The 459,021-nt window shown below is 70.5% G+C and carries 399 protein-coding genes and 7 pseudogenes (2 of these 406 cut by a window edge); 224 read left to right on the top strand and 182 right to left on the bottom strand.

What is annotated here, in order from left to right; translation table 11 throughout:
- Positions 1–764 carry the 5' portion of an acyl-CoA dehydrogenase family protein gene (locus ACIP63_RS22005; protein ID WP_401518045.1) on the bottom strand. Its footprint begins 376 nt before the window's first position, so only the first 764 of its 1,140 coding nucleotides appear in the window; it begins with the start codon at positions 762–764; its stop codon lies beyond the left edge, outside the window.
- 102 nt (positions 765–866) lie between these two features.
- Here ACIP63_RS22005 and ACIP63_RS22000 point away from each other — a divergent pair, with 102 nt between their 5' ends.
- Positions 867–2,054 carry an acyl-CoA dehydrogenase family protein gene (locus ACIP63_RS22000; protein WP_401518043.1) on the top strand — a complete coding sequence of 396 codons (1,188 nt, stop codon included), beginning with the start codon at positions 867–869 and terminating at the stop codon, positions 2,052–2,054.
- 83 nt (positions 2,055–2,137) lie between these two features.
- On the opposite strand, the gene ACIP63_RS21995 is transcribed toward ACIP63_RS22000, so the two are convergent.
- On the bottom strand, positions 2,138–3,148 hold the full coding sequence (locus ACIP63_RS21995) for an LLM class flavin-dependent oxidoreductase (RefSeq protein ID WP_401518041.1): 1,011 nt from the start codon (positions 3,146–3,148) through the stop codon (positions 2,138–2,140).
- Positions 3,149–3,233: 85 nt separating this feature from the next.
- Between ACIP63_RS21995 and ACIP63_RS21990 the strand changes: the two genes are divergently transcribed.
- A complete protein-coding gene (locus ACIP63_RS21990; RefSeq protein WP_401518038.1) occupies positions 3,234–4,499 on the top strand; it encodes a MaoC family dehydratase N-terminal domain-containing protein in 1,266 nt (421 codons plus the stop codon).
- Positions 4,500–4,580: 81 nt separating this feature from the next.
- Positions 4,581–5,738, top strand: a complete 1,158-nt coding sequence (locus tag ACIP63_RS21985) for an acyl-CoA dehydrogenase family protein (protein ID WP_401518036.1) — start codon at positions 4,581–4,583, stop codon at positions 5,736–5,738.
- Between the two features lie 120 nt (positions 5,739–5,858).
- Here the strand turns inward: ACIP63_RS21985 and ACIP63_RS21980 are convergent, their stop codons facing one another.
- Entirely contained in the window at positions 5,859–6,686 is an 828-nt protein-coding gene (locus ACIP63_RS21980; RefSeq protein WP_401518033.1) for a FadR/GntR family transcriptional regulator, read from the bottom strand.
- Between the two features lie 86 nt (positions 6,687–6,772).
- On the opposite strand from ACIP63_RS21980, the gene npdG reads away from it, so the two are divergent.
- From npdG to ACIP63_RS21910, 14 genes are all read left to right on the top strand, one after another.
- Positions 6,773–7,474: an NADPH-dependent F420 reductase gene (gene npdG / locus ACIP63_RS21975; RefSeq protein WP_401518030.1), complete on the top strand. Its 702-nt coding sequence runs from the start codon at positions 6,773–6,775 to the stop codon at positions 7,472–7,474.
- Between the two features lie 91 nt (positions 7,475–7,565).
- Entirely contained in the window at positions 7,566–8,330 is a 765-nt protein-coding gene (locus ACIP63_RS21970) for an SDR family NAD(P)-dependent oxidoreductase (protein WP_401518027.1), read from the top strand.
- A gap of 45 nt (positions 8,331–8,375) precedes the next feature.
- Positions 8,376–9,140 (top strand): crotonase/enoyl-CoA hydratase family protein, encoded by a 765-nt coding sequence (locus ACIP63_RS21965; RefSeq protein WP_401518025.1) that lies wholly within the window; start codon positions 8,376–8,378, stop codon positions 9,138–9,140.
- Between the two features lie 119 nt (positions 9,141–9,259).
- Positions 9,260–10,030, top strand: a complete 771-nt coding sequence (locus ACIP63_RS21960; RefSeq protein WP_401518022.1) for an SDR family NAD(P)-dependent oxidoreductase — start codon at positions 9,260–9,262, stop codon at positions 10,028–10,030.
- 84 nt (positions 10,031–10,114) lie between these two features.
- Entirely contained in the window at positions 10,115–11,257 is a 1,143-nt protein-coding gene (locus ACIP63_RS21955) for an acyl-CoA dehydrogenase family protein (RefSeq protein WP_401518020.1), read from the top strand.
- Positions 11,258–11,290: 33 nt separating this feature from the next.
- Positions 11,291–12,445: an acyl-CoA dehydrogenase family protein gene (locus tag ACIP63_RS21950; RefSeq protein WP_401518019.1), complete on the top strand. Its 1,155-nt coding sequence runs from the start codon at positions 11,291–11,293 to the stop codon at positions 12,443–12,445.
- Complete coding sequence (locus ACIP63_RS21945; protein ID WP_401518017.1) at positions 12,438–13,610, top strand: thiolase family protein; 1,173 nt, start codon at positions 12,438–12,440, stop codon at positions 13,608–13,610. The genes ACIP63_RS21950 and ACIP63_RS21945 overlap by 8 nt, the downstream gene beginning before the upstream one ends.
- A gap of 169 nt (positions 13,611–13,779) precedes the next feature.
- On the top strand, positions 13,780–14,985 hold the full coding sequence (locus tag ACIP63_RS21940) for an acyl-CoA dehydrogenase family protein (RefSeq protein WP_401518015.1): 1,206 nt from the start codon (positions 13,780–13,782) through the stop codon (positions 14,983–14,985).
- Positions 14,982–15,788: an enoyl-CoA hydratase/isomerase family protein gene (locus ACIP63_RS21935; protein ID WP_401518012.1), complete on the top strand. Its 807-nt coding sequence runs from the start codon at positions 14,982–14,984 to the stop codon at positions 15,786–15,788. Before ACIP63_RS21940 ends, ACIP63_RS21935 begins: the two co-directional genes overlap by 4 nt.
- Positions 15,789–15,819: 31 nt before the next feature.
- Positions 15,820–16,968, top strand: coding sequence for an acyl-CoA dehydrogenase family protein (locus ACIP63_RS21930; RefSeq protein WP_401518009.1), 1,149 nt, complete (start codon positions 15,820–15,822; stop codon positions 16,966–16,968).
- Between the two features lie 96 nt (positions 16,969–17,064).
- Positions 17,065–18,621: an acyl-CoA synthetase gene (locus ACIP63_RS21925; RefSeq protein WP_401518006.1), complete on the top strand. Its 1,557-nt coding sequence runs from the start codon at positions 17,065–17,067 to the stop codon at positions 18,619–18,621.
- A 53-nt stretch (positions 18,622–18,674) separates the two neighbouring features.
- Positions 18,675–19,820, top strand: a complete 1,146-nt coding sequence (locus tag ACIP63_RS21920) for a thiolase family protein (RefSeq protein WP_401518005.1) — start codon at positions 18,675–18,677, stop codon at positions 19,818–19,820.
- Positions 19,821–19,927: 107 nt separating this feature from the next.
- Positions 19,928–20,800, top strand: coding sequence for an acyl-CoA thioesterase (locus tag ACIP63_RS21915; RefSeq protein ID WP_401518003.1), 873 nt, complete (start codon positions 19,928–19,930; stop codon positions 20,798–20,800).
- A gap of 168 nt (positions 20,801–20,968) precedes the next feature.
- Positions 20,969–21,871, top strand: coding sequence for an alpha/beta fold hydrolase (locus ACIP63_RS21910; RefSeq protein WP_401518000.1), 903 nt, complete (start codon positions 20,969–20,971; stop codon positions 21,869–21,871).
- Between the two features lie 106 nt (positions 21,872–21,977).
- Here ACIP63_RS21910 and ACIP63_RS21905 read toward each other — a convergent pair whose 3' ends face one another.
- Positions 21,978–22,481: a MarR family winged helix-turn-helix transcriptional regulator gene (locus ACIP63_RS21905; RefSeq protein ID WP_401517999.1), complete on the bottom strand. Its 504-nt coding sequence runs from the start codon at positions 22,479–22,481 to the stop codon at positions 21,978–21,980.
- Between the two features lie 89 nt (positions 22,482–22,570).
- On the opposite strand from ACIP63_RS21905, the gene ACIP63_RS21900 reads away from it, so the two are divergent.
- The gene (locus tag ACIP63_RS21900; protein WP_401517996.1) at positions 22,571–23,473 is read left to right on the top strand and encodes an NAD-dependent epimerase/dehydratase family protein; all 903 of its coding nucleotides are present in this window, start codon (positions 22,571–22,573) and stop codon (positions 23,471–23,473) included.
- A gap of 77 nt (positions 23,474–23,550) precedes the next feature.
- On the opposite strand, the gene ACIP63_RS21895 is transcribed toward ACIP63_RS21900, so the two are convergent.
- Entirely contained in the window at positions 23,551–24,378 is an 828-nt protein-coding gene (locus ACIP63_RS21895) for an acyl-CoA thioesterase (protein ID WP_401517994.1), read from the bottom strand.
- 170 nt (positions 24,379–24,548) lie between these two features.
- On the opposite strand from ACIP63_RS21895, the gene ACIP63_RS21890 reads away from it, so the two are divergent.
- The 8 genes from ACIP63_RS21890 to ACIP63_RS21855 all read left to right on the top strand — a co-directional run bounded on the left by ACIP63_RS21890 (position 24,549) and on the right by ACIP63_RS21855 (position 32,373).
- Complete coding sequence (locus tag ACIP63_RS21890; RefSeq protein WP_401517992.1) at positions 24,549–25,550, top strand: NADPH:quinone oxidoreductase family protein; 1,002 nt, start codon at positions 24,549–24,551, stop codon at positions 25,548–25,550.
- The gene (locus ACIP63_RS21885) at positions 25,532–25,975 is read left to right on the top strand and encodes a nuclear transport factor 2 family protein (protein ID WP_401517989.1); all 444 of its coding nucleotides are present in this window, start codon (positions 25,532–25,534) and stop codon (positions 25,973–25,975) included. The genes ACIP63_RS21890 and ACIP63_RS21885 overlap by 19 nt, the downstream gene beginning before the upstream one ends.
- Positions 25,976–26,188: 213 nt before the next feature.
- Entirely contained in the window at positions 26,189–27,100 is a 912-nt protein-coding gene (locus ACIP63_RS21880) for an LLM class F420-dependent oxidoreductase (protein ID WP_401517987.1), read from the top strand.
- 58 nt (positions 27,101–27,158) lie between these two features.
- Positions 27,159–28,193, top strand: coding sequence for an aldo/keto reductase (locus ACIP63_RS21875; RefSeq protein WP_401517984.1), 1,035 nt, complete (start codon positions 27,159–27,161; stop codon positions 28,191–28,193).
- A gap of 44 nt (positions 28,194–28,237) precedes the next feature.
- Complete coding sequence (locus tag ACIP63_RS21870) at positions 28,238–29,539, top strand: acyl-CoA dehydrogenase family protein (protein WP_401517981.1); 1,302 nt, start codon at positions 28,238–28,240, stop codon at positions 29,537–29,539.
- Positions 29,536–30,312 (top strand): SDR family NAD(P)-dependent oxidoreductase, encoded by a 777-nt coding sequence (locus ACIP63_RS21865; RefSeq protein WP_401517979.1) that lies wholly within the window; start codon positions 29,536–29,538, stop codon positions 30,310–30,312. The genes ACIP63_RS21870 and ACIP63_RS21865 overlap by 4 nt, the downstream gene beginning before the upstream one ends.
- Positions 30,312–31,343 carry a phosphotransferase family protein gene (locus ACIP63_RS21860; RefSeq protein WP_401517977.1) on the top strand — a complete coding sequence of 344 codons (1,032 nt, stop codon included), beginning with the start codon at positions 30,312–30,314 and terminating at the stop codon, positions 31,341–31,343. The genes ACIP63_RS21865 and ACIP63_RS21860 overlap by 1 nt, the downstream gene beginning before the upstream one ends.
- A complete protein-coding gene (locus ACIP63_RS21855) occupies positions 31,330–32,373 on the top strand; it encodes an MBL fold metallo-hydrolase (RefSeq protein WP_401517974.1) in 1,044 nt (347 codons plus the stop codon). The genes ACIP63_RS21860 and ACIP63_RS21855 overlap by 14 nt, the downstream gene beginning before the upstream one ends.
- Positions 32,374–32,437: 64 nt before the next feature.
- Here ACIP63_RS21855 and ACIP63_RS21850 read toward each other — a convergent pair whose 3' ends face one another.
- The 3 genes from ACIP63_RS21850 to ACIP63_RS21840 form a co-directional block, all read right to left on the bottom strand.
- Entirely contained in the window at positions 32,438–33,247 is an 810-nt protein-coding gene (locus ACIP63_RS21850; protein WP_401517972.1) for a FadR/GntR family transcriptional regulator, read from the bottom strand.
- Between the two features lie 160 nt (positions 33,248–33,407).
- Complete coding sequence (locus ACIP63_RS21845) at positions 33,408–35,012, bottom strand: carboxylesterase/lipase family protein (RefSeq protein WP_401517969.1); 1,605 nt, start codon at positions 35,010–35,012, stop codon at positions 33,408–33,410.
- 286 nt (positions 35,013–35,298) lie between these two features.
- Positions 35,299–36,351, bottom strand: a complete 1,053-nt coding sequence (locus ACIP63_RS21840; RefSeq protein ID WP_401517966.1) for a 2,3-butanediol dehydrogenase — start codon at positions 36,349–36,351, stop codon at positions 35,299–35,301.
- A 172-nt stretch (positions 36,352–36,523) separates the two neighbouring features.
- On the opposite strand from ACIP63_RS21840, the gene ACIP63_RS21835 reads away from it, so the two are divergent.
- A complete protein-coding gene (locus tag ACIP63_RS21835) occupies positions 36,524–37,126 on the top strand; it encodes a TetR family transcriptional regulator (RefSeq protein WP_401517965.1) in 603 nt (200 codons plus the stop codon).
- Positions 37,127–37,185: 59 nt separating this feature from the next.
- Here ACIP63_RS21835 and ACIP63_RS21830 read toward each other — a convergent pair whose 3' ends face one another.
- Together ACIP63_RS21830 and ACIP63_RS21825 are read right to left on the bottom strand one after the other, a co-directional pair.
- Positions 37,186–38,277, bottom strand: coding sequence for a hypothetical protein (locus ACIP63_RS21830; protein WP_401517964.1), 1,092 nt, complete (start codon positions 38,275–38,277; stop codon positions 37,186–37,188).
- A 65-nt stretch (positions 38,278–38,342) separates the two neighbouring features.
- Entirely contained in the window at positions 38,343–39,470 is a 1,128-nt protein-coding gene (locus tag ACIP63_RS21825; protein ID WP_401517962.1) for an ABC transporter permease, read from the bottom strand.
- 266 nt (positions 39,471–39,736) lie between these two features.
- Between ACIP63_RS21825 and ACIP63_RS21820 the strand changes: the two genes are divergently transcribed.
- On the top strand, positions 39,737–40,414 hold the full coding sequence (locus ACIP63_RS21820) for a TetR/AcrR family transcriptional regulator (protein ID WP_401517960.1): 678 nt from the start codon (positions 39,737–39,739) through the stop codon (positions 40,412–40,414).
- Between the two features lie 125 nt (positions 40,415–40,539).
- On the opposite strand, the gene ACIP63_RS21815 is transcribed toward ACIP63_RS21820, so the two are convergent.
- The 9 genes from ACIP63_RS21815 to ACIP63_RS21775 all read right to left on the bottom strand — a co-directional run bounded on the left by ACIP63_RS21815 (position 40,540) and on the right by ACIP63_RS21775 (position 50,702).
- Positions 40,540–41,766, bottom strand: coding sequence for a cytochrome P450 (locus ACIP63_RS21815; protein WP_401517959.1), 1,227 nt, complete (start codon positions 41,764–41,766; stop codon positions 40,540–40,542).
- Between the two features lie 83 nt (positions 41,767–41,849).
- A complete protein-coding gene (locus ACIP63_RS21810; RefSeq protein WP_401517957.1) occupies positions 41,850–43,145 on the bottom strand; it encodes an NAD(P)-binding domain-containing protein in 1,296 nt (431 codons plus the stop codon).
- The gene (locus ACIP63_RS21805; RefSeq protein ID WP_401517954.1) at positions 43,145–44,380 is read right to left on the bottom strand and encodes an NAD(P)/FAD-dependent oxidoreductase; all 1,236 of its coding nucleotides are present in this window, start codon (positions 44,378–44,380) and stop codon (positions 43,145–43,147) included. The genes ACIP63_RS21810 and ACIP63_RS21805 overlap by 1 nt, the downstream gene beginning before the upstream one ends.
- Entirely contained in the window at positions 44,377–44,571 is a 195-nt protein-coding gene (locus tag ACIP63_RS21800) for a ferredoxin (protein ID WP_401517952.1), read from the bottom strand. The genes ACIP63_RS21805 and ACIP63_RS21800 overlap by 4 nt, the downstream gene beginning before the upstream one ends.
- A gap of 207 nt (positions 44,572–44,778) precedes the next feature.
- Entirely contained in the window at positions 44,779–45,507 is a 729-nt protein-coding gene (locus tag ACIP63_RS21795) for a TetR/AcrR family transcriptional regulator (RefSeq protein ID WP_401517950.1), read from the bottom strand.
- Between the two features lie 73 nt (positions 45,508–45,580).
- On the bottom strand, positions 45,581–46,963 hold the full coding sequence (locus tag ACIP63_RS21790) for an amidohydrolase family protein (RefSeq protein WP_401517947.1): 1,383 nt from the start codon (positions 46,961–46,963) through the stop codon (positions 45,581–45,583).
- Positions 46,960–48,234, bottom strand: a complete 1,275-nt coding sequence (locus ACIP63_RS21785; RefSeq protein WP_401517945.1) for a CoA transferase — start codon at positions 48,232–48,234, stop codon at positions 46,960–46,962. Before ACIP63_RS21785 ends, ACIP63_RS21790 begins: the two co-directional genes overlap by 4 nt.
- Entirely contained in the window at positions 48,218–49,258 is a 1,041-nt protein-coding gene (locus ACIP63_RS21780; protein ID WP_401517943.1) for an enoyl-CoA hydratase/isomerase family protein, read from the bottom strand. Before ACIP63_RS21780 ends, ACIP63_RS21785 begins: the two co-directional genes overlap by 17 nt.
- Before the next feature lie 85 nt (positions 49,259–49,343).
- On the bottom strand, positions 49,344–50,702 hold the full coding sequence (locus ACIP63_RS21775; protein WP_401517941.1) for a carboxypeptidase regulatory-like domain-containing protein: 1,359 nt from the start codon (positions 50,700–50,702) through the stop codon (positions 49,344–49,346).
- A 115-nt stretch (positions 50,703–50,817) separates the two neighbouring features.
- On the opposite strand from ACIP63_RS21775, the gene ACIP63_RS21770 reads away from it, so the two are divergent.
- The 8 genes from ACIP63_RS21770 (at position 50,818) to ACIP63_RS21735 (ending at position 57,712) form a co-directional block, all read left to right on the top strand.
- Positions 50,818–51,300 (top strand): MarR family winged helix-turn-helix transcriptional regulator, encoded by a 483-nt coding sequence (locus ACIP63_RS21770; RefSeq protein ID WP_401517938.1) that lies wholly within the window; start codon positions 50,818–50,820, stop codon positions 51,298–51,300.
- Complete coding sequence (locus ACIP63_RS21765) at positions 51,297–51,926, top strand: TetR/AcrR family transcriptional regulator (RefSeq protein WP_401517935.1); 630 nt, start codon at positions 51,297–51,299, stop codon at positions 51,924–51,926. Before ACIP63_RS21770 ends, ACIP63_RS21765 begins: the two co-directional genes overlap by 4 nt.
- 112 nt (positions 51,927–52,038) lie before the next feature.
- Complete coding sequence (locus tag ACIP63_RS21760) at positions 52,039–53,373, top strand: SRPBCC family protein (RefSeq protein WP_401517932.1); 1,335 nt, start codon at positions 52,039–52,041, stop codon at positions 53,371–53,373.
- Complete coding sequence (locus ACIP63_RS21755) at positions 53,370–53,708, top strand: 2Fe-2S iron-sulfur cluster-binding protein (RefSeq protein WP_401517931.1); 339 nt, start codon at positions 53,370–53,372, stop codon at positions 53,706–53,708. The genes ACIP63_RS21760 and ACIP63_RS21755 overlap by 4 nt, the downstream gene beginning before the upstream one ends.
- Positions 53,709–53,830: 122 nt before the next feature.
- Positions 53,831–55,477, top strand: a complete 1,647-nt coding sequence (locus ACIP63_RS21750) for an FAD-binding protein (protein ID WP_401517930.1) — start codon at positions 53,831–53,833, stop codon at positions 55,475–55,477.
- On the top strand, positions 55,474–56,466 hold the full coding sequence (locus ACIP63_RS21745) for a thiamine pyrophosphate-dependent dehydrogenase E1 component subunit alpha (protein WP_401517927.1): 993 nt from the start codon (positions 55,474–55,476) through the stop codon (positions 56,464–56,466). The genes ACIP63_RS21750 and ACIP63_RS21745 overlap by 4 nt, the downstream gene beginning before the upstream one ends.
- Positions 56,463–57,485, top strand: coding sequence for an alpha-ketoacid dehydrogenase subunit beta (locus ACIP63_RS21740; protein WP_401517925.1), 1,023 nt, complete (start codon positions 56,463–56,465; stop codon positions 57,483–57,485). The genes ACIP63_RS21745 and ACIP63_RS21740 overlap by 4 nt, the downstream gene beginning before the upstream one ends.
- Positions 57,482–57,712 carry a biotin/lipoyl-containing protein gene (locus ACIP63_RS21735; protein ID WP_401517923.1) on the top strand — a complete coding sequence of 77 codons (231 nt, stop codon included), beginning with the start codon at positions 57,482–57,484 and terminating at the stop codon, positions 57,710–57,712. The genes ACIP63_RS21740 and ACIP63_RS21735 overlap by 4 nt, the downstream gene beginning before the upstream one ends.
- A gap of 57 nt (positions 57,713–57,769) precedes the next feature.
- On the opposite strand, the gene ACIP63_RS21730 is transcribed toward ACIP63_RS21735, so the two are convergent.
- The gene (locus ACIP63_RS21730) at positions 57,770–58,684 is read right to left on the bottom strand and encodes a LysR family transcriptional regulator (RefSeq protein WP_401517920.1); all 915 of its coding nucleotides are present in this window, start codon (positions 58,682–58,684) and stop codon (positions 57,770–57,772) included.
- A gap of 284 nt (positions 58,685–58,968) precedes the next feature.
- On the opposite strand from ACIP63_RS21730, the gene ACIP63_RS21725 reads away from it, so the two are divergent.
- The 3 genes from ACIP63_RS21725 to ACIP63_RS21715 all read left to right on the top strand — a co-directional run bounded on the left by ACIP63_RS21725 (position 58,969) and on the right by ACIP63_RS21715 (position 63,915).
- A complete protein-coding gene (locus tag ACIP63_RS21725) occupies positions 58,969–62,202 on the top strand; it encodes a crotonase/enoyl-CoA hydratase family protein (RefSeq protein WP_401517918.1) in 3,234 nt (1,077 codons plus the stop codon).
- A 63-nt stretch (positions 62,203–62,265) separates the two neighbouring features.
- Positions 62,266–63,447: a thiolase family protein gene (locus ACIP63_RS21720; RefSeq protein ID WP_401517915.1), complete on the top strand. Its 1,182-nt coding sequence runs from the start codon at positions 62,266–62,268 to the stop codon at positions 63,445–63,447.
- A 60-nt stretch (positions 63,448–63,507) separates the two neighbouring features.
- Positions 63,508–63,915, top strand: coding sequence for a Zn-ribbon domain-containing OB-fold protein (locus ACIP63_RS21715; protein ID WP_401517913.1), 408 nt, complete (start codon positions 63,508–63,510; stop codon positions 63,913–63,915).
- Between the two features lie 119 nt (positions 63,916–64,034).
- Here the strand turns inward: ACIP63_RS21715 and ACIP63_RS21710 are convergent, their stop codons facing one another.
- The 4 genes from ACIP63_RS21710 to ACIP63_RS21695 all read right to left on the bottom strand — a co-directional run bounded on the left by ACIP63_RS21710 (position 64,035) and on the right by ACIP63_RS21695 (position 68,511).
- Positions 64,035–65,546 carry an aldehyde dehydrogenase family protein gene (locus ACIP63_RS21710; RefSeq protein WP_401517910.1) on the bottom strand — a complete coding sequence of 504 codons (1,512 nt, stop codon included), beginning with the start codon at positions 65,544–65,546 and terminating at the stop codon, positions 64,035–64,037.
- 97 nt (positions 65,547–65,643) lie between these two features.
- Positions 65,644–66,750 (bottom strand): NAD(P)-dependent alcohol dehydrogenase, encoded by a 1,107-nt coding sequence (locus ACIP63_RS21705; RefSeq protein ID WP_401517908.1) that lies wholly within the window; start codon positions 66,748–66,750, stop codon positions 65,644–65,646.
- A gap of 275 nt (positions 66,751–67,025) precedes the next feature.
- The gene (locus ACIP63_RS21700) at positions 67,026–67,655 is read right to left on the bottom strand and encodes a PaaI family thioesterase (RefSeq protein WP_401517905.1); all 630 of its coding nucleotides are present in this window, start codon (positions 67,653–67,655) and stop codon (positions 67,026–67,028) included.
- Between the two features lie 82 nt (positions 67,656–67,737).
- A complete protein-coding gene (locus ACIP63_RS21695) occupies positions 67,738–68,511 on the bottom strand; it encodes an SDR family NAD(P)-dependent oxidoreductase (RefSeq protein ID WP_401517903.1) in 774 nt (257 codons plus the stop codon).
- A gap of 205 nt (positions 68,512–68,716) precedes the next feature.
- On the opposite strand from ACIP63_RS21695, the gene ACIP63_RS21690 reads away from it, so the two are divergent.
- The 8 genes from ACIP63_RS21690 (at position 68,717) to ACIP63_RS21655 (ending at position 75,958) form a co-directional block, all read left to right on the top strand.
- Complete coding sequence (locus ACIP63_RS21690; RefSeq protein WP_401517900.1) at positions 68,717–69,922, top strand: acyl-CoA dehydrogenase family protein; 1,206 nt, start codon at positions 68,717–68,719, stop codon at positions 69,920–69,922.
- The gene (locus ACIP63_RS21685; protein ID WP_401517898.1) at positions 69,919–70,947 is read left to right on the top strand and encodes a phosphotransferase family protein; all 1,029 of its coding nucleotides are present in this window, start codon (positions 69,919–69,921) and stop codon (positions 70,945–70,947) included. The genes ACIP63_RS21690 and ACIP63_RS21685 overlap by 4 nt, the downstream gene beginning before the upstream one ends.
- A gap of 82 nt (positions 70,948–71,029) precedes the next feature.
- Complete coding sequence (locus ACIP63_RS21680) at positions 71,030–71,911, top strand: enoyl-CoA hydratase-related protein (RefSeq protein ID WP_401517896.1); 882 nt, start codon at positions 71,030–71,032, stop codon at positions 71,909–71,911.
- Positions 71,908–72,468, top strand: a complete 561-nt coding sequence (locus tag ACIP63_RS21675) for a DoxX family protein (protein WP_401517894.1) — start codon at positions 71,908–71,910, stop codon at positions 72,466–72,468. The genes ACIP63_RS21680 and ACIP63_RS21675 overlap by 4 nt, the downstream gene beginning before the upstream one ends.
- Positions 72,465–73,520: an MBL fold metallo-hydrolase gene (locus ACIP63_RS21670; RefSeq protein ID WP_401517892.1), complete on the top strand. Its 1,056-nt coding sequence runs from the start codon at positions 72,465–72,467 to the stop codon at positions 73,518–73,520. The genes ACIP63_RS21675 and ACIP63_RS21670 overlap by 4 nt, the downstream gene beginning before the upstream one ends.
- A gap of 84 nt (positions 73,521–73,604) precedes the next feature.
- Complete coding sequence (locus ACIP63_RS21665) at positions 73,605–74,759, top strand: acyl-CoA dehydrogenase family protein (RefSeq protein WP_401517890.1); 1,155 nt, start codon at positions 73,605–73,607, stop codon at positions 74,757–74,759.
- A complete protein-coding gene (locus tag ACIP63_RS21660) occupies positions 74,756–75,529 on the top strand; it encodes an enoyl-CoA hydratase/isomerase family protein (RefSeq protein ID WP_401517887.1) in 774 nt (257 codons plus the stop codon). Before ACIP63_RS21665 ends, ACIP63_RS21660 begins: the two co-directional genes overlap by 4 nt.
- A gap of 117 nt (positions 75,530–75,646) precedes the next feature.
- Complete coding sequence (locus ACIP63_RS21655) at positions 75,647–75,958, top strand: hypothetical protein (protein ID WP_401517884.1); 312 nt, start codon at positions 75,647–75,649, stop codon at positions 75,956–75,958.
- Between the two features lie 118 nt (positions 75,959–76,076).
- Here ACIP63_RS21655 and ACIP63_RS21650 read toward each other — a convergent pair whose 3' ends face one another.
- The gene (locus ACIP63_RS21650) at positions 76,077–76,859 is read right to left on the bottom strand and encodes an SDR family oxidoreductase (RefSeq protein ID WP_401517882.1); all 783 of its coding nucleotides are present in this window, start codon (positions 76,857–76,859) and stop codon (positions 76,077–76,079) included.
- Entirely contained in the window at positions 76,856–78,334 is a 1,479-nt protein-coding gene (locus ACIP63_RS21645; protein ID WP_401517879.1) for an aldehyde dehydrogenase family protein, read from the bottom strand. Before ACIP63_RS21645 ends, ACIP63_RS21650 begins: the two co-directional genes overlap by 4 nt.
- 212 nt (positions 78,335–78,546) lie before the next feature.
- On the opposite strand from ACIP63_RS21645, the gene ACIP63_RS21640 reads away from it, so the two are divergent.
- From ACIP63_RS21640 to ACIP63_RS21630, 3 genes are all read left to right on the top strand, one after another.
- Positions 78,547–79,365 carry an enoyl-CoA hydratase gene (locus ACIP63_RS21640; protein ID WP_401517876.1) on the top strand — a complete coding sequence of 273 codons (819 nt, stop codon included), beginning with the start codon at positions 78,547–78,549 and terminating at the stop codon, positions 79,363–79,365.
- 50 nt (positions 79,366–79,415) lie between these two features.
- Positions 79,416–80,723 (top strand): class I adenylate-forming enzyme family protein, encoded by a 1,308-nt coding sequence (locus ACIP63_RS21635; RefSeq protein WP_401517873.1) that lies wholly within the window; start codon positions 79,416–79,418, stop codon positions 80,721–80,723.
- Between the two features lie 139 nt (positions 80,724–80,862).
- Positions 80,863–81,540 carry a TetR/AcrR family transcriptional regulator gene (locus ACIP63_RS21630; RefSeq protein ID WP_401517870.1) on the top strand — a complete coding sequence of 226 codons (678 nt, stop codon included), beginning with the start codon at positions 80,863–80,865 and terminating at the stop codon, positions 81,538–81,540.
- 80 nt (positions 81,541–81,620) lie between these two features.
- Here ACIP63_RS21630 and ACIP63_RS21625 read toward each other — a convergent pair whose 3' ends face one another.
- Both ACIP63_RS21625 and ACIP63_RS21620 read right to left on the bottom strand, forming a co-directional pair.
- Positions 81,621–83,165: a class I adenylate-forming enzyme family protein gene (locus ACIP63_RS21625; protein WP_401517867.1), complete on the bottom strand. Its 1,545-nt coding sequence runs from the start codon at positions 83,163–83,165 to the stop codon at positions 81,621–81,623.
- Complete coding sequence (locus ACIP63_RS21620) at positions 83,162–84,193, bottom strand: LLM class F420-dependent oxidoreductase (RefSeq protein WP_401517864.1); 1,032 nt, start codon at positions 84,191–84,193, stop codon at positions 83,162–83,164. The genes ACIP63_RS21625 and ACIP63_RS21620 overlap by 4 nt, the downstream gene beginning before the upstream one ends.
- Positions 84,194–84,427: 234 nt before the next feature.
- Between ACIP63_RS21620 and ACIP63_RS21615 the strand changes: the two genes are divergently transcribed.
- The gene (locus tag ACIP63_RS21615) at positions 84,428–85,624 is read left to right on the top strand and encodes a CaiB/BaiF CoA transferase family protein (protein WP_401517862.1); all 1,197 of its coding nucleotides are present in this window, start codon (positions 84,428–84,430) and stop codon (positions 85,622–85,624) included.
- 62 nt (positions 85,625–85,686) lie between these two features.
- Complete coding sequence (locus ACIP63_RS21610) at positions 85,687–86,490, top strand: FadR/GntR family transcriptional regulator (protein WP_401517859.1); 804 nt, start codon at positions 85,687–85,689, stop codon at positions 86,488–86,490.
- Positions 86,491–86,689: 199 nt separating this feature from the next.
- On the opposite strand, the gene ACIP63_RS21605 is transcribed toward ACIP63_RS21610, so the two are convergent.
- Positions 86,690–87,343, bottom strand: a complete 654-nt coding sequence (locus ACIP63_RS21605; protein WP_401517856.1) for a TetR/AcrR family transcriptional regulator — start codon at positions 87,341–87,343, stop codon at positions 86,690–86,692.
- 168 nt (positions 87,344–87,511) lie between these two features.
- Between ACIP63_RS21605 and ACIP63_RS21600 the strand changes: the two genes are divergently transcribed.
- From ACIP63_RS21600 to ACIP63_RS21575, 6 genes are all read left to right on the top strand, one after another.
- Positions 87,512–87,706 (top strand): ferredoxin, encoded by a 195-nt coding sequence (locus tag ACIP63_RS21600; protein ID WP_401517854.1) that lies wholly within the window; start codon positions 87,512–87,514, stop codon positions 87,704–87,706.
- Positions 87,703–88,902, top strand: coding sequence for an NAD(P)/FAD-dependent oxidoreductase (locus ACIP63_RS21595; protein WP_401517851.1), 1,200 nt, complete (start codon positions 87,703–87,705; stop codon positions 88,900–88,902). The genes ACIP63_RS21600 and ACIP63_RS21595 overlap by 4 nt, the downstream gene beginning before the upstream one ends.
- 35 nt (positions 88,903–88,937) lie before the next feature.
- Positions 88,938–90,149 (top strand): cytochrome P450, encoded by a 1,212-nt coding sequence (locus tag ACIP63_RS21590; RefSeq protein ID WP_401517849.1) that lies wholly within the window; start codon positions 88,938–88,940, stop codon positions 90,147–90,149.
- Entirely contained in the window at positions 90,146–90,568 is a 423-nt protein-coding gene (locus ACIP63_RS21585) for a carboxymuconolactone decarboxylase family protein (RefSeq protein ID WP_401517846.1), read from the top strand. Before ACIP63_RS21590 ends, ACIP63_RS21585 begins: the two co-directional genes overlap by 4 nt.
- Positions 90,565–91,368, top strand: coding sequence for an SDR family NAD(P)-dependent oxidoreductase (locus tag ACIP63_RS21580; RefSeq protein WP_401517844.1), 804 nt, complete (start codon positions 90,565–90,567; stop codon positions 91,366–91,368). Before ACIP63_RS21585 ends, ACIP63_RS21580 begins: the two co-directional genes overlap by 4 nt.
- A gap of 127 nt (positions 91,369–91,495) precedes the next feature.
- Positions 91,496–92,158, top strand: coding sequence for a TetR/AcrR family transcriptional regulator (locus ACIP63_RS21575; RefSeq protein ID WP_401517842.1), 663 nt, complete (start codon positions 91,496–91,498; stop codon positions 92,156–92,158).
- A gap of 42 nt (positions 92,159–92,200) precedes the next feature.
- Here the strand turns inward: ACIP63_RS21575 and ACIP63_RS21570 are convergent, their stop codons facing one another.
- On the bottom strand, positions 92,201–92,350 hold the full coding sequence (locus ACIP63_RS21570; protein WP_401517839.1) for a hypothetical protein: 150 nt from the start codon (positions 92,348–92,350) through the stop codon (positions 92,201–92,203).
- A gap of 283 nt (positions 92,351–92,633) precedes the next feature.
- Positions 92,634–93,422 carry an IclR family transcriptional regulator C-terminal domain-containing protein gene (locus tag ACIP63_RS21565; protein ID WP_401517837.1) on the bottom strand — a complete coding sequence of 263 codons (789 nt, stop codon included), beginning with the start codon at positions 93,420–93,422 and terminating at the stop codon, positions 92,634–92,636.
- Between the two features lie 211 nt (positions 93,423–93,633).
- Here ACIP63_RS21565 and ACIP63_RS21560 point away from each other — a divergent pair, with 211 nt between their 5' ends.
- From ACIP63_RS21560 to ACIP63_RS21515, 10 genes are read left to right on the top strand one after another with little or no spacing between them, the layout of a single operon-like run.
- The gene (locus ACIP63_RS21560; RefSeq protein WP_401517834.1) at positions 93,634–94,623 is read left to right on the top strand and encodes an ABC transporter substrate-binding protein; all 990 of its coding nucleotides are present in this window, start codon (positions 93,634–93,636) and stop codon (positions 94,621–94,623) included.
- A gap of 1 nt (position 94,624) precedes the next feature.
- A complete protein-coding gene (locus ACIP63_RS21555; RefSeq protein WP_401517833.1) occupies positions 94,625–96,337 on the top strand; it encodes a dihydroxy-acid dehydratase in 1,713 nt (570 codons plus the stop codon).
- Positions 96,334–97,170, top strand: coding sequence for an ABC transporter permease (locus ACIP63_RS21550; protein ID WP_401517830.1), 837 nt, complete (start codon positions 96,334–96,336; stop codon positions 97,168–97,170). The genes ACIP63_RS21555 and ACIP63_RS21550 overlap by 4 nt, the downstream gene beginning before the upstream one ends.
- The gene (locus ACIP63_RS21545) at positions 97,170–97,946 is read left to right on the top strand and encodes an ABC transporter permease (RefSeq protein WP_401517827.1); all 777 of its coding nucleotides are present in this window, start codon (positions 97,170–97,172) and stop codon (positions 97,944–97,946) included. Before ACIP63_RS21550 ends, ACIP63_RS21545 begins: the two co-directional genes overlap by 1 nt.
- Complete coding sequence (locus ACIP63_RS21540; protein WP_401517825.1) at positions 97,946–98,743, top strand: ABC transporter ATP-binding protein; 798 nt, start codon at positions 97,946–97,948, stop codon at positions 98,741–98,743. The genes ACIP63_RS21545 and ACIP63_RS21540 overlap by 1 nt, the downstream gene beginning before the upstream one ends.
- Entirely contained in the window at positions 98,740–99,516 is a 777-nt protein-coding gene (locus ACIP63_RS21535; RefSeq protein ID WP_401517822.1) for an alpha/beta fold hydrolase, read from the top strand. Before ACIP63_RS21540 ends, ACIP63_RS21535 begins: the two co-directional genes overlap by 4 nt.
- Complete coding sequence (locus ACIP63_RS21530) at positions 99,513–100,856, top strand: FAD-dependent oxidoreductase (RefSeq protein ID WP_401517820.1); 1,344 nt, start codon at positions 99,513–99,515, stop codon at positions 100,854–100,856. Before ACIP63_RS21535 ends, ACIP63_RS21530 begins: the two co-directional genes overlap by 4 nt.
- Before the next feature lie 7 nt (positions 100,857–100,863).
- Positions 100,864–102,150 (top strand): aconitase X, encoded by a 1,287-nt coding sequence (locus ACIP63_RS21525; RefSeq protein WP_401517819.1) that lies wholly within the window; start codon positions 100,864–100,866, stop codon positions 102,148–102,150.
- Complete coding sequence (locus ACIP63_RS21520) at positions 102,143–102,550, top strand: aconitase X swivel domain-containing protein (protein WP_401517816.1); 408 nt, start codon at positions 102,143–102,145, stop codon at positions 102,548–102,550. Before ACIP63_RS21525 ends, ACIP63_RS21520 begins: the two co-directional genes overlap by 8 nt.
- Positions 102,551–102,554: 4 nt before the next feature.
- Entirely contained in the window at positions 102,555–103,373 is an 819-nt protein-coding gene (locus ACIP63_RS21515; protein WP_401517813.1) for an SDR family NAD(P)-dependent oxidoreductase, read from the top strand.
- Between the two features lie 148 nt (positions 103,374–103,521).
- Here ACIP63_RS21515 and ACIP63_RS21510 read toward each other — a convergent pair whose 3' ends face one another.
- The gene (locus tag ACIP63_RS21510; protein WP_401517810.1) at positions 103,522–105,696 is read right to left on the bottom strand and encodes an acyl-CoA dehydrogenase family protein; all 2,175 of its coding nucleotides are present in this window, start codon (positions 105,694–105,696) and stop codon (positions 103,522–103,524) included.
- 146 nt (positions 105,697–105,842) lie between these two features.
- Between ACIP63_RS21510 and ACIP63_RS21505 the strand changes: the two genes are divergently transcribed.
- A complete protein-coding gene (locus ACIP63_RS21505) occupies positions 105,843–106,451 on the top strand; it encodes a TetR/AcrR family transcriptional regulator (RefSeq protein ID WP_401517807.1) in 609 nt (202 codons plus the stop codon).
- A gap of 33 nt (positions 106,452–106,484) precedes the next feature.
- Here the strand turns inward: ACIP63_RS21505 and ACIP63_RS21500 are convergent, their stop codons facing one another.
- Together ACIP63_RS21500 and ACIP63_RS21495 are read right to left on the bottom strand one after the other, a co-directional pair.
- Complete coding sequence (locus ACIP63_RS21500) at positions 106,485–107,138, bottom strand: TetR-like C-terminal domain-containing protein (RefSeq protein ID WP_401517805.1); 654 nt, start codon at positions 107,136–107,138, stop codon at positions 106,485–106,487.
- A gap of 100 nt (positions 107,139–107,238) precedes the next feature.
- Positions 107,239–108,249 carry a LacI family DNA-binding transcriptional regulator gene (locus ACIP63_RS21495; protein ID WP_401517804.1) on the bottom strand — a complete coding sequence of 337 codons (1,011 nt, stop codon included), beginning with the start codon at positions 108,247–108,249 and terminating at the stop codon, positions 107,239–107,241.
- 164 nt (positions 108,250–108,413) lie between these two features.
- Here ACIP63_RS21495 and ACIP63_RS21490 point away from each other — a divergent pair, with 164 nt between their 5' ends.
- Positions 108,414–109,724, top strand: a complete 1,311-nt coding sequence (locus ACIP63_RS21490; protein ID WP_401517802.1) for an MFS transporter — start codon at positions 108,414–108,416, stop codon at positions 109,722–109,724.
- A gap of 116 nt (positions 109,725–109,840) precedes the next feature.
- The gene (locus ACIP63_RS21485) at positions 109,841–112,306 is read left to right on the top strand and encodes a beta-glucosidase H (RefSeq protein WP_401517800.1); all 2,466 of its coding nucleotides are present in this window, start codon (positions 109,841–109,843) and stop codon (positions 112,304–112,306) included.
- Positions 112,307–112,398: 92 nt separating this feature from the next.
- Here the strand turns inward: ACIP63_RS21485 and ACIP63_RS21480 are convergent, their stop codons facing one another.
- Both ACIP63_RS21480 and ACIP63_RS21475 read right to left on the bottom strand, forming a co-directional pair.
- Positions 112,399–113,592 carry a M20 family metallopeptidase gene (locus ACIP63_RS21480; RefSeq protein ID WP_401517797.1) on the bottom strand — a complete coding sequence of 398 codons (1,194 nt, stop codon included), beginning with the start codon at positions 113,590–113,592 and terminating at the stop codon, positions 112,399–112,401.
- 34 nt (positions 113,593–113,626) lie between these two features.
- Complete coding sequence (locus tag ACIP63_RS21475) at positions 113,627–115,066, bottom strand: MFS transporter (protein WP_401517795.1); 1,440 nt, start codon at positions 115,064–115,066, stop codon at positions 113,627–113,629.
- 139 nt (positions 115,067–115,205) lie between these two features.
- On the opposite strand from ACIP63_RS21475, the gene ACIP63_RS21470 reads away from it, so the two are divergent.
- The 4 genes from ACIP63_RS21470 (at position 115,206) to ACIP63_RS21455 (ending at position 119,162) form a co-directional block, all read left to right on the top strand.
- On the top strand, positions 115,206–116,240 hold the full coding sequence (locus ACIP63_RS21470) for an Lrp/AsnC family transcriptional regulator (protein WP_401517792.1): 1,035 nt from the start codon (positions 115,206–115,208) through the stop codon (positions 116,238–116,240).
- Positions 116,241–116,435: 195 nt separating this feature from the next.
- A complete protein-coding gene (locus tag ACIP63_RS21465) occupies positions 116,436–117,578 on the top strand; it encodes an acyl-CoA dehydrogenase family protein (protein ID WP_401517789.1) in 1,143 nt (380 codons plus the stop codon).
- A gap of 46 nt (positions 117,579–117,624) precedes the next feature.
- On the top strand, positions 117,625–118,002 hold the full coding sequence (locus ACIP63_RS21460) for a Zn-ribbon domain-containing OB-fold protein (protein ID WP_401517787.1): 378 nt from the start codon (positions 117,625–117,627) through the stop codon (positions 118,000–118,002).
- Positions 117,999–119,162, top strand: a complete 1,164-nt coding sequence (locus ACIP63_RS21455; RefSeq protein WP_401517785.1) for a thiolase — start codon at positions 117,999–118,001, stop codon at positions 119,160–119,162. Before ACIP63_RS21460 ends, ACIP63_RS21455 begins: the two co-directional genes overlap by 4 nt.
- Positions 119,163–119,246: 84 nt before the next feature.
- On the opposite strand, the gene ACIP63_RS21450 is transcribed toward ACIP63_RS21455, so the two are convergent.
- Positions 119,247–119,900: a helix-turn-helix domain-containing protein gene (locus tag ACIP63_RS21450; protein ID WP_401517782.1), complete on the bottom strand. Its 654-nt coding sequence runs from the start codon at positions 119,898–119,900 to the stop codon at positions 119,247–119,249.
- 147 nt (positions 119,901–120,047) lie between these two features.
- Between ACIP63_RS21450 and ACIP63_RS21445 the strand changes: the two genes are divergently transcribed.
- The 3 genes from ACIP63_RS21445 (at position 120,048) to ACIP63_RS21435 (ending at position 123,385) form a co-directional block, all read left to right on the top strand.
- Entirely contained in the window at positions 120,048–120,980 is a 933-nt protein-coding gene (locus tag ACIP63_RS21445; RefSeq protein WP_401517779.1) for an amidohydrolase family protein, read from the top strand.
- Positions 120,980–122,155 (top strand): LLM class flavin-dependent oxidoreductase, encoded by a 1,176-nt coding sequence (locus tag ACIP63_RS21440; RefSeq protein ID WP_401517777.1) that lies wholly within the window; start codon positions 120,980–120,982, stop codon positions 122,153–122,155. The genes ACIP63_RS21445 and ACIP63_RS21440 overlap by 1 nt, the downstream gene beginning before the upstream one ends.
- A gap of 105 nt (positions 122,156–122,260) precedes the next feature.
- Positions 122,261–123,385 (top strand): LLM class flavin-dependent oxidoreductase, encoded by a 1,125-nt coding sequence (locus ACIP63_RS21435; RefSeq protein WP_401517774.1) that lies wholly within the window; start codon positions 122,261–122,263, stop codon positions 123,383–123,385.
- Positions 123,386–123,408: 23 nt separating this feature from the next.
- Here ACIP63_RS21435 and ACIP63_RS21430 read toward each other — a convergent pair whose 3' ends face one another.
- Entirely contained in the window at positions 123,409–124,320 is a 912-nt protein-coding gene (locus tag ACIP63_RS21430; protein WP_401517771.1) for a LysR family transcriptional regulator, read from the bottom strand.
- A gap of 143 nt (positions 124,321–124,463) precedes the next feature.
- Between ACIP63_RS21430 and ACIP63_RS21425 the strand changes: the two genes are divergently transcribed.
- The 4 genes from ACIP63_RS21425 to ACIP63_RS21410 are packed head-to-tail and all read left to right on the top strand — an operon-like array spanning position 124,464 to position 128,510.
- Complete coding sequence (locus tag ACIP63_RS21425) at positions 124,464–125,756, top strand: MFS transporter (protein WP_401517770.1); 1,293 nt, start codon at positions 124,464–124,466, stop codon at positions 125,754–125,756.
- Between the two features lie 28 nt (positions 125,757–125,784).
- A complete protein-coding gene (locus ACIP63_RS21420; protein WP_401517767.1) occupies positions 125,785–126,915 on the top strand; it encodes an LLM class flavin-dependent oxidoreductase in 1,131 nt (376 codons plus the stop codon).
- Between the two features lie 9 nt (positions 126,916–126,924).
- Complete coding sequence (locus ACIP63_RS21415) at positions 126,925–127,923, top strand: amidohydrolase family protein (protein WP_401517764.1); 999 nt, start codon at positions 126,925–126,927, stop codon at positions 127,921–127,923.
- A 5-nt stretch (positions 127,924–127,928) separates the two neighbouring features.
- Complete coding sequence (locus tag ACIP63_RS21410) at positions 127,929–128,510, top strand: NADPH-dependent FMN reductase (protein ID WP_401518293.1); 582 nt, start codon at positions 127,929–127,931, stop codon at positions 128,508–128,510.
- A gap of 170 nt (positions 128,511–128,680) precedes the next feature.
- Here ACIP63_RS21410 and ACIP63_RS21405 read toward each other — a convergent pair whose 3' ends face one another.
- Entirely contained in the window at positions 128,681–129,586 is a 906-nt protein-coding gene (locus ACIP63_RS21405; protein WP_401517763.1) for a LysR family transcriptional regulator, read from the bottom strand.
- A gap of 245 nt (positions 129,587–129,831) precedes the next feature.
- Between ACIP63_RS21405 and ACIP63_RS21400 the strand changes: the two genes are divergently transcribed.
- From ACIP63_RS21400 to ACIP63_RS21385, 4 genes are read left to right on the top strand one after another with little or no spacing between them, the layout of a single operon-like run.
- Positions 129,832–130,683, top strand: a complete 852-nt coding sequence (locus tag ACIP63_RS21400; protein WP_401517760.1) for an extradiol ring-cleavage dioxygenase — start codon at positions 129,832–129,834, stop codon at positions 130,681–130,683.
- Positions 130,683–130,970: a hypothetical protein gene (locus ACIP63_RS21395; RefSeq protein ID WP_401517757.1), complete on the top strand. Its 288-nt coding sequence runs from the start codon at positions 130,683–130,685 to the stop codon at positions 130,968–130,970. Before ACIP63_RS21400 ends, ACIP63_RS21395 begins: the two co-directional genes overlap by 1 nt.
- Positions 130,971–130,995: 25 nt before the next feature.
- On the top strand, positions 130,996–132,033 hold the full coding sequence (locus tag ACIP63_RS21390; protein ID WP_401517755.1) for a fumarylacetoacetate hydrolase family protein: 1,038 nt from the start codon (positions 130,996–130,998) through the stop codon (positions 132,031–132,033).
- On the top strand, positions 132,030–133,163 hold the full coding sequence (locus ACIP63_RS21385) for an FAD-dependent oxidoreductase (protein WP_401517752.1): 1,134 nt from the start codon (positions 132,030–132,032) through the stop codon (positions 133,161–133,163). Before ACIP63_RS21390 ends, ACIP63_RS21385 begins: the two co-directional genes overlap by 4 nt.
- Before the next feature lie 284 nt (positions 133,164–133,447).
- On the opposite strand, the gene ACIP63_RS21380 is transcribed toward ACIP63_RS21385, so the two are convergent.
- From ACIP63_RS21380 to ACIP63_RS21335, 10 genes are all read right to left on the bottom strand, one after another.
- Complete coding sequence (locus tag ACIP63_RS21380; protein WP_401517749.1) at positions 133,448–134,317, bottom strand: ketose-bisphosphate aldolase; 870 nt, start codon at positions 134,315–134,317, stop codon at positions 133,448–133,450.
- Between the two features lie 65 nt (positions 134,318–134,382).
- The gene (locus ACIP63_RS21375; protein ID WP_401517746.1) at positions 134,383–135,309 is read right to left on the bottom strand and encodes a 1-phosphofructokinase family hexose kinase; all 927 of its coding nucleotides are present in this window, start codon (positions 135,307–135,309) and stop codon (positions 134,383–134,385) included.
- A 51-nt stretch (positions 135,310–135,360) separates the two neighbouring features.
- Positions 135,361–136,242: an SIS domain-containing protein gene (locus ACIP63_RS21370; RefSeq protein WP_401517743.1), complete on the bottom strand. Its 882-nt coding sequence runs from the start codon at positions 136,240–136,242 to the stop codon at positions 135,361–135,363.
- 113 nt (positions 136,243–136,355) lie between these two features.
- Positions 136,356–139,262 (bottom strand): polysaccharide lyase family 8 super-sandwich domain-containing protein, encoded by a 2,907-nt coding sequence (locus ACIP63_RS21365; RefSeq protein WP_401517741.1) that lies wholly within the window; start codon positions 139,260–139,262, stop codon positions 136,356–136,358.
- A 92-nt stretch (positions 139,263–139,354) separates the two neighbouring features.
- The gene (locus tag ACIP63_RS21360) at positions 139,355–140,416 is read right to left on the bottom strand and encodes an ROK family protein (RefSeq protein WP_401517738.1); all 1,062 of its coding nucleotides are present in this window, start codon (positions 140,414–140,416) and stop codon (positions 139,355–139,357) included.
- Positions 140,403–141,482, bottom strand: a complete 1,080-nt coding sequence (locus ACIP63_RS21355; RefSeq protein ID WP_401517735.1) for a Gfo/Idh/MocA family protein — start codon at positions 141,480–141,482, stop codon at positions 140,403–140,405. Before ACIP63_RS21355 ends, ACIP63_RS21360 begins: the two co-directional genes overlap by 14 nt.
- Entirely contained in the window at positions 141,479–142,675 is a 1,197-nt protein-coding gene (locus ACIP63_RS21350) for a GntR family transcriptional regulator (RefSeq protein WP_401517733.1), read from the bottom strand. Before ACIP63_RS21350 ends, ACIP63_RS21355 begins: the two co-directional genes overlap by 4 nt.
- A gap of 31 nt (positions 142,676–142,706) precedes the next feature.
- Positions 142,707–143,579, bottom strand: a complete 873-nt coding sequence (locus tag ACIP63_RS21345; protein ID WP_401517732.1) for a carbohydrate ABC transporter permease — start codon at positions 143,577–143,579, stop codon at positions 142,707–142,709.
- Between the two features lie 44 nt (positions 143,580–143,623).
- Positions 143,624–144,595, bottom strand: a complete 972-nt coding sequence (locus ACIP63_RS21340) for a carbohydrate ABC transporter permease (protein WP_401517729.1) — start codon at positions 144,593–144,595, stop codon at positions 143,624–143,626.
- Complete coding sequence (locus tag ACIP63_RS21335) at positions 144,592–145,938, bottom strand: ABC transporter substrate-binding protein (RefSeq protein WP_401517726.1); 1,347 nt, start codon at positions 145,936–145,938, stop codon at positions 144,592–144,594. Before ACIP63_RS21335 ends, ACIP63_RS21340 begins: the two co-directional genes overlap by 4 nt.
- 286 nt (positions 145,939–146,224) lie before the next feature.
- On the opposite strand from ACIP63_RS21335, the gene ACIP63_RS21330 reads away from it, so the two are divergent.
- A complete protein-coding gene (locus tag ACIP63_RS21330) occupies positions 146,225–147,661 on the top strand; it encodes a sulfatase-like hydrolase/transferase (RefSeq protein WP_401517724.1) in 1,437 nt (478 codons plus the stop codon).
- A gap of 145 nt (positions 147,662–147,806) precedes the next feature.
- Here ACIP63_RS21330 and ACIP63_RS21325 read toward each other — a convergent pair whose 3' ends face one another.
- Positions 147,807–148,562, bottom strand: coding sequence for an SDR family NAD(P)-dependent oxidoreductase (locus ACIP63_RS21325; RefSeq protein ID WP_401517721.1), 756 nt, complete (start codon positions 148,560–148,562; stop codon positions 147,807–147,809).
- Between the two features lie 59 nt (positions 148,563–148,621).
- Entirely contained in the window at positions 148,622–149,089 is a 468-nt protein-coding gene (locus ACIP63_RS21320; protein WP_401517718.1) for a MarR family winged helix-turn-helix transcriptional regulator, read from the bottom strand.
- 91 nt (positions 149,090–149,180) lie between these two features.
- Here ACIP63_RS21320 and ACIP63_RS21315 point away from each other — a divergent pair, with 91 nt between their 5' ends.
- Together ACIP63_RS21315 and ACIP63_RS21310 are read left to right on the top strand one after the other, a co-directional pair.
- Entirely contained in the window at positions 149,181–151,682 is a 2,502-nt protein-coding gene (locus tag ACIP63_RS21315; RefSeq protein ID WP_401517715.1) for an FUSC family protein, read from the top strand.
- A gap of 70 nt (positions 151,683–151,752) precedes the next feature.
- Positions 151,753–152,241: pseudogene (locus ACIP63_RS21310) on the top strand (alcohol dehydrogenase catalytic domain-containing protein); the annotation flags it as partial.
- A gap of 112 nt (positions 152,242–152,353) precedes the next feature.
- On the opposite strand, the gene ACIP63_RS21305 reads toward ACIP63_RS21310, so the two are convergent.
- Positions 152,354–153,160, bottom strand: a complete 807-nt coding sequence (locus ACIP63_RS21305) for an SDR family oxidoreductase (RefSeq protein WP_401517712.1) — start codon at positions 153,158–153,160, stop codon at positions 152,354–152,356.
- 254 nt (positions 153,161–153,414) lie between these two features.
- Here ACIP63_RS21305 and ACIP63_RS21300 point away from each other — a divergent pair, with 254 nt between their 5' ends.
- The 7 genes from ACIP63_RS21300 (at position 153,415) to ACIP63_RS21270 (ending at position 161,124) form a co-directional block, all read left to right on the top strand.
- Complete coding sequence (locus tag ACIP63_RS21300) at positions 153,415–154,056, top strand: TetR/AcrR family transcriptional regulator (RefSeq protein ID WP_401517709.1); 642 nt, start codon at positions 153,415–153,417, stop codon at positions 154,054–154,056.
- A 130-nt stretch (positions 154,057–154,186) separates the two neighbouring features.
- The gene (locus ACIP63_RS21295) at positions 154,187–154,525 is read left to right on the top strand and encodes a helix-turn-helix domain-containing protein (RefSeq protein WP_401517706.1); all 339 of its coding nucleotides are present in this window, start codon (positions 154,187–154,189) and stop codon (positions 154,523–154,525) included.
- A gap of 1,226 nt (positions 154,526–155,751) precedes the next feature.
- On the top strand, positions 155,752–156,354 hold the full coding sequence (locus ACIP63_RS21290; protein ID WP_401517704.1) for a DUF6301 family protein: 603 nt from the start codon (positions 155,752–155,754) through the stop codon (positions 156,352–156,354).
- The gene (locus tag ACIP63_RS21285) at positions 156,351–156,794 is read left to right on the top strand and encodes a TY-Chap domain-containing protein (protein ID WP_401517701.1); all 444 of its coding nucleotides are present in this window, start codon (positions 156,351–156,353) and stop codon (positions 156,792–156,794) included. Before ACIP63_RS21290 ends, ACIP63_RS21285 begins: the two co-directional genes overlap by 4 nt.
- A 20-nt stretch (positions 156,795–156,814) precedes the next feature.
- Entirely contained in the window at positions 156,815–159,274 is a 2,460-nt protein-coding gene (locus ACIP63_RS21280; protein ID WP_401517698.1) for a HEAT repeat domain-containing protein, read from the top strand.
- 724 nt (positions 159,275–159,998) lie between these two features.
- Positions 159,999–160,184 (top strand): hypothetical protein, encoded by a 186-nt coding sequence (locus ACIP63_RS21275; protein ID WP_401517696.1) that lies wholly within the window; start codon positions 159,999–160,001, stop codon positions 160,182–160,184.
- 22 nt (positions 160,185–160,206) lie between these two features.
- On the top strand, positions 160,207–161,124 hold the full coding sequence (locus ACIP63_RS21270) for an NAD-dependent epimerase/dehydratase family protein (protein WP_401517693.1): 918 nt from the start codon (positions 160,207–160,209) through the stop codon (positions 161,122–161,124).
- 270 nt (positions 161,125–161,394) lie between these two features.
- Here the strand turns inward: ACIP63_RS21270 and ACIP63_RS21265 are convergent, their stop codons facing one another.
- Complete coding sequence (locus tag ACIP63_RS21265; RefSeq protein WP_401517690.1) at positions 161,395–161,685, bottom strand: hypothetical protein; 291 nt, start codon at positions 161,683–161,685, stop codon at positions 161,395–161,397.
- Between the two features lie 367 nt (positions 161,686–162,052).
- The gene (locus ACIP63_RS21260) at positions 162,053–162,352 is read right to left on the bottom strand and encodes a hypothetical protein (RefSeq protein WP_401517688.1); all 300 of its coding nucleotides are present in this window, start codon (positions 162,350–162,352) and stop codon (positions 162,053–162,055) included.
- Positions 162,353–162,651: 299 nt separating this feature from the next.
- On the opposite strand from ACIP63_RS21260, the gene ACIP63_RS21255 reads away from it, so the two are divergent.
- From ACIP63_RS21255 to ACIP63_RS21230, 6 genes are all read left to right on the top strand, one after another.
- On the top strand, positions 162,652–163,251 hold the full coding sequence (locus tag ACIP63_RS21255; protein ID WP_401517685.1) for a TetR/AcrR family transcriptional regulator: 600 nt from the start codon (positions 162,652–162,654) through the stop codon (positions 163,249–163,251).
- A 74-nt stretch (positions 163,252–163,325) separates the two neighbouring features.
- Positions 163,326–164,549: an acyl-CoA dehydrogenase family protein gene (locus ACIP63_RS21250; RefSeq protein WP_401517682.1), complete on the top strand. Its 1,224-nt coding sequence runs from the start codon at positions 163,326–163,328 to the stop codon at positions 164,547–164,549.
- Positions 164,546–165,361 (top strand): SDR family NAD(P)-dependent oxidoreductase, encoded by an 816-nt coding sequence (locus ACIP63_RS21245; protein ID WP_401517679.1) that lies wholly within the window; start codon positions 164,546–164,548, stop codon positions 165,359–165,361. Before ACIP63_RS21250 ends, ACIP63_RS21245 begins: the two co-directional genes overlap by 4 nt.
- Positions 165,358–166,116 carry an SDR family oxidoreductase gene (locus ACIP63_RS21240; protein ID WP_401517677.1) on the top strand — a complete coding sequence of 253 codons (759 nt, stop codon included), beginning with the start codon at positions 165,358–165,360 and terminating at the stop codon, positions 166,114–166,116. Before ACIP63_RS21245 ends, ACIP63_RS21240 begins: the two co-directional genes overlap by 4 nt.
- Positions 166,116–167,186, top strand: a complete 1,071-nt coding sequence (locus ACIP63_RS21235) for a phosphotransferase family protein (RefSeq protein WP_401517674.1) — start codon at positions 166,116–166,118, stop codon at positions 167,184–167,186. The genes ACIP63_RS21240 and ACIP63_RS21235 overlap by 1 nt, the downstream gene beginning before the upstream one ends.
- 23 nt (positions 167,187–167,209) lie before the next feature.
- Positions 167,210–167,860: a histidine phosphatase family protein gene (locus ACIP63_RS21230; protein WP_401517671.1), complete on the top strand. Its 651-nt coding sequence runs from the start codon at positions 167,210–167,212 to the stop codon at positions 167,858–167,860.
- Positions 167,861–167,884: 24 nt separating this feature from the next.
- Here the strand turns inward: ACIP63_RS21230 and ACIP63_RS21225 are convergent, their stop codons facing one another.
- The gene (locus ACIP63_RS21225; RefSeq protein WP_401517670.1) at positions 167,885–168,469 is read right to left on the bottom strand and encodes a TetR/AcrR family transcriptional regulator; all 585 of its coding nucleotides are present in this window, start codon (positions 168,467–168,469) and stop codon (positions 167,885–167,887) included.
- 134 nt (positions 168,470–168,603) lie between these two features.
- Between ACIP63_RS21225 and ACIP63_RS21220 the strand changes: the two genes are divergently transcribed.
- On the top strand, positions 168,604–169,854 hold the full coding sequence (locus ACIP63_RS21220) for an NADH:flavin oxidoreductase/NADH oxidase family protein (RefSeq protein WP_401517668.1): 1,251 nt from the start codon (positions 168,604–168,606) through the stop codon (positions 169,852–169,854).
- Between the two features lie 421 nt (positions 169,855–170,275).
- Here ACIP63_RS21220 and ACIP63_RS21215 read toward each other — a convergent pair whose 3' ends face one another.
- From ACIP63_RS21215 to ACIP63_RS21205, 3 genes are all read right to left on the bottom strand, one after another.
- Positions 170,276–171,874, bottom strand: a complete 1,599-nt coding sequence (locus ACIP63_RS21215) for a succinic semialdehyde dehydrogenase (RefSeq protein WP_401517666.1) — start codon at positions 171,872–171,874, stop codon at positions 170,276–170,278.
- Between the two features lie 15 nt (positions 171,875–171,889).
- On the bottom strand, positions 171,890–172,810 hold the full coding sequence (locus ACIP63_RS21210) for an acetoacetate decarboxylase family protein (protein WP_401517663.1): 921 nt from the start codon (positions 172,808–172,810) through the stop codon (positions 171,890–171,892).
- A gap of 763 nt (positions 172,811–173,573) precedes the next feature.
- The gene (locus ACIP63_RS21205; RefSeq protein ID WP_401517661.1) at positions 173,574–174,176 is read right to left on the bottom strand and encodes a TetR family transcriptional regulator; all 603 of its coding nucleotides are present in this window, start codon (positions 174,174–174,176) and stop codon (positions 173,574–173,576) included.
- 208 nt (positions 174,177–174,384) lie between these two features.
- Here ACIP63_RS21205 and ACIP63_RS21200 point away from each other — a divergent pair, with 208 nt between their 5' ends.
- The 3 genes from ACIP63_RS21200 to ACIP63_RS21190 all read left to right on the top strand — a co-directional run bounded on the left by ACIP63_RS21200 (position 174,385) and on the right by ACIP63_RS21190 (position 177,925).
- A complete protein-coding gene (locus tag ACIP63_RS21200; protein WP_401517660.1) occupies positions 174,385–175,095 on the top strand; it encodes a type 1 glutamine amidotransferase domain-containing protein in 711 nt (236 codons plus the stop codon).
- Positions 175,096–175,253: 158 nt separating this feature from the next.
- Complete coding sequence (locus tag ACIP63_RS21195) at positions 175,254–176,717, top strand: aldehyde dehydrogenase family protein (RefSeq protein ID WP_401517658.1); 1,464 nt, start codon at positions 175,254–175,256, stop codon at positions 176,715–176,717.
- A 101-nt stretch (positions 176,718–176,818) separates the two neighbouring features.
- Positions 176,819–177,925: a saccharopine dehydrogenase family protein gene (locus tag ACIP63_RS21190; RefSeq protein WP_401517656.1), complete on the top strand. Its 1,107-nt coding sequence runs from the start codon at positions 176,819–176,821 to the stop codon at positions 177,923–177,925.
- 214 nt (positions 177,926–178,139) lie between these two features.
- Here ACIP63_RS21190 and ACIP63_RS21185 read toward each other — a convergent pair whose 3' ends face one another.
- From ACIP63_RS21185 to ACIP63_RS21170, 4 genes are all read right to left on the bottom strand, one after another.
- On the bottom strand, positions 178,140–179,453 hold the full coding sequence (locus ACIP63_RS21185) for an MFS transporter (RefSeq protein ID WP_401517653.1): 1,314 nt from the start codon (positions 179,451–179,453) through the stop codon (positions 178,140–178,142).
- A 74-nt stretch (positions 179,454–179,527) separates the two neighbouring features.
- Positions 179,528–180,628 (bottom strand): phosphotransferase family protein, encoded by a 1,101-nt coding sequence (locus ACIP63_RS21180; RefSeq protein WP_401517650.1) that lies wholly within the window; start codon positions 180,626–180,628, stop codon positions 179,528–179,530.
- Positions 180,628–182,673 (bottom strand): glucose 1-dehydrogenase, encoded by a 2,046-nt coding sequence (locus tag ACIP63_RS21175; RefSeq protein WP_401517648.1) that lies wholly within the window; start codon positions 182,671–182,673, stop codon positions 180,628–180,630. Before ACIP63_RS21175 ends, ACIP63_RS21180 begins: the two co-directional genes overlap by 1 nt.
- Before the next feature lie 4 nt (positions 182,674–182,677).
- The gene (locus ACIP63_RS21170; RefSeq protein WP_401517645.1) at positions 182,678–184,489 is read right to left on the bottom strand and encodes a class I adenylate-forming enzyme family protein; all 1,812 of its coding nucleotides are present in this window, start codon (positions 184,487–184,489) and stop codon (positions 182,678–182,680) included.
- Between the two features lie 86 nt (positions 184,490–184,575).
- On the opposite strand from ACIP63_RS21170, the gene ACIP63_RS21165 reads away from it, so the two are divergent.
- From ACIP63_RS21165 to ACIP63_RS21150, 4 genes are all read left to right on the top strand, one after another.
- Positions 184,576–185,187 (top strand): TetR/AcrR family transcriptional regulator, encoded by a 612-nt coding sequence (locus tag ACIP63_RS21165; RefSeq protein ID WP_401517643.1) that lies wholly within the window; start codon positions 184,576–184,578, stop codon positions 185,185–185,187.
- 450 nt (positions 185,188–185,637) lie between these two features.
- On the top strand, positions 185,638–186,612 hold the full coding sequence (locus tag ACIP63_RS21160) for an alpha/beta hydrolase (protein WP_401517641.1): 975 nt from the start codon (positions 185,638–185,640) through the stop codon (positions 186,610–186,612).
- A 381-nt stretch (positions 186,613–186,993) separates the two neighbouring features.
- Positions 186,994–188,238: an NADH:flavin oxidoreductase/NADH oxidase family protein gene (locus ACIP63_RS21155; RefSeq protein WP_401517638.1), complete on the top strand. Its 1,245-nt coding sequence runs from the start codon at positions 186,994–186,996 to the stop codon at positions 188,236–188,238.
- Between the two features lie 829 nt (positions 188,239–189,067).
- Positions 189,068–190,147, top strand: coding sequence for an NAD-dependent epimerase/dehydratase family protein (locus ACIP63_RS21150; RefSeq protein WP_401517634.1), 1,080 nt, complete (start codon positions 189,068–189,070; stop codon positions 190,145–190,147).
- Between the two features lie 204 nt (positions 190,148–190,351).
- Here the strand turns inward: ACIP63_RS21150 and ACIP63_RS21145 are convergent, their stop codons facing one another.
- Positions 190,352–192,514 carry a SpoIIE family protein phosphatase gene (locus ACIP63_RS21145; protein ID WP_401517631.1) on the bottom strand — a complete coding sequence of 721 codons (2,163 nt, stop codon included), beginning with the start codon at positions 192,512–192,514 and terminating at the stop codon, positions 190,352–190,354.
- A 347-nt stretch (positions 192,515–192,861) separates the two neighbouring features.
- Here ACIP63_RS21145 and ACIP63_RS21140 point away from each other — a divergent pair, with 347 nt between their 5' ends.
- Positions 192,862–193,821 carry an NAD(P)H-quinone oxidoreductase gene (locus ACIP63_RS21140; RefSeq protein ID WP_401517629.1) on the top strand — a complete coding sequence of 320 codons (960 nt, stop codon included), beginning with the start codon at positions 192,862–192,864 and terminating at the stop codon, positions 193,819–193,821.
- A 156-nt stretch (positions 193,822–193,977) separates the two neighbouring features.
- Here ACIP63_RS21140 and ACIP63_RS21135 read toward each other — a convergent pair whose 3' ends face one another.
- On the bottom strand, positions 193,978–195,186 hold the full coding sequence (locus tag ACIP63_RS21135) for a PucR family transcriptional regulator (protein ID WP_401517626.1): 1,209 nt from the start codon (positions 195,184–195,186) through the stop codon (positions 193,978–193,980).
- Between the two features lie 145 nt (positions 195,187–195,331).
- On the opposite strand from ACIP63_RS21135, the gene ACIP63_RS21130 reads away from it, so the two are divergent.
- On the top strand, positions 195,332–196,819 hold the full coding sequence (locus ACIP63_RS21130; protein WP_401517623.1) for a long-chain fatty acid--CoA ligase: 1,488 nt from the start codon (positions 195,332–195,334) through the stop codon (positions 196,817–196,819).
- 159 nt (positions 196,820–196,978) lie between these two features.
- Here the strand turns inward: ACIP63_RS21130 and ACIP63_RS21125 are convergent, their stop codons facing one another.
- From ACIP63_RS21125 to ACIP63_RS21105, 5 genes are all read right to left on the bottom strand, one after another.
- Positions 196,979–199,063: a neutral/alkaline ceramidase gene (locus ACIP63_RS21125; protein WP_401518290.1), complete on the bottom strand. Its 2,085-nt coding sequence runs from the start codon at positions 199,061–199,063 to the stop codon at positions 196,979–196,981.
- Between the two features lie 178 nt (positions 199,064–199,241).
- Positions 199,242–200,243 carry an alanine racemase gene (locus ACIP63_RS21120; protein WP_401517621.1) on the bottom strand — a complete coding sequence of 334 codons (1,002 nt, stop codon included), beginning with the start codon at positions 200,241–200,243 and terminating at the stop codon, positions 199,242–199,244.
- A gap of 4 nt (positions 200,244–200,247) precedes the next feature.
- On the bottom strand, positions 200,248–201,633 hold the full coding sequence (locus tag ACIP63_RS21115; protein ID WP_401517618.1) for a D-arabinono-1,4-lactone oxidase: 1,386 nt from the start codon (positions 201,631–201,633) through the stop codon (positions 200,248–200,250).
- Positions 201,630–203,138, bottom strand: coding sequence for an amino acid permease (locus ACIP63_RS21110; RefSeq protein WP_401517616.1), 1,509 nt, complete (start codon positions 203,136–203,138; stop codon positions 201,630–201,632). Before ACIP63_RS21110 ends, ACIP63_RS21115 begins: the two co-directional genes overlap by 4 nt.
- Positions 203,135–204,613 carry an aldehyde dehydrogenase family protein gene (locus ACIP63_RS21105; RefSeq protein ID WP_401517614.1) on the bottom strand — a complete coding sequence of 493 codons (1,479 nt, stop codon included), beginning with the start codon at positions 204,611–204,613 and terminating at the stop codon, positions 203,135–203,137. The genes ACIP63_RS21110 and ACIP63_RS21105 overlap by 4 nt, the downstream gene beginning before the upstream one ends.
- 117 nt (positions 204,614–204,730) lie before the next feature.
- On the opposite strand from ACIP63_RS21105, the gene ACIP63_RS21100 reads away from it, so the two are divergent.
- Positions 204,731–205,657 carry a LysR family transcriptional regulator gene (locus ACIP63_RS21100; RefSeq protein WP_401517613.1) on the top strand — a complete coding sequence of 309 codons (927 nt, stop codon included), beginning with the start codon at positions 204,731–204,733 and terminating at the stop codon, positions 205,655–205,657.
- Between the two features lie 142 nt (positions 205,658–205,799).
- Here ACIP63_RS21100 and ACIP63_RS21095 read toward each other — a convergent pair whose 3' ends face one another.
- A complete protein-coding gene (locus ACIP63_RS21095; RefSeq protein WP_401517611.1) occupies positions 205,800–206,369 on the bottom strand; it encodes a TetR/AcrR family transcriptional regulator in 570 nt (189 codons plus the stop codon).
- Positions 206,370–206,518: 149 nt separating this feature from the next.
- Here ACIP63_RS21095 and ACIP63_RS21090 point away from each other — a divergent pair, with 149 nt between their 5' ends.
- The gene (locus tag ACIP63_RS21090; RefSeq protein WP_401517609.1) at positions 206,519–208,753 is read left to right on the top strand and encodes an MMPL family transporter; all 2,235 of its coding nucleotides are present in this window, start codon (positions 206,519–206,521) and stop codon (positions 208,751–208,753) included.
- A gap of 134 nt (positions 208,754–208,887) precedes the next feature.
- Here the strand turns inward: ACIP63_RS21090 and ACIP63_RS21085 are convergent.
- The 7 genes and pseudogenes from ACIP63_RS21085 to ACIP63_RS21055 all read right to left on the bottom strand — a co-directional run.
- Positions 208,888–208,992 (bottom strand): annotated as a pseudogene (locus ACIP63_RS21085) (GNAT family N-acetyltransferase); the annotation flags it as partial.
- A 521-nt stretch (positions 208,993–209,513) separates the two neighbouring features.
- Complete coding sequence (locus ACIP63_RS21080; protein ID WP_401517608.1) at positions 209,514–210,005, bottom strand: hypothetical protein; 492 nt, start codon at positions 210,003–210,005, stop codon at positions 209,514–209,516.
- A gap of 140 nt (positions 210,006–210,145) precedes the next feature.
- Positions 210,146–211,285 carry an NUDIX hydrolase gene (locus tag ACIP63_RS21075; RefSeq protein WP_401517606.1) on the bottom strand — a complete coding sequence of 380 codons (1,140 nt, stop codon included), beginning with the start codon at positions 211,283–211,285 and terminating at the stop codon, positions 210,146–210,148.
- A gap of 938 nt (positions 211,286–212,223) precedes the next feature.
- Positions 212,224–212,334, bottom strand: a pseudogene (locus tag ACIP63_RS21070) (3-hydroxyacyl-CoA dehydrogenase family protein); the annotation flags it as partial.
- 168 nt (positions 212,335–212,502) lie between these two features.
- Positions 212,503–213,942, bottom strand: a complete 1,440-nt coding sequence (gene gndA / locus ACIP63_RS21065) for an NADP-dependent phosphogluconate dehydrogenase (RefSeq protein WP_401517604.1) — start codon at positions 213,940–213,942, stop codon at positions 212,503–212,505.
- 199 nt (positions 213,943–214,141) lie between these two features.
- On the bottom strand, positions 214,142–215,974 hold the full coding sequence (locus ACIP63_RS21060; RefSeq protein ID WP_401517602.1) for an ABC transporter ATP-binding protein: 1,833 nt from the start codon (positions 215,972–215,974) through the stop codon (positions 214,142–214,144).
- A gap of 515 nt (positions 215,975–216,489) precedes the next feature.
- Positions 216,490–216,966: a DUF5709 domain-containing protein gene (locus ACIP63_RS21055; protein ID WP_401517601.1), complete on the bottom strand. Its 477-nt coding sequence runs from the start codon at positions 216,964–216,966 to the stop codon at positions 216,490–216,492.
- A gap of 214 nt (positions 216,967–217,180) precedes the next feature.
- Between ACIP63_RS21055 and ACIP63_RS21050 the strand changes: the two genes are divergently transcribed.
- The 11 genes from ACIP63_RS21050 (at position 217,181) to ACIP63_RS21000 (ending at position 230,228) form a co-directional block, all read left to right on the top strand.
- Complete coding sequence (locus ACIP63_RS21050) at positions 217,181–218,437, top strand: ATP-grasp domain-containing protein (protein WP_401517599.1); 1,257 nt, start codon at positions 217,181–217,183, stop codon at positions 218,435–218,437.
- Complete coding sequence (locus tag ACIP63_RS21045) at positions 218,434–219,273, top strand: Rossmann-like domain-containing protein (RefSeq protein ID WP_401517597.1); 840 nt, start codon at positions 218,434–218,436, stop codon at positions 219,271–219,273. The genes ACIP63_RS21050 and ACIP63_RS21045 overlap by 4 nt, the downstream gene beginning before the upstream one ends.
- Complete coding sequence (locus ACIP63_RS21040) at positions 219,270–220,355, top strand: PLP-dependent cysteine synthase family protein (protein WP_401517595.1); 1,086 nt, start codon at positions 219,270–219,272, stop codon at positions 220,353–220,355. The genes ACIP63_RS21045 and ACIP63_RS21040 overlap by 4 nt, the downstream gene beginning before the upstream one ends.
- Complete coding sequence (locus ACIP63_RS21035; RefSeq protein WP_401517593.1) at positions 220,352–221,419, top strand: enolase C-terminal domain-like protein; 1,068 nt, start codon at positions 220,352–220,354, stop codon at positions 221,417–221,419. Before ACIP63_RS21040 ends, ACIP63_RS21035 begins: the two co-directional genes overlap by 4 nt.
- Complete coding sequence (locus ACIP63_RS21030) at positions 221,416–222,690, top strand: MFS transporter (RefSeq protein ID WP_401517592.1); 1,275 nt, start codon at positions 221,416–221,418, stop codon at positions 222,688–222,690. Before ACIP63_RS21035 ends, ACIP63_RS21030 begins: the two co-directional genes overlap by 4 nt.
- Positions 222,687–223,526: a class I SAM-dependent DNA methyltransferase gene (locus ACIP63_RS21025; protein ID WP_401517590.1), complete on the top strand. Its 840-nt coding sequence runs from the start codon at positions 222,687–222,689 to the stop codon at positions 223,524–223,526. Before ACIP63_RS21030 ends, ACIP63_RS21025 begins: the two co-directional genes overlap by 4 nt.
- Entirely contained in the window at positions 223,523–225,118 is a 1,596-nt protein-coding gene (locus tag ACIP63_RS21020) for an ABC transporter substrate-binding protein (RefSeq protein WP_401517588.1), read from the top strand. The genes ACIP63_RS21025 and ACIP63_RS21020 overlap by 4 nt, the downstream gene beginning before the upstream one ends.
- The gene (locus tag ACIP63_RS21015; RefSeq protein ID WP_401517586.1) at positions 225,115–226,068 is read left to right on the top strand and encodes an ABC transporter permease; all 954 of its coding nucleotides are present in this window, start codon (positions 225,115–225,117) and stop codon (positions 226,066–226,068) included. The genes ACIP63_RS21020 and ACIP63_RS21015 overlap by 4 nt, the downstream gene beginning before the upstream one ends.
- Positions 226,065–226,874 carry an ABC transporter permease gene (locus ACIP63_RS21010; protein WP_401517585.1) on the top strand — a complete coding sequence of 270 codons (810 nt, stop codon included), beginning with the start codon at positions 226,065–226,067 and terminating at the stop codon, positions 226,872–226,874. Before ACIP63_RS21015 ends, ACIP63_RS21010 begins: the two co-directional genes overlap by 4 nt.
- On the top strand, positions 226,871–228,418 hold the full coding sequence (locus ACIP63_RS21005; RefSeq protein WP_401517583.1) for an ABC transporter ATP-binding protein: 1,548 nt from the start codon (positions 226,871–226,873) through the stop codon (positions 228,416–228,418). The genes ACIP63_RS21010 and ACIP63_RS21005 overlap by 4 nt, the downstream gene beginning before the upstream one ends.
- A gap of 307 nt (positions 228,419–228,725) precedes the next feature.
- Positions 228,726–230,228 (top strand): UDP-N-acetylmuramoyl-L-alanyl-D-glutamate--2,6-diaminopimelate ligase, encoded by a 1,503-nt coding sequence (locus ACIP63_RS21000; protein ID WP_401517581.1) that lies wholly within the window; start codon positions 228,726–228,728, stop codon positions 230,226–230,228.
- Here the strand turns inward: ACIP63_RS21000 and ACIP63_RS20995 are convergent.
- Together ACIP63_RS20995 and ACIP63_RS20990 are read right to left on the bottom strand one after the other, a co-directional pair.
- Positions 230,210–230,680 carry a hypothetical protein gene (locus tag ACIP63_RS20995; RefSeq protein ID WP_401517579.1) on the bottom strand — a complete coding sequence of 157 codons (471 nt, stop codon included), beginning with the start codon at positions 230,678–230,680 and terminating at the stop codon, positions 230,210–230,212. The genes ACIP63_RS21000 and ACIP63_RS20995 overlap by 19 nt on opposite strands.
- Positions 230,681–230,732: 52 nt before the next feature.
- Positions 230,733–231,380, bottom strand: coding sequence for an HD domain-containing protein (locus ACIP63_RS20990; protein ID WP_401517578.1), 648 nt, complete (start codon positions 231,378–231,380; stop codon positions 230,733–230,735).
- Between the two features lie 560 nt (positions 231,381–231,940).
- On the opposite strand from ACIP63_RS20990, the gene ACIP63_RS20985 reads away from it, so the two are divergent.
- The 4 genes from ACIP63_RS20985 to ACIP63_RS20970 all read left to right on the top strand — a co-directional run bounded on the left by ACIP63_RS20985 (position 231,941) and on the right by ACIP63_RS20970 (position 237,529).
- Positions 231,941–233,074 (top strand): S1 family peptidase, encoded by a 1,134-nt coding sequence (locus tag ACIP63_RS20985; protein WP_401518288.1) that lies wholly within the window; start codon positions 231,941–231,943, stop codon positions 233,072–233,074.
- 419 nt (positions 233,075–233,493) lie between these two features.
- On the top strand, positions 233,494–234,336 hold the full coding sequence (locus ACIP63_RS20980) for a hypothetical protein (RefSeq protein ID WP_401517576.1): 843 nt from the start codon (positions 233,494–233,496) through the stop codon (positions 234,334–234,336).
- A gap of 197 nt (positions 234,337–234,533) precedes the next feature.
- Positions 234,534–235,676 (top strand): DUF1996 domain-containing protein, encoded by a 1,143-nt coding sequence (locus tag ACIP63_RS20975; RefSeq protein ID WP_401517574.1) that lies wholly within the window; start codon positions 234,534–234,536, stop codon positions 235,674–235,676.
- Between the two features lie 86 nt (positions 235,677–235,762).
- Positions 235,763–237,529 (top strand): discoidin domain-containing protein, encoded by a 1,767-nt coding sequence (locus tag ACIP63_RS20970; protein ID WP_401517572.1) that lies wholly within the window; start codon positions 235,763–235,765, stop codon positions 237,527–237,529.
- A gap of 207 nt (positions 237,530–237,736) precedes the next feature.
- On the opposite strand, the gene ACIP63_RS20965 is transcribed toward ACIP63_RS20970, so the two are convergent.
- From ACIP63_RS20965 to ACIP63_RS20945, 5 genes are all read right to left on the bottom strand, one after another.
- Positions 237,737–238,117, bottom strand: a complete 381-nt coding sequence (locus ACIP63_RS20965; protein ID WP_401517570.1) for a hypothetical protein — start codon at positions 238,115–238,117, stop codon at positions 237,737–237,739.
- Between the two features lie 132 nt (positions 238,118–238,249).
- A complete protein-coding gene (locus ACIP63_RS20960; protein WP_401517568.1) occupies positions 238,250–239,608 on the bottom strand; it encodes a GH1 family beta-glucosidase in 1,359 nt (452 codons plus the stop codon).
- 20 nt (positions 239,609–239,628) lie between these two features.
- A complete protein-coding gene (locus ACIP63_RS20955; protein ID WP_401518286.1) occupies positions 239,629–240,468 on the bottom strand; it encodes a carbohydrate ABC transporter permease in 840 nt (279 codons plus the stop codon).
- A gap of 19 nt (positions 240,469–240,487) precedes the next feature.
- Positions 240,488–241,498, bottom strand: coding sequence for a carbohydrate ABC transporter permease (locus ACIP63_RS20950; RefSeq protein ID WP_401517566.1), 1,011 nt, complete (start codon positions 241,496–241,498; stop codon positions 240,488–240,490).
- A 10-nt stretch (positions 241,499–241,508) separates the two neighbouring features.
- Entirely contained in the window at positions 241,509–242,822 is a 1,314-nt protein-coding gene (locus tag ACIP63_RS20945) for an ABC transporter substrate-binding protein (protein ID WP_401517564.1), read from the bottom strand.
- 143 nt (positions 242,823–242,965) lie between these two features.
- Here ACIP63_RS20945 and ACIP63_RS20940 point away from each other — a divergent pair, with 143 nt between their 5' ends.
- Complete coding sequence (locus ACIP63_RS20940) at positions 242,966–244,297, top strand: ROK family protein (protein WP_401517562.1); 1,332 nt, start codon at positions 242,966–242,968, stop codon at positions 244,295–244,297.
- A 188-nt stretch (positions 244,298–244,485) separates the two neighbouring features.
- Here ACIP63_RS20940 and ACIP63_RS20935 read toward each other — a convergent pair whose 3' ends face one another.
- Positions 244,486–245,556, bottom strand: a complete 1,071-nt coding sequence (locus tag ACIP63_RS20935) for a LacI family DNA-binding transcriptional regulator (RefSeq protein WP_401517560.1) — start codon at positions 245,554–245,556, stop codon at positions 244,486–244,488.
- A 211-nt stretch (positions 245,557–245,767) separates the two neighbouring features.
- Here ACIP63_RS20935 and ACIP63_RS20930 point away from each other — a divergent pair, with 211 nt between their 5' ends.
- Positions 245,768–247,054 (top strand): transglycosylase family protein, encoded by a 1,287-nt coding sequence (locus ACIP63_RS20930; protein WP_401517558.1) that lies wholly within the window; start codon positions 245,768–245,770, stop codon positions 247,052–247,054.
- Here the strand turns inward: ACIP63_RS20930 and ACIP63_RS20925 are convergent.
- The 6 genes from ACIP63_RS20925 to ACIP63_RS20900 form a co-directional block, all read right to left on the bottom strand.
- On the bottom strand, positions 247,024–248,154 hold the full coding sequence (locus ACIP63_RS20925) for a DMT family transporter (protein WP_401517557.1): 1,131 nt from the start codon (positions 248,152–248,154) through the stop codon (positions 247,024–247,026). The two genes, ACIP63_RS20930 and ACIP63_RS20925, sit on opposite strands and share 31 nt — an antisense overlap.
- Before the next feature lie 239 nt (positions 248,155–248,393).
- On the bottom strand, positions 248,394–248,849 hold the full coding sequence (locus tag ACIP63_RS20920; RefSeq protein WP_401517555.1) for an ATP-binding protein: 456 nt from the start codon (positions 248,847–248,849) through the stop codon (positions 248,394–248,396).
- A gap of 98 nt (positions 248,850–248,947) precedes the next feature.
- The gene (locus tag ACIP63_RS20915; RefSeq protein WP_401517553.1) at positions 248,948–249,391 is read right to left on the bottom strand and encodes a response regulator; all 444 of its coding nucleotides are present in this window, start codon (positions 249,389–249,391) and stop codon (positions 248,948–248,950) included.
- Positions 249,388–251,013: an ATP-binding protein gene (locus ACIP63_RS20910; RefSeq protein ID WP_401517551.1), complete on the bottom strand. Its 1,626-nt coding sequence runs from the start codon at positions 251,011–251,013 to the stop codon at positions 249,388–249,390. Before ACIP63_RS20910 ends, ACIP63_RS20915 begins: the two co-directional genes overlap by 4 nt.
- Positions 251,010–252,269 (bottom strand): PP2C family protein-serine/threonine phosphatase, encoded by a 1,260-nt coding sequence (locus ACIP63_RS20905; protein WP_401517549.1) that lies wholly within the window; start codon positions 252,267–252,269, stop codon positions 251,010–251,012. Before ACIP63_RS20905 ends, ACIP63_RS20910 begins: the two co-directional genes overlap by 4 nt.
- A gap of 116 nt (positions 252,270–252,385) precedes the next feature.
- On the bottom strand, positions 252,386–253,282 hold the full coding sequence (locus ACIP63_RS20900) for an RNA polymerase sigma factor SigF (RefSeq protein WP_401517547.1): 897 nt from the start codon (positions 253,280–253,282) through the stop codon (positions 252,386–252,388).
- A 228-nt stretch (positions 253,283–253,510) separates the two neighbouring features.
- Between ACIP63_RS20900 and ACIP63_RS20895 the strand changes: the two genes are divergently transcribed.
- From ACIP63_RS20895 to ACIP63_RS20885, 3 genes are all read left to right on the top strand, one after another.
- Positions 253,511–254,986 (top strand): MFS transporter, encoded by a 1,476-nt coding sequence (locus ACIP63_RS20895; RefSeq protein ID WP_401517545.1) that lies wholly within the window; start codon positions 253,511–253,513, stop codon positions 254,984–254,986.
- 132 nt (positions 254,987–255,118) lie between these two features.
- The gene (locus tag ACIP63_RS20890; RefSeq protein WP_401517544.1) at positions 255,119–256,609 is read left to right on the top strand and encodes an SDR family NAD(P)-dependent oxidoreductase; all 1,491 of its coding nucleotides are present in this window, start codon (positions 255,119–255,121) and stop codon (positions 256,607–256,609) included.
- A gap of 376 nt (positions 256,610–256,985) precedes the next feature.
- Entirely contained in the window at positions 256,986–257,159 is a 174-nt protein-coding gene (locus ACIP63_RS20885; protein ID WP_205021533.1) for a hypothetical protein, read from the top strand.
- Between the two features lie 81 nt (positions 257,160–257,240).
- Here ACIP63_RS20885 and ACIP63_RS20880 read toward each other — a convergent pair whose 3' ends face one another.
- The 3 genes from ACIP63_RS20880 to ACIP63_RS20870 are packed head-to-tail and all read right to left on the bottom strand — an operon-like array spanning position 257,241 to position 260,061.
- Complete coding sequence (locus ACIP63_RS20880) at positions 257,241–258,686, bottom strand: lipase maturation factor family protein (protein ID WP_401517542.1); 1,446 nt, start codon at positions 258,684–258,686, stop codon at positions 257,241–257,243.
- Between the two features lie 29 nt (positions 258,687–258,715).
- Positions 258,716–259,228: a DUF1990 family protein gene (locus ACIP63_RS20875; protein ID WP_401517541.1), complete on the bottom strand. Its 513-nt coding sequence runs from the start codon at positions 259,226–259,228 to the stop codon at positions 258,716–258,718.
- On the bottom strand, positions 259,225–260,061 hold the full coding sequence (locus tag ACIP63_RS20870) for a YndJ family protein (protein WP_401517539.1): 837 nt from the start codon (positions 260,059–260,061) through the stop codon (positions 259,225–259,227). The genes ACIP63_RS20875 and ACIP63_RS20870 overlap by 4 nt, the downstream gene beginning before the upstream one ends.
- Positions 260,062–260,203: 142 nt before the next feature.
- Here ACIP63_RS20870 and ACIP63_RS20865 point away from each other — a divergent pair, with 142 nt between their 5' ends.
- The 5 genes from ACIP63_RS20865 to ACIP63_RS20845 all read left to right on the top strand — a co-directional run bounded on the left by ACIP63_RS20865 (position 260,204) and on the right by ACIP63_RS20845 (position 266,594).
- Positions 260,204–262,270 carry a SpoIIE family protein phosphatase gene (locus ACIP63_RS20865; protein ID WP_401517537.1) on the top strand — a complete coding sequence of 689 codons (2,067 nt, stop codon included), beginning with the start codon at positions 260,204–260,206 and terminating at the stop codon, positions 262,268–262,270.
- Between the two features lie 120 nt (positions 262,271–262,390).
- Entirely contained in the window at positions 262,391–263,749 is a 1,359-nt protein-coding gene (locus ACIP63_RS20860; RefSeq protein WP_401517535.1) for a wax ester/triacylglycerol synthase family O-acyltransferase, read from the top strand.
- 94 nt (positions 263,750–263,843) lie between these two features.
- Positions 263,844–264,812, top strand: coding sequence for an aldo/keto reductase (locus tag ACIP63_RS20855; RefSeq protein ID WP_401517533.1), 969 nt, complete (start codon positions 263,844–263,846; stop codon positions 264,810–264,812).
- A 1-nt stretch (position 264,813) separates the two neighbouring features.
- Complete coding sequence (locus ACIP63_RS20850) at positions 264,814–265,680, top strand: amidohydrolase family protein (RefSeq protein ID WP_401517531.1); 867 nt, start codon at positions 264,814–264,816, stop codon at positions 265,678–265,680.
- 53 nt (positions 265,681–265,733) lie between these two features.
- On the top strand, positions 265,734–266,594 hold the full coding sequence (locus tag ACIP63_RS20845; RefSeq protein WP_401517529.1) for an Fpg/Nei family DNA glycosylase: 861 nt from the start codon (positions 265,734–265,736) through the stop codon (positions 266,592–266,594).
- Positions 266,595–266,602: 8 nt separating this feature from the next.
- On the opposite strand, the gene ACIP63_RS20840 is transcribed toward ACIP63_RS20845, so the two are convergent.
- Positions 266,603–266,812 carry a zf-HC2 domain-containing protein gene (locus ACIP63_RS20840; protein ID WP_401517527.1) on the bottom strand — a complete coding sequence of 70 codons (210 nt, stop codon included), beginning with the start codon at positions 266,810–266,812 and terminating at the stop codon, positions 266,603–266,605.
- A 72-nt stretch (positions 266,813–266,884) separates the two neighbouring features.
- Between ACIP63_RS20840 and ACIP63_RS20835 the strand changes: the two genes are divergently transcribed.
- The 4 genes from ACIP63_RS20835 to ACIP63_RS20820 all read left to right on the top strand — a co-directional run bounded on the left by ACIP63_RS20835 (position 266,885) and on the right by ACIP63_RS20820 (position 270,773).
- Positions 266,885–267,637, top strand: coding sequence for a LytR/AlgR family response regulator transcription factor (locus ACIP63_RS20835; RefSeq protein ID WP_401517525.1), 753 nt, complete (start codon positions 266,885–266,887; stop codon positions 267,635–267,637).
- A gap of 63 nt (positions 267,638–267,700) precedes the next feature.
- Positions 267,701–268,063 (top strand): hypothetical protein, encoded by a 363-nt coding sequence (locus ACIP63_RS20830; protein ID WP_104783032.1) that lies wholly within the window; start codon positions 267,701–267,703, stop codon positions 268,061–268,063.
- Entirely contained in the window at positions 268,060–269,550 is a 1,491-nt protein-coding gene (locus tag ACIP63_RS20825) for a cation acetate symporter (RefSeq protein ID WP_401517523.1), read from the top strand. The genes ACIP63_RS20830 and ACIP63_RS20825 overlap by 4 nt, the downstream gene beginning before the upstream one ends.
- Positions 269,547–270,773 carry a sensor histidine kinase gene (locus ACIP63_RS20820; protein WP_401517522.1) on the top strand — a complete coding sequence of 409 codons (1,227 nt, stop codon included), beginning with the start codon at positions 269,547–269,549 and terminating at the stop codon, positions 270,771–270,773. The genes ACIP63_RS20825 and ACIP63_RS20820 overlap by 4 nt, the downstream gene beginning before the upstream one ends.
- A gap of 20 nt (positions 270,774–270,793) precedes the next feature.
- On the opposite strand, the gene ACIP63_RS20815 is transcribed toward ACIP63_RS20820, so the two are convergent.
- The gene (locus ACIP63_RS20815) at positions 270,794–271,315 is read right to left on the bottom strand and encodes a hypothetical protein (RefSeq protein WP_401517520.1); all 522 of its coding nucleotides are present in this window, start codon (positions 271,313–271,315) and stop codon (positions 270,794–270,796) included.
- 111 nt (positions 271,316–271,426) lie between these two features.
- Here ACIP63_RS20815 and ACIP63_RS20810 point away from each other — a divergent pair, with 111 nt between their 5' ends.
- Positions 271,427–271,624 (top strand): zf-HC2 domain-containing protein, encoded by a 198-nt coding sequence (locus ACIP63_RS20810; protein WP_401517518.1) that lies wholly within the window; start codon positions 271,427–271,429, stop codon positions 271,622–271,624.
- Here ACIP63_RS20810 and ACIP63_RS20805 read toward each other — a convergent pair.
- Entirely contained in the window at positions 271,558–272,127 is a 570-nt protein-coding gene (locus tag ACIP63_RS20805; RefSeq protein ID WP_401517517.1) for a sigma-70 family RNA polymerase sigma factor, read from the bottom strand. The genes ACIP63_RS20810 and ACIP63_RS20805 overlap by 67 nt on opposite strands.
- Before the next feature lie 257 nt (positions 272,128–272,384).
- Here ACIP63_RS20805 and ACIP63_RS20800 point away from each other — a divergent pair, with 257 nt between their 5' ends.
- The gene (locus tag ACIP63_RS20800) at positions 272,385–273,608 is read left to right on the top strand and encodes a CapA family protein (protein WP_401517515.1); all 1,224 of its coding nucleotides are present in this window, start codon (positions 272,385–272,387) and stop codon (positions 273,606–273,608) included.
- 80 nt (positions 273,609–273,688) lie between these two features.
- Here the strand turns inward: ACIP63_RS20800 and ACIP63_RS20795 are convergent, their stop codons facing one another.
- Positions 273,689–274,150, bottom strand: coding sequence for a universal stress protein (locus ACIP63_RS20795; protein WP_401517513.1), 462 nt, complete (start codon positions 274,148–274,150; stop codon positions 273,689–273,691).
- 163 nt (positions 274,151–274,313) lie between these two features.
- On the opposite strand from ACIP63_RS20795, the gene ACIP63_RS20790 reads away from it, so the two are divergent.
- Complete coding sequence (locus ACIP63_RS20790; protein ID WP_401517511.1) at positions 274,314–275,159, top strand: polysaccharide deacetylase family protein; 846 nt, start codon at positions 274,314–274,316, stop codon at positions 275,157–275,159.
- 23 nt (positions 275,160–275,182) lie between these two features.
- On the opposite strand, the gene ACIP63_RS20785 is transcribed toward ACIP63_RS20790, so the two are convergent.
- On the bottom strand, positions 275,183–275,845 hold the full coding sequence (locus tag ACIP63_RS20785; RefSeq protein WP_401517510.1) for a class F sortase: 663 nt from the start codon (positions 275,843–275,845) through the stop codon (positions 275,183–275,185).
- A gap of 343 nt (positions 275,846–276,188) precedes the next feature.
- On the opposite strand from ACIP63_RS20785, the gene ACIP63_RS20780 reads away from it, so the two are divergent.
- Positions 276,189–276,839, top strand: a complete 651-nt coding sequence (locus tag ACIP63_RS20780) for a hypothetical protein (RefSeq protein ID WP_401518285.1) — start codon at positions 276,189–276,191, stop codon at positions 276,837–276,839.
- A gap of 92 nt (positions 276,840–276,931) precedes the next feature.
- Here the strand turns inward: ACIP63_RS20780 and ACIP63_RS20775 are convergent, their stop codons facing one another.
- Entirely contained in the window at positions 276,932–277,480 is a 549-nt protein-coding gene (locus tag ACIP63_RS20775) for a hypothetical protein (RefSeq protein WP_401517508.1), read from the bottom strand.
- A 184-nt stretch (positions 277,481–277,664) separates the two neighbouring features.
- A complete protein-coding gene (locus ACIP63_RS20770) occupies positions 277,665–278,432 on the bottom strand; it encodes a hypothetical protein (RefSeq protein ID WP_356711226.1) in 768 nt (255 codons plus the stop codon).
- 759 nt (positions 278,433–279,191) lie between these two features.
- Here ACIP63_RS20770 and ACIP63_RS20765 point away from each other — a divergent pair.
- From ACIP63_RS20765 to ACIP63_RS20755, 3 genes are all read left to right on the top strand, one after another.
- Entirely contained in the window at positions 279,192–280,148 is a 957-nt protein-coding gene (locus ACIP63_RS20765; RefSeq protein WP_401517507.1) for an SCO0930 family lipoprotein, read from the top strand.
- A gap of 204 nt (positions 280,149–280,352) precedes the next feature.
- Positions 280,353–281,171, top strand: a complete 819-nt coding sequence (locus tag ACIP63_RS20760) for an SAM-dependent methyltransferase (protein WP_401517505.1) — start codon at positions 280,353–280,355, stop codon at positions 281,169–281,171.
- On the top strand, positions 281,168–283,342 hold the full coding sequence (locus tag ACIP63_RS20755) for a putative bifunctional diguanylate cyclase/phosphodiesterase (RefSeq protein ID WP_401517503.1): 2,175 nt from the start codon (positions 281,168–281,170) through the stop codon (positions 283,340–283,342). Before ACIP63_RS20760 ends, ACIP63_RS20755 begins: the two co-directional genes overlap by 4 nt.
- An 11-nt stretch (positions 283,343–283,353) precedes the next feature.
- Here ACIP63_RS20755 and ACIP63_RS20750 read toward each other — a convergent pair whose 3' ends face one another.
- Positions 283,354–284,286: a LysR family transcriptional regulator gene (locus ACIP63_RS20750; protein ID WP_401518283.1), complete on the bottom strand. Its 933-nt coding sequence runs from the start codon at positions 284,284–284,286 to the stop codon at positions 283,354–283,356.
- A 96-nt stretch (positions 284,287–284,382) separates the two neighbouring features.
- Between ACIP63_RS20750 and ACIP63_RS20745 the strand changes: the two genes are divergently transcribed.
- Genes ACIP63_RS20745 through ACIP63_RS20735 form a run of 3 tightly spaced genes read left to right on the top strand, consistent with a single transcriptional unit; the run spans position 284,383 to position 287,784 of the window.
- Positions 284,383–285,090 (top strand): succinate dehydrogenase, encoded by a 708-nt coding sequence (locus ACIP63_RS20745; RefSeq protein ID WP_401517501.1) that lies wholly within the window; start codon positions 284,383–284,385, stop codon positions 285,088–285,090.
- A 1-nt stretch (position 285,091) separates the two neighbouring features.
- Positions 285,092–287,041 (top strand): fumarate reductase/succinate dehydrogenase flavoprotein subunit, encoded by a 1,950-nt coding sequence (locus ACIP63_RS20740; protein ID WP_401517499.1) that lies wholly within the window; start codon positions 285,092–285,094, stop codon positions 287,039–287,041.
- Positions 287,038–287,784: a succinate dehydrogenase/fumarate reductase iron-sulfur subunit gene (locus tag ACIP63_RS20735; RefSeq protein WP_399233701.1), complete on the top strand. Its 747-nt coding sequence runs from the start codon at positions 287,038–287,040 to the stop codon at positions 287,782–287,784. The genes ACIP63_RS20740 and ACIP63_RS20735 overlap by 4 nt, the downstream gene beginning before the upstream one ends.
- 109 nt (positions 287,785–287,893) lie before the next feature.
- Here ACIP63_RS20735 and ACIP63_RS20730 read toward each other — a convergent pair whose 3' ends face one another.
- Positions 287,894–290,320, bottom strand: a complete 2,427-nt coding sequence (locus ACIP63_RS20730; protein ID WP_401518280.1) for an ABC transporter — start codon at positions 290,318–290,320, stop codon at positions 287,894–287,896.
- 99 nt (positions 290,321–290,419) lie between these two features.
- A complete protein-coding gene (locus ACIP63_RS20725) occupies positions 290,420–290,611 on the bottom strand; it encodes a DUF6381 family protein (protein WP_104782993.1) in 192 nt (63 codons plus the stop codon).
- 205 nt (positions 290,612–290,816) lie between these two features.
- On the opposite strand from ACIP63_RS20725, the gene ACIP63_RS20720 reads away from it, so the two are divergent.
- Together ACIP63_RS20720 and ACIP63_RS20715 are read left to right on the top strand one after the other, a co-directional pair.
- Positions 290,817–291,143 carry a plasmid stabilization protein gene (locus ACIP63_RS20720; RefSeq protein WP_401517496.1) on the top strand — a complete coding sequence of 109 codons (327 nt, stop codon included), beginning with the start codon at positions 290,817–290,819 and terminating at the stop codon, positions 291,141–291,143.
- A gap of 61 nt (positions 291,144–291,204) precedes the next feature.
- On the top strand, positions 291,205–291,693 hold the full coding sequence (locus tag ACIP63_RS20715; RefSeq protein ID WP_401517495.1) for a hypothetical protein: 489 nt from the start codon (positions 291,205–291,207) through the stop codon (positions 291,691–291,693).
- 52 nt (positions 291,694–291,745) lie between these two features.
- Here the strand turns inward: ACIP63_RS20715 and ACIP63_RS20710 are convergent, their stop codons facing one another.
- Positions 291,746–291,961 (bottom strand): dodecin, encoded by a 216-nt coding sequence (locus ACIP63_RS20710; RefSeq protein WP_277330539.1) that lies wholly within the window; start codon positions 291,959–291,961, stop codon positions 291,746–291,748.
- Between the two features lie 203 nt (positions 291,962–292,164).
- On the opposite strand from ACIP63_RS20710, the gene ACIP63_RS20705 reads away from it, so the two are divergent.
- The 3 genes from ACIP63_RS20705 (at position 292,165) to ACIP63_RS20695 (ending at position 295,273) form a co-directional block, all read left to right on the top strand.
- On the top strand, positions 292,165–293,418 hold the full coding sequence (locus ACIP63_RS20705; protein ID WP_401517493.1) for an extracellular solute-binding protein: 1,254 nt from the start codon (positions 292,165–292,167) through the stop codon (positions 293,416–293,418).
- 185 nt (positions 293,419–293,603) lie between these two features.
- A complete protein-coding gene (locus ACIP63_RS20700; RefSeq protein ID WP_401517491.1) occupies positions 293,604–294,437 on the top strand; it encodes a GNAT family N-acetyltransferase in 834 nt (277 codons plus the stop codon).
- A complete protein-coding gene (locus ACIP63_RS20695; protein WP_401517489.1) occupies positions 294,434–295,273 on the top strand; it encodes a lysophospholipid acyltransferase family protein in 840 nt (279 codons plus the stop codon). The genes ACIP63_RS20700 and ACIP63_RS20695 overlap by 4 nt, the downstream gene beginning before the upstream one ends.
- On the opposite strand, the gene egtD is transcribed toward ACIP63_RS20695, so the two are convergent.
- Genes egtD through egtA form a run of 4 tightly spaced genes read right to left on the bottom strand, consistent with a single transcriptional unit; the run spans position 295,216 to position 299,565 of the window.
- Positions 295,216–296,178 carry an L-histidine N(alpha)-methyltransferase gene (egtD, locus tag ACIP63_RS20690; RefSeq protein WP_401517488.1) on the bottom strand — a complete coding sequence of 321 codons (963 nt, stop codon included), beginning with the start codon at positions 296,176–296,178 and terminating at the stop codon, positions 295,216–295,218. The genes ACIP63_RS20695 and egtD overlap by 58 nt on opposite strands.
- Positions 296,175–296,930, bottom strand: coding sequence for an ergothioneine biosynthesis protein EgtC (gene egtC / locus ACIP63_RS20685; RefSeq protein WP_401517486.1), 756 nt, complete (start codon positions 296,928–296,930; stop codon positions 296,175–296,177). Before egtC ends, egtD begins: the two co-directional genes overlap by 4 nt.
- A complete protein-coding gene (egtB, locus tag ACIP63_RS20680) occupies positions 296,930–298,270 on the bottom strand; it encodes an ergothioneine biosynthesis protein EgtB (RefSeq protein WP_401517484.1) in 1,341 nt (446 codons plus the stop codon). The genes egtC and egtB overlap by 1 nt, the downstream gene beginning before the upstream one ends.
- Positions 298,267–299,565: an ergothioneine biosynthesis glutamate--cysteine ligase EgtA gene (gene egtA, locus ACIP63_RS20675; RefSeq protein WP_401517482.1), complete on the bottom strand. Its 1,299-nt coding sequence runs from the start codon at positions 299,563–299,565 to the stop codon at positions 298,267–298,269. Before egtA ends, egtB begins: the two co-directional genes overlap by 4 nt.
- 147 nt (positions 299,566–299,712) lie before the next feature.
- Here egtA and ACIP63_RS20670 point away from each other — a divergent pair, with 147 nt between their 5' ends.
- On the top strand, positions 299,713–300,549 hold the full coding sequence (locus ACIP63_RS20670; protein ID WP_401517480.1) for a TIGR02452 family protein: 837 nt from the start codon (positions 299,713–299,715) through the stop codon (positions 300,547–300,549).
- Here the strand turns inward: ACIP63_RS20670 and ACIP63_RS20665 are convergent.
- Positions 300,534–301,001 (bottom strand): type II toxin-antitoxin system PemK/MazF family toxin, encoded by a 468-nt coding sequence (locus ACIP63_RS20665; RefSeq protein WP_401517479.1) that lies wholly within the window; start codon positions 300,999–301,001, stop codon positions 300,534–300,536. The genes ACIP63_RS20670 and ACIP63_RS20665 overlap by 16 nt on opposite strands.
- A gap of 71 nt (positions 301,002–301,072) precedes the next feature.
- On the opposite strand from ACIP63_RS20665, the gene ACIP63_RS20660 reads away from it, so the two are divergent.
- The 3 genes from ACIP63_RS20660 to ACIP63_RS20650 all read left to right on the top strand — a co-directional run bounded on the left by ACIP63_RS20660 (position 301,073) and on the right by ACIP63_RS20650 (position 303,708).
- Positions 301,073–302,188: a glycosyl hydrolase family 18 protein gene (locus ACIP63_RS20660; protein ID WP_401517477.1), complete on the top strand. Its 1,116-nt coding sequence runs from the start codon at positions 301,073–301,075 to the stop codon at positions 302,186–302,188.
- A 63-nt stretch (positions 302,189–302,251) separates the two neighbouring features.
- Positions 302,252–303,280 (top strand): LacI family DNA-binding transcriptional regulator, encoded by a 1,029-nt coding sequence (locus ACIP63_RS20655; protein WP_401517475.1) that lies wholly within the window; start codon positions 302,252–302,254, stop codon positions 303,278–303,280.
- Positions 303,281–303,342: 62 nt separating this feature from the next.
- The gene (locus ACIP63_RS20650; RefSeq protein WP_401517473.1) at positions 303,343–303,708 is read left to right on the top strand and encodes a hypothetical protein; all 366 of its coding nucleotides are present in this window, start codon (positions 303,343–303,345) and stop codon (positions 303,706–303,708) included.
- A gap of 77 nt (positions 303,709–303,785) precedes the next feature.
- Here the strand turns inward: ACIP63_RS20650 and trxA are convergent, their stop codons facing one another.
- Positions 303,786–304,175 (bottom strand): thioredoxin, encoded by a 390-nt coding sequence (trxA, locus tag ACIP63_RS20645; RefSeq protein WP_401517472.1) that lies wholly within the window; start codon positions 304,173–304,175, stop codon positions 303,786–303,788.
- 115 nt (positions 304,176–304,290) lie between these two features.
- On the opposite strand from trxA, the gene ACIP63_RS20640 reads away from it, so the two are divergent.
- Positions 304,291–305,736 carry a dihydrolipoyl dehydrogenase family protein gene (locus tag ACIP63_RS20640; protein WP_401517471.1) on the top strand — a complete coding sequence of 482 codons (1,446 nt, stop codon included), beginning with the start codon at positions 304,291–304,293 and terminating at the stop codon, positions 305,734–305,736.
- 69 nt (positions 305,737–305,805) lie between these two features.
- Here the strand turns inward: ACIP63_RS20640 and ACIP63_RS20635 are convergent, their stop codons facing one another.
- Both ACIP63_RS20635 and ACIP63_RS20630 read right to left on the bottom strand, forming a co-directional pair.
- The gene (locus ACIP63_RS20635; RefSeq protein WP_401517469.1) at positions 305,806–306,201 is read right to left on the bottom strand and encodes a YciI family protein; all 396 of its coding nucleotides are present in this window, start codon (positions 306,199–306,201) and stop codon (positions 305,806–305,808) included.
- A 242-nt stretch (positions 306,202–306,443) separates the two neighbouring features.
- Positions 306,444–307,637 (bottom strand): Ig-like domain-containing protein, encoded by a 1,194-nt coding sequence (locus ACIP63_RS20630; RefSeq protein ID WP_401517468.1) that lies wholly within the window; start codon positions 307,635–307,637, stop codon positions 306,444–306,446.
- 198 nt (positions 307,638–307,835) lie between these two features.
- On the opposite strand from ACIP63_RS20630, the gene ACIP63_RS20625 reads away from it, so the two are divergent.
- From ACIP63_RS20625 to ACIP63_RS20600, 6 genes are all read left to right on the top strand, one after another.
- A complete protein-coding gene (locus ACIP63_RS20625; protein WP_401517467.1) occupies positions 307,836–308,999 on the top strand; it encodes a lipid II:glycine glycyltransferase FemX in 1,164 nt (387 codons plus the stop codon).
- A complete protein-coding gene (murJ, locus tag ACIP63_RS20620; protein WP_401517465.1) occupies positions 308,996–310,666 on the top strand; it encodes a murein biosynthesis integral membrane protein MurJ in 1,671 nt (556 codons plus the stop codon). The genes ACIP63_RS20625 and murJ overlap by 4 nt, the downstream gene beginning before the upstream one ends.
- A gap of 79 nt (positions 310,667–310,745) precedes the next feature.
- On the top strand, positions 310,746–311,429 hold the full coding sequence (locus ACIP63_RS20615; RefSeq protein ID WP_401517464.1) for a response regulator: 684 nt from the start codon (positions 310,746–310,748) through the stop codon (positions 311,427–311,429).
- Positions 311,426–312,949, top strand: a complete 1,524-nt coding sequence (locus ACIP63_RS20610; RefSeq protein ID WP_401517462.1) for a sensor histidine kinase — start codon at positions 311,426–311,428, stop codon at positions 312,947–312,949. Before ACIP63_RS20615 ends, ACIP63_RS20610 begins: the two co-directional genes overlap by 4 nt.
- 73 nt (positions 312,950–313,022) lie before the next feature.
- Complete coding sequence (locus tag ACIP63_RS20605; RefSeq protein ID WP_401517460.1) at positions 313,023–313,598, top strand: hypothetical protein; 576 nt, start codon at positions 313,023–313,025, stop codon at positions 313,596–313,598.
- 285 nt (positions 313,599–313,883) lie between these two features.
- A complete protein-coding gene (locus ACIP63_RS20600; protein WP_401517458.1) occupies positions 313,884–315,944 on the top strand; it encodes a phosphocholine-specific phospholipase C in 2,061 nt (686 codons plus the stop codon).
- Positions 315,945–316,029: 85 nt separating this feature from the next.
- Here the strand turns inward: ACIP63_RS20600 and ACIP63_RS20595 are convergent, their stop codons facing one another.
- The 3 genes from ACIP63_RS20595 to ACIP63_RS20585 are packed head-to-tail and all read right to left on the bottom strand — an operon-like array spanning position 316,030 to position 317,182.
- The gene (locus ACIP63_RS20595) at positions 316,030–316,296 is read right to left on the bottom strand and encodes a DUF4235 domain-containing protein (protein WP_401517456.1); all 267 of its coding nucleotides are present in this window, start codon (positions 316,294–316,296) and stop codon (positions 316,030–316,032) included.
- Positions 316,293–316,772 (bottom strand): DUF3618 domain-containing protein, encoded by a 480-nt coding sequence (locus ACIP63_RS20590; protein ID WP_401517455.1) that lies wholly within the window; start codon positions 316,770–316,772, stop codon positions 316,293–316,295. The genes ACIP63_RS20595 and ACIP63_RS20590 overlap by 4 nt, the downstream gene beginning before the upstream one ends.
- Positions 316,769–317,182: a phage holin family protein gene (locus ACIP63_RS20585; protein WP_401517453.1), complete on the bottom strand. Its 414-nt coding sequence runs from the start codon at positions 317,180–317,182 to the stop codon at positions 316,769–316,771. Before ACIP63_RS20585 ends, ACIP63_RS20590 begins: the two co-directional genes overlap by 4 nt.
- 308 nt (positions 317,183–317,490) lie before the next feature.
- Here ACIP63_RS20585 and ACIP63_RS20580 point away from each other — a divergent pair, with 308 nt between their 5' ends.
- Positions 317,491–320,574: an endo-alpha-N-acetylgalactosaminidase family protein gene (locus tag ACIP63_RS20580; protein WP_401517451.1), complete on the top strand. Its 3,084-nt coding sequence runs from the start codon at positions 317,491–317,493 to the stop codon at positions 320,572–320,574.
- 101 nt (positions 320,575–320,675) lie between these two features.
- Here ACIP63_RS20580 and ACIP63_RS20575 read toward each other — a convergent pair whose 3' ends face one another.
- Together ACIP63_RS20575 and ACIP63_RS20570 are read right to left on the bottom strand one after the other, a co-directional pair.
- Positions 320,676–321,632, bottom strand: coding sequence for an SDR family NAD(P)-dependent oxidoreductase (locus ACIP63_RS20575; protein WP_401517449.1), 957 nt, complete (start codon positions 321,630–321,632; stop codon positions 320,676–320,678).
- Between the two features lie 172 nt (positions 321,633–321,804).
- Entirely contained in the window at positions 321,805–323,574 is a 1,770-nt protein-coding gene (locus tag ACIP63_RS20570; protein WP_401517447.1) for a beta-galactosidase family protein, read from the bottom strand.
- Between the two features lie 131 nt (positions 323,575–323,705).
- On the opposite strand from ACIP63_RS20570, the gene ACIP63_RS20565 reads away from it, so the two are divergent.
- The 3 genes from ACIP63_RS20565 to ACIP63_RS20555 all read left to right on the top strand — a co-directional run bounded on the left by ACIP63_RS20565 (position 323,706) and on the right by ACIP63_RS20555 (position 329,750).
- A complete protein-coding gene (locus ACIP63_RS20565; RefSeq protein ID WP_401517445.1) occupies positions 323,706–324,701 on the top strand; it encodes a helix-turn-helix domain-containing protein in 996 nt (331 codons plus the stop codon).
- Positions 324,694–325,488, top strand: coding sequence for an alpha/beta fold hydrolase (locus ACIP63_RS20560; protein ID WP_401517443.1), 795 nt, complete (start codon positions 324,694–324,696; stop codon positions 325,486–325,488). The genes ACIP63_RS20565 and ACIP63_RS20560 overlap by 8 nt, the downstream gene beginning before the upstream one ends.
- 314 nt (positions 325,489–325,802) lie before the next feature.
- Positions 325,803–329,750 carry a glycoside hydrolase family 2 TIM barrel-domain containing protein gene (locus tag ACIP63_RS20555; RefSeq protein WP_401517441.1) on the top strand — a complete coding sequence of 1,316 codons (3,948 nt, stop codon included), beginning with the start codon at positions 325,803–325,805 and terminating at the stop codon, positions 329,748–329,750.
- Positions 329,751–329,862: 112 nt separating this feature from the next.
- On the opposite strand, the gene ACIP63_RS20550 is transcribed toward ACIP63_RS20555, so the two are convergent.
- The 8 genes from ACIP63_RS20550 to ACIP63_RS20515 form a co-directional block, all read right to left on the bottom strand.
- Positions 329,863–331,689, bottom strand: a complete 1,827-nt coding sequence (locus ACIP63_RS20550; RefSeq protein WP_401517439.1) for an RICIN domain-containing protein — start codon at positions 331,687–331,689, stop codon at positions 329,863–329,865.
- Positions 331,690–331,863: 174 nt separating this feature from the next.
- Positions 331,864–333,888, bottom strand: a complete 2,025-nt coding sequence (locus tag ACIP63_RS20545) for a GxGYxYP domain-containing protein (RefSeq protein ID WP_401517437.1) — start codon at positions 333,886–333,888, stop codon at positions 331,864–331,866.
- 222 nt (positions 333,889–334,110) lie between these two features.
- A complete protein-coding gene (gene manD, locus ACIP63_RS20540; protein ID WP_401517436.1) occupies positions 334,111–335,325 on the bottom strand; it encodes a D-mannonate dehydratase ManD in 1,215 nt (404 codons plus the stop codon).
- A gap of 37 nt (positions 335,326–335,362) precedes the next feature.
- Entirely contained in the window at positions 335,363–336,217 is an 855-nt protein-coding gene (locus ACIP63_RS20535; protein WP_401517435.1) for a carbohydrate ABC transporter permease, read from the bottom strand.
- Positions 336,214–337,173 (bottom strand): carbohydrate ABC transporter permease, encoded by a 960-nt coding sequence (locus ACIP63_RS20530; RefSeq protein WP_401517434.1) that lies wholly within the window; start codon positions 337,171–337,173, stop codon positions 336,214–336,216. Before ACIP63_RS20530 ends, ACIP63_RS20535 begins: the two co-directional genes overlap by 4 nt.
- On the bottom strand, positions 337,173–338,492 hold the full coding sequence (locus ACIP63_RS20525; RefSeq protein WP_401517433.1) for an ABC transporter substrate-binding protein: 1,320 nt from the start codon (positions 338,490–338,492) through the stop codon (positions 337,173–337,175). The genes ACIP63_RS20530 and ACIP63_RS20525 overlap by 1 nt, the downstream gene beginning before the upstream one ends.
- Before the next feature lie 204 nt (positions 338,493–338,696).
- Complete coding sequence (locus ACIP63_RS20520; protein WP_401518278.1) at positions 338,697–339,512, bottom strand: FadR/GntR family transcriptional regulator; 816 nt, start codon at positions 339,510–339,512, stop codon at positions 338,697–338,699.
- Positions 339,513–339,581: 69 nt separating this feature from the next.
- Complete coding sequence (locus ACIP63_RS20515; RefSeq protein WP_401517432.1) at positions 339,582–340,520, bottom strand: helix-turn-helix domain-containing protein; 939 nt, start codon at positions 340,518–340,520, stop codon at positions 339,582–339,584.
- A 171-nt stretch (positions 340,521–340,691) separates the two neighbouring features.
- Between ACIP63_RS20515 and ACIP63_RS20510 the strand changes: the two genes are divergently transcribed.
- The gene (locus ACIP63_RS20510) at positions 340,692–341,732 is read left to right on the top strand and encodes an NAD(P)-dependent alcohol dehydrogenase (RefSeq protein ID WP_401517431.1); all 1,041 of its coding nucleotides are present in this window, start codon (positions 340,692–340,694) and stop codon (positions 341,730–341,732) included.
- 66 nt (positions 341,733–341,798) lie between these two features.
- Here ACIP63_RS20510 and ACIP63_RS20505 read toward each other — a convergent pair whose 3' ends face one another.
- Positions 341,799–342,473: a hypothetical protein gene (locus ACIP63_RS20505; RefSeq protein WP_401517429.1), complete on the bottom strand. Its 675-nt coding sequence runs from the start codon at positions 342,471–342,473 to the stop codon at positions 341,799–341,801.
- A 481-nt stretch (positions 342,474–342,954) separates the two neighbouring features.
- On the opposite strand from ACIP63_RS20505, the gene ACIP63_RS20500 reads away from it, so the two are divergent.
- The 11 genes from ACIP63_RS20500 to ACIP63_RS20450 all read left to right on the top strand — a co-directional run bounded on the left by ACIP63_RS20500 (position 342,955) and on the right by ACIP63_RS20450 (position 354,064).
- Positions 342,955–344,247: a YeeE/YedE family protein gene (locus ACIP63_RS20500; protein ID WP_401517428.1), complete on the top strand. Its 1,293-nt coding sequence runs from the start codon at positions 342,955–342,957 to the stop codon at positions 344,245–344,247.
- Positions 344,248–344,329: 82 nt separating this feature from the next.
- A complete protein-coding gene (locus ACIP63_RS20495) occupies positions 344,330–345,052 on the top strand; it encodes a response regulator transcription factor (protein ID WP_401517426.1) in 723 nt (240 codons plus the stop codon).
- Complete coding sequence (locus ACIP63_RS20490) at positions 345,036–347,057, top strand: sensor histidine kinase (protein WP_401517425.1); 2,022 nt, start codon at positions 345,036–345,038, stop codon at positions 347,055–347,057. The genes ACIP63_RS20495 and ACIP63_RS20490 overlap by 17 nt, the downstream gene beginning before the upstream one ends.
- A 101-nt stretch (positions 347,058–347,158) precedes the next feature.
- Positions 347,159–347,584: a hypothetical protein gene (locus ACIP63_RS20485; RefSeq protein ID WP_401517424.1), complete on the top strand. Its 426-nt coding sequence runs from the start codon at positions 347,159–347,161 to the stop codon at positions 347,582–347,584.
- 89 nt (positions 347,585–347,673) lie between these two features.
- On the top strand, positions 347,674–348,273 hold the full coding sequence (locus tag ACIP63_RS20480) for a class F sortase (RefSeq protein ID WP_401517423.1): 600 nt from the start codon (positions 347,674–347,676) through the stop codon (positions 348,271–348,273).
- A gap of 405 nt (positions 348,274–348,678) precedes the next feature.
- Complete coding sequence (locus ACIP63_RS20475; protein WP_401518276.1) at positions 348,679–349,821, top strand: M23 family metallopeptidase; 1,143 nt, start codon at positions 348,679–348,681, stop codon at positions 349,819–349,821.
- Positions 349,822–350,185: 364 nt separating this feature from the next.
- Entirely contained in the window at positions 350,186–350,833 is a 648-nt protein-coding gene (locus tag ACIP63_RS20470) for a BTAD domain-containing putative transcriptional regulator (RefSeq protein WP_401517421.1), read from the top strand.
- A 114-nt stretch (positions 350,834–350,947) separates the two neighbouring features.
- A complete protein-coding gene (locus tag ACIP63_RS20465; protein ID WP_401517419.1) occupies positions 350,948–351,427 on the top strand; it encodes a hypothetical protein in 480 nt (159 codons plus the stop codon).
- Between the two features lie 41 nt (positions 351,428–351,468).
- Entirely contained in the window at positions 351,469–352,158 is a 690-nt protein-coding gene (locus ACIP63_RS20460) for a hypothetical protein (RefSeq protein WP_401517418.1), read from the top strand.
- Between the two features lie 52 nt (positions 352,159–352,210).
- Positions 352,211–352,897: a M23 family metallopeptidase gene (locus ACIP63_RS20455; protein WP_401517417.1), complete on the top strand. Its 687-nt coding sequence runs from the start codon at positions 352,211–352,213 to the stop codon at positions 352,895–352,897.
- 141 nt (positions 352,898–353,038) lie between these two features.
- Complete coding sequence (locus ACIP63_RS20450; RefSeq protein ID WP_401517415.1) at positions 353,039–354,064, top strand: hypothetical protein; 1,026 nt, start codon at positions 353,039–353,041, stop codon at positions 354,062–354,064.
- A 56-nt stretch (positions 354,065–354,120) separates the two neighbouring features.
- On the opposite strand, the gene ACIP63_RS20445 is transcribed toward ACIP63_RS20450, so the two are convergent.
- Entirely contained in the window at positions 354,121–354,840 is a 720-nt protein-coding gene (locus ACIP63_RS20445; protein ID WP_401517414.1) for a peptidoglycan-binding protein, read from the bottom strand.
- A 198-nt stretch (positions 354,841–355,038) separates the two neighbouring features.
- Here ACIP63_RS20445 and ACIP63_RS20440 point away from each other — a divergent pair, with 198 nt between their 5' ends.
- Genes ACIP63_RS20440 through ACIP63_RS20425 form a run of 4 tightly spaced genes read left to right on the top strand, consistent with a single transcriptional unit; the run spans position 355,039 to position 360,101 of the window.
- Positions 355,039–356,898, top strand: a complete 1,860-nt coding sequence (locus ACIP63_RS20440; RefSeq protein WP_401517412.1) for a hypothetical protein — start codon at positions 355,039–355,041, stop codon at positions 356,896–356,898.
- Between the two features lie 13 nt (positions 356,899–356,911).
- Positions 356,912–358,411, top strand: coding sequence for a peptidoglycan-binding protein (locus ACIP63_RS20435; RefSeq protein WP_401517410.1), 1,500 nt, complete (start codon positions 356,912–356,914; stop codon positions 358,409–358,411).
- Between the two features lie 23 nt (positions 358,412–358,434).
- Positions 358,435–359,571 (top strand): hemopexin repeat-containing protein, encoded by a 1,137-nt coding sequence (locus ACIP63_RS20430; RefSeq protein ID WP_401517409.1) that lies wholly within the window; start codon positions 358,435–358,437, stop codon positions 359,569–359,571.
- A 26-nt stretch (positions 359,572–359,597) separates the two neighbouring features.
- Positions 359,598–360,101 (top strand): LGFP repeat-containing protein, encoded by a 504-nt coding sequence (locus tag ACIP63_RS20425; protein WP_401517408.1) that lies wholly within the window; start codon positions 359,598–359,600, stop codon positions 360,099–360,101.
- Positions 360,102–360,125: 24 nt separating this feature from the next.
- Here ACIP63_RS20425 and ACIP63_RS20420 read toward each other — a convergent pair whose 3' ends face one another.
- The 4 genes from ACIP63_RS20420 to ACIP63_RS20405 all read right to left on the bottom strand — a co-directional run bounded on the left by ACIP63_RS20420 (position 360,126) and on the right by ACIP63_RS20405 (position 364,855).
- Positions 360,126–361,139 carry a hypothetical protein gene (locus ACIP63_RS20420; protein ID WP_401517407.1) on the bottom strand — a complete coding sequence of 338 codons (1,014 nt, stop codon included), beginning with the start codon at positions 361,137–361,139 and terminating at the stop codon, positions 360,126–360,128.
- 108 nt (positions 361,140–361,247) lie between these two features.
- Positions 361,248–362,099: a LysR substrate-binding domain-containing protein gene (locus ACIP63_RS20415; protein WP_401517405.1), complete on the bottom strand. Its 852-nt coding sequence runs from the start codon at positions 362,097–362,099 to the stop codon at positions 361,248–361,250.
- A gap of 94 nt (positions 362,100–362,193) precedes the next feature.
- Entirely contained in the window at positions 362,194–363,471 is a 1,278-nt protein-coding gene (locus ACIP63_RS20410) for an MFS transporter (protein WP_401517404.1), read from the bottom strand.
- Positions 363,472–363,682: 211 nt separating this feature from the next.
- The gene (locus ACIP63_RS20405; protein WP_401517402.1) at positions 363,683–364,855 is read right to left on the bottom strand and encodes a PP2C family protein-serine/threonine phosphatase; all 1,173 of its coding nucleotides are present in this window, start codon (positions 364,853–364,855) and stop codon (positions 363,683–363,685) included.
- 221 nt (positions 364,856–365,076) lie between these two features.
- Between ACIP63_RS20405 and ACIP63_RS20400 the strand changes: the two genes are divergently transcribed.
- On the top strand, positions 365,077–367,425 hold the full coding sequence (locus ACIP63_RS20400; protein WP_401517401.1) for a GH92 family glycosyl hydrolase: 2,349 nt from the start codon (positions 365,077–365,079) through the stop codon (positions 367,423–367,425).
- A 150-nt stretch (positions 367,426–367,575) separates the two neighbouring features.
- On the opposite strand, the gene ACIP63_RS20395 is transcribed toward ACIP63_RS20400, so the two are convergent.
- Positions 367,576–368,475: a carbohydrate deacetylase gene (locus ACIP63_RS20395; protein WP_401517400.1), complete on the bottom strand. Its 900-nt coding sequence runs from the start codon at positions 368,473–368,475 to the stop codon at positions 367,576–367,578.
- 81 nt (positions 368,476–368,556) lie between these two features.
- On the opposite strand from ACIP63_RS20395, the pseudogene ACIP63_RS20390 reads away from it, so the two are divergent.
- Positions 368,557–368,835 (top strand): annotated as a pseudogene (locus tag ACIP63_RS20390) (glycoside hydrolase family 43 protein); the annotation flags it as partial.
- Positions 368,836–368,908: 73 nt separating this feature from the next.
- Here ACIP63_RS20390 and ACIP63_RS20385 read toward each other — a convergent pair.
- Together ACIP63_RS20385 and ACIP63_RS20380 are read right to left on the bottom strand one after the other, a co-directional pair.
- On the bottom strand, positions 368,909–369,247 hold the full coding sequence (locus ACIP63_RS20385) for a GNAT family N-acetyltransferase (RefSeq protein ID WP_401517398.1): 339 nt from the start codon (positions 369,245–369,247) through the stop codon (positions 368,909–368,911).
- Complete coding sequence (locus ACIP63_RS20380; RefSeq protein ID WP_401517397.1) at positions 369,244–370,203, bottom strand: pirin family protein; 960 nt, start codon at positions 370,201–370,203, stop codon at positions 369,244–369,246. Before ACIP63_RS20380 ends, ACIP63_RS20385 begins: the two co-directional genes overlap by 4 nt.
- 79 nt (positions 370,204–370,282) lie before the next feature.
- Here ACIP63_RS20380 and ACIP63_RS20375 point away from each other — a divergent pair, with 79 nt between their 5' ends.
- The 6 genes from ACIP63_RS20375 (at position 370,283) to ACIP63_RS20350 (ending at position 376,259) form a co-directional block, all read left to right on the top strand.
- The gene (locus ACIP63_RS20375) at positions 370,283–370,771 is read left to right on the top strand and encodes a carboxymuconolactone decarboxylase family protein (protein ID WP_401517395.1); all 489 of its coding nucleotides are present in this window, start codon (positions 370,283–370,285) and stop codon (positions 370,769–370,771) included.
- 66 nt (positions 370,772–370,837) lie between these two features.
- Positions 370,838–371,377 carry a hypothetical protein gene (locus tag ACIP63_RS20370; protein WP_401517393.1) on the top strand — a complete coding sequence of 180 codons (540 nt, stop codon included), beginning with the start codon at positions 370,838–370,840 and terminating at the stop codon, positions 371,375–371,377.
- Positions 371,378–371,570: 193 nt separating this feature from the next.
- Entirely contained in the window at positions 371,571–372,740 is a 1,170-nt protein-coding gene (locus ACIP63_RS20365; protein WP_401517391.1) for a polyprenyl synthetase family protein, read from the top strand.
- Positions 372,737–374,272 (top strand): phytoene desaturase family protein, encoded by a 1,536-nt coding sequence (crtI, locus tag ACIP63_RS20360; RefSeq protein WP_401517390.1) that lies wholly within the window; start codon positions 372,737–372,739, stop codon positions 374,270–374,272. The genes ACIP63_RS20365 and crtI overlap by 4 nt, the downstream gene beginning before the upstream one ends.
- Positions 374,269–375,255 (top strand): phytoene/squalene synthase family protein, encoded by a 987-nt coding sequence (locus ACIP63_RS20355; RefSeq protein ID WP_401517388.1) that lies wholly within the window; start codon positions 374,269–374,271, stop codon positions 375,253–375,255. The genes crtI and ACIP63_RS20355 overlap by 4 nt, the downstream gene beginning before the upstream one ends.
- Positions 375,252–376,259 (top strand): DUF5914 domain-containing protein, encoded by a 1,008-nt coding sequence (locus ACIP63_RS20350; protein WP_401517386.1) that lies wholly within the window; start codon positions 375,252–375,254, stop codon positions 376,257–376,259. The genes ACIP63_RS20355 and ACIP63_RS20350 overlap by 4 nt, the downstream gene beginning before the upstream one ends.
- Before the next feature lie 3 nt (positions 376,260–376,262).
- Here the strand turns inward: ACIP63_RS20350 and ACIP63_RS20345 are convergent, their stop codons facing one another.
- The 6 genes from ACIP63_RS20345 to ACIP63_RS20320 form a co-directional block, all read right to left on the bottom strand.
- Complete coding sequence (locus ACIP63_RS20345) at positions 376,263–377,825, bottom strand: FAD-dependent oxidoreductase (RefSeq protein ID WP_401517385.1); 1,563 nt, start codon at positions 377,823–377,825, stop codon at positions 376,263–376,265.
- Entirely contained in the window at positions 377,822–378,556 is a 735-nt protein-coding gene (locus ACIP63_RS20340) for a class I SAM-dependent methyltransferase (RefSeq protein ID WP_401517383.1), read from the bottom strand. Before ACIP63_RS20340 ends, ACIP63_RS20345 begins: the two co-directional genes overlap by 4 nt.
- A complete protein-coding gene (locus tag ACIP63_RS20335) occupies positions 378,553–379,761 on the bottom strand; it encodes a lycopene cyclase family protein (protein ID WP_401517381.1) in 1,209 nt (402 codons plus the stop codon). The genes ACIP63_RS20340 and ACIP63_RS20335 overlap by 4 nt, the downstream gene beginning before the upstream one ends.
- Positions 379,758–381,023, bottom strand: coding sequence for an NAD(P)/FAD-dependent oxidoreductase (locus ACIP63_RS20330; protein WP_401517379.1), 1,266 nt, complete (start codon positions 381,021–381,023; stop codon positions 379,758–379,760). The genes ACIP63_RS20335 and ACIP63_RS20330 overlap by 4 nt, the downstream gene beginning before the upstream one ends.
- Positions 381,024–381,160: 137 nt before the next feature.
- A complete protein-coding gene (locus ACIP63_RS20325; protein ID WP_401517377.1) occupies positions 381,161–381,391 on the bottom strand; it encodes a DUF2945 domain-containing protein in 231 nt (76 codons plus the stop codon).
- 105 nt (positions 381,392–381,496) lie between these two features.
- On the bottom strand, positions 381,497–383,020 hold the full coding sequence (locus tag ACIP63_RS20320; protein ID WP_401517375.1) for an alpha/beta fold hydrolase: 1,524 nt from the start codon (positions 383,018–383,020) through the stop codon (positions 381,497–381,499).
- Positions 383,021–383,102: 82 nt separating this feature from the next.
- On the opposite strand from ACIP63_RS20320, the gene ACIP63_RS20315 reads away from it, so the two are divergent.
- The gene (locus ACIP63_RS20315) at positions 383,103–384,062 is read left to right on the top strand and encodes a MerR family transcriptional regulator (protein ID WP_401517373.1); all 960 of its coding nucleotides are present in this window, start codon (positions 383,103–383,105) and stop codon (positions 384,060–384,062) included.
- Between the two features lie 19 nt (positions 384,063–384,081).
- Here the strand turns inward: ACIP63_RS20315 and ACIP63_RS20310 are convergent, their stop codons facing one another.
- Positions 384,082–384,675 carry a short chain dehydrogenase gene (locus ACIP63_RS20310; RefSeq protein WP_401517372.1) on the bottom strand — a complete coding sequence of 198 codons (594 nt, stop codon included), beginning with the start codon at positions 384,673–384,675 and terminating at the stop codon, positions 384,082–384,084.
- Positions 384,676–384,781: 106 nt separating this feature from the next.
- Positions 384,782–385,210, bottom strand: a complete 429-nt coding sequence (locus ACIP63_RS20305) for a hypothetical protein (RefSeq protein WP_401517370.1) — start codon at positions 385,208–385,210, stop codon at positions 384,782–384,784.
- A gap of 156 nt (positions 385,211–385,366) precedes the next feature.
- Between ACIP63_RS20305 and ACIP63_RS20300 the strand changes: the two genes are divergently transcribed.
- Positions 385,367–385,654: a DUF4190 domain-containing protein gene (locus ACIP63_RS20300; RefSeq protein WP_401517368.1), complete on the top strand. Its 288-nt coding sequence runs from the start codon at positions 385,367–385,369 to the stop codon at positions 385,652–385,654.
- A gap of 63 nt (positions 385,655–385,717) precedes the next feature.
- On the opposite strand, the gene ACIP63_RS20295 is transcribed toward ACIP63_RS20300, so the two are convergent.
- Positions 385,718–386,929 (bottom strand): phosphatidylserine/phosphatidylglycerophosphate/cardiolipin synthase family protein, encoded by a 1,212-nt coding sequence (locus tag ACIP63_RS20295; protein ID WP_401517366.1) that lies wholly within the window; start codon positions 386,927–386,929, stop codon positions 385,718–385,720.
- A gap of 183 nt (positions 386,930–387,112) precedes the next feature.
- On the opposite strand from ACIP63_RS20295, the gene ACIP63_RS20290 reads away from it, so the two are divergent.
- The gene (locus ACIP63_RS20290) at positions 387,113–388,288 is read left to right on the top strand and encodes an epoxide hydrolase family protein (protein ID WP_401517364.1); all 1,176 of its coding nucleotides are present in this window, start codon (positions 387,113–387,115) and stop codon (positions 388,286–388,288) included.
- 38 nt (positions 388,289–388,326) lie between these two features.
- On the opposite strand, the gene ACIP63_RS20285 is transcribed toward ACIP63_RS20290, so the two are convergent.
- From ACIP63_RS20285 to ACIP63_RS20275, 3 genes are all read right to left on the bottom strand, one after another.
- Positions 388,327–388,863 carry an isochorismatase family cysteine hydrolase gene (locus tag ACIP63_RS20285; protein ID WP_401517363.1) on the bottom strand — a complete coding sequence of 179 codons (537 nt, stop codon included), beginning with the start codon at positions 388,861–388,863 and terminating at the stop codon, positions 388,327–388,329.
- A 133-nt stretch (positions 388,864–388,996) separates the two neighbouring features.
- Positions 388,997–389,368: a VOC family protein gene (locus ACIP63_RS20280; RefSeq protein ID WP_401517361.1), complete on the bottom strand. Its 372-nt coding sequence runs from the start codon at positions 389,366–389,368 to the stop codon at positions 388,997–388,999.
- A gap of 87 nt (positions 389,369–389,455) precedes the next feature.
- Positions 389,456–390,343, bottom strand: coding sequence for an SDR family oxidoreductase (locus tag ACIP63_RS20275; protein WP_401517359.1), 888 nt, complete (start codon positions 390,341–390,343; stop codon positions 389,456–389,458).
- Between the two features lie 154 nt (positions 390,344–390,497).
- Here ACIP63_RS20275 and ACIP63_RS20270 point away from each other — a divergent pair, with 154 nt between their 5' ends.
- Both ACIP63_RS20270 and ACIP63_RS20265 read left to right on the top strand, forming a co-directional pair.
- The gene (locus tag ACIP63_RS20270; protein WP_401517357.1) at positions 390,498–391,403 is read left to right on the top strand and encodes a metallophosphoesterase family protein; all 906 of its coding nucleotides are present in this window, start codon (positions 390,498–390,500) and stop codon (positions 391,401–391,403) included.
- Positions 391,400–392,068: a 4'-phosphopantetheinyl transferase gene (locus ACIP63_RS20265; protein ID WP_401517355.1), complete on the top strand. Its 669-nt coding sequence runs from the start codon at positions 391,400–391,402 to the stop codon at positions 392,066–392,068. Before ACIP63_RS20270 ends, ACIP63_RS20265 begins: the two co-directional genes overlap by 4 nt.
- A gap of 17 nt (positions 392,069–392,085) precedes the next feature.
- On the opposite strand, the gene ACIP63_RS20260 is transcribed toward ACIP63_RS20265, so the two are convergent.
- Positions 392,086–392,640, bottom strand: coding sequence for a GNAT family N-acetyltransferase (locus tag ACIP63_RS20260; RefSeq protein ID WP_401517353.1), 555 nt, complete (start codon positions 392,638–392,640; stop codon positions 392,086–392,088).
- Positions 392,641–392,824: 184 nt separating this feature from the next.
- Here ACIP63_RS20260 and ACIP63_RS20255 point away from each other — a divergent pair, with 184 nt between their 5' ends.
- Positions 392,825–393,574, top strand: a complete 750-nt coding sequence (locus tag ACIP63_RS20255; protein ID WP_401517351.1) for an SDR family oxidoreductase — start codon at positions 392,825–392,827, stop codon at positions 393,572–393,574.
- Between the two features lie 130 nt (positions 393,575–393,704).
- On the top strand, positions 393,705–394,421 hold the full coding sequence (locus tag ACIP63_RS20250; RefSeq protein WP_401517349.1) for a TetR/AcrR family transcriptional regulator: 717 nt from the start codon (positions 393,705–393,707) through the stop codon (positions 394,419–394,421).
- Between the two features lie 24 nt (positions 394,422–394,445).
- On the opposite strand, the gene ACIP63_RS20245 is transcribed toward ACIP63_RS20250, so the two are convergent.
- On the bottom strand, positions 394,446–394,823 hold the full coding sequence (locus ACIP63_RS20245; protein WP_401517348.1) for a tetratricopeptide repeat protein: 378 nt from the start codon (positions 394,821–394,823) through the stop codon (positions 394,446–394,448).
- 120 nt (positions 394,824–394,943) lie between these two features.
- Here ACIP63_RS20245 and ACIP63_RS20240 point away from each other — a divergent pair, with 120 nt between their 5' ends.
- A complete protein-coding gene (locus tag ACIP63_RS20240) occupies positions 394,944–395,909 on the top strand; it encodes a pirin family protein (RefSeq protein WP_401517347.1) in 966 nt (321 codons plus the stop codon).
- A 406-nt stretch (positions 395,910–396,315) separates the two neighbouring features.
- On the opposite strand, the pseudogene ACIP63_RS20235 reads toward ACIP63_RS20240, so the two are convergent.
- Positions 396,316–396,476, bottom strand: a pseudogene (locus tag ACIP63_RS20235) (transposase); the annotation flags it as partial.
- 54 nt (positions 396,477–396,530) lie between these two features.
- Between ACIP63_RS20235 and ACIP63_RS20230 the strand changes: the two are divergent.
- Positions 396,531–396,983 (top strand): SMI1/KNR4 family protein, encoded by a 453-nt coding sequence (locus ACIP63_RS20230; protein ID WP_401517346.1) that lies wholly within the window; start codon positions 396,531–396,533, stop codon positions 396,981–396,983.
- 84 nt (positions 396,984–397,067) lie between these two features.
- Here ACIP63_RS20230 and ACIP63_RS20225 read toward each other — a convergent pair whose 3' ends face one another.
- Together ACIP63_RS20225 and ACIP63_RS20220 are read right to left on the bottom strand one after the other, a co-directional pair.
- Positions 397,068–400,934 carry a DNRLRE domain-containing protein gene (locus ACIP63_RS20225; RefSeq protein WP_401517344.1) on the bottom strand — a complete coding sequence of 1,289 codons (3,867 nt, stop codon included), beginning with the start codon at positions 400,932–400,934 and terminating at the stop codon, positions 397,068–397,070.
- A gap of 577 nt (positions 400,935–401,511) precedes the next feature.
- Positions 401,512–402,204, bottom strand: a complete 693-nt coding sequence (locus ACIP63_RS20220) for a hypothetical protein (protein WP_401517343.1) — start codon at positions 402,202–402,204, stop codon at positions 401,512–401,514.
- Positions 402,205–402,319: 115 nt separating this feature from the next.
- Here ACIP63_RS20220 and ACIP63_RS20215 point away from each other — a divergent pair, with 115 nt between their 5' ends.
- Complete coding sequence (locus ACIP63_RS20215) at positions 402,320–402,970, top strand: TetR/AcrR family transcriptional regulator (RefSeq protein ID WP_401517341.1); 651 nt, start codon at positions 402,320–402,322, stop codon at positions 402,968–402,970.
- A gap of 179 nt (positions 402,971–403,149) precedes the next feature.
- Here the strand turns inward: ACIP63_RS20215 and ACIP63_RS20210 are convergent, their stop codons facing one another.
- Both ACIP63_RS20210 and ACIP63_RS20205 read right to left on the bottom strand, forming a co-directional pair.
- Entirely contained in the window at positions 403,150–403,365 is a 216-nt protein-coding gene (locus ACIP63_RS20210; RefSeq protein WP_401517339.1) for a hypothetical protein, read from the bottom strand.
- A 4-nt stretch (positions 403,366–403,369) separates the two neighbouring features.
- A complete protein-coding gene (locus ACIP63_RS20205) occupies positions 403,370–403,981 on the bottom strand; it encodes a TetR family transcriptional regulator (RefSeq protein ID WP_401517337.1) in 612 nt (203 codons plus the stop codon).
- 142 nt (positions 403,982–404,123) lie between these two features.
- On the opposite strand from ACIP63_RS20205, the gene ACIP63_RS20200 reads away from it, so the two are divergent.
- On the top strand, positions 404,124–405,866 hold the full coding sequence (locus ACIP63_RS20200) for a CocE/NonD family hydrolase (RefSeq protein WP_401517335.1): 1,743 nt from the start codon (positions 404,124–404,126) through the stop codon (positions 405,864–405,866).
- A 637-nt stretch (positions 405,867–406,503) separates the two neighbouring features.
- Here ACIP63_RS20200 and ACIP63_RS20195 read toward each other — a convergent pair.
- Positions 406,504–407,079 (bottom strand): TetR family transcriptional regulator, encoded by a 576-nt coding sequence (locus ACIP63_RS20195; protein WP_401517334.1) that lies wholly within the window; start codon positions 407,077–407,079, stop codon positions 406,504–406,506.
- 93 nt (positions 407,080–407,172) lie between these two features.
- Here ACIP63_RS20195 and ACIP63_RS20190 point away from each other — a divergent pair, with 93 nt between their 5' ends.
- Positions 407,173–408,099, top strand: a complete 927-nt coding sequence (locus ACIP63_RS20190; protein WP_401517332.1) for an oxidoreductase — start codon at positions 407,173–407,175, stop codon at positions 408,097–408,099.
- Positions 408,100–408,294: 195 nt separating this feature from the next.
- Here the strand turns inward: ACIP63_RS20190 and ACIP63_RS20185 are convergent, their stop codons facing one another.
- The gene (locus ACIP63_RS20185; protein WP_401517331.1) at positions 408,295–409,086 is read right to left on the bottom strand and encodes a class II aldolase/adducin family protein; all 792 of its coding nucleotides are present in this window, start codon (positions 409,084–409,086) and stop codon (positions 408,295–408,297) included.
- Between the two features lie 165 nt (positions 409,087–409,251).
- On the opposite strand from ACIP63_RS20185, the gene ACIP63_RS20180 reads away from it, so the two are divergent.
- The gene (locus ACIP63_RS20180) at positions 409,252–410,331 is read left to right on the top strand and encodes a helix-turn-helix domain-containing protein (RefSeq protein WP_401517329.1); all 1,080 of its coding nucleotides are present in this window, start codon (positions 409,252–409,254) and stop codon (positions 410,329–410,331) included.
- Between the two features lie 57 nt (positions 410,332–410,388).
- On the opposite strand, the pseudogene ACIP63_RS20175 reads toward ACIP63_RS20180, so the two are convergent.
- Both ACIP63_RS20175 and ACIP63_RS20170 read right to left on the bottom strand, forming a co-directional pair.
- Positions 410,389–410,622: pseudogene (locus ACIP63_RS20175) on the bottom strand (IS5/IS1182 family transposase); the annotation flags it as partial.
- Between the two features lie 100 nt (positions 410,623–410,722).
- Positions 410,723–411,733: an aldo/keto reductase gene (locus ACIP63_RS20170; protein ID WP_401517328.1), complete on the bottom strand. Its 1,011-nt coding sequence runs from the start codon at positions 411,731–411,733 to the stop codon at positions 410,723–410,725.
- A gap of 203 nt (positions 411,734–411,936) precedes the next feature.
- Here ACIP63_RS20170 and ACIP63_RS20165 point away from each other — a divergent pair, with 203 nt between their 5' ends.
- Complete coding sequence (locus tag ACIP63_RS20165) at positions 411,937–412,755, top strand: alpha/beta fold hydrolase (RefSeq protein WP_401517327.1); 819 nt, start codon at positions 411,937–411,939, stop codon at positions 412,753–412,755.
- A 107-nt stretch (positions 412,756–412,862) separates the two neighbouring features.
- The gene (locus tag ACIP63_RS20160; protein ID WP_401517326.1) at positions 412,863–413,627 is read left to right on the top strand and encodes a helix-turn-helix domain-containing protein; all 765 of its coding nucleotides are present in this window, start codon (positions 412,863–412,865) and stop codon (positions 413,625–413,627) included.
- A 497-nt stretch (positions 413,628–414,124) separates the two neighbouring features.
- Here ACIP63_RS20160 and ACIP63_RS20155 read toward each other — a convergent pair.
- The 3 genes and pseudogenes from ACIP63_RS20155 to ACIP63_RS20145 all read right to left on the bottom strand — a co-directional run.
- Positions 414,125–414,378: pseudogene (locus tag ACIP63_RS20155) on the bottom strand (MFS transporter); the annotation flags it as partial.
- 82 nt (positions 414,379–414,460) lie between these two features.
- Positions 414,461–416,086, bottom strand: coding sequence for an amidohydrolase (locus tag ACIP63_RS20150; RefSeq protein ID WP_401517324.1), 1,626 nt, complete (start codon positions 416,084–416,086; stop codon positions 414,461–414,463).
- Positions 416,087–416,109: 23 nt separating this feature from the next.
- Positions 416,110–416,751: a TetR/AcrR family transcriptional regulator gene (locus ACIP63_RS20145; RefSeq protein WP_401517322.1), complete on the bottom strand. Its 642-nt coding sequence runs from the start codon at positions 416,749–416,751 to the stop codon at positions 416,110–416,112.
- A 68-nt stretch (positions 416,752–416,819) separates the two neighbouring features.
- Here ACIP63_RS20145 and ACIP63_RS20140 point away from each other — a divergent pair, with 68 nt between their 5' ends.
- Positions 416,820–418,256, top strand: a complete 1,437-nt coding sequence (locus tag ACIP63_RS20140; RefSeq protein ID WP_401517321.1) for a purine-cytosine permease family protein — start codon at positions 416,820–416,822, stop codon at positions 418,254–418,256.
- A 20-nt stretch (positions 418,257–418,276) separates the two neighbouring features.
- Here the strand turns inward: ACIP63_RS20140 and ACIP63_RS20135 are convergent, their stop codons facing one another.
- Entirely contained in the window at positions 418,277–420,361 is a 2,085-nt protein-coding gene (locus ACIP63_RS20135; protein ID WP_401517320.1) for a SpoIIE family protein phosphatase, read from the bottom strand.
- Positions 420,362–420,632: 271 nt separating this feature from the next.
- On the opposite strand from ACIP63_RS20135, the gene ACIP63_RS20130 reads away from it, so the two are divergent.
- Positions 420,633–420,968, top strand: a complete 336-nt coding sequence (locus ACIP63_RS20130; protein ID WP_401517319.1) for a hypothetical protein — start codon at positions 420,633–420,635, stop codon at positions 420,966–420,968.
- A 30-nt stretch (positions 420,969–420,998) separates the two neighbouring features.
- Here ACIP63_RS20130 and ACIP63_RS20125 read toward each other — a convergent pair whose 3' ends face one another.
- The 5 genes from ACIP63_RS20125 to ACIP63_RS20105 all read right to left on the bottom strand — a co-directional run bounded on the left by ACIP63_RS20125 (position 420,999) and on the right by ACIP63_RS20105 (position 429,093).
- Positions 420,999–422,978, bottom strand: coding sequence for a DUF2264 domain-containing protein (locus ACIP63_RS20125; protein ID WP_401517318.1), 1,980 nt, complete (start codon positions 422,976–422,978; stop codon positions 420,999–421,001).
- Between the two features lie 24 nt (positions 422,979–423,002).
- Positions 423,003–425,414: a polysaccharide lyase 8 family protein gene (locus ACIP63_RS20120; RefSeq protein WP_401517317.1), complete on the bottom strand. Its 2,412-nt coding sequence runs from the start codon at positions 425,412–425,414 to the stop codon at positions 423,003–423,005.
- 20 nt (positions 425,415–425,434) lie between these two features.
- Positions 425,435–426,793 carry a M60 family metallopeptidase gene (locus ACIP63_RS20115; protein WP_401517316.1) on the bottom strand — a complete coding sequence of 453 codons (1,359 nt, stop codon included), beginning with the start codon at positions 426,791–426,793 and terminating at the stop codon, positions 425,435–425,437.
- 156 nt (positions 426,794–426,949) lie between these two features.
- Positions 426,950–428,044: a LacI family DNA-binding transcriptional regulator gene (locus ACIP63_RS20110; RefSeq protein WP_401517314.1), complete on the bottom strand. Its 1,095-nt coding sequence runs from the start codon at positions 428,042–428,044 to the stop codon at positions 426,950–426,952.
- A 62-nt stretch (positions 428,045–428,106) separates the two neighbouring features.
- Positions 428,107–429,093 carry a hydroxyacid dehydrogenase gene (locus ACIP63_RS20105; protein WP_401518273.1) on the bottom strand — a complete coding sequence of 329 codons (987 nt, stop codon included), beginning with the start codon at positions 429,091–429,093 and terminating at the stop codon, positions 428,107–428,109.
- A gap of 339 nt (positions 429,094–429,432) precedes the next feature.
- On the opposite strand from ACIP63_RS20105, the gene ACIP63_RS20100 reads away from it, so the two are divergent.
- From ACIP63_RS20100 to ACIP63_RS20075, 6 genes are all read left to right on the top strand, one after another.
- Positions 429,433–430,467 carry an ABC transporter permease gene (locus tag ACIP63_RS20100; RefSeq protein WP_401517313.1) on the top strand — a complete coding sequence of 345 codons (1,035 nt, stop codon included), beginning with the start codon at positions 429,433–429,435 and terminating at the stop codon, positions 430,465–430,467.
- 82 nt (positions 430,468–430,549) lie between these two features.
- A complete protein-coding gene (locus ACIP63_RS20095; protein ID WP_401518271.1) occupies positions 430,550–431,410 on the top strand; it encodes a carbohydrate ABC transporter permease in 861 nt (286 codons plus the stop codon).
- A gap of 47 nt (positions 431,411–431,457) precedes the next feature.
- Positions 431,458–433,131 carry an extracellular solute-binding protein gene (locus ACIP63_RS20090; protein WP_401517311.1) on the top strand — a complete coding sequence of 558 codons (1,674 nt, stop codon included), beginning with the start codon at positions 431,458–431,460 and terminating at the stop codon, positions 433,129–433,131.
- A complete protein-coding gene (locus ACIP63_RS20085; RefSeq protein ID WP_401517309.1) occupies positions 433,128–434,597 on the top strand; it encodes a M1 family metallopeptidase in 1,470 nt (489 codons plus the stop codon). The genes ACIP63_RS20090 and ACIP63_RS20085 overlap by 4 nt, the downstream gene beginning before the upstream one ends.
- The gene (locus ACIP63_RS20080; RefSeq protein WP_401517307.1) at positions 434,594–436,807 is read left to right on the top strand and encodes a right-handed parallel beta-helix repeat-containing protein; all 2,214 of its coding nucleotides are present in this window, start codon (positions 434,594–434,596) and stop codon (positions 436,805–436,807) included. The genes ACIP63_RS20085 and ACIP63_RS20080 overlap by 4 nt, the downstream gene beginning before the upstream one ends.
- 60 nt (positions 436,808–436,867) lie before the next feature.
- On the top strand, positions 436,868–438,055 hold the full coding sequence (locus ACIP63_RS20075) for a Gfo/Idh/MocA family protein (RefSeq protein ID WP_401517305.1): 1,188 nt from the start codon (positions 436,868–436,870) through the stop codon (positions 438,053–438,055).
- Positions 438,056–438,081: 26 nt separating this feature from the next.
- On the opposite strand, the gene ACIP63_RS20070 is transcribed toward ACIP63_RS20075, so the two are convergent.
- The 7 genes from ACIP63_RS20070 to ACIP63_RS20040 form a co-directional block, all read right to left on the bottom strand.
- Positions 438,082–439,359 carry an alpha-L-fucosidase gene (locus tag ACIP63_RS20070; protein ID WP_401517304.1) on the bottom strand — a complete coding sequence of 426 codons (1,278 nt, stop codon included), beginning with the start codon at positions 439,357–439,359 and terminating at the stop codon, positions 438,082–438,084.
- 272 nt (positions 439,360–439,631) lie between these two features.
- Entirely contained in the window at positions 439,632–439,901 is a 270-nt protein-coding gene (locus ACIP63_RS20065; RefSeq protein WP_401517302.1) for a GlsB/YeaQ/YmgE family stress response membrane protein, read from the bottom strand.
- Positions 439,902–440,018: 117 nt separating this feature from the next.
- Complete coding sequence (gene recA / locus ACIP63_RS20060; RefSeq protein ID WP_401517301.1) at positions 440,019–441,095, bottom strand: recombinase RecA; 1,077 nt, start codon at positions 441,093–441,095, stop codon at positions 440,019–440,021.
- A 409-nt stretch (positions 441,096–441,504) separates the two neighbouring features.
- On the bottom strand, positions 441,505–441,879 hold the full coding sequence (locus ACIP63_RS20055; RefSeq protein WP_401517299.1) for a VOC family protein: 375 nt from the start codon (positions 441,877–441,879) through the stop codon (positions 441,505–441,507).
- A gap of 94 nt (positions 441,880–441,973) precedes the next feature.
- Positions 441,974–443,506 carry an FAD-dependent oxidoreductase gene (locus ACIP63_RS20050; RefSeq protein WP_401517297.1) on the bottom strand — a complete coding sequence of 511 codons (1,533 nt, stop codon included), beginning with the start codon at positions 443,504–443,506 and terminating at the stop codon, positions 441,974–441,976.
- 440 nt (positions 443,507–443,946) lie between these two features.
- Positions 443,947–445,848 (bottom strand): acetolactate synthase large subunit, encoded by a 1,902-nt coding sequence (locus ACIP63_RS20045; RefSeq protein WP_401517296.1) that lies wholly within the window; start codon positions 445,846–445,848, stop codon positions 443,947–443,949.
- A 401-nt stretch (positions 445,849–446,249) separates the two neighbouring features.
- Positions 446,250–446,861, bottom strand: coding sequence for a TetR/AcrR family transcriptional regulator (locus tag ACIP63_RS20040; protein ID WP_401517294.1), 612 nt, complete (start codon positions 446,859–446,861; stop codon positions 446,250–446,252).
- A 110-nt stretch (positions 446,862–446,971) separates the two neighbouring features.
- Here ACIP63_RS20040 and ACIP63_RS20035 point away from each other — a divergent pair, with 110 nt between their 5' ends.
- The gene (locus tag ACIP63_RS20035; RefSeq protein ID WP_401517292.1) at positions 446,972–447,625 is read left to right on the top strand and encodes a CatB-related O-acetyltransferase; all 654 of its coding nucleotides are present in this window, start codon (positions 446,972–446,974) and stop codon (positions 447,623–447,625) included.
- A 129-nt stretch (positions 447,626–447,754) separates the two neighbouring features.
- Here the strand turns inward: ACIP63_RS20035 and ACIP63_RS20030 are convergent, their stop codons facing one another.
- Both ACIP63_RS20030 and ACIP63_RS20025 read right to left on the bottom strand, forming a co-directional pair.
- Positions 447,755–448,210 carry a hypothetical protein gene (locus tag ACIP63_RS20030; protein ID WP_401517290.1) on the bottom strand — a complete coding sequence of 152 codons (456 nt, stop codon included), beginning with the start codon at positions 448,208–448,210 and terminating at the stop codon, positions 447,755–447,757.
- Positions 448,211–448,278: 68 nt separating this feature from the next.
- Positions 448,279–449,187 carry an NmrA family NAD(P)-binding protein gene (locus tag ACIP63_RS20025; protein ID WP_401517289.1) on the bottom strand — a complete coding sequence of 303 codons (909 nt, stop codon included), beginning with the start codon at positions 449,185–449,187 and terminating at the stop codon, positions 448,279–448,281.
- Positions 449,188–449,289: 102 nt separating this feature from the next.
- Here ACIP63_RS20025 and ACIP63_RS20020 point away from each other — a divergent pair, with 102 nt between their 5' ends.
- Both ACIP63_RS20020 and ACIP63_RS20015 read left to right on the top strand, forming a co-directional pair.
- Positions 449,290–449,859 carry a TetR/AcrR family transcriptional regulator gene (locus tag ACIP63_RS20020; protein WP_401517287.1) on the top strand — a complete coding sequence of 190 codons (570 nt, stop codon included), beginning with the start codon at positions 449,290–449,292 and terminating at the stop codon, positions 449,857–449,859.
- Positions 449,860–449,961: 102 nt separating this feature from the next.
- Positions 449,962–450,165, top strand: a complete 204-nt coding sequence (locus ACIP63_RS20015) for a hypothetical protein (protein ID WP_401517285.1) — start codon at positions 449,962–449,964, stop codon at positions 450,163–450,165.
- 84 nt (positions 450,166–450,249) lie between these two features.
- Here the strand turns inward: ACIP63_RS20015 and ACIP63_RS20010 are convergent, their stop codons facing one another.
- Positions 450,250–451,725, bottom strand: coding sequence for a family 43 glycosylhydrolase (locus ACIP63_RS20010; RefSeq protein ID WP_401517283.1), 1,476 nt, complete (start codon positions 451,723–451,725; stop codon positions 450,250–450,252).
- Between the two features lie 246 nt (positions 451,726–451,971).
- Between ACIP63_RS20010 and ACIP63_RS20005 the strand changes: the two genes are divergently transcribed.
- Positions 451,972–453,075 (top strand): AI-2E family transporter, encoded by a 1,104-nt coding sequence (locus ACIP63_RS20005; protein ID WP_401517282.1) that lies wholly within the window; start codon positions 451,972–451,974, stop codon positions 453,073–453,075.
- 156 nt (positions 453,076–453,231) lie between these two features.
- Here the strand turns inward: ACIP63_RS20005 and ACIP63_RS20000 are convergent, their stop codons facing one another.
- From ACIP63_RS20000 to ACIP63_RS19980, 5 genes are all read right to left on the bottom strand, one after another.
- Positions 453,232–454,668 (bottom strand): MFS transporter, encoded by a 1,437-nt coding sequence (locus ACIP63_RS20000; RefSeq protein ID WP_401517280.1) that lies wholly within the window; start codon positions 454,666–454,668, stop codon positions 453,232–453,234.
- Positions 454,665–455,816, bottom strand: a complete 1,152-nt coding sequence (locus ACIP63_RS19995) for an LLM class flavin-dependent oxidoreductase (RefSeq protein ID WP_401517279.1) — start codon at positions 455,814–455,816, stop codon at positions 454,665–454,667. Before ACIP63_RS19995 ends, ACIP63_RS20000 begins: the two co-directional genes overlap by 4 nt.
- Before the next feature lie 209 nt (positions 455,817–456,025).
- Positions 456,026–456,115 carry a putative leader peptide gene (locus ACIP63_RS19990; protein WP_362941074.1) on the bottom strand — a complete coding sequence of 30 codons (90 nt, stop codon included), beginning with the start codon at positions 456,113–456,115 and terminating at the stop codon, positions 456,026–456,028.
- Positions 456,116–456,248: 133 nt separating this feature from the next.
- On the bottom strand, positions 456,249–457,067 hold the full coding sequence (locus ACIP63_RS19985) for an integrase (protein ID WP_401517278.1): 819 nt from the start codon (positions 457,065–457,067) through the stop codon (positions 456,249–456,251).
- 79 nt (positions 457,068–457,146) lie between these two features.
- A protein-coding gene (locus tag ACIP63_RS19980; protein ID WP_401517276.1) for a CocE/NonD family hydrolase crosses the window boundary here: on the bottom strand, positions 457,147–459,021 show its 3' portion. 3 nt of this gene lie beyond the right edge of the window; 1,875 of the gene's 1,878 nt are visible here — the last part of the coding sequence; its start codon lies beyond the right edge, outside the window; its stop codon occupies positions 457,147–457,149.

The following is a 459,021-nucleotide window of genomic DNA, read 5'->3' as shown; positions in this document are numbered from 1 at the left end:
TTGACGTATTCGACGGTCATGTCCAGCAGGGCATCGGCTGCTCCGAGGGCGTCGGCGGCCGTCAGCGTGATCGCGGCGTCGTACAGCGCCCGTACGCCGGCGGGACCACCGCTCAGCAGTCCGTCCGCGGGAACCCGCACACGCTCCAGACGTACTTCGTGGAAGGCCCTGGTCTCATCGATGACCTGCTGCCTGCGGACGGAGACGCCAGCGGTGCCGGCCTCGACGACGAAGGAAGCGGGCCGGTCGTCCAGAAGGGCCGTGACCAGAAGCCAGCCGGCCGCTCCGGCGTCCTGCACGGAGGTCTTGCGGCCGTCGAGCACATAGGCGTCGCCGTCTTCGACCGCCGTGGTGGTCAACGTGTCGGGGGTGCACCCGCCGCCGGGTTCGGCGAAGGCCCAGGCGGCGGACGCGGACCCGTCGGCCAGGGCCGGCAGGATGCGGGAGCACACGGCGGCCGACCCGCCACGGGCCAGCGCGAGCCCGACCAGGGAGCTGGGCACGAAGGGCCCCGGCGCCGCGGCCCGGCCGAGCTCCTCGGCCACCACACACAGCTCGGCCAGCCCCTGGCCGGCTCCACCCTGCTCCTCGGGCAGCACGAGTCCCGGCCAGCCGAGCTCAGCGCCGAGACGCCACAACTCGCCGTCCTCGGCGAAGATGTCGCCGCCCATCGCCCGTACGTGCTCGGGTGTGGCGTGACTCTTCAGCGCGCTCCGGGAGACGTCCCGGAGCATCACCTGCTCCTCGCTCGGCTCAAAATCCACTGCACTCGCCTTTCCGTCCCGAGATCATCCCCCTATGGTATAACTGATTTACCGTTGTTGTGGGAATGCTTTTCACCGGATCGAATGAGACGGAGGCCTGTGGTGCGGCTCGAAACCTCTCCGGAGCTGGATGCCTTCCGGGACCGTGTGCGTGCCTTCATCGCGGAGCGCGCGCCGGGCGTCAAGCACCGTACCGGCGTGCGGGCGCCCGAGCCGGAACAGATCCCCGCCATCCGGAGCTGGACGGCCGCTCTCTTCGAGGCGGGCTACCTGGGTGCGGACTGGCCGCAGGAGTACGGGGGCCGGCCGGACGCCAGTCTCGAACAGGCCTTCGTGGTCGCTGAGGAGATCGCCCGCGCCCGCACCTGGGACCCGATCGGCGCGGGGCCGCTGGCCGCCAACGCCCTCATCGAATTCGGCACCGATGCGCAGAAGCAGCGCTTCCTTCCCCGCATCCGTTCAGCCGAGCACATCTGGTGCCAGCTCTTCAGCGAGCCGGGCGCCGGCAGCGACCTGGCCGGCCTGGCCACCCGCGCCCGCCGGGAGGGCGACGAGTACGTCATCGACGGCCAGAAGGTCTGGACGACCAACGGGCAGTACGCCGACATGGGCTACCTTCTGGCCCGTACCGACCCCGACGCCCCGAAGCACCGCGGGATCACCGCCTTCGCGCTCGACATGAAAACCCCCGGGGTCGATGTCCGCCCACTGCGCGAGATCACCGGTACCGAGGACTTCAACGAAGTCTTCCTCGACCAGGTCCGTGTTCCGGCGGACTGCGTCATCGGTGAGGTGAACAACGGCTGGCGGGTCGCCAACTCCAGTCTCGGTCACGAGCGCAGCGGCGTCGCCGCGCGAGGCGCGGATCTGCTGCGCCAGCTGGACGACCTGCTGGAGCTGGCGGACGGCGCGCGGTTCGCGGGCCGCCCCGCGCTCCAGGACGGCGCGGTGCGCCAGCGACTGGGAGCCCTGGCCACCGACATCCACGTCGCGGACCTGATGAGCAAGGCCGCACAGTCCCGCATGGTGCACGGTACGGAGGACCCCGCGGACGCCCCGCTGGTGAAGATCTTCTTCAGCGAGACCAATCTCGCCGCCGCCGAGACCGGCGTCGCTCTCCAGGGCCCGGACGGTGTTCTCGTCGAGGGTGACCCCGGGGCGGCCGACAACGGCTGGTGGCAGGACGCCTTTCTGTATGCCCGGGCCTACACCATCGCCGGCGGCGCCAACGAGGTGCTGCGCAACGTGGTGGCCGAACGCGCCCTCGGCCTGCCCCGAGAGCCGCGCTGAACCCGCCACGACGCGGCGGTCCGCCAGGTTTCCGAACCAGGCGGACCGCCGCGTCGTGGTGCCCCGGGCGGGGCCGGGCCGGGTCAGACGCCTGCCGCCCGTGCGGCCGAGATCAGGGAGAGGTTCGCCCGGGCGTACGCGTCCCGGCGGCGGTCGCTCACCATGAAGGAGGGCGGCGCCAGGTAGGCGACGTCCCGTCCGAAGGATCCCTGTCGGCGGCGCAGCGCGGAGACCGCGTCAGCCGTCGTGCCGCACACCGCGATCGCCTCCAGCATCTCGTCGGTGACGGCCTTGCCCATGCCCTTGATGTCCCCGGTGCGGAACGCCTCGCGAATCGAGTCGACCTCCTTCTCCCAGCCGTGGTGGACGACGTAGGGGTCATAGGTCTTGACCGTGAGATAGAAGGCGATCATCAGTCGCGCGTCGGCGGCCGCACGCTCCGGGTCCTCGTCGTTGACAGCCGTGATCACCCAGCCGTGCTCCACGGGCGGCTTCTCGCGTCCGCCCTCGTCCGCTCCCCGCTCCAGCGCGGGTCGCACGACGTCGTCCCACCAGCTGCGGGTGAACAGGCCGTGACCGATCACACCGTCGGCGGTCCGGCCGGCGGCCGCGGCCATCCTCTTGTTGAAGCCGGCGAGCAGAACCGGCACGTCGATCCGGCCCAGGACGGGGGCACGCACATCGGCGTCCACGTGGTAGAACTCGCCCTCGTAGCGGACGCGTTCGCCGTTCTCCGCGTGCAGCCACGCCTGTACGGCCCCGACCAGGTCGGCCATCCGTTCCACGGGCCGGTCGGCCTCGACGCCGAACCAGTCGCGGTTGATGCGGTAGGCGCCCGAGCCCAGGCCCAGGAAGAGCCGGCCCTCGGCCCGCTTCCACATGCTGCGCATCGCCGCGGCGTGGGCGTACGGGGTGCGCGCGAACGCGTAGGCGATCCCCGGACCGACCTGGGCCGTCGTCGTCCCCGCGACCATCTCGGCCAGGGTGCTGTACGCCTCGTGGTCGACGAACTCTCCGCTGCAGAAGGCCTTTACCCCGGCCTCCTCGGCCTGGCGGGCGACGTCCGCCCCGGGCCACGGCATCCCGAACTCCATGCGTTCCTCCTACCAACGAATCATCTAACCTGGTTTACTATATAGCCCAATCCCTGCTCGGCAGAAGCGAAGGAAGAGGTTGCCAGTGACCACAACAGAGCCCCGTGCGCAGGAGCCGTCCTTCGGTGTGCTCACCGATGCCGCTCTGGAGAGGTCCCGGCGGCGCCTCGGAATCCCGCATCCGCAGCACCAGCGGCCGCACAACTACGAGGTCACGCGGGACACGTCCCGCCACTTCGCCAACGGCTACGGCGACGACAACCCGCTGTTCTGCGACCCCGAGTACGCGGCGGGCACCCGCTGGGGCCGGCTGATAGCGCCGCCGACCTTCCACTACACGATGGGCGAGGACCTGGCGCCGAAGCCCGATCCGGAGACCAAGGCGCTGCTGAAGGGCGACCCCTTCGCGGGCCTCGGCTCGTACCAGGCCGTGATGGAGTACGAGTGGTGGAACCCCCTTGCCCTGGGGGACCGGTGCCAGGTCCTCGAGGCGCAGGTCGGTGTGGAGGAGAAGAAGTCCAGCTTCGGCGGCCGCACCGCCCATGTCACCCGCGACTACCTCTACACCAACGGCGAGGGACAGTTGCACGCCGTGCGGCGCGGCACCTGGATCAACGCCGAGCGGCACACGTCGAGGAAGCGCGCCAAGGAACAGCTGAAGCAGGAGCCCTACACCCCGGAGCAGTTGGCGGAGATCGAGGCCGCGTACGCCGCGGAGGAGCGGCGGGGCTCCGAACCCCGCTACTGGGAGGACGTCCGCGTCGGCGACGTGATCCAGCCGCGGGTCAAGGGCCCGCTCACCACGACCGATGTGGTGGTCTGGCACGTGGGCTGGGGCATGCAGCTGACTCCCGACGGTGCCTTCGGAATCGCCGCCCGCACCCGCCGGAAGGTGCCGGGGCTGTACCCCGCCAACCCGCTGGGCGTGCCGGACACCGTGCAGCGCCTGCACTGGGAGCCGCACCGTGCCCAGGAGCTGGGCCTGCCCACGTCGTACGACTACGGCGCGATGCGGGAGACCTGGCTGGTGCACGCGCTCACCGACTGGATGGGCGACGACGGCTGGCTGTGGAAGCTGCGGTGCGAGCACCGCAAGTTCAACTACGTCGGTGACACCACCTGGGTGCGCGGGGAGGTCGTCGGCAAGCGGGAGGTGGACGGCCGGCACGAGGTCCACCTGGAGGTGCGCTGCGAGAACCAGCGAGGCGAGATCACGACGCCCGGCTCGGCGACGGTCCTGCTGCCGACCCGTCGCGAGCCCCGCCTTCAGCTGCCCGAGCCGCCGGCTCCGACCCTAGACGGCATGGTCCGCCACGAACTGGAGCGCTACCAGGTCACGGACGCCGGCTGACATACCCGCGCGGCCGGCCGGGACCGGCGGGCCGCGCACCACGACGAAGGCACAGCAGAACGGAAAGAGGAGGGTGGGGCCGTGCTCCGCACCGTGTTCAACGAGGACCACGAGGCGTTCCGGGCGATGCTCCGGGACTTCATCGCCAAGGAGGTCGAGCCGGTCCACGCCGAGTGGGAGGAGCAGGGCCACCCGCCGCGCGATTTCTACCGGCGGCTGGGCGAGCTGGGCATCCTGGGCATCCAGGTGCCCGAGGAGTACGGGGGAGGGGGTGAGAAGAGCTTCAAGTTCGCCGCTGTCCTGATGGAGGAGTGCAGCCGGGCCGGGGTGTCCTTCAGCGGCCACTCCGTGCACTCCAACCTCATCCTCCCCTACCTGCTGACATACGCGACCGAGGAGCAGAAGCAGCGCTGGCTGCCCGGCTTCGCCTCGGGCGACATCATGACCGCCATCGCCATGACGGAGCCGGGGACCGGCTCCGACCTCGCCGGCATCGCCACCAAGGCGGAGCTCTCCGCCGACGGCACGCACTACGTCCTCAACGGCGCCAAGACCTTCATCAGCGGGGGCGCGCAGGCCGATCTGGTCCTGGTGGTCTGCCGCACCGCTCCCGCCACGGCGGAGGACCGCCGCGGCGGGCTGACGATCCTGTGCGTGGAGTCGGCGAGCGAGGGGTTCGAGGTCGGCAGGAAGCTCAAGAAGATCGGGCTCAAGGCGCACGACACCGCCGAGCTGTCCTTCAGCGACGTCAAGGTCCCGGTGGAGAACCGGCTGGGCGACGAGGGGAAGGCCTTCTCCTACCTCACGCACAATCTGGCCCAGGAGCGGCTGACCATCGCCTACGGCGGTTACGCGGCTGCCGCGGCGGCCGTGGAGCAGGCCGTGGCCTATGTGCGGGACCGTGTGGTCTTCGGCAAATCCGTGGCCTCGTTCCAGAACACCAAGTTCGTGCTCGCGGAGTGCGCCACGGAGGTGGAGGCCGCGCAGATCATGGCGGACCGGGCGCTGGAGCTGAACGAGACGGGACAACTGACCGGTCCGGACGCGGCGAAGGCCAAGCTGTACTGCACCGAGGCGGCCGGCCGGGTCATCGACAAGTGCCTCCAGCTCCACGGCGGCTACGGCTACATGTGGGAGTACCCGATCGCCCGCCTCTACGCGGACAACCGTGTGTCGCGGATCTACGGCGGGACCAACGAAGTCATGAAGACCATCATCGCCAAGTCGATGGGGCTCTGACCGGGCCGGCAAAGGGCAGTCGCGGGCCTCGTCCACTGCGTGGACGAGGCCCGCGGAGCAAGCGCGTACGAACCTTCGGGGCGGGGCCGGCGGCTCAGGCCGTGGGCACGCGCGCGGCCGTCAGTCGAGAATGTCCACGACGCGGGTCGCCTCGCGTCCCGCGAGCACCAGCTCGTCCGCGACCTCGAGGTGCCTGCGCCAGAAGACCTCCGCGGCCTCGCCCTGGCCGGACCGCACCAGGCTCACCAGCTTCTCGTACGAGCGCAGGGCCTTCCCGTGGTGCACCTGGCCGATGCTGGGCGCCCTCTCCTCACGCTCCCTGACGGCCAGCCGGGACTGCCGCAGGATGATCTCGTGGATCATCCCGGCCATGACGGCAAGCGTCTGATTGCCCGACAGCTCGACCAGCCGGAGGTGGAACTGGGCCGAGCCGACGGCGAAACGGTCGGGGTCGCCGAGGCTGCCCCGTTCGTGCTCCAGCGCGGCCCGCAGTGCGTCGTACCGCTCCTCGTCACCGGTGAGCGCCAGCAGCCGGGCCGCGGGCGGCTCGATGGATCCCCGGGCGACGTAGACGTCCGCGAGCGTCGCGCCGCCCAGTTGGAGTTGCAGCCCGGCGGGTCTGGCGACCGCCTCCGGTCCCGGGGCCGTGACCCGGGCGCCCGTGCGTGAGCCGCGGCGGAGTTCGACCAGCCCCTCGGCCTCCAGTACGCGAACCCCTTCCCTGAGCGTGGGCCGCGAGATGCCGAACTGCTCCAGCAGCTCTGCCTCGTGCGGCAGGAAGTCTCCGTCCGAGAGTTCACCTTCGACGATCATCCGGCGCAGGCGTCGGGCCACGAGTTCGCCGGTCTTCGGCGGCCGGACGACACCGGTGGCCTCGGGGCCACCACTCCGGCGAGCCCCTCCGGCTCGCCAGGCGCTCCCGGACCCACGGACATCCGCACGCGTCATGGGACCACCTCTCTTCGTGAGCTGGTGCTCACTTCGGTCACGTGATAGATAACTAAGTCTACTACGTCTTGTGCATGGAGATTCATATGACTGCTGACAGCGACGTGCCAGTGAACCGGACGATCGGCATTCTCGGCGGAACCGGCCCTCAGGGCCGGGGTCTCGCCTATCGGTTCGCCGCCGCGGGCCTGACGGTGGTGATCGGCTCCCGCAAGGCCGACAAGGCCGAGGCTGCCGCGGAGGAGCTCTCCGCCCAGGCCGGCGCCCCGGTGTCGGGTGGCTCGAACGAGGACTGTGCCCGCCGGTCCGACGTCGTGCTGGTCGTCGTCCCCTTCGAGGGGCATCGCGAACTGCTGCTCTCGTTGCGTGAGCAGCTGGCGGGCAAGGTCGTCGTGGACTGTGTGAACCCCATGGGCTTCGACGGGAAGGGGCCGTTCTCCCTTTCGGTGGCGGAGGGGAGCGCCGCCGAGCAGGCCCGGGAGCTTCTCCCGGACTCCACGGTCACGGCCGCTTTCCATCACCTGTCGGCCGTGCTGCTCACCGACCCGGCTGTGGGGACCATCGACAGTGACGTGCTGGTGCTGGGCGACGACCGAGGGGCCACTGCCGAGGTCCAGGCGCTGGCCTCCGCCATCCCGGGCGTCCGGGGGGTCTACGGGGGCAGGCTGCGCAATGCCGGCCAGGTCGAGGCCCTGACCGCCAATCTCATCGCACTCAACCGTCGCTACAAGACGCACGCCGGGATCCGCGTCACCGGGTTTCCCGAGGGCGCGGCGGGAGTGCTGTAGCAGTCCCATTAATAGCTTTCACATAGTTTACTAGGTAAGTTGATCCATGTATGGTGGACGCGCTTGCCCAACACTCACAGCAGGAGACTCCATGCGCATCGAGGGCATTTCCGCCGTCGTCACCGGCGGCGCCTCCGGCCTCGGCCTCGGTACGGTGAAGCGTCTGGCCAAGGCCGGCGCTCATGTCGTGATCGCCGACCTGCCCGCCTCGGACGGGGAGAAGATCGCCGCCGAGCTGGGTGGCCACGTACGGTTCGCCCCCGCGGACGTGACCGACGAGCAGCAGTTCCAGGCCGCGCTCGACACCGCCGCGGAGGCCGGTCCGCTGCGTGCCCTGGTCCACTGCGCGGGACTCGGCCACGCCCTTCGCGTCGTGGACAAGGAGGGCAACCCCGGCGAGCTCGCAGGCTTCGAGAAGGTCATCAAGGTCAACCTGATCGGCTCCTACAACGCCCTGCGCCTGGGCGGTGCCGCCATGGCGGCCACCGAGCCCGTGGAGGGCGAACGTGGAGTGATCATCATGACCGCCTCGGTCGCGGCGTACGAGGGCCAGATCGGTCAGATCGCCTACAGCGCCTCCAAGGGAGGCGTGGTCGGCATGACCATCGTCGCCGCCCGCGACCTGGCCGGCCGGAACATTCGCGTCAACACCATCGCTCCCGGCCTGATGGACACTCCGCTGTTCAACCGGCTGCGTGACGACGTACGGGAATCGCTGGCGTCGGCCATCCCCAACCCCAAGCGTTTCGGCACCGCCGACGAGTACGGGCAGACCGCGCAGTTCCTCATCGAGAACGGCTACGTCAACGGCGAGACCCTCCGTCTGGACGGCGCCATCCGCATGGCACCGCGCTGACAGCTCTCGTCACCGCAGACCGGCACCCAGCCAAGGAGGCAGCACATGTCCGACGAAGTGCTCGTCGAGCACGCGGACGGCGTCACCGTCATCACCATCAACCGGCCCCAGGCGCGCAACGCTGTCAACCGGGCTGTCAGCGAGGGCGTCGGAGCGGCGCTCGAGGAGTTCGAGTCACGCAAGGATCTGACCGCGGCCGTGATCACCGGCGCCGGCGGCAACTTCTGCGCGGGCATGGACCTCAAGGCGTTCCTGGCCGGCGAGAACGTCACGCTGGAGGACCGGGGGCTCGCCGGCATCACCAACCGCCCGCCGCGCAAGCCCGTCATCGCGGCCGTCGAGGGCTATGCCCTGGCCGGCGGTTGCGAGGTCGTGCTCGCCTGCGATCTCGTGGTGGCCGCGGACAACGCGAAGTTCGGCATCCCCGAGACCAAGCGCGGCCTGGTCGCCGGCGCGGGCGGCCTGATGCGGCTGCCCAAGCGCATCCCGTACGCCATCGCGATGGAACTCGCGCTCACCGGCGACTTCCTGGACGCCGCCGACGCGCACCGCTTCGGGCTGGTCAACCGGCTCACCGAGCCCGGGGGCGCCCTGGCCGGAGCGCGTGAACTGGCCGCCCGAATCGCGGCCAACGGGCCGCTGGCGGTGGCGGCGACCAAGGAGATCATCGTCCGTTCGGGCGACTGGACCTCCGATGTCGCCTTCGAGAAGCAGGCGGCGATCATGGCGCCCGTCTTCACCTCGGCCGACGCGCGCGAAGGAGCCCTCGCGTTCGCGGAGAAGCGCCCCCCGGTGTGGCGCGGCGAGTGAACCGCCGCGGTGGCCGCAGGCGTTGATCACCGCTCGTCGAGTCCTGATCCGGGTCACATCTCCCCGCCCGTGAGGCGGTGAACGACCGTACAGCGATAGACAGACTGCAAGGAGGAGCAATGGAGCTCAGTGGTGGAGTGGCCCTGGTGACGGGCGGAGCCGGTGGCCTCGGCGAGGCGACCGTACGCCGTCTCGCCGAGGCCGGCGCCAAGGTGGTGATCGCCGACCTCGCCGAGGACCGCGGCGAGAAGCTGGCCAAGGAGCTGGGTGAGAGTGCCGTGTTCGTCCGCACCGACGTCACCGACGAGGACAGCGTGCTGGCCGCCCTGGACGCCGCGGCGACGCTCGGCCCGCTGCGAGTCGCCGTCAGCGCCCACGGCGGGCCGGTCGCCAAGTCCAGGGTGCTCGACCGCGAGGGCAACCCCTACGCCCTCGACCTCTTCCGGCGCACGGTGGACATCTACCTCACCGGCACGTTCAACGTGCTGCGGCTCGCGGCCTCGTTCATGGCCAGGAACGAGCCGAACGAGTCCGGCGCGCGCGGAGTGATCGTCAATACCGCGAGCATCGCCGCCTTCGAGGGGCAGATAGGGCAGTCCGACTACTCCGCGGCCAAGGGCGGCGTCGTCGGCCTCGGCCTGGTTGCCGCACGTGACCTGTCGCCGCTCGGAATCCGGGTCATGACCATCGCTCCGGGGACCTTCTTCACCCCGGCCTTCGGCATCCCCGAGGAGCAGGCGCAGCAGGCCTGGGGCGACAAGGTCCCCTTCCCCCGGCGCATGGGCCGTCCCGCGGAGTACGGGGCCCTGGTCCAGCACATCGCGGAGAACGACTACCTGAACGGCGAGGTCATCCGCATCGACGGGGCCCAGCGCTTCGGCCCCAAGTAGCCGCCCGACCGTCGGCCCGCCCTCCTGGGGGCGGGCCCGATCAGCCCCCAGCACTCCGCGACACAGCCCTCGGGAGGGCGAACCATGTCCACCGGATCCACCGCACAGGGGGCCGCCGGCGAGGCGGCCGGGGAGCTCCGCTCGTATCTGGAGAGGATCGCTCCCGCGCTGCACCGGGAGTGGCCCGACCGTACGTCCTTCGAGGCCCGGCTCGCCTGGCAGCGCGCCCTCCACGAGGGCGGCTGGGCCGCCCCGCACTGGCCCGTCGCCGACGGCGGACGCGGCCTGGGTGTCGTGGACCGGCTGGAGTGCGACGCCGAACTCGCCCGGGCCGGCGCCCCCGACATCGCCGGGGTCTTCGGCATCAAGAACGTCGGCCCCACCATCTCCGCCTTCGGCACCGCGGAGCAGCGCGCCTCGCTGCCCCGCATCCTGTCCACCGAGGAGATCTGGTGCCAGGGCTTCAGCGAGCCCGGCGCGGGCAGCGACCTGGCCTCACTGCGCACACGCGCCGTACGTGACGGCGACACCTTCGTCATCAACGGGCAGAAGGTCTGGACCTCCGACGGCACCCGGGCCACCCACTGCATGGTCCTGGTCCGCACCGAACCCGACGCGCCCGCGCACAAGGGTATCTCCGTACTGCTGGTGCCGCTCGGGACTCCCGGAATCGAGCGGCGCCCGCTACGGCAGATGACCGGTGAGCGCGGCTTCGCCGAGCTCTTCTTCACCGATGTGAGGGTGCCCGCGTCCGCCCTGCTCGGCCCCGTCCACGAGGGCTGGCGGGTCACCATGACCACTCTGGGGCACGAGCGGGCCGGCGTCGTCGAGCTCGCCGCCTCCCTGGAGAGGAATGTGCGCGACGCGGTGGCGGAGTTCCCGGACGGAGTGTCCGACCCCGTGCTGCGCCGGGAGCTCGCCCGGCGTTATGTGGAGGCGCGCACCGTCGGTCTGATGGGCAGCAGGGTGCTGCGCTCACTCGGCGAGGGCCGCGAGCCCGGGCCGGAACAGTCCGTGATCAAGCTCGGGTGGAGTCTGACCACCCAGCGACTCGGCGAGACCCTGCTGGACGCCGCAGGCCCCTCCGGTCTCGCCGGGGGACGGAACGGGGACGGTGCCGAGGCGCAGCGCTACCTGCGCGTGCGGGCGTCGACCATCGCCGCGGGGACCACCGAGGTGATGAAGAACATCCTGGCCGAGCGCGTCCTCGGCCTGCCGAAGAAATGAACCACCGGACGGCAGATGAGGAGGACGGCAGTCGTGACCGTCGATGAGCACCGGGAGCTGCGCCGCTCCGTGCGCCGCTTCCTGGAGACGGCGTCGCCGAGCGCGGAAGTGCGGCGCGTCATGGAGACCGGGGCAGGATACGACCGGGCCGTCTGGCGACGGCTGGCCGGTGAACTCGGACTGACGGGGCTCATCGTGCCCGAGGAGTACGGCGGCGCCGGGGCGGGTGTCGCCGAACTGGCGGTCGTCATGGAGGAGATGGGCCGCGCCCTGATGTGCGGGCCGTACCTCTCCGGTGCCGTACTCGCCGCTGCGGTCCTGCTCCGGAGCGGAGATGCCCGGGCCTGTGCGGAGCTCCTGCCCGGGATCGCCGACGGCTCGGTGATCGCCACCGTCGCCGTGGCCGAGGGCAACCACGACGTCCGGGACCTCGCCCGGGTCAGGGCGTCCGCCCGCCGCGACGGCGACCTCCACCGGCTGTACGGGGAGAAGACCCTGGTCATCGACGGGCACACCGCCGGGCTGCTCCTGGTGGCCGCCCGTACGGAGGCGGGACTGTCCCTCTTCGCGGTGGACGGCGCGGCCGACGGCATGCTCCGTGAGGAACTCCCGGCGCTGGACCCCACCCGCAAGCTGGCCCGGATCGCGCTGGACGGGGTGTTCGCGCGTCTCATCGGCACCGAGGGCGCGGCGGGCACCGCCTTGGAAGAGGCCCTGGACCTCGCGGCCGTGGCCCTGGCGGCCGAGCAGACCGGGGGAGCCGAACGCTGTCTGGAGCTCTCGGTGGAATACGCCAAGACCCGCGAGCAGTTCGGCAGGCCCATCGGCGCGTTCCAGGCCATCAAGCACAAGTGCGCCGACATGCTGCTGGAGGTCCAGGCGGCGAAGGCCGCGGTGGAGTACGCGGCCGGCCTGTGGGGCCAGGACGACGCCGGCGCCGAACGCGGCCTGGCGGCGTCCACCGCCCGGGCCCACTGCTCGGACGCCTATGTCCACGCCGCCGGCGAGACCGTGCAGATCCACGGCGGCATCGGCTTCACCTGGGAACACGACGCGCATCTCTACCTGCGCCGGGCCAAGTCCTCCGCGCTGCTGCTCGGCAGCACTTCCTGGCATCTGGAGCGGGTCGCCGCCGAGATCGGGCTGGCCCCCACCCCTACCTCACCGAAGGAGTCCGTCCATGCCTGAAGCCGTCGTGGTCGCCGCCTGCCGTACGGCGATCGGCACCTCGTTCAAGGGAACACTGGCCCGCACCAGTGCCTTCGACCTCGCCGAGGCCGCCGTCACCGAGGCGGTACGCCGTTCCGGGCTGCCCGGTGAGGCCTACGACGACCTGATTCTGGGCGAATCCCGCTACGGGGGCGGAGACATCGCCCGTAACGTCGCGGTCATCGCCGGTCTCACCTCGGTGCCCGGGGCAGCAGTCAACCGGCACTGCGCCTCCGGCCTGTCGACCGTCTCGATGGCCGCGGCGGGCATCCGCGCGGGCATGGAGGACGCCGTACTCGCCGGCGGGGTGCAGTCCACCTCGACGGCACCGGTGATGCGTCGCGTCGACCCGGCGACGGGGGAGTGGGAGGACCCCTGGGACTCCCCGGCCCATCCGTCCACCCCGACGGCGCCCAACAACGACATGTCGGTCGCCGTCGGCTGGAACGCCGCCCGTATCGCCGGGATCTCCCGCCAGGAGATGGACGCCTGGGCGCTGCGCTCCCACCTGCGGGCGCTGGCCGCGATCGACGAAGGCCTGTTCACCGACGAGATCGTGCCGGTCAAGGCGCTCCTGGCGGACGGGGCGTACACCACCTTCGAGGTCGACGAGCACCCGCGCCGGGGCTCGACCGCCGAGAAGCTGGCCGGCCTCAAGCCGCTCCACCCGGAGATCGACGGCTTCACCATCACCGCGGGGAACTCCAGCGGCATCAACGACGCCGCCTCCGTACTGGCGCTGACGAGTGACACGCTGGCGTCGCGCGAAGGCCTGACACCGCTGGCCACCGTCCGCGGCTGGGCCTCGGTGGGCGTCGATCCGGAGCGTACCGGGCTCGCCCCCGCGGGCGCCGTCAGCAAGGCGCTGCGCCGGTCGGGCCTCGACGTCGGTGCGGTGGACCTGTTCGAGATCAACGAGGCCTTCGCGTCGGTGGCGGTGGCCGCCACCCGCGAACTCGGCGTGAGCGAGGACATCGTCAACATCCACGGCAGCGGCTGCAGCCTCGGTCACCCGATCGCGGCGAGCGGCGCCCGGATGCTGACCACCCTGGTGCACGACCTGCGCCGCCGCGGCGGCGGCATCGGTGTCGCCGCGATGTGCGCGGGCGGGGGCCAGGCGAGCGCGGTGGTCGTCGAGGTCTGAGCCGCACGCGCTGTCGGCCGGCCCCCTGCCGTGACTCCGGTGCCCCGAGAGCCACGGCAGGGGGCCGAAGTGTTTCTTCCGGACGGACGCTATACAGGCCATAGATAGAACCTAGTTAACGATGTATGGTCACGAGAGCGGGTCGAACGCGGCCCAGGAGGAGGATCTGATGCCCAGCGCCACGGTCGTGGACGCCGGTGGGCCCGTGCCCGATGAACGGCACTGGATGACCCGGCTGCGGGAGTTCCTGGAGGCCCACGCGGGCAAACCGCCCCGCGACAAGAAGGAGCGGCTGGCCTGGGCCCGGACCTTCCACGCGGAACTGGAGGAGGCGCACCTGGCCGCCCCCGGGTGGCCCGTGGACGCGGGCGGCATGGAGCTGGACCTGGCCGACCAGATCGCCTACCACCAGGAGATGACCCGCGCACGTGCCCCGAAGCACCCGTGCGGGCTGTCCTTCATCGTCGCCCCCACCCTGATCAAGCACGGCACGCCCGAGCAGAAGAAGCGCTTCCTGCGCCCGCTGCTGCGCGCCGACGAGTTCTGGTGCCAGGGCTTCTCCGAACCCGGTGCCGGCAGCGACCTGACCTCCCTGTCCACGCGCGCCGAACGCGACGGCGACAGTTACGTCGTCAACGGACAGAAGCTGTGGACCAGCCAGGCGCACCAGGCCGACTGGATGTTCGCCCTGGTGCGCACCGGACCCGCCGGGCCCGGCGGCGCCGGGATCAGCTATCTCCTGATCCCGATGGACTCCCCGGGGGTGACTGTCCGCCCGCTGCGCGACATCGCCGGCGGCACCCACTTCGCCGAGGTCTTCCTCGACGGTGTGCGCGTGCCCGTGGACAACCTCGTGGGGGAGGAGAACGGCGGCTGGCACATCGCCCGGACCAGCCTCGGCCACGAGCGGGCGACCGCCTTCCTCGCCGACGAGTTCCGCTACCGCCGCATCGTGGACGAGCTGTTCACCCTCGCGCTGGACACCGGCGCCGCCGAGGACCCGCTGGTGCGTCAGCAGCTCGCCCGGATCGAGGCGAACGTCCGCGTCCTGGCGTCCAACAGCCGACGTGCCCTGGACGCCGTGCTCTCCGGACGCGACCCGGGCCCGGCGGCTTCCGTCAACCGCCTGGTGCGCTCGGAGTTCGACCAGTACCTCCACGAGGTGGCGCTGCGCGTCATCGGCCCCGACGCCGTCCTCGGGGCCCGCGACCCGATGGCCGTCGAACGCGGCCGGTGGACCTACGGCTATCTGATGAGCAGGTCCTCGACAATCGGGGCGGGCACCGCGGAGATCCAGCGGAACACCATCGCCGAGAAAGTCCTGGGCCTGCCCTCCCACCGTGGCGTTTCCGGCAGCGGAAAGGAACAGGGATGACCATGGCGAGCAAGAACGAACCGCCGCAGTTCTCGACGATCCTGGCGGAGCTCGGCGAGGACCACGTCCTCACCGTCACCCTCAACCGTCCCGAGCGGCTGAACGCCTTCAACCAGGCGACCCTGGACGACTTCGCCTCCCTGTGGCGATACGCCTCCGACGAGGAGGACGTACACGCGATCGTCCTGCGGGCCGAAGGTGAGCGGGCCTTCTGCACGGGGGTGGACGTGGTCGACGGAATCGACCGCTCCGCCAACCCCTTCGCCGAGTCCGACCCCGGTGCCAGCCTCTCGCCCAAGCTCAACCGCTGCTGGAAGCCGCTGGTGTGCGCGGTGCACGGCATGGCCGCGGGCGGCGCCCTGTACTGGCTCAACGAGGCCGACATCATCATCGCCTCCGACGACGCCACGTTCTTCGACCCGCACACCACCTACGGCATGGTCGCCGCTCTGGAACCCATCGGGCTCGCGCACCGCATCCCGATCGGCGAGGTGCTGCGGATGGTGCTGCTCGGCAACGACGAGCGGATGTCCGCCGAGAGGGCCCGTGAGATCGGCTTCGTCAGCGAGGTCGTCACCCGCGACGGGCTGCGCGGCCGCGCCCACGAACTCGCGGCGAAGATCGCGGCCAAGCCGCCCGCCGCGATCCAGGGAAGCGTCAAGGCGATCTGGGAATCGCTCGACACCGGACGGTCCCAGGCCCTCGCGACCGGCCTGGCCTACACACAGATCGGCAACCCGATCGGCACAGCCCAGGTCGACCGCGCGTCCCTCAAGGGCCGTACGTCGTACGAGGTGCGCTGATGACCGGCCGGAGGAAGCGGAGGTGGTTGCGGTGACGACCGCGGAGATCGAGAAGGAACTGCGCGACGCGCTCGGCGGACTGCTGCGGCAGCGCAGCGGTGCGGAGACGGTCGCAGCACTGGCGGACGGGCCGGAGCACTGGGACCAGGGGCTGTGGCGCGAGCTGGTCACGATGGGTGTGCCCGGGCTGGCCGTGCCCGAGGAGTACGGCGGGGAGGGCGCCGGCCACACGCTGGCGGCGGCCGCCCAGGAGGAATTGGGCCGTCGCCTGGCCCCCGTTCCCACGGTCTCCCTCTTCGCGGCCCAGGCGGCGCTCGCCGCGGCCGCGGCGGCGGGCAGCGACGCGGCCGGGACCCGGCTGCGTACCGTGGCGCTCGGTGCGGTGCCCGCCACCGTCGCGGCAGGACGCACCGCGGACGGCTGGACCGTCGCCGAAGGGGTGAACGCCGTGTCCGACGGCGACGGCTGGCTGCTGGACGGCCGCGTACCTGTCGTCGCGGACGCCCCCGTGGCGCGTCTGCTCCTCGTGGCCGCCGAAACCCCTGCCGGCCCCGCGCTGTTCGCCGTGGACGCCGGTGAGGGGGGAGCGGAGGGCTGCGAGGTGACGCCGGTGGAGTGCCTCGATCCGACCCGCCCGCTCGGCTCGGTGGCCTTCGCCCGGTGCCCGGCCGGACTGCTGGCCGGACCCGGTGACTTCGCCGCCGTGCTGCGCGCCGCCGAGCTCGCCGCCCTGCTGATGCTGGCCGCCGACGCGGTCGGCGTCGCCGCCGAGGCCATGGACCTGGCCGTCGACCACGCCCGCACCAGGCAGCAGTTCGGCCGCGCCATCGGGTCCTTCCAGGCCGTCTCGCACCGCTGCGCCGACATGCTGGTGGCGGTCGAGTCCGCCCGTGCTCTGGTGGCGGCCGCCGCCGAAGAGCTCCAGGACCCGGGCGAGGGCACCGACGCCACCGTCTGCCTGGCCGCCGCCCAGGCCCTGGAGGCCGCCGTCACCGTGACCCAGGGCTGCGTGCAGGTGCACGGCGGCATGGGCTTCACCTGGGAACACCCGGCCCACCGCTATCTGCGCCGGGCCAAGGCCGCCGAATCCCTGGTGGCCGTACCCGACCGGCTGCGGGAGCGGGCTGCCGCCGGCCTGCTGGCAGCCGTACGCGGGCCGGTGCCCGCCGTCGGCGTCTGAAAAGGGCCGGCCCCGGCGGGCCCAGGAGCGAAGGCTCCCGGGCCCGCCGTACGTCCCCGTCCCGCCCGTTGCACCGCCCGCAGCGCTGGAGGAACCGTGCATCTGACCGAGCTCGCGCACCGACACCCCGACAAGCCCGCGGTGATCACGGCGGCCACCGGAGAAGTCGTGACCTACAGGCAGCTGGACGAGGCATCGGTGCGCCTCTCGCGGCTGCTCACCGCCCGTGGCCTGAAGCCCGGCGATCACACCGCGCTGCTGATGGAGAACACCCCGGGCTACGTCGCCGCGGGGTTCGGCTGCCAGCGAGCCGGGCTGTACTGGACACCGGTCAACCGTCACCTCACCCCGGAGGAGGCCGCGTACATCGTGCGGGACTGCGGGGCCCGTGCCCTGATCGTCTCCGCGGGCCTGGCGGAGCTCGCGTCCGCGGTCTCCGCCCAGGTGCCGGACCTCGAGATCAGACTGGTCGACGGCGGCCGGCTCGACGGGTTCGAGGAGTTGGAGGCCGCGTGTGCCTCCTTCCCTGCCGAGCCCCCGCAGGGCGAGCTCGAGGGCTACTACATGTTCTACTCCTCGGGCACCACCGGGCAGCCCAAGGGCATCCTGCCCGAGCTGACCGGGGAGCCCTTCGGCAGCGGACTGCGCATCGACCACAATCTGCCGCTGATGTTCGGCTTCTCGCCGGACAGCGTGTACCTGTCCCCGGCACCTCTCTACCACGCGGCTCCCACCGGCTGGACACTCGGCACCATCCGCGGCGGTGGCACGGTCGTCCTGATGGACCACTTCGATCCCGAGGAGACCCTGCGGACGATCGAACGATTCGAGGTCACCCACGCCCAGTTCGTGCCCGCCATGTTCGTACGGATGCTGAAGATGGAGCCGCGTCGGCGGCAGGCGTACGACACCAGCAGCCTGCGTGCCGTCATCCACGCGGCCGCCCCGTGCCCGGTGGAGATCAAGCAGCGGATCATCGACTGGCTCGGTCCGATCGTGCACGAGTACTACTCGGGCAGCGAGGGCAACTGCTTCTTCCTCATCGACTCCGCGCAGTGGCTGGAGCACCAGGGATCGGTCGGCCGAGCCGCACACGGCCGGGCGGTCGTCCTCGACGACGAAGGCGAGGAGCTCCCGCCCGGGGAGACGGGGACCGTGTGGTTCGAGGGCGGCCCCGACTTCCGCTACCACAACGACCCCGAAAAGACGGCGCGGGCGCATGACGTCCACGGACGCACGACGCTGGGGGACCTGGGCCGGCTGGACGCGGAAGGCTACCTGTACCTGGTCGACCGCCGGACCGACCTCATCATCAGCGGCGGCGTGAACATCTACCCCCAGGAGATCGAGAACGCCCTGGTGCTGCACCCCGAGGTCGCCGACGCCGCTGTGGTCGGGGTCCCTGATCCGGAGATGGGGCAGCGGGTGCGCGCCGTCGTGCAGCCGGCCGATCCCGGCGCCGCCGGCCCCGGCCTCGAGGCACGGCTGATCGCCCACTGCCGCGAACGTCTGGCGCACTTCAAGTGCCCTCGGGCGGTGGAGTTCTCCGCCGAGCTGCCACGCACCCCGACCGGCAAGCTGCTGCGCCGGCTGCTGGTCCCCGGCCCAGGGTCCGGAGCTGTCGACGGTACTGGTGCCTCCCCCACTAAATAGCTAACCTAGTTAGAAATATAAGTCCCGAAGCTCTCTACGGATTGAGGATTCCCATGCGCGATGCTGTGATTGTCGAGGCGGTCAGGACCCCGGTCGGCCGACGTAACGGCGGCCTGTCCTCCGTGCACCCCGTGGACCTCTCGGCGTATGTGCTCCAGGCCCTGGCCGAGCGCTCGGGCATCGACCCGGCCCAGGTCGACGACGTGATCTGGGGCTGCGTCGCACAGGTCCGTGAGCAGGCCCTCAACATCGGCCGTAACGCCGTGCTCTCGGCGGGCTGGCCCGACTCGGTGCCCGCCACCTCGATCGACCGCCAGTGCGGCTCCTCCCAGCAGTCCGTCCACTTCGCCGCCGCCGGACTGATCAGCGGGCAGTACGACGTGGCCGTCGCCGGTGGTGTCGAATCCATGTCGCGGATCCCGATGGGCACCTCGGTCGGGGATGCCGACGGAATGGGCCCGGGTTTCCTCAAGCGGTACGGCATCGCCTCCGCCAACCAGGGTGTGGGCGCCGAGATGATCGCCGAACGCTGGGGCCTGTCCCGCTCACAGCTCGACGACTTCGCCCTCGGCTCGCACGCCAAGGCCGCGGCCGCCGTCGATGCGGGCCGCTTCACCGGGCAGATCACTCCGGTCACCCTGCCCGACGGCACCGTCGTGGACACGGACGAGGGCATCCGCCGCGGCGGCACCCTGGAGTCCCTGGCGAACCTCAAGCCGGCGTTCAAGCCGGACGGCGTGATCCACGCGGGCAACAGCTCACAGATCAGCGACGGCAGCGCCGCACTGCTCATGACGACCTCCGAGAAGGCCCGCGAGCTCGGCCTCACCCCGATCGCCAGGGTCCACACCGCCGTCGTCGCCGCTGACGACCCGGTGATCATGCTGACCGCGCCGATCCCGGCGACCGTCAAGGCGCTCAAGCGAAGCGGCCTCAACCCCGGCCAGATCGGCGCCTACGAGGTGAACGAGGCCTTCGCGCCCGTCCCGCTGGCATGGCTGAAGGACATCGGGGCGGACGAGGCGGCCCTCAATCCCAACGGTGGCGCCATCGCACTCGGCCACCCGCTCGGCGGCTCCGGCGCCCGGCTCATGACCACCCTCGTCCACCACATGCGGGACAGCGGGATCCGCTACGGCCTGCAGACCATGTGCGAGGGCGGCGGCATGGCCAACGCCACCATCCTCGAGCTTCTCTGACGACCGGACCCCTACGAGCGTGCCGCGTGACGGTGCCGCCCCCTCCTGCCGGGGGAGGCGGCACTGCCATGCGGCACGTCTCCTCAACGTCGCAGGAGGACCAGCACGTGACAGCCGTACCGCCGTGGCCGACGACCGGCTTCGACGACATCCGGTCCGCACTCGAGGCCGAACGGACCGGTCCGGGCCGATACCGGGCCCGCAATGTGAAGTCGGACATCGAACGGACCCTTGGCAGTCAACTGCTCGCCCTCACCGTCGTACTGGCCGAGCGCACCCACCCCGGATCCACTGTGCAGTCGATGCACGCCGTGTTCCCGCGGGGCGGAGACGCCGCGCGGGACATCGAGGCAACGGTCGAGAGCGTGCAGTCGGGCCGGATGCTGACCACCGTGGAGGTGTCGTACGCGCAGCAGGAGCGCGAGCACTGCCGTGCGTTGGTCATGCTCACCCGGGCGGAACCGGACTTCCTCCGGCACTCCGCCGAGGTGCCGGCCGGTCTGCCGGGCCCCGACGCCTGCGAGCCGTTCGACTGCGGGCTGATGCCCTGGGAGACCAAGGTGGCGGGCGGTGACGCCGCCTGGTCGGGGGCGGCCGGCCGGCCCGCCGCGGTGGACGTCTGGGCACGCTGCAAGGACGCGGCCGGCGACCCCGCGCTGTCCCGCGCGCTGCTTGCGTTCGCCCTGGAGGGACTGGTCGTCCCGGTCGGGACGCGCCCCTACCCGGCTGTCGAACTGGAGCGAAGGGGCGGCGCCGGGCAGGCCGTCGTACTGTCCCAGACCATCACCTTCCACGAGCCGTTCGTCCTTGACGACTGGGTTCTGATGCGTGCGGACAACTCCCACGCCGGCCGAGGCCGCATGCACACCCGGATACAGGTCTTCTCGGCCGGCCGGCTGGTCGCCTCCAGCAGCGGGGACGGGCTGCTGCGTGCCGCGCGGCCGCAGGGGCGGGCGCTGCCGGGGAGTGGCCATGCGTGAAGCGCATGCGTTGTCTCCGGGCCCGTTTCGCCGTGACTCCGGGGTATCGATCCACGGCGAGCCGGAGACGCCATTTGCTTGCCTCGGCAAGTAGATGCAGACTGGTTGTTGCTCAGGCAAGTAAGTCGTGCCCGTCAGCGTGACGGTACCGCCACTTCGGAGGGACTCATGACCAGTCGGATCTCGCTCCTACCGCCCGTCGAGGGCCAGGCTGTCCAGGGCCTGCCGGACTTCACGCACCACTACGCGGAAGTGAACGGGGTTCGTCTGCACTACGTCGACGGCGGCAGCGGCGAGCCGGTGGTGCTGCTGCACGGCTGGCCCTTCACCTGGCTGGAGTTCCGCGCCACCATGCCCCTGCTGGCGGCGGCGGGCTACCGGGTCATCGCTCCGGATCTGCGTGGTTTCGGATTCTCCGACAAGCCGGAGAGCGGATACCGGAAGACCAACGTCGCGCGGGACGTCGCCGAGCTGGTCGAGCGCCTCGGGCCGACGCCCGTCAACCTGGTGGGCCAGGACATCGGGATGATGGTCGCATTCGCGCTTGCCGCCTCCCGGCCCGAACTGGTGAGAAAGGCCGTGCTGGGCGAGGCGCTGATCCCCGGCTACGGCCTGGAGGATTACATGGACCCCGCCCGTGGCGGCTATGGACACTTCGCCCACCACATGCAGGTGGACCTGGCCACCCGGCAGACCGAGGGCCGGGAGGAAGAGTTCCTCGGTCCCACGTGGGACATGATGTCGGTGAGCAAGGACAAGTCCTGGACGAGGGAACTACTGGCCACGTTCCAGGCCCCGGGCGGCATGCGCGGCGGGTTCCAGCACTACGGCACCCTGCTGGAAGACATAGAGGAGTCCCGCGACCTCCTGGGCGAGAACAAGCTCGCCATGCCGGTGCTGACCCTCAACGGCGAGCACGGCATCCCTGCCGCCCAGACCGCCGGCAGCGTGGCACGCGTGGCGGAACCTTCCCGCTTCGAGCAGGACATCGTCCCCGGCAGCGGACACACTCTGGGCGAGGACAACCCCGCCTGGTACGCGGCCCGCCTGGACCGCTTCTTCCGCGGCTGACTTCCTGCGCGCCGGCATGGCTGCGGACGCCGCGAGCGTACCCGCTGCCCGGACCGGCGCCGGAAGTTCTCCGGCAACCTCGACAGGCCACGCGCGCTGCGGGCGGTCAGTCCCGTCCCTGGGCGGTGGTGCAGGAACGGTCGGGGATGAGTGAGGCGGTCACGGCCCGGAGGGCGTCGGCAAGTGCCGGTACGGAGCCTTCGGGCAGGTGATCGAGGAAGCGCCGGCGCGCGCTGGCCTGGTGCGTCGGCCGGGCGCTCTCCAGGCACGCCGTGCCTTCGTCGGTGAGGACGGTGACATTGCCGCGCCTGTCGGATCCGTCCCGTTCCTTGGCCACCAGAGACCTGTCCGCCAGCGCGGTGACGAGCCGGGTGATCCGGCTGGGGGTCAGCCCGGTCCGTGTCGCGATCTCCGACATGCGCAGCCTGCGTCCCGGAGCCTCGCTGAGCACGCTGAGGACGGAGAACTCCGTCAGCGGAAGGCGCGTCGCCTGAAGCATGTCCTCCTCCAGCAAGCGGGGCAGTGCATGGACCAGACGTCCCAGTTCACGCCAGACCTCTGCCTCCTGCGCCGACAGCACCGGATCCCTTGCCTCTGTGGATCTCGTCATGTCCCCAGTCTGCCATGTCCTTGCCTGAGCAAGTTACTGTGTTACTTGCCTAATCAAGCAAGTAAGTTGATCGAACGGGAAGTCCCTCCATGAAGATCCTCGTCCTCGGCGCCACCGGCTACGCCGGTTTCCACATCGCCCGTGCGTTGCGCCAGGAAGGTCACACCGTCCTGGGCCTCACCCGCGACGCCACCAGCCCCCGGGCCGCGGAGCTCCTCGTCGAGGAGGTCCGGCCCGTCGAGGGGCTGTTGTCCGACCCCGAGACCTATCGCGGGGCACTGGAGGAAGCGGACGCCGTCGTGTGCGCCGCCCTCGACATGAACGACCCGCTCGGCAGCGACCGCACCCTCTTCCGGGCACTGCGTGAAGCCCAGGACCGTACCGGGCGCAGCCGCCACTTGGTGTTCACCACCGGCATCACCTTCCTCGCCTCCACCGGTCAGGTGTGGGACGAGGAGACACCCGCCGATCCCGACAACCCGCTGCACCTGCGTGCCCAGGCCGAACAGGAGCTGGCGGCCGGCGGCCTGCCCCACACCGTGCTGCGCCCGTCCTTCATCTACGGCGGCAGCGGTCGCAGTTCGAAGTCCGCCCAGTGGTTCGCCGATGCCCGAGAGGGCCACCCGGTCTTCTACGGCGACATCACCAAGCGCTACACCTGGGTCCACGTCGACGACCTCGCCGCCGCCTACGTCGCGGTCCTCCGACGGCCTGAGGCGGTCGACGGCCAGATCATCATGCTCGGCGACGAACACCGGCCCACCCTCCTCTCCGTCCAGCAGGCGTGCCTGGACGCCGCGGGCTACACCGGCGACATCACCTTCGAGAGTGCGGACGCCGGCGGCTTGCTGGAAAGCTGCGCCGACCGCGACGAACTCGTCACCAGCGCCAAGGCCCGCGAACTGCTCGACTGGCGGCCCCGCCACCCCGGCATCCTGGAAGACACCCTCACCTACTACGCGGCATGGGACCGGGCACATACGCAGAGCTGAACCTCAGGCCCCTCCGGCCTGCACGGCGCCGGTCGACATCACTCCCGGGCCCCCGCGCCCGGGAGTGGTCCCCTCGCTCACGTGCTCGGACGCAGCAGCCCCTCCTGGGCGACCGTGGCCAGAAGCCTGCCCTCCAGGTCGTACATGCGGCCCTGGCACAGGGCCCGGCCGCCGCCGGCCCAGTCGCTCTCCTGCTCGTAGAGCAGCCACTCGTCCAGGCGGTGCGGTGCGTGGAACCACATGGTGTGGTCGAGACTGGCGAAGCTCAGGCCGCCCTCCGTCATGATCCCGCTGTGCGGTGCAAGGGCGGTGGACAGCAGCAGTGCGTCCGACACGTAGGCCAGGGCGCCGGTCTGGGTGACACGGTCCTGCGCGAGCGTGTCGGTGGTGCGCAGCCACACGCGCTGCCGGGGAGACCTCCGCTCTCCTCGCCGGGCGGCCAGCCGAGGCAGTTCCTCGGGGAAGCGGAATTCCAGGGACCTGCGCTGCTGCAGATCCTCCAGCCAGGCGCGGTCGACGGGGTGCGAGGCGGCGAACGCGGAGCGGGCCGAGGGCAGTTGCTCCGGGGCGGGGCCGTCGGGCAGGAGCGCCTGGTGGGAGAAGCCCGGTTCGGGGACATGGAAGGAAGCCGTGAGCAGGAGGACGGTGCGGCCGTGCTGGACGGCCTCAACCGTCCGGACGGAGAAGGACCTGCCGTCGCGCACCACCGCGGCCCGGTAGTGGACCGGTGCCGCCGGGTCGCCCGCGCGCAGGAAGTGGCCATGGGCGGAGTGGATCGCCCGGTCCGCCGGCACGGTGCGGCAACTCGCCACCACGGCCTGGGCGAACACCTCCCCGCCGAAGGTGCGTGCCTCCTCGCGCGCGGGTGGGCGGGTGCGGAAGTTCATGGAGTCCAGCTGCTCCATCTCGAGGAGCGTGGACAACCGGGGTAGCGCCTCATGCGGGGCGGAGGCTTCATGGTCTGTCCTCAGCATGACAAAGAGAGTATATTAAGTTAACGGTTTTGGGGGCTGCTCCTCCGTGCGGCGGCCTTACGGAGCTCGGACCGCCCACAGCTCACGAAGGAGTGACGCCCATGCGTGCCGTGGTGTGCCGCGAGTACGGTCCGCCGGAAAGCCTGACGGTCACGGAGGTGTCCGACCCCGAACCCGGACCGGGAGAGGTGCTGGTGGGTGTACGCGCAGCGGCGGTCAACTTCCCCGACGTCCTGCTGGTGGGCAACCGCTACCAGATGAGCGTGGACCCACCGTTCGTCCCCGGCAGCGAACTGGCCGGGGACGTCCTGGCGACGGGGCCGGGCGTGGAAACCTCCCTGCGCGGCACACGCGTTTTCGGCGCCGTGCAGCACGGTGCCTTCGCCGAACGGGCCGTACTGCCCGTCGCCGCCCTCACCGCCGTACCCGACGCGGTGGGCTACGAGGAGGCAGCGGCCTTCGGGGTGGTCCATCTGACCGCCTATCACGCCTTGCGCTCGGTCGCCGGGGTGCAGCCGGGGGAGTGGGTCGTGGTGCTCGGCGCCGCCGGTGGCGTCGGGCTGGCCGCGGTGACGCTCGCGACGCAGCTCGGTGCCAGGGTGATCGCGGCCGCCTCGGGACCGCACAAGCTGGAGCTGTGCCGCACCCGCGGCGCCGGGCACCTCATCGACTACACCACCGAGGATCTTCGATCCAGGATCAAGGAGGTGACCGGCGTCGGAGCCCACGCCGTCATCGACCCGGTCGGCGGCCGGTGGTCCGAGCAGGCGCTGCGAGCGACGCGCTACGGCGGCACCTTCGTCACCATCGGCTACGCGTCCGGCGAGATCCCGGCGGTCCCGCTGAACCTCGTCCTGCTCAAGGGAGTCGCCGTCCGGGGCATGGAGCTGCGGACCTTCGCGGAGCACCGGCCCGAGGAGGCCCGTCGCAACCGTGCCGAGCTGATGCGCCTCCTTGCCCAGGGCCGGATCACCCCGCATGTCTGCGCGACCTTCCCGCTGTCCCGCGCGCCCGAAGCGCTACGGCTCGTCGCCGGTCGTCAGGCGCTCGGCAAGGTACTCATCGACCCCACCACGGAGGTGCCATGGAGCTCGAAGAACTGATCGCCCGGGAGAAGGTCCGTGACACCGTGGCCCGCTACGCCTGGTCCGGTGACCGCTTCCGGCTCGCGGAACTCGCGGGGTGCTTCACCGAGGACGGAGTCCTGGAGGTGAAGGGCGGCGGCACCGCCCGAGGCCGGACGGCCATCGAGGAGATGCTGGGCGGTAACAGCCGCTCCGGCAGCCGCCCCGTCGGCGACGGCTTCTTCGTCCGCCACTTCGTCACGAACCTCTCCTTCGACAGCGTCACCACCGAACGCATCGAGGCGTCCGCCTACTTCATGGTCCTCACCGACCGGGGCCCCGACCACTGGGGGCGCTATCGCGACGTGTACGTGCCGGTCGCGGACCGCTGGCTGCTCCGCCACCGGCTGGCCTCCGTCGATACCGCGCGCGAGGAGGGCTGGTTCGCGGGACGGGCGGGATGAGCGGCGGGCGTCCCTTCGCGGGAAGGACTGCCCTGGTCACCGGGGGCGGCAAGGCTGTCGGCGGGCGGCTGGGTCCGGGGCGCGACCGGCGCTGGACCCTGAACGAGGGGTTGCGCTTCGGGTGACCACGGACACCGCGGGCCGCGACACGGGTTCCTTGCCCGTCGCGTAAATAGATGAAAGAGTTAACTGTATCTTAGGATGGGAGAGCGCGTGAAGTTCACCGTCGAGTACCCCGTGAGCGCGGCCGGGTACGACCGGGCGTTGGTCGGGCGCAAAGGTATGGAGCAGGTCGTCCGGGCGGCGGAGGACTGCGGCTACGACGCGATCGCCTTCACCGAGCATCCGGCGCCCTCCAAGAAGTGGCTGGACGCCGGAGGTCACGAATCCCTGGATCTCACCTCGGCGTTGAGCTTCTGCGCCGCGCTCACCGGCCGGATCCGGCTGATGACCTATCTGCTCGTCCTGCCCTACCGCAACCCCTTCGTCACAGCCAAGGCCCTCACCACCGTCGACCTGCTTTCCGACGGCCGGCTCACCGTCGTCGCCGGAACGGGCTACCTGCGCTCGGAGTTCCGTTCCCTCGGTGTGGAGTTCGCAGAGCGCAACGAACTCTTCGACGAGGCCCTGGAGGTCATGCGCGGAGCCTGGACGACCGTCCCCTACGCCTACAAGGGCCGCCACTTCGAAGCCGGCGGCGTCGCGTCCGTGCCTCGGCCCGCCCAGGCCGGAGGCCCCCCGGTGTGGATCGGCGGCAACAGTTCCCGGGCCCGTGCCCGAGCGGCCCGCAACCAGGGCTGGAGCCCGCTGATGGTCAGCGACGAGGTCGCCCGTACCACGCGCTCGCCCGGCATTTCCACGATCGAGGCCCTCGCTTCGCACATCACCCGCGTGCGCGAGGCGGCCGCAGCCGAGCAGGGCGGTGACGCGCCCTTCGACGTGCAGGTGCAGACGCCCGCCTCCCGTCATCTTCTGGAGGGCGGCTCGGCCGAAGAACACCGGGACCATCTCGGCCGGCTGGCGGAGGCAGGGGTCACCTCCTTCGTTCTCCAGACTCCCGGCGACAGCGCGGGCCGTGCCGCCGATTCACTGCGGGAATACGCGGAGACCGTCGGAATCCGCTGAACCGGCCCACAGACGTGTCAACGACAGCCCGCTGTGACAGCGGGGAGGGAGCCGAGCCATGCGCATGCGTCATCTCGGGAAGTCGGGCGTGCAGGTGTCCAGCCTCTGCCTGGGTGCGATGTCCTTCGGGGCGATGGGCAACCGCGACCCGGAGGACTGCGTACGCATCGTGGACCGTGCCCTGGAGTCCGGGATCAACTTCGTCGACACCGCGGACGTGTACTCACAGGGCGAGTCCGAGCGGATCATCGGCCGTGCGCTGCGCGGACGGCGCGACGACGTGGTGCTCGCCACGAAGTTCTACAACCCGATGGGTAAGGGCCCCAACCAGCGGGGCGCATCCCGCCGCTGGATCATGAAGGCGTGCGAGGACAGCCTGCGCCGTCTGGGCACCGACCGCATCGATCTCTATCAGGTGCACCGCCCGGACGAGCACACCGATATCGACGAGACCCTCGGCGCGCTGACCGATCTGCGGCGCCAGGGAAAGATCGTGATGGCGGGAACCTCCACCTTCCCTGCCGAACGGATCGTCGAGGCCCAGTGGGCGGCCGAGCGCGGTGGCCATCTGCGGGTGCGCTGTGAACAGCCGCCGTACTCCATCTTCGTACGCGGCCCCGAGCGGGACGTCCTGCCCACCTGCGAGCGGTACGGCATGGGGGTCATCGTCTGGAGCCCGCTCAACGGCGGCTGGCTCACCGGCAAGTACCGCAAGGGTGCCGAACCCGTCGGCGACAGTCGCTTCGCCCGGCTGGGCGGCCGCGGCTCCTGGACCGTCGACACCCCGGGTGCGGGGCGCAAGACGGAACTGCTCGGTGAGCTGGAGAAGACCGCGCGCGACGCCGGCACCGACCTGATCGGCCTGGCCCTCGCCTTCACCCTCTCCCACCCTGCTGTCACCTCGGCCATCGTCGGCCCTCGAACCCTGCAGCAGTTGGAGAGCCAGCTCCCGGCTGCCGACCTCACCCTCGCCGACGAGATCCTCGACCGCATCGACACGATCGTGGCCCCCGGCGAGAACGTCAGCCGCCTCGACTACTCCTACGAGCCGCAGGCCCTGCGGCACACCCCCCGTCGCCGCGTCCGCCACTGACCACGCGGCGCCGTAACCACTGACAACTCCGAAGGAGGCCGACCATGTGGGACTTCTCCACGGATCCGGATTTCCAGCAGAAGCTGGACTGGATGAAGACCTTCGTACGCGAGGAGGTGGAACCGCTCGACCTGCTCTTCCCGGCGGGCGGCGATCCCTACGACACCTCCAACGAAGCAGCCCTCGCCATCCTGCGCCCACTCCAGCGACAGGTCCGCGAACAGGGCCTCTGGGCCTGCCACCTCGGCCCCGAACTCGGGGGCCAGGGCTACGGCCAGCTGAAGCTGGGCCTGATGAACGAGATCATCGGACGCTCCTACTGGGCGCCGACCGTCTTCGGCACCGCCGCGCCCGACACCGGGAACGCCGAGATCCTGGCCATGTTCGGCACCGACGAGCAGAAGAAGCGCTACCTCCAGCCGCTGCTGGACGGTGAGATCGTCTCCACCTTCTCCATGACCGAGCCCCAGGCCGGCGCCGACCCCAAGGAGTTCGTCTGCCGCGCCTGGCGCGAGGGCGACGAGTGGGTCATCGAGGGCGAGAAGTGGTTCTCCTCCAACGCCCGTTACGCCGCCTTCCTCATCGTCATGGCCGTCACCGACCCCGACGCGAAGCCGCACGAGCGGATGTCGATGTTCGTCGTCCCCGCCGAGACTCCGGGCATCGAGATCAAGCGCAACGTCTCCACCATGGCCGAGCGTGACGAGCTGGACGAAGGCATCCACGGCTACCTGAGCTACCACCGTGTCCGGGTGCCCCTGGACGCCATGCTCGGCAACCCGGGAGAGGGCTTCAAGGTGGCGCAGGCCCGGCTCGGCGGAGGCCGTGTCCACCACGCGATGCGTACGGTGGGCAAGTGCAACCGTGCCCTGGAGATGATGCTGGAACGCGCCGTCTCCCGTCGCACCCAGGGTGAGCGGCTGGCCGACAAGCAGGCCGTACAGGCGATGATCGCCGATTCGCACATCGAGCTGCAGCAGTACCGGCTCCTGGTCCTGAACACCGCCTGGGTCATCGACAACCAGCCGCACGGAGCCGCCCGTACGCAGATCGCCATGTGCAAGGTGGCGATGGCGAAGGTCTACCACGACATCGTGCAGCGCGCCGTCCAGATCCACGGCTCCCTCGGCACCACGCATGAGACGCCGCTGGCCGACATGTGGATGGGAGTCCCGTCCCTCGCACTCGCGGACGGGCCCACCGAGGTGCACAAGGTGACCGTCGCCCGGCAGTTGCTGAAGAACGCCGAGCCCGCGCCCGGCCTCTTCCCGACCGAGCACCTGCCCACCAAGCGCGAGGCCGCCCGCCGGCGTTACGCGGACGTGCTGAAGGAGTACGCCCTGTGACGCCCCAGGGCAACGAACCCGGCGGGGGAGTCGCCCAGCTCTTCGACCTGACCGGCAAGGTCGCGCTCGTCACCGGCGGAAGCCGGGGCCTGGGCCGGGAGATGGTGCTCGCCTTCGCCCGCGCCGGTGCCGACGTCGTGATCACCAGCCGCAAGGCCGACCGCTGCGGCGAGCTGGCCGAGGAGGTCGAGGCACTGGGCCGCAAGGCGCTCGCCCAGGCCTGCCACGTCGGGCGGTGGGACGAGATCGACACACTCGTCGACGTCGCCTACGAGCGGTTCGGCAAGGTCGACATCCTCGTCAACAACGCGGGCATGTCTCCGCTCGCGCCGTCCTCGGAGGAGACCACGGAGGAGCTGTTCGACAAGGTGGTGGGCGTCAACTTCAAGGGCCCCTTCAGGCTCGGCGCCCTCATCGGCCGCAGGATGGCCGACGGTGACGGGGGCTCCATCATCAACGTCTCCTCCTCCGGCGCGCTCATGCCGCAGCCCAGGTTCGGCCCCTACGCCGGGGCCAAGGCGGCCCTCAACGCGCTCACCCAGGTCCTCGCCCTGGAGTACGGGCCGAAGGTGCGGGTCAACACTCTCTCCGCCGGCCCGTTCCTCACCGACATAGCCACGTCCTGGCCCGAAGAGGCACGGCAGCGGACCCGCAGCGCCGTGGGTCACCCCGGCCGGCCCGAGGAGATCGTCACGAGCGCGCTCTACCTTGCCAGCCCGGCGTCCAGCTACACCACAGGTGCCCTGCTCAGGGTGGATGGAGGACTCTTCTGATGTCGGGCACCCTCACGGGCGTGGACGGTCTCGTCAAGGACCTGCGGACACGCGCAGCGGCCGCCGCGCGGGCCCGCCACCCCGGAGCCGAGGTGGTATCGGTCGAGCCCCTCACCGGTGGGGCCTCCAGCCTCACCTTCGTCGCCGAGCTCACCGGCGTACCGGAGGACGAGGAGCGCGTGGTGCTGAAGGTGGCACCGCCGGGGCTCGCCCCCGTACGCAACCGCGATGTGCTGCGCCAGGCCACGCTGATGCGCGCCCTGCACGGCCGGCCGGGGGTTGCCGTGCCGCCGGTGTACTTCGAGGACGCCGGGGATCCGCCGGGTGTGCCGCCGTTCGTCGCCATGGGTTTCGTGCCGGGGGAGTGCTCCGAACCGGTCCTTCAGGACAGCCGTGACCCCGCCGACTTCACCGAGATCCGCTCCCGTGCGCTCGACGCCGCGGCGGTACTCGCCGCGCTGCACCGGGTCGATCCCGCCGAGGCCGGCCTCGGCGACGAACCCGTCGTGGGTCTCGGTGACGAGATCGACCGCTGGACCCGGGCGTTCACCACCGTTAACGCGGACCTCCAGGGCGACTACGAGGCCTGTGCGGTGGCGCTCCACGCCACCATGCCCGCCGCGCTGCCGCCCGTGGTCAACCACGGCGACTACCGGGTGGGCAACACCCTGTGCCAGGACGGCCGTGTGACGGCGGTGATCGACTGGGAGATCTGGTCGGTCGGCGACCCACGCGTGGACCTGACCTGGCTGACGTTCTTCACCGACGAGGCCCGCCACCCGGCGGCCCCCACGGACGCGCCCAGCGGCATGCCGACCGCACGGGAACTGCTCGACGCCTACTCCGGAGGTGGTGCCGAACTCCCGGACATGGCCTGGTTCGAGGCACTGACCCGTTACAAGGAGGCGGGGGCGACCGCCCTGCTGATCAAACGTGGGCGCAAGCACGGCGAACTGTCCCCGCAGATGCGGCGCATGGTCCCGGCGCTGCCCGAACTGCTGAGGGAGGCGAGGGGCCTTGTCGGCGGCTGACCCCGGGCTCCGCCCGCTGCCTCCGGTCGAACGGGTGCGGCCCGGCCTGTGGAGTGTTCCCGTACCGCTGCCCAACACCTCGCTGCGCTATGTGCTGGTCTACGTCTTCGAAACGGACGCCGGGCCGTACCTGGTCGACGCGGGCTGGGACACCGACGAGGCGTTCGAGGCGCTGAGCGCTGGGCTCACCGCGATCGGGACCCGGGTCGAGGAGGTGCGAGGCGTGATGGTGAGCCATGTGCACCCCGACCACTACGGTCTCGCCCACCGCGTCCGGGAGGTCTCCGGCGCCTGGGTCTCGCTGCATCCGGCGGACGCCGCGGTCCTGGACCGCCTCGAGGGTGACGGGCCGGTCGAGTCGACGACAGCGACCCTGCGTGCGTCGGGTGCCCCGCGCGAAGTACTGGAACGGCATCGCGAAGCCATGGCCCGTTTCACCGTACGCAGTCGCATCCCGCGCCCCGACCTGCTCCTGGACGACGGCGCCGAGCCGGAGGTGCCGGGCTGGAACCTGACGGGCCTGTGGACACCCGGGCACTCGCCGGGGCACATGTGCTTCTGGGAACCGCGGTACGCACTGCTGCTGTCGGGCGACCACGTGCTGCCGCGGATCACCCCCAACGTCCCTCCGCCGACAGGAGCGAACGACGACACTCTCGGTGCCTATCTGCGTTCCCTGGAACGCCTGGAGGGCCTCGACGCGGCGGAAGTGCTGCCGGCGCACGAGCACCGGTTCGCCGGCCTCGGAGGGCGGCTGGCCGAGCTGCGGGGGCACCACGAGAGCCGGTTCAAAGAGGTGCTGACAGCTCTGGAGGCGGGTGCGCGGACGGTGTGGGAGGTGGCCGGCCGGATGAGCTGGTCCCGGCCCTGGGAGTCGATGGACGGCTTCGCGCAACGTGCGGCGGCAGGGGAGGCGTTCGCGCATCTACGGGCACTCGCGCGCCGCGCGGAGGTGCACGAAGAGAGCGGTGAGCCACTGCGGTGGCGGGTGGTGCGGACGGCCGACGACGCGTGGCGACGACCGGGGTGAGACGCACTGTGCCCGGCCACGGGCCGGGCACAGGGGTGCGTCAGGGGACCGTGGCCCGGCGGGCTCAGTCGAAGAGGTCCACGACCGCGTTCCCCTGCTCCCCCGGCAGGAGATGCGCGGCGGAGACCTGCATGTGCTTGCGCCAGTGCTCCTCCGCCCCGTCCGCGTCGGAAACGGCGACGAGGTCCACGAGCTTGGTGTACGAGCGGATCATCTTGCGGAACTCGCTCGTCGAGCGCACCGGGTCGAAGAGGCGGGAAACCGTCAGTGCGAGGTGACTGCCGATGACCTCGCGGAGCATGCCGGCCTGCATCATGAGGGTGCGGTTACCGGCCCGTTCCAGGATCAGGTCGTGGAACTCCTGGGTGGCCATCGACCAGGCCACCGGGTCCTCCTGCCCCGTGCCGGCAGTCTCCTCGACCATGTCACGGAGCCGTTCGACACATGCCCTGAGGTCGTCCACGTCCTCGGGGGTACGGCGGCGGGCCAGCATGGCCGCGGCGGCCGGCTCGATCACGATGCGGGCTTCGTAGACGTCGCCGATGGTGACCTGGTCGACCTGGAGCAGCAATCCGACGTAGCGGGCGGCGACGCCCAGATCGGGTGCCATGACCTGGGCGCCGCCACGCGCGCCGCGCCGGATGCTGATCAGCGACTCGGCTTCCAGGATGCGGAAGGCCTCGCGCAGGGTCGGACGCGAGACGCCGAACTGCTGCATGAGCTCGGTCTCCGGGGGAAGTGCGTCCCCCTCGCCGAGCTCACGGCGGACGATGCGGCTGCGGAGACGGGACGCGATCAGTTCGGCCATCTTCGGGGCACGGATTGCCGCTCCAACCGGAGCCATCGGCTTGCGGTGGTTGGTGTCCGTACCCACAGAATCTCCCTAGGAAAGCGTTGCTTCAGCCTACTGTATGGAGGCCCTAGCAGCGCTTCCTGCTGCCGCCCTCCACCACGGCCTTCTCGATCATATTACTTATTGTGCTTTTTTCGTGACGCGCCGGGGGTCACCCCGTGGCGCGAATCGTGTCCGGAGGTCAGATGGCGGGGTTCCAGAAGGCGCAGTGGTGCTGTGTCGCGAAGGCCGCGGAGCTGACGGGGCCTATGGCGCCGGGGGCGAGGTTCTGGATGGGAGGCCGGCTGCCGGTGAAGCGCGGCCAGGGCGGTGTGCCGGATGCCGTGGGGGTGTGGTTGCGGGCGAAGGACGTCCAGTAGCCGATCATCTGCCGGGAGAGGGCCTGCTGCGCCTGGGTCAGTTGAGCGGTCCCGGGCATGCGGAATAGGTAGGAGAGTTCGGAGGCGTGGGTGGCGCCGAGCGAGTCTCCCCCGAACAGGGAGGGCGCGTCGGGATCGGTGAACTCGTAGGCGTGGACCGGGAGCCGGCCGTTGGCGAGGCGGCCGGCGTTCAGGGTCCGGCAGGAGAAGCTGGAATCGCCGAGTACGGCGGAGAAGGCTTCGGCCGGGCTCGGGTAGGCGCTGAGGGGATATTCCTGGGCGATGTCGGCCGCGGGAACGCCGGAGGACAAGGCGGCCGTGCGTGTGAGGGCGGCCAGATAGCTGGCCTGGTCGGTGGGTGGCTCGCCGTAGGCGCCGCTGTGGACGAAGCCGCGGCCTTCGTCGAGGTTGCTGCCGAGCATCAGGGGGACATGGTTGTGCTGCCCGGCGCGGAAAGCGTCGCCGAAGCCGCGTGGGAGCACACCGCCGCCGGCCGCGGGGATGGAGGCGAGCTGTGTCGCGTTGGGACTGCCTCCGACGGTTGCGGCGGCGCTGTTGATCTGGTCCGGTGACGCGGCACGCAGGCAGGCCAGGTCGGTGGCACAGCCGAGCTGGGCGGCCACTGCCGTGCCGAAGCTCTGGGCCCGGGCCATCGGAGTGGTCGGCAGTGCGCAGCCGCTCTGGGCGATTGCGGTGTGGAAGAGCCCTTCCGCGAGCGGGGAGACGACCTGCTGGCACACATAGGTGGCGCCTGCGGATTCACCGAAGATGGTGACGTTGCCGGGGTCCCCGCCGAAGCCGCGGATGTTCTGCCGCACCCAGCGAAGGGCCGCCTGCTGGTCGAGCAGGCTGTAGGCCCCGGATCCCGTGGCCGGTGCCTCGGCGTCCAGGCCCGGCAGAGCGAGGGCGCCGAGCATGCCCAGGCGGTAGTTGATGGTCACCACGACCACACCGCCGCCGGTGACCAGGGGAGTGGGGTCGTATTCCGAACCGGCCCCGCTGACGTAGGCACCACCGTGGAGCCACACCATCACCGGAAGGCCGACGCTCGGGCGGTTCTGCGGCCGGTACACATTGAGGCTCAGGCAGTCCTCACTGCCGCCGGTCTGCTGGGGGCACTGGCTGCCGAAGGCTGTTGCCGGGCGGACGCCGTTCCACGCGGCGGGCGGGGCAGGCGGCTTCCAGCGCAGGCTCCCGACGGGAGGAGCGGCGTAGGGAATACCGGCGAACCGGTCGGCTCCGGCCACCGAGCTGCCTTGCACGCGCCCCTGCCGCGTATCGGCCACCGGAGCTGTCTGCGTGGCGGCGGCCTGGCTTCCCACCGACGGAAGACCGTCTGGCGGCACGGCAGCCAGGGCGGCGCCGGGCAGTGCGGAGAGCAGGAGGGCGAGGGCGGTGGCCCACCCTGTGAGCTTGGGCGCTCGCATGCCGCGTAACGAGAATCTACGTGTCGGATACATGGCAGGTGAATCTAGAGGTGCCCGTGGCGAGGGCAAGGGTGCCCGTCCTGTGAGGTGGGTATGTCACATCCGGACCGCAGGACTTGACTCCGGGTAGCTTCAGTGCCTCCGTCAGTTGCCCTCGGTCCCGGCGAGTACGTCGGCCCCTCGATGCCGGAGCCGGCCTCAGCCTCAGCCCCTTGTGACACGGGCGGAGAGCGTGCACGTGCGGGCCGGTCCGGGCGGCGCGTGGATCGCGCGCCGCCCGCGACGGCTACGGGTGTACCAGGATCTTGACGTGCTGGTCCGGTGCATCGATGAGTGCGTCGAACCCGTCCCGTACGGCGCTTTCGAGTGGGATCCGGGAGGAGACCAGGGCGTCCGGGTCGATCCGGCCGTCGGCCACGGCGGCGATGACCTGCGGGAAGTCGTCACCGTTGTAGGCGAGGCTGCCGGTGTAGACGATCTCGGTGGTCAGCAGGGTGGTCGGGGAGAACTCGACGGGGCGGCAGGGTGCGACGGCAACCGCCCGGCCGCCCTTGCGCAGCACGCCGATCAGGCTGTCCACGGCGGGCTTTCCCGCGCCGGAGGCTTCGAAGGACGTGTCCACGCCCCGCCCCCCGGTCGCTTCGCGGACGCGTTCCAGGAGGCTCTCGGACAACGGGTCGACGACGAGATCGGCTCCGTACTCGGTGGCTGCCTCGCGGCGGGCCTTGTTGGGCTCGCTGACGATGACGGTGCCCGCACCCTGGGCCTTCGCGGCCATCAGCAGGCCCAGTCCGATGGGACCGGCCCCGACGACGACGGCGGTCTCGCCCGGCTGGAGGTCCGTGCGGCGCACCGCGTGCCAGGCGACGGTCAGCGGTTCGATCAGGGCGCCCGTCTCCGTGCTGACGTTCTCCGGCAGCAGATGGATCCGGTGGGCGGGGAGCACGACGTACTCCGACATTCCGCCGCCCCAGCCGTTGATGCCCACGAAGCCGCTGTTCTCACAGAGGTTGGTCTCGCCGCGCAGGCAGGCGGGGCAGGTGCCGTCGAAGATGGTCGGCTCCACGACCACGGGTGCGCCGACGGGTATGTCGGTGACGTCGTCCGCGATCTCGGTGACCCGGCCCGAGAACTCGTGGCCGATGGTGTGCGGGCCGGGTTCGCCGGTGACGGGGTGCTCGTACTCGACCGGATAGGGCAGTGCCTTGTAGAAGTGCAGGTCGGAGCCGCAGATACCGGCCCACTCGACCTTCACCTTGACCGTGCCGGGGCGCAGTGGCGGCTCCGGGATGTCGTCGAGACGCAGATCGCGGGGGCCGTGCAGACGCAGAGCGCGCATGGTGGTGCCTTTCCGGGATCCGGCCGAGGGGGCGGTGAGTACCCCCGGCTGTCGAGCCGCCCGCTCCGGATCCGTGCTGTCCAATGTGGTGCCAGCTTCTGTCAGGATGGCAGAAACTGCCACCTATGAGGATTCCACGTACGCTGGTCGGCGTCAAGGGAGGTCGGACCGTATGAGCAGCCCGTCACTCACGGAGCGGCGCAGGGCAGCCACGTTGCTGGACATCTCCACCGTGGCTGTGGCGCTTTTCGCGGAGCGGGGTGCGCAGCAGTGCACCGTCGCGGACATCGCGCGCGCCGCAGGGGTGTCCGAGCGGACGTTCTACCGGTACTTCGCCACGAAGGAGCAGGTGATCGCCCCCGCGCTGGCCGCCGGCATGCGCACCAGCGAGGAGGTGCTGGCCGCGCGCCCGGCCGACGAACCGCTCCTCGACTCGTTGCGGGCGTCGTTCGAGGCCGCGTTGCTGGGTAACGAACGAGCGCCGCACGTCCGGCGGTTCCTCGCCGCGATGCTCGACGACGAGGCCCTGTACGCGGTGTGGCTGCACGTCGTCCACGACGCCGAGCCGGGCATCGCCGCCGTGCTCGCCGCCCGGACCGGTCTGCCCGCCGGCTCCACGGACATCGCCCTCACTGCCGCCTGCGTGGCCGTGGCCTTCCGCATCACCCTCGAACGCTGGGCCCGCGCCGATCCAGGCGATCCCGCCGCCCTGAACCCGGTCCGCGCCGCCGAGGAGGCGCTGGGGGTCCTGGTCCGCCTGCCGCTGACCGCATAGGCCGGCGGCCCGGCCCCTTCCGGGTCCGGGCCGTCGGCGGCTGGTCGCGTGGATAATTCTCAGTTTGCGGGTACGGCGGCCTTCGGCCTCTTGGCAGAGAGGTCGGCGCCGGCCTCCCCGGTCCCCTCGGCCACCTTGCTGCCGGGCGTCTTCCTGCGGCGCCGCACCAGTTCCACCACCGCGTTGAGCAGCAGTCCGGCCGCCCCCCAGAGCGCGATGGTCAGAACATGTCCGCCTACACCGTGGCCGCCGAAGTAGAGGATCGAGCGGACCGATTCGAGTGTGGCGGGCGTCGGCAGGAAGCCGTGCAGGGACTGGAACAGCACCGGTTCCACGTAGGTGGAGAGCGCGCCGCCGGAGGACGGCACGCCGAGGAACATGAAGAGCGTGACGGCCGGAATCACCGCGAGCGGGCCGAGGAACCGGGCGAGGAGCGCGGTGAACATGGCCACCGAGAAGATCATCAGCGAGCCGACTCCGAGAAGTTGCCAGGCATGGCCCTCGAACGCGCCGATCACCGGTCCGGCGAGGGCCCAGATCGACACGGCCATCAGAGCCGCCCAGCCGGCGAACAGCGGAACCATCTTCCGGAGCTTCATCAGTTCCGGTGCTGCCGTGGACACGACCACGACGAACATGAAACCGGCCATCACGAAGCCGATCGTGAGATAGAGGCTGCTGGTGCCCATGTTGTCGTGGGCCGGCAGCGGCGCCAGGTCCTGGACGTCGAGCGTGACGTGCTGCTCGGCCGCGACCTGACCGAAGGTCTGGGTGACGACCTGCTTGAGGCTCGAACCCCCGGCGCCCGCGAGGTACAGCACGGCGTCCTTCTCGCCCTCGACCGGCAGCACGTACGCGCCGCCGATCTCCTGGTCGTGAACCAGGTCCTTCGCGGTGTCCACCGACGTCTCGACCCTGATGTCGAGGGCGCCGCCGGCCTCGGCCGACAGTGCGTCGGCTGCCCCTTGCGCCTGCTGGACGCTGGAGCCCACCACCGCGACGGGCAGGTTGTTCGGGGTGGGGGAGTGCATCGCCGAGACGAAGATGCCGACCATGAGCACGGTCATGAGGAGCGGGAAGAGGCCGAGAACGACGTACTTCTTCACCGGTGAGGGGGCTGGGGCGGCGGGCGCCGCTTCGGTGGGTGCCACGGATATCTCCTCCGGGAGGGCTACGGGGTGGCCCGGGTGGGGCCGGCCGGGGTGGAGGCTGTCGGTCACGCGGAGGTCAGAGCTCCCTGGGCGCCCGGCGAACCGGCCGGAGAGCTCGACGGAGTGTCGGCCGCCTCGTCCGGCCCGCGCGACGTGCGGCGCCGCAGCAGGTCAATGCCCGCGGTCAGCGCAAGGCCCGCGACCGCCCACGCGGCCAGCACCAGCAGATGCGGGCCCACTCCGTCGCCGCCGAAGTAGAGGATCGAGCGAAGCGTCTCACCGGCCGCCGGCAGCGGCAGCACGTGGTGGAGGAATCCGAAGAAGCCCGGGACGGAGTGGATCGACATCATGATGTTGGAGGCCGGAACTCCGAGGAACATGAAGAGCGCGATTCCCGGCACGACCGCCAGGGGCCCGAGGAGCCGTGCGAAGAGCGTCTGGCCGAGACCGACGGCGAACACCGAGAGCCAGCCGAGGCCCAGGACGGGCAGTACGTGCCCGTCGATCGCACCGATGAGCGGTCCGACGATGACCCACACCAGGGCGCTGACCAGCGCCGACCAGCCCGCGAGGAGGGGTACCAGGCGGCGCAGCGGCAGCAGTTCGGGTGCGCCGCTGGTGAGGACGGTGACCAGCATGTATCCGGCGAGCATCCAGCCGATCGCGGTGAACAAGGTGGTGACGCCCATGCCGTCGGACGCGGGCAGCGGGGCGATGTCCTGTTGTTCCAGGGTGAGCTGCTGCGCGTCGGCGACCGGCTGGAACACGGACTGCACCATCTGCACCTGGGCCGCGCCCGCGGCCTGGGCGGTGTACAGCACGGCGCCGTCGTCCGAGCCTTGGGCGGGGAGGGCGAGTGCTCCGGCGATCTCACGGTCGTGGACCAGCTGGCGCGCCTCGTCGGCCGTCGCCACCACGCGGACCTCCACGGGTGAGCCCCCGGTCGCGTTGAGGCTGTCCGCCAGTGGCTGAGCCTGCGCGGCGGTGCCGGTGACCGCCACCGGCAGGTCGCGTGGGGTCGGTGCGTGCATCGAGCCCGCGTAGATGCCGACGAGCATCATCACGAGGACGAACGGGAAGACCACCATGAACACGTACTTCTTGGTGTTCCCGCCCTTCGGTGCCCCCTTGTCCACCTGGGGCCCGGCGGGCTGTCCGCCCGTGGGCGATCCCGAGGACTCTGCGGATTCCATGTACTGCTCCCTGTGCTGTCCGGGGATGGGGAAGGTGATGCCGCGCGGCGGCGTCGCGGGTGGGCGTGCGACCGACCGGAGAAGGATGGGTGCGGTGCGGGCGGCCGTGCCGGCCGGCTGCGTGCCACTGCCGTGACTTCGAGGATACGAGTTTTTGTCGCGTTGTGCCAATTCTGGCGCGACGTGACGTTAAATGTAAGGTGAACTCCGGTCCTCCCGTCGTCGTAGAGCCGCGGCGGGCGTCGAGGAGCCCGAAGGAGCCGATCATGGAGAACTGCCCGGGTGACGTTCCCGGTGATTCCACCGCCCCGCTTCTGCCCCCGCGGCCGCGGGCCGGCCGGCCGGCGCTCTCGGAGAGCCGCAGGGAAGCGGTGCGACTGGAGATCGCGCTGGCCACGGTCCGGCTGTTCCAGGACAAGGGGATCCAGGCCACGTCCGCGGGGGAGGTGGCCCACTCGCTGGGGATCTCGACCCGCACCCTCTGGCGTTACTTCCCGACCAAGGAGTCGTTCGTCCGCCCCTTGCTCACCCACAGTTTCGACCGGCTCCTCGCCCACCTGCGGAACTGGCCCGCCGACCGGCCGCTCGCCGAGGCCCTCGACGAGGTCGGCGCGTCCGTCGGGAGCGGCCTGAGGCATGTGCGCACCGTGGTACGGATGACCCGGACCGAACCGGCTCTGCGGTCGGTGTGGCTGGGGGTCGCCGACGGGTTCTCCCATGCGCTCGCCGATGTCGTGGCCGAGCGCGACGGCGTGGCCGCCGACAGTCTCGTGGCCGGGGTGCGAGCGTCAGCACTGGGCGGAGCCATGGTCGCCGCCGTCGAGCACTGGGCTTGGGAGGAACCCTCGGCGGAGGGGGCGACGCTCGTGGAGGTCATCCGCGAGGCGGTCGAACTCGCCGGTGCCGGGCTGTACGGGGAGAGGGAGAGCGGGAACCTTCGCTGAACGGCGGGGTGGTCCCGTGTGTTCGCCGGTGTGGGCGACAATCCATGCCGGGTCAAGGCGAAAGTGCCCCGGGTCCGCACGACTGTGCGGACCCGGGGCACTTCAGGGGGCGGCCGACCGGTGGGTCAGCGGGTGACCATGAGCTTCTTCACCGCGTAGTTGGTTCCGAGGACGTCCATCGGTACCTCGTCGACCGGAACCGCGAGGCGCAGGTCGGGGAAGCGGGTGAACAGGCGGGGCAGCACCGTCTTCAGTTCGGCGCGGGCGACGTTCTGGCCGAGGCACTGGTGGACGCCGTAGCCGAAGGCCAGGTGGCGGGTGATCTTGCGGTCGAAGTCCGGGATGTCGGGGTCGGTGAAGATCCGCGGGTCACGGTTGGCGGCCGGCATCGCCACCACCACGAGTTCTCCGGCGCGGATGGTCCGGCCGCCGATCTCCACGTCCTCCAGAGCCACCCGGCCGAGGCCGAACTGCACGATGGTGAGATAGCGCAGCAGCTCCTCGACCGCCGGGCCCGCCTTCTCCGGGTGCGCGACCAGGTCGGCGCGCTGCTCGGGGTGGGTGAGGAGGGTCAGCGACGAGAGGCCCAGCATGCTCGCCGTGGTGTCATGACCGGCGAAAAGCAGCAGGACCCCCATCCCGATGACCTCGTCGTCGGTCAGGAACCCGTCCTCTGCGTCGGCGTGCCCGATCAGCTCGGACAGGATGCCGTCCTGGACCTTCGTCCGGCGCTTCTCGGCGACCAGCTTGGTGATGTAGTCGATGAGCCAGTGCGCGCCCGCGTCCCGCTCGGCGCGGGGCCTGCTCATGTCCATGAGCTGCTCGGTGGCTTCGTGGAAGCCGTCGCGGTCCGCGTACGGCACGCCGAGCAGTTCGCAGATGACCAGGCAGGGGATCGGAAGGGCGAGTGCCTGGATGAGGTCGAAGGTGGCCGGGCCGGCCTCGATCGCGTCCAGGTGCTCGTCCACGATGCGGTCGATGTACGGCTGGAGCTTCTGTGCCACGGACTTGGGAGTGAACCGCCCGGACAGCAGCCGCCGGTACTGGCTGTGGTCGGGCTCGTCCATCATCACGAACGTGGGGTTGAACGGGGCGTCCTCGCCCGCCTCTGACGACTCTCCCTCCGGGGTGTCGTGGCGGGGGCGGCGGGCGGACAGCTTCGGATGACCGAAGACCTCGCTGCCCTCCTCGAAGCGGGTGACCAGCCAGCCCGAAGTCCCGTTCGGGAATCGGACCTTGAGGATCGGCTGGTCTTCGCGCAGGGCGGTGTACTCGGCCGGGGGGTCGAGCAGCGCGGTACGCGCGACGGGCATGGACGGCAGGGCGTCGCCCGTGTGGGCCGGGGAAGTCATGGGGGTCTCCGTAAAGCAGCGGCGTCCGGGACGCGGAGCCGCGCGGGTGGGGATGGGCGGGGCCGCCCGGATCGGGGTCCGGGTCAGTCCTGGGGTGGGGCGGCGGCGTCCTTCTGTGCGGCGATGGCTTCCTCGAAGCCGTTCCGGACGGCTGTCGCGTTGCCCCAGCCGACGTACAGCGCCAGATGAAGCGCGGCTTCGCGCAGTTGGCCGGCGTCGAGCTCGCCGTTGATCAGTGCACCCTCGGTCTGGATCCGGATGAGGTCGCTGCGCCCCAGGGCGGCGGTCGCACCGAGGACCAGCAGGCGGCGGTCACGCACGGACAGGGCGGGACGCGACCACACCTCACCGAACAGATAGCTGACGGTGGCGTCCATGAAGGGGTCGCCGACAGGACTCTTCGGCATGGCGTCGCTGAAACCCGGTCCGTAGACCTGGTCCATCAGCTCGAGACCGCGCAGGTATACGGCGTTCGGGTCCTCGTCCACCTCGGTGGACGGTTCCGGCGCAGCCGCCTGTGCGGGGCCGGGCTCCTCGGCCGACGGCAGGTCGAGAGTCTCCGCCGCGCGTTCCCGGCTGACCCGGACGCCCGGCACGGACACGCCGAGATCCTCCGCGAGAGCCAGCGCCGCGTCCAGATCCTTGGTCATCAGTGGCGTGATCTGCCGACCGGCGGCATCGGGCAACTTCCCGTCCTCGCCGCGCATCCCGAGCAGTTGGAGCAGGGTGTGCCCCTCGGGATCGGCCGCCTCGATCACCTCGGCAAGCCGTCCGGGATCCACGCCGGCCGCCGAAGCGAGCGCCGCGGCCTCGTGAACGGTGCGCCAGGTGCCGTAGGTCACGACGTTACGGGCGATCTTGGTGGCCATCCCGGCTCCGGACGGGCCGCAGTGGACGATCCGCTTGGCCCAGCCGGCCAGGACCGGGCGGGCGGACTCCACCACCGCGGCGTCCCCGCCGACGATCGCCACCATGCCGTGCTCGGCAGCCTTGTCACCGGGCGTGACCCCGCAGTCGAGGAAGCCCACCTCGCGCTCGGCGCAGGCCGCCGCCAGCTCCCGTACGACCGGCAGGGCCACGGTGGAGAGCAGCACCACGGTGGAACCCGGGCGGGCGCCCGAGAGTATTCCGTCCTCGCCGGTGATCGCCTGGCGCGCCTGGGCCGCGTTCACGACGGCGACCATCACCACGTCACTGGTTTCGGCAACCTCGGCGGGTGACGCCAGGACGCCCGGCACGCCCGGCAGTTGGTCCGACGCGTCGGGACGGACGTCGAACACGGCCGGCGCCTGACCGCTGCGGGCCAGGCTGACGGCGACGCCGCCGCCGATCATCCCGAGACCCACCACTCCGGCCCGTGGAGTCGTCTTCGGTGTCATCACACGCTCCCTGTGCCGGTGGTCACGGCCGGCGTGGTGCCTGCCATGTCGAACGGTTCGGCCGCCACCACGGCGGCCCGCCAACTCCGCACCGCGCGGACCATGTTGACGCCCGCGACGCCGCAGACCCGGCCGCCCTTGCCGTACACGGCGACCAACTTGCGCTCGGCCGTCGAGCCCTCCACGATCCGGACGACGTCGGCGCCACGCGTCGAACCGTAGATCTGGATCTTGAGGTCGTACTGGTCGGACCAGACGTAGGGGACGGGAGCGAACGGCGTCGCACCATCCGGGCCGGCGAGAATGTTCCTGGCGACGGCGAGTCCTGCCTCGGACGCGTTGGTCCGGTGCTCGATCCGGGTGAGCTCACCGGTCACCGGATGCGGCCAGCAGGCCACGTCCCCGGCTGCCCACACACCGTTGCCGGCGTGCAGGGTCGCGTCGCAGAGCACACCGTTGCCGAGCGGCACGCCGCTGCCCCGCAGCCAGTCGATGGCGGGCCGGGCGCCGATGCCGACCAGGACGACGTCGGCCGCTACGGTGCGGTCGTCGGCGAGCCGGACACCGGTCGCGCGTCCCGTTCCGTCGTGCAGGACGTCCCGCACCAGAACGCCGGGCTCGATGCGTATCCCGTGTTCGCGGTGGACGTCGGCCAGCATCGAGCCGAGCTCCGCGCCGAGACTGTCGGCCAAGGGCACCGCGACGTCGGTCACCATGGTCACCTCGCAGCCCAGCTCGCGGGCGACCGAAGCCGCTTCGGCCCCGACGAAACCGGAGCCGACGATCACCAGGCGGGTGCCCGGCCGCAGCGCGGTGCGCAGGGCGAGGGCGTCCTCCAGGGTGCGGAGGGTGTGCACGCCGGTGAGCTGGTCGGCTCCGGGGAGACGACGAGCATGGGCTCCGGTGGCCACCACCAGGTGGCGGTAGCCGATCCGGGAGCCGTCCGCCAGCGCGACTTCGCGGCGCCGGGTGTCCAGAGCCACCGCCGCGCTGCCCAGTCGCAGGTCGAGGCCGAGTTCGGCGAGGACCTCGGGGGCCCGCAGCGCCAAGCGGTCGGTCTCCCAGTCCCCGGCGAGCAGTTGCTTGGAGAGCGGAGGGCGGTCGTAGGGAGCGTGGATCTCGTCACCGACGAGAGTGAGCGGGCCCGTGTAGCCGCCCCGGCGCAGGCCCTCGGCCGCGCTCAGTCCGGCGGCCGAGGCGCCGACCACCACGACGGGACCGGTGGGACCGGTCATGCCTCCACCTCTATGGCGGCCGCCGGGCAGACGGCCGCGGCCTCGCGCACCGCCGCGAGCTGTTCGGCGGGCGGGTCGGTGTCGAGCAGGATCACGACGCCGTCGTCGTCGCGCTGGTCGAAGACGTCGGGCGCGGCCAGGACGCACTGTCCGGCGCCGCAGCACTTGTCGTAGTCGATCGAAATGTTCACGGAATACCTCCGTCACGCCCCGTGGGGGGCCGGGTAGCGCACGGTCGGGTGGACAGGGGAACATGCGTGGCCCTGTCACCTAACTAAGTTCAGTTACGCACGCTAGACCCCCCGGATCGGCGATGCAATCCGGGGGCCGGGATTTTGCCGTTCCCTGACTCAGGCGCAACATGCCTGGTCAGACGGTGAGTTACGGGAAGGAGGAGGTCAGGTGGAGGAAGTGTCGCCCGTGAGGAGGGAACGGATCTTCCGTGCGGCTTCCGTGTCGGCCGCGGGCGGCTGCGCGACATCCGATTCCGCCGTCGGCACCAGCGAGTCGACGAGCCCGGACGCCAGCTCCTCGGTCAGGGACCCGTCCCCTTGCTCCGCCTTCAGCGCGTGGTGCAGAGCGATCGAGCCGTGCAGCCCGGCCCACAGCGTCTGGGCCGCCTGTTCGTCAGGGAGGTGTACTGCGTGGCCCGCCGCCCGGCACTGTGCGAAGCCCTCCCGCAGCGTCTGGCTGATGTGGCGGGAAGGATGCAGGTGCAGCCGGGCCGCGGTCACCTCCGGCTGGCGTGTCTCGTACATGAGGCGGTAATGGCCCGGGAGCTCCCGGGCGAACCGGCAGTACGCGTACGCCTGCTCCGCCAGTCGCTCCTTCGCGGGGCGACCCGCGTCGGCGGCACGGGCGTCCGCGGCCCGCATCCGAGCGGCGAGATCGGTGTACTTGTCTTCCAGGGCGGCCCATACGAGGTCGGCCTTGTCCGAAAAGTGAAGGTAGATGCTGGGGGCTGCAACGCCTGCCTCACGGGCCACCGCGCGCATCGTCAGCTTCTCGGCGCCGCCCCATTCGTCCAGCAGCCGGGCGACCGCGTTCAGAATCTCCCGGCGCAGCTGCTCACCCTGCCCGCGCGGGCTCCGCTCCCGGCGCACGGTGTCGCCCGCGTCCTTGTTCATGTCGTCCCTTCGCCGTGTTCCGGACAGAATAATCCGGCCACTTCCAGGCCGTCCGAACCGCCGGCGGCCCGAGTCAGCGGGGGTGGACCACCCGGCCGTTCCGCAGGACCAGGGCGACGTGCCCGGCCGTCGGCCGGGCCAGCGCCTCCGTGAGAGGCACGTACAGCAGGCACAGGTCGGCCCGGACGCCCGGTGTGACGCGCCGTACCCGGCCTCCGGGCTCGTCCGGGGGTGACAGGAACCCCTCCAGGGCGACGCGTGCGGGGACCCGCTCGGCGGGCGAGACGACGCGGCCCGATGGTGTGCGGCGGGTGCTCGCGGCTGCGATGGAGGCCCACGGGTCCGGGTCGCCGTACGGGGCGTCGCTGGACGCGGCCACCGGGATGCCGTGCGCGAGCAGCGAGGCGTACGGATAGAGATGGGCGCGGTCCTCGGGGTCGACGTCGCGGACGTAGTCGTCGCCCCTGGTGGTGAGGAGTGTGGGCTGGGTGACGACCCTGACGCCGCATTCGGCCAGCATCGGGCACACTTCCGGCGGCACCACGGCGGCGTGCTCGACGCGGTCCCCGGGGTGCGGGCCGGCCTCCTGGAGCGCCACCAGCGTCAGGATCAAGGACTCGCGGGTCACGCAGTGCACCGCCACCGGCCGGCCGGCCGCGTGGGCGGCCGCGATGCGCACCGTGAGCGCCTCCAGGGCGGGCAGGTCGTGGTCCCGCAGATGAATCTTGTGCGGGGCATCACCGCAGTCGGCCCCCATGAGGTGGAGGGACTGGGGGATTGCGCCTGAAGCGCTCGCGTCGTACAGCAGCTTCAGCGCGCCCGTGTCGAGATCGGGCGTCGCGTCGGTGACCCCGGTGATGCCGTAGGAGGCGAGCCTGGCGCCCACCGGCCCGAGGTCGGGCGGCGCCGTCGGCAGGGCGGGGCGCAGCCTGGCGTCGTACCGCCACAGGCGTCCGGTGGGCGCCCCGGCGGCGTCACGCTCCACGTCGGAGGAGTCGTCCAGTGCGGGCGCGACCGCGTGCAGCGCCCGGGAGTTGAGGATCCACAGGGCTCCGCCGCGGTGCTGGATCCTGACCGGGCGCTCCGGGACGAGCCGGTCCAGCAGGTGCCGGTCAGGGAGGCCGGCCACCGACTCGGCATAACCCGTGCCGCGCAGCCAGCCGCCCGGAGGGAGGTCCCGGCCGGCCGAGCGCAGGGCGGCGGCCAGCGAGTCCAGGGAAGTGACGGAAGGTGGGCCGCAGTCCACCGAGCCGGCGCGGGCGGCCAGCGCGAGCAGGTGGATGTGGTGGTCGTGCAGTCCGGGCAACAGCGCACCGCCCCGGGCGTCATGGACCTCCTCGCCCGCCTGGGGCCGTAGCCGGACGCCCACCTCTGCGACATGCGTTCCGCGGATGCGTACGTCGCACAGCGCCCCGTCGACCTCTACGCGCGCGAGCAGCATCCCTGTGACGGTCACGCGCCGTCTCCCGTGAACGCGGCGTTGTCCGCGCCCAGGGCGCGTGCCGGGCCGTGCGGGGAGCGGGAGTGCGGTGCCCGGACGGGGAAACGGGCGTGCTCGGTCTCGGCCTGCCAGGTGCCGTCCGGGCACCGACGGACCGCGTGGGGCTCGGGTCCGGGCGCGGTGGCCGCCGCGACGGCGACGTCCCGCATGGCGAGGTCGATGAGCCGGCCGTGCCCCTCGCGCAGGGCCGCGGCGGTGGCCGCCGCCGCGGCCACGCCGGTGAGGGGATCGGCCAGGGCGTCCCCGCAGGGCAGTGGTTCGCCGGTCGCCGGGTCCTGGACCACCAGCCCGGCGGCTGCCGCGACGTCGTCGCCGAAGCCCACACGCTCGGCCCACGGGCCGGAACGGCCGTACGCGGTGATGCTGGTCCACACCGTGCCGCGGTCGACGGCCTCCTCCGCGAGCACCCCCATACGGCGCAGGGCGCGCGGGCGGGAGGACTCCAGCACCACGTCGGCCCGTTCCACCAGGCGGCGCAGAGCGTCCCGGCCCGGGGCCGAGGTGAGGTCCAGGCAGACCGAGGCGTGGCCGGCGTGCAGCAGGTCGTAGAAGGCCGGAGGACCCGAGCGTGCGCCGTCGGGCCTCTCGGGGCTCTCCACCTTGACGACCCGTGCGCCGGTGAGGCCCAGAAGGTGGGCGCACAGGGGGCCGGCCCACAGTGCGCTGAGATCGACCACGAGGGGAGGCAGTCCGGGCGTGCGACGAGGGGCGCCCTTCACGATCGCCTGGCGGGCGCGGTGAACGGCCTGCTCGTCCTCGGCCTCGCCGGGGGTGGCAGGGACCGAGCAGGCGGGGATCCCGAGGAGCTGGGCCCGCCCCACGGCGTCCGCCGCGACCTGGCCGGCGGCCCAGTCGGCCACCGCTGCCCACGGGTCACCGCCGTCGCCGTCCTCGATCAGCGCGGGGACGAGTTCGAGGTCCGTCGGGCGGGCGAGGGAGATGCCCATCGGGCCGTCCGTACAGGACAGGATGCGGAAGGCCCCGCCGACGGACCGGGGCGCGCGCCGGGCGAACCCGGCCGAGGCCGCACGCTCACCGAGCAGCCGGTGCCCCGGCAGTCGCGCGGGGTCCGTCCCGGTGTCCCCCGCGAACGCGGCGAGCGCCCGGCGTACGGCACCGGCCGGATCGCCCGGCGAGGCGAGGGGCGGCCCGTCGGCCCGGCCGCTCAGTGCCATCCCGCCACAGGCCGCCCAGCCGGCGAGCGGGCTCTCAGCCGTGGACGGCAAGGTGGTCCACCAGTCCCCAGTCCTGGGCCGTTCCGGCGTCGAGGCGTTCGCCGGTCAGTGCCATGAACGCCGTACGCCAGCGGCCGATCCGGTGGGTGATGCTGACGGTGCCGCCCGCTCCGGGTATCAGCCCCATGGAGAGTTCGGGCAGCTGGAAGAACGTGTCCGGGTGGGCGGTGATCCGTCCGGCGAAAGCGGGCACTTCGATCCCGGCCCCGACACAGGCGCCGTGCAGACGCGCATGGACCCGTTCGCGGCAGCGGTCGACGGCTGCGCCCGCGCTCTGCCGAAGGCGCAGGACGTGCGCGGTCGCCGGGTCGGGCGTGGTTCCGAACTCGTCGAGGTCCCCACCGCTGCAGAAGGCAGGGCCGCGCCCGCTGAGCTCCACACCGGTGACCGTGTCGTCCAGCCGGGCGATCTCCAGCGCTTCCACCAGGCCGTCGCGCAGTGCGGCACTGAACGCGTTGCGCCGTCCGGGCCGGTTGAGTTCGACGCGCAGCAGCCCGCCGTCGCGGTGGACGAGGACGGGATCGGCGGAGGAAGAACCGGGCCGTCGGGGCCGCCCGGCCCGCCAGACGGCGAACTCGGGACCGGCGAGCAGCGTCGAATACGCGGCGGACTCCGCGCCCAGACCCTCGGAGACGGGCAGCTGTTCCGTTGCCCGCAGCAGCCCGGCCAGGGTCAGAGCGGCGAGCGGGGCGCCCCGTACGGACCGCCCCAGCCGCTCGGCCGACATGCGGGCGTCGGCGACGGGGACGTACGTCCGGGGATCGGCGTCCCCTGGCGGCGGGCCCTCCACCAGCGTGCAGTCGAGCATGGCGAGCAGGGGGACGGCCGTGGCCGGCAACGGCCCCCGGGCCACCCCCACCATGATCCGGCCGCCGTCGCGCGGGGCGCCCGGCAGCCGTTCGAGGACGTCGGGGTCGCCCAGATCGAGCAGGGCGAGGGGGTTCCGCGGATACCCGTCCTCGTCCAGGACCAAGGGGACCGAGGCGTCGTCGAAATGTTGTCCGTTCAGCTGCATGGTGCGGCCATTAGTTCATCATGGGCCCGCCGCGGTCCAGGGGCCTGCGCCGCCGACCTGGACCGCGGACCTGGGGAGGCCGCCCTCAGCCGGCCACAACGCTCCGACCGGGCATGATGAAGTCCTTCCGCTGCTGCCGCCCTTCCTGGGGCAGGACGTGCGCCGTGGCGGGCAGGCGTCCCGGCGCCGAGAGGATCATGACCAGGAACTGCTCCGGCATGCCGGTGAGCCCGTACACACCGTTCTCGTCGGTGCGGGCATGGGCCAGCTGGCGGCCCTGGGCGTCGATCACGGTGACCCGCGCGCCCGCGACGGTCGCGCCGGACTCCTCGGTCACCGTTCCGTACACCATGGGGGACTCCCCGAGAGCCGAACGGTGACCGGGACGGATCGCGTGCGGCATGGGCGCCTCTATGGAGGGGTCCTCCACGACCGCCTCCACCACGGTGTCGTCTCCTTCCGCGGCCGCCGCGCGGCTCTTCATCCGCCGTTCGCGCAGCACTCCCGCGGCGACCAGCGAGGCTCCTGCCACCAGCCAGGCGGCGAGCACCAGAGTGGGGCGGAGCAGGCCCTTGTTGTCGAAGTAGAAGACTCCGTGCAGGGCGTCCACCAGGTTGCCGAGCGGCATCACGGGGTGCAGCACGCGGAAGAACCCGGGCACCATCTGGTAGGGCATGGCCCCACCGCTCGACGGGATGTTGAGCAGGACGAACAGGCCCATGGCCACACCCGGGATGAACTGCTTCACGTAAGGCACCAGCCCGTACGTGACCCAGGCGACCAGTTGGGTGACCGCGAAGGCGTAGAGCAGGGCGAGCGGTTCGTTGGGGATGACATCCACCGCGAGGCCGACCAGATAGCCAACGACTGTGATGAACGCGCCCACGCCGGCGAACGTCAGCAGCTTCGCCCGGCGGCCGAGGGTCACCACGCGGAGCATCATCATGACGGACACGTACGGCACGATGGTCCACGTCATCGTGAGGTAGAACAGCGACGTTCCCGTGGAGTCCCCGGACGCGACCGGTGCGACGTCGGTCGTCGTGAGTTCGGCGCCCGACGCTCCGGCCACCTTCTCGAAGGTCTGCTGGACGGCCGATTCCAGCATGGTGCCGTTCGCCTTCGCGACGTACAGCGTGGCCTTGCCGTCGGCGCCGGCCGCGTAGGAGGCGACCGCGTCCCTGTCGAGCACCTTCTGCTCGGCGTCGGCGGCGTCCGTCGCCGTCAGGATCTCGAAGGCACCAGGGGCCTCGGCGGACAGGGCGGTGCGCACCTGTGCGGCGGCCGCCGGTGTGGAGACCGCGATCTTGACGTCGTGCGGCGTGGGGTTGTGGAACGGAAGCAGGTAGCAGAGCAGGAACCCGAAGAAGAAGAAGATCGGGAACCAGAGTCCGCCGGTCAGGGTACGCAGGAGACCCGGATTGCTGTCGGGTTGCTCGGACACGAGCACTCCTTTCACACCCGGCGGTAACCAGGGCGTAGACATTACTTAAGTTAGGTAAGGATATATCGCCGAGGGCCGGTACCCGACACGGGGGTCGGTGAGGGAGGATGGGGGAGTGTCCGACCAGGAAGATTCCGCACTCCATGAGCTCCAGCAGGCGATGATGACGTTCGCCTACGCCATGACGCGTTCGCAGGTGCACGCGACGTTCGTGGCGACGCTGGACGTGAAGGTGGAGCGGGCGGGGGTCTCGCTCATGCGCGTGCTGCGCCGGGCGGACGAGCCCATGAGCATCGGCGTCATCGCCGAACGCCTGCTCGTTCATGCGCCGCACGTCACCCGTCAGGTGACGCAGCTCCAGGCGCAGGGGCTGGTCGAGCGGACCCGGGACGCCGGCGACCAGCGGGTCCAGCGGGTCCGGCTCACCTCCCAGGGCGAGCGACTGGTCGACCAGCTGGAGGAAGAGCTGGTCGAGCGGCTGCGGCGGCTGCTCGCGGACGTGGACGTGAAGGACGTCACCGCGACGGCGCGGGTGCTGCGGCTGCTGTCGGACGACACCAGGCCGGCGAACCAGGAGCGGGAAGGCGGGGCGGCATGACCCAGGGGGGCAAGCGGGGGCGCCCGGCAGGTGTGGACGGGGAGCAGACGCGACGGCGCATCATGTTCGTCGCGGCCGAGTACGTGGCCGAGGTCGGCTACGCCAACGCCACCATGAAGGACATCGCCGGCCGGGCGGGCATCACGGGCGCGGCGATCTACCGCTATTTCCCCTCCAAGAAGGAGCTCGTGGCGGCGACGCTGGACGAGACGATGAACAGCATTCTGAGCCGTCTCGACCTGGCCACCCAGATCCCCGGCACCCTCCAGCAGCGCTTCGTGGCCGTGCTGGAGGAGTCTCTGGCGTGCATGCGGGAGTACCCGGCGGCGACCCGGCTCAACGAAGCCGTCCAGATGGAGGCGGGCCGTCATCCGGAATTCGGTGAGGCGCTCGTCGCCCGGCAGGACGCTGAGGAGAAGCTGTACACCCGCCTCATCGACGACGCCGTGCGCCATGGTGAGCTGGCCGAGGACGTCGACAGGCAGGCGCTGAGCGACATGCTCACCTCCCTCACCTGGGGGCTGACCCACCTGGCGGCGACCGTGTCCCGGGATCGGCACGCGGCCGCGATCCGGCAGTTCGAGGCGCTGCTCGTCAGCGGATCCCTGGGGCCGCGGCACGCCTGAACGGCGCCGCCCGACGTAATTCAGTTCGTGTACACCCCTTGACCCCCTGGGTTTCGTGCTCGTAAATAAGTGAACGGCTATTTACTTACGTTGCGCCAAAGGAGGCGACGACGTGTCACTCACCCCTGATCCGAACCGGTCGACGGCCACGATCCCGCACGCCATCGAGCACCCCGCGCGAGTGCCGGCCCAGCGGTACTACTCCCGCGAGTTCGCCCAGCTGGAGAAGGACCACCTGTGGTCCCGCGTCTGGCAGATGGCCTGTCGTCTGGAAGAGATCCCCAGGCCCGGCGACTTCACCGAGTACACCATCAACGACCAGTCCATCCTCGTCGTCCGGGAGTCGGACGACTCGATCAAGGCGTACTTCAACGCCTGCCGCCACCGGGCCACCGCCCTGGGCAACGGCACCGGCACCTTCCACGGGCGGCAGATCGTCTGTCCGTACCACGGCTGGCGGTGGAACCTCGACGGTTCCAACTCCTACGTCTACGCCGAGCGGGGTTTCACCCCCGCCTGTCTCGACCCGGAGCTCCTGCGACTGCGGGAGTGCCAGGTCGGCACGTGGGGCGGCATGGTGTTCGTCAACCCGGACTCCGACGCCCCGCCGCTCAGCGAGTTCCTCAAGGACATCGCCGAAGCGCTCGACCCCATCGCCTTCGACCGTATGCAGGTCCGGTGGTGGCGCCACATCGTGCTGCCGGCGAACTGGAAGATGGCGCAGGAGGCGTTCCTGGAGGCCTACCACGTCATGCAGGCGCACCCCTCGCTCAGCATGGGCGCCGCCGACGAGGACTACGACGTGGACGCGATCGGCGGCCCCTTCGAGTGCTTCGAGGCCGGGCACGCCCACTCGACACCCGCCGAAGGCGGCGCCTCGCCCGTCAAGGGCATGTCCATGGCGGACTACTTCATCCAGTTCAACAACGCGCTCTACTTCGGCACCGACGCGTACACGACGGACCGCGAGGCATTCATCCAGCAGGGCCTCATGGAACGCGACATCCCCGCCGAGGAGTTCCCCGCCAAGTTCTTCGAGGCGCTGTACGCGTACGCCGAGGGCGCCGGCATCGCCCTGCCCCCGCCGCCCACCGCCACCACCGGGTACGGCCACATCTTCCCCAACCTCACCTTCCTCCCCGCCTACGGCAACTCGATCATCTACCGGGTGCGCCCCAACGGCGACGACCCCGAGAGCTGCCTCTTCGAGGTGTGGGCCGTACAGATCCCGACCGCCGACGCCGGCGAGCCGGAACGCCCCGAACTGGAGGGGCCCGTCCCGGTCGAGGAGTGGCCGCAGATCTTCAAGGAGGACTACCGCAACGTCATCGCCCAGCAGAAGGGCATCCGCACCCAGGGGCTGGACGACCTGATCCTCTCCGAGCAGTACGAGGCGATGATCGTGAACAACCACCGGGCCATTGACACCTACCTGACACGGCCGTGAGCGCGACGGCCCGGGTGCGCGTCGAGCCCGCCGGCGTCGAACTGGACGTGCGGTCCGGGGAGTCCGTGTTCGAGGCGGCTCTCCGGCAGGGGCTCACCTGGCCCACCATCTGCTACGGGCAGGCCCGCTGCACCGCCTGCGCCCTCGAGGTACTGGACGGGCACCCCGCCGCAGACCCGGTGGGCCCCGAAGAGCAGGGCGTGCTGCGGCAGTTGGCCCAGCGCCGCCGAGGGTCCGTCCGTGACACCCGGCTGGCGTGCCGGCTCACCGTGACCGGAGCGGTCACGGTCGAGAAGAAGGGCGCGAAGCCCACGGACGGCGATCCTGCCGCCTAGTGCCCCTCCCGGAAGACATCGCCGGTCACGGCACTGCCCGTGACGGCCGGGACCACAAGGACCGCACTCCGGCATCAACACATCGGCGTTGACACGCCGAACCGAAACCAAGGAACGACCAGATGGCAGTTCAGCACCATCACGGCCCACCGGCGGACGAGACCTACGACGTGATCGTGGTCGGATTCGGCGGAGCAGGGGCATGCGCGGCGATCGCCGCCGCGGAGGCCGGGGCCTCCGTCCTCGTCCTGGAGCGCTCCTACGGAGGCGGCTCCACCGCACACTCCGGCGGCGTCGTCTACGCGGGCGGCGGCACCGACGTGCAGCGGGGGGCCGGCGTCGCCGACACCCCCGACCAGATGTTCGCGTACCTGAAGAAGGAGACCCAGGGGGCCGTCGCCGACGAGACGCTGCGCGCCTTCGCCGACGGCAGCCCGGGGATGATCGGCTGGCTGCGCAAGCAGGGCCTGGAGTTCGACAGCAGCCTCTGCGACTACAAGACGTCGTACCCGACGAACCGCCACTACCTGTACTACTCCGGGAACGAACTCGTCCCCGAGTTCGCCGACGTCGCCCGGCCCGCCGCCCGCGGACACCGGACGCACGCCAAGAACTTCACCGGCGCCGTCTACTACGAGCGCCTGCGCCGCTCAGCCTTGGAGAAGGGCGTCACGGTGCGCCCGCTGGCCGACGTACGCCGTCTGATCACCGAGGACGGCAAGGTCGTGGGCGTCGAGTTCGACGCGCCGGAGCGCGGCCGTGAGCCCGGCCACTGGCACGAGAAGCTCGCCAAGGCCGCCGGAAAGCTGACGATCTACTACCAGCCGGTGGGCAGCCGCCTGAGCCGGGCCGCCGACACGGTCCAGCGCCGCCGCTCCCGTACGTACCAGGCGCGAGCCAGGGGCGGCGTCGTCCTCGCCACCGGGGGATTCGGCTTCGACAAGGAGATGATCCGCCGGCACGCACCCCGCTACGTCGACATCAATCCCCTCGGCCCCGGCGGAGAGACCGGTTCCGCGGTCAAGCTGGGTGCGCAGGTGGGCGCCGCCACCGACCGGATGGACTCCATCTCGGGATGGCGCTTCATCTGCCCGCCGGCCGCCTTCATGAAGGGCATCGTCGTGAACGCCCAGGGGCGGCGGTTCACCAACGAACAGCTCTACGGCGCGACCATGACGAAGCCGCTGATCGAGGAACACGGCGGACGGGGCTTCGTGATCCTGGACGCCGAGACCTGGCGTCTGGCCCGGTCCCAGCTGCGCACCCAGGCGGCCTTCTTCCACGTGCCTCAACTGGCCTACATATTCAGCCCGTTCGGCCATCGCAAGGCCGACAGCCTCGCGAAGCTGGCACGTGCCTGCGGGATCGACGCCTCCGGCCTCGTCGAGGCGGCCGCCGAGCACGACGCGGCTGTCACGGCGGGGGAGCCCGACGCCTTCGGCAAGGACGACGAACACCGTCACAGCCTGGCCAAGGGCCCCTACTACGCCGTCGACATCTCGCCCGACGCCTCGCCCGTCTTCTACCCGATCTCCTTCATCACGCTGGGCGGACTCGTCGTCGACGAACACACCGGCGCATCGGTGCGGGAGGGCGGCGAGGCGATTCCCGGCCTGTACGCGGCCGGGCGCTCGGCCGTCGGGATCTGCAGCAACAGTTACGTTTCCGGCCTCTCCCTGGCCGACGCCGTCTTCTCCGGGCGCCGGGCCGGCGAGCACGCCGCCCTGAGCGCACGGCAGTCCACGAACTCCGAGAAGGAGACCGCATGAGTACCCGGCCCGCCGTGCCGAGCGCCGACGTGCAGCTGGAGATGTTCACGACAGCGACCCGGATCAAACTGTTCGACGAGAAGTACCGGTCGCTGATGGCCGCCGGGCAGATCGGCGGCATGTACTACTCGCCGCGCGGTCAGGAGTTCGCGGCCGTCTCGGTCGCCCAGCACCTGCGCGCGGACGACTACGTGGTCACCATCTACCGCGGCCTGCACGACCAGATAGCCAAGGGCGTCCCCCTGAGGGAGCTGTGGGCCGAGTATCTCGGCAAGGCGGCCGGCACCTGCAAGGGCAAGGGCGGCCCGATGCACGTCACCTCGCCGGAACACGGCCTCATGGTGACGACCGGGGTCGTCGGCTCCGGAATGCCGATCGCCACCGGGCTCGGCCTGTCGGCCCGCATGCGCGGCACCGACCAGGTCACGGTGGTGAACTTCGGCGACGGTGCCTCCAACATCGGGGCCTTCCACGAGTCGATGAACCTCGCCTCGGTCTGGCAGCTGCCGGTGATCTTCGTGTGCCAGAACAACCTCTTCGCCGAGTACACCCCGCTCGCGGAAGGCACCGCGGTGGAACACATCGCCGACCGGGCCGCCGCCTACTCGATGCCGGGCGTCAGGGTGAACGGCAACGACCCGGTCGCCACGTGGCAGGCAGCCGGCGAGGCGATCGACCGCGCGCGGCGCGGCGACGGCCCCACGCTGCTGGAGGCGGAGACGTTCCGCTTCCACGGCCATGTCATGGGAGACCAGCAGAAGTACATGCCGAAGCAGCTGCTCTCCGACGCGATGGCCGCCGACCCCGTGCCCCGCTTCCGGGCGAAACTGCTCGCGGACGGCGTGGCCACCGAGGCGCAACTCGCGGAGGTGGAGGAGAAGGCAGCGGCCGAAGTACTCGACGCGGCCGAGTTCGCGCTCGCCGCCGATCTGCCCGGCATCGAGGAACTCACCACCGACGTCTACGCCCCGGAGGTGGCGGCACGATGACGGACACCCGTACGAAACCGGCTGAGACCGAGGCGGCCGCGCCCCGCAAGATCGGCATGGTCAAGGCCATCAACGAAGCCCTCGACGTCGCCCTGGGGCTGGACGACTCGGTCTTCGCCCTCGGCGAGGACATCCAGGAGCCGTCAGGCGGAGGCTTCGGCATCCACCAGGGTCTGGGCAACAAGTACGGAGCCTCACGGGTCCGGCACACGCCCATCTCCGAGCAGGCCATCATGGGGGCGGCGATCGGCGCCGCCATCTCCGGGATGCGCCCGGTGGCCGAGATCATGCTGATGAACTTCGTGCACGTCTGCGCGGACCAGCTCGTCAACCACGCCGCGAAACTGCGCTACATGTCCGGCGGCCGCACCCCGGTCCCGCTGACCGTCCGCACCGCCACCGGCACCGGCGGCGGATTCGGCGCCCAGCACTCCGACATGCTGGAGGGGCCGCTGGCCCACACCCCCGGCCTGAAGGTGATCGTGCCGAGCAACGCGGCGGACGCGAAGGGGCTGCTCCTCTCCGCGATCTTCGACGACGACCCGTGCGTCTTCGTCGAGATGACCGGGCTGTACTTCTCCGCCAAGGGCGACGTCCCCCGGGGCGACTACCGGGTCCCGCTCGGCAAGGCCCGCATCGCGCGGCCGGGCTCGGACGTCACGCTTCTGACGTACGGGCGACAGGTCGTGGACAGCATGACCGCCGCCGCGAACCTCTCGGCCGAAGGCATCGACGTGGAGGTCATCGACTTGCGCACGCTGTATCCGCTGGACATCGAGACCGTCCTCACCTCCGTGGCCAGGACCGGCCGGGCCGTCGTCGTGCACGAGGCCGTGCGGCGGGGCGGGTTCGGCGCGGAGCTGGCGGCCACGGTGCACGAGGAGCTGTTCGGCGAGCTCAGCTCCCCCGTCAGGAGGATCGCGGCCCCGGACACGCCGGTGCCGTACGCCAAGTCGCTGGAGGACGCCTATCTCCCCGGCGTCCAGCGCATCGAGACGGCCGTCCGGAGGCTCAAGTGAGTCACGAACTGCGCATCCCCCAGCTCGGCGTGACCATGAGCGAGGGCGAGATCACCGAGTGGATGGTCGAGACCGGCGACACCGTGACGGAGGGGCAGGTGCTCTACGTCCTGGCCACCGACAAGACGGAGACGGAGATCGAGTCACCGGCCGCGGGCACCATCGAGGTCCTCGGTGAGCTCGAGAAGACGTACGAGGTGGGAACGGTGATCGGCCTCATCTCCTGAGCAGGGCGGAGGCCCGCTGCGGATCATCCTTCCGCGGCTGGCCTCCGCCGCACGGATTCACAGACGCATCGGCCGGGTGTCGTACCGGGCGCGCAGCGCGTCCAGCACGGCCCGCAGCCCCGGCACCCTGTCCTCGGAGCCGGGCCGCCACGCCACGCCGACCCGGAGAGTGAGCGACTCGTCCCGTAGTGGGACGACCTTGAACTGCGGCGCGGTGAAGATCTGGGCGCCCGGTGAGTTGTCCGCCGCCACCGTCAGAGCCAGCGCCCTGGTCCGCAGCACATGCGCGGCCACCTGCAGCGTGTCGTTGTGCGGCAGGTGCACGAGCTGGGTGACTCCGGCTTCCAGGAGCGCTTGGCGGGTCTCTCCCATGACCAGCGGGTGCACCTTGGGGGACGTGACGAGGACCTTCCGGTCGTGGAGATCGGTGAGTTCCAGCGAGGGGCGGTCGGCGAGTTCGTCGTCCGGGCGCATCGCGACACCGTAGGGCCCGTAGGCCAGCGTCAGGCTCTGCGCGCTGTCCGTGCCGAGGGGCAGATGTACCACGGCGAGATCGATCCGGTCGGCGCCGAGCATGACGAGGGACTCCGCGGACGGAGCCAGCACCAGGGGCAGCTGCGTGTCCGGAGACAGCTGGCGATAGGTCTCCAGGAGCAGGTCCAGCACGACGGGCGGAGCCAACGGCGCCGCTCCGAGACGGCACCGGGCGATTGCCTGGTACTCGGCGGGCAGCTGTCGCAGAGCGTCGAACACACGTACCGCTTCGGCCGCCCGGCCCCGGAACGTGTCGCCGAACGGCGTCAGCTCGACGTGATGGTGTTCGCGTACGAAGAGGTCACGGCCCAGCTCCTGTTCGAGCTCCCGGATCCGCCGGCTGAGCGGCGACGGCGTGATGTGCAAGCGCTCGGCCGCCCGCCCGAAGTGGAGTTCTTCCGCGACGGCGAGGAAGTAACGAACCTGCTGGATGTCCACGTGGCCAGTACATCATCAGCCGCGCCCGCCACGGGGAGCGGGGAGGCCGCGCCGGGCTCATTGCCGTAGCGAACACGCCCACGTCACGGAATTGGACATGTACAGACGGTGCGACATGAGTCCAACCTGAAGAAGTAACGCGGCGTTCACATTGATCCGCGTGTCACGAGTGCGCAGCACGCGGGTGACGTCCCGCGGCGACCACGCCTCATCACGTCTTTTACAGCGGCGCTCGGCCCGGCGGGACCGGACCGGCGCGTCGCCCGGCATGCCTGGAGACACGGATGACAGAGACATCACGCGACGGCGCGGGGACCGGCCCGCTGGACGGCATGACCGTCGTGGACACGACGGACGGGCGCGGGGAGACCGCAGGGCGATTCCTGGCCGATCTCGGAGCAGACGTCATCCTGGTGGAGCCGCCGGAGGGCGCGTCGGCGCGTCGGCGCGGCCCGCTGCACGACGGGGTGAGCCTCTCCTTCCTCACGCGCAACGCGAACAAGCGCGGCGTGACGCTGGACCTGGAGACCACCGAGGGCCGGGCCGCCCTTCTGCGTCTGCTGGACCGCGCCGACATCTGGATCGAGTCGCAGCGCCCCACTGGCGGCAAGGGGGAAGGCCTCGACTACGCCTCCGTGTCGCGGCGCAACCCCGGGCTCGTCCTGCTCACCGTCACCGATTTCGGGCTCACCGGCCCCTACCGCGACCACCTGGCTTCGGACGCCGTGCACTCCGCGCTGTCCGGCGGCCTGTGCCGGTCCGGGCTTCCGGGCCGCCCTCCTCTGCCGCCCCCCGGCTCGCTGGCCACCGAAGCGGCCTCGCTCCAGGCCGCCTGGGTCGCCCTCCTCGCCCACTTCTCCAGCATCACGACCGGCCGCGGCGACCACATCGACTTCTCGGTGCACGAGGCGGTCACCCAGGTACTCGACCCCGGCTTCGGCGTCGGCGGCTCCGCGACGGGCGGGCTGCGCGCCGTCGATCTGCCCCGGGGGCGGCCCTCCGCCGGCCATCTCTACCCGATCTTCCCGTGCGCGGACGGCCTGGTCAGGATCTGCGTGCTCAGTCCGCGGCAGTGGCGCGGCATGCGTGCCTGGCTCGGCGAGCCCGAGGAGTTCGCCGACCCCCGGTACGAGCGGCTGGACGTCCGTTTCAACGAGGCGGACCGCGTCTACGCGCACATCGGTGAGTTCTTCAGCGACCGGAACCGCGACGACCTGGTCGCCGCGGGACAGCAGTACGGCGTACCGATCGCGGCTGTCCTGGACGCCGGCGAGGTCCTGCGCGCCGACCACTACCTCGAGCGCGGCGCGCTGGAGGACATCGAGGTCGCCCCCGGCCTGGAGGCCCGGGTACCCAACGGCTTCCTGGAGGTCGACGGTCACCGGGTGGGCCGACGCAGGCGCGCGCCCCAGCTCGGCGAACACAACACGGAGGTGCTGGAGGGCACCGCCACCGAACCGCGTCCGACGCCGGACGCCGCGACGCCGGCCGCCCCCGGGCGCGTCCACCCGCTGGCCGGTCTGCGGGTTCTCGACCTGGGCGTCATCGTGGCCGGCGCCGAACTCGGCCGGCTGCTCGCCGACCACGGCGCGGACGTCGTCAAGGTGGAGGCCCGGGCGTTCCCCGACGGCGGGCGCCAGTCGCGTACCGGCGAAGTGCTCACCGCCTCCACCGCATGGGGCCACCGCAACAAGCGCAGCCTCGGCCTCAACCTGCGTTCCCCCGAAGGCATCGCGCTGTTCAGGCAACTGGCGGCGGACACGGACGTGGTGCTGTCCAACTTCAAGCCGGGCACCCTCCAATCCCTCGGCCTCGGTTACGACTCCCTCCGGGAGATCAACCCCCGCATCGTCATGGTGGACAGCAGCGCGCTGGGCGCGAGCGGCCCCTGGAGCAAGCGCATGGGCTACGGCCCGCTGGTCCGGGCGGCCGCCGGTCTGACCGACCTCTGGCGTTACCCGGACACGCCGGGGGAGGGGCACAGCGACGGCATCACGATCTACCCGGACCACGTGGTCGGCCGGGTCGGCGCAGCCTCCGTCATGGCCCAGCTGATCAAGCTGCACCGCACCGGCACCGGCGGCACCGTCAGCATCTCGCAGGCGGAGATCATCCTGGAAGCCATGGCGGACCTGCTGCTCGCCGAGTGGCTGCGGCCCGGCTCGATGACGGCCGGCCAGATCACCTTCGACGCACCCGACGGCGTGTTCCCGTGCGCGGGCGACGACGAGTGGTGCGTGGTGTCCGTACGGGACGACGGCGAATGGCTGCGGCTCTGCGCGGCCATCGGCCGGGAAGACCTGGCGGCGGACCCGGCACTGGCCGACGCGGCCGGCCGGCTCGCGCACCGCGACCGGATCCGGCAGGCCGTGGAGGCCTGGACGACGCAGCGCGCTCCCCGTGGCGCCATGAACCTGTTGCAGGCGGCCGGTGTGCCGGCCGGTGCGATGCTGCGGGTCGGTGAGCTGCTCACGGACCCGCACCTCGAAGAGCGCCGGTACTTCGCCCGGCTGAGCCAGCCCACGATGGATGAGCCGCTGCCGACGGAAGCGAGGCCCGCGCACTCCCTGGGCCTGGCGGACCCGCCGGTCCGCCCCGCCCCTCTGCCGGGCCAGCACACCCGCGAGCTGGCCGGTGAACTCCTGGGACTCGACACGGAGCAGACCGAGAAGCTGATCGAGGAAGGCGTTCTGGAAGCGATGGAACCCAAGCACCAAGCGGCGATGGAACGCGCCGCGAGGCCGGTCCTGGTGGCGGATGAAGGCCACGTCAGGATCATCACCCTGAACCGGCCCGAGGCACGCAACGCCGTCAACGAGGAGCTGTCCCGGCTGCTCGGCGAGGCTTTGGACGAGGCCGACAAGGACCCGGGCGTCCGGGCCGTGGTCATCACCGGAGCGGGCGACAAGGCGTTCTGCGCCGGAGCCGACCTCAAGGCCGTGGCGCGCGGCGAGAACATCATGCCGCAGGGCCGCGAGGCCTGGGGATTCGCCGGCTACGTGAGTCACCACATCGGGAAGCCGACCATCGCGGCCGTCAACGGCTTCGCCCTCGGCGGCGGCACAGAGATCGCGCTCGCCAGCGACCTGGTGGTGGCCGCCGACACCGCGCGGTTCGGGCTCCCCGAGGTGAAGCGGGGCATCATCGCGGCGGCCGGCGGCGCCTTCCGGCTGGCGGCGCAGCTGCCGCAGAAGGTGGCCATGGAGCTGCTGCTGACCGGCGACACCCTCGACGCGGCGGCTGCCAAGGACCTGGGGCTCGTCAACCGCGTCGTGCCGCAGGACCGGGTGAGGGAAGAGGCCGTGCTGCTCGCGCAGCGGATCGCCGCCAACGCGCCGCTGGCGGTCCAGGCCAGCAAGCGCATCGCGCTGGGCATCGCGGACGGCGCCGTCGCACAGGAGCAGCAGCGCTGGGACCTCTCCTGGTCCGAGGCCCGCGCGGTCATGGGCTCGGACGACGCCAAGGAGGGCCCGCGCGCCTTCGCCGAGAAGCGCGCCCCCGTCTGGCAGGCCCGCTGAGCCGGCGTGCGCGCCCCTCAGCAAGACATCATCGAACGTGTCCCGAAAGGCAGTTGACATCACGTGAGTACCACTGAGCGCGGGGGGCGCGGTCCGGCCATCGCCGGGCTGGGCATCACCGACATGGGCAAGGTGTACGGGCGTACCGCCGCGGACTTCGCCGCGGACGCCGTGCGCCGCGCGGCCGAGGACGCTGGTCTCGCCCTCACCGACATCGACGGGCTGCTCACCAGCCAGGGCGTCGGCGGTGGCGTCGGCCTCGGGCTCCAGCGTGACCTCGGCCTGCGCGACCTGCGGATGCTCTCCGAGGTGCAGGCGTACGGTTCCACCGCCGGCGCCATGGTCCAGTACGCCGCCATGGCGGTGCAGTCGGGCATGGCGGAGGCCGTCGCCTGCGTCTTCGCCGACGCGCCGCTGAAGGAGAAGTCGTCGGCGGGCGCGGCCTACGCCGGTGCGGGGCGTGCCCCCGCCGGCTGGCGGGGGCTGAACGCCGCGGCGGGCATCGCCGGGGCCAACCCGCTCTACGCGATGGCGGCCCGCCGCCACATGGACACCTACGGCACCACGAGCGAGCAGCTCGCCCACATCGCCGTCGCGCAGCGCGACTGGGCGGTGATGAACCCGCTCGCCCAGATGCGTACCCCCATCACCGTGGAGGACCACCAGGCCTCACGGCCGATCGCCGATCCCTTCCGGCTGCTCGACTGCTGCCTCGTGACCAACGGCGGCATCGCCGTCATCGTGACCACCGCCGAACGCGCGGCGAACCTGCGCAAGCCTCCGGTGCACGTCCTGGGCTGGGGTCAGTCCCACCCCGGTTACCCCATGGCCCGCGGCAGCGAGTTCGGGCTGGTCAGCGGCGCCGCCACCTCGGGCCCCGCGGCCATGAAGATGGCAGGCGTCACCGTCGGCGACATCGATGTGGTCGAGCTCTACGACTGCTACACCTTCACGGCACTGATCTCCCTGGAGGACTACGGCTTCTGCGCCAAGGGGGAGGGCGGCGAGTTCGTCGCCGGCGGGGCACTCGGTCCGCAGGGGACGCTGCCGGTCAACACCGGCGGCGGTCAGCTCTCCTCGTACTACCTGTGGGGCATGACGCCGCTCTCCGAGGCCGTGCTGCAAGCGCGCGGAGAGGCGGGAGAACGCCAGGTGCCGCGCCACGACACCGTGCTCGTCAGCGGCAACGGGGGCATCCTCGACCACCACTCGACGCTGATCCTCAGCCCGCACGCGCACGCCTGACGTGCCGCCCCCCGTCGTCTCCCTCGGCCGCCCGGCCGTCCACCACAGAAAGGGTCCGCCATGACCACCGTTCCCGCAGTCCGGCGAGATGCCGACACCGAAGCCTTCTTCGACGGCACGGGCCGGGGCGAACTGCTGATCCGGCACTGCGCCGCGTGCGGCGGCCACGGGGCGCCCCAGGAGACCGCCTGCCCCGCCTGCGGGAAGGCGGAGCTCTCCTGGGTCCCCGCCCTGGGTACCGGAACGCTCGTGTCCTGGACCGCGACGCAGCCCCGTCCCAAGGACGGCGTTCCGGCACCCCGCACGACGATCGGCCTCGTCGAACTGACCGAAGGCCCTTGGCTGTACGCCCGGGTCGTCGGCGTGGACGACGGTGCGCCGTCCTCGGGCTCGCCCGTCACCGTGGAGTTCGCCCGCCCGGCGGACGGGGACGGGGAAGCCGTGCCGGTGTTCCGGCCGAGCCGGTGAACCGCCCCGTGCGGTGACGTATCGCATACGCAAACGAGTGAAGCCCGCAGATGTCTGCGGGCTTCACTCGTTTCGCGGGGCGGTGTGGCGGCGGGGCGCGGCCCCGCCGCCGACAGGGATCAGTCCGACTCGCCCAGCTGCTTCCTGACCGCGGTGAGGGCCTGCGCGACGGCGCCCCGGAGCTGGTCCCGCTTCTCCGTCGTGTACGGGGGCATGGCGGACGGCGCCACGCCGAACGGGAGCGCGCTCTGGGTGATGGTGCGCCGGTGGCTGAACGTGTCGAAGCCGGCCTTGCCGTGGTACGCGCCGGAACCGCTCTGGCCGACGCCGCCGAAGGGGGCGCCCTCGATGCCGAAGTGGAGGGCCATGTCGTTGCGGGTCACGCCGCCGGAGGTGGTGCGCCGCACGAACTCGCGGAACTCCGCGGTGTCATCGCCGTACCAGTACGCGGCCAGCGGATGGGGCTTGGCGGTGATGTAGTCGATGGCCTCGCGCACCGTGCCGTACGGCAGGACGCTGATGACGGGACCGAAGACCTCTTCGTGCGCGATGGTCATCTCGTCGGTGACGCCGAGGAGCAGCGTGGGAGGCATACGGCGGGTTGCCGCGTCCGGGAGCGCCGCCTGCTCGTCCTCCGGGACCATGGTGATGACCTCCGCGCCCTTGGCACGTGCGTCGTCCACCAGCCCCTTGACCCGCGCGAAGTTGCGGTCGTCGACGAGGGTGACGACGTCCGGGTTCTCGCGGTAGGCCGGGAAGTAGCCCTGCATGGCGGTGCGGAACGCGCCGACGAACGCCTCGACCTTGTCCTCGGGTACGAGAACGTAGTCGGGGCACAGGCAGAGCTGGCCACCGTTCATCATGCGGGCGGCGGAGACGCGCTCCGCGGCGACCTGGACGTCGGCGTCGGGGCCGACGACGACGGGGTTCTTGCCGCCGAGTTCGAGGGTGACCGGCGTGAGGTTGCGGCCGGCGGCTGCGGCGACATGGCGTCCCACACCGGGCGATCCGGTGAAGAAGAGGTGGTCGAAGGGAAGCTCGGAGAAGGCGACGGAGGTCTCCGTGCCGCCCCGGACGACGACCGCTTCGTCCTGCGGGAAGCGGGTGGCGACCGCTCGGGCGAACACCTCGGCCGTGCGGGAGGGCACCTCCGAGAACTTGATCATGACGCGGTTGCCGGCGGCGAAGGCCTCGACGGCGGGCTGGAACACGAGGGAGACGGGGAAGTTCCAGGGGCCGATGATGCCGACGACACCCTTGGGCCGGTTCTGGATGTGGGTGGGCAGGCCCTTGGCGGCGGCCGCGGGGATCTCGACGTCGGCCATCCACGCTTCGAGGTTCTCGCGGACGTCGGTCACGTCGCTCATCGCACCGAGGATGTCGCTGCTGAGGGAGTTCGCTTCGGGGCGGTTGCCGAAGTCGGCGTTCAGCGCGGCGGTCAGCTCGTCGGCGTGCTCCAGGAGCGCCGCGGTGAGCCGGTCGATGCGGTCGATGCGGACCGCCGCGCTCGGCGGTCCCTCGGCGAGGAACGCGCGCTGCTGGGCTGCGAGGAGTTCACTCAGCGCGGCGCCGGTGATGCCCTCTTCGGGCACCTGGGCTACAGGGGTGGTGCTGGGACTGGTCAAGGTCATGCTTCTTCCTGGAATGCGATGAAGAGGGGTGGAGCAGGAGGCCGGGCCCGCGCCCGTCCGCTGCCGAAGCGGGGCGCGGACGCGATCCCGGCAGAGCTCATCGCGCGGAGGGCTCGTCGAAGACGAGGACCGGCTTGATCGCCGAGCCGGAGACGGAGTCCGCCATGGCCGTGTTGATGTCGGCGAACGCGTAGTGCCGGACGATCTTCTCGAGCGGGAACTTCCCTTCCGCGTGCCAGCGGACGAGCTGCGGGATGAAGACCTGAGGATCGGCGTCGCCCTCGATGCAGCCGCGTACCGTCTTGCCGGAGGTGATCAGGTCCATCACGTTGAAGGTGACCTCCGGCGCGCCCAGGCCCAGCAGGACCAGCGTGCCCTGCGGAGCGAGCGCGGCGACGGCCGAGCTGATGACGGAGGGCACCGCGGTGGTGTCCACGGCGTGCGTCGCGCCACCGCCGGTGGCCTCGGCCAGCAGCTTCACGAGGTCGTCCGACCGGCCGTCGACGACGGCCGTGGCGCCGAGGGCCAGTGCCGCCTCGCGGCGTTCCTCGGACAGGTCGACGGCGACGATCGTCCGGACGCCGAGGGCGGCGGCCGCCATGACGGCCGCCATGCCCACGCCGCCGGCACCGTAGACGATCACCCGGGCTTCCGGGTCCGGCGCGAGTACGTTCACCACGGCTCCGGCGCCCGTCATGAACCCGCAGGCGAACGGAGCCACCGCCGCGAGGTCGGTCTCCGGGTCCACGACCACCACGTTGTCCTGGCTGGCGATCGCGTGGGAGGCGAAGCTCGACTGGCCGAAGAACGAACCGCGCAGGGGCTTCCCGTCCTGCGTCAGCGTCACCGACCCGTCCGCCCGAAGGCCCGACGAGTTCAGGGCCACGAACGCATCGCAGTAACCGGGCGTGCCCTGGGCACAGGCGTGGCACTGTCCGCAACTGCGGAAGGTGAGCAACACCTTGTCCCCGACGTCCACTCCCGAGATGCCGGCGCCCACGGCCTCGACGATCCCCGCGCCCTCGTGTCCGAAGACGGCGCCGGGCTCGGCGGGCATGCCGGCCTTGGAAACCAGGTCGGTGTGGCACATGCCGGCCGCGACGAGACGCACCCGTACCTCGTCGTCCCGCAGCGGAGCCATCGTGATGGTCTCCAGGGTGAACGGGGTCTTCGGGCCGCGCGACAGTGCTGCGGTGATGTTCATGGGAGGTGTTCTCCTTCGACGTTCCACGGCACGGGAGTGCGGCCGTCGCCCGTGGTCGCGTCGGTTGCCCGGTGGAGAACCGCTGTGTGTGCGGCGGCGCGCGCGGGCATGGCCCGCCGGCCGTCCGCGACGGTCGGCTGCTGTGACAACCGCGTGAAGTGCCTGGTCATTGGATGCTCGCACCTCGGCGGCGCCAGGTCCATTGCCCATTTCCGCATGTGCACGTGTCTGTCTGCGTCATGTGCCGCCGCAGGGACGGGGCCTTGACGGGCTCCTCAGGGCTGACCCGGCCGGAGGGCCACGAAGAGGGCCTCCGCGTCGGCCGTGAGCACGTCGCCGTGGTGGATCGTCGCCGTGAGGTAGCGCTTGCGGCCCTCCTCGCGCGAGAAGCGCGCGGTGAGCCGCAGCTCGGGGCCGATGGGAGTGACGCTTCGGAAATTCACGTGCAGGAAGGCGGTGCGGGCCCGGCGCCGGCCGGTGTTGGCGAGGCGGCCCAGCACCTCGTCGAACACCAGCGGGATCACCCCGCCGTGGGCGGCTCCGTTCCCGCCGAGGTAGTAGCGGCCCAGCCGGAACCTGCCGGTCGCGTGCTCCTCGTCCCACTCGTCCACGTGGAACGCCGGAACGAGAGCCTGTCCGCGCCCCGGGAGATCGAGTCGGTGGCCGGTGATCTGCTCGCTCCCGGGGACGCTGTACGGCGCGAGGGCTGCCGCGACGTCCTGGAGCGAACGGGTCGCCTCCCGTACGACGTCGTCCGGCGCGGCTGCCTCGGCGATCCGGTCCTGGGCGAGCCTGAGTGAGTCGATGAGCCCGGCGAAGGCGGCCCCGCCCGAGGACGCGTTCGTGCCGTCGTTCCAGCCGCCGTGCGGTGACTCGTCGGTCGTGGTCGGTGTGGGCTTGGTCATGAGCTGAGTCACCATCCGTGTCTGCTGTGCGTGGGTGCCGTCAGGAAAGGCCGTGCGGGCGGGTGGAAGCCCCGCCGCCCCGTCAGCCCGCCACGAAGCCGCCGTCGACGACCAGTTCGTCGGCCGTGTGGTAGCGCGAGGCGTCCGAGGCCAGGTAGACGGCGACGCCGCCGAGGTCCTCGGGGCGCCCCCAGCGCCGGGACGGGATGCGGTGCAGGGCCCGGTCGGCGAAACGCTCGTCGTCGAGGAGGTCCTGGGCGAGGGGTGTCTCGATCCAGCCGGGACGGATGGCGTTGACCCTGATGCCGTAGCGCCCGAGCTCGGCCGCGCAGGAGTGGACCAGGCCGGTCAGCCCCGCCTTGCTCGTGGCGTACGCCTGGGTCCTGGACTCGCCCTTGGTGGTGCCGACGATGCTCGACACGGCGACGAGGCTGCCTCCCTCGCCGCGTTCCTTCATGTGCCGGGCGGCGGCCTGGAAGGTGTAGAACACGCCGTCGAGGTTGACGCGCAGCACACGGTGCCATTCGTCCGGTGTGAGGTCGAGGAAGCGGTCGTAGTGGCCGCCCACCCCGGCGTTGGCGATACAGGTGTCCAGCCGGCCCAGGGCGTCCAGCGTTTCCGCCATCGCGGAGGTGACCTGTGCGGGGTCGCCGACGTCGCAGCGCACTGCCACGGCCTTGCGGCCGTGGCGGGAGAGGCGTTCCACGGCGGCGGCGTTGCGCTCCTGGTTGGTGCCCCAGACGGCTACGTGGGCTCCCGCCGCCGCCAGCGCGTCCGCCATGCCGAGGCCGATGCCGCTGTTGCCTCCCGTCACGAGGGCGGTCCGGTCGTGCAGGTCCAGCAGGGAGGGGGCCATGGGCCTTCCTTTCGCTCGCGGCTCGGCTGAGCGCCGACTGTACGGTGCCCGGTGCCTTTGCCGAAACATCATGCAACTAGGTAAGCTATGTTGCCTGAAAGTCGAACGGATGTGGAGTGCCGGTCCGAAAACGGGACGGCCGCTGCGAGCCCTCCCTCGACGGCGTGCGACGCCGGAGAGCGGGGCGGCTCCCTAGGAGGTTCGCTTGTCCATCGATCTGAGCCCCGGAACCGAAGTGGCGGAACTCGCCCGGCGCACCGCCGATTTCGTACGCACGGTGGTGGTCCCGGAGGAGATACGCCACGCGGGGGTGGCCGCCGCCGGCGGCGATCCGATGCGGCTGAACCTTCAGGCCGCGGCAAGGGAGGCCGGAGTCTTCGCCCCGCACGCCGCCGTGGAGTACGGCGGACACGGCCTGGACATGTGCGGCAGGGCCGCCGTCTTCGAGGAGGCGGGCTGGTCGCTCTTCGGGCCGCTGGCCCTCAACATCGCGGCCCCGGACGAGGGCAACATCCACATGCTGGAGGCGATCGCCTCCAGTGAGCAGAAGGAACGCTACCTCCGCCCGCTGGCCGCCGGCGACGTCCGGTCCTGCTTCGCGATGACCGAACCCGCGCCCGGCGCGGGGGCCGACCCCGCCGCCCTGAACACCCGTGCCGTACGGGTGCCCGGCGGCTGGCGGATCAACGGCCGCAAGTGGTTCATCACCGGCGCGGACGGTGCCGCGTTCGCCGTCTGCTTCGCGCGCACCTCGGGCGAAGCGGGCGACCGGGGCGGCGCGACCATGTTCCTGGTCGACGCGGAGAACCCCGGAATGAAGATCGTCCGGCACATCGACACCCTCGACAAGGCACTGTTCGCGGGCCACGCGGAAGTGCTCTTCGAGGACTGCTTCGTACCCGACGAGGCGATGCTCGGAGAGGTGGACGAAGGCTTCCGTTACGCCCAGGTCCGGCTCGGCCCCGCACGGATGACGCACTGCATGCGGTGGCTCGGCATCGCACGGCGCGCACAGGAGATCGCCGTCGAACGGGCCGCTGAGCGGCGGCTGTTCGGTGCGCGCCTCGGGGAACTGGGCATGGTCCAGGGGATGATCGCCGACTCCGAGATCGACATCGCGGCGTCCCGCGGACTGGTGCTGCGCGCGTGCTGGGAGCTGGACCAGGGGGAGCCGGCCGCCCAGGCCACCGCCGTCGCCAAGACGTTCACCGCGGAGGCGGTCTGGCGGGTGGTGGACCGCGCCGTGCAGATCTGCGGCGCCCTCGGCATCTCGGGCGACGTCCTGCTCGGCCGGTACCTGAACGAGGTCCGCCCCTTCCGCATCTACGACGGCCCGTCCGAGACACACCGCTGGGCGATCGCCAAGCGCGTCGTGGGCCGCCAGGTGCGCGCCGCCGGAGGGACGACATGAGCACGACCGCGCAGGAACTCGACCTGACCGCCCTGCGGCACTGGTTCGAGCGCCACGCCCCGGAGATCGAGGGCCCGGTCACCGCTGAACTCCTGCACGGAGGCCGGTCCAACCTCACCTTCCGCATCGACGGCCCGGCCGGCTCCTGGGTACTGCGCAGGCCGCCGCTCGGCGGACTGACGCCGTCCGCCCACGACATGGGGCGCGAGTTCCGGGTCGTCCGGGCGTTGTGGGGCACGGACGTCCCGGTGGCGCGTGCGGTCGCCCTGTGCGAGGACCCGGATGTGCTCGGTGTGCCGTTCTCCGTCGTGGAACACGTGGCCGGCACGGTCGTACGCAGCCGCGCGGACCTCGAACGCCTGCCGCGTGCGGGCGCCGAAGCGTGCGCGTACGCCCTCGTGGACGCGATGGCCTCCCTGCACGCCGTACCGTATGACGAGATCGGTCTCGGGCGGTTCGGCAGGCCCGAGGGGTATCTCGGGCGCCAGGTGAGCCGGTGGCGCGACCAGTGGGACCGGGTCGCCACCCGTGAACTGCCCGACCTGATGCGCCTGCACGGCCTCCTGGCCCAGCGCCTGCCCACCGAGTCGGCCGCGGCGATCGTGCACGGGGACGTACGCGTGGACAACGCCATCCTCGACCCGGACGACCCGAGCCGCGTACGGGCACTCGTGGACTGGGAGATGGCGACCCTCGGCGACCCGCTCGCGGACCTGGCCCTCCACCTCGTCTACCGGGACGAGGCGTTCGAGCCGGTGCTGGGCGGCTCGGCGGCCTCGGTGAGCGACCGCTTCCCGGCCCCCGCCGCCCTCGCCGAGCGGTATGCCCGGGCCTCCGAACGGGACCTCGGCCCGCTGGACTTCTACCTCGGGCTCGGCTACTTCAAGATCGCCGTCATCGCGGAGGGCATCCACGCCCGTTACGCCGACGGCCTCACCGTCGGCGACGGCTTCGAAACCGTCGGGTCCGCCGTCCCCCGCCTCGCCGCCGCCGGACTCGCGGCGCTGACCGGCCGGACCCCCTGACCCGTTCCGGCCCGGCGGCGAAAGAGGCCGGCCGGGCCCAAGGTCACCCACCACCGTGCGTCGCACCGAGAAAGGCGGCTCCATGCAGAGCACAGGCACCACGGCCTCCGAAGCAACCTCATCCGAAGAGGACGCACGTCCCGTCCTGGTGAGCCAGGCGGGCCACGTGGCGGTCATCACCCTGAACCGCCCGAAGGTCCTCAACGCCATGACCCTGCCCATGGCGACGGCCTACGCGGACGCGCTGCGCGCCGCCGACGCCGACCCGGCCGTGCGCGCGATCGTCGTCACCGGAGCGGGACGCGGCTTCTGCGCGGGAGCGGATCTGGCCGTGCTCCGCCAGGGGCCGGACGCCATCCGCCGGTTCGTGCCGCGGGCCGAGGACCTGCCCGATCTCGCGCTCCGGCTGCGGAAACCGGTGATAGCGGCGATCAACGGACCGGTCGCCGGGATCGGCTTCGCCTACCTGCTGGGCAGCGACATCCGGTACGCGGCCTCCACCGCGACCATCAGCAGCAGTTTCGCCCGGCTGGGGCTGGTCGCCGAGTACGGGGTGTCCTGGCTGCTTCCCCGCGTCGTGGGAACCACCCACGCCCTCGAACTGCTCTTCTCGGGCGGCACCGTCAGCGCCGAGGAGGCTGCCCGCATCGGGCTGGTGCAGCACGTGACCGAGCCCGGCGAGGCACTCACGCGAGCCCTCGCGCACGCCACCGAACTGGCGGAGAACTGTTCGCCGGCCTCACTGGCCGCGATCAAGGCACAGGTGTGGGGGGACCTGGACCGGCCCCGCGACGACGCCGTCCGGCGCGCGTTCGCCCTGATGGACACCTCCTTCGACGGTCCGGACCTGGCGGAAGCTCTGGCGGCCCGCTCCGAGAAGCGCACCCCGGTGTTCGCGCCGCTGCCCCCGGCCCGTACCACCACCGAGAACGACGACGTACCGCAAGGAAGGCTGACCTCGTGACCACACCGACATCCTCACCCCGGCCCGGGACGACGGGCCGCGACGCGGCGGCCCTGGTCCTGCGGGCCACGCTCGGCCCGATGCTCTTCGCCCACGGCTGGAACAAGATCAAGGGGCCCGGCGGGCTGCGGGGCACCACCTCGTGGTTCGAGTCCCTGGGGCTCCGGCCCGCCGCCGCGCACGCGCGGATGGCTGCCGCTTCCGAGCTGGCGGCGGGCGCGGGCCTGGTCCTCGGTGTCGCCGCGCCGCTGCCCGCGGCCGCCGCCGTGGGCCTCATGGCCGTCGCCGCCCGCACCGACCACCGGGGCAAGGGCTTCTTCGTCTTCAAGGGCGGATGGGAGTACACGGCCGTCGTCGCGGGCGCCGCTGTCTCGCTCGCCGCCCTCGGGAACGGCCGCCACTCGCTGGACGCGCTGGTCGGCCGGCGCGCCGAGGGGCCCCGCCAGGCCGCGCTCGCCGCAGGAGTCGGCGCGGCGGCTGCCGCCCTGCTGCTCAAGGTCTGCTACCGCCCCGAGGAAGAGGCGAACGACGGGCCGGGCGACGGGAATCCGGCGTGACGGACGCGCGCGAGCCCGGCCGGGCCGGGGAAGGGGCGGCGGTCCCCGTGCTGATCCGGCCCGGGCTGTGGGCCCTCACCCTGCCGCTGCCCGCCGCGCCGGGCACCGTGACCGTCTACGTGGTGGAGAGTGACGCCGGCCCGTACCTCATCGACGCCGGCTGGGACACCGACGAGTGCTGGTCCGCCCTGGTCGGCGGGCTCGCCCTGCTGGGCACCAGGGTGGAGGACGTACGCGGAATCGCGGTCAGCCACTCGCACATGGACCACTACGGTCTGGCGCCCCGCATCCGCGAGGCGTCAGGAGCCTGGGTCGGCCTCCACCCCCTGGACGCGACGGAGCTGCGGCACTACCGCACCGACCCGGCGGAACGCCTCGCGGCGCTGCTGGGACGGGCCGGGGCGCCGCAGGACGCCATGGACGCGGTCCTCGCCGAAGTGGGGCTGCACTCCGGGCACCGGGTCGGGGGCCCGGACGTACTGATCGAGGACGGGCAGCGGCCCGAGATCCCGGGCCGGGAGCTGACCGCGGTCTGGACACCCGGGCACAGTCCCGGCCACCTCTGCTTCTGGGACGCCAGGCACCGGCTGCTCTTCGCCGGCGACCAGGTGCTGGCGCGCACGGTCGTGGCGGTCCAGGAACCGCGCCGTACCGGGGACGATCCGCTCGGCCGCTACCTCGAATCCCTGGACCGGCTGGAACTGCTGGAACCCGCCGAGGTGCTTCCGGCGCACGAGGAGCGGTACACCGACCTCCCCGGCAGGCTGACCCAGATCCGCGCGTACCACGCGGGGCGTCTGTCGGACACCGTCGCGATCCTCGCCCGGGGCCCCGCGACCGCATGGGAGATCGCCGGGCTGCTGCGCAAGCGCGGCACCCTCGATGGGCTGCGGGGCTTCCCGCTGCACGCGACCGTCAGCCGTGCGACCTCCCTGCTGGCGCGGCTGCGGGCGCAGGGACTCGCGCAGGAGCTCCCCGGCCCGCCGGCCGAATGGATGTTGACGGACCGGGGCGCCCAACAGCTCGGCCGCGCCACCGTCGGCCGGAAGTGAGCGGCTGTCGCATTCCTTGAGTTTATCGTCTTACTGTTTTAACTTAGATTGAATAGATGGGTCGCTACTGTCGGGGAGGTACGCGTGCGGCGCAGGCTCTACGAACCGGAGCACGAGCAATACCGGTCAACGGTCCGTGAGTTCGTCGAGCGGGAGGTGGTCCCGCATCAGGCGCGGTGGGAGGCCGAGCGCATGGTGGACCGCTCCACGTGGCTGGCGGCGGGCCGGCAAGGCGTGATCGGTCTCGCGGTACCCGAGGAGCACGGCGGCAGCGGGGTGGACGACATCCGTTACCGCAGCGTCGTCATCGAGGAGCTGGCACGGGTGGGAGCCGCCTCCCTGAACTCCGGATTCGGCCTTCAGGACGACATCACATTGCCGTACCTGATGGACCTGGCGACGCCGGAGCAGAAGAAGCGGTGGCTGCCCGGACTCGCCGCCGGCGAGCTGATCGGCGCCATCGCGATGACGGAACCGGGAGCGGGCAGCGACCTGCAAGGCATCCGGACCACCGCCGTGCGGGACGGAAGCGACTGGGTGCTCAACGGCGCCAAGACCTTCATCACGAACGGAATCGCCTCCGACCTCGTCATCGTCGTCGCGCGCAGCGACCCGGAGGGCGGCTCACGAGGGCTGAGCCTGTTCGTGGTGGAGCGCGGCATGCCGGGCTTCACCCGCGGGCGGAAGCTCGAGAAGATGGGTCTGCACGCGCAGGACACGGCCGAGCTCTTCTTCGACGACGTGCGCGTCCCGGACCGCAACCTCCTCGGCACCGAGGGCCGCGGCTTCCTCCACCTCATGGAGCGCCTGCCGCGGGAGCGGCTCGGCATCACGCTCCAGGCCCTGTACGGCGCTCAGGCCGTCCTGTCATGGACGGTCGCGTACACCAAGGAGCGCACCGCATTCGGCAAGCCGCTCGCCCAGTTCCAGAACACCCAGTTCGAACTCGCCGACATGAAGACCGAGATCGATGTGCTCCAGGCGTACGTGGACGCCTCGATGCTCGCGCTCAACGACGGTGAACTGAGCGCGGTGGAAGCGGCCCAGGGCAAGCTGGCCACCACGGAGGCGCAGCGCCGGATCGTCGACCGCTGTGTCCAGCTCTTCGGCGGATACGGCTACATGATGGAGTACCCCGTCACCCGTGCCTACATCGACGCCCGCGTGCAGACCATCTACGGCGGCACCTCCGAAGTCATGCGCACCATCATCGCCCGCGACCTCACGGGCATGCGATGAGCGCGGGGCTCCGCGTCGAGCGCCGGGGTCCGGCCGCCCTGCTCACTCTTGACCGCCCGGAGCGCCGCAACGCCCTCACGCCCGAACTCGTGGGTCGCTTGGCGGACGCGGTCGGCGAGGCCGGGGACGACTCGGGCGTCGCCGCTGTGGTGATCACCGGCGAGGGCTCCGCCTTCTGCGCGGGAGGCGATCTCGTCGCGCTGTCAGCGGTGGCGGAGGGCGGCGCACGGGCGGTGACCGATACGGTCTACGGTCAATTCCACCGACTGGTGAGGGCGCTGGCCGCCGCGCCCGTTCCCGTGATCGCGGCGGTGAACGGCCCCGCGCTGGGTGCCGGTCTCGATCTGGCGCTCTCCTGTGACCTGCGCTGTGCGAGCACCGACGCCGTCTTCGCCAGTTCCTGGATCGGTGCCGGACTGGTGCCCGGCATGGGCGGAGCGCATCTCCTCACCCGGGCCGTCGGCAGTACCCGGGCCGCGGAACTCGTCCTCACGGGACGGCGTGTCACCGCCGAGGAAGCTCTCGGCTGGGGACTCGTCGGCGAGGTGGTCGAGCCGGAGCGGCTGATCGCGCGGGCCCTGGAGCGGGCGGAGGCCCTGGCGGGGCTCTCCCGGCCGGCGCTGCACAGCAGCAAGGAAGCCCTGCGGCGGGCTCTGGGTGCCGATTTCGAGGGCGAGCTTGCGGTGCTCGGCGCGATCCAGGGCGGTCTGCTCACCTCGCCGGAGTTCCGCGCGGCTGCGGCCGCGTTCAGCCGGCGCCGCACCTCTTGAGTCGTGGCTAATTCAGTTATACATTCCAAGGCCCGGGGTGGGGGCCCCACCGAACCGGAGCTCGGCACGGCCGACGGCAAGGCCATCCCGCGCGACGCCCAGCGAAGGAGCTTCCAGATGAAGCCACGAGTCGGACAGACCCTCTCCAGCACGGTCGACACCACGACGGTCATCGTGGTCCGGGCACCGCAGCAGGAGGTCACGCTCACCTGCGGCGGCGCTGCGATGGTCGATCTCCGGGCGGGCGGTGAGAGCGGGAACGGCGTCCCCGACCCGGCATGGATGACGGGAACCCTGCTGGGCAAGCGTTACGCCGACGACGGTCTCGGCCTGGAACTGCTCTGCACCAAGGCCGGTGACGGCGCCCTGGCTGTGGACGGAGCCCTCCTTCCGGTCAAGGGTGCCAAGCCGCTTCCCGCATCCGACTGACCCATCCGGAACCGGTGCGGCGCCACGTGGTCCAACGCCTGGCCGTGGACGCCGACACCGCCTGAATCGCGGCCCGGGAGCGTGGCCGGCGGATGCCGCCGGCCACGCTCCCGCGTTCTCAGGGCCGCAGGATCCAGCCGCCGTCGACGTGGATGACCTGGCCGGTGATCCAGTTGCCCGCCGGGGTCGTGAGCAGCAGGAGGGTTCCGGCCAGCTCCTCCGGCTCTGCGAACGGCTGCATGGCGGCGACCTGGCTGATCATCTCGCGGAACGCCGAGCCCTCGGGGACGAGTCCCTTGCCGGCGTCGCTCTCGACCATCCCCGGTGCGATGGCGTTGGCGGTGATCCGTGAGGGGCCCAGGTCGCGGGCCAGGGTGGTGGTGAGGCCGACCAGTGCCAGCTTCGTGATGCCGTACAGGGTGCTGGGCGGGTACGCGCCGCCGGACGTCTGGTTGACGATCCGGCCGCCGCCGCGTTCCCGCATGTACGGGACGACGCTGCGGCTGCACAGGTAGGCGCCGTTGAGGTTGACGTCCATGACGTGCTTCCAGTGGCCGTAGTCGCACTCCAGCACCGGCCCCGGATGCACGGTGGCCATCAGCGCCGCGTTGTTGACCAGGACGTCGACTCCGCCGAACGCGGACGCGGCGGTGCCGGTCATCGACTCCACCGAGTCCGGATCGGTGATGTCGACCCCGACGCCGATCGCCCGGTGTCCCTCCGCCTCCAGCCCGGCGGCCACCTTCGCGGCGCCGTCCTCACGGATGTCGGCGCACACCACGGCCGCGCCGGCGGCGGCGAGTGTGCGGGCGTAAGTCTCACCGATGCCGCCCGGTGCGGCGCCGGTGACGATCGCCACCTTGCCGTCCAGTGACCAGTCCACCGATACTCCGCCGCTCATGCCGATGCTCCGTTCCCGCCGATGGCCACGCTCTTGGTGCGCAGAAACTCCTCGAACCCCTGCCGTCCGCCTTCCTTGCCGACCCCGCTGATACCCCATCCGCCGAACGGCCGGCCCACTGCCAGGTTGGCGGCGCCGTTGACGAGGACCTCACCCGTCACCAGCTCCTCCGCGATGCGGTGCGCGCGGTGCAGTTGCTGGGTGTGGAGGTAGGCGGAGAGGCCGTAGGGGGTGCTGTTGGCGATCTCGACGGCCTCGTCGTCCGTGTCGAACGGTATGACGGCGAGCACCGGTCCGAACACTTCTCGTTGGGCCAGGTCGCTGTAAGGGTCCACGTCGGCGAACACCGTAGGCCGGAGGAAATAACCGCCGGCGAGATCCCCTTCGACGCGCGATCCGCCGGTGACGAGTCGAGCTCCGTCGGACTTCGCCTTCTCGATCACGCCGAGTACGCGGGTGAGGGCGGTTTCGTTGATCAGCGGCCCCGAGACCGTCGTGGGATCGAACGGATCACCGCTGGTGATCGTCGCCGCGACCTGGGCCACCTTCTCCAGGGCGGCTTCGTAGATCCGGCGCTGCACCAGCATCCGCGTCGGGAAGGCGCATCCCTGACCGGTGAGCGTCCCCACGGACATGAGGGTGCCCAGGGTGCAGGCAGTGTCCAGGTCCGCGTCCTCCAGCAGGATGTTGGCGGACTTGCCGCCCAGTTCGAGCACCGTCGGCTTCATCGTCTCCGCACAGCTGCGCAGGATCTTGCGCGCGGTGTCCGGGCCGCCGGTGAAGGACACCTTCTCCACGAGAGGGTGGGACACCAGGGCTTCACCGGCCGCCGCGGTGCCGGGGAGGATGTTGACCACACCGGGCGGGAAGCCGGCTTCCTCGACCAGGTCGGCGAACAACTCCGCGGAGTAGGGAGTGAGCTCGGACGGCTTGACCACGACGGTGTTGCCGGCGGCCAGCGCCGCCGGGATCTTCATGGCCAGCGAGATCAGCGGGCCGTTCCACGTGATGATCACCCCGATCACCCCGTACGGCTGCGCCAGGGTGTAGGCGAACTCGCCGTCCGCCGCGAACGACGAGGTGACCTGGCTCTCCGACTTGCCGGCCCAGCCCGCGTAGTACCGCGTCCACTCGGCGGACGTCTCGACGAAGTGCGCACCCAGTGCGAAGGGTGTTCCGTTGTCGAGGGTGCCCCGCCGGGCGAACTCCTCCCCGTTCTCCTCGATCAGGTCGGCCAGCTTCAGCAGCTTCGCCCGGCGCTCCGAGGGACGGGTGCGGCGCCAGGCCCGGAACGCCTCGTGGGCCTCCCGCACCGCCTCCTCGACCTCGGCGGGCCCGGCCAGCGGAATCGTCGAATCCACTGAACCCGTCACGGGGTTGACGTGGTCGAACGTGCCGCCCGCGCCCTCGGAGCGGCGACTGTCACCGATCCGCAGGTGCACGGCGGGTGGTGTCCGGTCGATGGCTGTGGTCACGGTTTGCCCCTTCGTTCGACGCGTGCCGGGAGGTCTCCCGGCACATGGGCGGTTCCTCGCTCGGTCGAGAACCACCGTGTGCGCCTCGGCCCGGTACACATCGGACCGGAGGCACGGCTCTTGTTCCGGTGGTTTAATCATGTTACTAAATAAGAGAGGTGCGAGGCTTTGATCCGACGGATGGCCCGCCACCGATCTCTGGAGGAGAGCGCGTGACCGCTGTTGCCCGCGACGAGGGGCCTCTCGTAGCCGTGTCCCGGCCGGCCGACGGCGTGGCCCTTGTTCTGCTCAACCGGCCCAGCCGGCGCAACGCCCTCACCCGGGAATTCCTCGGCCTGCTCGTCGACGCGTTCACCCGGCTGCGGGCCGAGGCCTCGAACGGGGAGGTGCGGGCGGTGGTCGTCACCGGCGCGGGCACGGCGTTCTGCGCCGGCCTCGACCTCACCGAGGTCGCCGAGCAGGGCCCACCCGACGTCCGCGAGCTCGACGTGGTCACCGCCCTCACCTCGGTCGGCGTACCGGTGATCGGCGCCGTCAACGGACCCGCGGTGACCGGTGGTCTCGAGATCGCGCTGGCCTGCGACTTCCTGGTCGCGGGCGAGAGCGCCCGGTTCGCCGACACCCATGCCCGGGTCGGCATCGTGCCCGGTTGGGGCCTCACGGCCCGCCTGCCTCTGGCGGTCGGGCAGGGGTGGGCCCGCCAGATGTCGGCCACCGGGGACTACGTGGACGCGCGCACCGCCGAACGCATCGGACTGGTCAACTCGGTCGTCCCGGACAGCCGGTTGCTGGACACCGCGCTGCGGCTGGCCGGGTCGGCCGCCACGGTCGACCCGCACGTGCTGGCCACGGTCCGCACCCTGTACGACGCGGCCGCCGAGGAAGGCGCCGGCGCGGCGGGGGCGGGGGAGCGGGCGATCTGGGAACGGGGCGAGGCCGTGGGTGACCAGCAGGCCGTCGCGTCCCGCCGCCTGGCCGTCCTGGAGCGGGGACGCGGCCAGCTCGCGGGCGGGACCGAAGACGAAACGTGAAAACCGCCGCCGGACCGCCGGAGGCATCTGTACGCATCGGAGTGATCGAAATGCTCGCACCTTCGAGTCCCATCCACGTGCCGGCCGGCGAAGCGGTGGACGTGCTGCCGGCGGCGTTGGCCGCCGGCGCGGCGGCCCACCCCTCGACACCGCTGACGTTCCGCGACCCGACCGGCGTCTGGCAGGTGTCCCTGGCGGAGATCCACGAGCGGGCGCTGCGGGTGGCGACGGGCCTGGCGGCCATCGGCGTACGGGCAGGCGACGTGGTGGCCGTCCAGTTGCCCGGCGGCCTCCCCACCGCGGTCGCTCACGCGGCCGTGCTGCTGCGCGGTGCGGTGCTGCTGCCACTGCTCTCGACGACCGGAGCGGCGGAGACGCGGTTCGCGCTCCAGCGCTCCGGGGCCTCGGCACTGATCACCACGGCCTGGCGCTCCCACGACGCACTGCGCGGACGCCGCGCGTCCGACGGGCCGTCGCCGCTACGCCGGGTGATCGCCGTATCGGGGACGTGGCCGGCCGCCGGTGTGCCGTCGGACGCCGTGGACTGGGCCGCACTGGAGGCGTTCCGTCCGCTGCGTCCGGACGCGGTCGTGCGCCCGGACGACCCGGGCGTGCTCGTCCGCACCCATGGCGCCGGCGGGGCCAAGGGTGTCGTCCACACCCACCGTTCGGTCCTGTCCGAGGTGGCGACCCTGCACACCAGGGTGTGGCGCGGGTCGAGCCGGAACATCCATCTCGACCCGTTCCCGCCCGGACACGTCGCGGGTCTCACAGCCCTGCTGGACGCGCTGCTGCACGGTACGTCTCTCGTACTCCTGGAACGGTGGAACGCGGACGCGGCGTTGGAGCTGATCCATGGCAGGCGTGTGACCTCGTCGGCCGGTACGCCCGCCCAGCTGATGGCGCTGCTGGACGTGGCGGAAAGCGACGCGCGCGGAGTGGGGACGCTCACGGACTATCTCGTCGGCCGTGGTCCGGTGCCCCCCGGGCTGCTGGAACGCGCCGACCGTGCCGGGGTGACCGTCTGCCGCGCATACGGCTCCGTCGAGCATCCGACGGTCACCGCGGGCACCGCCTCCATGCCGCCGGACAAGAGGGCCACGACCGATGGCCGGCCGATGCCCGGCAACGAGGTGCGGATCGTGGACGCGGAGGGCGGCGTGGTGCGCGCGGGACAAGAGGGCGAGATCCAGACGCGCGGTCCCGACCGCTTTCTCCGCTACTGGCTTCCGGAGCGCGGGGAGCCCGATCTGACCGCGGACGGCTGGCTCAGGACGGGCGACGCCGGGCGGCTGGACGCCGAGGGGTTCCTGACGGTCACCGGGCGTGCGGGCTCCGCCCTCACGCGTGTCGCCTGAGTGCCCACTCCAGCCCTCGACGGGCCGGCCGTCATGAGCGGTATGAAAGTGGCCCTTTCGTCTCGCGTCCCGGGCGACGGTCCGGTCAAGGCTTCGGGGCAGGAGCACGCCATCTCCTCAGGGACTAGGCTGCGACGCCATGAAGCGTGAAACGCGGCAATCAGGTTCTCGCGGCCGGGAGCAGGCGGCCGAGCGCGCGTGCATCATCGACGCCGCCTACCGGGTGCTGGCCGCGAGCGAGGGCGCGTCCGCGTCGGTGGGCGACATCCTGGCCGAAGCGGGGCTCTCGACCCGTGCCTTCTACCGGCACTTCGGATCGAAGGACGACCTCGTGCTCGCGATGTTCCGGCGGGACACGGACCGTGTGATGGCCGAGCTGCAGAGGTCCGTCGCCTCCGCGCCCACGCCGGAGGACGCACTGCGCCGATTCATCGACGGCACACTCCATCTGGCGGCCGACCGCCGTCGCAGGCAGCGGGTGCTTGTCATGACCTCCGAGCAGGCCATGCGCGCCCGCGGCTACGCGGCGGAACGCGCACGCTCCCAGGCGGGGCAGGAGGCCGTCGTGGCGCTCGTTCTCGAACAGGGCCGTGACGGCGGAGCGTTTCCGTGGGCGAAGGACCCCGGCGCCGACGCGCGGGCCATCTGCGCGCTGTTGCGGCAGGCGTTCGACGAGCAGATCAGCGGGGCGGCGAACATGTCCGCACAGGAATCCGCCGACCGTGTGGTGGATTTCGCGCTGCGCGCGCTGGGGGCGTCGCCCGGCGGGACCGACGCGGTCGCAGCCGAGCGGCCGGAGCGTGCGGAAAGCTTCTGACGCCGCCCTTCCCTGGACGACGGCACGCCCGAGGGCCGGCCCACGGTGTGGCTGACGCCGTGTGGGCCGGCCCTCGGGGCTCAGCCGGTCGCGCCCCCGGACGCGTCGTCGAGACGCGCACGCAGCTGCTGCTTGAGGATCTTTCCGGCGGGAGTGCGCGGTAGCTCCCGCACCACGATCAGGCGTTCCGGCGTCTTCTGCCGGGCGAGCCCGGACGCCGCGAAGTGGGCCGCCACGTCGGACAGACCGAATTCCGCGCCGTCCCTGGGCACGACGAACGCGCACACCCGCTCGCCGTAGCGCGCGTCCGGCTCGGCGACCGCCGCGGCCTCGGCGACCGACGGATGGGAGGCGAGGACGTCCTCGACCTCCTTGGACGAGATCTTCTCGCCGCCGCGCACGATGATGTCCTTGAGCCGGTCCGTGATCGTGAGGCAGCCGTCGGCGTCCACCCGGCCCGCGTCCCCGGTGCGCAGCCAGCCGCCCTCGGCCAGCGCCCCTTCGTTCAACGACGCGTCACGGTACCCCGCGAACAGTTCGGGGCCGCGTGAGAAGACCTCGCCGTCCTGGCCGGGTGGCACGTCCCGGCCGTCGGGACCGACGATCCGTATCTCGCACCCGGGCATCGGACGGCCGTCCGTGTACGCACGCCAGGCCACCGGATCGTCCGGGCGGCCCGAGGTGATGGTGGGGTGTTCGCTGGACCCGTAGGCGCGGTAGGCGGCGATACCCGCCCGATGCGCCCGCTCCACCAGTACCGGAGCGACGCTCGCCGCGCCGACGAGGTAGTCGCACAGGGTGCCCAGGCTCCGCCCGGACCGTTCCGCGGCGTCCAGGAGGCCCGCCAGGTGGAACGGCACCCCGGCCGAGGCGGTCACCCCGTGCGCGCTGATGAGGTCCAGCGCCGCTTCGGGGTCCCACTTCTGCATGAACACGGTCGGCGTGCCGAGAATCAGCGCGCGCAGCATCACCCCGAGCGAGGCGATGTGACCCGGGGGGAAGGGGTTGAGGTAGACCAGTCCCTGGCGCGATCCGGGCATGTTCCCGATCTCCGACAGCAGCGAACGGTGCGTGTGCTGCACGCCCTTGGGGTCGCCCGTCGTACCCGAGGTGTACACCAGCGCGGCGATGTCGTCCGCCGCGGCGGCCGGCGCGCCGGGTCCGGAGGGCGAAGCCGCCAGAGCGCTCCAGGGCACGGCTCCGGTGCCGGGGGAGGGCTCCCCGACCGCCACGACCCGGAGGCCGTCGTCGGCCGCCCCGGCCGCTCGCTCCCGTACCCGGTCGGCAGTCGCGATGAGGGCCTTGGCGCCCGATTGCCGCAGGATGAAACCCAGTTCCCGCGGTCCGTAGATCGTGACGACGGGCAGCAGGACCGCGCCGCGCAACAGCACGGCCGCGTGGGCGACGAGGCTCTCCACCCCGTTCGGGAGCTGCACGACCACCACGTCGCCGGGGTCCACGCCGAGATTCGCGAGCCCCGCGGCGGCTGCGGTGGCCTGCTCGTGCACTTCGGTGAGCGTCAGTTCCCGGGTGCCGTCGGGCGTGTGGAAGACCATGGGGGCCGCCGCGTGTTCGACGGCCGCCTCCACGATGCGCGCGCCCAGTGTCGTGATACCCCTGCTCACAGCCACCCCTTCACCTTCTCCACCAGGGCGACGGGGTCGGTGCCCGCTCCCGGTTCCACGTTCAGCATCGTCACGCCCGACTCGCGGTAGGCGGCGATGCGCTCCCGGACGAAACCCTCCGGGCCGAGCAGGTTCGTCCGGTCGATGAGATCGTCGGGTACGGCGGCTTCGGCTTCGCGCTTGCGGCCCGCGAGATAGAGGTCCTGGATCACCTCCGCCTCCTTCTCGTAGCCGTAGCGGCACACCAGTTCGTTGTAGAAGTTCTTGCCGCGCGCACCCATCCCGCCTATGTAGAGGGCGAGTTGCGGGCGGGCCAGGTCGCGCAGAGCGGCCCTGTCCTCACCGATGGCCAGGATCCCTCCGGCCACGACGCGCAGTTCGCCGAGGTCCGGCGACCGCTCGGCGCGTCCGGCCGCCAGGGAGGGGCCCCACACCTCGGCCGCCCGCTCGGGCAGGTAGAACAGCGACAGCCAGCCGTCCGCGATCTCGGCGGTGAGCCGTACGTTACGGTCGCCCAGCGCCGCGAGGAAGACCGGCACGGCGGGCCGCACGGGACGAGTGATCATCTTCAGCGGCTTGCCCAGCCCGGTTCCCCGCTCGGCGGGCAGCGGAATGGTCACCGTACGCCCGTCGTGGACGACCGTCTCGCGACGCAGTGCGGCCCGTACGACCTCGACCGTCTCCCGGGTGCGGGCCAGCGGCTTCTCGTACGGGAGGCCGTGCCATCCCTCCACGACCTGCGGACCGGAAGCCCCGAGGCCCAGCAGTGCGCGACCGTCCGAGAGGGCGTCGAGCCCGCCGGCGGTCTGCGCGAGAAGCGCGGGCGTGCGCGAGTAGACGTTGACGATGCCGCTGCCGATGAGGAGCCGTTCGGTGCGGGCGGCGAGGTATCCCATCAGGGTGGGGGCGTCGAAGCCGTACGCCTCCGCGACCCAGGCGGCGTCCAGTCCCGCCTGCTCCATCGCGACGGCCTCCGCGGCCGCCTCGCGTGGATCACGGGCGTATTGAAGGGTGGTGCTGAGCTGCATCGGAACCGACTCCCTTGTCAGAACGCGCGTCGAGGTCCGGTGTTCGGCCGTCACCGCGGGCGCTGATCGTCTGCGCCGCGCCGGGAAGGCTCGCCACCGGGACTCCCCGTCGGCCCGATGTTCCCCGCGGGCTTCCGCATACGCTACATCGCTTACTAGGTTAGCGACTAGAGGAAATGTGGGAGTGATACCGCAGGCGCTGCTGCGCCTTCGGCCGGACCGGAAGGAGACGTCATGGAGCGCGAACAGCCGTGGCAGGCGGCGGCAGGAACGGACCGGGAGGGGGCGGCGGGCGCCGCCGGAACAGGACCAGGGGACGCGCCCCGGGGGCCCCTGCACGGGGTGCGCGTCGTCGAGCTGGCCGGCATCGGCCCGGCGCCGATGGCGGGGATGCTCCTCGCCGAACTCGGCGCCGACGTCGTCCGGATCGCGCGCCCGTCCGGGCAGGTCCTGCCCGACCTGCTGGCACGCGGAAAGCGTGAGCTGGTCGTCGACCTCAAGCAGCCCCAGGGCGTGGAGACGGTCCTGGGTCTGGCCGCCCGTGCCGACGTCCTGCTGGAGGGCTACCGGCCGGGTGTCGCCGAACGCCTCGGCCTCGGCCCGGACCGGGTCCAGGAGCGCAACCCCGCGCTGGTCTACGGCCGGATGACCGGATGGGGCCAGTACGGGCCGCGTGCCACCACCGCGGGTCACGACATCAACTACCTGTCGATCACCGGGGCGCTGGCCGCCATCGGCCGCGCGGGCGGGCCGCCGCAGGTGCCGCTGAACCTGCTGGGTGACTTCGGCGGCGGCTCCCTCTACCTGGTCACCGGAGTTCTCGCGGCCCTGCACCACGCCGGGGCCACCGGAGAGGGCCAGGTGGTGGACGCGGCGATCGTCGACGGCGTGACCCATCTGTCGTCGATGATCTGGTCCGAGCGCCACCACAACGGCTGGCGCGACGAACGCGGCAGCAACATCCTCGACACCGGGGCGCCCTTCTACGACGTGTACGAGACCGCCGACGGCGGCTGGTACGCGGTCGGCGCGCTGGAGCCGCAGTTCTACCGGCAGTTCACGGAACTCCTCGGGGCCCCGGAGTGGGGCGACAAGCAGCACGACCGGGCCGGGTGGGAAGGGATGCGCGAGGCGTTCGCCGCCAGGTTCGCCACCCGCACCCGCGCCGCCTGGGACGAGGTCTTCTCCGGTACGGACGCCTGCGCGACACCCGTGCTGGACTGGGCGGAGGCGGAACAGGACGCTCACCTGCGGGCCCGTGACGCACACGCCCGTACCGACGGACACACCGTCCCGGCGCCGGCTCCGCGCTTCTCCAGGACGCCCGGGCGGCTGGCGCAACCCGACCCGGGTGACCGGGACGTGCTGAACGACTGGGGTGTCGAGGGTGCGGGGGAGCCGGACCGCGTGGGTGTCACCGGGGCGCGATGAGCGGCCCGACCTGACTATCCTCGGTGGTTCAGTGATCCATGTCGATTCACGGAGGAGCAGCCATGGCCCGGTCCGAGCCGGCGAGCAAGCAGGAACGGCCGCTCGCGGAGCCGCAGACCGCGATCCGGCCGCCCAAGACGGGGGAGCTCGTCGCGCGCCGTCTCCGGCGCATGATCGTCGAGGGAGAGCTGAAGGAAGGTGACTCGCTCCCCTACGAGGCGGCTCTCGTCGAGCACTTCGGAGTGTCCCGGCCGACGCTGCGTGAGGCGGTCCGGGTCCTGGAGTCCGAAGGGCTGGTGGAGCTGCGCCGTGGCTCACGCACCGGTGCCCGGGTCACGTTCCCCGGCGCGGAGGCCGTGGCCAAACCGGCCGGCCTGCAGTTGCAGTTGGGGGGAGCGACGCTCGCGGACGTGTACGTCGCGCGTGGCGCCATCGAGCCGTTGTCCGCCAGGCTCCTGGCGGAGAGCGGCGACGGCGAGGCGTACGACGCCCTGGAGGCCGCCCTGGAGGAGACCCGGAGCCGGCTCGGCGAGGTGGACCTCTTCGCCGCCGCGTCCGCCCGCTTCCACCTGCGGCTGGTCGAACTGTGCGGCAACCAGACGCTGGCCCTGATGGCCGGCATGATCCACGAGATCATCCTGCGCCAGACCCAGACGGCGGTGAGGGCGAGTTCACGTGACCAGGCCGCGCCCGACGCCGAGGCCTCGTACGAGCGGGCCCTGCGCGCCTACGCGAAGCTGGTGAAGCTGGTGCGCGCGGGCGACGGAGAGGCCGCCGAGGTGTATTGGCGCCGGCACCTGGACGCCTCCGACCAGCTGGTTCTCGCCGGTCACGAGGCGACCCGGGTGCTGGACGTGCTGGACTGACACCGGGGGCGCCGGCCGGGTGGAGCTCGCCCGGCGACGCGGCGCCCCCCGGCCGAAGCCGAAGTCCCGGTACACCGCACGGTGGGCCGGGACTTCGTGCGTCATGCGCGCTTTCTGCGACGCCGGCACCGGGCTCCATGCCTTCCGGCCGGGCGGCAGACCACCGGTCGACCGCTGATCGGGTGCGTCACAAGGGGCGTCAGACCGTCTCCGGGCCGGTGGTGGTCAGTGAGCGGGTGAGTACGTCGATGAAGTCGTGTACGCCGTCGTCCGGACCGTCGCCGCTGAGGGGGCGCCCGAGGAGGATCCGCCCGTGTACCGACGACCATACGGAGAGCGCTGCCTCCTCCGGGGTCTGGGAGAGCCGCATGCCGGTTCCGGCCAGCCGGGCGACTGCGCGGCGCCACCGCTGCCCGACTTCGTCCGGGCCGGATCCGACGAGCTCCGATGCGCCGAACATGATGCGGAAACTCGCCGCGTTGTCCTGAGCGAACCGGCAGTACGCGTGGGCCAGGGCGGCCAGGCGCTCGCCGGGCGGCAGCGTCGTGGACTCGGCGTCCGCCCGGTCCATGGCGCCGAGAAGTTCTTCGAAGAGCAGGGCGAACGCGGCCCGGCTGAGCGACTGCTTGTCCGGGAAGTGCCGGTAGATGGCCGGGGCTGTGATGCCCGCCTCGCGGGCGACCTCTCGCAGTGACAGCGGGACGGGCTGCATCCGCGCCTCGTCCCCCATCAGGCGAAGCATCGCGTCGAGAATCTCCGACCGCAGTTTCTCGCCCTCGCCCCGGACGTTGCGTGACCGGGCTCTGACCGGAGCCGACGCAGCCGAGCTGGGCTTTTCGGGATGTCTGGGCATGCACGCAGCCTTGCACACGGGCGGTCGCGGAACGCGCGTGGTCTGCCTCACAGTCCGCGACCCGGGACGAGTTGGCCTCCTATCGGTAAACGGGTGTATATACATAAGCGTTCACTTAGTGGTGGGCGCGGCTCGGCATCCCGCCGTGCCCTCCGGGATTGGAGCACCATGCAGATCACCATCGACGAGGCCAAGTGCTGCGGCGCCGGGCAGTGCGTCCTGGTCGCCCCGGACGTCTTCGACCAGCGTGACGACGACGGAGTCGTCGTCCTCCTGGACCCGGCTCCGCCGGCCGGACTGCTCGACGCCGTCCAGGAGGCCGCCGCCGTCTGCCCCGCGGCAGCCATCGAGGTCCGGGCGTGACGTCCCGCGGCGTCGTGGTCGTCGGCGCTTCCGCCGCCGGTCTGGCCGCCGCCGAGGGGCTGCGCCGCTTCGGCCACGGCGACCGGATCGTCCTGGTCGGTGACGAGCCGCACCTCCCCTACGACCGGCCGCCGCTCTCGAAGCAGCTGCTGTCCGGTGAGTGGGACCGGGACAAGCTCCAGCTGCGTACCGCTGCCGCGTACGAAGAGCTCGATGTCGAGCTGAGGCTCGGTACCCCGGCCGGGTCCCTGGATGTCGCCGGCCACCGGGTCGGGCTGGCGGACGGGACCTTCCTCGACTACGACCAGGTCGTCGTCGCCACGGGCGTACGGGCCCGGACCCTGCCCGGTACCGAGGGCATCGAGGGCGTCCACGTCCTGCGCACCCTGGACGACGCACTCGCACTCATGACGGAGCTGGCAGCACGCCCGCGCCTGGTCATCGTCGGCGGCGGGTTCATCGGGGCCGAGGCGGCAGCGGTCGCCTCCGGGCTCGGCTGCGACGTCGTGATGGTGACGGACCAGCGGGTACCGCTCGCCGACGCGGTCGGCGCCGACATCGGCGGCATGCTGACGGAGGCCCACCGCGAGCACGGCGTACGCATGGAGACGGAGGCGCTGGTCGAGGCCGTCGTGTCCGACGGCGTCCGCGCCACGGGCGTGAAGCTCGCCGACGGCCGGATCCTGCACGCGGACACCGTGCTCATCGGCATCGGCGCCCGGCCCAACGTGGAGTGGCTCGAGGGCAGCGGCCTGGCCGTCGGCAACGGCGTCCTGTGCGACCCCACACTGTGCGCGGCCCCGGACATCTGGGCGGCCGGCGACGTGGCCTCCTGGCCGGACCCCGTCACCGGGGACCGGCTGCGCATCGAACACCGCACCAACGCGTCGGAGCAGGGCCTCGCCGTGGCCCGCAACATACTCGCCGGTCCCGGGAAGGCGAACGTTTTCACGTCGGTGCCCTACGTGTGGTCCGACCAGTACGACATGAAGATCCAGATCTACGGCCGTACCCGGGGAGCGGACGCCGTGCGGATCGTCGACGGTGACCTCGCGTCGCGTAGGTTCACCGCCCTCTTCGGCCGGGACGGACGAGTCACCGCCGCCGTGGGCGTCAACATGGTCCGCCCGCTGCGAGCCCTGCGCCCGCTGGTCGCCGACCGCGCCGACTGGGCGTCCGTCCCGGTCGCCGCATAGCCCCTCCGCAGAACATCAGAGCTAGGAGACCCCCCATGACCCTCTCCGCACCCGAAGAGACACCCGCTTTCCCCCTGACGCGCGGCTGCCCCTTCGCCCCTCCCGAGACCGCCACCGCCTTCCGTGAGACGGGCGCCCCGCAGCGGGTCACGATCTGGAACGGCAGCACCCCGTGGCTGATCACCCGCCACGACCACATCCAGCAGATCCTCGGTGCGAGCGCCCCGGTCAGCGCCGACGTCACCGACCCCGGCTTCCCCAACACGAGCTCCGCGCAGCCCGCCGTCGAAGGCAACATCTTCTTCCGCAAGGACGGCGACCAGCATCTGCCGATCCGGCGCATCCTCAACCCGGACTTCACCGCCAAGCGCTCCGAAGCACTGCGCCCGCGCCTCTCCGAACTCACCGACCAGCTCATCGACGACCTGCTCGCCATGGAAGGGCCGGTGGATCTGATCGAGCACTTCGCGCTGGCGCTGCCCACGGTCGTGATCTGCGAGGTGCTGGGCGTCCCGTACGAGGAGCGGCACGCGATCCACGAAGCCTCGAAGAAGATCGTCCAGCTCAGTCTTCCGCACGACGAGAAGATGGCCGCGCACGCCGCGATGACGGCCAACCTCAGCAAGCACATGGAGCACAAGCGCAGCCATCCCGACGACAAGCTGCTGTCCCGGCTGGTCAACGTGCACGTGGACGAGAAGGGCGACCTGACGTTCGACGAGGCCGTGGGCCTCGGCACGCTGGTGATCGGCGCCGGCCACGAGACCACGGCCAACATGATCGGCCTCGGCATCCTCGCGCTGCTGCGCGAGCCGGAGCAGCGGTCGATCCTGCTCTCCGACCCGGCGAAGTACGCCTCGACGTGCGTCGAGGAGATGATGCGCTACTGGAGCATGGTGCAGACCGAGCCGCGCCGCGTCCTCACCGGTGACATGGAGGTGGGCGGCGTCCTCCTCAAGGCGGGCGAGGGCATCATCTGCAACCTGCCCGCGGCCAACCGCGACCCGCTGGTGTTCGCCGAGCCCGAGAAGCTGGACGTGTCCCGCGTCGAGCGCAAGCACATGGGATTCGGCTACGGCATCCACCAGTGCCTCGGCCAGAACCTCTCCCGCGTCGAGATGCAGGTCGCCTGGGTCCGGCTCTTCGAGCGGATCCCCACCCTGCGGCTCGCGGTGGACGAGAGCGAACTGCACTTCCACGACGACGCCCTGACCTACGGGCTCGAGTCCCTCCCGGCCACCTGGTGAACGCGCCCGGCGGAAGAGCGGGCGCGGAGCAGGCCGACAACTTCGCGCACCTCGACGACATCGGCCGTGCCACACAGGCCGAAGTGCTGGGTTTCCCTGCCGAGATGATCGAGAACGATCCGGGCTCCGTGAGCGACCTGGCCACCAAGGTCATCTTCGGTGACCTCTGGAACAGACCCGGACTGACAGTACGGGAACGGCGCATCATCACGCTCACCGTCCTGGCCGTGCTCCAGGCCAACCAGGTGCACGCTCCGCTCCACATCAGGGCGGCGCTGGAGAGCGGTGACCTGACCGAGGACGAACTGCGGGAGATGGCGGCCCAGATCGCCTTCTACGCGGGCTGGCCGGTGGCCACGTCCTTCGAATGGTCCGTGGACAAGGCCACCGGAAAGAAGACGGAAGTGGAGGACCTGTGACCAGGAGACTCGAAGGAAAGCGCGCCATCGTGATGGGGGGCGGCCAGACGCCCGGCACCACGACCGGCAACGGCCGGGCAGTCGCCCTCACCTTCGCCCGCGAAGGCGCCGACATCCTCGTCGTGGACAGGGTGCTGGAGTCGGCGGAGGAGACGGCGGAGCTCGTACGGAAGGAAGGCGGGACCGCGACGGCCCACCGGGCCGACATCACGTCGGAGGCCGACTGCGCCGGCATCATGGACGCGGCGCTGGAGGCACTCGGGCACGTCGACATCCTCCACAACAACGTCGGCATCGTCCCGGCCGGCCGCACCGAGGACCTGCCGGTCGAACGCTGGCGGCAGGGCTTCGAGGTGAACCTCACCGGCATGTGGCTGACCTGCAAGGCCGTGCTTCCGCACATGCGGGAACGGGGCAGCGGAACCATTGTCAACATCTCCTCGATGGCGGGCCTGCTCGCCGGCGGCGAGACCATCGCGTACAGCACCTCCAAGGCGGCGGTTCACGCCCTGACGAGGAACCTGGCGCTGGAGTACGCCCCGCACGGCGTCAGGGTGAACTGTGTCGCCCCGGGCATGATGGACACCCCGATGGGAGTGGATGCGACGGCCCGCGCCGGAGGGGTGGACCGTGCGGAGGTCGCGGCGCGGCGCGCCGCGATGGTGCCCATGGGGCATCAGGGAACGAGTTGGGACGTCGCGAACGCGGCCCTGTTCCTGGCATCCGGGGAGTCGGCCTTCGTGACCGGCGTCGTCCTCACGGTCGACGGCGGGTTCACCCTCCGGGCCGGAGTGCAGTAGACGAACGTGATCGCCCTGTCCCCGCCGACGTCGGCGGGGACAGGGCGATCACATGTCGGCACACGATGCCCCGAGCGCCCCGTGAGACAATTCCGCTTTCGTCGGTGGTCGGAACGGGGAGCAGGTCATGGCTGGCGTGGACGATGCGGCCGGCGCCGAGCAGGACGCGGGCCGGGCGCGACGCACCCGCGCGGGGCGGCCTCCGCTCACCGAGCGGCGTAAGGAGAACGCACGCCTGGACATCGCCCGGGCGGCTGTGGAGCTCTTCGCGGAGCGCGGTGTGGAGGGGGTTTCCGCCGCCGACATCGCCGAGTCGGTGGGCATCTCCACCCGTACGCTGTGGCGCTACTTCCCGTCCAAGGAGGAGTGCGTCGCACCGCTCCTGGCGCTGGGTGTCCGACGACTCGTTCAGCAACTGGGGGACTGGCCGACGGACAAGTCGTTGCTGGAGGCGCTGCAACGGGAGGACTGGATCGCGGCGGAGGGCCCGGACACCGCGCGGCTCGTCCTCGATCTGATGCGGCTGACCCGGACGGAGCCGAGTCTGCAGACGGTGTGGATGCGGCAGACCTTCGCCGCCCAACCGGCGGTCGCGGAGGTGCTTGCCGAGCGTGCCGGGCGGGAGCGGCCCGCGATGGAGGACAACGTGCAGGCGGGCATGCTGCTGGCGGCCATACATGTGGCAGTCAGGGACTTCGCCTGGCGCCGGCCCGGCGAGGACGACGGCGGCACCTTGGCGGACGCCTTGCGGAGCGCGCTGGCGGTGGCAGTGCGCGGGCTGCCGCTCTGAGAGGTCCTGTGCGGGGCCCTCGGCTCAGGGTCGGCGCATGCGTCACAACGACCCGTCGCGAAGCACCTTGTCCAGCAGATCGGTGACGCCGTTCTCCATGATCGAAGGGGTGAGGGTCGTCTGCTGGCGTCCGAGTGCGGTGGCCGAATGGCCGTAGCCGCCCCTGGCGAGCGTCTTGATGGTCGCGTCCACGGCATCGAGCGAAAACAGGCAGCAGTTCTTCCACGCCACGGCAGGACCGAGTCGACTCCGTGGCTCTCCAGGCTTGCTGGACAGTGCTCCGACAGCGCTGGCAGGTCAGAACCATTCACCGATAGCAGCGATCAGGACGGTGGCCTCGAAGCGCACTGCGAGCTTGTCGAACCGTGTGGCCACGGCCCGGTCGCGCTTGAGGTGGTTGATCCCGCCCTCGGACATGCGGCATGGCTGGGCAGCGGTTCTTCACTGCGGCGCAGCCATGCCGCATGCCGGACGGTCAGGGGCCGGCGACCCGGTGCAGGTCGGTTTCGATGGCGGCGGCGCATTCCTGGAGCCGAGGCACCATGGCACGGAGTTCGTCGAGGCTGCGCATGCCCGCGCTCGCGGCGATGTTGGCCGCGGCGATAACGGCTCCCGACCGGTCACGCACGGGGGCGGCCACGGCTCGCAGCCCCTGGTTGAGTTCCTGATCGGCGAGGCAGAAGCCGTCGGCCCTGGCCGTCTCTATGACCGCGCGCAGCTCGTCGGCGCTGCGGAGCGTGCGGCCGGTCAGGGGCTGGAGCTCGATCCGGTCCAGGTAGGCCAGGAAGGCGTCGTCGGGCAGACCTGCGAGCAGTACCCGACCCATGGCCGTGGCATAGGCGGGGAACCGGGAACCCACGTTGATGGACACGCTGATCACCCCGCCGGCCGGAACCCGGGCCACGTGCACCACGTGATCGCCGTCGAGCACGGACAGTGCCGTCGTCTCGCGCACCTCGCGCATCAGGCTCGTCAGGTGCGGTTCGGCGATCTGGGGCGTGGACAGTGCCCGCAGGTACGCGTGCCCGAGTTCGAGGGTCTTGGGGGTGAGGCCGAAGAGCGCTCCCTCGCTGCGTACGTAACCGAGCTTGAGCAGCGTCAGCAGCGAGCGCCGAGCCGAGGCGCGGGACAGACCGGTCGCCTTGGCGACGTCGCTGAGCGAGCGGGACGGATGGTCGGCGTCGAAGGCTCTGATCACTTCGAGCCCGCGCGCCAGTGACTGGACGAAGTCCGTGTCCCCAGGCCCGTCTTCGAGCAGTTCCATGTCTTGTCTCCCAGTCCCGGCGGTGGCGGCGACCACTTTCCCACATCCGTCGGAGGGTTTCGCCGTCGGACACGAACAGCAGTGTACGCACAGCGAACGGTTGTGCGTGCGTCTAGCGCACGGGTGTTCAGATATGTATGGTCCTCCTCACGCACATCTGGTCCGGTTCGCCGGGCCCCTGTCTCGTGGAGGAACGATGGAGTTCCCGATCATGCGCAGAAGGACGGCGCTGGCGGCCGCAGCCGGACTGGCTCTGTCGCTCACCGCCTGCGGTAGCGGAGAGTCGTCGGGAGGGGGGCTGGTCCCCTCGTCCAAGACGCCGGTGACCGTGCAGGCCGGTTTCATCCCGGTCATCGACGTGGCCGCGCTCTACCTGGGGGAGAAGCAGGGATTCTTCTCCGAGCGCGGAATCAAGCTCGACATCAAGACCGCCCAGGGCGGCGCGGCCCTCGTGCCGCCGGTGGTCAGCGGGCAGTACCAGTTCGCGTTCAGCAACATCGTCTCGGTCCTCTCGGCCCGCGGCCAGGGCCTGCCCTTGAAAGTGATCGCCTCCGGATCCAATTCCACGGGTACCGAAGGCAAGGACGTGACGATGATCAGAGTCCCCAAGGACAGCCCGATCAAGTCGGCGGCCGACCTCGCGGGCAAGAAGGTCAGCGTCAACACGCTCAACAACCTCCTCCAGATGCTGGGCCAGGCCGGAGTGGACGCGGACAGGGGCGATTCGGAGACGGTCGAGTTCGTCGAAATGCCCTTCCCCGACGCGGTCACCGCGCTCGGCAAGGGCGACATCGACGCCATGGTCACCGCCGAGCCGTTCGACACCATCGCCGCGGACGCGGGCACCCGGGTCATCTCGTCGCCCTACCTCGACCTGGCCGAGACCAGCCTGACCACGTCGGTGTACTTCACCTCCGAGGCACAGCTGAAGAAGAACCCTGAACTCTTCACCGCCGTGAAGGCCGCCATCGACGAATCACTGGCCTACGCGCAGGCACACCCCCGGGAGACCCGGGCACAGCTCTCCTCGTTCATGAAGATCGACCCCGCGGTGGCCCAGAAGGTGACCCTGCCGACCTTCGCACCCGAGATCAAGCCGGCCTCCGTCGAGACGTTCGTCAAGACCGCCAGTGCGTACGGCCTGATCGACGACGACGACATCTCCTACGACGACCTGGTGTGGTCGGGAACGGCCGACTGACATGACCACCTCTCTCCGAAGCGACCTGCCGGCCGGCAGTTCCCGCTGGGCCGTCCGACGGGCCCAGTGGCGCTCACTGGGCATCACCGACGAGGAGATGGCCCGGCCCAAGATAGCCATCGTCAACTCCTCCTCGGACCTGGCCGCTTGCTTCGCCCACCTCGACGACATCGTCCCGGTGCTCAAGGAAGCGATACGCGGGGCGGGCGGCCTGCCCTTCGAGATCCGTACCGCGGCTCCGGCCGACTTCGTGACCAGCGCCGGCGCCGGCGGGCGGTACGTGCTGCCCACCCGCGACCTCATCGTCAACGACATCGAGGTCGTGGTGGAGGGCGCCCTGCTCGACGGCATGGTGTGCCTCAGCTCGTGCGACAAGACCGCACCCGCGCACATGATGGCGGGTGGCAGGCTCGACGTGCCCACCCTGCTCGTCGCCTGCGGCTACCAGCGCAGCGCCCTGCACGAGGACGGGGGCGCCGACATCGAGGACGTCTTCCTGCACGCAGGCCACACCGCTCTGGGCCGTACCTCCGCCGAGGACCTGCTCGCCATGTCCGAGGACGCCATCCGCGGCCCTGGAGTGTGCGCGGGGATGGGCACCGCCAACACCATGCACATGGCCGCCGAGGCGCTCGGCATGGCACTGCCCGGCACCACCCCGACCCGAGCCGACGGCCCCGCCATGTGGGACGCCGTCCGCTCGGCCGGCCGGCGCATCGTGGAGATGGTGCACGAGGGGCGGACCGCACGAACGGTGCTCACCCCGCAGGCGATCCGCAACGCGGTCACCGTCATGCTCGCGGTCGGCGGCTCGATCAACTCCGTCAAGCACCTCCAGGCCGTCGCCGTCGAGGCCGGACTGGACGTCGACGTGTGGCGGACCTACGAGGAACTGGCCGACCGGGTCCCTGTGATCACGGCGGTACGGCCCAACGGCCCCCATCTCATCGAGCAGCTCGACGACGCCGGCGGCACCCGCGGTGTCCTCGCCGCGCTGGCACCGCTGCTGGACCTCACCGCTGTCGGGGCCACCGGACGACCGCTCGGTGAACTCCTCGCCGAGGCACCGGAGTCCGACCCGCAGTTCATCAGGCCGCTGGGCGACCCGTTCTCCCGTACACCCTCGATCGTCGTCCTGCGAGGGTCCCTGGCGGCCGAGGGCGCGATCGTCAAACTGCCCGCCGACGAGGACCGGCCCACCGCCTTCCGCGGTCCGGCCCGCTGCTACCCCTCCAGGGAAGCGGCCGTCGACGCTCTCGCCGCGGGAGAGGTCCAGGCCGGAGACGTGGTCGTACTGCGCGGCATGGGACTCCACGGCGGTCCCGGCATGGCGATGGCCTCGGCGTTCGTATTCGCCCTCGACGGCGCCGGACTCGGCGAGAAGGTCGCGGTGGTCACCGACGGCCAGCTCTCCGGACTGGTCAACAAAGGCATCGTCGTCGGCGAGGTCTCTCCCGAGGCCGCCATCGGCGGCCCGCTCGGCCGGATCCACGACGGCGACCTGATCAGCATCGATCTCACCACCCGCACGGTGGACCTGGAGGTCGATCCGGACACCCTGGCCGGCCGCGAGACCGCCGCCACGGAGACCGTCCGTACCCCTGGCTGGCTGTCCGTGTACGACCGCACCGTCACCAGCCCCGCCTGCGGCTCCGTCCTGGCCCGGGGGGCCTGCGCGAGCGTGTGCGGGCAATCTTTGGGAGAAGTCCGATGAAAGTGCTCGAAGTCACCCGGCCGACCGAAGCCCCGCCGCCCGCTTCTCCGCCGCGCGTCCGCAGGCCCCGGCCCCGTATCGCTCCGCTGGTGGGCATCGCTGTCGCCGTACTCGTGGCCGAACTCGTCCCGCGTACGGGCCTCGTCGCGGACGGTGCGCTGCCCCCGCTCAGTGCCGTCCTGGCCGAGCTCGGCCGGGAATCGGCCGACGGCGCGCTGTGGGAGGCCCTGGGCAGCACGGTCCGCACCTGGGCCGTCGGACTGGTGGCCGCCGTCGCCGCGGGAGTGGTTGTCGGCGTGGCCATCGGGCTCGTGCCGGTGCTGCGCGCACTCACCGCCTCCACGGTGGAGTTCCTGCGCCCGATCCCCTCGGTGGCCCTCATCCCCGCCGTCATCCTCATCTTCGGCACCGGCTACGAGTCCGGTGTGGTCCTCATCGTCTACGCCGGTTTCTGGCAGGTGCTGGTGCAGGTGCTCTACGGCGTCCAGGACATCGACCCGGTCGCCTACGACACCGCCCGTTCCTACCGTTTCGGCCTGTGGGCCCGCGTCCGGCACGTCATCTGGCCGACCGCCCTGCCGTTCGTGTTCACCGGCATCAGGCTGGCCGCCTCGGTCGCCCTGGTCCTGGCCATCACCGGCGAACTGGTCATCGGTACCCAGGGCATCGGCCAGCTCATCTCCGTCGCGCAGAGCAGCGGGGCGACGACCGAGATGTTCGCGCTCGTACTGCTCACCGGAGTCCTGGGCGTCCTGGTCAACGTGGGCTTCCGGTACGCCGAACGGGCCACGCTCGGCTGGCACCCGTCCGTCCGGCGATCGGCAGGTTCCTGATGAACGTCCTGCGCCGCACCCTGTTCGCGCTCGGGCTGCCCGCCGTCCTCGTAGCGCTGTGGTGGATCACCAGCGTCAACAGCACCAGCTACTACTACCCGCCCCTGCCCGACATCTTCGACCGGTTCGGGGAACTGTGGCTGTCGTCCCGGTTCGTTGATGACGTCGTGCCCAGCCTGCTCCGGCTCCTCACCGGCTTCGCCCTCTCCGCCGTCCTCGGTGTGGCCCTGGGCGTCGTCCTCGGCCTGACCGACGCGCTGCGCCGTGGGGCCGAACCGGTGCTGGAGTTCCTGCGCGCCCTCCCGCCGACCGTGCTGGTGCCGGTCATCGCGATCGTCGCCGGCATCGGGGACGGCCCGAAGGTGCTGGTCATCGTCTCCGGCTGCGTCTGGCCGGTCCTGCTGAACACCGTCGAGGGCGTACGCGGTGCCGACGAGGTCATGGTCGACACCTGCCGCACCTATGGCATCACCCGCGGCGCGAAGCTGCGTCACATGGTGCTGCCCGCGGCGAGCCCGCAGATCGCGGCCGGACTCCGCCAGGCGCTCTCCGTCGGGCTGATCCTCATGGTCATCGGCGAGATGTTCGCCGCCACCAACGGTCTCGGCTTCAGCATCGTGCAGTTCCAGCGCACCTTCGCGATCCCCCAGATGTGGAGCGGCATCATCCTGCTCGGCCTCATCGGATTCGCGCTGTCCGCGCTGTTCACCGTCGTCGAGAAGCGGGCCCTGGGCTGGTACCTGGGCCTGCGCGAGTCGCAGAGGAAGAACGGCTGATGACAGACATGGTCGAGGTCAAGGGCCTCAACAAGGTGTACGAGTCCGCCGGTCACCGGGTGGAGGCGATCGGCGACATCACCTTCTCCGTCGCCCGCGGCGAGTTCGCGTGCATCGTCGGCCCCTCCGGCGCGGGCAAGACGACCCTGCTGAAATGCCTGGCCGGACTGCTCGCCCCCACGGCGGGGGAGGTACTGCTCGACGGCGCCCCCGTGACCGGGCCACCGCCCGGCATGGCCGTGGTGTTCCAGGAGTACGGCCGCAGCCTCTTCCCCTGGAAGACCGTGCGGCAGAACATCGATCTCCCGTTGCGGCAGAAGGGCCTGCCCCGCGCCGAACGCGACCGGCTGGTCGGCGACTCCCTCGCCGCCGTCGGACTCGCCGCCTCCGGCGACGCCTACCCCTGGCAGCTCTCCGGCGGTATGCAGCAGCGCGTCGCCATCGCCCGGGCCGTCGCCTACGAGCCGCAGGTGCTGCTCATGGACGAACCCTTCGCCGCTGTCGACGCACAGACCCGAGCCGACCTCGAGGACCTCGTCCGGTCACTGTGGCGGTCCCTGGGCATCACCACGCTGTTCGTGACCCACGACGTCGACGAGGCCGTGTACCTCGGCGAACGCGTCCTGGTCCTGTCCGCTTCCCCCACCCACGTCCTCGACGACGTCCCCATCGGACTCCCGGCCGAACGCGACCAGGTCACGAGCCGTTCGACGGCGGAGTTCGCCGAGCTGCGCACCCGCGTCCACCGGGGCATCCAGGACGCGAAGGCCGGCCGCCGCGCGGGAGCCGCCGCATGACCGCTTTCACCGACGAGGGGTCCGGCGACCCGGTCCTGCTCTCCGCCTCCCTGGGCACGACGGCCGCGATGTGGGCACCCCAGCGCGCACGTCTGCGCACCGGGCGGCGAGTGATCGCGTACGACCACCGCGGGCACGGCGCCGACCCGGCGCCCCCGGGACCGTACGACCTCGCCGACCTGGTCCACGACGCCGTCACCCTGCTCGACTCGCTGGAGATCGAGTCCGCCGACGTCGTGGGGATCAGCCTCGGCGGCACCGTCGGGCTCGCCCTGGCCGCGGAACACCCTGACCGGGTACGCAGCCTCGTCACCCTCAACGCGCCCGCGTTCGCGGACGACCCGGTCTTCTGGCGGCGCCGCGCCGCGGCGGTCCGTGAACAGGGCATGGCGGTGGCCACCTCGGGCCTGCTGGACCGCTGGTACGCCCCCGCCGTGGCGCAGGCACCGACGGCCCTGGTGCAGGACACCGTCGACGGCGTCGGGCGGCTCGACCCCGCGGGCTACGCGGCCTGCTGCGAAGCCATCGCGGGCGCCGACCTACGGGACCGGCTGGCCGGCATCCGGTGCCCCGTGCTCGCGGTGAACGGGCTCGCCGACGCCGTCGTCCCGGCCCACCACGCGCGGACGATCGCTGCCACCGTGCCCGGTGCCCGGCAGATCACGCTCCCCGGCGCGGGCCACCTGCTGAGCCAGGAGATCCCCGACCGGCTCCACACACTGCTGACGGACCACTGGACCACCGCCGCAGCCGACAGAAAGGCCACCCCGTGAACAGCTACGTCACGGAACCCACCCGTGAGACACCGGTGTTCGGCGAATGGGAGGTCGTCGTCCTCGGCGGCGGCCCCTCCGGACTCGCCGCGGCCACCGCGGCCGCCCGGGCCGGACGCACCACCCTGCTGGTGGAGAAGAGCGGATACCTCGGCGGCGCCGGCACCGGCGGTGGCCTGTCCACCTTCTGCGGCATGTACTCCAACGTCCACGGCGAACACGTCCTCACCGTCCGAGGACACGCCACCGAACTCCTGGAGCGCATCGACCGTCTCGGCGGACTCCGCGCCCCCCACCTGTCCTTCGCCGACCGCATCCAGGCACAGGCCTACGACATCCCGGCCTACCGCAGCGCCGCCGACGACCACGTCCTGTCCGCCGGAGCCCAACTCCTGTACCACGCCTTCGCGGTGGGCGCGATCACCGGCCCGGCGGGCGTCGAGGCAGTCGTCGTCGAATCGAAGTCGGGCCGCGGCATCCTGCGCGGCCAGGTGTTCATCGACTGCTCCGGCGACGGTGACCTGCTGGCCTGGACCGGGACGAGCCACGAGAAGGCCGACCCGCACGGCGACATGCTCTATCCGTCCACCATGTTCCGCATCAACGCCGTGGACGACGAGCGCGCCGGACCCGCGTGGAAGACGCTGCCGCGCCTGATGGACGAGGCCGTCGCCGCCGGCCGTCCCCGCTTCCCGCGCCGCGGCGCGATCGTCCGGCCCCAGCGCGACGCCATCGAGTGGCGAGCCAACGCCACCCAGTTGCGCAACACCGACGGCAGCGCGGTGGACGGCACCGACGTCTGGCAGCTCACCCACGGCGAGGTGCAGGGTCGCGCACAGGCCCAGGAGGTGTTCGGCTTCATCCGCGAGAACCTTCCCGGCTTCGAACGGTCCTACATCGTCGACATCGGCCCCGAGATCGGCATCCGCGAGACCCGACGCCTGCTCGGCCGGTACCTCCTCACCGAGGAAGACGTCCGCTCCTGTGCCCGCTTCGAGGACTCCATCGGCCTCAACGGCTGGCCGGTGGAGGCCCACGTCGACGGCGACCTCGACATCCGCTGGCCCTACGGGGACGACCCGGCGGGCTACAACCAGCTGCCGTACCGCATGCTCGTTCCCGCCGAAGGCCCCGGGAACGTGCTCGTCGCCGGGCGCTGCGCCTCCATGACCCACGGCGGCCAGTCCGCCGCGCGTGTCGCGGGGCCGTGCTTCGCCATGGGACAGGCCGCCGGCACGGCCGCCCACCTGGCACTCAAGGACCACGTCACGACCACCGAGGTCGACGTCGCACAGCTGCGCGACGAACTGGAAGGAGAGGGAGCGTGCCTGACACTGTGAGGAACTCGTGCTGCTGACCCCCGCCGACGAACGCATGCTGGCCGGCGAGGAGGGCCCAGCGATCCGCGCCGCCCTGGAACTACTCGTCCGATACGGCGAGTTGATGGGCGCCGAACGCCTCATCGACACCGACAACGTGTGCGGCGCCAACCTCTTCGGACCGCGCCACGCCCGGGTCCTCGGCACCACCGACCCGGCCGCCCTCTTCTCGCGCTTCTCCCTCGACCTCGACGAGACGGTCGACGTCCCGCCGTTCCGTGCGCACAGCTGTCAGCTCATCGGCCCCCGCGACCGGGACCGGTGGGACCTCCAGGGCGTCGCACCCGTGGACGCCGCCGCGATGGACGACAGCGAGCGCTACCTCGTGGACAAGGGCGTGGACCTCCTGTCGACCTGCACCCCCTACCAGGTGGGCAACGTGCCCCGGTTCGGTGAGCACTGCGCGTGGATGGAGTCCTCCGCGGTCGTCTACATCAACTCCGTGCTCGGAGCCCGGACCAATACCGAGGGCCGCGAGTCCTCGGCCGCCTCCATGCTCACCGGCCGCACTCCCTACTGCGGCTACCACCTGGACGGACACCGCCGCGCCACACATCTGGTCGAGGTACGGCACCCGGTCGTCACCACGGAGGACTGGAACGTCCTCGGCTACTGGGTGGGGGAGCAGGTCCAGGAAGCCGTCCCGGTCCTCACCGGACCAGGGCTCACCCACGGGGCGGGTGCACCGACCCCGGTGCAGCTCAAGCAGTTCGGCGCGGCCGCCGCCTCCTCCGGCGACGTCGAGATGTATCACCTGCCCGGCGTCACACCGGAGGCCCGGACGGTGGAACAGGCTCTGGCCGGGCGGGAACCCGACGCGGTCTCGGTCTTCGACGCCGCCGCGCACGCGGGGACCGTGGCATCGCTGAGCCGGACGGCCACCGACCGCGAGGTGGACTTCGTGATGATCGGCTGCCCGCACGCCTCATTGGAACAGGTACGCGAGGTCGCCGAGCTGCTGGAGGGCCGCCACCTCGCGGACTCCACCACCTTGTGGGTGTTCACTCCTCGCACCCTGCGCGCGATGGCCGAACGCAGCGGCTACGTCGAGACCATCGAGAAGGCCGGCGCACGCGTGCTGTCCGACACCTGCCCGGCGATCGGACAGTTCCTGCCGCCCGGCACGCGCGTGTTCGCCACCGACTCCGCGAAGCAGGCGCACTACCTGCCGGCCATCACGGGCGTACAGGGCTGGTTCGGCAGCGTACGGACCTGTGTCACCGCGGCCTTGGAAGGGCGGTGGCAGGATGCCTGAGCTGCTGTGTGGCACGGGCGTAGTCGCCGGGCGGGCCTGTGGACCCGCCCTGGTGTGCACCGCACCGGTGTCGGGGTGGGGCGGCATCGACCCACGGACCGGCATCATCGTGGAGAGCCGCCACCCCCAGCACGGGGCCAGTGTGGCCGGAACCGTGCTGGTGCTGCCCGGGGCCAAAGGGTCCTCCGGCTGGTCCGGGCAGTTCCACCTCGCCAAACTGCAGGGCACCGCGCCGTGCGCCATCGTGTTCACGCGGATGAACAGCAAGCTCGCCCTGGGCCTTGTCGTCCTCCACGTCCCGGCGGTGACGGGCCTGGACACCACCGGGACGATCCACACCGGTGACGTGGTGGAGGTCGACGGGACCGCGGGCACCGTACTGGTACGAAAGAAAGGCTGATCTGATGGACACCCTGCGCATCGACCGACGAGTGGTGCTGGTGACCGGCGCGGCGAGCGGGATCGGTCACGCGATCGCCCGCGCCTGCGCGGACGAAGGCGCCACGGTGCACCTCGCCGACGTGTCGGACGACGTCCACGAAGCGGCCGGGAAACTGACCGGGTCCGTCACGTCGCACGTGTGCGACGTGACGGACCCGGACGCGGTCCGCGCCCTCGTGGACGGCGTCGTGGCCGCTTCGGGCCGCCTCGACGTCGCCTTCCTGAACGCGGGGGTCAACGGCGTACCTTCCCCGCTCCAGCCCGGCGGGGCGATCGACGAGCTGCCCTTCGAAGCATGGCGGAGGGTCATGGACGTCAACCTGGACGGGCTGTTCCACTGCCTCCAGCACTGTGCCCGGGTCATGAAGCGGCAGCGGTCAGGGAGCATCGTGGTCACCGCCTCCACGGCGGGCCTGCGCGCCGAACCACGCGTCAGCTACCCGTATGTCGCGTCCAAGTCCGCCGTCGTCGGCCTCGTCCGCCAGGCCTCGCTGGAACTCGCCCGCTTCGGCGTCCGCGTCAACGCCCTGGCCCCGGGACCGGTGGTCACCAACATCGGCGGCCCGGGCCCCCGGCCCGAGGCCGCCGTCGCCGCGTGGGAGAACTCCGTCCCGATGCGGCGCTGGGGAAGGCCCGACGACATCACGGGAGCCGCGCTCCTGCTCGCTTCCGACGCTTCGTCCTGGATGACCGGAGGAGTCCACGTCGTGGACGGCGGCGCCTCGGCCCTCACCCAGGTCCCGAGCGAGATGCTCCCGGCCCCCGGGCCCGGGACTGCCTGACGGAGCGCGGCGTCGCCTCGCGGCAGCAGCGGAAACGGTGCTGACGGTCGGCCGGGGCGCGGACGTCCCGCCGGTGAGCTGGGGCACGGCCTCGGTGAGCGAGAGACGGACCAGCCGGTCCGGCGCTCGCCGGCGGGACAGCGGAGGATCAGCGGGGCAGGCCGAGGGCGCGGGCGATGAGGCCGCGCTGGATGTCGTTGGTGCCGCCGCCGACGACGTACATGACGGACAGCCGCAGGCCGTACTCGAACGCTCCGCCGCCGGGCACGCCCGGCACCTCGGCGGACAGCGCCGCGTCGGGCCCGAGGATGTCCAGGACGGCCTCGCCGAACCGCTCGGCGAGCTCGCCGCCGAGGACGCCCGCCATCGGCGGGGCCAGGCGGGCTCCGGCGTCCTGCGAGGTCGCGCCGATCGCGGAAGCGACCAGCGCGCGGGTGGCCTGTACCCCGACAGCCAGCTCCGTCAGCAGGGCACGGGCGTGCGAGCCACGGGGCCCGACCGTCCCCTCCGGGTTCTCACGGACGTGGGTGAGCAGGTCGTCGAGCTGGCGGTGCAGAGCGGCGGCGATGTTGCCCATGGTGATGCGCTCGCCGGCGAGCGCGTCGGTGATGACCTTCCAGCCGCCGTCGACCGCGCCGACCCGCATGCTGTCGGGCACCCGGACGTCGTCGTAGAAGACGGTGCAGGAGATCTCGCCGGACAGCGCGCGGTGCTGCTGCACGGTGATGCCGGGGGTGTCCATGGGGATCAGGAACATGGTGATGCCCGCGTGCCGGGGAGAGGCGTCCGGATCGGTGCGCACCGCCAGCCAGACCCAGTCCGAGGTGTGCCCGCCGGTCGTCCACAGCTTCTGACCGTTGATCACCCAGTGCCCCCCGCTTCCGGCTTCGTCCGAGCCGGAGGCGGTCCCCTCCTCGCGCACCGCACGGGTGCGCAGCGAGGCGAGGTCGGACCCGGCCTCCGGTTCGCTGTAGCCGAGGCAGAAGGACAGCTCACCGCGGCGGATCAGCGGCAGGAAGGTGTCCTGCTGTTCCTGGGTGCCGTGCTTGAGGATCGAGTTGCCGAGCAGCATCACGGCGCCGAGCGCCTTGCTGATCGGCGCGCGGCGGTACGCGGTCTCCTCGTTGAGCACGACCTGCTCGGCCAGCGTGGCGCCGCGGCCGCCCTTCGACTCGGGCCAGGCGAAGCCGAGCCAGCCACGGTCGGCGACCGCCTGCACCAGTTCGCGGTCCAGGTCCATGGTGCTGCCGCCCAGCCGGTCGGCGAACGTGTCGAAGAGCGCGCGCACCTCGGCGCGGAACGCCTCACCGGTCTCACCCAGGTCGGCCACCGGGAGCGAACCGTTGCCCTCCACCAGTACGTCGCCGACGTCTCCGGCGGCACGCGGCAGGGTCCTCAGCCGGGTGACGTCACCGTGGACGCGACGGAAGAGCCAGGGGGCGTCGTGCTCCTCGAAGTAGCCGATGGCGGCGAGGGTGTGCTGGGCGCCGAGCTGAACACGCGGAGCGGAGGCCGCGGCGTGCGCCACGGCGATCTCGGCCGCCAGCAGCCGGTCCGGCGTGTTCTCCTCAAGGGCGCGTACGGCGTCGGTGACCAGCAGATCGCCGGCGCCCACGTCGATCTGACAGGTCGCGACGCGCTGCTGGACGGCTCCGAAGGAACCGATGACCTTGCCGAACTGGCGGCGCTCCTTGGCGTGGGCCACGGCCATCTCATGGGCCCGCTCGGCCGCGCCCAGGGCCCGTACGGCGAGCTGGAGCCGCAACAGGACCACGGCCTCGTCGGCGGTCGCCGCATCGACCTCCACCGAGGTCTCCGGGGCACCCGGCGTCACGCGGGACCAGGCGGGGACGGCGAGCCCGGCCGTCTCCTCCGCCTCCTGGAGCGGGCGCAGCAGCGCGGTGCCGCCGGACGCGGGGAACGTGAGGAGGTGGGTCGCCTGCTGCGCGGCGTCGAGGTGGCGGATCTGCGCCCCCGTGCCGTCGTCGACCGAGGCGACGACGCGGATCTCCCCCGCGGCGATGCCGTCGCGCAGCTCGCCGTCCTGCGGGAAGAGGCGGGTGGCGACGAAAGCGTCCATCACGGGGAGCGGGCACGCCACACGCCCGAGTTCGCGTACGGCGGCGACGGCCGCGGCGATGGCCCCGTCGCCGCCGAGCTCCAGCCAGCCGAGCTCGGCGGCGGTGCGCCACAGCTTGGCCAGATCACCGTCGGCAGCGGAGGTGGGGGCCGGCCAGAGGCGTGCCAGAGTTCCGCGCACGCTGTCGGCGAAGGCCGCGACCTCGTCGGTGTCCATGGGGGTGAAGGCTGTGTCGGCAGACATGAGTTCCTCGGAGCGTCGACGTGGATACGAGCACCTGAGGGGCAGGTGCCCATTAACGGAACGGAATACGTCCGCAATCGCACTGTAAAACGGACGGATGCCGTTCAGCAATAGCCATAGGCTCATCGATGGAGGAATATGGCGCCATGACGACATCGAGGGCCGCGCCGGGAAGGCCGCGCGACGACCAGGTGGACCGACGGGTGGCCGACGCCGCGGTCGCCCTGTACGGGGAGAACGGCTGGGCGTCCTTCAGCATCGAGGCGGTGGCGCGCCGGGCGGGCGTCGGCAAGGCTTCCGTCTACCTGCGCTGGCGGAACAAGGAGGAACTGCTCGTCGAGGCCCTGACCCTGAGGCTCGGCCGCGTCTCGGACGTCGACACCGGCACGGTCCGCGGTGATCTTGTGCAACTCGTCGGCCAGCTGCTGGCGCTCTATACGGGGGAGGGCGGCCCGGCCGCTCTGCGTCTCGGCCTCGAAGCGCTCGGCATCCCACGGCTCGTCGAGTGCTACGAGGAGCTGGCGCAGGCGCAGATCCAGGCCGCGCGGGCCGTCGTACGCCGGGGGATCGCGCGCGGCGAGCTACCGGGGGACACGTCGGTCACGTTTCTCCTCGACGCACTGTGCGGCGGCGCGATGAACCACGCGCTGACCGTGCCGTTGTCGCTGAGGCCCGTCCTGCCGGAAGCCGCCGCGGAGTACGCGGAAAGGTTCGTCGACTTCGTACTGGCTTCCGTGCTGGCGGACAACGCGTAGCCGTCCCTGGCCGCCGTGGCGGTCGACAGGCTGTTACGGCTCGCAGCCGGGTCGCGCACAGCGGCAGCAGGCTCCCCGTAGGACGAGCGCCACCAGATCGGCCGCGAAACGCCGGTCGCGCTCGTCGGGGCCGCGGTCCGGACCGGCAGGTGTGGCCAGCACGTGGCCGACCACTCCGCCGCTGACGGCTTCGAGCAGGACCGTCGTCGATGTGTCCGGCGGAAGGTCGCCGCGCTCGACTGCACGGTGGACGATGGTACGCGCCGACTTCACCCGCGCGGTGTTGATCTCGCTCCACGACTTGGCCAGCAACTCGGGATGCGCCCGGGCCTCGACGAACAGGCGCAGCCCCGCGAGCCCGGCCGATCCGCTCAGGTGGAAGGCGAGCAGCTCCCGGGCCAGGGCGAGCAGGTCGTCGTGGATGTTTCCCGTGTCGATGGGCTCGATGACCAGTGCGTGCGCGTCCAGGGCTGCCAGCAGCAGCTCCTCCTTGTTCTGCCAGCGGCGGTACAGGGCCGCCTTGCCGGCCGCGGCCCGCCGCGCGACCGTGTCGAAGGTGAATCCGGACCAGCCGGCCTCCGCGTACACGTCCAGTGCGGCTGTCAGCGCACGTTCCTCCACGCCGGGGTCGCGGGGGCGCCCGGCGGCTCTGCGCTGTGCCGAGGCGGTGTCGGTCCGTGCGGTCATGGGCCGGATTCTCGCAGATGCGGCGGGCGCAACGTACGTACGTGCGAGAGGCGGCGAGCGGCTACCCCGTCGCGCCGGCCGGTGGACGGGGCGCGACAGCTCAGGACGTCTCGCGGCGCACCAGCAGGGGGGTCGCCAGCACACCCGCTACCAGCGCTTCCGAGCGAGCGGGCCGCTCCAGCAGGGAGCGGATCGCGTGGCACATGTGGTCGGCCATCTCCACGGGATCGAGCGCGACCGAGGAGAGCGCCGGCCGCAGGTAGGTGGCGATGGGCAGGTTGTCGGCGCCCACGAGTGCGATGTCGTCCGGCATCGTCGCCCCCTGGTCGCCCAGTGCGCGGTGCAGCAGCGCCCCGTACTCGTCGTTGTAGGTGAACACCGCGGTCGGACCGCCGGGCCGCCGCACGGCTGCGGCTGCCGCCGCCGCCGACTCGTGCGTGGCCTCCATGGCGATCGCCTCGCTGTGCGCGCCGGCCGCACGAGCGGCGGTCCCCAGTCCTGCGGCACGGGCGCGACCCAGGCCCTCCAGGGGCCCGGCGGGAACGATCGCCGCGAGGCGCCGGTGGCCGGCGGCAAGCAGGTGCGCTGCCGCTGCCTCACCGACCCGCCCCTGGTCGAACTCCAGGGTGTCGGCCCAGGGCAGGGGGCGGTCGGCGATCATCAGGACCTCGGTCCCGGCGCGGCGCAGCAGGGCGACCGAGGACTTCGTGCACCGGTCGGCTGCCACGAGGACCGCCGCCGGGCGAAGTTCCGCCCACATGCGCGCCGCCGCCATGCCGGTGCTTCGGCGATCCCCGTGCACGAGCAGGGTCAGGCCGCTGTCACTGAGCTTCTCGGAGAGATGTTCGATGGTTGCGTCGACCATCATGCCGCGCGGGAGCCGGGGGAGCGGCATCAGCACCAGCCGACTGATCCCCGCCCGCAGCTGGCGCGCCGACACGTCGGGAGCGTAGCCGAGCTCCTGCACGGCAGCCAGAACACGGTCGCGTGTGGGTTGCGCGATGCGCGAGTTCGGGACGTCGTTGACGACGAGCGAGACCGTGGAACGTGACACGCCTGCCAGTCGCGCGACATCCGCGCTCGTGGGCGCGCGTCCGGCGGCTGAGTTCACGGGCGTCTCCTGAAATCTGTTGCTTCGGTCCCGAATCCTAGCGGGGGCTTCACAAAGCTGCTCACACGTGTGAACATCGGAGCGAGCTGCTCACACGTGTGAGCAGCGCTGCTCCAGGGCCGTACGAGCCGCGCGAACCGCGCCGGGACGCCGACGCCCTCCCCATGACTGACAACGAGGTCACCGTGATCACATCTAGATCCGGGCACCGTGCCGGCTCCGGCACCGCGCCCGTGGACGAGTCCGGCACCGGGCCCGGACGCCCGTCCGGTGAACGCCGCCTGCTGGGCGGCCTCATGGCCAACAGCGTCGCGCTGTACGCCGTCTACGGCGCCGTGCCCGCCGTACTGCTCGCCGACCTGGTCGGCGAGGTGGACCCCGACAACAAGTCCACCGCGCTGGGCGTCATCAGCGCCATCGGCGCGATCGCCGCGCTGCTGGCCAACCCGATCGCCGGAGCACTGTCCGACCGCACCCGCAGCCGCTTCGGACGCCGCGCGCCGTGGATGGCGGGCGGCGCACTGCTCGGCGGACTGTCGTTGATCGCGGTCGGCTCGGGCAACAGCCTCCTGTGGATCGCCGTCGCCTGGACCCTCACACAGATATTCTTCAACGGCCTGCAGGCACCGCTGACCGCGGTCGTCCCCGACCGCACGCCCGTGCACCGGCGCGGGGTGTTCTCGTCGGCGGCCGGCCTGGCCCAGATGATCGGCGCAACCGCCGGTACCGCGCTTGCCGCGGGTTTCGCCAACGCGCTGGGCCTCGGATTCGCCGTCTTCGGCCTCCTGGTCATCGCCGGTACGGCCGTGTTCCTCCTGCTCAACCGGGAACCCTCCAGCGCCGGCGCACCCGTGACCCCGTTCCACCTGAAGACGTTCCTGGCCGGTTTCTGGGTCAGCCCGCGCCGGCACCCGGACTTCGCCTGGGCCTTCCTGGGCCGCTTCCTGATGATCCTGGGTTACTACAGCGTGTCGTCCTACCAGCTCTACATCCTGGAGGACTACATCGGTCTGAGCCACGACCGCGCCCATGACCTGCTGCCGCTTCTCAGCGTCGCCATGCTGCCCGGCATGATCATCATGATCGTGGTGATGGGTCCGCTGTCGGACCGCATCGGCCGCCGCAAGCCCTTCATCATCGCCGCGTCACTCGGCATGGCACTCGCCCTGGTCGTGCCGTTCATCGTCAGCTCGCAGGGGGCCATGTTCGCCTTCGCCGTGATCGCGGGACTCTCCTTCGGTACCTATATGGCCGTGGACACAGCCCTGATGACCCAGGTCCTGCCCAACCAGGGGGACGCCGCCAAGGACATGGGCGTCCTCAACATCGCCAACTCCGCACCCCAGGCCCTGGCCCCGGCCCTGTCCGCCGCCGTCATCGGCCTGCTCGGCGGGTACCGCCCGCTGTTCGCCGTCGCGATCGTCCTGGTCGTGGCCGCCGCGGTGAGCGTGCGGCCGATCCGCTCGGTCCGCTGACCGTCGTCCCCCGAACCGGGAGGGAAGGCTGCCACTCCGGCTGCCCCCTTCCCCGAGTACCCGCCCGCACCTGATTCCGGTCGGCGGCGGGTCCCGCACCACCGCAAGGAGATCCCATGCAGCACCCCGAGGCCGTCGAAGCCCGTATCGAAGAACTGCTCACCCGACTCGACCTGGAAGGCAAGGTCCGGCTGCTGACCGGGGAGGGAATGTGGAGCACCCACTCCGAAGCGGCGGTCGGCCTCCGCCGCATGGTGCTCTCGGACGGCCCGGCCGGTGTCCGCGGCGAGGCGTGGGACGAGCGGGACACCTCCGTCAGCCTTCCCTCTCCCACCGCCGTCGCGGCGACCTGGGACCAGGAACTGGTCCGCCGGCTCGGAGCGCTGCTGGCGGCCGAGGCCCGCCGCAAGGGCGTGGACGTCCTGCTCGGCCCGACCGTCAACCTGCACCGCAGCCCCCTGGGCGGCCGCCACTTCGAGTGTTACTCCGAGGACCCGCTGCTCACCGCCCTCATCGGTTCGGCCTATGTCAACGGAGTGCAGGAGCACGGCGTCGCCGCCACGCCGAAGCACTTCGTCGGCAACGACTCCGAGACCGACCGGATGACCGTCGACGTCCGAGTCGACGAGCGCACCCTGCGGGAGCTCTACCTCGCCCCGTTCGAACAGATCGTCGCCGACGCCGGGCCCTGGCTCGTCATGTCCTCGTACAACGCCGTCAACGGCCCCACCATGACCGAGAACCCGCTGATCAACGACGTCCTCAAGGCGGAGTGGGGCTTCGACGGCGCGGTCGTCTCCGACTGGACCGCGGTGCGATCCACCGACGCCGCAGGAGCCGCGGGCAACGACCTGGCCATGCCCGGACCCGCCGGACCCTGGGGCGACGCCCTGGTGACCGCCGTGCGCGAGGGGCGAGTCCCGCAGGCGGCGATCGACGACAAGGTACGCCGGCTGCTCCGCCTCGCCGCACGCGTCGGCGCCCTGGACGGCTTCGCCCCGGCAGCCCCGGCCCCCGCGCCCGTGGCCGAGCCGGACATCGCCGCCCAGCTCCGCGAAGCGGCGGCCGCGGGCACGGTCCTCCTGCGTAACGAGTCCCAGACCCTCCCGCTGAATCCGGGCACCCTGCGCAAGGTCGCCGTGATCGGCCCCAACGCCGCCCACGCCCGTATCCAGGGCGGCGGGAGCGCCACCGTCAACGCCCCCTACGCGGTCTCCCCGCTCCAGGGCATCACCGACGCGCTGTCCGCCCACGGCGTCGAGGTCGTCCACACGCCCGGTACCTACTCCACCACGGCCCTGGCCCCCTTCACTCCCGACCAGGTCCTCGACCCGGTCACCGGACTGCCCGGCCTGCGGGCCCGGCTGCTGGACGCCGACGGCGGGGAACTCCTCAGTGAGCACCGCACCAGCGGTCGCCTCGTCTACCTGGGCGTCGACGCCCTGGAGCGCACCGCCACGGTCGAGGTCACCGCGCGCCTGCGTGCGGAGGAATCCGGCGTCCACCGAATCGGCCTGGCCGGAGCCGGTCCGATGCGGCTGGAGATCGACGGTGAGATCCGCATCGACGAGGCCGTCGCCCTGGAGACCGGCGACCCGGTCGAGGCCTTCCTCAACCCCCCGCAGCGCTACGTCGAGACACACCTGGACGCCGGGCAGGAGGTGGCCTACCGGCTGGTCCACACCACGGTCAGCAGCGGCTTCGGCGCGGTCATCCTGACCGCCGGGCTGCGCACGCCGCGCCGCGACGCCGAGGCCGAGATCGGCCACGCCGTCGAACTGGCCGCCTCCGCCGACGCCGTGGTGCTGGTGCTGGGCACGAACGAGCAGGTCGAGAGCGAGGGATACGACCGCACCACCCTCGCCCTCCCCGACGGACAGGACGAACTCGCCGCCCGCGTCCTGGCCGTCGCCCCCAACACCGTGGTCGCCGTCAACTCGGGCGGACCGGTCCTGATGCCCTGGGCCGACCAGGCACCGGCGCTGCTCCTCAACTGGTTCCCCGGCCAGGAGTACGGCAACGCCCTGGCCGACGTCCTGCTCGGCCACCGCGAGCCCGGCGGCCGGCTGCCCACCACCTGGGCCGCGCGCCAGGAAGACGTCCCGGTGATCGACGTCACTCCTGCCGAAGGAGTGCTGAGCTACCGCGAGGGCCTGCACATCGGCCACCGGGCATGGCTGCGCAGCGGCACGCAGCCGGCCTTCTGGTTCGGCCACGGTCTCGGCTACACCACCTGGTCCTACGACGCCCTCGCCGTCCGCCAGGACACCGACGGCGGCTGCGAGTTGCTCGTCGAGGTGACCAACACCGGGACGCGGCCCGGCCGGGAGGTCGCCCAGGCATACCTCGGCCGACCGGGGTCTGCCGTCGAGCGCCCGGTGCGGTGGTTCGCGGGCTACGCAGCCGCGACGGCGCTCCCCGGGGAGACCGTCCAGGTGCGGATCGCCCTGCCCGCCAGGGTGTTCGCCCACTGGGACGTCGAGACCCACGACTGGCAGACCGAACCCGGAACCTTCGACGTTCACGTCGGTTCCTCGGCCGCGGTTCTGCCACTGAACGGTGAGGTCCGCCCCCAGCAGTAACCGGTGCCCCGGGCGGGTGGCGGGGCCGTTGCGGGGCTTGCGAGGAACACGAGGGGCGGCGCCGGGTCCGGCGCCGCCCCGGGATGCCGGAATCAGCCCTGCCGCAGCCTGCGCTCGGCCACCTCTGCAAGGAGCGCGGTACCGACCGGGATCGCACCGTCGTCGAAGACGGCGTACGGGGAGTGGTTGAAGGCGGCGTCGGGTGCGGCGTTCGGCGGGCGCGCGCCCACCATGTACTGGGCGGCCGGCACTTCCGCGGCGACCCGGGCGAAGTCCTCCGAGGCCATGTTCGCGGTCGGTATCCGCAAGAAGGAGTCGGGGCCGTACAGGGCGTGCGCCGCCTCCTCCCCGAGATCCACCGCCTCGGGGGCGCAGACCAGGGCCGGATACTGGACCTCACTGCGGACGTCGGCGGTCAGTCCGTGCGCGGTGGCGATGCCCCCGCACAGGGCTTCGGCCCGGCCGAGGAAAGCTGTCATGCCCTTCTCGGAGGTCGCTCGCACCGTGGCGCCGAACGTGGCGTCGGCGGGGATCACGTTCACTTTCGTACCGGCGTGGAAGGTCCCCACCGTGATGACCACCGGGTCGAAGGCGTTCGCGGTCCTGGTGACCAGGGTCTGCAACGCGGTGACCATCTCCGCGGCCACCGGCAAAGGGTCCGCCGCCTGATGCGGGTTGGAACCGTGGCCGCCCCGCCCGCGGACGGTGACGTGGAGTTCGGCGCTGCTCGCCGTCGCCGTCCCGGCGCGTCCTCCCATCATGCCCAGCGGAACCCCGTTGGAGGCCACATGCACCGAGTACGCGCCCACCAGCGGCTGCCCGGCGGCCTCCAACACCCCCTCGTCGATCATCAGGCCCGCGCCGTTGTGGCCCTCCTCACCGGGCTGGAACATGAAGACGACGGTGCCGGGCAGCTCGGAACGCCGCGCCGACAGCAGCCGGGCGGCGCCCACGAGCATGGCGGTGTGCTGGTCGTGCCCGCAGGCGTGCATGGCGCCCTCGACCTGCGATACGTACGGCACGTCGGTCAGTTCCTGCACCGGCAGTGCGTCCATGTCCCCGCGCAGAAGCACAGCAGGGCCGGGCCTGCCTCCGCGCAGGACCGCGGTGACGGACGACAGCTGCTTGCCGGTGGTGATGTCCAGGGGCAGTCCGCTCAAGGCCTCGAGCACCTTGGCCTGGGTGCGCGGCAGTTGCAGGCCGGTCTCGGGTTCGCGGTGCAAGGAATGGCGTAGTTCGACGAGCTCTGCCGCCATCGATTCGGCCTGCTGTCGGTAGGTGGTCATGGATTCCTGCTCCTTGATCGATGATGGTGAGGCGTCAGCCGGTGGTGACCGGGAGGGGTTCAGCTGCCGGGCGGACGGCGCCGACGGGGCGGACGGTCATGGCGGCCAGGGCGATCAGCACGGCGACGGCGGCACAGCAGGCCCAGACGACGCGGTAGGCGTTCTCCGTGGGCACCTCGGTGCCCTGCAGGGTGACCGCGGTGAGGACGGCGGCGAACACAGCGCCGGCGACGCTGCCGCCCAAGGTCTTGGCGGTGTTGTGCAGGCCCGTGGCGATTCCGGTGCGGTCGGCGGGGCTGGCGTCCATGATCAGGGCGGGCATCGCACTGATGCACAGCCCGGTGGCGAAGCCGATCATGCCGTTGGCGACGACGAACTGCCAGGGTTCGCCGTGCGCGAGGACGAGCGCCGCGTATCCGGCGGTCATCAGCCCGCCGCCGGTGGCGAGCACGGTACGGGGACCGACCCGACGGATCAGGCGCCCGGCGGCCGTGGCTGCGGCGAAGGCCATCAAGCCGTTCGGCAGCATGAGCCAGGCGATGCCGAGGGTGTCGTACCCGAACCCGTACCCGAGCTGGGAAGGCGGACTGGCCACGAAGACGGCAGCGGCGGTCTGCGCGCCGAACGTCGCGGTGCCGAGCATGAAGGCGGCGACGTAGACGGGGAGCAGTTCGCGGCGCACGGTCAGGCGCAGGTCCACGATGGGATCGGCCACGCGCAGTTCGACGCGGACCCACGCCGCCGCGGCGACCAGGGCGACGGCGAACAGCCCGAGGGTGCGGGCGTCGAGCCAGCCCAGCTGCGGCCCTTCGGCGATACCGAGCAGCAACGCGGCAAGTCCGCCGCTGAGCAGTGCCGCCCCGGCCCAGTCCACCCTTCCGGCCGCGCGGGTCACCGACTCGGGTACGAGGAAGAACACCACCCCCACGCAGAGGAGGGCGGCCACCGCCGGGATCCAGAGGATGCCCCGCACACCGGATATCGCCTCGCCCAGGACACCCGACAGCACCAGCCCGGCGCTGGCCCCGAGGGTGAGTGACCCGACCAGAAACGCGACCGCGCCCCTTGCACGCTCCGGGCTGAGGCGGTCGCGGACCAGGCCGATCTCCAGCGGCAGCAGTGCGGCCAGCGCACCCTGAAGCACACGGCCGAACAGGAGCACCGCATAGGTGGGTGCCCAGGCGACGAGCACCGAGCCGGCAGCCAGCGTCACGATGGCGACACGCAGCAGCCTGCGGTGTCCGTACATGTCGCCGAGACGCGCGAACAGCGGTACGCACACGGCTGAGGAGAGCAACTGGGCGCTGCTGACCCAGTTCAGGTTTCCCGCGCTGACATGCAGCTCCGTCCCGATACGTGGGAGCAGGGCCGGCATCATGCCCTGGACGAGGCCGCTGACGAGCTCGACGAACACAAGGAAGCCGACGACGGCGAGGCTTCTCGGTACGGGCGAGGGAGGACCGGGCTGAGTCATGGGGCTCCATAGGAATGAGGACCAGAGGTTTCGCAGCTCTGGACGCACGCTAAATTCGTCATGAGCGGCCACACCAGATCGTCGTAATTTTCCATGGAGGAAGATCAAATGCTGGATTTTCCCACTGCGGAGGACGGCCGTGCGTGACGCGGCATCGCTCTCCCCGCTCGACGAGTTGGACCTTGCTCTGGTGAATTCGCTCCAGATCAGTCCGCGTGCCCCCTGGACCGAGATCGCCGGCGCCCTCGGCGTCGACGCGGCCACGGCTGCCCGGCGCTGGGAGCGTCTGCGAGCCGGCGGCTATGCCTGGGTGACGGCCTATCCCTACGACGAATTCGGCAGCGGCGCGCTGATCGAGGTGGACTGCGCACCGGGCCAGGACCGCGCCGTCGCCGAAGCGCTCGCTCAGGAGCCCATGGCGGCCACCGTCGAACTCACCGCCGGGGGGCGCGACCTGCTCGTGACCGCGATCGCCAGGGACTACGCGTCGCTGACCAGCTTTGTCCTCGACCGCGTAGGGGTCCTGCCCGGGGTCACCTCGACCCGCGCGCACCTCGTCACGGGAGGCGCCTACGCCGAAGGCAGTGCATGGCGGCTGCGCAGCCTGACCCCCGCGCAGAAGAAGGCCCTCACCGGTTCTCGACGCTCGACCCGTGACCAGGGGGGCACTCCCTCCGGAAACCACCGGGCGCTGATGCTCGCCCTGGGGGAGGACGGCCGCGCATCGCTGACAGACCTTGCCGCCGGCCTCGATGTGAGCGTCAACACGGTTTCGCGCAGGCTGAAGCGGTTGATCGACTCCGGCAGCCTCGTCCTGCGCTGTGACCTCGCCCCGCCGCTGTCCGGCTCACCGGTCTCCGTCACGTTCTTCGCCTCGGTGGCATCCGAGCACCTGACCTCGACGGCCCGCGCCATCGCCCGTTTTCCGGAGATCCGACTGTGCGTCGGCGTAGCAGGCCCGCAGAACCTGCTGGCCACCGCCTGGGTCGCGTCACTCGTGGACGTACACCTGCTGGAGGTACGTCTCGCGAGTGCCCTGCCGCACCTGCGGATCGCCGACCGCTCCGTCTGTCTGCGCAGGACCAAACACGTGGGGCGGCTGCTGGACGAACAGGGAAGAGCCAGAGGCTTCGTTCCGGTCGACATCTGGGCGGACTCGGCTGAAGCGCGTTGAGGCCCGGACGTTCGATCGGCAGGGCACGTCTCTCTTCGTCCCTTCGACGCTTCCACTCCGGTACACGAAGTAGCGCGGCGTTCCCCAGTCCTGTAGACATAGATAACTAGGTAAGTTACAAGAGGGCCCGCTGCGGGCAGGGGACGGCCTCGTGCCGCCCCGTCACCGACCCGCACCCCAGAAGGGACAACGGACATGGACCCCGCCGACTTCACGGCCGTCAGGGAAGCGGTTCGCCGCCTCGTTCGCGAGGGCGTCGTGCCGCGCGAGGACGAGATCGAGGAGACCGACGCGATCCCGGAGGACATCCGGCGCAAGGCCGTCGACATGGGCCTGTTCGGATACACCCTTCCCGAGGAGCACGGCGGCCTCGGGCTGAACCTCACCGAGGACGTGCAGCTCGCCTTCGAGTTCGGGTACACGACACCGGCGTTCAGGTCGATGTTCGGTACGAACAACGGCATCGCCGGCAAGGTCCTCGTCAGCGCCGGGACCCGGGACCAGCGCGACCACTGGCTTCCACGGCTCGCCGCCGGTGCGGTCGCGTCGTTCGCTCTCACCGAGGCGGAGGCGGGATCGGACCCGTCCGGCCTGACTACCCGCGCGGTCCGTGACGGCGACGACTACGTCATCTCCGGCGCCAAACGCTTCATCACGAACGCGCCGCTCGCCGACCTGTTCGTCGTCTTCGCCCGCACGGGCGAGGAGTCGTACGGCACCAAGGGCATCTCCGTCTTCCTCGTCGAGGCGGACCGTCCGGGAGTCTCGGTCGGCCCCAAGGACCACAAGACGGGCCAGGCCGGCGCCTGGACGGCCGAGGTCTTCCTCGACGGTGTACGGGTCGGCAAGGACGCACTCATCGGCGCCGAGGAGGGCGCCGGCTTCGGTGAGGCGATGAAGTCGCTCGTCCGCGGCCGGGTCCACATCGCGGCCATGTGCGTGGGCATGGCCGAGCGGATCCTGGAGGAGTCCGTGGCGTACGCCGCCGCCGGCAAGCAGGGCGGCCGCCCCCTCGGCGACTTCCAGCTCGTGCAGGCGATGCTGGCCGAGATCCAGACCGGCGCCTACACCGGGCGGGCCGCGGTCCTGGAGGCCGCGCGCCGGTACGACTCGGGCGAGGACCGCAGGATCGGGCCCTCCGCGGTCAAGCTCTACTGCTCCGAGATGGTCTCCCGTGCCGCCGATCTGGGCGTACAGATCCACGGTGGCATGGGCTACATGCGCGGCACCGTGGTCGAACGATGCTTCCGCGACGCCCGGCTGTTCCGTATCTACGAGGGCACCAGCGAGATCCAGAAACTGATCATCGGGCGTGCTCTGCTGAAGGGGGCCAAGTAGCCATGGCCACGACTGGGATACCCCTCCTCCGTCACGGAGGCCGCTCATGAACGCGGCACCCGCCACCGGGTACGCCGAGGGCCTGGCCGCCGGCGAACTCCGCTTCCAGCACTGCACGGCCTGCGACCGGGCGGTGTTCTACCCGCGTGTCCTGTGCCCGCACTGCGGAGCCGACGACGCTCTCTCCTGGCGTACGAGTTCGGGGCGGGGAGTCGTCTACGCGTCGACGGTGCTGCACAAGCGCGGAACCGACCCGTACAACGTCGCGCTCGTCGACCTCGACGAGGGATTTCGCATGATGAGCCGGATCGAGGGAGTGCCCCCCGAGGACGTGGTCATCGGCTCACCCGTACAGCTCGACGTCGTCACCGGTGAGGACGGCGAGGCCCTCGCGGTCTTCCGTCCGCTGGAGGTGCGGTCATGAGCGCGGATCTTCGTGGGAAGGCCGCAGTCGTCGGCGTCGCGGAGTCCGACCTCGGACAAGTGGCTCCGGGCCTGACCCACTTCGACCTCATGGGACAGGCGACCGCCCGCGCCATCGAGGACGCGGGCCTGAAGAAGTCAGACATCGACGGCTTCTTCTGTGCGTCGTCATACCTGCCGTTCCCTACCCTGGACGTCGCCGAGTACCTCGGGATCCGTCCCGTGTACGCGGACTCCACCAATGTCGGCGGCAGTTCCTTCGTGGCGCACCTGCTGCACGCCGCGATGGCGATCGAGGCCGGCCTGTGCACCACCGCCCTCATCGCCTACGGCTCCACGCAGCGTTCCGACGGCGGGCGCCTCGTCTCGCCGACGAAACTCCTGCCCTGGGAGGAGGCCTACAGGCCGCGGTACCCCGTGTCGATGTACGCACTGGCCGCGTCCCGCCACATGTACGAGTACGGGACCACACGCGAACAGCTCGCCGAGATCGCCGTGGCCGCCCGCGACTGGGCGCAGCTCAACCCGAAGGCGTTTACCTACGGACGCGGCCGGCTCACCGTCGAGGACGTCCTGTCCTCACAGATGATCAGCTATCCGCTGACGTCCAAGGACTGCTGCCTCGTCACGGACGGCGGCGGAGCCGTGATCATGACCAGCGCGGAGCGTGCGCGTGATCTCAAGGCCGCGCCCGCGTACTTCCTCGGTGGGGGCGAGGCCACCTGGCATCGTTCCATGTCCCAGATGCCCGATCTCACGACGACCGCGGCGGTGGACTCGGGGCGGCGGGCGTACGGGATGGCCGGACTCAAGCCGTCCGACGTCGACGTGGTGCAGCTGTACGACGCCTTCACCATCAACACGCTTCTCTTTCTGGAGGACCTCGGGTTCTGCGAGAAGGGCGAAGGCGGGTCCTTCGTATCCGGGGGACGCATAGCGCCTGGTGGTGAACTCCCCGTCAACACCAACGGGGGTGGTCTGTCCTACTGCCATCCCGGCATGTACGGCATCTTCCTCATCATCGAAGCGGTCCGGCAGCTGCGCGGGGAGGGCGGGGCGCGACAGCAGCCGCACGCCCGCGTCGCGCTCGTCAACGGGAACGGCGGGGTCTTCTCCAGCCAGGCCACCGCTCTTCTCGGCACCGCGGAGGCCCTTGGGTGACCGGCACGGCCCCCTAGGGGGAGGCACTGATCCAGGCCCGGGAGCACGTTTTCGTCAGCACGGCTCCCGTTCTCCCGCGCGTGATCAGGCCTCTCCCCGGGCCGCCGGCGGGATGCGGGCGCCGAGGTAGTCGGTGACGGCGTCCGACACGTCGTGGATGAACGTGTCCCAGTCACGTCGGGTGTGTTCGGAGAACGTGACGCGGGGGCGGGACCTGAGCACGAGCATCGAGAAGACGATCTCCGTCGCGAACTCCAGATGCGTTCGCCACGCCTGATCCGCCCCGGTGAGGGGTTCCAGGACGGAGCGGAACTCCTGGCTGAGCCGGTTCATCGCCTTGGCGCCCGCACTCTTCTCGGCCTCGCGCTCCGCGTCCTGGCGGTCCAGGCGCAGCAGGGCCGGGCCGTGCCGCCGGAAGACGTGGGCGATGGCCTCCACGGCGGCGACCACCGCGACGTCGAGGGTCTCGGCCCCTGCGGCCCGGGCTCGTTCGAAGGCCGCGTCCTGGTCCTTGCCCACCGTGGCGATGAGGCGTTTCCGGGTGTAGTCGAGCAGCGCTTCGCGGTTGGGGAAGCGAAGGTAGAACGCCCCGCGGCTGACACCGGAGCGGCGCTCGACGCTCCCGACGGTGACGGCGTCCCAGCCGCCTTCGACGAGCAGCTCCACACTCACCTCGTAGATGCGTTCCAGCTTGTCGCGGCTCCGGTCCTGCTGTGGTGCGCGGAGTGCGTCAGCCATGTGATGGCTCCTCAGGGGTGCGTCGGCGGTGCGGCGTGCGGGTGCGGGTGGACGTCTCGGTGCCGACTCGGCGGTGGCAGTGGATACATCTTGACAGACCAAACTAGACCGGTCCAGTCTTGTTTTCCCCGACCGTGGAGGAGACACGTGGTCACCGTCGATGTGCACGCACATCACCTGCCCGCCGTGCTGGGTGAGCGCTTCACCGAGCTGTCAGGCAGGCCGTACCCGCTCCGGCACTCCGAGGACCAGTCCCGGCGCATCGCGGACCTCGACCGTGCCGGTGTGGACCAGCAGGTACTGGGACTCGGCGCGGTGCAGCCGTACTGGCCCGATCGTAGGGCCGCCGTCGACGGCGCGCGGTTCGCCAACGACCTGTACGCCCGCATCGTCGCCGACCACGGCGGCCGGCTCCGCGCCTTCGGCGCCGTGCCGCTGCCGCACACGGAGGACGCGGTCGCCGAAGCGATCCGCTGCCTCGACGATCTGCTGTTCGCCGGAATCGGCCTGGGCTGCTCGGCCGACGGTGTCCCGCTCGACGCACCGCGGTTCGACCCGTTCTGGGCGGAGTTGGATGCCCGTTCTGCCGTGGTCCACCTCCATCCGGGCGTCGCGAACAACCTCGGGGTGGGCGTGGCGGAGTATCCGATGCTGCTCGGCCCGGTGTTCGGGTCACCGGCCGAGGAGGCGATCGCCGTCACCAGGCTCGCGCTCGCCGGGGTCATGACGCGGTTCCCTCGCGTTCGGCTGCTGATCGGAGGCATGGGCGGGAACCTGCTCGTGGCCCGGTCGAAACTCGCCGAGAGCCTCGAGCGTGGGGCGCAGCACGGCGATCGCTTCGAGGCGTCCGAGGTGCTGTCGGCATTGGACGGCCTGTGGTTCGACACCTCGTCGATCGACCCCGTGCTGACGCTGGCCGCCCGGCGGGCCGACGCGATCGACCGGCTCGTGTTCGGATCGGACAGCCCGTGGGGCACCGCCACGCGGGTCACAGAGGAACTCCGGAGCCGCCTGTCCCCGCCCGAGGCGGACGCGGTGCTCGCCCGGGGAGCGGACCTCCTGGAAGGGAAGGCGCACTGATGTACATCGGTTGTTTTCTCGGTCCCACCGGCCGAGGCCCGGCGGACGACCTGCCGCTGATCGACTTCTGTTACGACATGGCGCTCGCCGCCGACAAGGCCGGATTCGCCCTGGTCAACGTCGGTGAGCAGCACTTCACCGGCTACGAGCCCTACAGCTCGCCGTTCATGATGGGCGCGCAAGTGGCCCGGCACCTCGAACGAGCGTGGTTCGGCACCACCGTGGTCAATCTCGCCTACCACAACCCGATCGCGCTGGCCGAGCAGGCCAATCTCATCGACCTGCTCACCCGGGGCAAGTGCTTCATCGGCCTGTCCACCGGCCATCTCCCCTTCATCGCGTCGCAGTGGGGTGTCCCCGCCTCCTACAGCAAGGATGTGGCGCTGCAACGCATCGACGTAGCCCTGCGGGCATGGGCCAAGGAGCCCGGAGACAAGCCGCTGGCGTGGCGGACGGACCTCGAGGAGGGCGTCCTCGCGCTACGGATCATGCCGGTCGGGTACCGCAAGGAGCACCCGGTCATCGGGTTCGCCACCAATACCGACGCCACCATCTCGCACGCGGGCACGCAGGGATGGCCGGTCGCGCTGGGGCGCTACAACCTGGCCGAGGCCGCCCGCAAGACGGCGGTCTACCGGGCCGCGCTCGACGCCGCAGGGCACCCGGACGACGTACGCACGCAATGCCTCGCCCTGTCCAGCGTGACGAAGGCGATCGTCATCGCCGACACGGATGAGGAGGCGTGGGAGATCGCGGAGCGGCAGTTGCGCGGTTTCATGAACTTCACCTACTCCGTCGCCACCCGTCGCACGCTGGAGGACACCCGCTCCATGAAGGAACTGTGGGACGACACCGTCGACGGGCCCGTCGACATCGCCAACAGCACCTTCACCGCGCCCGAGTGGATACAGGCGTCGGCCATCGTCGGCAGCCCGGAGACCGTGGCCCGCCAGCTGCTGGAGTACGCCGACGCGGGGATCGAGGGCATCAACGCCCGTTTCGTGTACGGCGATTTCGACGCGGCCGAGGCCTGGCGCGGCTTCAACCTCTTCGCCGAGAAGGTCATGCCGTTGGTCGACGCCCGGCAGATCCCGGGGCCGACGCCCGAGCGGATCCGTCCCGAGCACCTCGGCACCGGCGCCGGGCACTCGGGGCTGGCGGAGCTGTTCCAGTGAGTTTTCCGCTACGGGCGGCGGCGCGACGGCGCCCCGCCGACCCACCGCCCGCGGGCGTTCGGCGCCCACGCGCAGCCGCACGCCCGGCCAGCTGATCGGAGCGCCATGTACTTCTCCCTGTTCCTCGGCCCCGGCGTGCGCGGCCCGCACGAGGACCGGCGGGCCATCACCCTCGGTATCGAGCAGGCGATCGCGGCCGACGCGGCAGGCTTCACCGCCGTCTACGTCGGCGAACAGCACTTCAACAACTACGAACCCTATGCCGACGGCCTGACCATGGCCGCCTTCCTGGCGGGCCGCCTGCGCCGGGCCTACCTGGGGACCAGCGTCATCCCCCTGGTACTGCACCACCCGTTGTTCGTGGCGGAACGGGCCAACCTGCTGGACCAGCTCACCGGCGGCCGTTTCATCCTCGGTATGTCGAGCGGGCGGCCCCGGGAGGGCAAGGCATGGCACAAGCACGACCTGGCGCCGGCGCAGCGCGCCAGGCTGTTCGACCAGAAGCTGGAGGTGATGCTGAGAGCGTGGGCGCACCGGGCGTCGGACGGGCCGCTCGAGTTCGCCACCGACGACGAGCACGGCGTCATGGAGGGCCGCATGATGCCGGCCTCGTACCGTCGGCCGCACCCCCTGTACGCCATCGGTACGAACACTCCGGCGAAGATCGCCGAGGCGGGACGGCGGGGGCAGAAGGTCCACCTCGGGCCGTTCGATCCCACCGGCGCCGCCCGCCTCGCCACGCTCTACCGTACGAGCATGCAGGAGGCCGGACACCCGGCCGGCCTGATCCAGGAGAACCTGGGCTGGCTCGTCCACACCAAGCTCGTCCTCGTCGGCGAGACCGACGACGAAGCGTGGAAGGTGGCGGAGCACCTGCTCACCGGCCCCATGGTCATCGCGCCGTGGGTCCGGCGCGATCCCGGTCAGGACGGCTGGCCGCTGCGGAAGATCTACGAGGCGGACCCCGGCGAGTTCGCCCCCGCGATGGGGGCACCGGAGAGCCAGGGGGCCTATCTGCGGCGCACGATGGTCATCGGCAGTCCGGAGACGGTCGCCGCCGAGCTGGCCGCTTACCGGGACGCCGGGCTGCCGCACGTACACCTGCGCTTCATCTTCGGCCCTCTCGACGATCCCGACGTCTTCCGCCGCTCGTTCCGCCTGTTCACCGACGAGGTCATGCCCCGGGTGGGCGTCGACACCATGACCGCGCCCGGTGAGGGGCAGGGGTGAAGCGTGTGCATCGTCGGCGGCCCCTAATGAGCGGGCTGCGGGAACATCTCCGTCAGGAGGCCCCGCAACCAGACGTGTTCCAGATCGTGCGTGTAGACCGGGTGCCACCAGAACGCCTCCGTCAGCGGGACGGCGTCGAAGGGGCACTCGAGCGTGCGCAGGTCGGGACGGTCCGCGATGCGCCGGGCGACACGCTCCTGCAGCAGGGCCGCCCGGTTGGTGCCGGCGACGAGGAACGGTACGCCGAGGAAGCTGTCGGCGAAGACCTGCACGGTGGGTTCGACTCCGAGCAACCGCAGTTGGCGGGCGGCCGGGGTGCTTCCGCCCGGACCTCCGAAAGCGTCCACCCACGGGAGCGTGGCGAGGTCGTGCATGGTCAGCTCGTCGCCGACCAGGGCGTTGTCCGCGGAGACGACGCACACCCAGCGGTCCTGATAGAGGTCCAGGTGCGGCAGGTCGGGGAGGTAGCCGTGGGGCATCAGCAGGCCGTCCACGCTGCGCAGGCCCTCCGCTCCCCGTTCGGCGAACTCCGGTGTGATGTGGCGCAGACGCACCCTCATGCGCGGTCCTTCGCGTTCGATGGCCGAGCACACGGCCGACGCTGCTTCGGCGAGCCCGTAGTCCGTGGTGAGCAGGGTGAAGAGTCGCTGTGAGGTGGCGGGGTCGAAGGAAGCCTGGCTCGTGAAGATCCGCTCGGCGCCGTTCAGCGTGTCCCCTGTCATCGCGGCGAGGCGTTCGGCCAGCGGCGTGAGCACGTACTGATTGCCGACCCGGTGCAGCAGTTCGTCGTTGAAGTGCCGTCGCAACCGGGCCAGTGACGCCGACAGGGTCGGCTGGCTCAGCGCCAGGCGCTGAGCGGCACGGCTCACCCCGCGCTCTTTGAGCAGAGCGTCCAGAGCGACGAGGAGGTTGAGATCGATGCTCCGCAGATCCATGAGAGCTCCACCGGATATAGACGAAGGCGATAGCGGCAATCGGAAATTCGGTATTCCCGATGACGTGACGTCGCGGGAAGGTACCACCAACGGGCCGTCGAGAGCCCGGACTTCACCCCATTCCTGGTCATAGGAGAGCCGCCGTGACCGCTTCACCCGTCATACGCAAGTCAGGGCCGCCGGGGGACACACCACGCCTGGGCGCGCGCTTCGTCCTCTCCTTCGGGTTCGGCTACTTCGGGCTGTGGCTGGGCTTTCTGACGCCCGTCATGCTGGTACTGCAGATCCGGGCCGAGGAGATCGCTCCGGACAGCAAGAGCAGCACCCTCTCCCTGGTGCTCGGAGTCGGCGCGGTCTTCGGTCTCCTCGCCAACCCGGTCGCCGGCCGGCTGTCCGACCGCTGTACGTGGCGCCTGGGCATGCGGCGGCCCATCCTGCTGGCCGGTGCCCTCCTCGGATTCGCCGGCCTCCTCCTCGTGGCAGTGGCGGGCGGCGTCCCGATGCTGGTGATCGGCTGGTCGCTGGCGCAGATCGGGTGCAACGCCGTCCTGGCCGCGTTGATGGCGTTGATGCCCGACCATGTGCCTCAGGGGGCCCGGGGCCGGGTGTCGGGGCTGCTCGGTGTCGCCCAGGCGCTGGCCGCCACAGCGGGTGCCACCGTCGGCGGGGCGCTCAGCGAGGTGTCGACCGCCGCTGCCGTTCTCGTGCCCGGCTCCGTGATGGTCGTGGCCGTCACCGTGATGTGTCTGACGCTGAGGGACCGGGTCCTGCCGGCTGCTGAACGGACGCCGCTGAACTGGGGCGACCTGATGCGCAGCTTCACCTTCAGCCCTCGTCGTCATCCCGACTTCGCCTGGGCCTGGCTCAGCCGGTTCGCGATCTTCATGGCGATCTCGGCGGTCCTGAACTACCAGCTCTTCTACCTCACCGATCAACTCGGTCTGGTCGAGGGGCATGCCACCAGGATCATCCCGCTGGGAGTGATGGTGCAGACAGTGGTGGTCGTGGCGGGAAGCGCGGTGTTCGGTCCGCTGTCCGACCGCACAGGCCGCCGCAAGGTCTTCGTGATCGCCGCCGCGGGGGTCGCCGCCGCGGGACTGCTCGTACTCGCCCTGGCCACCGCGCTCCCCATCTACTTCGCCGGCATGGTGCTCATCGGCCTCGGCCAGGGCATCTATTTCGCCGTCGACATGGCCCTGGTCACCGACGTACTCCCGGACCGCGAGCGGGATGCCGCGAAGGACCTCGGGGTGATCAACGTGGCCAACCTCCTGCCCCAGTCGCTCGCCCCGGCCATGGCCCCCGTCTTCCTCACCATCGGCTTCGGGACCCTGTCGAGCGAGCCCGGGAGCAACTACCTGATGCTCTTCGCCGTCGGAGCCCTCTTCGCCGTTCTCAGCGCCGTGTGCATCGCACCCATCCGCGGCGTCCGCTGACCCGAGTCACCCACCCGAGGGAAACACCGTGCACATCTCCGTCTTCATGGGCCCGATGGCCTACTCGCCCGAGCAGGACCGCCCCCTGATCGACCTGTGCGTCGAACAGTCGATCCGCTGCGCCGACCAGGGCTTCGCCATGGTCACCTTCGGTGAGCAGCACTTCAACGGCTACGAGCCCTACAGCAACCCCCTGCTGATGGCCGCCCGCCTCGCCCCGCACCTGGGGGAGACGTACTTCGGCACCACCATCGTTCCCCTGGTCCTCCACCATCCGCTGCGACTGGCGGAGGACTCCAACCTCGTCGACCTGCTGCTGCGCGGCCGGTTCCTGCTGGGGATGTCCGCCGGCCGGGTCGGGTTCTCGCCCGACTTCGAGAACTTCGGACTGGACCCCAGGCGTCGCGACGAGATCTTCGCGAGCAAGCTGGACCTGCTGCGGCGTGCGCAGCGGCAGAGCGCCGGCAGACCTCCGATCGTCATGGACACCGATTGGGACCGTGGTTCGCTGACCGGACGCATCATGCCCGTCTCCTACCGGCGCGACGGGGCGCAGCTCGCCATCGGCACCAACACCCCCGCCAAGGTGCTGGACGCCGCCCGGCGCGGCTTCCCCGTGTTCCTCGGACCCTGCCCTCCCTCGGAGGCCGCCGAACTCCTGGCCCGACACCGCGCGGAACTGGAGAGCAGCGGCCACGACGCCACCGTCATCGACGACGTCACCCGCAAGTCGCTGGTCACCCGGCACATCTTCGTCGGATCCAGTGAGGACGAAGCCTGGGACATGGCCGAAGCAATGGCAGGCCGCGTCCCGATGCTCGACCGCAAGGCCGACCCGCGCCCTCTGCGTGAACTGGCGTCGGTACCTCCCGAGGCGTGGGAGCGGGACCCTTTCCCCGCCCACGCCCGATGGGTGGCGTCCTGGATCCTGGCCGGCACACCGGAACAGGTGACCGACCGGATTCGCGCCTACGACCGGCTCGGCGTCCGCCACCTCAACGTCCGCTTCCTGGTGGGCCCGTACCAGCCCGAACTGGCCAACCGTTCCTTCGACCTGTTCGCCAAGCACGTCCTGCCCGACATCGACAACGAACTCTTCCCGCCGCTCCGTCCCGCGCAGATCGCGGCGGAGCACCAGCCGGCCGACACCGCCCTCTGAGGAGACCGCGTGCGCATCGACGTCCACGCCCATTACTGGCCCGCCTCCTACCTCGATCTTCTGGTCTCCCTGGGCCGGACCGATCTGGTGACCGCCGGCCGGCAGAGCGACGACTTCACCACCCGCCTCGCCGAGATGGACGAGGCGGAGGTCGACCTGCAGATCCTGTCGGCGGTCGGCCTGAACACCGAGGTCGCGGACCCGGAGGGAGCGACCGCGGCGGCCCGTCACATCAACGACGTCTACGCCGAGGTCATCGACAAGCACCCCGGCCGGTTCAACGCCTTCGGTTCGGTCCCGCTCCACCATGTCGACCGGGCCGTCGCCGAGACCGACCGCATCTTCGACGAGCTCGGCTTCGCCGGTGTGGCCCTGCCCTGCATCGTCGGCGGACGCCCCTTGGACCACCACGACCACGAACCCTTCTGGGCCCACCTCGCCGAACGCGACGCCGTCGTCTACGTCCACCCCGTCGGCTCCGACTCCGTCTGTCACCCCGGGCTCGACGCCTTCGGGCTCCAGTTCGCCCTCGGCAGCCCCACACAGGTCGCGCTGGCGCCCCTGCGCATCGCGCTGTCCGGACTCTCCACCCGGCACCCCGGTCTCCGCTTCGTCTTCGCCCTGTGCGGCGGCACTTTGCCCTACCTGTGGCACCGCTACGAACGCAACCTGCGGCGTGGCATCGAAATGAGTGCCACAGCCGCCGTCGGCGGCGGCTTCTTCGACTGGATCAAGAAGCTGCCGCTCGACCCCGACGACCCGATGGGCCTGCTGCGGAATTTCTGGTACGACACCTCGGTCCAGGACATCCCCGAGGCCCTGCGCCTGACCAGGAACACGGTCGGTGCCGACCGCCTGCTGCTCGGCAGCGACGCGATCTTCGCCTCGCTCACCGAGTCCGTCCGGATGATCAAGGAGTCACCCGACCTCACCGCAGCCGAGAAGGAAGCCGTCCTGGACCACAACGCCGCGCGCATGCTGGCTCTCACCACCTCCCAGGACGCGTGATCCACATGCTCATCATCGGGATCGGCGGAACCACCCGCCCCCATTCCTCCAGTGAACGGGCCATCGTCACCACGCTGCGTGCCGCCGCCGCACACGGAGCGGACACGAGGCACTTCGACGGCTCGTTCCTCGCCTCCCTGCCCCACTACCGGCCCGAGCACCCGGCACGCACCGAGGCCCAGCTCGGTTTCGTGGACACGGTCCGCCGGGCCGACGGCATCATCATCGGCACACCCGGTTACCACGGCGGAATCTCGGCCCTCGTCAAGAACGCCCTCGATCTCCTCGAAGACCTGCGGGACGACCCCCGCCCCTACTTCCAGGGCCGTCCTGTCGGATGCGTCGTCACGGCGGCCGGCTGGCAGGCCTGCGGAACCACCCTCACCTCGCTGCGCTCCGTCGTCCACGCCATGCGCGGTTGGCCCACCCCGCTCGGCGTCACCCTCAACACCGGCGGAACCCCGCTCTTCACCCCGGCCGGCGACTGCACCGACCGGGCGACCGCCGACCGCCTCACCGAGCTGGCGGACCAGGTTGCCGATTTCAGCGAACTGGTACGCCTGCGCCGCCGCGTACCGTCCGGATAGCCCTCGTGCGCACGCAGAGGTTCCCTGACCGCACCCGCCGGAAGGCATCCGTCTCGACTGCCTTCCGGCGCCGTGGTCCGCCGCCCGGTCGCCTCGAACCGGCACCGCACCCCCACGGCGCACCACCACCCCTCGGCCTTCAGCCGAGGCGCACCACCACCCCTCGGCCTTCAGCCGAGGCGTTCCGCCGCCGCTCCGACGAGGGCGCGCAGCCACTGGTGGCCGGCGTCGGCCGTATGGGTCGGATGCCACCACATCGCGAGGTTCAGCGATGCCAGCGGTACGGGGCAGGGAAGTACCCGGAAATTCTCCGTCAGGTCGAGCCCCGCCGTCAGGCGGCGCTGGATGAGCGTGACGCGGTTCGTCCCCGCGATCAGCGCCGGGAGAGTGCTGTAGCTCTCCGTGACGAGTTGGACGTCCGGCTCGATCCCGTGCATGCGCAGCTCACGGATCGCGGTGGTGAAGGCCGTGGGGCGATGAAAGACGGACACCCATGGAAGCGCGCCCAGGTCGTCCCGGGTCAGTTCGTCGCCCACGACCTGATTGTCGGCCGAGATCAGGCATGCCCACTCGTCCTGGAGAAGGTCCTCGTAGGGGAGCGAAGCCAGGAAACCGTGCGGCAGCAGGAAGGCGTCGATTCGGCCGAGGGCCTCCGAGGCCGAATCGACCGCCTCGGCGGTCACCTGCCGGAGGTGGAGCCGCACTCGGGGAGCCTGAGCGGCGAGCAGCCGTGACAGTGGACCGCCGAGTACCGCGATGGAGTAGTCGGACAGCATCAACGTGAACGCGCGCTCGGACGTGGCTGCGTCGAAGTCGGGCTGAAGCGAGAAGACATGGTCTGCGGAGCCGACGGCGCGCGCGGCACGCTCCAACAACCGAGCAGCCAGCGGAGTCCGCTCGTAACCGTTTCCCGACCGGACGAGGAGGTCGTCGGCGAAGTGCCGGCGGAGCTTGGCGAGCGCGGCGCTCGCCGCGGGCTGGCTCACCCGCAGGCGCTCGGCCGCGCGCGTCACACTGCGCTCCTCCAGCAGCGCCTGGAGAGCCCGCAGCAGGTTGTAGTCGACTTCGCGCGGCACGCCGCCCCCATTATCCAAGTTGGTGATATCGGCTATAAGCAGCATCATCTTCCCTGATATTCCGTCGACCGCCACAGTGGAGTCGGCGCAAGAAGGACCGGCCACGCGTGCCGTCCGTGCGCCGACCGAGGCGAAGTACCGCTCTTCGGGGCACCGACGACAGGAGCAGGCCGCGATGTCCGGACAACTCAGCTCGGCCCCGGCAACCGGAAGCGGGTGACGAGGTGGCCCGGTTGGTGGAAGTCATGTGTGTGCCGCACGACCCGACGATCCCCGCCGCGCTGCGGTCGGGAGCCGAACTTCCGGTCGCGGCGGCCGCGACACGCGACGCCTTCGAGTATCTGAGGGGCCGACTGGACGCGGCTCGGCCCGACGTCATCGTCATGGTGGCCGGGGACCACCTGAACCAGTGGTTCATGCACCAGATGCCCCAGTTCCTGATCGGGAAGGCGCCGCGGGCCCAGGGGCCGTTCGCGCACGAGCGGGAACTGTTCGGACTGGAGCCGTACGACACGCGGATCGACGGGGCGCTCGCCCGGCACCTCCTCGACCGAGGGCTGGACGGGCACTTCGACCTCGCCTACTCCAACGAGTTCACGCTCGATCACGGCTTCGTCGTCCCGCTCGGTCTGCTCCGTCCCGAACAGGACGTGCCCGTGGTGCCGGTGTTCACCAATGTCATGGCCCCACCGGTGGCGCCCGGCAGCCGCTTCTTCCAGCTCGGACAGGCCGTGCGTGAGCTCATCGAGTCGTTCGACGAGGACAGCAGGGTCGCCGTCGTCACCAGCGGACACATGTCGAACGCCATCGGAGGGCCCCGGATGGCGGACTTCGTGCGCCAGCCTCTCAGTCCGTGGGACACGGCCACGTGGGAGACCCTGCACACCGGCGACATCGCGGAACTCGTCGCCGGTGCCACCTTCGAACGACTGAGCAAGGAGGGCAACGGTACGCCGGGATTCCTGGACTACGTCTTCGCGCTCGGCCTCGTCGGCGACGCGCGTGCCACCTGGTCCCAGCTGGTCTCCGGCCCCACCCAGCCTCCCGCCGGCTTCCTCCGCTGGAGCGAGAACGACCTCATGGCGAAGGCGGACTGATGTCCCGGTACGAGACCGACAAAGTCCTGTGGAACGTCTACTGCGACCCTGGCGCCGCCGCCGCGTTCACCGCCGACCCTGCGGGCTTTCTCGCGGGCCGCGACCTTCTCGAAGGCGAACGGGACGCGCTCGTCACCCGGGACGTACGGGCTCTCATCGTCGCCGGAGCACACCCCTTCCTCGTCTACAACTTCGCCCTGCGCCTGGCGGGCGGCTTCAGCATGCCTTTCGTCATGGACTACGTGGCGAAACTTCGAGGCCTCACCACCGGGGACTACACCACCTGACCCCCCCGGGCCGAAGGAGACATCCGTGAACCACCCGTATCCGCAGCCTCACCCCAGGACCGGTCTTCTGCCCGGCACATTCGGAATCGGTACCTTCGCCGATACCGCCCTGGTCTTCCCCGCTCTTGTGCTCCCCGACGGCTCGGTCATCGACATCTCCGCCAGATTCTCGGACACCCACGCGGTGTTCGACGACTGGGAGCGAGCCTTCGGCGAGCTGACGCGACTCGCCTCCGGCGAGGAGCCCACCCACCGGATCGAGGACATCCGGGCCTTGCCGCCGCTGGCCCGTCCCAACCTGCTCTGTGCCGGAGCCAATTACAAACAGCACGTAGCCGAGATGCTCACCAAGAACGCCTTCAACCAGCACAACCGGTTCCCGGGTGAGAGCGACGAGGACTTCTACCGGCGCAACTACGCGATGATGGAGAAGCGGGCGGACGACGGCACACCCTTCCTCTGGACCGGTCTCCACTCCTCGCTGGCGGGAGCGGACGACGACATCGTGCTGCCGGGTGTCGGCGTACAGCACGACTGGGAGCTGGAGATCGGCGTCGTCCTCTCCGGGGGCGCGCGCAACGCCACGCCCTCGGCGGCCGCCGGCCTGATCGCCGGCTACCTGATGGTCAACGACCTCGGCACGGTCGACCTGTTCCGCCGCACCGACATCCCGTGGGGCTACGACTGGATCGCCAAGCACCAGCCGGGCTTCAAGCCCGCCGGCCCCTTCATCGTCCCCGCGCCGTTCGTCGACGTCGACCAGGTCCGCATCCGGCTGCGGCTCAACGACGAGGTGATGCAGGACTGGCCCGCCAACGACATGGTCTTCGACTTCCCCCGGCTGGTCGCGTACGCCAGCGAACGCGTGCGGCTGATGCCGGGAGACATCCTCATCGCCGGCTCCCCGCCCGGGAACGGTATGCACCACGGTCGTTTCCTGACCGACGGCGACATCATCGACAGCGAGATCACCGGGCTGGGCCGCCAGCGCAACCGCTGCCGGAACGAGCACGCCGACCGCGAGCCCGTCTACGGCGCATGGAAGAACGAGGTCCACGCATGAACGTCCGCCCTGCGGTCGACGACATCCTCATCATCGGTGGCGGGATCGCGGGACTCGCCGCGGCCGTCGCCCTGCGTGCCGCCGGCGCCGCGGTCGACGTCGTCGAACGCGATGACCGGCCCGAAGGGGCATCCATCGGCCTCACCGGCCGCGCCGTCGACGGCCTGGACGAACTCGGACTGCTGGAGGACTGCGCGGCCCGCGGCAACGTTCTGCACGGCACCGTCTTCGACCACATGTACGACGCCGAGGGCACCCCGCTGCCCGTCCCGCCCATGCCCCCGCCGCCGGGCGGGAACGGCAGGCCCGGCGCGGTCGTCATCCACCGCGCGGAACTCGCCGACATCCTGCGCACCCACGCGCTCCGCGCGGGAGCCCGGCTGCGTACCCGGACGACCGTCACCACGCTGGAACGGCACCCGACCCATGTGAACGTCACTTTCACCGACGGTTCCGAGGGCGTGTACGGGTTGGTGGTGGGTGCCGACGGCGTCGGATCCTGGACCCGAGGACAGATCCATGAGGACCTCGAACCCCAGTACACGGGCCACATGAGTCTGCGATGGCTGGTACCCGACGTGAGTGACAGCCGCCCCGGCTTCTACCACGGCCCCCAGGGCACGGTGATCTTCGGTCTCCTGCCGCCACGGACCGTCTACGTCTCCACCGGTTGCGACCACCCCCGCACCCACGTCGGGGACGAGGAGGCGCGTGAGATGCTGCGCGCCCGACTGGCGCAGTACAGCGCTCCCTTCGTCCGGGAGATCGCCGAACGGCTCACGGATGACGCCATCGTGCTGGCCCGCCCCTACGAGTGGATCCTCGTGCCGCAGCCCTGGCACCGCGGGCGGGTGACCTTGATCGGCGACGCCGCCCACGCCACGACCGCCCACCTGTCGTCCGGCGGCGGCATGGCCCTGGAGGACGCCGCCGTTCTCGGCCAGGAGATCGCGCGCGCCGCCACCGTTGCCGAGGCGCTGGACCGGTTCGCGGCCCGGCGTGCCGACCGCGTCCGCAACGTGGTGGAGACCAGCGTGGAACTCATGCGTATGGAACGCGAACACGCGGGGCCACGCGCCATGGGCAAGGTCCGGGGGGAGGCTTTGGGTGCGCTGTCAGCGCCCTACTGACATGCTGCCCGGCACTGCGCCGAGGAAGGCGACTCGGACGCCCGGTGGCCTCCGGTGCGTGCGCCGAAGTGGACGCGCTCCCGGATGAAGCCGAGCAGGACGAACCGGACGGTCCCAGGCCTGCCTGGGCCCGGGCCCCTGGACCGGCGCCGCACCAGCACCAGTAGGCCGAAGTTCCGCGCGCCGTCCGTGGGGGCACGGGCGGTGAACGCGCTCGGTACGACCATCCTCACGGGACGCCAACTCGTACCGTCGGCCCCGGGATTCAGCGTGCGGGCCGTGCATCACACGGGCGTCGTGTCCGTTACGGGTGCCTGGTGGGCAGCCTTGAGAAGCCTCAGCAGCCGGGTCACCTCGACGGCCATCGCCTCCCGCCCGGCGCCCAGGTAGCGGCGGGGATCGACGGACAGCGGATGGGCCAGTATCCGGGAACGGACGGCCTCGGTGAAGGTCGCGTTCAGGTGCGTCGAAATGTTGATCTTCGTCATGCCCTCGGCCACCGCACGGGCGAGATCCGGGTCGCTCACACCGGAGGAGCCGTGCAGCACCAGCGGAACTGGCACGGCGGCGCGCAGGGCGGAGATCAGTGCGAAGTCCAGGGCGGCGTCCCGTACCACCATGGCGTGCGAGCTGCCGACGGCCACGGCGAGCCCGTCGACTCCGGTGGCATCGACGAACGCGGCGGCCTCGGCCGGGTCGGTGCGGACGCCGGGCGTGTGCACCCCCTCCTTGCCGCCCACTTCGCCCAGCTCGGCCTCGACCCAGACCGATGCTCGATGGCAGTACCGCACCAGGCCGGCGGTGGCCGAGACGTTCTCCTCGTACGGCAGGGTGGAGGCGTCGTACATCACCGACGGCACCCCGAGGGTGACGGCTTCCCGGATCAGCTCCGGCGAGGTCGCGTGGTCCAGGTGCACGCAGACGGGCACCGACGCCGCGTCGGCGGCGGCGAGCGCCGCGACGGCCAGGGGCCGCAGTGCTCCGTGGTAGCGGGCGGTGTTCTCACTGATCTGCAGGACGACCGGTGCGGCTGCGGCCTCGGCGCCGGCGATGATGGCGGTGATGTGCTCGATCTGGATGACGTTGAAGGCTCCCAGGCCGCGGCCGGAGTCGGCGGCGGCCCGGGCGAGTACACCGGTTCCCACGAGGGGCATGAGTCGTTCCTGTCTTTCGGAAAGGGAGAGGGCAGAGGTGGGCGCGGGTTCGGATGCCCTCTGGATCAGGGGCGGGTGAGCAGAGGCTCGGTCTGGACCAGTCCGAGCAGCTCGTGGTGGGTCGCGGAGTCGAAGTCACCCGCCAGAGGGGCCCTCACGGCGGCGGCGGAGACGGCGACCGCCTGCCGCAGCCTTTCCGGCCACGGAGTGCCCTCGGCGATACCCGCGCTCAGGGCGGCGATCGCGGCGTCCCCGGCGCCGGTGGGGTTGCCCGGTATCCGCCGCGGGGGGACGGCTCGCCAGTCGCCTTCGGTGGTGAGGGCAATCATGCCGTCGGCTCCGAGCGAGACGACCACGGCCCGCGCGCCGGCTCGCAGCAGGTGCCGGGCACCCGCCACGGCGTCGTCGGTGCCGAGGGTCTCCCGCAGTTCGTCCCGGTTCGGCTTGACCAGGGCGGGGCCGGCCCCCAGAGCCTTCAGCAACGGTGCGCCGACGGTGTCCAGGACCGCGGGCACGTCACGCTCCGCCGCCAGGGCGACCAGTTCGGCGTAGGCGCCTTCGTGCAGTCCTGGGGGCAGGCTGCCGGAGAGGACCACCACACGGGACTCGGTGAGCAGGCGACGGCAGACGTCCTTGAAAGCCGTCCACTCGGCGGTGGTGACGAACGGTCCCGGCTCCAGGAAGACACTCGTGTCGCCGGATGCCCGGTCCACCACGGTCACGGTCTGCCGGGTGTCTCCGGCGATCCCGACCAGCTCCTCGCGCAATCCGGCATCCGCCAGCTCGCGCCGTACCATGTCCCCTGGTGCTCCCCCCACGAGTCCGGTGACGGTGGCCTGATGACCGAGCGCCATCAGGACGCGAGCGACGTTGAGACCCTTGCCGCCCGCCCGGCGGTGCACGTCGGTGACCCGGTGGCTGGTTCCGGCGGTGACGCGGTCCATGGTGTAGGTCACGTCGACGGCCGTGTTGAGCGTGATGGTGGTGATCATGGGAGGGCTTCCTTCACTCCGGTCGGCGCGGGCGTGCGAGTGGTGATCCGCTCAGGCCAGGACGACCGATCGGGTCAGGTTGCGCGGCCGGTCCGGGTCCAGGCCCCGCCGCGTGGCGACGGCGACGGCCAGCCGGTGGACACGCACCAGATCGGCCAAAGGGTCCAGGCCGGAGCGCACCAGGGTGGCGCCTGTGCGGGCGACGTCCTCGGCGAGCCCGTCCGGAAGGGCGCCGAGCGCCCACACCACACGGCCCGGGGCGGCGATGCTGACGGGGCCGTGGCGGTACTCCATCGCCGGGTAGCTCTCGGTCCACGCTCCGGCGGCCTCACGCATCTTGAGCGCCGCTTCGTCGGCGAGCCCGCACGTCCATCCGCTGCCGAGGAAGGTGAACTGCTCGGCTGCCACCACCGCGCTGTCGAGAGGGCCGGCCAAGGCGCTCCGGGCGTCCTCCACGACCGGTGCGAGATCCTCACCGAGGTGGGCTCGCAGCAGGGCGAGAGCTGTCGTGGCGAACCGGGTCTGCACCACCGAGCGCTCGTCGGCGAACGGGAGTGCCAGGACGTGGTCGGCGGTCTGGACGACGGGCGTGGTGGCGTCCGCCGTGATCACGCTGGTGACGGTGGTGCCGCGCATCCGCCCCAGCAGATCGAGGACCTCGGTGGTGGTGCCCGACCGGGTCAGCGCCAGCACCCGGTCGTAGCGGCGGCCGGCGGGGAACTGCGAGGCGGCAAAGGCGTCGGTACGGCCCTGTCCGGAGCCTTCGCGCAGGGCGGCGTACGACTGGGCCATGAACCACGAGGTGCCGCAGCCGACGACGGCGACCTCCTCCCCGGGGGCCGGGAGCGCGGCCTTGCCGGCACCGGCCGCCACGGCCGTGACCTGCGACCAGCACGAGGGCTGGTCGGCGATTTCTTCCTGGGTGAACGACATCCTTTTTCCTCTGTTCGCGGGTTCTCGAAGGGGCGGCGGCCGGGTGTTGTCCCCGACGGCCGGGTACGGGGTGGTGGGCGCGGCACGAACCGCTCCCCGGTGGGGCGATGGCCTCACGTTCCGGCGAGGTCCAGGTGGAGAACCGGTGGATGCACCGTGTTCTCCCGGGAGTTGAGGACGACCGCGAGCCCCGGGGCGGCCTCGGCCACGGCCAGGCCGGCAGGCCGCCGAGCCCGGGCCTGGGCGGCGACGTGGCGGGTCACGTCGAAGGTGAGCGTGGACTTCGTCGTGGAGGCGGAGGCGGAGGACAGGGCGGTGCCGAGTGCGGGTCTCGTGTTCCAGGTCAGGCCGGACTCGCTCCATGAGGGGTCGTCCACCGCGTACGCGCTGAGGGTGGCGCTGGTGCCGCCGCTGTCGGAGACGAAGCCGTGCACCGAGAGCGCGGCGGCGGTGACCGTGCCGAAGACGCAGGTGGTGTCGAAGGCCAGATACGCCTGCCTGGTGAAACCGCTGCCGTTGGCGTTCTTGACGACGAGGGTGGTGTCCGTGCCGTGGTTCGTGTCGGCGTAGGAGCCGTCGCGGACGTACCCGTCGACCGTGGGCGTGAGGGTCGCGGAGGTCACCTCGAACGTGGCCTCGCGGGTGGCTCCGGCCGCACCGGAGACGTCGACCGTGAGGGTGATGGTGGGCGAGGACTGGGTGACCGTGATGCCGGGGTCCGCGCTGACCAGGGTGCCGCCCAGGACCAGCCGCACGGTGACGGTGGAGGCGGCCCGGCTGGGATCGGAGACGCCGATGACCAGTCGGCCGCCCTTCTGCCGCATGATGACGGAGCACGGTGCGCTGACGGTGATCCCGCCGGCCGACCCGGCGCTGAAGAAGTTCGCGGCGGTCAGACCGAGAGAGCTGTCGCGGACGGCCTGGACGGAGACGCTGTTGGCCGGCACGGTGACGGTGGGCGAGGCGGCGCGGGCCGCTGTCCGGGCGGCGCTGAATCCGGGCAGCAGGACGTAGGCGTAGGACCCGGCCGACGGGGCGGTGCCGTGCGACAGGCACAGGGAGGCGTACCGCCGGGTGATGGTGTCGGTGGTGCCGCCCGTGTTGATGTCGTTCCAGGATCCCGTGCGGGCCGTGCGGGCGGCCTGGACGGTGGCTCCGCCGGGGAACAGGTAACCGCCGACGTCCTTCAGGTGTGCCCAGCCGGAGATGTCGAGGGTGTCCGACCAGCCCGTAGCGGCCGGCTGCGCGGTGCCGTCGACGGTGAGGGTGTTGGCGCCGTCGGGACCCAGGTTGCGGTTCTCCACGACCGTGACGACCTCGGCTCCGCTGCCGCCGGTGATGCCCGCGCCCAGGCAGACCACGGAGTCTCCCAGGCAGAACCAGGACTTCTTGGCGGTGAGTGTCGAGCCGTACTGGCGGAAATCCATTCCGAGGCTGCCGTACCTTCCGGCCAGGCTCGCCCCGCCCGCCCAGGTCGCGGCCGGCCGCGTGCCGGTTCCGGCGGAGTCGGCGAGTGCCAGGGTGTCCACGGTGGTGCCCGGCAGACGGTAGGGGTCCACGGTGGGCCAGTAGCCGTCGGTGTAGTGGCCGAGGTCGTTGGCGAGGTAGAGGTATCCCATGCCGTCGCCGGTGTGCCAGCCGTGCAGGTTCTCTCCGTTCATCGCCTCGTAGCGGGCGATGCGTGCGGAGGACATGGCGAGGGCGAACGCCCAGCCGTCACCGCGGTGCACGGCCCGGTCCATGGACGGGAACTGGACGTGCCCGACGGGTTCGGCGGCCGGGGTGAGCGAGGAGTCGTCGAGCACCGGGCGTGCCAGCGCGATGCCAGGGATCCCCGCGGTTCCGGTGAAAGGGGCGTATGCGTCGCCACGGGTGATCCAGCCCTTGGCGAGGCGTCTGAACCGGGTGGCCTGGACCGTGGTCGGGGCGGAGTTCGCGGCGCGCAGTACGGCCTGGGTGATGAGGTTTCCGTCGTAGAAGTCGGTCTCGGCGTGGCGGCTGACGGCCCGGCCTCGGACGGCGTCCATGCACAGGCCGTTCCATACCCAGGGGGCGAAGGCGCTGTCGACGGAGTCGTGGATGTGCGCGGCGGCCGGGTCGGTGATGTCCCAGTCGGAGCTGTCCAGGAGCTGGAAGAGCAGGGTGAGACCGCGCAGCAGGACCATGCCGTAGGTGCCGGTGTAGGGGATGTCGGTGTGCTGGACGAAGGAGCCGTCGGTGTACAGGCCGTCGCCCGTGGTGACGTAGGGATAGGTGTCGGACAGCGCGGCGACCGCTGTCGTCAGGCGCTCGCTGCTCCTGCCGAGGATGCCGCGTACGGCGACCACCTGGCACAGGTCGACCCGGTTGGCGCCGGTCGAGAGGGTGCGGGCGGAGCCGTACCTGTTGAGGGTGGGGTCGGGGACGAAGTGGTCGATCGCCGCCGTGTAGTCGGCCAGTTGGGCGGTGGTCAGCAGCGGGTAGACGTGTGTGGCCGCGTTGGTCAGGGAGATCGGCGTGCCGATCTCCCACTCCCACCAGTTGCCCGCCTCCGTCGCGCCGGCGTTGTAGACCTGCGTGTGGAGGAAGTCCAGACCTGCCACGACGGCGGCGCCGAGCGCGCTGTTGGCGTACAGGCCGCGGCCGCTGCCGTCGGTGGCCACCGTGCCCGGGGTGGCGTAGGCGGTGGCCATGACGGCCAGTTGTTTGTAACTGGCCGTCATGCAGGCCGGGACGGACAGGGGCAGGCCGGGCCAGAGGGAGTTCGCCGAGGCGTTTGCGGAGAGGGAGTTCCACAGGCCGGTGGCGTTCGTGGACAGGGTGGACAGGGCGCTGGCGTACCCCGTGTCGGACGGGTCGATGGAGCCGCCCGTCAAGATGTCCGCCCAGGTGGCGCGGAGGGCGTCGTAGGAATCTTCGGCCGCGGCCGCCGGGGTGGCGCCGGAGAACAGCTGGGCGCCACCGGCGAGCGGGGCGAGCGTCAGCGCTGCGGCGGTCAGGAATCCGCGACGGCCGAGCCGTCCGGGGGTGAGCTCGTGCACAGGAGTCTCCTCGAGTGTGCGGTGCGATGACTGAGGTGATCGGACAGCGGGCGGAGTTCGGTGCGGGGGCGGAGCAGGTGCGGGAGGCGGCTCTACGACGGGGACAGGGGCAGCCGCACGGGGCCTGGCGTATTCCGTTTCGGTGGCGCGGAGAGGGCGTCCAGGGCAAGCAGAGCGGCTCCCCGGCAGCCGGCCTCGGCGCCCAGCTCCGCCGCCACCAGGTCCGGGACCGCGTGGAAGCGGAGTCGGCCGACCAGCGCGGCGCGTACCGGTCCGAGCAGGGCGGCGCCCGAGCGGGCCAGACCGCCGCCCAGCACGACGAGGCCGGGATCGCACAGGACCGTGTACGCGGCCAGACCCTCGGCGAGGGCCTCGACAGCGTCCTGCCAGACACGGCGGGCCAGTGGATCCCCGGCGGCTGCCAGCCGCGCGACCTCCTCGGCGGAGGTGGGCGCGGCGGAGGTGGGCGCGGCGGCCCTCCCCGCCGTCGTCCGGCGTGCCGCCCGGGTGTAGCGGCGGGCCACGGCCGAGGCGGAAGCCAGGGTTTCCAGGCAGCCCCGGTTCCCGCAGCCGCATGCCGGGCCGCCGCGCCGTACGGTCAGGTGGCCCAGTTCTCCGGCGCCGCCGCCGCTGCCGCCGTGCGCGAGGCCGTCGCGGACGTGGGCCGCGGCGATCCCGGTGCCGAGCGCGACAAAGAGGAACTCGTCCCGCTCACGCGCCGCCCCCAGTCGTCCCTCGGCCACCGCGCCGGCCCTGACGTCGTGCCCGAGCACCAAGGGCAGACCCAGGCGCTCCGCCAGCAGATCGCGCAGCGGGAGGTCCCGCCAGCCCAGATTGGCGGAGTACACCGCCCGCCCCGCCGTCTCGGCGACGATCCCGGGGACCGCGACACCGACGGCGAGCGGCTGCGTCCCGAACGCCTCGACGGCGTCGGCGGCGAGGGCCTCGACGGTCTGCGCCACCCGGTCCACGACCGCCTCCGGCCCGTGCTCACGGCGGGTGGCCCGGCGCACGCGCCGGATCACACCGCCGTCGTGCGCCACGAGGGCGGCCTTGATGTCGGTGCCCCCGAGATCGACCGCCACGACGTGCCCGTGCGGCACCACGCCGGCGCTCTCGCGGCGCTCTTCCGAGCGGGCCTCACCGCCCGCCACGGCCTCCCCTCGGGGCCGTGCGATGTCCGGTGACAGCCGGTTCCGCACCGAGGACGATCCGCTGACCGCTGCCGAAGGACTCGTACACGCCCTCGATGACCTCGATGACCTGCCGCCCGTGCTCGGCCGGCACGGCCGGGGGCCGTTCGCCACGTACTGCGGCGGCGAACGCGGCGAGCTCCGCGTGGAAAGCCCTCGGTACGTCGTCCGCGCTCTCCTCGGCGAGCACGACCGGGGTGCCGAATCCGCCGGGCTGCCCGGATTCCTCCGGGCCGTCGTCCGCGTACAGCTCGGCTCCCGTTCCGCGGGCCACCCGGATCGCGCCCCGCTCGCCGATCAGGACGAGTTCGTCGCGGGTCGGCAGCCCGGTGCTGGTCACTCCGATGTGACCGGTCAGGCCTCCTTCCAGCTCCAGACGTGCCAGCACGTCGGTCTCCACACCCACGTCCAGGCGGTGGCCGGCGGTGGCGGTGACCGCGACCGCTCGGCGGCCGGTGAGCCACAGCAGCCGGTCGACGCAGTGCGCGCCGATGTTCATGAAGACCCCGCCGCCGGAGACGGCCGGATCGAAGAACCAGGACGGGCGGCTGCCCGGACGGTAGTCCGTGCTGCGCCAGTCGGAGACCACGAGCAGAGGACCGATGGCGCCGGCGTCGAGCGCGGCCTTGGCGGCGGCCATCGGCGGCAGGAAGTGCTGGATGTGTCCCACGAACAGCACCACGTCGGCGTACCGGCAGGCGCGCTCCATGATCGCGCAGTCCTCGGCGTTGGTGGCCATGGGCTTTTCCACCAGCACGTGGAGCCCGGCCGCCGCGCAGTCCGTGACGATGTCGGTGTGCAGCGCGTGGGGCGTGTTGACCACCACCGCGTCGACCGCACCGGACGCGATCAGCTTCCGGTGGTCGGTGTGGACGTCGGCTCCCAGGGGCTCGGCGAGCGCTCGCGCGGTTTCCGCGACGAGGTCGCACACGGCGGTCACCCGCACGCCCGAGGTCGCCGTGGCGGCCTCGGCGTGCAGGGCTCCGACGGCGCCGGCGCCGATCAGGCCGAGCCGGATCTCACTCACGAATCTGTCTCCCGTTTCATCAGGGTGTTTCTGGTGGGAACCCGTCGAGGTGTCTCGGGCGCGGGTCCATCAGGGTTATCGGGTCGGGGGATGCGCTGCCCGCAGGACCGCCGGACGGTGATGCCGGGGCGCAGCAGGACGCGACGGCGCGGCAGGGAGGGGTCGTCGAGCCGGCGCAGCAGGGTCTCCGCGGCCGTGATGCCCAGCAGGTGCTTGGGCGGCGCGACCGCGGTGAGGGAGATGTCCGCGAGGTCGGCGATCTCGTCGTCGTAGGCGACCAGGGCCAGGTCCCCGGGCACGGTCAGCCCGGCCCGGCGTGCGGCGCCGGCCAGCATCGCGGCCTGACGGTCGCCGAAGCACACCACCGCGCTGATGCCCGCGGCGCGCAGACCGGCCAGACACCGGTCCGCCGTCGCCGGGCTCCATTCCTCCCGGCTGGCACGGAACTCCGTGGTGACACAGCCCAGTTCGGCGGTCGCCTGCCGGAATCCCTCGGCCACGGGCGCGGAGGTGGGACTGGGGTCGCGCAGGGCGAGGCCGATGGCCTGGTGGCCGAGCGCGGCCAGATGCCTCACGGCGTCGTAGGCGCCGGCCTCGTGATGGGTGCAGACGCATTCGTTGGTGTCGCCCAGGGAGGTGCCGCGGCGCTCGACCAGGACGGTCGGCACCGGTAGCGCGGCGAGGCGGGCGAGGTAGGGCTCGGCCGGTTCCGGGCCGATGAGCGTGGGCACCACGAGCAGGCCGTCCACACCCGCCTCCAACATGTCCTGGATGTCTTTCGACTCGCGCTCCTGGTCATAGCCGGAACAGGCCAGCAGCAGTCTCGCACCGGCGGCGGAGAGGGCCTCCTCGATGCCCTGGAGGACTCGCGGGTAGTAGAAGGCGGTGTCGGGGACGACCACCCCGACCAGCGCGCGGCCGGTGCCGGGCGCGTCGGGAGGCAGCACGAAGGTTCCCGAGCCCTGACGGCGTACGACCAGTCCTTCGGCGACCAGTTCGTCGACGGCACGCCGTACGGTGCTCACCGACGTGCCGCTGCTCATGGACAGTTGTTTCTCCGTCGGAAGGCGGCTGTCCACGGGCCAGGTGCCCTGCCGTATCGACTGCCGCAGCTCGTGCGCGAGCTGGCGGAACTTCAGGTCCCTGGTGCCTTCCGGGGTGTCGCCCCCGGGCGGATACACGTGCTCTGCCATGTGTCTTCCTCTGACTCTGCCTGGACTGCCGTCATTTGACGGAACCGACCGTCATGCCCTCGATGATGCGACGGCCCAGCCATACGTAGCAGGCGAGGACGGGAAGGATGACCATGGCCACCCCGGCGAACAGGCCGCCCCAGTCGGCACCGTTGTACTGCATCTGCTGGAGGAAGCCGAGGAGGGCGAGGGAGAGCGTCTGGTGCTCGGTGGTCTGGATGAAGACGAGGGAGAAGACGGTCTCTCCCCAGTGCTGGATGACGTTGAGGATCAGTACGGTGACCAGGCCGCCCCGGGCCAGCGGCAGCATCACCTGCACGAAGGTGCGCAGCGGGGAGGCACCGTCCAGGGACGCGGCCTCCTCCAGTTCGACGGGCAGCGTGGCGAAGAAGCCGGTCAGGAAGAACACGGCGAACGGCAGTGAGGTCGCCACATAGACGACGATCAGACCGAACAGGCTGTCCACGAGCAGGAGTTTGTTCATCACCACGAACAGCGGCAGCATGACGACCTGGGCCGGGATGCCGAGTCCGAGTACGAAGAACAGGGTGAAGCCGCCGTTGAAGCGGGTGGTGATGCGGCTGAGCACGTAGGCGGCGGGCGCGGCGAGGACCACGGTGCCGAGCGCGGTACCGCCCACCACGATCACCGTGTTGAGGAACGCCCCTCCGAACTGGCCGCTGGTCCATGCCCGCGCGTAGTTGTCCCATTGCAGGGTGGCCGGGAGCTGCCAGGGATCGGTGAAGATCTCGTTCGCGGTCTTCAGCGACGAGAGCAGGACCCAGAGTCCGGCCAGGACGTTGAAGCCGACGACGATCCAGACCAGGGGGACTCCGAGGAGGCGGGTGGTGGTGAGCCGGCCGCTCAGGCGAGCGAGGCGACCGGGCGGCATGGTGACGGCCATGACACAGGCCTTTCGGGGGTGTGGTGGTGTGGTGGGCGCAACGGTCAGAACTGCACGGTGTCGCGGCGCATGATCCGCCGGATGAGCACCACCAGGACGCCGACGAGGGCCAGCATGACCACGGCGCTCGCGGCGGCGGAGCCGTAGCGGGGCACCCCTCCGGAGGCGAAGGCCTCGCCGTAGGTGTAGATGGCGGTGTTCCATACCCCCGTGTCGGGCATCTGCCCGGCGGCACCCGCGAAGGCGTAGATGAACTCGAAGACCTTCACGGCGCTGATCGTCCACAGCACCGCGCACACCCCGGCCACCTCCCAGATCAGCGGCAGCGTCACATGGCGGAACTTCTGGAACGCGTTCGCGCCGGCGAGGTCGCAGTCCTCGTACAGCTCGGGCGGGATCTGGTCCACGGCGGCCATCAGGATGGTGGTGTAGAAGCCGGTGGACGTCCACACCAGGCCGATCATGATGACCCGGAACAGGTTCTCCTGGCCCAGCCAGTTGGGCGGCTGGGACATGCCCAGCATCGAGGCGAGCGAATCGGCGAGCCCGTCGTGCTGGAACAGGAAGCCCCACAGGATCGCCAGCGCGAGGGTGGGAACGATGTTGGGGAAGAAGAGGATGGACCGGGCGGCCTTGCGGCCCCTCATCTCGCGCAGCACCATCGTCAGCCCGAAGGAAACGGCGAAGGTCAGACCGCCCACCCCGAAGATGATCCACAGGGTGTTGGCGAACGACTGGCGGAACGTCGGGTCCTCGAACAGACGCTGGTAGTTGTCCAGTCCGACGAACGACATGGGACCGGCCCCGGCCCACTTGTTGAGGCTCAGCCAGAACGTGAACAGGGACGGGCCGGCGAAGAACACCAGGTACACCAGGACGGCCGGCAGGAGCAGCGGCCAGAACAGGCGCCGCCGCCGTGCCAGGAGCGGGCTGGGCTTGCCCCGGGGCCCCTCGGTGGCCGGTGCGGCCTCCCGCCGGCGGGCCACCGGCGGGTCGGCGAGTTCGGTGGTGCTCATGAGGCCGACTTCCAGTAGGCGGCGGAGTCGGACTTCAGCTTTCCGGCGAAGGCCTTGGCGCCGAGGTGGCCGGTGATGAACTTGGCGTTGAGCGGCAGGAAGACCTTGGTGTACCACTCGGCCTCGGTCTCCTTGACCCCGTCGAGCGTCTTCACGACCTTTCCGGAGGCGACCGCCTTCTGGGCGTCGGCCAGATCCTTCGGGGCCGTGATGTCGGAGCGCGGGGTGAGGTTCGAGGCCTTGGTGGAGATGCCGGCCAGTTGCTTCTTGGCGAGGAAGTAGGCGATGAACCGCTCGGCGGCGGAGGCGTTCTTCGCCTTCTTGGGGATCGAGAAGCCGATGAGCGATATGTCCTGGCTGGTGTCCCCGCCCTCGTCGAACGCGGGGAAGGGGAAGGACCGGTAGGTGAGGCCGGGAGACGCGAACTCGGCGGTCTCGCTGGGAGCGAAGGTGCCCAGGAGCAGGAAGTCCGACTTGCCCTGCGCCCACTTCTGCTGCACGGCGGGCCACTTGGAACCGTCGTACCCCTGCGTGAAGTCGTCGGCGGACACCAGTTTCTCGATCCGGCGCAGCGCGTCGACGAACCCCTCCGCCTCGAACGCGGCGCCGCTCTTGTCCCTGGCCGCCTTCGCGAAGGCGCCCGGCCCGAGTTCGCGCAGGACGGCGTAGTACGTCCAGTAGGCCGCGTAGTCGGGGATGTCACCGTCCAGCGCCAGCGGGCCGTCGCCTCCGTGGGCCTTCTTGCGCTCGGCGAGCAGCTCGGTGAAGTCGGCCCAGGTCGTGGGAGGGTTCTCCGCGACGTCCGGCAGGGCGTTGCCGTCGTACCAGATCTGCGTGGTCAGCACCTCGTAGGGGATCTGCCACAGCGCGCCGTCGGTGGTGTTCAGATCACGGTAGCTCTCCGGTATGACGCTTCCGACGGTGTTGCCGCTCTCGCCGGGGATGGGGCTGTCCAGCACGGATGTGAGATCCAGGGCCTGTCCGGTGGCCTGGAGCTGCGCGTAGGCGAACCGGTCCGAGGAGTCGACGAGGTCGGCGGGAACGTTCGCGGTGTTCAGGGTGGGCGCCAGCTGCTGGATCACCTGGCGGCCCTTCCACTGGACGTCGACCTTGATACCGGTGTCCGCGGTGAACTGTTCGATCGCGGTGCTCAGCACCTCGGCCTGCGGCTCGTCCTGCTTCCACATCGACCAGTACGTGAGCGACTTGCCGTCCGCGCTGCCTGATCCGGTGCCGGGAGAGCAGGCGGCGGTGGAGAGAACGAGTGTGGTCGCCAGTGCGGTGGTGAGAACCGTGCGGCGGGAGAGGCGAGAAGGACTGGCGGGTTGTCTGGTGCTGCGCATGGGGCACTCCTCGGAGACTGCGACTTGGGGCGAGCCGCGCGGTTGCCACATGTTTTCCAGTCATTCATTCACTGGTCAATCGCCTCTTGAGCATATGAATAGGGAATGACTCTCGCGTGGAGTCGTCAACAGGGGGGAAATGCCGCGCCCCGTGCAGCCCTTCCCGGAATTCATGGTGCATTCATTGCGTGGCGGCCGGTTGACCGGGGAGGGGGCGCGCTCGCAGGATCAGAGGCGCCCGAGGTGAACGGGCCCGACCCCCGGTCCGTCGCTCCAGGAGGTTTCCGTGGCAAGCCGCGACCCCAGACGCCCCAACGTCCTGCTCATTCTCTCCGACGACCAGGGACCCTGGGCCATGGGCTGCGCGGGCAACCATGAGATCCGCACCCCGCACCTGGACGCGCTCGCCGCCCGGGGGATCCGCTTCAGCCGCTTCTTCTGCACCTCGCCGGTCTGCTCACCGGCCCGCGCCTCCCTGTTCACCGGCCTGCTGCCCTCCCAGCACGGTGTCCACGACTGGCTCTCGTACCACCACGCCGGCCGCACGGGCATCGACTTCCTCGCCGACCGGCTCCTGTTCACCGACCTGCTCGCCGATGCCGGCTACCGCTCGGGCCTGAGCGGCAAGTGGCACCTGGGCGCCAACGACCGGCCCCGGAAGGGCTTCGTGCACTGGTACGCTCACGAGAGCGGCGGCGGCCCGTACCACGGGGCGCCCATGTACCGCGACGAGGTCCGCGCCGAGGAACCCGGCTACCTCACCGACGCCCTCGCCGACGACGCCGAGCGCTTCCTCGCCGCCGAGGCCGAACGGCCCGAACCCTTCCACCTGTCCCTGCACTTCACCGCCCCGCACAAGCCGTGGAAGGGGCAGCACCCCCGTGCCTTCACAGACCTGTACGAGGACTGCGCGTTCGAGACCTGTCCGCAGGGACCCCCACACCCGTGGCAGCCGCTCGACGAGGACGGGACCCCGGTCGGGGGCGAGAGCGACATCCGCCAGGCCCTGATCGGCTACTTCGCCGCGACGACCGCCATGGACGCCGCCGTCGGCCGCGTCCTGGACCGGCTCGACACGCTGGGGCTCACCGGATCCACCCTTACCGTCTTCACCAGCGACAACGGCTTCAACGCCGGCCACCACGGCATCTGGGGCAAGGGCAACGGCACCTTTCCGCAGAACATGTACGACAGCTCGGTCGTCGTGCCGTGCCTGATCTCCCAGCCCGGCCGCATCCCCGAAGGACGCCACTGCGACGCGCTGCTGTCCCAGTACGACTTCCTGCCCACCCTCGTCGACCACCTCGGCCTCGACCACACTCCCGCCCCGGGCCTCCCCGGCCGCTCCTTCACCGACCTCCTCGGTGACAGCCCCGTACCGGACGGCGACGCGCCGGACCGTGAACGGGTGGTCGTGTACGACGAGTACGGCCCGGTCCGCATGATCCGCACCCGCGACTGGAAGTACGTCCACCGCTACCCCTACGGCCCGCACGAACTGTACGAGCTGGCCACGGATCCCGGCGAGGAGCACAACCTGGTCGACAAACCGAGGCACGGGGCCGTCCGCACGCAACTTGCCGCACGTCTGGACGCCTGGTTCGCCGAGTACGTCGACCCGGCCCTCGACGGAGCCCGCCTGCCCGTCACCGGCTCCGGCCAGCGCACACCCATCACCCCTGGTTCGCTCCCCACGGCCTTCGAACCCCTGCCTGGCGGCTGAGCGAGGGATTGTCGTACAGGGGTGGCTACCGTGCGCGGCGTGACGAGGCGGCACCCGTCCGAGCGCCGTCACCGGCCCCGGCCCGCCCGGGTTTCCACAGCCCTGTTGACGTACTTCCTGGCGCGGAGCCCCGCTGTCGGCGTGGTCAGCGGACCATGCCGAGCCCCCCGTTGACGGCGATGATCTGGCCGGTGATGAAGCGGGCTCCGTCACTGGCGAGGAAGACCATGACCGGGGCGAAGTCGCGCTCGGGGTCGCCGAGTCGGCCGCCGAGGGGGATGCTGGAGTAGATGTTTCCGCGTTCCTGGGCGCCATTGGCGGTCATCGGGGTCTGAACGGCGGGCACCACCGAGTTGGCCCGGATGCCCTCGGGTCCCCATTCGCCGGCGATGGTCCGCGTCCAGGCCATGACGCCTCCCTTGGAAGCCGCGTAGGCGCCCAGCCCCGGCATGGCCGTCAGGCCGGCGTCGGAGCCGAAGTTGAGCACAACGCCCGATCCCGCCTCGCGCATCGTCCGGTAAGCCGCCTGGTTGGTCAAAATCGTGCCGCGCAGGTTGATCCCGAGGACGAAATCCAGGTCCTCATCGGTGAACTCCGCGGCAGGACGGGCACGCTGCACGCCCGCGATGTTGACCAGCACGTCGAGACCGCCCAGATCGACGACCGCGGCGGAGAAGGCCGCGTCGACCTCGGCGCGGTCGGTGACGTTCGCATGGTGGTACGTCACCTTCCCCGGCCCTTGCAGCGTGGCCTCCTCCGCGACCCGTCGGCCCAGGTCGTCCTTGACGTCCACCGCGGCGACCTCGGCGCCTTCGGCGGCGTAGGCCCGTACCGTCGAGGCGCCCATCCCCTGTGCGGCGCCGGTCACGATGATCTTCTTGCCTGCGAGTTGCATGGTCATATCCAATTCCCTTTTGCTTGTTGCGTATCGGACCGATGCCGTCGGTGATCCCGGCGGGCTCACGGTGACAGGTACCGGTCGGTGATGGCCTGGTTGTAGCGGGCGAACATCCCGGCGATCGCGTGGCGGTCGTCCTCGGACCAATCGGCCAGCATCTCCGCGGTGCCGGTACGGCGTCGTCGGCGGACCGCCTCCATCGCGTCCCGCCCCTCAGCGGTCGGTGTCACGACGGTGCGGCGGCGGTCGTCGGGATCGGTCGTACGGGTGGCGAATCCCGCCTTCGCCATGGCCGCCACTTGGCGGGCGGCCGTCGACGCGTCCAGTCCGAGCTCGGCCGCCAGGGTCGCGATGTCCGTGGGGCCGAGCACGTCGAGCGCGCGCAGCAAGAGGTACCCGGCCCGGTCGACCTCCAGGTAGAAGTCCGCGCGCCGCCGGATCAGCTCCAGATTGCGTACCAGCATCGCGGTCTGGAACTCGACCACATCCATCGGATCCCAGCCCGCCTGGTCGATTCGTTCACTGATCACGGTGTTCCCTCGCGGCTTCGACATCCTGGCATTTACAGGTATCGTACATCTAAATACAGGTATGATGCATCTATTGGGAGGAGCGCTCGCGGTGAGTTCCACGAACGCGACGTCGGGTGCTGCGGCCGGGTGGGCCGCGCGTCTCGCCGGACGGCTGGCGGCCATGGACCCGGGCCTCGCCCGGTGGCGTGTGGCCTGGGCGGCCACGGTGAGCATGGGCGTCGCGCTCGCGGTCGAGTTCGCGTACGTGCGCCTGGCCTTCCCCGGGCGGAGCGCGCAGACGGCCATGCTGCTCGGTGCGGTCGCCGCGATGCAGGGGTCCGCCCTGGTCCTGCAGAGGTCTGCGGCGGCACGGTTGCGTTTCGGGCTGACACAGCCGGTGGCGGCCGGTGCGGGCCTTTCGGCGGGGGTTCTCGCACATGCCGCGTTCGGCAGCGGCTGGCAGCTCGACTGCGCTCTGGTGGTGGCGACCTTCCCGGCGGTGGCCGTCCGCCGGTTCGGGCCGGCATTCAGCGTGCTGGGACTGATGGGATGGGCCGGGTTCTACATCGCCACCATCTTCGCGCCACCGCTGTCGGACCTGCCGTTCCTGCTGTCGGCGGAAGCGGTCTCCGGGGTGTGCGCCGGTGTACTGGCGCTGGTGCTCTTCCGGCACCGGCCTCGTGCGTCGTTGCGCCATGTGCTGCGTGCCTGGCACGCACAGGCCGCGGCGGTGTTCCGCCGCGCCGAGCGGCTGTTGGACGAACCGGGTGCGCGCCGACGCGACGGGCTGGCGTCACGGCACGGGCGTCTGGCCCACACCGCGCTCGTCGTCGAGGGGTGGCTCGCCGATCCGGGGGCCGACGCGAACGAATCGGCCGTTCTGGCCCGCCACCGTTTGATCGGCAGCCAGTCGGCCATCGACACCATCGTGGCCTCGGTGCTGTCTCTGACCGTCGCAGGCAGGAAAGCGTCCCCCGACGACCCCGGCGTCCGCGCCGCGGCGGAGATGCTGCGCCGCCTCGCACAGTCGGATCACCGCGGAGCCCGGCGCGGTGCACTGCGGCTCCTGGGCCTGCTGTCGCAGCACCCGGACACACACGAAGACACCTGTGGTGACCTGCGGAGACTGTCGACGGCGGTCATCGCGTTGGCCGATGCGGAAGCCGCGCGAGCCGATGGAACAGGGGCCCTGCGGGAAGCGGCCGAGGCCGCCCGGTTCACGCCGGTGGTGGCCGTGGCCGCGAGTGGCGCGCTGCCCGGAGCCGCCGGGCCGGCGGCCGCGATCCGGCCACGCGGAGCCGTCCTGCCGGGCTGCCTCGGCCGGAAGCCGCTGAGCCTGCCCATGCGGCAGGCCGTGCAGACCACGGTCGCCATGGCCCTCACGGTCCCGCTCGGCAGGCTCGTTTCCCCGGCGCAGAGCTACTGGTCGCTGATTGCCGTGTTCATCGTGTTCCTGGGCCCGGCGACCCGGGAGGAACTCGCGGTCAAGGGCCGGGACCGGGTCGTGGGCACGCTGGCCGGTGTCGTCGCGGCGGTACCCGTCAACCACCTGATCCACGGCGATACGGCGGCAGTGATCGTCGTGGCTCTGGTCAGTTGCCTGCTGGGGCACTTTCTGGTGAACCTCTCCTACTCGTACATGGCCTTCTTCATCACCGTCTGCGTGTTCCAGCTGTACGCGAACATGCACCAGTACGAGACAGGAATGCTGGTCACCCGCATCACCGAGACAGCACTGGGCGCCGCAGTCGCGATCGCCGTCGCCGCCCTGGTCCTGCCCGTCAGCGCCCGGGACACCGCGGACGTCGCACGCCGGAGGTATCTGCGGTCCGTCGGCCAGCTGCTCGACGACATCGAGACCTCGGTGGCGACCGGGGAGCGGCACGACGAGGCCCGGCTCGGGATGCGGTCGCGCATCGCGGACGAGCACGCCCGACAGCTCACCGCGGCGGCCCGGCCGCTGGCGCAGCTGTCGTGGACGCCGACGAACCGGGAGCGGATCCGTGCGGGGCTGGAGGGGCATGCCGCACTCGCCTCCCGGCTGCGCGGGCTGACGGTGTCCCTGTTCCAAGCACCGAATGCCTTTTCGCGGGAGGGCGCCGCAGTCCGTTACCTCGCGCACCTCGCGCACCTCGCGCACAGTCTCGCCGAGCCGCGTCCTGCTCGCGGTCCCGAGAACGCGCATCTGCTCAAGGGCGAGCCGAATCCCGTGACGCACCATCTCCACCAGATCGCCGAACTGCTCCACGCGGCGCTCCCGGCGGGTTCCCCGCTCCCCAGCCTTCCGGACCGTGATCCGCCTGACGGGGCAGTGCTGTCGGGATACGTACGGGCCCGCACCGGCGCACCCATCGACGGGGCGACGGTCATTGCCACGGACCCCGGCAGCGGGGCACTCGCGGCGCGCACCCGTGGGGGTACCGACGGCCTCTACCGCCTGCGCTCGCACACACCCGGCGTCCACATGATCACGGTGTCCGCCCCGGCGCACGAACCGCGCGCGACCTGGGTGCTGCTCGACCAAGAACGGCCCGGCACGGCCGACTTCGTCCTCGACCCGGCCGGCGACGACACGGGGCCCGGCCAGCACGTCGTCGACGATCCGCGATGACGCCGACCGCTCGCTCCCGGCGGGTCGGCCGTGTCGACGGCCGGCCGAACTTGGAAGCGGTGAGCCGAACATGGCCCGGTACGGTGTCTGTGGGGGACGAGATGATCTCCGTCGTGGACGCGTTGGTGGTCGCCGGACCCGTCCGGGAACAGACGCGACGGCCCGCGGCCCGCGATCCCATGCGGCGTCGTACTCGGTCTCACCCGCACGGCCACGAAGTCTCCTGGAGAGAAAGGCGTTTCTCATGCGTGCTGTCGTCTGCCGTACCTACGGCCCTCCGGACAGTCTCGCGGTCCAGGAGGTTTCCGCGCCGCGTCCCGCTCCGGGTGAGGCGGTCGTCGCGGTGCGGGCTGCGGCAGTGAACTTCCCCGATGTGCTGATGGCCGCAGACCGCTACCAAGTGACGATCCCCCTGCCCTTCGTGCCGGGCAGCGAACTGGCGGGAAGGGTTCTGGAGACCGGCCCTGACGCCGGGGAGTGGGAGCCGGGGGACCGCGTATGCGCGACGTCGCAGACCGGTGCGTTCGCTGAGCGGGCCGTGGTGCCTGTCGCCTCGCTCACCCGGATACCCGGCGGCATGTCCTACGCGCAGGCGGCGGCAGCCGGGGTCACCTACCGCACCGCCTACCACGCGCTGCGGTCGGTCGCGCGGGTGCGGCCGGGGCAGTGGGTCATGGTGCTCGGCGCCGCAGGCGGGGTCGGCTCCGCCGCGGTCGACCTGGCCCGCCACCTGGGGGCGCGAGTGGTGGCCGCGGCCTCGGGGCCTGCCCGGTCATCCACGAGGCCTGGTCTCCGGTGAGGAAGCGCAGCACGCCGATCAGGTCCTCGGGCGTCGCCTCGTGCTTGAGCGGGACAACCGCGGCCAGCTGGTCGAGCATGCCCTGGTCGACGGTGACGCGGGTGGCCTCCGTCATGATGACGCCGGGCGCGATAGCGTTGACGGTGATGCCGTGCTGGCCGAGTTCACCGGCGAAGCCCTGGGCGACCCCGATGAGGGCGAGCTTGCTGACGCCGTAGTGGCCACCGCCACCGAGGTAGGCGGCCGAGGAGGTCTGGTTGACGGCCCGGCCCCAGCCGGACTCGATGAGCTGAGGAGCGAAGGCCTGCGTCATGAGCAGCGCACCGTCCACGTTCACCGACATGACCTTGCGCCAGTACTCGATGTCGACCGTCAACTGGCTGTCGGAGCGCATCGAGTGGTAGATCGCCGCGTTGTTCACGAGGATGTTCGTCGCGCCGAATTCCTTGCGTACACGCTCGGCGAGGGCCAGCGTGCTCTCCTTGCTGCTGACGTCGACACTCGCTGCGACTGCCTTGCCCCCGGCCTCGTTGATCAGGGCGGCGGTCTCCTCGGCGGCCTCCCGGTTGAGGTCGGCGGCGACGACGGTGGCGTTGTCCTCGGCCAGCGCCTGCGCGTACGCGCGGCCTATGCCCTGCGCAGCTCCGGTGACGACGGCGATGTGACCGCTGTGGTCCATGAGGTTGCTCCCTTGCTGGTTCCGGCGGCGCCCTGAGGCGTCCTGCAGACTGCGGCGCTCCGCCTCGCAGAGCCGGAAGCCCCTCTCGGGCCCGGAGGCCACGCCGCTGCCGCGACCCTACGACTTAATTTGCGCGCTGTGCAATAGATGCGCGTGATGCAATTAATGCGGCTTGCGAGATGGGAGAATGGTCCCCACGCCGCGCTCCGGACGACTGGCGGGAGCGCGATGGGAAGCGGAAAGGGAAGCGGCCGATGGCGGCGCAACAGGACGGGAACACGCGAGGCCGACCACCACTGTCGGAGCGCAAACGGGAACAGACCCGCAGGGAGCTGGCCGACGCGGCGGCCTTCCTGTTCCTGGAGCGAGGTATCGCACAAACCTCCGTTCAGGACATCGCTGCGGCGGTCGGCGTGTCCCCCCGCACGTTCTGGCATTACTTCTCCGTCAAGGAGGAGGCAGTCGCACCCTTGTTCCTGGACGCCCTGCGAGGTGTGATCGAGGCCGTGGAGAGATACCCCGCGGAGGAACCTCTCCTGGAAGCCGTAGGCCAGGCCGCCATGGGAAACGGGAAGTCTCCCGATATCCCGGTTCTCGTGAAACTGCTCAAGCTGAGCCGCACGGCGCCAGGGCTGCACCGCATTTGGCTCCAGGTCAACAATGAGCTGGAGGAACGCATGGTCGGCGCCATCGCCCGGAGGGCCGGTGCCGACCCCGCAAGCCTGTCGGTCCGGCTGGGTGCCGCGATGGCGACCGCCGCGATCCGCATCACGGCTGAGGACTTCGCCTGGCACGGGGACGAGGACCAGCCGGTCCTGGACGAGGCTCTGCGTCTGCTCGCCCAGGGCCTCGTCACCGTCCCACCTTCATGGGGCGGACCGGCCGACGGGAAGTGAGGCGTGAGAGCGGCGCGGAGAGCGAATTACCAGCGGGGTACGGGCCTTGGAGGTATGTTCTCGGAGTCCCTCGGCGGTTGAGCTGCGGTTCGCCTCGGCCCGGCGTTTGGCCCGACTCGCGCTCGCCGCCGTGCCACCGGGCATCGAGGACGCCTGCCACTACGGCGACCGCCCGGTCGCCACGCTGATCGCCAGCAATCCCGAGACTGCCGACGACCTGACGCGCCGGATCCTTGTCAGGCTGCTCGACTTGCCTCGAGAAGAGCGCGAGGCTCTTTTCACCACCGCCAGGGCGTGGTTCGCCACCGGCTCGACCGCTGCTGCGGCCAGAGCGCTGTTCTGTTACCGCAACACAGTCAACTATCGCCTCAGCAAGCTGCAGGAGTTGACCGGCCGCTCCGTCCGCCACCCGACCGAGGCAGCCGAGCTCTTCTTCGTACTGGAAACCATCAACCTGCAAGGCCTGTGACGCTCAGGCAGCCGGAGGGCACTTCAACGTGGGGCACCCCTTGCACCCGCACTCGGACGACAAGCCTCCGGCGTCAACGATGAGCGGTTGGTAGTGCGTGTACGAGACGCTTCTCGGAGTGGCCAACGCGGACGGCGAGGGGTACGCCCGCAGACCCTCCGGTACACCGGCCGCGCCAAGTGAACCGTCCTCACTCACGCCGGACTGCGGCATTCTGCTGACGTCATGCCAGGCCCAGGCCGGGCTGGCGTGCGCTAGCGAATGGGTGCGATCGGTGGGGTGGACGTTGTCAGGAAGCATGGCGAGCCGTGGATCAAGGTCTCGCCGCTGGGGAAGCGAAAGGAGCCGGAGAAGCTCGAGGCTCTGAAGTCGGAGATCGAAGCTGGTGGGGCACCATCGACATCACCAGGCGGTCGAGTTTGCCGCCGGCTTCACCGGCCAAGTTCAACTCCCGAGCGGGTCGCCACAGCTTCTGATCAGCTCAGATGATGTTGACCGCAGTCGGGTGGGCATTGCTGTGAGTAGCTGCTGCGGTCGGGGGCCTCGGGTTGGCAGGTCTCGTTGCCGTGGGCGTTCTCATCCCGCAGGAGCTGGATTGTCAGTCCGGGTGCGTAGCGTGGAAACCAGCGGCTGGTCGCAAGGCTGCCCGGCACTCACAACGGGGGATGGATATGAGCGCAGAGCATGTTGTAGGCCTCGCCGGGATGGTCGTGATCATCGCGGGCGTAGTGGCGGGTGTGGTGATTTTGCGAAGCGGATCCATCCTGCGTACCAGGGTCGTATACCCATTGTGCGACACGTGTGGGCACGCCCGGCCAGAGCACTCGCAGGGAAAGGACACCCGCTGCCTTCACGATTACGGGCATCACACCTGGAACAACGACAGCTACGGCAACAGCCAGCAAAGATACGGTGATACATGCCAATGCCAGGAGTTCCGGCACGAACTTCGCACTGTGCCACCCGCTGAATGACCCTGAGTGCGGCGCGCCGCTCTTGGCCCGGCCGGCCGAGCTGCCGGTGCGTCCCCCGATGTGTGACAGGTCATCTGGCGCTAGCCTCCCGTGTCGACCCCTACGCTCAACTAGGGCTGTACGTCGACCAGTTGGTGCTGGGTACTGCCTGCCCTAGTCAGGGCCGCGGTGCTACCAGGCCCTCACGCACGCCGGATTCGTGCCATCCAGGCGGCTCATCTCGTGCCGATCCGGGCGGAGCGACTATGTGCCATGATCGGAAAAGAGTCAGTCGTGTGCGGGGTGGCCGCGTGGAGGGTGAGGAGGCGGGGGCGGGCCGGTGAGGGCGCCGCGTCCTGGGGGCGTATGACGCAATGGCGTGCGTTGAGTGATGCCGAGGTTGTCGAACTCGCCGCGCGGTTGCGGTCGTTGGAGAGCACGTGGGAGTTGCGTGCTACGCCGAGGACGAGGCGGTCGACGCAGTTCCCTCGTTCAGTGCTGATGATCTGGCCGCGTTGGGAGCTGCTCGACACAGGGTTCGAGAGGGTCGGCCGCGCTGCCTCCCGCCGCGGGAGAGGGCAGGACGAGCAGCAGATGGTAGAGCGCGTCCAGCTGCGCCTGACCGACTACGCCAGCCATTGGGGGCAGGCCCTGGACGCATTTGCGAGGATGGCCGCCGCGCTCGCCGTGTCGTTGGGCGCACCGACGGACCGCCGACCGGGGACCGATGCTGCGATCCACTGGGCCGGTGCGGACACCACCCTGCTCCTCGCGCACTCAGGAAGCGCGGTCTACCTGGAGCTGGCGACCAACAACCGACTGGCTCTCGACGAGGAGCTTCGGCAGATGGACGAAGACGAAGAGGGGCTGCTGTGACGGGGTGGGACGGGTTCAGCGAGGGTCTTGCCGAGCAGCTGGCCTCGCTGCCCGCCGGTTCGGTGCTGATCATCAGAGAGAGCGGGCAGACGGGCCGGTACGCGCAGTTCCTGCAGAGTGACGAAAGGGTGGGGGCCGAACTCGTCGGCGATCACCACCTAGCCCCCGGGCTGCGCGCCGGGGAGGCGGGCTGCCGGCTGATCGCCGAGGCAGGCTGGCAGCTGCCCGAGGACACCGTCTACGGCCACAACTGGTGGAGCGAGCTGCCCTGGCCGTCGTCTTCGGTCAGCTACCGCGAACTGGCGAGGATGACGGTGACTGGCCTGCGCGACGGTCTGCGGATCACGGGCCCGCAGGACCTGGTCTACGAAGCATGGGAGCAGCGCAGGGGTAATCGCTCCCTGACCTTGCCTCTCCTCGGCCTCACCGCGCAAAGCTGACGAAGGGGGCGAGCAGCGTTATGTCCGCACAGGACGCAAGAGCGCAACGACTGGCGTGGCTCGCCGCACAGGTCGATTGGTCGAAGGTGGTCGATCCCTACGGCGGCGGGCAGTACGGCCCCGAGGTGCTGGAAGGGCTCTGGTCGGCGAGCCGCACCACAGCCGACCAGACCTGTACGAGCCTGCACTACGCGGCCAGCGGTGACGGCAGTTCGGTACGGGCCGCGGCCGCCGAGATGCTGCCATTTCTCGTCGAGGCTGCCCGGGATCCGGACGTGACGGTGCGTTTCGAGCTCCTGCAGACGATCGCCGACATTGCCGACACGGGCAACACCGCCCCCACCGCAAAGGTCGCCCCGATCCTCGAAGGCAAGTGGCGGCCCACAGTCGACCCGGCGTGGCCGGCCGCCTGGGAGCGAGCTGCCGAGGCTCTGGTGCCGCTGCTCGACGACGAGGACGACCTCATCCGGTCCGCCGCGGTCGGCGCCCTCTCGCAGTCCGCCGCCCACGCGGACGCCCTGATCACCCGATTGCGGACGTGCTTCGAGAGCGAGCCGGACCTATGGGTGGCGGAGCGCCTCGTGCTGGCTGTCGGAGAACTCGCCCGCTACGCCATCCAGCAACGCGAAGAGGCCCTCACGTGGCTGCGGTGTCGCATGACAGCCGAGGGGAAGGAAGAGGAACCCGACTTCGACGAGGACATCGACGCCTGGGTTGCGTGGGACGAAGAAATTTGCCACGACGTCCGGCTGCAAGCCGTGCAGGCGCTGCGCCGCGCCCTGCCCGACCACGCCGATCCTTGCTACGCGCGCGTCACCGCCGACGCGCTGCTCGCCTCCTCAATCGCACCGACAAGTCCACCCGTGGAGTATCTCTCTGCGCTGGTCGACGTCATCACCGAGGCCGACGAGCGGCTCGGGGCCGACCTGCCCGGACGGCTTGCCCTCGCTCACGCGCTGTTGGGCCACCACGACGCCACAACGCGGGCGGGCGGCCTCAGGGTTGCCGCCAGCCTGATGTCCCGCTGGCGCTCCGCCGTCCCCGACCTGCTGCCGGCCGTCGCCGGGCTCGTAGACGATACGCATCGGGAGAACCGGCTGTTCACTCTGCGGGTTCTTGCGATGTGCGGCGATGCCGCGCGCCCCTGGGCCGACCTTGTCGCCACCCACCTCACCCCGACAGACGAAGCCCACGACGTGCGGGAGCACGCCATATGGGCGCTGAGCCGGATGGGTGACGACCGCTGCGTGCCGCCCCTGATCGAACTGCTCACCACCCACGGTGGTTTCACCTCCGATCATGCCAGGGAGATCGATCGCAGTTGGAACGTCAGCGACCTCAGCCTCACCGAGGCGCTCGCCCCCTTCGCCGCACACGCCGATGTTCTCCTCGCCCCTCTGCTGGCCCACATCGCGGGCACGGCGTACACACGGCACCCGTATTATTCGATTCTGCGCCAATGGCACCAAGACGGAGGCGCTGTAGTCCCGGGGCTGGTCGAACTCCTCGATGATGAGGTGACGTTGATGGCTGCCGCGCACGCCCTGCTGCTGCTGGACAGCGATGCCGTCGCCGTCCACTGCGAACGGTTGTGCGAACGACTGGGCCCCCCGCCAGGTTCGCATGGCAACGATCCCGCCGGGGTCAGCCCTTTCGACTACCACGCCCTCACCGGAGACGACGCGCCCGTACACGCCCTGCTGCGCTCGCCCGACAATAATGACTTCCCGACACCCAGCCCTCAACTCAACGAGCCCACACTCCTCCGCGCCTGCATCACGCTCGGCGGCTCGCTCGGGGCGCCGGCGGCGGACCGGCTACGCGGGATGTTCCGCGAGGCGCTGAGCAGGAAGCCGGAACGCTGGTCCGATGCACCGAAGGGCGCCGCAGAACGGGCCCGAGCGCTGTGGCGGGTCACCGGAGACGCGGATGAAGTCCTCCCCGAACTTCTGGAGTTGACCGCGCGCAGCGCGCTTGAGGTCTACCAGACCCCGGGTGAGATCGAGGCCCTGGTCCTGCTCGCCGAGGTCGCAGCCACCCATCCTCCCGCCGTCGAGCGCGTCGCGCAGCAGCTGGCTGCCACCGCTAGGGCACGGATCAGACACGGCAACCGTTTTGACGCGATGAAGTCCGTCCAAAGCCTGTGGCGGCTCACCTCGGACCCTTGCCAGGTCGTCCCGGCCCTGGTCGACCTCGTCCGGATCTGCCCGCCACCCGGCAGCGCCGGCGCCACGATCCTCGACCCTCTGCAGCTCCTGGCCGAAGTCGCCGCCGCCGACCCGGTATCCGTCACGCCGGCCATGCCTGTTCTGCACGCCCTCCTCGATGCGGACGAACGTCCCGTACGCCATGGCCATTGGCATGCCGTTCGGGACGACGGCTCTGTGTGTGCGGCAGTTCGAGCAGTACTGGATGCCGCTGCCGTGAAGAACAACACCACAACCGCGGATGCAGGGGGTGAGGAAGAACTCGGAACCTGACACCACGTGGCATCTGTGGATCAGGATCAGGGGGCGCATGACGACCAGAGGGACATGGCAGACCCTTAGCTCCTGCCGCGGCAGCGTCGGCAGCCGCTTCCCCCCGGCAGTACACGCTCTGCGCCGCCGAGCTCTTCTTCGAAATGGAAACCGTTCCCCTCATGGGCTGTCAAGCCCAGATGGCTGAAGCGGTCAGCAGGGGGACCAGTGCTCGGCCGGGGACTCGTAGAGCGCCGGCAGTTCGTCCTCATCACGGACGATCTTCCCGACCGCAGGAGCGGCCACGATCTGTAGCCATGGACCGGATTTGGGGCGCCATGAACAACGACGTGCGTTTGCGCAGGTCCAGCTCCCCGGCCCGAGTCCCTGTGACCTGACTGGCGACCTCATCGCCCGGGCCGCGATGCAGCTGTTGGCTGCTGCGGCAATGATGGCAGCCAGAGCCCTGAGCTGGACAGCAACAGTCACCACCCGCAAGTAAGCGCCGTAAACATTTGGGTGTACGATTGCTGTGTGGTCGCCGAGATTGAGGACATTGGAGCGACAGTCATGGACGACACATAGGCCGCAAGGCACCAGGACGTGGTCGAGGTCACTCTGGGTGAGCGCAATGCGAACCGGCGATCCTCACCGAATCGACAACGCGACGGAGGTGCACGCGCACGGACTTGTGGACCCCGCCTACGTCGCAGCGTGGGGCTCGGTTGACGCGCCCATGGGAGGCATGAAGGCCTCTGGTCTGGGACGCCGTCACGGCGAGCACGGCATCTTGGAGTACACCGAGTCCCAGAGCACCGCCGTCGAGCCCGCGCTCCCGGCCGGAGCACCCGACGGAGTGGACCCGGGACGCTACGCACGCCTCGCATCCGCGGGCCTGAAGATCCTCAAGCACCTTCCGGGCATCAAGTAGACATGAAAGAGAGATGATTCCCATGCAGACCGTCCTGGGCGCCAACGGGCCGATCGGCGAAGAGCTCACCCGCGAGCTGTACCGCAACTTCACGCACGACATCCGGCTGGTCAGCCGCAACCCCACGAAGATCCACGAGACCGATCAACTGGTCAAGGCCGACCTGACGGACCCCGAGGCTACGGCCCGGGCCGTCGAGGGCAGCCAGATCGCCTACCTGACCGTGGGTTTGCCCATGGACTCGCAGCTGTGGGAACAGCAGTTCCCCACCATGATGCGTAACGTCATCGACTCCTGCTCGAAGTACGGCACCAAGCTTGTGTTCTTCGACAACACCTACATGTACCCAGGTACAACCGTCCCGCAGTCCGAGTCGACTGGCTTCGAGCCGAACGGCCGCAAGGGCCGGGTGCGCGCGCAGTTGGCGACCATGCTGCAGGATGCGATGAGCGCAGGATCCATCGACGCCGTCATCTGCCGGGCGCCGGAGTTCTACGGGCCGGGAAAGACCAAGAGCCTGACCAATTCGTTCGTCTTCGACCGGATCGGGGCGGGCAAGCGGCCACTCGTCCCTGTCAGTGCGAAGACTGTCCGGTCCCTCATCTGGACGCCGGACGCCAGCCGGGCCATGGCGCTGATCGGCAACACCCCGGACGCTTACGGCCAGACCTGGCACCTGCCCGTCGACCCGAACCGTCTCACCTACGCCGAGATGATCCGAATCGCCGGCGAGGTCACCGATCGCCAGATCCGGTACACCGTGCTGCCACTGGCCGCTTTCAGGATCGGCGGTCGCTTCATCGGGCCGCTCGGAGAGGTCCAGGAACTGCTGCCGCGCTATCGCGGTGACAACATCTTCGACGCCTCGAAGTTCATGACGTGCTTTCCCGGCTTCACCATCACCTCCTACCGTGAGGGCATCACCGAGCTCCTCGGCTGACCCCTCGCCCCCACTGGAGACCAGCTGCACCAGGCGCAACCGTCCCGCACCTCTTGAAGGGCCAAACGTGGGATTCCGCCCCAGGCAGGCCGAATGCGACAGGACAGGGAACCAAGAGGTCCCTGTGCCTGCGGGTTGAGATTCGAACATCTTCCTCAACGTCCGGGAGCGGAGCCTGGGTTCCCCGTCCTGCCGCTGGTGCGATCTCACCGGCGTCACCCCTGATCAGTGGCCCCCGCCTGGGAAGGCTCACTGAGATGCTCTCTGCGGTTACGCAGTCGCGCCGCTTTCGGTGGTCATGGACGGGGCCGGGTCGAGAGAGCCGTTCCGGTACCGGAACTCGTGCGCGAGCTCCGGCCAGATCAGGGTCAGACGGACGCTGCGCGGATCGATGTACCAGCTCCTGCAACTGCCGCCGAGCCAGACCGTGCCCTTGCCGTGCTCCCGGAGTTCCCCCACGTACCGTGCCTGGGCCTCGGCAGAGACATCGAGGATCCTGTCCCCACTGACCTCGCTCCAGTCGAGGGGGCCCAGGATGTACGATCCGGGCCTCGATGGCATGCATGACGGAGTTGTGGCCAAGTCCGGTATTGGGGCCGTGCATGAGGAACAGATTGGGAAATCCGGAGACAGCGGTCTACGCGAACGCCTCCAGATCCCGCTCCCAGGGATCCGCGAGGGGAGCACCCACCTTCAAGGCGCGTAGGAGCGAGCGTTCATGGCGCTGATGGCCTTGCCGACGCTGACGAGGGCGCCACTGGGCCATGTCGGTGGGTTCCGCGACGCTCGTGCGAAGTCACCGGCGCCTGCTTCCCAGGACGCAGCAGGCGCCGGCAGGGGGAGTGGGTACAGACCTTCAGAGGGCTGTCGTTTCGGTGTGGAATGCCGGTCGAGAGCTTCGCAGCCGGGCCGGAGGGGGCCCGGGGCCCTATGTGGCGCTCACGCTGCTGACACGGCGCAGGTCGTACTCAGAGGTCCAGGGATTGGCAGTCGCGGCACGCCAGTCCAGCTCCCAGCCAGGGCGGTACCCGCAAGCTCCCCAGCCGCCCGGCCGTTCGTTGCGGGCCCTGTGCCCGGTCTGCTGCGCGTCGTGTGCTGCGCGGTAGGTGTCGTGTGCGATCCGGATGGCGGCGTTGCTGCTGTGAGCCTCTCCGGTGAAGACGTGCACGCCGCAGGCGCCGGCGGCGTTGCGCATGGGGACGTTGACCTCGTAATAGCGAAGAGTCATGGCGTCCGCCTCCTTTCAGGTGCTGGCGACCGCCCTGGGGCGACTGGTGCCGGTAAGGGAACCCAGCGAAGAATCGCCCGAGTGTTGCCAGGCCAGGCCAGGCCCGGTCCGTGGGGCGAATCGCCTCATGACCTAATGTGTACACTGCGTACATTAGGTCATCGTTGTGTGCGGCGTCAACATTGTTCTGCCTTGTGCGAGAGGAGCGTCGGTCCGTGCCGGTATGGGGAGGAGGAGACTCTGCTGAGCAATGCTCAATAGTCTTGTCGAGCATCGCTCAACAAGCTAGCGTGACGGGCATGACCACGAAGTCCGTGCCCTCTCGCGTACGGCTGAAGCCGGAGGAGCGCCGGGCGCAGCTGATCAACATTGGTTTGCGCCTGCTCACCACCCGTCCCATCCACGAGATGTCTATCGACGAAGTGGCTGCCGAGGCGGGCATCTCCCGAGGGTTGCTCTTCCACTACTTTCCGACCAAGCGGGATTACTACGTCGAGGTGGTCCAAGCGGGCGGGCGCCGGCTGCTGCTGCACGCCAAAGCCCCGGATGAGGGCACACCGACGGAACGGGTGCGCGGCATCATTGACGGGTTCGTGTCGTTCGTTCAGCGTCGCAAGAACAACTACGTAGCAGTAGTGCGGGCTGCGGCGGGTGGCGACGAGCTCGTGCTGGAGGTCTTCGAGGACAACCGGCGCACCCTGACCGACCGAGTGCTGGAAGCTGCTGGAGTCCAAGCCCCCACCGCGCTGCACCGGCTGGCCGTGCGCGGCTGGCTGGCCATGGCGGAGGAGATGGCCATCGGCGCCACGGACGAGGTCGTCACTACACACGAGCTGGTCGACCTGCTCGTGCACAGCCTTGAGCAGGTCATGGAGCAGTTCGCCATCGGGCGCCGCTGAGTTCTGCCCTCAGGATGCAGGCAGGGTTAACGGCCGCCCGCACTACTAAGCAATGCTCGACAGGAGGGAAGCGCATGGACTTCAAACACTCGCCCAAGGCACGCCAGTACATTGAGCGGGTCAGTGCGTTCATGACGTCAGAAGTCCAGCCGCGTGAGCAGGAGTACCTCACCGCGCTGCGGGACCAGGAAGACCGCTGGGCGTCCATCCCGTCGGTGATCGACGAACTGAAGGCGAAAGCCAAAGCGGCCGGGTTGTGGAATCTGTTCCTTCCTGACACCACCCTCGGCGCCGGTCTGACGAACCTCGAGTACGCGCCAGTGGCCGAGATCATGGGGCGCTCGCTGATCGCACCGGAGATCTTCAACTGCAATGCGCCTGACACCGGTAACGCAGAGGTACTGCTGCACTACGGAAGTGATGAACAACGCCGCCGATGGATGGAACCGCTGTTGCGTGGCGAAATCCGTTCGGCCTTCTGCATGACGGAGCCGGACGTGGCCTCCTCCGACGCGGCCAACATGGACGCCAGGGCCTGCGTCGACGGTGACTCGGTCGTCCTCAACGGGCGCAAGTGGTGGAGTACAGGCATCGGGCACCCGGACTGTCAGTTCGTCATCTTCATGGGGCTGACCGACCCGCAGGCGCCACGCCACATGCGGCACTCCATGGTGCTGGTGCCGCTCGACGCTCCGGGCGTGCGTATCGAGCGCATGCTGCCGGTGTACGGCTATCTCGATGAGCCCTACGGTCACGGCGAGGTGTCCTTCTCCGACGTCCGGCTCCCACTGGACGCAGTGATCGCCGGACCGGGCCGCGGCTTCGAGATCGCTCAAGGCAGACTCGGCCCTGGGCGAATCCACCACTGCATGCGTTTGATAGGCCTCGCTGAGAACGCCCTGGAGCTGGCCTGCCGGCGCTCGGTGTCCCGCACCGCCTTCGGGAAACCCCTCAGCAACCTGGGTGGCAACCGTGAACGCATAGCGAAGGCCAGGATCGCGATCAACCAGGCGCGGCTCCAAGTCCTGCACGCTGCCTGGCTGCTGGACACCGACGGAGCAGCCGGCGCATTCAGCGAGCTGTCTCAGGTCAAGGCATCCGTCCCCGCGATGGCCTGTGACGTCATCGACATGGCGATCCAGATCCACGGTGGCGCCGGCCTGTCCGATGACTTCCCCCTCGCCTCGGCTATGGCCGCCGCCCGTGCCCTGCGCCTGGCCGACGGCCCCGACGAGGTACACCTCGGCGTCGTTGCCCGGGCCGAACTCGGCCAGTACCGCACCAGGGAGACAGAGTGAGCAAGCGCATCCTCATCACCGGCGGAGCCTCCGGGCTCGGCCGGGCCCTGGCCGAGCGGTACGCCGCAGCCGGAGACCGCGTCCTGATTGCCGACCGGATCCAGCCGACCGAACGCCTGTCTGGCGGCGTCTCATACATCCACCTCGACGTCCGCGTCCCCGGCGACTGGCAACACGCACTTCGCTGGTGCGAGAACAACTGGGGCGGCCTGGACATGCTGGTCAACAACGCCGGGGTGATGGCGGTCGGGCGCGTGGAGCGTCTCCAGGCCGACGACTGGGACTGGATCCTCGACATCAACCTCAAGGGCGCTGCCCAGGGATGCCGTACCCTCATCCCTCTGTTCAAGCGCCAGGGCAGCGGGCACATCGTCAACATCGCCTCTGCGGCAGGTCTGCTGAACACGCCCGGAATGGCCTCGTACAACGCCTCAAAGGCTGCCGTCATCTCCCTGTCCGAGACACTCCGCCAGGAACTGGCCCCGTTCGGTATCCGCACCACCGTCATCTGTCCGGGCTACGTTCGAACCGACCTCAGGACCGGGCTGCACAGCCCTGACCGACAGCTGGCCCACCATGCCGACCAGAAGATCCAGAGCGCCAGGCCGACCGCCGAACAGGTGGCGAAGCAGATCGTCGACGCGGTATCCCAGGAACGCTTCCTGGTCCTCACCCACCCCGAGGACCGGCGCGCTCTCTGCATGAAACGTCTGCTGCCGCGAATGGCGGACGCGCGGGCAGCCAGGAGATGGCGGCGCATGACAGCGCAGATCAGAGCCCAGGACCCGCAGGAGCAGGGGAAAGCAGCGTGACCAAGAGGAGCAGGATACTCATCACGGGGGCGAGCTCAGGCCTCGGCGAGGGCATGGCCCGCACTTTCGCCGCCCTCGGCCGTGATCTCGCACTCTGCGCCCGCCGCACCGACCGACTGCAGGCGCTTCGCGAGGAACTGCTCGCCGCCCACCCAGGCATCACGGTGTCCGTGCACAGCCTGGACGTCAACGACCACCAGCGGGTCTTCGACGTATTCCACGCTGCGCACGAAGACCTGGGCGGTCTGGACCGAGTCATCGTCAACGCAGGGCTCGGCAAGGGGAAACCGATCGGAACTGGACGGTTCGACGCCAATCTGCAGACCGCGCAGACCAACTTCACCGCTGCCCTGGCCCAGTGCGAGGCCGCCATGGAGATCTTCCGTACCCAGCGCAACGGTCACCTCGTGGTGGTCTCCTCGATGAGTGCAATGCGCGGACTGCCCCGCAACCTGACCACGTACGCGGCCACCAAGGCCGGTGTCTCGGCGCTCGCCGAAGGCATCCGCTCAGAGATGACCGCCACCCGCACGCCGATCGCAGTCACTACGCTCCACCCGGGTTACATCGCCACTGACCTGAGCGCAGGTGCTGCGAAGACACCGCTGATGGCCTCGGCCGAAAAGGGGGTCAAGAGCATGGTGCACGCAATCGAACGCGAGCCCCACGAAGCAAAGGTCCCCGCCTGGCCCTGGGTCCCCATGGGGTTCCTCATGCGCCATCTACCCCTGCGACTCGTGGCCAAGGTGAGCTGATGAACGATACCCACCAGAGTGCGGTCCGTACCGAGGACGCCTTCGACGTCGAGCGTGTCCACGCCTGGCTTACCCGCCAGATGGACTCACTTGCCGGACCTCCCCCCGATGTCGTCCAGTTCACCGGAGGCGCGTCGAACCTCACCTACCTGCTGCGCTACCCGCACATCGACACAGAACTGATCCTGCGCCGCCCACCGGCAGGCAAGAAAGCAACCACCGCCCACGACATGGCGCGCGAGTACGGCGTGCAAGAGGCGCTGAAGCCCGCTTTCCCCCTTGTTCCGACCGTCCGTGCACTGTGCCAGGACCCCTCCGTCATCGGAACCGACTTCTACGTCATGGACAAGGTTCCCGGTCTCATCCTTCGTGGCCGGCTTCCGCAAGGCATGGCACTCCCACCCGCCAGAGCACGGGCCCTGTCGGAAGCGTTCGTCGACACCCTCACCGATCTGCACCAGGTCGACCCTGCCGCAACGGGACTCGGCGACCTCGGCAGAGGCAACGGATACGTCCGCCGCCAGATCGACGGCTGGACCCGCCGCTACGCACAGGCCCGCACCTGGAACACGCCCAGCTTTCGCCACGTGACGGCCTGGCTGGCCGACCATCAGCCTGACGACCTGGCTCTCCGCGTCATTCACAACGACTGGCGCCTGGACAACCTCGTCCTGGACGAGACGGACCTGCGCATCACCGGCGTCCTCGACTGGGAGATGGCCACGCTGGGCGACCCGCTGATGGACCTCGGCAGCGCTCTCGCGTACTGGATCCAGGCGGATGACGACCGCCTGGCCCGCGCTACGCGCCGCCAGCCCAGCCACCTGCCCGGCATGCTCACCAGAGCTGAGATCGTTGAACGATACTGCGACCGGATGGGGCTGCCCACCGACAACTGGCCCTTCTACGAGACCTTCGGCCTGTTCAGACTTGCCGTGATCGCCCAGCAGATCTACTACCGCTATCACCACAAGCAGACCCGAAACCCGGCCTTCCGCAACCTCTGGCTGGCCGTCAACTACCTCGATCACCGCTGCCGTTCGATCATCCGCCGCAGCCCCGGAACCTGACAGGACGAACGGGAGTAACGCCCATGCCGCTCATCTGCCTCATTCGCCACGGCCAGGCCTCCGCCGCCTCGGAAGATTACGACGTCCTGTCCGATCCGGGGCGAGCCCAGGCCACGGCCGTCGGCCAGGAACTCGCCCGCCGTGGCCTGCGCGATCCTCACCTCGTCTCGGGCACACTCACCCGCCAGCGCGACACCGCCCGCCTGATCGCGGAAGCCGCCGGATTCCAGCAGCCACTCAACCAGGACGCGCGCTGGAACGAATACGACCACCTCGACCTGCTGGCCCGCTATGCCCCGGCGTCCCACCAGTCGCAGTCCTCCGTCCAGGACCTGCTGGATCAGGCCCTTGCGGCGTGGATGAAGGACCCGAGCCCGACCGGCATCGAAGCCTGGGCCGCCTTCTCCGGGCGGGCAGCATCCGCTCTGACCGCGCTGTCCGCGGAGCTCGGTCGGGGGCGCGACGCAGTCGTCGTCACCTCGGGTGGTGTTCTCGCCGCACTGTGCGGCGCACTGCTGTCACTGCCGAGCGAAGGCGTCATCGCCCTCAACCGCGTGACCGTCAACGCCTCGGTCACCACCCTCGCCGTCGGTGGATCCGGGACCAGTCTCCTGACCTTCAACGAGCACGCCCACTTCGCCGGTGAGCAGCGCCATCTGCTCACCTACCGCTGACAGAGCACGCAGGTGGCAGATGGCCTATGCGGTCATCTGCGTGGATGGCGCCGCTTCCGCCTGTGACATCGCCGGCGATACGGAGAACAGCGCGAACACCGCGGCCCGGACCTGCTCGGCGACCACGGCGGGGCTCGAGCTGTCGAGCTTGCCATCCAGGTGCAGGAACGCCAGACCGTGCACGAGGGCCCATACGGTGGTTGGCAGTGCCCCCGCATCATCCGCGCCGGGGAAGGCGTCACGGACGATGCGTTGGACGTACTCCGAGATAACGGCCGTCGCCGCGACCCGCTCCTCACTGGTGGGGTCGCAGGGCTCGGCGAACATGGCCCGGAACAGAGCTGGGTGCTCGAGCGCGAACTGCACGTAGACCACGGCGACCGCAGCGAGATCTTCGGGGGTGGAGGGCGCGGGATGGGCGCCGGCCAGATGTTCGGCGAGCTCGCGGTACCCCTGCGCTGCGACCGCGGAGACGAGCGCGTCACGGTCCGCGAAGTGGCGATAGGGCGCTGTCGCGGACACGCCTGCCCTCCGGGCGACCGCACGCAGCGACAGACCGGCGCTGCCGTCCTCTTCGAGCAGCTCTCTCGCTGCACGCAGGCAGGCCATGCGCAGATCTCCGTGGTGATACCCATTTGCTTGAGACACAGGTCACACTCCCTTATGTGTGCGGCGCTTACATCATTCCTTTAATGTGAACGGTGCATACATCATAAGTGATTGAGACGGAAGAGGGAACTCGGATGACCAGTGAGCTGTTCTCGCCGTTGCTCCTGCGCTCAGGCCAGGTGCTGCCCAATCGGATCGCCAAGGCGGCCATGGAGGAGAACATGGCCGGTGAGGGCCAGCTTCCCGGCCGGCAGCTGCTGACGTTGTACCGGCGCTGGGCCGCTGGTGGAACCGGGCTGCTGATCACCGGCAACGTCATGGTGCACGCCGAGGCGCTGACCGGGCCCGGCGGCGTGGTTCTCGATGAGAAAGCGCCGCTGGAGCCGTTCACCGAGTGGGCCAAGGCCGGCAAGTCCGGTGGGGGTGCGATCTGGATGCAGATCAACCACCCGGGCCGCCAGGTGGCATCCGGCATGCCGGGCGTCGTCTGGGGCCCGTCAGACATAGGCGTCTCTCTGGGTAAGCACAGCAGCCGCTTCGGCCGTCCGACCGCCATGACCCCCCGGCAGATCGACGAGACGGTTACCCGCTTCGCGGTCACAGCCCATCGTGCGGAGAAGGCGGGGTTCGACGGTGTGGAGATCCATGCGGCGCACGGCTATCTGCTGTCGCAGTTCCTGTCTCCCCTCGTCAACAAGCGCACCGACCAGTGGGGCGGGTCGCTCGAGAACCGGGCCCGGATGCTGCTGGACATCGTCCGTGTCGTGCGCGCTTCTGTCTCACCGTCCTTCGCGGTCGCGGTGAAGCTCAATTCCGCCGACTTCCAGCGCGGAGGCTTCGACGCCGACGATGCCCGGCAGGTGATCGAGATGCTCGAGCCGCTCGGCGTGGACATGGTCGAGTTGTCCGGCGGCAGCTACGAGAGCCCCGCGATGACCGGCCGCCCCGCCGATAGCCGCACGCAGGCCCGTGAAGCCTACTTCCTGGACCTCGCGAAGGACCTGGTCAAGACGAGCCCGCTGCCGTTGATGCTCACCGGAGGCATCACCCGGCGCGACACCGCCGAACGCGTCCTCGACAGCGGCGTCGCGGTCGTCGGAATGGGCACCGCCCTCGCCGTCACCCCGGACCTGCCTGAACGCTGGAAGGTCCACCGCGAGGCCGACCGCCTGATGGAGCCGGTGACCTGGTCCGACAAGGCCCTTGCCTCGGCTGCCAGCATGGCGCGGGTCCGTCACCTGATGCGTCGAATCGCCCGCGGTGGCAGCCCCAGGCCCGGTACCCACCCCGCTGTCGCTTTGGTCTCCGAGCAGCGAAAGCAGCGACAGGCCGTGCGAAGCTACCGCGCCTGGCTGAGCAAGAGGCAGGACGCCGCAAGCCACTGAGCATGTTTCGTCACCACGGTGCCCGGATGTCTCCAGCAGGTGGAGCACCCGGGCACCTCAGCATCTGAGGTGCTGGTGATGGCCCCGTTGACCACGTTCTTCCAGTCGCACCTCGGCTGCTGACGCGGAGGCCCTGAGAACATGCAGGTCGTGTGGTTGTACGTCTCGTGGTGACCCGGCGGAGCGGCAACGGGTGTCGGGCCATGTGGCTTTTCCCGCCCCGTAGGGGGGACTTCGCAGTCTTCGGCTCGATGTCGTCGAGCATGCCTGGTGGATACCCGGCCGCGCCGCGCACCCGGCGACCCCTGGGGTGCTGTCGGAGGCGGAGCAGGCGAAGAGGGCGGATCCTGTCGCGGGGACGGGCCGCCCTCCTTTCGTGCCGTGTCCCTGGTCACGGCCACGGCCGTATGGCAGCCGCCGTTCAGCGGAGGCCGGCTGCCTTCATGACCTTCAGCGCCCCGGTCAGGAGCGTGGCCCAGCTTTCGGGGGAGATGCGCGCCGGCGGGTAGAACCCCTGCACGCGCTGGTGGGCGACGGTCTGGGGTTCGGTGTATTTGAGGATGCCGTCGGCGCCGTGGCGACGGCCGAGTCCGGAGTCGCCCATGCCGCCCATCGGTGCGTCGATGCTGCCCCAGGCGGCGGCGAAGGCTTCGTTGACGTTGACGGTCCCGGAATGGACGCGGGCTGCGACGGCACGACCGCGTGCTCCGTTGCCGCTCCAGACGCTGGAGTTGAGGCCGTAGGGGGTGGCGTTGGCCTTCTCAACTGCCTCGTCGACGTCGCGGTAGGTGTAGATGGAGACGACCGGGCCGAAGGTCTCGTGGTCGTAGAGCGTCATGTCGGGGGTGACGTCGGTGAGAATGGTCGGCTCGTAGAACAACGGCCCCAGGTCCGGCCGAGCTTTGCCTCCGGCGAGGACGGTGGCGCCCTTGGCGACGGCGTCATCGACATGTTCGGTGACGGTCTTCAGCTGAGACGGGGTGGTGAGGCTGCCGACGTCGATGCTGTAGTTGTACGCGGCGCCGATTTTGAGGTTCTTGGTGCGGGCGGTGAAGGCGGCGACGAACTCGTCGCGGATGGACTCGGCCACGTACAGGCGTTCGATGGAGACGCACAGCTGACCGGCGGAGGGGAAGCAGGCAGCGACGGCGCCGTCGGCAGCCTTGTCGATGTCGGCGTCGTCGAGGACGATCATCGGGTTCTTGCCGCCGAGTTCGAGAGAGGCGCCGATGAGGCGTCGGCCGGCATCGCTCGCGATCTGGCGTCCACTGGCAGTTGAGCCGGTGAACATCATGTAGTTGGCGTTCTCCATCAGCGCGCCGCCGATGGAGCTGCCCCGGCCGACCACCATCTGCCACACGTCGGCGGGCAGCCCGGCCTCGTACATCAGGTCGAGCGACCACAGTGCGGTCAGCGCGGTCTGTGTGTCGGGCTTCTGCACCACGGCGTTGCCGGCTATGAGAGCCGCAATGGCATCGCTGGCCGCCATGCTCAGCGGGTAGTTCCACGGAGAGATGACCGTGACAACACCCTTCGGGTGGCGCAGCTCTGTTGTGTGGGTCAGCAGCGGAATCGCCCCGCGGCGGCGCTTGGGGCTCAGGTACTTCGCGGCGTTGCGAGCGTAGTACCGGGAGGTGATCGCGATGTCGACCACTTCGAGAAACGCATCGCGACGGGTCTTGCCGTTCTCGGCCTGCATCAGGTCCAGTGCCTCGTCCTGGCGGGCCAGCACAAGGTCGTGGTAGCGCAGCATGATCTTCTTGCGCTCGCTGATGGGCGTGGCAGCCCAGGACTTCTGCGCAGTTCGGGCGCGGGCGAACGCGGCCTCGACCTCAGCGGGTGTGGAAACCGGCAGGTCGGCCAGCGGTACACCGGTATAGGGGGCGGTGGTGGTGACCCGCGCAGCATCCGGCGCGGCCGAAACCCGTGCTGTCAGCCGCTCGAGCAGGGCGGGAGTCACGGAGGCGGGAAGTCCCACGCCGCGGACGCGGGTAGGGCGGTTGGCGTGTTCGGTGACCATGACAGAAGCTCCTTGCTACTTGTTCCGGCTCTGGACCGAGGTGGGGACCGGCATGTGCAGGGCGGCCTGGCCTTCGGTCATGACGTCGAACTGGATGGTCCTGATCGGCTTGAGCGAGCGCAGGTCGTCGGCCATACGGCCTTCCCCTACGTGAAGGGTGACGTCGCGCGGGACCCGCGTCGTACCGGCGTTCAGCACATTGGTCTGGTTCAGGGTGGAGTGCCACGCGCCGTTGATCGACGTGTACGAGGTGAGCGATCCGACGCGCTCTCCGCTCGGGTATGCCGTCTGCTTCGGTGTGTTCGCCAGGAGTGACAGGTCCGTCCCGCCGCCATCGTTGGCCACATGGGCGGTCGTGCGACGGTCGTCGATGTCCACCTGGAGGTCAGTGACCCACTTGGGGAAGCCGTAGCCATCGTGACCGCGAACCTGGGCGATCTCCGTGCTGACGGGCAGCGACAGCACGTAGGAGTCGAGGTGTTCGTTCTTGAGTCCGGCGACGAGGTCGAAGAAGCCGAACTTGCCGTGCCGCGCGGGCTTGACTGCGATGCCGACGGCGGCTTCGGTGTAGAAGTCGATGTCGCACACGTCGTAGCGGAAGAACATCACCGATACCAGCCCGAGCCCCGGTGCGACCTCCAGGGGCGCCAGCTCTGCGGGCAGCCGGGTGCGAATCGCGCGCGACGGGGCGAGCATGGTGAGCCGAGCAGTCGAAAGGGTGTAGTAGAAGTTCGGCGTGAGCGTGGGGCCGATCGGGGAGTCGACCTTGATCTTGGGGAGCTGCCGAAAGAAGTCGACGCCGCTGACGCGGGGGTCACGCGCGATCTCATCGAGATCCGGGTTCATGCGGTACCGGTCGTACAGGCCACCCTTCGGAACCGTGACCGAACGGTCACCCAGGTCGACCTTGACTGCGTCCTTCTGTGCCGATGTCATTGCGAAAATCCCTCATTCACTCTTATGTTTACGGCGCATACATGACTGTAGCTTCCCTATGTATGCACCGTCAACACTGCGGTGTGGTGTATTTGAGCGATTGCCTTCAGTGAGTGAGGGTCGAGGGTGTCGTCCCCGCCGCTGCTGAGGGAGGACAGCTTCTAGCCGCCCGTCGTGTGAGGACGTCGGCCCCGCGCAGGTTCGGGCGTCTGACGCCTGCGCGATCGCCCGACGTCCCCGAGCGTTGCGACCGCCCTGTCGGGCGGACGGTGACCCGTCTTGAGGGCCTGTCGGGCTCTCCGCTGGATCCGCGGGCAATGCCGGATGAAGCGGAGGCGCGGCAGCAGATCATGAACCGGGGGCTCGTGCTGCCTCAGTCGGCACCACCGACACACTGCTGGTCGCCTTTGGGGGTGGGAGGGCCTCGCCTGTCGCGCTGGGCACGCTCACCTCCACCTTGGACGAGGCTCAGAGGCACCCTGGCATTGGTATCGATACGGCGGGCTCGGGGACGCGATCATCGCCGGGTCGATCCTGCAGGCCCTGCCGGGCTGCGCGATGGCGCTGTGGGGCTCGGCGTGCTGCTCATCTTCGCGGTCGGTGCCGCCGCGCTCGCCCCTTCAGGGCCTCTTCGGCGTCGTCGGTACCGGCCTGGTGATGCTGCTCGTGGTGATCGCGGGAAACCCAGGCGCGGGGGGCGCCTTCCCTGCGCCGATGCTGCCGCTGTTCTGGCGTCAGCGGAGGCTCGAAGTCGCCCGCTCGGTCAGAGGTGGGGGATCTGCACAAATCCGAACACTTCATCGATAAGAGCGGCTAGTGACTGCTCTTCGTCGCTGTCGACCCAGCGCGTGATGGCGACGTCGAAGCAACCCAGTGCGATGGCGACCATCGTCTGGGCCTTCAGTCCGGCTTCGGACCCGCCGGGATCTATCCGCGGCGCGATCTCGGGTACCAGGGCGTCGGTCCACGCCAGGTGCTTCTCCAGGTACCGCGCGCGCAGGCCTGGTGTATGGCAGATGACGCGGGTGGCCCGTTTCCAGCGTCCTGTGTCGGCGTCCATCTGGTGCGCGGCAGCCCGGAAGGTGGCACACAACGCGTCCCATACCGGGTTCTCATCGAGGTGCTGGGTCAGCTCGCCCCGGACGTCCTCGGCGGTGGGGACGCGGTTCCCGAAGACGACGTCCTCCTTGTTGCTGAAATAGCGGAAGAAGCTGCGTTGGGAGATTCCTGCTGCCGCGACGATGTCGGCAACGGTGACCTGGTCGAAGCCGGAGGTGTCGAAGAGTTCGAGGGCGGTGTCTGCCAGGGCTTCTGTGACGGCCTGGCGGGTCTTCATGCGCAGGCCGGGTTTGGTGGTCTCCCTCATTCCATAAGGCTATCAGTGTCAAGGGTGGCAGCCTGTGCCACAAGTGACGTACCCTGCCACGGCGGGATGGGTGTGCGGTCTCCGCAGTAGTGACCGGTCGCCCTAGCCCTTCCGTCGGCAGATGATGGTTTGGGGCCCTCACCGGATATCAATGGATGTGCCCACCGAGTCGGTAGCGGAGCTGTCTCGGCAGGAGGGAGAGACGACGATGACCAAGGTGCTTTTCGTGGTGTCGGCAGCTGACCGCTGGACGCTCAGGGACGGGGAGGTGCACCCCTCGGGGTTCTGGGGTGAGGAGCTGGCGATGCCGCACAAGATCTTCACCAAGGCGGGGTGGGAGATCACCATTGCGACTCCCGGCGGGAAGGCCCCGACGCTGGACCAATTGAGCATGTCGCGTACTGCGGGCTGGCCGTCAAAGCTGCGCGAAGTGTCCTCCTATCTGGAGTCGATCAAGGCCGAGCTGAACAGCCCGCAGCCGCTGGATGAGATCGACCCGGACGACTTCGACGTGGTGTTCTACCCGGGTGGCCACGGCCCGATGGAGGATCTGTCCGTCGATCCGGTTTCGGGCGCGTTGATCACACAGGTTCTCGCCTCAGGCAAGCCGTTGGCCTTGCTGTGCCATGCGCCGGCGGCGGCGTTCGCATCGCAGAACGAAGACGGGTCGTGGCCGTTCACCGGCTACCGGATGACCGGGCTGTCGAACCTGGAGGAGAAATTCAACAGCTTCGGCCGCAAGGCCATGTGGCTGCTGGAGGACCGACTGCGTGAGAGCGGCGCGGACTACGTCAAGGCCCGCCTGCCACTGCGCCCGTTCGTGGTGGTCGACCGCAATCTGTACACGGGGCAGAACCCGCCGTCCTCCGAGCGCCTTGCTGAGCGACTCGTCGCCGACATGAAGGCAGCGGCACGGTAGCCGAGCAGACTCAGCGGGCAGCTCTCAAGGCAGCGTTCGCACAGTCCGCGAGGCGCGACGCGGTTGCCCCCGCTGTAGTCCCAGCTCGTGCACCGGCCTCGCATCGCCTGCGGACTGCCGGTACGGACCCGGCCCACCCTCACCCGGAAGGCGCACCCATGACCGGCACCGCCCCATCCGTTACCCAGCAGCATCAGGAAATCCCGGAGACTGTCATACGCCTGCGGGCCACCTTCGACACAGGCGTCACCCGGCCAGCCGCCTGGCGGCTACGCCAGCTCCGCGGCCTGCGGAGCCTTCTGACGAACCACACCCGGTCCATCGAGAAGGCTCTCTACGACGACTTGCGTAAAGGGCGGACCGAGTCTCATCTCACCGAGATCGGGGGAGTCTTGGCGGAGGTGGATCACGCCCTGCGTTACCTCAAGAGGTGGATGAAACCGCAACGGGTCGCAGTACCCCTGAACCTGAAACCGGCCACCGCCCGCATCCATACCGAACCCCTCGGCGTGTGCCTGATCATTGCGCCCTGGAACTATCCGCTGACTCTGACGCTGAACCCCCTGGTCGGCGCACTGGCAGCCGGAAACGCAGCCGTCGTCAAGCCGAGCGAGCTCGCCCCAGCAACCAGCGCCCTGCTTGCCGGCCTCCTGCCCCGCTACACGGAGGCGGTCGCCGTCGTCGAAGGAGCGGTCGAGGAAACCACACTGCTGCTCGAGCAGCGGTTCGACCACATCTTCTACACCGGGAACGGCACGGTCGGCCGGATCGTGGCTGCCGCAGCGGCACGCAACCTGACCCCGACCACCCTCGAACTGGGCGGCAAGTCACCCGCCTTCATCGACGAGACGGCCGACATGGCCACCACGGCGCGCCGACTGGCATGGGGCAAGTTCACCAATGCAGGGCAGACCTGCGTCGCACCCGACTACGTCCTGGTCACCCCATCCGCCCGGAACTCCCTGCTGTCGGCGCTCCCGGGAACGATCCGGGAGATGTTCGGACCAGATCCACGGACCAGCTCCGACTACGGGCGCATCATCAACGACCGGCACTTCCAGCGTCTGAGCGGACTCATGGCCGAGGGCGACCTCCTCGCAGGAGGCGTGTCCGATGTGGAGGAGCGCTACATCGCGCCCACTGTGCTGATCGACGTACCGCACAGCGCCGCCGTAATGACCGAGGAGATCTTCGGACCGATCCTCCCCATTCTGACCGTGCGCGACGTTGACGAGGCAATTGACTTCATCAACGCCAGGGACAAGCCCCTCTCCCTGTACGCGTTCACCCGCGACAAGGCAGCCCGGCGAGCACTGGCGGACAGGACCTCCTCTGGAGGACTCGTCTACAACGCACCGATGATCCACCTCGGAGTCCCGAACCTGCCGTTCGGCGGTGTAGGAGAGTCCGGCATGGGCGCCTACCACGGCAGAACGTCTTTCGACACCTTCAGCCACCGCAAACCCGTCCTCTCCAAGCCCACGCGGCCCGACACCCTGCGTCTGATCTACGCACCCCACACCTCCCGCTCCTTCGCCTTCATCGCCAAAGCCGTAGCCCGCACACACCCGCTCCTGGGCGCCCCGCACCGATCGCCGAGAGACCGCACGACCGGTCAGTGACGCCGGCGGTGTCCGCCGACCATCAGGGAGAACCGCTCGAACAGGCCGTCGTGCCGATGTCCCGCGTCCGCAGGAACTTGCACAAAGGAAGACGACAATCGATGACCAGCCGCATCATTCTTCTGGGCGCCACCGGATACACAGGCGACCTCGTCCTCAGCGCCCTACTGCGCCGAGGTGTGAAGCCGACCATTGCCGGACGCAACCCCGCAGCCCTCGCAGCGCTTGCCCAACGTGCCGGCGGACTGGACCACCTGGTCGTCGACGCCACCGATCCCGCCAGCCTCCAAAAGCATCTGCAAACCGCAGACGTCCTGATCACCACGGTCGGCCCCTTTGAACGCTTCGGCATTCCGATCGCGCAGGCCGCCGCCGACGCAGGCGCCCACTACATCGACTCCACCGGCGAAGTCGGATTCGTCCGCACCCTGCACGACCGCCACCACCAACGTGCGCGGGAGACCGGGGCGGTGATGCTGCCCGCCTTCGGCTACGACTACGTCCCAGGCGTACTCGCCGGAGCCCTTGCCGCAAGCGAGGCCGGCGCTGCTGTGCGGGCGCTCGACGTCGGCTACTTCGCCACCGGCCCGATCTGGCGCGGGATCAGCCAGGGCACCCGCACCACCATGCGCGACGGCATGACCCTTCCCTCCACACGCTGGCATCGGAACCGACTCACCGAGGAACGCACCGCATCCCGGGTCCACCGCTTCACCGTCCGCGGCCGCCGAAAGTCCGCCTTCCTCGTCTCCGGAACCGAAGTGCTCTTTCTGCCCCAGGAGTTCCCGTCGATCGAGGACGTCACCGTCTACAACGGCTGGTTCCCCGAACTCAGCCGCCCTCTCTCCATGTACTCAGCCCTCGCCAACGCCACCGCGCATCTTCCCGCGGGCCGCAAACTGACCGATGCCCTGACCCGCCCGCTGCTCATCGGCCCATCCGGCGGCCCCGATGCCGCGATGCGCGACCGCATCCCCTCCCAGGTCGTCGCCGTCGCCTCCTCAGGTATTCCGGGTAGCGCCCCGCTCGCGGAAATCCACCTCGAAGGCCCCAACCCCTACAGCCTGACGGGCGAACTCATCGCATGGGCCGCCCACCACATCGCGACCCATGCCGATGTGAACCCTGGCGTCGTGGGTCCCACCGCGGCCTTCGGCCTTGAGACACTCCGCAACGCCTGTGCTGAACTCGGGCTCGTCCCGGTCTGACGGGCACGGAAGCAGCCCGGTGCTGTTGAGCGTCCGAAGGCGCAACCCGCCCGGTCTGAACGTCCGACCCTGGCCTGCCTCAACGGCGGCACGGCGTCTGCTGAGGAGGCCGGCCGCACGTCGTCGACGGAGATGACCTGTACAGGCGGCCTCCGAACGGTGCCGGGAATGAGCGCGTGCTCGGCTCCCGGATCAGCGGTCGTCACACATGAGGTCAAGCGTCCTTCAGGTGAATGCCCTTCGTTTCCCGCATGAGATAGCACGCGATGCCCGTGAAAGAGCACAAAAGCATGATGTAGAGGCTGGAGAGCCTGGCCGCGCCGAGTTCGATGAAGAGCTGGTTCAGGTACGGTGCGGTGCCTCCGAAGACGGCCACGGAGACGGAGTAGGAGAAGCCGATGGCCTGCGTACGCACCCGCGTCGGAAAGTTCTCCGACATGGTTGCGGACAGAAGCGCTCCGGGGATGGCCACGATGGCCAAAGCCAGGGAGGACGCGACGAGGAGTGTCCAGCCTGCCGAAGCGATCATCTGGGTGAGCGGGATCTGCAGGCCGACCATCAGCACCGCGAACGTGATCATCAGTGGGCGGCGTCCGATCCTGTCGGAGAGGCGGCCCCAGAGAGGGAGGGTGATCAGGGCGATGCACTGGGCTGCGACCGAGCACCAGTAGGCGACACCTGCGTCCATGCCCTTCTGTGCGATGGCGTACGTCGAGACGTACGAAGTCCAGGTGTAGTGCGCTGCGGTGATGCCCGAGGTCATCGTGATGACGAGCAGGATGGAGCGGACCACCTGCTTCCTCGGCAACGGCGGTGGCTCATCAACCGACTTCTGGTCGGAGAACACCTCGCTCTCGTCCATGCTGCGGCGCAGGTACAGGGCCGCGAGAGCGAGAAACGCGCCGAGAACGAAGGGTATGCGCCAGCCCCACTGGGCGACTTCACTGTCGGACAGCACAGATGTCACTACCCCGCCCACCGAGTAGGCGACGGCCGAGCCACCGAAGATCGCGACGAACACGATACTTCCCCACAGTCCGCGGCGTTCGTTCGGCGCGATCTCCGCGACGTAGGTGTTGGCCGTTGCCGACTCACCGCCGTGGGCGAACCCCTGCGCCATGCGGGCGAGCAGGAGAATGAGCGAGGCCCAGGCCCCCACGGACGCGTAGGTGGGCATGAACCCGATGACGAGGCTTCCGCCGGCCGTCATCAGCATGGTGGTGACCAGTACGAACTTGCGGCCGCGGCTGTCGGCGACCCGCCCGAAGACGATGCCGCCCAGCGGGCGCATGAGGAAACCCACAGCGAAGACAGCCAGCGTCGACAGCAGCGCCGACACCCGGTCGGACGTGTTGAACATGGCTGTGGCGATAAAGGGTGCGAAGACGGCGTAGGCGCTCCACTCGTACCACTCGAGGACGTTTCCGATCGTGCTGGCGAGGAGGGACTTGCGCTTCGACCGGAGGGTGGGGGTCGGATGAGTTCTCCCCCCGGTCGCGGCCCCGGGCCCCGTCTGTGCGTTGCTCAAGGGTGACTCCTTCACTGATTTCGGGCATGGCGAAGTGAGGTCTGGTACTCGGGGTGCGGTGTAGGTGTCGGGCGTCAGCCGCTGCTGGCCGCGGCCAGGCCGGCGTACTGCGCGGCCATGTCCAGCAGACGGGGAACTCCCGTTTCCAGCGACGGCCCGAAGACCGTGTCGTTCGGGCGTTCACCACGCCGCCAGCGGGTGTGGATGGCCTCGCAGAAGATCGCTGCCTTCCAGAGCGCGAGGGCCTGGTACCAGGGGAGCGGCGCGAGATCGAGGCCCGTGCGGGACTGGTAGCGAGCCGCCAGCTGGCGCCTGGAGAGGTAGCCGGGCGCCCGGGTCACAGGGGTCAGTTCCAGCGGGGTGCTCGGGATACCCGCCTCGGAGTAGGTAGCGGTGAGGTAGCCCAGGTCCGCCAGCGGGTCGCCGAGCGTTGCCATCTCCCAGTCCAGGATCGCGAGGAGGTGGGCGGGCGCTTGCGGAGCGAACATGAGGTTGCCCATGCGGTAGTCGCCGTGCACTACCGCCGCCGCCTGGCTCGTCGGCTGGTTGCGGCTGAGCCAGTCCGCGATCCGCTCCACCGCAGGAAGGCTGCGCGTGGTGTTGATCTCCCAGAGTCCGCTGAACCGTTCGACCTGGCGCCGCAGATATCCGTCGGGTGAGCCCAAGGAGGCAAGTTCGCCTCCGGTCACGTCGATGCGGTGGAGCCCGACGAGAGCATCGACGACGGCGTGGCTGGTCACCCTCTGCTGCTCGGCAGTGGCGAGGTGGGCCGGGACCGTGTCGGTGATGACCGTCCCGTCGAGGCGGGACATGACGTAGAACGGTACGCCCAGGACGGAATCGTCCTCGCAGACAGCGAGTATCTGCGGCACCGGGATTCCGTGTCCGCTCAGCATTTTCTGGATTCGGGCCTCGCGCACCATGTCGTGCGTCGACTTCGGCAGGGGCGGTCGTGGGCCACGGCGAAGGACGACGCTGTCGTCCCCACGCCGGATCAGGTAGGTGACGTTGGAGTGACCGTCACCGATCCGCTGCCACGAGAGTGGACCCTGCCCGATCTCGTGCGTGTCCAGGAAGGCGGTGACCGCGTCAAGGACAAGGAGAGGAGGGGCGTCGAGATGGCGGGCGTGGTCCCAGCCGGCGACAACTTCCACTCCATCGGGGAAGGTGTGCATCACGCGTTCCCGTGCCGGACGACAGTGTCGCCGAGGTGCCGTTCTCCGGCCTGTACAGCGGCTTTCCTGCTCGACGAAGTCCGTCGGGCGATGGCCCACCTGTGGGTTTCGTTGGGGCCGTCGTAGATGCGGAACGGGCGGACCTCGTTGAGGTACTGGGCCAGTGGCAGCCCGTCGGAGACCCCGTCTCCGCCACAGATCTGGATGGCCCGGTCGACGACACGGAAGATGGCCTCCGAGCAGTGCACCTTCGCGACGGAGGACATCGCTGACCCTGTCTTCGGGTCCTCGTGCAGGAGCGCCGCGGTCTTGGTGATCAACGCGTCGGATGTCTCGATGTCGATCACCGACTCGGCGATGAGATTCTGTGCCAGGCCGAGCGAGTTGATCGGGCCGCCGAACAGCTCGCGCGTCTCGGCGCGGTCCAGAGCGATATCGAAGGCGCGCCGCGCCAGGCCCAGCCACCGCATGCAGTGAGTGAGGCGCGCCGGGCCGAGTCGTACCTGGGCGTACCGGAAGCCCAGCCCCACCCCGCCCAGCACGGCCTCGTCGGGGACGAAACAGTTCTGGAGGTGGAGGTGGGGGTGGCCGCCGTCGATGTAGCGGTCGACGGTGTGGATCGCCTCGCCGACCCTGATGCCGGGGTTCGTCATGTCGACGAGGAACATGGTGGCTCCCTCGGGGCCGTCCCCGGTGGCAGGGGTCCGCGCCATGACGATGCAGAACCCGGCGCCGATGGCACCGCTGGTGAACCGCTTGTGGCCGTCGATGATCCAGCCGCCTCCGGTCCGGGAGGCCGAGGTCTGCAGGGCCGCAGGGTCGGAGCCGGCTCCTGGGTGGGGCTCGGTCATGCCGAAGCAGGAGCGGATCTCGCCTGCGGCCAGAGGGACGAGGTATCGCTGTTTCTGATCCTCGGTCGCGACCACGTTGAGCATGTGCATGTTGCCCTCGTCGGGTGCCATGCAGTTGAGCGCGCTGGGGCCGATGGGCGAGTAGCCTGCTTCCTGCAGGATGGGGGACCAGTGCTCGATGGGCACCCCTTGGCCGCCGTACTCCTTCGGCACGTGCGGTGCGAAGACCCCGGCGTCTTTCGCCGCGGCCTGCAGGCGGGCACGAGTGGTCTGGTCGAGACGTTCGCCGGGTGCGGGTTCCGCATCGACGACGACCTCGCGTATGAACCGGCGTGTGCGTTGACGCAGCTTCTCTGTCTCGGTAGGGAGGTGAGTGAAGGTCATGACTGTCCTTTCGGGTCGGGTCCGCTCGTCATGCGGTGCCGTCGGCGACCGTGAGGCCGCCGTCGACGGTGAGGACATGGCGGTGACCCAGGAGGAGTCGTCCGAAGCCAGGTAGGCCACTGCTGAGGCGATGTCGGAGGGAACACCGAGGCGACCCAGGGGATAGGCCTCGGATACTTCGTCTTCCTTGCCCTCGTACAGGGCCTCGGCGAACCGTGTCTTCACCACCGCCGGCGCCACGGCGTTGACGCGTACCTCCGGCGCGAGTTCGACGGCCAGGGTCCGGGTCAGGTGGGACACCGCGGCCTTGGTCACTCCATACAGGCCGATCCCGGGTGACGGAGTCTGGCCGGTGACCGAGGAGAGGTTCACGACAGTCCCGTTGCGCTCCACGAAGCGGAGATCCTGGCGTGCGACGGCGCCCTGGACCCACGCGAGGGCGGCAAGAACGTTGACCTCCAGAACCTTCCGGGCGACGTCGAGGTCCAGCTCGGCGACGGGACCATAAGCCGGGTTGATGCCGGCGTTGTTCACGAGGACATCGAGCATCCCGAATTCGCGTGCTACGGCATCGAAGACCTCACGGCGGTGTCCGGGATTATCCGCCTTGCCTGCGACCGTGATGACGCTGCCCCGGGGGAGCGTGGCAGCGGCCTCCTCCAGTGGTCCGGCCTTACGTGCGGTGAGGCACACACGCGCGCCTTCGAGCACAAGGCGTTCGGCGATCGCAAGGCCGATTCCCCGGCTGGCCCCGGTCACGATCGCGGTGCGACCTGTGAACCGTCCCTGGCCGGCGTGGTTCTGCTTCAACGGATCAGTCCTTCGAGGGGGAGTTCGGCTCGGTACGGCTGGCCTTTCGGAGTTCGGCGCGCCGGATCTTTCCGCTCTGGGTCTTGGGAAGGTCTGCGATGACGTGGATCTGGCGGGGGCACTTGTAGGCGGCGAGGCGATCGCGGGAGAAGGCGATCAGTTCCTCCTGCGTGGCGTTCCGGCCTGCCTTGAGGGAGACGTAGGCGACGACCGTCTCGCCGCGGTAGTCGTCCGGCTGCCCGATCACGGCGGCCTCGAGCACCGACGGGTGCTCGTACAGGGCGTCCTCGACCTCGCGAGGCCAGACCTTGTAGCCGGAGACGTTGATCTGGTCCTTGAGCCGGTCCACCAGGTAGACCCAGCCCTGTTCGTCGATGATGGCGACGTCGCCGGTACGCAACCGGCCCTCCGGCATCGTCTGCTCGGTGGCCTCGGCCTTCCCCCAGTACCCAGGTACCACCTGAGGCCCCTGCAATTCCAGTTCCCCTTGCTCTCCGCTGGGCACCGGGTTGCCGTGCAGATCCACGACACGCGCGGTGAGATGCGGCAGCGGCAACCCGATGGACAGTGTCCCGCTGGGCGGGTGGATCGGCGCCCTGTGCCCCGGAGGTACGGCGATGACTGCGGAGGTGGTCTCGGTCATCCCGTAGCCGTTGTGGATATAGACGCCGAAGCGTTCTCGGAACCGCTCGACCGTCGCCGGCGGGATCGGCGCGCCCCCGGAGTACAGGGTTTTCACCGCCGCGAAGTGCCTCGGTTCGGCGTGCGGCAGCTCGTAGATCGCGTTGTACGCCGTGATGGAACCGATGGTGAAGGTCACCCCGTGCTCTGCGAAGGCATCCAGGACGACTTCGGGGTGGAACCGGCCTGTGAGGACGAGTGTGGTGTCCGTGAGCAGAGAGATGACCGCGTTGGCTACGGCGCCGGTGATGTGGAACAGCGGAGCGATGGCGAGAACGACATCCCCCTGGCTCAAGCCTGTCCAGGCCCCGCACGTCGCCACGACGCTGAGGACGTTGCCGTGGGTGTTCATGGCACCCTTCGGCGGCCCGGTCGTGCCGGAGGTGTATGTCAGGAACGCGACGTCCTCACGGGTCAGTTGCACCGGCTCGGGCCGGGAACCGTCGAATTCCTCGATCAGCGCCACGAGGTCACCGTCCGGCGCCGCCGAAGGACGTTCCGTCGTCATGAAGACCCGCGAGTCGTCGCGTGACTGGTAATCCAGTGCCGACGTGCTGATCAGCCACTGGACCGCGCTCCCCTCAAGGGTGGCGAGCGTTTCCTCGACGTCGACATCCGCGCACACGATCCCGACCGCACCCGCGTCGTCTACGATCCGGCGAAGCTCGTGTCGCCGGTACATCGGGTTGAGTCCCAGAGCCGTGGCACCCAGCTTCCACAGGGCGAGCAGCACCAGCGCGTACTGGGGGATGTTCTGCAGGTATACGCCGACACGGTCGCCTCGCCTGGTCCCACGTGCTTCGAGCGCAGCCGCGAGGGCGTCCGACGCAGCGTCAACGTCCTGCGCGGACAGGGCGCCGTCAAAGTAACGCAACGCCGTGACGCCGGAATTCTTCGCCACGCGTGCTTTCCACGCAGCTATGAGCGAGTCGTGCACGACCGCCGTTTCCGCTGCGACACCGGTCGGGGGCAAGGGCCCCCACGGAGGATCTTCAGGAGCCGTCACTTCTCGTCCCTCCTGCCCACGTATACGCAGGCCAATGGTTACCGAGCGTTCGCTCGGTACGAAGTGCGCTGCGAAGGTATGCTTACCGAGCGCTCGCTCGGTGAAGGATTGACGCGACGGGAGCGCCATGTCAAGGGGTCTGTTGCCGGTACAGGCCGGACGACGCTGCATACTGACGGGCCGACGCGACGAAGATTCGGGGCAAGGGGAGCGCTGTGACCAAGACCGACGCCAGGGCAGCCTGGAGGACGTACTCAGGCAGCGGACTGCCGCCCATCCTTGAAACGGCGCTTGCCTGCTTCATGGAGCACGGCTACCACGGGACGACCATTCGGACGGTCGCCTCCCGGGCGGAGCTCTCCGTGCCGGGGCTGTACTACCACTACGCGTCGAAACAGGCGCTGCTCGTCGCGATCGTCTCCTACGCCATGGACGACCTGTGGGAACGCAGCACCCAGGCCCTGGAGGAGGCCGGTAGCGACACCCGGCAGAGGCTGGACCTGCTCGTGGAATGTCTCGTGTTGTTCCACGCCCACAGACGGGACCTCGCGTTCATCGCCTACAGCGAGATCCGTAGCCTCACCGGGGAAGCCCGCACCACGTACATAGCCGCCCGTGACCGCCAGCAGCGCCTGATGGACCACGTGATCGAGGGCGGGGTCGAGCAAGGCGTCTTCACCACCGCATACCCGCGTGAGGTCAGCAGGGCGATCGTCACCATGTGCACCGGCGTTTCCCAGTGGTTCCGCACGGAAGGCAAACACACCCCTCAAGAGCTGGCGGAGCGGTACCGTGCCATGACCCGCATGACCGTGGGCGCACGATGAACACCGCCCGGGTGCGGGCCGCTCACTGCGGCACGCAGCCACTATCCATCGGGAGACGCCCCCAGCCGGGGCCAGGGGGCACACACGCGTGCTTGCGGGTGGCAGCACTGTAGGACAGGGCCGTCAGCTCGTGCTGTACAGGGACGCCCTCTACGCCGCGGATCCCGGTGGCGAAACCTGGTCCTTCCGCTCGGCCGGAGTCGTGCTCTGGCTTGCGTTCTCGGTAGCTTGCACCGCTACAACCGAACGGGTCCAACTCTGCTGCAATGTGCCCCATCGGCCGGCCACCGGCCCTGGAGCAGCGCCACAGAGACCATGTCTGTGGCTGAGTTGCGCTTCACCGGCAGGGCGTGACGATGGAAACGGAATTCCCGAGGGAGTGGGGACCACACGCGGCCGGTTCGGCCGCACGAGCAGGGCACGCATGTGTGCTCGTGACATGGAGTTGACATGGCTGATCTTCCTCCTCCGATCACGCCCTACCTCGAGCCGGCTGCGAAGGAGCTCGCCGAGGCCACGGACCCGCATCCCCGGATCTACGAGGTCCCCCCGGAGAAGGGGCGCGACATCCTGCTCGGCCTGCAGAACGACACCAGCGTCCCTCGCCCCGAGGTCGACGAGGAGTGGGTCGACGTGGACGCGGGCGAGTGGGGTACGGTCCGCACGCGGATCATTCGACCCAAGGGGGCCACCGGCCCCCTGCCGGTGGTGTTCTACATCCACGGCGCCGGCTGGGTCTTCGGCGACGACAGGACCCATGACCGCCTTTTCCGCGAGCTCGCCGTCGGCGCCGGGGCCGCGGGCGTCTTCCCCGTCTACGACCGCGCACCCGAGGCGAAGTACCCCACCCAGGTCGAGCAGAACTACGCCGTGGGCCAGTGGGTCCTGCAGCACGGCGCAGAGCACGGCCTCGACACCTCGCGGATCGCAGTGACCGGTGAGTCGGTCGGCGGCTGCATGTCCGCCGTCTTCGCACTGATGAACAAGGAGCGCGGCGGCATCGACCTCAAGGCGCAGGTGCTGCTGTACCCGGTGGCGAACGCCGACTTCGACACCCCGTCCTACCTCCAGTTCGCCGAGGGTTACTACCTCACCCGCGACGGCATGAAGTGGTTCTGGGATGCCTACACCAGCGACCCCGCCCAGCGTGGCGAGCACCACGCCTCCCCGCTTCAGGCCAGCCTTGACCAGCTGAAGGGACTGCCGACCACCCTGGTCATCACCGACGAGGCCGACGTGCTGCGCGACGAGGGCGAGCAGTACGCCAACAAACTTCGCGAAGCAGGCGTGGACGTGACCTCCGTACGGGTCGCGGGCATGGTCCACGACTTCCTTCTCCTGGACAGCCTGCGCGACACCCGCGCCGCCAACGTCGCCCGCAAGCTCGCCGTCGACGCGCTGAGGACAGCCCTGCGCGACAGCTGAGACGTCACCCTCCAGCCGTGCGCGTCCCCGGTGGGCACGGTGTGAAGCAGGGGCCGCCGATGCCCGTGTGGCATGGGCGGACCCAGCCACAGCCGCGCTGCGGCCAGCATCAGGCGGGGCGGTTTGGTCTGCGGCGGTCCGGCGCGGCAGGACCTTATTGAGCACTGATTGCCGTCGGCCGCACCGGTTCACCACCTCGCTCGCCCGTTTGCCTTCAGCGGTCAGTCCACCGGGTAGGCGGCGGCAGGAAGATCGCGGCAGGGTACGGATCCGCTCATCTGCGAGATACCCCACACCTCTCTATGTTTACGGCGATTACATTGCTGAGCTAATGTGAGCAATGCAAACATCGTGACATTGAGGATGAAAGAGGGAACTCAGATGACCACCGAGCTGTTCTCACCGTTGCTCCTGCGCTCCGGCCAGGTGCTGCCCAATCGCATCGCTAAGGCGGCCATGGAGGAGAACATGGCCGGTGAGGGCCAGCTTCCTGACGAGCAGCTGCTGTCGTTGTACCGGCGTTGGGCCGCCGGTGGAACCGGGCTGCTGATCACCGGCAACGTCATGGTGCACGCCGAGGCGCTGACCGGCCCCGCCGGTGTCGTTCTCGATGAGAAAGCGCCGCTGGAGCCGTTCACCGAGTGGGCCAAGGCCGGCAAGTCCGGTGGGGGTGCCATCTGGATGCAGATCAACCACCCCGGCCGCCAGATCCAGGCCGACATGCCCGGCGTCGTGTGGGGCCCGTCAGACGTAGGTGTCGACATCGGCAAGCGCAGCGGCCGCTTCGGCCGTCCGACCGCCATGACCCCCGAGCAGATCGAGGCCACCGTGAACCGGTACGCGGTCACGGCACAGCGTGCCGAGAAGGCGGGGTTCGACGGTGTGGAGATCCATGCGGCGCACGGCTATCTGCTGTCGCAGTTCCTGTCTCCCCTCGTCAACAAGCGCACCGACCAGTGGGGCGGGTCGCTCGAGAACCGGGCCCGGATGCTGCTGGACATCGTCCGTGTCGTGCGCGCTTCTGTCTCACCGTCCTTCGCGGTCGCGGTGAAACTCAACTCTGCCGACTTCCAGCGCGGAGGCTTCGACGCCGACGACGCCCGGCAGGTGATCGAGATGCTCGAGCCGCTCGGCGTGGACATGGTCGAGTTGTCCGGCGGCAGCTACGAGAGCCCCGCGATGACCGGCCGCCCCGCCGATAGCCGCACGCAGGCCCGTGAAGCCTACTTCCTGGACCTCGCGAAGGACCTGGTCAAGACGAGCCCGCTGCCGTTGATGCTCACCGGAGGCATCACCCGGCGCGACACCGCCGAACGCGTACTCGACACCGACGTTGCGGTCGTCGGAATGGGCACCGCCCTCGCCGTCACCCCGGACCTGCCTGAGCGCTGGCGCCAAGGCCGCGAGGCTGACGGGCAGCTGCGACCGGTCACGTGGTCCGACAAGGCTCTCGCTTCGGCCGCCAGCATGGCGCAGGTCCGCCATCAGATGCGTCGTATCGCCCGCGGTAGCAGCCCCAGGCCAGGTACCCACCCCGCTATCGCTCTGGTCTCCGAGCAGCGAAAGCAGCGACGGGCCCTGCGCAGCTACCGCGCCTGGCTGTCCCAGGCACAAGCCGCGGCGTGACATCTAGACGGCGGCCCCGGGCGCGGTGACGGCCCTCGCGGCACGGGCGAGGGCTGTCACCGCTTTCGTTGGTGATGCGGTCCATCGCACGCGCCAAACCACGCTGCAGGCAATCCCCGGCATGCGGCGTACTCGCCAGCAGACGCGAATGCCGGGCTACGGGTGGCGCGTGCCTGACGCGTGCGGCCGTAGTCATCCGAGAGACTTCCACACCAGTTCCACGAAGGAGAGCCATGGCGGCACAATCGACCCCCGGGGGCCGTGGGGAACAGCAGCAGGACCGAACCGCGGACGCTCAGCCTGTGGCCCGTGAAGCAAGCGAAGCGGGGGCTGTCGTGCCGCACCGGGCTGGGATTGCAGAGCTGCTCGGCACCCATGTCGCACCGCCAGACGCTTCGCACTATCCGGAACCGAGGGGTTCATGCCCCGCCTATGCCCTCGGCCTGGGCGCCGACGACCAACGGTCCGGCGACGAGGCCCGAGCGCTGCTGACAGACCACGGCTGCACATCGGACCTTGCCACCCCGGCAGAACAATTGCCCACAAGGCGGGGAAGCGGTTCTCCTGAGGCCGAAGCCACGACAGGACCAGTGGCTTCGGTATGGTCCACCATCTTTTCGACCGCGCATCGGCGACTTGGGGATGCCCCGGCCGTCACCCGGGCCGTGACTGAGCGCAGCTCTGCTTGGACACAAGGAGCGTCAGGCAGACAGGCCTGACCGGGACTGCCGTCCGCCCTGACTGCGAACCCCAGTCCATTGCACTGCTCCGCAGGAGTCTGTCCGTTTCCTCTCCGCCGTGAACGACGGAATATCTACGAAGGAACCAGATGAACACCAAAGTCGACCTCGGTGACCTGCCCGTCGATACGAGTGCACCGATCCTCGTCACCGGTGCTACCGGATACGTCGCCGGCTGGATCGTGAAGGGCTTGCTCGATGCCGGGGCCACCGTCCACGCCGCTGTTCGCGACCCAAGTAACACGAGCAAGGTGCAGCACCTGGTGGATGTCGCCGACGCCTCGCCCGGCACGCTTCGCCTGTTCGCATCCGATCTGCTGCGTGAGGATTCGTACCTCGAGGCCATGCAAGGGTGCCGTGTCGTGATCCACACAGCGTCACCGTTCGTCCGCACCGTGCGTGACCCCCAGCGCGACCTGGTCGACCCGGCCGTGCATGGGACCCGCAACGTACTCGGCACGGCCAATACCGTCGATACCGTCGAGCGGGTAGTGCTCACCAGCTCGGTCGCCGCGATGATCGGAGACGCCCAGGACATCCTCCGCATCCCTGGGCGGATCGTGACCGAGGAGACCTGGAACACGACCTCATCACTGACTCGAGAGCCTTACAGCTACTCCAAGGCCCTCGCCGAGAAGGAGGCGTGGCGGATCGCACAGGCACAGGACCGCTGGCGCCTCGTCACCATCAACCCGGGCCTGGTGATTGGCCCTGCCCTGAACGCAGACCCGACAAGTGAAAGCTTCACCATCGCCCGTGAGCTGGCCGGCGGCCAGGCACGCTTTGGTGCTCCACGCATCGCGCTGGCCGTCGTCGACGTTCGCGAGGTCGCCTACGCGCACCTGGCGGCGGCGTTCCTGCCCGACGCGCAGGGGCGTCACCTCGTCATGGCGGAGACCACCGACATCGTGGAACTCGGCCGCAGGCTTCTACCTGCCTACGGGGCGCAGTACCCCCTGCCTCGACGCGCCGTGCCCAAGGCCCTCGCTGTCGCGCTCGCGCCGACGACCGGACTGCAACGCGGATACCTGCGCCGCAACATCGGCTTCGCCCTGCGAGGCGACACGGCCAAGAGCCGCCAAGTGCTCGGCGTGCGCTATCGACCCGCGCAGCAGTCCATGGAAGAGATGCTCGGCCAGCTGATCCGGTCCGGGGCACTGAAGCCGTAGTTCTGCGAACCCGCCCGGCTCCAGGGCCCCCTTCGTGTATCGGGCGGCTGGCCGACGAACCCGCGTGGAGGGATGTGAGCGGGCTCGTCGGCCAGCCTTGGGACGGCGCAGATGCGGCCTGCTGGCCTCCCTGGCGCCTGGGAACATTCGTGTCTTCAGGCGCTCTGGCGGACGAGGCTGTGACGCTGCCGTGCTACTCCCGGGTCAGGAGGAATCAGGAAGGGATTGCTCTGCCCAGATCACTTTCCCGTCCCGGGTATAGCGGGTGCCCCATCTGGCGGCGAGCTGGGCGACGAGGAACAGGCCGCGGCCGCCCTCGTCGTAAGTCCTGGCGTGGCGCAGATGAGGAGATGTACTGGCGGCGTCCGCGACTTCACAGGTGAGCGTGGACTGGAGGATCAGCCGGACTCGAATGGGATCCCGTCCATAGCGGATCGCGTTGGTGACGAGCTCGCTGACCATGAGTTCTGTGCTGAAGGCGAGGTCATCCAGGTTCCAGGCGGCTAGCTGGTCCGTAGCGTAGGCGCGGGCGAGGGAGACCGCCGAAGGGGAGGATGGCACTTCCAGAGTGCTGACGTGATCGGTGTTCAGTGCGCGTGTGCGTACCAGTAGGAGGGCGACGTCGTCTGCCGGCCGGCGGGGGAGCAGGGCGTCCACGAGTTGGTCGCATACGTCTTCCAGCGAAGAGCCGGCACGGCCCAGGACCGCAAGGAGTTTGGCCAGCCCGAGGTTCAGGTCACGGTCAGAGCTTTCGACGAGGCCGTCCGTGAACAGGGCGAGAAGACTGCCTTCCGGCAGTTCGAGCTGGGCGGTCTCGAAGGGAAGGCCCCCAAGTCCTAGGGGCGGCCCGATGGGCACGTCGGCGAATTCTGGTGTCGTGAGGCCGCCGTCGGCCGCTGGCAGCACCACAGCGGGCAGTGGGTGTCCAGCGCTGGCCAGCGAGCAGATCCGCGTCACGGGATCGTAGATGGCGTACAGGCACGTGGCGCTGATCCCGTCCAGGTCCTGGCCCTCCTCGTGCTGCAGCCGGATGACTACATCATCGAGATGGGTAAGCAGTTCGTCGGGCATCAGGTTCATATCCGTGAGCGTGCGCACGGCTGTGCGCAGGCGCCCCATGGTGGCCGCGGCGTAAAGGCCGCGGCCGACCACGTCACCGATGACCAGGGCCGTCCGGGCTCCGGAGAGTGGGATCACGTCGTACCAGTCGCCGCCCACACCGGCCCTGGCTCCGGAGGGAAGGTATCGGGCGGCTGTCTCGACGGCGTCGTGCCGGGGCATCCGGTTCGGCAGGAGGCTTCGCTGAAGGGTCAGCGCTGTGGCACGTTCCTGTGTGTACATGCGAGCGTTGTCGATGTACACGGCCGCTCGGGAGGCGATTTCCTGGGCCAGAAGCAGGTCGTCGTCATCGAATGGTGCGGCGTCGTGGTGGCGGAAGAACTGCGCTATGCCCAGGGGGCTGCCGCGGGCCCAGAGCGGGATCAGCAGCATCGCGTGGATGCCGAAGTCGCCGATGCAGCGCCTTTGGTTCTCAGAGCGGGCGAGCCATGCCGGGATGTCGGCGGGGGTGATGCGGTGGCGCAGGGGGCGTCCAGCGGCCAGAGCGCTGGCGGGGCCGGACTCCGTTGCAAAGCTGTGTGCGCGTCCAGTGGGCAACAGTGACTCCAGACAGTCGCCCAGTACGGAGTGCTGGGCGACACGCCTCACGACCAAGGCGTCCTGTGCAGGGGGCGGGCCCGCTTCACCCAGGACGGTGTCGAGGAGGTCCACGGTGACGAAGTCGGCCAGGTGCGCGGTCCCTACTTCGGCCAGTTCCTGAGCGGTACGCACGATGTCCAGGCTGGTGCCGATGCGTCGGCTTGCCTCGTTGACCACGACGAGCCGTCGCTGCAGCCGACTGTCCCGCGCCTGCTGGAAAGCCGTTACTACTTGTTCGGAAGCGAGATCGATGTAGTCGAAGGACCCCGCGATGAGCGTGTCGGACACCGCATCACGCAGCTCCGGGTCAGTGGTGAGACGGGCCGCCTCCTGCCGGACCATGGCGAGAGCGGTGGCGTGTCCGATGCGGTAGGCGCGCAGAAGCTCGGGGATCTGCCCGCCGCGCTCCGCAAGGCGCTTGGCGAAGTTAATGGCGGCCTGCGGAGCCCGGACTCCAGAGAGGCTAAAACCGCGTTCAAGCGCCTGGAGCACCGTATCTATGTGCTGATGGGCAGCGTCGGTGGCGAGAGCGGACAGGTCCTCGTGGGCCCACACCGAGGGAACCTCTTCGCGCATGCTCGTCACCAGTGGGTTGACCAGCTCGTTCATACGCGGCCGGAGCCGGAGCGCGATGTCGCGAAGAAACGCATCAATGTCGGTCTTCACCATCCGAATATACCGGATTGCGCCGATACTTCATGTTTCGCCTGGGTGGTGCGGGACGTGTACGCCGGAGGTGTAGGAGAGGGGAATCCGGCCCTGCCCCCTGGGGGTGCATGGGCCAGATCGGCACCCCGTTCCCCCAATGTTGACAGTGCACACTCCTGTCCCTTAATGTGTGTACTGTAAACATTGAGGGTTCTGGATATTTCGGGTGGAACCCGTCATGCGGCACCCCTGGGTGTCGCATGCGGCATGCCGCGGCGTGAAGCGTCAGCCTGACGAAGACGCGTCGCGACCACTCTGTCCCGGTAATCCGCAGGAGCCATTCATCCCAGTTGTGTGGACGGAGTGTCATGAAGGCAGTGTCGATCAAGGAACCCGGTGGCCCCGAGGTGCTGGAGTGGATCGAGGTCGAGGACCCGACACCCGCAGCCGGAGAAGTCGTCATCGACGTAGTCGCCAGCGCCCTGAACCGCGCGGACGTCATGCAGCGGTGGGGGCTGTATCCGCTGAAGCCGGGCACCTCCCCGTACCCGGGCCTCGAGGTCTCGGGCCGCATCAGCGCGGTGGGTGAGGGAGTGACCGGCCGGCAGGTGGGCGATGAGGTCTGCGCCCTGTTGACCGGAGGCGGGTACGCGCAGAAGGTTGCCGTCCCCGCCGGGCAACTGCTCACCATTCCGAAGGGGATCGGCCTGATCGAAGCGGCGGGCCTGCCTGAGGTCACCGCCACGGTCTGGTCCAACATCGTCATGACCGCGCAGCTGAAGGAAGGTGAGACACTCCTCGTGCACGGCGGGCTCGGAGGTGTCGGCACCATGGCGATCCAGATCGCCAAGGCGCTGGGAGCCCGCGTCGTCACCACCGTCGGCGGCCCCGAGAAGGCCGCGCGGGCGCGGGAGCTGGGTGCCGATGTTGCGGTCGACTACCGCACCGAAGACTTCGTCGAACACGGCCCCTACGACGTGATCCTCGACGTCGTCGGCGGCGACTATCTCGAACGCAACATTCGCTCACTCGCCGCCGATGGCCGGCTGGTCGTCATCGGCCTGCAGGACGGCCTCGACGGCAAGCTCAACCTCGCCGACCTGGTGTTCAAGCGCCTCTCGGTGCACGGCACCACCCTGCGTACCCGGTCCAAGGAGCAGAAGGCTGCCATTGTCGCCGCAGTCCAGGAAAAGGTCTGGCCGATGATCGAGAGCGGATCCGTTCAGCTGATCGTCGAAGCACAGATGCCCATGGACGAAGCCGCCGAGGCGCACCGGCGGATGGAGGCCGGCGGGCACGTCGGCAAGATCCTTCTGGTCAACGACTAGGACAAAGCCCACGGCGCACGGCTCTGAACGCTGGCGCGTGATCACGTCCAGAGCCATGACGTCCAGCGGTGCAGCCTCGCGGAGGGCGGCAGGCCTCCGGCGGCCCCCTCCGAGGCGTGCCTGCCAAGCGTTAGGCGCAGAGCCGCTCTTGGGTCATCAGTCCGCCATACCGGCCGGCTTTGTCCCATCCAGGGAGGCTGCACCCGCCCTCGATGAGCGGACCGCCAAAAGTGCCGCACCGATGTCCGCCGTCACACGCGGATCAGAGAGGGGCCGCCCAGTCAGTTCTTCTACGCGACGGAGGCGGTAGCGGACGGTGTTTGCGTGGACGAAAAGACTCCTGGCCGCCGCACTGGCCGAACCGGCAGCAGCGAACCAATGCTCCAGCGTCCGCAGGAGACGCGCACGCTCCGCCACCGGCAGATCGAGCAACGGCTGGAGGACTGCCCTTACCAGGTGCGTCGCCTCGGCAGGAGCCGCGGCGACGACCATGGCCAACGGGTTGTCGTCGAAGCGGACTACGCCAGGGCCGGGACCCTGCAGCCCGGACAACGCCCGACGCGCGAAACGCAGCGCCTGCGGCGTATCCCGCAACGAGTTGAAGCGCGGACTGAATCCCACGCGGGCGCGAGTCCGTCGCAGGATGCGCAGGCAAGTACTCTCCGCTGCCGCAGTGGGCAAGGCGATCAACGCAAGTTGCTGGTCAGGCAACAACCGCCAGGCAGAGGAAAGTTGCGCCTCACGCAGCGCGGCCTCAACTCCCGCGAGCGGATCCTCGCTCGTGGCGTCCGCCTCGGCCACCACTATTGCGTAGGGGCCGTGCGCGGGAAGCCCCAGCTCGCGGGCGGCCTCCCACAGCGTGCGGTCTGTGATGATGCCGGTGAACAGCGCCTCTACCAGGCCGGAACGTCTGGCCTGCCCCCGTGAGGCCAACTCTGCGGATGTTTCCCGGTAGGCCCCCGCCACCGCCTCGGCATACAGACCGGACAACGACCAGAACTTCGCCGATTCCGACACCAGAAGATCATCAGAGACCTCGGGGTGGTTACGCGCCTCCGCGAGGATCTCCGTCCACAACAACTCTGAGCCGATCCGGTAAGCATGCAAGGTCTCAGCCAGCGGCACGCCTTGCTCCGCGCGGGCTCGACCGGTCTCGCGGGCCGAACTCGCGTCAGGGGAATCGCCGCGGCAGAGGTAGGTGAGGACGAGGTCTGCGTTGACCACACAGGAACGACGCAGCTCCTCCAGGGACAGCAGCGCCTTGTCCCGGTAGGCATCAACTTCCGAGTGGATCCGCAGCGTCATCCGCTCGCCCAGTTCCGGAAGTCTGGACTGTAGCGCCGAAGCTACATCCGAAAGGTTCATCTTCGCAGCTTAGCGCCATCAAATTGTCTCAGAGGACAATCCAGAGGCTCCGCTGCTGTTGCCTCACCCATAGGCCGTGGCGAGAGGCGGCGGCAAGATGTCTGCGATGTAAACATTCGATGATTCCGTGTAACGGAGGCGGGTTATGGCCAATCTGGCAGAGTTCCTTGTGGAGACGGCACAGCGGCAGCCGGAGCGCCCCGCGCTCCGCCTGGGGGAGCAGGTCATCACCTACGCGGAGCTCGACGAACGCACAGCCCGCGCCGCCGCGCTGCTCAAGTCCAACGGCGTGCGGAACGGTGACCGGGTTGCGCTGATGCTGCCCAACGTTCCCGAGTTCGTGGTCCTGTACTACGGCATTCTGCGCGCGGGGGCCGTCGTCGTCCCGATGAACCCGCTACTGAAGACCAGGGAGACCGAGTTCCACCTGAAAGACTCTGGCGCGGTGTTGCTTCTCGAGTGGCACCAGGCGCCCGGCGAGGGAGCGAAAGGAGCGGCAGCTGCAGGAGTACGGCACTTGGCCGTCGAACCCACCGCTTTCACCGCAATGCTGACCACGTGCGAGCCGCTGTCAGAGGTCGCGCAGGCGGACGGCGAGGACATGGCCGTACTGCTGTATACGTCCGGCACCACCGGCCGCCCCAAGGGGGCCGTACTCTCCCACGCCGGGCTCCGGCACAACACCGAAGTCAACAGCATCCATGTACAGCAGATGACGCCGCGAGACGTTGTGGTGGGCTGCCTGCCGCTTTTCCATATCTTCGGACAGATCTGCACCATGAGCGCAGCTGTCCGCAGCGGCGCCTCGCTCGTCCTGATCCCACGCTTCGAACCGCAGGCCGTCTTGGACGCCATTGCCCGCGAGCGGGCCACTGTTTTCGAAGGCGTACCGACCATGTATGCGGCACTGCTGCAGCACCCGTCCCAGGCGGATGTGGCATCGCTGCGGATGTGCATCTCCGGCGGCGCCTCACTACCGGTGGAAATCCTGCACGGCTTCGAGCAGCGCTTCGGCTGTCCGGTGCTGGAGGGCTTCGGCATGTCCGAAACCAGCCCGGTCGTCACGTTCAACCACCCCGACAGGCCACGTAAGGCCGGCTCGATCGGCACACCTATCCGTGACGTGGAAGTGCGGCTGCTGGACGACAAGGGACAAGACGTACTTCCCGGTGAGATCGGCGAGCTGGCCGTCCGGGGACCTAACGTGATGAAGGGGTACTGGAACCGCCCCGAAGAGACGAGGGCAGCCATACCCGACGGCTGGCTGCGCACCGGCGACCTCGCCCGAGCAGACGACGAGGGCTACCTGTACATCGTCGACCGCAAAAAAGACATGATCATCCGCGGCGGATACAACGTCTACCCACGCGAGATCGAGGAAGTGCTCCACGAACACCCGGCCGTCGCGATGGTGGCAGTGATCGGGATCCCGCACGCCGACCTCGGCGAGGAGGTCGCGGCCATGGTCGTGCTCAGCCCTGGCGGACAGGCAACGCCCGACGAGCTTCGGGAATACGTCAAGGACCGAATGGCGGCCTACAAGTATCCGCGCCGGGTGTGGCTCGTGGACAAGCTCCCTCTGGGACCGAGCGGCAAGATCCTCAAGAGGGAGATCACTGTGCCCGCCAGTTGAAGGCCGACCCGGCGGGCTGGCAGAGGCGCATGGGCCACGACTTAACCGCAGTTGTGAGCAACTGCAAGAGTCCCCGCGTGGCAGATGATATGGCCGTCGCCCAGGATCCACTCCGGCCCGCACAGCCGGCCGAGTCGCGGACTCGGCCAGCAGCCTGCTCTAGGAGACGGTGAAGGGGCGTGAGACGCCGGTGAATGCGTTGATCGCTCCCGTCAGGCCGTTCTTTGCGTCGCCGTAGTGGACGATCCGGTACGTTCCCGGCGGGGTGCCGGGCGCGATGTCCCAGGTGATTGTTGCGGTGGATTCCCCGGTTGGGACACTGGTGCGCTGCCATTGGTACTTGGTCTGCCAGTCGCTGTCGTCCAGGTGGCGTGTCCAGCTCTGGCCTCGCAGTTGTTGTACTTCCAGGAAGGTGCCGCCGCCGCGCAGGTTGTTCTTGGGGTGTCCGGTGACGAACACCACGGCAACCTGCTGGCCCGGCTGGTAGCCGGGGGCCGCGTCGGCGAGCACCTGGCCGTATGAGCGCAAGAGGCCGGGACTGTCCAGGATGACGTCGGGCTGGACGTCGAGTGTGCCGATCGCGGGATCGGGAGGCAGAGCTCCTGTCGGCAGAGCAGTGCCCTTGCGCAGTGAGGAGGCCAACTTCGCGAACTCCTGCTGGTAGGCGGGTGCGGTGTACCGGCCGAACAGAGTGGAGGCGCCCTCGTACTGCTGGCCGTCGTACTCCTCAGGCGTGGTGACGTACTGGCTGTACCCGTTGGTGTAACCCTGCATCAGCACGTTCTCCAGCGGGACGTCGAGTTCTGCGGCCACGGCTCGGCGAATGCGGAGTCCGGCGACGATGGTGTACTCGGCGGGGCCGCCGACCAGATAGACCTGGCCGATCTTGAGCAGTTGCAGCGGGAGGACGTTGGGTGTCGCCTGAAGCAGTCCGCTGGGCACGAGTGAGGTCTTGGGCGACTGTTCGTCGGCGAGCCATTGAGGGACCGCGGCGTTGATGCGGCTGATCAGCGGAGCGAGCAGGGAGGGCGTGCCCTCGAACAGGCCGGGAATGCCGGGCCCGTCCTCAATGCTGCCGGCAAGGGTGGAGAGGCCGATGACGCCCGAGCTCGTGTGGTGAAGCTCTCCGTCCGGCGTGTAGCGGCCGTCGACCTGGACCCGGGACATGTCGACGTAGCGCAGTCGGGAGTCGACGCTGCCACTGATCGGGGTGGCGGCAGAAGCATGGATCTGCTGTGCGGCGGTGCTCTGGCGCAGGCCGATGATCCGGGTGTTCTCGAACTGGTCGTCGGTCGGGCCGGAGCCGGGTGCGAGATTGAGGTTCGGCGACATGTCGCCGGCATTGGTCTGCGGGAAGGCAGCCACGAAGCCGGGAGCGTCATCGAGGTAACGCACCCCGGCGGTGTCGTGCTCCCACGCGTAGGCGGCATAGCCCTTGTTGTCGCCGCTGATGAAGGTATTGCTGTTGGTCATCGAGGTGCCGTGGGTGGGGAACCAGCTGATCGCGCCGACATCGGCGGCGCCCTGGCGGAAGCGCAGCACGGTCATCATGGGGTCGATACCCAGGGGGTATACGTCCTTGTCCGCTTGCGGGTTGAGCTCGAAGGCGGCGCGGGAACGGTTGACGCTCGCGTCGGTGAGTTCGCCGCGACCGAGGGTAATGGTGCCGGGCCGGAGATCGGCGTGGGCCGTGCTGATCGCCTCGACGATTCCGGAGACCACGGCGTCGAAATTCTGCTGCTGGAAGCCGAGGACTGACAGGTTGTAGGCCAGGTCGTGGCTGCACCCGCCCGGTCCCGCGTGGGTATGGGTCGCGCTCAGCGAGACGTTCTGCTCGGTGTAGGTGGTGCCGTACGTGGTGGCCAGCCGAGCAAGCACCGTGTGGAAGACGGCGAACGGGAGGATGCCCTGGTCGCTGTTGCACCAGGCGATGCGGTTGCCGCTCGCGGGGTCGACCATGACGAACGCCCGTGCCCGCAGCCTCTGGTGGATCCCGCTGGTCTGCTGGCCGAGCATCGAGTACCCCATCATGCCGCTCTCTGCCGCGGCGCCAGTGATGTCGGCGATCCCGCGGCCGACCAAGTAGGGGGAGGCGGTGGGCCTGTTTGCCGCAGTGGCCTGACCGCTGCCGAGCGCCAGGCCGCCGGCGGCCGCAGCAATCAGTTGAAGCCCTCGCCTGCGCGTGAATGCTGGGGTTTCCACGTTTCCTGCCTTCGCGTTGATTGGGTATCGCTCAGGGGGCATGGCTTGGGCGGCCACAGGTGTGTGAGCGGGGGAGCGTGCTGCAGGCAGCTCCCGTACGGCACGGTCATCTGTGCTGGCAGGCGCAGCGGCGACTGCGAGCCGGGCCGGCACCGGACCGGCGCCACCGGCACTCACTGATCTCCCCGTGGAGCGAGGCCGATGGAGTTACGCTTCGCCATCATCGCCACCCCCGCATGTCGACCGGCCATTGCTCGAGCACCTTCGGTCCGTCGACCAGGTAGATGGTGTCGTGGAGCGCCACCGTGGGATCGACATGGGCAGGTTGCACCCGGACGAGATCTCCCACGGACCGTCGGGGCATGCCCTCGGTACGGAACGTGGTGTGCTCGTCGGAGCAGAACCACACCTCGGTGCCGTCGATGCGCGGTAGCCCGTGGTCAAGGCTGAGCGCTTTCAGTCCGACATCGACGACAGCCCAGTCGGATGCCACCGAGATCACCCGGCCCAGGACAGAGAGGGCCAGCTTGAAGGGCTGGCCGAGCTCTTGGTAGGCGGTGTCCATGAGGGCGTAGGAGCCGGCCTGGATCTCGTTGGCCCAGGTGTTGACGGTGCAGGTGCCGGTCCCTCCCGCGCTGATCAACTCGCCACCGATGTCGGCGCTCGCCGCGAGCAGTTGCGTCATTGCATGCTCCGTTCGTTCCCGGCGTTCCTCCTCCTTCTGCACGAGCATGAGATGGCCCTCGTAGCCCATGACTCCGCGCACGACCAGTCCGGCCCGTCGGGCAAGGCCCGCGAGTCGGCCGGCTTCGCCTGGCGGGCAGCCGCATCGTGGCAATCCGACGTTGACGTCGATGAGGACCTCACGGATCCCGCCGTCAGCGGCAGCCTCGATCGTCGCGGCCGAGTCCACGGCGACGGTTACTCGGTGCCCGTCCTCGACGAGACGTCCCAGGCGGCGGGTGTCGAGAACTTCGTTGGCAAGCAGGAGGTCCTCACCGAGGCCGGCCGCGGCCATGGCCTCGACCTCGCGGATCGTCGCGCACGTGAAGCCCCGATGCCCATTGGCGTACTGGAGCCGGGCCAGGCTCGTGCACTTGTGTGCTTTGACGTGCGGCCGGAGGCGAGCACCGGGCAGCGCGGCAGTCATCGTGTCGAGGTTGTGGCGCAGTGCCGTCTGCTCGATCAGGAGCGCCGGGGTCTGTAGTTCGTTGACAAGCACGTTCCTACCGGCCCTTCTCAGTCTGGCTGTCGCCCTGGCTATCACCGGCGGCCGACGGCGTGGTGCCTATTTCCCTGACGGGTCCGAGGATTCGGCGCAGGTGGGCGTTGGTGAAGGTTTCCTGCGGATCGAGCTGCGACCGGACTGCCTGGAACCGATCCCACGCGGGGTAGCGGGCGGCGAGTTCGTCCGCCTCAGTCAGGTGCCGTTTGCCCCAGTGCGGCCGGCCCTCGAAAGCCAGGGCGATGTCCTGAACCCTGCGGAAGTAAGGTTCCCACGGCATGCCCTGGTACATGTGGACGGCGAGGTACGCCGTCTCGCGTCCATAGGCTGGACTGAGGTGGGACAACTCGTCCGCGGCCACGAACCGCACCTCGATCGGGAACCCCACGTCCAGACGGTCGCGGTCGATTGCCCGCAGGATCTCCCGGAGTACCTCAGCGCAGGCGGCGCGCGGCACGGCCCACTCCATCTCGGTGAACCGAACCGAACGTCTGCTGGCGAAGACCCGGTAGCTGTCGTCGACGTAGTCGGAGGGGGCCGTGAGCCGGGTGATGGCCCGGTTCAGGCGCGGAATCTGAGACGGGAAGCGGCGGCCCACCCGGCATGCCGCTTCGAAGACGCCGTTCTCGGCGAACTCGGCGATGCCTTTCGCCAGGTCATGTGGCGGCCGAGCGGCTTCATCGGTGCGGTTGTTCAGCTTCACCAAGGCTGTGTCGGCGTGGGGGAACAGGAAGAACTCGAAGTGGTCGTTGCCGTCGACGAGGTCGTCCAGGTGCTCGAGCGTCTGGAGGAGCGGCGTCGCTCTGGTTTCGGCGCGCAGGGTGAAGGCCGGTACGACACGCAGGGTGTAACTCGTGATCACACCGAGTGATCCGAGGCTCACGCGGGCCGCCCGCAGAACCTCGGGCTCGGCTTCGGTACAGGTCAGCGTGGTGCCGTCTGCCAGCACGAGGTCGACGGCCTCGATCTGTGTAGCGAGGTTTCCCAGACTTCGGCCAGTTCCGTGGGTGCCGGTGGACATGGCGCCCGCGATGCTCTGCCGGTCGATGTCGCCGAGGTTGGGCAAGGCGAGGTTGTGGCGCGCGAGCTGGAGATTCAGGTCGGCGAGGCGGGTACCCGCGCCGACCGTGACGAGCCCTGCCTCGGTGTCGACATGCTGCAGGCCGTTCATCCGGTCCAGGTTCAGCAGCAGGCCGTCGGTACAGACCTGGTCGTTGAAGGAGTGTCCGGCCCCGACGACGCGGACCGTCTGGCCTTCCGTGGCCGCCCGTTTGGTCACCTCGGCGACCTCGTCCACCGAGCGTGGCTGCAGAATCCGACGGGGCGCGCAGGATTCGTCGCCGGCCCAATTGGTCCAGACGCCTGCCTGAGAAGTGCTCTGCTTCACCGTTCGTCCTCCTGAGACTCCATGCCCCTGGTGTGCGGGTCTGCCAGGCCGGGTGCCGGCACTCCGGCCCCGCCTCGGGCAAGCCGTGGTCGCAGGCCGGCAAGCCACCACACCGCAGCGAGGGCTAGCCCGCCGAGCACGTAGTAGTTGGCGCTGCGGAACTCGGCGGGCAGCGTCAGCGTCAGGATGACGGCGATGAGGTAGGCAAGGGAGGCGCCGAACACCGGGCCTGCGAAACGGCCCAGGTTGAAGGCGCCGTCGATCGCCTCCAGTTTCCGGCGCCGGTAGCCGTAGGCGAGCACGATCAGGAGATAGACGAGGTACGGCAGGACCGCTGTGGCACCGACGAGCGTGCCGAACGCATTGGAGCTGTTGTAGCCGAACGCCACGACCGCGACGTTGAGCGCGTACCCCGCAAGGAGCGCGGGGATCGGCGTCTTCGTCGTGGGATTGACCCGCCTCAGAAGCGCGGAGCCAGGCAGCATATTGTCGCGTGCCATCGCGAAGAGCAGACGCGCAATGACGGCAGCGGAGACGACCATCAAGGCGAACATCGCGAACACGACCACGCCCACGAAAGCACGCGCGAGACTCTCACCGAGCCAGTACTGGAACACGGCGGGCAGGCCTCCGGCCGCGAGCACCTCGTCGCTCGGGATGGCCACGGTGAAGCCGATCAGCACCAGCATGCCCAGGAGCACCGAGACCACGACACTGCCGAGAATCGCGCGAGGTACGGAGCGCTTGGCGTCTATGGCTTCCTCGGCCACGTCGGCGGCGGCTTCGAAACCGGCCAGTGTGTAGACACCCACCAAAGACGCCAGAGCGATGGCGTACCAGTACGAGTGACCAGGCAGATGGTGATGTTCGGTGAGATAGCCGATGCCGTGGTCCGTTTCCTTGGTTCCCGCAACCCAGAGAAAGAACAGCAGCAGGGCCAGCACAACCGTGCCGAGGATCTCCGCCAGGACGGCGACGTTGTTGATCCGGGCGGCCAGCTGCACGCTGATGATGTTGACGAGATACGCCACCGTGAGCACCAGCAGCGCGATGAACAGCGTCATACGCGGCGAGGCGTTGTCGATGCCCAAGACGTACTCGGCGAGCGGCGCGACCGCGAGATAGACGATGCCTGGCACACCGACAGCGGCGTACAGGATGCCCAGCGCGCCGATGAACCAGCCGTAGCCCGGCCCGATCAGCCGCGCCCCCCACTGGTAGCCCGCGCCTGCCAGCGGCATCCGGGTCCCCAATTCGGAGATCACCAGGGCGACCAATAGCTGACCGACGCCCACCACCGGCCAGATCCAGATGCTGACCGGACCCAAGTGGGTGATCCCGAACGTGAAGTTGAGGAAGACGCCAGTGGCGATCGACATGATCGAGAACGAGACGGAGAACAGCGAGAACCAGCTCAATGACCGGCGCAGCTCCTGTTGGTATCCGAACTCATTGACCGTCTGCTCGTCTCCGGCAGGCTGCACCTTCGGTGTATGCCTGGTCATTTGGCACCTGCGGCGTCGAGTACGGAGGCGACGACCTCGTTGATCATGTCCCCGTAGGGCGGGAACATGACATCGATCAGATCGTCCTGACCACGTCTGACGATGCCGCGCGGGTTGGAGAACTCCCGGAAGCCCTCCACACCGTGGTGCCGGCCGTGACCGCTGCGGCCGACCCCGCCGAATCCGAGGGCCGGCACGGCACCCTGTACCGCGCAGGTGTTGACGCACGCCCCTCCGGAAACGGTGGAGGCCAGAACACGCTCTGCAGCTTCACCGTCCTGCGCGAAGACGTACAGCCCCAGGGGCCGCTCGCCCCGGTTGACGTAGGAGACGGCGTCTTCGATATCGTCGTAGGCCTTGATCGGCAGGATCGGACCGAAGATCTCCTCGCGCATGAGGGCAAGATCGTCGGGCGGGTCGACCACGAGCGTCAGCGGCATCCGGCGGGTGGCTGTTTCCGGTCCGGCGTCGTCGGCCTTCACCACCTCCACGCCTCTGCTCCTGGCCTCCTCGACCAGGCCGACAAGCCGGCTCAGGTGGCGTTCGGTGATGATCCCCGTACAGTCCGGCGAGGAGGCGAAGCCCGGCAGGCGCTCGCGCATGTGCGTCTTCACCAGCTCGATGAACCGGTTTATGCCCTCCCGGGGCACCAGGCAGTAGTCGACGGTGACGCACATCTGCCCGTTCTTCACCAGCTTCGTCCCGACGATCTGCGCGACGGTGTCCGCGGTGACGCTGTCCTCGTGAACGATCGCGGGGCACTTGCCGCCGAGTTCGAGGGTGGTGGGCACCAGGTTCTCGGCAGCCGCACGGGCGACCAGGCGCCCGACCTCGGGGTTGCCGGTGTACAGCAGATGGTCCCACGGCAGGGTAGGGAACTCCCGGGCCAGTTGCAGGCCGCCGGTGACGACGGTGACCTGCGCCGGGTCAAAGATTTCGGCCATCATCTCGCGCAGCAGAGCAGCACACGCCGGGGTGTACTCCGACGGTTTGATGATCACTCGGTTGCCCGCCGCGAGCATGTCGGCGAGGGGCCCGAGCGAGAGATCGAAGGGGAAGTTCCAGGGTGAGATCAGACCGATGACACCCTTGGGCTGGTAACTCATCGAGATGTGCGCCGTTCCGAGAAGCCCTGGACCGGCTGGGCGGGGCTCCGGCACCATCCACGCGTCGAGGTGTTCGGCGGCGAAGGCGGCCCGGCCGGCCACGCCAAGGGTTTCGACGAGATCGGCGAACCCCTCAGGATGGACGGCGAAGTCTGCCGACAGCGCGTCCCGGATCTGTTGCCGGTGCCGGGTGATCACTCCGGCCAGCGCCCCCAAGTTCTGGCGGCGCTGGTCGATTTCCGGTGCGGGGGTCTGCCGAACGGCTGCTCTCTGCGCGGTGAACGCGGCGTGCAACTCGGCGATGGCGTCGGCATCACTCAAGGTGTTGCCCGAACCGTCACCGGGGCCGACGGTCGTGGTGTAGGTCATCGCTCTCCCCTTTGCTCATCGCGGATGGCTCATGGTGACGGCGAGCTAGGTGTGAGGTGAAACACCAATCTCGGCAGGGTCCACAACCCTGGGATTGTGGATCCTAGGGTTGTGGATATGAACCTGCGCCGACTGCGGTCCTTCGTCGCGTTGGCCGAAGAGCTGCACTTCACTCGTGCTGCTGCAAAGCTCTTCGTGGCTCAGCAATCGCTGAGCAAGCAGATCGCCGAGCTAGAGGCCGAGCTCGGGACGGTGTTGTTGCAGCGCACCTCCCGCAAAGTGGAACTCACACCCGCGGGGGAGGTGTTTCTGGCTGCGGCCCGTGAGGTGCTCGCCCGCTTCGACCAGGGCGTGGCCGAAACCCGACGGATAGGCCAAGGAGAGCGGCCCACGTTGAGAGTGGGCTTCATCGTCGGCGCCGCGCTCGAGCTGACCACCCTCATCCCGGGCGAGTTCGCCAACCGCCATCCTGACGCGCGGGTCGAGCTTCACGAGTTCGGCTTTGCCGACCCCTCCGCCGGCCTGGCCGGTGTTACTACCGACGTCGCTTTCATTCGACTGCCAAGTTCCACCTATAGCCTCGTGGTCACACCCCTGTTCACCGAGCCCTGCGTCGCCGGGGTGAGCACAGCACACCCCATGAGCTCTCGTGAACGCGTTCGCGTGGCAGACCTCCTCGATGAACCGATTGCCATCGGCCGCACTGATGACAGCATCTGGCGCGACTTCTGGACTCTGGCTGATTACCGTGGCGGCCAACGCGTGCGGAACCTCGTCGAAACACATTCTCAGAGCGAGGAAGTGGAAGTCATTGCTGCCGGCATGGCCTGCGGCATCACGCCGGCAGCGGCACGTCGCTACTCGCCTCACCCGGGGGTCCGATTCATCACGATCGATGATCACCCCGGGTCGGTCGTCGCTGTGGCACATCGCTCCAACCAGCTGAATCCGCTCGTCGCCTCGTTCGTGGACGCCGCGAAAGCAGTCCGAGACCGTGAGCCGGGGATCCTTCTGACAATTCAGGGTGCACCCAAGGCCGGCTGACCGTGCCCCTCGACGGTGAGACGCCGGGCAAGGCTGCTTCCCGCGGCGCGGTGCCCTGCCGTTCGGTAACGGGCGGGCAGACCTCGCGGTAGCGCTCTGCCTGGCGGCGGGGGAGGGGCGGGCCGAGAGCTCTGAAAGCGGATCAACCGGGCTGCAAGGTGGCGGCTGCGGCGCGGATGAAGGCCATGGCCGTCTCCAGGTCCCCCGGCTCCGACTGGTGCGTCAGCTCGCTGATCACACTTGCCACTGTGGCCGCCAGGATGCGTGGAGCGAAGTCATCGGCCAGCCAGCCCTGCTCCTCGGCGAGAAGCCGGGCACCGTCCTGGATGACGTCGGTCAGCCGACCCCGGCAGAGCCCCTTGAGCTGAGGATTGGACTGGAGCATCCGGTCGTAGAGCTGGTCGAACTCGTCCTGGGGAGAGGACTGTTCGCGCAACCAATGTTCCACGGTGTCGAGGATCCCCTGCCCCGCAGGCCTGGCGTGCAGCGCCGCGGCCAGCTGGTCCACGAACGCATTGAAATGCTCCATCGCCAACTCGAGTTTGGTCGGGAAGTACAGCGTGACCGTACGCGGCGAGACCTCAGCCGCCTCGGCGATGTCGGCGATGCTCGTGGCGTCGAAGCCCCGTTCGGCGAACAGCTCGTAAGCGGCGGTGAGGATCGCTTCCCTGCGTCGCGCCTTGCTGCGTTCCCTGAGGCTGTGACCCGTCATGCGGAAAGCTTACCATCGGTAGCTATTTTACAGTCGACTGTAAAAATGCGTTACTGTGTATTGCCTGGTGGAGGTGCCCTGACCCCTCCACCACGCACATCTCCCTTGTGCTCGCTTTGGTCGGGTTCCGACCGGTTAGGAATGCACCGATGGCCTCACGCCTATATGCCTGGGCGCGCTGGATGGTCCGCCGCCGCCGCTGGGTGGTAGCGACCTGGATACTCCTGCTCGCCGCCGTCGGTGGCCTGGGAGCGACCCTGCACGGAACGACCTCCACGGAATTCACCGTCCCGGGCGTCGAATCGCAAGAGGCGCAGGACCTCCTCAAGGAGAAGTTCCCTCCCGCCGCCGGCGGTGTCATACGCATCGTGGTCGCCGCCCCCGAGGGGAAGACCGTCACGGACCCGACGCAGCAGAAGGCGCTCGACAGCGTCCTGCGCGACGCTGCGGCAGTGGAAGGCGTCGTAGCCGTTTCCCAGCCGACCAAGGCCGGAGCGGTGTCCTCCGACCGGACCATCGCGTACTCCGACGTCCGCTTCACCGAGGAGGCCCCCGAAGTCCCGGAGGAGGCCAAGGAGGAACTCGCCGCCGCAGTGCAGCCCCTCCGGGACGCCGGCATGCAGGTCGAGCTGGGCGGCTCGGCCATGCTTCCGCAGGCCGAGGCCGGCGGCCCCGCCGAACTGGTCGGTGTCGTCATCGCCTTCGTGATCCTCGCCGTCGCACTCGGCTCCCTCGTCGCGGCCGGACTGCCGCTTGTGACCGCGCTCCTCGGCGTGGCCGTCGGCGTACTCGGCACGATGTTCGTCTCCCGCTTCGTGGAGATGACAGGCACCGCGACCGTGCTGGCGCTGATGATCGGCCTGGCGGTCGGAATCGACTACGCACTGTTCGTCATCTCCCGACACCGCGAACAACTCGCCGACCCCAAGATGACCTGGGAAGAGTCGATCGCACGGGCAACCGCCACGGCAGGCAGCGCGGTCGTCTTCGCCGGAGCCACGGTCGTCATCGCACTCGCCGCACTTGTCATCACGGGAATCCCGTTCCTCACGATCATGGGACTGGCCGGCGCCGTGACCGTACTGATCGCCGTCCTGGTCGCCATCAGCCTGCTCCCGGCCGTACTCGGCATGTTCGGCGAACGGATGCGCCCGCGCCGACCCAAGCGGAAGGCCCAGCGCGAAAACCGCACCGCCGGTGCCTGGGGTCTGGCCTGGGCCCGCGCCGTCACCCGCGCACCGGCCATCGTCCTGCTCGCAGGCATTCTGGGCCTGCTGGCGCTCGCCCTCCCCGCCCGGGACCTGCGCCTCGGGCTGCCCAGCTACGCCTCCCAGCCCGAGACCAGCACACAGCACCGGAGCTACGACCTCCTCACCAAGGGCTTCGGGCCCGGATTCAACGCCACCCTCATCACCGTGGTGGACACCGAACGCATCCCTCAGGACCAGCGGCAGGGCACTGTGACCCAGCTGCGCGGCGCACTGGCTGCCGACAAGAACGTGGCCGCCGTCTCACCCCCCGTGTCCAGCCCCTCCGGCGGCCTCGTGGTGATGGCCGTGGTGCCGAAGTCGAGTCCTGACGCCCAGGCCACGACAGACCTGGTTCATCGCATGCGCGATCGAGCCCCCACGGTTGCCGACATGGGCGGAGCCCTTTACGTCACCGGACAGACGGCCATGGCCATCGACGTAGCCGGCAAACTCGGGGACGCCCTGCCCCTGTTCATCGGCGTCATCGTCCTCCTGGCGCTGATCCTGCTCGCCATCGCCTTCCGCTCGATCCTCGTACCGCTCAAGGCCGCTCTCGGCTTCCTGCTCTCGGTCGGCGCGAGCCTGGGCGCCTCCGTCTGGGTCTTCCAGCAGGGGCACGTGAACGGCCTGCTCGATGTGGCGGCTGTCGGCCCGGTCACCAGCTTTCTTCCGATCCTGCTCACCGGTGTGCTCTTCGGGCTCGCCATGGATTACGAGGTCTTCCTCGTCAGCCGCATGCGCGAACACTACGAGCACAGCAAGGATGCCGCCGAAGCGATCGCCCAGGGCATCTCTCGTAGCGCGCGGGTTGTCGTGGCCGCTGCGCTGATCATGGTCGCGGTGTTCGGGGGCTTCATCTTCAACGAAGACCCGATCATCAAGTCCATCGGGTTCGCACTCGCCTTCGGTGTATTCATCGACGCCTTCGTCGTCCGCATGACGCTCGTGCCCGCCGCAATGGCCCTCCTCGGACGACGAGCCTGGAGCATGCCCCGCTGGCTCGACCGAGTGCTCCCCGACGTCGACATCGAGGGCGCACGGCTTCCGGCCCTCGCGTCAGCAGGGCCCGCCCCGGGCCGGGATCCCGAGACGGAAGAAAGGCGAGCCGACGACAGGGCAGCCGCCCGGCTCTGACGCTGTTCCGAACCGAGCCCGCTCACGGGAGCCCTACCTCCTTGCTACCTACGCCGTGGCAAGGAGGTAGGGCTGTATTCGGCGAGGTGTTGTCAAATCCTGTGGACTGACCCGACAGCCCAATGCCTGGTCGATCAAGCAAGCGGCTTGCGGTAACGGACGTACTCGTTCCGCCGCTGGAACCCCACACTCTCGTAAAGGTCGTAGGACCGGTGTGGATTTGCCGTGCCCGTGAACAGCCAAACCAGGCGGCGGCCTCAGCAGCCAGTGCGGCCAGGGTGACGGCGGCGGTGCCGTCGGGGCCGGTGGGCGCCTCACCGGTCGAGCCGGGCCGGCCCGTGTAGACCTGCGGGACTGGTGGTCGGTGGCGGAGGTGAACCTCCACAACTGACGCTTCGCAGAGGTCGGGCGGCCCGTTGGACGGGCCGCCCCGCTTCGTCGTGTCGGCTCACTGCGTGGCGGAATCGCGATACCGAGACTTGGTCCCCGAGCCCGGACGCCTCCACGTCGGCGTGGACCTCGCCGGCGGCGGTGGCTGCGGCGAGCAGGGGCGCGCATACCGGTAGGAGGCGGTCGAGCAAGCAGGCATGCAGCGCTTCGCATGGGACAAATCCTGGACACGAAATCGCCCCAAGTGTCAACTATTCGTCATGGTCGTCCGAATCCCTTGGTGGCACCATCGCAAGGAGATTCACCGGACGCCCCGGACGGGCGCGCGGAGAGCGGAGGACGACGCACATGCCGGCCGTTGAGAACGACCCTAGTTACGTGTCAGCTTCTCGATCTTCCGCTGGACGTCGACGATCGCGATGCGCGCGGCTTCGAGCCTGATGCCCTGCGCGCGGGCGAGAGCGAGATGCTTGTTCAGCAGGCTCTGGTCCGCGGCGAGCTTGTCGACGTGGTTCTGCGGCAGTACCTTCGCCCGGTAGCCCTCCAGCTCCGCGACGACCACGCCGAACGGCAGCTCCGGGGAGCGCTGTTCGGCGATCCTGAGCCGGCTGACCACGTCGACCAGCTCACGCAGTTCGGCCGTACCGCCCTCGACGGCCGTCGTGAGCGACAGCCGGTTCAGCACGAGAAGCGCATCGCTCGCCGTGTCGTAGTCGGGCTGGTGCCACTGAACGGTCTGGTCGCGGCGGCGGTGGTTGACGACGAGCCAGGTGCTGACGACCAGGGCGGAGAGGGCGATCGCCGCCCCCCAAGTCCAAGAGGAGGAGAAGTCGCCGGCGGCGGAAGAATGAAGGGGCAGCATGGTGTTGTCCTTCCTGAGGATGGATGCTCGCCAGTTCACCTCGTTCACAGGTCTGGTGAGCGTCGGTGTTCTCCACACCAGTGCACGGTGTGATCCGGCCGCAGCCTCGGGCTCTCGCACAGTCCGGGGCCGCGGTGTTTCTAGGGGGTGCGGCGGCCGCGCAGATACGGCGGGTCCAGCAGATCCGCCGTGCCCCGGCGGAACAGGGCAGGCGGTTTCCCGGGGCCTGACCTGCGCACCTTGACGGTCTTGACCACGAAACCCGCGGTCTCCTCCACGACCTTGCGGTGGAAGTTCCCCGGGTTGAGCTTGTAGCCCCACACGGCCTCGTAGACCTTGCGCAGATCGGTGATGGTGAAGAGGTCGTCGCAGAAGGCGGTCGCGATGGTGGTGTGTTCCAGCCGGGCCCGGGTGTGTTCGAGTCCGTGCCGGATGATCTCTCCGTGGTCGAAGGCGAGGCTGCTGTGGGGGCCCCACAGCCATTCCTCGACCTCGACCCAGTCGGCCGCGTGGGCGTCGCTCGCACCGGTCACCTCTGGCGGATCCGGCATGACCGCCACAAAGGCGGTCGAGATGATCCGGCCCCGGGAGTCACGCTCCGGGCGCGAGTACGTGTGCAGTTGTTCCAGCCGGATCCCGGATCCGTCCAGCCCGGTCTCCTCCAAGAGTTCCCGCTTCGCCGTGTCCTCCAAGGACTCTCCCGGCCGGACGAACCCGCCTGGCAGGGCGAGCATTCCGAGATGCGGCTCCTTGCCACGCCGCACGAGCAGGACGCACAGTTGTTCCGAGCGGATCGTGAAGATCACGATGTCTGCCGTCGGCAGCGCCGCGACCCGTGGCCGCCTGAACGGAGCGGGCCCCGGATCGTCCCCGGCGATGACCTCCGCCAAGCGGCGCGCATCGACGACGGTTCCGTTCGGGACGGCGATGGGCAGGTCCTTCGGCGGCTCCGCGTAGTAGACGGCCATGCCGCGCTCGTGGACGCACCCCAGTTCATACGCGGTGGTGCGGCCGATGTAGCCGCCGGGATTTACGACGTACACCAGGTCCGAGGTGAAGATCTTTTCCAAGGTCGCCGCCTGGAGCTCGTGGTCCGACGACTCCGGAGGGTCGGACTCGAAGCGCACGAACTCACGCCCGCGGTCGACGATCCGGCAGATCGGCGGGCTCGTCACGGTCAGTCCGGCATTCGCGAAGGTCCGGGCAGCCGCCTGGACTTCGGGGTAGTGCTGACGGAAGCTCCCGATGAGAGCGACGGAGCCCTTGGCGGAGATACGCATAACGGGACTGTGCCAGGCGAACGCCGCCGATCCGAACTCCCGATAGCGCCTCCCTGACAAGAACTCGGGTGTTGTTCGAGGTGAGAGCAGGTTTCCCGGCAACATGTCAGAACCAAAAGAACCATGGCAGTTGCTTGCCCGGTGCTCTTGTCCGGCGAGGTGGCACAAGCTTGGGGCTGGGCAGGCGTCGGGCATGGTGCGGCGACATGAACTGACTGATGCGCAGTTGCGGGTGATCGAGCCGACCTTGGACGCTCTCGTGCCACGTCCGCAGGCGGACCCTTGGACTCACTCATCTAGGTACGTGAGCGGGACGTTCGGTGGCGTCCGGCCAAGCTAGGGCAGCTCGGCGCCCGTGTCCCTCCGGTAGTGCTGGTGCCTCGCCGCCGCTGACCGCGTAGCTCCCGGGCCGGCCCGCTTGTGGGGATCCTACAGAGTCTGTGCCCGCCTCTCCGACCCGTCGGGAGCATCGCCGACAGCGCAGCCGTGGTTGCCCTCGCGGGAGGGTCAGACCCCCACCGGTGGACAGCCGGTGGACAGATGCCTTCGGATGGGCCAGCACGTAGTGGCACGGGTCAACCTGGTGCACCTTCGCTGATCAGCAGAAACGTCACTCCGCAGCACGAGCCGACACCACACAACATGATTGCTCACGGTCTCGTAAATGTGTAGGCCCGGGGTCCGAGTCGCCAGGGACTTTCAGCTCTGTCGGAGGGACATCCGAGGGAGTTTCCCAGTACAAGCAGGGAACGCTGCGACAGCGCTGAAAGGCCCAGGGCTTCGGGCCCGGGTATCCGCGCCGTCGCTCCACAGCGCTCCGGCACGGCATCGGGTCGGCTGTACAGGACGAGGCTCTTCGGAGCCGCCCACGGCCCTGACCTCGGACAACGCGCCCGGCGGGCCCGGCGACGTGAGCGCCGGGCCCGCCGGTAGGACGGTCAGTCGTACGGGTAGAACCCCGAGCCCGTCTTGCGGCCGAGCCGGCCCGCGCCGACCATGCGCTGGAGCAGCGGGGGAGCAGCCTACAGGGGCTCCTTGCACTCCGCGTGCGAGGGGGCAGCGCCGGCGGTTGGGAGTCGGGCATTCCTTGCGCTTGCGTCCCTAAGCGCCGCAGCGCGGTTGATGGGAGCGGGGCCCGCTTTTCGTCTTCGATCGCTTCCGTGTCGGACTCGCCCTTGGAGGCATTTCGCTCCGGCGTGGGTTTCCGCGGGTGCCGGTCAGCTTTCGACTTCGGTCTTGTCGCCGCCCCACAGGGTGTGGAAGGTGCCGGGGCGGTCGGTGCGGTGGTAGGTGTGCGCGCCGAAGTAGTCGCGCTGGCCCTGGGTGAGGGCGGCGGGGAGGCGTTCGGCGCGCAGTGAGTCGTAGTAGGCGAGGGTGGCGGCGAAGGCCGGGGTGGGGACGCCCTGGGTGACGGCGGTGGCGATCACGGCGCGCCAGTCGTCCTGGGCGGCGGCGATCTCCTCCGCGAAGCTCTTGTCGGCGAGGAGGCTCGCCATGTGGGGCTGGGCCTCGTAGGCACTGGTGATGCGGTCGAGGAACGCGGCACGGATGATGCATCCGCCGCGCCAGATCGCGGCGACCTTGCCGAGGTCGATGTTCCAGTCGTACTGCTCGCTGCCGGCGGAGATCTCGTGGAAGCCCTGGGTGTAGGCGACGATCTTCGAGGCGTACAGGGCCTGTTCGACCTGGTCGGCGAAGGCCGCCGCCTCGTCCTTGCCGAGCTTGCGGGCGGTCGGCCCGGCGAGGTGGCGCGAGGCCTCGCGGAGGTCGGCGTGGCCGGAGACGGAGCGGGCGAAGACGGCCTCGGCGATGCCGGAGACGGGAACGCCCAGGTCGAGGGCGATCTGCACGGTCCAGCGGCCGGTTCCCTTCTGCTCCGCCTGGTCGAGCACGACATCCACGAAGGGCTTACCGGTCGCCGCATCGACGTGCGAGAGCACCTCTGCGGTGATCTCGATCAGGTAGGAGTCCAGGCGCCCGGTGTTCCAGGTGCGGAACACGTCCGCGATCTGCGCGGGGGAGTACCCGGCCACGTCACGGAGCAGGTGGTACGCCTCGGCGATGAGCTGCATGTCCGCGTACTCGATGCCGTTGTGCACCATCTTCACGAAGTGTCCGGCGCCGTCGGGGCCGATGTGCGTGACGCACGGCGTGCCGTCCTTGGCCTTCGCGGAGATCTTTTCCAGCATCGGCCCGAGCGAGTCGTACGACTCCTCGCTGCCGCCCGGCATGATGCTCGGTCCGTTGAGCGCGCCCTCCTCGCCGCCGGAGATGCCGGTGCCGACGAAGTGGATGCCCTGCTCGCGCAACTCGCGCTCCCGGCGGCGCGTGTCTTCGAAGTGCGCGTTGCCTCCGTCGATGATCACATCGCCGGGTTCCAGGAGAGGCGCGAACTCCGCGATGACCGCGTCCGTGGGCTCTCCGGCCTTCACCATGACGACCAGGCGTCGTGGCCTTTCCAGGGCTGCCACGAAGTCCTCGGCGCTCTCGGTCGCGATGAATGCACCCTCATCGCCGAACTGGTCGACGAGTTCACGGGTGCGGGCGGCCGTGCGGTTGTGCAGAGCGACTGTGTTTCCGTTGCGTGCGAAGTTCCGGGCCAGGTTGCGCCCCATGACGGCAAGTCCTGTGACACCGATCTGCGCTGTGCTGCTCATCGTGGCTCTGCCTGCTTCCGGTCTCGTGGCCTCCGGCACTGCGGCCGGCCATCATGATGGAACGGGCTGCCGAGCTTACGAGGTTCGGGCGCCCGCGGGCCGAGAGGCTGCCATGGTGTCGCCCATGTGGCCGTGGACGTGACACGCCCACGGCCACCGTGGTCAGTGATCGGCCGGGTGTGGCACCGGGGCCCCGCCGTCACCCCGCCTGTTCGGCCGCGGTGGCCCGCGCGTCGGTGTCGGACTCGACTAGGAACCCGCCGGACTGGTGGTGCCAGAGCTTGGCGTACGCGCCGTCGGTGAGCAGGAGTTCGTGGTGCGTGCCCTGCTCCACGATGCGGCCGTGGTCGAGCACGATGAGGTGGTCCATGGCGGCGACCGTACTCAGCCGGTGTGCGACGACCAGGGCGGTGCGGCCCTCCATCAGCTGCCACAGCGCCTGCTGGACGAGGGTCTCGCTCTCGGAGTCGAGCGCACTGGTCGCCTCGTCCAGCAGCAGGATCGGCGCGTCGCGGAGGATCGCCCGGGCGAGGGCGACCCGCTGGCGCTGCCCGCCGGAGAGCTTGACCCCGCGCTCCCCGACCATCGTGTCGAAGCCCGCCGGGAGCTGGTCGGCGAACTCGGTGACATGGGCCGCGTCGGCGGCGGCGCGGATCTCGGCGTCACTCGCGTCAGGGCGGGCGAAGAGGATGTTCTCGCGCAGGGTGCGGTGGAACATGGCCGGTTCCTGCGGGACGTACGCGATCAGGCTCCGCAGGTCCGACTGGCGCAGCCGGCTGATGTCCTGACCTCCGATCAGGATGCGGCCGGACCGGACGTCGGCCATCCGCAGCAGTAGCCGGGTGAGCGTGGTCTTGCCGCCGCCCGACCGTCCGACGAGGCCGATTCTCGCCCCGCTCGGCACGTCCAGTTCGAGGCCGTCGAAGATCGGGTCGCCCCCGTCGTGGGCGAAGGTGACGCCCTCGAAGCGGACGTCCGCGGCCCTCGGGGCCAGCGGCTCGGGGGTCGCGGGGTCGGTCACGGTGGGCTGTACGAGGAGCAGCTCGGTGAACTGGGCCGCCTCGGTCATCGAACTCTCGAGGCGGCGGTAGATCTGATTGAACTCGAACATGATGCGGGTCGAACCGGTGTAGTACGTGAAGGCGACCACGATCGCCTCCACGCTGCCGCCGCCGGCGCCGATCCCGACGGCGAGGAGCAGACCGAGTCCGTTGGTGAGAACGGACAGCGGTGCGACGAGTGTGTCGATGCGGAGATTGCCGTAGTCCCACGAACGCAGCGTCAGCCGCCGGGACTCCGCGACCCGTGCCCGGTGTTCGGCGGCCTCACGCTCCTCGGCCGCGAAGGCGCGCACGGTGTCCATGTTCATCAGCGCGTCGGACACGTGGCCCGAGACCCGGGCGATCGCCTCCTCGCGCCGGTTGACCAGCTTCTGGCGGCGTCGGATGAGGGGCGCGGCGCACACGGCGGTCAGCGTGATCATCGTCAGCAGGCCGGCCACCAGCAGGGGGTCGTAACTCCACAGGATCACCGTGCCGAACAGCAGCGGGGCCAGGCTTCCGACGATGTTGAACGTGAGGGTGTCGACGAACTCCTCGAAGCGGGAGGCGTAACTCAGCACCCTCTTGGTCAGGGACCCGGCGAAGTTGTCCTGGAAGAACGAGGCGTCCTTGGCGAACAGTTCGTCCATGCCGGTGACGTACAGGTGCTCTATGCCACGGGCGTCCACGCGGTTGAGGCAGTGGAGTCCCGCCCTCCACATGGTTTCCGCCAGGAGCAGGACTCCGGCGAACACGCCGACGTACGGGAGCGCCTCGCGGATGCCTATGGCTCCGTCCTCGGCGATCCGGCCGACGAGCTTGGCGACCACCAGTGGCGCGACGTACGTGATGCCGATGTTGCCGAGGGCCGGGAGCGCCAGTGCGGGAACGGAGAGTCCGCGCTGGCGGGACAGCTCCCGTAAGTAGTTGCGGAGAGCGAGCCGGACCGGGCCCCTGTGCGGTCCGGTGCCGTGAGACTGCTGCGATCCCATGCCGACCTCATGTCGTTATGTCGTTTCGCGGGCAGTTGCTCCGGACTTCACCGCGGTGGGGGCTCTGCCCTGAAGGGCGCGGCACCGACCGGGCGGAAGCGCTCGCCGCCCGTCCGTGGCGAGAGATCCGGGGGAGAGAAGTCTTCCGTGGCCGGGCGGTCGGCGTCCAAGCGTTTTCGGGGGGATGGGCAGGGCAGCGGCGCATTCCGGCCGGTCCGAGGGTGCCGGGAAGCGGACAAGCCGGGTTACGACCGGCGTCCGCCGTCGATGATGCGGGGCTCGGTCGTGAACCCGGTCCCTTCGAGGATCGTCACTGTCGCGCGCGTCCCCGTCGACAAGGCGGTTCCGGGGCATCGGTCAGCAGACGGTGTGGCCGGTTCCCGCCCCCCTGCCCGGCCGCCGCGGTGGGGCAGGGGGCCATGGGTCGGCTCATTCGGCCTCCGTCGGCTCCCTCGCCTCGGTGCCGGCCCCGTCGGTGCCGTGGGCGCCCCGGAGTCGAAACCGCCGGTGTGCCCTCAGGGCACCGGCTCCTCGCCGAACAGGTCCCTCTCCTCCGGGATCAGGTGCATCGCCGCTTCCTCCGCCGACGCCGCCGCGCCGTCGATGCCGACATCCTGCGCCGTGAGGGTGGACGGCACGTGCCCGTCGCCCTCCTGCGTGAGCCGGCCCGCGCGGTCCGTCCCCACTTCGGTGTCGTACAGCTCCCCGTCGCCGTCCGAGAGATCCCCGGGACCGTCCTGGGCCGGGGCGATGTCCTCGGGAACCTCCCTGGTCAGGCGCCTGTCGAGGGATTCGCCCGTGTGCTGCTCCGAGGCGGTGGTGCCCTCGTCGTCGACCGCCCAGGGCCGGTCCGGCGGGGAGTAGCCCTCGTCGAGGACGTCCTCGATCGCGGAGGTGTCCAGGGTGTCCTCGAGGTCCAGCAGGTCATCGGGGTCGGAGGCCTCCGGCTCCTGCGGCTGGTAGACGTCGTCCCCCCGGTCGCTCTCAGTCATGGCGTGGTCCCTTCCTCCGGGTCCCCTAGTGCAATTCCACTCCGGTCCGGCGAGGGACGCAACGGAAGCCGTTTCTCCGTCACTGGTGACGATGTTTTAGATGACAATGAAAACGATTGTCGATAGCGTGTGTGCGGTCGGGCCGGGAGCCTCCGCGTCAGGGGTGGCCCCTGCCTGCCCGCAATCCAAACGGCACTGTGAGAAGGGGGAGCTCGTGGCTCATCTGTTGGTTGTCGAGAGCTGGGTCGGATCGATGAGCAGACTGCTGCCGCGGGCCCTGGGGGAGGGTGGTCACCACTTCACCTTCCTCACCCGCGATCTGCACCACTACCTCCGAGCGGCACCGGAGGGGGCGGGGCACCCGCTGCTCACCGCACGTAACGTCGTCACGGCGCCCACCAATGACGTCGACACGCTGCTTCCCCAGGTCGAACGGTTGCACGGTGCCCTGCGCTTCGACGGGGTGGTCACGTCCTGTGACTACTACCTGCCGACCGCAGCCAGGATCGCCGCCCTGCTGGGTCTGCCGGGCCCCTCGGCCGAAGCCATGGAGAACGCCTGTCGCAAGGACGCCACCCGTCGCGTCCTGGCCGCCGCCGGTGTCCCCGGCCCTCGCTTCGCGGTGTGCGCGGACGGGGCGGAGGCCGCCCTGGCCGCCCGTGGCATCGGCTATCCGCTGGTGGTCAAGCCGGTGGACCTCTGCGCGGGCATGTTCGTACGCAGGGTCGACGACGCGGAACAGCTGGCCGCGGCCTGCCAGGCGCTGGCGGGCTTCCCGCGCAACGCCAGGGGGCAGCGGCGCGCACCTCACATCCTGCTCGAGGAGTTCCTCACCGGCCCCGAGGTAAGCGTCGAGACCGTGACCTGCCGCGGCGTCGCGCACGTCGTCGGCGTGACGGACAAGAGCGTCGGCGGGGCCCCGGCCTTCGTCGAGACCGGCCACATGTTCCCGGCCGCCCTGGACCCGGACGACCTGACCGCCGCGACCGGCACCGCGGTGAGCGCCGGGGCGGCGCTGGGGCTCGACGACGTCGTGGCGCACACCGAGATCAAGCTGACGGCGGACGGCCCCCGGGTCGTGGAGGTCAATCCCCGCCCGGCGGGCAACCGCATCACCGAACTGGTCCGCCACGTCACCGGGATCGACCTCGCCGCCGCCTGCGTCGATGTGGCGCTCGGCCGCGAACCCGACCTCCGCCGCCGTGACACGGGGCTGCGCAGCGCGGCCATCGGCTTCCTCGTCCCCGGCAGCGCGGGCACCCTCACGTCCGTGGAGGGCGTCGACGGCGTGCGGGACGCCGACGGGGTCCTCGAGGTCCAGGTCGCCGAGGCGGGCCGCACGGTCGAGGCGGCGGACAGCAACAACGCGTATCTCGGGCACATCATGGCGGGCGACGCCGACGGGCTCGGCGCTCGGGCCCGCGTCGAGTCGCTGCTCGCGGACGTACGCCCCCGGCTGGTGCGCTCATGACGACGACCTCGCCCGACCGGGCCCCGTGTCTCGGCACCCTCCTCCAGCGGGCGCTCCACGGCGAACTCGGCCCGGACCCCCTGACCCGCCGTATCGCCGTCGCCTTCACGACGTCCCAGGCCGTACGGCACGACGGGCGGCGGGGCGGATACCGCAACGAGGTCCTCAGCCTCCGGCTCGGCCGCGCCGTCGGGTCGTGCGCGGTCGAACCCGGGGCGCTTCCCGCCGGAACCGTCGAGGACTGCGCCGGCGCCGACGTGGCCGCACTCCTCGCCCACCCGCTGCTGCCCGTGCGCGTCGCGGCGCTGGACGCCTACCTGATGGACGTCATGCCCCACACCCCGTCCCACGGCGCGCAGCCGGTGACCATCCCCGCCGGGAGCTCGCTGGAGCGTTCACAGGCGCGGGCCGCCGCCGTGACCGACCTCCTGGACCTGGAGCCCGGCTCCACCGTGCTCGTCGTCGGGGTCGTCAACTCGCTGCTGGCCGAGCTGCGTTCGCGCGGCCTCACCGCAATTCCCTGCGACCTGAAGGGTGGCACCACCGAGTGGGGCGAGCCCATCACACCGGACGCCCTCGGGGAGATCGGCCGCTGCGACGCGGTGCTGGCCTCCGGCATGACGCTCGGCAACGGAACCTTCGACCCGCTGCGCCGGAGCTCCCAGGCGCACGGAAGGCCACTGGTCATGTTCGCGCAGACCGGTAGCGCCGTCCTGCCCCGCCTCCTGGGCGCCGGAGTGACCGCCGTCTGCGCGGAACCGTATCCCTTCTTCTGGCTCGACGGCGGGCCCGGAACCATCCACCACTACCGCGCGGACGACGGAGGCACCTCGTGACCACGGCATCCCTGCCCGCCCTCGCCCCCAACCGCGAGCTCCTCTCCCTCCTCGGCCGGACCCCGCTGGCCAGGATCACCACCGGACTGCCCCTGCCCCACCCCGGCTTCTGGGCCAAGCTCGAAGGACACGCCGTCGGCGGGATGAAGGCACGGGCCGCCGTCTCCATGCTCCTGGGCGCCGAGGAACGCGGCCAACTGCTCCCCGGCGCACCGGTCGTGGAATCGACCTCCGGCACACTCGGCATAGGCCTCGCCTTCGCCGGACAGGCCCTCGGGCACCCCGTCGTGCTCGTCGGCGACAGCGAACTCGAACCCTCCATGCGGCAGTTGCTCCGCTCGTACGGCGCGCGCCTCGAAATCGTCGACCGCCCCGCCGTGCACGGCGGCTGGCAGGGCGCACGCCTGGAGCGGCTGCACGACCTGCTCGGCCGGCTGCCCGGCGCCTACTGGCCCGACCAGTACAACAACCCTGACAACACCGCGGGTTACGCCTCGCTCGCGGCCGAACTGGCCACCCAGCTGGACCGCCTCGACATCCTCGTCTGCAGCGTCGGCACCGGGGGGCACAGCGCCGGGATCGCCGGACCGCTGCGCAGACACTGGCCCGGCCTGCGCGTCGTCGCCGTCGACTCCACCGGGTCCACCATCTTCGGCCAGGCCGCCGCGCCCCGGCTGATGCGCGGTCTCGGCAGCAGCATCCACCCGCGCAACGTCGCGTACGACGCTTTCGACGAGGTCCACTGGATCGGCCCGGCCGAAGCGGCCGACGCCTGCCGGCGCCTCGCCCGCGGCAACTTCGTCAGCGGTGGCTGGAGCACCGGCGCCGTGGCCCGCGTCTCCGCCTGGGCGGCCCGCACCCACCCCGGGGCCACCGTCGCCACCGTCTTCCCCGACGGGCCCCACCGCTACCTCTCCACCGTCTACGACGACGACTTCATGACCGCCCACCACCTGGACCCCGCCCGCGCGGCCGGAACCCCCGTCGACGTCCCGCACCCGAGCGTCCCGCAGACCGGGGGCTGGTCCAGGTGCACCACCGTCACCGATCCGCTGGCGGAACGACTGGAGAGGAAGCCGTGAAACTCACCCAGCACACCGTGCGGCTCGTCCTCGCCGAGCCGCTGCGCATCTCGCGGTCGACCATGACCGCCCGTGACGCCGTACGCCTCACCATCGAGCACGAAGGGCTCAGCGGCCATGGAGAGGCCGTCACCAGCGTCTTCTACGGCCTCGACACGGCAGCCCTGCAACGCCTCGCCGCCCGTACCGGAGAGCGGCTCACCCGCTTCGCCGGACCGGAGACCGCGCTGCACGCCCTGCGCGTCGGCGAGCTGTCCCCACCCGGCACCCCGGCCGCCGTGACCGCCGCCACCGAGGCGGCCCTCCTCGACCTGGTCGGCAAGCGCACCGCCACCGCCGTCCACCGCTTCCTCGGCTCTCCCGCCGCACCGAGGGCCGCCACCGCCCGTACGATCTCCCTCACCTCCCCGGGGCGGGCAGCCGCCCAGGCCCGCAGGCTGGCCGAAGCCGGATTCTCCGTCATCAAGATCAAGGCGGGCGACCCGGACGAGGAAACCGACCTGGACCGGGTACGCGCCGTCCGCGCCGCGGCCCCCGCCGCCCGGCTGCTCCTCGACCCCAACGGCGCCTGGACGGCAGGACAGGCACGCACGCTCCTGCCGCGGTTCGCCGATCTCGGTGTCGAAGCCGTGGAACAGCCCCTCACCCCCGGCGACCCGGAGGCCCTCGCCCGGCTCGCCGCACGTTCACCCCTCCCCGTGATCGCCGACGAGGACGCGGTCACCTACGAGGACGCGCGGCGGCTCGCCGGACGCGTCCACGGCATCAACGTCAAACTCGCCAAATGCGGCGGCGTCCACGCCGCTCTCCGCATCGCCGCCCTGATCGAGGGCAGTGGCACGGATCTGATGCTCGGCTGCCTGACGGCCAGCACCCTGGGCATCGCCCCCGCCGTCCACATCGCCGACCGGGCCCGCTGGACCGACCTCGACGGCCACCTCCTGCTCGCCCACGACCCATGGACCGGAATCGGCGGTGACGACGGCTACGTCGCCGCCAACGGGCTCCCGGGACTCGGCGTACGGCCCCGCGCCGAAGCCGGGGTCTGGAGCGCCGCCTCATGAGGACCGTGCACGAGATCCGCGGCTTCCCGCTCGCCATCCGCCTGCTGCTGGTCAATCAGCTCGGCGTCAACACCGGCTTCTACCTCCTCATCCCCTACCTCGCCACCCACCTCGGCGACAACCTGGGCATGTCGGCGGCCGTCGTCGGCATCGTCCTCGGCGTACGGAACCTGAGTCAGCAAGGCCTCTTCCTCATAGGCGGGTCCGCCGCCGACCGGCTCGGCGCCCGAGGCGTCATCATCGCCGGCTGCGCGATACGCACCGCCGGCTTCGCCCTCTTCGCGCTCGGTGACGGACTGCCCGTGCTGCTCGCCGCGTCCGTACTCAGCGGAGTGGCCGGGGCCCTGTTCAACCCCGCCGTCCGCACCTACCTCGCGCAGGAGGCGGGGGAGCGCAGAGCCGAGGCATTCGCCCTGTTCAACGTCTTCGCGACGACCGGCGCCCTCATCGGACCGCTCCTGGGCAGCGCCCTGCTGCTGGTCGACTTCCGGGCGTCCGCGCTCACCGCCGCCGGCATCTTCGCCCTGCTCACCGTCGCCCAGGCCCTGGTACTCCCCGCCCGGGACGTGCCACCGGCCACGGGCAGCGTCACCTCCGACTGGCGCGAAGCCCTCGGCAACCGCGCCTTCCTCGCCTTCGCACTGTCGATGGTCGGCATGTTCACCCTGGAGAACCAGCTCTACCTGCTGCTGCCGGCCGGCGCCCGCCAAGCCACCGGCTGGGACGGAGCCGCCGGACTCGTCTTCCTCGTGGGGACGGTCGCGGGCATCGCCTTCCAGCTGCGGATCACCCGCGCGCTCAAGAACCGGGGGACCAGAGGACGCTGGATAGCCACCGGCATGGTGCTGATGGGGCTCGCCTTCGTACCGCCGATGCTCGTCGCGGGCACGGACACACCGCCGGACGGCGCCCTGGACGCCACCCTGCGCGCCCTGCCCGTGCTGGCCGGCGCGCTCCTGCTCCACCTGGGCGTGATGACCGCGCAGCCCTTCGTCATGGAGCTGATCCCGGGCTTCGGCAGGCAGGCGCTGACGGGAACGTACTTCGGGATCTTCTACGCGGTCTCCGGCATCGCGGCGGCCGTCGGCAACGCGGCGGTCGGCTGGGCCATGGACGCCGCCCGGCGGGGCGGGGACGACAGCCCGGCCGAGCTGCTCCCCTGGGCCTGCTGCCTCGCGGCCGGGCTCCTCTCGGCGGCCGGCGTGACCTGGCTGCACCGCAAGGGCGCCCTGTCACGGCCACAGCCCGCGCCTGTGGCGGTGACGGCATGAAGCACCGTACGGGGAATCTGCTCACCGACCGCCCCGAGCTGTACGAGGCCAGATTCCCGGACCCCGAACGCCTCGCCGGACGCTGGGCGGAGGACCTCCTGCGACTCCACGGCGCCGGGCCGGCCGTTCTGGACCTGGGCTGCGGGACCGGCCGGGACGCCGCCGTCCTCCACCGTGCCGGACGCCGCGTCACCGGCGCCGACCTCTCCGGCACCATGCTCGCCCACGCCCGCGCCCACCACCCGGGTCCGGTGTACGTACAGGCCGATCTCAGCCGGTTCGATTTCGGTCAGCGGGTCTTCGACGCCGTGGTGTGCCTGGACAGTTCGCTGCTCTACTGCCACACGAACGAGCAGCTCGACGGCTTCCTGGCATCCTGCCGGCGCACCCTGGCGCCCGGCGGCCTGCTGGTCGGCGAGATGCGCAACGGAGCGTACTTCCTCGGCCGGGACGCACCCCCCACCGCGCCCGCCGTGTCCCGCTTCACCTGGCACGGCACGACCTACCGCTCGTCCACCGCACTGCGCGTCGACCGCGCCGCCCAGCTCCTGCGGCGCACACGCGTCTGGACCACCGACGACGGCGGCCCGCCCGTCGAGGAGCACTCCGCTTGGCGGCTGCTCCTGCCCCAGGAACTGCGCCACTTCCTGACCGCGCACGGCTTCGACGTACTCGCCCTGTACGACGGCCCCGGGCCACGCACCGAACCGGCCTGGCAGCCGGGAGCCGCCCCCGGTACGGCGGCCGACGGCGACCGGCTCCACGTCGTCGCGAGGAAACGGGCACCGGCCTCCACCGGCGATTCAGCACATCCAGCAACGGGAGATCAGCCATGACCGCATCAGCCGACAGACACGAACGCTTCCCCGGTCTGCACAGGCGCGGCTTCCTCGCCGCCGCCGGGGGAGCCGCGGGCCTCGGAGCGCTCACGCTCGCCGGATGCTCCGCGCCCGCCGCCACCGAGGCCGGCTCCGGCAAGGGCGACGGCACCCCCCGGCGCGGCGGACGGGTGCGGGCCGCCTTCGCCGGGGGCGGCGCGAGCGAGACCCTCGACCCGCACCTGGGGAACCTCTTCGCCGACGCGGCCCGCGGCAAGGCCCTCTTCGACAAACTCGCCGACTACGGCGCAGACCTGGCCGCGGTCCCACGCCTGGCCGAGACATGGGAACCGAACACCGGCCTCGACCGCTGGACCATCACCCTGAGGCAGGCGGAGTTCCACGACGGGAAGCCCGTGACGGCCGCCGACGTCCTGTACAGCTACCGCCGCATCGCCGACCCGGCGAAGGCGTACCGCGCCCGCGCGTCCCTGGAGCCCATCGACCTGAAGGCGAGCCGCGCCACGGGGGAGCGGACCGTCGAGTTCGTGCTCAAGCGGCCGACCGCCGAATTCCCCAACGTGATGGCCGCCTTCGGCACCTTCATCGTGCGGGACGGCGCCACCGGATTCGACCGCGAGCCCATCGGCACCGGCCCCTTCCGCTTCGTCTCCTTCACCCCCGGCCGGTCCACCGTCCTGCGCCGCAACGACACCCACTGGGAGGGCGCCCCGCACCTCGACGAGCTCGAATTCGTCGTCGCCAACGAGGAGTCCGCCCGCATCAACGCCCTCCTCGGCGGCCAGGTGGAGTACGCGCACGAGCTCAACCCCGCCACCGGGCGCGCCCACGAGAAGGCCGGCGCCGTCGAGATCGTCCGGCTGCGGAACAGCGCCATGCAGGCGTTCGCCATGAAGACCGACCGCCCGCCCTTCGACGACCCCCGGGTCCGCGAGGCGTTCTTCCTCATCGCCGACCGCGAGGAACTGGTGGCCGGCGCCCTGTCCGGCGCGGGCGAGAAGGGCAACGACCTCTTCGGCAAGGGATACGAGTACTACGCGGACGAACTCCCCCAGCGCGAACAGGACATCGGCCGCGCCCGCAGACTCCTCGCGCAGGCCGGTGCGCAGGACCTGAAGGTCACACTCGACACCTCCGCAGTCGCCGCCGGCTTCACCGAGGCCGCCGGCATCTTCCGGGACCAGGCGGCACGCGCCGGAGTCACCGTCGACGTACGCATGGGGAGCAAGGACTCCTACTGGAAGGACATCCTCGACTCCGGCACCCTGTGCTGCTACCGGTCCGGGGCCATGCCCATCGAGTCCCACATCTCCCAGCGGCTGCTCACCGATTCCACCACCAACGCCACCAGGTGGCAGGACAAGAGCTTCGACGCGCTCTACCGGCAGGCCCAGTCCACCAGGGACAGGACGGCCCGGGCGGCCCTCTACGGGCGGATGCAGCGACAGCTGCACGCCGAAGGAGGCTTCCTCGTCTGGGGATTCGGCGACTGGATCCTCGGCACATCACGCTCCCTGCGCGGTGTCGCACGCGAGGCACCCGCCAACACCCTGGACTGGGCACGCTTCGACAAGGTCTGGCTGGCGTGAACGGACTCCGTTCCTGGGTCGCCCGGCGGCTGCTCCTCGGTGCCCTGCAGACCGCGGCCGTCGTGCTGCTGGTCTTCGCACTCACCGAGGCGCTGCCGGGCGACGCGGCGGTGGCCTTCGCCGGGGACCAGCCCGACCCGCAGCGCATCGCGGCGGTCCGCGAGGCGATGGGGCTCGACCGTCCCGCCCATGAGCGGCTGGCGGACTGGGTCGTGGGGCTGCTCCACGGCGACTTCGGCACCTCGCTCACCTCCGGGCGGCCCGTCGCCGGATTCCTCGCGGACGGCTTCGGCCCCACCCTGCTCCTCGCCACCGCCGCCGTCCTGCTCCTGGTCCCGGTGGGGGTGGGTCTCGGCGTCCTCGCCGCCCGCCACGAAGGGCGGTTCACCGACCGGCTGATCAGCTCCGCGACCCTCGGGGTCTACGCGGTGCCCGAATTCGCCCTCGGTGTACTGCTGGTGAGCGCCTTCGCCCTGCGGCTCGGCTGGCTCCCGCCGACCGCCGTCGGCTACGGCACAGGGCTGCTCGCGCACCCCACCGTGCTCGTCCTGCCCGTCCTGGTCCTGCTCGCCCGCCCCGTCTGCTCGCTGGCCCGCCTGGTCCGGGCCGGCATGATCGAGGCGCTTGCCGCCCCGTACACCGCCCATGCCGAGCGGTACGGGATCTCCGGCGCCCGCATCCGCTACCGGCACGCCCTGCCCAACGCCCTGGCCCCCGCCACGCAGCAGCTCGCCCGCACCATCGACTGGCTGTTGTGCGGCGTCATCGTCGTGGAGGCCCTCTACGTGATCCCCGGACTCGGCACCCTCCTCATGAACGCCGTTGCCGACCGCGACATCCCCGTCGTACAGGGACTCGCGGTGGTCTTCGGCCTCGCCACCGTCGTGCTCAACCTCGGCGCCGACCTCGTCACCCACCGGCTCGCACCACGCTCGGGGGTGGCGGCGTGAAGCGGCTCCGCAGATACGGCCCCGGGGCCGCCGTCGCCGCGGTCCCGCTCGGTCTCGCCCTCGCCGGGCCGTTCCTCGTCGGAGAGCCCTCGGCCCGCGCCGCCTCCTTCACCCTCGGCGGCGGCCACCTGCTGGGTACGGACTTCGTCGGCCGGGACGTCGTGCACCAGGTGCTGCTCGGCGGACGGCCCGTGGTCCTCGTCGCGCTTGCGGCCACGGTCCTCGCGTACCTCGTCGCCCTGCCTCTCGGCCTGATCAGCGCGCTCACCCACCGGAGGTGGCTGGAGGAAGTGCTGATGCGTCCGCTGGACGTACTGCTCGCCGTGCCCTCGCTGCTCATGATCCTGCTGGTCGCCGCCGTCTTCCCGCCCGGCGCGGCGGGACTCGCGCTGCTGGTCGCCTTCGTCTCCGTCCCGGACACCACCCGGATCGTCCGGGCCGCCGCCGCCGAGGCGGCGTCCCGGCCCGCCGTCGAGGCGCTGCGCATGCAGGGGGAGAGCTGGTGGCGCCTCGCCGTCGGATACGTCGGGCGTTCCATCCTGCGCACCCTGGCCACCGACGCGGGAATCCGGCTGACCGGCGTGCTCTACCTGGTCGCCACCGCCGCCTTCCTCGGCATCGGGGTCGCCCCGGACGCCGCCGACTGGGCGGTGATGGTGGACCGCAACCGCGCCGGACTGCTCATCCAGCCCTGGGCGGTCGTCGTGCCCGCCGTGCTCATCGTCGCACTCACCATGGGCAGCAACCTGCTGGTCGACGCCGCCATGGAGAACCGCACCCCGCCCCGGAAGGGCCGTCGCCCATGAACGAGAACCCCGTGATCGCCTCCGTCACCGGGCTGACCGTCGAGGTGGACGGGCGGACGCTCGTCGACCGGCTCTCGCTCCGCATCAGGTCCGGCACCGTCACCGCCCTGGTCGGCGCGTCCGGCAGCGGCAAGACCACGACCGGCCTCGCCCTGCTCGGCGAATACCCCGCGGGCGCGCGGGTGACGGGCGAGGTGGCCGTGCACGGTGCCCGGATCGGCTACGTCCCCCAGCACCCCGCGGCGGTCCTCAACCCGGCCCGCCGCACGGACGCCCTCCTGCACGACATGGCACGCCGGCAGGTGCGGGACCTGCCCCGGCCGCAGCGCCGGGCCGAGGCACGGCAGCGTGTCACCCGCGCCCTCGCCGATGCCCAGCTCGACGGCGGCGACGAGGTACTGAGCCGCTATCCGCACCAGCTGTCCGGCGGCCAGCAGCAGCGCGTCGTCCTGGCGCAGGCGCTGCTCCTCGGCGCCCGCGTCATCGTCGCGGACGAGCCCACCACCGGGCAGGACGCCCTGACCAAGCGGCGCATCGTCGACCAGCTCGCGGCGGTGACGGCCCGGGGCATCGCCGTGCTGCTGCTCAGCCACGACCTCGACGTCGTACGCGAACTGGCCGACGAGGTACTGGTGATGCGCGGCGGCCGGGTGGTGGAGCGGGGAACGGCCCACCGGATCCTGGACGCCCCCACGCACCCGTGGACCAAGGAGCTCCTCGCCGAACCGAGGACCCTGCCGTACGCGGACCCCGGGCGCACCGGCGCGGAGCTGCTGAGCGTCAGCGGACTCACCGCCCGCCACCGCACCGGCGGCACCCGCGTCCCCGTGCTGAGCGTGGACCGGCTCTCGCTCCGCAGCGGCGAATGCCTCGCCGTCGTCGGACGCTCGGGCAGCGGAAAGACCACCCTCGCCCGCTGTCTCGCAGGGCTCCACCGCGACCACACCGGGCAGATCCTGCTCGACGGCACCGCGCTGCCGCGCAGTCTGCGGGACCGCAGCCGCGAGCAGCTCGCCGCCGTGCAGTACGTCTTCCAGGACGCCCGGGCCGCCTTCGACGAACACCGGCCGGTCCTGGACCAGGTGGCCCGTACAGCGGTACGCCTGCACGGCACCGGCCACCGGGAGGCGACGGCGGAGGCCCGGCGCGTGCTGACGGACCTCGGACTGGACGCGGCTCTCGTCGGCAGGCTGCCGGGCCTGCTCTCCGGCGGCGAACTCCAGCGTGCGGCCCTCGCCCGAGCCCTCCTCGCGCGGCCCCGGGTGCTGGTCTGCGACGAGATCACCTCGGGGCTGGACCCGGTGGCGCGGCGCTCCCTGCTGGACCTGCTCGCCACGTCGATCCGCCGCCAGGACGGTCCGGGCGTCGTGCTGATCACACACGACCTCGAGACCGCGGCCCCGGCCACCCGCGTGGCGGTGCTGGACGGCGGAGAAGTGGTCGAGGAAGGTCCCCGGGAACAGATTCTGACCGCTCCCCGGCACCCGTTCACGGTCTCGCTGCTCGGTGCCTCGCGGGGGCGGGGGACCGCCCTGCGTCCCTGAAGCGGAACCGTGCCCACCTGTCCGGACGTACACTCGGCTCATGGGTCACATCGGCGTCACAGGGAAGTGCCTGCACAAGGCCGCCCCCGGTGTGCCCGCGAGCTACCGCCTCGCCCTGCACGGACACGGCTAGCGACCTTCAGCGGTTGTCACCGCCCGTCCCGCCCTCCCACCGTGTCCGCGCCTCACGCGCCACGTCTCCACCTCGTACGCGCTCCACCTCACCACCGCAGCTTCGGCGTACCGCCGTCGCGGCGTTCCGGCGACGGCCGCACCACGGCTCGAGCCACCCCTCGAAGGGACCACCTTGAAGCTGAGCGAGCTGCTGGCCGGACAGACCCACCACATCCTCCAGGGTGACCCGGAGCGGACGCGCATCACCGCCGGAACGGCGTTCGACGTGGACCGGGTGGCGCCGGGATCGCTCTTCATCGCGGTGCCGGGACACCTGGAGGGCGGCCCCGGAGCGGTGGCCCCCGCCCTGGCCCGGGGCGCGGTCGCGGTCCTGGTGGAGGAAGGCTGCGTACTGCCGGCGGCGGCGGATGACGCCTGTGTCGTGCGGGTGCCGGACACCCGGGCCGCGGCCGCCGTGGCCGCCTCCCGCTACTACGGCGAGCCGGGGCGCGGGATGGACATGGTGGCGATCACCGGTACCAACGGCAAGACCTCCGTCTCGTACATGGTCGAGTCCGTGCTGCGGATCTCCGAGGGGGCGAGTGCCGGGGTCATCGGCACGGCCGGCAGCCGCATCGGCGACGAGGTGATCCCGATGCCCCGGTCGGTGCTGTCCACCCCGGAGTCTCCCGATCTGCAGTACCTGCTGGGGTGCATGCGTGACCGCGGTGCCGGCACCGTCGTGCTGGAGGCCACGTCCATGGGCCTGCTGACGCACCGGGTCGACCGCACGTTCCTCGACGTGGGGGTCTTCACCAACCTGAGCCAGGACCACCTGGACGACCACGGCACGATGGAGAACTACCGGGACGCCAAACTCCGGCTCTTCCAGGGACTCTGCGAGCACGCCGTGGTGAACGCGGACGACCCCGTGGGAGCCCGGATCGGCACGATGATGCCCGGCGCGGTGACCACCTACGCCCTCGACACCGAAGCGGACTACCGGGCCACCGACCTGGTCGTCGACGCCTCGGGCACCCGCTTCACGCTGCATCACGACGGCCGCAAGTACCCGGCCGCGATCCCCGCGCCCGGCAGGTTCTCCGTCTCCAACGCCCTGGCCACGGTGGCGGCCTGCCACACCCTGGGGCACGACCTCGCCGGGCTCGTCTCCGCGCTCGAACGGATGCCGCAGATCCCGGGCCGCTTCGAACGGGTGACGACCGTCCACGGCACCTCGGTGATCGTGGACTACGCCCACTCCCCGGACTCGCTGAACAAGGTGCTCGGCACCATCCGCGGCTTCGCCCGGGCCAAGGTCATCACCGTCTTCGGCTGCGGCGGGGACAGGGACACCACCAAGCGCGCCGAGATGGGCGCGATCGCCGGGACCTACTCCGACCTGTGCGTCCTCACCTCGGACAACCCGCGCGACGAGGACCCCGAGGCCATCCTGGACCAGGTCGCCCCCGGCATCGAGTCCACCGGCACCCCGTACGAACGCCTCGCCGACCGCCGCCGGGCCATCGCCTTCGCGCTCTCGGAAGCCGGACCCGGTGACATCGTCCTGATCGCGGGCAAGGGCAGCGAGCCCCACCAGATCGTCGGTGACCGGCTGTTGCCCTTCAGTGACATGGCCACCGTGCGGGAACTCGCCGACATCCCGGCCGCACGGACTCAGCCCGCCCTGCGGTAGGTCAGGGCGAAGTCGTGCTCCCACTCACCGCCGTCGAAGCGGACCTCCCAGGCGCCGGTGATGGTGTCACCGTCCTCGCTGAACCTGCCGGTGAAGCGCTGGCGGAACTCCAGGGGAGTGAAGTCGGGCGATTCGCGCGTGAGCGTCCACACCCCGTCGTCGAAGCTCATCGCGTAGAGGCGGGCCACGCCGCGTGAGTCGAAGTAGTGCTGCGTGTACGCGCCGGTCCCGGGGTCGGCGCGTACGACCATGAGGCCGTCCGGCGCCTCGGGCACCGGAATCTCCGTGCGCTGCACCAGGAAGTGCCCGTCGAGGGCCCACTCGAACCAGGTGCGCGCCCTCGGTACGTCCCCCGGCGGTGCCGGCCTCCCCTCGGGGAACCGCGGCTCCAGCGACCACTCGCCCACGAAGACGTCCAGGCGTGCCAGCATCTCCTGCCGCTCCCCGGTCATGACGGTCCCTCCGGTCCGGCGCGGTGCGCCCCTGCCCTACCGACGGCGGGCCTCACTCGGGCCACGGTGATTCGAGAACGGTGCGTACGAAGTCCCCGCGCTCGAAGCCGGGAACGTAGTGCTGGAGAACGTCGGCCTTGACGTTGCCGAACGTCGTCTCCGGCTTGGGGCGGATCCCCTCGGTGAACGCGGCGAGGATCCGGCGCTTGAAGTCCGGCCGTGGGTGGAGCGCGACGACGGCGGCCCGGTCGGCGTCGGAGATGTCGTGGTAACCGATGCCGAGGACGTCGTACTCCACACCTGCGGTCACCAGCGCGACCTCGGGCTCCATGAAGGCCGGGATGCCCGGAGTGGTGTGCAGGGCGATGGCCGTCCACACCCGCCGCACACTGTCCTCCGGAACCCCGTGGGACTGGAGGAAGCGGCGCGCTTCGTCGGCGCTGTCCACCTCGAAGCGCCGACCACTGCCGTGGAAGCGCTCGCCGAGCCCCAGGTCGTGGAACATGGCGCCGATGTACAGCAGTTCGGGGTCGAAGGAGAGATCGCGGTGGCGTCCCCGCAGTGCGCCGAAGAGGAAGACCCGACGCGAGTGGTGGTATACGAGTTCGCCGGTCGTGTCGCGTACGAGTTCGGTCGCCTCGGACGCGAGCTTCGTATCCGGCACGTGTACGCCCCCTGCGGGGGACGGGCCGCTTGCCATGGGGTCACCGGGCTTCCTGTGCGACGGGTCGGGGCAGGCGCCTCCAGGATCGGCTCTTCGGGTGGCGGCGCCTGTACGACAGGCCGTGGGTCGCCCGACTGACTCACATCGCGGACGCCGTTCAGGCGGCGGCCCGGACCGCCCGTGCGGGACCGCGCAGGGTTCGGGCCCGTCGCCCCGCAGCCCGCCGGCCTACCCGGACCGCCGGGCTGTGGACGTGTGCGTCGGTTCCTCGCCGTCGGCGGGCGGGACATGACCGAGCCCCTCGAAGCCCAGCCGGTAGTTGCGGGTGACAACACCTCGGCGGGTGCCACGCCAACGGGCCGGTGGGACGCGTTCCGGGCGCCATGGCGCGGCTCCGGGCCGCCGCTGCCGATGCCCTGACGTTCCGGAGAGGCCGCCGCATGCGACGACGTCATTGGCATGGACCTGCCCGCCGAACTGGACTACAGTCCGCAACGACAGCTCTGAGAGCGCTCTCAGACGGCTCTCGGATGCTTCCTGTTCCACCCCCACGATGCTGGAACAACAGAAGGGGCACTCCCTTGAGACATACGACGATGGTGCGGACCGGTCTCTCCGCACTGCTCATCATCGGCACCTGGGCGACCGCCGGCCTGACCCAGGCTTCCGCAGCGGACTCCGCTTCCTCCGCCGAACCTCAGGCGTCGGCCGGAATCATCACGGCCATGCAGCGCGACCTCGGACTGACGAAAGGTCAGGCGGAGGCGCGGCTCACCGCGGAGAAGGCGGCCACGGCTCTGCAGGGAACGGCACGGAACGCCGCCGGGCCGTCGTTCGGCGGCTCCTGGTTCGACGTGGGCAGCGGCCGGCTGACCGTCGCCGTCACGGACAGCGACAAGGCCGGCGCCGTCCGGGCGACCGGCGCCGACGTCCGGGTGGTCGGTCACACGGCGCGCGAGCTCGACGCGGTCAAGAACAAGCTGGACACGCTGTCCGCGCCCAGCGGTGTCAGCAGCTGGCACGTCGACCCCCGGTCGAACAGCGTCGTGGTGAGCGTCGTCGCCTCCGAACAGGGTGACAACGATGTCCGGGCATTCGTGGCGAAGGCGCGCAAGGCGGGCCCCGTCACGGTGAAGCAGACCGCCGAGGCCCCGCAGACCTTCGCCGCGGGAACGGTCGGCGGCGACCCGTACTACACCGGCAACGTCCGCTGCTCCATAGGCTTCTCGGTGCACGGGGGCTTCGTCACGGCCGGCCACTGCGGCCAGGCGGGCGGGGCGGTCCGGGGCTGGGACAATTCCGCCATCGGTTCGTTCCAGGGCTCGTCCTTCCCCGACAACGACTACGCCTGGGTGAACGTGGGCAGCGGCTGGTGGACCGTTCCCGTGGTCCTGGGCTGGGGCACCGTGTCCGACCAGCTGGTCCGCGGCTCCAACGAGGCCCCGATCGGCGCGTCCATCTGCCGCTCGGGCTCCACCACCCACTGGCACTGCGGCAACGTCCTCGCCAAGAACGAGACCGTGAACTACAGCCAGGGCGCCGTTCACCAGATGACCAAGACCAGCGTCTGCGCCGAACCGGGCGACTCCGGCGGCTCGTTCATCAGCGGCGACCAGGCGCAAGGCGTGACGTCGGGCGGCTGGGGCAACTGCAGCGGCGGTGGCGAGACCTGGCACCAGCCCATCAACGAGATCCTCAACCGCTACGGGCTGACCCTCCACACGGCCTGACGGCGGCCCCGCCGGGCCCCGGCCCGGCGGAATGCGACCGGTCTGCTGCGGCAGCAGGGTGGCCCCCTGCCGCAGCAGACCCATGACCGCGTCACCGCTCCGGCGGGACGGGTGGCCGCACACGAGGTGCCCTCCGGCTGGTCTTCGCGCTACGAGGGAGGTGGCGCGGGCCACGCCACCGTGGTCATGACCGAGAGGTGGGGGAGCGGCGCGACCCGCGACCTCCGGCCGCGGTCCGGACGGCCCACCTCGCCATCGGCGACCTCAAGGATCCGCCGGAATGATCTGCGAGGCGCCCTTGCCGCGTGATCCGGTGCGCGGCGAGGATGCCTACGATCAGGCGGTCGACCACTGCGTCCCAAGTCGCCCGTATGCTCCCTGGCCCATCCGCCGCCGTGGATCCGCCGGTCGCGGAAGGGATGCCTGACCCCGCCCCCGGCGGCCGCGAGGACGGTTACCCGATGCGTGTGCTCCCGGTGGCCCAGGATTTGTACGGTGTGGTGCGCGAGGCCCTGGGGGCGGGGTGCCGCATCCTCGGCGCGGAGCGCCTGCGCGGCGGGAGCAAGAAGGGCGTGTACCGGGTCCGGGTCGACGGACCCCCTGTTCCGAGCGTGATCGTCTACAGGTGGGCCGAGGAGGAGAACTTCTGGCCGGACGCCGACGCCGGGCAGGCGTCTGCGGACCCGTTCGCCCCCGCCTCCGGCCTGGCGCCCTTCCTGGCCGCACAGCGCGAGCCGGCCAAGGTCGGCGCGCGAGCGCCCCGCGTGCTGTCCTCGGGCAGCACGGCGGACGGGGCGGACTTCGCGGTGGTCGAGGATGTCATGGGCGGCACGCTGGAGGAGCTCTTCGAGACCGACCCGGTGCGCGCCGCTTCCGCCCTGGCCGACCTGGCCGGCACACTGGAGGTGATGCAGCGCCAGAAGGCGTCGCGATACGGGCGGGTGGACCTGCTGGAGCGCGACGGCGTGGCCCTCGGGAGCTCCTGCGAACAGGTGGTGCTGGACCGTGCGCTGCGGGATCTCGCGGAAGCGGCGGACCGCGACGTACGGGTCGGGGCGGCTCGCGGCCGGCTCGGCCGGTGCTACGCGGAGCTGTCCCGTCCCGGTCTCGACCCCCGGCGCATCGCCCTCTACACGCAGGCCATGCGCCTCTCCCTGGTCGCCGGCCCCCTCAGGCTGCTCGACGGCGACTTCCCCGACCGGGAGTTCATGCGGGGGATCGCCGAACACAATCTGAGTGAGGCGCTGGCCGCTCTCCCGTAGCCTCCGGCCAACTCCCTTCGCAGTACGTTCCGTTCACGAACTCTTGACATGTTCTCAGCCACGGCGTAACACTGACAGCGCCCGGGAGAGCGCTCTCCCGAGTTCCGTCCAACGTTTCGTACGACGCACCATCCAGCTCCACTCTCCCCCCACCGCGCACCCGATGTGCGCGGACGCAGAGCGGCATGGAGGTCCGCATGGCCGAAAGAATCAGCAGAACCACCCTGGTGTCCGCGCTCGTCGTCGCCACCGCACTGGCCCTGGTCGTCATGGGGTTCACGGCGATCACCCGTGCCGGTGCTCCGGCGGGCGGGGCGGCCCCGCAGGCCGCCGGTGAGCCGGCCGCGGCGGCACACGTCATGCAGGGGACGCAGGGGACGCAGCACACGCAGGGCCACGTCATGGCGGCCGCCGACCCCGTCCCCTCGGGGGACGACCCCGACGGCGACGGATACATTCCGGCGAACCCGCCGGTCACGGGGGTGGAGCCGTCCACCGAGATCCCGCCCCACCGGTACTTCCACGAGTTCCAGGCGAACTGCTCGGTCAACCACACCGGATCGGTCGACCCGATCGTCTACCCCGGCCAGACCGGGAAGTCCCACAACCACACGTTCATGGGGAACGACACCACGGACGAGAACAGCACGACCGCCTCGCTCGGGGCGGGCGGTACGGCCTGCAAGGCGCCCGGCGACCTGTCCGCGTACTGGATGCCGACCCTCTACAAGGGGGACCAGGAGGTGCGCCCGGTCGGTCCGCAGACCATCTACTACAAGGCGGGTGTCACCGACTACCGGACCGTTCGGCCGTTCCCCGAGGGGCTGCGCTTCGTCGTCGGCAGCCCGACGCAGACGGCCGAGGAGTTCCGCAACCACCCGGGCATGGTCGAGGGATACGAGTGCGGGGAGAGCTACCACAACTACGAGTTCCCGGCCGTCTGTCCGACCAGTCCGGACACCCAGCTCAACCTCCGTATGCAGGCGCCCAGTTGCTGGGACGGCAAGAACCTGGACACCCCGGACCACAAGGCCCACATGGCCTACCCGGTCGTGATGGGTGCCAACCAGGACGTCTGCCCGACCAGCCACCCGGTCGCCCTGCCGATGATCGAGTTCAAGATGGCCTGGCCGGTCAACGGCGACATGTCGCAGGTGAGACTGGCCAGCGGCACGGGCCACTCCTTCCACTACGACTTCTTCAACGCCTGGGACGACGCGACCCTGGACGCCATGGTCGACCACTGCATCGTCGGCGGCCTCCAGTGCGACGCCCGGGGCTACGACCAGAACAACCCCGGTGAGGGGGCCGCCCTGGACGAGAACTACGAACTGCCCTGACCACCCCCGCCTCTCCCTCATGGCGTACCGCACTCATGAGGGAGAGCGCTCTCCTGCCTACTCCCCGCACGAGGAGCTGTCACCCCATGAAACTGTCACGTCCCACCCCCTCGGCCCGTGGCCGCAGACGGACTACGGCACGTCTCGCCGTCGCCGCCCTTGTCGCCGCAGGAGCGGCCGCCCTCCCCGTGCCCGCCGCGCAGGCGGCCGGCAGCGTGGTGAAGGTAGAGGGATCGCAGGGCGCCTGGAAGCTGACCGTCGACGGTTCGCCGTACACCGTGAAGGGCCTGACCTGGGGCCCGGCCGTCGCCGACGCCGGGAAGTACATGCCGGACGTCAGGTCGATGGGCGTCAACACCATCCGTACCTGGGGCACCGACGCCACGACGAAGCCGCTCCTGGACAGCGCGGCCGACAACGGCATCAAGGTCGTCGCCGGCTTCTGGCTGCAGCCCGGCGGCGGTCCCGGCAGTGGCGGGTGCGTCAACTATCTGACGGACACCGACTACAAGAACGACATGCTCGCCGAGTTCCCCAAGTGGGTGGAGACCTACAAGGACCACCCCGGAGTCCTCATGTGGAACGTGGGCAACGAGTCCGTGCTCGGTCTGCAGAACTGCTACAGCGGTGACGCCCTCGAACAGCAGCGCGACGCCTACACGACGTTCGTCAACGACATCACCAAGAAGATCCACGCGGTCGACGCCGACCACCCGGTCACCTCGACCGACGCGTGGACCGGGGCATGGTCGTACTACAAGAAGAACGCGCCCGATCTCGACCTCTACGCGGTGAACTCCTACGGCGCCGTCTGTGACATACGGAAGACCTGGGAGGAGGGAGGCTTCGACAAGCCCTACATCGTGACGGAGGGCGGCCCCGCGGGCGAGTGGGAGGTGCCCGACGACGCCAACGGCGTGCCGGACGAGCCGACCGATGTCGCGAAGGCGGAGGGGTACGGCAAGGCGTGGAAGTGCGTCACGGACCATACCGGGGTGGCGCTCGGCGCGACGCTGTTCCACTACGGAACCGAGTACGACTTCGGCGGGGTCTGGTTCAACCTGCTCCCGGCGGGCCAGAAGAGGCTCTCGTACTACGCGGTGAAGAAGGCGTACGGGGCCGACACCTCGGGCGACAACACACCGCCCGTGATCACCGGCATGACCGTGGACAACGCCTCGGCCGTCCAGGCCGGCAAGCCCTTCACCGTGAGGGCGTCGGTCTCCGACCCCGACGGTGACCAGCTCACCCACCAGGTGCTGCTGGGCAGCAAGTACGTGGACGACAGCGGGCAGCTCAACGACGCGCGTTTCACCGACAAGGGCAACGGCACCTTCGAGGTCACCGCTCCCGACCGCCTCGGCGTGTGGAAGGTCTACATCAAGAGCTCGGACGGCAAGGGCAACGTCGGCATCGAGACGAAGTCCTTCCAGGTCGTCCCGCCCCAGGTCGGAGGCACGAACGTGGCGGCGGGCAAGCCGGCCACCGCGTCCACCTTCCAGCCGGACGGCACCGGCTGCCCCTGCCCCGCGGGTAACGCCGTCGACGGGTCCTTCGACACCCGCTGGGCCAGCGACTGGGCCGACCAGCAGTGGATCCAGGTGGACCTCGGGGCGCGGACCGCGTTCGACCATGTGCAGCTCGCCTGGGAGACCGCGTACGCCAAGGGATACACCCTCCAGACCTCGGACGACGGCCAGAACTGGACCACCGTCCACACGGTCACCGAGGGCAACGGCGGTATCGACGACATCGACGTCACGGGCGAAGCGCGCTACGTCCGGGTGAACACCACCGTGCGCGGCACCCCTTGGGGCTACTCGCTCCACGAGTTCGGCGTCTACCGGAGCTGACCGCCCGCAGGATCCACCGCACCGTCCCACTCCCCGCCGTCGGTGCGGCCGGGGAGTCCGCGGCGGCCCACGGAGCACCGTGGTCCGCCGCGGACTCGTGGGGGCGGGCGGTGGTGCGGGCCTTCCGGGCCGTGGGCGCGGAACCGTCACCCCGGCGAACGAGCCGATCGTGGACGGTCACATCGGCTCCGTCGCACACCCTCACCGTCAGGGAGAACCCTCCGGGCCTTCGTCGCCCGAGCTCAGTTCCTCGGCCCGCAGGGCCAGATCCTGCAGTACGTCGGCGGAGGTCACGTCCTCCTGGCCGGAGTCGTGGATCTGGGCGAGCGCGATGAAGGCCAGCGTGAACGCTCCGACCAGTTGTTCGACGGCGCCGCCGACCTCGCGCCCCACCAGGGCGGCCATCTCCTCGACGGTGGCGTCGGAGGGGATGGCGATGTGCGGCATGGTCTCGTTGAGAAGGGTCGTCACCATGTTCTCGCCCGCGGCGGGGTCGCCACCGTCCGTCTCCTCCTCGGCGTGGCGCTGCATCTCGCCCGCCTCCGTGAGGATGCCGATCACTCGCTTGAGGACTTCGCTCTGCTCCATACGGTGAGCATATGCGCCTGACCTCTCACGTCCGATCGCCCACCGGTGGTGTGCCGAACGACGAATGCCCCCGGAACACCGGCAGGTGGGGCTGCCGGGCCGGGGGCGCGGGCCGTCGCCCGGGGAAGGGGCTCAGGCCGCCTCGCGAGGCCTGTCGCCCGAGAGCTCGCGGATCAGCTCCGCGTAGCGCCGCCCGCTGCTCTTGACGGTGCGGCGCTGGGTCGCGTAGTCGACGTGGACCAGGCCGAAGCGCTTGTCGTAGCCGTACGCCCACTCGAAGTTGTCCAGGAGCGACCAGGCGAAGTAGCCGGCCAGCGGTGCGCCCTCGCGTACCGCGCGGGCGCAGGCGGCGAGGTGCTCCTCCAGATAGCGCGTGCGCTCCGGGTCGTGCACCGAGCCGTCGGGCCGGACGGTGTCATGGTAGGCCGAGCCGTTCTCGGTGACGTAGATCCGGCGGGCGCCGTACTCCTCGGTGAGGCGCAGCAGCAACTGCTCCAGACCCTCGGAGTGGACCTCCCAGTCCATGGCGGTCTCCCGGGCGCCGGGCAGTCGTACCTGCCGGGCGTGGGGGACCGGGCCGTACGCGTCGTCGGTGACGATCTGGCGGAAGTAGTAGTTCAGCCCGATCCAGTCCAGCGGTGCCGCGATGGTCTCCAGGTCGCCCGGACGCAGGGGGAGTTCGACGCCGTAGAGGTCGACCATGTCCTGCGGGTAGCCCCGGCCGTGGATCGGGTCCAGCCACCACCTGTTGATGTGGCCGTCGGCACGCACCGCGGCGGCGGCGTCGGCCGGGCCGTCGCCGGCGGGCTCGATCGGGCTGAGGTTGTTGACGATGCCGACGCGGGCGTCCGGGGACTGTGCGCGGATCGCCCGCACCGCCAGACCGTGGCCGAGGTGGAGGTGGACGGAGGCGCGCACGGCCGCCGTCAGATCGGTCAGACCGGGCGCCATCCTCCCCTCGAGGTGGCCGATCCACGCCGAGCAGAGCGGCTCGTTGAGCGTCGCCCAGTCCTTCACCCGGTCGCCGAGGCGCTCGACGACGACGGAGGAGTACGCCGCGAAGTGCTCGGCGGTCTCGCGCACGGTCCAGCCGCCCCGGTCCTGGAGCACCTGCGGAAGATCCCAGTGGTAGAGCGTGGCGAACGGGGTGATCCCGGCCTCCAGCAGGCCGTCCACCAGCCGGTCGTAGAAGTCGAGTCCGGCCTTGTTCACCGGGCCGTCGCCACCGGGCACGACGCGGGGCCAGGCCACCGAGAAGCGGTAGGCGCCCGCGCCGAGCTGCTTGATCAGACCGATGTCCTCCGGGACCCGGTGGTAGTGGTCGCAGGCCACATCGCCTGTGTCACCGTTGTCGATGGTGCCCGGAATGTGCGAGAAGGTGTCCCAGATCGACGGGGACCGGCCGTCCTCGGCCACGGCGCCCTCGATCTGGTACGCGGCGGTGGCGACCCCCCAGATGAAGTCGTCGGGGAGAGCGCTGAGGTCGTTCACTGACTGCCTTTCCGTATCGGTCACTTGACGGCTCCCGCGGTGAGCCCGGCGACGAGGTAGCGCTGCAGGAGCAGGAATCCCGCGACGACGGGCACGCTCACGACGAGTGAGGCGGCCATGACCTGGTTCCAGTAGACGTCGTTCTGGGTGGCGTAACCCTGCAGGCCCACCGCGAGTGTGCGCGTGGCGTCATTCGTCATCACGGAGGCGAACAGCACCTCGCCCCACGCCGTCATGAACGCGTACACGGACACCGCGACGATCCCCGGCACGGCGGCCGGCACGACCACCTGGAACAGGGCGCGGATCGGGCCGCAGCCGTCCACCATGGCGGCCTCGTCCAGGTCCCTGGGGATGGAGTCGAAGTAGCCGATCAGCATCCAGATGGAGAAGGGCAGCGAGAACGTCAGATAGGTGAGGATCAGCCCGCCCCGCGAGCCGTAGAGAGCCAGGCCGGTGCTGTTGCCGATGTTCACGAAGATCAGGAACAGCGGGAGGAGGAAGAGGATCCCCGGGAACATCTGGGTGGAGAGGACCGTGACGGTGAAGACACGCTTGCCGCGGAAGCTGTAGCGGCTCACGGCGTAGGCCGAGAACACCGCGATCACCACCGAGAAGACGGTCGCCGAGCCCGCCACGATCAGCGAGTTCACGAAGTACTTGGCGAGCGGGACGGTCTCCCAGATGTCGAAGTACGGCTGGACGGTCAGCTCGCGGGGGATCCACCGGAACTTCCCCGACACGTCCTGGAGCGGCTTCAGGGAGCTGCTGATCATCACGTAGACGGGCAGCAGGACGAAGCCCGCGAGGAGGGTCAGGACGACGCGGCGGGTCCAGAGGAAGGACCGGGGCGCGGCCATGGGGGACCGGGCGGTGCTGCTAGGCACGGGAGCCCTTCCTTCCGCGTGAGGTGAGGAACAGGTAGACGGCGGTCACGACCAGGAGGAAGAGCAGCAGCAGCACGGACATGGCGGAGCCGGTGCCGAAGTTCCAGGTGACGAAAGAGGACTGGTAGATGTGGACCGAGATGAGGTCCGCGTTCTCGGGAGCCGCCTTCCCGAAGAGGACGTAGGGGGTGTTGAAGTCGTTGAACGTCCACAGGAACAGGACCAGCACCAGCACCTGGTTGACGGGCCGCAGCGAGGGCAGCGTGATCTTGCGGATCTGCTGCCAGACGCCGGCGCCGTCGATCGACGCGGCCTCGTACAGCTCCCGCGGGATGTTCTGCAGCGCCGCCATCAGCATGAGGAAGGCGAAGGGCCAGCCCTTCCAGACCGAGACGATGATCAGCGCGTAGATGCTGTTGTCGCCGATCAGCCAGAAGGACGGCTGGTCGGTCAGCCCCAGCTGGTCGTGCAGGACGTGGTTGACCAGCCCGTTGTCCCGCTGGAACATGAACGCCCAGGTGATGACCGCCGCGTAGACCGGCAGGGCGTACGGGACGAGGAAGACGGCCCGCAGGAAGCCGCGGCCCCGGAAGTTCTCCTGGAGCATGATCGCCGCGGCGACTCCGAAGAGCCATGCGAGACCGACGGCGAAGAACGTGAAGACACAGGTGACGAAGAAGGACTGGAGCAGGGCCTCACCGATCGGCGCGTCGAAGTCGACGGCGATCCTGTAGTTGTCCAGGCCCGTCCAGGGCGCCGCACCCCAGTTGCTGATGAAGAACTGGGTGAGCTGACGGAAGCTCATCACGATGCCGACGATCATCGGGATCAGATGGATGAGGAGTTCGAGCAGGACGGCCGGGAGGAGCAGGAGATAGGGCAGTCCGCCGCGGCGGATCCGGTCGGGGATGCGCGGCATCCGGCGCTGCGCACCCCCGCTGCCCCGGCTCGTACCCCTGGTCGACTTGTCGACTCCGGGGTCGGTGGTCACGGTGGCGGTCATGGAGAGAGCCTCACTGCTGCATCGTCTGCTGGGCCTTTTCGAGGCGCGCCTTGACTGATTCGGTGGTGACGGGGGTGCCGGCCGCGGCGTCCGCGAACAGCTCCTTGACCGCGGTGCCCACAGCCGTCTCGAACTGCGACTCGTTCGGCACCTGGGGGAGCGGGGCGGCACTGGTCGCGAGGGTGTCGCGCAGGACCTTCAGCTCGGGGGCGGCGAAGGCGGGGTCCGACTGGGCGGCCTTGACCGGCGGGATCGAGCCGTAGGTCTTGCAGAGGATCTTCTGTTCCTCGTCGCTCGTCATGAACTTCACGAACTTCTTCGCGCCGTCGATGTTCTTGGTGTTCTTGAACACGGCCATGTTGATGCCGGCCACCATGGAGTTGGTCTGCTTGCCCGCGCCCGGCGCACCGGACGGCACGGGGACGGGGGCCACACCCCAGTCCTCCGGCTTCATGCCCTGGGCGGCGAAGGTGGTGGCGGCGGCCTGCCACAGGACCATGGCCGTCCGGCCCTTGGCGAAGTCCGTCAACGACTGGTTCTGGGCGTACTCCGCGTTGCCCGGAGCGATGATCTTGTCCTTCGCCATGAGGTCGACGTACTGCTTCACGGCGGCGACGGCGCCGTCCGAGGTGAAGTCCGCCTTGCCCTCCTTGTCGAAGAAGTCCGCGCCGTGCTGCTGCCCCAGGACGAAGGTCTGGTGGATGTTGTTGGACAGGTTGGAACCCTCGGCACCGAGGGCCCACTTGCCGTCCTTGGAGAGCTTCTTCCCGTCCTGGACGAGCTGGTCCCAGGTGGCCGGCGGCGTCTTGATGCCCGCGTCGGCGAACATCTTCTTGTTGTAGTAGAGGGCGTACGACAGGGAGTAGAGCGGCACCGCGGCGGGAGGCTCGCCCTCCTTGCCGGCGGAGGCGACCGCCGAGTCGATGAAGCGGTCCCGGCCGCCGATCGCCTCGAAGTTCTTGTCGTCCCAGGGGAGCAGTGCGCCGGTGGCCTGCAGCGACGCCGACCAGGTGTTGCCGATGTTCAGCACGTCCGGGCCCTGACCCGACGTGGTGGCGGCGAGGATGCGGTTCAGCAGGTCGGCCCAGGGGACGACCTCCAGCTTCACCTTGATCCCGGTCTCCTTCTCGAACTTCTTCAGCTCGGGAGTGAGGATCTTCTTGTCGGCCTCGATGTTCGGCCCCTGGTTGGACGCCCAGTAAGTCAAGGTCTTCGGCGACTCGTTGCTGCCGCCGCCCGAAGTCGTCCCGCCTCCGCAGCCGGTGACTCCGGCGGCGACGGATACGGCGAGGGTGACGGCTGCTGCGGCTCTGAGGTGACGCATGAAAGGTGGCCCCTTTCCGGGGAGGGTGCGGTTCGGGATCCGAACGACCCTTCCGCTCTTAATTTAAGATGTGATTTAAGAGGTGAAGAAAGTGCGCGTCAAGAGCCAGGGCCGGGGTATGTTGCCGGAGCGAAGGGAGCAACATGGCTGAGCGCAGCAGACGGACCGTGCGTGACCTGCGAAGGGGCAATCGGGCGCGGGTATTGCAACGGTTGTATTTCGACGGCCCGCTGAGCCGTCAGGAGCTGGGGCCCGCGACCGGGCTCAGTTCGGGATCCATCAGCAACGTGGTCGCCGAGCTGGCCTCCGAAGGGCTCCTGGAGGAGGCGGGCATCGTCGACTCCGACGGCGGGCGCCCCCGCACCCTGCTGCGGACCGCTCCGGGCGGAGGACTGTTCGTGGGCATCGACATCGGGGAGACCCGGGTGCGCGTCGAGCTCTTCGACCTCTCGCTGACGGAACTCGCCCGCACCGACCGCCTGCTGGCGCAGCACGGATACGACGTCGCGCGCATCGTCGGCCACGTCCGGTCGGGCGTGGCCGACGTCCTGCGCGACGCGGGCGCCGACTCCCGCATGCTGCTCGGCATCGGCATCGGGGTGCCCGGGATCATCGAACGCGACGCCCCGGAGGCCGCGGGCGGCCCGGGGGCGGTCGTGCACGGTCAGACCATCGGATGGAGCGCCGTGCCCTTCGAGCGGCTGCTCCGCGAGGCCGTGGACGTGCCGCCCGAGGTGCCGTTCTTCATCGACAACGGCGCGAAGACCCTGGGGCAGGCCGAGATGTGGTTCGGCGGCGGCAGAGGGGCGGGCGCGGCCGCCGTCGCACTGATCGGCTCCGGGGTGGGCGCGAGCGTCAACCGGGGTGACATCCTCGACGAGGACCTCTCGAACGCGGCCCTGGAGTGGGGCCACACCACGGTGCAGCTGCGGGGCCGCCGCTGCCGCTGCGGCTCCATAGGCTGCCTGGAGGCGTACGCCGGTGCGGAGGCCATGCGGGAGCGCTGGCAGGAGGCGGGCGGGCCGCTGCCTCCGGACGCCGACGACGAGACCGCCCTCGCCGCACTGCTCGCGGCCGCCTACCCGGGGCGCGGCGGCGCTGCCCCGGACCCGGTGGCGGTCTCGATCCTGGACGAGACCGCCGAGTGCCTCGGCGCGGCCCTGGCCGACCTGGTCAACCTCTTCCTGCCCGAACGCATCCTGCTCGGCGGGTGGGCCGGCCTGCTCATCGGCCCCCATCTGCTCCCGGCGATCCGCCGTTACGTCCAGGAGTACGCCCTCGAGCACGCGGTCGCCCGCACCACGATCGACCTGGGCCACCTGGGCCCGGACGCGGTCACGGTGGGCGCGGCGACCCTGCCCCTGTCCGACTTCCTGGCGCGCGGCGGCACGCGTCCCACGCCCCAGCCCCTCCGGGAGGCCACCCCGGCCCCGGACCGGGCGGCGACGGGCCGCGGCCGGACCGTGGCGGGCTGACCCGTGCGGCACTCCGACCGGCGGCCGAGTGCCGTCGCGGACGGTGCGGGCGCCCCGGCCGACGGGGCGCCCTCCGGCATGTCCGTCGCCACCTCACCGGAGATCGCACGGAAGGGCCCCGCACCTGATGTGCCCCCGGTGGCAGCCGGGGTCGCTCAGGACGCGTCCCCGCCAGGCGTCGGGGTTTCTCAGGCGGAGTCCCTCACCACCAGCACGGGTTCGAAGATCACCGAGGTCGTGGGCCGGTCCGGTTCCGCCAGCCGGTCCAGCAGCAGACCGGCCATCTCCGCCGCCATGTCCTCCACGGGCTGCCGCACCGTCGTCAGCGGCGGGCGGCAGGCCGAGGCGGCACTGCTGTCGTCGAAGCCGATCACGGCGACATCCTCGGGCACCCGCCTGCCGTGCTCCCGCAGCACATGGCACGCACCCATCGCCATCAGGTCGTTCCCCGCGAACACCCCGTCCAGGCCCGGCTGTTCGGCCAGCAGCCGCTCCATCGCCGCCTCGCCGCTCTCCTGGGTGAACTGCCCTTCGGCCACCGGGACATCGGCATGCCCGTGCTGCGCCATCGCGTCCCGGAAGCCCGCGAGCCGCTCCTGCCCCGCCGGGACGTTCAGCGGCCCGCTGATGGTGGCGATCCGGCGGCAGCCGCGCTCCAGCAGATGCTCGGCGGCCAGCCGGGCGCCGTCCCGGTGGGCCAGGTCGACATAGCTGATCCGTACCGGCCGGGCCGGGCGGGCGAACAGCACGGCGGACAGTCCCGCATCGGTGATCAGCCCGGGCAGCGGGTCCTGCGCGTGGGTCGACACGATCAGCGCCCCGTCGGCGCTGCCCTGCCGCAGATACGCCACCACCTCGTCCCGGGCCCGCGAGGTCTCGGCGAACATCAGCACCGGGTGCATCCCGCGCGGCCGCAGATAGTTGACGATTCCCGTCACCACCCGGCCGAAGAACGGGTCGGCGAAGACCTGGGCGGTGAAGGACCCCTCCTCGGCGGGCTCTTCACCCTCCGGCTCGACCCCCGCACCCGACACCACCAGCGCGACGGCGCCCGTGCGCCGGGTGACCAGGGAGCGGGCCGCGCGGTTCGGCGTGTAACCGGTGACCGAGACGGCCTGCCGGACGGCCTCCTGGATCGCCGGGTCGACGTTGCGCACCCCGTTGACGACCCGCGAGACCGTCGCGCGCGAGACGCCGGCCGCCCTGGCCACGTCCTCCAGGGTGGGCGCCGCACCGGGTGGTCGCAGAGCATCCGTCATGAGGGCCTTTATAGCATCAGGAACGGAGCTGGATAGAGCGCTCTCCGGCGGTTGCGGGAGAGGAGCGGACAACGGGAGCGGCCCCGGCCCTCGGGGGTGGTACGCCGGGGCGCGCGGGCGGCGTGCGGCAACTGTTCACTTGTCACCACCCTTCGTATGCCCATACGTTGGCCGCTTGCGACGTGTCCTACTGCAGTGGGGGAGCCTGATCATGGCCGCGAACGGACGGCACCGCAGATACCAGCCCAGCCGGATCAACCGTGCCTCGCTCACGGTGACGGCGGGAGGCGCGGGAATCGCGCTCCCGCTCCTCACGGCTGCCTCGGCCGGAGCTGCCTCGACCGATGTGTGGGAGAAGGTCGCCGCCTGCGAGTCGACCGGCAACTGGCACATCAACACGGGTAACGGCTACTACGGGGGCCTCCAGTTCACCCGGTCCACCTGGGCGGCGTACGGCGGCACCGCCTACGCCGAGCGGGCCGATCTGGCGACCAAGGACCAGCAGATAGCCGTCGCCGAGAAGGTGCTCGGAGGACAGGGGCCGGGAGCCTGGCCGACGTGTTCCGTACGGGCCGGCCTGAAGCAGGGCGGTGACGCACCCGACATCGCCCCGCAGTCGCAGCGCCAGGCCGCCGTCGAGGCGGCCGGGCAGGACGGAGCACGGGAGTCCGGCACCGCGAAGAAGGCCGCGGACACCGCGGCGGCGAAGGCGTCGCCCACAGCCGTGCCCGGTCAGCGCGAGTCGTACACCGTCGCGCGCGGTGACTCCCTCTCCGGCATCGCGTCCGCCGAGCGGGTCCAGGGCGGCTGGCAGCGGCTGTACGCGGCCAACCGCACCGTGGTGGGCGCCGATCCCGACCTCATCCTCCCGGGACAGCGGCTGACCCTCGACGTGGCGGGGGCGCCCCCGGCAACCGCACCGAAGCGGGAAGCGGCCCCGAAGCAGCGGAAGACCGTCCCGAAGCAGCGGACGGCCCCCGAGGCCACGGAGAAGGCGGCGCCCCGGACCGCCGCCCCCAAGGCCACGGAGAAGGCCCGGCCCAAGCCGGCGGCGAAGCCCGCGGCCCAGCCGGAGAAGAAGGCGTCCAAGCCGCGGTCCGGCCTCACCGCCCCCGTGTCCGCCCGCACCGGAACGCCGTACCGCCAGGCCGGTTCATGGTCCAGCGGCTACCACACGGGCGTCGACTTCCCGGTGTCCACCGGCACCTCCGTGAAGGCGGTGGCGTCCGGGAAGGTCGTCTCGGCCGGCTGGGCAGGCGCGTACGGCTACGAGATCGTCATCCGGCACAGCGACGGCAAGTACAGCCAGTACGCCCACCTCTCCTCGCTCCACGTGCGCGAGGGCCAGCAGGTCGGCAGCGGCCAGCGGATCGCCCGATCGGGATCCACCGGCAACAGCACCGGCCCGCACCTGCACTTCGAGATCCGCACCGGCCCCGGCTACGGATCCGACATCGACCCCCTGGCCTACCTCAGGGCCGGCGGCGTCAGCGTCTGAACGGTCCCCGCCCGGCCCTCTAAGTCACCCCGGCGAGCAGAGCCGGCGGCCGGCCGGCCGCCGAACTCCACGCGTCCGCCACCGTGGTCCAACGGCAGTGTCAGCGGGAGGGAGAGCGCCGTCGGGGCCGGGAAAGGGTCCGGCAGTACCGCCGCCCCCTGCGCGGACGCGGGCTTCGCCGGCTCCGGCAGCACCACCGTGGGAGGCACGTCCGGGGCGCCGCCGTCCTCCGGCGTACGCTCCCCGGACTCCTCCCGCTCCGCCGTACGCCGCTCAGCTCCCACCCGCTCCGTGGTCAGCAGCACCAGACCGGCCGCCGCCAGCGCACCGCAGCCGAGGGCGAGCAGGGTGCCCGTCATGCCGTAACGGAACTGCTCCCCGAACATCGTGAGGCCCACGGCGGCCGCCACGACCGGGTTGACCACGGTGACCGTCGCCAGCGGCGCCGTCAGCCCGGCACCCCGGTACGCGGCCTGGGAGAGCAGCAGCCCCGCGGCTGCGAGCCCCGCGATCACCAGCAGCGTCGGCAGCCCGGAGGTCACCGAGCCGGAGGTCCACTCCACGGCCACGGTCTTGGTGAACACCGACGCCATCCCGAAGGCGATCCCGGCCCCGACGGCCAGCACCACGCTGCGCGGCATCGGCCGGTGCAGCCCCTTGGCGAGGACCAGGAGGACCACCACGGCACCGGCGGTCCCGGCCGCGAGCGTCAGCTGCTCGGGCCCGGCCAGCGTGTGGGACCCGGCGCTCCCCGTGAGGGCCAGCAGCCCGGCGAGACCGACCGTGGCCATCAGGGCGCCGCGCCAGGCCGTCCGTCCCGCCCTGCGGCGGACGAAGACCGCCGCCATCGGCAGCGCGAAGACGATCGTCAGGGCGCCGAGCGGCTGTACGAGGCTGAGCGGCCCGTACGCCAGCGCCACGACGTGCAGCACCGCCCCCACACCGTTGAGCGCCACAGCCACCCACCAGGTGCCGTTGCGCAGGGGTGCGTACGGGCGGCTGTCACCGTCCGCGGCCACGCGCTCCTGGACGATCGCCCCGGCCGCGTAGGCGACCGCGGAGACCAGTGACAGCAGCACGGAAAGCGCGAGGGAACTCATGTACACCACGATGTCCCGTCGGAGCCGCCGCGTCGTCGTCCCTGAGGCGGCGATTCGGCGTACTGCTCCGGTAGTACGTCCATCCCTCCAGGGTCCTCCTCCTGACGGTAGTCCCGCTTGCCCGAGGGCTCAGAAGTTCACCGGGGAGGTGACGCCACGCTGTCGTACCACCGCACCGCGTGTCCGGAACGCGCCGTATGTCGTTGCCGGTCCGGGGGCCGTGTCGTCGTCGGGGCCGCTCAGGTGCTGAGCGTGAACTCGGCGCGGATGCGCTTGCCGACGGGCACCCGCTCCGCCGTGACCCGGTCGCAGAGCGCGACCACGATCTCCATGCCGTGACCGCCGAGACGGGCCGGGTCGGGGGAGTAGAGCACCGGGAGCGCCGTGCTGCTGTCGTACACCGTCACGCTGATGCGCCGCGCGTCGCCCTCCAGCTCCAGCAGATACGGGCCGTGGCTGTAGCGGTCCGCGTTGGTGATGAGCTCGCTGACCGCCAGCATCAGATCACTGCGGGTGTGTTCACCGAGGACCGCGAGCCACTCCGCCACCAGCCGTGCCAGAAAACGGTCTGCGAGCGCCCGGGCCTGCGCGATGCACCCGGGCTCGCCGTCGAACACCTCGGCGGTGAGCAGAACCTCCGTGGACGGTGACCCCTGGAAGGGGTCGTCCGGCCGTGAGGTGGCCTGTTCGTTCATGTGCTCCAGCCAAGGCGCCGCAGGGGAGGTCGTGGACCTCTTCTCGCCGTTCGTCTACCCGCGTCGAGAGATCCCACTCCGGGAGATCTCTGCAGATCTTACGCGTGCCGGGGCAGCCGGACCACGCTCACGAAGAAGTCGTCGATCTGGCGCACCGCCCCGATGAACTGCTCCAGGTCGACCGGCTTGGTGACATAGGCGTTCGCGTGCAGTTTGTAGCTGCGGAGGATGTCCTCCTCCGCCGAGGACGTGGTGAGGACCACCACGGGGATCAGCGCCAGTTCCGGGTCGGTCTTGATCCGCTCGAGCACCTGCCGGCCGTCGTACTTCGGCAGGTTCAGGTCGAGAAGGACCAGGTCAGGGCGTGGCGCGTCGCCGTACTCGCCCTGGCGGTACAGGAAGTCCAGCGCCTCCTGTCCGTCGCGGACCACGTGGAGCGTGTTGCGGATCTTGTTGTCCTCGAACGCCTCACGGGTCATCAGTTCGTCGCCGGGGTCGTCCTCGACGAGCAGGACTTCGATGGGCTTGACGGCGTCGTTCACAGCGTGTCTCCCGACCGGGGGGTGAGCGCGGCAGGGGCGAGGAGCTCCGCCGTGGTGTGCGTGGGTGGCTCAGGCAGGACGGGCAGGGTGAAGTGGATCAGTGTGCCCTCGGCCGGCTCGGGCTCCAGCCAGATCCGGCCACCGTGGAATTCGATGATCTTGCGGCAGAGGGAGAGCCCGATCCCGGTGCCCTCGTACTCGTCGCGGGCGTGCAGGCGCTGGAAGATGACGAACACCTTGTCCGCGAATTCCGGCGGGATCCCGATGCCGTTGTCGGCGACCGTCAGGTGCCAGTCGTCGCCCTCCCGGACACACGTGACGGTGATCCGGCACGGCACGTCACGCCGACGGAACTTGACCGCGTTCCCGATGAGGTTCTGCCACACCATGGTGAGCGAGGTCGGGTCACCCAGCAGCTCCGGCAGGGGATCCTCGCGTTCGAGGACGGCTCCGGACTCCTCGACGACCAGGGTGAGATTGGACAGGGCCCGGTCCAGGGACGCTTCGAGGTCCACGGGCTTCCAGCTCTGCTGCACCCGGCCCACCCGGGAGAAGGTCAGCAGGTCGTTGATGAGGACCTGCATCCGCTTGGCGCCGTCCACCGCGAAGTCGATGTACTGCCGTCCGCGTTCGTCCAGCTCCGAGCTGTACCGCTTCTCCAGCAGCTGGCAGAAGGAGGCCACCTTCCGCAGCGGCTCCTGGAGGTCGTGCGAGGCCACGTAGGCGAACTGTTCCAGTTCGGAATTGGACCGGCGCAGCTCCGTGGTCTGCTCGTCCAGCAGCGTCTCCCGCTCCTGGGACTCGGCCAGATCGGCGGCCAGACGCCGGCGCATCTCCTCGGCCGCCGCGGCGACCGCCCTGACATCCGACGGGCCGCGGACCTCGATCCTGCCGGTGAAGGCGCCCGACCGCACCCGGTCCGACGCGGCCGTCAGCTCGGCCAGAGGCCGGCCGACCACGCGGTGCAGCAGCAGACTCAGCGACACGACGGCCAGCACGAAGCCGATCACCAGGGCGATGAGGACGCGGTCGCGGGTGGTGCGCGCGTCACCCAGCTCGGCGCGGGCCGTGTCACGCGCGTCGTCGAGGTGGCTCTGCTGGGTGGTGTAGAGAACGCGCAGGGCGTCGAACTCCGCCTTGCTCCGCAGGATCGGTGCCGAGGACTCACCGGCCGGCCCGTTCCCCCGCACCGCCGCGATCAGCGGCTCCGCCCGAAGGGTCCGCCACTGCCGGGAGGCCCGCTCGAGCCGGTTCAGGTCCTCGGCGTACGGCTCTCCGTCCCCCATGAGCGAGCGCACCCGGGCCAGCCGCTCCCGCTCGGCACGCACGCCCTTCTCGTACGGATCCAGGAAGGAGGCGTCCCCGGTGAGCGCGTAACCGCGTACCCCGGTCTCCTGGTCGAGGAGCGAGTTCTGCAGCTGGAACGAAGCGGAGCGGGCGGGCTGGATACGGTCCACCAGATCGGTGGTCCGGTCGGAGATGCGGGAGAGGACGAGCCCGCCCACGACGAGGCACCCGCACACCACCAGCACGAAGCCGGCCAGGATCAGATGCACCCAGTTCTGCACCGACAGCCGGGATATCGGGCCGGTCGTGCCGGCCGCTGGTTCCTCCGAGCTCATGCGTCCGCCTTCCAGCCCAGGTGCAGGACGGCGACGTCGTCGGCCAGCCCGCCGTACGGAGAGGCGCCCTCGGTGGCCTCGGCGACCAGCGCGTCGACGAACGCGCGGGGTTCGAGCGCGCCGTACTTGCCCGCCATGGCCAGCAGCCCTTCCTCGCCCAGCCGGGACTTGGGACCCGTACGCCCTTCGAAGAGACCGTCGGTGAACAGGACGAGCTCGCTGTCGGTGGAGAGCTCCAGCTCCGTGATCGTCCAGCGGCCGGCACCGGGCAGCAGTCCGAGGGCCATGCCGGGGTCGGGCTCCACCCAGGCGACCTCCGTGCCGCGCCGCACCAGCAGCCCGGGATGGCCGGCCCGGGCGACGAGCACCCTGTCCCGGCTCGGCGGGAAGACGAGCGTGGTCACGGTGGCGAACACATGGGGATCCGACCGCTCGGCGACGAGTATGCCTTCCAGCAGACCGATCTTCTCGAGCTGTGTGACGCCGGTCAGTACGGCCGTGCGCCAGGCGACCCGCAGGCACACACCCAGGGCGGCCTCCGCGGCACCGTGCCCCGACACATCGCCGATCACCGCGTGCACGGCACCGTCGGCGGTCTGGACCACGTCGTAGAAGTCGCCGCTCAGCAGCCCGTGCGCACGGCCGGCCTCGTAGCGCGCGGCCACCTGGAAGCTGTCGTCCGTCAGCAGGGGAATCGGCAGCAACGCCCGCTCCAGCCGGGCGTTCTCCTGCGCGATCAGCCGACTGGTCCGCATCGCGGACGCCGACCGCTCGGCGTGCTTGCGCTGGAGGGCGTAGCGGATCGCACGGCCCAGCATCTCGGGTTCGATCCGGCCCTTGACGAGGTAGTCCTGGGCGCCCTGCGCGACCGCGGACAGTCCGGTCTCCGACTCGTCCAGGCCCGTCAGCACGATGACAGCCGCGTCGGGGGCGGACCCGACGAGCTGACGGACGGCGTCGAGGCCGTTCACGTCGGGCAGGTGCAGATCGAGCAGGACGCAGACGGATGTTTCGCAGCCCAGCAGGAACCGCCGCGCCTCAGCCAGCGTCTTGCACCACGTGAGCGGGGCCTCCAGCTCGCTGTCGGCGAGCATCTCCTCGACCAGCAGTGCGTCTCCGGCGTCGTCCTCGACCAGGAGCAGGACCGCGTCGACGTCCCAGACGGACGTGTCGGTGGCGGTCAGGCCCCTCTGCTGCTCCGGAAATCCGCTGAGCTGCTGCACACGCGCAGAGGTGCTCAACGGCGACTCGGTCACACTCCACCCCTTCCGACGGACGGCACAGAAACCCACGGCCGTATCGGCGTGAAGCATATGTGACGGAGACCCGGCACTCGGCCGGGCCTCCGTCGTTGAGTCGCGTACGCCCTGCGTCAGGCCTCCACGCTCATGCCCGCGCGCAGGCGCTGGACGATCCTGCTGAGCAGGCGCGACACATGCATCTGGGAAACGCCGAGCTCCGCGCCGATCTGCGCCTGCGTCATCTCCTGACCGAAGCGCATGCGGACGATCTTGCGCTCCCGGTCGTCCAGCTGCCGCAGCAGCGGAGCCAGGGTGTGCAGATTCTCGACGCTCTCCATCCCCGGGTCCTCGTCGCCCAGGAGATCGGCGTAGGCGCGCTGGTCGCTGCCCGACTCGCTGTCGGCGTTGGGAGTGTCCAGCGAGCCCGCCGAGTAGCCGTTGGCCGCGACCAGACCCTCGATGATCTCCTCCTCGGGGAGATCGAGGTGGGCGGCGAGCTCCGCGACCGTCGGGTCGCGGTCGAGCTTCGCCGACAGCTGCTCCTTGGCCTTGGCCAGTTCGACCCGCAGCTCCTGCAGCCGTCGCGGCACGTGCACGGACCAGGTCGTGTCGCGGAAGAACCGCTTGATCTCACCGACGATGTACGGCACCGCGAAGGTCGCGAACTCGACCTCGCGCGACAGGTCGAACCGGTCGATCGCCTTGATCAGGCCGATCGTCCCCACCTGGATGATGTCCTCGGTGTCGTCACCGCCCCGGTTGCGGAACCGTGAGGCGGCGAAGCGCACCAGGGAGAGATTCATCTCGATCAGGGTGTTGCGGGCGTACTGGTATTCGTGGGTCCCCTCCTCGAGGACCTGCAGCCGGTCGAAGAAGAGCTTCGACATGGCCCGGGCGTCCTGCGGCGCCACCTTGCCCGCGTCCTCGATCCACGGAAGCGCGGCCGCGTCGGAAACCGCGCCCGCCTCGTCACATCGCGTGGCCGCGTTGCCGATCGCTTCGGTGGTTCGCACTGACATGGCCGTCATGGTGTCGCCCTCCCTGGTGTCCGGTGCAGTGACGGGCGCATGCCCCGTGATCCGGAAGTAATGCCACCGAGTACCGAAGATTTTCCCGGAAAGATGTGAACGGGCCGGACGGAGCCCCCAGATGTAACGGTACGTGGCCGCACGGGTGCTTTTTGTTCGTGTTCACGGCCGAGGTGTGAGTCACGCCTCGTTCCGGGCACCTGTGGTTCCGGGAGCTGAGGAGGTCTCATGAACGACACCGGCACGGCAGGCGGACCCACTGTCACGACACGGATCCCGGCGCGGCTGGACCGGCTGCCCTGGTCGCGTTGGCACTGGATGATCGTGATCGGCCTGGGCACGGTCTGGATCCTGGACGGACTCGAGGTCACGGTCGTCGGCAACATCGCCAGCCGGCTGTCCGAGGACGGCAGCGGACTGGCCGTCACCGACGCCCAGGTGACCGGCATCGCCGCCGCGCTGTACGTGGCCGGTGCCTGCTCCGGTGCGCTGGTCTTCGGATGGCTCACCGACCGCTTCGGGCGCAAGAAACTCTTCCTGATCACCCTCGCCGTCTATCTGGCGGCCACCGCGCTCACGGCGATCTCCTTCTCGGCGTGGTGGTTCTTCCTCTTCCGCTTTCTGACGGGCTTCGGGATCGGCGGCGAGTACGCGGCCATCAACTCGGCCATCGACGAGCTGATCCCCAGTAAGTACAGGGGGCGCGTCGACCTCATCATCAACGGCAGCTTCTGGCTCGGGGCCGTGGCCGGCTCCCTGCTCTCCGTACTCGCGCTGAACACCGACATCTTCCCGAAGGACATCGGCTGGCGGCTCACCTTCGCGCTCGGCGTGGTCCTCGGGCTGGTCATCCTGCTGGTGCGCCGGCATGTGCCCGAGAGCCCGCGCTGGATGTTCATCCACGGGCGCGACGACGAGGCGGAGCGGCTGGTCGACGGCGTGGAGCGGGAGGTGGAGGCGGAGACCGGAAGCTCTCTTCCCCCGGCCGAGCCGCCCATCACCGTGCGGCAGCGCAAGAGCATCGGATTCGGCCTGATCGCCCGGACCGTCTTCCGCTCGTATCCCAAACGGGCCGTACTCGGACTCGCCCTCTTCATCGGACAGGCGTTCCTCTACAACGCCATCACCTTCGGCTTCGGCTCGATCCTCGTGAAGTTCTTCGATATCTCCAGCGGTGTCACCGGGTACTACTTCGCGGTCATCGCCTTCTGCAACTTCCTGGGACCGCTCCTCCTGGGCCGCCTTTTCGACACGGTGGGGCGGAAGCCGATGATCGCGGGGACGTACGTCCTGTCCGGCCTGCTCCTGTTCGGCACCGCGTGGCTCTTCGGCGCCGGGGCTCTCACGGCCGTCACCATGACCGCCTGCTGGTGCGCGGTCCTCTTCGTGGCGTCCGCCGGTGCGAGCTCCGCCTACCTGACCGTGAGCGAGATCTTCCCCATGGAGACCCGGGCGATGGCCATCGCGTTCTTCTACGCCGTGGGAACGGCCGCCGGAGGCATCACCGGCCCGCTGGTCTTCGCGGACCTGACCGCGAGCGGCGTGGTCGGCGACACCGTCCTGGCCTTCTGTATCGGAGCGGCCCTCATGGTGGCCGCGGGTGTCGTCGCGTACTTCTTCGCGGTGGCGGCCGAGCAGAAGTCCCTCGAGTCCATCGCGACCCCGCTCTCCGCCGAAGCCGGGCAGGCCGCCGGGCCGACCTGAGCAACGTCCGACTCATGGCAGACTTGACCGGGGCATTCCGCCCGTGCGCGCCTGCCCTCGCCGGCTCCCGGCCGGACCACTCCCCACCGAAGCCCGACAACGGCATGAGTGACGAGTGACAGAGGAACGGCAATGACGGTGACAGAGGACAGCCAGGAGTTCGCTCCCGGTATCGACGAGTTCGGTCCCGGTATCGACCCGGAGCGGCTGGCCGTCTGCCTGGGCGTGCTCGACGAGCTGAACACCATCGAGGTCGACCACCCCGACGCCATCGCCGTGCGCCGGGCCACCGCGGGCATCTACCGCACCGTGAAGCAGCGCCGCCGCCAGGAGCGCCGCGCAGCCAAGACCGCGCACGACAAGGCCGTCACCGAAGCCACGGCGACCGGCTCGGCCGAGCGCATCGACGACGAGACGCAGGGCGTCCTCCCGTCCTCCTCGGCCACCGCCGAGATCGCGGGCATACTCCAGCGTCCCCGGTCCTGCTACATCTGCAAGACCCGGTACGTCGAGGTGGACGCCTTCTACCACCAGCTCTGCCAGCAGTGCGCGAAGGAGAACCGCAGCCGGCGCGAGGCGCGCACCGACCTCACCGGCCGCCGGGCCCTGCTCACCGGTGGCCGGGCCAAGATCGGTATGTACATCGCGCTGCGGCTCCTGCGGGACGGCGCCCACACCACCATCACCACGCGCTTCCCCAACGACGCCATCCGCCGGTTCAAGGCGATGCCGGACAGCGACGAGTGGATCCACCGTCTGAAGATCGTCGGCATCGATCTGCGCGACCCGGCCCAGGTCGTCGCCCTCGCCGACTCGGTCGCCGCCGAGGGGCCGCTCGACATCCTGATCAACAACGCCGCACAGACGGTCCGCCGCTCCCCGCAGGCCTACAGCGAGCTGCTGAGCGCGGAATCCGCACCGCTCCCGGCGGGCGAACTGCCGGCCGCCGAGGTCATCGGGACGTTCGGCAGCGGCACCGTCGACCGGGTGGCCGCGCTGCCGGCCGCCCGCAAGGAGGGCCAGGGGCTCAGTGCCCAGGACGTCACCGACCTGGCGCTGGTCACCGGTTCCGCCTCGCCGGCCCGCATCGCCGCGGGCACCGCGATCGACGCGGGCGGCCTGGTCCCGGACCTGCACGACACGAACAGCTGGATCCAGACCGTCGAGGAGGTCGAGCCGATCGAGCTCCTCGAGGTCCAGCTCTGCAACTCCACGGCGCCCTTCATCCTGATCAGCAGGCTCCGGCCCGCGATGGCCAGGACCGCGGCGAAGCGCGCCTACGTGGTCAACGTCTCCGCGATGGAGGGCGTGTTCGGCCGCGGATACAAGGGCGCGGGACACCCGCACACCAACATGGCCAAGGCCGCGCTGAACATGCTGACCCGCACCAGCGCCCAGGAGATGTTCGAGAAGGACCACATCCTCATGACGGCCGTCGACACCGGCTGGATCACGGACGAGCGGCCGCACCCCGACAAGATCCGCCTCGCGGAAGAGGGTTTTCACGCCCCTCTGGACCTCGTCGACGGCGCCGCGCGGGTCTACGACCCGATCGTGCGCGGCGAGGAGGGCGAGGAGCTGTACGGCTGCTTCCTGAAGGATTACGCCCCCGCGGGCTGGTGACCACCTTCGGCCGGACCCGTACCTCGGGCCACTTCGGCACCTTCCGTCACCTGCGATGACAGGGGACACGGCGGCGGCCCCGCGGACAGCGGGGCCGCCGCCGTCCTGTTGGCTGAAAGTGACCCAGGCCACACGTTCTGTCGAGCGCGACGGCGCTCATTTGGTTAGTCTGGGGTGAACGGACGCCACCAAGGGATCCACGAAGCTTCCTCGGCCGTCCTGGGACAGGTCTGTAAGCAGCCCGCCGTCCCACCCCGTACCGGCGCCACCGCGACCGAACTGTTTCTGCCCCTGCCCCGCAGAGGGCGGTCGACACGGTTCTCACAGCCGCAGCGTCGCCACCGCCCGGGGTTACGCGACACATAAGGAGTCCGCGGTGACACCTGAAATGACGAAGACCGAGACGCGCCCGACCGAACTGACCGGAGAGCGGGCCCGTCGGCCCGAGAAGCTCCGGAACATCGAGGTCTGGGCAAGGTCGGCACCGATCAGGCTGGCCGGCTACGAGGACGATCTGGCCGAGCCGCACATCCTGCCCGGCATCGACTGACCCGCGTCCGGCCCTCTTCGAGCAGCGCCTCATGCTTCTGCCCCCGTCCCCGGGACGGGGGCAGAAGCATGAACACCGCTGTCACCGGCTCCGGCCGGGTCCGTCCGGCCGGAGCGGAACGGGCCGGGCCACCGGTCTCATGAAGTCCCGCACATAGGTCCGGTCCCACCAGCATCCGGTGGCCCGCAGCTCCTGCAGGTCCGTGAACCGGTAGTGGAAGACCCTGGCCCGGATGTGGGCCGGCGGGCCCTCGGGGAACGGGTTGTGGCCCAGCAGCCGCAGCGTGTCCCGGTCGCCGCGCAGCAGCCGTTCGACGAACGGGCCGAACCAGGAGCGGGCGTAGGCGGGGGAGAGCGCCGCGAACCACATCATCCAGTCCAGCCGCAGGTGGTACGGGGCGAACTGGCGCGGCAGCCGGCGCGGATCGCCCGGCTTGCCCCGGAAGCCGTACTCCAGCCAGCGCGTCCCCTCGTGGATCACCGCTTCGCCGGTGCCCTCGACCACCACCTCGAGCCGCATCCTGCTGATGCTCCCGAAGGCTCCGTAGGTGTTCACCAGGTGCAGTGGGTCGAAGGAGCGGTTCATCGCCTGCCGGCGGGAGAGCAGATTGCGCGCCGGGCGGTAGCTGAGGACAAGGACGAGGGCCGTGACGAGGAAGACCACCACCTCGTACCAGAGCGGCGCCTCCGGCTGGGCGGGGGGCGGGCCGGTGATCAGCGACCAGTCGACCGCCGCGAGGGCGAGGACGATCGTCAGCCAGTTCAGCCAGGCGAAGTTCCCCGACAGCACCAGCCACAGCTGGGTCAGCACCATCAGCCCCGCCGCGGCGCTCGCCACGGGCTGGGGGGTGAAGAGAAGAAAGGGCACCACGAGCTGGGTGACATGGTTCGCCGCGGTCTCCACCCGGTGCGCGGGCTTCGGGAGACGGTGGAAGAACCAGCTCAGCGGTCCGGGCATCGGCTGGGTCTCATGGTGGAAGTCCAGGCAGGTCAGCCGCCGCCAGCACTCGTCCCCCCGCATCTTGATGAGTCCCGCGCCGAATTCCACCCGGAAGAGCAGCCAGCGCAGCAGCCAGAGCACCAGCACCGGGGCCGCCGTGGAGCCGTTGCCGAGGAACACCGCGAGGAAGCCCGTCTCCAGCAGGAGCGACTCCCAGCCGAAGCCGTACCAGACCTGGCCGACCTGGACGATCGACAGGTACAGCACCCACGGCACGGCCCAGAGGGCCATCGCCGCGCCCAGCGAAAGGTGCGCGTCCAGGCCGGCCAGAAGCGCGAGCGACACCGCGGCGCCCGCCCAGGCGACCAGCGCGAAGAAGCGGTCCGAGTAGTGCAGACGGAACAGGCCGGGCGCGGCCCGCCACGAGGTGTGCCGCAGGAGGTCGGGCGCCGGGAGCATGCCGCGGGAGCCGATCAGCGCCCGGAACTGCAGCGCCGCGGCGACGAACGCGACGAGGTAGACGCCGGCGAGCGCCCGCTGGAAGATCAGCCTGCTCAGCCAGTAGCCGTCCGCGGTGAACCATTCCATCGCCTCCAGTATCCGGCGTGCCCCGCCCGTCAGGCGGCCGACACGACGGCCCGGCGCAGTACGGAGGCGAGCCGTCGGGCGTACCACCGCTGGGCCACGGGGACGAGCGGACCCGCTAGCCGGGTGTACCAGGAGGCGGGCCGGGAGAAGGCCATGACGGTGAACCACACGGTCCCGTCGTCCGCCAGCTCCACGACGAAACTCTCCTCCCCGCACTCCGGATGCCCCGCCAGGGTCCCGTACGCGAAGCCGGTGCGGTCCTTCTCGTACACGGTCCAGACGATCTCGCAGGGGGCGGCGAGGCGGAGCGGCCCGATGCCCGCCGACACCTCGACGGTGACCCCGGCGGCGGCCCGCGCGGCGGAGGCGTTCACCCTGGCTCCGGCGGCGCGGTGGGCGCGCCACTCGGTGACGGCGGTGCCCGCGGCCTCGAAGTCCGCACGGCCCCGGCCGACCGCTGCGCGGTGGTGCAGGTGGTTGTACCCGTCCGGGAGCGGTCCCAGCCGGGTCGCTCCTGCCTCGGGATACGTGAGCGTGCTCATGCGGTCCTGCCTTCCGGGTGGGTGAGGTCCTGGAGCCGGCGCCGGGCGAGCAGCGCGCAGAGCGCGAAGCCGAGTGCGTTGCCGAGGCCGTGCGTGGCCGCCATCCAGGTCAGTGTGGGGTGCGGCAGTCCGGTGGCCTCACCGAGCGCCCAGCTCAGCGCCAGCACCATGGTGACCGCGAGTACGCCCGCCGATACGGCCAGCAGGGCGCGGGTGACGCGATCCCGTCCTGCGGCGGGGACCGTGCGCCAGGTCAGGAGGGCGACCGTCCACATCCCGGCGGTGAGCACGACGGCCCCGGCCAGCTCGGTCAGGTCCCCGGTGAAGTAGCCGACGAGGACGAGGAGGGTGCCGAGCGGCACGCTCAGGGCAGCGAACCGGCCCGCCGCACCGTCCTGAGCGCGGCAGGCGAGCCCGGCGACGAGGGCGGCGGCGAAACCGGCGAAGTGGAAGTGGGGCACGGTCAGCGCCAGGATGCCGAGCCCGAAGCCGAACAGTTCGTGGCCGGAGCGCTCGGCGACGAGGGAGAGCGCGGCGACGGACGGGGCGACCAGCGCGGTGAGCAGGGCGGCCTCCGCCGGACGCAGGCTGTGTGTGCGCGCGAGCCGGCGGGGCGCGTGGGTGGCGAGGAGCAGTGTCCCCAGCGCGTAGCAGAGGGCGAGCGCGGTGGCGACGCCGCCGCGTGGCAGCCACAGGGACACCGCCCCGGGCACCGCGAAGAGCGGCCACAGACGCCGTATCCGGTGGAGCGAGGGGTCGCCGACGAGCCCCAGGCCCAACGGAACGATCACCAGCATGCCCAGCATCACGATCAGCCCGACCAGTACGGACATCGCGCCCACCCCCGCCCACAGCACGACCAGTAAGAATTGAACGTGTTCAATTCATGTCACGGCGAGCATAGGCGTCGCCTTGAACGTGTTCAAGGCGTCGGTTCGGTCGAGGAATCGGACAAATAATGGCAGAGTGGCGCACATGGATGATCGGGTAGCGGGTGCCCTGTCACTCCCGGACGACTGGCCCGCCCACCCGGATCTCAGCCTCGCCCTGAACCGAATGGGCAGCTTCGACTGGGATCTGGACAGCGGCCTCATGCATATGGACGAGCCCGCCCTCGGCGTGTTCGACCTGCGCCCCGACGAGTACGACGGCCGTCCCTCGGCGCTCGCGCAGCGTGTCCCGGCCGACGAGGCGATCCGGCTCGACGCGATGGTCTCGCAGGCGCTCAAGAGCGGCCGCAACAACTACGGCGCGTACTTCCGCAGGACGCAGCGGGACGGCTCCCTGTGCTGGACGCACACCCAGGGGTTCATCCGCCGCGACGGCACCGGTCGGCCCCGACGCATCATCGGGATCATCCGTGACGCCACCCAGGAACTGGCCGAGTCCACCGCCCGCCGGACCGTCGACGAGGAGCGCCGGCGCCGTACGAGCCTGGTCGAGGGCACCACGGCGGCCCTGGCGCACGCCCGGACGGTCAAGGACGTCACCGACGTGCTGAAGAGCTCCCGCGGCCTGGCCAACCTCGGCGCCACCAGCCTCGTCATGGGGCTGCTCGAGTCGGGGCGTATCCATCTGGTGGCGGACGGCCCCGAGGGGGCCTTCGTGCAGGGCACCCGCTACACGCGCACCGACGAGCCCTATCCGATGAGCGAAGTGATCCGCACGCTCACACCGCGTTTCATCGAGACGCCCGAGGACTTCGCGACCTCGTACCCCATCCTGTGGCCGCATATCAGCCATCTCGGCATCACCGCCGCCGCCTACATGCCGCTCATCGCCCAGGCCCGCCCGATCGGCGCACTCGGGCTCCTCTACGGCAACAAGGCCGGCTTCACCAGCGACGAGCGGAACCTGCTGGTGGCTCTCGGCAGTTCGATCGCCCAGAGCCTCCAGCGGGCGATGCTCTACGAACAGGAGCACGACCTCGCCGAAGGGCTCCAGCAGGCCATGCTGCCCCGCCGGATCCCCGAGGTGCGGGGCGCCCAGGTCGCCGTGCGCTACCGCTCCGCGCGGCTCGGCAGGGACATCGGTGGTGACTGGTACGACATCATCTCGCTGCCCGGCGGCCGGGTCGGCGCCGTCATCGGTGACGTACAGGGGCACGACACGCACGCGGCGGCCGTCATGGGGCAGCTCAGGATCGTGCTGCGCGCCTACGCGGCCGAGGGGCACAGCCCGGCGACGGTCATGGCGCGCGCGTCCGTCTTCCTTCACGAGCTCGACACCGACCGCTTCGCGACCTGCACCTACGCCGAGGCCGATCTGACCACCGGAGTGGTGCAGCTGGTGAGGGCCGGGCACGTGGACCCGGCCCTGCGGGACATCGACGGGAGCTGCCGCAGGCTGCCGGTCGACGGAGGTATGCCGCTGGGCCTCTCCGCGGAGTTCGGACACCTCGAATACCCGGTCAGCACCGTCGATCTGGACCCGGGCCAGATGCTGATCCTCTACACCGACGGAATGGTGGAGCTGCCCGGCACCGACCTGGACGAAGGCATGCGGCTGCTGGCCGCGACGGTCCGCGACGGTCCGCAGGACCTCCAGAAGCTGGCCGACCGGCTCTGCGAGGTCGTCGACGAGCGCGGCGGTGAGGACGACATGGCGGTGCTGCTGCTGCGCCGCGACGCGGCCCACGCGCCCCACCCGGGCGGCCGCCTCCAGCAGCACGTCGCGCAGAACGACCCGGAGGCGCTGACGTCCGCCCGCCACATGATCCGGGCCGCAGTGCGCGCCTGGGGAGCGAAGGGCCGGGCGGACGAGGTCGAGCTCGCGGCCGACGAGCTCATCACCAACGCCCTGATGCACACCGACGGCGGTGCCATCGTCACCATCCGGATGCTCACCGGGCCCGAACGCCGCCTCCGGGTCGACGTCGAGGACCGCTCCAGCGCACTGCCACGCCGGCGGGACGCGGGGGAGTCCGGGGTCTCGGGCCGCGGGCTCATGCTCGTCGACCGGCTGGCCGATGTCTGGGGCGTGGAGTCCCGGGGCAACGGCAAGTGCGTGTGGTGCGAGTTCTTCGTCCCGGAGCACCGGTAGCGCGACTGTCGCAACAGCGGAAGACTGTAACAGTACGTAACATGTCCATACTTGACCGTAACCGATCTTGCGGGATTGACTGCGATCCCGCCGTTCCGCTGTCGAAGACGCGAGGCCCCGTTGAGTACCGAGCTTCTGGCACCTCTTGATCTGGCTTTCTGGCACCTCGAAACCGATGCCCATCCGATGCACCTCGGCGCGCTCGCCGTCTTCGACCCGGTACCGGGCGTCGCCCCGCAGGACCTGCTCGAACTGCTCGGAGCCCGCGCCGCCGCGATTCCCCGGCTGCGCATGCGCGTACGCGACGTCCTGCTGCCCGTCGGCGGTGCGGCCTGGTTCACCGACAAGGACTTCGACGTGCAACGGCACGTCAGGCGGGTCGTGCTCCCCGGGGGCGACTTCGTGGCGGAGGCGACCCGGCTCGCCGGTGAACTCATGGAGCGGCCGCTCGGACGGGGCCTGCCGCCCTGGCAGATGTATCTCCTGGACAGCCCGGGTGACGGCCCGTTCGCCGTACTCGTGAAGCTGCACCACGCGCTCGCCGACGGCATGCGGGCCGTCGCCATCGGCGCCGGCATCTTCGACCAGATCGCTTCCGCCGGCGCGGGCCGTGGCGCGGTGCGCCGCCGGACACCCGTACCGCCCCGCTCCTGGCTGCCCGGCCCGTACGAGGCCGCGGGCATGGCGATCGACCGGCTCGGGGACGTGCGCCGGGCGCTGGGGGTCGGTGCCTCCGTCGTACGCGCCAGCCGCCTCGACCTGCGCGCCGGCACGGCACTCACCGCACGCTCCAGCGGCACCCGCCGGCTGGCCACCGCCGACCTCGACGCCGAGACGGTGCAGCGGATCCGCCGCACCGAGGGCGGCACGGCCAACGACGTCCTGCTCGCGGTCGTCGCCGGTGCGCTGCGCCGCTGGATGCTCGAACGCGGCGAGCCGCTGCCGGGCGCCGACCCGCGTGCCCTGGTCCCCGTCTCCCGGCGCAGGCCCGGCGGAGCGGCCACCGGCAACCGACTCTCCGCCTACCTCCTCGGCCTGCCCGTCGGCGAGCCCGACGCCCGGGAGCGACTGCGCCTCGTACGCACGGGCATGGACCGCAGCAAGGCGGCCGGACCGCTGCGCGGCGCGGGCGCCGTCGCCGTACTGGCCGACCAGCTGCCCGCGCTGGCCCACCGGTTCGGAGCCCCGCTGGCGGGGAACGCGGCCCGGATGCTCTTCGACATCCTGGTCACCAGCGTGCCCCTGCCCCGCTCGGCGCTCTCCCTAGGCGGCTGCCCGCTGCGCGCCCTCTACCCCATGGCACCGCTGGCCCGAGGACAGTCGCTGGCCGTCGCCCTGACCACGTACGGCGGAGGGGTGCAGGTCGGACTGGTCGCCGACGGTAAGGCGCTTCCCGATCTCGACCGGCTCGCCTGCGCGGTCCGCGAGGAACTGCGCGACCTGCACTCACTCGTGCCCGCGGTGCCCGCACCGGCCTGACGGCCGATTCGCCGGGCCCTGTTGACGCGGCGGATTGATCCGATGAATATTCCTCTACGGACCATCAGGGATCACCGGCGGGGGCGGCAGGGCCATGCGGCGCATCAGACTCGGACGCAGTGCGGTCGAGATCACCGAGCTCGCCTTCGGGGCGGCGGCCATCGGAAATCTCTTCACGGAGGTCGATCCGGAGCAGGCCGCCGCCGCCGTGGACGCGGCGTGGGACGAGGGCATCCGCTACTTCGACACCGCGCCGCACTACGGCCTCGGACTCTCCGAACGCCGTCTCGGGGAGGCTCTGCGCGACCGGCCCCGGGACACGTACGCGGTGTCCACGAAGGCGGGCCGCCTGCTCGAACCGCTGCCCGCCGACGGGACGGCGGCCCACCGCGGGCTTTCCGACGGCTTCGCCGTGCCGCACACCCACCGGCGTCGCTGGGACTTCAGCGCCGACGGCATCCGCCGCAGCATCGAGGACAGTCTCGGGCGTCTCGGCCTCGACCGGGTCGACATCGTGTATCTGCACGACCCCGACGACCACGGGGAGACGGCCTTCCGCGAGGGCTACCCGGCGCTGGAGAAGCTGCGCGACGAGGGCGTGGTCGGCGCCATCGGGGCCGGCATGAACCAGACCGCGATGCTCACCCGCTTCCTGCGCGAGACCGACATCGATGCCGTCCTCTGCGCCGGCCGCTTCACCCTCCTCGACCACAGCGCCCTCGACGACCTGCTGCCGGAGGCCGCCGCCCGGGGCCGCAGCGTCGTCGTCGGAGGTGTGTTCAACTCCGGGCTGCTCGTCGACCCGCGCCCCGGAGCGACGTACGACTACGCGGCGGCCCCCGCGCCCCTCCTCGAACGCGCCGTACGCATCCGGGCCGTCACCGAAGCGCACGGTGTCCCGCTGCGCGCGGCCGCCCTCCACTACTCGCTGGGTCACCCCGCCGTCGCGGGGGCCCTCGTCGGCACCCGCTCCCCGGACGAGGTGAGGGACGCCGCCGCACGGTTCCGCACGCCGGTTCCGGACGCGCTCTGGGACGACCTGCGCGCGGAAGGGCTGCTGTGACGTGACGCTCCCGCCGGTCATCGACGCCCACCACCATGTGTGGGACCTCGCGGTGCGCGACCAGGACTGGATCACCGGCGAGGAACTCGCGCCCCTCCGCCGCACCTTCACCCTCGCCGACCTGGAGCCCGAGGCACGCGCCGCCGGGGTGGTCGCCACCGTGCTCGTCCAGACGGTGACCGTCGCCGAGGAGACCCCCGAATTCCTCGCGCTCGCCCACAGGAGCGCGCTCGTCGCGGGTGTCGTCGGATGGACCGACCTCACCGCGCCCGGCATCGGCGACACCCTCGCCGGACTCCGCGCCCTGCCCGGCGGCGACCGGCTCGTCGGACTCCGCCACCAGGTCCAGGGCGAACCCGACCCCGAGTGGCTGCTGCGCCCCGACGTCCTGCGCGGACTGCGAGCCGTCGCCGCCGCCGGACTCGCCTACGACCTGATCGTCCGGCCCCACCAGCTGCCCGCCGCCACCCGCGCGGCCGCCCTCCTGCCGGAGCTCACCTTCGTACTCGACCACGCGGGCAAACCGCCCGTGGCCCGGCGCGCGACGCACCCCTGGGCCGATGACCTGCGGGCGCTGGCTGCACTGCCCAACACCGTCTGCAAACTCTCCGGTCTGGTCACCGAGGCGGACCCACGGGCCTGGACCGTGGAGGACCTGCGCCCCTACGCGGACACCGTCATCGAGGCCTTCGGGCCCGGCCGGCTGATGTTCGGCTCCGACTGGCCCGTGTGCCGGCTCGCCGCCGGGTACACCGAGGTCCTGGACGTGGCACGTGAGCTGACCGGCCCGCTCGGGGAGGACGGACAGCGGTCCGTCCTCTCGGACACCGCACGGCGCGTCTACGGGCTGCGAACGCCCGCCGCCTGAACACGGCGCGCACCCGGCGGGCGTTCGCGGGGCCGTTGCGGCAGGCTGGAGTCATGCCCGAACTGCCGGAAGTCGAAGCCCTGCGGGACTTCCTCGACGAACATCTGGTCGGCAAGGAGATCGCCCGCGTCCTGCCGCTGGCGATCAGCGTCCTGAAGACGTACGACCCGCCGCCCACCGCCCTCGAAGGCGCCACCGTGACGGCTGTGGCGCGGCACGGCAAATTCCTCGACATCACGGCCGGAGAGCTCCATCTGCTCATCCATCTCGCGCGGGCCGGCTGGCTGCAGTGGAAGGACAGCTTCCCCGCCACCCCGCCACGGCCCGGCAAGGGCCCACTCGCCCTCCGGACGGTCCTCACCGGCGGCGACGGCTTCGACCTGACCGAGATGGGCACCACCAAGCGCCTCGCCGTCCACCTGGTGCGCGACCCCTCGGACGTGCCCGGGGTGGCACGCCTCGGGCCCGACCCGCTGGCCGACTCCTTCGACCGGGACGCGTTCGCGATGGTGCTCGGCGGGGCACGCCGGCAGATCAAGGGCGCCCTGCGCGACCAGTCCCTGATCGCGGGCATCGGCAACGCCTACAGCGACGAGATCCTGCACGTCGCGAAGATGTCACCGTTCAAGCTCACCACCGCCCTCGGCGACAACGACATCACTCATCTGTACAACGCGATGCGCACCACGCTCCAGGACGCCGTCGAGCGCTCCCGGGGCGTCGCGGCGGGCCGGCTGAAGGCGGAGAAGAAGAGCAGCATGCGCGTCCACGGCCGCACCGGGCAGCCCTGCCCCGTCTGCGGGGACACCGTGCTGGAGGTGTCGTTCAGCGACTCGTCGCTGCAGTACTGCCCCACCTGCCAGACCGGGGGCAAGCCCCTCGCCGACCGCCGGCTGTCCCGTCTGCTCAAGTAGCGGCCCGGTCACCGCCACCGGGCCCGGCGGGGAGCGCCACCGGGCGGAAGCCGGCGCGCGTACGCAGCCAAGTGGGCCACCACCACGTCGAACTCGCGCACCTGGACCGCACAAGCGGAACACCCGGCCAGATGATCCTCGAAACGGCAGGTGTCGGCCGCCCCGAGGACCCCGAGCGCGTAGGCCCCGGCGTCGAGGTGGAGTTCGATGGCGCGCATGCACCCAGATACGTGACGAACCCGTGAATCACTCACGCCGTCCCGCCCCCGAAGCACCTAAACTCCGGCCTCATGCTGCGCGTACTCGCCGTCGACGACGAAGAACCCGCCCTGGAGGAACTCCTCTACCTCCTGCGCGCCGATCCCCGCATCCGGAGCGCCGAGGGAGCCACGGGTGCCACCGAGGCGCTGCGCCGTATCGGGGGAGCCGTCGACGCCGGGCCCGAGGACCCCTCGGCCATCGACGTCGTGTTCCTGGACATCCACATGGCGGGGCTCACCGGACTCGACGTCGCCCAGCTCCTGGCCGGGTTCGCCGCACCGCCGCTCATCGTCTTCGTCACCGCCCACGAGGGATTCGCCGTACACGCCTTCGACCTCAAGGCCGTCGACTACGTGCTCAAGCCCGTCCGCCGCGAGCGGCTGGCCGAGGCGGTCCGCCGCGTGGCCGAACAGGTCGGTGAGCGCTCCGCGTCCGTCCACGACGCGGCCGCCGACCAGGTCGCGGTGGAACTGGGCGGGATCATCCGGTTCGTGCCCGTCGACGACATCGCCTACGCCGAGGCACAGGGCGACTACGCCCGCCTGCACACAGCGACCGGCAGCCATCTCGTCCGGATACCGCTCACGACCCTGGAGGAGCGATGGCGCTCCCGGGGATTCGTACGCATTCACCGCCGCCATCTCGTGGCGCTGAACCGCATCGACGAACTCAGGCTCGACGCCGGCAGCATGAGCGTCCGCATCGGGGGCGCCGAGCTCGCGGTCAGCCGCCGTCACACCCGTGCCCTCCGCGACCTCCTGATGCGGCAGACCGGCCGCTGACCTGGCTCGACCGGGAGGGCGGCCCTTCCCAGCCGGGCCCTGCGCCGCCTACACTCCGGCCCCATGTCCGCAGAGAGCACGCCCCGTCGCGAAGTGGTCATGGGCGAGCCCCGGCGGGTGCGTCCACTGCCCCGTTACCGTGCCCAGTCGGAGATCGACGAGCAGACCGCACTCGGGGGCGCCTACGTCCGCTCCCTGATGCGCAGCCAGCTCCGTGCCGGACTCACCGCCTTCGCGGTCCTCGCCCTCGTCGCCGGAACCCTGCCCCTGGTCTTCGAGGCGCTGCACAGCAACGCCCTCGTCTGGGCGGTGCTCGGCTTCGCCACCTATCCGCCGCTCACCCTGGCCGCCTGGTGGTACGTGCGCAGGGCCGAGCGCAACGAGCGCGACTTCGCCCGACTCGTGGAAGGCCTCCCCGCACCGTGAGCGCACCCGGCCACCCGGCGGCGGTGGTGGCGGTCGCCCTCGTCGTCCTGGCCACCGTCCTCGTCGGCGGTTTCGGGCTGCGGATCTCCCGCACCACCTCCGACTTCTACGTCGCGTCGCGCACCGTACGGCCGAGGCTCAACGCCGCTGCCATCAGCGGCGAGTACCTGTCCGCCGCGTCCTTCCTCGGTATCGCCGGGCTGGTGCTGGTGCACGGCCCCGACATGCTGTGGTACCCGGTCGGCTACACCGCCGGGTATCTCGTGCTGCTGGTGTTCGTCGCCGCTCCGCTGCGCCGCTCGGGGGCGTACACCCTGCCCGACTTCGCCGAGGGACGGCTCGAATCCCGGCAGGTGCGCCGGCTGGTCAGTGTGTTCGTCGTCGGAGCCGGCTGGGTCTACCTCGTGCCGCAGCTCCAGGGCGCCGGGCTCACCCTGAAGATCCTCACCGGTGCGCCCGGCTGGCTCGGCGACGTGCTCGTCGCCTCCGTCGTGGTGGTCGCCGTCGCGGCGGGCGGCATGCGCTCCATCACCTTCGTGCAGGTGTTCCAGTACTGGCTGAAGCTCACGGCGCTCCTGGTGCCCGCGATCTTCCTGGTGCTGGCCTGGCAGGGCGACGGCCGCCCACGGGTCAGCTTCGACGAGCAGATCTCGGTCTTCCGCGCCGACCATCCGCTCTACGCGACGTACGGACTGATCGTGGCGACGTTCCTCGGCACCATGGGCCTGCCCCATGTGGTGGTCCGCTTCTACACCAGCCCCAACGGCCGCGACGCCCGCCGCACCACGGTCGCGGTGCTCGCCCTGGTCGGCCTGTTCTATCTGCTGCCCCCGGTGTACGGGGCCCTGGGCCGGCTGTACGCGCCCGAGCTCATGCACGGCGGTGACGCCGACGCGGCCGTTCTGCTGCTGCCCGCCCGGGTGATCGGCGGACTGGGCGGTGATCTGCTCGGCGCGCTCCTCGCGGGCGGAGCGTTCGCCGCGTTCCTGTCCACGGCGTCCGGGCTCACCATGGCCGTCGCCGGAGTGATCACCCAGGACGTCCTGCCCTCGCGGGGCGTCCGGCACTTCCGGCTGGCCACCGTCCTGGCCATCGCCGTGCCCCTGGCCGGCTCGCTGGTCGTCAGCAGGGTGCCGGTGGCCGACGCCGTCGGCATGGCCTTCGCGGTCTCCGCGTCGTCCTTCTGCCCGTTGCTCGTCCTCGGCATCTGGTGGCGGCGGCTCACCCCGCCGGGCGCGATCGCCGGACTGCTGCTCGGAGGGGGCTCGGCGCTGCTGTCCGTGGCCATCACCGTCAGCGGAGCGGTGCGCCCGCCGGGCTGGCCGCACGCCCTGCTGGCCTGGCCGGCCGTCTGGTCCGTACCGGTCGGCTTCCTCGCGATGATCCTGGTCTCCCTGGCCACCCCGGGACGGATACCGCCGGGGACCAACGCCGCCATGACCCGCTTCCACCTCCCGGAAGCGCTGACCTCGGGACGGGTGCGATGACCGGGGCCGGGATCGCCGTCATCACCGTGCTCGTCCTTCTGCTGTTCTCCACCGGCTTCCTGCTGGGCCGCACCGCCCGTCCCGTACGCACCAGCGATGTGGGCACGCCCGTCGAGCACGCCACCTTCGAGACCCTGCACACGGCCTCCCTCGCCGCGCCCCCGCTGCGCGCGGGGCTCACCGAGGAGAGCGCGCGCAGGTCGGCGCGCGGACTGCGCTCGCTGCTCGGCACCGATGCCCTGTGCCTCACCGACCGCGACCGGGTGCTGGTGTGGGACGGGGAGGGGGACCACCACGGCAAGGAGGTGATGCACCAGGTCGAGGGGCTGCTGGCCAGCGGCAGGGACACCGCCTTCCACAGCGACTGCGGTGACCTCGACTGCCCGCTGCGCTGGGCCGTCGCCGTCCCGCTGACGGTCGACCACCGGGTGCTCGGCACCCTCGTCGCCTACGCCCCCCGCGAATCGGCGGTCCTGGCCAGGGCCGCGGGGGAGGTGGCCCGCTGGGTCTGCGTACAGCTGGAACTCGCCGAGCTCGACCGCTCCCGTACGCAGCTCATCGAGGCCGAGATCAAGGCGCTGCGGGCCCAGATCTCTCCGCACTTCATCTTCAACTCGCTGGCCGCGATCGCGTCGTTCGTCCGGACCGACCCCGAGCGCGCGCGTGAACTCCTCCTGGAATTCGCCGACTTCACCCGCTACTCGTTCCGCAGGCACGGTGAGTTCACCACCCTGGCCGATGAGCTCCACTCCATCGACCAGTATCTGGCGCTGGTGCGCGCGCGCTTCGGTGAACGGCTCTCCGTGACGCTCCAGGTGGCCCCGGAGGTCCTTCCCGTCTCGCTGCCGTTCCTCTGTCTCCAGCCCTTGGTCGAGAACGCCGTGAAGCACGGCCTGGAGGGCGCCGTCACTCCTGCACGGCCCCTGGGCACCGTCCGCGCGGGTGGCGCCCCGATCCGCATCACGATCAGCGCACTGGACGCCGGCGCCGAGGCGGAGGTCGTCATCGAGGACGACGGCACCGGCATGGAGCCGGAACGCCTGCGCCAGATTCTGCGCGGCGAAGGCGGCACCTCCACCGGCATCGGACTGCTCAACGTGGACGAACGGCTGCGCCAGGTGTACGGGGACGACTACGGCCTCGTCATCGAGACGGGAGTCGGAGCGGGCATGAAGATCACCCTGAGGCTGCCCAAGTACCGTGCGGGCGTCCACGGTTCATGACCGGGCTGTCCGCCCGGCGGTCAGTACAGATGGACCGCCAGATGACCCAGTGGCAGCCCCAGCTGCCACGCCGGAGTCCAGACCTGCGTCTCCGCGTCCTCGTCCTCCTCGCCGTCGGCGTCCACCGGATCCCATGGCGGCGGGCCGATCGCGTCGAGGTCGGCCGCCAGCAGCTCGGTCTCCTCCAGCCACCGCCAGGCGGCCCGTGCCAGTGCGAGGTCGGGATCCGCGACCCCGGCCGGGGCGGTCGGCCGCTCCAGCGCCTCGAGGCGTGCGCAGACCCAGCGTCTCCAGGAGGCGCCGTACGCCGTGAGCAGCCGGAGCTCGTCCACCCGGGCCGCGGGGAGCTCGTCGGCCCCCGCTCCGTCGGAGAGGAAGATCGTCAGGGCGAGCGCGTCGCGTCCCGCACGGTACTCCAGGGTCGTCGGCTCCATCAGGCCGCCGGTCTCCAGGACCTCGTCAGCGATGTACTCGGAGTACATCCAGGCCATCGGGACCAGCAGCCCGCCCCCGCCGGTTCTCTCGTGGTGTTCGGGACGCATCCCGTCTCGCCTCTTTCGTCGACTCCGTACCGGGCTACACGCAGCATTGAACCGGGGGCGCGCGCCCCGCGTGGGCAGAAGGGCAGGATCCGTCGGGAGATTCGAGGTGCCATGACCGCCGATCGCGGCGACGGCCCGCATGTGCGGCAGCTGCTGGGCGCCTATGTGCTCGATGCCCTGGAAGCGGACGAGAGCGGTGAGGTCGCCCGGCATCTGCAGCGGTGCGAGGCATGCGCGGCGGCCTATGTGGAGGTCGCGGAGGCGGTGTCCCTGCTCGCGCTGCTCAAGGTGGAGGACCTGCTGGAGTAGCCGGGCAGATTGCGGCTGAGCAGCCGCAGCGCGTAGTAGGAGCGGGACTTGACGGTGCCCGCGGGTATCCCGAGGGCCTGCGCGGTCTCGCCCACGCTGAGCCCCCGGAAGTAGATCTGCACGAGCACGGCCCGGTGCTCGGGGCTGAGCGTGCTCACGGCCTCGCGCACATCGAGGGCGTGGACCGCGGAGTCCGCCGTGTCGTCCTGGGCGGGGGCGCTCTCCAGCACCGCGTCACTGACCTCCGTCGGACGGGCCTGGCGGGACCTGCGGGCGTCGATGGCCAGCCGCCGCGCGACGGTGAAGAGCCACGGGCGCATCGAGTCGTAGGGAGCGTCGAACGCCTCAGGATGCTGCCAGGCACGTACCAGCGTCTCCTGGAGGAGGTCCTCCGCCCGCTGCCGGTCGCCGAACGTCAGGCCCAGCAGGAAGTGGAACAGCGCGGAGCCGTGCTCCCGCTGCAGCTGGGCGAGGTCCCGCTCATCGGTTGTTGCAGTGGTCATCGTGAACGTCCTTTCCCGAAGAGGCCCCTGACGCCTCGCTCCCGCCTGGCGTATACGAACGCATCGGCGCGTGAGGGAACAGGCGGTGCACCGAGGTGTGCGCCGAGCGGTCGCACGGAGCGGCGAGTGGTGCGGTGAACGGTCACTCGGCGCCGATACGGCCGATTCAGGTACTTTGCCTGCTTTGTTCTTGACTCACCGGTATGAATATATGTGTATTCGGATGGCCGAAATCGTCCGAACTGGGAGTCGTGCAGATGACGAAGCGCATCCGACAAGGCGCGGCGATCGCCGTCGCCGGTCTCCTCGCCACCGCAACAGCCTGTACCGGCCAGCAGTCGCCGCCCCCCGGTTTCGCCGGGCGGCACCTCTCCGCCGAGCAGGGTGTGAACGGCGCGGGCGCCGGGGGAGCGGAGCGGGCGCGCGCCTTCACGCTGCTGGCCTCGGGCGACATCCTGCCGCACTCCTCGATCATCGACCGTGCCGCGGCCGACGCGGGCGGCAGGGGTTACGACTTCCGTCCGATGCTCAAGGGCGCCGCTCCGGCTGTCTCGGGCGCGGATCTGGCCATCTGTCACATGGAGACGGTGTACGGCCAGGACGGCGGCCCCTACACCGGCTATCCGTCCTTCAAGTCACCGCCCGAGGTGGCGTCCGCACTGCGCGCCACCGGCTTCGACTCCTGCTCCACCGCCTCCAACCACACCCTGGACGACGGGGCCCAGGGGATCGGGCGGACGCTCGACGCGCTGGACCGCGCGGACGTCGCCCACGCCGGATCCGCGCGCTCGGCCGAGGAGGCCGCCCGCCCCACCTTGCTCAGGGCGGGCAAGGGCAAGAACGCGGCGAAGGTCGCCCACCTCGCGTACACCTACGGCACCAACGACATCCCGCTGCCCGCCGGGCAGCCCTGGGCGGTCAACCTGATCGACAAGGACCGGATCGTCGCGGACGCCCGGGCGGCCCGCAAGGCGGGTGCCGACGTGGTCGTCGTCTCCCTGCACTGGGGCACCGAATGGCAGGACGCCCCCGACGACGTCCAGCTCGGGCTCGGCCGCGAACTCACGGCCTCCGGCACCGGCGAACGCCCCGACATCGACCTGATCCTCGGCACCCACGCCCATGTCCCGCAGGCGTACGAGAAGGTCAACGGAACCTGGATCGTCTACGGCATGGGCGACCAGGTCGCCGGTGCCATGGTCAACCACGAGGGAGTCCAGGACCCGCGCGCCAACGAGAGCTCGATGGGCCGCTTCACCTTCCAGCCGCCCGCGAAACCGGGGCAGCGATGGGTGGTCGAGAAGGCCGAGTTCATCCCGCAGTGGTTCGACCCGGAGGCGGGGCGCGTGGTGGGTCTGACCCCTGGAGCCGCAGGCCCGGAGGGAGAGACGGCCGGCCGGCTGGGCGAGATCCGCGAGCGGATCCAGGCCGTCGTCCTGAGCCGTGGAGCAGCCCAGGACGGTCTCGTGGCCGGCAAGTGACGTCCGCCACCCACCGGGGCGTTCACGGCCCGGCAGAGACCGGCGGGCGCCGGTGGTGACCGGTCGGCGCCCGCGGGGTGTCACGGCACGACGGTGACCGGCCAGCGTCCGGCCTTCACGAGCCGGACCGCCACCGAGCCGATGAAGCGGTGCCCGGCGGACTCCGACGCGCCCACGACCACGGCGTCCGCCTTCAGTTCATCGGCGGCCGTCACGAGCCCGTTGTACGGATCCCCGTGGAACGTGTGGAACTCCCAACGGACCTTCCATATGTCCTTGAGCCGCTCGGTCGCCGTCCTGATCTCGTTCACCAGCCCCTCGGCGACCTCGCCGGTCGCGTCGGCCACCGGGGCCCCCAGGGCGGCGCCGGCCGACATCACCGGCTGGACGTAGACGAGGGCGAGCATCGCGTTCTGGCGACGGGCGAGGCCCGCCGCGTACGCCGCGGCCCGCATCGAGGACTCGGAGCCGTCGATGCCGGCGACGATCACCTTGGGGCCGTCCGTGCCGCGCTCGAAGCGGTGGTGTTGCTGGTCAGTCACGGGCCTGAGGGTAGCCGCTCGTGCCCCCGGCCCCCCGGGCGGGCGGTGGAACCCGGAACCTTCCCTCCGGATTCCGCCCAGGCACTCCATCCATCGGGTGCAAAACACCACATCCCAGGTGTCGGCGCCGGGCGGGGACGTCACTCCGTGCGAGCAGTTGGTCATGAAGCATGATCAGATTCCGGCGGAACGCCGCACCTTCCTGCGCCTCGCTCTCACCCTGGGGGCAGCCATCACCGTGCACGCCGTAGCAGCGGATCCGGCCGGGACGCCGGCGCGCCCCGGTGGAGAGCCCCCGGCCCCGGCCGCCGGGCCTCCGGCGAGTGCCCGGACGGCTCCGGGTGCCTATCGGCTGAGCCCCATGACCTCGACCACGCCGCCCCGCTTCCGGCCGGCCGCGCCGCCCGTCCGCACCCGGCCCTTCGAGGAGCTGCCGGAGCTGGGGAGCGACGCCATGGTGCTCAGCTTCGACGACGGCCCCGACCCCCGGTACACCCCGGACATCCTGGCCACGCTGCGAAGACACGAAGTCCGGGCGATGTTCTTCGTCTGCGGCGAGATGGCCACCGACAACCGTGACCTCCTTCGCGAGATGGCGGACGACGGGCATGTCGTCGGCAACCACTCGTGGTCGCACCCCCTCATCCCGAAGCTCTCCCGGGGCGCGATCCGCGACGAACTGGGCAGCACCAGCGAAGTGATCGAGAAGACCCTGGGATCCCCGCCGCTCTGGTACCGGGCCCCGTACGGCGCATGGAACCGCAATTCCTTCGAGATCGGCGCCGCCATGGGCATGGAACCGATGGCCTGGACCGTCGACACGCTGGACTGGACCACGCCGGGCACCGACGCCATCGTCCGCCGGGTCAAGAAGGGTGCTGCGCCCGGCGTCGTGGTGCTGTCGCACGACGCGGGCGGAAACCGGTCCCAGAGCGTGGCCGCCCTTCGCCGGTACCTGCCGGCGCTCATCGAGAGGGGGTACCGCCCCACCGTCCCGCACCGCAGCTGACGGGCGCCGGGGGCCCGGTCCGGCTACCGCGTCTCGACCAGCCGGGCGAAGACCACCACGTTCCCGTCGTAGCCGTCGGCCTTCGAGTACCCACCGCCGCAGGTGATGACCCGGAGTTCGGCGTGCCCGGTGTCGCCGTACACCCGAGGGCCGGGGAAGTCGTTCTTGGAGAAGACCTCGACGCCGTAGATCTCGAACACCGCGACCCGGTTGTCGTAGCGGGACACCTCGATCTGCTGCCCCTTGCTGAGCGAGCCCAGTCCGTAGAAGACCGCGGGACCGGCCAGGTTGTCGACGTGGCCGACCATCACGGAGGTCCCGCGCTGGCCGGGGGCGATGCCGTTCTGGTACCAGCCGGCGAGGTTCGGATCCTGGGCGGGCGGCGCCTCGATCCAGCCGGCCGGGTCCAGGTTCACATCGACCACGGGCGCGTCGACCTCGATGGACGGGATCTGGATGCGCTCGGCGGGGGCGTACGCCAGCGGCTGCACGGACTCGCCGTCGGCCGGTGCCGACACCGTGGTGTCCCGGGGGCCGGCCACGGAGGCCGCTGCGGCGGGCTGCGGCGGTCCGGGAGACGTCTCCACGCCGTTGCGCATGAGAGCGAGCCCGGTGAGCATCACCAGGGCGATGGCGCCCCACGGTGTGCGTCTGCCCCGCTCGCCGCCCCACTGGTCCCGGCCCATGGTTCTCCCTTCGTCGCGACATCGTCACGCTAGGCGCGGTTGCGCAAGGCGGCGATCAGGGAAGGGCGAACGGGTGGCGGCCGACCGGGCGCCGTCATGGGGGTCTTCTCTTCGGAGTAATGAGCGGATAAAAATTCTGACGGTCCGTGACCTGCGGCTCCGTCAGATTCCGGGACCGGCCCTCGGCGTGTCGACTCACCGGGGTGGAGCAGTGCCGAAGTGCGACATCGGCGGTATTTGGTGAGGGTTCGTCATGGGACGCGTTCTCGTCAACTCCCGGTGACCAGATTCCGGGGCGCTTCCCGCTGGAGGTTCAAAGATGCGTGCTTCACGCACTCTCGCGGTGACCGCGACCGCATTCGCGGCGGTCGGGCTCGCTGCCCCGCTGGCCACCGCCGGTGGCGGCCCGGGCAGCAACCCGAGCAACTTCCCGACCAATGTCACCGTCGACCCGTCCTCGGTCCACCAGGGCGCCACGATGCAGGTCAGCGCGGAGGGCTGCGGCCGCTCCGGCGGCAAGGTGTGGTCGAACGCCTTCCCGACGGTGAACCTCTCGCCGGGCCGGGTCGGCTACGCCACGGCGCACATCCGGAACAACGCGACGCCTGGTCAGTACAGCCTGTCCGTGAGGTGCAACGACAGCCAGAACAACTTCGGAGGCAACGGAGGCAACGGCGGCCAGGGCGGGAACGGCGGCCAGGGCGGCAACGGGGACGAGCGCGGCCAGGGCGGCAACGGCGGCAACGGCGGCGGCCAGGGTGGCAATGGAGGCAACGGCGGCCAGGGTGGCAACGGCGGCCAGGGTGGCAACGGCGACGCGGTGGCGACAGCCCGCTTCACCGTGCTGCACTCGCGGGGCGCGCAGGGCGGCCTCGGCGGCTCGATGGGTCCCAGCTCCGTCGAGATGCAGGTCGGCGGCGGCCTCGTCGCGGCGGCGGCCGTCGGCGGAGCCGTCTTCGTCGTCCGTCGGCGGATGAACAATGCGGCGATCTGACGCGTCGAACCTCCCGCCCGGCCCGATACGCCCGTCGCCCCGAGTCCTGGATCAGGACCCGGGGCGACTGTCGTGTGTCCGTAGGTGAGGCGTCAGTGCCGGCGAGCGGTGCGGCGCTTGCGCAGGACATGGAAGGCGCCGGCCGCGGCAACCGCCACCAGCGCGGAACCGGCGGCGATCTCCGCGGGGTCCATCGTGTCGACACTGCCGCCGAGCCCGCCCAGCACGCCGCTCGGAGAGGCGGTGGAGCTGGTCGTGGGGGCCGTGGTGGGGCTCGTCGTGGGGGAACTCGTGGCGCCGCTCGTGATCGTCAGGTTGGCGGACCGTGTGGTGGTGCCGCAGCGGAAGGTGACCTCGTAGACCGCGCCCCGCCTGGCGTCCCAGTCGACCGTGGCCGAGGCCGACCGCCCGCTCGGGATGGTGACCGTGTCGAACACGCCCGAGAAGGCGGTCGCATTGCTGGTGCACCCCATGGCGCCGAGAGTCACCTGGCCTCCCGGCGCGACCGTCGACGGAGTGATGGTCGGCGTGAACGAGGTGGACGTGCCGCCGTTGAGCACATCGGCCGACGCGGCCGGTGCCATCAGAAAACAGGCGGCGGCGCCCAGCAGGGCGACGGGTGCGACACGTATCGCGCGCATGGTGAATCCTCCGGGTCCCGAGGAGCAGCCGCGGAACGGATTTCCGCAGGCATGAGAAATGCACCTCGATGACCGAAACGGTAGAAGTGCGGCATACCACCCGCGATCGGTGTCAGGCGAATGGGGCAGCCTTGTCCCCCGACCGGCTCTCCGGCAGAGGGACAAGGCGACGGGACGCGCGGTCCTATCCACCCGTGGCGTGCGGGAACAGATCGACGAACGGGGCTGTGGTCGCCGAGATGCCCCGGCCGAAGGGGGCGTCGAAGTCCCAGATGAGGAAGAGCAGGAAGGCGATCAGGACGCTGAAGAGGCCCGCCAGCAGCAATTCACGGAAGGTTCTGCGGATCTGGAGTGTGAAGATCAGTCCGACCGTGACCACGGCTCCGGTGATCAGACCGAACCAGACGACTCCCGGCATGGTCGCGCCCGCGTTCTGCCCCCGGGCCCCCCGTGCGTCGTCGACGGCGGCCACCTGGTCCACCAGCGGCTGATACGCCTGACCTTCGTGGTCCGTCCGCGGCTTGTACTCCGTCACGTCGGCCCGCACCCGGTCGAGCAGTCTGGTGCCCTCCTCGGTGAGACTCGCGTGGTCCGTCATCGACTTCCATTCGACGTCGACGACATGAGCCACGTACGCGTCCACGTCGGCCCGGATGCGGTCGCGGACCTCCACCGGGTAGACCGCCGACCGGGCGCTCACCTCGTGCAGTGCCTGCGCCTCCAGGCGTACGGACTCCTGGGCGGCGCTGCGGCCCTCCCAGACGCCTGCGATGGCCAGGCCGAGCACGATCGCGTACACCACGCCGATCATCATCGTCATGTACTCGATGACGTCGGGCGTCTCGGACGGATCGTCGTCCTCGGCGAGGCGCCTGTTGCTCAGGACGGCGATGGTCAGCACGACGGCGCATGCCGATGCCATCGCAATGGTCAGAACAAGCCATTCCGACATGGGTTCCCTTCTTCGGTTCAGCGGGACGAGCGGGGCCGCAGTACGGCCACGGCGAAAACGGCGGGCGCGGTGATGAGAAGGGTGAGCGAGACCATTGACGGTCCGGTCCGGGGTGTCTTGCGGGGAGGTTTCTTGTAGGCGGGCAGCGCGACGGGCGCGGGGGGTGGCGGTGCGGGGCGCACGGTGGCAGGCGGTGGCGAGGGCTCCGGTTCCGGTTCGGGTTCAGGTTCGGGCGGTGCGGGTGCAGGGAGAGGTGGCGGCGGTGGTGGGGGAGGAGGCGGAGGGGGCGGAGGTGGTGGCGGTGGAGGGGGCGGGGGAGGCGGAGGCGGGGGAGGCGGTGGGGGTGGTGGAGGTGGTGGCGCTGGTTCGGGCTCGGGTTCGGGCTCGGCGATGACCGCCCCGCACCGTCCCTCGCCCGCCACGGCGAAGGACGAGCTGCCGTCCCCCTGGCCGATGGAGGCGACGGCGCAGTCGTCACCGGCCGCCGGCAGCGGGGCGGCGAGCAGCAGGAGCAGGGCCGCGGCCGTCAGCCGCCATATGCGTGATCCGTACACGCCGGGGAGCATGTTCCCCTCAGCCGCCGAACACGCGGAGAGCGGAGCTGATTCGCCTGATGGAGGGGACATTCGGCGATTCGCGTTTGCGCCCGCCGGAACTCGTACGGGCTTCCGTTGAACGCAGAGGTACCGGTCACCCGTACCAAGGGCCACGGAAGACGCGGACTCGCGTCCCGACGGCAGAAGGACAACGGGAGTCGACATGAATACCTGGCGGAACGCCTCGCTCGCGGTGACGGCGGCGGCCCTCCTGGCGCTGACGACGGCGTGCGGTCAGGAGACGGGCACCGCGTCGCCGAACGGCCAGGCCGTGGGGAACGCCGCGCCCGCACAGCAGCCGGCCGACGGCGGCTACGGCTCGGACGGTGGCTACGGTTCCGGCGCGGCAGCGGGTGGGACGGCGAAGGAGGCCGGGCAACTCGCGGTGTGGGACAGCAAGAAGCTGGGCAAGGTGCTGACCGACAGCGAGGGCTTCACGCTCTACCGCTTCGACAAGGACACCGCCGAACCGCCCAGGTCGAATTGCGAGAGCGACTGTGCGAAGGCGTGGCCCGCGGTGCCGTCGCGGAACGCCGAAGCGGCCGCGGGCACCGAGCCGTCGCTGATCGGGAAGGTGACCAGGGGCGACGGGACCGAACAGCTGACCGTGGCGGGTTGGCCCATGTACCGCTATGCCCAGGACACCCGGCCCGGTGATGTCAACGGGCAGGGTGTCGGCGGGACATGGTTCGCCGCCGCTCCGGACGGAAAGAAGGCGGCGGTGGAAGACGGCGGAGTCACCGGTGCACAGGCCGGCCTCGCCGGACTTTCGGTCCGCGAGGATCCGGAACTCGGGAAGATCGTCGTGGACAGGCGGGGCATGACGGTTTACCGCTTCAAGAAGGACTCGGCGTGGCCGATGAAGTCCGCGTGCACGGGCGAGTGTCTGAAGAAGTGGCCGGTGGTCGGTCCCGTGGAGAAGAATGACGTCGAGGGCGTCACCACGAAGGGATTCGTCACCTTCGACCGCCCGGACGGCGTCAAGCAGCAGACGCTCGACTGCTGGCCCCTTTACACGTTCTCCGGCGACGCGCGGCCGGGAGACACCAACGGCCAAGGCGTCGGGGGCACATGGTATGCGGTCTCACCCGAAGCGAAACTGGTCGGAGCCTCCAAGTAACGCCCGTAAGATCCTCCGTGGTGCCGGTCCGTCGCCGAATGCGCACGCGCAGCGACGGACCGCCGCACATGCCTCCGGTGTGTGACCAATAACGGATCTCTAATTTCCGTTTCCACTCGCTCTCCTGGCGGTCGATCAGTAGCCTCTGGTCAACACTGACCATGAACATGGCCGGATCGCCGTGGCGACTTGTTGGAGACATCGATGGAGCGTCCCGCCTGGGCACCGCAAGGCATTGACATCTCGGTGCCGAGCGTGTCTCGCATGTACGACTTCTATCTGGGCGGTTCGCACAATTTCGAGGTGGACAGGGAAGCGGCCCGGAAGGCCATGGAGTTCATGCCGGGCCTGCCCAAGGTGATGCAGGCAAATCGTGCGTTCATGCGGCGGGCCGTGCACTACGCCACTGCTTCAGGCGTCAACCAGTTTCTGGACATAGGGTCCGGTATACCGACCTTCGGCAATGTTCATGAAGTCGCCCAGGCTGCCGACCCCGAGGCCCGGATCGCCTATGTCGACCACGACTCGGTCGCGGTCGCACACAGCCAGGCGGTGCTCGAAGGCAACGAGCGGGCCGTCATCGCCGCCGCGGATCTGCGTAAACCCCGGGAGATCCTGGCGGACCCGCAGATCAACGGCCTCCTCGACCTGGACAAGCCGGTGGCGCTGCTCCTGGTGGCGGTGCTCCACTTCATCGAGGACTCCGACGACCCGTACGCGGCGGTGGCGGAGCTGCGCGACGCGCTGGCCCCCGGCAGCCTGCTCGTCCTGACCCACGCGGCGTACGAGGGGATCCCGCTCAGCCAGGAGGAGGCGGGCGGGACGGTCGGTGTCTACCGCACCATCCGCAATCCGCTGATCATGCGTTCGCGCACGGAGATCAGCCGGTTCTTCGAGGGGTACGAGATGGTCGAGCCCGGACTCGTCTCCATGCCCGAGTGGCGTCCCGACTCCCCGGCGACGCTCGCGCACGAGGACCCGTTCGCCTTCTCCGGCTTCGGCGGGGTTGGGCGCAAGGCGTGAGCATTCCCGCCCAGTCGTCGGGCGCGCCCGACGCGGAACCCGACGGCCCCGAGGGCCGGCTCCGGAGATTCGCCACCATCTGGAGCCGGGCGATCTTCCCGTCCACGGCCACCTCCATGTCCCGCCCCGAGTTCGAGGAGCATCTGCTGCCGCTCGCCCGGGAGCTGAGCGGCATCCTTCACACCCGGGTCTTCGACGCGGCACCCGCGCACGGCGTGGGAGCCTCCCTGGTCGCCGCACACTGCACGGACCCGGACGCCCTGAGCTCCACGCTCGGCGTCGTCGACTCCTACCTGGTCCTCTACTGCGGCGGCAACGGGCCGGTGGAGCTGTCGACCGAGGAGAGCCGGGCCCGGTGCGCCCGGATCCAGCACGCGCTGGCCGGTGGGTTCACCCAGGCGCTGCGTGAGCGGACGCTCGCCGAGCAGGAGGCGATCGCCCGCTCGGCGCTCACCGCGCGCTCGGACGCCGAACAGGCGCTGCACGCCACCGAGGCGCGCTTCCGCGCCGTGTTCAAGGACGCCGCCATCGGGATCGGCATCGCCGACCTCGACGGGAACATCCTGGAGATCAACGACACCCTCACCAAGATGTTCGGCGGCCTGGAGAACCACGTCCGCAGCCACAAGGTGAACGAGTGGGTGCACCCCGAGGACTCGCCGTACGTCTGGAAGTACTACGACGAGCTGGTGCGTGGCGAGCGCGAGCACTACAGCGTCGAGAAGCCGTACTACCGCAACGACGGCACCGTCCTGTGGACCAACCTCACGGTGTCGCTGCTGCGGGACTCGGAGGGGCGGCCGGAGTACCAGCTGGCGCTCATGGAGGACACCACCGAGCGGCGCCTGCTCAATCTGCGGCTGCGCTACGAGGCCACCCACGACGCGCTCACCGGCCTTCCGAACCGGACACTGTTCTTCGAGCGTCTGGAGAAGGCCCTCGCGCCCAGGGAAGGCATGCGCTTCGGGCTCTGCTATCTGGATCTGGACGGTTTCAAGGCGATCAACGACAGCCTGGGCCACGCGGCGGGTGACCGGCTCCTGGTCGAGGTCGCCGACCGGCTGCAGAGCTGTGCCACCGCCCCCGGCGAGATGGTGGCGCGGCTCGGCGGTGACGAGTTCGTCGCCCTCACGACCGGGCCGCACACCCAGGAGGAGGTCCACGAGCTGGCCGGCCGCATCCTCTCCGCGCTCGCCACGCCCATCCGTCTCGACGGCCGGGAGCTGACCGTACGGGGATCCATCGGCGTCGTCGAAGGGCCGTCGGGCGAACGTACCGCCGCCGAGGTGCTCCGCAGCGCCGACATCACGATGTACCGGGCCAAGGCGGCGGGCGGGAACCGCTTCGCGCTCGCCGACGCCGAGGCCGACGCCCGCGCCATCACCCGCCACGGACTGACCACCGCGCTGCCCGCGGCGCTGGACCGCGGCGAGTTCTTCATCGAGTACCAGCCGCTGGTGCACCTCGGGGACGGCAGCGTGCACGGAGCCGAGGCGCTGGTGCGCTGGTGCCATCCGCAGCACGGGGTGCTCGGCCCGGACCGGTTCATCCCGCTCGCCGAGCACACCGGGCTGATCGTGCCGCTCGGCCGCTGGGTGCTGGAGGAGTCCGTCCGGCAGGCGAACTTCTGGCAGGAACGCCACACCGACGGCGGGCCCCTGCGGATCAACGTCAACCTCTCGCCGACCCAGCTGCACCACCCGAGGCTGGTCGCCGAGACCGTCGACGTGCTGGAACGCTCGGGCCTGGAGCCCGGCGCCCTCTGTCTGGAGGTCACCGAGTCGGCGCTGATCGGCGCGGACGACGATCTGCTCAAGCCGCTGCGTCAGCTGGCGGAGATGGGCGTCGACATCGCGCTGGACGACTTCGGCACCGGGTACTCGAACCTGGCGAACCTGCGCCGACTGCCGGTGAGCATCCTCAAGCTGGATCGTTCCTTCACCCAGGGCATGCAGCACCACCCGGCCGACCCGGTCGACCTGAAGATCGTCGAGGGCATCGTCTCGCTCGCCCACAGCCTGGACCTCGCGGTCACGGTCGAGGGGGTCGAGACCGGTGCCCAGGCCGATCAGCTGCGCCGGCTCGGCTGCGACACCGCCCAGGGCTGGTACTACGCGCGTCCCGGCGCCCCGGACCGGATCCACGCGCTGCTGCTGGCGGACGCGGTCTGACGGCTCCGTCCTCAGCCGCCGCCCGGGCCCGGCCCGCCGGCGGCTGAGGACGCTGCGGGCGGCCCCGCCCCCAGGAGCATCCGCTGGAGCTCCCGCGCCGCGCGCGGCGGTTCGACGTCGCTGCGGTGCGCCAACGCGATGGTGCGCCGCAGTCCCGGCGAGGCCAGCGGTGTCGTCCGGAGGTCCTGGCCGGCCCGCACCGCGACCATGCGGGGCACCACGGCGATCCCGAGCCCCGCCCGTACGAAGCCGAGTACGGCGTCCATCTCGCCGCCCTCCACCGTGAACGAGGGCTCGAAGCCCTCTGCCCGGCACGCGGCCACGGTCAGCTCCCGAAGGTCGTAGCCGTGCCGGAACATCACCAGCGGCTCGTTCTCGAGATCGGCGATGTGGACGGACCCTTTCCGCCCGGGTGCGGGCCGGGACGGCGGTGACACCACCACCAGGTCCTCGTGCAGCAGCTCCACCGTGGTGAGCGCCGGTGAACCCGCCGGCAGGGGCAGCACGAGCAGCGCGAGATCCAGGGCGCCCCGTGCCAGCTGCCGTACGAGGTCGTGGGAGCCGCCCTCCTCGATCAGCAGCTGGATCCCCGGGTGCGCGCCGTGGAAGGCGCGCAGCACCTCGGGCAGCAGGCCCGTGCAGACGCTCGGCGTGGCGCCCAGTCTGATCCGCCCCCGGCGCAGCTGCACGAGCTCCTGCACCTCGTGCCGCGCGGTGTCCGCGTCCGCCAGGATCCTGCGGGCGAGCGGCAGCAGCGCCTCGCCCGCGTCGGTCAGCGCGATGTTGCCGCGCGCACGGCTGAACAGCTCGGCGCCCAGCTCGTTCTCCAGGGCCTTGATCTGCTGGGAGAGGGAGGGCTGCGACACGTGCACCTCTTCGGCGGCCCGGGTGAAGTGTCTGGCCTCGGCCACGGCCACGAAGTAGGCGAGCTGCTGGAAGTGCATGCGGCCGACGATAGCGAACTCCATAGCCTGTGCCTATGGAGATGAGTCATTTCATGTCTTGGACTGATGATGGCCTTCGGCTCTAGCGTCGTGTCCATGGCATTGGCAACGCGGACGGACCGACGGCCGTCCATGACGCGTACGCTCTGGGACTCGTCCGTCGGCAAGAAGACGATCATGGCTGTGAGTGGCCTGATCATGCTCGGTTACCTGGCGGTCCACATGCTGGGCAACCTGAAGATCTTCTTCGGATCCGGCGAGTTCAATCACTACGCGCACTGGCTCCGGACCCTCGGCGAGCCCTTCCTGCACTACGAGTGGGCGCTGTGGATCATCCGCGTGGTCCTCGTCGCGGCCGTCGTCCTGCACGCCGTCTCCGCCTACCAGCTGAGCCGTCGTGACCTCAGGGCGCGCCCGACGGCGTACGTCCACAAGAAGGCGCGTGCGAGCTATGCGACGCGCACCATGCGCTACGGCGGCATCATCCTCGCGCTGTTCATCGTCTGGCACATCCTGGACCTCACGACCGGCACCGTGCACACCAACGGATTCCAGGCCGGGCGCCCCTACCAGAACGTGCTCGACACCTTCTCGACCTGGTACGGCAACGTCATCTACATCGTCGCCGTGCTCGCGCTGGGCCTGCACGTCCAGCACGGTTTCTGGAGTGCGGCGCAGACCCTCGGCGTGGGCAGCGCGACCCGGGACCGCGTCTGCAAGACCCTCGCCAATGTCCTCGCAGTGGTGCTGACGGCCGGCTTCGTCTCCGTGCCCGTCGCCGTGATGACCGGAGTGGTGAGCTGACATGAGCGACTACACGAACTACCGCACCGGCGACCCCGTCGTCGACGCCAAGGCGCCCGGAGGCCCCGTCGCCGAGCGCTGGGACACCCGCCGCTTCCAGGCGAAGCTCGTCAACCCGGCCAACCGCCGCAAGCACACCGTCATCGTCGTCGGCACCGGCCTGGCAGGCGGATCGGCCGGCGCCACCCTCGCCGAACAGGGCTACCACGTCGTCCAGTTCTGCTTCCAGGACTCGCCCCGGCGTGCCCACTCCGTCGCCGCCCAGGGCGGGATCAACGCGGCCAAGAACTACCGCAACGACGGCGACTCGGTGCACCGGCTCTTCTACGACACCGTCAAGGGCGGCGACTTCCGGGCCCGCGAGTCCAACGTCCACCGCCTGGCCGAGATCTCGGTCGAGATCATCGACCAGTGCGTCGCCCAGGGCGTCCCCTTCGCCCGCGAGTACGGCGGTCTCCTCGACAACCGCTCGTTCGGCGGCGTCCAGGTCTCCCGCACCTTCTACGCCCGCGGGCAGACGGGGCAGCAGCTCCTCCTCGGCGCGTACCAGGCGCTCTCCCGGCAGATCGCCGCCGGCAACGTCGAACTCCACTCCCGCACCGAGATGCTCGACCTGATCGTCGTCGACGGCAAGGCCCGAGGCATCGTGGCGCGCGACCTCGTCACCGGGAAGATCGACACGTACTTCGCCGACGCGGTCGTCCTGGCGAGCGGTGGCTACGGCAACGTCTTCTACCTGTCGACCAACGCCATGAACAGCAACGCCACCGCGATCTGGCGCGCCCACCGGCGCGGCGCCTATTTCGCGAACCCCTGCTTCACCCAGATCCACCCCACCTGCATCCCGCGCACCGGCGACCACCAGTCGAAGCTGACCCTGATGAGCGAGTCGCTGCGCAACGACGGACGCATCTGGGTCCCGAAGGCCAAGGGCGACGACCGCCCCGCGAACCAGATCCCCGAGGACGAGCGGGACTACTACCTGGAGCGCATCTACCCCGCCTTCGGCAACCTCGTGCCCCGCGACATCGCCTCCCGCGCCGCGAAGAACGTCTGCGACGAGGGCCGTGGTGTCGGCCCCGGCGGCCAGGGCGTCTACCTCGACTTCGCCGAGGCCATCGCGCGGATGGGCCGGAAGAAGGTCGAGGAGAAGTACGGCAACCTCTTCGACATGTACGCGCGGATCACCGCCGAGAACCCGTACGAGACGCCGATGCGCATCTACCCCGCCGTCCACTACACGATGGGCGGCCTCTGGGTCGACTACGACCTGCAGACCACGATCCCCGGCCTCTTCGCCATCGGTGAGGCCAACTTCTCCGACCACGGTGCCAACCGCCTCGGCGCCTCCGCGCTGATGCAGGGCCTCGCCGACGGTTACTTCGTGCTGCCGTCGACCATCAACGACTACCTGGCCCGCAATCCGCACAGTGAGGAGATCGACGCCGGCCACCCGGCCGTCACCGAGGCCGTCGCCGAGACCGAGGACCGGCTCAACCTGCTGCTCGCGGTCGACGGGGACCGCACCCCGGACTCCTTCCACCGGGAGATCGGCGAGCTCATGTGGGAGTTCTGCGGGATGGCCCGCACCGAGGAGGGGCTCCGCAAGGCCCTCGACCGGATCCCGCAGATCCGCGAGGAGTTCTGGCGCCGCATCAAGGTGCCCGGCACCGGCGAACAGTTCAACCAGTCGCTGGAGAAGGCCAACCGCGTCGTCGACTACCTGGAGCTCGCCGAACTCATGTGCCTCGACGCCCTGCACCGCGCCGAATCCTGCGGAGGCCACTTCCGCGAGGAGTCGCAGACCCCGGACGGCGAAGCCGCCCGCCGGGACGAGGAGTTCTCCTACGCCGCGGCCTGGGAGTTCAGCGCCACCGGCGACGCCCCCGTCCTGCACAAGGAAGACCTCGTCTTCGAGTACGTCCACCCCACTCAGCGGAGCTACGCATGAAGCTCACCCTGCGCGTCTGGCGCCAGCAGAACGCCGAGGCGCCCGGCGCCATGGCCACCTACGAAGTCGACGGCATCTCGCAGGACATGTCGTTCCTGGAGATGCTCGACACCCTCAACGAGGAACTCATCCTCGGCGGGGACGAGCCCGTCGCCTTCGACCACGACTGCCGCGAAGGCATCTGCGGCGCGTGCAGCCTCGTCATCAACGGCGACGCCCACGGACCGGAGCGGACCACCACCTGCCAGCTCCACATGCGGTCCTTCCACGACGGCGACACGATCGACATCGAGCCGTGGCGGGCCTCGGCCTTCCCCGTCGTCAAGGACCTCGTCGTCGACCGCTCGTCCTTCGACCGGATCATCCAGGCAGGCGGATACATCTCCGCGCCCACCGGAACGGCGCCCGACGCGCACGCCACCCCGGTGCCCAAGCCGGACGCCGACTCCGCCTTCGAGCACGCCGAGTGCATCGGCTGCGGCGCCTGCGTCGCGGCCTGCCCGAACGGCTCGGCGATGCTCTTCACCTCCGCCAAGGTCAACCACCTCAACGTGCTCCCGCAGGGCGCGCCCGAGCGGGAGACCCGGGTGCTCGACATGGTCGCCACCATGGACGACGAGGGCTTCGGCGGCTGCACCCTCACCGGAGAGTGCGCGACGGCCTGCCCCAAGGGCATCCCGCTGCCGTCGATCACCGCGATGAACAAGGAGTGGCTGCGCGCCAACCGCAAGGTGCGCCGCTGATCCTGCCCCCGCCGCAAGGAGCCGGACCGCCCGCCGCGGGGAGCCGGACCGTCCGCCGCGGGAAGCGGCCCGTCTGCCGCGGGGGAGCCGGCCCGGCCGCCGCGGGGAGTCAGCCCGTCCGCAGCGCCTTCGCCAGGTAAGCGGCCGTACGGCTCCCCGCGGCCCGGGCCACCTCCCGCGGCGTCCCCGTGGCGACGATCCGGCCGCCACGGTCCCCGCCGCCGGGCCCCAGGTCGATCACCCGGTCCGCACCGGCCACCACCGCCATGTCGTGCTCCACGACCACCACGGTGTTCCCCGCGTCCACCAGCCCGTGCAACTGCCGCATCAGCACCTCGACATCGGCCGGGTGCAGCCCTGTCGTTGGCTCGTCCAGCAGATAGAGCGTGTGCCCCCGCCGGGCACGCTGGAGCTCCGTGGCGAGCTTGATCCGCTGAGCCTCACCGCCCGACAGCTCCGTCGCCGGCTGGCCGAGCCGCAGATAGCCGAGCCCCACGTCGAGCAGCGCCCGCAGGCTGCGCTCGGCCGCCGGTGTCCCGGCGAGGAACTCCGCCGCCGCCTCCACCGTCAGATCCAGCACCTCGGCGATCGTGCGTCCGCGCAGAGTCACCTCCAGCGTCCGCTGGTTGTAGCGCGCGCCGTGACAGTCCGGGCAGGGAGCGTACGTACTGGGCAGGAAGAGCAGCTCGACCGAGACGAACCCCTCGCCCTGGCAGGTCTCGCACCGCCCGCCCGCCACATTGAACGAGAACCGGCCCGCCCGGTACTTCCGCTCCCGCGCGGTCTCCGTCTCCGCGAACAGTTTCCGCACGACGTCGAACAGCCCGGTGTACGTGGCCAGGTTGGACCGGGGCGTACGGCCGATGGGCCGCTGGTCCACCTGCACGAGCCGGTCCACCGCGTCCAGGCCCTCCGCCGACGCGCAGCCCCGCGCCACCGGCGCGGCCGGGTCCTCCGAGGCCTCGGCCGGCCGCCGGTCGGCGAGCGCCCCGGCCAGGACCTGGCCGACGAGGGTCGACTTGCCCGACCCCGACACCCCGGTGACCGCCGTCAGCACACCCAGGGAGAACGAGGCGTCGACGCCGCGCACGTTGTGCAGGTCCACCCCGCGCAGCGTGATCCATCCCGAGGGTGTCCGCGGCTCGCGCTCCGGCGCCGGGTCCTCGTCGAAGAGGAACCGCCGGGTCGCGGACCCGGCCACCCCGGCGAGGTCCGCCGGAGGCCCGCTGTGCAGGACCCGGCCTCCGTGCTCGCCAGCCAGCGGCCCCACGTCCACCAGCCAGTCGGCCTGCCGCACCACATCCATCTGGTGCTCCACCACGAACACCGAGTTCCCCGCCTGCTTGAGCCTGCCGAGTACACCCAGCAGCGCCTCCGTGTCGGCCGGGTGGAGCCCCGCCGACGGCTCGTCCAGCACATAGACGACGCCGAAGAGCCCCGAGCGCAGCTGCGTGGCCAGCCTCAGCCGCTGCAGCTCGCCCGACGACAGGGTCGGGGCCGTACGGTCGAGACTGAGGTAGCCGAGCCCCAGCTCGGTGACCGGTCCGATCCTGGCCAGCAGATCAGCCGTCAGCACCCGCGCCGTGTCACTGCCGCCGCCCGCCTCCAGCAGCACTTCGGTGAGGGCGGTCAGGGGGAGCGCGACGAGCTCGGCGATGGTGCGGCCGGCGAACGTGACCGCCATGGCCTCCGGCCGCAGCCGGCTGCCCCCGCACACCGGACACGGCGTGCTCGCCAGGAAGCGTTCCGCCTTCGCCCGCAGCGTCCGGCTCCTGGAGTCCGCGAACGTGTGCATCACATAGCGACGCGCGCTCATGTACGTGCCCTGGTACGGGCGCTGGATGCGGCCGGCGTCGCGCACCGGATGGACCGTCACCACCGGCTGCTCGTCGGTGAAGAGGATCCATTCGCGGTCCGCCGGGTCCAGCTCCCGCCACGGCCGCTCGATGTCGTAGCCCAGGGCGTCCAGCACATCGCGCAGATTCTTGCCCTGCCAGGCCCCCGGCCAGGCCGCGATCGCGCCGTCGCGGATCGACAACGACGGGTCCGGGACGAGCAGTTCCTCCGTGGTGCGGTGGATGCGCCCCAGGCCGTGGCACTCGGGGCACGCCCCGGCCGCCGTGTTCGGGGAGAAGGAGTCCGAGTCGAGCCGTTCGGCGCCGGGCGGATGGTCACCGGCGCGCGAGAAGAGCATGCGCAGGGAGTTGGAGAGCGTGGTGACCGTACCCACCGAGGAACGCGACCCGGGTGCGGACCGGCGCTGCTCCAGGGACACTGCGGGCGGCAGACCGGTGATCTCACCCACGTCCGGTGCCCCGACCTGGTGGATCAGCCGGCGGGCGTACGGGGCGACGGACTCGAAATACCGGCGCTGGGCCTCCGCGTAGATCGTCCCGAACGCCAGGGAGGACTTGCCCGAGCCCGAGACGCCGGTGAAGACCGCGAGGGTGTCGCGCGGGATGTCGACGTCCACGTCGCGGAGGTTGTGTTCACGCGCGCCGCGTACCCGGACGTACGGATCATGGGGGGTGGACATCGGCGGTGCGGCTCCGTGGGGGATCGGTGGGGCGGTCATGCTTCTGCCGGTGATCCTCCCGCACGCGGACGGACCACCGGCAGCGCGGGGTGCCGGCCCTTACACCATCGGGTCCATGCCGCGGTCCGTCATCGAGCTCTCCTGCTCGCTCTGCTCCCGCAGGCGGCGGGCCTTGTCCTGGAGCCGCTGCCGCTGCTCCGGATCGGTGGCACGTTCCGCGGCCTCGTTCAGTTCCTGCGCCTTGGCACGCAGCTGCTTGGCACGGCCGCCGGACTCACCTGCAACGCTCATGATCACTCCTGGATCTGTGGGGGAGCGGACCCCACCAGCGAAGCAGCGCCCGGCCCCGCCTGCATCTCGAGCGGCCACGCTCCGCCACGCACGCGGGCCGTCCGGTGCCCCGTTCGGACCTCTCGCCCGGCAGGCATAGGGGCGACGGTGTGGGGTAGTGGGTGCGGCGGGTCACCACCGTCGTCCGACAGTGAGGAGAGGTGCCATGCCCGCAGGATCCAGTTCCAAGCGCGAACGTCAGTACGAGCACATCAAGGAAGGTGCCGAGGAGCGCGGCACGTCCACGAAGCGCGCCAAGGAGATCGCGGCGCGCACGGTCAACAAGGAGCGCGCCCGCTCGGGGGAGTCCCGGACCGCGAGCCGGACGTCCCTCAAGGACCCCAAATCCGCCTCCGAGCGCGGTGGGCAGCGCTCGCACAGCGGGGCGCAGGGGCCGACGAAGGACCAACTGTACGAGGAGGCGAAGAAGCGCAACGTCGAGGGCCGCTCCTCGATGACCAAGGAGCAGCTGCGCAAGGCCCTGGGGCGCTGAGGGCCGGCCCCTCCCCGGGGCAACCGCCGCCCGTCCGCGGGCGGCTTCTAAGGTGGGCGTCGTGAGTGACGACACCCGGCCGCTGGCCGTATTCGACCTTGACGGCACGCTCGCGGACAGCGGCCACCGGCAGCACTTCCTCGAGGGGCCGCGGCGTGACTGGGACGGGTTCTTCTCGGCGGCACCCCACGACCCCCCGCTGGCGGAGGGCGTGAGCCTGGCGCTGGCGAGCGCCGAGGAGTGCGAGGTCGTCTATCTGACCGGGCGGCCCGAGAAGTGCCGCAGGGACACGCTGGCGTGGCTGGAGCGGCACGGGCTGCCGAAGGGCAGCGTCCATATGCGCGGCAACGCCGACCGGCGGCCGGCCCGCCGTACCAAGCTGGAGATCCTGGAACGGCTGGGTCGGCAACGTGAGGTGCGCGTCCTCGTCGACGACGACGAGCTGGTGTGCGACGCCGCCGAGCGGGCGGGGTTCACGGTCGTACGTGCCCGGTGGGCCGTCGCGCCGCCGTCGATGAAGGACGCGCAGGAGCGCGAAGGGCGTACCTGACCCCGACCGGCCACGGGAGCCCGGTCAGGCGTACCGGGTCAGGCGTACCGGGTCAGGCGTTCTCGTCAAGGCGGAAACCGACCTTGAGCCCGACCTGGTAGTGGGCGATGCGGCCGTCCTCGATATGGCCGCGGACCTGCGTCATCTCGAACCAGTCGAGATTGTGCAACGTTTCGGAGGCTCTTGCGACGCCGTTCCGGATCGCCGCGTCGAGACCCTCCTCAGAGGTTCCTACGATCTCGGTGACCCGGTAGGTGTGATTAGACATCTAATGTCTCCTTTCGTGGTTCCACGGTGCCTCACTCCGGGTCGGAGCGCGAGGCATCCGCCCGGCGATCCGCGCCGGGACGGGGCTTGACCTGCCCATTGGTCCATACCAAACTCCGGTCCATACACCCGTGCGAGCGCCGCCCGCAGTCCCCCCACCCGGGTCCTGTCATTCGTCGTGCCGTTTCGCAGAAGGTGACCCCCGTGAAGATCCGCATACTGGCCGGAGCCCTCGCGCTCGTTTCCTCCGTCGCCCTGAGCGCCTGCGGCTACCTTCCCGGTACGGGCGCCGACAGCAGCACCGTGACGGTGTGGCTGATGAAGGGCAGCGCCTCCCAGAGCTTCCTGGACAGTTTCAAGGAGTCGTACGAGGCCGAGCACCCCTCGGTCGAACTGGAGTTCATCCTCCAGGAGTGGGGCGGCATCGGCCCCAAGGTCCTGAAGGCGCTCGAGGGCGACGACGCGCCGGACGTCATCGAGGTCGGCAACACCCAGGTCGCCCAGTACGCGGAGAGCGGTGAACTGCGCGATCTCACCCTGGAATCCATGCGCGACCTGGGCGGCGAGGACTGGCTGCCGGGACTCGCCGAACCGGGCAAGGTCAACGGCGGACAGTACGGAATCCCCTGGTACGCGGCCAACCGCGTCGTGATCTACAACAAGGATCTCTTCGCGCAGGCGGGGATCACCGAACTCCCCAGGACGCGCGAGGAGTGGGTGGACGTCAGCGAGCGGCTGGACACGGGCGGCCGGCAGGGCATCTACCTCGCCGGACAGAACTGGTACGTACTCGCCGGCTTCATCTGGGACGAGGGCGGCGAACTGGCGGACGACCGCGGGGGCGACTGGGAGGGCACACTCCACTCACCCGCCGCCCTGCGGGGCATGGACTTCTACAAGACGCTTCAGGCGCTCGGCGACGGGCCCAAGGACGCCGACGAGCAGACGCCTCCGGAGACCGATGTGTTCGCCGAGGGCGACGTCGCCCAGATCATCTCCGTGCCCGGAAGCGCCGCACTCATCGAGCAGCGGAACCTCGAACTCAAGGGGAAGCTCGGCTACTTCCCCATCCCCGGCAAGAGTGCCGAGAAGCCGGGCGCGGTCTTCACCGGGGGCTCCGACCTGATCGTGCCCGAAGGCGCCGACCAGCGGAGCGAGGGCATCGAGGTGGTCAAGGCACTCGCGGGGGAGCAGTGGCAGACCGAGCTCGCCCGGGCCATGAGCTACGTGCCGAACAAGCCCGCGCTGGCGAGTGTCGTCGAAGGCCAGGAAGGGACCTCCGCGATGGCGGAGGGCGCCACCGAGGGCCGCGCCACCCCCAATTCGCCCTACTGGCCGGCCGTCGAGGCGGACAACCCGATCAAGCCGTACATGACGGCCGTGCTGGAGGGCGGCGACCCGGCGGAAGAGGCGAAGAAGGCGTCCGAGAGCATCACGTCCAAGCTGATCACCGGCTGACGGGGACCAGAAGGGCCGCCCAGCGGTGCGGCCCGCCCGCGAGCCGGGGATTCAGCCGTCGCACATCCCCTCGCTCCGCAGCGGTCATGTCGAATCCAGCCGGCCACGGAAGAAGTAGGGGGCCGGGCCGTCGCACTCCCGCGGCAGCCGCAGGCCGCCCCGCTGATCCGTCCCCGGAGACCGCCATGACCGTCCTGCCGCTCACCTCCCCCGCCTCCGCGCCCCTCACCTCCTCCACCCCCGCCGGCGTACCCGCGCCACGTCCGGCCGTCGCCGGTGCTCCCTCGGGGTACCGCGTCTCCCTGGCCACCGGCGAGGACGACGTACGGGCCGCCCAGCGCCTGCGCCACCTCGTGTTCGCCGGAGAGCTGGGCGCCCTGCTCGACAGCGCCGAACCCGGCCTGGACAGCGACGCCTTCGACGCCTACTGCGACCACCTGCTGGTGCGCGAGACGGCCACCGGTGAGGTGGTCGCCACCTACCGGCTGCTGCCGCCCGAGGGGGCCAGGCTCGCGGGCGGCCTCTACGCCGAGAGCGAGTTCGACCTGGCCCGCCTCGGCCCGATCCGCGACGACCTCGTCGAGGTGGGGAGGTCCTGTGTCCACCCCGCCCACCGGGACGGTGCCGTGATCGCTCTCATCTGGGCCGGTCTCGCCCGCTACATGGAGCGCACCGGCCACACCTGGCTGGCCGGCTGCTGCTCCGTACCTCTCGCCGACGGAGGGGCACTGGCCGCCAGGAGCTGGGACACCGTACGGACCCACCACCTGGCTCCCGAGGAGTACTGGGTCACCCCCCACCGCCTCTGGGACACCACGGGCCACCCCGGCGGCGGCGCGGGCGGCCGCGCCGGACTGCCTCCGCTGCTGCGCGGCTATCTGCGCCTCGGCGCCTGGGTGTGCGGAGCGCCGGCCCACGACCCGGACTTCGATGTCGCGGACCTCTACGTCCTGCTCTCGATGCGCCGTACCGACCCGCGCTACCTGCGGCACTTCCTCTCGCTGGCCCCGCTGCGATGAGTGCCTGGCTGCCCGTCGCCCCCTGCACCCCGCGCGACTGCGCACACCACGAGGGCGCTAGGCGTCCGCCCGTGCTCGCCGTCACCCTGCTGCTCGCCGGGTGTGCCCTCACCCTGCTGGGGGTGCTCTGCGTGCCGGCGGTGCTGCTCCTGGGACCGGGTAACCGCGACCGGCTGATCCGCCGGTGGGCCTACGCGGTGGTGCGGGCCTTCGGCGTACGCGTACGGGTCACCGGGCACCCGGTGGGACGCGCCCGGCCGCCGGCGGGCGAGCTCGTGGTCGCCAACCACGTCTCGTGGCTGGACATTCCGCTCGTGGCCGCCGTGCTTCCCGCCCGGATGGTCGCCAAGAGCGAGATACGGAACTGGCCGCTGCTCGGACCGCTCGCCACGCTCGGCGGCACCCTGTTCATCGAGCGGGACCGGCTGCGGACCCTCCCGCACGCCGTGCGGGCCGTCGCCGGGGCGCTGGCCGCCGGCTCGCGGGTCGCGGTGTTCCCGCAGGGCAGCACCTGGTGCGGCCGGAGCGGCGGCGGCCGGTTCCGGCCCGCCGCCTTCCAGGCGGCGATCGACGCCGGCTCCACCGTCCGCCCGGTCCGCATCAGCTACCGGACGGCGACGACGAACGCGGCGGGAGCCGCCGCGTTCGTCGGGGACGACCCGCTCGCCGCGTCGCTGTGGCGAGTGGTGACGGCGGTGGGGCTCACCGCCGAGATCCGGATCCTGCCGCCGCTGCGCGCGGACGGTGCACCCGGCCGGCGGGCCCTGGCGCGGGCGGCTCAGTCCGCCGTGGCCAGCGACAGCGCGAACCTGCCGGCGGAGTCCGTCCACCACTGATCCAGCCGCAGGCCCGCCGCGGCCAGCTCGTCCCGCACCTTCTCCTCACGGAACTTCGCCGAGATCTCCGTGCGCAGTTCCTCGCCCTCCTCGAACTGCACCACGAGGTCCAGCTCCCGGATCTTGACCGTCAGCGCCCGGCGGGCCCGCAGCCGCATCTCGATCCACTCGTGGTCCGGGTCCCAGAGGGCCACATGAGCGAAGTCGTCGGGCGGGAAGTCCGCTCCCAGCTCACGGTTGACCACAGCCAGCACGTTCTTGTTGAACGCCGCCGTCACCCCGGCCGCGTCGTCGTACGCCGCGACGAGGGTCGCCTCGTCCTTGACCAGGTCCGTACCGAGCAGCAGCCCGTCCCCGGGGGCGAGCCGCGCCCGTACGGACCGGAGGAACTCCGCGCGCTCCGCCGGGAGCAGATTGCCGAGCGTCCCGCCGAGGAACACGACCAGCCGGGGGCCGGGGCTCTCCGGCAGCTCCAGGTCATGGGTGAAGTCGGCGACGAGCGCGTGCACGGACAGCCCGGGACGTTCGGCCAGCAGCGCTTCCGCCGCACCCGCCAGCGCGCTCTCGCTGACATCGACCGGCACATACGTGTGCAGCGCCGGCAGCACGTCCAGCAGGTGCCGCGTCTTCTCCGAGGAGCCCGACCCCAGCTCGATCAGGGTCCGCGCCCCGGACGCCGCGGCGATCTCACCGGCACGGGCGATCAGGATCTCCCGCTCCGCACGTGTCGGGTAGTACTCGTCCAGCCGGGTGATCTCCTCGAACAGGTCACTGCCGTGCGCGTCGTAGAACCACTTCGGCGGCAGCGTCTTCGGTTGCCGGGTCAGACCGCTCAGCACATCGGCGCGCAGCGCCGCGTCCGTCGCGTCCGCAGGCAGGGTGCGGGTCAGCAGGAAGGGACTCACGCGGTGGGCTCCTTGAGCGGGGTCAGAAGGACATCGGTGCGCGTCGCGGCCAGCAGGGTGCGGTCCGGGACCTCGCGCCAGTACGGATCGTCGTCGTACGGCTCGGAGGCCACCACCGTGCGGCGGCCCGGTTCGTGGAGATACCAGAGGGAGTCGCCCCAGGTGGTCCCGACGACGGTGGAACCGTCGGTGACCAGCAGATTGAGGCGTGAGCCCGGGGCGGCCGCGCCGACATCGCGGACCGTGTCGGCGACCGCCTGGGCTATCTCGTCACCCTGCGCCACCCGGTGGAGCACCAGGGCCCAGATCAGCGCCGAGTCGCTCCGCGCCGCAAGGGCGAGCAGCCTCTCGGGGGGCAGGTCCCCGGCCAGTGGCGCCAGGGAGCCCGGCCAGCCCCTCACCGCACCGTTGTGGCTGAACAGCAGGCGTCCCTCGGCGAAGGGAGCCGCGGCGGCCTCCCCGTCCGCGCCGGCGAACGTCGCGTCACGGACCGCGGCGAGCAGCGCCGTGCTGCGCACCACGCGGGCCAGATCGGCGAAGGTCTCGTCGCCCCAGACGGGCCCGGTGCGGCGGTAGCGGCCGGGCACGGGATCGCCCTCCGCGTACCAGCCGACCCCGAACCCGTCGGCGTTGACCGTGCCGTACCGCTGACGGCGTGGCTCCCAGGACTGGCGCACGAGCCCGTGAGCAGGGGAGACGAGGACTTCTCCCAGTGCCACAGGCGGTCCCAGATATGCGATATGACGGCACATCAGGCATCCCTCGCCGTGCGGAAGCCGGAGAAGATCTGGCGCCGGACAGGGAGGTCCCAGTTGCGGAACGTGCCCCGGCACGCCACCGGGTCCACGGCGAACGAGCCGCCGCGCAGCACCTTGTGACCGGGGCCGAAGAACACCTCGGAGTACTCGCGGTACGGGAACGCGACGAAGCCCGGGTAGGGCAGGAAGTCGCTCGACGTCCACTCCCACACATCCCCGATCAGCTGGCCCGCCCCCGACGGGGCCCGGCCGGCCGCGTAGGCGCCGGCCGCGGCGGGACGGAGATGGCGCTGGCCCAGATTGGCCCGCTCGGGTGTCGGGTCCTCGTCGCCCCAGGGGTAGCGCAGCGAACGCCCCGAGACGGGGTCGTGCCGGGCGGCCTTCTCCCACTCCGGCTCGGTCGGCAGGCGACGGCCCGCCCAGCGGGCGTACGCGTCCGCCTCGTACCAGCTGACGTGGAGCACCGGCTCGTCCGCCCGCACGGGCTCGGTCACGCCGAAGCGCCGGCGCAGCCACTGGCCCGCGTCCCGGTGCCAGAACAGAGGCGCGGTCAGGCCGTGTTCGCGGACCATCGCCCAGCCCTCGGGGGCCCACCAGCGCTCGTCGGTGTAGCCGCCGTCCTCGATGAAGCGCCGGTAGGCGCCGCAGGTGACCGGCGCGGTGTCGATGTGGAAGGCGGCCACCTCGCGCCGGTGCGCCGGGCGTTCGTTGTCCAGCGCCCAGGGCTCGGTGGAGGTCCCCATCGTGAAGGGGCCCCCGGGGACCAGGACCTCGGACGGCAGTGTGACGGCGCCGTCGGCTCCCGGAGGCTCCGGCGCGTCGAGCACCGCCGGCCCCGAGCGCAGCTGATGGGTGATCAGCATCGTCTCGTCGTGCTGCTGCTCGTGCTGGGCGACCATGCCGAAGGCGAACCCCGCCTGCTCCAGCGGGCGTCCCCCTCCGTGCAGCGGAGCGCCGCCGAGGATGTCCAGGGCCCTGCCCCGCACGTCCGCGGCGTACGTCCGTGCCTCCGCCGGCGCCAGCAGGGGCAGGGAGGGCCGGCTGGCCCTGGAGTGCTCGAAGGCGTCGTACAGCCCGTCGATCTCGGGGCGGATCGCCTCCCGGCCGCCCACGGCCCGGAGCAGCCACAGCTCCTCCTGGTTCCCGATGTGTGCCAGGTCCCAGACCAGGGGTGACATCAAGGGGGAGTGCTGCGCGGTGAGCTCGTGGTCGTCGACGCTGTCGGTGAGGAGAGCGGTGCGCTCACGGGCGGTGAGGAGCGCCGCCAGGGCCCGCTCGCGCAGCGCCTCCGCGTCGAATTCCTGGCCGGTGTGCGGAGCAGAGGTGTCGGTCATCGGACCAAGCCCTTTCCGTGCGGCGCCTGTGCCGGGTCGGGGAAATCGTCGGCCGGACATCGGCCCCGGGCCACATAGCGGTCGTGGAAGGCGGCGACCGTCCCGAGGACGTGGTCACTCGCCCCGATCCTGGGCAGCGCCTCCAGCGCCGCCGTGAAGCAGGCCGCGGCCGCCACCGCCAGCTCCGGATCCCTCAGCCCGTCACGGGCGGCGGCTGTCCAGAGCGGGTTGCGGGGCGCGGCCGGCAGGCCCGCGGTCTCGGCCAGAGGTTTCACGGTGCGGTACACGGTCTCTGCTGCCTCCGGGTCGTCGAAGAGAGCGGTGGTGACGGCCAGGGGCACGAGCCAGCCGTCGGTGCCGGACTGGGCGTCGATCATGCGCAGCTCCAGGTGCCCGCGAGGGCGCACCGGCGGGAACAGCGTGGTGAGGTGATAGTCGAGATCGGCCCGCACGGGCGGCCTCGGCCCACCGCCGCGGATCCAGTCCCGGAACGTCAGACCGTGGGGCACGGCCCAGGGGCCGTCGTCGCTCCGGACACACATCACCGGTGTGGCGAGCACATGCTCGGCCCAGGCGTCCCGGGGCGCGAGACGGCTCTGCGGCGCGAGCGTCCTGGCCGGATCGAGGCCGGCCCACAGCGCCTGCCGGGTCGACTGCCAGCCGGTGCGCCGGCCCTGCCGGAACGGCGAATTGGCGAAGGCCGCGACCAGCACCGCGCCCAGCAGGTTCCCGAGCTGCCAGCGCCGCCCGTAACCCAGTGGGCCCGGCTCCTCCTCACCGGCGTCCAGGCAGACCTGGACGGACGCCGAGGTGCACATCATGGCGCGGCCCTCGGGACCCGACCGGTCGAGGGCGGCTTCCATGGCGTCGTACCGTGGCTCCCGCAGCAGACGGCGCGGCGGGTGCCAGGGGTCCACGCCCATGCCGGCCAAGGCCAGCCCGGCCCGGCCGAGGGTGTCGCGTACGGAGACCAGATCGGCGGCTGTGGCGTCGACGCAGGCCATCAGGGACCCCGCCGGCTGGGAGCTGAGCTCCAGCTGACCGCCGGGTTCGAAGGTGAGGGCAGCGTCCAGCGGGGTCGCGCGCACGGCGTCGGCCGCGGCGCGGAGGCGGTCGTGGGGGACGGCGACCTCGGGATGTTCACGGTCGTGGATGAGCCATTCCAGCTCCACACCGACCGTCCGGGGCGGTCCCGTCTTGAAGCATATGCCGCGGAGCAGATCCTCCGCTTCTTCCTCGCCGAGCGGCGCCGCGCCGACGGGCGGGCCGTGCTGGCCGAGAGTGTCCGGGGGCATGCTGGGCCTCCTCTTCGGGTGCTTGCTTCCCACCCAAACCCTTACCGGGAGTTCGCACAAGGGTGCCCCTGTGCGCCGGAAAACAGGTTGCGTCCATGCCGCCACGGAGCCCAGCATGCCCCGTATGCACCACACGGGGGCGCGCCCATGAGCGCACGACTGCGCGGCATCGCGCGAGAGACCGAGTCCATCGTCCTGGCCGGCCGGTACCGCACGCCGGAGGGGCGCGAGGTGACGATCGGGCGCGCCCTGGCCACCGCGCTCTCCGGCACCCGGCTGTACGGGCCCGAGCCCGTCCACGTGGCCGCCCTGGACACCGACCGCAGTCCGGTCGTCGAGGTGACCGGCGAGACGAGCCTGCAGGCGGCACGCCGGATGACGGAAGAGTCGGCGGCCAAGGTGGTGGTCCTGAACTACGCCTCCGCCCGCAACCCCGGCGGCGGCTATCTGAACGGCGCGCAGGCCCAGGAGGAGTCCCTGTGCCGGGGCTCCGCGCTCCACGCCACGCTGCTGCGGGCCCCCGAGTTCTACGCGCACCACCGCGCCGAACGCAGCGCCTTCTACACCGACCGGGTCATCCACTCACCCGGCGTGCCGGTCTTCCGCGACGACCGGGGAAGGCTCCTGGAAATTCCGTACGCCGCCGGGTTCCTCACCTCGCCCGCGCCCAACGCCGGAGTGATCCGCAGCAGGGACCCCGACCTGGTCCCCCGGATACCCGCCGCGCTGGCGAGCCGCGCCGAACGCGTGCTCGAGGTCGCCGCCGTCCGCGGGTACCGACGGCTGGTCCTGGGCGCGTGGGGCTGCGGCGTCTTCATGAACGACCCGGCCGAGGTGGCCGCCGCCTTCCGTGCCCTGCTCACCGACGGCGGGCGGTTCGCCGGCCACTTCGAGCAGATCGTGTTCGGCGTCCCGGACCGGGATCCCGACTCCGCCGTCCGGGCGGCCTTCGCCCGTGCGTTCGGCGGTCAGCTCCAGCAGTAGCGCTCCCGCAGCCGCCCCACGACCAGGTCGTACCTTCCCCGGTCCAGCTCACAGGCCTCGCGCCGCATCCCGTCCTCGTGCACCCGCAGGACCCGGTCCAGATCCACCCAGGACGGCCGCCCCGAGCTGTCCCACGGCCCCGCTCCCAGGGAGACCCACTCGTGGTCCCCGTCGTGCTGCTTGCTGGACAGCTGCACGGCGAGGAGCGTCCCCCGCTCCTCCCGGGCCACGACGAGAACCGGCCGGTCCTTGCCGCGCCCGTCGTTCTCCTCGAACGGCACCCAGGTCCAGACGATCTCGCCGGGATCCGGATCACCGTCGCGATCGGGGGCGTACGAGGTGCGGACGGGCCCCGCATCGCGTGGCTCGGCCTCCGTGGTGGCGGCCGGACCGCTGCGGCCCGGGAAGTCGGTCGTGCTGTCGCTGCTGTGGTTGGTGTGCTGGAACGTCATCGCAACACCGTAGAACCTGTACGGCCCACTCCGTGGAGCGGGTCGGCGAAACGGGCCGCAGGCTCGACCTCATGATCACTCCCTTCCTCGTGCGGCTGTCCCGCCGCGTCACGGTCGCCGGACTCCTCGCCGCCACGCTTCTGTCCACGGCTCCTGGCGCCGCGTCAGCCCCGCGCCCGGAGCCGCCCCCTGCCACCGCGTCAGGCCCGTCCGTCCGCCCCTCCGCACCCGCCCCGAGAACCGTGTCGGCGTGGCTGCCCTACTGGGACCAGGAGGGCGCCTACCAGGACGCACTGCGCCACGCCGGCCAACTGCACACCGTCAGCCCGTTCTGGTACGAAGCCATCTCGGCCGGCCGGATCGACCCGCACCCCGGTGCGGGCGAGCGCCGCATCATCGACGGGCTGCACCGGGCCGGGACGAAGGTCGTCCCGACGGTCATGGAGACGATGAAGTCCGGTGCCCTGGCGGCGATCCTCACCAGCCCCGCCCGTCGCACCGAGCACGTCGACGCGCTGATGCGCACCGTCGCCACCCGCGACTACGACGGCCTCGACCTCGACTACGAATCCATCGCCGCCACCGGCGACGCCACCTACGCCTCGGTGCGCGACGGGTTCACCGCCCTGGCCACCGACCTCTGCCGGCGCCTGCACACCCTGGGCAAGCAGTGCGTGATGACGGTCTTCCCGAAAACCGCCACGACCGGCCGTATCTGGGACTACGCGGCCCTCGGGCGTGTCGCCGACCGGATCCGCGTCATGGGCTACAACCTGCACTGGTCGGGCGGTGACCCCGGGCCGCTCGCGGACACCCGCTGGTACGACGACATCCTGACCCGCGCCACCGCCGTCGTGCCGCCCGCGAAGCTGGAGATGGGCCTTCCCGCGTACGGCTGGGACTGGCCCGCGGACAGCGCGAGCACGGCCGCCACCAAGCACGTCACCTGGAAGGAGGCGGAAGCGCTGCGCGCCAGGCAGGGCGCCCCGTACCGGTTCGACGAGGTCTCCGGCACCCCGTACTTCACCTACCGCGACGGCGGCGAGTCCCGCGAGGTCTGGTACCAGGACGCGCGGGGGATCACCGCCCACCTGCCGGTGCTGCGCAAGCACGGCGTGACGAACACGGCGTTGTGGGCGCTCAACTTCGAGGACCCTAAGATCTGGCCGGTCCTCGCCGGCGGCTGACGTCCCGTTACGGAGGCCCGGCCCACCGGCGGGGCGGAGCGGTCTGGAAGACTGCCGGACGCCATGAGCCAGTTATCCGAGCAGCCCGCGGGCGTCTCCGTACCGACCAGCGCCGACGTGGCGCGGCTCGCAGGAGTCTCCCGGGCCACCGTGTCCTACGTACTGAACAACAACACGACCGTGCGGATCAGTGAACCCACCCGGCGCCGGGTCAGGGAGGCCGCCGCCGACCTCGGCTACGTCCCGCACGCGGCGGCGCGGAGCCTTCGCGCCGGACACACCGGCATGGTGCTGCTGCCCGCCGCGCAGGCCTCGGCGGGCCCCCTGTACCAGCGGTTCTTCACCGGGCTCGAGGCCGGCCTGCGCCGCCTCGACTACATCGTCGTGCAGTACGGCAGCGTCGGCCTGGACGCCGACGAGGCGGCCAGGGCGTGGGCGGAGCTGCGCCCGGTCGCCGTCGTGTCGCCCGGGAGCATCGCCCTCACCCCGTACGGCATAGGAGTGCTCAACCGCTCCGGAGCCAAGGCCGTGATCACCCTGGGCCCGCAACCGGTCGAGGGCGCGCACGCCCTCGTCATGGACCAGCGCGAGGTCGGCGGCTGCGCGGTCCGGCATCTGCTCGCGCGCGGACGGCGCAGGATCGGGGTGGTCGTGCCCGAGGAACCCGGCCTCGCCCTGTACGCCGGGCCCCGCCTGGCCGGGGCGGTCCGTGCCGTGGAGGAGTCGGACGCTGACGCCCGCGTCCAGCCGCTGCCCCTGCGGTACGACGAGCAGTCGGCCGAGGACCTCGCAGCCCGTTGGCGCACGCTCGGCCTGGACGCCGTGTTCGCGTACAACGACGAATACGCCATGCTGCTGATGAGAGCGCTCCAGGACGCCGGTGTCGACGTACCCGCGGGGACGGCCGTGATCGGTGCCGACGACCTGATGCTCGGCAGGCTCCTGCGGCCCCGGCTCAGCAGCGTCACCATGGAACTGGCCACCACGCAGCCACCGGCCGAGATGATCGACCGCCTGGTGCGGAACCCGGGCGGCGCACCTGAGCGCCACTATCTGCTGCGGGCGGCAGTGGTGACACGGGAATCCAGCTGACCGGTGCCGCCGGGCGGCGTTGCGACATGCGCGGGTGGCCGGGGATGTCTAGCGTCGACGGCATGAGCCATCCGCAGAACTACGAGATCCTGCTGTTCCCGGAACCGGAGGAGCCCGTCACCGGGGCACCCGCGCCCGGCACCGCCATCCGTTCCGCGGTCGTGGCGGCCACCGGCGAAACCGGGACATCCGGCTATCCCCGCTATGCCGGGGGCGGCATGGAGGCGGACATCGACCCCGCCTCGCACACGGTGGAAGCCCTGCTGGTGGACGGCTCGGAGCTCGACTACGGGCTCTCGGCCAGGATCGCCGAACGCAACCTCGGTACGGAGGAGGCGGAGCCCGAGCAGGCGGGCACGGGGGAAGCGGAGGCGGGACAGGCCGGCACGGGGCAGGCCGGCGCGGAGCAGACCCGGACGGACAGCTGAACCGTCACCGGTGGCCCATGACGAAGGCCCGGCCGTCCGGCCGGGCCCTCTTCACGTCTGCCGCGCATCGACAGGGACTACTGCTGCTCCTGCTGTGCGTGCTGTGCCTGCTTCTGCTCCTCCACGGACTTGCGCACCTCGTCCATGTCCAGGTTGCGCGCCTGGCCGATGACGTCCTCCAGCGCCGACTCCGGCAGCGCCCCGGGCTGAGAGAAGACCGCCACGTTGTCACGGACGATCATCAGCGTGGGAATCGACTGGATCTCGAAGGCGGCCGCCAGCTCCTGCTGCGCCTCCGTGTCGACCTTGGCGAAGACCAGGTCGGGGTGGCGCTCGGACGCCGAGTCGTAGACCGGGGCGAACTGCCGGCACGGACCGCACCAGGAAGCCCAGAAGTCGATCAGCAGGAATTCGTTGTCGCTCACGACCTGATCGAAGTTTTCCTTGGTGAGCTCTACGGTGCTCATACTCTGTTACCTCTTCCTGGGACCGTTCGGACCTGTCCGGCACAACGGTGACGTCACTTGCGCTATTCCGCCTGCCCGTGTGGCCGCCGCGCACACCCGCGAGGACACTGTTCGCATGACTGTTGACGAGGGTGCACGGAACAGCGAATACGACGTCGTGGTCATCGGGGCCGGCCCGGTGGGGGAGAACGTGGCGGACCGCGCCAGAGCGGCCGGACTGAGCACCGCGGTGATCGAGTCCGAGCTGATCGGCGGGGAGTGCTCGTACTGGGCGTGCATGCCCAGCAAGGCACTGCTGCGCCCGGTCGTCGCACGGGCCGACGCGCGCCGCGTACCAGGGCTGAGCGATGCGGTGCGGGGGCCGCTCGACGCGGATGCCGTCCTCGCTCACCGTGACGAGCAGACCTCGCACTGGAAGGACGACGGGCAGGTCGCATGGCTGGACAGCATCGGCGCCGACATCTACCGGGGCATGGGCCGGCTGACAGGGGTACGGCAGGTGTCCGTCACGGCCGCCGACGGGTCCGAGCAGCACCTGACCGCACGGCACGCCGTCGCCGTCTGCACCGGAAGCCGGGCCGTCGTCCCCGCCCTCCCCGGCATCGCGGACGTCCGGCCGTGGACCAGCCGCGAGGCGACCAGCGCCAAGGAGGTCCCGGGCCGGCTCGTCGTCGTGGGCGGGGGAGTGGTCGGGGTGGAGATGGCCACCGTCTGGCAGGGGCTCGGTGCCGAGGTGACGATGCTGATCCGCGGCAAGCGTCTGCTCCCCAAGATGGAACCCTTCGCGGGCGAGCTGGTCGCAGAGGCCCTGACCGACGCCGGCGCGCGGATCCTGACGGGAGTCTCCGCCAAGGAGGTGCGCAGGGCGGGGCACGACGGTCCCGTCACCGTCGAACTCGACAACGGGGAGCGGCTGGAGACCGACGAGATCCTCTTCGCCACCGGCCGGGCCCCGCGCACCGACGACCTCGGCCTCGAGACCGTGGATCTCCGGCCCGGATCCTGGCTCTCCGTCGACGACAGCTGCCTCGTGGAGGGCAGCGACTGGCTGTACGCAGTCGGAGACGTCAACCACCGCGCGCTCCTCACCCACCAGGGCAAGTACCAGGCCCGCATCGCGGGAGCCGCGATCGCGGCCCGCGCGCAGGACACCCCTCTGCTGGAGACGGACCGCTGGGGCGCGCACGCGGCCACGGCCGACCACGCCGCCGTCCCCCAGGTCGTGTTCACGGACCCGGAGGCGGCGTCGGTCGGCCTCACGCTCGCCGAGGCGGAGGAAGCGGGCCACCGGGTCCGCGCCGTCGACTACGACCTGGCCTCGGTCGCCGGTTCCGGCCTGTACGCGCAGGGGTACAAGGGCCGGGCCAGGATGGTCGTCGACCTGGACCGCGAGATCCTCCTCGGCGTCACCTTCGTCGGACCGGGCATCGGTGAACTCCTGCACTCGGCGACCGTCGCCGTCGCCGGAGAGGTGCCGATCGAGCGGCTGTGGCACGCGGTGCCCGCCTATCCGACGATCAGCGAGGTGTGGCTGCGGCTGCTGGAGACGTACCGCGGCTGATACCGACGGCGGCCGGGGGGTTCGCCGTCTCTCGCGAACCGCTCCACACCCCTCGCCTCGCCCGCCGGATCAGGCCTCCGGCGGGCCCTCGGGGATCGGGTGCACCTCGACAGGGTCGCTGCCGGGCTTCCCGCCCGGGCCGGGGCACGCGGACGCCCGTGCGGCGATCTCCAGGGCCCGGTCCTCGCTCTTGACGTCGACCACCCAGTACCCGGCCAGGATGTTCTGTCCCGTCTGGGCCGGTCCATCGGTCACCTGCGGGTGCCCGTCGCTTCCGGCCCTCACCGTCTTGACCAGTGAAGGGCCGCCCAGGCCCTGACCGTCGACCCATTCACCCGCGGAATTGATGTCCTCGTTGAGGGCGTTCATGTGGGCGAACATGGCCTCCATGTCGGCCGGGGAGTGGGACGACATGATGGCGTCCCACTGGGCCGCAGGAACGTTCATCTGGATCATGTACTTCATGCTGCTCACTCCTCTTGGGCGGCTGTGACTCTCTCGGACTCACGAAGAGGTAGACAGCCGGACAGTCCAGAACTCATCGGTGCGCCCCCTGCCTCGAATCTGCGCTCACCTGCTCTCCGTACGGCACGGCAAGGGGGCGGCGGTCCGGCCGACCATGACCGGGACGCCCACAACCCCGGCAGAGAATTCTGCGTCCCCAGGGGCGCAGGAGCCGACTCCGGCCGCGAACCCGGTCACCGGTGTCAACGCAGCGCGCTCTTCGCCCGCCACGCGGCCCACGGCACGTTCCAGTCGCCGAAGCCGTTGCCCGGGGCGACGACACCCTTGGTGTCCTCGCCCTTGACCTCGAACGGGTCGCCGGGCCTGACCTGGGCGTAGAGCCAGGCGGCGTTCGTGTCACTCATGCCGATGCAGCCGGAGCTCTTGTTCGCCTTGCCGAACCACCTGGTGTTCCACTGCGCCGCGTGCGCGTACATGCCGGACCAGGTCAGCCGCATGGAGTTGTCGACCATCTTGTCGTAGGCGTCACCCAGACCGACGGTCTCGGAGTTCATGTTGATCGTGCCCTCCTTGGCGATCAGGACGGCGGTTCCGCGCCATGACCGCTTGTCGCCGCCCGGGGTGCCGCCGGAGACGGGAATGGTCCGGACTGCCCGCCCGGCCCGTTCCAGGGTGAGCTGTTTGCGGTCGAGGTCGACCTTGACGATCTGGCTCTCGCCGATGGTGAAGGCGGTCGAGTAGTCGCGGACGAACCAGCCGCCGTCGCCCGAGTCCGTGCCGTTCAGTTCGGCGCGGAGCGAGACCTTCGTGCCGGGCTTCCAGTACTCCCTGGGGCGCCAGTCGATCCGGTCACGGCCGGACCAGTCCTCCAGCCAGGCCCAGGAGCCCTCGGTGGCATTCGACGTGGTCAGACGCAACTGCCGCTCGACGGCCGCCTTGTCGGTGACCGGATTGTCGAAGACCAGCGAGATCGGCTGGGCGATGCCGACGGTGGCCTTCGTACCCGGCCGCCAGTCGACCTTGTTGACCTTGTCGGCCTCGGCCGTGGCGAACACGGACGTGACGGTGCTCTTCGTGCCGGCCTTCGTGGTCGTCCTCGCGGTGACCGTGTAGGAGGTGCCGGGGGCCGCCTTGCGTTTCGAGACCCACCTCAACCCATCGGCGGCGATCTGCCCGGCGAGCGTGCGGCCTTCGTCATCGGTGACGGCGACCGAAGTGATCCTGCCGCCCCTCGCGGTGACCTCCACCGTGCCGCCTGCCCGTACGCCGTTGCCCTTCGGCGTCACGGTCACCTTTGCGGGGCGGTCCTCCGCAGCGCTGGTGCCACCGCCTTCGGCGTCCTCCGCGGCGGTGCCGGAGCCTGCTCCGGGCGAGCAGGCGGCGAGTGGTGCCAGCAGTGCTGCGAGCGCCACGACGCGCACACGTATATGGCTCAACGGAGCCTCCCTCCATGGTGGTTCGTTGGATGCACGTGACTGTAGGACCAGGAAAGCCCAGGTGAGCGGGGCTGCGGCCATGTGACAACGACTGCAGGGCAACGGTCATCGTCCGGTCACATTCGCCGCGCGGAGCGGTCACGGACGGCTGTGAGCATCCTGTGCATTCCCCAGAGAGAGGCTCACACAGTGTCATTGATGCTCGTGACGGCTGCCCGCGGCCAGGAAACACCGCTGGGGCTCATCACCGCCGACGCCTACCGCTCGTTCCTGCTGTCCGGGGCGGGCTCCGGCCTGGGCGCAGGATTTCTGCAGTGTCCCTCCTGGGCGCAGGTCAAGAACGGCTGGCGCTCCCAGCTGGTGGGGTGGGGGCCGGACCCGGCAGCCGGGGGGCTGACCGGTGTCGCGCTCGTCCTTCTGCGTCAACTACCCGGAACCCGGAAGTACTTCGCCTATCTGCCGGAAGGCCCGGTCGCCGACTGGGCCGACCCGGGCATCGACGGCTGGCTCGACCCACTGTTGAGACACCTGCGCGCGTCGGGGGCGTTCGCCGTACGGATCGGACCCTCACCTGCGTACCGCCGCTGGAGCGGGGCACGTCTCAAATCGGCGGCCGGGCCCGGCCGCAGGCTCTCCGACGTCATCGCGAGCGAGGTGGATCCGCTGGGCACAGCCGTGGCGGAACGGCTCCGGGCCCGGGACTGGAAGCGGTGCGGTGGCGCGGACGACGAGGACGCGCAGCCACGCCACGTCTTCCGGATACCGCTCGCCGGGCGCACGACGGAAGCCCTGTGGGCGGGTCTCAGCCAGGAGTGGCGGCGCAACGTCCGCCGAGCGCAGAAGTCGGGCGTCGAGGTGGTCGTCGGCGGCGCGGCGGACCTGCCGGAGTTCCACCGGCTGCTGCGCATCACCGAGGAGCGCGACGGCTTCCGCCTCGGCCGGTCCCGGGAGTACTACGAGCGCCAGTACGCCGTCCTCAACGCGGAGGAACCAGGCCGTATGCAGCTCTACCTCGCCCGTCACGACGGTGAGATCCTCGCTGCCCACACCATGATCCGCGTCGGGCGCCGGATCTGGTACCAGACCGGCGCCTCCGCCGATCACCGCCGTGAGGTCCGGCCCTCCAACCTGCTGCAGTGGCGCATGCTGCTCGATGCGCACGCATTCGGCGCCGACGTCTACGACATGCGCGGGGTACCCTCCACTCTCGATCCCGAGGACCGCCCGTACGGGCTGCTGCGCTGGAAGCTCGGTACCGGCGGTGAGGTCGTCGAAACGCTGGGGGAGTGGGAGAGACCGTTGGACGGCACGGCCAATCACGCGCTGTACCGCGCGTTCCAGACCTATCTGGCGCGACGATGACCACCGCCGCAGCCGAGCCCGTACGGAAGCAGTCGTCCGCACTGCGCAGCGGCGCGATCATGGCAGCGGGGTCGGTCGTCTCGCGCGCCACCGGGTTCCTGCGGTCCGCGGTCGTCGCCGCGGCGCTCGGCCTCGGGATGGTCGCCGACGGGTACGCGGTGGGCAATACGGCCCCCACCATCGTCTACATCCTGCTGCTCGGTGGCGCCCTCAACGCGGTCTTCGTGCCGGAGCTGGTCAGGGCGGCCAAGGAGCACGCGGACGGGGGCGCGGCCTACACCGACCGGCTGCTCACCCTGTGCGTGCTGGCCCTGCTCGTACTGACGGCGACGGCGGTGTGGGCGGCGCCGGCCGTCGTCGGGCTCTACTCGGACTACGCGCCGGAGCAGCACGCGATGACGGTGGCGTTCGCCCGGTACTGCCTGCCGCAGATCTTCTTCCTCGGCCTGTTCACGCTGCTCGGGCAAGTCCTCAACGCGCGGGGCCGCTTCGGCGCCATGATGTGGACGCCGGCCCTCAACAACGTCGTGGTCATCGCCGTGTTCGGCCTGTACCTGGCGACCGGTGCGGGCGGGGACCTGACGACGGGGGAGCGGGCGCTGCTCGGGTGGGGCACCACGGCCGGCATCGTCGTCCAGACGCTCGCCCTGCTGCCGTCGCTGCGGGCCGCAGGGTTCCGCTGTCGGCCCCGGTTCGACTGGCGCGGCAGCGGCCTGACCCGGCCGCTGCGTTCCGCGGGCTGGCTGGTGCTGCTGGTGCTCAGCAACCAGGCCGCCTACTGGGTCACCACCCGCCTTGCGACCTCCGCCGGCGCCCGCGCCGCCGCCGAGCAGATCGAGGGCGCGGGGTTCAGTGCGTACAACAACGCGTACACGCTGTGGATGGTGCCGCACGGCATCGTCACGGTCTCCCTGGTGACGGCGCTGATGCCGCGGATGAGCCGCTCCGCGGCCGACGGCGACACGGCCGCGGTCCTGCGGGACGCGGGGTACGCGCTGCGCATGAGCGGAGCCTTGATCGTGCCCGCCGCGTGTGCGCTGCTCGCCCTGGCACACCCCGCGACGGCGCTCGTCTTCCAGCACGGCAGGACGGGACCGGAGGACATCGCCTCACTTGCCGGGATCCTGATGGCCTTCGCCCCCGGACTGATCGCCTTCTCCGGCCAGTACGTGCTGTCCCGCTCCTTCTACGCCCTGTCCGACACGCGCACGCCGTTTCTGCTGAACCTGATGATCGCGGGTCTCAACGCGACGTTGTCGTGGACGGCGTATCAACTCCTGCCTGCGCGCTGGGCGGTCACCGGCATGGCGGGCGGCTACTCGCTCGCGCTGTTCGTGGGCTGGGCCGTGACCGCGAGGGTGCTGCACCGTCGGCTGACGCGCGGCAAGGCCCCCGCAGGCCCGCCCGGGACCGCACCGTCCCGCCCACGGCTGTGGCGCTCCGCCACCGTCGCCGCTCAGGCCAGGCTGCTCGGTGCCGCCGTGCCCGCCACCCTGCTCGGTCTCGGCACAGCCAGGATGTCGGCTCCTGCCGGACCGGCCGTCGCCGCCGGAGCCGGCGCGCTCACCGTCGCAGCGGTCTTTCTCCTGCTCGCCCGCCCCCTACGCCTCGCCGAGGTCGACGCCCTCGTCACCGGCGCGTTCGCCCGGATCCGCCTCCGGCGCTGAGACCCGCGGAACCGTGAAGCCCTTCAAGAGCGTTAACCTTCCTGACCCGTTCACCACGATCCCCAGGGACGCCCCGCACATGCCCCGCGTGCTCCTGATCGAAGACGACCCCTCCGTGCGCGAAGGGGTCGAACTGGGACTGCGCCGTCGCGGCCACGAGGTCCGCACGGTCGCCACCGGGGAGGCCGGACTGACCGCACTCCGCGAGTTCCGGCCCGACCTGCTCCTGCTGGACCTGATGCTGCCCGGAATGAACGGTGTGCAGGTCTGCCGCCGGGTGCGGGAGGACAGCCAGCTGCCCATCATCATGCTCACCGCCCGCGGTGACGACTTCGACGTCGTCATCGGCCTCGAGGCCGGAGCCGACGACTACATCGTCAAACCGGCCCGCACCGAGGTGATCGAGGCCCGCATCCGCGCGGTGCTGCGCAGGATGGAGGCCCCGGGCGGTGGCCGGCCGGCCGTCGAGTTCCACGGAGACCTCGCCGTCGACCGTGCCGGCCTCACCATCGCCAAGTGCGGCGAACGCCTGGCCCTTGCGCCCTCCGAGATGAAACTGCTTCTCCATCTGACGGCCGCGCCGGAACAGGTGTTCAGCCGGCAGCAACTGCTCGAGCACGTCTGGGAGCACAGCTACCACGGCGACGCCCGTCTCGTCGACGCCTGTGTCCGCAGACTGCGCAACAAGATCGAGGACACCCCGGGCAGCCCGCGCTACATACAGACCCTGCGGGGCTTCGGCTACCGCTTCGGACCCCTGTGAACGCCGCCCCGACGAGGCGGGTGCGCCGGATCGCCACCTTCGGGTTGCGCACGCGCCTCGTCCTCGCGTTCTTGCTGGTCGCCGCCGTCAGCGCGGGGACGACCGCGGCACTCACCTACCGTGAGGCGCGCAGCGCCGTCCTCGTCAGCGCCCAGGACACCGCGGTCGCGTCCTTCCGTGAACAGGTGGAGACCCTCGCACCCTCACTCCCCGTCGATCCGGTGACACTGCGCGAGCTGCTGTTCGTCGTCGCGAGCAAGGCGAAACCGCACCCGTGGATCGTCTTCGCCGAGTACGGATCGCTGCGCGTTTCGTCGAGCACCAGACCCACCTCCACCGTGATCACCCCCGAACTGCGCCGCACCGCCCTGACGACATCGCACGCCAGTTTCGAGAGGGTCGTGAAGAACGGTGCACCGTATCTGACGATCGCGGTGCCCGTCCTGACGAGGACCGGCGGAGTCGGCACACTGCCGACGGGGCTCGTCCTGTTCGCCGTGATGCAGATGAGCGAGGAGCAGGCCAACGTCGACGCCCTGGTCACCGCCGCGCGCGACGGCGCACTGCCCGGCCTCGCCATCGCCCTGGTGCCCGCTCTGATCGCCGCACGCAGTGTGCTGCGCCCGGTCCGTGAGCTGCGCAGGGCCGCCCGCTCGATAGGCAGTGGCCGGCTCGACGCGCGGATCAAGGTCTCCGGGGGCGACGAACTGGCGGACCTGGCACGTACGTTCAACGAGTCGGCGGGGCAGCTCGAGAAGTCGGTCGACGAACTGCAACAGGCGGAGGCCCGCGCGCGTCGGTTCGCCTCCGACGTCTCGCACGAACTGCGCACCCCGCTGGCCGGGATGCTCGCCGTCACCGAGGTGCTCGACGAGGACGCGGACGGCCTCGACCCGGATACGGCACGGGCCGTCCGGCTGATCAGCGCGGAGACCGTCAAACTGGCAGTGCTGGTGGAGGACCTGATGGAGATTTCCCGCTTCGACGCACGTGCGGCCGAGCTGAACGCCGACGAGATCGACGTTGCGGAGACCATCGGCAGGACCCTCCTGCACCGGCGTTGGGACGAACGTGTCCGCACGGAACTGCCGGGCGGGGTCCGCGCCCGTCTCGATCCACGCCGGTTCGACGTCGTCGTCGCCAATCTCGTCGGCAACGCACTGCGGCACGGCTCGGAGCCGGTAACGGTCCGCCTGGGCACCCGGACGGCCGCCGGCGGGGCGGGCATGCTGGTCGTCGAAGTCTCCGACAGCGGGCCCGGCATACGGCCGGAGGTACTGCCCCACATCTTCGACCGCTTCTACAAGGCCGACGCGGCCCGTACACGGTCGGCGGGCAGCGGCCTCGGTCTGGCGATCACCCATGAGAACGTCCGACTGCACAACGGCACCGTCCGCGCCGGGAACGGACCGGACGGTGGTGCCGTCTTCACGGTCGAGATCCCCCTGGGCGGGCCCACCGGGTACGAGCGAGACGGCGGTATGAGTGAACCCCGCACGAACGGCGAGGCGACGGTATGAGTGAACCCCGCACCGACGAGGCAACGGCATGAGGGGATCCGTCACGCGACGACGACACAGAATGGGCGCCGCCATGAGGATGCGCCTGCGTACGGCCGTCCTGCTCGCGGCCTGGTACCCCCTCGCGGCCTGCGGTATCCAGGACACCGACGTCATCGGCGCAGGAAGCGCCGCGACCGTCGACGTCCTCCCCGCCCGTCAGGTGCGGATGCTTCTGTTCTTCCTCTCCCCGGACGCCGTGCTGGTGCCCGTTCCCCGGAGCGTCGGCGACAGCGTGTTCGCCGGTGAACAGCAGGGCCCGGCCAACGATGAGGAGGCCGCCCGCCCTGCCACGGAGAAGACCGTCACCGCGCTGCTGGCAGGCCCGAACGAGGCGGAGAAGCGGGCGGGGCTCGTCAACGACGCGTCGCTGCCCGATACGACGACGACAAGGGTGTCCGACAACGGGGCGGTAATCACGCTGGCTGCCCCGCTCGACGGGCTCACCCGGGCCGCCGAGTGGCAACTCGTCTGCACGGTGGCGTTCGCGGAGAGCGCCCAGGGCACAGCGATGGTGACACTGCGGGGCACGGACGGCACGCGTGAGGCCGCACGGTGCGACCTCCAGCCGGGCGTCGAACAGACCGCCACCGAGACGGCTCCGCGCTGAAGCGGCCGGTCCACCGACGCCGCTCGCGGTCGTAGCGGTTCTGATGCCCGGCTGCTCGCCGCCCGGGTCCCTGTCGGACAAAGGGCTTACCGCGGCGGCCTGTTGTCAGCGGTCATGTTGCCCGTACCCTCCCACCAGCCGTCGGCGTGAGCGGGTCCGTGCCGCTGGGGAGGGCCTTCGTTCTCCAGGTGTACGGCGTGGTGTCACGAACCCGCCCCCGTCCGGTACCCCGGGACCACTGTCCTTGGGGCGTCCCTGATCCCCCCACCCCAGAGGTCGTCACCCATGACAGAGCTCGACCGTCGCAGGTTCCTGCAGATAGCCGGCGGCACCGCGGCCTTCGCCATGCTGAACGAGAGCATCGCGAGGGCCGCCGCCATTCCGGCGCAGGGCAGCACCGGAACGATCCAGGACATCGAGCACATCGTCGTACTGATGCAGGAGAACCGTTCCTTCGACCACTACTTCGGCGCGATGAAGGGGGTACGAGGCTTCGGCGACCCCCGGCCGGTGCTCCAGGACAACGGCAAGTCCGTCTTCCACCAGTCCGACGGGACCAAGGACATCCTCCCCTTCAACCCGCGGGTGGCCGACCTCGGGATGCAGTTCCTGGAGGGGCTGGACCATGACTGGGCCGGCGGTCACCAGGCCTACAACAGCGGCAAGTACGACAAGTGGGTGCCGGCCAAGACGGCCACGACCATGTCGCACATGACGCGGAACGACATTCCGTTCCACTACGCCCTCGCCGACGCCTTCACCGTGTGCGACGCCTACCACTGCTCCTTCATCGGAGCCACCGACCCCAACCGCTACTACCTCTGGTCGGGCCACACCGGCAACGACGGTACGGGCGGCGGCCCGGTCCTCGGCAACCAGGAGGCGGGCTACGGCTGGAAGACCTACCCCGAGCGGCTGGAGTCGGCAGGGGTCTCCTGGAAGGTCTACCAGGACGTGGGCGACGGTCTCGACGCCGCCGGGTCCTGGGGCTGGATCGACGATGCCTTCCGCGGCAACTACGGCGACAACTCCCTGCTGTACTTCAACAGCTACCGCAACGCCCAGCCGGGCAGCGCCCTGTACGAGAAGGCCCGCACCGGCACCGTCGTCAAGGCCGGCGGCACGTACGTCGACCGGCTGCGCGCGGACGTGGTGGGCAGGAACCTCCCGAAGATCTCCTGGATCGCCGCCCCCGAGGCCTTCAGCGAGCACGCCAACTGGCCGACGAACTTCGGCGCCTGGTACATCTCACAGGTCCTGGACGCGCTGACGGCGAATCCCGAAGTCTGGGCGAAGACCGCCCTGTTCATCACCTACGACGAGAACGACGGATTCTTCGACCACGTGGTCCCGCCGTACCCCCCTGCCTCCTCGGCCTGGGGCCTGTCCACCGCAGACGTGTCGAAGGACCTGTACAAGGGCGGCGGGGGTTACGCCGCAGGCCCCTACGGGCTCGGGCCGCGCGTGCCGATGATCGTCGTCTCGCCGTGGAGCAAGGGCGGCTACGTCTGCTCCGAGACCTTCGACCACACCTCGGTGATCCGCTTCATGGAGAAGCGCTTCGGGGTGCGGGAGCCCAACATCTCGCCGTGGCGCCGCGCCGTGTGCGGCGACCTGACGTCGGCCTTCGACTTCGCCCGTACGGACTCGTCCCCCGCCGCGCTGCCCTCCACGGCCGGCTACGTACCGCCGGACAGGAACCGCCACCCGTCCTACCACCCGACCCCGCCGGCCACGGGCACCCTGCCGAAGCAGGAGGCGGGCTCCAAACCGACCCGCGCCCTCGGCTACAGCCCGTACGTGGACGGCCTGGCCACGGTCTCCACCGCCAAGTTCACCCTGACCTTCGCCGGCGGCCCCACCCTGGGCGCGCACTTCCACTGCACCTCGGGCAACCGTACGGACGGCCCCTGGCCCTACACCGTGGAGGCGGGCAAGACCCTCTCGGACACCTGGAGCACCAGCAGCACCACCGGCAACCGGATCGATCTCACGGTCTGGGGCCCGAACGGCTTCCTGCGCACCTGGCGGGGGCCCGCGAAGCAGGCCGGCCCCGAGGTCACCGCCCGCCACACCGCGTCCGGCGGCAATCTGACGCTCAGCATGACCAACTCCGCCCCGGCCGCGGTCCACCTGACCGTGACCAACGCCTACGGCGGCGCGGCTCAGACCTTCAAGGTCAACCCCGGCGCGACGGTCTCCCACACGGTCGACCTGCGCGCCACCGCCCGCTGGTACGACGTCAAGGTCGTCTCCGACGCCGACGCGGCGTTCCTGCGCCGCTTCGCCGGGCACGTGGAGACGGGCGCCCCGGGCGTCTCCGACCCGGCGATCAGGACCGCCTGATACGGCCGTCCGGCGCTCCCGCCACCTCGTGGGGGGAGCCCGGCGGCACCGGCCCACGGGGGACGGGGCCGGCGCCGCGGCGGGGTCAGCCCGGCCAGACGCCGGTCAAGCGACGCGTGACCACGGCGCCCGAACGGTCGACGGTCGCCTTGACCACGGAGAAGATGACTCCCTGGATAGCGGCGGCGAGCAGGATCTGCTGCCAGGGCCGGTCTTCGTCCGTGGCATCGGGCGCGTCGCCCTCGCCCTCGACGATCTTCCACGTCTGCTTGAACGCGGCACTCGCGATCATGCCGCTCGCCGCACCGAGGGCCAGCCCGACCGGCTTGTAGGCGATCTTGGACACCTTCATCGGCGTCCCCGACGGTGGCGCACCAGCAGGACGGCGGCGAGAAGCGCAGCACCCGCGAGAAGCGGGCTGCGGTTGGCGCGTGCGAACGACGTGGCCCGGCCCGCCTTCTCGAGCAGCGGGTCGGGAGCCTTGTCCGCCGCGTACTGCCCTGCCCGGGACGCGGTCTCCCGTACGTGGGACGCGGCCTCGGCCGCCTTCTCCAGAACGGGATCGGGCGTCTTGTCCTTGACGAGTCGGGTGGCCTGCTCCGCCTTGCCACGGACCTGCTCGGCCACCAGGGCGGCCTTCTCCGCGGCCTGTTCCCTCGCGGCGGCGGACTTCTCCCTCGCCTGTGCCTTCACGTCGGCCTTTGCCGCCAGTGCTTCGACGGTCCGCCCGAGTTCGTCGCGGGTGCGCTCGACCTGCTCGCGCAGCTCCTCCGGGTCGGAGGCGTCGGGGACCGGGGTCCCTATGTTGGTCCGGGATTCCTTGCTCATCGGTGTGCCTTTCCCTTGATCTCGGCCAGATCGGCCTTGACGCTGCCGACGGTCTGCTCCGGGGCGGGGGAGCCGGCCTCGGCTATCTGCTTCCTTCCGGCCAGGGCGGCCGCCGCCGCGGCCGCGGCCAGCACCGCCGTGACGACGAGGGCTGACGCCCACAACGGCAGCACCAGCGCGAGTGCCACGATGCAGGTCGCGACCAGCGCCTGGGCCGCCAGGATGCCGATGAGGCTCGCGGCGCCGAAGAGGCCACCGCCCTTCCCGAAACGCTTGCCCTTCTGGGTCATCTCCGCCCGGGCCAGCCGCATCTCCTCGCGGACCAGCTCCGAAATCTGCTGCGAAGCGCGGGAGACCAGGACACCCAACGAGTCGTCGGTGGTGTCGGTCTGCCGCTCTGCCGTGCTCATGGCCAGGTCACCTTGCCTTCCTCGGTCTGTCGGAAACATCGGCCGCCCCAGGGCGCCGTCCGTCCGGTGAGGCAGGACCGGTGGGCCTCGTAGCGCCGCCATGCGGAACCTCCTCGTCGAGCCGTGTATGCGGACGTCTCGGCTCGACTACCCCGCAACTGCCCCAGCACCCATCCCGCAGGCAAGGGCCTCCGGACCCCGCCGCACGCGTTAGTCCAACACCCGCCCCTCCTTTGTCCATGGGCGCGTTCACCCCGAGCGGCGCATCTTGGCGTGCACAGATGCCGTCCAGCGCCAGGAGAACGAGCATGCACGCACAAGCACCCGGACCGAGCCGCAGGACCGTGGTGGCCGCCACCGCACTGGCGGGTGCCGGACTGGCCCTCACCGGCCCGGGCACCGCGTTCGCGGCCCAGCGGGAGACGGTGCTGCGGGAGACGGTGCTGCGCTCCCGCGAACTGGAGGTGCGCGTCGATCCGGACTTCCCGCGCATCGTGTCGTACACCGACCGCGCCGGAGGCGCCGTACTGCACGGTCAGGAGGACCCGGTCACCTCCGTGCTGATCGACGGCACCGCCCGTACCCCTCGGGTCACCTCACGCTCCGGCCGCGACACGGCGTCGTACACCCTCGCCTTCGACGGCGGCACCGAGATCCGGGCCGAGATCCGCGTCACCGGCCGCCGGGTCGAGTGGCGGGTCACCAGGATCACCGACACCCCGGACCTGCGCGTCGGCACGCTCCAGATCCCGTCGCTGGCATTCCTTTCGGTCCGCAGCGACCAGCCGGGCGCCGCGCTCCTCGCCGCCCGGATCCAGCTCGACAAGGCCACGAGCGGCGACACCCTGGTCGAGCTCTCGCCGGACACCGCGCCCGACGCGGCGCCGACCGGCTGCGCGTACGCCGTCGTCGCCCACGACCGGCTCGGGGGCGCCCTGGAGACCAACACGACGTACGACAAGCCCGACAGCGCTCCGGGCGCCACCTGGGAGAACGGCCGGCTGTGGCGCCGGACCGTCAGGAAGGACGGCTACGTCAAGGCCGAACTCGCCTGCGGGCAGTGGACGCACAGGGCCGCGACCGCGCCTCCGGACGCCACCGAACCGCTCCCGTACGCCACCGTGATCGTCACCGGTGACCGCAACGGCGACGGCGTCGTGGACTGGCAGGACGCCGCCATCGCCTTCCGCGACATCATGGCCGACCCGCTGGGCGCCGACGAACAGCACCTGCGCGTCATCCCGCACATCCCGTTCAACTTCGCCAGCCAGGCCACCAACCCGTTCCTCGTGACGCTCGACAACGTCAAGCGGATCTCCCTCGCCACGGACGGCCTGCGCCAGTACACGCTCCTCAAGGGCTACCAGTCGGAGGGCCACGACTCGGCCCACCCCGACTACGCGGGCAACCACAACGAGCGCGCGGGCGGCCTGAAGGACCTCAACACGCTCGTGAGCGAGGGACGCAGATGGGGGAGTGACTTCGGCGTGCACGTGAACGCCACCGAGTCCTACCCCGTCGCGAACGCGTTCTCCGAGACGCTCGTGGACAAGAACAACGAACAGTGGGACTGGCTCGACCAGAGCTACCGCATCGACCAGCGGCGCGATCTCGTGTCCGGCGACATCATCAAGCGCTTCCAGGACCTCAGGGACGAGACCGATCCCGCCCTGAACATGCTCTACATCGACGTGTTCCGCGAGTCCGGCTGGACCTCCGACCGGCTCCAGCGGGCCTTGCGGGAACAGGGCTGGCAGGTCACCACCGAGTGGGGCCACGGCCTCGAACGCTCCTCCCTGTGGTCCCACTGGGCCACCGAGACCGACTACGGCGCGGACACGTCCCGGGGCATCAACTCCCAGCTGATCCGCTTCATCCGCAACCACCAGAAGGACGTCTTCGCCGACAAGTGGCCGACACTCCTGGGGATACCGCGCACCGGCAACTTCGAGGGCTGGGTCAACAAGACCGACTGGAACACCTTCTACCGGCAGATCTGGACCGACAGCCTGCCCGCCAAGTACCTCCAGGCGTACCCGATCAGGAGCTGGGGTGCCCACGAGATCACGTTCTTCGGCCCGACGAAGACGTCCGTGGACGACGCCGACGGCACCCGCCGCATCACCACCGACGGCCGGGTGGTCTACGAGGGGGGACGCTACCTGCTGCCCTGGGAACCGCGCGAAGCCACCGATCCCGACCGTCTCTACCACTACAACCCGGCGGGCGGCAGCAGCACCTGGCGGCTGCCGCGCGGCTGGGCCGGCCGGTCGAAGGTCTTCGTCCACCGTCTCACCGACCAGGGGCGGGCATCCATCCGTGAGGTGCCCGTCGTTTCGGGCCGCGTCACCATCGACGCCGAGGCTGGGCAGCCGTACGTCGTCCACCGCACCCGGATGCCCGCGAACCGTGACCCGGAATGGGGACAGGCGACCCCCCTCCACGACCCGGGCTTCAACTCGGGCTCCCTGGACGGCTGGCACGTGGACGGCCCGGCGTCGGTCGAACCGAGCGCCCTCGGCGACTACGAACTGGTCGTCGGCTCCGGCCCGGCGGCAGCCGTCGGACAGCGGATCGCCCGTCTCGCACCGGGCACCTACGCCGCCTCCGTGCAGGTGGAGGTGGGGGAGCGGGCCGGGGAGCGGCGACGGGCCGCGCTCACCGTGCGCACCGCCGACGGCACCACGGCCGAGAACTGGACGGACTCCTCCACCGCCGTCAACCTCGTCGCGGCGGACCGCAAACACGACACCCGCTTCCAGCGGATGTTCACGTACTTCACCGTGCCGGACGGCGGCGGGCCCGTGGACCTCACCCTGCGCGCCGAAGCCGGGGACGCCAGGGTCCGTTTCGACAACGTGCGGATCGTCGCCGCGCAGCGCACCACCAAGGCCGGAACCGTGGCCTTCGAGGACTTCCAGAACGTGCCGCAGGGCTGGGGACCGTTCGTCAAGGGCGACGCGGGCGGCTCGACGGACCCGCGCACCCACATCGCACAGCGGCACGCCCCGTTCACCCAGCGCGGCTGGAACGGCAAGGTGATCGACGACGTCGTCGACGGAACCCAGTCGCTGAAGTCGCGCGGGGAGAACGACGGCCTCGTGTACCGGACCGTGCAGCACACCGTCCGCTTCGAGGCGGGGAAGCGCTACCGGGTGACCTTCCGGTACGAGAACGAGAAGGCCGGCCAGTACGCGTGGGTCACCGGGGTCGACGCACCGGCCTCCCGCGAGCTCGACCGCAAGGACCTTCCCGCGGCCACCTCACCGGCCGTGCTGAGTCACGAGTTCACCGCACCGGCCGAGGGGGAGACCTGGGTCGGTCTGCGCAGGACGGGGGACGACGGGACGGCGGAGTTCGTCCTCGACTCCTTCGAGGTGCGCGAGGTGTGACGGTCCTGCCGCCCCGCACCCGGCGCAGACGAGGGTGCGGGGCGCCAGCACCCCGGTGACGGTGGCCGCGCAGGCGGCGGGCCGGGCCTCGTGCACGGGGCTCATCCGCGTCCGCAGCTCAGGCCGAGGTCGGCGCCGGTCAGATCACAGCTCACGTCCCACAGCCGCGCCGCGACCGAGCGGTCGGCGAGGTGGCCCCACACCGCTTCACGCCGGGGCTCACCGCGCAGGCCGAGGACGCGCGGTCCCCACAGCTCGCCTCCGCACACTGCCGGGTCGAGCACCGCCCGGACCGCGGGCCACGCGCCGGCGTCCTTGCCCTGGAGGAGAAGGGCCGCGGGTGCCGCGCCCAGCCGTGCGCCGGTGGTCCGCACATGGACCGGTGGCCGTGAGGGGGTGAGGGAGTCCAGCGCCCCGCCGGGATGGGCCAGCACGCTCGACACCGTGCTGCCGGCAGCACGCAGACGGCGGTCGAGTTCCACGCCGAAGTACATCTGTGCAAGCTTGGAGCGTCCGTAGGTCCGCTTGGGCCGGTAGTCCTTCCGGGACTGCAGGTCGTCCAGGTCGAGCCGTTCGGACTTCGCCGCGAAGCTGCCCATGGTCACGACGCGGGCCGCCGGGGCGGCGGCCAGCAGCGGCATCAGCGCATGGGTCAAGGCGAAGTGCCCGAGGTGATTCGTGCCGAACATGAGTTCATGACCGTCCACGGTCTCCTCGCGTGGCGGGTCGTCGAGCGCGACGCCGGCGTTGTGGACCACCGCGTCGAGGTGCTCCACCCCCAGCGACTCCACCGCCGTCCCGATCGACGAGAGGTCGGCGAGGTCCAGCCGCACGGCCCGCACCCGCGCGCCGGGGACACGCATACGGATCAGTGCCGTGGCGGCCTCGGCCCTGGCCGGACTCCGGCTGCCGAGTACGACGGTGGCGCCGGTCGCCGACAACTGCTCCGCGACGAAGTACCCGATGCCGGCGTTGCCCCCGGTGACCAGGAAAAGGCGGCCGATCGCACCGGGCAGCCGATGGACGTCCCAGCGCGGGGTGGAGGATGTGAGCGACACGGCGACGGGCTCCCTTGTTCTCGAAGGAGACTGCGGCTGCTCCCTCGGGCTGTTCCCACGGTGACACCGGCCACCGACACATCACCTACGGCTCACCGACAGCACCGTCGGACGGCCGACGGCCCCCGGACGCGGTACGGGCCCGTCGTCGTCCCGTCCCGCGGGCGCGCCCTCAGCCGAGAGCCAGCCGGTGGCCACCCGAGCGCTCCAGCTCCAGCACCCACACCTCGTTCACACCCTCGCGCAGCAACGGCCCCGGAACGTACAGCGACTCCTGGGGCCCCACGCTCCAGTAGCGCCCCAGGCAGAAACCGTTCACCCAGACGAAGCCACGCTCCCACCCCGGCAGGGCCAGCCCGGCGTCACCCGGACCCCGCACGTCGAACGTTCCCCGGAAGAGGCCCGCGGCGCCCTTCTCCGGGGCGCGGAAAGGAACCTTTCCGACTGCGTCCGCGTCCTCGAACGCGTCCAGGGCGAGCCCCCGCGCCCGCACACCGTGCAGGTACTGCCGCTCGTGCAGGACACCCCCCGTGATCCCCTTCGGCTCGGCGAGACGCGGCCCGTAGTTGACCCGACCCAGCGACTCCACCCACAGCTCCACCTCCGCCGGCCCCGCGACCGGCCCGTCCAGCGGCGTGTACGAACCGGCTTCGGCCGGGCCGCCGCCCAGCACCCCCGCCCGCGCCCCGTCGACGTACACCACCGCGCGGTCCCGGAGCCCGGTCACCCCGAGCGGATACGGCGGACGCGGCCCCGGCACCTCCACCCGATAGCGGACCACCCCCCGGTCCACCCCCAGCTCCTCGAACGTCGGTGGCACCGCCCACTCGGCCTCCGGGCCGCCGAGCGCGTCCATGACGTCACCCAGTGGTGCCCACTCCACGAGCTCGGCGCCCACCGGGCCGGCCAGAGCGGCGGGCGGAGCCGGCACGTCGGGCAGCGGAGCGTCCTCCTCCCGGTAGCGCGCGAGGATGTCCCGGAACAACCAGAACTTCTCGGTGGGGCGGCCGTACTCGTCGACGGGGGCGCCGTAGTCGTACGACGTCACGGTCGACCGGAGCTCCCCGCCGTGCAGTTCCCCGGCGCGGTTCGCCCCCGACCAGCCGCCGAAGCTCGTACCGCCGTGTGCCATGTAGATGTTGACGGACGCGCCGCACCGGAGGATCTCCTCCAGCGCCGACGCCGCGTCGGCCGGCTCCCGTACCACCGGCTCCGCACCCCAGTGCCCGAACCATCCGCACCAGAACTCCATGCACATCAGGGGGCCGTCCGGCCGGTGCCGGCGCAGCGTCTCGAAGCCCTCCCGGGCCCCCGAGCCGAAGTTCGCCGTCGCCAGCACCCCGGGCACCGAACCGCCCGTCAGCATGTGGTCCTCCGGGCCGTCGGACGTGAACAGCGGAACCGTCACACCGAGCTCGCGCAGCAGCTCCGTCAGACGGCGCAGATACACCTGGTCGGAGCCGTAACTGCCGTACTCGTTCTCGACCTGCACCATGATCACCGGGCCGCCCCGGACGATCTCCCGCCGTACCACCTGCGGCAGCAGCCGGCGGAACCACCGCTCCACGTGCCCGAGGTACTCCGGATCGCGGGTCCGGACCCTGGAGCCCAGCATGCCCGTCAGCCAGTGCGGCAGACCGCCGTTCTCCCACTCCGCGCAGATGTAGGGCCCCGGCCGCACGATCGCCCACAGCCCGGCCGCCTCCGCCGCGTCCAGGAACCGGCCCAGCGCCTCCACGTCGCGGTGGCGCCCCTGCTCCGGCTCGTGCAGGTTCCACGGGACGTACGTCTCCACGCAGTTGAGACCCATGGCACGCAGCATCGCCAGCCGGTGCTCCCACTGGCCCTCGTGCACCCGGAAGTAGTGCAGAGCACCCGACAACAGCCGTACGGGCCGCCCGTCGAGCTCGAAATCCCGCTCGCCCACCGTGAACTCAGCCATGGTCCCCGCCTCTCGTTCCACCACCGCCCCCACCTCACCCCCTGGCGGCGGAGCGGTCCATGGACAAAGATCAGCTCTGTTTGGACACAACGGAAGGCCGGACCGATCGGACGGGGAGGAAACGGAGCCGGATGTATCACACCTGGATGCGCTATTTCACGCCGAGCCCCACCCACCACAAGCTGGGGCTGGTCTGCCTCGGAGTGGGCCTCCAGCACGGCACACTGCCCACGGTCGGGCCCCGCACCCTCGACCACCACGTCGCCGTCGTCATCAGCGCGGGCAGCGGCTGGTACCGCTGCCCGGACGGGGAACGCACCACCGTGACGGCGCCCGCGCTGATCTGGCTCGTACCGGGCATCCCGCACCACTACGGTCCCGACCCCTCCACCGGCTGGGACGAGAGCTTCGTCGACTTCACCGGCCCGGCCACCGTCCCGTACACCGAACTCGGCTACATCGAGACCGACCGCCCGGTCGTCCCCCTCGCGGACACCGCCCCCGCACGCGCCGCCGTGGGCCGGATCGCCCGTGCCGCCCGCCTCGGCAACCCCCTCCTCGAGGTCGAGACCGGCGCCGCCGTGCACGAACTGCTCGTCGCCCTGCGCCGCGCCCGCGCGGACGTCGGAGCCGACGGGGACCCCGTGCTCAACGCCCTCGCCCGCGACGCCTTCCAGCCCCTGTCCGTCGCCGAACACGCCTCCCGCCACGGCATGACCCCCGCCGAGCTGCGTACCGCCGTACGCCGGGGCGCCGGATGCAGCCCCAAGGACTACCTCCTCGGCATCCGCCTCGGCCGGGCCAAGGAACTCCTCGCCACCACCGAGCTCCCCGTGGCCGCCGTCGCCCGCCGCGTCGGCTACGACGACCCCGCCTACTTCTCCCGCCTCTTCACCCGCCGCGTCGGCATGGCCCCCGTCCGCTTCCGCAGCCGGCAGGGCCGGGCGGTCCCCGGCGGCTGGAGCGACCGGATCCCGGACCCCGCACACCCCCCGACCATCAGCACCGCCCACGCGGTCGCCGACAGCCCCGCCCTGCTCCCCCCGCCCCGTGTGGCGGACGCCGGGGGCACAGCGCAGACTGGCGAGGGAGGACAGCAGTCCAGAGGGGCCTGGGACGATGGGTGACTACGCGGACCTTCCTGGTGTCAGGACGTGGTACGAGACCGAGGGGACCGGCACTCCGCTGGTCCTCCTGCACGGGGGCTTCTGCACCAACGAGACATGGGGCCGGCTCCGCTCCGACCTCGCCGTCGCCCACCGCGTCCTCCTGCCCGAGCGGCGCGCACACGGGCACACCCCCGATGTCGAAGGGCCGCTCACCTACCAGGACATGGCCGACGACACGGTGGCCTTCCTGGAGACGGTCGTGGGGGAGCCGGCGCATCTCGTGGGCTGGAGCGACGGGGGCGTGGTCGCGCTGCTCGTCGCGGCCGCCCGCCCGGACCTGGTGCGCAAAGCCGTGGTGATCGGGGCCAACTTCCGGCCCGGCCCCGAGTGCTTCGTCGAGCCGGCGATGCTCGACGCGATGACGCCGGACGGGGACGACCTGGCGTTCTTCCGGGAGATGTACGAGGCCGTCGCGCCCGACGGCGCGGGCCACTGGCCGGTGGTGGCGGCGAAGATGATCGACATGTGGCGCACCCAGCCGACGCTCACCACCGGGGACCTGGCCCGTATCGAGGCGCCCGTCCTCACCATGGTGGGAGACGACGACCTGATGACGCTGGAGCACACGGCAGCCCTGTACCGGGCGATCCCGGAAGCACAGCTGGTCGTGGTCCCCGGCGCCTCCCACCTGGTCCCGCTGGAGAAGCCGGCCCTGGTCGGCCGGCTGATCCTCGACCATCTCGCGCAGGACGCTGTGGAGACGATGATGCCCGTCCTGCGCGCGGCGGCACCGCCGTCCGTCTGAAGAACCCGCTGTGCGGGACCGTTGACACCCGTCACCACCCGTCACTACCGTCACGGCAGGATTTCGGACGCCCGACGAGATTTCGAACGTGACGAAGAGGCAACTTCCCCCGCAAGGAGCCGCATCGACATGACGATCAGCAGTGCCACGCGCGACGGCGGACTCGACCGCGCCGGCGAAGGCGGCCACCGGAGCAGGTCCGGCCCCTGAGGCCCCGTTCGTTACGCCGACGCCATCGAACGGAACTCGACCCGCCTACGCCCTGTGCGCCGCACCGGCGCACAGGGGTACGGCCATTCCTAGGGGCCCACTGCATGCAGCAACCGTCTTCCCCCCACCAGCCGGCCGGCCTGCCCCGGAGCGTCAGCCGTCGCAGGCTCCTGGAGGGCGGAGCCGCCGGCTTCGGCGCGCTCGCCCTCTCCGCCCTCCCCGCGGTCCTGCCCGCCGGGGCGGCCGCACGCGCCGACTCCGCCTCCCCGGCCGTGAACCCGCCGGCCAACGGTTACCCGGAGTGGAACAACAACATCGCGGTCTTCGACGTCGGTTCGGAGCCGCCCCACACCACGCTCATGCCGTACGCGGACATCTCACAGGCCCTGGCCTGCGACCGGACACGCTCCCCGTGGCGGCTCGACCTCGACGGCACCTGGAAGTTCGCCTACGCCGACCGCCCCGACGACCGCGACCCCGACTTCCACCGGACCGACCTCGACGACCGCTCCTGGGACACCATCCCCGTGCCGTCCTGCTGGCAGCTGCACGGCTACGACTTCCCGATCTACTCCAACATCACCTACCCCTGGTGGGGCGCCAACGGCCTGGGCGAGGAAGCCCAGCCGCCCTTCGCACCCACCCGCTACAACCCCGTCGGGCAGTACCGGCGCACCTTCACCGTCCCCCGGGAGTGGGAGGGGCGGCGGGTGTTCCTGCAGTTCGAGGGGGTGAAGTCCGCACACTACGTATGGATCAACGGCAAGCCGGTGGGCTACCGCGAGGACTCCTACACCTCCGCCGAGTACGACATCACCCCGCACCTGGAGCGAGGCCGTAACCAGATCGCGGTGGAGGTCTACCGCTACTCCGACGGCGACTGGATGGAGGACCAGGACATGATCCGGCTGAGCGGGATCTTCCGCTCGGTCCACCTCTTCTCGACCCCCGCCGTCCACCTGCGGGACTTCAAGCTCGACACCCCGCTCAGCGACGGCTACACGGCCGCCGAGCTCTCCGTCACCGCCTCCGTGCGCGCCTACGGCGAAGCCCCCGGGCAGGGCGGATACACCGTGGAGACCCAGCTCTACGACGCCGGCGGACACCCTGTCTGGTCCCGCCCGCTGAGGCAGCCCGCCGACCTCGGCTCCGCCCCGGCCGGACAGGACGTGACCGTACGGTCGGCCAAGGCCGTGCCGAAGCCGCAGCTGTGGTCCGCCGAGCACCCGAACCTCTACACCGCCGTGCTGCGGCTGCGCGATCCTGCGGGCAGGGTGACCGAGACGCTGTCGCACAGGGTGGGCTTCCGGGAGTTCGCGATCGCGGACGGGCTGATGCGCGTCAACGGCAAGCCCGTCTCCCTGCGCGGCACCAACCGGCACGAGATGCACCCCGACCGGGGCATGGCGCTGACCCGCGCCGACATGGTCACGGACATCGAGATCATCAAACGGCTGAACATGAACAGCGTCCGCACCTCCCACTACCCGAACAACCCGCTCTGGCTGGAGCTGGCCGACGAGTACGGGCTGTACCTCGTGGGCGAGACCAACCTGGAGACCCACGGCATCCGCGACACCTACCCAGGCGACCACCCCGACTGGACCGAGGCGTGTGTGGCCCGCGCCAGGAACATGGTCCACCGGGACAAGAACCACGCCTGCGCCGTCATCTGGTCGCTCGGCAACGAGGCCGGCACCGGCTCGGCCTTCGTCGCCATGCGCGACTGGATCCGCTCGTACGACCCCACCCGCGTCATCCAGTACGAGGGTGACGACCGGCCCGGGATCAGCGACATCCGCTCGGAGATGTACACCAAGCCCGCCCAGGTCGAGCAGCGCGCCCGGGACACCACCGACACCCGGCCCTTCGTCCTGATCGAGTACTCCCACGGGATGGGCAACTCGAACGGCAACTTCAAGAAGTACTGGGACCTCATCCGCCGCTTCGACGTCCTCCAGGGCGGCTGGATCTGGGACTTCGCCGACCAGGCACTCACCTGGCCCACGCCGGCCCGCAAGCTGTTCACGGAAGCCGGGCCAGGCGCCGTGCGCGGGGAGATCCTCGCCGCCGGCGGCACCTTCGACCGGGACAAGGGCGTGTACGGGGGCACGGTCTTCGCCCGTGACGCGGGCCTCGACATCACCGGCTCCCTGACCCTGGAGGCCTGGGTCACACCGAACGTGACCGGCTTTCATCAGCCCATCCTCGCCAAGGGCGACACCCAGTACGCGCTGAAGCAGACCGACGGCAACCTGGAGTTCTTCATCCACTCCGGCGGCCGGTGGACCACCGCGAGCTGGACGCTGCCGAAGGACTGGACAGGCACCGAGCACCACATCGCCGGTGTCTTCGACGCCGAGAAGGCCATCCTGACCCTCTACGTCGACGGCGAGACCAAGGCCACCAAGGCCGCGCCCCAGCCCCCCGGCAGCAACAACGCACCGCTGGCGCTCGCCACCGACGGTGAGAACCCGACCCGTGAGTTCAGCGGCACGATCAGGCGGGCGCGCGTCTACGCCCGTGCCCTGAGCGCGGCCGAGATCCGCTCCGGCTCCCGGCGCCCCGGCGACGACGGCGTGCGCTTCTGGTTCGACGCCGCCACCGTCGCCTTCGAGCAGCGCAGGCCAACCGAGCGGACGTTCCTCGCCTACGGCGGTGACTGGGGCGACAACCCCAACGACGGCAACTTCTCCGGTGACGGCATCGTCACCGCCGACCGCGGGCACACCGGCAAGGCCACGGAGATCAAGCGCGTCCACCAGGCGATCAACGTGACCGCGGACGACGCTCCCGCCGGGCGGTTCACCGTGGGCAACGAGTACCTCTTCACCAACCTGCGGGAATTCGACGCCGGCTGGGCCCTGGTGGCCGACGGCGAGGTCGTGCAGCGCGGAAAGCTCACCCGAGCCCAGCTGGACATCGCTCCCCTGGCCCGCAAGGCCGTCACCGTCCCCTTCACGCTGCCCCACGGTCCGGCCCCGGGTGCGGAGTACTTCCTCCAGCTGTCGTTCACCACCAAGGAGGCCACGAAGTGGGCGGAAGCCGGCTTCGAGGTGGCCGGGCAGCAGCTCGCCGTCGACGCGGGCAGCCCGGCCGTGACGCCCCGGCCCCTCGACTCCGTACGGCCGCTGCGCCACCAGGACGGCAACGGCTCCGTGACGGTGACCGGGGAGGGCTTCTCCGTCACCGTCGACAAGGGCAGCGGCGTCATCAGCTCCTACGAGGCGGGCGGCGACCGGCTGATCGCCTCGGGGCCCGCCCCGAACTTCTGGCGGGCCCCGACCGACAACGACATCGGCAACGGGCAGCCCGCCCGGAACGGCACCTGGCGCCACGCGGGCAGCGGCCGGAAGGTGACGGGCGTCCAGGTGCGCGAGGTGGGCGACCGGGCCGTCGAGATCGCTGTGAGCGGCACCCTGCCCACCTCGACGGAGTCCACGTACACCACGACGTACACGGTCTTCGGCAACGGCGAGATCAAGGTCGACAACACCCTGCACCCGGGCGCGGCCGGACTGCCGTACATCCCGGAGGTGGGCACCCTGCTCCTGCTGCCCGGCAGGCTCAAGCACGTGCGCTACTACGGCCGCGGCCCGGACGAGAACTACTGGGACCGCGACAACGGCACCGACGTGGGCCTCCACACCTTCACCGTCCCCGGGAAGCGGACCCCTTACCTCCGCCCGCAGGAGAACGGCAACAGGACGGACGTGCGGTGGGTGGCGCTCACGGACGGCAGCGGTAAGGGGCTGCTCGCGTCCGGCGAGCCGCTGATCGAGTTCAACGCCTCGCACTTCACCCCGGAGGACCTGTCGGCCGGTATCCGCCACGACTACCAGCTGACGCCCCGTGACGAAGTCGTCCTGCGGCTGAACCACCGGCAGATGGGGGTCGGCGGTGACGACAGCTGGGGCGCGCACACGCACGACGAGTTCAAGCTGTTCGCCGACCGGGACTACGCGTACACCTACCGGCTGCGCCCGCTGAGCGACCCGGACGACGCCATGGCGGCTTCGCGCCGGCCGACAGCGACGGAGTCCGACGCGTAGGGCGGTGACGGTCCGGACGCGTCGTCACCGGGAACGGGACGGATGAACCGGCACGACGGCCCGCCAGGTCTGCCTGGCGGGCCGTCGGTCATGTGCCGGCCCGGACCGGGCCTCAGACCCGCCGCAGCTGCCAGATCTGCGGCGCCAGTCCGTTGCAGGTCCACTGCTGGACGTTGCCGCCCGGTGCCCGGGAGCCCTCGGCCACGTCGAGACACTGGCCACCGGACCGGGAGACGAGCCGGTAGTACCCGCGGCCGACGCTCTCCGGACGCCAGTCCTGGGCCGCCTGGGCGTTGCAGTACCACTGCCGGACATTCGCACCGGGCGTCGTGGAGCCGTTCTCCACATCCAGGCAGTGCCCGCTGTTGCGGCCCGTGAGGGTGAAGTGGCCACCGTCACGCGCGCGGAGCGTCCAGTCCTGCGGAGCGAGTCCGTTGCAGGTCCACTGCTGGACGTTGCCGCCCGGCGCCCGGGAGTCCGCCGCCACGTCGAGGCAGTGGCCGCTGTTGACGTTCCTCAGCCCGTAGAGCGCGCCGTCCGCCACACCGGTCTGGTCGCCGCTGCCAGTGAGGGAGCCGGTCGCGAAGTACGGCCGGCACACCGAACCGTCCCAGTCGGTGGCGATCTGCAGCAGCCGGCTTCCGTCGGCCGACGGAAGCAGCGGAGAGCTGTAGTTCTGGCAGTAGTTCACCTCGGGTTCGGCCACCCGCACAGGCGAATCGATCTCGTACCAGGGGCCGCTGCCGTTCTCCGTGTTGACGAGAACCGTACGACCGCTGTCCGCCGAAGGGGTGCCGTCCCGGTTGAGCAGCCGCTGGCCCACCAGAAGGATCCGGCCGTCCGGCCCGCCGTCGGGTGACGGAGCCCATGCGATGGTCGGCGCCGCCCTGAAGTACTTGCCGTCGACCGTCTCCGGACGATCGCCCAGGGCTGTCGGGTCACCCCAGTTCCAGCCGTCCGCCGACGTCCGGAAGTGCACCACGCACTGGTACTGGCCGCCGGGGTTGCAGATCTCGAAGCTCATGAAATAGGTGCCGTTCGGCAGCTTGCGCACCACGGGCATGCCCGGCCGGTCGGGGGTCCAGCTGCTGGCCACGGTGGCGTGGTGCCCCTGCCAGGTGACGCCGTCGTAGCTGCGTGACGCCACCAGCTTCTGACTGTGGGCGGGGTCCGTCTCGTCGGCGTAATGGCAGACGAGCGCGCCGTCGGCGGCAATGGAGAACTCCGGTTCCCACAGGCCGCCCGTGCCGCTCGCGGTGGCACAGGCGGAGAGGTAGGACCAGGTGCGGCCCACGTCGTCGCTGCGCCAGATGCGCAGCGCCATACGCCGGTCCTGCTCGTCCTGGCCGGCGGACGAGGCCCAGAGCAGCGTGCCGGGCGCCAGGGCGCCCACCTGGCGCGGCAGTTCGAACAGGGTCGCGCAGCACAGCCCCTGGCCTGCCGCGGACTCGGGGTCGGCGACGCGGCCGACCTCGCGGAAGGTGGTGCCGCCGTCGGTGCTCTCGTGGATGGCGCCGACGCCGTTGTCGCCGTCGAAGGTGACGACGCTCGCGAGCACACGCCCGTCGGCCGCTCCGCTGTGGGCGAGCCGGATCGCGCGGGGATACAGGCCCGTTCCGTCGCGCAGGGGTGTGCCCGTGGCGGCGGGGGAGGCGGTGGCCGCAGGTGAGGCACCGGATGGGGCGGTGCCGGCCGCGGCCGGCACCGCGAGGGCCAGCAGGCTCAGCACCGCGGTCACGCAGAGCAGGAGCCGCCGCACCCCGGTGGGCCGGCGGGAAGCGCCTGCACCGGAGGGCCGGCTGTTCCCCGGCCGGGTGTGGGGGTGAGGTCGTGGTCGGCGCATACGCATCAGGGATTCCTCTTCTCGGGTGACGGGCCGCGGCGGACAGGGAAAGCGGCCGCCGGGACGCGTCGGGGCAGTTGGACATGCCCCTGACATTCCTGCCCGGCGGTGCCGGAGTGCCGGGGGGAAATGTACATCGATGTAAATACGGGCCGGAAGAGTGCGGACGTACCGAGTCGGTGGCACGCCCGCGGAGGCCGGAAGAGGCGGGGCGCACGTGGCTGATTCTCGGTACGCCCCGTCGGCGAACAGACCTGGAAGGGCCTTCCTCTACTGCTGGCGGTGTGCTGCAGCCCGGTTCACCAGATCGAAGAACGTGTCGCCGCGGACGACTTCGAAGGGCTCGCCGAGCAGGCCGCAGAGTTCGGCGATCTCACTCGGTGTCCAGCTCCAGGCGTTGACGGCGCCGGCGATGAACAGGGGTGCGGCGCGGTCCCAGCCCTCGATGTGCCGGAGCAGCGCATCCCGGTACTCGCGGGCCTTCCCCTGCGGAAAGAAGTTGCCGAGCACGGGAATTCCGGCGGGGCGGCTCTGCAGGTCTCCGGTCTCCCAGGACTGGATGATGCCGCGCAGCGGGGTGTTGTCCCGGTAGGAGCGGACGACGCGTTCGTCGAACGGGATCCAGCCGTCGCCTGCCGCGTTTCGGAGGTTGTACGCGTAGACCAGGTCCATGCCGGTTCGGCGCAGAAAACGGCCGGTGAGTGCGGTGTACGAGTCCAGGGCGCTCTCGGGCCACGAGCCGGGGTAGGTGTATCCGGCGCCGGAGGGGCCCGCGATCAGCAGGTCGTTGTCGGTGGCGGTGTTCTGGTAATGCGCCAGCAGTGCGGGTCCGATGTCCGCGAGCAGCGGGCTGACAGTCCAGTTGACGGGCACACGGCCCCTCATCGGGTCCTCCCAGATGGTGCGCATCCGGCGCTGGCAGTACTGGATGTTGTCGCCCTCGCCGACGGTGAGGGTGAGGTAGACACGGTTGCGGAGCGGGGTCGTCGGCCTCGGCGGGACCCTCCCGGAGATCTTGGCGGGGACGCCGGCGTGTACGGTGCCGTTCATGTAGTAGTCGGCGGGCACCACTTCGATGCCGTGCCGAGACGCCCGGTCGACGCCGCCCCACTCTCCCGCGACGTCGTCGGAGAACCAGCCGGCGTAGGGCGTGGTGGGCGCGACCCGGCTGAAGATCTCGTCGAGGAGCATGCCCGTCTCGCCGGAGGGGGGCAGCCAGAGGACCATCGCCCGGCTCGCGACGGCGTAGTCCCGGAAGTAGGGGAACGGCTCGACCCTGGTGGGTGCGGTCGTGGTGGCGGAGACGAGGTACTGGTTCCACAGCTCGACCTCGACCAGGAGTTGTTGTGTACCGGCAGGCGGGGTGAAGTGGTAGATGAAGTAGCCGTCGCCGTCGCAGAACCGGTTGGCGTCCCCGCCGATGGAGGAGTTGGAGCCGTCGAAGAGGTGCAGCACCTCGGCGGCCGTGCCCGGGGTGAACGGGGCGATCACCTCGTTGCCGTCGGCCGTCACTCTGACCGAACCGACCGAAGCGCCCCAGCCGTCGTCGCCGAACGAGTCCTGGAAACGCAGGTAGACGCCGTCCCCGCCCGAGGTCTCCGCGCTCAGATCGAAGGTACGGACCTGCCGGTTCGACGAGTCGCGGACGCGCTCGGCCTCCCGTGCGATCTCGCGCCATCGCACGTCGCTCGACCGTACCGTCCGAGTGGGGGGCAGTCCCGCCAGCAGGGTGTGGGTGCAGCGCGGGAACAGGTGGTCCAGTTGCCAGTGGTACGTGGCGAGCACGTCGTCCGTGTCGAAGCAGCCCCGCAGGTCCACGACGGTCTTCAGGCGGTGCTCACGGGCCTGTTCGGCGGTGGCGACGACGGCGTTCTCCAGGCCGGCCAGGGTGGTCGCCACGTTCACCGAGTCAGGGACCTCGGGGTCGTGCAGGATCGCGCCGCGCGTTTCGCCGCGATAGCGGGCGACGAGGTCCAGCGCGCGGTCGTGCCGGGTGACCGAGGCGCCGGTGCCGGGCAGCCAGCGGAGGTCGACATCGCCGGCGTCGAAGTTGAAGTAGAGGCGCGGACGGCGTCGGTTGACCACACCCTGAAGGGTCGTCAGCAGCAGCTGATCGTCTCCGTCGAGGGCACTGATGTCGGCGACGTCGAGCCGGGTGGGGCGGCCGAAGGACGGCAGCAGAGGGGCCATGGTGCGGGCCTCGGCCGCGCCGGCCGGTTCGGGCCGGGAGAGCCCGAGCCCGCCGGCCGTGAAAACTGCTCCGCCTGCCTGCAGAAGGGTTCTTCGGGACACCATCGGCGATCACTGCTCCCTGGAAGAGGCGGCGTGACATCGTTGTCAAATACGGGGCGAAGGTAGCCGCAGGGACGGGCCGTTGTCCATGGTGCACGCAGGAACCGATCAGCGGTGCACCCCTGCAGCACCGCTCGCCGGCCGCCGCCGGAGAGGCCGGACCGCCACGCTCTCCGCCGGCACGCCCCGAGGAGGAGGGAAGGCCGTGCCGGCGGGAACACGGGGTCACCAGTCGTGGACCGTCCCGTCGTGCAGCCGGTTGACCGGGAGGTACGCCGCCTCGTACGGGTGCGCGGCCGCCAGTTCCTCGTTCAGCTCCACGCCGATGCCAGGCGCCTCGCCCGGGTGCAGATGGCCGTCCACGAAGGTGTAAGCGTGGGGGAACACCTCCTCGGTGAGCGCCGTGTGGCCTGAGTACTCCTGGATGCCGAAGTTGTGTACGGCGAGGTCGAGGTGGACGGCGGCGGCCATGCCGACCGGGGAGATGTCCTCCGGGCCGTGGATCGCGCTCCTGATCTGGTACTGCGCGGCGAAGTCGAAGAGCTTGCGCAGCGGGGTGACGCCGCCGAAGTGGGTGACGGCGGAACGTACGTAGTCGATCAGCTGCTCGGTGATCAGGGACTGGTAGTCGTGGACCGTGTTGAAGACCTCGCCGATGGCCAGCGGTGTGGTGGTGTGGCGGCGTACCAGGCGCAGAGCCTCCTGGTTCTCGGCGGGCGTGCAGTCCTCGAGCCAGAAGAGGCGGTACGGTTCCAGGTCCTTGCCGAGGCGGGCGGCCTGGACCGGGGTGAGCCGGTGGTGTGCGTCGTGCAGGAGCGGGAGATCCGGGCCGAACTCGGCGCGCACGGCCTCCAGCACGTCCGGCATGTGACGCAGATAGGCGTCGGTGTCCCAGTCCTCCACCAGCGGCCGGGCCTGCTGGTGGAGCACGGGGGAGCCGCTGTCGTCCGTGCTCGACACGCCGTAGACCGCCTTCAGCCCGGGGATGCCGGACTGCACGCGTACGGCGGGGTAGCCCTCGGCGAGGCGGGCCCGGACCGAGTCGAGGAGTTCGGGGATGTCACGGCCGTTGGCATGGCCGTAGGTCCCCACGCGCTCCCGGCTCGCCCCGCCCAGGAGCTGGTAGAGCGGGAGGCCGGCGGCCTTCGCCTTGATGTCCCAGAGCGCGACGTCGACGGCGGCGATCGCGGCCATCGTCACCGGTCCGCGCCGCCAGTAGGCACCCCTGTACAAGGACTGCCAGGTGTCCTCGATGCGGTGCGGGTCCAGCCCCATGAGGAGGGGCACCACGTGGTCCTCGAGATAGCTGACCACGGCCAGTTCCCGGCCGTTGAGGGTGGCGTCACCGAGGCCGGTGAGACCCTCGTCGGTCGTCAGCCTGAGCGTGACGAAGTTACGGCCGGGGCTGGTGACGAGGACCTTCGCGTCGACAATTTTCATGGGGGTACTTTCTTCCGAATGCGGTGGTGAGGGCCGTTCAGCCCTTGGAGGCGCCGGAGGTCAGACCGGCCACCAGGTACTTCTGGCCGAGGACGGCGGCCAGCACGACGGGGACGGTGATGAGCGTCGCGGCGGCCATCAGACCGCCCCAGTCGGTGCTCGCGTACGAGATGAAGTTGAAGAGGGTCACGGGCACCGTCTGGGTGCGGTCGTCGGCGAAGATCAGCGCGAACATGAAGTTGTTCCAGCTGAAGACGAAGGCGAGCAGAGAGGCGGTCGCTGTCCCGGGGGCCGCGAGGGGCAGAGCGATGCGCCGGAAGGCGCCGAACGCGCTCAGCCCGTCGGTGCGTGCGGCCTCCTCCAGTTCGACCGGCAGGCCGGCGAAGAAGCTGATCATGATCCACATGATGAGCGGGACGGAGACGAACATCTGGCTGAGGATCAGCACGGTGTAGGAGCCGACGAGCCCCATCTGCGCGAACAGGTAGTACCAGGGCACGAGCAGTGAGATCGCCGGCACGATGCGCGCGACCAGGATCAGCGAACCGGTGCGGTGCATGCCGAAGCGTCCGACCGCCCAGGCGGCGGGCACCGCGATGACGGCGGAGAGCACGGTGGAGACCACGCCGACCAGCAGGGAGTTGCCCATCGACCGCAGGATCTGGCCGGCCTCGACGATGCTGCGGAAGTTCTCGAGGGTGGGGCTGAACCACAGGCCCACGGACGGATCGGTCACCTGGACGTTGGTCTTGAAGGCGGCGGCGAACATCCAGACCAGGGGCAGCGCGAAGACCAGCGTCACGAGGGCGATGGCGATGCCGCGCAGCCACGAGCGGACCGCGCGACGGCGCAGGTGTGCCGGGACGGGCGTGGGGGTGACGGTGGCACTCATGCGGTCTTCCTTCCGCTCCGGCGGCGCAGCAGCACCACGACGCCGATGATGAAGAGCGTGAACAGGACCAGGACGGCGGCGGCCAGGCCGTACTCCTGGTAGTCGAAGGTCAGCCCGTAGGCGTAGACGTTGAGGGTCTCCACCTCGAAATCCGAGCCGCCGCCCGCACCCTTGGTGGCGTAAAGGATGTCGAAGGTCTTGAGCGCGTCCACCGCGCGCAGCACGAGGGCGGTGGCGAGCGTCGGGCCGAGCATGGGCAGCACGACGTGGCGGAACCGCTGCCAGCCGTTCGCCCCGTCCATGCGGGCGGCTTCCTCCGGCTCCTCGGGCAGCGTGGTCAGCCCGGCGAGCAGCAGCAGGGTCATCATGGGCGTCCACTGCCAGACATCGATGAGCATCAGGGTCGGCAGCGACTGGCTGACGGAGCCGAGGAACTCCTGCCGGGGCAGCCCGGCTCCGGCGAGCAGATGGTTGGCTATGCCGTTGGTGGGGTCGAGGATCAGCAGCCAGAGGATGCCGATCGCCACGGGAGTGGTGAGCAACGGGATGATCAGAACCGTACGCACCCACCGCATCCCCCGGAACGGCTTGCGCATGAGCATCGCCAGGGCGAGACCGAGCACCGTCTCCAGGATCACCGCCCCGACGGTGAAGACCAGTGTGCGCTGCGCGGCGGGCCAGAAGCGGCGGGTGTCGCCGAGGGCGTCGGTGAAGTTCCGCAGGCCCACATGCTCCTTGCCTGCGTTCACCGCGCCGAAGGCGTCGGTCAGGCTCAGGTTGACGGTGTAGACCAGCGGAAAGACGATCATCAGGCCGACGAACAGCAGCGCCGGGGCGAGCATCGCCCACTTCAGCCGTCGGTTGGCCTGTTCGAAGGTGCGGGGGCGGCGCGCGGGGGCCGGACCCGTGCCCGGTGCGGCGGCGGGGCGGGCCGGGGAGACCTCTGTGGTGGACATCAGGACTCCTTGTGGCGGTTGTCGCGGACGAGGAAATCGGCGAACTCCGCATCGGCGTCCCGGGCCACCGGACGTACGTCGTTGCCGAGGATGCCCGCGACCAGGGGCCTGCCGACGATGTCCCTGGCCCGGCCGACCTGAAGGACCCGGGGCCGGTCGTAGCCGAGGCCGCGCTCCGCGTTGAGCCGCATGGCCTCGCCGAGATCCGGGGGGAAGGAGGCCAGGGACGCTGGGTCGGACCACACCGAGCTACGGGCGCCCGGGATGCCCTCCTTCTGGAGTGCCGCGGTCACCTCGGTTCCGGCGGCCCACCTGATGAACTCCCAGGCGTCGTCGCGCAGCAGACTGAACTCGCTGATGCCCAGGCTCCAGGACGGGATGTTGTGCGGCCGGGCGCCGGCCGGTCCGGCCGGGAAGGGGGCGAAGCCGACGGTCTCGCGCACGGTCGACACCTTCGGGTCGAGGAAGCTGCTGTAGATCGCGTCGGCGTCGATGTAGAAGGCCGCCTTGCCCTGCGCGAAAACCGGCATGGCCTGTTCCAGGCTCATGTTGGTGGCGCCGGGCGGTCCCGTCCTGGCCAGGAGGCTGCCGTAGTACTCGTACGCGGCGAGGGCCTCGGGTGTGCCGATGCCGGACTTGCCCCGCACCACGAAGTCCCCGCCGTGCGAGTACAGGAAACTCGACCACTGGGACACGGCGCCGCTGCGCTGGCCCCGGCCGACGAATCCGTAGAATCCCTTTTTCTCGTCGGTGAGTTCCCGGGCCGCCGACATCAGCGCCTCCAGGGTGCGCGGCGGTCCCCCGAGGTCCTCCACGAGGTCCTTGCGGTAGTACAGCGCGGGGCGCTCCGTCACCACCGGGACGCTCAGCACCTTGCCCGCCGTCACCGAGGCCTCGCGCGGAGCCTCCTGGAAGTCGGGCCAGGCGAAGTCCTCGTCCTGGGCGACGCGGTCGCTCAGGTCGGCCAGCCAGCCGTTGTGCGCGAAGAGCAACTGCTCCTGGAGCGCGCGGACCATCATGACGTCCACGTCGGTGCCCGAGGCGTTGAGCTTCACGTTGTAACTGCTCGCCAGCTGGTCCGCGGTGAGCAGGGTCATGGAGACCCGCCGCCCGATGCGCTCCTCGAACTCCTTCGTGCGGCGGCGGATCGCCTGGGACCACACGTGGTTGATCGCCATGATCCGCAAGGGGGCGTCGGCGGAGGGCCGCCCGCCCCTGCTCGTACACGCGCCGAGCGCCCCCATCCCGGCGGCTCCCGCGACTCCTGCCGCCAGCCTGCCGAAGGAGCGCCGGCTGAGGAGCTGGCTGCTCGTGGACATCGTCGTCCTCGTCTTTCTGCGCTGTCGTGCGTCCTGCTCACCTGAGGCGTTTCACCGCCGCGGGAGCTCCCGATCCGTCTGGCCCAACTGGTAGGACCAGTTGAACCAGACGGACGTTAGCAGGGGAGAGGCGGGCCGAACAGCCCTTTGACGGGCCGGATTCAGCGGGGAGGGGTTCGTGGGGCGGTCAGCGGCGGGAGGGCGCTACCCGGCCGTCCTGCCGGCGCCGTATCGGTTTCCGGTCCCGTCCAGCAGTGTTTCGATGTGGTTGCGCGCCATGATGTCGACCTGGATGTCGAGATCCTTGCCGTACGTGCGCAGGCCGAGCATCAGGTGCTCGCGCATCCGCTCACCGGCCAGTTCCACGTCACGCGCCTCGATCGCCTCGAAGATCTCGGGGTGGTGCGGAACACCGGGCTCGCCGATCGAGGGGTCGGAGTTGGAGCGGAGCATCATCTCGAACATCATTCCGCTGATCGACGAGAGCATGATCCTGAGGACCGGGTTCTTGCTCGCCTCGGCGACGGCGTCGTGAAAGGCCATGTCGGCCCGGGCCTTGACGACGACGTCGCTCGCCGACTCCAGTGCGTCCCGGGCGGACCTCAGCGCCTCGATGTCCTCGTCGGTCGCGTGCTCGGCCGCCAGACGCACCGTCTCGACCTCGAGCGGCAGCCGGGCTTCGATCAGCTGCCGTACGGTGGGCCGGCCCGCGCGGTAGAGGGCGTCGTACCCCCTGGCCTGTCCCGAGGTCTGCTCACGCACGAAGGACCCGCGACCGGGCGCCACCTCGATCAGGTGCTGGGCCTCCAGCCGCCGCAGAACCTCGCGCACGACGTTCCTGCTGGCTCCGAACTGGGTGGCGAGCTCGCGCTCCGAGGGGAGCTTGGTCCCGACCGCGATGTCACCGGACCGGATGTCGTGCTCGAGTTCCCGCGCGATCCGTTCCGTCAGGAGACCACGCCGCTCGGGGGCCGCGGCCTGGCCGGAACGCGCGGGGGAGGAAGAGGCGGACGGCTGCATCCCCGCAGCGTACAGGCTGGTCATGGGCGGGAGGGGCAGGAATTCCCGCAGCCGGACGAGCGGTTCGGTCTACGGCCTCTCGGGGACGGACCTGCCGGCCCGCGTGGCGTCCTCGCCCCAGCTCGCCAGCAGGCGCAGTGCGTCCGCGGACGCCGAGCCCGGCTCCGGGTGATAGGCGATCACCGACTGTTCCGCGTCGTCGGGCAGAGCGAAGGTCTCGAAGGCGAGCGTCAGCTCACCCACCAGCGGATGGTGCAGCCGCTTGACGCCGTGACTCTTCTCCTTGACGTCGTGCCTGGCCCACAGCCGCCGGAAATCCTCGCTCTTCACGGACAGCTCACCGACCAGCGCGGAGAGCCGCGGGTCGTCGGGGTGGCAGCCCGCGTCCATCCGCAGGTGGCTGACGATGTCCGCCGCCTTCTGGTCCCATTCCACGAAGAGGTCCCGGTACTCCGGCTTCAGGAACGTCAGCCGCGCCCAGTTCCGCTCCTGCGGAGGGAGCTGCGCCCAGTCGCCGAAGACCGCCGCCGCCATCCGGTTCCAGGCCAGGATCTCGGAACGCCGCCCGACGACGTACGCGGGGACGCCCTCCATCGTGTCGAGCAGCTGACAGAGGGTGCCGCGCACCCGCTGCTGCCGCGTCGACGGCTTCTTCCTGTGCTGTTTGGGCTTCGCGAGGTGCGTGAGGTGCGCCTGCTCGGCGCCGGTCAGCCTCAGGGCCGACGCGATCGCACCCAGTACCTCCCCGGACACGTTCTGTCCGTTGCCCTGTTCGAGGCGTGTGTAATACGCCACGGACACCCCGGCCAGCTGGGCGAGCTCCTCGCGCCGTAGCCCCGGGACCCGGCGATGACGGCCGAAGTCGGGCAGACCCACGTCCTCGGGCTTGAGCCGCGCCCGCCGGCTGCGCAGGAACTCGCTGAGCTCGGCGCGCCGGTCGAGGGCACGGCCCGCACCGCCACCGGGGACGTCCGCGGACTGCCGCTCGGGTACAGGCTGCTCCTCCATGGGTCCAGTATCCATGGTCGTACGCACACCATCCTGACCCCGCCAGTAGTAGGACCACTGGACGTAGGCAGAGCCGTGGCCTGGGTGAATGCGGGGAGACAGGGCAGGCTGGACGACGTGCCCGGACCGAAAGCCGCCGGGCGCAGGACCACTCCTTAGGAGAATTCCCGCATGACCACTGTCGCTGCGTACGCCGCCCCCTCCGCGAAGGCTCCGCTGGAGCGCACCACCATCGAGCGACGCGCGGTCGGCGAGTTCGACGTCCTGATCGACATCAAGTTCGCCGGCATCTGTCACTCGGACATCCACCAGGCCCGCGACGGCTGGGGCGAGGGCATCTTCCCGATGGTGCCCGGCCACGAGATCGCCGGCATCGTCACCGAGACGGGCTCCGGCGTCACCAGGTTCGCCGTCGGCGACCGCGTCGGCGTCGGCTGCATGGTGGACTCCTGCCGCGAGTGCGAGAACTGCGAGGCCGGCCTCGAGCAGTACTGCGTCAAGGGCAACATCGGCACGTACAACGCCCTGGACAAGAACGGCGACCCCACGTACGGGGGCTACTCCACGCACATCGTCGTGGACGAGAACTACACGGTCCGTATCCCGGACGGCCTGGCGCTCGACGAGGCGGCGCCGCTGCTCTGCGCCGGCATCACCACGTACTCGCCCCTGAAGCGCTGGAACGCCGGCCCCGGCAAGAAGGTCGCCGTCCTCGGCATGGGCGGTCTCGGGCACGTGGGCGTCAAGATCGCGCACGCGCTCGGTGCCGAGGTGACCGTTCTCTCGCAGTCCCTGCGCAAGCGGGAGGACGGGCTGAAGCTGGGTGCCGACCACTACTACGCCACCAGCGACCCGAAGACCTTCGAGGAACTGCGCGGCACCTTCGACATCATCCTGTCCACGGTGTCGGCGCCGCTGGACTTCGGCGCCTACCTCTCCCTCCTGAAGACGAACGGCGCGCTGGTGAACGTCGGCGCCCCGGAGGAGCCCATATCCGTCAACCTCTTCTCCCTGATCGGCGGCCGCAAGTCCCTCTCGGGCTCCGCGATCGGCGGCATCCAGGAGACCCAGGAAATGCTGGACTTCTGCGCCGAGCACGGATTCGGCGCGGAGATCGAGCTGATCGGCGCGGCCGAGATCAACGACGCGTACGAGCGCGTGCTGAACAGCGATGTCCGCTACCGGTTCGTGATCGACACCGCGACCATCTGAGGCCCGTCCGAAGGGGGAGTCGTCTCCGCGTGGCTCCGACAGAGCCGCGCGGAGCCCTCTGAGAGGTCAGCCGCCTCCCAACAGCCCGCCGAGCAGCCCTCCCAGCAGGCCGCCCGACTGTCCGGCGGGTGCGGCCGTTTCTTCGGCCCCCGGCTCCCCGGCATCGCCGTCACCGGCGGCCGGGGGCTCGGATCCGGAGCCGCCGGTGGTCGCCGGGGCGGGAGATGAGGGCCCGTCGACGGGCCCCTCCCCGTGCGTATCGGTCTGCGTCGTCCCGTCGTCCGTGGGCCCGGAGGCCCCGGGGCCCGAGGAAGGCCCGGTGGGACCGGCGTCCACCGCGGGTGGGCGCGTGGGGCCGGGCGGCGGAACGAGGGTCAGCGGCAGAGCGGCCGCCGACCGCCGCGCCGGTCCGGGTGTCGCGGGACCCGGTGTGGTGGGCCCGGATCCGGCGGCCGTGTTCTTAGGTCCCTCGTCCTCGGCCGACCCCGCCCCCGGCTCGCGCTCCAGGCCCATCGCCCGGGGCAGTTGGAGGAAAGGTGCGCCGGCATCACCCCCGACCAGCGCGGCCACGACCGTCGTGGCGTAGCAGGCGCAGCAGATCGCGGTAACGGCCCCTGCGCGACGCCAGGTTCGGCTGCGTCTCCCGGTGGTGTCGACGAACACCGGCCGGCCTGGCGGTGCGACGGCCCGGCCGGCCGAACGCGCCGGACGGCCGCCGCCCGGCTCGTCGTCGCCTCCCACCCCTCCACCTGATATGCCTCGTACATCGCTCGCTCCGGCACTGCGCATGCCCACGTCACTCTCCCTCTGTCCCGGCCCGCCCGACCCCGCTCCGGCAGCGCCCCCTGGCCGGGGCCCGAGCCAAGCGTGCCTGAGTCCTGGCAACGACGGAGGCTCCCTCAACTATTCGGGCCCGAAGGCTCTGCGGATTGGCCGGACCGGCAGGGTAGGCCGGACGGGGGCGCCGCCGGCGAACCCGCACCGGGCCGTGAGGGCTCGGAGGCTTTCCGCATGGCGAGACGGCCCGGCATGCGGAGGGCCCTCGTCCGTATATTCGTACGCATGTCTGCATCGGCCCTGTCACTGTGCCTCGCGCTCTTCGCGCACTCGGCGTGGTGCGTCGACGACGGTCTCTGTCGCGGCTGAGCCCCGCGTCGGCGGCGCGTACCGCGCTGTCGGCAGCCAATGCCGCTGTCCGCCGAGCATCATCCCGGAGACCTTCGTGACCACCGCGCCACCTGCCGGGCCGGCCGCGCCGCCGCGCGCTCTGCCCGCCCTGTTCGACCCCTCTCCCACCTCCGTGCCGCGCCCGGAGGCGCCGCCGCTGCCCCCGGTACGCAGGACGCCACTCACCGTGGCCGGTCTGCTCGCCGTCGCCCTGACCGCGTATGTGTGGTCGGCGCACGGCGCCAAGCCGGGTGTGCTGCTCCTGCTGGGCCTCGGACTGGGCGTCGCGCTCTTCCACTCCAGGTTCGGCTTCACCTCCGCCTGGCGGCAGCTCATCGCCGTGGGCAACGGCACCGGGCTGCGGGCGCACGCGCTGCTGCTCGGCACCACGGCCACCCTGTTCGCGCTCGTCATCGGCACGAGCACCGGGCTGTTCGGCTCGCAGCCGGCCCCGTCCGGCGGAGCGATCGGCGTCGGTCTGGTCGTCGGCTCGCTGCTCTTCGCCGTCGGGATGCAGCTCGGTGGTGCCTGCGCCTCCGGCACCCTCTTCGCCGTCGGATCGGGGCAGAGCTCCGTGCTGCTGACCCTCGGCGGCTTCATCGCGGGTGCCACGCTCGCCGCCTGGCAGTTCGACCTGTGGAAGGACCTCCCCGCCTGGGAGCCGGTCGTGCTCTCCGACCACATCGGCTGGCCCGGCTCGTGGGCGGTGACGATCGCCGCGCTGCTGCTGGTGGTCGTGGTCACCCGACGCGTCCAGGCCCGTCGTAACCCGCCGCCGCTCGGCGCCGTACCCTCGGCGCGCACCTCGGTCGTACGCGCCTTCCGGGGCTCCTGGCCGCTGGCCGCCGGCGCCCTGGTGCTGGCGGTCCTCGGCGCGGGAGTGCTGCTGGTGTCCGGCGGCGCCTGGGGTGTCACGAGTGCGTTCAGTCTGTGGGGCTCGGAACTGGTGGGGGCCCTCGGCGGTCACCCGGAGAACTGGACCTGGTGGCGGCAGCCCGGCAACGCGGAGATGCTGTCGGGCCCCGTGCTGGCCGACAAGACCAGCCTCACCGACATCGGCATCATGATCGGTGCGGCGGTGGCCGCCGCGCTCGGCGGTACCTGGGCCCTGCACCGTGGCATCCCGTGGCGTACGGCCGTCGCGTCGGTGCTCGGCGGTGTGCTGATGGGCGTGGGAGCACGGCTGGCCGGAGGCTGCAACATCGGCGCCTACCTCGCGGGCGTCGCCTCGGGCAGCCTCAGCGGCTGGCTGTGGGGAGCGGTCGCACTGGCCGGCACCTGGATCGGGCTCAGGCTGCGTCCCCTGTTCGGCCTGGGCAACCCCAAGCCGGGGGACGGCGTCTGCTGATGGCGGCCGCCCGCACGCCCCCGGGCCTGCCCTTCCACAGGGCAGGAACCGGCGGCCCGGGCACTCCTCTACGATCACCCCCGTGTGCGCAAACGTCATAGTCGCGGAAGACGACGCGAAACAGGCCGAGCTGGTCCGCCGCTACCTCGAACGCGAAGGCCACGCGGTCACGGTGGTGTCCGACGGCCTCGCGGCCCTGGAACAGGCGCGGCAGGGGGCTCCGGACCTGCTGGTGCTCGACGTGATGATGCCTCGGGCGGACGGGCTCGACGTGGTCCGCATACTGCGCTCCGAGGGACGGGAGTTGGCGGTCCTCATGCTGACCGCCCGGGCCACGGAGGACGATCTGCTGCTCGGGCTCGACCTGGGCGCGGACGACTACATGACCAAGCCCTACAGCCCGCGCGAGCTCATGGCACGCGTACGCACCCTCCTGCGGCGCACCCGGCGGGACGGCGGACGCGAGGACGGGCACGTCCTGCGGGTCGGATCGCTCGCCGTCGATCCCGTACGTCACGAAGTGGCGGTCGAGGGCGCAGGAGTCGAGTGCACACCGGGGGAGTTCAGGCTCCTGTCGGCGATGGCAGCGGAGCCCGAGCGGGTCTTCACGCGCGAGCAGCTGCTCGCCGAACTCCACGGGTTCGACCGGTACATCAGCAGCCGGACCGTCGACGTGCACATCATGAACCTCCGCAAGAAGATCGAGCGGGCGCCCCGGCGGCCGGTCCGGCTCCTCACCGTCTTCGGGGTCGGCTACAAGCTCATGGACCCGCAGAAGGGCGCCCCGCGTGCCGCGGCGCGCTGAGCGCGGCGGACCGCGCCTGCGTCTCCCGCTGCGCAAGAGTCTCCTCGGCCGGCTGCTGGCGGTGTCCGCCCTCGTCGCGGCCTGTTCGGTCGCCGCGACCGCGTGGCTGGCCGTACAGACCACATCCGGCGCGATCGAGCAGGAGCAGGGCCGTAACCTCGCCGCGGACACCCGCGTCCTCGACACCCTCCTCGCCTACGCGGCCGAACACCCCTCCTGGGGCGGGGTGGGGCCCACCGTGAAGGAGCTGGCCGACGCGTCCGACCGGCGGATCACGCTGACGACACAGAGCCGGCAGATCCTCGCGGACTCCGCCACGGCATCCTCCTCGCCACCTCCGGCCCTGCCTCCCCAGGCATCGGCGGTCGTGGACCCGCTGTCCGTGGCCGCCCCCTCCGACGCCGGTTCGGGCTCCGGCTCCCTGACGGTCGCGGCACCCGGCACGGACGGGGCGCAGCGCTCCGGCAACGACAGGGTCGACCCGCGGGCCGTCGGACCGTTCAGGCTGCCCGAGGCCGAACGTACGTCGTTGCGGCGTACCGCGGACGAGGCCGTGCAGTGCCTCAGCCGGTCCGGAATCGCCTCCGACGTCGTCGAGGGGCCCAGCGGGCGGCCCCGTATCCAGGTCGTGGGCAACGATCCGGACCGCATGCGTGGCAGCCAGTGCTCCACGGACGCCCTGGACAGCCCCACCACGACCGAGACGAAGGCGCTCACCGCCCTCAACGAGCTCGTCAACGCGTGCCTGGACCGGCAGGGGGGCGAGGCCGTACAGCTCGATCTCGACCTCTCGTGGAGAACCGACGAGGACTCGGCCGCCGCGACGGCCGTCCCCGTGCCGACACCCGTGCCCAGCCTCGGCGTTCCGCGGGAGGCCCTGCCGACAGAACTGTCCACGCCCGCGCCCCTCGACAGCGAGAACGACCGCGACATCGCCTCATGCGTCGGCATCGCCCGCCAGGAGCAGCTCAGTTCGTACGTCGCCTCACCCGCCCTGCTGTTCATCAGCGACCCGGGCGGGGGCGCCGTGCCCGGCTTCGAGCTCTCCCCTGCGAACACGGCGAAGATAACCGGGGTCGCGGCGCTCGTCCTCGCCCTCACCGTCGGCGCCTCGATCCTCGCCGGAGTACGGCTCGTGCGGCCGCTCCACGCCCTCACCGGAGCGGCCCAGCGCATGCGGGACGGCGAGGAACCGTCGCATGTGGTGGTCGCCGCGGACAACGAGATCGGCCGGCTGGCCGCCGCCTTCAACGACATGTCGGCGCACCGCGCCCGGCTGGAGGAACAGCGCAAGGTGATGGTCAGCGATGTCGCGCACGAGCTGCGCACGCCGTTGAGCAACATCCGCGGGTGGCTCGAGGGCGCCGAGGACGGCATCGCCGACGTGGACGCGCTGTTCGTCTCCTCACTGCTGGAGGAGGCGGTGCAGCTGCAGCACATCATCGACGACCTCCAGGACCTGTCGGCGGCCGATGCCGGTGTCCTGCGCCTGCACCCCGAACCCGTACGGATCGAGGAGCTGCTCGCCCATGCGGCGGCGGCCCACCAGGCCCAGGCCGATGCCGCCGGCGTCGCCCTCACCGTGACCGTCCCGGACGGACCCCGCCCGGTCCCCGAACTCACCGCCGACCCGGTCCGGCTGCGGCAGGCGATCGGCAACCTGGTGTCCAACGCCGTACGCCACACGTCGGCGGGAGGGCGGGTCACCCTGCGCGCCTACGCGACCGGGTCCGGCGAAGCGCACGAGGAGGTGGTGCTGGAGGTCGCCGACACAGGAAGAGGCATTGCGCCCGAGGACCTGCCGTACGTCTTCGACCGGTTCTGGCGCGCGGAGAAGTCACGCAGCCGCCGTACGGGTGGCAGTGGCCTCGGGCTGGCGATCGTCCGCAAGCTCGTCGAGGCGCACGGCGGGACGGCCGGCGTGGTCAGCACGGTGGGCGAGGGGTCGGTGTTCACCCTGCGGATGCCGCCGGCCGGCCCTGATCCGATGAACATGGCGGTCTGACAGCTTCCTCACAACTTCGCTCCAGTCTGTAGGCATGCCCGGCGCCCGACGCGCATCCGTGCGCGGGCACCACCAACGCCGAGCTGGAATCGGAGTTCTTCATGTCCCTTCGTCCGACCCTGCGCACCGCGGTCCTGGCCACTGTCGGCCTGGGCGCGGTCCTGCTGCCGTCCACCGTGGCCGTCGCCGACGCCACGCCCACGCGGGCCGCCGCCGAGCGCAGCGCGACCTCCACCCCGGAGGCCGCCGAGCGCAGCGCGACCCCCACCCCGGGGACCGCCGAGCGCGGCGCGACCCCGACCCCCGCGCCCCAAGGCGCGGAACCCACCGAGATGGCGGCGACTCCGGTCCCCGCCGAGGCCGTGCCGGCCGGCACGGTGCCGCGCGGCGGCGTCGACGCCGGTGAGCGCCCGGCCCAGGGCGCCGGTGACACCGCGCTCTACGGTTCCGCGGCCGGAGCGGTGCTGCTCGCGGGCGCCGGTGTCCTCGTGCTGCGCCGCCGGTCCGCCGCACAGCGCAACGGCTGATCCCGCCCGGTGGCGCCGCTCCCCGCCCGGGGGCGGCGCCACCGCCGTTCTTCCTCCCGCTTCAGCTCGCCCCCGCACCCGGAGTGCTCATGCCCCTCAACCTGAACCCGTCATGGCGGACAGCCGCGTCCGTGACGGCAGCCGCCTTGCTGCTCGCCCCGCTCACCGGCTGCGGTGCGTCCGACACCCCCGAGCCGTCCGTCGGAGCGGCCTCCGACGCGCCCCCGTCCGAGGAGGCGCCCAAGGCACCGGCACCCACGCGGCTGACCGTCCCGTCGCTCGGGATAGACAGCGCGCTGCTGCGGCTGGGACTCAACGAGGACGGCACGGTCGAGGTCCCGCCCGCGGACAAGGGCATGACGGCCGGCTGGTACGCGGGCGGAGCCGTGCCCGGCGAGCCCGGTGCGGCCGTGCTCATCGGCCACAACGACACACGGTTCGGCGAGGCCGTCTTCCACGACCTGCACGCCATCGACAAGGGGGCGGACATCGCGGTGTCCGGCGGGGGAGGGGAGGAGGCGCACTTCACGGTCACCGGCACGGAGACCGTGAGCAAGACCTCCTTCCCCACGCAGAAGGTCTACGGAGCCACGGACGAGCGCGTGCTCCGGCTGATCACGTGCGACGGGGCCTTCGACGCCGACGGCCACCCCGTGGACAACCTCATCGTGTACGCGAAACTGCGCTGACGGCGAGCCGGCCGGCCCCGATCCGCTGCCGGGTCACGGCCGACGCAATGCCACGAGGCCCCGGCACGGCCGTCCCTCCCCGTGTGCGGTCGTCGAGAGGCCGGCTCGAGTGCCCGCGCGGGGATCGGGGAGGAGCCCCAGGGCACCAACTGTGCCCCATCGGGCAGTTCATCCTGTCCACGCGGCCGGTGACGGCCCGTCACCCGCTTGTTAGCGTCGGGGCGTGAGCCGATACACCCCGCCGACATCACGCCCCGCCCTGGCGCCCTCGTGGAGCCGGCCCGGCACGTGAACAAGGACAGGGAAACCACGGCGTTCCCCCACCCGGTGGGAACCACCGCGCACGAAGACGGCCTCCAGCCACGCCCCGAAGCACCGCACCCCGATCCGGCGGGCACCCCGGGACTGCCCGGAGCCACCGGGTACGAACCCACCGGGGACGGGGCGGCGGAGCCCGGACCGGAGCCGGCCCACGCCTCTCCGGCCGACGACGCGTCCGAAAACCGCACGCCCCCACGACGTAGGCGCGGCCCGCGTCCCGTCACCCTGATCGTGCTGCCCAGCCTGGTGATACTGCCCGGCGTCGCCCTCTTCCTGGCCATGACCGGCGGCCTCGACCTGGCCCCGCCGCAGGACCCGGGCCCGAGCCAGTCAGCTGTCAGCAATGTGGACGGTTCCTACGTCCCCTGGCTGCGCAGGGCGACGGCGGACTGCGCGGGCGTCACCCCCGCACTCCTCGCCGCGCACATCGACCAGCTCTCCGGATGGCAGGACAACACCGCGAGCCTCTCCGAGCAGGGCATCGCCCGTTTCACGGACGCCGACTGGAAGACCTGGGGCCGGGACGCCGACGGCAACGGCAGTTCCTCGCCGGGCGACGCCGGGGACGCCATCATGGCGCTGGGGCGGCAGGACTGCTCCCTGGCGGAGAAGGTGACCGCGCTCCGCACCAAGGGCACGGTCAACGGTGACGTCGCCGACCTCACGCTCGCCGCGTATGCGGCCGGGGTGGACCAGGTCAAGGAGGCCGGCAAGGTCCCCGGCCCTGCCCGCACCTTCGTCGCCGACGTCAAGAAGCGGCTTCCGCAGTACGACGCTCTGGTCCGGCGGAACCCCGAGCAGAACGGCCCGGCTTCCGGCGCGCTCCTGGCGCCGCCCGTCACCACGCTCACCGTCACCTCGTCGTTCGGTTCGCGCACCCACCCGCTGACCGGGGTCACCAAGCTCCACACGGGCGTCGACTTCGGCGCGCCGCAGGGGGCTCAGGTGTCCGCGGCACGGGACGGGCGTGTCGAGTTCGCGGGCATGACCCCGGCGTACGGCAACCGCGTGGTGATCGACCACGGCACCATCGACGGAAAGCGGCTGGAGACCACCTACAGCCATCTGTCCGCCCTCCAGGTGACGACCGGTCAGAGCGTGTCCACGGGCCATCCCGTCGGGCTGGTCGGCTCGACAGGTCTGTCCACAGGGCCGCATCTCCACTTCGAGGTCCTCTTCGACGGCCAGTACATGGACCCGGTCGCCTGGCTCGACAACGGCGGCTGAGACCGGTGCCGTTCGCCCGACCACGGAACGGGCCGCCGGTGAACCGACACCCTGTCAGGAATGAGCGAGGCCGGGCGGCCCGCCCGCTTCTTCGACCGTCGGTGCCTTCGACCACGGCATCGCGCCCGGCCCGCCGATGCCAGTGGTTTCGCGCTCAACAGCACGGTGCTTCCAGTGAAGTTGCACGTCAGGGGGCCGGGGCCGAAACTGATGACCACAGGGGGCACTGCCGCAACACATTGTGAGCGAGGCGATCATGGTGATGTCCCCTTCTCCCCGGTTGCAGTTGCTCGGGCAGTGCCAGCTGAAATTCGGTGCTGAGCCCATTGAACTATGCCGGAGCGGCCAGCGACTCTTGGCGTTCGTGGGGCTGCGCCGGCGGGTGTGCCGCACGGTCATCGCGGGAACCCTGTGGCCGGAGGTGACCGAGGAACACGCCCGGGGCAGCCTGCGGACCGCGCTGTGGAAGCTCCCGCGCACGGACCCGGCCCTGATCCGGCGTGGCGGCGGCTCGCTGATGATCAGCCCCTCGCTCGGTGTGGACGTCCACGACCTCACCGACACCGCGCTCGCGGTGGTCAAGGGACGCGAGCCGCCCGGCGTGCGCCAGCCCTTGGGAGCTCTCACGGGCGACGATCTGCTGCCCGGCTGGGACGAGGAGTGGGTGCTGGTCGAACGTGAACGCGTGCGGCAACTGCGCTTGCACGCGCTCGACGCGCTCGCCGAGGCACTGACCCTGCAGGGGAAACCGGCCCTGGCGCTGGAAGCGGCGTGGGAGAGCGTCCGGAGGGAGCCTCTGAGGGAGAGCGCCCACCGAGCTGTGGTCACTGCACACCTCGCGGAGGGGAACCTGTACGAGGCGCTCCGTCACTACGAGGCGTTCCGCCGTTTGTTGAACGAGGAACTGGGCGTCGAGCCGACCTCCCGGTTCGCCGGGATGCTCGCTCGTGCCGGAGCGTTGCGCACCACCGACAGCCGCCGCGAGCGGGTGCCGCTCCCGGACTGGCGATGACGGCGGAGTGACGCCGGGCTGACGGCAGGTACGTAGCGTCCCAGACACGGCGTCGGCCATCGGCGTCCGCCGATGTACGCCACGGCGTGCCGGCCGCCACAGAGGGAGGACGCCATGACCGCCACAGCAACCATCGACGAAGTCGTGTGTCTGCGACCCGCTACGTCCACGGCCTTCGACCTCGCCTCCGTGGTCAACGGCCTTCTCCAGCCGGTCTACCAGCTGCCGGGTGCGGACCTCGTCCGCCATGTCAGCGGATTCACCGATGTCGGACGGATGATTCAGGACGCGCTGGACGAGGCCCCCGACGATCTCTACGCGACGAGCGTGCCGTCCTCCGGAGTGGATCACGCCGTGTGGCCGCCCGGTTCGACGACGGTCGAGGCCGGCGCCGGACATCGTCTGCCGGTGGGAATCACGCTGCCCGTCGAAGGCTCCCAGGACATCTTCCTCTGGGACAGGGACACGAGTTCCGACGATCTGCTGGGCTCGATCAGCATCAGCGAGGCCGAGCAGGGGCAGGGCGCGCTGTCGAAACTGGCCCACTCCGAGGAGGAGAGGTCGTACTACTACGTCAATTACCACGTCGACTGATCACACCGCCCCGACAGAAGACCTCCGAGGAGAGGGTCGCCATGACATGGCGAGTCGCCAGCAGCCTGGAAACCCTGCGCCGACAGCTCGACGCCGGCTTCCCCGGCCGCAGCGTCGCAGCCGACGGCGGTATCGGCGACGCGGCCCACCAGGCGCGTGGCAGCGAGAGCGACCACAACCCCTGGTACGGACCCGGCATCGTCACCGCCCGGGACTTCACCCATGACCCGGCCCACGGCGTCGACATCCAGCAGATCGCGGACCAGCTGCTCGAAAGCCGTGATCCGCGAATCAAGTACGTCATCGCCAACCGGCGGATCGCCACGAACCGAGGATGGCAGTGGGCGCCGTACGAGGGCGCCAATCCGCACGAGGCACACGTTCACCTGTCGGTCGTGGCCGATCCGCGCTGCGACGAACCGCAGAGCTGGAACCTGCCCCTTCTGGGCGGGACGCCGGACGGCGGAGGGAGCGCGGTCGAGGACGGCACCTTCGTCACGTGGGGCACGAGCGTCAACGTACGGGCGCAGCCACGTCTTGACGCCCCGGTCGTCACCGTCCTGACCGGGCCGACACAGGTGAAGGTGGGCTGCCAGACCAGGGGCGACACGGTCGTCACCGCGGGCCGCCGCAATGACGCCTGGGCCTTCGTTCCCGCGCTCGGCGGCTATGTCTCCAACATCTTCATCGACCACCCGGACTCCTGGCTTCCGGGCGTGCCGGACTGCTGACCGCCCGCGAGGACCCGGACGGCGGGCAGCGCCGAGAGGAAGGGGTGCGGCCATGGTCGCCCTGTCCAACATCCGCTTCGGTGCGAACAACGACGACGTACGCACGGTGCAGAAGGCCCTGATTGCCCGGGGGCGGTCCATTCCGGACGGGGCCACGGGCCTGTTCGGCGAGCAGACGAAGGCCGCGTACGAGGCCGAGCAACGCGCCCAGGGCTATACGGGCGCCGACGCCGACGGCATCCCGGGCTGCGCCTCCCTCACCGCGCTGGGGCGCGGTGCCGGGTTCGCCGTCGACTGCGCGGGCGCCCCGGCCGTCGGTGCGAGCGCCCCCGGCCGGGGCCGTGTGCCCTCGCCCGTGCCCGGTCACAAGGTCACGTTCCAGTTCTTCTCGCGCGGTCCGTACGCCTGGAAACCGGACGGTGTGGGGCGTCATACGGGGCAGGACTTCGCCGCCCGGTCCGGGGCGCCCGTGGTTGCCGTCGTCGGCGGCACGATCGCGTGGTCGAACGGCGGTGGCGGAGCCTACGGCCAGTGGATCGGACTGGCGGCGGAGAACGGCCACGTCTACACCTACTGCCATCTCTCGCAGCGCCAGGTGAAGGCCGGCCAGAAGGTGAGAGCCGGCGAGCAGCTCGGCAAGGTCGGGAACACCGGCAACTCCACCGGGCCGCACCTCCACTTCGAGATGTCGAAGGGGGCGAGCTGGTCCTACGGGAATGTCGCGAAGCCCAACTGGTGAAAGGTCGCGTGTGACATGGCGGGCAACTGGACACATCGGGTCACTCCTGGACGGTTGCGGGAGTGGTGGCGTGAACGGCGGTCCTGGGAACTGACCGAGGAGGCGCGTGCGAGCGTCCGCAAACTCAGGGCCCTCATAACGGTGAGATCGGATACCGCCTCGAGCACGGCCGAAGCCCGCACGATGCTGGAAGCCGCGAGTGAGGAGTTGAACGCGGCCGACAGGGTGCTCATGTTCGAGGAGCACCGCAGGGCTCCGCTCGGTTCGCATCTCGCGTCGGCGCAGATCCATGTCAACGCGGCTCGGCTGCTGTGGATCAGGTCGTTCTCCGTTTCGCCCCAGGAGATCTCTCCCTACGTCGCCGGCCTGAAGGCGGTGGTCAGCGATCATCTGTCGGCCGGGGACGCCCGCAGGAAGTCCGTCGAGGGACTCGAGAACATCGCCTCGGGCGAGGACCTGGTGCGGCTCACGGAAGCCGTCGAAGCCGCCCAGTCGGCCGCCGTGCGGGAGAGGGTGCGCGCCGCCAGCTTTGTGCGCATCGTGTACTGCGTGGCCGGGTGCTTGCTGGTTCTGGCGGTCACGGTGGCCGTACTCACCTCCATCTGGCCGCAGGCGGTACCCATGTGCTTCAACCCCGAGCGGTCCATCGACGGAGTCGGCGCGTCCTCCCGGCCGGCGGCCGAACCGCCGGTGCCCTACCGCGTGGTCTGTGCCACCGGAAGTGACGACGCGCCCTCCTCCGGGGACCTGGACGACAACTTCGCCGCCGTCACCTCGTGGGGCGACTACGTGGTGATCGAGGTCGTCGGCCTCGTCGCGGCCGGAGTGGCGGCGGCCATGGCCCTGCGGAAGATCCGAGGGACGTCGACCCCGTACCCGATCCCGGTCGCCTCGGCGCTGCTGAAGCTCCCCGCCGGGGCACTCACCGCCGTTCTCGGGCTGCTCCTGATGCGGGGCAACTTCGTGCCGGGACTCAGTTCCCTGGACTCGTCGGCGCAGATCATCGCCTGGGCGGTCGTCTTCGGGTACTCGCAGGAACTGCTCACCAAGTTCGTGGACCGGCGCGGCCAGATGGTCCTGGATGCCGTCCGGGGGCCGACGAGCCCGCCACCGGCCGGAACCGGCCCCGGGACCACGCCTCCCGCCTCGGACTCCCCGGGCCCCTGACCGCGCGGCGCGGCCGCGAGCCGCCTTCGGGTTCGCGGCCGCGCCGCGCCGGCCCGTCAGTAGCCGCGGGGTGGACGACCGGGGTCCGCCTGCTGGACGCGGGCGGCGAAGTTCGAACCGGCCCTGTCCACCCCGTACCGCGTACGTACGTAGTTGATGGTGGCGCACATGCACGCCACCACGTCGTAGGGCGTCGTGGCGGTGCCGGGCTGGTGATGGGCGGCGAACGTCGACGGGATGCACTGGGTGGCACCCCGTGAGCAGTTCTGGGGGTGGCCGTCAGCCATCCGGCGGCCGTGAGCGTTGACGTCGGTTCTGTTCACGCGCCACTGCCGGGCATTGTGGGAGGACTCCCGCCCCGCGATGGTGACCAGCGCGGGGACGCCGAACTCCGGGTCCATCCCCGTGAGCTCACACGCCGTCCTGGCGTACCGCTCCATCGCGGGCCGCCCCTCGGCGTCGCCCGGATCGTCGTACGTCACCCGGGAGAGGGCGAGCCCTCCGCCGGCCGCGGCTGCTGAGGAGCCGGCGCAGTCGACGGGAAAGCCGCACCGGCGGCCGAGTTCGGTGAGCGAGGCGCATCCGGGTATGCCGTCGGCATCGGCGTCCCGGTATCCCTGGGCGCGCTGCTCAGCGGCGTAGGCGGCCCGGGTCTGTTCCCCGAAGTAGCCGGTCGCCCCGTCAGGGATGTCCCGGCCACGGGAGATCAGGGCGCGTTGCACGGTGCGTACGTCCTCGTGGGACGAGCCGAATCGGACATGGGCGAGTGTCACCATGATCCACTCTCCTGACAACTTGCCTTCATATGAGCCTAGTCCCCCTCCGCCCACACGCAACGGGCGCTGCGGAGCACGTGACTTGGCAGGGATCACGCCCGGTGCGAAAGTGCGGCGCTCCTCCCGGCGGGTGATACTGAATGTGCTCATATATGCGGACAGAACGCCTCATATGGGCTGAAGGGAAGGAGAGTCATCATGCCTGTCGACGCTCAACTCCAGGTAGCCGGGGGAGTCACCCAGGCACTCGTCGCCGCACTGGACCAGATCCACTCAGCCGTCACGGCACGGATGGTGGGGCCCGACGGAAAACCGTCCGGCTCGGCCATCTACATGCATCTGCCGGTGGGCTACCCGGTCGACCCCACCATGTACTCCTTCGCGTGGACACCCGCCGGAGGCGCGACCTCGGCGGCGGTGTCCAGTGACGGTCGTTTCGCGCCGGCGGCCCCGGCCGCGCCCGCGGCTCCCGAAGCCACCACTCCGGCAGCGGCGCTGACAGCGGTCCCGCCCAAACCGGACCCACAACTTCAGCACTCGCTCCAGGCCGCCGCCTTCACCTCGAACCTCGTCGACGAGATGCTGATGATCACCAAGGACGGGATCGCCGTCGCCTGGCCGGACCGCAAGGTCAGCTTCGCGTACAAGACCGCCCTGGTCGGCATGCAGGCCGAGCCGGTGCCGCCGCCCAGCCCAGAGGTCCAGGCCCGGATCGACGCGGCGAGGAAGACGCTCTTCACCTTCGACGCCGAAGGCAACATGACCGGGTACTCACGCAAGTACGAGATCTACAACAAGAACAAGAAGTCCTACGAGGACGCGGTCAGCGCGTTCGCGAGTGCCTTCGCCGCCGCCACCGCCGACCCCGCGCAGGGCCAGGTCTGGCCCGTCACCAGCACGAAGTACAAGGGAGCCGTCGACAAGGCCCGGGCCGACCTCTTCGCCATGGGCGGCCAGGAGGTGGAGGACGCGATCGCCACGACGCAGTCCATCGGAAGCAGCGCCGCCGCGTCGTTCATCGCCCAGGCCCGCACCATGTTCGACTCCTACCAGCTGGGGCTCGCCGGCGCCGTCGCGGTCAATGTGCCGTACTCGTACATCGACCCCATCTCCTGGTGGGACAGGAACAACAAGGACTTCGGCACGGTCGAGGTGCACGTCGAGTCCAACAGCCTCAACAAGGCCGCCGCGGGCGGCAGCCAGTCCTTCGGGCGGAGCTTCTACGACAACAGCTCCTCCTCCACATCCGGCAGCGCCGGCTACAGCGTCGGCTTCTTCGGCGCGTCCGCCAACGCCTCGCACTCCGAGAGCAGCGCATCCTCCGGCACCCACACCGACAGCTCCACGTGGTCGAGTTTCCACGACGAGACCTCCAACGCCACCGTGGACTTCGAGTGGTTCATGGCGACGATCCGACGGCCCTGGCTGCTCGGTGACCTGTTCCACATGGACGGCTGGCACATCGTCGGCCAGCCGAAGGGCTGCATCAGCGACGGCACGGTCGACGGCCAGTTCGGAAAGACCGACAAGCTCCTGCCGATGGTGCCCAAGGGCTTCGTCGTCGTTCGCAACGTGAAGATCTCCGCGGACAACTGGGGAGCCGCGGGTGACGCCTTCCAGAAGGCCGTGGCCGACGCGAGCTCCAACACCAGTACCAGCTCCACCAGCTTCGGCGGGTCCGCCGGATACTTCGGCATCGGCGGTTCCGTGCAGCACAGCGAAGGCGAATCGCACGGCGTGTTCGAGTCCAGCAGCGGCAGCGACTACGGCTGGAACTTCCACAGCGAGGGCCAGCGGGGCACGCTGGAGATCCACGGCTCACAGATCGTGGGGTGGGTCGGCGAGATCACCCCGCCGTCGCCGCTGGTGGACGCGCCCAAGGACGAGGCCAAGAAGGACGCGCCCAAGGGCGAGGCGGCCAAGAAGGACGAGGCCAAGAAGGGCGAAGGAGACAAGCCCAAGACCGACAGCCCCACGCCCTCTCCAGCCGCGACCCCGACGCCTGCCGCGACTCCGGCGCCTGCCGCGCCCCCGACGCCTGCCGCCCCGACGGCCTGAGGAAGGCACCGTCATGCCCGCCCACGAGGACCTGCCGGTCGCCCTGGGCCAGCAGGTCCTCGACCAGCTACTGCGGACCTACGTCACAGCCGGCGCGGGGAAGTTCGCACTCGCCGTGCTGCCGGGCCAGGCAGTCGACGACGACATGGTGCAGAACGGCGTGGTCAACCAGCTTCTCGTCTCCGAATGGCTGCGGACCGACTACGACTTTCCGCTCCTGCTGAGACTGAGCGACTGCACCCCCATACCCGCCGCCCTCGGCACCGGGATCTCAGCCTCATCCGTCTACACACTGATCGCCCAGTACAGCCGCCCCGCAGCCGCGCCCGACACGGACGCCGGGGAACGCGTGCAGAGGCTGCTCAACGCCGCGAAGCAGGACTTGGGGCCCAACCCCGGCGCTCTCCCCCTGGGCCTCGAACCGGATGACTGGGCGGCACCCAGCGGGGCAGTGCACTGGCAGACCTTCGACACCACCGTCACCGCGTCACAACGCCCGCCGCAGACCGAAGGGACATCCCTCCCCAACGCAAACCCGGACCTGTGGCAGCTGCGTGCCGAACACTCGACGGAGACCGTGCCGGACACCCCCCGGAGCACACTGCTCGAGCTCGACAGCCACCGCGTCCAACTGCTGCGTACCGCGATGGACTCAGGAGACGCTGACGTGCTGGCCCCCTCCGAGGTCGTCAACGCTCAGGAGGACGCGGCGTTGAGAGCCCCGGCACTCAGACTGCTGACGTCCCTGCGCCCGTCCGCCACCCCGGAATCCCCGGCGGCCGACGAGGCCGTGCCGGAGGCCGCGACCACCAGCGCCCCGACCGCCGGAGGCGACCTGCGTATCCACTTCGAGCACAGCCTGGTGCGCCTGGTGCGCAGGTTCGCCGGAGCGTCCTGGTGGCATCCCCAGCTGACAGCGGAACCCGGATGGTACGTGCCCGGCATGCGCCGCGGCCAGCTCGTACCGGACCCGCCCGGGGACGGCACCGCGCACTGCCTGCCGCAGGCTCTCCTGCTGGTGCGGGACATCCGCATCACGGGCAGCTGGACGGCGGAGGCGTACGCCGCGCTCGGCGCCGCCGCACCCGCGTTCGGGCCCTTCCTGCTGCGGTCGGGCGCCGTGCCCACCGCCGACAACCCGGGCACGACGACCGTCCAAGGCCTCGGGACCCAGGTCATCGGCATTCTCGGCACTCCGATGCCCACGCTCCCGCCGATCGACGACCCCGGCCGGCCGCCTCCGGCCGCGTTCGTGCCCTTCCCCGGCACGGGCTGGTTCAAGAAGGCACCGAAGAGCCCGGTCGTCCTCGCGATGGGCCGGAGGCTGGTGGAAGAAGGATGCTCGGCCTACGCGAAGGCGCCAGGGCCCCAATGGACGCAGGCGGACCGGGCCTCTTTCACCAAGTGGCAGCACAGGCTCGGATACCGGGGCGCGGACGCGGACGGCTACCCGGGCCCGGCCTCCTGGAAGGCCCTGCGCGTGCCCAACGGACCTGACCCCCAACCGTCGTGACCGGCAGGCGACAGGAGACTCCGATGGCACCCCTGAACATCTCGTACTTCGCTCTCGCCGGGGAGGCAGCCGTCTTCGACTGGCAGGCGAACGCCGTCACGGAGCGCCGGCCCCTCGGTGACTTCTGGAGCGGACTGCCGGACGAGTTCGCCGGCACCATCGACACCGCGGTCGACCTGGGGGCAGGCGGACTGTACGTCTTCCGGGGCCCGGCCTATCTCCGCATCCGGATCGCCGACGGACAGGTGGACCAGGGATACCCCCTGCCGATCGTGGACATGTGGCACGGTGTCGACTTCGACGCGATCGACGCCGCCATGAACTGGGGAGACGGCAAGCTCTACTTCTTCCGAGGCTCCCGGTACGCCCGGTACGACATCGCCGCGGACCGGCAGGACCCCGGCTACCCCAAAGAAGTGTCCGCGGGCTGGAAGGGTGTCGACCCCGGCTGGACCGCGGGCGGCCTCGACGGCGCGGTCAACACCGGGTCCGGGCGCGCCTATCTGTTCAGAGGCGACGAGTACGTGGCCCTCGACTGGCACACCAAGTCCCAGGTGCCCGGCTACCCACTGGAGGTGGCGGGCCAGTGGCCGGGCGTCACCGGGCCCGTCGAAGCGGCCTGGTCCCTCGCGGCCGGCCCACCGCCCGCAGGAGCCGCGACGGCCGGGGCGGCCGAGTTCTACGACCGCTACCACGGCTTCGCCGAGCCCGGGGCGACGCAGCTCGGTGTTCCGGTCCTGGTGACCCTCGGCCAGGCCGCTCTGGAGTCGGACTGGGGGCGCAGCGCACCCGGCAACAACTTCTTCGGCATCAAGGCGAAGGCGGACGACCCGGAGGAGACCCGTCAGCTGCTGCGCACCCGGGAGGTTCTGCGCCGTCCGGACGCCACCTTCCCCGAGGTCCTCTCCGTGACACCCCGGCCCGACGGCACGTTCGAGTACATCGTGCGGGACTGGTTCCGTCGGTACCCCTCCCCGGAGGAGTCCTTCACGCACCACGCCCGCTTCCTGCGCGACAACGCCCGGTACGCCGCGGCCTTCGACCACAGTGAGGACCCCTACGCCTTCGCGCGCGCCGTGGCCGCGGCGGGGTACGCCACCGACCCCCGCTATCCCGACGTCCTCGCAACGCGCATGCGTCAGATCGAAGCGAGTCACTGAGCACACGACAGCACCTGGAGGCAGTCATGACGTTCATCGACGACAAGTGGGCCCAGGTTTCGTGGCTGGGACAGCCGGTCGACGCCGGAGCGGGCAGTGCGGAGGGCCCCCTGCCCGACGGCCGTGGCAGTGCGCGCGACTACCAGAACGGCTCGATCTACTGGTCGCCCCAGTCCGGAGCGCACGAGGTTCACGGCGACATTCGCGTCGCGTACGCACGCCACGGCGGCTCCGGCGGCTTTCTGGGCTATCCCGTGACGGACGAAACGGGTACGCCCGACGGTGTCGGCCGCTACAACCACTTCGAGGGCGGCTCCATCTACTGGACGCCGCGCACGGGGGCACACGAGGTCCATGGTGCGATCCGCGACCTGTGGGCGAGCACCGGCTGGGAGAACGGCTTCCTGAGATACCCGGTCAGCGACGAGACCGGGCCGCCCGACAACCGGGCGAGCCGCTTCGAGCACGGCCATGTGACCTGGTCCCCGGCCGGGGGCGCGGTCGCCCACCGCGGCGGAGCCATCGACTGACCCGCGCGCCACGCCCGCCAGGATTCATGGACCCGCAGTGGAAGGCGGCGTTCCAGGAGTTCCCCGCCGCGCCCGCCGAGTCGGCGTCCCAGCCAGTCGATCGACCCCGTAGCCGCTGATCAGAAGGCGTTCCTTGCGGTTGCCGGTGAGCAGTTGGCTCCAGTCGACGAAGCCGCCGTCGCCGACTTCGAGGGAGTGACCGTCCACGACGGTGCAGACCTTGAAGCACATGCTCGTGTAGTAGCCGCGTCCGGTCGTCCGGTCGGGGTCCTCGATCACAGCGACGCCCGGCAGCGCGGCGAGACCGCCGCGCATCCGATCGATGACCGGGCGGCACGCGTCATCCAGGCAGGTGAGCCGGATCTCCGTGTGCTCCGCCCCCACGGCGGCCAGTGCCCGAGCGGCGAACCGCAGATGCTCGGCCAGCTGCCGGTGCTCGAAGGACCGGTTGCCTGTGTCCCGGCCGGCGGTCACCAGGCCGAATATCTGGAAGTGGGCGAGCATGCCAGGAGCGTCGAAGTGCTGTGCCCGGACCACTCTCTGACTGGCGGCCAGCCTGACCGGCACCGTGGAACGAGGATCGGCGGCCAGGGCCACGGAGCGTCGTACGGATGCCTCCAGGGCCAGCGCGTTCGTCGGGTCAGCTGCCACCTCGCTGCCGCGAACCGTCGCGATCACCTTGCGTGGATCCACGGTCGCGACGGCCGAATGGGCTGCCAGAGGCAGGACAGGGGAGAGCACGAGAGTCTCGAACCCGTCGGGCAGCGCGGACACCAGGGCGTCCTCGGCACGGCGAAGCGCGGTGCAGCCGGTCGGCGCGGGTGCTGCGAACCGGTCGTCGCGGTAGCGCCGCATCACCTCCGCCGGTGTGCGCCGGTCCGCTCGCCGCCGGAACACCTCGAGCAGCAGCGTGGTCAGATCGGCACCGGACATACCGTTGCTCAGCTGGTCCAGCAGTTCGGGGCCCCCGGGCCGTCCCAGCACTCGTCGCAAGGCCGGGTTGGCCGGACCGTCTCCCTCGGGCTCATGACGCGTCATGAGTGGCGATTATCGGCTCAAGGGGCCCGGGCCGGCCACGGATTTTCATGCATGCCTTCGGTGACGATGCCGGCTCGTCGCGTGACCGCGCCGGGTGGGCAGAGCCGGTCAGCGGCGGTACGAGGCCGTCGCTATCTCGATGAACGAATGGATCAACGGGTTGCGGTCACCCTCGTTGCAGACCGCCACCACCCGGCTCGGCGCCATGTCGGTCAGCGGCACCGCGGTCAGCCCCGCGGGCATGTCGTGGCCGAGCGGGGCCAGGCCGACCGTGCCGTTCCACAGCACGGCCTGCAGGCACTCCTGGACCACGCGCACCACCGGCCCCTCGCGTGGCTCGCCGCCGTTCCAGTACGACCGCCACAGCGGGTCGGTTCCCTGCGGGAACTGGAACCAGCGGCGGTCGCTCAGGTCGGCCAGCCGCAGGCTGTCACGGTGGGCCAGTGGATCGTCGGCGCGCAGGACCGCGCCCACCGGATCGGAACGCAGCTCCCGCACCGTCAGGGCGGTCTCGTCGAACGGCGCCCGGGTCAGGGCGACATCGACGAGTCCGGCGCGCAGCCCGCAGGTCGGGTCGGTCAGGTCGGCGTCGCGGATGCGGATGTCGACGCCGGGGTGGCTGCGACGGTAGGCGGCGGCCAGTCTGGTCGCAGCCAGGTCGGTGCTGTCGCCCAGGATGCCGACGGTGATGGTCGCGCCGGCGGCCGCCGCGGTCGCGCGCAGGCGTACGCGGTCGGCGTGGTCGAGCAGGGCGCGTGCCTCGTCGAGCAGCAGGGCGCCCACCGCGGTGAGCGTGACGCCGGCAGGTGAGCGGACGAGCAGCAGGGCACCGAGCTCGGCCTCGAGCTGCTTGATCGCCCGGCTCAGCGGCGGCTGGCTCATGTGCAGTCGCGTGGCGGCCCGGCCGAAGTGGAGTTCCTCGGCGACCGCCACGAAATACTGCAGGGTGCGTAGCTCCACGCTGCAACGCTACCCGCCGGGTATCGACTTGGGGGGACCGGTCCTGGACAGTCGCGGGGCGCTGCCGAGCGTTCTCCGGAACCCCGGGGTGCGGTTACGCGTGCGCCTGGTCCGGTTCTCCGCCGGTTTTCACGGCGGCGGCACCCTGTCGGGGCCGCGTTCGTGTGCCCCAGCGTTCGATCGCGGGGCCGACCGCCCCCACGGCCGCGAAGAACACGCCGAGGAGCAGCCAGCCTGTCGTACCCGTCCCGAGCACGACGGTCGTGAGGATGGCGGGAGCGAGCGCCTGGCCCGCGCTGAAGCCGAGCCCCAGGAGCCCTTGGTACTGGCCCTGGGCATGGTCCGGTGCCAGGCCGAAGCCGAGGGCGAAGCCGGCCGAGGACTCCCAGATCTCCCCGAGGCTGTGCACGAAGATCGCCGCGACCACGAGGCCGGTGGCCGCCCACACGGGAGTGTGCGCCGTCAGGGCCATCATCGGACAGCTGAGGAGGAAGAGCAGCCCGGCCGTGCGGAACGCCCTGCCGCCGTCGAGCGGGGTCTCGATGCGGGATCCGATCCTGGTCTGCAACAGGACGCAGACTCCGGCATTGATCGCGGACACCGCGGCCACGGTCCAGCGCGGCGCGTCCGTGTGCTCCGAGATCCAGATCGGCAGAAGCAGGGAGACCACCGGGTATTGGAGCCCCATGGCGCCGTAGAGGGCGGTGAACGCCACGAACGGACGGTCGGTGAGAGCGATCCAGCGGCGGCCCTCCCGCGACGAAGGCGCCAATGCCCTGTAGTGGGGGAGCAGGAACAGGAGGAGGGCGCACAGGGCGAAGCTGGCCGCGTCGCCGAGGATCAGCACGATGTAGGCAGTACGCGTGTTCGCCGCCACCGCGAATCCGGCACCCACGGTTCCCAGGACGACGCCCAGATTCACGTACGTACGGAGCTTCGCCCTGAACAGCGCCGGGCGGTCGGTGCCGACCCTGACCACCAGGGCTCCCCAGGCCGCACCGGCAGCGGCTGCGGCAAGCTGGTCGACGGCAGCGATGACGGTGAGGGCGGCCCAGCTCTCGACGAGCACGAGAGCGGACATCGCCACAGCCTGGACCGCCAGGGCGAGCATCATGACCGTGCGAGGGCCACGTCGATCGGCCAGATGGCCGCCCGGTATCCCCGCGAGCAGGCCGATCAGGCCGGCGATGGTGAGGGCGGCGCCCACCTGCACCGCGGGGAGATCCACGACCAAGGTGAAGTAGAGCGCGGACGCCGTGTTGAAGAGCCCGTTACCGACCCGGTTCACGAAGCTGGCCAGGATCAGCACACGTTCCGACCTGTTGCTCCCCGCTATGTGAGCCAGACGGCCGGGCGATCTCCCCTTGATCATGGGCGCAGGCTAGCAGCGGTTCCAGGCACGGTCAGTGGTGCGAAATCCGTGGGTGGGCGCTGGACATGCAGCGGCCGGGCTCAGGGCCGCCCGCCTTACGACGTTCGTGCCCGGGGCAGGAGGAGACACGTGAGGCGGGCGCGGCGCCCGCCGCCGACGTCCCGCGGCCCCGCTTCGAAGCCGTACGCGGAGTCCGCCGTGGCGCGTGGGTTCAGCGCCGGTGCTCCTGTTCCGACCCGTGCGGTGCGTGCTCCGCACGGGTGACGGCGACCAACGCCAGGTCGTCCCTCAGGAGCCCCTCCGTGTGGGCGTGAACCGCCTGCGCGAGTCTGTCCACCACGGTCGGCGGGCCCTGGCGCCACGACTCCCGCAGAACCTTGTCCGGTGTGTAGAAGCGCCCCTCGGCGTCGCGTGCCTCCAGGAGCCCGTCCGTGCACAGCAGGAGCAGACTTCCCGGGCCGAAGGGGCGCGACTCGTCGGCCCACGGGCCCGTGTCGAATTCGCCGAGCCCCAGAGGCAGGCCGGGATGCTCGGGCTCCCAGACCTGCAGGTCGGTCCCGCTCACCAGGAAGGCCGGGCAGTGCCCACGGCTGATGAGACGCACTTCCGTGCCGTCGTCCGGGATCTGCGCGATGGCGGCCGTGATGAAGTGTTCACCGCTCAGGCCGCCCTCACCGCCGACCGCGGCGGTCTCCCTGCTGTGCCGGGACACCGCCTCGTCCAGGTGGCGGGCCAGCTCCGGCAGCGTCGGGGTGTGGTGCGCGGCTTCGTGGAAGCTGCCCACCAGCGCGGCCACGTCGGGAACGGCGTTCAGCCCCTTGCCGCGTACGTCACCGATGAGCAGGCGCACGCCGTACGAGGTGTGCTCCGCCGCGTACAGGTCGCCGCCGACAGAGGCCGCGGCGGACGCGGCCTCGTAGCGCACCGCGATCCAGGTGTTCCCCCACCACGCCCGTACGGGTGGCAGAACTGCGCGCTGGGCGCTCTCCGCCACACGCTCGGCTCCCAGGAGTCGGCCAAGGAGAGACAGCCGCAGCCGGCACAGCGGCACGGATGCCCAGGCGAGGACCACCATGGCGACGTAGTCGACCACCGCGTGCTCACCCTCGGACGGCATGTGCCGTGCGAACAGGAGTACCAACCCGGCCACGCTGTTGAGCGCGGCGACGCCGACGACGGCCCGCAGTGAGTACACGCAGGCAGCGAGCATGGAGCTCAGGATCAGGAAGACGTCCCCGCTGAACGCGCCCGGCGTGGGCAGATCGATCGCCAGTGCGAGTGCCACCAGCGCCAGCGGTGCGAAGCGCGCCCACCGCGGGAGCAGATCGCTCTCGTTCCGCGGCGCGTGCGACGTCAGCCCTGTCGCCGTGCGGTGCGGGCTCACGGCATCGCCTCCGGGGTGAAACAGGCAGGCCTCACTCGGGCAGGCTCTGCGTCCTGTCTCGACCTTGGAGCCGGAAGCCCTCTCCCGCACGCGGAAGCCGGGAGCGGGCGAGCGCCGAGCCGCCCGCCTGCCGCAGCTCTTGACGAGTACACGCATGCGGGCCAAGAATGATCGCGCAGTGCGCATGACAACGTTGTCTACGTCCGAGAGGCGCTCATTCCATGAGATGGACCCACTGGATTCGCGGGGCGGGGACGGTGGCCGCCACGGCCGCCCTCCTCGGCGGTGCCGTCGCCGCGCCTGCCGCGGCGGACGGGGAGGGGCACGCCGAGCGCGCCCGGCTCACCGATCTCGTCAACCCGTTCATCGGAACCGAGAACGAGGGCAACACCTACCCCGGCGCCGCGGTGCCCTTCGGCATGGTGCAGTTCTCGCCCGACACCGGGCACAACACCGGCTACGACTACTCGGAGACCCACATCAGGGGCTTCTCCACCGTCCACATCTCCGGTGTGGGCTGCGGCCTCGGCGGAGACCTCCCGGTGCTTCCGACGACCGGTGACATCACGTCGACGGACAACGCCGCGTACGCGGCGGAGTTCAGCCACGACGACGAGAAGGCGAGCCCCGGCACCTACGAGGTCGGTCTCAAGACAGGCATCAAGGCCGAGCTGAGCGCCACCGAGCGCACCGGGGTGCAGCGCTACACCTTCCCCGCCACGGACAAGGCCAACGTCCTCATCAACGCGGGCCAGTCGCTGCACAAGACCGTGGACACCGACGTCGAGATCCTCGACAACCGCACCGTACGCACGGCCATCACCGGCAGCGGCTTCTGCCAGGACACCAAGCCGTACACCGTGTACACGATCACCCGCTTCGACCGGCCGTTCACCACCTCCGGCACCTGGAAGGGCGACAAGGTCACCGAGGGCTCGAAGTCCTCGTCCGCGGCCGCCGAGCGCAACGGCGCCTTCGTACGCTTCGACACCTCCAAGGACCGCACCGTCGAGGCGACCACCGCGATCTCGTACGTGGACGCCAAGGGAGCCGCCCTCAACCTGCGCGCCGAAGGCGGCCGTTCGTACGACCGTGTCGCACGCTCGGCCCAGGCCGCCTGGGAGGACCGCCTCGACGACGTCCGGGCGAAGGGCGGCAGCGAGACCCTGCGCCGGACCTTCTACTCGTCCCTCTACCGGTCGTTCCTCGCGCCCAACATCGGCAGCGACGTCGACGGCCGCTACACGGGCTGGGACCAGAAGATCCACCGCGCCAAGGGGTTCACCTACTACCAGAACTGGTCGCTCTGGGACACCTACCGCACCCAGGCCCAGCTCCTGTCGCTGCTCGCACCGCACGAGTCCCGCGACATGGCCATCTCCGTCATCAAGATCGACGAGGACAGCGGCTGGCTGCCCAAGTGGGGCTACGGCACGGTCGAGACGAACATCATGACCGGTGACCCCGTCACGCCGTTCCTCACCAACGCCTACCAGCAGGGTCTGCTCAAGGGGTACGAGGAACAGGCGTACCGCGCGCTGAAGAAGAACGCCGACGGGGTGCCGCCCGCCGAGTCCGCCCCCGTGGGCCGCGAGGCCAACAAGGAGTACCTCGCCGACGGTTTCGCGCCGTACATCAAGGACCGGGCCCATGTGAAGCCGGGCGACTCCGACTACGACCACGGTGCCTCCGCGACCCTGGAGTACGCCTTGTCCGACGCGATGCTCGGGCAGATGGCGAAGGAGCTCGGCCACGACGAGGACGCCGCGCGCTACGCGGAGCGGGCGCAGAACTACCGGACCATCTTCGACAGTTCGACCGGCTTCTTCCGCGCACGGGACGCGAGCGGCGCCTTCACCGGCCCCGCCGACCCGGCGCAGAGCGAGGGCTTCCACGAGGGCACGTCCTGGCAGTACCAGTGGCTCGTCCCGCAGGACCTGCCCGGCATGGTCTCCCTGATCGGGGGCACCGAGTCCGCCAACGAGCGGCTCGACTCGTTCTTCGCCTACGAGCAGTTGCTCCAGGACCCGGCGAAGACCGCCCGCGAGGTGTGGGTGAACGGGCCGTACGACTACTACAACGCGGACAAGTACAACCCGCAGAACGAGCCCGACCTGATCGCCCCCTACACCTATCTCTCCACGGGACAGCCCTGGAAGACGACCGACGTGGTGCACGCCGCGCTCACGCTCTTCACGGACACCCCGACCGGCATGACCGGGAACGACGACCTGGGCACGATGTCCGCCTGGAACGTCCTGTCCTCGATCGGGATCTTCCCGGTCCAGCCGGGCACCGACACCTGGGGCCTGTCGACCCCCGTCTTCGAGCGGGTGGACCTGACCCTCGACCGGCGCTACTACCCCAAGGGCCGGCTGACGGTGCAGGCTCCGGGCACCTCCGACGCGGCGCGCTACATCCAGTCGGCGCGGACGGACGGCGCCGCGTACGGGAATACCTACCTGACCACCGAGGACATCCGCGGCACACGCGACCTGTCCTTCGAGGTCGGTACGGAGCCCTCCCGGTGGGGCACCTCGGCGGACGCGGCACCGCCCGCCCTCAAGTGAGCCGCTGAACAACCTCTGTCCGCAGCCGGACCGGCCGGGGCGCAGCCAGCGCCCCGGCCGGTCCGGGTCGACCCACAGCCGCCCGGCGGGGGCCGTCATCAGGCCGGACGCGATGCGCCAGGTCCGGATGCGGATGGCGCCGGCGCCGGTTCACACAGGACCCGTGTTCCTGGCCCACACACGCTGAACGGCCCGGTAGTCGATCAGGGTGACGCCCTCCCGGGCCACGGCGTCCCGGGCCTCCGGCGACGTGAGGAACTCATGGTCCGTGCGCCGCACATGGCGGTCGCTGTCGGCACCGCGGGACTCCCGGCCGGCGAGAGCGGGATGGACCGCCCATTCGCTGAGCCCGGCCGGCAGGTCGTGGAGCAGCCGGCCGTAACGGGCCGCCTTGCCCTCGGCCGGGAGGGAGAAGCTGTCCAGGAAGTCATGGTCGATCACGGGCAGTCCCCTTCGCCGCATGGCCCGCAGCCCCGGCTCCAGCCAGACGCGGACGGCGAGGCCGTACTCCGCGGCCAGCCCCACGGTCAGGTCGAGGATGTCGTCGCGGCCTCCGTCGGCCAGGCAGTGGAAGTCCAGGTGGGTCGGCGCGAGGCCCGCGTCGGCGACGGCGTCGATCTGCGCGCGGAACTCGGTCTCGACCTCGTCGGGCCGGACACGGCCGAGCAGTGCGGTCCGCCCCGCGGCTGTCGGCTCGAAGAAATTGCCCGCCGGGTCGAGCAGGGAGGGAACCCTCTCCCTTGCCGTCAGGGGGCCCCAAGGCAGGTCGGGCGTCTCGCACACCATGGTGAGGTGGATCCCGAACGCGATCCCCGGCCTCTGCCGAAGCAGCCGCATCGCGTCCGGCGCCGCCGGACACACGGTCATGAGGCTGCACGAACCGGCGATCCCCTCCTCGATCGACTCGATCACCCCTGCGTTGACCGCCGGGCCCATGCCGAAGTCGTCGCAGTTGACGATCAGCAGGCGGGCATCGGCCGGGAATCCGAGAAGCCGGTTCCACCGAGCCGACGACGTCACGATCGCGGATTCGACGCCTTCTTCATCCATGCCCGCAGTCTGGTCCCGGTGCCGACGGTTACGCACACGGATTTCGTCGAAGCGCTTCGATTGGACCACTCAGGGGAGGGGCGGACCAGCCACCTGGTGCTGCACGCCAGGGCGGACGGCATGGACAAGCCCGGCGCCCTGTTCGTGGGGCGGCGTCAGCGCGACCCCGACTGCGAGGCGCGGACGCGGGTCGACGTCGGCGGCCCCGACACCCTTCGCCTGGGGTACGAGACCGACGACGGCACCTTCGAGATCCTCGCCGAACTCGACGGCCGCTATCTCACCACCGAGGTCGCGGGCGGATTCACCGGCCGGGTCGTCGGCATGTACGCGACCCGGGGCACCCTCGCCTTCGACTAATTCGAGCTGCGGCCGGCCTGACGGAGCGCCGCCACCCGGCCGTCGTCCGGCCGGCTGGCGGCGGCGCGGGTGCTCATCGAGCCAGGGTGGTCTCCAGCCACTGGAGGATATCGGGCGTGACCGGGTCGGTGATGTCGGAGAACTCCTCGTGCTTCTCGAGGAACTTGGCCACGTACGGGCAGACCGGCACGATCCGCTTGCCCGAGTCCCGTACGTGGCTGAGCGCCTCCCGCACGAGGACGGAGGCCAGTCCCCGGCCCGCGAAGGCGTCGTCGATCTCGGTGTGGAAGAAGACGCGCTGCCCGTCGCGGTCGCGGTAGGCGGTGAATCCCGCGCTCGCCTCGTCGACCACGATCTCGTAGCGGTGCCTGGCGTCGACGTGACGGACGACGGGGGCGGCGGCCTGGGTCATCGTGTGTTCCCTTTCGGGCGTGTCGGGTTGCCACGCGGTGCGATGGTGGCGTTGGGAAGAGCCGGGGCGGGGATGCGGGCGCCGGGGTAGCCGTCGACGTGGCCGAAACGGTCGGTGCCGGCCTCCCACGCCTCACGTGCCTCGACGATGTCGTCATGACTGCGGCCCACGAAATTCCACCACATGACGATCTCTTCGTCGAACGGCGTTCCTCCCACGAGCACGGCCCGGGCGGGGGCGTCGGTCTCATTGACCAGGGTGACTTCGCCGTGCCCCGGGCCGAGGTAGCCCAGCTCGGCCGGTCGCAGCAGCGTTCCGTCCAGACGGATGCTCCCCTGGTCGACGAGAAGGCCGTGCTCGAAGGCGGTGTCCGTGTCGAGGATCGCGGTCGCGTGCGGTTCGAGGACGATCTCGGCGCCGAGCAGAGGGGTGAAGGCCGGGACCGGGGAGGTGTCTCCGGCGAGGGAGCCGAGGAACACCCTGATCACGGCGCCGCCCCGGCGGACCGGGTCCGGCACATAATGCCGGAAGTCGCGCCCCGTGTCCCGGTGCTCGCCGGGAAGCGCCACCCACAGCTGGACACCGTGCAGGACCGTGGTGCCGGGGGTGGAGACCTCCGTGTGGCTGATGCCCCGGCCACCGGTCATCAGGTTGAGCTCTCCGGGGCGTACGAAGGCGTGGCTGCCCAGGCTGTCGCGGTGTTCGATCTCGCCGCTGAAAAGCCAGCTGACGGTCTGCAGGCCGATGTGGGGATGCGGGGCCACATCCATCCCGCCCGTCACGGCGACGTCGTCGGGGCCGTAGTGGTCGATGAAGCACCAGGCCCCGATGAGCGTGCGGGCCCTCTGCGGCAGCGTCCGCCGCACTGTCATCGCCCTCGGGCCGCCCAGCGGTACGTCCCGCGCCGTCAGCACCTCCACACCCGGGCCACAGGTGTTTGCATGTTCAACAATCATGCTTGATCATAAGCCTTCGCGCACTCGGGGCGCACGGTACGTCGAGGGGGCGGGATACGTCCCGGTGAGGAGTCCAGGAATGAACGGTACCGAGGCGGAGCGTACGAAGAGGCGGGTCTACGTGGACAAGCAGAGCCCCGAGGCCTACAAGGCCCTCACCGCCACGGCCGAAGCGGTGCGCACGGTCGCCCAGGAGGCTGGGCTCGACCGCACCCTGGTCGAACTGGTCAACCTCCGGGTGTCTCAGATCAACGGCTGCGCATACTGCCTGGACGTCCACACCAGAGCCGCGCTGCGTGCGGGTGAGACGGCCCAGCGGCTGGGAGTGCTCGCCGCCTGGCGTGACACCGAGGTGTTCACAGCACAGGAGCGCGCGGCCCTCGCCCTGGCCGAGGCGACCACCCACCCCGCCGACGCCGCCCTCCAGGAGGACGCCTACGCCACGGCACGCCTCACCCTGTCCGACGACGAGACATCCGCGGTGATCTGGGTGGCCGTCACCATCAACGCATTCAACCGTGTCTCCATCATGAGCAAACACCCCGTGCGCGGTGTCCCCCGGCAGTGAGGCGGCCACGCCCCCTTCAGGCGACGCCCCCTTCCGGCCACGGCCCCGGGCCGCCATGCTGGAGCCGTGGCCGAGGACGCGAGAGCCGATGTCTTTCACTGGGAGATGTACCGGAACGACAGTCCGGGGCAGCGTGACCTCAGCTCCGGCATCGTCGTGACGATCGCCCACGTGCTGACCGTGGGCGCGATCTGCATGGCCGAGCCCGTGGCCGGGCTGATCCTCGGGGGCGTGTTCGCGCTCTTCTGGGGGAGCCTCCTGCTGCCGCCCTGGCTACGCGACCGCCGCTCCGTCGTGGCGGTGGACATCAGGCCCGGCCCGCCCGCGGTGGTGGTGCTGCGCAGGCGCAACGGCACGGAGATCACCCGTCCCCTCGACGATGTGACGGACCTGCGGCCGCTCACCGTGGGATACCGGTCCGTGGACGGCGGCGGCAGCAAGGTCCTGGAGCTCCGGGCCGGCCGGAAGGTCTACCGCACGCGGGCGGCGTTCAACCCGCCGGCGAACGACGTACGGCTGCTGGAGGACGCGCTGCGGAAGGCCCGTCCCGGGATACGGGTCCACCAGCACGAGGACCGCACGTCCTGGGTGTCCGACAGCGGCTGACCCCGTACAGAGGGTCGCCGAGCCCCTCCGCCGTGCACGGAAGTGCCCTCCTGCGCCGCCGTTCCGCCCGCCGTCCGGGTGAAGTCCGCTCCGAACAGCCCGGGCGACGGGCAGGCATAGAAGCATCCGCGGTCCTCGCGGCCGGAACCAGCGGTGGACGCGGAAGCGGACGACCGGGCGAAAGGGGCTGTCCATGCTCGGTCCACGGGCGACGCGGGCAGGCACAGGCGGAGGCGCTGGGCCCCGCCCCGGCCTCGGCGGAGGCCCCCTCCCGGGCGGTCTCCCGCACCCGGCGGACGAAGCGGCCGCGGCCGTCGACGCCGTCCTCGCGGAACATCTGCACACCAGGCTCCGGGAGGCCCGGCGCGTGGACGCCGTGTTCGCCGAGGAGGTGGCCTCCCGGGTCACCGCGTTCGTCCTGAACGGCGGCAAACGGCTGCGGACGGCCTTCGTCCGGTGCGGATGGCTGGCCGCCGGGGGCTCCGGCGACCCCGGGACCCCGCTGCGTATCGGCGCCGCCCTGGAACTGCTTCAGGCCTGCGCACTGATCCACGACGACGTCATGGACGAGTCGCCGGTACGCCGGGGCGCACCCGCCGTGCACGCGGACTTCGCGCACATGCACCGGACGAGCCGCATGCGCGGATCCGCCGCGTCCTTCTCGGGGACCGCCGCGGTGCTCGCCGGAGACCTGGCGCTGGCGTGGGCCGACGATCTGTTCACCGAGACCGCCCTGGCCTCCCCGTACGGCGAGGAGCTTCACCGGGAGTGGCAGGCGATGCGCGGTGAGATGGTCGCCGGGCAGTACCTGGACATGCGGGCCCAGGCGACCGGCTCGCCCGACCTCGACCGGGCGAGGAACATCGCGACGCTCAAGAGCGCGCTCTACACCGTGGAGCGGCCTCTCGCGCTGGGTGCGGCACTGGCGGGCGCCGATGCGCGCGTCATGGACGGGCTGCGGGCCGCCGGGCGCTGCGCGGGGCTCGCCTTCCAGCTGCGTGACGACCTGCTGGGTGCCTTCGGGGACCCGGCCGTCACCGGAAAGTCCTCGGACGAGGACCTGCGGGCGGGCAAGCTCACCTGTCTCCTGGCCGTCGCCCTCCGGCTCGCCGACGAATCGGGCGACACCGAGGCCCTGGCCGTACTCGGTGCGGAAGGCGGCGGTGGAGCGACGGTCGACCGGATGCGTGCCGCTCTGGAACGTACCGGCGCGCGGTCGGTGATGGAGGAGGAGATCGCCGAGCTCTCGGCGTCGAGCCTGCGTCACTTCGCGGACGCCGGGACGGACGCCCGTGCCCGGCGGGAGTTCGCCGCACTGGTGGCCAGGGCCGTGGGCACCCCCCATGACGGGGAGGGCGCGTGAAAACCGTGGCAGGCCCTACGGACCATGTGGTGGTGGTCGGCGCCGGCCTGTCCGGCCTCGCCGCCGCCCTGCACCTGCTCGGCGCGGGACGCCGGGTGACCGTCGTCGAACGGGGCTCCGGCCCCGGGGGCCGCGCGGGCCGGGTGGACCTCGGCGGATACCGGATCGACACCGGGCCGACGGTGCTGACCATGCCGCACCTGGCCGACGAGGCCTTCGCCGCTGTCGGGGACAGCCTCCACCGACGCGTGGAGCTGATCCCACTGCATCCGGCCTACCGGGCCCGCTTCGCGGACGGCAGCCGGCTGGACGTCCATACGGACGGCGACGCCATGGAGGCCGAGGTCCGCCGCTTCGCCGGGGGAGCGGAGGCCGCGGGGTACCGCAGGCTGCGGCGCTGGCTGGAGGCGATGTACCGGGCGCAGATGCACCGCTTCATCGACACCAACTTCGACTCGCCCTTCCAGCTCCTGCACCCGGACCTCGCCCGGCTGGCGGCCCTGGGCGGCTTCGGCCGGCTCGACCCGCAGATCGGCAGGTTCCTCTCGGACCCACGGCTGCGCCGGGTGTTCTCCTTCCAGGCGCTGTACGCGGGAGTCGCCCCGGCCCGTGCCCTCGCCGCCTACGCGGTCATCGCCTACATGGACACGGTCGCGGGCGTCTGGTTCCCCAAGGGCGGCATGTACGCACTGCCCCGGGCGATGGCGGACGCGGCCGCCGACGCGGGAGGGGAGTTCCGCTGGTCGGCCGAGGTGACCGGGCTGGAGCGCGCCGCCGGGCGGGTACGGGCCGTCCGGCTGGCCTCGGGCGAGCGGATCGCCTGCGACGCGGTCGTCCTGACGCCCGACCTCCCCGTGGCCCACAGGCTCCTGGGCCGCGCACCCCGGCGCCCCGTGCCACTGCGTCACGCGCCGTCGGCCGTGGTCCTGCACGCGGGCACCGACCGCACCTGGCCCGAACTGGCGCACCACACGCTCTCCTTCGGTGCCTCCTGGGAGCGCACGTTCGACGAACTCACCCGGTCGGGCCGGGTGATGAGCGACCCGTCGCTGCTGATCACCCGTCCGACGACGCACGACCCCTCACTGGCCCCGGAGGGCAGACACCTGCACTACGTCCTGGCCCCGTGCCCCAACACCACGACGGGCCCGTCGGCGGGCACCTGGCGTGGCCTGGGGCCGCGCTACCGGGACGCCCTGCTGGCGGAGCTGGAGCGCCGGGGGCTCGACGGCTTCGAGGCGTCCATGGACCGGGAGCTGCTGATCACGCCGGTGGACTGGACCGCCCAGGGCCACGCGGCGGGCACCCCGTTCTCCGTGTCACACACCTTCGCGCAGACCGGCCCCTTCCGGCCACGCAACCTCGTACGCGGCTACGACAACGTCGTCCTCGCCGGGTGCGGGACCACACCCGGGGTGGGCGTGCCGACCGTACTCGTCAGCGGCAAGCTCGCCGCGGCCCGCGTCACCGGCCTCCCCTCCGCGAAGAGCGCGCACCGCAGACCCCCCGTCCTCGAAGGGCAGATCCGATGAACCACCGTGAACTGGACGCCGCAGGGATCACCGGGCCCGCCCTGCGCGCCGCGTACGCCCGGTGCAGGCGGCTGAACGCGCAGCACGGCCGGACGTACTTCCTCGCCACCCGGCTGCTGCCGCTCGAACGCCGCAGCGCCGTCCACGCGTTGTACGGCTTCGCCCGGTGGGCCGACGACATCGTGGACGACCTGGACCGCCGGCAGCCCGCCACCGAACGCGACCGTCTGCTGCGTCTGCTGGAGAGCGACCTGGCCCACGGGCTGCGTACCGGGGGCGGGGAGGAGCCCGTGGTCAAAGCCGTGGCGGACACCGCACGCCGCTACGCCATCGACCACGGTCTGTTCGCCGACTTCCTGGTGTCCATGCGCAGCGACCTGGCCGTCACCGACTATCCGACGTACGCCGATCTGTGCGCCTACACGCACGGTTCGGCAGGGGTGATCGGCCTCCAGATGCTGCCCGTGCTCGGGACGGTCGTGGCCCGTGAGGAAGCGGCTCCGCACGCCGCGGCGCTCGGCGTGGCCTTCCAGCTGACCAACTTCCTGCGGGACGTGGGCGAGGACCTGGACCGCGGGCGCGTCTACCTGCCGGCGGACCTGCTCGCCGCCCACGGCGTGGACCGCCGCCTGCTGGAGTGGAGCCGCCGCACAGAGCGGCACGATCCGCGCCTCCGGGCCGCATTCGCCGAAGCCGACAGGCTGATCCGCTCCGTGTACCGGGAAGCGGAGCCGGGCATCGCCATGCTGGAGCCGCGGGCGCGTCCCTGCATCCGGACGGCCTTCGTCCTGTACAGGGGCATCCTGGACGCGATCGCCGCCGACGACTACCGGGTGACACACCGTCGCGCCGTGGTGCCACGCCGGCGGCGGGCCGCCACGGCGGCGGGCGGACTCGTACGGATCCTCGGGGCGCGGATGCGGACCCGCCCGCCCGCCGCGGTGCCGGAGACGGCCGCCGGGGCGGAGGGATCCCCGCGATGAACACCCGGCGGAGAAGCGGGTCGTGGACGTCACCCCTGCGGGTACGGCGCGCGCCCCGCTGGGACCGGCAGGCACCCACCTGGCGCGAGGCGAAGCCCACCGTGATCGCCGAGGCACTGAAGCGGGCCACCGCCCGCCCCTCGGGCAACTGGTACGCCGTCGGGGCCTCCCGGGCGATCGGGGCGCGGGACCGCCCGTGCGGCCGGACGATCGCCGGACTGGAAGTCGTCCTGTGGCGCTCCGAGGACGGGGCGCTGCGCGCAGGCCCGGGGGAGTGCCCCCACCTGGGGGCCCCGCTGCGCGACAGCCGCGTGGTGTGCGGGACGCTCCTGTGCCGGTGGCACGGCCTGGCCCTGGACGGCGGGCCGTTCGCCGGGTGGGAGCCGTACCCCGTGTACGACGACGGGGTCCTGGTCTGGGTGCGGCTGGACCGGGCCGGGGGAGAGCCCCCGCTGGAGCGCCCGGTCGTGCCGCCGAGGCCACGGCCGGTGGACGCCGTGGACGCGGTGTTCACGGCCGTGGGCCGGTGCGAGCCCGAGGACGTGGTCGCCAACCGGCTCGACCCCTGGCACGGTTCGTGGTTCCACCCGTACGCGTTCGTCGGCCTCAAGGTGGCCGGCACCCCCGAGGACGGCGGGGGTGACGGGTTCGCCGTCGATGTGTCGTTCAAGGTCGCCGGGCGCCTGGTGGTGCCGGTGCGGGCGGTGTTCACCGCGCCCGGGCCGCGCACGGTGGTCATGCACATCACCGACGGGGAGGGTGCCGGGTCGGTCGTGGAGACCCATGCCACGCCGCTCACCGCGCCCGGCGCCGCGGAACCGCGGACAGCGGTCGTCGAGGCCGTCGTCGCCGCCTCCGACCGGAGAGGATTCGCCCTGGCACGCGTTGCCGCGCCCGCCCTGCGCCCCCTGGTGCGCCGGACCGCGGGGCGGCTCTGGCGGGACGACCTGGCGTACGCCGAGCGCCGGTGGATGCTGCGGAGCACCGGGCGCTTCCCCGGCTGACCGTCAGCGCCGCGCGGCCAGGCCGGCGAGGGCGCGCAGGACCCGGGAGCGCCCGGCGCGCGGAACGGTCCAGAGCACCTGCCCCCGGACGCCCCAGCCGGCGAGGAGCGCGTTGGCGGCCAGGAAACCCGAGGTCGCGGCCCGCTCCATCAGGGCGACGGGGAGGCCGGTGCGGACCAGGTCGCCCGCAAGTACGACACCGGGGTGAGGCGTACGCACGGCGGGCCGCCGACCGTAGCCGCCCACGGGGAAGACGGGGCAGTCGGCGCGCCATTCATGGCGGACGTCGACCACTCCGGCGTCCACGGTCTCGGGATAGACCTCGTGCAGCCGGTCGAGCATCCGGCGCTGGACCTGCTTCCGCTCGGCGCGCTCATCGACGGCGTACGCGTGGAGTTCCACCACGGAGCCCCCCGTCCGCGCCGCCCAGCGGGCCGACTCGCCCTCCCAGCGGTTCAGGACGCTGACGTTGTCGAGCCCGTCGAAGCCGCTGGTGCCGAGGAACCCCGCACGGTCCCCGCGCACGGGCCGGTCGAGCCACAGCCGGGACACCAGGAACGGCGGCGCCGTGCGCAGGGCAGCGATGTCCGCACGCCAGGACGCGTCCCCCAACCGCTCCGACGCGCCCACGACATGGCGCAGGCCACGGGTGTCCAGGGCGAGGACCACGGCGTGGTGGCGGTCGGCCGCCCCTTCGGTCTCCACGGTCAGGTCCCCGCCGGCGGCCGGCCGGACGCGGTGGACCGGGGTGCCGGTGCGCACCTCGGCGCCGAGCCGCCGCAGATGGCCGCCCAGCGGTTCCCAGAGCGCCTGGGGGAAGGGCTCGCGCGGCACGTCGAAGAGGAGTCCCTCGGACGACCCGAGGAAGTAGATGTGGAACATCAGCAGCAGTTCGGCGGCGGACAGTTCGCGCGGGTCGGCGAAGAAGCTGCGGGAGAACACCTCGAAGGCCAGGTGGTGGGCCGCCTCGGGGAAGTTGATCCGGTGCAGGAACTCCTCGGCGCTGACCCCGTCGAAGCGTTCGTACACCTCGGGGACCCGCACGTCGAGGAGCGGCAGGGCCTCGCGGGGGTTCATCGCGGCGAGGTCGCGCCAGCCGAAGGCCGGGCTGAGTGCCACGAATCCGAGCGCGCTCCACGGCGGGGTCCTCGGCACGCGGGCGAAACTGTCGGACATCCCGTCCCGGTGTCTCAGCGGATAGTCCGGCAGCGGGGTGAGCGCCGCCAGCCCGGGATCCGAACGGCGCAGCAACCCGCGCAGGTTGTAGTACTGCCGGAAGAACGCGTGGAAGCCGCGGCTCATCGTCACCCCGGAGCCGTCGGCGAGGCGGACCGGCCACCCGGCGAGACGGCCGCCGAGCGTCTCGCCCTGTTCGTACAGAGTCACCCGGACACCGCGTTCGGCGAGTGCGGTCGCCGCCGCGAGCCCGGCGATGCCGCCGCCGATCACCGCGGCCGACGGCGCGTCGCCGGTGAAGCGCTCACGCCCGGGTTCCGGCAGGAGCACCTCGGCCCGGCGGTCACGCCCGTGCCGGGCGGGTCCGGGGCGGCGCCTGCGGGAGCTCATGACGCCTCGGGCCGTTCGCCGTTTACGCCGCTCCGGGCCAGGAACACATGGACGATCCCGGTCTGCCAGCCGCCGACGGGCACGGTCCGCACGAAGGGGAAACCGGCCCGGGCGATCCGTCGCTCGAAGGCGGGCGCCGTGTCGAACGCCAGGACACTGCGCCACAGGTGGTGGTACAGCGCACGGTCACCTGTCAGCGTGCCCGCCGGGACGATGACGCCCCGGCAGACCGTGTTCCACACGGCCCGGTGCACGGGCGAGCCGCTGAGGCTGTACTCGTGGACCAGCAGACGGCCACCCGGCCGCAGGAGAGCGCGCACGGCTTCGAGGACCGCGCCGGGTTCGGCCACGTTGCGGAAGAGATAGGCGGCGAGGACGGCGTCGTACGAGCCGTCGTCGTCGGTGGCGGCGAGGTCCTCCGCGGAGCGGTGCACGAAGCGGACGTTCGCGGGCCAGCGCTTCGCACGCGCCCGCTCCAGCATGCCCGCGGAGGCGTCGACCGCCGTGATCTCGGCGTACGGGGCCGCCCGCAGCAGCGCCCGTGTGGAGGCTCCCGTCCCGCAGCCGAGATCGAGCACCCGCTGTCCCCTTCCGCCGCTCGGCAGCCGGAGCCGGTGCGCCGAGCGGAGGAGGTCGGAGCGGTAGCCCGGATTCAGCGCGGTGAGCCGGTCGTACGTGTGCGACGCGTGATCGAAGGCGTGGGCCAGATCGCGGTCCCGCAGGAGGGTCATCGGGGGCTCTCTTCGGATCGGCCGGTGGCCCGGCGGGTGAGGAAGGGGAGTTCGGCCGCGGTGCGGAGCATCGGGCCCACGGGCGTACGCAGGCCGATCCCGAACTCCTCCCACGGCGTGCTCCCGCCGTCGAGGAAGCGCAGCAGCCGCTCCATGGGGATGCGGCGGAAGAGGTCGGTGAAGAAGCGCGGCCCGTCCACACGCCCGGTGTCGAGGGCCCGGAGCAGCACGGCGTCCATGGCGAGAGCCCTGCGGCCGTGCGGCGGCGGCACCCCCGGGGACCCGCTCCGCAGGGCAGCGGCGATGGCCCGGCTCTGGCGCTGCACGGCCGCGAAGGTGTAGCCGGTCGCCGGGCGGGTGGCGCCGCCGGCGGCCCCGATACGGAAGACGGCGCGGCCGGTCCTGCGGGGGAAGCGCGCGTCAGTCATGGGGATGACACCCTGCTCGGCCGACTCCACCGCGAACCGGCCGAGTCGCAGGACCTCGCCCGTGTACTGCCGCAGGGCCGCCTCGTACGCGGCAGTCGTGAGCGGGGCACGGGAGAACTCGGTGTACTCCACCAGCGCCAGGTCCGGTGCGAGCGGCAGCACGTAGCCGAACGCGAGGCCGTGGCGGGGCTGCGGGACCCGGAAGTCCATCAGGTCCGCCACGCCGGGGTCGAAGCGGGGGAGGGCGGTGCGCACGAACCATCCCCGGAAGTGCTGCAGCAGCAGGGTGCGGTGCGGCGGTGTACGTCGCACGGGCCGCGAGTCGAAGACGTACCGGCCGCGCAGGGTGAGCGGTCCGCCGTCGCCCGTCGTGCAGCACACCTCGGCGCCGTACGGCGTGTCGCGCACCTCGTGTGCGGTGGCAAGCACGACGCGGGCCACCGGGCTCGCCGCCAGCCGGGAGTGGACCAGCCGTTCGAAAGGGCCGGAGCGCACCATGCGGTATCGCAGGGGTGCGGGGGCCGCCTCGATGACGCCGCCGCCCGGCTCCCGCACACGCAGCCGCTCCCAGGAGGCGACGACGGCGTCCTCGAACTCGCCGGTGCCCGCCTCCCAGTAGCACCAGGTGCGCTCCGGTGGGCGCAGTGGCCCGTCGGGGGCCTCGACCAGCGTCACCGCCGTACCGCTCCTGACGAGCCGGTCGGCCAGGCAGAGTCCGGCGGCGCCGCCGCCCACGACGACGGCGTCGTCCACGCGCCCCCGGAAGCGTCCGCTCACGTCCCGGGGGTCCGCGCCGCCGCACGGTCGGCCAGCACCTCGCGCGCCGCCCTGCTCCCGGAGGCCAGCGCGCCCTGCACCGAGCCGGTGGCCCGGTGGTCCCCGCAGACGTACCGGCCCGGCGCGAAACGGGTCGTACGGCTCAGGGGCCAGGGGGGCCGCATGGCGGGCAGAGCGCCCTCCACCGTGTACGCGGCGACCGTGTCCCACGTGCTCGTGTCCACGTCGTACAGCTCCGCCAGGCGTGCGCGGACCGTCGCGTCCCCGCCGGGCGGGCCGGAGCCGAGCACGGAGGTCGACATCAGCGCCGTGCCCGGGGGAGCGTAGGTGGGGGCGACCTCGGTGAGGACACAGCTGTTCAGGACGGCGAGGCCGCTGTCCACCAGGAGGGTCGGCTCGGTCAGCGGTGACCGCTCGGCCGCGTGGTAGTATGTCGTCACCGTACGGCTGTCGGGCACCGGCAGGCCGGGCAGCAGGCGGCCGGCCGTCGCGGAGTCGGTGGCCACCACGACGGAGGCGGCCGGCCGCTCGCCGCCGTCGGCCAGGAGCACCCCGAACTCCGTGACCCCGGCGACGGCCGTACCGAGCCGCAGGGCGCCCTCCGGCAGCCCGGCGGCGAGCTGGGCCGGTACGGAGCCGATGCCCCGGGCCGGCAGGCAGAGCGTGCCTCGCGCCATGCTGCGCCAGACCAGGTGGAGGAAGCGCGCCGAGGTCTCCAGCCCCTCCTCCAGGAACACCCCGGACAGGAACGGCCGCAGCAGGTCCTCGATCGCGCGCGGCGACAGCCCGGCCCGCACGAGCGCTTCCGACGCGGTGCGGTCGGGCATGCGTCCCAGGCGCTTGGCGGGCAGCAGGACGTCACGCGCGGTGAGTACGCCGAGGGCGGCGAGGTCACGGGCCGGGAGAACACGTCCGGGCAGCAGCCGTGCCGCGTCCTCCGGCCGCCGGGTGGGGTCCGTGACCCGCACCCGCCCGGCGGGCGTACGGGCGATGAGACCGGGGGTGAACGGCCGCAGGCGCAGCGCGCGCAGGTCGAGGCGCCTCTTCACCTGTGGGTAGGAGGTGTTGAAGACCTGGAAGCCGCGGTCCAGGAGGAATCCGTCCTTGCGGTCCGTGCGCATCCGGCCGCCCACTCCGTCGGAGGCCTCCAGCAGCTCGACGCGGAGGCCGGCGCCGCACAGGTCGAGCGCGCAGGCCAGTCCCGCCAGGCCCGCGCCCACGACGACGGCGTCCGGTGCCGGCGGGTGCTGTCGGTTCGTCATCCGTGTCCCTCGCCTCGGTCCCCGTACGGCTGACGGGGTGTCAAGCCGATCACGTTCCGGGCTCCGAAGCCAGCAGCCGCCACGGGGACCGCCTCTTCGTGTGACCCGACTGCCCGCCCGCGGCCCCGTTCACCGGATCAGGAGCCGCCGCGCCTCTTCCGCAGGGCGCCGGGCCGGTGCACCGCGGACCGGCCGGACTTGTCGCTCTCCACCTCGTACTGCGGTTCCTCCTCGGAGGCGTCGACGGTGCGCCCCGCGGCACGGGTGCGGTCCGTGTGCTTCTCGGTGACCTTGCCCGTCACGTCCTGGCCGTGGCTCTTCCAGGCCACCTTGTCGCCCTTGCTCAGGTTGTCCTTCTTCTTCGTCACAGCAACCTCCTCGAACGGACGGTCGATCCCAGCGGCATCCACTCCAGGGTCGTCCAGATCGCACGGCCCCGCACCCGCTCGTTCGCCGTTCCCGGGGAGACCGGCTCACGCCGTCAGATGACGCAGAACGCTGCCCATGGCGCGGTGCACGGCGTCGCGTGACTCGTCGGTGCGGTCGATCGTCTCGAAGGCGTGGTGCCCGTTCGGCACGTCGACCACCTCGATGTCGGCCCCGCACTGCGATGCGGCGGTCAGGAACTCCTCCACGGTGACCGCGATGTCGGCGGTCTCCAGCCCCGCCCGGACGAGTACGAGAGGCAGGGACCCCGCGTGTGCGACAGCGTCCGACGGGTGGAACCGCCGGTCGAGCCGCCCCCAGTTCGGCAGCGGCGCCATGATGGGGTAGTCGGCCGCGAGGCAGCGCAGCCAGGACGGGGGCTTCGCCATCCAGTCCGCGGTGAGCGGGCCGCTTCCGGAGAAGAACCACAGGGCGACCCGGTCCGGGTCCACCCGGGGATCGGCCCGGACCCGTGCCACCGCGTCCGCCACATCGGAGGCGGCCCGCTCGTAGTCGGTCACGGCGTGCAGACGGTGGTCCAGGGTCACCCCCATCACTCCGTGGCCGGCGGCGTACCGGGCGTATCCCGTGAGGACCGGCCAGTCCCGGGGGGTGGGGCGCGCCTCGGCGGGCACCGGGCCGCCGTGGACGAACACCACCGCCGGACGAGGGCCGTCGGTGCCGGGCGGCAGATACAGATCGATGTTGTCCGTCCGCTCGCGGGGCAGCTCGGGCACGTCCAGCAGGAACGGCAGCAGGTGCGAGGGGGGCTTCGTGGCGTCCACCGGAGTCAGCCGCTGCCCCTCGCCCGCCGCGGCGTCGAGCAGCGTCACCGCCAGTGCCGTGGGGCTCGACAGCATCGGCCAGTGACCCGTGGGCAGTTCGAAGAAGGTGACTCGGGGGCCGGTCAGCCCCCGCAGGCTGGGTTCGCCGAGGTCCACACGGGCCTGGACCGTCGCGATGCTCGCTCCGTTGCCGGTGCACAGCACTCCGGTCATGGGCACCTCGGCCGCCGCACCCGTCAGCCGCAGTGGCTGGAGCAACGTGCCCAAGGGGTGCGGCGAGGCGAGTGCGGTGAGCCGGTCGAGCGCCGTGCCGGGCACGTCGGCGGTGCTGCCCCAGAGGTGCCACGTGTCACGGGCCGGAGGCGGCAGCGCCGCGCCGGGCGTCCCGGCCTCGGCGGCCCGCAGCGCCTCCTCGCGCGTCCCCCGGTCGGGCACGGCGGCGAGGGCCGGGACACCGTCCTGGGGAAGCCCCGAGTCCAGGTACACGATCCGGGCGACCGACCCCGCCCGCCGGTCGGCGGCTCCCACGGCCGGATGGATGCCGTAGTCGTGGCCGACCAGCACGACCTCCCGTCCCGCCCCCTGTCCGACCGAGTCGATCACCGCGAGGACGTCCGCGATGTGCGTCTCCAGGCCGATCTCCGTACCGGCGGGCGGGCGGGCCCCTCCGAGCCCGGTCAGGGCCACCGCATGGACCTCGGCACCCGCCGAGGCCAGCCGCGCAGCCGTCTCGTCCCACACGTGCGGGCCGGTGAACACACCGGACACCAGGATGAACGCGGTCATGGTCTCTCCGTAAGGTGTCGGCCGGCCCGATCGGCCGGCCTTCTCGCGGGTACCGTAGGAACTCCCCCTGAGGGAGGTTCAAGTGTTCTCGTCGTACGACGGACTGTGCGGCATCGGCGAACTCGCCGAACGGGCGGGAGTCAGCGTCAAGACGGTTCGCTTCTACTCCGACAACGGCCTGCTGCCCGAGGCGTCCCGCAGCGCCGGCGGCCACCGCAGGTACGGCCCCGACTCCCTCGACCGGCTGCGCATGATCCGCTCCCTGCGCACCATGGACCTGCCGGTCTCCGCGGTGCGCCGCGTCCTGGACGAGGAGGAGAGCGCGGGGCGTGCGGGCGGAGCCCTGGAGGACGCCGTCGCCGGACAGTTGCGCGAACTGGGCTCCCAGCTGAGGGCGCTGCGCTGGCGAGAGGCGGCGCTCCGCTCGGTGCAGGAGTGCCCGGCGGCCGAACGCCCGGACCGGCTGCGCCTGATCGGCGCCGTGACCGCGCCGCCGGACACCGCACCCCTGGCCCGCTTCTGGCGCGGCTGGCTGCCGCCGCGCATGCCGGCCAGGGCCGTCACCGCGTTTCTGGAGATCGCGGTCCCGCAGCCGCCCGAGGACCCCCGTCCGGCGCAGGTGCTCGCCTTCGCACGGCTGTACGCGATGGTCTCCCGCCCCTGCGACGGCGACGAGCCGACCCAGCCCCACGCGCACAGAGCCGCGGGAGCCCGTGAGTCGGCCGTGCTGTACGCGGGCCTGGCCGAGGCGTACGACCTCGCGGCCACCGAGATGCGCCGGGGCCAGGCGCCCTGCCCGGGGGAGGCGCTGGACGCCTTCGTGGACGCGTACGCGAGCGCCGGGAACACGGCGGACACCCCGGGCTTCCGCCGCGCCCTCGTCCGGCAGCTCGCCGCCGACCCGCGCATCGACCGGTACTGGGAACTGACGGCAGAACTGGTCAGCCCACCGGCGGGCCGGCCCGAGCCGACACCCGGGTCCGCGCATGACTGGCTTCTCGCCGCCCTGGCGTCCCGGCCGGGGGCCGCGCCGACCGTCTAGAACCGTCGAGCGGGCTGGTTCACGGACGTACGGTCAGGCCCTGCGCGGTGCCTTCCACGACCGTCACATAGGCACGGGCGACCTCGGAGACGGGCGTGCCGCCCGCCCCGTCCGCCCCCATGCGCTCCAGGGTCTCCCTGATCCAGCCCGGGCTGATGAGATTCAGACGTAGATTCCTCGGCAGCTCAGGAGCCGCGTTGCGGACGAAGCCCTCCAGGCCGGTGTTGACGAGCGCACCCAGCGAGCCGCCGGACAGCGGGGCGGAGAAGGTGCCTCCGGTCAGTGTGACCGAGCCGCCGTCCCGCAGATGACGTACGGCACGCCGGGCGAGTGCGACCTGGCCCAGCAGCTTGCCCCGCACCCCGTCGGCGAACTCCGCGTCCGTCACCGAGGCCAGATCCACCAGTGGGCCGTTGGCGGCGCAGCACACCACCGCGTCGAGGTCCGGGAGGTCACCGAAGAGCGCGTCCAGCGAGGAGGGGACCTCCAGGTCGACCTTCACCGGGCCGCCACGGGAGGCCCTGACGACCTGATGAGGAGCGTCAGACGCCTCCAACGCGCCGGCCACGGCACCACCGATCGTCCCGGTCGCACCGATCACAAGTACCTTCATGCCGCCGATCATGTCAGTGGGGCCTGCTCCGGCGCCCGGAAATACTCAGGACGGCGTCAGCCGTGGGGGCGGACGCACCGTCCGCCCCCACGGCCGTCCCGCACTCTCACTGCGGCCGTCCCAGCGCCCAGCCCGACACATCGGCCAGACGCCCGCGCCAGAGGGGCAGCCGCAGGGACCCTGTCCCGCCGAGGACCAATGTGGCGTCCCTCAGATGAATCCAGCGCGGCAGCTGCGTGGTGCCGTCCCCGGTGTGCAGCTCTCTGATCCCCTGGTCCACCGTCTCCGGGAACTCCGCTATCAGGTTCGCGCCCTCACCCTCGACCTGGCGCAGGCTCCGCGCCCAGTCCGCCTTCCACGCCTCATGGCCGATCACGTCTCCGTGGAGTACGCCACCGGCCAGGGTGAGGGTGATCGGCAGGCCGGACCGCATTTCTCTGTCCAGTAGTTGGATCAGCAGCTGGAGCTGCAGATCGGGCACGGGCTCCGTCATCACCGCGGTCGTCTCCGGCCGTGTCTCGACAGACTCGCTCATGGACCACTCCCTTCACCTGACAAGCGGCAGGTGACAGCCCGTATGCCCCGGGCGGCAGCCGTCACACCCCCAGGAACCGGGTGATTGGGGCATCGCAAGAGGGGCACCCGCACTTCACCGAAAGCACACAGCACGATGAACCGACGGGAGAGAGTGATGTCGCACTACGACAGTTCGTCCATGGCCACTCCCAGGTCCGGGACCAATGGTCTCGCTGTCGCGAGCCTGGTCTGCGGAATCGTGGGGCTCGTCTTCTTCAGCGTGGTCCTCGGCCCGGTCGCCATCGTTCTCGGCGCCCTCGGCCTGCGTCAGGTGGCCGCGAAGGGCGGTGCCGGGATGGCGAAGGCCGGACTCGTCCTCGGCATCATCGACGTGATCCTCTTCGTCGTCCTGATGGCCGTGGCCGCCTCGTCCGGCGGCTTCAGCTGGTACGTCGGCGGCTGACCGGCCGCGCGGCAAGCACCCAGGCGCCACCACGGCTCGTGGTGGCGCCTCGGTGCGTACGCGTCACAGCCACCGGCGGATCGGCAGCACCGCTGCCTCCCGGATCCTCTGCGCGGGCGAGCGGCGCTTCCACCGCGCGCCGTCGATCAGGGTGCTCCGCTCCACGTCCTCGTCGAAGTGACCGTCGAGCGTCGCGGTGAACTCCCGGTCAAGGACGGCGAGCATCACCTCTTCGTCGTGGTCGAGGGAGCGGCGGTTGAAGTTCGTCGACCCGATCAGTGAGGCGATGCCGTCCACCGTCAGCGTCTTGGTGTGGAGCATGGTCGGCTGATACTGGTAGATCTTCACACCACAGGCGGTGAGCTCCTCGTAGTAGTGCTGCCCGGCGAGCCTGCACACGCGCTTGTCCGTGTGCGGCCCGGGGAGCAGGATCTCCACCTCGACGCCCCGGCGGGCCGCGTCGCACAGCACACCGATGAAGTACGCGTCGGGCGCGAAGTAGGCCGTGGAGAGCCGGACCCGCTCCTCGGCGGACTCCAGAACGACGCGCAGCAGGGTCTGCATGTCCTGCCAGCCGAAGCCGGCGGAGCCGCGCACCACCTGGACCACGGCGTCACCGTGATCCGTGGCGTCGACGAACCTGTCCCGATCGGTGAACAGCTCGTCGTGGCACTCCGCCCAGTTCTGCGCGAACGCGGCGGCCAGTCCGTCCACCGCCGGGCCCCGCACCCGCACATGGGTGTCGCGCCACTCCTTCTCGTCACGGGCGTCGCCGCACCATTCCTCGGCTATCCCGACCCCACCGGTGAACGCCGTCTCCTCGTCCGTGATGAGGACCTTGCGATGGCAGCGGTGGTTCTGCTTGAGCGGCGAGAGATACAACGGCTTGCGGAACCACGCCACCTCCACCCCGGCCTCGTCCATCATCGCCAGCTGGTCCTTCTCGATGAGCCGCGAGCCGAACCCGTCCAGCAGCAGCCGCACCCGCACTCCGGCGCGCGCCCGCTCCGACAGCGCCTCGGCGAACTCGAGGGCGATGTCCCCGCGCCAGTACACGAACGTCATCATGTCCACGGTGTGTTCCGCACCACGGATGGACTCCAGCATCGACGCGAAGATCTGGTCCCCGTTGCGGAGCGGAACGAGCTTGTTGCCCTCGGTCGCGGCGATGCCGATCAGACGTTCCAGCCGCCGCCGGAGCCGTTGCGCCCGCGCGGCGTAGAGGTCGGCATCGGGTCTGTCGTGCGTGGACCGCTCGTCTATGTGGCTGGACATCTCTCACCTGGTGGACCTGGGGCGACTGGGCAGGGCGACTGTACTCCTGAGGAGCGCGCACCCCGCTACGGACCACCGGGCCCGGCCACCCGCGGGCGGGCGTACGGCTCCGGGGCCCGACGCGCGACGGAACACTTCCGGCTTCCCATCCACGGCGCGGCGGCGGCCTTCTAGGATGCGTCCATGCCGGAAGCCCAGCCCCGCCCCGAGCCGTTCGTCCAGCAGACCGACCCCGCCGCGCTCGAAGACCTGCGCACGCGGCTGCGCGCGACGCGCTGGCCCGACGCGCCCGAGGACGCCGGGTGGTCGCTGGGGACCGATCTGGCCTACCTCCGCGAACTCGTCGCCTACTGGGCGGAGGACTTCGACTGGCCGGCGCAGGAGGCGGCGCTCGCCCGGCTTCTCCGCTTCCGTGTTCCGCTGGGCGGCCTGGGGATCCACTTCGTGCACGCCAGGGCCGTCGCGCCTGCGGGGCAGCCCTTGCCGCTGGTCCTCAGTCATGGATGGCCGGACTCGTTCTGGCGCTACTCGAAGGTCATCCCGCTCCTCACGGACCCGGGCGCGCACGGTGCGGATCCGGCCGACGCGTTCGACGTGGTCGTGCCCGACATTCCCGGTTTCGGATACTCCGACCGCCCCGTCGGGCCGCCCCTCGACTCGATCGCCGTAGCGGGCCTCTGGGCCGAGCTCATGACCGTCCTCGGCTACGAGCGGTTCGGCGCGGCGGGCGGGGACCTCGGCAGTCACGTGAGCCGCTTCCTGGGCCTGGACCACCCCGAACGGGTCGTGGCCGTCCACCGTACGGACGGCGGCCTGCCGAGGTTCACCGGCGACCCGGCAGACCTCGCGCCGGAGGAGCGGGCCTGGATCGAGTCCGCCACGGCCTGGGGCGGGACCGAGGGCGCGTACGCCGCGATCCACCGGACGAAGCCCCAGACAGCCGCCTTCGGGCTCCACGACTCACCGGCCGGCCTCGCTGCCTGGATCCTGGAGAAGCTCCGGGCCTGGAGCGACTGCGGAGGTGACGTCGAGCGGAGCTTCACCAAGGACGAGATCCTGACGAACATCACGCTCTACTGGCTGACCGGCACGATCGGGTCGTCCATGCGCGTGTACCACGCGAACGCGGCCGTCCCGCCCGCACAGTATGAACGGAGGGTCGAGGTGCCGTCGGGCTTCTCGATCTTCTCCGGAGACGTCGTCCGCCCGCCGCGGGCGTGGCTCGAGCGCACGACGAACATGGTGCGCATGACCGAACCCCCGCGTGGCGGCCACTTCGCGCCGTTCGAGGAGCCCGAGATCTACGCGGAGGAGCTCCGGGCCTTCTTCCGCCCCTACCGCACGGCGGCGACGGCCTGAGGGCGACGAAGAGGAGTGGTACCCGCGGGAGCTGGACATCAGAATTCGACGTCTGCGGCCTTCCGGATCGACGCGCCCATGTTGCGCTCCATCATCTGGAGGGAAGCCTTTGCCAGATCCGGATGGATATGGGCCACGGCGTCGTCGGGAATCGTCACGCTCAGGTGGCGGATGTGGGCGTCGAGGGCGGAGTACAGGACGCACTGCTCGGTGACCTGACCACAGAGGATCACACGGCCGACGTCCAGCTGCGACAGAAGGTAGGTGAGCGGCGTCTCGTAGAAGATCGAGTGCCTGGCCTTCACGACGAACAGTGATTCGTCGTCCGGCAGCACGGGCTCCACCAGCTCGCTGTGCGGCCCCGACAACGTCGTGTCGATGATTTCGCCGTGGTGGGACCGCCACTCCCCGAAATTGTCATTCACGTAGATCACCGGCACAGCCCCGTCACGGGCGCGCTCGATGAGGTCCACGATGCGGGGGAGTGCCTCGCGTACCGAGGGAATGAGGATCTCGGCATCCGGGTGGCTGTAGGTGTTGAGCATGTCGATGACGATGAGGGCACTTCGGCTCATGGTTCCTCATTCTCGTCGTGCCAGGGCGCGAGGCGCGGCGGCGACACGAACCGTCGGATCCGCGGGCTGCCCCCGTGGCCGGGGCGCGGGCGGCCGCTTCCGGCAGGCGGCCGCCCGGACGCGCCGAGGGGCGTCACTGCCAGCAGAGACAGAACGGATGCCCCGCCGGGTCGGCGTACACGCGGAACCTGCGCTCACCGCCCCGGTCGTCGAGGTCCAGCGGAGTCGCACCGAGCGCCAGCACCTCCTCCTGCGCGCGCTCGACATCCGGTACGTCGAAGTCCAGGTGTGCCTGCTGCGAGTTGCGGTCTCCGCGCGGCCACTCCGGCGGCCGGTGGTCGGCCGCCCGCTGAAACGCGATGTGGGCGCCGCCCGGCACGCGCAGGTCGTACCAGTCGTCGTCGTACTTCTTGATCTCACCGCCCAGAACGCCCTGGTAGAAACCGGCCAGGGACCAGGGGTCGCGGCAGTCGAGAGCGACGAGGGTGTACGTGGCGATGGGCATGTGTCCCGTCCTTTCCGTCGTGTCGCGCGTGAACCTCCGTGCCCCGCGCGGTGCGAGGCGGCCACGCCGAGCGTGGCGGCGTCACTGTCAGGGCAGTGGCGTACCGCCGGTCGCGTTCATGATCTCGCCGGTGATGAACGACGCGTTCGAGGACGCGAGGAAGACGAAGGCCGGCGCCATCTCGGCGGGCTGCGCGGGCCGGCCCAGCGGGCTCTGCTTCCCGAACTCCGTCGTGTCGGGCATGGTCGCGGGGATGAGCGGCGTCCAGACCGGCCCGGGGGCGACGGCGTTGACGCGGATTCCGTCGGACGCCAGCATCTGGGCGAGCCCCTGGGTGAAGGTGACGATGGCGCCCTTGGTCATGGCGTAGTCCAGCAGATGAGGGCTGGGCTTGTAGGCCTGTACCGAGGTGGTGTTGATGATCGAGCCCCCTGCCGGGATGTGGGGCAGAGCGGTCTTGCACAGCCAGAACATCCCGTACAGGTTGGTACGCACCACCCGGTCGAACTGGGCGGTCGAGATGGCGGCGATGCCCTCGGGCTGAGACATCTGGTAGGCGGCGTTGTTCACCAGGACGTCGATGCGTCCGAACTCCGACACCGCCCTCTCGACGAGGGCCCGGCACTGCTTCTCGTCACGGATGTCGCAGGCGACCGCCACCGCCCTGCGGCCGGCTTCCTCGACGAGCCGGGAGGTCTCCTCCGCCTCGCTCTTCTCGGCGGGCAGGTAGGTGAACAGCACGTCCGCGCCTTCCCGCGCGAAGGCCAGGGCCACAGCCCGGCCGATGCCGGAGTCGCCGCCCGTGACGACCGTCCCGCGGTCGAGCAGGAGACCGTTGCCCCGGTAGGAGTCCTCACCGTGGTCCGGCCTCGGATCCATCGCGCCGGTCCGGCCCGGATGCTCCTGCTCCTGTTGAGGGAAATCGGGCTGCGGATGGCGCTGTGTCGGGTCCTGCGGCTGTTCGGCGTCTGTCACCGGCGTCTGCCTCTCTCCGTCGACGGCTACGGGCGTGCTGCCATGTGCCGCCGCGTTCCCCGCAGGCGGCTGGTCAATCATCTCGGGCGGATGAGCGGCGGGCATGTCGGGCGGAGTGGCCTCAGCGGAACCACGGAGACTGTAAATTCGAACAATGAGTTCCACCACCGAGCCGGTCCCTCACCCGCCGGGAGGCCGCGGCCGGCTCCTCGCGGTCAGCGATCTCCACGTCGGGATCGCCGACAACCGGCCCGTCGCCGACCGGCTGCACCCGACTTCCGACGAGGACTGGCTCGTCGTCGCGGGGGACGTGGCCGAACAGGCGGAGGAGGTCGAACGCGCGCTGGAACTGCTCGCGGGCCGATTCGCCCATGTGGTGTGGACTCCCGGGAACCACGAGCTGTGGACCGTGGACAAGGACCCCGTACGGCTGCGCGGCCACGCGCGGTACGAGCACCTCGTCCAGGTGTGCCGCGAGCTCGGGGTGACCACGCCCGAGGACCCCTACCCCCTGTGGCAGGGCCCGGGCGGCCCGGTGGCGGTGGCCCCTGTGTTCCTTCTGTACGACTACTCCTTCAGGGCCCCGGGGACGAGGACCAAGGAGGAGTCCCTGGCCCGCGCCCACGAGGCGGGCGTCGTCTGCACCGACGAATACCTGCTGCACCCCGACCCCTATCCGACCCGTGACGACTGGTGCCGGGCACGGGTGGCGCTGACCGAACAGCGGCTGGCCGCGCACGACCCGGACGTACCGCTCGTCATCGCCGGGCACTGGCCGCTGCTGCGCGAACCGACCTCGGTGATGTGGTACCCGGAGTTCGCCCAGTGGTGCGGAACGGAGCTCACCGCCGACTGGCACCGCCGCTTCAACGTCGCGGCCGTCGTCTACGGACACCTCCACATCCCCCGGACGACCTGGCACGACGGAGTGCGGTTCGAGGAGGTCTCGATCGGCTACCCCCGGGAGTGGCGGAAGCGGGGCCATCCGCGCGGGCTGCTGCGGCAGATCCTTCCGTACGACGGAGAGCCGGCCACGGCCGTGAAGGGCGACGCCTCGTGATCGAACGGCTCCTTCCCGCGTACGTCGCCTGCGCGGACACCTACGAGGTGGACGCTCCGGCGGGCAGCCTGTACCCGGAGGAGGCGCGGCTCGTGGCCGCGGGCGTGGACCGGCGCCGGCACGAGTTCGCGGCGGTCCGCGTCTGCGCGCGACGCGCCATGGCCACCCTGGGGCTGCCTCCGGCCCCTGTGATGACCGGTCATCGCGGGGTGCCGTTGTGGCCGGACGGGATCGTCGGCAGCATGACGCACTGCGTGGGTTATCGCGCGGCGGCACTGGCGAGGGCGTCTCAGGTGCGCGCGCTCGGTATCGACGCCGAGCCCAACGAACCCCTTCCGGACGGGGTGTGGGAGGCGATCTCACTGCCTTCGGAACGCGCGAGGCTACCGCTGGACACGGACAGCCCGGTCCACTGGGACCGGCTGCTGTTCAGCGCCAAGGAGAGCGTCTTCAAGACGTGGTTCCCCCTTACCCGGATCGAACTCGGCTTCGAAGAGGCGGATATCAGCTTCCGCACGAGCCCGGACACCGCCACCGAAGGCACGTTCGTCGCGAGACTCCTGCTGACGGCGCCCGGAATGCCGAGGTCGTACGAGGGCAGGTGGCTGATCGACGACGGCTTCGCGGTGACCGCGATCGTGCTCCCGGAGGGCCCTGCCGTGTGAAGCCTGGGGGTCCCCGGTCACCGCACCGCGCGGTCGGACCACGGAACTTCGTCTCCCAGGGGAGTGCCGGGCCAGTCGGCGCGGTAGTGCTTCAGCCGGTCGTCCACCGCGACCAGCCGCATGCCGGCCGACGTCATGACGCGATGGGATCCGACGTTGTCCAGATCTGCGTCGCCCTTCACGGAACGAACCCCCTGGGACCGGGCGAAGGCCAGGAGCGCCCTGAGCGCCTCGGAGGCGTAACCCCGGCCGCGTTCCGAGCCGATGAGGCCGTATCCGATGGTGACCTGGCCCGCGGCGTCCGGTCTGCCGTGGAAGGCCACGCCGCCGATCGCCATCCCGTCCGTACGCCGTCGTATCTCGTACGGACCGAAGGGCTGCGGGTTCCCGGTGCTCGCGCAGGCCGCCAGGAAGCGTCGGGCGCCTGCACGGTCGCCCTCGTCGGGGTAACCGGGTGCCCACCGTGCTCCGTCCGGAGGGGTGCGCGTGTCGCCGGTCTTCACCACCGCTGCCTGCGCGGCGGTCAGCGGATGCAGGGTGAGGCGGGCGGTCATGAGGATGTCCAGGTCCATGACGTCTGACTATCAGCGGTCGGAAGGCGGACGCACCCGAGTTTTCATTCGCTCCCGGCCGGGGTGGCGACGCCGGTAACGTCGCTACCGTCCTGGGGTAGCGTTGCTACCGACTTGGTGTTAGCGTTGTTGTTGTCAGGGTTCGTGGAACCGCGGGCAACTTCTTCGCCACAGGAGCAACGTCATGACCGAGCAGCACACCACCCCCGCACGCAGGGTCGCGCTTGTCACCGGCGGTTCGCGAGGTATCGGCCGCGAGAGTGCCGAGCGGCTGGCGGCGGACGGGTTCGCGGTCGTCGTCAACTACGCCGGGAACAAGGCCGAGGCCGAAGCGGCCGTGGCCGCCGTCGTCGCCGCGGGTGGCGAGGCCGTCGCGCACCAGGCGGACGTCGCCGACGAGGCGGCGGTCGCCGCTCTCTTCGACGCGGCCGACGAGGCCTTCGGGGGAGTGGACGTGGTCGTTCACGCCGCGGGCGTCATGTCGCTCTCCCCGCTGGTCGACCTCGACCTGGACGCGCTGGACCGGATGTACCGCACCAACGTCCGTGGGACGTTCGTCGTCGACCAGCAGGCTGCGCGCCGTCTGCGCGCAGGCGGGGCGATCATCAACTTCTCCAGCTCGGTGCTGGCGCTGGCCATTCCCGGATACACCGCCTATGCCGCCACCAAGGGGGCCGTGGAGGCGATGACGCTGATCCTCGCCCGTGAGCTGCGCGGCCGGGACATCACGGTCAACGCCGTCGCCCCCGGGCCCACCGCCACCGCGTTGTTCCTGGACGGCAAGGACGAGGAGACCATCGCGAAGATGGCCGCACAGCCTCCGCTCGAGCGGCTGGGAGCCCCCGAGGACATCGCGGAGGTCGTCGCCTTCCTCGCCGGTCCCGCCCGCTGGGTCAACGGCCAGGTGCTGCGTGCAAACGGCGGAATCATCTGACCGGGCGGTGGTCCCGGCCATGCCCCGGGACGCCGTGGGCCGGCCTGCCGAAAAGCAGGCCGCGGAGGGCGAGCCGCCCTCGCCCCCACCGTCCGGTGGGCCCCGTACGGCGCTTGATAGCGTCCCTCCGGTGAGTACACGAGCGCGCATCCTCGACGTCGCGGCCCGGCTGGTCGCGGAGTCCCCCGACGGGGACATCTCCACGCGCGCCGTGTGTGAGGCGGCCCAGGTGGGAGCACCTGCCCTCTACAGGTACTTCGGGGACAAGGAAGGCCTGCTGTCGGCGGTCGTCGACCACGGCTTCGACGCCTATCTGGCGACCAAGCGGGAGCGGGGCGAGACCACCGACCCCGTCGAGGATCTCCGTAACGGCTGGGACAGCCACGTCGATTTCGCTCTCCGGAACCCGAATCTGTACCGGCTGATGCACTCCCCGGCGATGCGGACGCCGCCGGCGGCAGCCTTCGAGTCGCACCGCATCCTGACACGGGATCTGGAGCGGGCGGCCGAACAGGGGAAGCTGCGCATGGCTCCCGAACTGGCCGCCCAGATGATCATGTCGGCCACGACGGGCGTCGCGCTGATGCTGGTCTCCCGGCCCGCGACCTTCCAGGACGCCGGAGTGTCGGCGCGCGTCCGGGACGCCGTGCACGCCGCCGTCTTCACCCCGGACGCACGCGTGAGCGAGCCGGTGGACACCGAAGTTCCCTCCGCCGCCGCCCGGCTGGGCGCCCTGCTGCGCCGGTCGCACGGATCCGGGCTGAGTACGGCTGAATCGGCGCTGATGACCGAATGGCTGGACCGGGTGTCGAACGCGGAAGGTGACCCGGCCCGGGGAGTGGAGTAACCTCCCCCGGCCGGTGTGTGCATGTCACCCCTCGTTCGGCTGCTCCCGCGCAAGAGGCCCGGAATCGAGGTCCCCGGTCATCGCCTGGGCCATCCGCAGATGGGGGACCGCCTCCGCGTGCCGGCCCTGACGCTCGAGGGTGCGTCCGAGCATCAGCCGCGCGTAGTCCTCGACAGGGCTGCGCTCCAGCACCTCGCGCAGCTCGGCCTCGGCCTTGGCGAGTCTGGCCGAGTGGTAGTAGGAGCGCGCCAGCAGCAGCCGCGGCGCCACCTGCTCCGGCACCTCCTGCACCAGCCCGCCGAGGATCCGTGCCGCGGTCAGGTACTCCTTCGCCTCGAAGAACAGCTGGGCCCGGTCCCAGCGGTCGGCGGGTGTACCGAACTCGTAGTAGGTGTCGTCCACTTCTCCTCCTCGGCCGCGATGTCTACAGTCCCCTCAACACCACACGGTGGTTGAACATTCCACTAAAATTTCGGCGTGGGGACCGGCGCTCCATGGCCGTACGGGAATAGGTTGTGCGCCATGAGCAATCTCGATCGCCAGGCCGCTCTCTCCGTCTGCGGAGGGCGCGGCTTCGTCGTCGCCGAACCGGTACGTGAACTCCTCACCCCGCGCCGTGTCCAGCTCGGCGAATCCACCGAGGTGCGCAGACTGCTGCCCAATCTGGGACGCCGCATGGTCGGCGCCTGGGCGTTCGTGGATCACTACGGCCCCGACGACATCGCCGACGAGCCCGGCATGCAGGTGCCGCCGCACCCCCATATGGGGCTGCAGACGGTCAGCTGGCTGCACGAAGGGGAGGTGCTGCACCGGGACAGCCTGGGCAGCCTCCAGCAGATCCGGCCCCGGGAGCTGGGTCTGATGACCTCCGGCAGAGCCATCAGCCACTCCGAGGAGAGCCCGAAGCCGCACGCCAGGTTTCTGCACGGTGCCCAACTGTGGGTGGCCCTGCCCGACGCCCACCGGCATGTCGAGCCGCACTTCCAGCACCACACCGACCTGCCCGCCGTGACAGCGCCGGGAGTCACCGCCACCGTGATCCTGGGGGAGCTCGACGGAGCCGTATCGCCCGGCCGCTCCTACACCCCGATCGTCGGAGCCGATCTGGCCCTGACCGCCGGCGCGGAAGCCCGGCTGCCGCTCGACCCGGACTTCGAGTACGCGGTGCTGTCGATGTCCGGCGAGTCCCGCGTCGACGGCGTCCCGGTCCTCCCCGGCTCGATGCTCTACCTCGGCTGCGGCCGCACCGGCCTGCCGCTGCGCGCCGAGTCCGATGCCGGGCTCATGCTCCTCGGCGGAGAGCCGTTCGAGGAGGAGATCGTCATGTGGTGGAACTTCGTGGCCAGAACCCACGACGATATCAGGCAGGCCCGCGAGGACTGGATGAACGGTGATCGGTTCGGTGCCGTACGTGGCTACGACGGCCCGCCCCTCCCGGCTCCCGCCCTGCCCGATGTGCCGCTGAAGCCGCGTGGACGTGTGCGCTGAGCTGGGAGTTCTTACGGGTTATTGGCTTTCGAGGCGTGCCCGATCATGCCTGAGTCGTACTGCGGGCGGGGGATGCCTGGAAGCGGCTGAGAGCGCCTCAGGGGGAAGCCTTCCTCTGGACCAGCGTTCCCATCTGTGCCCGCGTCTGACCTTGTGTGCCAGGACGGATGCTGACTCGATGCTGACTTTCCTGGCTGGGCGTCAGGTAGGTTCGGCTGCTGGTTGAGGCGCTCGGCGGTCTTCGAGACGGCGATGCCGTAGTTCGGAGCTGCCTTCTGGTTGGCGGCGAGCCGAGGAACAAGTCGGTCAGCGTCCGGACGGTCACCGCCCTCCCGGTGAATGGTGCCGGCTACCGGGTGGCGGCCGGGGGCACAGCCGCTCTGGTCAAGGTCGGTTTCGACGCCGTGGGCAACTGCTGCCACGTGCAGCCCGACGTGGCCACGAACACGATCGCCGCCAGGACTCCCGATCGCCGTGACGGCACCGACCGCCACCTTGCGGCCGCGACGGCGCCTCCGGCACCACCTGCTGGAGCAACTCCTCACATGCGCTGAGACGCCACTCCACGCGAGGCGAGCCGAAGCCCGGTTCCGGCTTCTCACGCGCCGGTAGCATGAGCACATGAGTACCCGTGTGATCGCGGCCTGGGACCGTATCGAGTCCATGCTGAGTCTCCGCTCTCCAGCCACGCCAGTGCCCCATGGCGCCTCCGACGAACTGATGGCGGAAGCGGAAGCCGCACTCGGGTTCCGTCTCCCCGCCGACCTCCGGACACTGTGGCAGCGATGCGGCGGGACGTTCGGGCCGCTGACACCCGAGGGTGAGGTGCTGCTCGGGGTGCGGCAGACATTGGAGACCTATGCCCTCCTGAGTGACCCGGGGGTCTGGGAGACGACGTGGATCCCGTTCACCGCCGACGAACCCGATGACCCGTTCAGTGGGACGTTCATCGACGCCGCGACCGGACTGACCGGGTCGTGGAACCGGCAGGACGTCTCGCATCTCTATGACGACGGCAGCACCCTCGCCGGGTATCTGGCCGAGGTGGCCGATGAGCTGCAGGAAGGCCACTGACTACATCGAGCGAACCCCGCCCGCTGCGGAGAAGACTCTGCAACAGGCGGGGTTCGTCGTGTCAGGGCCCCGGTTCCGTAGGGCTCAGCGGCGCGGTGTGCTGAGCTTCGGCGCCGAACGGCTTCTCTGCGGGAAACCGTCAGCCCACCCGTCGCAGATGACCGTTGCCGCACTCCAGTCGCATCCGGCGGCCTTCAGTCCCGTCCAGACGTAGTAGCCGTCAGCGTCCAGCAGCCGGTTCGCCGACGCGAACTGGCCGAACAGGCGCATAGCACCCGAGTTGACCTCCAGCGACATCGATGACCGCCCGCACTTGGCCTTCGTCCAGTCCGGTTCGGGGTAGCGCCCGTCGTCACGGAAGTGAAGCGTGCCGTCGTCGCTCAGGCCCTCGTAGGTCTGCACGCACTCCTCGCCGTTGGCGACGAGGTACGGACTGGCGTTGCCGTCGGGCGTCTTGGGCATGCCACCGGATTCGTAGGTGGCGTTGAAGGCGTACTCGTCACATGACGGCTTGTCCTTCGGGTTGGGGTTGGTCGGCTTGGGCGTCAGCAGGTAGTCGAACAGGGCGGTCTTGTCGTGCGGGACGAAACCCGTCGCGCCCGAACGCCCGCAGACGACCTTGCGGTTCTCCTGATCTGACCGGTCGAAGCGGTTGCGCTGCGGCTTCCCCTTCTTGGTCATGGGCAGGTAGTGCAAGGGATTGCTGTAGTCGCCGCCTACGTGTCCCGGCAGCTTGGCCGCCATGAGCTCGGCGTGCACGGCCGCAGCGGGGTGTGTGTTCGGGTCAATGACCCATCCGGGGTTGTTGGCCGGGAACACGCATCCTGGGGGCATGTTGTAGATATTCGCCCCGTCGCAGCGGGCCGAGAATGTCCCGTTCTCGAATCTGACGTTCTGCTGCTTGACCCCGTCCAGGCTGGTGTCGATCTGCATGCGGAAGTCGATCGGGAAGGAGCGCTGCCGGTCCTGGTCGTGCGGGCCGCTGGTGTCGAGGTCGTCGAGGGTGCTGTCCCACGTCATCACCGCGGTACCGGTCTGCTCGTGCGGGTCGGTGGCGTAGGAGCCGTTCCACGTCATCAGCCCGTCCCAGTCGAACTCGGGGCTGTCGGTGCATCCGAAGTCGCAGGCGGGGTCGAATTTCACCTTGATGCTGCCAGTGACCGGCGGTTCGCTGGGCAGCAGCGGCTGCGGAGTCCACTTCGCCCAGAACTTGATGTCCTTGGACCTCACATCGGTCAGCACCTGCGCCTGGATGTCGAAGACGGCCACCCCCTTCAGCTTGGGCGGCTGGCTGCTGGATATCTCGATGGCCCGGTAGGTGTACCGGTAGCCCAGGCACGCCTCGGTGCGGGTGAAAGTGCCGTCGGCGTCAGGACCCGTCTGCGAGCAGTACGGGATGATCGGCGCGGGGGTCGTATCGGCTCGGGTGCCGGGCGCCTCGCTGGGCCGGACCGCCTTGGCGCCGGGCTTGAGCACCTCTCTCAGTTCGACCTTGGAACAGATCCGAGTGGCGCCTGAGTCTTCGCACCGCTCCTTGCCGGTGCGGCCGGCCGCCCTACCGTCGGGAGTGGTGACGCTGCCTGCGCGAGCGGGCTCCAGGATGGTGGCGTCGGGGCTCCAGTCGGGAATGAACTGGGGCCCCTCCACCTGCTGCCAGGTACCGCTGCTCTTCTGCGGCTTGGGCAGAGCGATGTCGATGATGTGGTTGCTCCGTCGTGGGCCCGTACCCGCCCGGAACCCGTAGGCGCGGACCTCACCGACGTTGTCGGCACGGTCGACGGTGCTTGCCTCGACGTAGTGCGAACCCACGGTACCGGGAGTGACCACGAAGGCTGCGTTGCCGGCTGCTGTCGCGACCGACTGCCAGACGTCCGCGCGCAAGGCCGGTGAGGTTTCCGGGTCGTCCATCGAGCCCTCGTCCTCCGTGAGGTCGGCGATGCCGTCCACGCGGTAGCGAACCTCACGGGCACCACCATCGCCGGTTTCGACGTCGAACTGGCCCGCGGTGCCGCTTCCGCCGCCCCACTGCCCTTCGGGGTAGGTGGCGGAGGACATCATCACCGGTTCGCCCGGTGCGGTGGTATCGACGGCGAACTGGGTCCAGGGCGACCAGGCGAGATTGTAGTGGGTGCCGTCGTAGGAGTTGGTGCGGAACTTGTACGTCCTGCCGTCCTTCAGCTGACCGGCGGGGACTGTGACGGAGGCCGGCTTGCCGGAGGCGACGAAGTCGGAGACGAGCAGGCCCTCTCCCGAGGATGTGGTGATGGGGAGGTTGGTGGCGGCGTCGTAGACCTGGAAGGTGCCGTTGACGGTGTCGCCGTCGGCGTCGGCGAAAGTGTCCCGCAACGCCGGGGTGGTGGTGTTGACCGCCCACACCCCCGCGTACGACTTGAACGGTGCGCCCGCCTGGCGGTCGGTCCCATCCGAGGGGCGGTAGTTGTAGGTCACCGACAGCTTGGGCTGGTTGGACGCGCTGTTGGCGGAGTTGACGCGCTTCCAGGCCTTGACGTCGTCACTGGCGGCGCGCAGCCCCATGTGGCCTCGGGTGGTTCTGGCGGAGGCCCAGGACTGCACGAGTTCGTCCACGTCGGCGTTGATCCAGCCATCGGGCTGGGCGGTGCACGACGGGTTTCCCTTGGTCTCTGTGGAGGAATGGTACTGCTTGTTCCACGTCGGCTGTGAGGTCCAGCGTGAAGACGTGGAGGCGGCGGTGGTGTCCCAGACGGTCCAGGACTGCGCGGTGCAGTCGGTGTTGCCCGAGTGGAAGTTGTACAGCGACAGGTTGGTTTCGACGATCAGCGAGTCCTGGATCGGTGTGGTGTTCCACGTGATGAAGGACCGTGCGGTGCGCGCCGTGCCGTTGGAGTTGGTGGTGCCGGGGTTACCGAGGTCGAGTTCGACATCGGTGGACCAGTCGACGGTCTCGCCCTGCTGCACATAGGTGTCGAAGGTGTTCGACAGCGCGGACGTGGACGGGTCGACCGTGACCGGGTACTGCGTATCGGGATCGGCCAGGTAGTCGGCATCGGGGGTGACCAGCAGGTCGACCTCACCCGCGCCCTTGTCCACCACCCGCATGTCGACGCGCACTCTGTTGGTGTGCTCGCCGGATGCCTTGTCGACGGCCGCGTCCCACATCACCGGGGCAGGCATAACGGCGCGCTCAGCGCCGGTCTCGGCGTCGGAGAAGGTGACCGAACCGTCTTTGTTCGCCTTCGCCTTCAGGCCGTCGGCCTTTACCGGCAGGGTGTAGGAGTACGCACCCGTGGGCCGCTTGCCGATCTCGACGAACTGCTCGAAGCCTGTGCGGGTGGCTTCGACGATGACGTCTGCCCCGGGTACCGCGTTTCTGTAGCGGGCGCGCGTGCCCTTCAGCTCGGGCTCCGGAAGACCGCCCTTCCACTGCAGCGTGACCTTCTCTTCGCCGGTACCGAGGGTGACCAGGTCACGGGCCGGGCCATCGTGTGCTGCGCCCAGCGACTTCGGCAAAGTGCCGCCCTTCCCGGCCAGTCGCAGGCTGTTGGGGTGCGACTTGGGGGCGATGTTCCCGTCCACGCCCCTGACGAGGGTGGCATCCACCTGCCGCCATGTGCCGTTCGCCCATATTCGTTCTGGGCCGGCGGTGAGTTCGGTAGTCAGGGTGGCGTCGGGGTTGGCCACGGTGTATGTCGTCGGAGTGGTCTCGTCGGTGACAACGACCTTCTCGCCGGTCCGCTTCGCCTCGGTGATCGCCCACGCCTTGGAACCCTTGGCATGCGCGGCGGCCCACGCCAGATCCGACGCCGCGATGTCCGCCTCGTGCGGCTGAATCGGGCCGGAGCTGTGGCCGGGCGCAGGTGCTGCGGTTGCCTGGCCGCCCGGTAAGAGGGTGGCTTCGGCCAGAAGGAGCAGGAGCGCCCCAGCCGTGACGCCTGTTCGGCGCCGTCCAGCAGGGTGTCTGTGGGAACGCACGGATCAACGCATCCTCTCTGTATTCGAACATTCATTCGATCAAGTGTGTGCGATGAGACCCTACGTTGCGTGTGTGTGTTACGCGAAGACAGTTACGGAAGCCAACTCAATCGTGGTCGTCTGCATGCGAGTTGCCGCAGTCGACCTGCACTGCAAACGTGTTGTTCGCTACACAGATGGTCCACACTGTGGGCACAGCCTTCGACTGAAGCAGTCGTCGATCCGTCAGTGACTGTTCTGCCTGCGGCAGCGTCCGGGAACATCGGGGCGCGCATGATCGCGCCGCCGCGCGACGGTGCTCATCCAGCCAGCGAGCCCAGCACGACGGTCAGTTCGCTCGCGCGCGCTCTCGTGCCGCGTGCGCTGAGCACGGTTCGGGCCGCCCTCATCGGCACGCTGTTCGGGCATCCACTGAGAACATCCGGCCGTACGACGTGAAACGAAGGCGCGATGCCGAGTCCAGTCGGCCTTCCAAGCCCAAGATCAATCTCACCGAGAGGGGCTGACCTATCGGGCCCGGCACCCGCTCATGCGGTCGGCAGCCTCGCGGCTGCCGACCAGATGTCGGGCAGAAGCCTCAGGCCTGGGCAGCCGCTGCGGCGACGATCCAGTTCCTGAATTCGACGGCGTAGTGCCGCAGGTGGTGGTCCAGGACCTCGTCCGGGCACGAGGTGGGGAAGTAGACGGTCAGGTTCGCCGTGAAGCCGTCAGTGGTGTCACCGAACTGGATCAGCGCCCGCCCGACCACGGTGCCGTCCGCCAGGAACAGGTTCGAGGACATCTTGCGAGGAAACTCGGGCTCGGGGAGAAGCTCGTCCGCGTCCGCGGCCCACGCCACGGCGTCCGATCCCCAGCCGCCCATGTAGAAGGAGGCGACGTGGGGGCCGATGTTCTCCACCACGCGCGCGCCGATCTCATCGGTGCCCATCACGTAGTGCTCAGGGTGCGCCGCGAGAAGCGGCTGCTCGTCGCCGGCGAACGCCTTGTCCATCCAGGCCAGGAACGCACCCGAGGTGAGGCCCTTCGTCGCGAGCACGGTCGTGCCCCCCTTGAAGCGGCCGTCGGAGGTGCGGACACTCTCGCGCAGGAAGGCGTTGCCCTCCTCGATGTCCGCCGCGAGGAGGTCGAGCAGACCCTGGCGGCCCAGTCGCGTCCGGAAGCGGTCCAGTGCGCGGCGGGCGTAGAACAGCTCGAAGTCGTCGATGCTCCCACCGGTGGGGCCGGACTCGAGAGTCACCGTCACCGGCGGCGAGATCTGGTTGTCGGTCATGGTCGAACCTCCAGGTAGTATGTGAATGTGAATTCGTATTCACATGGCGAGGGTACCCAGAGGTGTGGACCACTTGTCAAAAGAACCTGCCGAGACCCCCCACTACGATGCTGGAATGACTGAGGAGCCCGACCGCCCGCTGAGCTACCGGCAGCCCCAGCAGGCACGCAGCGCCGCGACGCTGGCCCGCGTCCTGAAGGCTGCTGAGGAGATCGCCGCCTCATCCGGCCTGGAGGAGATGACGATGACCGGCGTCGCCGAGCGCGCCGGCGTCTCCGTCGGCACGATCTACCGCCGCTTCGAAGACAAAGAACAGCTGATCACTGCCCTGACCGAGCGGATGCTGGAACGCCGCGAGGAGTACATGGCCGAGCGGCTGCACGCGGCGGAGCCCTCGCTCTCCGGCGTCCTGGGCGCCTACGCGCACGCCCTGCTGGAATCCTTCGCCGACAGCAACAGCCTCTTCCCCGCACTGCTGCGCGCCGGGAGGAACAAGACCATGGACCGAGGGGCCCACACCATCACCGAGATCCACCGCCTCCTGCTCGAAGCGGCGGCCCCCTATACCGGGCAGATCCAGCGCTCCCACCCGCAGGAGGCGCTGGACACCGCGGCCCGCGCCGTCCTTGGCGCCTGCTTCCACAACTCGGTGCGCCCCGACCCCGTCACGGGCGAGACGGCCAGGCGCCGCTACGCCGACGAACTCAGCGACATGGCAATCGCCTACCTCCTCACCCCCGACCGCAGGGGCGCTGCCCACGACTGAGCGGCTTTCGCCGGCCGGCTTACGCTCTTCCCCGCATCAGAGCTGTAAGCCTTTGAACCCTGGCGACGACGGACCGGCATCGCGCGAACGGGAACGCGGGGCATGGCGCGTCGGCCGCCACTGTCGCTCAAGCCAACGGCGCCGTTTGAAGACGCCCCAGAGCCCGACGCCGAAGCCGATCATGAGCGCGACGGCGAACGGGTACCCTCCTCGACGGCCAGTGGGTGCAGGCCGAACCGGACAGCGGCGGTCTCGAGATCATCCGGACCGGGGTCCATCGGTCCGATCCAGGCCACGCCTCCAGACCGCTCCTGTTCGTCGGCGGCGTCGTGTAGGTCGGGCGGGCAGGTGGTGGGGTGTCCTTCGACGTAGATGCGGTCGTCGATCGCCGTCATCGCCCTACTCCTTGCCGTCGGTGGCCTGTGGTGTCGGAACCAGCACACTCTGTACGGCGGGCCCGACGAGCGCGACCAACGTCTCACGCTCCGCCTCCGTGAGCGTCGGGACACCGACGATGCCTCGTCCCACCATGAGCCCGACGAGCATCGACGACACGATGCCTGCCCGGAGCGTCGCGCCGTCGACTGCGCGTGACGCGATGGCGTCGACGAGCAGGCGTTCCTGGAGGAACTCGCGTAGCTGCTCGTTCGCCTGCTCGTTGACGATCGCGCCGCGGAGCATTGCCATGAGCGGCTCCGAAGTCCGGGCGTCGACTTCCCACACCTCGATGAAGGCGCGGACCACACGTTCCCCGAGGAGGTCGTCGGTCCCCTCGAAGGCCGCGCTGAAGCGCGTCAAGGCGTCCGCGGGAACGGACATGACGGCAGCGAAGAGCTCGTCCTTCGAGCGGAAGAACTGCATCACAAGCGACGCGTCCACACCGGCATCGGCGGCTACCCGTCGGATCGTGGTCCCGGTGAAGCCGTCGGTGGCGAATCGGGTGCGAGCCGCGTCGAGGACCGCCTGCCGGGTGGTGTTCGTCCCCGGCCGGCGGCCGCGGCGTGCGGCCATTGCGGGAGTCGTATCAGCGGTCATGGTCCAAAAATACCTCCCCGACACGAAACTCAACGCCGGTTGAGTTATGAGTTCGGCAGACGTACGCTCGAATGGCCAGAGCCTGACCAGCGGATGAAGTAGATGCGAGGAGCTCCCCATGAGTGAGGACCAGAAGGTATTCACGCCGTCCCGGCCGCTGGAGCCGGGTCCCCGATACGGGATCCTGAGCGGTTTCGAGCCCGGAACCCGAACCTTGGAGGCGGGTTTCCGGATCGCTCCGCCGTTCAAGCCGCTGCCCGTCGACATCGTCTTCGAGAAGGACGTGCCGGTCACCTTGCGTGACGGTGTCACGATCCGCGTCGACGTGTTCCGCCCCGTCGGATCGGAGAAGGTGCCGGTCATCGTGGCGTGGAGCCCGTACGGCAAGGGCCAGGGCACCTCCGCCAGCGTGATGGGCATCTTCGGCATGGTCGGGCTGGACAACGGAATCGTCTCCGGCCTCGCGAAGTTCGAGGGGCCGGACCCGGCGTACTGGTGCGCGCAGGGTTACGCGATCTGCAACCCGGACATCCGGGGTGTGGTGGACTCCGAGGGCGACAGCGTCGTATGGGACCGGCAGGAAGGCCGGGACTGCTACGACCTGGTCGAGTGGCTGGGCGTCCAGGACTGGTGCACCGGCAAGGTCGCCATGAGCGGAACCTCCTACCTCGCCGTATCGCAATGGTTCACCGCGGCGGAGCGGCCTCCTCACCTGGCGGCGATCAACCCGTGGGAAGGCGTGAGCGACGTCTACCGCGACCTGGTGATGCGCGGCGGCATGCCCGACACCGGGTTCGCCGAGCAGCTCCAGAACAACAGCTACTGGGGCAAGGGCCAGAGGGAGGACATCGTCGCGGAGGCTGAGCGCCACCCGCTGATGGACGACCTGTGGGAGAACAAGATCCCGCAGTTCGACCGGATCACCGTGCCTGCCTACGTCGTCGCCAGCTACTCCAACACACTGCACACCGCGGGTACTTTCCGCGCCTGGCGCCGCATTGCCTCCACGGACAAGTGGCTGCGGATCCACAACAGCCAGGAATGGCCCGACTACTACGACGAGACGAACACGGAGGACCTGCGACGGTTCTTCGACCGCTTCCTCAAGGGTGAGGACAACGGATGGGAGCAGACGCCCCGCGTGCGCTACTCCCTCCTGGACCTCGAAGGCGGCGACCAGGTGAACATCCCGGCGGACGAGTTCCCGCCCGTAGAAGTCACGCCGGCGAAGTACTACCTGGACGGCCGTTCACGGACGCTGGGGACGGCGGCGCCCGCCGCCGAGGCGACGGCGGGCTACACCGCGGGGGCCAACCCCGACACGGTGTCGTTCGTGACCCGCTTCGACCAGGAGACCGTTCTGGTCGGCTACCCGAAGGCACACCTCTGGGTCGAGGCGCAGGGGTCCGACGACATGGACCTGTTCGTCCTTGTCCAGAAGCTCGACGCCCACGGCACGCCGCTGCAGCAGTTCACGGTCCCCAATCAGGGTGCACAGATCCAGGACGTCACCGAGCGGGGCGCCTCGATCCTGCGGTACAAGGGCTCGGACGGACGTTTGCGCGTCTCGATGCGACACCTGGACAAGGTGCTCTCCACCGAGGACGTGCCCGCTCACAGCTTCGACCGGGTCGAGAAGCTCTCACCAGGCGAAGTCGTCGACATCGAGATCGACCTGCTCCCGGTCGGGCTCACCTTCTACGCGGGCGAACAGCTCCGATTCGTCGTCAGCGGCCGCTCGCTCCTGGGCACGATGATGCCGGGTAACCGCGAGTACACCCCCGCCAACAGCGGACAGCACATCATCCACACCGGGGGAGAGCGCGCTTCCTACCTGCAGCTCCCCGTGAAGACCAGCTGATCCGGAAGGGGGCCGGTCCCGTCTGCGGACGGGACCGGAACGCCCCTCGCGAGGGTGTCAACACCTTTCCTCTCTCGGTCCGTCACGCGTGCTTGCTTTTTTCGTGGTTGTCCGGCGCAGGACCCGTTACCGCCGAGGGCAGAGCAAAGTAGCGTCGAGTTCCTGGAGCGGGCCAGCAAAAGAATGCAGGCAAGGGGATGATTTCGTGCCGGTGCGCGATGTACTCGCCCAGGGGCTGGTCGCTGGTGGGGAGTATCGTCAGCGTGACTCTCGATCAGGTCGAGCGGATGGGTGTGCAGCGAGCTGAGCAGCGGGTTCGCTTAAGCTTGTCGAAGGCGTTGGAATGCGTCGCCAGACCGGCTTTTTGCCGCACCATGGCCTGAAGGGGCCGGTGCTCCCGTCCTTTGGAATGCCGTGCTGATCACTGCGTATGAGGGGCGTTCACAGGTTCTGCGCGACACAGAGAGTGGCTTTCCTTGAGTGCGGCTCGGAACGACAGGCCTATGGGAATTGAGCTGGGGCCTGCGACGGCCACGGTGCGGCGGACCATGGTCATGGACCCTCCCCTGCGCACGGTCGCCGTCCCTCATCTGATGCCGGCCGCTTTGCAGGGCGTCGAGAGCTTGCGGTGACGCCCTCAGCGATCAGCGGGCCGGTCCGGGGTGACGAGGCGGCGTACGGCATCAGTGATCGTTGCGCGCTGACGTGCGGGTGGGACCAGGGCGTTGACGTCCTCAGCCTGGTGCTGCCACATGTTCGCGAGCGCCAGAACGAGCGCCAGGATCTCCGCGGCCGGCTTGTCCCGTCGGATGCTGCCGCGTTGCTGGGCGGCCTCGATAGAGGCGATCTTGTCTTGCATCGAGCGGGCCACGATGTCGGGCGCCGGCCGTTCAGTGCTTTCCAGTGCGTACCACGTGAGGAAGCGCATGACCTGGGGGTGCTGCTGCCCGGCGTCGTGCAGGCGGCCGGCGTATTCGGCCAGGTCGTCGGCGTCGATGGGGGCCGCGTTCACTGTCTGCTCGGCGATCGCTTGGTAGACGGCCTCGAACAGGCCCTCCTTCCCGGCGGCGAAGGAGTACACCAGACCAGGGCTGATGCCGGCCCGCTTTGCGAGCCGGTCCACGCGGGCTCCTGCTACGCCGAACTCGGCGAACTCGGCGAGAGCGGCTTCCATCAGCTGCTGGCGCTTGCGGTCGGGGTCACGTGTTGCCATGTGCCTAGGCTTCCTAATGAACGTTCATTTGACAACTCGGACCGACGTCCGCATGCTGACTGGAGTAAATGAACATTCATTCAGGAGGGCGCCATGGTCGACTCACACTGGACCCCAGCCGACATCCCAGATCTCAAGGGCCGGACCGCACTGATCACCGGCGCCAACAGCGGCATCGGCTACCGCACCGCCCAGGTGCTGGCGGAGCACGGTGCCCGCGTCCTGCTCGCGGGTCGGCGCCCCGATTCCCTGGCAGATGCTGCCCGCCGCTTGCGTGCGGATGTGCCCGGTGCCCACCTGAAGACAGTGGAACTCGACCTCGGCAGCCTTGACGCGATCCGCGAGGCGGCCGCCCCGCTCGCCGCAGGCGAGACCCTCGACCTCCTCATCAACAACGCCGGTGTGATGGATGTCCCGGAACGACGGCTGACCCGCGATGGACTGGAACTCACGGTGGGCACCAACCACCTCGGCCACTTCGCGCTGACCGCGCATCTGATGCCGGCCCTTGAGCGCTCCGCGGCTGCCCGCGTCGTCACGGTCAGCGCCGTAGCCGCTGCCTGGCGCTCCGGGGATCTCGCGGATCTGATGAGCGAGCACGGCTACCGCCCGATGAGCGCGTACGCGAAGTCCAAACGCGCCAACGTCGTCTTCACCCAGGAACTCGCCCGCCGCCTTGCCGGCAGCGCGCACCGCGCTGTGGCCGTCCATCCGGGCTCCGCCGTCACCAACCTGCAGCGCCACACCTCCACCAGCCGAATGGGGCGCCTGCTCGTGGCCCTCGCCTCCCGCACACTGATGGGCTCTCCCGGCGGCGCGGCCTGGCCGTCCCTGTATGCCGCGACCCACCCCGAGGTCGTCAGCGGGGCCTACCTCGGCCCGGCCGGACGCGACCAGACCTCAGGCACGCCCAAGCCGGTCCGGCTGCCCGCCGGGGCTGACGACCCCGTCCTGGGAGCCTGGCTGTGGAGTGAGAGCGAACGGCTGGCCGGTGTCACCTTTCCGGTCCTGCAGACCTGACCTTGCCGCGCTGTGGCCTCAGGGCAGCCAACGTAGCGGTGGGTTGTACGAGTTACCGCCTGTGGGGGTGACATGACGGCCCGTCTGAGCTTCGGCGGCGGAGTGCCGGCACAAGAGCGATCGTGATCGCCGACGTGCGGCTTGTCGCTGCTGCTCTCACCCCTGTCCCCTTGTTCGCCGCCGCTCCTAATGCTGTCAGGGACCTTGATCGAACATGTCCGTGTCGGTGCGGACGATCTGGTTGTAGAGCGGCTGGAAGTTGATCCAGCCGACCAGGTCGTTGCCGATCTGTCCGTGGGTGAGCTTGGCCTGGTCGTGCTCGATGGCCACGGTCGTGCCCGCCGCCTTGGCCAGCAGTTGGGCCTGGCAGGAGCGCTCCATCGTGATGAACCACCAGGCAGCGGCGTCGATGGACTCGCCCACGGTGAGCAGTCCGTGGTTGCGCAGGATGACAGCCTTGTGTGAGCCGAGCGCACCGGCGATGCGGCGCCCCTCCTCGGTCTCCAGGACCACACCCGTGTAGTCGTCGAACAGGCCGTGATCCTCGTAGAAGGCACAGGCGTCCTGCGTCAGCGGCTCCAACGGGGTGCCGAGCGATGACAGCGCCTTGCCGTACACCGAGTGGGAGTGTGCGGCGGCCACCGCGTCCGGGCGGGCCTGGTGGACCATCGCGTGGATGGCGAAGGCAGCCTGATTGACGTGGTACTTGCCGTGGACGACTTGCCCTTGGTGATTGACCAGGATCAGGTCACTGACCTTGATGTGCTTGAAGCTCATGCCGAACGGGTTGACCCAGAAGTGATCAGGGTGCTCGGGGTCGCGGGCGGTTATGTGTCCGGCTACGCCCTCCTCGAAGCCGAGTCGGCCGAACAGCCTGAGCGCAGCGACCAAACGTTCTTGGCGGTGCCGTCGTTCCTCTTCCGGGGTGTCGAACTTCGGCGGCATGTGGAAGGTCAGTTGGTCGGTGGGGATGGGATCGAGGTTCATGTCATCTCCGAAATCGGCGCAACGCGTAGGCAGGGGCAGCCGCACTGCGAGGTATCGGTGCGGAGCGGCGGGTGTGGTCGAGGGTCTCGTCTCGCTGGTGGGCCGGGATACGTGCGGGCGACGTCAATCTGGCTCGTGAAATTGTGCGGTGGCACAATGCCGAGCGTGGAGGAATCCGATCTTGCGGCGTTGAGCGCTCGGCTGATGCCCAGAGTCGACGAACTGGCAGTCGAGATGGCCCGTCGTATCCGGGCAGCGGAGCCCGATCTGGCGGTCGTATCCGAAGAGGGCGTGATCGCTTCCTGCGCTGAGCAGTTGCGTACGTCCCTTGCTCACCTGGGGGGCGCCGCAGGGCCCACGGAGGCAGCGCAAGCCAACGCGCGCAGGCGCGCACACCTGGGCGTTCCCTTGGCAGCGCTGTTGCACAGCTACCGGATCGGCACCCAGTTTCTGTGGGAGTGCATAGCTGCCGAGGCCCCCGCCGAGAACGCGATCCTCATCGAGAGTGCCGGTGAACTGTGGCTCGGCCTGGACCAGCTGTCCGAGACGATCCGTGTGTCCTACCGTGAAGCCGAAGCGGAGCGCGAGCTACGGGACAGGCTCGAGCACGATCGCCTGTTCGATGCCCTCCTCGGCACCGACCTGCTGCGGATCCGGACAGCGGCAGACGGGCTCGGGCTGCCGCAGCGGGGCCGATTCCACGTCGTCGCCGCCCCGGCCGCCGCGCAGATCCCGGCCGCCGCGGTCCAGCGTCACCTGCCCACGGAACAACTGGCCGTTCTCTCTCTGCCCGATGCAGCGCCCTTTCCCCGCCTGGAGGGTGGCCGCTTCGGCGTCAGCCCCGCCTACGACCAGATCTCCCAGACCGCCTCGGCACTGCGCTTGGCCCGACTCGCACTCGCCGCCGTGCCACCGGGCATCGAGGACGCCTGCCACTACGGCGACCGCCCGGTCGCCACGCTGATCGCCAGCAATCCCGAGACTGCCGACGACCTGACGCGCCGGATCCTTGTCAGGCTGCTCGACTTGCCTCGAGAAGAGCGCGAGGCTCTCTTCACCACCGCCAGGGCGTGGTACGCCACCGGCTCGACCGCTGCTGCGGCCAAAGCGCTGTTCTGTCACCGCAACACAGTCAACTACCGCCTCAGCAAGCTGCAGGAGTTGACCGGCCGCTCCGTCCGCCACCCGGCCGAGGCAGCCGAGCTCTTCTTCGTACTGGAAACCGTCAGCCTCCAAGGCCTGTGACGCTCAGGCAGCCGGAGGGGAACTACGACGTGGACGCCAGTTGGACACAGTCGTGGTCTCCAGCACGATCTGCTCCAGCCCTGCGAAGACACCGGCCGCGAACCACTCGTTGCGTCGGGTTCTCATGGTGGCCGAGCACGATTGATCGGCGTGCTTCTCGTACGAGCCGCCGAAGACGGGTTTGGCGACGAGCTTGTCGAACACGATCCGGTCCGGAATCCGTGGGTTGTGGCAGCCCCACGGATGTGTCTCGTCGAGATGCGGTGGCAGGAGGGCCAGCGCGCAGATCATGCGGTTGCGCGCGACCGCCGGCAAGTACCGCCAGGCCGCCCACCACAGGGCTGTGAAGGCCGAGGCCAAGCCCTCGTCGAAGGCCCGGCGGTAGCCCGGACTACCGGGAGCCCGCCACAGGGCGCGACTTGTAGAAGGACTTCTCCAGGTAGGCGACCTCGTGCGGCTGGTAGGGCTCCTCCAGGTAGGCGGCCTCGTCCTCGTCGAGTGCGACGTCCACCGCGGCGAGTGCGTCGACCAGCTGGGCCGGCTTGGTGACCCCGACGATGGGCGAGGTCACCGCCGGGTTGCGCATGACCCAGGCCAGGGCGACCTGGGCCGGGGACAGGCCCCGCTTGCCCGCGATCTCGTGGACGCGCTCGGCCACTGTCCGGTCCCCGTCGCGGTAGAGGATCTTGCCACCCTCGTCGGAATCGGCACGCGCCGTGGCGGTGTCCCGGGCCCGCGTCAGCCTGCCGCGCGCCAGCGGGCTCCACGGGATCACGCCGATGCCCTGGTCGGCGCAGAGCGGGAGCATCTCCCGCTCTGCTTCTCGGTGGATGAGGTTGTAGTGGTCCTGCATCGACACGAACCGGGTCCAGCCGTTCAGATCGGCCAGGTACAGGGCCTTGGCGAACTGCCAGGCGTACATGGAAGAGGCTCCGATGTAGCGGACCTTCCCGGACTTCACCGCGTCGTGCAGCGCCTCGAGGGTTTCCTCGATCGGGGTGTCGTAGTCCCAGCGGTGGATCTGGTAAAGGTCGATGTAGTCGGTCCCCAGTCGCTTCAGGGAGGCGTCGAGCTCGGCGAAGATCGCCTTGCGGGACAGCCCGGCGCCGTTCGGGCCGGGGCGCATCCGCATCCAGACCTTGGTGGAGAGAACGACCTCCTCGCGCCGGGTGAAGTCCTTGACCGCCTGGCCGACGATCTCCTCGCTGCTTCCGGCGCTGTACCCATTGGCCGTGTCGAGGAAGTTGACGCCGCCCTCGAGGGCCTGCTTGATGATGTCCCGGCTGGCGTCCGCGTCCAGCGACCAGGGCTCGCCGCCCCGGTCCGGCTCGCCGAAGCTCATGCAGCCGAGGGTGATGCCGGAGACTTCCAGTCCGGTCGTTCCGAGTTTGATGTATCGCATGCGCCGAAACTAGAAGTTGGAGTGCGCTCCAACACAAACTCGGAGGCACGGGCATGTTCCGCTGGTCCGGGCGGCGGTATCGCAGCGCTCGCGACCGGCGCCCCTACCCGCGCAATCTCATACTCGGAAGTCCTGGCGATCGTCGGCCCCGTGACGACATTTGTACAAGACCGAGGGCCGGCAACCCAGGCATCCTCCCGGCTATGGGTATTTTCGACGGTAAGCACTTGCACGGGATGCACGGGATGCACGTGGTCCACGACGGCCCGCGGGAGGCGCCGCCGCTGTTGCTCATTCACGGATCGGGGGCCTCGGGCAGTTCCTGGGGCCCGGTGGTGCCGGCACTGGCCAGCCGGTTTCACGTCATCCGGATCGACCTGCCGGGCCACGGTCAGTCCGCACCCGCGCCGTCGTACGACGTGCCTGGGCAGGCAGCCAGCCTGGCCGCGGTACTCGATGAGCTCGGCCTTCGTCCGGTCACCGTGGCCGGGCACTCCAGCGGCGGATACATCGCCACCGCGCTCGCCGAACAGCGCCCTGACCTGGTGGGTTCGCTCGCACTGATCAGCAGTGGCCCGAGTCCCGACGCGCTCCTTCCACAGCCCGTCTTCCTTCGGGTCCTGATCGCCCCGCCGCTCGGCCCGTTTCTATGGAGAGTCCGTTCCGACGCGATGCTCCGCCGGGGGGTGACTGCGGTATGCAACCGCCCGGTGGACGTCCCGGACGACCTGGTCGCCGAGGTACGGGGCATTGGCTACCGCACATTTCGGACGGTGCTGCGCCAAAACGGCGCGTACATCGCCGAGAGGAGCCTACCCGCGCGCCTGACCGCACTCGACGTCCCTGTTCTGGTGATCTTCGGCGCTGCCGATCCCCGCTGGGATCCGTCTTCGGTGCACCAGTACGACACGGTGCTGAACGCGCGAGTCGAGCGGCTGCCCGATGTCGGGCACTTCCCCATGCTCGAAGTGCCGGAGGTGACCTGCGAGTTGCTGCTGCGCTTCGCAGAGACGGGCCGCTGAAACCCATCGCGTAGCCTGGGGCTGTGAGGTCCACCGAGTCACCACCTGACTGGGCGTCGGTGGAGGTCGCCGTGCCCCGGGAACCGAGTCGGCTGCCGGGGGTCAGCATGGCCGGCTTCCGCCAACGTGCTCCGGCGCGCGTGGATATCGCCATGGTCGCGCACCCCTCGGTCACTCTGTTCGTGGACCTGAGCGACGAAGACAGCCTTGTCCACGACGCCCACGGCCGGCGCGAATGCGGCAGCACGGTCGTTGGACTGGCACCGGGCGACCTTCGGCTCGGAGGCCGGGCGGCCGGGGGGATCGAGTGCCTCCAGATCCGGTTGTCACCGGTCCTGGCGGTTGCGGTGCTCGGCGCATCGACCGACCTCGGCGGGACGATGGTCTCCCTGGAGGACGTCTGGGGCCGTGACGCCGAGCGAGCAGAGGAAAGGCTGCGGGCCGCCGCGTCGTGGGACGAGCGGTTCACGATGGCAGTGGATGCCCTTGGCCGACGGATGAGCGCCCACCCGTCGCCTGATCCAGAGGTGGCCGCCGCCTGGGGGATGATGCTCACCAGTGGGGGACGGGTGCGCATCGACAGCCTGGCGAACGAGGTGGGATGGAGCCGTAAACGGCTGTGGTCCCGCTTCCGGTCCCAGATCGGCCTCACCCCCAAGCATGCCGCCCGCCTGGTGCGCTTCGACCACGCCGCCCACCTCCTCGCGGCGGGTAACGCCGCCGCCCAGGTGGCGGCCGCAAGCGGCTACGTCGACCAGGCCCATCTCCACCGCGAGGTCAAAGCGTTCACCGGGGTGACACCCACCGGCGTAGCCGCTGCGCCGTGGCTCGCCATCGATGACGTCACGTGGCCGACCTCTTCGCGGACCTGACACCATCTACGTGTCCGGTCCGTCAGGCTCCGGCGAAGTGAGCTGAAGTCCCACGAGGGATGAGGCATCGTCGTTCAGCACGTGCCCGGATGAGAAGCGGGACAGCACAAACGAGAACGGGTGAGATACCGACAGGTGCAACGCGACAGGACACCGGCGGTCAACCGCTGTCCAGTGCGCAACTGGTAGCTCGGATGAGACCGAGTGAGAATCCGCCAGCTGCACTGCGACAGGACACCCGACGCGCGGAGCCCTGAGTGGCGAGCAGGGCTTCACTGCTCTGCTCGCCCCATCCGATGGCGACCTCGACATCGAGGGCGCACGGCTTCCGGCCCTCGCGTCGGCTGGGCCCGCCCCGGGCCGGGATACCGAGACGGAGGAAAGGCGAGCCGACGACGGGGCAGCCGCCCGGCTCTGACGCTGCTCCGAACCAAGCCCACTCACGGGGGCCTACCTCCTTGCTACCTACGCCGTGGCAAGGAGGTAGGGCTGTCACCCCGGCCGGCCGAGGTGGCGCCGATCACCGCGCCGATGAGGAGCACGCTGACCACGTTCCCCTGCTCGAAGGAGTTCAGGTCGAAGTCCTGCTTGACGTAGAGCAGGGCGCCGGACACGACTCCCGTGTCGAAGCCGAAGAGGAAGCCGCCCAAGGCGGCAGCGGCGGCCCGGGAGTGATCTTCCGCTGCCCCTCCGGAGGCACCTCGGTGAGTGGGCCGTGTGTGCCTGGCTCTCTGGAGAAGCCCTGAACCATGTCGCATCCTCGATACAGATAGCCTCAAGTGAGTGAAAGTACAGGCACGCCCGCGAAGGTGGGTCCGCGTCACGCCGGTCGGTCACACGTGGGTGGCCCGGTGTGTGGTCCGTCCGTCGAGGACCGTGAGCAGGACGGGCAGATCCGGCAGTTCGGTCGCGGCGGTGGTGAGCGGGTTGTCGGCGAAGGCGGTCAGGTCGGCGCGGTGGCCGACGGCGATCCGGCCCGCTTCGTGCTCCTCACCCGCGGCCCGTGCGGCGTTGACGGTCATGCCCTGCAGGGCTTCCAGCGGTGTGAGCGCCTGCTCGGGCCCGTGCGGGGGCAGCGTGACGTCGCGGGACGGGCGGCGGTGGCGGGCCCCGGCCATGACGCCGAGCGGCGGGTAGGGGGCGATGGGCCAGTCGGAGCCGAGGACGACAGTGGTCCCGGAGTCCCACAGGTCGCGGCAGCGCCAGGCGCGTGCCGCGCGCTCCTGGCCCAGGCGGCGGGACCAGTTGTCGGTGTGGTCGGCGCGGGTGAAGTCGCAGCAGTGGGTGGGCTGCATCGAGGCGATGACACCCAGTTCGGCGAAGCGGCGCACGGTGTCGTCGGGGACGGTCTCGATGTGCTCGACACGGTGTCGTACCCCCCGGCCCCCCTCTGCCTGGGCCTTCTCGACGGAGTCGAGGACATGCCGGACAGCCGCGTCGCCGATCGCGTGGGTGGCGGTGGGCACGCCGGCCCGGTGGAGCTCACCGACGATCCTCGTGTACACGACGGGGTCGGGCCAGAAGGCGTGGGTGGATTCGCCGTGGCGGTCGGGGCTCTCCAGCCAGGCGGTGCCGTTGTCGATCGTCCCGTCCATGAAGATCTTGACGCCGTCGGTGCGCCACAGCTTCCCGCCGGTGCCCTGCTGCTCGATGAGGGTGCGCAGTTCGTCGGAGTCGGCGCCGGGCTGGCACCAGGGGGCGACGCGGAGCCGGAGGGGGAGCTCACCGGCGGCGTCGAGTTCGGCGTAGAAGGCGAGGCTGTCGCCGTTCGCGTCCATGGCGTGGCCGCCGGTGAGACCGGCGGCGGCCATGGCCCCCTGGGTGGCGGCGAGCCGGTCGCGGCGTTCCGTGCGGGTGGGCTGGGGGGCCACCCGCTCCACGAGCTCGCAGGCCGCGTCCTCCAGCAGGAGGCCGGTCGGCCGCCCCCGGTCGTCGCAGACGACTTGGGCGGAGGCCTGGGCGAAAGTGCGCGGCCCGTCGACCCCGGCGAGTTCCAGGGCACGCCGGCTGGCGAGCATGGAGTGGGCGTCGAAGAGCAGCAGGAGGGCCGGAACGCCGTCGAGGACGGTGTCGAAGGGGGCGATGCCGACGGGCACGTCCCCGAAGACATTGGGGTCCAGTCCCCAGCCGTGCAGCCATGCCCCCGGTCGGAGCGAGCGCACCTCGCGTGCGAGTGCCTCGCGTACGTCCTCGATCTCGGCGCAGTGCGACAGGTCGAGACCGTGGGTGAGTTCGGCGCCGGATACCGGGTGGAGATGTCCGTCGACCAGTCCCGGGGTGACCACGGCTCCCGCGAGGTCGATCACAGTGGTCGAGGCGTCCGCGAGTGCGCGGATGTCCTGGTCGTCGCCGAGCGCCGTGATCCGCCCTCCGGCCGCGGCGAGGGCGGTCTGCGGAAGGCGCTCCCCCGAGACGGGGTCGAGCAGACCGGCTGACAGCAGGACGAGAGAGGTGCGCACAGGGAACTCCTTGGAGCGGCGGGTCAGTTGGGGGCGGTGGCGTAGGTCAGCGCGCCGGAGGGAAGGCCCAGTCCGCGTTCCGCCGTGAGGACCGCCATCCGTGCGAGCTCGGGGGGCCGTTCCTCGGTGGCGGTGTTGGCGTGGGCCCCGAGACCGTCGATGACGACAAGGATCTGCACGGCGGTCACGAGGGCGTCCTCGGTGCGGAATTCGCCCTGCGCGACGCCCTCGCGGATGACCCCTTCGAGTCGGCCGCGCCAAGCGTTCTCCTGGGCGACGACGCGGTCACGCAGCAAGGGGCGGTAACGGCTGAGGTGTCGGGCGTTGAGCCAGAGCCGGCTGATGTCGTCATACGTCTCTCCTGTCGCCCGGGCGAAGAACCGCGCCAGGTGCTGTGTCGGGGTGGCGCCCGCCCGGTCGGCCGGGAGGAGGCTGTCGAGCTCGCTCCCGGCGGCGTCGCCGTACGCCTCGGCGACGAGGTCCTCCACGGCCGGGAAGTAGTGGCTGATCAGTCCCGGCCGCACGCCGAGGTCGTCGGCGATGCGCCGGAGGGTGATGCACTCCAGCCCCTCCCTCAGTGCGACCGTCGATGCCGCTGCAACGATTTCCGCACGTCTGGCGGCGGGAGATCTACGGATTCGCTTGTGCGAGACGCTTGACGGCATGGAATCGATGCTATTGAGTTTGCGACCAATAAACAACCAGGTGGGTACGCAGCATCCGGAGGAGCCCGATGGCAGCGACGATTCCCGACCCGCAACACGGCACACACGCTGCGGAGCCACCCTCGGACCGGGCGAGCCGCGTCGAGGCGCACGGCATCGACCACATCGCCGACGAGGAGCGCCACGGCCACCCGCGGCAGTTGTTCTCCATCTGGGCGGCGGCGAACGTCAACTACCTCAGCCTGGTCACCGGCGGCGCCCTGGTCCTCATGGGCCTGAGCCTGTGGCAGGCCGTCGCGGTCATCGTCGTCGGCAACCTGTTCTGGCTGCTCACGGGACTGCTCGCCATCTCGGGCCCGGCGGCGGGCGCGCCGAGCGAGGTGATCACGCGGGCGATCTACGGCGTGCTCGGAAACCGGGTGAACAACGCGGTCGTGGGCTGGATGATCTCCGTCTGCTACTTCGCCCTCAATCTGGCCGCCGCCGCGACCGCCGACTTCTCCCTCGTCGAGAAAGCCGGCATCACCGCGAACACCGGCGTCCAGGTAGCCGTCGTCGTGGTCATCGCCGCCCTCACCCTGGCCATCGGTGTCTACGGCCACGCGATGATCACCAGGCTGTATCTCCCGATCACGCTCGTCCTGTCGGCCGTCTTCGCAGTGGTCGCCGTGCCGGTGCTGGGGCGCGCAGACTTCGGCTACACCCCGGCCGAGCCTCTGAGCGGCGTCGGTCTCTGGTCGGTCCTCGTCGCGGGTGTGACCCTCATCGGCTCCGGGCCGCTGTCGTACACAACCAGCGCCGACTTCTCGCGCTACCTGCCCCGCGCCACGTCCGCGAGGGCCGTCGCCGGCTGGACGGCTCTGGGCGGGTTCGTACCGAGCGTCATCGTCTGCTCCCTCGGAGCCTGCGCCGCGACCGCGGTCGACATGAGCGATCCGCAGACCGGCCTCGAGCAGATCCTGCCCGCCTGGTTCACCCCGGTCTTCCTGCTGGCCCTGGTTCTCGGGACGATCGCCATCAACGCGCTGACCTCCTACAGCGCCGGCCTCGCCCTTCAAGCCGTCGGCATACGCATCCGCCGCACCCGCAGTGTGCTCGTCGACGGGGCCGCCGCCGTCTCCCTCACCCTGTACGGGCTGCTCATATCCAACTTCCTCGACACCGTCAGCAACGTCCTCCAGCTCACCGTCGTCCTCCTCGGACCGGCCATGGCCGTGTACGCCACGGACATCCTGCTGCGCCGCAACCGCTACGACGGCCCCGCCCTCATGGACGAGACCCCTGGCAGCCGCTTCTGGTACACCGCCGGATTCAACCCCGCCGGGGCCGTCGCACTCACGGGCGGCGTCGCCGCGGCGGCCCTGTGCGTGAACACCCTCTACACCGGCCCGGTCGCCCAGGTACTGGGAGGCCTGGACCTGGCGCTGCCCGTCGGCATCGTCGTCGCCTCGGTCCTGTACACCGTCCTGACGCGAGCCTTCGGCCGTGTGCCGGTGCGGTCGTGAACTGGGGTTCCGAGGGCCCCTCAGGGCACGGCGAGGGGTATCTCGCACCACACGGTCTTGCCGTTGCCGCGGGGTTCGATTCCCCAGGTGTCAGCGAGCTCCTCGACGAGCATGAGGCCCCGGCCGGACGTGTGCAGTCCCGTGGCGGCACGGCGTCGCGGGGAGGCCGGTGACGTGTCGCTGACGGCCAGACGCAGGGCCCGCCCGCCGTTCCGTACGGGCCTGGCCGTCAGGGTGGTGGCGCCGCCCGTGTACAGAAGGGCGTTGGTGACGAGTTCGCAGGCGAGCAGCTCGGCGGTGTCGCTGAGGGCCTCCAGCGACCAGCTGCTCAGCGCTGTACGCAGCCCGAGCCTGGCCGCCCGCAGCGCGTCCGGGTCATTGGGTGCGATGCCGGTCTCCCACTGCGGGGCCGGGACGGGCCTGCCCCGGGGCCGCCGCAGGATCAGGAGCGCCACATCGTCCTCCTCTCCTGTGTAGGCGGCCATGCTGTGCAGCAAATGGTCGGCGAGGTCGTCGGGTTGCTCCGGCCCGGTGCGCAGGGCCCGGAGGAGCCGGCCGCGTCCCACGTCGATGTCTTCGGCGCGGGCCTCGACGAGTCCGTCCGTACACAGCACGAGCGTCGAGCCTGGCTCCAGGACCGTCTCCGAGGCCGGGTACACGGGCTGGGCACCCTGAGCCGTGAGGCCGAGCGGGAGCCCACCGGGGATGTCGAGCCACGCGGTGCTCCCGTCCGGGCGCCGCAGCAGGGGTTCGGGGTGCCCCGCGCGCACTACCGAGGTCATTCCCGTACGTGGATCGAGCAAGGCGATGAGACAGGTGGCGAAGCGGTCGGTGGCGAGCTCCGTCAGAAAGACGGAGGTGCGTGCCATGACGGTGGTCGGTGGGTGGCCCTCTGCGGCGTACGCCCGGAGGGCGACGCGGAGCTGCCCCATGATGGCAGCGGCTGTCACGTCGTGGCCCTGCACATCGCCGATGACCGCGGCGATCCGGCCGTCGGGCAGCGTGAGGGCGTCGTACCAGTCGCCGCCGATGCCTCCCCGGGCGCGGGTGGGCCGGTACCGGGTCGCGAGGGTCAGGCCGGGGGCGTCGGGGAGGTGCCCGGGGAGCATCGCCGTCTGCAGTCCGGCGGCGAGCTCGTGCTCCTGGTCGTAGAGGAGAGCGCGCTGGAGCGACTGGGCGATGACCTTGCCCAGCGCGGTCAGTACGGTCCGCTCGTCCTGCGGGAAGCCGGCCCTGCCCTCGTAGGTGAGCCCCACGGCGCCGATCGGGGTGTCGTGGGCGATCAGCGGGAGGAAGACCGCCGCCGCGGCCCGCGGGAACTGCGTCAGGTAGGGCTCGACAGCCGGGTACCGCTCGACGAAGTCCGTTCGGTCGGTCAGGAAGACCGCCTCGCGGGTGCGGGCCGCGTCGGTGAGCGGCAGGGGCTCGTTCAGACGGGACAGGTGGAAGTCGCGGATGAGCTCCTCGGCCACGCCGTTCGCTCCGACCAGTCCCATACGGCCGTTGTCGACCAGGCCCAGGACGATGCTGGAGGCACCGATCTGCTCCAGAAGCCGGGTGGTGGTCAGCGCCTCGGCGACGTCCTCGACGGTGAGGGTCGGGACGAGGGCGTCGCTGACGTGCCCGACGATGTCGGCCTGGCGGCGCCGGTCGTTCCTGGCGATGCGCAGCTGTTCGGTCTGGTCGACGGCACGCAGCTCCTGGGTGGCGTCCCGGATGATCCCGATGACGCGGACCGGGCGCCCCTCCGAGTCGCATACGACGTGGCCCTGGGTGTGGGTCCATCTCAGCGCGCCGCCCCGGTGCCGGCGGATCCGGAAGTAGAGACTGAAGCCGGAACGTTCCCTCAGCGCACGATCCACCTGCTCCTCGATCGCGGGCAGCTCCACGGGAAGCATCCGCTCACCGAGCGTGCTGAGACGTCCGTCGAACTCACCCGGCCCGAACCCCATCACGGCGAGGCCGCCGCGGTCGTAGCGCATCTCGCCGCTGGCCAGGTCCCAGGTGAAGCTGCCCATGCCGTTGACCGCCAGAGCCACACGGGCGGCGGCCCGAGGACGGCCCTGCGGACCGAGTCCGCCGTCTGGTTCGAAGGAGTAGCTCATGAACCTCCTACTGACCGGCTCCGCGCTTCGCTGGAAGCGCCGGGCCGACGGGCCGCGCACGGCGGTCGACATCCCCATTCTGCGCGGCATCGCTGCTGCATGCCTGTCCTGCCACCGACGTCCCCAGGAGCACCGCACCGCAGGCTCCTCAGCCGGGTCCGCCTCCGACAGGGTGACGGACGGAGCAGAGCGGGTGCGGAAGCCGAGGCGGGGCCTCTCAGGGCGCCAGACTGCCAGGGCCCCTCGTCCCTCGCACACCCGGAGCTCCCTCATGTCCCAGTCCTCCACCGGACCGGCCGAATCGGATACCTATCTGGCCGTGTGCGGCCACACTCATCTGTTTCCTGGCGCCCGCTGCCGGGTCACAGGGCTTCCGGACCTCCAGGCCTTCGTGGCAGATCCATGGCCGGTCGACCTGGACCTGCGCTTCTCCGACGATGTGGTCGCCGAGGTGGAGTTGCGCATCGAAGACCCGGCGGAACCTGTCCTCACCGTCCCGGCGTACACCACCGGCGCCGGCACTGCCGTCGCCGGGCGCAGGTGGCTGATCCGGGAGTTCGTCCGCACGGGAGACGAGGTCGAGCTGACGATCGGCAGTCCTGCCTGAGGGCCGCGGAGTCGGCACGGCAGGCTACGGTCACTTCGACGGGCGGGGGCAGTCCGCAGGCCGGTTCCACAGGGGGGCGGCCTCGACGTCCACCGTCGTACCGTCGAGGAACGTCAGCACCACCGACGCCTCGTCCGCTGTGACCCGCACGGACACCGCCTCCCGCAGTGCCTCGGGATGAAGTGTGTCGCGGGAGAGCGCGACGAGGGAGACCTGAAGGCTCCTGCCTCCTGGATGACGGTCCAGCCGCAGGCAGGGAATCGCCGAATGCGGTCCGTACGCGTTGGACTCCACATCCCTGGCCACCTCCGCCGCTGCCCGGCCGGTGCCCGCCGCCCCGTCCCAGCCGTGGAGTGCGACCACCGCGCTGCTCAGCCCCTCGGCCGTACGGGCCATCGACCAGCCGGGCCCGGACGCGCTGACGGGAGGCAGTGTGTGTGCCACCGGGTGACCGCCCTCCCGTACCGTCGCCCCCGCGGGCGCGTCGACCTGGTGGACGCGGATCTCCCACGGGCCGTGCAGCACACTCGTCGTCCCGATCCGGTACTCCCGCTCGTCGTCCGGCAGCCTGGCCGCATACCAGGAGCTCGCCGTACGGCCCGCACAGTGCGCCCGGTGGATGCGACTGCGACGGCTAGGTGTTCCGTCCGGGGTGAGCAGCGCCAGGTGGTTGTCGATCCCGCGGGCCGCCGCGTGCGGGGCCGACTCCGGTGCCGTGGCCGTCGAGTAGGCGAACCGTGCGTAATGCGGGTCCTCCTCTCCGTCCGCGGGACCGGCGCCGGGGGCGAAGGGAGGGTTGTGGTCGCTGCCATGGTTGACCAGCCGGACGATGCCGTCGTGCCGTGTACCGTGCAGCAGCCAGCCCGGCGCGGGCAGCGCGGTGTACCGGTCACCCTGCTCGATCGGCAGCGGCACTTCCCGTGCCGTCCACACCGGGTGGTCCGCCGGGAGGAGCAGCCCGAGGAACCCCTTGCTCGCCCAGTACGGGGAGGCGGGCCCGGAGTACGGCTGGGTGACGGGCAGGAACGTGTCGTACCAGCCCAGTGTCAGCAGCCCACGCTCGTCCGGCACCCCGCGCTCGGCGAAGTGGCGCATCGTGCCCGAGGCGAGCCGCCGGGTCAGGCCGGGGGCCAGGGGCGTGCAGTCCGCCAGCGCGCCCATCCAGACGGGGGCGAGGGCCGCGAAACGGTACGTCAGCGAACGCCCCTGGTGGACAGGCGCACCGTCGGCCCCGAAGAAGTGCGGGTAGTCCTCCAGGAACCGGCTGAGCCGCTGCCGGTAGACAGCGGTGCGGCCCCCGTCGTCCGGCCCGGCGATCCGCGACCACAGGAGCGGGTACAGATGCATCGCCCAGCCGATGTAGTAGTCGAAGTTCTGCCCGTCGCCGTCGGTGTACCAGCCGTCACCGGCGTACCAGTCCTCGATCCGGTCGAGGCCGGACTCGATGTCCGTACGGTTGTAGGGTGCCCCCACCGAGGCCAGGAACTGCTCGGACACCACCTGGAACAGCCGCCAGTTGTTGTCCCAGGTCCGTCCGCCGACGAAGCCGGAGAACCAGTCGGCCACCCGTTCCCGCACCCCGGCGTCCAGCCGGTCCCAGATCCACGGCCTCGTCTCGTGCAGGGCCACCGCGATCGAGGCGGCCTCGACCATCTGCTGCGAACAGTCCGTGATCCGTGGCCACGCCTCGCCGCTGTCCGGGTCGGTTCCGGCAGCCAGGCCCGCCGCGTACCGCTCGATCAGCGCGGGCTCCACGGCCCCGTCGGCGCCCGCGATCCGGAAGGCGGCCAGCAGGAACGACCGGGCGAATCCCTCCAGCCCGTCGCACACGATCCCCGACCAGCTGGAACGCCCCGGCAGCCGGTACTGGGCGAAGCCGGGGGTCGCGTACGGCACCAGCGCGTCCAGCATCCGATCGGCCGTCACCTCCCAGTGGGCCCGGGTCCACCCGGTGCGGGAGGACAGCACCCGGTCGGTCGGCGGAAGGTGCAGGTACGGGGCGACGGGCATTGCGGAGGCTCCTGGAAAGTCGGACTACAGGACGAGTTCGGCGCGGTGGGTGCGGCCCCGGGAGCCGCCGACCGCGACGGTGACCAGCGTCCGACGGCCCGGCACCACGCTCACCGTCCCGTCGGCGCCGTCCACCTTCCGCACCCGGTACGGCAGTTCGAGGGTGAGCGAGGTCTGGGTACGGCCCGGGTCCGCCACGGCGACCGAGAGGCGGGGCCCGTGCCGTCGCACCAGCACCGAGGAAGGTCCCGAGGCGTTGATTCCGCCGGCGCTTCCCGCCGCCCAGAAGTTCACCGCGGTCAGACCCGGCCGGCGCACCTCCACCGCCTGTGCGGTGGCATCGTTGACGAGGACGTGCACCGGCCGCGAGTGGGACCACACGGCCGTCGCGGCGGCCGACGCGCCCGGCAGCAGGACGTAGGCGTACCGCGCGTCGGTGGGTGAGACGCCGTGATCGACCCAGAGCGTGAGGTAGCGGCGAGTGATGGGGTCGGCCGAACCGCCCGTGTCAGCACCGGTGTTGATCTCACGCCAGGCCCCGGTGCGTTCCTCGCGTACGGTGTGCAGCATGGCTCGTTCGAGCAGCGCGTAGCCGCCCACGTCCTCGACGTGGGCCCAGCGGGCCCGGTCGAATTCCGCGGACCGCCCCTGGTCGAGCGGTTGCCGGACGCCGTCCACGGTCAGCCGGTGCCGTCCGTCCGTACCGAGGTTGCGGTTCTCCAGCACGGTCTCGACACGGTGTCCGTCGCCCGAGGAGATGCCCGATCCGAGTGCGACCACCGCGTTGTCCAGCAGGAACCAGGACTTGCGGGCGCGCAGCGTCGTACCGGCCGCGCCGGTCACCTCCATCGCGGCCGCCCCGTAGCGGTCCTGGAGGACCGCGCCGCCCGCGACCGTGTTCCCCGGCCGGTACGTGGAGGTGCCGCCACCGGTGCCGAGGTCCGTGCGCCGGCGTGTGTCCACGGTCGTGCCGGGCAGCCGGTAGGGGTCGACCGTGGGCCAGAACCCGTCGTTGAACTGTCCGAGGTCGTCGGCGTCGTAGAGGTAGGTCATTCCGTCGCCGGTGTACCAGCCGTGCAGATTCTCCCCGTTGCCCGCCTCGTACGCCGAGATCCGCTTCGAGGACATCGACAGGGTGAAGGCCCATTGCGGCCGGCGGTGCACCACCCGGTCCATGCCGGCGAACACGGTCAGGCCCGTGGTGCGCGGCTCCGCCTGGACCGTCCGGTCGCCCAGCACGTCCTTGGCCAGGGCGAGTTGGGGGAGGGTGGCGAGACCGGTGAAGGGGGTGGTGCGGTTGCGGGTCAGCCAGCCCTTGACGACCGCCCGCCAGCGGTCCGCGTACGCGGCCGGCGCGCCTGTCGCCAGCAGCAGGATCGCGGCCACCGCCGCGGCGCCGTCCCGGTGGTCACCGGCCCGCTCCCGGGAGACGGCGCGGCCGCGCACCGCGTCCATCATGAGTCCGTCGAAGATCACGGGAGTGAAGGAGCGTTCCACGGCCTCGTACATCACCGAGACCTTCGGATCGGTGACCGCCCAGGGCGAACCTGCCAGCAGCGCCAGCAGATACGCCGCCCCGCCGAGCAGTACTGTGCCGTACGTGCCGGTGTACGCGACCACGTCGTGCTGTACGAAGGAGCCGTCCTCGTAGAAGCCGTCGCCCGAATCGGCGTATCTGAACAGGCTGTTACGCCCGGAATCGCGTACGTCGGACAGGGCGTCCCGGGCCGAGGCGAGCTTCGCCGTGTCCTGCCCGAGCAGCCCCCGCAAGGCGACGATCACGGCCTTGTCGGTGCGGTTCGCGCCGGTCTCGGCGAGGGTGGGGGAGTTGGTGCGACGGTCCGCGTCGGGACAGAACCGGTCGACCACCGCGAGGTGTGCGGCGAGGTCGGGGCCGGGCAGCTCGTCGCGCAGCAGCACGCAGCAGTCCATCAGCGCCCGCGGCGCACCGATCTCCCAGAACCACCAGTTGCCTCTCTCCGGCAGCCCGGGGTTGTAGGCGGTGTCGTGGACGAAGCGCAGGGCAGCCACGAGCGTGTCCGCCACCTCCTGGTCGGCCGTGAGCGAGGTGCCCGGGGTGGCCCAGGCCGTGGCGAGGGTCCGCAGCCGCGTGTAGCTCTGGCCGAAGTTGCCGGCGTCGGTGAGCGGTGCGAGATCGGCCCACAGCGCGGTCCGGCCGGTGGTGCCGCGATCCAGGGTGCCCCAGAGGCCCCGTGCCGTGGTGTCGAGCGTGTCGAGAGCTGTGGCGAAGTCCGGGTCGGCGGAGTCGAACGCGCCGCCCGTCAGCAGCGTTCCGGCCCGTTCGAGGAGCGTGCCGAAATCGTCCGCGTCCGTCGAGACCCGGGTGGTGCCCGCCGCCGGGCCCGCCGTGGCGATGAGTGCGGTGGCTGCCGTGGCGCCGGTGGCGGTGAGGAGGGATCTCCTGCTCATGTCCATGCTGGCTCCGTTCCGGACGGTCAGTCGGTCAGGGTGCTCGGGTCGACAGGCGGCTTCGGCAGATTCAGCGCGGCCAGCTCGGCCCTTCCCGTGGCGTCGATCGGGAAGGCCCAGGTCCCGATGAAGAACTCGCCGAGGTCGTAGCCCGCGATCCGGCTGGAGTACGTCGCCAGCGCCCGGTAGCGCTTGGCGTTCTCCGTGGAGTCGGACTGCGGATTCTCCTCGCGCACCAGGCGGTGCAGCCGGGGCCAGAAGTCGTCGCCGAAGGCCAGCTCCAGCTGACGGAGCGGGACGAGCTTCTCGTAGGCGCCGAAGGACTTCTCGTACGTCAGTCCCGCCGTCCCGAACTTCGCCCGTGCCGTCTGGAAGGCGGTCAGCCCGGTCGCCGGGTCCACGGTGAGGAGGTTGGAGGGCTGCCCCAGGGCGCGCTGGGCGGCCAGGGAGTAGATGTTCACGGTGACCTCGGTGAGCCCTCCCGGCTTGTACGCCATCTGCTGATGGAGGTGGCCGAGTTCGTGGTACAGGCCCCAGCCGCGGGTGCGCAGCCCCTCCACGGTGGTGGCCCGGTCGAGGTAGGCGCGCGGGAAGCCGTTGTACCCGTGCGTGGCGTAGGCGCCGACGCCCGTGGGGACCTTGCTCACTTCGGTGAAGTGATACGGGCCGGCCTTGCGCCGGTGGACCGGCTTCGAACCGTCCAGGCCGCTGATCGCGGCCGCCGAGTCGATGATCTGCTCGACGAGGCGCAGCAGCGCGGCGTGGTCCTCGCCGCGGTGGAGCAGAGCCCCTTCCCGGGTGAGCGTCATGATCGTGCGCGGCGCGTGGAGTTCCGCGTACGGCACCCCGGGTGAGGTGTCCAGCATCTCCTGGTAGCCGGCCTCCGTGGTGCTGCCCAGAGCGAACACCGGCATGGCCACCGAGCCGGAACGGAAGACCACCTCCGCCCGTTCACCCGCTCCGGCGAGGGTGAGGTAGACCGGACCGCCGTGCGGGTCCGTGACGGTGTTGGGTCCCGCCGTGAGCGGGTAGCGGCGCGGCTCCTTGACCTCGCCGTAGTAGTCCCAGGCGCCGATCCACAGCGTGGGAAGCAGACCGTCGTGCGGCCCGACCGTGAGGTCCAGCGGGGCACCCGGCGGGACGTAACGGCCGGTGGGCTGGAACTCGCTGCCGCGCAGTGCCTGGGCCAGCCGCAGCCGTTCCGCCTCGGCTGCGGGCCGGGCGACCACCGTCACCCGGACGCTGCGGTGGGCGGACGTGCGGGCCGTGGCCAGGGCGGCCGCAGGGCCGGAGGCGGCGCCCAGAGCGGCGAGGGCACCGGCCCCCACCGCGGCGGAGAGGACGGAACGGCGGCCGACCGGGGCGGCTGAGGCGGAGAAGCGCATGCGGAACTCTCCCTGCTGAAGTGAATGAGGGCACGAGCGGGCGGAACCGGTGGAGCCTGCCGTCAGCATGTAAGCGGTTGCCATCAAGCCGCAAGGGGGGTCGGAAAGTTACTACGATTTACTATGGCCGGACCGGGTCGACGGTGAGGCAAGCGATTACGCCCTGGACCCACGCCCCGCCCTCGGAGCCACGGAATCGCGTACCACGATATGGGTGCCCAGCCGGAGCGCCCCCGTCGTCGGTTCACGCCAGTCGTCGTCATCGCCACCGGACACGGCCAGCCGCACCGCCTGCCGGCCCATCTCCTCCAGCGGTACGTGCACCGTGGTCAACCGGGGGCGCAGCTCCTGGGCGACGGGGATGTCGTCGTACCCGACCAGGGAGATGTCCTCGGGAACCCGCAGCCCGGCCTCCTCCAGGGCCTGCGCGGCGCCCGCTGCCACGACGTCGTTGGCGGCGAAGACAGCCGTGAAGTCCAGCTTCCCGCGCAGGAGTTCGGTCAGCTTCAGATAGCCGAAGTTGCGGCTGAAGGCGCCGGGCCGCACCAGGTCCGGGTCCCGGGCCACTCCGCGCAGCTCCAGGGCCCGGGCGTGCCCGGCCAGCCGGTCGCGGGTGGTGGAGAGCCTGGGCGGGCCGCCCAGATACAGGATGCGCTCGTGCCCCCGTGTCAGCAGGTGGTCCGTGATGGCGAAGGCGCCACCCTCGTTGTCGTACTCGACGGCCATGGTCGGCGCGGGTTCGTCCAGCGGGGGCCTGCCGCACAGCACGAGCTTGGAACCGCCCGCGTCCAGCGCCCGGGCGCGGCGGGCGAGTTCGGAGGTGTAGCCGCGGTCGGCGATGCTGCCGCCGACCACGACGACCGCGTCGGCGCGGCGTTCGTGCATCAGGTCGATGAAGGCCAGTTCGCGTTCCGGGTCGCCCTGGGTGCAGCACACCAGACAGAGCCGGCCGCCCAGGGCCGCCTCCCGTTCGACGCCTCGGGCGATATAGGCGTAGAACGGGTCGACCACCTCGTTGACGATGATGCCGACGGTGCGGGCGGAGACTCCGGCCAGCGCGCGGGCGTGGGCGTTCACCACGTAGCCCAGCTCCCGCATGGCGGACTCGACCCGCTCCCGGGTGGTCTCCGCCACGGGGTAGTTGCGGTTGAGGACGCGGGAGACGGTGGCGGTGGACACGCCCGCCCGTCGGGCCACATCGGTGACCGTCGCCCGCCGCTGTCCGTCCGCGGCGCTGGTCTGCCGGCGCATCCGGCTCACCCCCTGCTGGCTGATGTGTGAGGCCGAGCCTAGAGCCTGTGGGGCGGCCGGGTTCATGCGATCCGTTCCAGGTCGGCGCGGTGCACGGGATGGGCGAAGGGCGAACCCGCCGCGTAGCGCACGAGTTCGTCGGCGGCGAGAGCTCCCAGACGTCCCACCTCGTTGCCCTGCGCGCCTGCCAGGTGCGGGGTGATGAAGACGTTGGGCAGGTCCCACAAGGGGTGGCCGGGCGGCAGGGGTTCCGGTGACGTCACGTCGAGGACCGCGTCCAGCCGCCCGCTGACCAGGTGCCCGGTCAGTGCCTGGGTGTCCACCAGGGAGCCGCGCGCGGTGTTGACCAGCAGGGTTCCGGGGCGCATGAGACCGATCCGCCGGGCATCGATCAGCCCCCGGGTCTGCGCGGTGTCCGGAGCGTGCACGGTGACCACGTCGCTGGTCGCCACCAAGGTGTCCAGGTCGACCGGGGTGACACCGAGCAGGGCGGCCTCGGCCGCGTCGACGTAAGGGTCGTACAGGAGCACGTCGGCGTCCAGGATCCTCAGCAGCTCGATGACCCGGCGGCCGACACGGGAGGCGCCCACCACGCCGATGGTCAGCCCGTGCGTGCCCATCCAGTGCTGCCGGTCCAGGTCCGCGCCGGTGCGGTGCGTGCGCCGGCTGCGGAACATGCCGGCCAGCGGGAAGACCCGCTTGGTGCCCATGATGATGGCGGCCAGCGTGTACTCGGCGACCGGGACGGCGTTCGCCGCCGCAGCCGAGGAGACGACGATGCCGCGGTCGAAGGCGTCCGGGGACAGGAACGTCTTCACCGTCCCCGCCGCGTGGATCACCGCACGAAGCCGCGGGGCCCGTTGCAGGAGCGCGGCGTCGACGGGCGGGCAGCCCCAGCCTGTCAGCAGGACCTCGGCCTCGGCCAGCGCAGCCGACGCCTCGGGGGAGTCGAACTCGCTGATCACCGCGGGATGGCGAAGCTCCGCCGCGTCTTCGATCCGGGCCCGGACGAGTGGTGGGAAGACGTCGTCCAGCAACCCGGGACGCATCACCAGGACCGTGCGCGGCCGCTCGGGTGGCGGCGTCGCGGTGTCGGCACCGGACCCAGCCGGCGCCTCTTCGGTGGTTCGCACCCTGCCTCCGCACAGTAATCGCGTTCTATGGAATGACCGGCACGCTAGGGAGCCGGACCGGTGAGCGTCAAGCGACACCGGAGTCCAATTGCCGTTTTAGGGGCGTCTTTTGGGGTTCTGGGGCCGTGGATTGGGCCCGGGAGTCCGTTCCTTCGGCACCCTTTTCCCGGGATCCCTTGACCGCTGGGTTAACCGCTTACTACGTTGCGGCCGCAGAAGGCTCACCACGCGCCACCCAGCCGAACAGGACGCACTATGGCTGACACAGCACCCCCGCTGACGCGGGAAAAGCGGTCAAAACGCGGGAAGGGGGACGAGGGATCCGCGCCGGCGAACGCCACCCCACCAGGCCGGGCGGCACGGGCACAGAACCGCCTGACACTCCGGCAGCGTCTGAAGCGGGACCGGGTGATGCTCCTGCTGACCCTTCCCGGTCTGCTGTACTTCGTCGTCTTCCACTACGTCCCGCTGCTGGGATACGTCGTGGCGTTCCAGGACTACCAGCCCTACCTCGGATACATGCACAGCGCCTGGGTCGGCTTCGCCAACTTCACCGCGGCGTTCGGCGAGCCCGCCTTCTGGTCCGCGACCTTCAACACCCTCGAGATCGCCCTCGTACAACTGGTGTTCTTCTTCCCCGTCCCGATAGCCCTGGCCCTGCTCCTCAACAGCATCGTCAGCGAACGGCTGCGGCGCTTCGTGCAGAGCGTCGTCTACCTGCCGCACTTCATCGGCTGGGTCATCATCGTCTCGGTCTTCCAGCAGATCCTGGGCGGCGCGGGAGTCCTGCCCGACGTCCTCGGCGGTCTGGGACTGCCGCGCTACGACATGATGAGCGACCCGGACGCCTTCCCCTGGCTGCTCACCCTCCAGGTGGCCTGGAAGGACGCGGGCTGGGGCACGATCATCATTCTCGCCGCGCTGCTGAACATCGACAAGCAGCAGTACGAGGCCGCCGCGATCGACGGAGCGGGCCCCCGGCGCCGCCTCTGGCACGTCACACTCCCGGGGATCGCTCCGGTGCTGATCCTGCTGCTCATCCTCAACCTCGGACAGATCCTGTCCGTCGGCTTCGAGCAGATCCTGCTCCAGCGTGACGCCGTCGGCCCCGATGCCGGCGAGGTCCTGGACACCTACGTCTACTACCACGGCATCAAGGACAACGACTGGGGCGTCGCCGCCGCGGTCGGACTCGTCAAGGCGGTCATCGGCACCGCACTCGTCCTGGGCGCGAACAAGTTCGCCCACCGCCTCGGCCACGAAGGGGTGTACCGCGGTGCTGACCGCTGAGAAGCCGACCGCCACGTCCGCCTTCACGGCGCCGGCGAAGAAGACCACCCGTACCGCCCGCTCCGACGGCCGCCCCCCGTGGATGGAACGTCCCACACGCCTCGGCCAGTTCGCCAAGGGGACGGCCGTCGTCGTCGTGGTGGCCGCCGTCGTCTACCCGCTCCTCGGCGTCATCGGCACGAGTTTCGCCTCGCAGTCCGACATCATCCGCTCGACCGGCCTCGTCCTGTGGCCCGACCACCCCACGCTCGACGCCTACCGGACCATCTTCACCGGCGGAGTCGTCACCCGCGCCCTGTTCGTCAGCATCGGGATCACTCTGGTCGGCACCATGGCCAGCCTTCTCGTCACCGTGGGCATGGCGTACGGGCTCTCCCGCCGCGATGTCACCGGCTCCCGCGCCATCCTGATGATCGCGCTGTTCACCATGCTCTTCAACGCGGGCATCATCCCCAACTTCCTTCTCATCAAGGGCCTCGGGCTCTACGACACCTACGCGGCACTCGTGATGCCCACCCTGGTCAGCGCGTTCAACCTGGTCGTCCTCCGGTCCTTCTTCATGAACCTGCCGGAGGAGCTGTACGACGCGGCGAAGGTCGACGGGGCCGGGGACTTCCGCATCCTCGTACGGATCGTCCTGCCGCTGTCCAAGGCCGTTCTCGCCGTGATCAGCCTCTTCTACGCGGTGACGTACTGGAACGCCTTCTTCAACGCACTGCTGTACCTGGGCGACTCCGACAAGTGGCCGCTGCCCATGGTGCTGCGCACCTACGTCCTCCAGGGCCAGAGCCTCAACAGCGCCTCGGCCGGAGAGGTCCTCGCGCCACAGCAGGCCGTGCAGATGGCCGTTCTCGTGATCGCCGTCGTGCCGATCCTCCTCGTCTACCCCTTCCTCCAGCGCTACTTCACCAAGGGCGTGCTCACCGGCGCCATCAAGGGCTGAGCGCGCGCCCACCCCGGCCTGTCGGCCCCTTCTCCCAAGGAGATCCAGTGTCGAGCTCCACCCCCATCAACCGCCGCTCACTGTTCCGCATGGGCGCGGGCCTCGGTCTCGGGCTGGCCGCCGGGCCGCTGCTCGCCGGCTGCGGCGACGGCGGCACCACCGCCAAGGCGGAGGCCAAGAGCGCCTCGCTCCTGCCGGACACCGCCGTGCGCAACATCGGACTCGAGCCCGATCTGGCCGGCACCGCCGCGGGAGTGCCCCAGGGATTCTTCGGCTACCCGGCCGAGCCGCTGCGTGCCACGAAGAACACCCCGCTCAAGGGGGCGGCACCGATCAGCGTGACCATGGAGACCTTCTCGCCGCCACCGCCCGGCCGGGGCAGGAACGCCGCCTGGCGGAGCATCGAGAAACTCCTCGGCGGCGAGGTGAACATCACCGCCGTCCCGGCCGACGACTACGGCACGAAGTTCTCCACGATGGTGGCCAGCGACAGCCTGCCCGACCTCTTCATGTATCCCGAGGTCGGCGGTGTCGACAACAAGGCCGCCTTTCTCCGGGCCAAGTGCGCCGACCTCACCCCGCACCTCGCCGGGGACAAGATCAAGGACTACCCGAACCTCGCGGCGATTCCGAAGGGCGCCTGGCAGGCCGCGATCTTCGGCGGAAAGCTCTACGGCATCCCGATCGCCCGCACCGGCACCGGCGGCGCCGGGGTCTACCGCCACGACCTGTTCGAGGAGGTCGGCGTCACGAGCCTCGACCAGATCGACGGCCTCGACCGGTTCGTCGAGGTGTGCAAGGAGCTGACGCGGCCCAAGAAGGACCAGTACGCCATCATCGCGGGTGCCACCAGCATGCTCGCCATGTCCGCCGGGGCGCCGTACTCCTGGCGACTCGACCCGGCGACCGGAAAGTTCACCTCCGACCTGGAGACGCCCGAGTACCGCACAGCCGTCGAGACCGCCCGCGCCCTCTACAGGGCCGGCTGCTTCTACCCCGGCACCATCCAGATGTCCGGGGCGCAGAAGGCCCAGTACACCGACATGTTCAAGAACGGCAAGGGCGCGTACGTCTACGACGGCATGCCGACCTACCTGGCTCCGGGCGTGGGATACGTCGCCGCCATGCAGGCGATCGACAAGAAGTACGACCCGCGCCCCTTCGTCCCGGTCGGCAAGGATGCCGTCGCGTGGATGGACAACGTCAAGCTGGAGAACACCCATGTGAAGAAGGCCTCCGGCGAACGGATCCGGCAGATCCTCGCACTCGCCGACTTCGCCGCCTCGCCGTTCGGCAGCGAGGAGTACACGCTGATCAACTACGGCGTCGAGGGCACCGACTTCACGCGTGACGACAAGGGCAACCCCGCCCTGACCGAGCAGGGCACCCAGGACGTCACCGTGCCCTGGAAGTTCATGGCCTCCGCAGTCCCCGCGATCTACAGCGCCGACTCCGAACAAGGGGTCCGCCACGTCCACGAGACGTTCACCAAGATGATCCCGATGATGGAGCAGGACCCCACACTCCAGTACTCCTCGCCCACCTGGGACTCGAAGGGCAGCGGCAGCCTCCTCACCTTCAAGCAGGACGCGCTCAAGGACATCATCGCGGGCCGCAAGCCCATGTCCGCCTACGACCAGCTCGTCAAGGACTACCTGGCCAAGGGCGGCGAGCAGGCCCGCGGCGAATTCGAAGAGGCCTACCAGAAGGGGAAGAAGTGACCACGAGACGCTCGGCCCTCAGACTCGGCGGCGCGGCCGTCGCCGTGGCCGTGGCGGTCCCCGCCCTCGGAACGCCCGCCGCGGCCCGCCCGCACGCCTTCGACCCCCGGCCCGGTTCCGACGGAGTCGGCGACCCCCTCTTCCCGACCCTCGGCAACGGCGGCTACCAGGTCCTCCACTACGACCTGACCTTCGACTTCACCCCGGTGACCTACGACTTCACCGCCGTCGTGAAGATGAGCGCGCGCGCCACCCAGGACCTGTCCGCGTTCAACCTGGACACCGACGGACACACCATCGACGCCCTCACCGTCCAGGGACACGCCGCCGCCTGGCAGCTCACGCCCGGACAGAGCGGCCAGGAACTCACCGTCACCCCCGTCCGCCCGCTGCGCGACAGGCAGGCATTCACCGTCGAGGTCCGCTACCGCGGCAACGGCAAGGCACCCCGGCTCGGCCTCACCGGCTGGAGGTTCGGCACCGACGGCGGGTTCGCCTCCGCCGCCCAGTCCTCCCGCGCGGACACCTTCCTGCCCTGCAACGACACCCCGTCGGACAAGGCGACCTGGACGTTCCACATCAGCGCCCCCCGGGGTTTCGTCGCCACCGCGAACGGCGAACTCCTGCACCGCACACCGCGCGCCGACGGCTCCACCGTCTGGCACTTCGCGCTCCGCGAACGGATGGCGACCGAGCTGATCGGCATCGCCGTCGTCAAGGGCACCTACCTCTACGGCACGGGCCCCCACGGCCTTCCCCTGCGCCACATCGTGCCGCAGGGGAAGGAGGACACGTACGCCCCCGTCGTCGCCCGCACCGCGGACCATCTTGCGTGGTGCGAGGCGAAGTTCGGCCGCTACCCGTTCTCCGTCTACGGCGTGCACATCTACGACGGCTACACCGACGCGCTGGAGAACCAGACCCTCTCGCTCTTCTCCACCAACTGGTTCAAGACCGACGCCGAGGGCCGGCCCCGCTACGAGACCACCATGGTCCACGAGCTCGTCCACCAGTGGTTCGGCGACTCCGTCACCCCCGCCGACTGGCAGCAGGCCTGGCTGAACGAGGGCCCCGCCGTCTACTACGCCGCCGTGTACGGGGAGGAGCGCGGCTGGTCCGTGCTCACCGACAAGATGAAGGCCACGTACGAGAAACTCGACGCCGTCCGGGCCCAGGACGGACCTCCCGGACTGCCCAAGGCGCTCGGCGGCACCAACATCTACGACGGCGGCGCCCTCGTCCTGTACGCCCTGCGCCGGCAGATCGGCGACCGGGACTTCGACCGCGTGATGCGGCTGTGGCCCGAGCGGTTCAGGGACGGCAACGCCTCCAGCGAGGACTTCATCGGTCACGCCGTCGAGGTCACCGGAAGGAAGTCGCTCGACCCGTTCCTGCGCGACTGGCTCTTCGGAGCCGTGAACCCGCCCATGCCCGGCCACCCCGACTGGAAGGCCACCGCCGCATGAACCGCACCGCGCACATCCTGCGAGGAACCGCCGCTGCCGCCACCACCGCCTTCCTCGCAGCGCTCCTCGCCGCCCCCACCGCCCAAGCGGCCCCGGCCGCCCGCACGCTGTACGCCGCCCCCGACGGCGGCGGCACCTCCTGTACGGTCGCCCGGCCGTGCAGCACCGACGGAGCCCGCGACGCGGCCCGCACCGAGCGCGACCGGGACGTCCGCGTGCTCCTCGCAGGCGGTACGTACCGTCTCGACGAACCCCTCCGGCTCGGCGCCGACGACTCGGGGGAGGACGGCCGCACCGTCACCTGGAGCGCCGCCCCCGGTGCCCGCCCCGTATTCTCCGGCGGGCGCGAGATCACCGGATGGCAGCGCGGCACCGGTGGCACCTGGACCGCGTCGGTCCCCGACGGCGTCACCCCCAGGCAACTGTTCGTCGACGGCGAACGGGCCGTCCGGGCCCGGGGCGAGGCCTGCGCGGCCACCGTCTGCGATGCCACCGACGCCGGGATGACGGGGGCAAGGACCACAGGCATCGCCGACTGGACACGTCCCACCGACGCGGAAGCCGTCATCCGGATCCGCTGGCGCAACTACCACTGCCGGATCGCGGGCGTCAGCGGCGACGACATGACCTTCGCCCAGCCGTGCTGGACCAACTCCTCGGCGGGCACCGACCGCACCGGCCCCGCCTGGGACTCCACGACGGTCGACTCCGGCCGCTACAGCGGAGTCGCCTTCTTCGAGAACGCACCCGAACTGCTCGACGAACCGGGCGAGTTCACCTGGAACTCCGAAGCGCGCACCGTCACCTACCTGCCGCGCGAGGGCGAGGACATGCGCCGTGACCAGGTGGTCACCCCGCACACCGAACAGCTCCTCGTCCTCGACGGCGCCCACGACGTCACCGTCAGCGGCATCGGCTTCGCGTACGCCGCCTACCGGCAGCCCGGCACGGACGAGGGGTACGCGGGCACGCAGGCCGGCCTCACCCTGACCGGTGCGACGGGCCCCGTCGACCACGCCGGCCGCTACTACACCAAGCCCGCCGCCGCCGTCACCGTGCGCGGCGGCCGACACGTCACCATCGACCGGGCGGTCTTCAGGAACCTCGGCGGCGCCGGAGCGATCCTCGAAGCCGGCACCAAGGACAGCACCCTGACCCGATCCGCCTTCACCGACCTGTCCTCGGGCGCCGTGTTCGTCGGGGACACCGAGCCGCGGCCCGAGGCGGCGCTCGCGGGGGAGCGCAACACGATCGCGTACAACACGATCCACCGCTCGGGCGTCGAGTACACCGACTCCGTGGGCATCTGGGCCGGTTACGAGGCCGGGCTGACCATCGACCACAACACCCTCGAGCACCTGCCGTACTCCGGGATCTCCGTCGGTTGGGGCTGGATCCAGCCCGAAGCACAGCAGTCCGTGCTGCGCGACAACGAAGTGACCGGCAACCGCATCTCCGACGTCATGGAGGTCGCCCAGGAACAGCACGACGGCGGCGCGATCTACACCCAGGGCGCCCAGCCCGGCACCGTCCTGTCGGGGAACTACATCAACCGTTCCGCCTACGGCAACACCGAGCGCGACGGCAACGGCATCTACCTCGACGAGCAGTCCTCCCACATCCTCGTCGAGAAGAACGTCATCACCCGCATCGGCTACAAGTGGGTCTCCAACTGGGCCGGCTACGGCATCGGGAACACCGCCCGAGGCAACTGGACCGACACGGCCGCGCCCGCCCTAGGCGGCGCCGGATCCGTCATGACGGACAACCTCACCGGGCTCGACCGGCTTCCCGCTGCCGCCCTCGCGGTGGCTTCCCGGGCAGGCGCCCACGGCGGGCCGGTCGAACAACTGCGCACCGACCTGGCCCGGACGGGTACGGCGGCCCAGTCCTCCACGGACGGCACCGCGACCGCGGCCCTTGCGCTGGACGCCGACACCAACACCGACACCCGCACCCGGGCCGAAGCGGGCGCCTGGTGGCAGGTCGACCTCGGCGCGGAGCGGCGGGTGCGCCAGATCGAGGTCTGGAACAACGCCTCGTCCACGACGGCGGACTTCGACGTCATCACCGACGACCGCACCGTCCACGTCACCGGGAAGGCCCTGCGCCCGACCGTCATCGACGTGGACAGCCGCACCCGCACGGTGAAGATCATGGTCCGGGGAACCGGAAGTGTCGCCCTTTCCCAGGTCCTCGTCCATCCGTGACGGAGACGACGCGGCACCACTGAACGACGACAAGCATCACTGGACAACGAAGGAAGTCCCATGACCGACCTCCGTATCGGCGTGCTCGGCTACGGCCTGCGCGGCTCACTCGCCCGCACCGCCCACCGGCCCGGCTCCGGCGCCCGCGTCACAGCCCTGGCGGAGCCCGACCCACGCGCCCGTGCGGAGGCGGCACGGGCCTTCCCGGAGGCCCGTACGTCCGCCGACCACCGCAGGGTGGTCGAGGACCCCGAGATCGATGCGGTCCTCGTCCTCACCCCGGACCACACCCATGCCGACCTGGCCTGCGAGGCACTGCGGGCCGGCAAGCCGGTCTTCGTGGAGAAGCCCCTCGACATCAGCATCGAGCGGTGCGACACGATTCTGCGCACCGCCCACGAAACCGGCACCCGGCTCTACATCGGCCACAACATGCGCCACATGCCCGTCGTCCGGCTCATGCGTGATCTCATCCGTGACGGTGCCGTCGGGGAGGTCAAGACCGTCTGGATCCGCCACTTCGTCGGCTACGGCGGCGACTGGTACTTCAAGGACTGGCACGCCGAACGGCAGTACACGACCGGCCTGCTGCTGCAGAAGGCCGCACACGACATCGACGTCCTGCACTGGCTGGCCGGAGGCTACGCGCGCGACGTCCAGGCGCTGGGCGACCTGATGGTCTACGGCGACATCCCGCACCGGCGTGCGCCGGGTGAGCCCAAGACCGACGACTGGTACACCAAGGACGGCCACTGGCCACCCCACACCCAGCGCGCGCTCAACCCCGTCATCGACGTCGAGGACGTCTCGCTGCTCAACATGCGCCTCGACAACGGCGTCCTCGCCTCGTACCAGCAGTGCCACTTCACCCCCGACTACTGGCGCAACTACACCGTCATCGGGGACGCCGGACGCCTGGAGAACTTCGGCGACGGGCCCGGCGGCCACGTGAAGGTGTGGAACGCGCGGCGGTCCGGCTACCGCGCCGACGCGGACCAGGTCCACGAGATCCCGGCCGCCGAGGACAACGCCGGGCACGGCGGCGCCGACCCGCTGCTGATGGACGAGTTCCTGCGGTTCGTCCGGGCAGGCGGACGAACCGACACCTCACCGGTCGCCGCGCGGATGGCGGTCGCCGCGGGAGTGCAGGCCACGTCCTCCCTGCGGTCCGGAGGCACCCCGGCCCGCGTACCGGAGCTGGACCCCGACCTGGTCGCGTACTTCGAACGGGGCCAGCTTCGCGGCTGACGCGTCGGTCCGCCGCCGGCGCCGGCTCAGGTACGGCCCGTGCCCTGGTAGACGTCGAGTTCGCCGTCGAGTTCCAGTGCTAGCACGGTCGCGTACGTGTCGACGTCCCGCGAGGCCGGCGCGTCGATCCAGGCAACGCCCGGCACGTCGTGCAGACCGCCGACGACGCGGTGTGCGAGGGGCGCGCCGGTGCCGACGACCGACACCCGCTTCACTCGGCTGCGCAGCCCGCGCACGGCCACGTACTCACGCGGCGGGTCGAAGCAGAACAGGTAGAGGGTGCGACGGTCGGCGGACAGGGTGCTCGGCCCGTAGTGGTGCCCGGCCGGCAGGCCCGCGACGGTCCCGTACACCGCTTCGCCGTGTGCCGCGATCCAAGCGCCGAGTCCTTCGAGGCGTGCCGCCTGCTCGTCCGTGACGGTGCCGTCCTCCCGCGGACCGACCCCGAGCAGCAGGTTGCCGCCCGTCCCGATCGTCTCCGCGAAGTACCGCACCAGCTGCCGCACCGACTTGTGGTTCGTGTCGCCGGGCTGGAACCCCCAGGAGTCGTTCACCGTCAGGCAGAGCTCCCACGGACCGTCCGGTGCGCGCAGAGGTACTCCCTGCTCGGGGGTCGCGTAGTCCCCGTGGCCGATCAGGCGCGCATTGCACACCGTGTCCGGATGGGCACCGAGAACACGGGCGGCGAGCGCGTCCGTGCCCCACTGTTCCTCGGCGCGTTCCCACTCGCCGTCGAACCAGAGGAGATCCGGTCGGTACCGGTCCACGAGCTCGCCGACCTGGCCGTCGCGGTAGGCGAGATAGCGGGCCCAGGCCTCCGTGTCCTCCACCCCGTTCCGGGGCGCGACCCAGCGGCTGGTCAGCACGTCCTCATGGGTGGGGGAGGGGCGGGGGTGCAGGACGCTCGCGTAGTCGGGGTGGTTCCAGTCGGAGTGGGAGTAGTACAGGCCCACCTTGAGCCCCTGCTCGCGCAGCGCCGTGGCGTACGGCCCGACCAGGTCACGCCCGGCGGGCGTCCGGCGGACGACGTCCAGATCGCCGAACCCGGTGTCCCAGAGGGCCACCCCGTCGTGGTGACGCGCGGTCAGGACGGCGTAGCGCGCACCGGCACGCGCGAACAGGGCGGCCCAGCCGCGCGGGTCGTAGCGTGCGGCGGTGAAACCGCCGAGCTGCTTCATGTACTGCTCGTGCGAAAGCTGTCCCGTGTAGAAGGCCCAGGACTCGGGGACCCCCTCGACGGCGTAGATGCCGTAGTGGACGAAGATTCCGAGCTTCGCGTCGGAGAACCAGGACTGCATGGGCATCGGGCAACACCTCTCTCCGGTGAACGGCGACCGGCGGCGCGGCCCGTGCCGCCCCTGGCCGACGGAATGCCGACGCCGGCCCGGACGCGCCGGGCTCGCTCAGCCTCCGCCGGTCCATTTCCCGCCGGTGAGCAGACACGGTACTGAAGCGACGACGAGGCGCAGCAGCTGGACCGAGCCTTCGGCTCCGATGCGTACGACAAAGCGCTTGTGGCGCGCGAAACGGCTCCGCCCAGGCAGGGCGGAGCCGTTTCGCGTGAGGGGCGTACGGATCAAGCGCGACGCCGGTTGCCCGAGATGACGCGGTACAGGACGAGGAGAATGAGCGAGCCGACGATCGCGGCGATCCAGGTGGAGAGGTCGAAGAAGCCATCGATGGAGTCGATGCCGAAGATGACCTTGCCGAGCCAGCCGCCGAGCAGTCCGCCCGCGATACCGATGAGCATCGTGATGATGATGCCGCCCGGGTCCTTGCCCGGCATGAGCGCCTTGGCGATGAGGCCCGCGAGCAACCCGATGAAGATCCAAGCAATGATGCCCATAATGCCTCTCCTACCTGGGGATATAAAGACGGTGTCAAGGACCGTCTTTACCGTGCCGGTGCTTTCAAACGTGGATCACCAGAAGCCGAGGCGGTGCTGAGGCGTGCGGAAGGCTTGTCAGGCTGCGCTTCCCGCCGAAGTCCGGGCGATATCAGGGGCCGTCACGGCGCCCGTGTCCTCGACGACCGCGGCCTTGGCCGGTACCCCGATTCCGAGCTTGTCGAGGATCTTCTTCTCGATCTCGTTGGCCAGGTCGGGGTTGTCCTTGAGGAAGTTGCGGGAGTTCTCCTTGCCCTGGCCGAGCTGGTCGCCCTCGTACGTGTACCAGGCGCCGGCTTTGCGGACGAAGCCGTGCTCCACGCCCATGTCGATCAGACCGCCCTCACGGCTGATGCCCTGGCCGTAGAGGATGTCGAACTCCGCCTGCTTGAACGGCGGCGCGACCTTGTTCTTGACGACCTTGACGCGGGTGCGGTTGCCCACGGCGTCGGTGCCGTCCTTCAGGGTCTCGATCCGGCGGATGTCCAGACGCACCGAGGCGTAGAACTTCAGCGCCCGGCCACCGGTCGTGGTCTCCGGTGAACCGAACATCACGCCGATCTTCTCGCGCAGCTGGTTGATGAAGATCGCCGTCGTCCTCGTCTGGCTGAGCGCGCTGGTGATCTTCCGGAGCGCCTGGCTCATCAGGCGGGCCTGCAGACCCATGTGCGAGTCGCCCATCTCGCCCTCGATCTCCGCTCGCGGCACCAGGGCCGCGACGGAGTCGATGACGATCAGGTCGATCGCGCCGGAGCGGATCAGGATGTCGACGATCTCCAGCGCCTGCTCACCGTTGTCCGGCTGGGACAGGATGAGGTTGTCGGTGTCGACGCCGAGCTTCTTGGCGTACTCCGGGTCCAGAGCGTGCTCCGCGTCGATGAACGCCACCGAGCCGCCGGCCTTCTGCGCGTTCGCCACGGCGTGCAGCGTCAGCGTCGTCTTGCCGGAGGACTCCGGCCCGTACACCTCCACCACACGGCCGCGCGGTAGACCGCCGACGCCGAGCGCGACGTCGAGCGCGGTGGACCCGGTAGGAATCACCTCGATGGGTTCGACGGGCCGCTCGCCGAGGCGCATCACCGCGCCCTTGCCGAATTTCCGCTCGATCTGTGCGAGCGCGGTGTCCAGCGCCTTCTCGTGATCGGTTCCTGCCATGAGCTTCACCCGGTCCGATTGAGTGGCACGCCGCACGTCGGAGAACGTGAGCGTCTACTGCCGACAACGGACGTGTCGGAGATCCCAAAAAGCGAACATCCGATCGATTTTCGTGTCCAGTGAAAGGTATCAAACCGAGGGAAGCGGGACGGGTCGCGCGCCGGGACGCTCCGGACGCAGGCCGCGCCACCCACTCCGTGACGTACTGGGGCGGGAAGCGTCACCCGCTGTCTTCCGGGCCCACATGGGTGACGCGGCGGGACCTTGCGTGGTCCGCAGCGACGACACACGGCCGGAGCTGCGAACCACGGCCACCTGGGACCACACCATGAGACACCGGACGTGTCTCCGTTGCCGCCTCACGTGGCCCGGTGGCGGCAGTGCCCGAGGCCGATCGCGGCAGTGGCGTTCAGGCTCCCGGAAGAAAGAGGCAGAACGGATGGCCGTGCGGGTCGCGGAGGACCCGTACATCCGGCTGCGGCTGGTGATCCTCCAGCGTCGCGCCCAGGGCACACGCCCGCTCGGTCTCCGCCTCCAGGTCGTCCACCTGCAGATCCAGGTGAGCCTGCATCTGCTGGGCACCAGGGCGTTGCGGCCACGTCGGAGGCGTGTGGTCGGGCTCCAACTGGAAGCTGAGGCCCGGGCGTTGTTGTTCCACCGCCCTCAGGCGGACCCACTCCGGGGTGCGCTCCACCTCCTGCCAGCCGAGGAGGGCGCGGTAGAAGTCGGCCAGTGCGGGAGGGTCCGGAGTGCCGAGGACAAAGGCACCTAGTGTCGTCGTCATACCTCCAGCTCTGCCCCGGGCGATCACGCCCACACTCCTGTGCGCCGAGCGTCGCCGGGACGGACCATGGTGCGAGTGGCGGGCAGGTCCCTGATCAGATCGACCGTGGCGGCAGTGGGCGCAGGGCCGGGCCGTGAAGTACTTCGCCGTCGATGCCGAAACGCGAACCGTGGCAAGGGCACTCCCACGCGGTTTCCGCCTCGTTGAAGGCGACCAGGCAGCCGAGATGCGTGCAGCGCGCGGACACGGCGTGGGCGACCCCGCCCTCGTCGCGGTAGACGGCGCAGCGCCGTCCCTCGACCCGGACGACCGCGCCCGAGCCGGGGGCGATCTCGGCGACCGAGTCGACGTGGGTGGTCCTCAACCTGTCACCTACGAAGTGGCGAGCGACCTCCGCCTGCTGCTTCAGCAGGGCCGTACCTTCACGAAGTGTGCTCCACAGACGACGCGGGTCGTACAGCCCCGCCCACTCGGGTTCGGTGCCGGTGAGGGCCGACGCCAGCAACTGCCCGGCCATGGCGCCCCCGCTCATTCCCCAGCCACCGAAGCCTGTCGCCACGTACACATGGCGTGCGCCCGGATGGAAAGGGCCGACCAGCGGCACTCCGTCGCTCACGTCGTTGTCCTGGGCGGCCCACCGGTAGGCCGTGTCACCGACCGGAAAGTGCTCGTGCATCCACGCGTCCAGACGCAGGAAGCGCTCGCGGCCGTCGTCCGTGCCTGGGGTGAAGCTCTCACCCGTGACGATGAGCAGCCGGCGGTCCTCGTCGAGCGGAGCCGTGCGTACGGATCGCTTCCCCATGTCGTCCGTGATGTACATGTGCTCCGGCGCATCGGCGACGGGCAGGGGAGCGGCGACGACCAGTTCACGACGCGGTGACAGGCGCGCGAAGAGCAGCGCCCGGTCGAAGACCGGGTAGTGCGTGGCGACGACGACGTCGGTCGCCGTGATCGTCGCGCCCCGCTCCGTCGTCAGCCGGCACGGGCTGCCCTCGGCGAGGCCGGTCACCCTTGTTCGTTCGTGGACGGCGCCCCCTCGTGCGGCGATGTCGTCCGCGAGGGCGAGGAGATACTTGCGCGGGTGGAAGCGCGCCTGGTGTGCGACGCGCACAGCCGCGGCCACGGGAAACGGCAGGTCCGTCTCCGTCACGAGCCCGGCGTCCAGACCCGCCTCCGAGGCGGCCTCGGCCTCGGCCTGGAACGCGGCCCGCTGTCGCGGGTCAACGGTGAAGGTCAGTGAGGACGACCGTTCGAAGTCGCAGTCCACACCGAGTTCCGCCGCCACGGACGCGACCCGCTCCACCGCCGCCTGCTGGGAGCGTGCGTAATGACGTGCGCCCTCCCGCCCCCGCGTGCGGCGCAGCCGCTCGTACACGAGTGAGTGAGCCGCGGTGAGCTTCGCCGTCGTGTAGCCGGTCACCCCCGCGGCGACGCGGTCCGCCTCCAGCACGACCACGTTCCGTCCGGCCCGGGTCAGTTCCCAGGCGACACTCAGGCCGGCCATCCCGGCCCCGATCACGGCGACGTCCGCGGTGATGTCCGTGTCCAAGGCGGGCCACCGGGTGCCCGGTGCCGTGGCCATCCAGTACGACTCGGCCGTGCCGGGTAGTTCAGATTGCTTGGTCATGGACGACGTGTTCCCTCAACGGCCGAAAGGAGACGTGTGAGGCCGATTGTTCCCCTGCTCGGCCCTGACCCGCAGGTGCCGGGTCCAGCCGCTGCCGAAAGCGTGTCCGGCACCGTTTCGGTGGGCGAACGCTCACGACGGGACGGACCGTAACCGGCCGGAAGGGGCCGGCGTGAGCGGACACGCTGAGCGCGTCACCGGGGCGTTCAGCTGCCTGTGCGTGCCTGTGCGTGCTCCTGATGGGCCTGGCCGCGTGCGCCGGCGTGGCTCCCCGGGATCCAAGCCCGTCGGCACTCCCCCCTCCTCCGCCGGCATCGAGGGATGAGCCGCACCGGCCGCCGCCGTCCTCGGCCAGGGGCCGGGCGGACGGCCCGGCCCCTGGAGTCCGGCGTTACAGGCTGCGGCGTGCCGGTCGGACTCGCCCGACGCCACGAGCGACGTCAGTCGTCGGCACCGTCGCCGAAGGACGGTCGAAGGTTGAGCGCGGTGAGGATGTCGTCGTTGGACGCACCGGCCGGGACCATGGGCCAGACCATGGCGTTCTCCTCGACGATGAAGTCCACCACGACCGGCCGGTCGTCGATCGCGTTGGCGGCCTCGATGACGCCGTCCAGGTCTTCGGCGGATTCGCAGCGCAAGGCAGCGCAGCCCAACGCCTCGGCGAGCTTCACGAAGTCGGGCACCCGGGTGCCGGCCGGCGCACCTTCGATGCCTTCCTGCGCCGAGTGCAGAGTGCTGCCGGAGTAGCGGTCGTCGTAGAACATGCTCTGGAGCTGCCGCACCATGCCCAGGGCGCCGTTGTTGATGACGGCGACCTTGATCGGGATGTTGTTGAGGGCGCAGGTGGTGAGTTCCTGATTGGTCATCTGGAAGCAGCCGTCGCCGTCGATCGCCCAGACCGTACGACCGGGTTGGGCGGCCTTCGCGCCCATGGCGGCAGGAACCGCGTAGCCCATGGTCCCGGCGCCGCCGGAGTTCAGCCAGGTGCCCGGCTTCTCGTGCGGGAGGTAATGGGCGGCCCACATCTGGTGCTGGCCGACGCCCGAGGTGAAGATGGTGTCGTGCGGGGCCAGTTCGCCGATTCGCCGGATCACCTGTTGAGGGGCGAGACGGCCGTCGTCCGGCACGTCGTACCCCAGCGGGTACGTGGTCCGCCAGTGGTCCAGTTCCTGCCACCAGTCCGCGTAACCCCGGGCGGCTGCCGGGCCGTTGGCGTCCTCGTTCCGGACGGCCCGCACCAGAGCGCTGATCACCTCCCGGGCGTCCCCGACGATGGACACGTCGGCGGCCCGGTTCTTGCCGATCTCCGCCGGGTCGATGTCGGCGTGGACGACCTTGGCCCGCGGGGCGAAGCTGTCGACATCGCCGGTGACGCGGTCGTCGAAGCGGGCTCCGAGGGCCACGATGAGGTCGGCCCTCTGCAACGCGGTGACGGCAGCGACCGAACCGTGCATGCCCGGCATTCCCACATGCTGCGGGTGACTGCCGGGGAACGCGCCCAGCGCCATCAGGGTGGTGGTGACGGGGGCCTTGGTCAGCTCGGCGAGGGCCTTCAGCTCGGCGGTCGCGCGGGCCTTGAGGACGCCGCCGCCGACATAGAGGACCGGACGCTCGGCCTCCGCGATCAGTCTCGCCGCCTCGCGGATCTGTTTGCCGTGCGGCCTGGTCGCCGGTCCGTCGGCCGGAGCGATCTGCTTCGGTGGCCAGCTGAACACCGTGTCCGACTGGAGTGCGTTCTTGGTGATGTCGACCAGCACCGGGCCCGGCCGCCCGCTGGAGGCCAGGCGGAAAGCCTCCGCGATGGTGTGCGGGATGTCCTCGGCACGGGTGACGAGGAACCCGTGCTTGGTGATCGGCACGGTGATGCCGACGATGTCCGCCTCCTGGAAGGCGTCGGTGCCGATCAGATGGGAGGCCACCTGCCCGGTGATCGCGACCACCGGGACAGAGTCCATCGCGGCGTCCATGAGCGGGGTGACCAGGTTGGTGGCGCCGGGACCCGAGGTGGCGATGCACACCCCGACCCTGCCGGTGGCCTGCGCGTACCCGGTGGCTGCGTGACCCGCGCCCTGCTCATGACGGACCAGCACATGCCGAAGGCGTGTCGAGTCCATCATCGGGTCGTAGGCGGGCAGGATGGCCCCGCCAGGAATCCCGAAGAGGATCTCCGCTCCGGACTCCTCGAGCGAGCGTACGAGGGCCTGTGCACCCGTGAGGTATCCGACGGAATCGGCGGTGGGCTCGACGGATGTGGATGCGGACCCGGCCGTGTCGCTGAGGGTCGTGTCACTGAGGGCCCCCAGGGGGATGCCGGACTCAGAAACCTGTTCAGTCATCGACATTCTCTCTTTTTCCATGACAAGTCGTTGAGGGGAAGATGCATGGACGTGCGCGCGCTCTTCTGACGACGCCGGATGACGGCGGAGCAGCAGCAACAAAAAACCCCTCGAGCCGGTGGGCAAGCGAGGGGAGCGCGTCGGAGCGGTGACCGTGGTTCAGAGGGTCCCGGCTTCAGCCGACGCGCCGTCCAAGTACGAGAATGCGGGTGTGCATCGGGCCACCATCCACGCCCCAGGGAGATCTGTCAACTCCACCGGGCGCGCGGCAAGGTCGGGGACGCGCGGAGCCCGAAGCCGTCCACGCTCTGCGGGTTGCCTGATGAGGGGGCAGCGGTTGGCCGGGCGTTCGTGGCTGTCGCTGGATCCAGGTGAACGCCCCCTGGCTGATCATGATCCGCTCGCGATCACCGGACGGAGAACGCACCGGCAGCCGCCGCCAGTACCGCCGCCGCGGCGGCCTGCTCCGGGAGCCGCGGATCGGGATCGGCGCGCAGGAGCACCAGTTGGTGGTAGACCGGCGCCGTGGCGGCGATCAGCAGACTCTGTGCGTCGGTGTGCCGCGAGGGCAGTTCCGCCCGTTCGGCAGCGCGCTCGACGAGAACCTCGCACTGGGTGTACCGGTCCGCCCACAGATTCTTCTGCGCCCGCGCGGCCTGCTCGGAGTGGAACGAGACGGCCATCAGGGCGACGGCGATCGACGGCTGCACGGCCAGGGACTCCTGGATCTCCTGGTTGAGGGCCGTCAGATCACCTCGCAGGGAGCCGGTGTCCGGTGGCTGCCAGTCGATCTCGCCGGCGGCGTCGATGACATCGACGAGCAGGCCGCCCACGTCGCCCCAGCGCCGGTAGACCGTGGTCCGGTGTACACCCGCGCGGGCCGCGACGCCCTCCATCGTGAGCCCTTCGTGGCCGGCTTCGGTGAGTTCGGCGCGCACCGCGTCGAGGACCTGGGCGCGGATGCGTGCGGTGCGACCGCCCGGACGGCGGCCCGGCTTCGTGGCCGGTGTGTCTGTCATCGGGAATCCAGTATCCGCTTGATCGACGTGCCGTGACTGTGTCAGCATCTTAACGCAACAGTTGTCGCACTAGTGCTAGCCCATCCCTCCGGAGAGGAACCGCCTTCCCGATGCCACCCGTTCCCGCCGACCCCACCGTGCTCCACCCGATGCCCGAGCAGCCGCGGGTCGTCCTGCTCAGGCCGTTGGTGAAGTCGCCGCTGATCGAGGTCGGTGACTACTCGTACTACGACGATCCGGACGACCCGACCGCCTTCGAGACGCGCAACGTCCTGTACCACTACGGGCCCGAGCGGCTCCTCATCGGCAAGTACTGCGCGCTGGGCACCGGCACCCGGTTCATCATGAACGGGGCCAACCACCGCATGGACGGCCCGTCCACGTTTCCCTTCCCCACCATGGGCGGATCCTGGGCCGAGCACTTCGACCTGATCACCGGCCTGCCGGGCCGGGGTGACACCGTCGTCGGCAACGACGTCTGGTTCGGTCACGGCGCCACGGTCATGCCCGGCGTACGGATCGGCCACGGCGCGATCATCGGTGCCAGCGCCGTGGTCACCGCCGACGTCCCCGACTACGGCATCGTCGGCGGCAACCCCGCCCGACTCATCCGAACCCGCTACGACGCCGAAGACGTCGCCCGGCTCCTCGCCGTGGCGTGGTGGGACTGGCCCGTACAGCACATCACCCAGCACGTGCGGACGATCATGTCGGGGTCGATCGCGGAACTGGAGGAGGCCGCCGCACTCATCGGCCGTCCCTGACCCCCGGGCGCGCCGCCGTGCCGGCGGACACGTCCCGGCTCGCGATCCCCGTGGCCGGCGTACCCGTCGTCAGCCGCGTCCTGCCCGGCCCCGCGATCAGCCGCGAACCGGTGGCACGCGGTCACCGGGTCACCTGTGCCGACCATCCGTCCCCGTCCACGACGGCCCGGTCCCTGCCGAATCCGACGCGTAGGGCACGACCACGACCTGTACGTCGTCCTCGTAGACGACCCGCCCCGGATCCACGGAACGCAGCACCCGGCAGTCGACGCCGTGAGCGGCCAGGATCTCGAGATAGCCGGGGACCCGGGCGAGGAGATGCGCGGCTGACGGCTTGAACCACGCGGCTGCCCCAGGGTTGACCTCGTCGTCGTACACCGTGGGGTCGACGGTCGAGGGGTCGGTGTACGCGGCGTCGTACCAGCGGTTGTTGCTGCGGCGGAAGGATTCCTGCTCGTCCGAGAGCTTTCCCTCCCGGGCCAGGGTGTTGACGAGTCCGAAGACACCGGTGAAGTGGCCTCGGCCGTTCCGGTGCGGCGACTGGAACCGTACGTACTGGACGGGCTCGCCGTCGGTCATCCCCATCGGGTCATGTTCTCACCCGGCGCCCCGCTCCAGGGCAGTTGGCGTCCCCGCGAGCAGGGCGCGGGTGTTCAGTGCGCCGCGAGGTGCTCGGAGGCCCACGTGGCGAACGTCGTCACCGGGATGTCCAGCGCCCGGGCGAACTCCGGGTGGGCCGGCTGTCCGACGACGTCGCTCCACTCGTGGCCGGCCCCCCATACGGGCATTCCGGCGGCGAGGGCCTCCGAGAGGCTCATCGAGGGGGCCGGAACCTCGACGCCCCACACCTCCGAGAGGGTCCGGGCGATCTCCTTCATGGTGAGCCGGTCACCGGCCAGCTCCAGCTCGATCCGGTGGAAGCGGTCCGGATCGCTGATGGCGTGCGCGGCGGCCGCGCCTATGTCCGTCACTGCCACCAGGGCCAGTTCCGTGTCCGGCTGCAGGACGGTCGCCAGGCCGCCGGCTGGCCCGTGGGGCGCCAGCTGGGGCAGGTTCTCCATGAAGAACGCCGGCTTGACGACGCTCCAGCGGTCGAAGCCCGCACCGCGCACCAGCTCCAGGATCGTCTGCTTCGTCTCGAAGTACGGCTGCATGGGCGCCCAGCGGCCCTCGGCCCAGCCGGGAGCCCGAGTGTGTGCGCCGACTCCGCTGGTGGAGGACTGCACGAACTGCGGCACCCCCGCTTCTCCGGCCGCGTCCACCAGGTTGGCGGCCTGGGCCAGTTCCGCCGCGAAGTCGACGCCGTCCTCGCTCATCGGCGGCATCTGCACCGAGAACACCGAGCGGACACCGTGGACGGCGGGGTCCAGCGAGGCCCGGTCGTTCAGGTCGCCGGTGACGAGTTCGGCGCCCAGGGCCTCGACGGCCTTCGCGCTCTCCTTGTGCGGATCACGCACCAGGGCGCGGACCGGAATGCCGGCGGCCAGCAGCGCACGGGCCGTCGCCCCGCCCTGACGGCCGGTGGCGCCGGTAACCAGAACAGGGGCTGAGGTGAGAGTCATGATCACTCCTGCTGATGAGGCGTCGACAAGAAACGGCGGGGCCCGCCGTTTTGCTTCGGCTACGATATGGCGGGGGCCACCACTTAGCAAGCGAGGGAGAGCATGCCCGGTCAGCGCTCAGACGCACGCCGCAACTACGCCCGCATCCTGGAAGTGGCCGAAGCCGAGGTCTCCACCCACGGTGCCGACGCCTCCCTCGAGCAGATCGCCCGTACGGCAGGCGTCGGCTCAGCCACCGTGCGCCGTCACTTCCCCACCCGGCAGGCCCTGCTGACGGCCGTCTTCCACGAACGCATCGAGGCCCTGTGCGAACGCGCGCGGAAACTCGAGGAGGCCCAGGACAGCCGCGCGGCACTCCTGACCTGGCTGCACGACCTGCTCGCGTACGCCGTCTCCGCCCGCGGACTCGCCGACGCCCTCACCTACGAGCCCCCCACTCCCCACCCCCGTGACGACTCCTGCGGTGCCGCTCTCGAAGCTGCGGGTACACCGCTGCTGCGCCATGCCATCAGGGTCGGCTCGGTCAAGGAGACCGTCACCTTCCATGACCTGCTCACCCTCACGGTGGGCATCGCCCTGGCAACCGAACAGCACCCCGGCGCCGCCGAACAGGCCGACCGCCTTCTCCGGCTCGCGGTCGACGGAGTCAGCCCCCGAAGCTCCGCGCACTGAGCACGGGCTTGCGGGGAGGCGCGTGTTGCCGTTTCCCGGCGCACCTTCGACCTCGGCCTGGGCCCGTGGGGCGGCACGCCGTGGCCCGGCGTCCCCGGCTTCGTGGTCACCCACCGCACCAGGGAAGACCTCCTCGGCGACAACGGCGGAACGTTCGCCTTCGCCGGGCTGAGGGAGGCGGCCCGGCGCGCCAAGGAGGCCGCGGGGGACAAGGACGTCCTGGTGCTGGGCGGAGGCACGCCCCCGTTCGCCGGTGAGCGGGCCCGGCTGATCCAGCGGGGGGAGAGCCCGTCAGGGGGTCCGTGACCCCCCTGCGCTACCGCGTCCCGAAACCGTAGGTGTCCACCGGCCGTCGGTGAAGGGCGTCACCGACGGCCGACGTGTACGGATTCAGTTGACGTAGACCTCGGCACGGTCGACGCTCACGAAGGACCCCTGGGACTGGGCGTTGTGCTGCCCCGTCACCCGGATGCGGAGGGTGTGGCTGCCGTTCCCGAGCCGTGGGCTCCTGTACTGCACGGCCTCTCCGATGCGGATGGCGCCGTGGAAGTCCACTGTCTGCTCCGGCCCGCCGTCGATGCTGATGGCCGCGTATCCGTTGCCCGTGTCCTTCACGGACAGCAGGATGATGCGGGTGCCGGTGAAGGAGAACGTCGCCGTGGCGCCCGCCCTGTCGCTCCAGTGGTCGTCGCTCCAGAAGCACTGGGTCGCGCAGCCTGTGCCGGAGTTCCAGGCGCCGCCGTAGGTCACGCCGCCCGCCCCGCTGGAGCGGCCGTCGTCGTTGATCCAGTAATTGCCGGAACCGGGATCGCCGGAGGGCAGGTCCTGGGTGGCGCCGAGGGCGAGGGGCCGGCCGAAGTCAGGAGTGCCGTCGGCGCGCCACGTGAACTTCTGCGCCCGGGTGGTGCGGTTGGTGTAGGTGGACACGGACGTGGTCTTGGCGTGATAGACGATCCAGTCCTCCGTGCCGTCCGGGGAGCGGAAGAAGGCGTGGTGGCCGGGGCCGAACACGCCCCGTTCGTCGGCCCGTGAGAACACCGCGTCGGGATGCTGGTACCAGGCGCCCGGTACCAGCGGGTCGGCGTTCGCCGGCAGCGACATCATCCGGACCTGGTAGTCGGGCTTTCCGGTGTCGCAGGCGGAGTAGGTCATCCATACACGGCCGTTGCGGTAGAGGAACTCCGGTCCCTCGCGTACTTCCGGGCACCCGCCTGCCGCGTCGAAGGCGACGGCGTTCCCGGAGACCGTGTAGGGGTTGGACATCGGGGCGATGTTCAGGCCGTTGTGCTGGTACTGGTTGATACCGCTGTAGGCGAGGTAGAGACGGCCGTTCATCTGGAGGATGCCGGCGTCGATGGCGAACTCGTCGGCGTGGTTGGGCGGGGCGAGCTTCGCCTTGAAGTGGTAGGGGCCGGTCGGGTCGTCGCGCTCCGACTCCAGGACGTACAGGCGGTGGTGGTCGTCGACGCCGTCGTCCGCCGTGTAGTAGAGGTACCAGCGGTCGCCGAAGCGGTAGAACTCCGGAGCCCAGATGTTGCGGTTGCGGGAGGGGTCGGAGTCGGTCCACACGGTGACGGGGTCGGCGGCGGCGAGGTTGCCGAGAGAGGGCGAGCGCCACATCTTGATGCTGTCGCCCTGGGTGGTGGTGAGGTAGTAGTTCCCGCTCCAGTGGGTCATGAACGGGTCGGGTCCGGTGTTGAGCGGGTTACGGAACGTGCCGGCCGCGGCGGCGGCCGCCGGTTCCGGCGACGGTGCTGCGGCGGCCGGGGCCGTGACCGCGGGCAGCAGACCCAGGACCAGCCCGAGGAGGGCGGTGACGAGGGCGCCGACGTGTCTCGTGGGGCGTCGGGTCGATCGTGAGGGCATGAGGCGTCCTTCCGGGCCGAGCCCGTTGGGGGGACAGGGGACCACACGCGCATTTACATCGATGTAATGACGGGGCGCCACGTTAAGTAAGGGCGGTCACCGTGTCAATGCCTGGCACACACGGGCGTGTTGAGGACGCCGCTGCCGCCGGGGCACCCCGCCCGGCGGGCCGGTCCGTGCCTCGCGGGACGTGGGGCCGGGCGGGCGCGGTCCGGAGCGGGACCGGCGGCCCATAGGGTGACCCCCATGTCTGTCACGTTGAGCTCCACCAAGACCCGCGCCGCCCTCCGCGTTTCGGCCCGCGTCTCAGGCGAGTTGCTGATCGTCCTTGTTATGACCGCAGTTGCGGTGTGGGTGCTGGGGCGGATGTGGTCGGTCGTCTGGCCGCTCATAGTCGGCCTGCTGCTCACCACCCTGACGTGGCCCATAGCGCGATTCCTGCGCCGGCGCGGGTGGCCCCCGGCCCTCGCGGCCTCGGTCGTGACGGTGCTGTTCCTCCTGGTCGCCGCTGGGGTCGTGGCGTTGATCGCGGTACCGGTGTCCTCCCAGTCCGGACAACTGGCCGACGGTGTGGTCGAAGGCATCCAGAGGCTGCGCGAGTGGGCCTCCGGGCCGCCGCTCAACATCGGTGACGATCAGATCACCGGTGCGTTCGACTCCGCGACCGCCCGCGTCCAGGACAGCCTCGGCAGCATGGTCACCACCGTCGTCACAGGGGTGAGCACCGTGGTCAACGGTGTGGTCACCGCTGTCCTCGCGGTCTTCCTGATGTTCTTCATGCTCAAGGACGGCCCCCGCTTCCTGCCGTGGCTGGAGCGTCAGCTGCCCGGCCGGCTCGCCACCGATGTTCCTGCCGTGGCGTCCCGTGGTTGGGAGACACTGGGCGAATTCGTGCGCTCCCAGGCCTATGTCGGCCTGCTCGACGCGGTCCTCATCGGCCTCGGCCTGTGGATCGTGGGGGTGCCGCTCGTGCTCCCGCTGGCGGTGCTGACCTTCGTGTCCGCGTTCGTCCCGATCGTGGGAGCCCTGTTCGCCGGTTTCGTCGCCGTTCTCATCGCCCTGGTGTCGAACGGGCTCACCGACGCCCTGATCGTGCTGGCGATCATCGTCGTGGTGCAGCAGCTGGAGGGCAACGTGTTCCAGCCCATGATCCAGAGCCGCGGTCTCGGTCTGCACGCCGCTGTGATCCTGCTCGCCGTGACGCTGGGGGGCAGCCTCGCCGGCATCGTGGGCAGCCTGCTCGCCGTTCCGGCCGCCGCGCTGATCGCGGTGGCCTGGAACTATCTGCGCGAGCAGCTCGCCGAGGAGCGGCAGGAGCCGGACGCGTCACCCGGTGGCGACCCGTCATGAAGCCTCCCGGCTCGTCCCGACGGGCGGGACGAGCCGGGGAGCCACCTCCATGCCTCGGACGGCGCGTACGGGACCGGGGCTGTCCGCCGCGCTCCAGCGGTGTCCTCTCGCCCGCCCCGTTCCCCCGGGCAGGAGCGCCTCATGCGGGTGGGGCACTCAGGTCCGGGCGCCCTCAGCACCCCCGGAGCCGGCCCCCACCAGGGAAGGCGCGGCCGCCGGTGAGGGCGGAGCCGAGGCGGCCCGTCCGGTCGGCACGTGCTGGTCACCGTCCCGGAGCCGACCGGTCGCCCACACGCTCACCAGGCCGGTCAGCGTCAGGTAGCCGCAGGCCCACCACGGGCTTCCCGTACCGAGGGCCAGGAGCGCGGTCATGATCAGTGGAGTGATGCCGGACGCGAAGATGCCGGACATCTGGTAGACGAACGACATACCCGTGTACCGCACCGGCGTGGCGAACAGGGCCGCGAACAGGGTTCCCTGGGCGCCGTAGAACGAGCCGTGCACGACGCCCAGCGTCACGACGAGCGCCGCCGCGAACGCCCAGGTTCCGCCGGTACCGAAGAGCCAGAAGGCCGGGAAGACCGAGACGGTGAACGCGGCCATCCCCACGAGGTAGACCCGGCGGGCCCCGTAGCGGTCGACGGCTGTCCCCGACACCGGAATCAGCGCTGCCATGACGAGCGCCGCGGCCGTGACCGCGAGCAGCACCGGGGTGCGCTCCAGCTCCAGAGTCCCCGTCGCGTACGTGATGGCGAACACCGCCCAGGTGTTGAAGGCCGCCCCCTCGCCCCACCGCGCGAGCATGCCCAGCAGGACGTGACGGCGCGCGGCCGGCTCTCGCAGCAGTTCCACCAGCGGCGCCGCGCGGGGCAGTTCCTGGAGGCGGCGCGCCGCACGGAAGGCGGGCGTCTCGTCGATCTTCAGGCGCACGGTCAGTCCGACCACGACGAGCACCAGGCTGATGAGGAAGGCGATCCGCCATCCGTAGTCGAGGAACGCCGACTCGCTGAGGACATTGCTCAGCAGCGCGAACACCCCGGTGCCCAGGGCCAGCCCGATGGCGAGCCCGATCTGCGGAAAGCTGCCGAACCGGCCCTTGCGCCCCGACGGCCCGTACTCCACGGCCAGCAGCACCGCCCCGGCCCACTCCCCGCCCAGCGCCACGCCCTGTGCGACGCGCAGGACCAGAAGCAGAGCGGGAGCGAGGACACCGACCTGCTCGTACGTGGGCAGCAGACCGATCAGTGCGGTGGAGACCCCCATGAGACCCATGGTGAAGGCGAGGGTGTGCTTACGGCCGATCCGGTCACCGAGGTGCCCGAAGAGCAGGCCACCCACGGGACGGGCGACGAAGCCCACCGCGAACGTCGCGAACGACAGCATCGTGCCGACCGTGCCATCGGCCGTGGGGAAGAACAGCTTGTTGAAGACCAGCCCGGCAGCCGTGCTGTAGAGGAAGAAGTCGTACCACTCCACCGTGGTGCCGAGCAGGCTGGCGAGCACCACGGTCCTCAGCCGCCGGGGAGCCGTGGAATCCTGTCCCGGCTCCGGAGCGCTCTGCCGTGCCTTCGGGGGCACGGGCGTGGCGCTCACCGGCCGGCGAACGGGACGGTGCCCGCCTCGACGGTGCGCGGACCGGCCGGGTGCTGCCACAGACCGCGCTTCTCCAGCAACGGCAGGACACCCTCGCCGAACCAGTACGCCTCCTCCAGGTGAGGCACGCCGGACAGGACGAACTCGTCGATGCCCAGCCGGTGGTACTCCTCGATGAGGTTCGCGACCTCCGTGTGACTGCCCACCAGCGCCGTGCCGGCACCGCCGCGGACCAGGCCGACGCCCGCCCACAGATTGGGGTAGATCTCCAGGTTGCCGGTGTCCCCGCTGTGGTGCAGCTCGCGCATCCGCCGCTGTCCCTCGGACTCGCTGGCCGCGAGGCCCCGCTGCACCGCCTTGACGCGTTCCGGGTCCATGGCGGCGAGGAGCCGCTCCGCCTCGGCCCACGCCTGAGCCGATGTGTCCCGGCTGATGGTGTGCAGGCGGATGCCGAACCGTACGGAGCGTCCCTGGGCGGCGGCCAGCGAGCGCACCCATTCGATCTTCTGCTTCACCTGCTGCGGGGGTTCGCCCCAGGTCAGATACACATCGGTGTACCGCGCCGCCACCTCACCGGCCGCGGGCGACGAACCGCCGAAGTAGATCCGCGGCACCGGATCGGGCAGCCTGGTCAACTCGGCTGCCTCGACCCGCAGATGCTCGCCGTGGTGGTCGACCTTCTCCCCGGCCCAGAGCCGGCGCACGATGTCCAGGAACTCCCCGGTGCGGGCGTACCGCTGGTCCTTGTCGAGGAAGTCACCGTAGGCGCGCTGCTCGGCCGACTCGCCTCCCGTGACGACGTTGAGCAGCAGCCGACCGTGGGACTGCCGCTGGTAGGTCGCCGCCATCTGCGCCGACAGCGTCGGGCTTATCTGGCCGGGGCGGAAGGCGACCAGGAACTTCAGCCGCTCGGTGACCTGGGTGAGCATGGCCGTGGTCAGCCAGGCGTCCTCGCACCACGCCCCCGTGGGGGTGAGCGCCCCGACGAAGCCGAGCTGTTCAGCGGTGCGGGCGATCTGGCCGAGGTACTCGACGGAGGCCGGCCGGTCGCCGCCGGCGCTGCCGGGTGTCGAGCCGTGGCCGCCGCCGACGACGTGGCGGCTGTCACCGGTCGTGGGCAGGAACCAGTGGAAGGTAAGAGCAGACATGCGGGAGCTCCCGAGGGGTGCGGAGGACGGCGTGCCGGCATGCCGGGCAGGGCATGCCGCGGCTGCCCGGCGGCGTACGGTCAGGTACGCGTCGAGGCACGCGGGGACACGGGGAGAAATGGCCGCGGCGCGGTGGTGGTGCCGCGGGGACGCGGGTGCGCGAGAAGCTCAGGGCCGGTGGTGCTGAGGCCCCGAGGGCCCGGCAGGTGTCAGCGGCGACAGGTCGCGCTGGACTGGCGACACAGGTCGACGTGCAGGCGCGCCACGAGGAGGTCGGCAGCAGCGGTCATGTCAGGCATTGTGGGGGAGCCGCACCGCTCGGCTCAAGTCCTGACCGGCCGGCGTTTCAGCACGTGAGACCGGCGGCGGCCGAAAGGTGGTCGGGGGCGAGTGCCCCGGCGGGCCGCGGTGGGGCACTCCGCCCGGCCTGTGTCAGGGCTCGCGGAGGCCGCAACCGAGGCCTGGAGCAAGGCCGGTGCAGTGCAAGACGGTCGCATCGTCCGCCGCCACCGCGTGGCGCGCCTCCGCCTGCCGGACCCGGTGGATGATCTCGGCGGGACCGCTCGACGCCAGGACGCTCATGACCTCCGGCCGGTCGGACAGCCGGAACAGGTCCACGAGGCGGCCGGCGCCGTTGCTGAGCAGGGCGGCACCGGACAGCCCGGAGGCCGGACGGCTTCCGGTGACCGCCTCGTCGGCCGCCCGCGGGTCGTCCTTGGCCACCCAGAAGCCGCCCGGCCGGTTCCGGTTGGCGCGCAGCTCCCGGAGAATCCGGTGGTACGCGCCGCTGCCCTCGGCGGTGGCGTCGAGCGCGGACCGGTACGGCCGGCTGATGTCCGCCTCCCGGGGATCGGTGACGACGAGCGGTGGCCCCTCCGCCGTGTCGAGCACGAGGACCGCGTCGCCCAGGACCAGATACTCGGCGATTCCCTCGGACACGCGCAGCACGGCGACGGCCGCCGACGGGCTGACGGGGTCGGCGACGTCGCAGGTGTCCCGGTGATCATCCGTCACCTGCTCGATGGCCGCGGCCAGCAGCGCCGGGAGGCCGCGGTCCCCGGCGAGGGACAGGAGGCCGAGAAGGCCGCCTCCCAGACGTGTGGCGTACCAGGCCACGCCGTGCGGGCAGATCGATCCGGTGCCGGGGATGCCGGCCCCGTCGACCAGTACCGCCGCCGTCGGCACGGCACCGGTGAAGTCCTCGTTCGCGTGGCCGGGCCGTGCCGACGCGCTCGACATCGTCACCCTCATGCCGTACCGCCTCCTGCCGGTCGATGCGTCGACGGTACAACCGCGGACACACACCGGCAGGAGGACGTCGGCCCGAGGGTCAGAGGCGGCCGCCGGGGACCACCGGGAACGTGGCGGGCCCGGCCGGCAGGTCCACCGTGTACTGGCTCAGGTAGGTGTCCAGGTACGGCGAGCGGGCACCGCCGGTGGGGACGTCGTCGGACGGGTCGTCCAGGGCCAGTCGGAGCCGTGCGTCCTTGACGTCGATGGTCTCGCCGGACGGGGTGTCGCGCCACGAGCCGGTCCGGATGGAGCCGACCTCCACCGCGAGGACGTGACCGGCCGCCAGCGTCCAGTCGGTCGCCTTGAGATCGACGGTGAGCCTGCCGGTGGAGAGCAGCGAGACCTGCTCGTCGAACATGACGGCCGTGCCGTCCGGGGCGACGTCGTACAGCTTGAGCATGACATTGCCCCCTCCCTCGGCTCTCAGGGAGATCTGCGGGGTCCCTGTGATCCGCACGGGCTTCTTGAGCGCCTCGGACCACACGAAGAAGCTCGATGTGACCTTCCCCGCCTCCTGGAGCAGGGCTTGCCCCTCGGTCAGGCCCCTCGGTGCCGCCGGGTCGGTGGCGGGCGCGTTCTCCATGTCCCATTCACCGGACGGCTTCACGCGTTCCCGGAGGGACGGCAGTCCGGACGTCGCCAGGGCGGCCAGGGAGGAGAGGCCGCCGTCGTCCACGTAGGAGCCTCCGCCCAGGGGGAGGGTGACGGCACGCTCCACGACCGGCCAGGTCTTCTGGGCCCGCCACGCACCGGTGGAGTCCTCGACCGAGTAGGCCGGGTAGCGGACCTCCGGCCTGCTGCCCTTGAGGTACTGGTCGTAGAAGGAGAGCGTCTCGTCGTACCAGCCCTCACGCCCCATGGACAGGCGCCCGTCGCCGGTGCGGTCCCCGCCGCGTACGTGCTCCCACTGGCCGACCCAGCCGCGCTCGGGGCCCTTGTGGTTGTCCAGGTACTCCTGCATCTCCTCGGGCTTGGTGTTGTTCTCGATGAAGCCCTGGGTGACGAAGAGCGGGGTGTCGGTGCCCTTGGCCGCCTTGGCCAGGTCCCGTGCGGTCCAGAAGGCGTCGTCCTGGTCGGCTATCCGGTAGCCGGCCGCGTTCCGCGTCAGGCACTCCGGATGGGCTTGCTCGTAGCGGGAGTTGGCCAGGTAACGCGGGTCGTCGTCCGGCAACTGGGGGAGCGTGGCGATGGAGTTGTAGGCGTTGGCGGTGCCGGTGACGTTCGGGCGGGGCACGCCGTTCGAGTAGATGTACTGGTACATGTCCCAGACCGGCTCCTGGGCGACGACGGCCTTGAGCGCGCGCTGGTCCAGGTTGTTGCCGATCAGACCGGTCACGGCGTCGTACGACTTGCCGTACAGCCCCACCGAACCCGTGGACCAGGGCTGTTTCGCGGCCCAGTCGATCGCCGCCCTCACGTCCGCCTGCTCGCCGGGGCCACCCCAGTCGAGGCAGCCGGTGGAGCCGCCGAAGCCGCGCAGGTCGACCATGACGAAGGCGTAACCCTGGTCGAACAGGTCGGTGCCCTCGATGAAGTCCTGGAACCGGTCCGAGGGGCCGGTGTGGGTCCAGCCCTCGGCGCCGGACTGCCCGGAGTGCCCGAAGTACGGGCCGACCGACAGGATGACGGGCACCTTCGCCTTCTTGGGCAGCCCTTCGGGAAGCAGCACGTCGGCGTGCAGTTCGGTGCCGGAGCGGTCCGAGGACGGGAAGTAGTGCTGCGTCCAGCGGGAGCCCTCGGGTACGCGGTCGTTCTCCTGATGTGTGACGGGGCCGGTCGCGGTGGCGACCGGCCTCGTCCGCTCCTGCGCCGCAGCGGGCCCGGAGGCGGCTGCGGGGCCGGCGAGGACGCCGGTCAGCGCGAGGGTGGTGACGAGTGCTGAGGCGGCCCATCCGGCCGTACGACGTGCTCT

This window comes from Streptomyces sp. NPDC088746, from assembly GCF_044751065.1.
In the GTDB taxonomy this organism is placed as follows: Bacteria; Actinomycetota; Actinomycetes; order Streptomycetales; family Streptomycetaceae; genus Streptomyces.
This window is presented reverse-complemented; position numbering and strand designations above follow the sequence as displayed.

Bases quoted from the DNA above. Each gene is read 5' to 3' on its own strand.
- ACIP63_RS21995 (WP_401518041.1), bottom strand. From the start codon at position 3,148: ATGGAGTTCGGGATGCCGTGGCCCGGGGCGGACGTCGCCCGCCAGGCC.
- ACIP63_RS21980 (WP_401518033.1), bottom strand. From the start codon at position 6,686: ATGACGCGTGCGGATGTCCGTGGGTCCGGGAGCGCCTGGCGAGCCGGA.
- npdG (WP_401518030.1), top strand. From the start codon at position 6,773: ATGACTGCTGACAGCGACGTGCCAGTGAACCGGACGATCGGCATTCTC.
- ACIP63_RS21970 (WP_401518027.1), top strand. From the start codon at position 7,566: ATGCGCATCGAGGGCATTTCCGCCGTCGTCACCGGCGGCGCCTCCGGC.
- ACIP63_RS21965 (WP_401518025.1), top strand. From the start codon at position 8,376: ATGTCCGACGAAGTGCTCGTCGAGCACGCGGACGGCGTCACCGTCATC.
- ACIP63_RS21960 (WP_401518022.1), top strand. From the start codon at position 9,260: ATGGAGCTCAGTGGTGGAGTGGCCCTGGTGACGGGCGGAGCCGGTGGC.
- ACIP63_RS21955 (WP_401518020.1), top strand. From the start codon at position 10,115: ATGTCCACCGGATCCACCGCACAGGGGGCCGCCGGCGAGGCGGCCGGG.
- ACIP63_RS21945 (WP_401518017.1), top strand. From the start codon at position 12,438: ATGCCTGAAGCCGTCGTGGTCGCCGCCTGCCGTACGGCGATCGGCACC.
- ACIP63_RS21940 (WP_401518015.1), top strand. From the start codon at position 13,780: ATGCCCAGCGCCACGGTCGTGGACGCCGGTGGGCCCGTGCCCGATGAA.
- ACIP63_RS21935 (WP_401518012.1), top strand. From the start codon at position 14,982: ATGACCATGGCGAGCAAGAACGAACCGCCGCAGTTCTCGACGATCCTG.
- ACIP63_RS21920 (WP_401518005.1), top strand. From the start codon at position 18,675: ATGCGCGATGCTGTGATTGTCGAGGCGGTCAGGACCCCGGTCGGCCGA.
- ACIP63_RS21910 (WP_401518000.1), top strand. From the start codon at position 20,969: ATGACCAGTCGGATCTCGCTCCTACCGCCCGTCGAGGGCCAGGCTGTC.
- ACIP63_RS21905 (WP_401517999.1), bottom strand. From the start codon at position 22,481: ATGACGAGATCCACAGAGGCAAGGGATCCGGTGCTGTCGGCGCAGGAG.
- ACIP63_RS21900 (WP_401517996.1), top strand. From the start codon at position 22,571: ATGAAGATCCTCGTCCTCGGCGCCACCGGCTACGCCGGTTTCCACATC.
- ACIP63_RS21895 (WP_401517994.1), bottom strand. From the start codon at position 24,378: ATGGAGCAGCTGGACTCCATGAACTTCCGCACCCGCCCACCCGCGCGC.
- ACIP63_RS21890 (WP_401517992.1), top strand. From the start codon at position 24,549: ATGCGTGCCGTGGTGTGCCGCGAGTACGGTCCGCCGGAAAGCCTGACG.
- ACIP63_RS21885 (WP_401517989.1), top strand. From the start codon at position 25,532: ATGGAGCTCGAAGAACTGATCGCCCGGGAGAAGGTCCGTGACACCGTG.
- ACIP63_RS21875 (WP_401517984.1), top strand. From the start codon at position 27,159: ATGCGCATGCGTCATCTCGGGAAGTCGGGCGTGCAGGTGTCCAGCCTC.
- ACIP63_RS21870 (WP_401517981.1), top strand. From the start codon at position 28,238: ATGTGGGACTTCTCCACGGATCCGGATTTCCAGCAGAAGCTGGACTGG.
- ACIP63_RS21860 (WP_401517977.1), top strand. From the start codon at position 30,312: ATGTCGGGCACCCTCACGGGCGTGGACGGTCTCGTCAAGGACCTGCGG.
- ACIP63_RS21845 (WP_401517969.1), bottom strand. From the start codon at position 35,012: ATGCGAGCGCCCAAGCTCACAGGGTGGGCCACCGCCCTCGCCCTCCTG.
- ACIP63_RS21840 (WP_401517966.1), bottom strand. From the start codon at position 36,351: ATGCGCGCTCTGCGTCTGCACGGCCCCCGCGATCTGCGTCTCGACGAC.
- ACIP63_RS21835 (WP_401517965.1), top strand. From the start codon at position 36,524: ATGAGCAGCCCGTCACTCACGGAGCGGCGCAGGGCAGCCACGTTGCTG.
- ACIP63_RS21825 (WP_401517962.1), bottom strand. From the start codon at position 39,470: ATGGAATCCGCAGAGTCCTCGGGATCGCCCACGGGCGGACAGCCCGCC.
- ACIP63_RS21820 (WP_401517960.1), top strand. From the start codon at position 39,737: ATGGAGAACTGCCCGGGTGACGTTCCCGGTGATTCCACCGCCCCGCTT.
- ACIP63_RS21815 (WP_401517959.1), bottom strand. From the start codon at position 41,766: ATGACTTCCCCGGCCCACACGGGCGACGCCCTGCCGTCCATGCCCGTC.
- ACIP63_RS21810 (WP_401517957.1), bottom strand. From the start codon at position 43,145: ATGACACCGAAGACGACTCCACGGGCCGGAGTGGTGGGTCTCGGGATG.
- ACIP63_RS21805 (WP_401517954.1), bottom strand. From the start codon at position 44,380: ATGACCGGTCCCACCGGTCCCGTCGTGGTGGTCGGCGCCTCGGCCGCC.
- ACIP63_RS21795 (WP_401517950.1), bottom strand. From the start codon at position 45,507: ATGAACAAGGACGCGGGCGACACCGTGCGCCGGGAGCGGAGCCCGCGC.
- ACIP63_RS21780 (WP_401517943.1), bottom strand. From the start codon at position 49,258: ATGCAGCTGAACGGACAACATTTCGACGACGCCTCGGTCCCCTTGGTC.
- ACIP63_RS21765 (WP_401517935.1), top strand. From the start codon at position 51,297: ATGACCCAGGGGGGCAAGCGGGGGCGCCCGGCAGGTGTGGACGGGGAG.
- ACIP63_RS21750 (WP_401517930.1), top strand. From the start codon at position 53,831: ATGGCAGTTCAGCACCATCACGGCCCACCGGCGGACGAGACCTACGAC.
- ACIP63_RS21745 (WP_401517927.1), top strand. From the start codon at position 55,474: ATGAGTACCCGGCCCGCCGTGCCGAGCGCCGACGTGCAGCTGGAGATG.
- ACIP63_RS21740 (WP_401517925.1), top strand. From the start codon at position 56,463: ATGACGGACACCCGTACGAAACCGGCTGAGACCGAGGCGGCCGCGCCC.
- ACIP63_RS21725 (WP_401517918.1), top strand. From the start codon at position 58,969: ATGACAGAGACATCACGCGACGGCGCGGGGACCGGCCCGCTGGACGGC.
- ACIP63_RS21715 (WP_401517913.1), top strand. From the start codon at position 63,508: ATGACCACCGTTCCCGCAGTCCGGCGAGATGCCGACACCGAAGCCTTC.
- ACIP63_RS21710 (WP_401517910.1), bottom strand. From the start codon at position 65,546: ATGACCTTGACCAGTCCCAGCACCACCCCTGTAGCCCAGGTGCCCGAA.
- ACIP63_RS21705 (WP_401517908.1), bottom strand. From the start codon at position 66,750: ATGAACATCACCGCAGCACTGTCGCGCGGCCCGAAGACCCCGTTCACC.
- ACIP63_RS21700 (WP_401517905.1), bottom strand. From the start codon at position 67,655: ATGACCAAGCCCACACCGACCACGACCGACGAGTCACCGCACGGCGGC.
- ACIP63_RS21695 (WP_401517903.1), bottom strand. From the start codon at position 68,511: ATGGCCCCCTCCCTGCTGGACCTGCACGACCGGACCGCCCTCGTGACG.
- ACIP63_RS21685 (WP_401517898.1), top strand. From the start codon at position 69,919: ATGAGCACGACCGCGCAGGAACTCGACCTGACCGCCCTGCGGCACTGG.
- ACIP63_RS21680 (WP_401517896.1), top strand. From the start codon at position 71,030: ATGCAGAGCACAGGCACCACGGCCTCCGAAGCAACCTCATCCGAAGAG.
- ACIP63_RS21660 (WP_401517887.1), top strand. From the start codon at position 74,756: ATGAGCGCGGGGCTCCGCGTCGAGCGCCGGGGTCCGGCCGCCCTGCTC.
- ACIP63_RS21655 (WP_401517884.1), top strand. From the start codon at position 75,647: ATGAAGCCACGAGTCGGACAGACCCTCTCCAGCACGGTCGACACCACG.
- ACIP63_RS21650 (WP_401517882.1), bottom strand. From the start codon at position 76,859: ATGAGCGGCGGAGTATCGGTGGACTGGTCACTGGACGGCAAGGTGGCG.
- ACIP63_RS21635 (WP_401517873.1), top strand. From the start codon at position 79,416: ATGCTCGCACCTTCGAGTCCCATCCACGTGCCGGCCGGCGAAGCGGTG.
- ACIP63_RS21630 (WP_401517870.1), top strand. From the start codon at position 80,863: ATGAAGCGTGAAACGCGGCAATCAGGTTCTCGCGGCCGGGAGCAGGCG.
- ACIP63_RS21620 (WP_401517864.1), bottom strand. From the start codon at position 84,193: ATGCAGCTCAGCACCACCCTTCAATACGCCCGTGATCCACGCGAGGCG.
- ACIP63_RS21615 (WP_401517862.1), top strand. From the start codon at position 84,428: ATGGAGCGCGAACAGCCGTGGCAGGCGGCGGCAGGAACGGACCGGGAG.
- ACIP63_RS21610 (WP_401517859.1), top strand. From the start codon at position 85,687: ATGGCCCGGTCCGAGCCGGCGAGCAAGCAGGAACGGCCGCTCGCGGAG.
- ACIP63_RS21605 (WP_401517856.1), bottom strand. From the start codon at position 87,343: ATGCCCAGACATCCCGAAAAGCCCAGCTCGGCTGCGTCGGCTCCGGTC.
- ACIP63_RS21600 (WP_401517854.1), top strand. From the start codon at position 87,512: ATGCAGATCACCATCGACGAGGCCAAGTGCTGCGGCGCCGGGCAGTGC.
- ACIP63_RS21590 (WP_401517849.1), top strand. From the start codon at position 88,938: ATGACCCTCTCCGCACCCGAAGAGACACCCGCTTTCCCCCTGACGCGC.
- ACIP63_RS21575 (WP_401517842.1), top strand. From the start codon at position 91,496: ATGGCTGGCGTGGACGATGCGGCCGGCGCCGAGCAGGACGCGGGCCGG.
- ACIP63_RS21565 (WP_401517837.1), bottom strand. From the start codon at position 93,422: ATGGAACTGCTCGAAGACGGGCCTGGGGACACGGACTTCGTCCAGTCA.
- ACIP63_RS21560 (WP_401517834.1), top strand. From the start codon at position 93,634: ATGCGCAGAAGGACGGCGCTGGCGGCCGCAGCCGGACTGGCTCTGTCG.
- ACIP63_RS21555 (WP_401517833.1), top strand. From the start codon at position 94,625: ATGACCACCTCTCTCCGAAGCGACCTGCCGGCCGGCAGTTCCCGCTGG.
- ACIP63_RS21550 (WP_401517830.1), top strand. From the start codon at position 96,334: ATGAAAGTGCTCGAAGTCACCCGGCCGACCGAAGCCCCGCCGCCCGCT.
- ACIP63_RS21545 (WP_401517827.1), top strand. From the start codon at position 97,170: ATGAACGTCCTGCGCCGCACCCTGTTCGCGCTCGGGCTGCCCGCCGTC.
- ACIP63_RS21540 (WP_401517825.1), top strand. From the start codon at position 97,946: ATGACAGACATGGTCGAGGTCAAGGGCCTCAACAAGGTGTACGAGTCC.
- ACIP63_RS21535 (WP_401517822.1), top strand. From the start codon at position 98,740: ATGACCGCTTTCACCGACGAGGGGTCCGGCGACCCGGTCCTGCTCTCC.
- ACIP63_RS21520 (WP_401517816.1), top strand. From the start codon at position 102,143: ATGCCTGAGCTGCTGTGTGGCACGGGCGTAGTCGCCGGGCGGGCCTGT.
- ACIP63_RS21515 (WP_401517813.1), top strand. From the start codon at position 102,555: ATGGACACCCTGCGCATCGACCGACGAGTGGTGCTGGTGACCGGCGCG.
- ACIP63_RS21510 (WP_401517810.1), bottom strand. From the start codon at position 105,696: ATGTCTGCCGACACAGCCTTCACCCCCATGGACACCGACGAGGTCGCG.
- ACIP63_RS21505 (WP_401517807.1), top strand. From the start codon at position 105,843: ATGACGACATCGAGGGCCGCGCCGGGAAGGCCGCGCGACGACCAGGTG.
- ACIP63_RS21500 (WP_401517805.1), bottom strand. From the start codon at position 107,138: ATGACCGCACGGACCGACACCGCCTCGGCACAGCGCAGAGCCGCCGGG.
- ACIP63_RS21490 (WP_401517802.1), top strand. From the start codon at position 108,414: ATGACTGACAACGAGGTCACCGTGATCACATCTAGATCCGGGCACCGT.
- ACIP63_RS21485 (WP_401517800.1), top strand. From the start codon at position 109,841: ATGCAGCACCCCGAGGCCGTCGAAGCCCGTATCGAAGAACTGCTCACC.
- ACIP63_RS21480 (WP_401517797.1), bottom strand. From the start codon at position 113,592: ATGACCACCTACCGACAGCAGGCCGAATCGATGGCGGCAGAGCTCGTC.
- ACIP63_RS21475 (WP_401517795.1), bottom strand. From the start codon at position 115,066: ATGACTCAGCCCGGTCCTCCCTCGCCCGTACCGAGAAGCCTCGCCGTC.
- ACIP63_RS21465 (WP_401517789.1), top strand. From the start codon at position 116,436: ATGGACCCCGCCGACTTCACGGCCGTCAGGGAAGCGGTTCGCCGCCTC.
- ACIP63_RS21460 (WP_401517787.1), top strand. From the start codon at position 117,625: ATGAACGCGGCACCCGCCACCGGGTACGCCGAGGGCCTGGCCGCCGGC.
- ACIP63_RS21455 (WP_401517785.1), top strand. From the start codon at position 117,999: ATGAGCGCGGATCTTCGTGGGAAGGCCGCAGTCGTCGGCGTCGCGGAG.
- ACIP63_RS21450 (WP_401517782.1), bottom strand. From the start codon at position 119,900: ATGGCTGACGCACTCCGCGCACCACAGCAGGACCGGAGCCGCGACAAG.
- ACIP63_RS21440 (WP_401517777.1), top strand. From the start codon at position 120,980: ATGTACATCGGTTGTTTTCTCGGTCCCACCGGCCGAGGCCCGGCGGAC.
- ACIP63_RS21435 (WP_401517774.1), top strand. From the start codon at position 122,261: ATGTACTTCTCCCTGTTCCTCGGCCCCGGCGTGCGCGGCCCGCACGAG.
- ACIP63_RS21430 (WP_401517771.1), bottom strand. From the start codon at position 124,320: ATGGATCTGCGGAGCATCGATCTCAACCTCCTCGTCGCTCTGGACGCT.
- ACIP63_RS21410 (WP_401518293.1), top strand. From the start codon at position 127,929: ATGCTCATCATCGGGATCGGCGGAACCACCCGCCCCCATTCCTCCAGT.
- ACIP63_RS21400 (WP_401517760.1), top strand. From the start codon at position 129,832: ATGTGTGTGCCGCACGACCCGACGATCCCCGCCGCGCTGCGGTCGGGA.
- ACIP63_RS21395 (WP_401517757.1), top strand. From the start codon at position 130,683: ATGTCCCGGTACGAGACCGACAAAGTCCTGTGGAACGTCTACTGCGAC.
- ACIP63_RS21385 (WP_401517752.1), top strand. From the start codon at position 132,030: ATGAACGTCCGCCCTGCGGTCGACGACATCCTCATCATCGGTGGCGGG.
- ACIP63_RS21380 (WP_401517749.1), bottom strand. From the start codon at position 134,317: ATGCCCCTCGTGGGAACCGGTGTACTCGCCCGGGCCGCCGCCGACTCC.
- ACIP63_RS21375 (WP_401517746.1), bottom strand. From the start codon at position 135,309: ATGATCACCACCATCACGCTCAACACGGCCGTCGACGTGACCTACACC.
- ACIP63_RS21370 (WP_401517743.1), bottom strand. From the start codon at position 136,242: ATGTCGTTCACCCAGGAAGAAATCGCCGACCAGCCCTCGTGCTGGTCG.
- ACIP63_RS21350 (WP_401517733.1), bottom strand. From the start codon at position 142,675: ATGGCAGAGCACGTGTATCCGCCCGGGGGCGACACCCCGGAAGGCACC.
- ACIP63_RS21345 (WP_401517732.1), bottom strand. From the start codon at position 143,579: ATGGCCGTCACCATGCCGCCCGGTCGCCTCGCTCGCCTGAGCGGCCGG.
- ACIP63_RS21340 (WP_401517729.1), bottom strand. From the start codon at position 144,595: ATGAGCACCACCGAACTCGCCGACCCGCCGGTGGCCCGCCGGCGGGAG.
- ACIP63_RS21335 (WP_401517726.1), bottom strand. From the start codon at position 145,938: ATGCGCAGCACCAGACAACCCGCCAGTCCTTCTCGCCTCTCCCGCCGC.
- ACIP63_RS21325 (WP_401517721.1), bottom strand. From the start codon at position 148,562: ATGACCATGCAACTCGCAGGCAAGAAGATCATCGTGACCGGCGCCGCA.
- ACIP63_RS21305 (WP_401517712.1), bottom strand. From the start codon at position 153,160: ATGGACCACAGCGGTCACATCGCCGTCGTCACCGGAGCTGCGCAGGGC.
- ACIP63_RS21300 (WP_401517709.1), top strand. From the start codon at position 153,415: ATGGCGGCGCAACAGGACGGGAACACGCGAGGCCGACCACCACTGTCG.
- ACIP63_RS21290 (WP_401517704.1), top strand. From the start codon at position 155,752: ATGATCGGAAAAGAGTCAGTCGTGTGCGGGGTGGCCGCGTGGAGGGTG.
- ACIP63_RS21280 (WP_401517698.1), top strand. From the start codon at position 156,815: ATGTCCGCACAGGACGCAAGAGCGCAACGACTGGCGTGGCTCGCCGCA.
- ACIP63_RS21275 (WP_401517696.1), top strand. From the start codon at position 159,999: ATGAAGGCCTCTGGTCTGGGACGCCGTCACGGCGAGCACGGCATCTTG.
- ACIP63_RS21270 (WP_401517693.1), top strand. From the start codon at position 160,207: ATGCAGACCGTCCTGGGCGCCAACGGGCCGATCGGCGAAGAGCTCACC.
- ACIP63_RS21265 (WP_401517690.1), bottom strand. From the start codon at position 161,685: ATGCCATCGAGGCCCGGATCGTACATCCTGGGCCCCCTCGACTGGAGC.
- ACIP63_RS21260 (WP_401517688.1), bottom strand. From the start codon at position 162,352: ATGACTCTTCGCTATTACGAGGTCAACGTCCCCATGCGCAACGCCGCC.
- ACIP63_RS21255 (WP_401517685.1), top strand. From the start codon at position 162,652: ATGACCACGAAGTCCGTGCCCTCTCGCGTACGGCTGAAGCCGGAGGAG.
- ACIP63_RS21250 (WP_401517682.1), top strand. From the start codon at position 163,326: ATGGACTTCAAACACTCGCCCAAGGCACGCCAGTACATTGAGCGGGTC.
- ACIP63_RS21235 (WP_401517674.1), top strand. From the start codon at position 166,116: ATGAACGATACCCACCAGAGTGCGGTCCGTACCGAGGACGCCTTCGAC.
- ACIP63_RS21230 (WP_401517671.1), top strand. From the start codon at position 167,210: ATGCCGCTCATCTGCCTCATTCGCCACGGCCAGGCCTCCGCCGCCTCG.
- ACIP63_RS21225 (WP_401517670.1), bottom strand. From the start codon at position 168,469: ATGGCCTGCCTGCGTGCAGCGAGAGAGCTGCTCGAAGAGGACGGCAGC.
- ACIP63_RS21220 (WP_401517668.1), top strand. From the start codon at position 168,604: ATGACCAGTGAGCTGTTCTCGCCGTTGCTCCTGCGCTCAGGCCAGGTG.
- ACIP63_RS21215 (WP_401517666.1), bottom strand. From the start codon at position 171,874: ATGGTCACCGAACACGCCAACCGCCCTACCCGCGTCCGCGGCGTGGGA.
- ACIP63_RS21210 (WP_401517663.1), bottom strand. From the start codon at position 172,810: ATGACATCGGCACAGAAGGACGCAGTCAAGGTCGACCTGGGTGACCGT.
- ACIP63_RS21205 (WP_401517661.1), bottom strand. From the start codon at position 174,176: ATGAGGGAGACCACCAAACCCGGCCTGCGCATGAAGACCCGCCAGGCC.
- ACIP63_RS21200 (WP_401517660.1), top strand. From the start codon at position 174,385: ATGACCAAGGTGCTTTTCGTGGTGTCGGCAGCTGACCGCTGGACGCTC.
- ACIP63_RS21195 (WP_401517658.1), top strand. From the start codon at position 175,254: ATGACCGGCACCGCCCCATCCGTTACCCAGCAGCATCAGGAAATCCCG.
- ACIP63_RS21190 (WP_401517656.1), top strand. From the start codon at position 176,819: ATGACCAGCCGCATCATTCTTCTGGGCGCCACCGGATACACAGGCGAC.
- ACIP63_RS21180 (WP_401517650.1), bottom strand. From the start codon at position 180,628: ATGCACACCTTCCCCGATGGAGTGGAAGTTGTCGCCGGCTGGGACCAC.
- ACIP63_RS21170 (WP_401517645.1), bottom strand. From the start codon at position 184,489: ATGGCGCTCCCGTCGCGTCAATCCTTCACCGAGCGAGCGCTCGGTAAG.
- ACIP63_RS21160 (WP_401517641.1), top strand. From the start codon at position 185,638: ATGGCTGATCTTCCTCCTCCGATCACGCCCTACCTCGAGCCGGCTGCG.
- ACIP63_RS21155 (WP_401517638.1), top strand. From the start codon at position 186,994: ATGACCACCGAGCTGTTCTCACCGTTGCTCCTGCGCTCCGGCCAGGTG.
- ACIP63_RS21150 (WP_401517634.1), top strand. From the start codon at position 189,068: ATGAACACCAAAGTCGACCTCGGTGACCTGCCCGTCGATACGAGTGCA.
- ACIP63_RS21145 (WP_401517631.1), bottom strand. From the start codon at position 192,514: ATGGTGAAGACCGACATTGATGCGTTTCTTCGCGACATCGCGCTCCGG.
- ACIP63_RS21140 (WP_401517629.1), top strand. From the start codon at position 192,862: ATGAAGGCAGTGTCGATCAAGGAACCCGGTGGCCCCGAGGTGCTGGAG.
- ACIP63_RS21135 (WP_401517626.1), bottom strand. From the start codon at position 195,186: ATGAACCTTTCGGATGTAGCTTCGGCGCTACAGTCCAGACTTCCGGAA.
- ACIP63_RS21130 (WP_401517623.1), top strand. From the start codon at position 195,332: ATGGCCAATCTGGCAGAGTTCCTTGTGGAGACGGCACAGCGGCAGCCG.
- ACIP63_RS21125 (WP_401518290.1), bottom strand. From the start codon at position 199,063: ATGCCCCCTGAGCGATACCCAATCAACGCGAAGGCAGGAAACGTGGAA.
- ACIP63_RS21110 (WP_401517616.1), bottom strand. From the start codon at position 203,138: ATGACCAGGCATACACCGAAGGTGCAGCCTGCCGGAGACGAGCAGACG.
- ACIP63_RS21105 (WP_401517614.1), bottom strand. From the start codon at position 204,613: ATGACCTACACCACGACCGTCGGCCCCGGTGACGGTTCGGGCAACACC.
- ACIP63_RS21100 (WP_401517613.1), top strand. From the start codon at position 204,731: ATGAACCTGCGCCGACTGCGGTCCTTCGTCGCGTTGGCCGAAGAGCTG.
- ACIP63_RS21095 (WP_401517611.1), bottom strand. From the start codon at position 206,369: ATGACGGGTCACAGCCTCAGGGAACGCAGCAAGGCGCGACGCAGGGAA.
- ACIP63_RS21090 (WP_401517609.1), top strand. From the start codon at position 206,519: ATGGCCTCACGCCTATATGCCTGGGCGCGCTGGATGGTCCGCCGCCGC.
- ACIP63_RS21080 (WP_401517608.1), bottom strand. From the start codon at position 210,005: ATGCTGCCCCTTCATTCTTCCGCCGCCGGCGACTTCTCCTCCTCTTGG.
- ACIP63_RS21075 (WP_401517606.1), bottom strand. From the start codon at position 211,285: ATGCGTATCTCCGCCAAGGGCTCCGTCGCTCTCATCGGGAGCTTCCGT.
- gndA (WP_401517604.1), bottom strand. From the start codon at position 213,942: ATGAGCAGCACAGCGCAGATCGGTGTCACAGGACTTGCCGTCATGGGG.
- ACIP63_RS21060 (WP_401517602.1), bottom strand. From the start codon at position 215,974: ATGGGATCGCAGCAGTCTCACGGCACCGGACCGCACAGGGGCCCGGTC.
- ACIP63_RS21055 (WP_401517601.1), bottom strand. From the start codon at position 216,966: ATGACTGAGAGCGACCGGGGGGACGACGTCTACCAGCCGCAGGAGCCG.
- ACIP63_RS21045 (WP_401517597.1), top strand. From the start codon at position 218,434: ATGACGACGACCTCGCCCGACCGGGCCCCGTGTCTCGGCACCCTCCTC.
- ACIP63_RS21030 (WP_401517592.1), top strand. From the start codon at position 221,416: ATGAGGACCGTGCACGAGATCCGCGGCTTCCCGCTCGCCATCCGCCTG.
- ACIP63_RS21025 (WP_401517590.1), top strand. From the start codon at position 222,687: ATGAAGCACCGTACGGGGAATCTGCTCACCGACCGCCCCGAGCTGTAC.
- ACIP63_RS21020 (WP_401517588.1), top strand. From the start codon at position 223,523: ATGACCGCATCAGCCGACAGACACGAACGCTTCCCCGGTCTGCACAGG.
- ACIP63_RS21005 (WP_401517583.1), top strand. From the start codon at position 226,871: ATGAACGAGAACCCCGTGATCGCCTCCGTCACCGGGCTGACCGTCGAG.
- ACIP63_RS20995 (WP_401517579.1), bottom strand. From the start codon at position 230,680: ATGACCGGGGAGCGGCAGGAGATGCTGGCACGCCTGGACGTCTTCGTG.
- ACIP63_RS20990 (WP_401517578.1), bottom strand. From the start codon at position 231,380: ATGGCAAGCGGCCCGTCCCCCGCAGGGGGCGTACACGTGCCGGATACG.
- ACIP63_RS20985 (WP_401518288.1), top strand. From the start codon at position 231,941: ATGGTGCGGACCGGTCTCTCCGCACTGCTCATCATCGGCACCTGGGCG.
- ACIP63_RS20980 (WP_401517576.1), top strand. From the start codon at position 233,494: ATGCCTGACCCCGCCCCCGGCGGCCGCGAGGACGGTTACCCGATGCGT.
- ACIP63_RS20975 (WP_401517574.1), top strand. From the start codon at position 234,534: ATGGCCGAAAGAATCAGCAGAACCACCCTGGTGTCCGCGCTCGTCGTC.
- ACIP63_RS20970 (WP_401517572.1), top strand. From the start codon at position 235,763: ATGAAACTGTCACGTCCCACCCCCTCGGCCCGTGGCCGCAGACGGACT.
- ACIP63_RS20965 (WP_401517570.1), bottom strand. From the start codon at position 238,117: ATGGAGCAGAGCGAAGTCCTCAAGCGAGTGATCGGCATCCTCACGGAG.
- ACIP63_RS20955 (WP_401518286.1), bottom strand. From the start codon at position 240,468: ATGGCCGCGCCCCGGTCCTTCCTCTGGACCCGCCGCGTCGTCCTGACC.
- ACIP63_RS20950 (WP_401517566.1), bottom strand. From the start codon at position 241,498: ATGACCGCCACCGTGACCACCGACCCCGGAGTCGACAAGTCGACCAGG.
- ACIP63_RS20945 (WP_401517564.1), bottom strand. From the start codon at position 242,822: ATGCGTCACCTCAGAGCCGCAGCAGCCGTCACCCTCGCCGTATCCGTC.
- ACIP63_RS20940 (WP_401517562.1), top strand. From the start codon at position 242,966: ATGGCTGAGCGCAGCAGACGGACCGTGCGTGACCTGCGAAGGGGCAAT.
- ACIP63_RS20935 (WP_401517560.1), bottom strand. From the start codon at position 245,556: ATGACGGATGCTCTGCGACCACCCGGTGCGGCGCCCACCCTGGAGGAC.
- ACIP63_RS20930 (WP_401517558.1), top strand. From the start codon at position 245,768: ATGGCCGCGAACGGACGGCACCGCAGATACCAGCCCAGCCGGATCAAC.
- ACIP63_RS20925 (WP_401517557.1), bottom strand. From the start codon at position 248,154: ATGAGTTCCCTCGCGCTTTCCGTGCTGCTGTCACTGGTCTCCGCGGTC.
- ACIP63_RS20920 (WP_401517555.1), bottom strand. From the start codon at position 248,849: ATGAACGAACAGGCCACCTCACGGCCGGACGACCCCTTCCAGGGGTCA.
- ACIP63_RS20910 (WP_401517551.1), bottom strand. From the start codon at position 251,013: ATGAGCTCGGAGGAACCAGCGGCCGGCACGACCGGCCCGATATCCCGG.
- ACIP63_RS20900 (WP_401517547.1), bottom strand. From the start codon at position 253,282: ATGACGGCCATGTCAGTGCGAACCACCGAAGCGATCGGCAACGCGGCC.
- ACIP63_RS20895 (WP_401517545.1), top strand. From the start codon at position 253,511: ATGAACGACACCGGCACGGCAGGCGGACCCACTGTCACGACACGGATC.
- ACIP63_RS20890 (WP_401517544.1), top strand. From the start codon at position 255,119: ATGACGGTGACAGAGGACAGCCAGGAGTTCGCTCCCGGTATCGACGAG.
- ACIP63_RS20880 (WP_401517542.1), bottom strand. From the start codon at position 258,686: ATGGAATGGTTCACCGCGGACGGCTACTGGCTGAGCAGGCTGATCTTC.
- ACIP63_RS20875 (WP_401517541.1), bottom strand. From the start codon at position 259,228: ATGAGCACGCTCACGTATCCCGAGGCAGGAGCGACCCGGCTGGGACCG.
- ACIP63_RS20870 (WP_401517539.1), bottom strand. From the start codon at position 260,061: ATGTCCGTACTGGTCGGGCTGATCGTGATGCTGGGCATGCTGGTGATC.
- ACIP63_RS20865 (WP_401517537.1), top strand. From the start codon at position 260,204: ATGGATGATCGGGTAGCGGGTGCCCTGTCACTCCCGGACGACTGGCCC.
- ACIP63_RS20855 (WP_401517533.1), top strand. From the start codon at position 263,844: ATGCGGCGCATCAGACTCGGACGCAGTGCGGTCGAGATCACCGAGCTC.
- ACIP63_RS20845 (WP_401517529.1), top strand. From the start codon at position 265,734: ATGCCCGAACTGCCGGAAGTCGAAGCCCTGCGGGACTTCCTCGACGAA.
- ACIP63_RS20840 (WP_401517527.1), bottom strand. From the start codon at position 266,812: ATGCGCGCCATCGAACTCCACCTCGACGCCGGGGCCTACGCGCTCGGG.
- ACIP63_RS20835 (WP_401517525.1), top strand. From the start codon at position 266,885: ATGCTGCGCGTACTCGCCGTCGACGACGAAGAACCCGCCCTGGAGGAA.
- ACIP63_RS20830 (WP_104783032.1), top strand. From the start codon at position 267,701: ATGTCCGCAGAGAGCACGCCCCGTCGCGAAGTGGTCATGGGCGAGCCC.
- ACIP63_RS20820 (WP_401517522.1), top strand. From the start codon at position 269,547: ATGACCGGGGCCGGGATCGCCGTCATCACCGTGCTCGTCCTTCTGCTG.
- ACIP63_RS20815 (WP_401517520.1), bottom strand. From the start codon at position 271,315: ATGCGTCCCGAACACCACGAGAGAACCGGCGGGGGCGGGCTGCTGGTC.
- ACIP63_RS20810 (WP_401517518.1), top strand. From the start codon at position 271,427: ATGACCGCCGATCGCGGCGACGGCCCGCATGTGCGGCAGCTGCTGGGC.
- ACIP63_RS20805 (WP_401517517.1), bottom strand. From the start codon at position 272,127: ATGACCACTGCAACAACCGATGAGCGGGACCTCGCCCAGCTGCAGCGG.
- ACIP63_RS20800 (WP_401517515.1), top strand. From the start codon at position 272,385: ATGACGAAGCGCATCCGACAAGGCGCGGCGATCGCCGTCGCCGGTCTC.
- ACIP63_RS20790 (WP_401517511.1), top strand. From the start codon at position 274,314: ATGAAGCATGATCAGATTCCGGCGGAACGCCGCACCTTCCTGCGCCTC.
- ACIP63_RS20785 (WP_401517510.1), bottom strand. From the start codon at position 275,845: ATGGGCCGGGACCAGTGGGGCGGCGAGCGGGGCAGACGCACACCGTGG.
- ACIP63_RS20775 (WP_401517508.1), bottom strand. From the start codon at position 277,480: ATGCGCGCGATACGTGTCGCACCCGTCGCCCTGCTGGGCGCCGCCGCC.
- ACIP63_RS20770 (WP_356711226.1), bottom strand. From the start codon at position 278,432: ATGTCGGAATGGCTTGTTCTGACCATTGCGATGGCATCGGCATGCGCC.
- ACIP63_RS20765 (WP_401517507.1), top strand. From the start codon at position 279,192: ATGAATACCTGGCGGAACGCCTCGCTCGCGGTGACGGCGGCGGCCCTC.
- ACIP63_RS20760 (WP_401517505.1), top strand. From the start codon at position 280,353: ATGGAGCGTCCCGCCTGGGCACCGCAAGGCATTGACATCTCGGTGCCG.
- ACIP63_RS20750 (WP_401518283.1), bottom strand. From the start codon at position 284,286: ATGCACTTCCAGCAGCTCGCCTACTTCGTGGCCGTGGCCGAGGCCAGA.
- ACIP63_RS20745 (WP_401517501.1), top strand. From the start codon at position 284,383: ATGGCATTGGCAACGCGGACGGACCGACGGCCGTCCATGACGCGTACG.
- ACIP63_RS20740 (WP_401517499.1), top strand. From the start codon at position 285,092: ATGAGCGACTACACGAACTACCGCACCGGCGACCCCGTCGTCGACGCC.
- ACIP63_RS20735 (WP_399233701.1), top strand. From the start codon at position 287,038: ATGAAGCTCACCCTGCGCGTCTGGCGCCAGCAGAACGCCGAGGCGCCC.
- ACIP63_RS20730 (WP_401518280.1), bottom strand. From the start codon at position 290,320: ATGTCCACCCCCCATGATCCGTACGTCCGGGTACGCGGCGCGCGTGAA.
- ACIP63_RS20725 (WP_104782993.1), bottom strand. From the start codon at position 290,611: ATGAGCGTTGCAGGTGAGTCCGGCGGCCGTGCCAAGCAGCTGCGTGCC.
- ACIP63_RS20720 (WP_401517496.1), top strand. From the start codon at position 290,817: ATGCCCGCAGGATCCAGTTCCAAGCGCGAACGTCAGTACGAGCACATC.
- ACIP63_RS20710 (WP_277330539.1), bottom strand. From the start codon at position 291,961: ATGTCTAATCACACCTACCGGGTCACCGAGATCGTAGGAACCTCTGAG.
- ACIP63_RS20700 (WP_401517491.1), top strand. From the start codon at position 293,604: ATGACCGTCCTGCCGCTCACCTCCCCCGCCTCCGCGCCCCTCACCTCC.
- ACIP63_RS20695 (WP_401517489.1), top strand. From the start codon at position 294,434: ATGAGTGCCTGGCTGCCCGTCGCCCCCTGCACCCCGCGCGACTGCGCA.
- egtC (WP_401517486.1), bottom strand. From the start codon at position 296,930: ATGTGCCGTCATATCGCATATCTGGGACCGCCTGTGGCACTGGGAGAA.
- egtB (WP_401517484.1), bottom strand. From the start codon at position 298,270: ATGACCGACACCTCTGCTCCGCACACCGGCCAGGAATTCGACGCGGAG.
- egtA (WP_401517482.1), bottom strand. From the start codon at position 299,565: ATGCCCCCGGACACTCTCGGCCAGCACGGCCCGCCCGTCGGCGCGGCG.
- ACIP63_RS20670 (WP_401517480.1), top strand. From the start codon at position 299,713: ATGAGCGCACGACTGCGCGGCATCGCGCGAGAGACCGAGTCCATCGTC.
- ACIP63_RS20665 (WP_401517479.1), bottom strand. From the start codon at position 301,001: ATGACGTTCCAGCACACCAACCACAGCAGCGACAGCACGACCGACTTC.
- ACIP63_RS20660 (WP_401517477.1), top strand. From the start codon at position 301,073: ATGATCACTCCCTTCCTCGTGCGGCTGTCCCGCCGCGTCACGGTCGCC.
- ACIP63_RS20655 (WP_401517475.1), top strand. From the start codon at position 302,252: ATGAGCCAGTTATCCGAGCAGCCCGCGGGCGTCTCCGTACCGACCAGC.
- ACIP63_RS20650 (WP_401517473.1), top strand. From the start codon at position 303,343: ATGAGCCATCCGCAGAACTACGAGATCCTGCTGTTCCCGGAACCGGAG.
- trxA (WP_401517472.1), bottom strand. From the start codon at position 304,175: ATGAGCACCGTAGAGCTCACCAAGGAAAACTTCGATCAGGTCGTGAGC.
- ACIP63_RS20640 (WP_401517471.1), top strand. From the start codon at position 304,291: ATGACTGTTGACGAGGGTGCACGGAACAGCGAATACGACGTCGTGGTC.
- ACIP63_RS20635 (WP_401517469.1), bottom strand. From the start codon at position 306,201: ATGAAGTACATGATCCAGATGAACGTTCCTGCGGCCCAGTGGGACGCC.
- ACIP63_RS20625 (WP_401517467.1), top strand. From the start codon at position 307,836: ATGCTCGTGACGGCTGCCCGCGGCCAGGAAACACCGCTGGGGCTCATC.
- murJ (WP_401517465.1), top strand. From the start codon at position 308,996: ATGACCACCGCCGCAGCCGAGCCCGTACGGAAGCAGTCGTCCGCACTG.
- ACIP63_RS20615 (WP_401517464.1), top strand. From the start codon at position 310,746: ATGCCCCGCGTGCTCCTGATCGAAGACGACCCCTCCGTGCGCGAAGGG.
- ACIP63_RS20605 (WP_401517460.1), top strand. From the start codon at position 313,023: ATGAGGATGCGCCTGCGTACGGCCGTCCTGCTCGCGGCCTGGTACCCC.
- ACIP63_RS20600 (WP_401517458.1), top strand. From the start codon at position 313,884: ATGACAGAGCTCGACCGTCGCAGGTTCCTGCAGATAGCCGGCGGCACC.
- ACIP63_RS20595 (WP_401517456.1), bottom strand. From the start codon at position 316,296: ATGAAGGTGTCCAAGATCGCCTACAAGCCGGTCGGGCTGGCCCTCGGT.
- ACIP63_RS20590 (WP_401517455.1), bottom strand. From the start codon at position 316,772: ATGAGCAAGGAATCCCGGACCAACATAGGGACCCCGGTCCCCGACGCC.
- ACIP63_RS20585 (WP_401517453.1), bottom strand. From the start codon at position 317,182: ATGAGCACGGCAGAGCGGCAGACCGACACCACCGACGACTCGTTGGGT.
- ACIP63_RS20580 (WP_401517451.1), top strand. From the start codon at position 317,491: ATGCACGCACAAGCACCCGGACCGAGCCGCAGGACCGTGGTGGCCGCC.
- ACIP63_RS20570 (WP_401517447.1), bottom strand. From the start codon at position 323,574: ATGGCTGAGTTCACGGTGGGCGAGCGGGATTTCGAGCTCGACGGGCGG.
- ACIP63_RS20565 (WP_401517445.1), top strand. From the start codon at position 323,706: ATGTATCACACCTGGATGCGCTATTTCACGCCGAGCCCCACCCACCAC.
- ACIP63_RS20560 (WP_401517443.1), top strand. From the start codon at position 324,694: ATGGGTGACTACGCGGACCTTCCTGGTGTCAGGACGTGGTACGAGACC.
- ACIP63_RS20555 (WP_401517441.1), top strand. From the start codon at position 325,803: ATGCAGCAACCGTCTTCCCCCCACCAGCCGGCCGGCCTGCCCCGGAGC.
- ACIP63_RS20550 (WP_401517439.1), bottom strand. From the start codon at position 331,689: ATGTCAGGGGCATGTCCAACTGCCCCGACGCGTCCCGGCGGCCGCTTT.
- ACIP63_RS20545 (WP_401517437.1), bottom strand. From the start codon at position 333,888: ATGGTGTCCCGAAGAACCCTTCTGCAGGCAGGCGGAGCAGTTTTCACG.
- manD (WP_401517436.1), bottom strand. From the start codon at position 335,325: ATGAAAATTGTCGACGCGAAGGTCCTCGTCACCAGCCCCGGCCGTAAC.
- ACIP63_RS20535 (WP_401517435.1), bottom strand. From the start codon at position 336,217: ATGAGTGCCACCGTCACCCCCACGCCCGTCCCGGCACACCTGCGCCGT.
- ACIP63_RS20530 (WP_401517434.1), bottom strand. From the start codon at position 337,173: ATGTCCACCACAGAGGTCTCCCCGGCCCGCCCCGCCGCCGCACCGGGC.
- ACIP63_RS20525 (WP_401517433.1), bottom strand. From the start codon at position 338,492: ATGTCCACGAGCAGCCAGCTCCTCAGCCGGCGCTCCTTCGGCAGGCTG.
- ACIP63_RS20520 (WP_401518278.1), bottom strand. From the start codon at position 339,512: ATGCAGCCGTCCGCCTCTTCCTCCCCCGCGCGTTCCGGCCAGGCCGCG.
- ACIP63_RS20515 (WP_401517432.1), bottom strand. From the start codon at position 340,520: ATGGAGGAGCAGCCTGTACCCGAGCGGCAGTCCGCGGACGTCCCCGGT.
- ACIP63_RS20510 (WP_401517431.1), top strand. From the start codon at position 340,692: ATGACCACTGTCGCTGCGTACGCCGCCCCCTCCGCGAAGGCTCCGCTG.
- ACIP63_RS20485 (WP_401517424.1), top strand. From the start codon at position 347,159: ATGTCCCTTCGTCCGACCCTGCGCACCGCGGTCCTGGCCACTGTCGGC.
- ACIP63_RS20480 (WP_401517423.1), top strand. From the start codon at position 347,674: ATGCCCCTCAACCTGAACCCGTCATGGCGGACAGCCGCGTCCGTGACG.
- ACIP63_RS20465 (WP_401517419.1), top strand. From the start codon at position 350,948: ATGACCGCCACAGCAACCATCGACGAAGTCGTGTGTCTGCGACCCGCT.
- ACIP63_RS20460 (WP_401517418.1), top strand. From the start codon at position 351,469: ATGACATGGCGAGTCGCCAGCAGCCTGGAAACCCTGCGCCGACAGCTC.
- ACIP63_RS20455 (WP_401517417.1), top strand. From the start codon at position 352,211: ATGGTCGCCCTGTCCAACATCCGCTTCGGTGCGAACAACGACGACGTA.
- ACIP63_RS20445 (WP_401517414.1), bottom strand. From the start codon at position 354,840: ATGGTGACACTCGCCCATGTCCGATTCGGCTCGTCCCACGAGGACGTA.
- ACIP63_RS20440 (WP_401517412.1), top strand. From the start codon at position 355,039: ATGCCTGTCGACGCTCAACTCCAGGTAGCCGGGGGAGTCACCCAGGCA.
- ACIP63_RS20435 (WP_401517410.1), top strand. From the start codon at position 356,912: ATGCCCGCCCACGAGGACCTGCCGGTCGCCCTGGGCCAGCAGGTCCTC.
- ACIP63_RS20430 (WP_401517409.1), top strand. From the start codon at position 358,435: ATGGCACCCCTGAACATCTCGTACTTCGCTCTCGCCGGGGAGGCAGCC.
- ACIP63_RS20425 (WP_401517408.1), top strand. From the start codon at position 359,598: ATGACGTTCATCGACGACAAGTGGGCCCAGGTTTCGTGGCTGGGACAG.
- ACIP63_RS20420 (WP_401517407.1), bottom strand. From the start codon at position 361,139: ATGACGCGTCATGAGCCCGAGGGAGACGGTCCGGCCAACCCGGCCTTG.
- ACIP63_RS20410 (WP_401517404.1), bottom strand. From the start codon at position 363,471: ATGATCAAGGGGAGATCGCCCGGCCGTCTGGCTCACATAGCGGGGAGC.
- ACIP63_RS20400 (WP_401517401.1), top strand. From the start codon at position 365,077: ATGAGATGGACCCACTGGATTCGCGGGGCGGGGACGGTGGCCGCCACG.
- ACIP63_RS20395 (WP_401517400.1), bottom strand. From the start codon at position 368,475: ATGGATGAAGAAGGCGTCGAATCCGCGATCGTGACGTCGTCGGCTCGG.
- ACIP63_RS20385 (WP_401517398.1), bottom strand. From the start codon at position 369,247: ATGACCCAGGCCGCCGCCCCCGTCGTCCGTCACGTCGACGCCAGGCAC.
- ACIP63_RS20380 (WP_401517397.1), bottom strand. From the start codon at position 370,203: ATGATTGTTGAACATGCAAACACCTGTGGCCCGGGTGTGGAGGTGCTG.
- ACIP63_RS20375 (WP_401517395.1), top strand. From the start codon at position 370,283: ATGAACGGTACCGAGGCGGAGCGTACGAAGAGGCGGGTCTACGTGGAC.
- ACIP63_RS20365 (WP_401517391.1), top strand. From the start codon at position 371,571: ATGCTCGGTCCACGGGCGACGCGGGCAGGCACAGGCGGAGGCGCTGGG.
- ACIP63_RS20355 (WP_401517388.1), top strand. From the start codon at position 374,269: ATGAACCACCGTGAACTGGACGCCGCAGGGATCACCGGGCCCGCCCTG.
- ACIP63_RS20350 (WP_401517386.1), top strand. From the start codon at position 375,252: ATGAACACCCGGCGGAGAAGCGGGTCGTGGACGTCACCCCTGCGGGTA.
- ACIP63_RS20345 (WP_401517385.1), bottom strand. From the start codon at position 377,825: ATGAGCTCCCGCAGGCGCCGCCCCGGACCCGCCCGGCACGGGCGTGAC.
- ACIP63_RS20340 (WP_401517383.1), bottom strand. From the start codon at position 378,556: ATGACCCTCCTGCGGGACCGCGATCTGGCCCACGCCTTCGATCACGCG.
- ACIP63_RS20330 (WP_401517379.1), bottom strand. From the start codon at position 381,023: ATGACGAACCGACAGCACCCGCCGGCACCGGACGCCGTCGTCGTGGGC.
- ACIP63_RS20320 (WP_401517375.1), bottom strand. From the start codon at position 383,020: ATGACCGCGTTCATCCTGGTGTCCGGTGTGTTCACCGGCCCGCACGTG.
- ACIP63_RS20310 (WP_401517372.1), bottom strand. From the start codon at position 384,675: ATGAAGGTACTTGTGATCGGTGCGACCGGGACGATCGGTGGTGCCGTG.
- ACIP63_RS20305 (WP_401517370.1), bottom strand. From the start codon at position 385,210: ATGAGCGAGTCTGTCGAGACACGGCCGGAGACGACCGCGGTGATGACG.
- ACIP63_RS20300 (WP_401517368.1), top strand. From the start codon at position 385,367: ATGTCGCACTACGACAGTTCGTCCATGGCCACTCCCAGGTCCGGGACC.
- ACIP63_RS20295 (WP_401517366.1), bottom strand. From the start codon at position 386,929: ATGTCCAGCCACATAGACGAGCGGTCCACGCACGACAGACCCGATGCC.
- ACIP63_RS20290 (WP_401517364.1), top strand. From the start codon at position 387,113: ATGCCGGAAGCCCAGCCCCGCCCCGAGCCGTTCGTCCAGCAGACCGAC.
- ACIP63_RS20285 (WP_401517363.1), bottom strand. From the start codon at position 388,863: ATGAGCCGAAGTGCCCTCATCGTCATCGACATGCTCAACACCTACAGC.
- ACIP63_RS20280 (WP_401517361.1), bottom strand. From the start codon at position 389,368: ATGCCCATCGCCACGTACACCCTCGTCGCTCTCGACTGCCGCGACCCC.
- ACIP63_RS20270 (WP_401517357.1), top strand. From the start codon at position 390,498: ATGAGTTCCACCACCGAGCCGGTCCCTCACCCGCCGGGAGGCCGCGGC.
- ACIP63_RS20260 (WP_401517353.1), bottom strand. From the start codon at position 392,640: ATGGACCTGGACATCCTCATGACCGCCCGCCTCACCCTGCATCCGCTG.
- ACIP63_RS20255 (WP_401517351.1), top strand. From the start codon at position 392,825: ATGACCGAGCAGCACACCACCCCCGCACGCAGGGTCGCGCTTGTCACC.
- ACIP63_RS20240 (WP_401517347.1), top strand. From the start codon at position 394,944: ATGAGCAATCTCGATCGCCAGGCCGCTCTCTCCGTCTGCGGAGGGCGC.
- ACIP63_RS20230 (WP_401517346.1), top strand. From the start codon at position 396,531: ATGAGTACCCGTGTGATCGCGGCCTGGGACCGTATCGAGTCCATGCTG.
- ACIP63_RS20220 (WP_401517343.1), bottom strand. From the start codon at position 402,204: ATGACCGACAACCAGATCTCGCCGCCGGTGACGGTGACTCTCGAGTCC.
- ACIP63_RS20215 (WP_401517341.1), top strand. From the start codon at position 402,320: ATGACTGAGGAGCCCGACCGCCCGCTGAGCTACCGGCAGCCCCAGCAG.
- ACIP63_RS20210 (WP_401517339.1), bottom strand. From the start codon at position 403,365: ATGACGGCGATCGACGACCGCATCTACGTCGAAGGACACCCCACCACC.
- ACIP63_RS20205 (WP_401517337.1), bottom strand. From the start codon at position 403,981: ATGGCCGCACGCCGCGGCCGCCGGCCGGGGACGAACACCACCCGGCAG.
- ACIP63_RS20200 (WP_401517335.1), top strand. From the start codon at position 404,124: ATGAGTGAGGACCAGAAGGTATTCACGCCGTCCCGGCCGCTGGAGCCG.
- ACIP63_RS20195 (WP_401517334.1), bottom strand. From the start codon at position 407,079: ATGGCAACACGTGACCCCGACCGCAAGCGCCAGCAGCTGATGGAAGCC.
- ACIP63_RS20190 (WP_401517332.1), top strand. From the start codon at position 407,173: ATGGTCGACTCACACTGGACCCCAGCCGACATCCCAGATCTCAAGGGC.
- ACIP63_RS20185 (WP_401517331.1), bottom strand. From the start codon at position 409,086: ATGAACCTCGATCCCATCCCCACCGACCAACTGACCTTCCACATGCCG.
- ACIP63_RS20170 (WP_401517328.1), bottom strand. From the start codon at position 411,733: ATGCGATACATCAAACTCGGAACGACCGGACTGGAAGTCTCCGGCATC.
- ACIP63_RS20165 (WP_401517327.1), top strand. From the start codon at position 411,937: ATGGGTATTTTCGACGGTAAGCACTTGCACGGGATGCACGGGATGCAC.
- ACIP63_RS20160 (WP_401517326.1), top strand. From the start codon at position 412,863: ATGGCCGGCTTCCGCCAACGTGCTCCGGCGCGCGTGGATATCGCCATG.
- ACIP63_RS20145 (WP_401517322.1), bottom strand. From the start codon at position 416,751: ATGCCGTCAAGCGTCTCGCACAAGCGAATCCGTAGATCTCCCGCCGCC.
- ACIP63_RS20140 (WP_401517321.1), top strand. From the start codon at position 416,820: ATGGCAGCGACGATTCCCGACCCGCAACACGGCACACACGCTGCGGAG.
- ACIP63_RS20135 (WP_401517320.1), bottom strand. From the start codon at position 420,361: ATGAGCTACTCCTTCGAACCAGACGGCGGACTCGGTCCGCAGGGCCGT.
- ACIP63_RS20130 (WP_401517319.1), top strand. From the start codon at position 420,633: ATGTCCCAGTCCTCCACCGGACCGGCCGAATCGGATACCTATCTGGCC.
- ACIP63_RS20125 (WP_401517318.1), bottom strand. From the start codon at position 422,978: ATGCCCGTCGCCCCGTACCTGCACCTTCCGCCGACCGACCGGGTGCTG.
- ACIP63_RS20120 (WP_401517317.1), bottom strand. From the start codon at position 425,414: ATGGACATGAGCAGGAGATCCCTCCTCACCGCCACCGGCGCCACGGCA.
- ACIP63_RS20115 (WP_401517316.1), bottom strand. From the start codon at position 426,793: ATGCGCTTCTCCGCCTCAGCCGCCCCGGTCGGCCGCCGTTCCGTCCTC.
- ACIP63_RS20110 (WP_401517314.1), bottom strand. From the start codon at position 428,044: ATGCGCCGGCAGACCAGCGCCGCGGACGGACAGCGGCGGGCGACGGTC.
- ACIP63_RS20105 (WP_401518273.1), bottom strand. From the start codon at position 429,093: ATGCGTCCCGGGTTGCTGGACGACGTCTTCCCACCACTCGTCCGGGCC.
- ACIP63_RS20100 (WP_401517313.1), top strand. From the start codon at position 429,433: ATGGCTGACACAGCACCCCCGCTGACGCGGGAAAAGCGGTCAAAACGC.
- ACIP63_RS20095 (WP_401518271.1), top strand. From the start codon at position 430,550: ATGGAACGTCCCACACGCCTCGGCCAGTTCGCCAAGGGGACGGCCGTC.
- ACIP63_RS20080 (WP_401517307.1), top strand. From the start codon at position 434,594: ATGAACCGCACCGCGCACATCCTGCGAGGAACCGCCGCTGCCGCCACC.
- ACIP63_RS20075 (WP_401517305.1), top strand. From the start codon at position 436,868: ATGACCGACCTCCGTATCGGCGTGCTCGGCTACGGCCTGCGCGGCTCA.
- ACIP63_RS20070 (WP_401517304.1), bottom strand. From the start codon at position 439,359: ATGCCCATGCAGTCCTGGTTCTCCGACGCGAAGCTCGGAATCTTCGTC.
- ACIP63_RS20065 (WP_401517302.1), bottom strand. From the start codon at position 439,901: ATGGGCATCATTGCTTGGATCTTCATCGGGTTGCTCGCGGGCCTCATC.
- recA (WP_401517301.1), bottom strand. From the start codon at position 441,095: ATGGCAGGAACCGATCACGAGAAGGCGCTGGACACCGCGCTCGCACAG.
- ACIP63_RS20055 (WP_401517299.1), bottom strand. From the start codon at position 441,879: ATGACGACGACACTAGGTGCCTTTGTCCTCGGCACTCCGGACCCTCCC.
- ACIP63_RS20050 (WP_401517297.1), bottom strand. From the start codon at position 443,506: ATGACCAAGCAATCTGAACTACCCGGCACGGCCGAGTCGTACTGGATG.
- ACIP63_RS20045 (WP_401517296.1), bottom strand. From the start codon at position 445,848: ATGTCGATGACTGAACAGGTTTCTGAGTCCGGCATCCCCCTGGGGGCC.
- ACIP63_RS20040 (WP_401517294.1), bottom strand. From the start codon at position 446,861: ATGACAGACACACCGGCCACGAAGCCGGGCCGCCGTCCGGGCGGTCGC.
- ACIP63_RS20035 (WP_401517292.1), top strand. From the start codon at position 446,972: ATGCCACCCGTTCCCGCCGACCCCACCGTGCTCCACCCGATGCCCGAG.
- ACIP63_RS20030 (WP_401517290.1), bottom strand. From the start codon at position 448,210: ATGGGGATGACCGACGGCGAGCCCGTCCAGTACGTACGGTTCCAGTCG.
- ACIP63_RS20025 (WP_401517289.1), bottom strand. From the start codon at position 449,187: ATGACTCTCACCTCAGCCCCTGTTCTGGTTACCGGCGCCACCGGCCGT.
- ACIP63_RS20020 (WP_401517287.1), top strand. From the start codon at position 449,290: ATGCCCGGTCAGCGCTCAGACGCACGCCGCAACTACGCCCGCATCCTG.
- ACIP63_RS20010 (WP_401517283.1), bottom strand. From the start codon at position 451,725: ATGCCCTCACGATCGACCCGACGCCCCACGAGACACGTCGGCGCCCTC.
- ACIP63_RS20005 (WP_401517282.1), top strand. From the start codon at position 451,972: ATGTCTGTCACGTTGAGCTCCACCAAGACCCGCGCCGCCCTCCGCGTT.
- ACIP63_RS19995 (WP_401517279.1), bottom strand. From the start codon at position 455,816: ATGTCTGCTCTTACCTTCCACTGGTTCCTGCCCACGACCGGTGACAGC.
- ACIP63_RS19990 (WP_362941074.1), bottom strand. From the start codon at position 456,115: ATGCCTGACATGACCGCTGCTGCCGACCTCCTCGTGGCGCGCCTGCAC.
- ACIP63_RS19985 (WP_401517278.1), bottom strand. From the start codon at position 457,067: ATGAGGGTGACGATGTCGAGCGCGTCGGCACGGCCCGGCCACGCGAAC.